Raw genomic sequence first — 454827 nt, 5'->3', positions numbered from 1 at the left:
ATGCACATTGCCACGCAGCAGCGACACGTCGAGGTCCGGCCGCAGCCGGCGCAGCTGCGCCTCGCGCCGCAGCGAGGCGGTGCCGATGCGCGCGCCGGGCTTGAGGTCGCGCAGCGCCACGCCCTCGCGCAGGATCAGCGCGTCGCGCACATCCGCGCGCGGGAGGTAGCCGACAAGGTGCAGCCCGTCCGGCAGGCGCGTTGGCATGTCCTTGGCCGAATGCACGGCGAGGTCGATGCGCCGGTCGAGCAGCGCTTCCTCAAGCTCCTTGGTGAACAGGCCCTTGCCGCCGGCATCGGAAAGCGCCCGGTCGGTGATGGCGTCGCCCGTGGTGCGGATCACCTGCACTTCCACCGCCTCGTCCGGCCAGCGATGCGCCTTCAGCAGCGCGTCGCGTACCGCATGCGCCTGCCACAGGGCGAGCGGGCTGCCACGGGTGCCGAGCCGGAGTTTGGGAAGCGATTGCGTCATGCCGTCCTGCGGTGCTAGCGGTTCGTATGCGTTCAGTTCACCGGCCAACCCCGTAAAGTCAATGCGTGATCTTCTCCTGCTCGGCATCGAGACCACCTGCGACGAGACCGCCGCCGCGGTGGTGCGTCGGCGTGCCGACGGGACCGGCGCGATCCTCTCCAACATCGTGCATTCGCAGACCGAGGATCACGCGGAGTATGGCGGCGTGGTGCCGGAGATCGCCGCCCGCGCCCATGTCGAGGTGCTTGACCATTTGGTGGCGCGCGCGCTGCGCGCCGCCGGGCTGCGGCTGGACGAGCTCGACGGCATCGCCGCCGCCGCCGGCCCCGGGCTGATCGGCGGCGTCATCGTCGGCCTCACCACCGCCAAGGCGCTGGCGCTGGCGGCGAACAAGCCGCTGGTCGCGGTCAATCATCTCGAAGCGCACGCCCTCACCGCGCGGCTCACCGACAAGGTGCCCTTCCCCTTCCTGCTGCTGCTCGTCTCCGGCGGCCACACCCAGCTCGTCGCCGTCACCGGCATCGGCGAATATGAGAAGCTCGGCGGCACGATGGACGACGCCATCGGCGAGGCCTTCGACAAGACCGCCAAGATGCTCGGCCTGCCCTATCCCGGCGGCCCGGCGGTGGAACGCGCGGCGCTGCACGGCGACCCGGAGCGCTTCTCCCTCCCCCGCCCGCTCCACGGCAAGCCGGTGCCGGACTTCTCGCTGTCCGGCCTCAAGACCGCCGTGCGCATCGAGGCGCTGAAGATCGCCCCGCTGAGTGAGCAGGATGTGAACGATCTGTGCGCCTCGTTCCAGGCGGCGGTGGTCGACATTCTCGCCGACCGCGTGCGCTGCGCGCTGCGGCTGATGCGCCATCAGGGGCTGAAGCCCTCCGCGCTGGTGCTGGCCGGCGGCGTCGGCGCCAACCAGTCGGTGCGGCGGGCGCTGCACAAGGTCGCGGCTGATGGCGGCACCCGCCTCGCCGTGCCGCCGCCGGAGCTGTGCACCGACAATGGCGCGATGATCGCCTGGGCCGGCGCCGAGCGGCTGGCGCGCGGCCTGCATGACGGGCTCGACGCCTCCCCCCGCGCCCGCTGGCCGCTGGGCGAGATCGAGGGCGTGGGCGCGGCGCGTGCTGCGGCGCAGGCCGCCGAGGCCGCGGACACTCCCGCCGCCTCGCCTGCCGCCGCGCCTTCCGCCCCACCCGAAGGGATCGGCGGCTGATGCCGGCACGCTTCGCCTCCATCGGCGTGGTCGGGGCCGGGGCCTGGGGAACGGCGCTGGCCAATGCCGCCGCCCGCGCCGGGCGCGAGGTGGTGCTGTGGGGCCGCGACGCGGCGCTGATGGAGACGCTGGCACAGCGGCGCGCCAATCCCGCCCATCTGCCCGGCGTGTCGCTGGCCGATTCGGTGCGCCCAACGGACGATCTCGCCGCCGCCGCCGCCACCGATGCGGTGCTCCTCGTCGTGCCCGCACAGGCCAGCCGCGCGGTGGCCACCGCCCTCGCCCCGCATCTCGCCCCACGCACGCCGGTCGTCACCTGCGCCAAGGGCATCGAGCGCGGCACCTCGCTGTTCATGACGCAGGTGCTGGGCGAGGCGTGTCCACGGGCCGTACCCGCGATCTTATCCGGCCCCAGCTTCGCCGCCGATGTCGCGGCCGGCCTGCCGACCGCCGTGACGCTGGCCGCGCGGGACGGCGCGGTGGCGGAGGCGCTGGCCACCGCGCTCGGCTCCGCCTCGTTCCGGCTCTATCACAGCGAGGATGTGCGCGGGGTCGAGATCGGCGGCGCGGCCAAGAACGTGCTCGCCATCGCCGCCGGCATTGTCGGCGGCCGCAGGCTCGGCGCCAGCGCCGGGGCGGCCCTGATCGCGCGCGGCTTCGCCGAGCTGATGCGCTTCGGCAAGGCCTATGGCGCGCGGGCGGAAACGCTCACCGGCCTGTCGGGCCTCGGCGACCTTATCCTCACCTGCTCCACCGCGCAGTCGCGCAACTACGCGCTCGGTCTCAGCCTCGGCCAGGAGCAGGGCCTGCACCCGCCGGGCAAGCTGGCGGAAGGCGCGCTCACCGCCAGCGTGCTGGTGGCGATGGCGCAGGCGCGCGGCGTCGATATGCCTATCGCCCGCGCGGTGGAAGACGTGCTGGCCGGACGCCACGGCATCGAAGAGGCCATCGGGTCGCTGCTGGCTCGCCCGCAAAAGGCGGAAGCGTGAGACAGGGATTAGACCTCGGCGGCGAAGCCTGACAGAAGCAACGTCATCCTGAGGCGCGAGCGCAGCGAGCCTCGAAGGATGGGCTCGCGCGGAACGCCATCCTTCGAGGCCCGGCTAGCGCCGGGCACCTCAGGATGACGGTCTCCCCAAGTGAATGGTAATCTGGTTAGCCTCCCGGCGAGGTCATCAGGAGTGGAAATGGCGCACTGGCTCTACAAGTCCGAACCCTTCAAATGGTCCTGGGAGCAGCAGGTCGCCGCCGCCGAGAAGGGCACCCACTGGGACGGCGTGCGCAACCACCTCGCCAAGCAGCAGCTTCTCGCCATGCGGCTCGGCGACCGGGGGTTCTTCTACCACTCGAATGAGGGGAAAGAGATTGTCGGCATCGTCGAGGTGATCAAGGAAGCCTATCCCGACCCCTCCGACCCCTCGGGCAAGTTCGTCATGGTCGACCTCAAGGCGGTGGCGGCGCTGAAGAACCCGGTGTCGCTCGCGGCGGTGAAGGCGGAACCGCGCCTCGCCGACATGGCGCTGATGAAGTTCTCCCGCCTCTCCGTCCAACCCGTCACCGACGCCGAATGGGACATCGTGCTGGAGATGGCGGGCGGCACACGGTGACGCCGCGCGGCATCGCCGACCCCGCCGCCTTCATTCGCGCCGAGACGCAGCGCCTCGCTCCGCCGCTGGTGCCGGAAATCACGCTGCACCTCGCCGAGGAATCGCTGCCGATCTGGCAACGCACCGAGGAGGAACTGGGCGAGATCGGCCTGCCGCCGCCGTTCTGGGCCTTCGCCTGGGCCGGTGGGCAGGCGTTGGCGCGCTACGTGCTCGACCACCCGGAAACCGTGCGCGGCAAGCGCGTGCTGGATTTCGCCGCCGGCTCGGGCCTGGTCGGCATCGCCGCCGTGAAGGCCGGCGCGGCCCATGTCGCCTGCGCCGACATCGACCGCTTCGCCCATGCCGCCATCGCGGCGAATGCCGCGCTCAACGGCGCGGCGGTGGACGTGCTCACAACCGACGTGATCGGCGCCGAGGGCGGCTGGGACGTGGTGCTGGCCGGCGACATCGCCTATGAGCGCGACCTGGCGACGCGGGTCTTCGCCTGGCTGGAAGCCCTCGCGGCGGGCGGCGTCGAGGTGTGGATCGGTGATCCCGGCCGCTCCTATCTGCCGCGCGAGCGGCTGGAAAAGATGGCGGATTATGCCGTTCCGGTCTCGCGCGAGCTGGAAGACGCGGAGATCAAGGCCACCAGCGTCTGGCGCCCGAAGCCGCGCTGAGAGCGGACGCGGCGCCCCCTCCGCGCGACTACCTACCGACCAAAGTTGCGCGCCCGCGCGCTTGTCCCGCCCCGGCGGGGTCACCATAATCCCGCCGAAGCAAGAGAGGGCGCACAGCGCCGCCTGATGGGGAGAACGCCATGTCCGACAAGATCTACGACGTGCCCGCGGAGTGGGCGAAGCGGGCCTTCCTCGATGATCGCGCCTATCAGGCGAAGTATGAGGCCTCGCTCAACGACCCGCAGGCCTTCTGGGCCGACGAGGGCAAGCGCATCGAATGGTTCGAGCCCTATACGGTGGTGAAGAACACCTCGTTCGACCCTGGCCATGTCTCGATCAAATGGTTCGAGGACGGCGTCACCAACGTCGCCTGGAACTGCATCGACCGGCATCTGCCCACCCGCGCCGACCAGGTCGCCATCATCTGGGAAGGCGACGACCCGTCCGAGCACCGCCACATCACCTATCAGGAGCTGCATGACGAGGTCTGCCGCTTCGCCAATGTGTTGCGCAACCGCAATGTGGAGAAGGGCGACCGCGTCACCATCTACATGCCGATGATCCCCGAGGCGGCCTATGCGATGCTCGCCTGCGCGCGGCTCGGCGCAGTCCATTCGGTGGTGTTCGGCGGCTTCTCGCCGGACAGCCTCGCCGGCCGCATCCGCGATTGCGGCTCCAAGGTCGTCATCACCGCCGATGAGGGCCTGCGCGGCGGCCGCAAGGTGCCGCTGAAGGCCAATGTCGACGCCGCCATCGCCAAGCTCGGCGATGTCGAGGTGGACCACGTCGTCGTCGTCCGCCGCACCGGCGGGGCGGTGAACATGGAGCCCGGCCGCGACGTCTGGTACCACGAGGCCGCCGAGCTGGTGACCCGCCATTGCCCGGCGACGCCCGTGAACGCGGAGCACCCGCTGTTCATCCTCTACACCTCGGGCTCGACCGGCCTGCCCAAGGGCGTGCTGCACACGACGGGCGGCTATCTCGTCTATGCCTCGATGACCCACCAGTATGTCTTCGACTATCACGACGGCGACATCTACTGGTGCACCGCCGATATCGGCTGGGTCACCGGCCACAGCTACATCGTCTATGGCCCGCTCGCCAACGGCGCCACCACGCTGATGTTCGAGGGCGTGCCGAACTACCCGACCAATTCCCGCTTCTGGGAGGTCATCGACAAGCACAAGGTCAACATCTTCTACACCGCCCCCACCGCCATCCGCGCGCTGATGCAGGGCGGCGATGCGCCGGTGACCAAGACCAGCCGCGCCTCGCTGCGCCTGCTCGGTTCGGTCGGTGAGCCGATCAACCCGGAAGCATGGGAATGGTATCACCGCGTGGTCGGCGAGGAGCGCTGCCCCATCGTCGATACCTGGTGGCAGACCGAGACCGGCGGCATTCTCATCACCCCCCTGCCCGGCGCGACGAAGCTAAAGCCCGGCTCGGCGACGCGCCCGTTCTTCGGCGTGATCCCGGAAGTGGTGGACGCGGAAGGCAACCCGCTCAGCGGCGCCTGCGAAGGCAATCTGGTGATCGCCGATTCCTGGCCGGGGCAGATGCGCACGGTCTATGGCGACCATGAGCGCTTCATGCAGACCTATTTCTCCACCTATCCCGGCAAGTACTTCACCGGCGACGGCTGCCGCCGCGACGCCGACGGCTATTACTGGATAACCGGCCGCGTCGACGACGTGATCAACGTCTCCGGCCACCGCATGGGTACGGCCGAGGTGGAAAGCGCGCTCGTCGCTCATCCCAAGGTGTCGGAGGCCGCCGTGGTTGGCTATCCCCACGACATCAAGGGCCAGGGCATCTACGCCTATGTGACGCTGATGGCCGGTGTCGAGCCGACCGAGGCGCTGCGCAAGGAGCTGGTGGTCTGGGTGCGGCAGGAAATCGGCCCCATCGCCTCGCCGGACCTCATCCAGTTCGCCCCCGGCCTGCCCAAGACCCGCTCCGGCAAGATCATGCGCCGCATCCTGCGGAAGATCGCCGAGGACGAGTTCGGCAGTCTCGGCGACACCTCGACGCTGGCCGACCCGGCCGTGGTGGACGACCTCATCTCCCACCGCCAGAACAAGAAGCACGCGGCGGTGTAGCCGCGCGCGGCTTCCTGTTTGCGCGAAGATTACGTTACCGGCCGCGCCACGCGCGGCCGGACTTCGTTTGGGTGAAGGCAACCGCGCCGAGCGCTCGATCATTTCACCGTTTCACGGAAACAGTGAAATGATCTAATTCTCTGTTTTGTCGCGTTTTCTTCACGCGAACCGGTATCCACTTCGCTCGAAAACGCTCGCGTGCGCCGAGGATTACCCGCGCACCAGATCGCCGATCAGGCTCGCCGCCACCGACAGCTTCGACACGCTGAGCCCCGAGCTGGCGATCTCGTGCACACCATTGCGCGCGCGCTCCACCACCTCGCCGCGCGCCCGCGCCCAGCTCGACACCCCGGCGACGCCGGCGCCGTGCTCCTCGATCACCTCGGCGGTGAGCCGGCGCACCGCGCTCTCAAACGCCGCGAGCGCCCGCTCCAGCGCCAGCCGGTCGTAATAATCCGTCACCGTCAAGGTCCGCGCCGGGCCGAGAATGCGCTCCAGCCGGAACAGCAGGGCGACGGCGAAGAAGGTCACGGCGGCATCCGCCAGAGGCGCGCGGGTGCGGTCGGCGATCAGCACGATATCGGTGGCGCTCTCCACCGCCGGCAAGCGGGCGATGCGGCGCGCCAGCGCCTCCGGCACGCCGGCCTGCGTCCACTGGCTGATGCGGGCATCGTGCAGCACCCGCGATTCTTCCGGCAGCAATTCGCGCACCGGGCCAGCCAGCACCTTCTCCACCGGCGGGATGCCGGCGGCGTAATGGCCGACGAGGTCGTCGAGATTGCGCCGGAGATCGACATTGCGCAGGAACCAGATGGCGCGGTCGAGCAGCATGTCCTGGACGACGCCATAGAGGTCGAGCTGCACCGCGCCCGGCACCAGCCCGTCCAGCGCGTCGATCTCGCGGTTGAGCCCGGCGAGGCCGAAACCGTCGCGCACCACGGCGAAGGCCTTGGCGATGCCGTCGATGCCCGCACCGGTCTCGTCCATCAGCCGGGCGACGAAGGCCGGCCCGCCATGGTTGATCATGGCGTTGGAAAGCCGGGTGGCGATGATGTCGCGCCGCAGCCGGTGATGCTCCACGCCTTCCGGGAAATGCTCGCGCAGTTCGGGCGGGAAATAGGCGGCCAGTTCGCGCGCGAGATAGGGGTCGTCCGGCACGTCAGTGTCGAGGAGGTCAGCATGGACGGAGAGCTTGGCATAGGCCAGCAGCACCGCCATTTCCGGCCGGGTCAGCGCCTCGCCGCGCCCGCGTCGCTCCGCGATCTCGCTGTCCGTGGGCAGATACTCCACCGCCCGGTCGAGCAGGCCGCGCGCTTCCAGCCGCTGCATCAGCCGCTGCAGGAAGCCGAGATCGTCGAGCCCGCGCATTTCCGCGAGCGAGAGCGCCAGCGTCTGCAGATAATTGTTCGTCAGCGCCAGCGCGGCGACCTCGGGGGTCATGCCGGCCAGCACCTGCGCCCGTGCCTGCGGGTCGAGCCGCCCCTCGCGCAGGGCCGGCGCCATGGCGATCTTGATGTTCACCTCGATATCGGAGGTGTTGACGCCGGCGGAATTGTCGATGGCATCGGTGTTCAGCCGCACGCCGCGCCGCGCCGCCTCGATGCGCCCGCGCTGGGTGACCCCGAGATTGGCGCCCTCGCCGATCACCCGCGCCCGGATCTGGCTGCCGGTGATGCGCACACCGTCATTAGCGCGGTCGCCGGCCTGCGCGTCGGTCTCGCTGGTCGCACGCACATAGGTGCCGATGCCGCCGAACCACAGCAGGTCCACCGGCGCGCGCAAGATGGCGCTGATGACTTCGGCGGGCGACGCCGAGGCGGCCTCGAAGCCCAGAACCTCGCGCATGGCGAGGGTCAGCGGAATGCTCTTGGCGCTGCGCGGAAACACGCCGCCACCGGGCGAGATCAGCGACTTGTCATAGTCCTGCCAGCTGGAACGCGGCAGCGCGAACAGCCGCTGGCGCTCGCGGAAGGAGAGTTCGGGGTCGGGGTTCGGATCGAGGAAGATGTCGCGATGGTCGAAAGCGGCGACCAGGCGGATCGTGTTCTCCAGCTGCATGCCATTGCCGAACACGTCGCCCGACATGTCGCCGACCCCGGCCACGGTGAAGGGCGTGCGGCGAATGTCGATGTCGAGTTCGCGGAAATGCCGGCGCACGGCCTCCCAGGCCCCGCGCGCGGTGATGCCCATCGCCTTGTGGTCATAGCCGACCGAACCGCCGGAGGCGAAGGCATCGCCCAGCCAGAAGCCGCGCTCCAGCGACAGCGCGTTGGCGGTGTCGGAGAAGGTGGCGGTTCCCTTGTCGGCGGCGACGACGAGATAGGGGTCGTCCTCATCGTGCCGCACCGTGTGGGCGGGGTGAACCGTGCGGCCATCCTCGATATTGTCGGTCACGTCGAGCAGGCTGGAGATGAACAGCTTGTAGGCTTCCACGCCCTCGGCCTGGATCGCCTCGCGCGGCCCGGCGGGAAGCTGCTGCGGCACGAACCCGCCCTTGGCGCCCACCGGCACGATGACCGCATTCTTCACCTGCTGCGCCTTGACCAGGCTCAGCACCTCGGTGCGGAAATCCTGCGGCCGGTCGGACCAGCGCAGCCCGCCACGCGCCACCCGGCCGAAGCGCAGATGGATGCCTTCGACACGCGGCGACTGCACGAAAATCTCGAACAGCGGGCGCGGCTGCGGCAGTCCCTCGACGGCGGTGCTGAGGAATTTGAAGGCGATGGTCGGGCGGTGGCTGCCCTGCGGCCCGCGCTGGAAGAAATTGGTCCGCACCGCCGCGCCGATGAGATTGGCGAAGCGGCGCAGGATGCGGTCCTCGTCGAGGCTCGGCACATCCGCCAGCGCGGCCTCGATGGCGGCGCGCAGTTCCTCCTGACGCTCGGCCCGGCGCTCGCCCTGTTCGGGGTCGAAGCGGGTGTGGAACAGCGCCACCAGCTTCTGGGCGATGGCGGGGTGGGCGTTCAGCGTCTGCCAGAGATAGTCCTGGCTGAAGGGAATGCCGACCTGCCGGAGATAGCGCCCCAGCGCCCGCAGCAGCGCGATGTCGCGCCAGCCGAGCTGGGCGGTCAGCGCCAGCGCGTTGAACCCGTCGCTTTCGCCGCCGCGCAGCACCGCCATCAGCGTCGCGTGCAGCCGCGGCCCCAGCTTGTCGAGCGCGACATCGCCGCCGCCACGCCGCGACAGCAGCATGTCATGCACATAGACCGGCGCGCCCGCGGCGGGACGGACGGTGAAGGTGCGCTCGTCAATGACCACGAAGCCCATGGATTCGAGCAGCGGCACCCGCTCGGACAGCAGGCGCGGCACCTTGTAGCTGAACACTTTGAGCGCGAGGCGCCCGCGCTCGCGCAGTGCGGAGGGGCGGAAATCCGCCGCCACCGGGTTCGCCTCGCTCAGTTCCTCGATGAGGCGCAGATCGTCGATCGCCTCCGCCGGCGTTGCCGCCGCCTGATAGCCGGCCGGGAAGGCGCCGGCGTAGCGCTCCATCAGCTCGCTCGCCTTGCTGGCCGGCACGGTCGCCGCCAGCGCCTCGGCAAAGCCGTCGCCCCAGGTGCGGATGATGGCGCTGATCGCCTCTTCCAGCGTCGCGCGATTGACGCTCGGCACCTCGCCCGTGCCGCGCTCGATGATGAAATGCACCCGCGTCAGCGGGCCTTCGAGGAACAGCGGGCGGAAGGCGACCACCTGCCCGCCGAAACTCGACGCCAGCAGGGTGCCGATCTTGGCCCGCACCTCGCTGCCATAGCGTTCGCGCGGCACGAAGACGAGGATGGAGACGAAACGGTCGAACCGCTCGTTGAGCGCCAGCACCCGCACGCGCGGGTGTTCGTCCAGCTGCAGGATGGCGAGCGAGAACTGGTAGAGCGCGGCAATGTCGATCTGGAACAGATCGTCGCGCGGATAGGTCTCCAGCACCTTCACCAGCGCCCGGCCGGAATGGCTTTCCGGCGCGAAGCCGGCGCGCGCCAGCACGGTGGCGGCCTTGCGCCGCAGCACCGGGATGGTCCGGACCGAGCTCGTATAGGCGGTGGCGGTGAACAGGCCGGCGATGCACAGCCCGCCGACCACACGCCCCTGCGCGTCGTAGCGCTTGACCAGCACCACATCGATCCAGGCCCGCCGGTGGACGCTGGAGACGGTGCGCGACTTGGTAACGATCAGCGGGCTGGGATCGGCCAGCGCCTCGGCGATGTCGGCGCTGACCGAGCGCGGATCGCCGGTGGGACGGAACAGGCGGAAGGCCTCGTCCGCCATCATCCCGAGCGCATCCTCCATGCGCCGCTCGAACACCGTCGCTTTCGCGCCGGGAGCGCTGGCGGACTGATAGTGGCGGCAGCCGAGAAAGGTGAAGCGGCCGGCGAGCAGCCATTCCAGAAAGGCGATCGCCTCTTCCCGGTCCTCGCGCGGCACCATGGCGGGGGCGAGGGTGAGGTTGGTTACCGCCGCGCGCACCTGCGCCATCATCGGCTGCCAGGCGGCGACCACCACGCGCACCTGGTTGAGCACCGCGCCGAGTTCCTCGATCAGGGCGAGCTGGCGGCCCTCATCCTCGATGCGCGGGACATGGATCTGGATCAGGCTTTCGCGCCGCATGCGGGCGCCGGCCGGGGTCTCGCCGGGCACGAGATTGGTCACCTGCCCGCTGGTGTCGCGGTCGACGCCCATGATCGGATGCACGACGAAGCTCGCCGTCAGCCCCTGGGCGTTGAGCGCGCCCATGAGCGAATCGAGCAGGAACGGCATGTCGTCATTGACGATCTCGATCACCGAGACCCGGGCGAGCCGGTCGCCACCCTCGGCGGCCGGGAGTTGTTCGATGCGGATGTCGAAACTGTCGCGGCGGCGGACCTTGAGATGCCCATAGGCGAGCCGTGCCAGCGCGGCGAGCTCGTGCGGCGTATAGACCCGCACATCCTCCGCCACCGCGCGGCCGAACAGCCCCTGCGCGAACCGGGCCGGCACGTCGCCGTCGGTCGCCTGCAGGATAAGGTCCGCCTGCTCGACGAGCTGGCGCGCGACGCGCTCGTCCTCGCTGGCCAGGAACCCTTCGACGCCCATCACTTCCCCCCGCCGGATGGCGCGACCTCCGCCTGGGAGCCCGCCCGCCGGCTGTAGCCGATTGTTCTATTATACGTCTATTCCGCCCACTGAAATGCGGGCGAGCCCTCTCTCGGCCGCTGTTGCCTGTTGGTCACAGAAAGACAAGACTATCGCCCGATTGATCTCGATCAAGCGCACGACTCGCCCGCGCCCTCACCAATAGGCCCGCGCCCTTGCACAGGGCTTAAGGGAATAAAGGGGTTTGGGGCATGTCGTCCATCCGGTCATTTTTTGCTCGCACCGCCGCGCCGGCGGTCCTCGCGCTCGCGGGCGCGGCTCTGATGGGAGGCCCGGCGCTGGCCGCCGACATCTCCAAGGCCGCGCCGCTCGCCTACAAGGCGCCCGCGCCGGTGCAGGAACAGAGCCCGTGGCAGATTCGCCTGCGCCTGCTCGGCGTGTTCCCCGAGGATAATGGTTCGGTGCGCGGCGTCCCCGGCTCCGGGCTCGACATCTCGGATTCCGTGGTGCCGGAACTCGACATCACCTACTACTTCACCAAGAACTGGGCCGCCGAACTGATCCTCGGCGTCACCCCGCACGACATCAACGGCACTGGCACGATCTCCAGCCTGAACAAGATCGGCGAAGTGTGGCTGCTGCCGCCGACCCTGACGCTGCAATATCACTTCACCGATTTCGGCGCGTTCAAGCCCTATGTCGGCGCGGGCATCAACTACACCTTCTTCTTCGACCAGAAGGCCTATTCGGCCGATTCGATCGATGTGAAGGACACGTTCGGCTGGGCGCTGCAGGTCGGCTTCGACTACATGTTCGACGAGCACTGGGGCCTTAACGTCGACGTGAAGAAGCTCTTCCTCAAGCCCGATTTCGACGTGGTCGTCGCCGGCCAGGCGCTCTCCGGCAAGGCCGATCTCGACCCGTGGATCGTCGGTCTCGGTGTCACCTACCGCTTCTGAGGCGACGCGCCTCACACGCAAAGGGCCGGCTCGCGCCGGCCCTTTTTCGTTGGCTTGTCCGTCCCGCTCAGTGGCGGAAATGGCGGATGCCGGTGAACACCATGGCGATGCCGGCCGCGTCCGCCGCCGCGATCACATCCGCGTCGCGGATCGAGCCGCCCGGCTGGATCACCGCGGTGGCCCCGGCCTCGATGGCCGTGATCAGCCCGTCGGCGAAGGGGAAGAAGGCGTCGGAGGCCACCACGCTGCCGCGCGTCAGCGGCTCGGCGCTCCCTGCCGCCTCGGCGGCGTCGCGCGCCTTGTGGGCGGCGATACGGGCCGAATCGACCCGGCTCATCTGCCCGGCGCCGATACCGACGGTCGCGAGGTCCTTGGCATAGACGATGGCGTTCGACTTCACATGCTTCACCACGCGGAAGGCGAAGGCGAGGTCCGCCAGTTCCTTCGCCGTCGGCGCGCGCTTGGTCACCACTTTCAGCGCCATGTCGTCCACCACGGCATTGTCGCGCGACTGCACGAGATAGCCGCCGGCGAGCGACTTCACCGCCAGCCCGCCGCCGCGCGGGTCCGGCAGGCCGCCGGTCACCAGCAGGCGCAGATTCTTCTTGGCGCCGACAATGGCGGCGGCTTCCTCGGTCGCGTCGGGGGCGACGATCACCTCGGTAAAGATGTCGACGATGGCGCGGGCGGCGTCCGCATCCAGCGTGCGGTTCAGCGCCACAATGCCGCCAAAGGCCGAGGTCGGGTCGCAGGCCAGCGCCTTGCGATAGGCCTCGACCAGCGTCTCACCCTCGGCGACACCGCAGGGATTGGCGTGCTTGACGATCACCACCGCCGGGGCGCGGGCGGGGTCGAACTCCGCCACCGCCTCGAAGGCCGCGTCGGTGTCGTTGAGATTGTTGTAGGACAGCGCCTTGCCCTGCAGCTGGCGGGCGGTGGCTACCCCCGGCCGTGCCGGGCCGCCGACATAGAAGGCCGCGCTCTGGTGCGGGTTCTCGCCATAGCGCAGCGCCTCCGCGAGGCGCCCGCCGAACACCCGGCTTTCCGCCGCCGCTTCCGCGTTCTCCTTCGCCTCGACCTCGGCGAACCAGGCGGCGATGGCGCCGTCATAGGTGGCGGTGCGGGCATAGGCGAGCTGCGCCAGCTTGCGCCGGGTGGCGAGGCTCGTGCCGCCCTTTTCCTCGAGGTCGGCCAGCACGGTGGCGTAGCTCGCGGGATCGACCACCACCGCCACATCCGCATGGTTCTTGGCGGCGGCGCGGATCATCGCCGGGCCGCCAATGTCGATGTTCTCGACGCAGTCGTCATAGCCGGCGCCGCGCGCCACCGTGGCCTCGAACGGGTAGAGATTCACCACCACGAGGTCGATCGGCAGGATGCCGTGTTCGTCCATGGAGGCGCGGTGGCCGGCATCGTCGCGAATGGCGAGAATGCCGCCATGCACGCCGGGATGCAGCGTCTTCACCCGCCCGTCCATCATTTCGGGAAAGCCGGTGAGGTCCGACACATCCGCCACGGTCAGCCCCGCCTCGGCCAGCGCCTTGCGCGTCCCGCCGGTGGACACCAGCGCGATGCCCTTGGCGGCGAGCGCCTGCGCGAAGGGCACGAGGCCGGTCTTGTCGGAGACCGAGAGCAGAGCGCGGGCGATGGGGCGGATATCAGCGGGCGTTGAACCAGACATGGGAGCGGCCAGTGCGTTTGAACGAGGAAGCCGCCGCCCCTACCACGTCTGGCCTTCCGGGTGAACCGCCCGGCCGGCAGGGCTGCCGTGCGCCGCCGCTATCCCCGCAGCGCCTTGAGCTGGACGAAGGTCCATTCCACCCGCGGCGTCTGCCGCGCCGTGCCGGTCATGACCAGCTGCGCCGTGCGGCGCGGGCCGGCGCCGCTGCCGAGGAAGATGCTCTCCTCGATCGCCACGCTGCTGCCCGGCGCGGTGAAGGCCCAGTCATCGCCATCCGGCAGGCGCAGGATCACCGTCTGCCCGTCCGAGGTGCGCGAAGGCTCGACCGAAGGGTGCAGATGAAAGCGCACCGCGTAGCGGGCCGGCTGGTCGGCGGAGAATTCCTCGCCCTGCGCCACGCGGAACAGATCCTCGCCATCGAGCCGCATGCCGTCGGCCGACAGCCGCCAGGAGCGCTGATGCACCACGCCGAAGCGGCCGGCATAGCCGTCATGGCTGGCGCGCAGCACATCCGCCCCGCCACGCTCGCTGCGGTCGACATGCAGGTCGCGGGGTCCGCTCAGCACCGGCGCGCCGCACAGGCGCGTCAGCGGGCCGGCGGCGAGGAAGCGGCAGGAGGAGGCATCCTCCACCACGACGGTGGAATGCGCCGCCGTCTGCCGCGCCACCGCGCGCCATTCGTCGCGCCCGGCGGCCGGCAGGCCGCAATTGACCACGATACGGTGCCGCCCGGCGGAAAGCTCGAAGGAAAGACAGCCCGCATGCGCCTCCAGGCTCACCGGCAGCGGCGGTGGGGCGCCGGTGTCGGCGATGACCACGGTGGCGCCGGCTTCCATGCGCTGATAGCCGGAATAGGGCGCATTCGCCACCGGCCGCCCGCGCGCATCGTCATAGGCCAGCACGGTGGCGAGCACGTCCGCCGGCGTCGGCCCCATGCCGTTGAACAGCGCGAAGGCGCCATCGACATGGCGGAAGAAGCGCAGCATTGGCATCATCCGGTCGAGCGCGTTGAGCAGCGCCGGCGGCGGCGGCACATGCCGCGCCTCATAGCTCTGGCGCAGCGGCAGCAGGTCGAGCAGCACCTCGATCAGCAGGCCGGGATTGCGGCTGACATGGCCGCCATCGCCCAGCACCTGCCGGTCGAGCTCCTCCACCAGCCGCTTCTGCGCCGCGCGCATCAACCGTGTCTGGTCGGCCATGCACAGGCTGGCCAGCGCCAGGGCGAAGGCGCAGGACAGCCGCGCCCGCCCGTCCGGCGCGCTCGGTCCCACGCTCTTGATGTAACGCACCTGCGCGGTAAGGCTGCGGATGAAGCGGCGGTGGAAGCTCGGATCGGCATCCTGCAGGATCAACGGCGCCTGGGTGAGCCAGCTCGTCACCCGCCGCGCCGCCACATCCGGGGCGGAGGCCAGCGGCAGGCGGTGGCCGCGCATGGCGATCCAGTCGCCGACCAGCGCGCGGGCATGGGCGCGGGCGACCGGCGAGGCCGCCGCCTGCAAATGCCGCAACCAGCCGAAGGAATGGAGCTCGCGCGCCCATTCCGGCGAGGGCGGCTCCATCTCGAAAGGCGAGGCGCCGTCGGTCAGCACCAGCTTGCCGACGAAGCTGTAGCGTCCGGCATAGAATTCGGCGGCGCGGGCGGGGTCGCCGGTGCGCAGCTCATGCGGGGCGAACAGCAGGCGCGAGGGCACCGGCACGGCCGTCGCCCGCCAGGGAAACCAAGGATGCACCAGCGTGCGCGCCACCAGCCTGTTCCAGCCGGTCTCGATCGCGAACAGCGCCAGGCGGGCGCGCTTCGCGTGGATGTCGCGGGCCATCAGCGCCTCAGCCCCTCTCGAAGACGCCGGGAATCACCAGCTCTGCCATGGACGCGAGCTTAGCGGAGCGAGTCCCGGCCTCCAACCGGGCAGCAGGGCGGAAGGCGGCGCAGGTGGAAAAGCTCACCCCCGGCGCAGCCGCGCGGCGAAGAAGCCGTCGAGACCGGCAAAGCGCGGGTCCTCGTCCGGCAGATGGGTGGGCAGGGTGCGCACCTCGCCCTCGGCATTGATCCATTCCGCGGGGATGCCGCCCTCGCCCGGCGTCACCGGGTCGCGGACGAAATCCGGCCGGCGCTCAAGGAAGGCCGCGACCTGCCGCTCGCCTTCCTCCGGCTCCAGTGAGCAGGTGGAATAGACCAGCACCCCGCCCGGCTTCACCATGTCGGCAGCGTGGGAGAGCAGGCGCGTCTGTAGGTCGGCGAGGCTGGCAATGTCGCCCGGCGCCTTGGTCCAGGCGACTTCCGGGTGGCGGCGTATGGTGCCGGTGGCCGAACAGGGCGCGTCGATCAGCACGCCGTCGAACGGCCCGGCATTGAGCCGGGTGGCGTCGGCCTCGACGATGTCGGCGGAAAGGTTGAGCCGCGCCAGATTGGCCTTGAGCCGGCGCAGGCGCGGGCCGGAACGGTCCACCGCCACCACCCGCGCGCCGGCGGCGGCGAGCTGAGCGGTCTTGCCGCCGGGTGCAGCGCAGAGATCGGCGATGGTCATTCCCGCCGCCGGGCGCAGCAGCCGCGCCGGCAGCGCCGCCGCCGCGTCCTGCACCCACCACTCGCCCTCCGCGAAGCCGGGCAGCGCGGTGACATTGCCGGCCTCGACAAGGCGGATCGAGCCCGTGGGCAGCAGCCGCCCGCCGAGCTTTTCCGCCAGCGCCGCCGGGTTCTCGCGCGCGGTCAGATCAAGCGGCGCCTCCTGCGCCAGCGCGCGGGAGATCGCTTCTCCCTGCGCCGGGCCATAGGCCGCGGTCCAGCCTTCCACCAGCCATTCCGGCTGGTCGGCGGCGTCGGGCAGCACCGCTCGCCCTTCGCGGGCAATCCGCCGCAGCACGGCATTGGCGAGCCCCTTGAAGCCGGCGGTCGCCGCCTGCTCGCCCACCAGCGTCACCGTGGTGCCGACCGCCGCGTGGTCCGGCACGTCCATGAACAGGATCTGCGCCGCGCCGGTGAGGATCAGCACCTCCACCCGCCGCGCCTTGTCGGGAATGCCGCGTTCCAGCAGCGTCTTCAGCAGCGCGCGCAGGCTGCCCAGCCGCCGCAGCGTCGTCGCCGCGATCATCCGCGCCAGCGCCCGGTCGCGGTCCTCCAGCCCACGGGTGAGCCGCTCCAGCGTCTCTTCGAGCGGGTGGCCGGTGTCCAGCACCGCGAGCACCGCCTCGGCGGCGGCGCGGCGGGCGGCGAGGCCCGGCGCCTCGGAGGCGGGCGGGGAACCGGCGGGGGAGCCCGAAGCCGGGCGGCGGGGAGACGAGCGCGTGTCTTTCATCGCGATGGGACTAGGCCGAGGCGGGCGGGAAGGCAACCTTATCCGCAACTTCCCGCAAGCGGTGCATCCAAATGGCGGCATGGGGGTTGTCGAACCGGGTCCGAATGGGCCCTAATCCTTGCCATGCCGCCCTCCCCCGGCCTCGTCCTGCAGCGAATGGAACATGCCCAGCAAGATCCTCATCGCCGATATCGGCGGAACCTCCTCCCGCCTCGCCCTTGTCGGCCCGGACGGCGTGCCGCGTGACATCCAGATCCATCGCAATGACGATTTCACCGGCTTCGAGCGGATGATCGAGGCCGACCTCGCCCAGCGTGGCGAGGAGGCGCGGGCCACGGTCGGCGGTGCGGTGCTGGCGGTGGCCGGTCCGGCGGATGAGGAGGAGATCCGCCTCACCAACCGCGACTGGGCCTTCTCCAAGGGCGAGATGCGCCGCTATTTCGGCTGGCAGAAATTCAACGTGCTGAACGATTTCGAGGCGCTGGCGCTGGGCGTGCCGGCGCTCACCGCCGACGACCTCGTCGCGGTCGGCAGCGGCCATGCCGAGCGCGATGCGCCGATCCTCGTGTGCGGCCCCGGCACCGGCTTCGGCACCGCCATGCTTGTCAAGACCGGCCGCAACCGCATGGTGCTCACCGGCGAGGGCGGACGGGTGCGGCTCGGCGCCGCCGATTCGGAAGAGGCGCTGCTGCTCGGCCATATGGTGCGCGAGCTCGGCCCCGTCGTGGTGGAGCACGCGCTCTCCGGCTCCGGCCTCGCCCGCATCCACCGCATCCTCTCCGGCAATGCCCTCTCGCCGGAAGAGGTGATCGCGGCGGCGAAGCGTGACGACGACGCGGCCCGGCACAGCTGCCACGTGTTCCTGCGGCTGTTCGGCCGTATCGCCGGCGATCTCGCGCTGATCACCAATGCGCGCGGCGGCGTGTTTCTCGCCGGCGGCGTCTCGGTCGGCCTTTCCTCGCTGTTCGCAACGTCGGACTTCCGCGCCGCCTTCGAGGAGCACCCGCCCTTCGAGGGGCGCCTCGCCGAGATGCCGGTGCATGTCATCACCCACCCGACGCCGGGGCTGATCGGCTGCGGCCAGTTCGGCGGCCGGGTGGCGCGCACGCTCAAGCCCGGCTTGCGGGTGGTTTAGAATTAGCGCGGCCTGGTGCCCGCTCGCGGCGTGAAGATGGCGGCGTCCGCCTGTGCTTCCAGCGCGGCGGGATCGAAGCCCGCGCGCGCCAGCGTCGCCCGCATATGCGGGGGCAAGGGCGCCCGCACATCCACCGCGTCGCGCCCCTTCTTCTGCGGGATCACCGCCCGACGCGAATGCAGGTGCAGGATCGGCCCGCCCGGCAGACGCGAGGCGCCACCATAGATGCTGTCGCCCAGGATCGGGTGGCCGATGGCGTCGAGATGCACACGCAGCTGGTGGGTGCGCCCGGTAAGCGGGGATAGCGCCAGCACCGCCAGCCCCTCGCCCTGCGCGATCGTCTGCCACTCGGTGATGGCTTCCTGGCCCTTGGGGTCCACCGCCATCCACCAGCCGCGCGTCGGCGAGCGCTTGGCGAGGCGCAGCTCGATGCGCCCGCGCGTCTGTGCCGGTACGCCGCGCACCACGGCCATATAGGTCTTGCCCACCGTACCGTCCGCGAACGCCTTGCCGAGGTCGGCCAGCGCCTTGCGGTGGCGGCCGAGCACGAGGCAGCCGGAGGTGTCCTTGTCGAGCCGGTGCGCCAGCTCCGGCGCATTGGGCAGGCCGAAGCGCAGCGCGTCGAGATGGTCGGCCAGCGTCTCGCCGCCCTTCGGGCCTTTATGCACGGCAAGGCCCGCCGGCTTGTCGATGACCAGCATCATGCCGTCGCGGTAGAGTACGCGGGCGGCGATGTCGAAGGCGGGCGGGGCGGGCGTGACAGTGTCGCTCATCGCGCCGTCACACCACAAAGCCGCCCGCGCGTCGAGAGGCGCTACTTCGCCACCCAGCCGCCATCGATCTGCTGCAACGCGCCGGTGATCGAGCGCGCCGCGTCACTGGCGAGGAACACCGCCAGCGCCGCCACCTCCTCGACGGTGACGAACTGCTTGGTCGGCTGCTCCGCCAGCAGCATGTCCTTCACCTGCTGCTCGGTCATGCCGCGCGCCTTCATGGTGTCGGGAATCTGCTTTTCCACCAGCGGCGTCCAGACATAGCCGGGGCAGATGGCGTTGACGGTGATGCCGAACGGCGCCGTCTCCAGCGCCACGGTCTTGGTCAGGCCGGCAATGCCGTGCTTGGCGGCGACATAGGCGGATTTGAACGGCGAGGCCACCAGCGCATGGGCGGAGCCGGTGTTGATGATGCGCCCCCACTGGCGCGCCTTCATGCCCGGCACGGCGGCCTTGATGGCGTGGAAGGCGGCGGAGAGGTTCAGCGCCAGAATGAGGTCCCATTTGTCGTCCGGGAATTCCTCCACCGGAGCGACATGCTGCATGCCGGCATTGTTCACGAGAATGTCGACCGAGCCGAGTTCCTTTTCGGCATAGGCCACCAGCCCGGCGCAGGCCGCCGCCTTGGTGAGGTCGGCGTCGGAATAAAGCGCGCGGACGCCGAATTCGCTTTCGATGCCGGCGCGCAACGCCTCGATCTCGGCCGCATCGCCGAAGCCGTTCAGCGTGACATTCACCCCCTCGGCGGCGAAGGCGCGGGCGATAGCGAGGCCGATGCCACTGGTGGAGCCGGTGACGACGGCGTTCTTACCCTTCAGGGACATAGTCAATTCCTCATGCGACGGGACGGGCGGCTGCGGCCGCCCGCTGGAATCTAGGGCGGAGCGGTGACGTGCCCATCACCGCCCCGCCTCGACAGAGGCTCGGACGCGGATCAGGGCTGCTTGAGGCAGACCGCGACCACTTCCTTCACCGGGTGCTCGCAGGCGACCACCGTCTTGCCGCCATCATCGGCGAAGGAGGCGATGTGCTGGAAGCCGCGCTCGGTGTTGACGCAATAGCCGGAGACGATGACCTCGCCGCTTTCCGCAGCTGCTGGTGCAGCCCGCCGCCGGGCACGGCACGCTGCGCACGGTGAGCGACGAGGAACCGGGCGCGCCCGCCGCGCCAGCCGTGCCGGCCGGCCCCTGCGGACCGGTGGGACCGGCCGGGCCAGCGGGACCGGCGGGGCCAGCGGGACCCGTGGCGCCAGCGGGACCTGCGGGGCCGGCAGGCCCCGCCGCACCGGCCACACCGGCCTCGCCCTTCGGACCCGCCGGGCCGGACGGCCCCTCGAAACACGCCGCCAGAGGCAGCGCGAGCGCCGCCACGAGAATGAACTTGAAAGCCTTCATGGAACCCCCACTTGACGAACCGGCACCTGTATCCTGCTCCGGCACACGGACGCCCACAAGGGCGAAGCGCGCCAAAGCCGCCGCCAGCCGCTCCCTCTTTCGTCGCCTCCGCCCCAATGGGGTGACGGCGGGCGTGAACAGGACGTGAGTGGAGCCGTCATGGCGCCGTGACGCCGGAGGGTCTATATTATTCACATGTCGGTTTTACCTCTCCCCACCGGCCCGCACGGGCATGACCACCATGGCCACGACCACGACCACGACCACGCCGCCTGCGTCGCCGGGGCCATCGCCCGCTTCGAGGCGCGCTGCGCCAAGAGCGGCGCGCGGCTGACCTTGCTGCGCCGCCGCGTGCTGGAGGAACTGGCCGACAGCCACACCCCGCTCGGCGCCTATGACATCGTCGAACGGCTCGGCGCCTCCGGCGAGAAGCCGCCACCGATGTCGGTCTACCGGGCGCTGGACTTTCTGGTGAGCGAGGGCTGGCCCACCGCATCGAAAGCCGCAATGCCTATCTCGTCTGCGGGCGCGAGCACGGCCCCGACGACGTGATCGTGTTCCTCATCTGCGAGGGCTGCGGCGTGACGGCGGAAGTCGCCTCCCACGCCATCGGCCGCGACCTCGCCTGGGCGACCCGTGCCGAGGGCTTCACCCCGCGCACGCCGGTGGTGGAGATCGCCGGCACCTGCGCAAAGTGCCGCGCCGCCACGGCGCAAGCGGACGCCGCCACCGCGCCCGCCGAGGCCGCCCGTTGACGCCCCGCCCGCCCCGTCTTACCCCCTGCCGCCCGCCGCGCGCTTTAGTCCCCGGACGATGAACATGGACGCCCTCTCCCCCGCCCCCGTCGTCGCCCCCGAGCTTGAAGCCGCCGGGCCTGCTCCCCGCCGCCGCACCGTCGCGGTGAAGGTCGGCGGCGTCACCGTCGGCGGCGGCGCGCCCGTCGTCGTGCAGTCGATGACCAATACCGATACGGCAGACGCCGAAGGCACCGCCCGGCAGGTCGCCGCGCTCGCCCGCGCCGGCTCGGAAATCGTGCGCATCACCGTGGACCGCGAGGAAGCGGCGATGGCGGTGCCCGAGATCAAGGAGCGCCTGCTCAAGATGGGACTCGACACCCCCATCGTCGGCGACTTCCACTACAACGGCCATCTGCTGCTGACGAAGTACCCGGCCTGCGCCGAGGCGCTCGACAAATACCGCATCAATCCCGGCAATGTCGGTTTCGGCGAGAAGCGCGACCGCCACTTTACCACCATCGTCGAGCAGGCGATCCGCTACCGCAAGGCGGTGCGCATCGGCGCCAATTGGGGATCGCTCGACGGCGACCTGCTCACCGCGCTGATGGACGAGAACGCCAAGCTGCCCCGCCCGGCGGAGGCGCGCGCCGTCACCCGCGAGGCGCTGGTGCGCTCGGCCCTGCTCTCGGCCGCGCTGGCGGAGGAGATCGGCCTGCCGCGTGATCAGATCATCCTCTCCGCCAAGGTCTCGGCGGTGCAGGACCTCATCACCGTCTATGCCGAACTCGCCCGCCGCGCCGATTACGCGCTGCATCTCGGCCTCACCGAGGCCGGCATGGGCTCCAAGGGCATCGTCGCCTCGTCCACCGCGATGGGCGTGCTGCTCCAGCAAGGCATCGGTGACACGATCCGCGTCTCGCTCACCCCCGAACCCGGCGGCGACCGCACCCGCGAGGTGACGGTGGCGCAGGAAATGCTGCAGACCATGGGCCTGCGCACCTTCGTGCCGCTGGTCGCCGCCTGCCCCGGCTGCGGGCGCACCACTTCCACCACCTTCCAGGAACTGGCCTTCGAGGTGCAGGACTTCATCCGTACCTCCATGCCGGAATGGAAGAAGCGCTATCCAGGCGTGGAGACGCTGAACGTCGCGGTCATGGGCTGCATCGTCAACGGGCCGGGCGAGTCGAAGCATGCCGATATCGGCATCTCGCTGCCCGGCACCGGCGAGTTCCCCACCGCCCCGGTCTATCTCGACGGCAAGAAGGCGATGACGCTGCGTGGGCCGAGCCTGCGCGAGGATTTCAAGAAAATCGTCGAGGACTATGTCGAGCGCCGCTTCGGCATCACCGGCACCGCGCCCGCGCCGGGTGTCGATGCCGGCATTGATGCGGCGGAGTGAGGCGATGAAGAAGGGCTACAAGCAGCTGCTCGCCGAGGCGGACGCCGTGGTGAGCGCCATCGACGTCACCGAGGCCACGGCCCTGCACGGCCGCGACGACGTGGTGTTCGTCGATCTGCGCGACCCGCGCGAGCGCGAGCGCGAGGGCGCCATTCCAGGCGCCTTCTCCTGCCCGCGCGGCCTGCTCGAATTCTGGATCGACCCGGAAAGCCCCTACGCCAAGGAGATCTTCCAGCAGGACAAGCGCTTCGTGTTCTACTGCTCGCTGGGCTGGCGCTCGGCACTGGCGACCAAGACGGCGCAGGAAATGGGGCTGGACAAGCTGTGCCACCTTACGGGCGGCTTCACCGCCTGGAAGGTCGCCGGCGCACCGGTGGAGACGGTCGCGGCGAAGGGGTGAGGGTGTGCCCGACGATACTCCTTCGAGGCTCGCTTCGCTCGCACCTCAGGATGACGCGGCTTGCGGGCTCATCGGAATGAAGACCCTTGCTTCTCCTAAAGCGATCGTCATCCTGAGGTGCCCGGCGCAGCCGGGCCTCGAAGGATGCTCATCCGGGAGCGGGGAATGGCGGCGTTCGTCTACATGCTCCGCTGCGCCGACGGCTCCTATTATATCGGCTCGACCAGCAGCCCGCTGGAAAAACGGCTCGCCGAGCACCAGGACGGGAGCTATCGCGGATATACATCCCACCGCCGTCCCGTCACGCTTGTCTGGTCGGAAGCGTTCGAGCGCATCACCGACGCTATTGCGGCCGAACGGCAGACCAAGGGCTGGAGCCGGATCAAGAAGGACGCCCTCATCCGTGGCGATTGGGATACGATCCGTGGCGCAGCGCGACGACACGCGCCGCGGAAGATATGAAGTGCCCGGATCACCATCCTTCGAGGCTCGCTGCGCTCGCACCTCAGGATGACGTGGCTTCTTCAACAAGCAACGACGGGTGTATGATCCCACTGGATTAGAGTTATCCCGAGGCGCCCGGCTTCGGTGAACGTCGCGTTTCCCCTTAGGCAAGATGCCATCGCGCCGGGCAAGTACCCCGTCATCCTGAGGTGCGAGCGCAGCGAGCCTCGAAGGATCGTCATCTGCGATCACCCCCGCCGTGCAAAGCCCACCCGTTGCCTCGCTTCGCCTTATCGCGTAAAAGCCCGCGCTCGCCCGAGCCTGTGAATGGCAGGGCCTTCAGGAGATCAGCACATGGGCTACAAGGTCGCCATCGTCGGTGCCACGGGTAATGTGGGCCGCGAAATGCTCGACATCCTCTCCGAGCGGGGCTTTCCCGCCGACGAGGTGGTCGCGCTCGCCTCTCGCCGCTCCGTCGGCACCGAGGTTTCTTTCGGCGACAAGACCATTAAGTGCAAAGCCCTGGAGAATTACGATTTTTCCGACACCGACATCTGCCTGATGTCGGCCGGCGGCGAGGTGTCCAAGGAATGGTCGCCGAAGATCGGCCGTCAGGGCTGCGTGGTGATCGATAATTCCTCCGCCTTCCGTTACGACAGCGACGTGCCGCTGATCGTGCCGGAGGTGAATGCTGATGCCATCACCGGCTTCACCAAGAAGAACATCATCGCCAACCCGAACTGCTCGACCGCCCAGCTCGTCGTGGCCCTCAAGCCGCTGCACGACAAGGCGACGATCAAGCGCGTCGTCGTGGCGACCTATCAGTCCGTCTCCGGCGCCGGCAAGGACGCCATGGACGAACTGTTCGCCCAGACCCGCGCCGTGTTCGTCTCCGATCCGGTGGAAGCCAAGAAGTTCCCCAAGCGCATCGCCTTCAACGTCATTCCTCACATCGACGTCTTCATGGAAGACGGCTACACGAAGGAAGAGTGGAAGGTGATGGTCGAGACCAAGAAGATTCTCGACCCGAAGATCAAGCTCACCTGCACCGCCGTGCGCGTGCCGGTGTTCATCTCCCACTCCGAGGCGGTGAACGTCGAGTTCGAGAATCCGATCAGCGCCGAGGAGGCGACCGACATCCTGCGCAACGCGCCGGGTGTGCTGGTCGTCGACAAGCGCGAGCCCGGTGGCTACATCACGCCGTATGAAGCGGCCGGCGAGGACGCCACCTATGTCTCGCGCATCCGCGAGGACGCGACGGTGGAAAATGGCCTCTCCTTCTGGTGCGTGTCGGACAATCTGCGCAAGGGCGCGGCGCTGAACGCGGTGCAGATCGCCGAAGTGCTGGTCAACCGCAAGCTGATCCAGCCGAAGGCGCAGAAGGCGGCCTGACTTCCAGACACGGCCCGCACGGGGTTGTGAAACGATCCGACGGCCGCCTGAGGGCGGCCGTTGCCGTTTGTAGTGCCTTGCGTCACCATTCCGCCGAACTCCCCCGCCACCAGTCGCACACCCCAGCGGCTCCGGAGAGGCCCGACGTGATTCAGCGACTTCTGGCCATCTTCGTCGTCCTCACCGCACTCACTGGCGGCGCCACTGCACACCCGCATGTCTGGGTCGAGGTGCAGTCGGAACTCGACTACGCGCCCGATGGCCGGCTCACCGGGGTGCGCCACCACTGGAAGTTCGACGAGGCGTTCTCGACCTATGCGCTGCAGGGGCTGGAAACCGCGCCCGACGGCAAGCCCAGCGAGAAGACACTGAAGGAACTGGCGCAGGTGAACATCGAATCCCTGCACGAATTCGACTTCTTCACCTATGCCAAGCGCGGCAAGCAAGACATCAAGTTCCTGCCGCCGAAGGACTATTCCCTGACCTATGACGGCACCGCGCTCACCTTGCACTTCACACTGCCCTTCGCCGATCCGCCGGCGAAGAAGGGCGAAATGTCGCTCGATGTCTATGACCCCACCTATTTCGTCGCCTTCCAGCTCGCCGACGATGACCCGGTGAAGCTCGCCGGCGACGCCGGCAGTTGCGCGCTCACCCTGCACCGCCCCGACCCGGCGGCGACAAGCAGTTCGACCACGCTGTCGGAAGGCTTCTTCAATGCCCTCACCTCGGCCAGCCAGTTCGGTTCGCAATTCGCCAACCGCGTGACGGTCAAGTGCTCGTGAAACGCCGGCTTGCCCTGTTGGCGCTGACGCTCGGTGCCTGCGCGCTGATGCTCCACCCCGCCTTCGCCCAGAGCCCGTTCGGCGTCGGCGCTCCGGCGGCGCCCGAGGCCGGCGGCCTTGCCGGCTTCATCCTCGCCAAGCAGGCGGAATTCTACCGGTTGCTCACCTCCGCCGTGCGCGCCTCCAAGCAGGATGGCCATGCGGTGCTGCTGCTCGGCGGCATTTCCTTCGCCTATGGCGTGTTCCACGCCGCCGGGCCCGGCCATGGCAAGGCGGTGATTTCCTCCTACCTGCTCGCCAATGAGGCGACGTTGAAGCGCGGCGTCGGCCTCGCCTTTGCCAGCGCGCTGGCGCAGGCGCTCACCGCCATCGCCGTTGCCGGCCTGCTCGCCGCCCTCCTCGGCGCCACCGCCGCGACGATGAGCCGGGCGGTGAGCTTCATCGAACTCGCCGCCTATGGCCTCATCGTCGTCCTCGGCCTGCGCCTCGCCTGGATCAAGGGCCGCGCGCTCATGGCCGCCTGGCGCGGTACGCCCGCCCATGTCCATGGGCCGGATTGCGGCTGCGGCGACGGCCATGCCCATATGCCGAACCCGGACGACCTTCCCCGCAGCAATCGCTGGCGCGATTGGTGGGGCGCGGTGCTGTCGGTCGGGCTGCGCCCCTGCTCGGGCGCCATTCTCGTGCTGGTCTTCGCCTTGGCGCAGGGCATTTTCTGGGTCGGCGCCGCCTCGGCCCTGCTCATGGGGGTCGGCACGGCGCTGACGGTCAGCGCCATCGCCGCGCTCGCGGTGTTCGCCAAGCACGCGGCGGTGCGGCTCGCCGCCAACCGTTCCGGGTCGGCGGCGACGGTGGCCTTGCGCGGCGTGGAACTTCTCGCCGCGCTGATGCTGGTCGCCTTCGGGCTGGCCCTGTTTTTTGGCTTTATGGCGACGGAGCGGCTAACGCTCGGATAGGGCCTCAGTCCTTCAGATAGTCGAACGCCACCTTGCCGAGGCCGAGAGTGAGGTCGGTGCGGAAATGCGCCGCCGAGATCACTTCCAGCACCGGCAGCTTGGCGACATCCGCCAGCGCATGCGGAAACAGCCCGAGCGCCGCCGGGCCGGTCCACGCCTCATAGACCGTGATGTCCTCGAGATAATACTCGACCAGCTCGCACACCCGCGTCGTGCCGTCGACATGCGGGATGATCTTCAGCACCCAGTTCGGCCCGAGAAGCGAGGCGTGCAGCGCCGCCTTGTCCAGCGCCTGATATTTATAGCCCATGGTGGCGGAGGCGACGAGAACGCTGCCATAATTGAGCGTGCCGACCAGCGTGTCGCTCTCCACTTTCAGGCTCGGCCGGGCCAGCTTCTTGGGAAAGCCCCACAATTCGCGCCCGCCGGCGATCGGCGCCTCGTCGTCGAGATACATGGAGTGGACATAGCCGCCCTTGACGCCGTTCAGCTCGACCGGGATCACCTGCCCGGTCTCGGTGTAGTCGCCGAAGCCGGTCGAATCCGGCATGCGGATGAACTCATATTTGACGATCGGCTCGACCACTTTCAGCGGCTCGGGCACCACCTTTTCCAGCGCCGCCGGATCGGTGCGGTAGGTAATGACGAAGAACTCGCGGTTGAAGAACCGGTACGGCCCCTTGGGAAAGGCCGGGTTGGTGAGCGGCATGGAATAGGCGGTGCGGCGAACGTCGTCGATCTTCATGCGGGGCAACTCCTGCGATGGCCGAGCCTAGCCGATTTACCGCCCGTAGGGCGAGGATGGTTGAGGCGGTCCTCGGCCCCAACGAAGGCTGGCTAACCCACGCAGATCACAGCATCGAGAAGCTCAGAAGACGATGAGGCCGGCCGCGCCGCTTTCCGTACCGATGCCGAGCGCGCCGCCATCCCCGCGCCAGGCCAGCGCGGTCACCGGGGCGCCATCGGGGGCGCGCAGCAGGATTTCCGCGCCGTCGGAAATGCGCACCATCAGCACCAGCCCGTCCTCATAGCCGCAGGCGATCACCTCGTCGCGGGGATGGGCGGCGACGGTCGAGACGCGCACATCGCGCGGGGCGAGCATGGAAGGCTGCTTGCCCATCGGCCCTTCCTTGCTGGCGAAAGGCCAGAGGATCGCCTCGCTGGAACCGGAGGTCGCGAGGAACTTGCCGCCAGCGGTGAACGCCATCGAGGTGACGCGCGAGGGATAGCCCGACATGCGCATATGCCCGCCATCGGCAAGCCGCCAGCCATGCAGCGCCGCTTCCTGCATGGTCGTCACCACGAAACGCATGTCCGGGCTCCACAGCACGCCGCGATGCGAGCCCTTCCATTCCAGGAATTCGGGCTTGGCCTGGGCGTTAGGGAACCAGAGCGAGACGCCGCCATAATGCGCGACGGCCAGCCGCGTGCCCTTGGGCGCGAAGGCGAGGCCGCCGACGGTGGAAGGGAAATCATGCGACTTGCGCTCGCCCTTCACGGGAAGGAAATGCGCGGTCTTGCCGGCCGAGAAAGCAACGGCCCCGTCGGCGCCGGCCGCCACCTGGTCGATCCAGCGCCCCTTCTGCTCGAACAGCGGCTGCATCGTGCCGTCGGCGGTGGTCGCCACCACCCGCCCGTCGTCCCCGCCGGTGAGGAGGCGCCTGTCGTCGCCGGCGACCGAGAGCACCGCGCCCTTATGCGCCTGTACCCGCGTCTCCTCCTCGTCCACCAGCACGATCTCGCCCTCGCCCAGCACGAAACCGGCGGTGGTGCCGAGAAAGCGCAGGCCGACCACCGCGCCGCCGAGAGCGAGCGGGCGCAGCTTGGAGGTGAGCGAGGAGGGCGTGGAGGACTGGGAGGTCATGGGCTCGACGGCTTCTTGGCGGGGAATGTCGGGTTAGCCCAATTCGCGGCCGGCGTCACGACGGAACTCCCCCGCCCGCATCATCCCGGAACGGCCGTCAGGCCGTATCCGGGATCGTTGGCAGGGTGGAGAGGGATCGCGGGCTCTACGCCACGCAGCCGAGAAAACCCTTTTCCAGCGCCGCGGCATCGAGCTGCCGACCGATGAAGACGATGCGGCTCACCTTCGCCTCGTCCGCGCGCCAGGGGCGCTGGTGGTCGCCGTCGAGGATCATGTGCACGCCCTGGAACACGAAGCGATCGGCATCGTCCTTGAAGGAGAGAATGCCCTTGGAGCGCAGGATGTTGATGCCCTCGCGCTGGGTCAGCTCCTGGATCCACGGAAAGAACTTGTCCGGGTCCAGCGGCTTGTCGGTGGCGAAGGAATAGGACCGCATGTCCTCGTCGTGGAAGTGCCGATGACCGCCTTCCAGAAAATCCGGATCGATGGCCTGGATGCGGTCGAGGTCGAACGCCCCCTGCCCCAGCACCTTGTCGATGGCGATCTCGGAACGCTGCGTGTGGTGGACGCGGGCGAAGGGGTTGATGGCGCGGATGCGCATCTCCACGTCCTTCAGCTCGGTCTCCGTCACCAGGTCGGTCTTGTTGAGCAGGATCACGTCGGCGAAGGCGATCTGGCTCTTGGCCTCGGGCGCGTCCTTCAGCCGGTCCTTCAGCCATTTGGCGTCGGCCACCGTCACCACCGCGTCGAGCGTGGTTTTCGCGCCCACCGTCTCGTCGACGAAGAAGGTCTGGGCGACGGGCGCCGGGTCAGCGAGGCCGGTGGTCTCGATGATGATGCCGTCGAAGTCGTTCTTGCGGCGCAGCAGGCCGTCGATGATGCGGATCAGGTCGCCGCGCACGGTGCAGCAGATGCACCCGTTGTTCATCTCGAACACTTCCTCATCGGCGCCGACCACGAGGTCGTTGTCGATGCCGATCTCGCCGAACTCGTTGACGACGACGGCGAATTTCTTGCCGTGCGGCTCGGAGAGGATGCGGTTGAGCAGCGTGGTCTTGCCGGCGCCGAGATAGCCGGTGAGCACGGTGACGGGAATTTTGGACGAAGCCGCTTCGGGCATGGTGAACTCCAGTGGTCGTCTCAAATGCGTCATCCCGGACGCCGCATTGCGGCGAACCGGGATCGCGTGTCCATTCAGATGTCCCGCCGCTCCCGGCCTGGCCAGCGGCCGGCCGGGATGCGGGGTCCCCGCGTCAGCTCGACAGGGCCGAGGAGAGCTGGGTGATGTTGTTTTTCATCATGTCGATGTAGGTGCTCGCCGGGCCCTTGTCATCGGAGAGGGCATCGGAAAACAGCTCGCCGCCGATCTTGGCCTGGGTCTCCTTGGCGATGCGCTTGACGAGGCGCGGATCGGAGATGTTCTCCATGAACACGGCCGGAATGTTCTCGGCCTTGATCTGGCGGATGATGCGGGCAACGTCCTTGGCGGACGCCTCCGACTCGGTGGAGACGCCCTGCGGCGCGATGAACTCGATGCCGTAGGCGGCGCCGAAATAGCCGAACGCATCATGCGAGGTGATGATGCGGCGCCGGCTTTCCGGGATCGCCGCCATCGCCGCCTTCACCTGCGCGTCCAGCGCCTCCAGCTTGGCGGTATAGGCGCTCGCATTCGCCTCATACGCCGCCTTGCCGGCGGGATCGGCGGCGATCAGCGCGTCGCGGATATTGGCAACATAGATCTCCGCATTGGCCACCGACTGCCAGGCGTGCGGGTCGATGCCGCCATGGTCGTGGTCATGCTCGCCCTTCTTGGCGTGGTCATGATCCTTGTGGCCCTGCGCGGCGTGGTCGTCCTCATCCTCATCCGCCATTTCGCGCGGGGTGATGCCCTTGGTGGCGACGACGATCTCCGCCTTGGTGCCGGACGCCTTCACCAGCCGGTCGATCCAGCCTTCGAAGCCGAGGCCGTTGACGAAGACGATCTGCGCCGCCGCGACCTTCTTGGCGTCGGCCGGTGCCGGCTGGAACACATGGGCGTCGCCATTGGGGCCGACGAGGGTGGTGACGGCGACACGGTCGCCGCCCACTTCCTTCACCAGATCGCCAAGGATGGAAAAGGAGGCGACGACGGGAATCTTCGGTGCAGCGTCCTGCGCGGCAGCGGGGAGCGCGAGCGGAAGGGAAAGGCCGAGCGCGAGCGCGCCGGCAACAGCAAGGCGGCGGGTGAGCATGGGGGGGCTCCTTCAGGCTTCGAGATGGCGTTGCGGCAGGAAGCGGGGCAGAAGCCCGCCCACCGGCCCGAACAGCACCGACAGCGCATAGGCACCACCGGCGACGAGGATGATGGCGGGCCCGGAGGGCACGCCGGAATGATAGGAAACCAGCAACCCCAGCACGCCGGAGCCGCACGCGATCAACACCGAGACGCCGACCAGCGCGGTGAGTTCGCGGGTCCAGAACCGGCCGGCGGCGGCCGGCAGCATCATCAGCCCGACCGCGAGCAGCGTGCCCAGCGCATGGAAGCCGCCGACGAGGTTCATCACCACCAGCGCCAGGAAGATGAGATGGGTCGGCGCCCCCGCCCGGCTCACCGAGCGCAGGAAGCCGGGATCGACGCTCTCCAGCACCAGCGGCCGCCAGGCCAGAGCCAGCGCCACCAGTGTGAAGCTGGAAATCGAGACGATGAGCAGCAGCGTCGCGTCGTCCAACGCCAGCACCGTGCCGAACAGCACATGAAGCAGATCGACATTCGAGCCGCGCAGCGACACCAGAAGCACGCCGAGCGCCAGCGAGATGAGGTAGAAGGCGGCCAGCGCCGCGTCCTCCTTCATCTGCGTCGCCCGCGCCACCGCGCCGGCGCCCAGCGCCACCGCGAAGCCCGCCACCAGCCCGCCCACGGTCATCGCAAACAGGTTCAGCCCGGCAGCGAGGAAACCAACTGCCGCGCCGGGCAGGATGGCATGGGCCATGGCGTCACCGGCCAGACTCATGCGGCGCAGCATCATCAGCACGCCGATGGGGCCAGCGCCGATGCCGAGCGCGAGCACGCCGACCAGCGCGCGGCGCATGAAATCGAATTCGGCAAAGGGAGCGATGAGCAGATCGTAGATCACGCCGCCCTCCCCGCCGCAGTCGCCTTGAGGGATGGGGCGCAGGCCGGCGCGTCCTCGTCCCACGCCTCGCACATGCGGCGGGCCTCGGCGAGGTTGGCGGATGTGAGCACCTCGCTGGTGGCGCCCCAGGCGACCGCCTCGCGGGCGAGCAGCAGCGTGCGGGGGAAATGCCCGCGCACCAGTTCGAAATCGTGCAGCACGGCGATGACGGTACGGCCTTCGCCGTTCCAGCGCTTCACCAGCGCGGTGAGGTCGGTGATGGTGCCGGCATCGAGCGCGGTGAAGGGCTCGTCGAGCAGCAGCAGCCGCGCATCCTGCAGCAGCAGGCGGGCGAACAGCGCGCGCTGCATCTGCCCACCCGACAGCGTGCCGATGGGGCGCGCCTCGAAGCCTTCCAGCCCGACGGCGGCCAGCGCCTCCTCGATCCGCACCCGGTCGGCGCGGCTGATGCCGCCGAACAGGCCGGCGCGCCGCCACAGACCCATGGAGACAAGGTCGTAGACATCGATGGGGAAGGAGCGGTCGACCTCCGCCGCCTGCGGCAGATAGGCGATGTCGCGCGCGGGAATATGGCCCTCGATGAGCCCGGTGAGCGGCGACAGCACGCCGGCAATGCCCTTGAGCAGGGTGGATTTGCCCGCGCCGTTCGGCCCGCAAATGGCAAGCAGATCACCCTGCGCCACCTCGCCGTCGAGATGGTGCACCGCCGGGTGGCGGTCATAGCCGAGGGTGAGATTGCGGAAGGCAAGGACGCTTTTCGCGACGTTTCCCATCACGCCCCCACCCCGATCACCGCCAGCGCCATGGCCCACAGCACGGCCGCCAGCGGCAGCGCGATGGCGAGGCGCTGCAGGGCGGACAGCCGCAGCAGCGAGAAGCCCGGCCGGGCCGGCGGATGCCGCTCGCCCGCCGCATGGGAATGATGGCGGTGCAGATGCGCGCCGCCCTCCGGCGCATCGGAAGGGGCATGCGCATGGCCGTGATCGTGAGCATGATCATGCGCGTGGCCCGGAGAATGAGCGTGCCCGTGCCCGCCGACACCGGCCTTTCCACGTCCCTCCGGAGGGGCGGATGTGTGGGCGTGGTCGTGCAGGCGGATGGGGGCGACGGACATGCTCAAACTCCAGACTTGGAATTGATACTGTATATCGGCATCGCCCGTCCAGCAGAAAGATACACTGTATCAACTCGTTGACGTTGCGTCAGCGCCGGCAGCGTCGCTCGGCGGCGGTGACCGTCGAATTGATGGGACGACACGTCTCGACGGCGCGCCCGCAGCGACCTATGAGAAGGCGCCTTTCTGCCTGCCGGCCTTGCCGGCCCGTCGACCTGGAGCCGTTGGAGCCCATTCATGGATATTTCGCGCATTTCGGTCGGGCCCAACCCGCCTGACGAAGTCCACGCCATCATCGAAATCCCCGCCGGCGGCGCGCCGGTGAAGTACGAGATCGACAAGGAATCGGGCGCGCTGTTCGTCGACCGCTTCCTGCACACGCCGATGTTCTATCCCGGCAATTACGGCTTCGTGCCGAACACGCTCGGCGATGACGGCGACCCGATCGACGTGATCGTGCTCTCGCCCATCCCGCTGCTGGCCGGCTGCGTCATCGCCTGCCGCCCGGTCGGCGTGCTGATGATGACCGACGAGAAGGGCGGCGACGAGAAGATCCTCGCCGTGCCGGCGGACTCGGTCTATCCGTACCACTCCAAGATCAAGACCTATGCCGACCTGCCGGAGCTGATCATCGAGCAGATCGGCCACTTCTTCACCCATTACAAGGATCTGGAGAAGGGCAAGAAGGTCACGGTCGCCGGCTGGGAAGGTCCCGAGCGCGCCCGCGAGCTGATCCTCAAGGCGATCGCCGCCTATAAGTGAGCGACGCGCCTCCGGCGTTGGAAAAATACGAAAGGCCCGGCCCGTCCGGGCCTTTCGGCTGTCAGGCCCCCGCCGCTTCCGAACCGTCGACGAACCCCATCTGCGCCAGCGCCCGCTGCACGCCGACGGTGAGCGTCACGCCCTCGCGGGCCGCGCGTTCACGGTTCACCAGCCGGCGTGTGCCCGGCAGCCGCGCGCCCGGCTCGCTCTCGATGGCGAGCGCGAGGCGTTCGAGATGGTCGAGATAGGCATCGCCCGCCAGCAGGCCGGGATTGATGGCGATCACCACATGGCCGACCGAGGCCGGCGGCCCCTCGCCGGTGAAGAAAGTCGGCGCGTCGAAGGAGAAGGTGGAAGCGGTCAGCGCCGCCGCCATCACCTCGACGACAAAGGCGAGCGCCGTGCCCTTGGCCTCGCCCATCGGCACCATGGTGCCGGCAAGCCCCGCCTTGGCGTTCGTTGTCGGATTGCCTTCGCGGTCGAAGGCCCAGCCCGGGGGAATGGCGTCCTCGCCGCGCTGCACGGCGGCAAGCAGATTGCCGCGCGCCACCTTGGCGACGGAGAGGTCCACCACCGCCGGCGCCCTTCCCTTCAGCGGCGTGGCGAAGGCGATGGGGTTGGTGCCGAACACCGGCCGCTTTCCGCCCCAGGGGGCGATGGAGGCGGAGGCGTTGGAGAAGGCGAGGCCGACCAGGCCTTCATTCGCCAGCGTCTCCACCGGCTGGCCGGCGACGCCGAAATGGCTGGAACGCCGCACCGCCATCAGCGCCACCCCGCTCGCCCGCGCCATCGCCGCCAGTTCGGGCAGGGCATGGGCAAGGGCGGGATAGGCAAAGCCGTTGCCGGCATCCACCGCGAGCACCGCCGGGGCGACGGGCCGCATGCGCGGCACCGCATGGCCGTCGATCTTGCCGGCAGCCACCATGGCGCTGTAGCTCGGCAGCCGGGTCAAGCCGTGGGTGGCGAGCCCGTCCGCCTCCGCGCGCACCAGCGCGTCGGCGGTCACCTCGGCATTGCCAGAGGAGGTGCCGAAGCGTTCCAGCACCCGTGCCGCATAGGCGCGGGCAGCGTCAAGCGAGAGAGGGCGGGAATGGAACGCCGCCCGCGCGACCGAGCCTTCCATCAGCGGGCCACCCCGCCGCGCGGCCCCGCCGGCAGCCGCGACAGATCGAAACGATGGACATCGCCGAGCAGTTCGACAAAGGCGCGCGCACCGAAAAGCGCGCAGACCTCGCCCTTCTCAAGGCTCGCCTCGGTGGCATCGCCCATCGCGCCGGTGGGTTGGATATCCTGCGCCATCCAGCCGAAGCCGGCCGGCGAGCCCGCGCGCAGAAAGGCGAATTCCTGCTCCATGGCGAGCGTGACCGGGGGAAAGTCGCGCACCTCGTCCACGCGCACCGTGTCGGGCCGGAAGGCCAGCATCAGCGAGGTCTCCACCCCGCCGGCATGGATGCCGTGCTGGCGTTCCTGCGCGGTGAACAGGCCCTCGGGATAGCCGAAGCGATGCCAGGAGACCATGACCGCGAGCATGCCAAGCCGGGCGCGCAACTCGCGCGCCACGATGTCGAGGATAGGCACATTGCCGCCATGGGAATTGACGATCACCAGCTTGCGCACACCGGCGCGGTGGACGCTCTCGCCGATCTCCGTCCAGGCGCGGATCACCGTCTCGGCCGAAAGCGTCAGGGTGCCGGGAAAATCGAGATGCTCGTTCGACTTGCCGATGGCTTGCATGGGCAGGAACAGGGCGGGAATATCCTCCGGCAGCAGCCGCGCCACTTCCTTGAGATAGCCCTCGCCGATGAAGGCGTCGACGCCCACCGGCAGATGCGGCCCGTGCTGTTCCACCGCCGCCACCGGCAGCACGGCGATCCAGTTCTCCGTGTCGCCCTGGGCGAAATCGGTCCAGCTGAGTTCGGTCCAGAAGCGTTTGGGGGGCATGGCACGGCTCCGGTCGTTGCTGGCGGCGTTCTAGGCTCAATCCCGCCGGGCCGCCAGCGCCTCGATTTCCACCTTGAATTCCGGCCGGGCGAAGCCGGAGACGATCATCAGCGTCGAAGCCGGCGGCGGGGAAGCGATGAAGCGGTCGCGCGCCGCCATGTAGCCGGCGAGATAAGCCCGGTCGGTGACATAGGCGTTGAGCCGCACAATATCGGCGCGCCCCATGCCAGCCTCACTGAGGCAGGCCTCAATGGCGGCGAAGCACAGCGCGGCCTGTTCTTCCACGCCCTCGGGAATGGCATCGTCCGGAGTGATGCCGAGCTGGCCGGAGACCAGCAGCAGCCGGGCGCCGGCGGGGATTTCCACCGCGTGGCTGTAGCGGGCGAAGGGGGCGCGGATGGCGGGCGGCACGAGATGGCGAAGCATGGGGGGTTCTCCGTTCCGCCGGGCCGAAGGCGGACAATGCTGCGCATGCACAGTTCTCTCGCGACAGCATATGTGCATGGCGATTAAGCTCGCCTATCATGAGGGCATGGGTTCCGTCACGCACCGCCCTTCTTAGCCCGGATGGAGATTTCGATGCGCCCGCGTCTGCCGCGCTTGCGTTCCCTCTTCCCTCTCGCCGCGCTGGGTGCGCTGGCCCTCGCCACTCTGCTCACGGCCGCCCCGGCGCGGGCGGCGGACAAGGTGACCTTCGGCACCAACTGGGTGGCCCAGGCCGAGCATGGCGGCTTCTACCAGGCGGTGGCCGACGGCACCTATGCGAAATACGGGCTCGACGTCACCATCATGCCGGGCGGCCCGCAGGCCAATAACCGGCTGCTGCTGCCGGTGGGCAAGATCGATTTCTATATGGGCGCCAACATGCTGCAAGCGATCTCCTCGGTGGTGGAGAACATCCCCACAGAGGTCGTCGCCGCGATGTTCCAGAAGGATCCGCAGGTCCTTATCGCCCATCCCGACGTGACGCAGTTCGAGCAGCTGAAGACCCGGACGCTGTTCATCTCCAAGGAGGGGCTGGCGAGCTACTACCAGTGGCTGATCGCCGATTACGGCTTCAGCGAGAGCCAGGTGAAGCCCTACACCTTCAACGCCGCGCCGTTCCTCGTCGACAAGAACAGCGCCATGCAGGGCTACATCACCTCCGAGCCCTATGCGGTGGAACAGCAGGGCGGATTCAAGCCGAGCCTGTTCCTGCTCGCCGATTACGGCTTCGAGACCTATGCCACCACTATTGAGACCCGCACCGAGCTGGTGAAGCAGAATCCCGACCTCGTGCAGCGCTTCGTCGATGCCTCGATCATCGGCTGGTACAATTATCTCTATGGCGACAATGCTAAGGCCAATGCCCTGATCAAGCAGGACAATCCGGAGATGACCGACGCCATGATCGCCTTCTCCATCGCCAAGATGAAGGAATATGGCATCGTCGATTCCGGCGACACGACCACGCTCGGCATCGGCGCCATGAGCGATGCGCGGATGAAGGCGTTCTACGACAAGATGGTGAAGGCCAAGGTGCTGGCCCCGGGCATCGATTACGGCAAGTCCTACACGCTGCAATTCGTCAACAAGGGCGTCGGCAAGGAGCTGGCGCCGAAATGAGGCGGGGTTTTCCCTTCACGCGCCGCGTGGGCCGGGCATGAACGCCCATCCGTCGGACATCGCGCCAAGCCCGGCCGGCGAAGGCGCGCCGCTGCTGCGCCTGTCCGGCGTCGGCAAGCGCTTCGGCAACGGCGTCACCGCGCTGGAGGGGCTCGATATGGAGGTCCGCGCGGGCGAGTTCGTCTCGTTGCTCGGCCCCTCCGGCTGCGGCAAGTCGACCGCGCTGCGCCTCATCGCCGGCCTCGCCGAGCCGAGCGAGGGCCGGCTCGACTGGGACGCGGATGAGAAGGCCCGGCGCGCGCAGGACCGCCACGCCATCGGCTTTGTGTTTCAGGAACCGACCCTGATGCCCTGGGCCAGCGTGTTCGGCAATGTGCATCTGCCGCTGAAACTCGCCGGGGTTGGCCGGCGCGAGGCCGAGCCCGCCATCATGGAAGCGCTGGAACTGGTCGGCCTCGCCGCCTTCCGCGACGCCTATCCGCGCGAGCTTTCCGGCGGCATGAAAATGCGCGTCTCCATCGCCCGCGCGCTCGTCACCAAGCCGCGCCTGCTGTTGATGGACGAGCCCTTCGCCGCGCTGGACGAAATCACCCGCTTCAAGCTCAATAATGATCTGCTGGACGTGTGGCGGCGCCTGCGCTGCACCATCGTCTTCGTCACCCATTCGGTGTTCGAATCGGTCTATCTCTCCTCGCGCATATTGGTCTTCCGGGCGCGGCCCGGCCGCGTGGCGGCGGAGCTTTCCATCGCCCCCGACCAGCCGCGCGACGAGGCCTTCCGCACCTCGCCGGAATATGCGGCGCTGTGCCGCGAAACCTCCCTCGCCCTCGCCCGGGCGATGGACGCGCGCTAGCGGAGGCGGGCATGGCCACCTCGCCGCTGCGCTGGCTTCTCCCCCTCGGCGTGCTGGCGGCGCTTATCCTCGGCTGGGAAGCGGTGGTGAAGCTCAACAACCTGCCGCCCTATGTGCTGCCGGCCCCGGATGCGGTGCTGGCGACGCTGGTCAAGGACCGCTCGGTGCTGTTCGCCTCCATGCTGGTGACGCTGCAAACCACGCTGGCCGCGCTGGCGCTGGCCGTGGTCGGCGGCGTCGCGCTGGCGCTGCTGTTCGCCAGCGCCCGCATCGTCGAGTTCTCGCTGTTCCCCATCGCTGTCATTCTGCAGGTGACACCCGTCATCGCCGTGGCGCCGCTGATGCTGATCTACCTCTCCACCGACAGCGCGGTGCTGCTCTGCGCCTGGATCGTCGCCTTCTTCCCGGTTCTGTCCAACACCACGCTGGGGCTGAACTCGGTCGACCCGAACCTGCGCGACCTGTTCCGCCTCTCCGGCGCCTCGCGCTGGCAGACCCTGGCGCAGCTCAAACTGCCCACCGCCCTGCCCTATTTCCTCGGCGGGCTGCGCATTGCCGGCGGGCTGGCGCTGATCGGCGCGGTGGTCGGCGAAATCGCCGCCGGCTCGGCCGGGCAAGGCTCGGGCCTCGCCTTCCGCATCGTCGAATCCGCCTATCGGCTGAACATTCCGCGCCTGTTCGCCGCGCTGCTGCTCATCTCGCTCACCGGCATCCTCATCTATGCGGCGCTGAGCCTGCTGTCCTGGCTGGTGCTGCGGCGCTGGCACGAAAGCGAACTGGGTGGCCGGACGTGACGCTCGATCTGAAGGCCCCGCCCGCCGCCTTCGTGCTCGGTCACGCGCGCGTGCCCGCCTGTCTCGTCCCGGCTTTTGCCGGGCCGGTGGATGCGGAAGGGCTGGTGGGGCTCGACATCGCGGTGGAGGGCGCGCGCCTCGCCCGTCTCGCCCCGGCCGGCGCGCTGGTTGAGGCCGGCCCCCGGCTCGACCTCTCGGGCGGGCTGGTGCTGCCCGGCCTTGTCGACATCCACACCCATCTCGACAAGGGCTTCATCTGGAAGCGGGCGCCGAACCCCGACGGCAGTTTCGACGGCGCGGTGAACGCGGTGAATGCGGACCGCACGGCGCGCTGGACCGAGGAGGACATAAGCCGGCGCTTCGATTTCGGCCTGCGCTGCGCCTATGCCCATGGCACGGTGGCGATCCGCACCCATCTCGATTCCGACGGCCCGCGCGCCGCCGGCGCGTGGCGGGTTTTCGCCCAGATGCGCGAGGCCTGGCGCGGGCGGGTCGAGTTGCAGGCCGTCGGCCTCATCGCCATCGACCGCGTGCTTGACGACGACGCCTTCGCGCCGTTGCTGGATATGGTGCGCGCCCATGGCGGCCGTCTCGGCGCCTATACCTATCTCACCCCAAATCTCGAAGCCGGCCTTGCCCGGCTGTTCGACGCGGCCGAGCGCTTCGGCCTCGGGCTCGACCTGCATGTGGACGAGCGCGACCGCGAGGGGCGCGGGCTCGATCTGCTGGCGCGCATGGCGCTGGAGCGCCGCTTCGAGGGGCCGATCCTCGCCGGCCATTGCTGCGCGTTGGCGGTGAAGGGCGAGGACGAGATCGACCGCACGCTCGACCGCGTCGCACAGGCCGGCATCGCCGTCGTCTCGCTGCCCATGTGCAATCTCTATTTGCAGGACCGCAAGCTTGGGCGCACCCCGCGCTGGCGCGGCGTCACCCTGCTGCAGGAAATGAGGGCGCGCGGCATTCCTGTCATGGTGGCGAGCGACAATGCGCGCGACCCCTTCTACGCCTATGGCGACCTCGATCTCGTCGAGGTTTACCGGGAGGCCGCCCGCATCGCCCATCTCGACCATCCCCATGGCGACGGGCCGGCGCTCATCTCCCGCGCGCCGGCGGCGCATATGGGCGTGGCGGCCGGGACGCTGGCCGAGGGAGCGCCCGCCGATCTCTCGCTCTTTCCCGCGCGCAGCCTCAATGAATGGCTCGCCCGCCCGCTGGCGGGGCGCACCGTGCTCCGCGCGGGACGCGCGATTGCGACCACGCCGCCCGACTATGCCGAGCTGGACGATCTGATGGAGCGCCCGCGTGACCTATGACATCGCCGCCCTCAAGGCCCGGCTGGCGGGCATCCGGCTTGAGGACAATCCGGCCGTGCTGCGGCAGAAGAGCCGCGATTTCTACTGGTACTCGCCGACGCTGAAGCGCCAGCTCGACGGCGTTGTCGGCGACATCCTCGCCGCTCCGACCAGCGAGGAGGAGGTGCTGCGCGTCCTCGCCGCCTGCTTCGAACTCGGCATACCCGTCACCCCGCGCGGCACGGGCACCGGCAATTACGGCCAGGCCATGCCGCTGGCGGGCGGGCTGGTGCTCGATCTCTCCGGCCTCGACAAGGTGCTCGACATCGCCCCCGGTCGGGTGCGGGCGCAGGCCGGCGCCCTGCTGGCGGACATCGACGCCGCCTGCGCGGGGAGCGGGCAGGAACTGCGGCTGCACCCCTCCACCTACCGCACCGCCTCGGTGGGCGGCTTCATCGCCGGCGGTTCGGGCGGGGTCGGCTCCATCAGCTGGGGCGGGCTGCGCGACCTCGGCAACATCCTCTCGCTGCGCCTCGCCACCATGGAGGCGAGCCCGCGCCTCCTGACCCTGACCGGCGAGGAGGTGCAGAAGGTCGCCCATGCCTATGGCACCAACGGCATCATTCTCGACATCGAGATGCCGCTCGCTCCCGCCTATGACTGGACCGAAGCGATTGTCGGCTTTTCCGACTTCAACGAGGCCGCCGCCTATGCCAATGCGTTGGGCGAACAGGACGCGCTGCTGAAGAAGCTCGTTTCCGTCATCGCCGCGCCCATCCCGCAGATCAGTTTTTTGCGCCACCGCCCCTTCCTGCCGGACGGCCGGCACATCGTGCTGGTGATGCTGGCGCCGATGGGCCGGGCGGCGTTCGAGAGCTTCACCGCCCGCTGGGGCGGGGAAATGCTGTTCCGCTCCGATCTGCTGTCGCCAGAGGAGCGGAAGGGCCTGCCACCGCTCTATGAACTCGCCTGGAACCACACGACGCTGCGCGCACTGCGGGTCGATCCCGCCATCACCTATCTGCAGACGCTCTATCCCTTCCCGGAGCAGCTGAGGCTGGTGGCGAAGGTGCATGAACTGCTGGGCGAGGAAGTGCCGGCGCATCTCGAATTCGTGCGCTTCGACGGCAAGGTCACCTGCTTCGGCCTGCCGCTGGTGCGCTTTACCTCCGAAGAGCGGCTGGAGGAAATCGTCGCCCTGCATGAGAAGTTGGGCATCCCGGTGTTCAACCCGCACCGCTATACGCTGGAGGAAGGCGGCATGAAGCAGACCGACCCGGCGCAGCTCGCCTTCAAGCGCCAGGCGGACCCGAAAGGCCTGCTGAACCCCGGCAAGATGATCGCCTGGGAGAATCCCGACTTCGACTTTGCCACCGGCCGCACCTATCTGTTCCCCGGGCTGGAAGGCCGAGGCACCGGGGAGGCCAGCTGATGCGCGCGCTTGTCGTCTATTGCCACCCGGTGGCGGAGAGCTTCACCGCCGGCGTCCGCGACGCGGTGATCCGGGGCCTGAAGGCAGCCGGCCATGAGGTGGACCTTCTCGACCTCTATGGGGAGGGCGTCGATCCCGTGATGGGCCGCGACGAGCGGCTCGCCTACCATGAACCCGGCCTCAACACCGTGCGCATTGCCGGTCATCTCGAACGGGTGAAGCAGGCGGACGCCCTCATATTCGTCGCGCCCACCTGGTGGTACGGCCCGCCCGCCATGCTCAAGGGCTGGCTGGAACGGGTACTGGTGCCGCACGAAACCTTCGGCATGCCCAAACCCTTTCGCTCGCTGGAACGCCGGCTCACCAATATCCGCGTGCTGGCGGCGGTGAGTTCGCTCGGCTCGCCCTGGTATTGGTGGCTGTGGATCGGCCAGCCCGGCCGGCGCATCCTGCTCGACGGCATTGGCGGCATCATCCACCCGCGCGCGCGCAAGCTATGGCTGGCGTTGCACAGCATGGATTCCGCCAGTGCCGAGCGCCGCGCCGCCTTCCTCGCCAAGGTCGAGGCCCGTTTCGCCCGGCTCTGACGCCGCGCGCCCTCTTTGCCGGGCAATCTTTCGCTGGCATCGGTGTTTGTGTCACGGCAATGCGTTATTTTCGCATTAGATAATGGTACCGTGGCGTGCATTGGATGGCAGGAACGCCCATGAAAGACGGCTTCGACAAGAAGATTGGCCAGCGGCTTCATCACGTTGCGCGGCTTCAGCGCGCCCTGGCGGCACGGCGTCTTCAGGATATCGGGCTGTTTCCCGGCCAGGAAACGGTGCTCAAGCTGCTCTGCGAAAGCGACGGCCGCACCATGAGCGAACTTGCCGCCGCGCTGAAGGTGCGCCCGCCGACCGCGTCGAAGACGGTCGGCCGCCTCTCCGCGCAGGGGCTGCTGGTGCGCCGCGCCTCCGAGGGCGATGCCCGGCTGGTGCGGGTGCATCTCACCGAGGAAGGCCGCCACCGCGCCGAGGCGATCGACGCCATTTCCGACTCCATCGAAGACACGATGATCGCCGGCCTCGACGGCAAGGACCGCAAGCGTTTCCGCAAGATGCTGCGCAAGATCGACCGCAACCTCTCCACCCAGCTCGGCGCCACGACGAGCGAGGCGGAGGAGGACGCCGAGGACGCGGCCGAGGAAGAGACCGCCTGAACGCCAAAGGCGCCTTCCGCCGAATCGGGCTTGAAACCGGCCCGGCTTTGGTGAGGAATGTCGGCCCCTTTCCGCGCAGGAGTGCCCCATGTCCGGCCGCCCCGACCTTCTCCAGACCGGCCCGATGATGGGCATGATCGAGGCGCAGCTGAACGAGCACTTCACCGTTCACCGGCTCGACGCGCCGGACGCCGAGGCAACGCTGGCGGACGTCGGCCCGCGCATCCGCGCGGTGGCCACCGGGGTCGGCTCCACCGGCGGCGGTGCCCGCCGGGTGACCGACGCGCTGATGGCCCGTTTGCCGGCGCTGGAAATCGTCGCCAATTTCGGCGTCGGCTATGATTCCGTGGATGCCGAGGCCGCCGGCCGGCGCGGCGTGGTGGTCACCAACACCCCCGGCGTGCTCGATGACGAGGTGGCCGACCTCACCATCGGCCTGCTGCTCGCCACCATCCGCCAGATTCCCCAGGCCGAGCGTCATCTGCGCGAGGGCAAGTGGCCCGCCGGCGGCTTCCCGCTCACCGCCACCCTGCGCGACCGCACGCTCGGCATTGTCGGGATGGGCCGCATCGGCCGCGCCATCGCCCGCCGGCTGGAAGGCTTCGGCCGGCCTATCGCCTATCACAGCCGCCGCCCGGTCGCGGATGTGCCCTACACCCATTATCCCGAGCTCGTCGCGCTGGCGCGGGATGTCGACGCGCTCATCGTCATCGTGCCGGGCGGGCCCGAAACCGACCGCATGATCAACGCCGAGGTGCTGGCGGCGCTCGGCCCGAAGGGCGTGCTGATCAATGTCGCGCGCGGCTCGGTGGTCGACGAGCCGGCGCTGGTGACGGCGCTAAAGGACGGCACGATCGCCGCCGCCGGGCTCGACGTGTTCGCCCATGAGCCGCATGTGCCGGAGGCGCTGATCGGCATGGACAATGTCGTGCTGCTGCCGCATGTCGCCTCGGCCACCCATGTCACGCGCAACGCCATGGGCCAGCTTGTGGTCGACAATCTCCTTGCCTGGGCGGCCGGCAAGCCGGTGCTGACCCCGGTGCCGGAAACGCCCGTGAAGCCGGCCGGCTGAGGGAGACGCGCATGCCGGCGCCCCACCGCCCCGCCCGCCGCCATCCGCGTGTCGCCGCCGCGCTCGCCGCCGGCGTGCTCGCGCTTGTTCACGCGTCACCGGCGCGCGCGCAGGAGAGCGACATTCCCGCGCCGGCCACGCTCGCGGCCGAGTATCGGCTGACCAATGCCGATGGCGACCGGGTCTGTCTTCTCACCCTGTCCGACAAACCGCAGGGCCGGGCTCGCAGCCCGGCGCGCTTCGAGGTCGCCCTCGACCGGCAGGCCTGCGCCGGCACCATTCTGTTCAGCGTCGATATCGCTTCCTGGTCGCCCGGCCCCGGCAACGCCATCCGGCTGCAGGGGCCGGACGGCGCGCTGGTGGCGGAGTTCACCGAAGGCGTCGGCGGCACCTGGGAGGCGCTGCGCGAGGGCGATGGGGTGTATTTCCTCGTCAATCCGCGCCTTGCCGACCCCGCCCTCCACGCCGCCGATCTCGTCGGCATGTGGGATATGGCCGAGCAGGCGGGCAAGCCGCTGTGCCGGCTCGAACTCACCAATGCCGAGGCCGGCGGCGGCACCTACCGCGCCCGGCTCGCCGCTGGCTGTCCCGCGCGGCTGGCGGCGCTGGCGCCAGACCGCTGGCGGCTTGACGGCGGCAGCCTGGTGCTGCTCACCGCGCGCGGCGAGGGCCTGCGCTTCGCCGCGCAGGAAGATGGCGGCTGGGAGAAGGTGCCGCCCGACGAGGGAACGCCGCTGCTGCTCAGCCGGCCCTGAGCCGCGCCGGTCGATGCGAGACTTTTGAACTATCTCCTGCTACATGCCGTAAAGGCCAGGCGGAGCTCCAAGCGATGACGACCGACACGTCCCCCCGTGGCTTCTCGCGCCGCGCACTGCTGGCCGGCACCGCCGCGACGCTGGGAGCCCTCGCCGCCCCGCCGCTGGCGGCCCCGGCACGGGCGCAGGCGCGAACCGACCGCCCCATCGAGGTTCTGGTGCTCGGCGCCGGCATGTCCGGCCTCACCGCCGCGCTCGCGCTGCAACGGCGCGGCCACAAGGTGACGGTGATCGAGCGGCAGGGACGCATCGGCGGCCGGCTGCTGTCGCTGCCGCTGGGCGACGGCATGTTCACCGAGGCCGGCGGCGGCCATTTCCGTTCCGACATGCCGCTGGTGCTGAACTATGTGCGCCATTTCAACCTGCCGCTGCTCAGCCTGAATGACGGGCTGCCGGTCTACATGGTCGACGGCAAGACCGCGAAATCCGCCGACATCACCAACTGGCCGTGGGACCTGACGTCGGAAGAACGCAACGTCACCGTCTCCGCCAATCTCAACCGCTATCTGTTCCGCGCCGGGCTCGACACCAACACCGTGCTGAGCCCCGACTGGCCGGACGAGGACCTGCTGGACCGGCTGGACGACATCACGCTGGAAGACCTGTTGCGGCCGGTGGGCGCCTCGCCCGCCTTCCTCAAGCTGCTCGCCGCCAATGCCGGGCTGTTTACGCCCTACGCGCAGACGCTCAGCATCATTCCCGATCTCGCCTATCATTTCGGCGACCAGAACGTGTTCCGCATCCAGGGCGGCAATAACCGCCTGCCGATGGCGATGGCCAACGCGCTCGGCCGTAGCAATATCGTGCTCGACGCGCAGGTAGTCCGCATCGACCAGACCGGCCCGCGCATTCGCGTCGGCACCAAGGACGGCAAGGAATTCACCGGCGACGCCATCGTCTCCACCATTCCCTTCAGCGTGATGGATGAGGTCGAGGTCACGCCCGCCTGGTCCGCCGGCAAGGCACGCATGTTCGCCGAGATGGAGTGGGACAAGACGGTCAAGGTCATCGTCAAGACCCGGGAGCCGACCTGGCTCGCCCATAATGTGCGCGGCTGGCCGATGGCCGGCGGCGACCGGCCGTGGGAGCGCTTCATCGACATCACCGGCAATGAGCCCGGCGGCCATGGCAGCGGCTTCTTCTACCTCAATGGCGAGAATGCCGACCGCGTGCTCGCCGCCCCGCGCGAGGTGCGGGCGCAGCAGGTGGTGGACATCTTCCAGCAGGACCTGCCGGGCCTGCTCGGCGATGTCGTCAGCGTCAGCGATTTCGCCTGGAGCGAACAGCCCTGGATTCGCGGCTCCTTCGGCTCGACGCCGGTCGGCGGCGGCTGGATGGTGAAGGAATGGACCGCCCCGGAAGGGCGCATCCATTTCGCCGGCGATTTCACCACGCTGAAGACCGGCTGGGTCGAAGGCGCCATCGAATCCGGCCTGCGCGCCGCGCGGCAGATCGACCCGGAGGCCCGCCCGCTCTCCGGCGCGCGCTGATTTGAACCTCAGATCAGCCGCAGCCCGCGCAGGGAGGCGTGGCCGTCCTTGCCGACAATGATGTGGTCATGCACCTCGATGCCGAGCGGCTTGGCCACATCGATGATGGTCTTGGTCATCTGGATGTCGGCATTGGACGGCGTGGGATCGCCGCTCGGGTGGTTATGTATCATGACATTAAATCAGCTAATAAATTGAAATACAATACGTTTATCCGAGTATTTGTCCTACTGGGATATTTAATTGGGTATCAATGATTCAAGGCTCCGCATTATTCGGCCTTCATAGCCTGAAGCGGCAACACAGCACGCTGGGTGCGGGTGCTGTCGTATACTCGCGGGGCTCGCAGTGGAAAGCGATGACCGTCGAGTTCACGAGTGAGAGGCCGGACCGGATTTCCGTGACGGTTTGAAGGTCGGGAGAGAGGCTTCCGGCGCCCGTCATGGAGGGTGATCCCCATGAACATGCAGGTTCTGGATGCCGGTCGTGATGTCCGCGCCGGCTATACGGTGGATGTCACGCGCGGCGAGCGGGTCGGGCGCGTGTCGTCGGAATGGTTCTCCCGGCCGGATGACGAGCGCTTCCTGTCGCTCGGCGAACTGGCCGCGATGGTGCGGGGCCGGGCCGATCACAGCCGGTCGCGCCTGGTGGAGACGTCCCGCATCCATGTGGAGGCGAGCCGTTCCAATGCCGAGCGGCTGGCGTTGGTGCTGCCCGGGGCGGATGCGCCCGTCGAGCCCAACCATTGGTCCTTCGGCCAGCTCGCGGCCCAGATCGGGGCGCCGGCCGCGTATCTGCGCCAGCTTCCCGCCGCGCTGGCCGGCATCAATCTGCAATATGGCCTGACCTCGCACCGCGCCGAGCAGATCAAGACGTTTGAAACTGCCAATGGCCGCGTCGAGCTGCGCGCGGTGACCGGCCCCGACTATGGCCGGATCTATGATCACGAGCTGGTCGAGGCGGTGCAGCGCATCGCCGGCAACGGCACCGGCGACACGCGCTGGAAGGTGCCGGGCGTGCTCGACTGGTCGACGGGAATCTACAATCCGCAGGTCGACATCACCAAGGACACGACGACGCTCTACGCCTCCGACCGCGACGTCTTCCTGTTCCTGGTCGACGATCTGAACCCGATCGAGGCCGGGCGGCTGCCCGACGGCTCGCCGGACCTCTATTTCAGGGGCTTCTATTGCTGGAACTCGGAGGTGGGCGCCAAGACGCTCGGCATCGCGAGCTTCTATCTGCGTGCCGTGTGCCAGAACCGTAATCTCTGGGGCGTCGAGGATTTCCAGGAGATCACCATCCGCCACTCCAAATACGCCGCCTCGCGCTTTGCCCATGAGGCGGCGCCGGCACTCACCCGCTTCGCTAATTCCTCGCCGATGCCCTTCGTCAACGGCATCAAGGCGGCACGGGAGAAGATCGTCGCGCGCACCGATGAGGACCGCAGCGACTTCCTGCGCAACCGGGGCTTCACCAGGGCCGAGACCGCCAAAATCATCGACACGGTGCTGGCCGAGGAAGGGCGCAAGCCCGAGAGCATCTTCGACTTCGTGCAGGGCATTACCGCGGTCGCACGCGACAAGCCCCACCAGGATGCGCGGCTCGACTTTGAGGGCCGGGCCAAGAAGCTGCTCGATCGGGCCGCCTGATTTCCGGAAAGCCGGAGATGCGGACATCCGTGTCTCCGGCTTTCCGGCTTTGCGGTTTTCCGTTTGTGCGGATCTGCGGTTCTGCGGCGTCGCCCTCCAGAGTAAGAGGGCGGCGCGGCGCTTCGTGACGGGTTGGAAGGCCGAGAGAGAGGCTCCCGGCCGCCCGTCGCGGAGGTGCCTTCCATGGCGACCAATGTTCAGAAGATCACGCTCTCGCCCTCGCGTGACATCCCCTTCAACAAGCTCCTGCTCAGCCAGTCGAACGTCCGGCGCATCAAGGCCGGGGTCTCGATCGAGGAACTGGCCGAGGATATCGCCCGCCGCGGCCTGCTGCAGGGCCTAAGCGTCCGGCCCGTCGTTGACGACGCCGGCGTCGAGACCGGCATGTTCGAAATCCCGGCCGGCGGGCGCCGCTACCGGGCGCTGGAGTTGCTGGTGAAGCAGAAGCGCCTCGCCAAGACCGCGCCGGTGCCCTGCGTCATCCGGGAGGGCGGCATCGCCGAGGAAGATTCGCTCGCCGAGAATATCCAGCGCGCGCCGCTGCATCCGCTGGACCAGTTCCGCGCCTTCCTCGCCCTGCGCAAGAAGGGACAGTCCGAAGAAGAGATCGCGGCCGCCTTCTTCGTCTCCGTCGGCGTGGTGAAGCAGCGCCTCAAGCTCGCCTCGATCTCGCCGGTGCTGCTGGAGGTCTATGCCGAGGACGGCCTGACGCTCGACCAGCTCATGGCCTTCACCGTGTCCGGCGACCATGCGCGCCAGGAACAGGTCTTCGAGCGGCTGAAGACCTCCTATGACAAGCAGCCCTATGCCATCCGCCGCATGCTGACCGAGGGTGCTGTCCGCGCCTGTGACAAGCGCGCCCAGTTCATCGGCCTCGAGGTCTATGTCGAGGCTGGCGGCATCATCCTGCGCGACCTGTTCCAGGGCGACGACGGCGGCTGGCTGCAGGATGTCGCGCTCGTCGACCGGCTGGTGGCCGAGAAGCTCAAGGCCGAGGCGGATGCCGTCGCTGCCGAGGGATGGAAGTGGGTCGAGATGGCCCCGGACTTCGCTTATGGCCACACCTACGGCCTGCGGCAGCTGCGCGGTGAGACCGTCCTGCTCACCGCCGAAGAGGAGACCTGCCGCGACGCTCTTCAGGCGGAATATGATCGCCTGTCCACGGAATACGCTGAGGCGGACGAGTTGCCAGAGGAGGTCGACGCGCGACTTGGCGAGCTCGAGACGGCGATCGAAGCCTTGGAGACCCGCCCGATCACCTTCGATCCGCTGGAGGTGGCGCGCGCGGGCGCCTTCGTCAGCATTGGCCATGATGGCGCATTGCGCATTGAGCGCGGCTATGTGCGGCCCGAGGACGAACTGCCGGTGGAGCCCGAAGTCGTCGCGGAAGACGCCGGCCCGCATCACATCGCGGCGGCGGTCATGGGTACCGGCGAGGCCGTCACGGCAGACGCGCCCGAGCCCGAGGAGGACGAAGGGCTGTCGGCGCTGTCGGACCGGCTGATGACCGAGCTGACCTCGCATCGCACGCTCGGCCTGCGCCAGGCGCTGGGCGAGCGGCCGGACGTCGCCTTCCTCGCCGCCCTGCATGCCCTGACGCTGAAGAGCTTCTACCGCTACGGCTCGGATAGCTGCCTCGAACTTGACCTGAAGAGCGTGGCGTTCAGCGCGCAGGCGCCAGGGCTGAACGACAGCGCATCGGCCGCGGCGATCCACGCCCGGCATGAGGGCTGGGCCAAGGTTCTGCCCAAGGACTCGGCCGATCTGTGGGAGGCTCTGCGGGACTGGGACAGCGACAGCCGCTCCGGCCTGTTCGCCCATGTGGTGAGCCTGTCGGTGAACGCCGTTCTTGAGGCCTGGAACCGGCGCCCGCGCGCGCTCAACCATGCCGACCAGCTCGCCCGCGCCGTCGACCTCGACATGGCGGCCGCCGGGTGGAAGCCGACCGTGGACAATTTCCTCGGGCGCGTGACCAAGGCCCGCATTCTGCTGGCGGTGAGCGAGGCGAAGGGGGCGCGTGTGGCGGAGCGCATCGCGCACCTGAAGAAGGGCGAAATGGCCCGCGAGGCGGAAGCACTGCTGGCCGATACCGGCTGGCTGCCGGAACCGCTGCGCGGAGCCGAACCCGCCGTTGGCGAAGATACGGCGGCGCAGGACGGCACAACGGCCATGGGCGAAGACGAGAGTCTTGAGGATACTGAAGACACCACGGACATCTCCCCTGCCGTGGCGACGGAGTAACCCTCAACACGATCCTGAACCTCGGCCCGCCGGCTCTGTCGGCGGGCCTTTGTCTTTGAAAAGCTCGCCATGTCCGGGATTGCTCACGATCTGTCGCGCCGGCTCGCCGATCGGGCCGAAGCCGTCTGCCGCCACTATCTCTCCAACGGGCGCCGGGAGGGCCGCTACTGGCTGGTCGGCGATATCAGAAACACGCCCGGCCGCTCGCTCTTTGTCCGGCTCCAGGCATCCGCGAAGGGGCCGGCGGGCAAATGGACCGATGCCGCCACCGGCGAACATGGCGATCTTCTCGACGTCATCCGCGGATCGCTGGGGCTCCTCGACTTCGCAGATGTTGCCAAGGAAGCGCGGACGTTTCTCAGCCTGCCGCATCCCGAACCGGAGCCCTCAGCACCACGTCGCTTTGTCACGCCGGCCCCGTCAGGGTCCGTCGAAGCGGCTCGCCGGTTGTTCGCCATGGCGCAGCCCCTCGCCGGGACCCTTGCAGAGACGTATTTGCGCCGACGCGGCATTACGCTTTTGCACGGAACCGGAAACCTGCGCTTTCATCCACGCTGCTACTACAAGCCTGATGACGGCCCGACCGAGACCTGGCCCGCCATGATCGCCGCCGTCACCGATCTCACCGGCAGGATAACCGGCGTACACCGCACCTGGCTCGCACCCGACGGCTCAGATAAGGCTCCGGTCAATACGCCGCGCAAGGCGATGGGCGATCTGCTCGGGTCTACCGTTCGCATCGGCGGGCCCGACAGCATGATGGCAGCGGGCGAAGGCATCGAGACCATGCTGTCGATCCGGCAGGTTCTGCCCAACATGGCGATGGCGCCCGCGCTCTCGGCCGCGCATCTGGCCGCCATCCTGTTCCCACTGAGGCTGCGGCGGCTCTACATCGTCCGCGACAACGATCCGGCGGGAGACGCCGCGCGGGACATGCTGATGGAACGCGCGAATGCCGAGGGGATCGAAGCCATCCCATTGTCGCCAGTGCTCGGGGACTTCAACGAGGATCTCCAGCGGCTCGGTATTGATGCGCTCCGGACGGGTGTTCGGATGCAACTCGCCCCGGAGGACGTGGCGCGCTTCCTGAGCCTGGTCCCATAGCCGGAACGGGCTGAACCGCGAGACGTGGCTGCCATACCCGCAAGGATGCGTCAGTCACGGCAAGAGGACCGCGCCTTGCGCCTTCGAGAGGGCGATCGGCCGTCAGCCGGGCCGGATCGGCAATGGCTGCCGCCGACGATTTTCCGGCGGCGCAAGTCCACCCCACGCGGCAGGCCGCGCGGGGACCCCGAACCAACGCCTTTCCATCGCGAAGCAAAATCGCCGGCTTATCGCCATCCTCCGCTGGCGCTGCGGCCCTAGGCGCATTTACGGCATGGTCTTGTCCCGAAACCGGTTCCCACTTTCGGGACCATGCCCGCGCTCCGGGTGCAGGTCCGTCCCGCCCGACGGCTTCGTCGCCATGAAGGCCGCCACGGCAGGCGGTCTAAACCGACGGAGCATCCCATGAGCGCGCATGACGACCACGAGCCGCACCACGTGTCATCCCCGACCGACCACCTGATCCAGGAATTGCAGATCCACGGCCATCGTCCTTCCGAGGACGAGCGCGACCAGCGCCCGCCACCGGAGGACCGCCTCATCGAAGGCGCCGTTGCCGACATCTTCGACGCCCTGGTCGCCACGGTCACCGACACCGGCCTCGACCCCGACCTCCCCAATCTCCTCTGGTCGACCGTCAACATGTTCCACCGCGCCGTGGCCCGGATCGAGCAGAAGCTCGACGACAACGAGCAGGCCCAGAAGCAGCTTCAGCGCGAACAGGACGGCTCGGAGGTGAAGTCACTGGAGCTCGAGCGCCGGATCGACATCGGCATGAACCTGATCGGCCGGCGCGATGGCATGGAAGCCTTCCGCGAGGCCGCCGCCAACCGCTACCGTATCGCCACCGGCTCTCCCTGGACACCACGCGCCGGATCAAGGGTCAACCATCGCCACCTCACCGCATCGCTGATCGATAGCCGGGATTTCCTCGCCGCCCGGCGGCGTGCCGATACCGAGGTGCTTGTGCCCGCCGGGCCGAAGATCGCCTTCTCTGGCGGCGACACCGCCGATCACAGGCCGATCTGGGCCAAGCTCGATCAGATCCACGCCAAGCACCCGGACATGGTGCTCCTGCATGGCGGCTCGCCCAAGGGCGCCGAAAAGATCGCGTCCCTCTGGGCCGACAGCCGCAAGGTGCCGCAGGTGGCGTTCAAACCGGACTGGACGAAGCACGCCAAGGCCGCGCCCTTCAAGCGCAACGACCAGATGCTGAACGTCGTGCCGATCGGGGTCGTGATCTTCCCCGGCACCGGCATTCAGGACAATCTGGCCGACAAGGCCCGCAAGATGGGCATTCCGGTCTATCGGTTCGCGTCTGGTGGCGCATAAGCGCTGCCCGACCCGCCATCTTGAATATGATGGCAAATTCCCTATTTTGCTATCAACGCTATCAGCCCTACTGGAGGCGCCATCATGCCAGCCGTGACGATCCGCAACCTCTCCGAGGCGACACACCGCGCCCTCAAGGTGCGCGCGGCACAGCATGGCCGCAGCACCGAAGCCGAGATGCGCGACATTCTTGAGACCGCCGTCCGCCCTGACACGCGCCTCCGGCTCGGCACGGCGCTCGCGGAGCGCAGCCGCCGCCTCGGCCTGACCAATGAGGACATCGACGCCCTCAGCCCGGCGCGCGACAGGACGCCCGCCGAGCCCATGAGCTTCGAATGATCCTTCTCGACACCAATGTCATATCGGAGGCGATGAAGCCGGTCCCCGACGACGCCGTGCGGGCGTGGCTCGACGAGCAGGCGGCCGAGACGCTCTATCTCTCCAGCGTCACCATTGCCGAACTGCTGTTCGGGATCGGTGCGCTGCCTGCGGGCAAGCGCAAAGACCGGCTGACCGAAGCCCTGGATGGGGTGATGGAGCTGTTCGCCGATCGCGTTCTGCCGTTCGATATCGCTGCCGCACGACGCTATGCCGACCTCGCCGTGAAGGCTCGTGCGGCCGGCAAGGGCTTTCCGACGCCCGACGGCTATATCGCCGCAATCGCAGCCTCCCGGGGCTTCACTGTGGCCACGCGCGATACCAGCGCGTTCGACGCCGCCGGTGTGGCGGTCATCAATCCGTGGAACGTGGACCGCTGACGACCTGCCAGCGCGGCAACCTGCCATCACGGTCTCCTGACCGGACGACCACCCCCGCTTCACGACGCTGATCCTTGGGTCCAGCCGATGGCCTGACGCCATCAACCCATTAAGGGTCGGACTACGCTGCGCGTGCCGCCGCTCCGGCTGCGCCTCACGCGGTGATTGCGGCCAACGGCCGGCCCTTTCGGGCGCCTGTCAGCGGGGGATGGACCTCCGCTCGCGCAGGAGCCAGGTCGATGTCCGCCAAGATCGCTCACGCCTTCGCCTTCAGCCTCGCCACCACCCTGATGGCCACCGTCGTCATCTTCCGCGCCGGCGACGGCACGCTCTCTGTCACCCCGGCGGCCGAATATGACGGCGACGAAGCCGCGATCATCCGCGAAATCGACCCCTTCCCATCATGAGCAGGCGAACAGGCGGCTGTGAATGGTGGCCGGTCGCCTCCACACCGAGACTGCTGCCAACTCTGCCCATCGTGCTGGTGTGACTGAGGTGGTGGAGGCGCATCGATCTGATTTTATGGAGCCGCCCCCATGATCTTCATCGGCATTTTCCTCAGCATGGCGACGATCGCATTCCTCTGCTGGCTGCTCTTCACGCTGGCTGTATTCGCGTTGCCGCTGTTTGCGGGCATCACGGCGGGCACATGGGCCTATGGTACCGGTGCCGGATGGCTCGGCGTTGTTGTCGGCCTTGCCGCCGCTCGCCTGACTTACGCCCTCGGCCAGTTCCTGTTCGCGATCGTCCGCCCGATCTGGGCGCGTTTGCTCATCGCCGCCGTGTTCGTCGTGCCGGCCGTGGCGGCAGGCTTCCACGCCACCCATGGCATCGTGAAGCACACCATGCCCTCGCAGACGTGGCAGATGGTGTTTTCGATCATCGGAGCCGGCGTGGTCGGCATCGTCGCCTTTGTGCGCATCACCGGAAGGAAGGCGTTCCGCCCTTCTGACGGACACAGCTCCCCTCCCTGACGCCGCGATAGCCGTTCGGCGCACCAGACAGCGAACGGCATATCGTCCGCGTCACCTGGCTGGGCCGGGAGGGAGCGGAGATCCGGCGCGCCGGCTTCGCCTTCTGATACGGCAAGATTGGTGCGCGTGGAGGACGGCGGCCGCGTCGCAGCCGAAAGACCTCTTGGGGCAGAGCATTCGCTACGTTGGAGGGACGGGGAATGCGCAGCTTGGCCAAGCTCAGGGTATCGTCCGCCGATGCTGACTTGTCGGGTCTCGATATCCGGCGCGAGGCCAAACCGTCTCCCTCATCCATCCGCCCGTGCCCGCTCCAAACGGCCTCTTCAATGGCCTGATCTGGCCGAAGGACGGCTGCGCCTCGAGCACCTATGCCACAACGGCTGGTCCCGACTTTCTTCCCCTACCGACGCCCACCCCGCGCGCTGCGCGGGGACCCCGGATCGCCGTCATTCCTCGCGAAGCAATAAAGTCGCGCCTATGCCGTCCTCCGCTGCGCTGCGGTCGCAATCCTCACCCCATCGCGCGAGCGCGACGGGGTCCCCGAGGCGATGTGGCGTCGCTCGCCTCCGGCCTGCAGATCGCCATCGAGGCCGCAATGGTGCGGGCTCAGAAGACAGGACGGAGACGGAACATGGCCACCATCGGCACCTTCAAGAAGACCGGCACCAACGAGTTCACCGGCGACATAGTCACCCTCGGCGTGCAGGCCCGGGGCGTGCGCATCATCCCCGACACCCGCGCCACCGGCGAGAACGCCCCCAGCCACCGGGTCCTGGTCGGCCGCGCCGAGATCGGGGCCGCCTGGTCCAAGCGCTCCACCGAGGGCCGCGACTATCTGGGCCTCAAGCTCGACGATCCGAGCTTCACCGCCGCCATCTACGCCAACCTCTTCGACGACGAGGACGGCGAGAACTTCTCCCTCATCTGGTCCCGCCCCAACGGGCGCCGCAGCGACTAAGACCTCTCCTGGATCAGGGCCCCGGTCTCATGGCCGGGGTCACACCGGCACCCCTCACTTCTCGTCCCGTGGGAGAACCAACTCGACATGGCTGACATCGAGAGCACGTGCCAGCTCATAAAGCGTGATGATCGTCGGATTGCGTCGGCCGCGTTCGAGACCACTGAGATACTGCTGGCTCAGCCCCGAGCGCTCGGCAACCTGTTCCTGCGTCAGGTCCTTGGCCTGACGCAGGCGGGCGAAATTTCGTCCGACCAGCTTGCGCATATCCATGCGCAGACCGATCGCAATTCCGCCATGCCAAGTTTATCAACTATAATATGTAAACTCATCTGGCCGCATGGGACATCGTCCGTCCGGCCAGAGCTGGCAGCGTCAAACGGCAGTGTGCGCGCTCGCAACACGATGCAGGCCAAAGGCGATGTGGTTGCGCTGGATATAGCCGACTGCCCTGATGTCGCCGGCCCGAAGCGCGCCCGCGATCTCGCTGAGTTCGCTGGCGAGATCAGCGAGTTGCTCTTCGAAGAAGGCTTCGATCACGCTGTACCATATCCTCGACGCCTGGAAGTAATAACGCTCATGGGTTTCACGCAAAGCGTGATTAGCGATGAGTCGGTTCGTGGCGTGATGGAGCTCGTGATTGAGCTGCCAGAACGCCTCCATGTCCCGATGGCCTTTCAGAGCCTCCAGTCGGCCCTGCAGAACCAGGATCGTGGAGAGCGCGCGCGGCACCTCTCCTTCCGCAGGAAACTCTCCCATCATTTCGCTCAGGCGCAACCGAAACGCATAGATATCGTTGAAGGCGTTCGGGTCGACTCCCGTCACCATGGTTCCCACGCCGTTACGGGTCTCGGTGAGCCCATCATATTCCAGCCGCTGCAGCGCCTGGCGCACCGGCGTGCGACTGACTGTGAACTCCTCGGCAAGTTCCTGCTCGCCAAGCAGCATTCCCGGTGGGTAGCGCAGCAGACAGATGCGATCGCGCAAGACCCGATAGATATCCGTCACCTGGCCGCGCGGGGCTCGTATCCTTGAGGTCTCGCTCGTCGCGCCTTCGCTCACTCAATGCTCCCTAAGCAGAATGCCGTAATCATCCCGCCGGTCCGCGACGCCTGCAAGTCGCAGACAGTCCCACATCATCGCCTGATTGCTGGTCACGACCGGTTTGCCGAGCCTGCGCTCGAGCTCCTCGATCACGTCGAGGGAGCGCAGGGCGCCACAGCTGATGAACAGCGCCTCTGCTTCAGGACGATCGACGCTGAGGGCAAAATCCAGAATGGCTTCCGGCGTGACCCTCACCATATCGGCGTCCTTCTCGATGCCCAATCCCTGTATGTGAACGATATCGAAGCCGCGCGCCGTCATGTAGCTGCGCTCAATGGCATCGACCTCAGAGAGGTAGGGGGTGGCGATGGCGATGCGCTGCACCTTCAACGCCTCCAGCGCCCGCATCACCGAGGTGATCAGCGAGGTCGCCCGGGCCGTTGGCTTGCCGCGGTTCAGCTCTGCCAAGACCCGTTCCTCGCCGATGACGACGCTGCCCGAGGTGCAGGCATAGCAGACGACATCAAGCGGCTCGTCGGGCAGTAGGAGGCTAGCGGCATCGGCAATGCCTGACGCCATCGCCGCCAGCGTGTCGACGCTGACGCGGTTCGCCATGGGCGCGCGGGTGAAATGAATGCCCACGCCCTTCGGACGGAGCGTGAACATGTCGTCTTCGATGGTCTGCTCCATCGCCAGCAGTATGAACCCGATCTTTGCCCGGTGATGGCGTCCGGCATCGCTCTTGATCTCACGCACGTTTCCCACTCCATGATGTATGCAGCTTAGATGCGGTCTATTCTGCATATCTGGCATATCGACAGATTGACAAGGCATTTTTCGCCTCATTATCGTTGCACACATCATAGCTGCATACAGGTGGAAAATGACAAGCCCCTTTGAGGTCCGCGTGCATCTCCTTGCCCACTCTCTTGAGAACGCCGGAATTGGGCTCGCCGTCCTCAGCGATCCGGACTCGATCGCCTATTACGGGGGGTACTGGAATTATCTCGGCATGGAGTTCGGACGCCCGACGCTGATGATCGTCGCACCTGGCCAATCACCGGTCATCGTCACGCCGCTGATGGAGTCGGAAATGTGTGCCGCTATGAGCTGGGTCGGCGACATCCGGCCATGGACCGACGGCGGCCGGGAATGGCGGGACCTGCTCATTGGCCTGTTGGGCAGCCCCGCAACGGCCACGCAGATCGGGATCGAAGCGGCCCGGCTACCGAATGTGATCGCCGCAGAGATCAGGGAGCAACTTCCCGCTCGCATCCTGACGGATATTGCTCCGCTGATCGCAGAGCAGCGCATGATCAAGTCTCCGGACGAAATTGCTATCATGCGCCAGGCCGGCGAGATTGCCGTTTCCATGATGGATGCGGCCGCGGACTCGATAGGTCCCGGCGTGCCCGAGTATGAGATCGCACTCGCCGCCATGCAGGCCGGCACGCGCCGTGCCGCATCTCTGCTGCGCGATCCGCAGGACCGCTATGTCTCGCCACTGATCCACAATCTGCAGATCCTGCAATCGGGCACGGACACGTGCATGGTCCATCGCCGCGCCGCCGTGCGACCGCTGGAGCTGGGCGATCCGGTCTATCTGTGCTTCTGCGGCATGGTGAGTTTCCGCAACTACAAGCTCGGCTTCGACCGCCAGTTCTTCGCGGGGGCTGTGAGCGATGAGCAGGCGCGCATCCAGGAAGCCGCTCTGGCCGCCCAGCGCGCGGCACTGGCCACGATCCGCCCCGGCATACGCTGCGAGGCGGTCAATGCCGCGGCGGAAGAGGCCTATGCGGCGGCCGGCTTCTCTCCGGGCTATCGAACCGGCCGCTCGGTCGGCATGTCGCTGCTGGAGGCGCCGGAACTCAAGCGCGGCGAGACGCGGGAGCTGCGTGCCGGCATGACCTTTGCCGTCGATGGCGGCATCACCGTGCCCGGCAAGGGCGGCGGACGGATCGGCGACTCCATCGTCGTGACCGAGGACGGTTTCGACTACCTCACGCCCTATCCCCGCGACCTGATGGTTCTTTGAGGCAGGGAGTCGTGGACGCGAGGATGAAACGTGACGGGGACCGATTTCACCCGGGATCGCGGCCATCAGGATGTCTCGGCGGGGACCGGCGGCATCAGGTCTACCGCGCCCTGAAGACACGGGCGCTCCTCTACAGGTTCCGTCCTGGTCAGCATCTGGCCGTCGTCGAATTGTCGGACCAGTTGAAGGTCAGCAACACGCCCGTTCGCGAAGCGCTCATCCGACTGCATGCCGAAGGCCATATTGCCGCTGTTCCCGCGCGAGGTTTCTTCGCTCGCGAATTGCGTCTGCGCGAAATGCAGGAAATCCACGACCTCCTGCAGATACTCCTCCGACACAGTCTCGAAGTGGTCGCTCGTCAGGCATCATTGCGACCCTTGCCCGAGATGGGACCTCCACCCTTCCCACCCTGCGACCCAAGGACGGCTATTGCGCTGACCCGCCGGACCGAAGCCCTCTTCATCGGCATGAGCGGATGGACGGGCAGCGATGTGATCGAGCGCAACGTGGCCGATCTGTGCGAGCGGACTCATCATGTTCGCCGCTGCGCCTATCGATCATCCGATCTGACCGTGCCGCTGCATGCCTCCCTCGCCGCCCTGACCTCGGCGCTGGCCGACGGAAGAATGGAGGCGGCCGAGGGCGCTCTGAATGATCATTTCCGGGCTTTGGAGGTGGCGCTGCCTGATCTGGTCATGCGCGCACTCGCGACATCCTTGATGCAGAACTAACTCGTGTGATCGGGAATGACATCACCCCGATCGCGTAATGCCCGGAAAGGCGGACATTGTGGATCTCAATGTCTCCACTGATCGGCCCGCCTTCGCAAATCGAGCTTGATGGTACCCGCACCATCCCACTTGGGGACGTCTTACGCCACCAACCTGAAAGGCTGCCCCAGGACATCCGCCAGCATACCCCACTCCTTGCTCAACTTGCCGATCATATCGACGGTCAGGGCTCGCTTGCGGCGCAGGACTTCCGATGCGCGCGGTGCGGAGCCGAACAGCGCAGCAAGATCCTTCTGCGTTCGCCCAGTCGCTTCAAGGAAGACGCGCAGCGCCTCGACGGGATCGGCATCCGGCCGCGGGAAGTGCCGCTCCTCATAGGCCGCGATGAGGTCCGAGAGCACGTCGAAGCGGTCTCCTTCCATTGAATCCGGCTCAGGCTGTTGCTCGAAATAGCGTGTTACTTCAGCCAGCGCCCACTCATAGTCCGCGTCGGTCTTGATCGGTCGAATGTCCATCAAATGGTCTCCGGATCTATGGCGTCATATTCAGCGTGAGTGCCCACGAACTTGATCAACACCCGACGAAATGGATAGGCGACGTGGACGATGAGTCGGAACCTGTTGCAACCGACATCGAAGATCAGGCGGTTGTCCCCTATGAAAATCCACGGCAGTCCCGAAGGTCGCGTTCACGTCCTGAGGGCTGGTCCACGCCGCCTTCGCCACGCGCGCATACCAGAGCACAAGTGACGTCTCAGCTTGCGGCAAGCACTCCCAGAAGAGCTTGAGAGTTCGGCGAGCGATGATCTGCATAGGAGCCTGTAGAAGCTTTCCAAATTGGGAACACGATGTTCTCCCAGATTGGGAAATCCATCGCCGCAGGCGGCATCACTCGGAGTTGGACCGTATCCGTAGTGCACGTATCCCTAATGCGCATAGAGCTCCCGCCGTTCCGACAGCGGAGGCTGCATGCCGGGACCGTCATCCATCTCATCCTTCGGTTCGATCCAGCCGGCCAGACCCACCCGTTCCAGCGCGGCGCCGATCGCCAGGAGCTTCATGTCCCGATGATGCGCACCGATCAGTTGCAACCCGATCGGCAGACCGTCACCGTCCCGACCGATGGGAACGGTCAGTGCCGGATGACCGGTCAGGTTGAACAGGCAGGTGAAGTGCGACAGCGCATTGCCGACAGGCACCGCAACGCCCGCCAGCGTCACCTGCTTCTGATCAAGCTCTGGCGCGACGATCGGCGTCGTCGGCGTCATCAGCACATCGATATCCTTGAGCCGCTCGCTGACCTCGGCCTGCTTCGCAGCGACCAGCCGGAGCGCCTGCACATAATGCTCGGCCAGGATGAACTGGCCCTGAAGCAGCCCCTCACGCACATCTTCGCCATAGAGATCGAATCTGCGCTGGAGATTTGTCCGGTGCCAGGCAAAGGCCTCGACAAGTTGAACGGCCAGGGAGGCCGTGCGCACATGGGTGGCGTCTGGCATCACCACCTCGACAATGTGGGCACCCAGCCGGCGGCATTCCGCAATCAGCTGCTGCACGCGCAATGCAATGTCGGACGCTGCATTCTCGAGATAGGCTCCCCTGGGCACTCCAATGCGCAGCCCATGCAGCGAGTTGCCTGGCTCGGCATGATCGGCGTGCGCTGCCAAGATGGCCTCATCCGCCTCGCGAACGGCCAGGAAAACCTCGGTCGCGTCCCCGCAGTTTCGCGCAAGAATCCCGGCATGATCCAGCGACCAGCAGAAGGGCACCACACCCTTTAGGCTGATCCGCCCGCGCGTTGGCTTGAAGCCGATAAGGCCGCATAGGCTGGCGGGAACGCGCACCGAGCCACCCGTATCGGTGCCGAGGGCAAACATCGCCGTGCGGTTGGCGACCGCAACGGCAGAGCCGCTTGAGGATCCGCCCGCCAGGCGGCCTGGATCATGCGGGTTGGCCGGCGTGCCGAAAATAGGGTTGGCGCCGGTGATTCCGTAGCAGAACTCGTGCAGATTATTCTTTCCCAGAAGGATGGCGCCCGCAGCCTCGAGGCGTTTAAGCGCCCGCGCGTCTCCGAGCGGCCGATAATCATGCATGGCGCGCGAGCCCGCTGTCGTCGGCAGCGTCACAGTGTCAAAGACATCTTTGCAGGAGAAGGGAATGCCGGCCAGACGCCCTAATGCGCCAGCCTGCTCGACCATACCAGCACGCGAGAGCGCATGTTCCGCACCGATCGAAACATAGCTGAGATCGCAACTGTTGCGCGCTTCGGCTCGCGCCAGAAACGCCGCAGTCACCTCTTCCGGCCGCACCTCCCCGGAAATCATCAGCCGTCGCAGCTTGCGCAAGGACAGATGTGTGAGGTCGCTCATTGGCCTGTTTCCTGGAAAGGAGGGATTGCCGGTCCGATGTCGGCGAGATCCTCATCGGCAAGCCTCTGCAAGCCTGCCAGCAGATCGCCCAGGCCACTGACGAGGCCATGCCCCGCCCCATATACCAGCGGCGCCAACGTCTTTGCGGGCCAGTCACGCCCGGCAAGCCGCGCAGCGACGTCGGCCAAAAAGTCGGCATCGAGCCAGTCTTGACTCGTCATCTGCGTGCTCCTGCCGATCGCGCGGAGCGAGCGATAAGCATCGCGCCAAGCATGACGATGGTGACGAGAAGCACCATGAGCGTCGCTGCGGCGAGCACGGCGGGACTCAACTGGTCCCGCACACCCGACCACATCTGCAACGGAATAGTGCGCTGGTCATAGCCAGCCAGGAACAGGGCGATGACCGCTTCATCGAAGGACGTGACAAAGGCGAACAGAGCACCTGAAGCGATACCGGGCGCGATCAGCGGCAAGGTCACCTTGAAAAAGGCGGATAAGGGCGGCGAGCCCAGAATGGACGCCGCGCGCAGCAGGCGCTCGTCAAAGGTGGTGAGCGTGCTGCCCACCGTCACCACCACATAGGGCGCCGCCAGTGCGGTATGGGCCAGGATGATGCCGGTGAAGGACTGAGTGAGCCCCAGCGGCGCCAGGAAGAAATAGATCCCCGTGGCGAACAGGATGACCGGCACCACCAGGGGCGACGCGATGATGACCGCAAACATCTTGCGCGGTCGTGTCGGCAGTCGCCTCAATCCAAGCGCCGCCATCGTGCCGAGAAGGGTTGCCAGCGGTGTGAGGACGGCCGCGATGCCCAGGCTGTTGCGCAGCGCCAGCCGCCACTGCGCGCTTTCCGCAATTTCCCGATACCAGCGCAGCGACCATCCAGCAGGATCAAGCTGGAGCATGGCCGGCGTGAAGGAGAAATACGGCTCCGGATTGAAGGACAGCGGCACGATCACGAGGAGTGGCAGGACAAGGAAGGCCGCGATCAGGCCGCAGAGAAGATAGAACCCGAAACGGGCGAGCCGGTTCATGCGCGCAGCCCTCCGCGTTCGGCGAGGCGCGGCAGCGTCAAAGCGAGGAGCAGAACCGCAAGCAGGAGCAACGTCCCAAGAGCGGCCGCCAAGCCCCAGTTCAGGCTCCTCTGCATGTGGAAAGCGATCTGATTGCTGATGAGCTGACCGGTTCGTCCTCCCACCAGGGCCGGGGTGACGTAATAGCCAAGCGACAGGATGAAGACGAGCAGGCCACCCGCAGCGACACCGGGATAGGTCAGCGGAAGATAGACGCGGGCGAAGGTCCGCGGTGGATACGCTCCCAGGCTTGCAGAGGCGCGCACGTAGGACGTCGGCAGTCCAGCCATCACCGAATAGAGCGGAAGTACGAAGAAGGGCAGCAGCACGTGAACCATGACGATGATGGTCCCCGTCATGTTGTAGATCAGATCGAGACGGCCGGTCTCGCCAATGAGGCCCATAGCGAGGAGCCCTTCATTAATGACACCGCGCCGCTGCAGCAGCACGATCCAGGCTGTGGCGCGCACCAGCAATGAGGTCCAGAACGGCAGCAGCACCAGGAACAGCAGCAGCGCACGTAATGAGGGGCCGGACGCTGCCATGGCATAGGCATAGGGATAGCCGAGCAGCGCACAGATGAGGGTCACCAAGGCGGCGACCCAGGCGGTCCGCAGGAGGAGATCGACATAAAGCCGCCGCGCCTCCTCCTGCCGAACCAGCGCACCATCGGCCGTCACGGTCACATCAAGTGCGTTGAGCAGATACCGCCCCGTCCAGGGCGAGGTCACGCGCGCCAGAATCCGCCAGAGGTCGGGATCGCTCCAGCCTGGATCGATCCGCGCAAGCTGTGTGTCTGGATTCTGTTCCAGCTGTCGCGCGGTGACGTCGATCAGCCTGCGAAGTCCGTTCTGTTCGCGGTTGAGGCGTTGGGCGAGCCGACCGATCTGGTTGGTCGCGCTCGCCTCCCGCAAATCAGCCGAGACCGCTTCAAAGGCCACCTGCCGAACACCTGCTCCGTCCCATTGAGCGAGGGCCTGTCGCGTACGCGGCATGAGATCGGCGATTTCCGGGTCATGGACGCTTCGGAGGAGCATGGTCGCGATGGGCGCCAGGAATGCGATCACGATGAAGGCGACCAGGGGAAGCACGAGCGCCCAGCCGGCGCGGGAGGGCGAGGCCGCGTTCATTGGACCAGCCACGCCGCATAGCGTTCATTGATCGCATCGCCATGAGTGGTCCACCAGGCGGCGTCGAAGGCCAGGGAGTTGCTGAAATTGGCCGGTGCCGTTGGAAGCGTCGCGGCGATCGCCAGCGCGATCAGCGGCTGGGAGGATCGACGCACAGGACCATAGGCGATGTATTTGGTCTGCTCGGCCAGCGGAAAGGTTCCAGTGGCAAAGCGCACGAAATCAAATGCGGTGTTCTTGGCTTGGGTGCCGACGACAACGGCATAGTAATCCGCGTTCCAGATCTGCCGATCCCAGATGATCTTCAGCCGCTTGGCGTCGTCCGAGATCGCCGACTGCACGCGCCCATTATAGGCAGCGGATAGCGCCACCTCGCCATCGGCGAGAAGTTGGATCATCTGCGCCCCGGTCTCCCAGAAGACGGCGTGATCCTTGATCGTGTCCAGCTTGGCAAAGGCACGGTCGAGACCTTGTGGCGTTGCGAGGACACGATAGACCTCGGAGGGCGTCACGCCATCGGCCATCAAAGCCCATTCAAGTATGGCGTGAGGACGCTTCGGCAGTCCGCGGCGGCCCGGAAACCTCTCCAGATCGAAGAAGTCCTCAATCCGATTCGGCTTGGCATCGGGAAAGGCCGGATCGCTGAAGGCCAGCACATTGGACCAGATGACCGTACCGACACCGCACTCATGCAGGGACCCGGCAACGAAGTCCTTGATGGCCGGAACCCCATCGGAGCCTGCCGGCAGTTGCGCCGGATCGACCTTCTCGAACAGTCCGTCGGCGCAGCCACGATCAAGATCCTGCAACTCGACATCAACGATGTCCCAGTTCACCGTGCCCGAACGGACCTGGGCGGTGAGCTCGGCAAGTCCCCCGTTGTAATCGACCGACTTGATCGTCACGCCGGTTCTGGCGGTGAACGGATCGTACTGCGACTTGCTCTGGCTTGCCGTGTATTGGCCGCCGAAGGAAGCGATGGTCAGAGCGTCCGCCGCGCGCGCGGGGCCAGAAGCAATCAGAAGGCAGAGAACGGCTGCGGACGACACTTTCGGGCACGCGATAACCATGGTGAACCTCCTTAAGATGGGAAGGGTGCGCTCAGGCGGCGAAGGCCCGGGCGTCCTCTCGGCAGAAGCCGAGAGCGATGGTCGCGCCGCGCTCAGGGCGCGCGCTCTGGCCGCAATTGGGCAGTTTCCAGATGATCTCGGTGCCGTCGCGCATCCGGCCGCGCACGCGGGAAACCTCCCCGAGATAGGTGATGTCGGCGACCTCCACCTCGACCGATGATCCCTCCCCAGCCTGGGCCGGTCGAAGACGCTCGGGGCGGATCGCAAGGTTAACGCGGTCGCCGATGCGCGCGTCGGCGATGTTTCGCGCTTCAAGGACGGCGCCATCGGCGCAGCGGACATGGCAGAACTCGGTATTGGCGGCGATCACCATGCCGGTGATGCGGTTGTTCTCGCCGATGAAGCCGGCCACGAAGGCGGTGCGCGGTGACTCATAGAGCTCAGAGGGCGTTCCGATCTGGGCAATCCGCCCCGCTTCGAACACCGCGACGCGGTCCGAGAGCGACAGAGCTTCGCTCTGGTCGTGGGTGACATAGACGATGGTCGGCCGCAGCTCGCGATGTAGTCGAAGGATCTCATCCTGCATCTGCTCGCGCAGCTGCTTGTCGAGCGCGCCGAGCGGCTCGTCCATCAGCACAAGCTGCGGCTTGTAGATCAGCGCCCTTGCCACGGCGATGCGCTGCTGCTGCCCGCCGGACAGCTGCGCCGGGCGCCGATCCCGCACGCCATCCAGGCGGATGAGCTGCAGCGCCCAGGCAACACGCTCGGTGATCTCGGATTTGCGCCAGCCGCGCGCCTGGAGTGGATAGGCCAGGTTCTCGCCGACGGTCAGGTGCGGGAACAGCGCATAATGCTGGAACACCATGCCGATATTACGCTTATAGGGCGGCAGCCTGGACACGTCGCGCCCGCCGATCTCGATCGTCCCGGCGCTCGGCGGCTCGAAGCCGGCGAGCATCATCAGTAGGCTGGTCTTGCCGGAGCCTGAGGGACCGAGAATAGTCAGGAACTCGCCCGGGTGAACGTCGAGATCAAGCGCGTCCACCACCTTGGTGACGCCATCATAGCTCTTGTCGACGCAGCGCAGCACCAGAGCTTCCGCCTGGGTCCCGTTGCTTGATGGCGCCAGCGCGCTCGTGACCTTCATCAGCATGGGCACCCTCAATCGTGATCACCCAGCATGAAGCTGGTGATGCGGTTGAGGGTGCGGGCGATGTGGTTGCGCCGGATGAAGCCCACCGCGCGGATATCACCGGCGGCGAGCGAGGCCAGGATCTCCGTGATCTCGTCGGCTTGTGCCGCGACCTCAGCCGCCCAGTTGAGTTCGGGAAGGATCTCGAGATAGGCGCGGATCGTCTTGTAGTAGAGAACCTCGGAAACCTGCCGGTATTCGGCATTGCCGGAAAGATGCAGGATCTCGTCCTGAAGCCGGTGGCTGATCTGGGCCAAGGCGCGCACGTCGACCTGACCGCTCAGCGGTTGGCATTCGGCCAGAAGCTCGCGGAGCGTCGCGGTAATGGCGTCGAGCATGGACGCTGGGTTGAGGTCGCCGAGCAGTTCGGCAAGCTTCATGCGCAGCGCATAGGCATCGCGCAGGGATTTGAGTTCCACCGACGTTACCATCGAGCCGACATTCGGCGTGGTCTCGATCAGCCCTTCATTCTCCAGCGCCTGCATCACCCGGCGCATGGGGGTGCGGCTGACACCGAATTCGCGCGCGAGCTCGGCTTCGCTGAGTGCCGTCCCGGGCGGGTAAATCAGAAGACAGATGCGGTCGCGCAAAGCGCGGTGGATCGCGGAAAACCGCTCCCTCGGCGTGGGTCGGCTCTCAACAGTCACTGTCATGGCGGCCTCCTGTTGTCCAAGTGGTACATCTTAAAATATGTATCGTCAACGACAGCGTTCTGGATTCGATAACCGGTATACTGGCTTGCATCAGTTGGTGTAAGTTTCTGAAATATCTGGTACATTCCTGAAAGTAGTTTGCTTTCGACAGCACCCGCCGCGAAAATTCCTCGCTATCATACGCGGGAATGCGAAGGCGGATAATGTCGATGAGCGGTTCTGAATCGGGGGTGCGGGCGGTCAAGCACGATTTCTCGCCGACCTATGACCAGCCTTGGCCGCGGGCCTATTACCTGGCCCATCTCGCTCTCGACTACATGATCTGCGACCGTGCCAAACCGGTGTTCGAGACCATCATCACGCGCCTCCGCCACCAGCGACCGCATCGACCTCTCAAGATCGTGGATATCGGTGCGTCCTACGGGCTCAACGCGGCCCTGCTGCGCGCTCCGCTCACGTTGGACGATCTTTACGCCGCCTATACCCTGGCGGATGGGCCGCTGGCGTCGCAAAGCCTTGAGGATCACGAGGCCTTCTTCACGCGCCAGAAGCTGCGGGAGGAGCTTGAGATCGTGGGCCTGGATCCAAGTCGGCAGGCGTTGCGCTACGCCCGTGACGTCGGCCTGATTGGAGCAGCCGTGACGGCCAATCTGGAGACTGAGGAACTCTCTCCAACGGACCGTGAAGCTCTTCGCGACGCAGACCTGATTATCAGCACGGGCTGCGTCGGCTATGCAACCATGCGAACATTCAAACGGGTCTATGAGGCGACCGCCGCGTCCCGCCCCTGGGTGGCGAGCTTCGTGATGCATCCCTTTGGCTATGGGGACATTGCCGCGATGCTGGCGGGGTTCGGTCTCGTCACCACCGAGTGCCCCCACCTTCGGCAACGCCAGCGTCGCTTCTCCACCGCGCAGGAGCGCGCCTCCATCCTCGCCTTGATGGCCGAGCAAGGCATGGATGATCGGCTGGAACGTACTACTGGCTATATCTACGCCGCCTTCCACCTGTCGACGCCTCGCGAGGACGGTGCATGAAGGCGCAGCGGGATATTGCTGCCATTGCGCAGCGCCTGGATCCCTTCCTGCTGAAACATTGGCGGTTCATTCTAGCCGCGGCGGAAGAGGGCAGCTTCCGACGGGCAGCAGACCGGCTGGGGGTGCAGCAATCGACGCTGAGCCGGCGTATTCGTGACATTGAGGATGCCATGGGGGCCACCCTTTTTTCCCGGTCCCATGCCGGCGTGCGCCCGACTTTCGCGGGACGTCGTCTGCTCGGACCCGCGCGGGAGATTCTGGCACAGGCATCGCAGGCCGCACTTGCGGTGGAGCGCGCTGGAACCGCGCAGGATGGCGTGCTCCGCATCGGTCTACCCCCGATCACGTCGGGCGCCCGCCTCACGCAGCTGCTTCATCGCTTCTTACAGGTCTGTCCGCACGTCCGTGTCGAACTCGTCGACACGGATCCGGCGTCGCAATGTCAAGCGGCGCGGCGGCATGAACTTGATGTCGTGATTCAAGCCGGGGCATCAGCGTTGAAGGGCGAGGCCGGACTCGATCTGTGGAACGAGCCTGTGCTCATCGTCATGGCAGAGCGGGATGTTCTCGCCGGGTCGCCCGCGATCGACCTCGATGAACTGGCTGGGCGGCGTTTCATTTTCATGGCGGGCGACCCGGCTCTGCCCGTTTTCCTAAACCTATTGGCCCACGTGCCTAATGCTTGCTTCTCGGTTGAGCCGCTCGCCCGGGAGACAAACCTCCTGCAGCTGGTGGCGCTTGGACAGGGCCTGACGCTGACGACCGTTTCCGTGTCATCTCATGCACCGGTCACCTGCCGTCCTCTCACAGGACAGGGATTGCCGCTTGGTGCCGTCTGGTCACGCTCGAATCCCAACCCGGCTCTGACGCGGTTTTTGTCCGTCGCGCGCGAACTAAGGAAATACCTGGGCCACCGGTGCGCCGTCCGAACGTGATCTCCGCACATTCCGTTGTCGTGTCACTTGATCCGGCTCGCGCCTACGGCGCGCCTTCGCTTAGGCTGTGGCGCCCTCTCCTCCGCCATCCCGTCCGGCTCGACGAGCGCCACATGGCTCACGCTCAGGGCCAGCGCGATCTCGTACAGTGTGATGATCGTCGGATTCTTGAGGCCGCGCTCAACGTCGGACAGATATTGCTGGCTGAACCCCGAACGCATGGCAAGCTCCTCCTGAGTCAGCTTCTGAGCCTGACGCAGGCGCGCGAGATTGCGGCCGACCAGCTTGCGCATGTCCATGGCGCAAGCGGTCGCGGATTCCGACGATCAAGTTTATCAACTATAATATGTAAAGACTAATCTGCTTTGCGCGCTGGCGTACTGAAGCGAACGCCAGCCCCGCCACCATTCTCGGGAATGAACTCGATGCCGGCGGCTTCGATTGTTCTGAGAGTAGAACAGAGTGCTACCCGTCTAACCGGCCGCCGATCACGTGCGGGCGTACGCATCTGGGCACGCTCCCGCGATGCCGTGGCCTCATCACATGATGCCGCTCCACGGCCTGCCGTCCCACCACTTGTTCGGCCTAGTCTCTCGCTCATCACGATGAAGAGCGACGCTCGCCATGACCCGAGCCTTCCACGATGCGCCGCCCGATTCGCCGACCGTCACCGACTATGATCGCAGGCATGCCGTGCTCTATCTGCGGCTGCTCGATGCCGAAGCGGCGGGCGCCGACTGGGAGGAAGTTGTCGCGCTGCTGTTCGGCCTGGACCCGCTCACCGCGCCGGAACATGCCAGGCGTGTCCACGCAGCCCATCTGGCGCGGGCGCGCTGGATGTCGGCGCAAGGATATCAGGAACTCCTGCGTCGACCCGACAAGTGATCGGGTGATGCCGGCCCGGCATCAGACCATGTCTCTGGCGTTTCTTCCGGAAGCTCCCTTCAGACGAGATCGTCGGGCGTATCGCGGCACGCTCGAAAGGGATCCCGATGGTCCTGGAAATCGCCTGGCAGTCATCAGAGGCCTACGCCTTCGTAGATGCGCTCTCACCCTCACAGCTCGCCTGGGAATGGCTTAGGCGCAACGAGGCGTATCGACGGGACTACGCCAGGTTCCGTGTGGTCGACGATCCGGAGAAGGAGACCCTCGCGACGCTCATGCAAGCCCGCTGGGGTCTACGATTTCCCGATCGATCCCGCACGTGATGCCCGAACCGTTTCTGTCGTCTGGGACCTGGAAACCGACCCTGGCCTCATCATGCTTGTCGCGCAGCGCGACACCGCCTGTGGCCGCCTGATCACTGGTAATACATCTCAAGACACGGTCCATCACCTGCATGCATCCAGCTGTGTGATGGTCGGCGCGGGCCGCGACGCGATCACCGTTATGCTGCCAGAAGGCCATCGCCTCGATCCATCCCTCTGTGCCCTCGTCCGGATGGACGCGCATCTGCCGGATCGTATCGAGGCTCTGGTACGGCTCTGGGCCCATATGCTGAGAGCGGCCGTGCCGCCAGACCGGAGGATCACACCCCAGCAGCGCCGTCGCTTGCGCCACATGTTTCAAGCGGGGGACGGTCGCCGTGCGGGCGCGACCTATCGTGAGATCGCCATCAGCCTGTTCGGTAAGGCTCGGGTCGCGGCAGCGCCCTGGAAGACATCCTCCCTGCGCGACACCGTCATCGCGCTCGTGGAGGATGCGCGGCGCATGATCGAGGGCGATTACCGCAAGCTCCTTCATCGGCGACGCCGCCACACGTCGCCCCGCTAGGGTGGGGACTTTAGCCCCCTAATCTTCCCCATCCCTCCGGACATTCCTCCTCCGCCACCGTGGTCACCGTCCGCCGCCGCACTCCGGCGGCTCCCGCCACGCCCACTGAGGCCCGCTCCATGCGACCCGATCTCGCCACCCTCCCGCCGCGCTACTTGCGCACCAAGGAAGCCGCCGCGTTTCTCAGCCTGTCGGCCCGCACACTTGAGAAGCACCGCACCTACGGCACCGGTCCCGCCTATCGCAAGCTCGGCGGACGTGTCGTCTATTCCATCGACGACCTCCAGGCCTGGACCGAGCGCGGCGCGGTCACCTCGACCTCCGATCCGCGCGGCTCCGTCCTGCCGGCCAAGCGCCATGCGCTTGCCGCCGGTTCGTTCGCCGGCCGCGCCGCGCGCTGAACGCCCCCATGGCGGCGCGGCATCACAGCCTCTCGGAGCGCGGACAGCTCGATCTGTTCCGCGCCCTGCCAGGCGACTTCGCGCCACGAGATGCGCAGGATCTCATGGCCTATCCCTTCTTCTCCCTCTCCAAGACGCCGCGCGTCGCGCCGATCGATTTCCGAGCCGGCAGCATCGCCATTCGCGTCGAGGCCGTGCCCGACCACGGCATGGCGACGATCTGGGACGCCGACATTCTCATCTGGGCGGCCAGCCAGATCGTAGAGGCCCGCGACGCGGGGCTTCGCACCTCGCGCCTGATGGCGGCGACGCCCTATGAGATCCTCACCTTCGTCGGGCGCGGCACCTCGCTGCGCGACTATCAGCGCCTCAAGGCCGCGCTCGACCGTCTCCAGTCCACGACGGTCTCGACCACCATCCGCCAGCCGGCGGAGGGGCGCCGGCACCGCTTCTCCTGGATCAATGAATGGCGGGAGCGGACCGACCGCAACGGCCGGCCCGACGGCGTCGACCTCATCCTGCCGGACTGGTTCTACCGCGCCGTGCTCGACGACGCCCTCGTGCTCACCATCGACCGCGCCTATTTCGGGCTGACGGGTGGGCTCGAGCGCTGGCTCTACCGCCTTGTGCGCAAGCATGGCGGGCATCAGGACCACGGCTGGAGCTTCGACGTCGCGCACCTCCACGCCAAATCCGGCAGCCTCTCGCCCCTCAAGCACTTCGCCTATGACCTACGCGCGATCGTCGGCCGCCAGGCGCTGCCCGGCTACCGGCTCGGCATGCACCGCCAGACGGACGGTGCCGACATCCTGTCCTTCGCCGAGATCGACGCTGCACGCCTTGCCCTGCCAACCCGCCGCCGTCTCGCGGCCATCCGATCTGGGGACAAGCTGTGAATCATCTCGTGCTATCGGGGACCAGCACCCTCGTGCCATCAGGGACCGGCTCCTCGTGCTATCGGGGACCAAAATCGACGATTCACCGTTCTGAATCAGAGACTTCCGGTGTCCGTAACTTCTCTAACCCGGATTCCTTCGGAATCCTTCTAACGGAACTACGCCATTCTACTACGACGAGCGCGTCCCCGCTGAACGTGCGGAGCGCGCCATGATCGTCGCGCTCCTCAACCAGAAAGGCGGGGTCGGCAAGACGACGCTGGCGCTGCATCTCGCCGGACAATGGGCCCGGCAGGGACAGCGGATCACGGTGATCGACGCTGATCCGCAAGGCTCCAGCCTCGACTGGTCGCAGCAACGCAGCCGCGAGGGCCTGCCGCGGCTGTTCGGTGTCGTCGGCCTCGCCCGCGACACGCTGCACCGGGAGGCGCCCGAGCTTGCGCGTGACGCCGATCACATCGTCATCGATGGACCGCCCCGCGTCGCCGGGCTGATGCGCTCGGCGCTGCTCGCCGCCGATCTGGTACTGATCCCGGTGCAGCCCTCGCCCTTTGACGGCTGGGCGTCGGCCGAGATGCTGGCGCTGATCCGCGAGGCTCGGATCTACCGCCCGGAAATGTTGGTCCGTTTCGTCCTGAACCGCTGCGGCGCGCGCACCGTTCTCGCCCGAGAGACCGCGCGGACGCTGGCTGACCATGATCCGCCGGTGCTTGCCAGCACCATCGGTCAGCGCATCGCCTTTGCGGCGGCGGCGCAGTCCGGGCGTCTCGTCTTCGAGCGAGACGATGCCGGGCCGGCCACGCGCGAGATCGCCGCGCTCTGCGCCGAGATCAATGGTCTTGACCTCGGGAGGCGCGCGCCATGAGCGAACGCCCGATCCGCCGCGACTTCGCCTCCCGACCTGCCGATCCCGAGCACTGGGTCAAGGCGGCGGATGTCGCGCCAGAGCACCGCCCCGGCGCCACGTTCACCGCGCGCCTCACCATCGATGTGACGCCCGACCTGCGCGGGCGGATCAAGGTCGCCGCCTTCCGGCGTGGCGTCACCGTCGCCGAGATGCTGCGCGCCCTCCTCGCGCGCGAATTCCCTCCCCAATCTGGAGATCTGCCATGAGCGCGGCGTTTGTGCCCCGTGCGGCAAGCACGGCTTCCGCGTCCAGTCCCCCGTCCGATGCCCTGACCCATGTCGAGCTGACCCATATCGAGAAGCGCATCGAGAACTGGATCCGCTTCGGCCATCACGCGCATGAGCAGCTTCTGGATCGTCGGCGGCGCATCCTCTCTTTCCCTCCCGGCTGCATCTTCGCCTTTGTCCGGTGGGCGTCGAACGACTTCGGCACCGTCGCCTCCCGCCTTGATATCGTGCGCTGCGTGGCGCCGGGTGAGGGCTACCAGACGCTGCCCTTCGTGCGCCCCGGCGGTGAGATCCTGCTGCGGGCGGATGGCTGGCCGAAGGTCGAGAAAATCCTTCAGCACATCGATGCGATCGAGGCGATCGGCATCGATGCGGCAACCGTCGCGCCCGATCACTGGGGCCATGTCGCGCACCGCATCAGTGTCGGATTCGAGCCGCGCGTCTATAGCGTGGAGCGCCATCAGGCGTGGCTGAAGCGGCGGGAGTGCGGACAATGAACCGCGCCGCCTATGTGCTGATGACGACCGTCGCCAGCGTCGGTGTGGCCTTCGCCGCCACGGTGTCGACGCCGCTCAAGCTGATCTGGAATGTCTCGGCGAGCGTCCCTGTCGGGCTCTATTCTGTCGAGCCGGCGGATCATCTCGAGATCACCGATCTGGTCGCGGTGATGCCGCCACCGCCGCTCGCCGCGTTCCTCATCGGGCGTGGCTATCTCGGCGAAGGAACGCCGATGTTAAAGCGCGTGATGGGGCTCCCGGGACAGGAAGTCTGCCGTCTCGGTGACGCCATCGCCGTCGATGGCGTGCCTCTGGGCGAAGCTCTGCCGCGCGACCGCACGGGCCGCGATCTGCCGGTCTGGCAGGGCTGCCGGCGTATCGCTTCCGGCTATCTGTTCCTGATGAACCCGGACGTCGGCGACAGCCTCGACGGGCGCTACTTCGGCCCGATCCCGGCTACGACCGTCATCGGGCGGGCAATGCCACTGCTCACGGATGAGGCTGGCGACGGCAACTTCACCTGGCGCGCGGCGGTGCGCTGACATGCATCACTCTGCGCTCTTCCTCGCATCCGGACTGTTGATCGGCGGTGTGTCGCCTGGCTCTGCCACGGCGCAAACCACGATGCCGACCGTGGCGTATTCCGTCACGTCCTACGCCGCCCATATTGACGAAGCTGCGCAGCGCTTCGAGCTTCCGGCCAGCTGGATCCGCGCGGTCCTGCGGGCCGAGAGCGGCGGCGATCCGCGCGCCGTCTCACCCGCCGGCGCCATGGGTCTGATGCAGATCATGCCCGCAACCTGGGACGAGCTTCGCGTTCATCATGGTCTCGGCGCTGATCCATTCGACCCGCGCGACAACATACTCGCCGGCGCCGCCTATCTGCGCCAGCTCCATGACCGCTATGGCAGCATCCGCGCCATGCTCGCGGCCTACACTGCCGGGCCCGCACGCTATGAGGCGTCGCTTGCGGGTGAGCGGCTGCCGCTGGAGACGCGCACTTACATCGCGGCTCTGGCGCCGATCATCGACAATCAGTCTGCGGCCGGCGCCGCCGCATCGGTGCGTCCAATGGCGCAAAGCTGGCGCGAGGCGCCGCTGTTCGCCACGCCGCCCGCGCGCAGCAATCCCACCGATGCCGCGCTCCTCGCGCCGCGATCGGGCGCGCTCTTCGTTGCACCTTTGCCGTCGCGGAGAGCGCCATGAGCAGGCTGACCCACTTTCGCACCCTGTCGGGCTCTGGCGCTCCATTGAGGGTGAGGAGGCGCGGTACAGGAATCACGACCGCACGATGGCAGGATAAAAGAGCGCACATTGCGCGGCGGTCGTCGTGTTGTTTCACCACGTGTTTTCCGCGCCTGCGGCACCTTGTGGAGCCGAACCACAAGGTTTGCGCGTGCCGCAAATGGCGCCGCATCAACGATTTTCCGCACATTGCGAGGCTTCGCCATGAGCGATGAACGCGAGTTCCGCGTCCGTCCCGGCCGCATCCGCTCGACGCGCGCCCAACAGGCGCGGCCCTTCATCGCCCAGGCGCTTGCCGCGGCCCGAAAGGCCGGCGGCGGGGTCTCTCGCTCCGGCAAGATCGCCTCTGGCAACCGCTCGCGTTTCGGCAGCGGACAGGTCGCCAGCCTTCAGGCCAGCCGCCGGATCACGCCGCACTCGCGTGGCGCCGTGGTGAAAGCCCGCGTCGTCCGACACACGGCCCGTGCGGGCTCTCTCAGTCAGCACCTCACCTATCTTCGCCGCGAGGGCGTGACCCGCGACGGCGAAAAGGCGCGGATGTTTGGTCCCGAGATCGACAGCGTCGATGTCGACGCCTTCACCGAGCGCTGCCGCGAGGACCGGCACCATTTCCGCTTCATCGTCTCGCCCGACGACGCCCTGGAGATGGAGGACCTGCGGGCCTTCACCCGTGACCTCGCCCGACAGATGGAAAGGGACCTCGGCACCGGTCTCGACTGGGTCGCCGTCGATCACTGGAACACCGAGCATCCCCATGTGCATCTGATCGTCCGGGGCCGCCGCGACGATGGCCAGGACCTTGTGATCTCCCGCGACTACATCAAGGAGGGCATGCGCGATCGCGCCAGCGACCTGATCACCCAGGAACTCGGCCCGCGCACCGAGCTCGATATCCGCCGGGGTTTGGAACGCCAGATCGAGGCCGAGCGCTGGACCGAGCTCGATCGGCAGCTTCTCCGCGAGACCCGCGAGAGCGGCATCATCGACATGGCGCCGGTTCCCGGCCGACAGCCGGACGAACACCATGCACTGAAGATTGGGCGCCTCCGTAAACTCGAGACGCTCGGCCTCGCCAAGGAGATCGCCAACGCGCAATGGGTGATGGAGCCGGACGCGGAATCAACCCTGCGCGCGCTCGGTGAGCGCGGCGACATCATCAAGCGCATGCATCGCGCCCTGACCGACCGAGGGATCGAGCGCGGCACGGCCAGCTATGTCCTCGCCGCCGAGAGCCTCGACGTGCCGGTCATCGGCCGGCTGGTCGCGCGCGGTCTCGATGATGAACTCCACGGCTCCGCCTATGCCATCGTCGATGGCGTGGACGGGCGTTCCCATCACATCCGGTTGCCCGATCTCGATGCCGCCGGTGACGGCGCGCCTGGCTCCATCGTCGAGCTGCGCACCTTCGATGACGCCCACGACAAACGGCGCGTCGCGGTCGCCGTGCGCTCCGATCTGGATCTCGCCCATCAGGTCACTGCCACCGGCGCCACCTGGCTCGACCGACAGGCCATTGCGCGTGACCCCGTCGCTCTCTCCGACGGTGGCTTTGGTGCGGAGGTGAGCCAGGCACTCGACCGACGCTCCGAGCATCTCATCCGCGAGGGTCTGGCCGAACGGCAGGGACGGCGGATCGTCTTCGCCCGCAATCTCATCGACACGCTCCGCCGCCGGGAACTGGAGGCCGTGGGAGAGAAGCTCGCCGCAGAGACCGGCCTGCCGTTCAATAAGTCCGGCACCGGCGAGTATGTCGCCGGCACGTATCGCCAGCGCCTTGTGCTCGCGTCCGGTCGCTTCGCCATGCTCGATGACGGGCTCGGATTCCAGCTCGTGCCCTGGTCGCCCTCGCTGGAACGCCAGCTCGGCAAGCATGTCTCCGGCGTCGCCCGTGACGATGGTGGCGTGGACTGGAGTTTCGGCCGCAAGCGCGGCCTTGGCCTCTGACCCGAGAGAAGGACCATCACCATGTCGGCGACGAAAATCCTCTGGGGGCAGATCCTCGCCGTCCTGCTCATCGTGCTGGCGGCCATCTGGGGCGCTACACAATATGTGGCTTGGACCCTTGGCTTTCAGGCGCAGCTGGGTGCGCCATGGTTCGAGTGGCTCGGGTTGACGGTCTACTATCCGCCGGCCTTCTTCTGGTGGTGGTACTTTTTCGATGCCTATGCGCCGGAGGTGTTCTTCCGGGGCGCACTGATCGCCGCCTCCGGAGGCTTCCTCTCCATCGCCGTCGCCATCGCCCTGTCAGTCTGGCGGGCCCGCGAGGCCTCCAGGGTCGAGACCTATGGTTCGGCACGCTGGGCCGAAAGGGAGGAAGTCCGGTCTGCCGGGCTACTCGGAACGGATGGCGTCGTCCTCGGCCGGTATGACCGGGACTATCTGCGGCATGACGGGCCAGAGCATGTGCTGTGCTTCGCGCCGACCCGGTCCGGCAAGGGCGTCGGCCTGGTGGTGCCCTCGCTGCTGACATGGCCGGGATCGGCCATCGTCCATGACATCAAGGGCGAGAACTGGCAGCTCACCGCCGGCTTCCGCGCCCGGCATGGCCGCGTACTGCTGTTCGACCCGACCAATGCCAAGTCCGCCGCCTATAATCCGCTGCTCGAGGTGCGTCGCGGCGAATGGGAAGTGCGTGACGTCCAGAACATCGCCGACATCTTGGTGGACCCCGAAGGCTCCCTGGAAAAGCGAAACCACTGGGAAAAGACCAGCCACGCGCTGCTCGTCGGCGCCATCCTCCACGTTCTCTATGCCGAGACGGACAAGACGCTCGCCGGCGTCGCCGCCTTTCTCTCCGATCCGAAGCGGCCGATCGAGACCACGCTCGATGCCATGATGAAAACCGCCCACCTCGGCGAGGCGGGCCCGCATCCCGTCATCGCCAGCGCCGCTCGCGAACTGCTGAACAAATCCGACAATGAGCGCTCGGGCGTGCTCTCCACCGCCATGTCCTTCCTCGGCCTCTACCGCGATCCGGTGATCGCCGAGGTGACGCGGCGCTGCGACTGGCGCATCGCCGATGTCGTCAGCGGTAAGGCCCCGACTACGCTCTACCTCGTGGTGCCACCCTCCGACATCAATCGCACCAAGCCACTGATCCGCCTCCTCCTCAACCAGATCGGCCGGCGCCTCACCGAGGACCTGCAGGCAAAGGCCGGACGCCATCGGCTGCTGCTTATGCTCGACGAGTTTCCTGCGCTGGGGCGGCTCGACTTCTTCGAGAGCGCGCTCGCCTTCATGGCCGGCTATGGCCTGAAAGCCTTCCTCATCGCCCAGTCGCTGAACCAGATCGAGAAGGCCTATGGGCCGAACAACTCGATCCTCGACAACTGCCATGTCCGCGTGAGCTTCGCGACGAACGACGAGCGCACCGCCAAGCGCGTCTCCGATGCGCTCGGCACCGCCACCGAGATGAAAGCGATGAAGAATTATGCCGGTCACCGGCTCTCGCCCTGGCTCGGACATCTCATGGTATCGCGCTCGGAGACTGCCCGCCCGCTGCTCACCCCCGGCGAGGTCATGCAGCTGCCACCTGCGGACGAGATCGTCATGGTCGCCGGCACCCCACCGATCCGGGCAAAGAAGGCGCGCTATTACGAGGACGCACGTTTCCAGGATCGGCTCCTTCCGCCGCCAACACCCTCCCGTGGCTCTACCGTCCAACACGATGACTGGACCACGCTGCCGTTGCCAAGGCCCCAGGAGGGCACGGGCGGGAGCCTCGCCGTTGAAGGTGGAGACGATGACCCGACAGGCTCCGAACACCGGCATCAGCCCGAGCTCAGCCGCGTGAAGCCGGTCGAGAAAATGCAGCACATCGAGAATGAGTTCGAGTTCGACACGGATCGCGACGACGAGTTGGAGGATGTCGCCACCCGGAACCGGCGCATGACCGGCCTGATGCAAGGCGTGGCCCGCCAGGTCAGCCTCAATCCCGACGACGGCATGGAGCTATGATCGCCATGGCAAGTCGTACGAAGAAGGCGCAAGTTTCCGTCTATCTCGAGCCCGACGTCAAGGACCTGCTGGCGCACTACTCCGCCCAGCGCGACCAATCCATGTCCCTGATTGCCCAGGCAGCGATCGCTTCCTTCCTGTCGCCCGACACCGCCGAGCGCCAGGAAGCTGCTCTTGCCCGACGCCTGGGCCAGATCGATCGCCGTCTCGCGCGGCTGGAGCGCGACCTCGGCATCTCGACAGAGGCCTTCGCCACCTTCATCCGCTTCTGGCTCGCCACCACCCCCGCGCTGCCGGAACCGGTCGCCCAGGCCGCGCGTGCCAAGCTCTCCGAGCGCTACGCAGCCTATACGAGTGCCCTCGGTCGGCGCCTCGCCAAGGGGCCGCAGTTGCGGCAGGAGATCGTGGAGGATGTTGGGGGAGCGGAGAATGACGGGGCCAGCCGGAGTTGAGCCATAACTGCCCCTCGACAGCCAATTCAGCGACGTCTGCTTTGCGCCCCGATTGCGGTCATTGATCTGGCAGCAGCCGCGGCCCAAAAGCGGACATTAGCGAGGCACGGCACGTAGGCACCCTTTGCGCCAAGACCTGACATCGAATATCCACCACAAAGCGGACACGCCCTTGTAGGGCTTGTGCCTGCCCCATGATGCGCGCTGCGAGATCGCGCTCGAACTGGTAGGCGGTCCACAGCCTTTCCTCGTCCTTGCGATAGAGGCAACCTTTGATCTCGGCACCTATTCCCAAGAACCGTTGATCAGCGTTAAACTTGGGAGAGCGCTTCGAGGCCGCTGTAGTGCAGTGGAGCAACAGCCTTTATCATTTCTAGTAGATACTTGGTATTCTTCTGAGATTCTGCAACTAATGCTGGATCGAATCCCTTTCCAGTGTAGTGCGAGAGGTCATTGGCAAACTTGTTGATTGCCGTCTTCTTGTGATCATCGAAGTCCACTTTATCAAGCTTAGCGTACAGCGAGCCCTTCGAGGGCACGTGGAAGTCCAAGAAGGTCTCGAGCACTTTCCGGGCGATGTTAGGGATGTGATAGCAGCTCAGGATCGTCCCGTCGGACTGGAACGTGTAGAGCACCTTGAATAGGTAATGATACTCCGTGGCGTGGTCGATCAAGAGCTGGTCGAGTGGGGCCAGACGCGCGGAACGCCCGTTCGCGGTCTCCGTGCACACTACCATCGTGTAGGACTTGTCGGCCTTCTTAAGCCCCGAATTCTCCAACCAGTTGATCAGCAACTTCAGGAATTCAAAGTTGTGCGTCATGATAAAGAGTTGCTTCGCGTCCTTGGCCTCGTTCTTTAGGAACGAGAACGCCTGGTAGATCGCAGATGAATCTAGGCTGGAGATAGGGTCGTCGATCACGACGACGCCTTCGGCCAGATTAAACTCTTGGTCCTTGAGCTGAACGAGAAAATACAGAAACGCGATGGCAGTCTTTTCGCCCTCGCTCAGCCGTTTGGCTGGCTTACCCCGGCGAAGAACCTGATAACCGCTGTCGCCGGACTCGAACCGCAGGTCCGTGCGCCCGAGGAACTGCTTGAGGTGATTGGTCAGGCCTTCTCCACCCGCGTGAGCGTTCGAGACCTGCGCCTGCTTGGCGATGATGGATTGTGAAAGCTCTTCCAGACCGCGCTTGTCCGGAAGACCGTCGCCGCCGTCACGCAAGAGGTCGCCTTCGGCCTTTAGCTTTGCCGCTTGGTTAGCCAGCTCGTCCACTTGCTCCTTGATGGTCAGCAAGTAGTGGCTCTCGATCGCCTTCGCGGCGTCCGTCTTGGCTTTGTCGAAGCTGGCGGTCTTGTCCTGATGACGCCTGATGATTTCCTGAATGGCCTCGTACGCAGCCGCCAGCCCGGCGATGTCGCAGTCGATCTCGCGCGCATATGCGGTGGTGCGCAGGGTGAGCTTTTCGGTTAGTGCATCACGGACACTAGCGAGCTGGTCGATGAGCTTGTCTCGCCCTTCGGCGAATTCCCCGATCGCCGTGTCGTAGTCGGCTCGAAGCTCGGAATAGAAGGCTAGGCGATCAGGCAGGGGTAAGCTGCCCAAACTTTCCATGGTCGCGGTGACACCGGAGCGCTCGCCCTCAAGCTCTTCCTTGAGCTTCCGGTCCTCGACGCTGAAGTGTGCGGCGAGCGCCTTCATACGTTCCGCGGGCAACGGTTGATTGCAGAACTCGCAGCGCTCGGCGCCCGAATGAATGTGAAGGCCTTCGTCCACCCATGATGCGATGGCAGGATTTGTTACCAGCCTTTCGATGACTGAGGCCTGCGCCGACCGCAGAAGGAAAGCCTCCGCGTGTTTTCTGGCGCTCCCAGCGAAGTCGATCACGTTGACCTCTTTGCCTTCGATCACCACAGAGGGAAGACAAAGGGGGGGTATCGCAGCCATCTGCTCCTGCCGGACGGTGGCACGGTGAACGTCAAGCTCGTCGTCAGTTAGTGACTGCACGCCTGCCAGCTTGCCGAACGCGGCTTCCGCGTCGGGCTTCCGATAGCTGCGCAACGTCGAGCCGCTGGTTGCTTCGCCGATCGTCTTAGCGATCTGGGAAAACAGTTTGCCCTTGGCGTTATCGATCTTGGCGATGGCGGTGTTCACAGTCGCGATCTTTTGGGCCCGATCGTCGCGGGTAGCGATCTCCGCTTTCAACTCCTCAGCGATCGCTTTGTTTTCTTCGCCGATAATGAGGATATGCCGCAGCGGTCCATCGAACCGCCCGATATTTGCCTCCACGTAGTCGCTGTTGAAGACGCGCACGCCGCGCAGGTACTTATTGCCATGTGTAAGTGCACCGGACTGGCTATCGATGGCGTATTCGAGATCCGGATGGTCCGGGTGCGTGCCGGCTTCGAGGCTGGCGAGCAATCGCGAGAAGGTGGTCTTGCCTGAGCCATTCTCTCCATAGACTACATTGAAACGACCGAAGGCAGGCAGCTCAGCCGCTGCCATGTAATTGTCAAAAACCCCGAAGCTTTTGATTTTCTTGATTTGTGTGAGCACCCGCGCCTCCCTTGCGGCCTCGACGTTATCACCCAATTACGATATCCGAGCTATGCGGTAAGCACGGCTGGGGGCTTGCTGCCGCTGCGCTGCTTTTCAAGATGAAACTTGACGATTTCGCTTTCGACTACTCACTGGCGATAGACGGGTCGTTAGTTCTTGGGAAGCCGGACACTTATGCCAGAGCCGGGTCCGGGCGGGATGCCGAGCGCGGTCTCAATGCCGATGCTGCCGCGTAAGTCAATCAATAACGTGCCGGGGTCCACAAGGAGCCCGATCATTCGTTCCGATTCTTGGCGCGGGCTCATGACCGCTTTTGCGCGGTAGACTTGAAGCCGCGCGATGCCAGCTTTAATCGCCCGACGGCTGAGGCCGCGTGCGTAATACCGGTTGAACTCGCTCTCTGCCGAGACCTCTGCTGCGTTGTGGGGCACCTTGGCGGCGATTGTTCTACCGGTAGCGAGTGTTCGCTGCGTCATCTGGTTCAACATCCCCGGCGCTCGCAGTTGACGCGCCAAAGACTCATCAGAGCCGAATAGAGCGGCTTCCTTGATGTAGTCGGGCCAATTGCCCTGCGCCCGCTGGCCTAGATACGAGCTGCGGTAAATTTTGTCCGACGCCGTATCCATTTCGATTTCCTCGACCATGAAGCGTCGAGTTTCGTCGTCGAGGTCGTCGTATCTGAGTCCCATCTGGCCCCCCATCGCGGCTTGGCGACGGGACATTCTCATACTCAACTCAACCGAGAGTCGAGTCCTGCCGCTCACCGTTCACAAGGATTGGTGCATCAAGTATAAACTCACCAACCAAGTTGGTTGTGGGGGATCAACCATCACACACTTCGACTACCTTTATGATCTTAGCGGCCGCCACTCGGACCGCCCGGAGGTTGCCTTTCGGGATAGTTTGGACCGTCGGGCGCCCGCGCCAGCGAGAGTGCTGAAAAGCAGAAGCTCCAAATGTCAGGAATGGGGTGGGAAGGAGACTGTTCGGTATTGGACGGCATCCGTGCAAAAGGCGACGTTGGAGTATGCTGTCGTGTGATAGCAGCGCGCCCTCATGTCCGCCATTGAAGCAATAGGTGTCATCGCCTGAGAGCCGCCGTTTCCTTTCAGGAAAGCGCCAATTGCGAAGATACGGAAGCCGACAAGCACCACTACATGCGCCGGATTAGGTTCTTTATCCAGCTCATACTGAACTCGATTGCCCATTCTGTTTGTGGTCTCGTCAGCGACGGCATGGTTGAGCTACCAGCCCCATGCCCGAATGGATTTCGAACGTGGGTGAAGAAGTCTTTGATCGAGGCGCTTTCCCAAGGGACTATGAAGGCATTTGTCTCAGAGCAGAGGTTATCAATATAATTGTGGGCGCCCCTCTCTTTTCCGTGCGTCCACCCTTTGGTGTCGGAGATGATTTTGATCGTGCTTTCCAACGCTCGTGCCGCATAAAAAGCAGGGTCCCTGCCGTCGCTGTCGCGGAGGTCGAGCGCCTCTTTCATGTCGATATCAACGTTTTGCCATTGTGGGGCTGCTAGGAGAGACCAAAAGGGGGTCTCAACCTCGATCTGCACCAGATCGTCGGTCACTATCTGAATGAAGCCGTTATGGTAATTCAAAGGATATCTGGCTTGTCGGAAGCGAGTGTTCAATTCGTCTACAGCGGTTTGAAATGTCTTTGTTCGCATAGCGCGTCGAGCGCGGGCACCGTCTTCTGGATTTCCAGGCACTCTCAGTCCTGGGCGGGTGAGCGAGGCAAGTAGCTTCTCGCCATCCGTTACATCCCTAGCATTCATTGCTGCAATATCGGCTTCCTTGGCGCGGAAGCCAAGTTCGATGAGGCTCAACCGCTCCTTTAAGTGGGTATCTGGTGAACCGGCAGGGGGCTGGGTCAGCCACTTCTCGCAGACCGAAAGCAGGGTACTTTTGAACGTCTGAAATCGCCCGTTGGTGGTATAATATGACCAGTGTTGGGAAAGCTCTTTCACGCCAAGTTCGCGTGACAGGCTGCTTTCAAGCGTCGTCCAGAAACTGACGGATGCAGAGTTCTCCTGACCATCCAGATAATAAGGCGCCAGGTCTTCCGCCAGGATACGGAACGATTGGACAAGCAGGCGACTGTCCCGCTCTTCAAACGCTGCACGAAGCTGAACTCCTTCGTATCGGCGAGCAAAAATATCGACAAGCATGGGGTTTATCCGTCACGGCGACCGGGCGTTTCGGTCGTTAGCCTCGATCCTTTTTCAGTTTGATGTCCAGGAGATTGCTCGCTCTCGCTTCAAGTAGGCGTTCAGCTACTAATTTGCGCCGGTCTCCAATAGACGGAATCCCCCAGGCTCGACTGCCCGCATAACAATCCAAGATGCGCCCAGTGAAGCCGGTCATCGTCCGTGGTTGGATTCCGGCGAGAGAGTTTTGCTTCATCTGACCCACCTGGTGCGATGACAGCACTTTGACGCCATCAGGTTCATACACCCAGACGTAAACGCCTTGGCGTTCTGCTATTGCCTCCATACGGCGGCAAGCATCTTTCAGTTCGGTGCGGTTGATGTTGCGGTCATACTTCGCCTGGATAAAAATGCCTTTGTCAAAGCCGTCAGCCCCATCGAGCGAGATCGACAGGAAGAGGTCCGCGCCGAAAAGCTTTTCCATCGAGTTTGGGCCGCGATCCGGCAATGACTGGGCTATTACTCGAAAGATATATTCTCCTGCCTGCGAGTTATCCAACCTGTCTTCCAGGCGCTGGCACAATCGCGACGTGATCTCGGCTTCCTGCACCACACTGACACCGCCTGCGGTGTCTGAGTACAAGTCCGCTACGAGATCATCCACCGCCCCGCCAAGCCGATCCATTATGAGGCGGCGGTTTTCGTCGTCCAACATCTTACCCCCATTGATGCGATGCAATCTTGCCGAGAATTACAGAAAATTGTGCCTAATCACACTGGCTCCTAAGCTGAGCTAACATGAAAATGTTGACTTTAAGCGGCAGATACACAGTCAGGCTAAGGAGCGGAGACGTCCAAGTAGAACGCAGCATGTCATTAGAAGCGAACATGCCGCTCTCGGCTCCAACTGTGCCAGAGGCGAAGTCAAGACGATTGGCAGCTTTCAGGGACTACTCACGAGCCGCTGAACGACCGGGATGGGGTCGGTTCCAGAAGGGCAGCTACACGGCACTGGCTACCGGATAGCTGACAGTCCGGATACGGCCCCAACTCGGCCACTCGTCGGAGTCGTGGCGGCTTCCCCTTCTGCCGCAGGCTAGAGGGTGTTGCGAGTTGAAGGCGGTGACACCTCCATCAGAGCATTCACCTAAGAAGGCCGATGCCAGCAATTCACTATTTACTACACTAATGTGGGATGTGGCTTCATGTGCCACAGAATGTCTGCAGGACTTCTTCATCGGGGCGAGGCGGCAGTTCGTAACCTCCATCGACGGGCTCGTCGGGAAACGGCGTGGCCAGCACGCGAACGAGGTCATGGAATGGCGCATAGTCGTTCTCATACATGGCCGCGCGGATGACGGACTCGATCCGGTGATTGCGCGGGATGAAACGCGGATTGATCTGGAGCATCGCCTGCTTCCTCTCTTGCGAGGAGACGGGATCCAGCAGCAGGCGCCCCGTGTACCGCTCGTACCAAGCCACGATGCGCTTCGGATCAGAGAACAGGGCGGTTAGCCTTCCGGGGCCGTTCTCATCTGCGGGCAGTGATGACAAGCTTCGGAACGTCAGAGTGAAGTCCGCCTGATCGTGGCGCATGGCCTCCAAAAGGTCCCCGACAAGCCGAGCGTCCTCGGGATGTTCGGTACTGAGCCCGAGCTTTATTCTCATAAGGCGCAGGTGCGCCTCTTCGAACATGTCCCTGAAGCCGCCAAGCACCTCCTGAACCCGCGTGACCGCCCGCTCCTGCTTCTCGTCGATCAGGGGTAGCAGGGCTTCAGCCAACCGCGCCAGGTTCCAGGCTGCGACGCGGGGCTGGTTGCCGAAGGCGTAGCGGCCGAACTGATCGATCGAGCTGAATACCTTTGCCGGATCGTAGATATCCATAAAGGCACAAGGGCCGTAATCGATGGTCTCGCCGGAAATCGCCATGTTGTCGGTGTTCATCACGCCATGGATGAAGCCCAGCGACATCCAGTGCGCGATGAGGCTCGCCTGGGCGCGGACCACATGATCGAACATCGCAAGATATCGGTTGTCCACGTCGCCCGCTTGGGGAAAATGCCGCGCAATAACGTAATCCGCCAAACTGCGAAGAGCCTCGGCGTCACCGCGGGCGGCTGCATACTGGAATGTTCCCACCCGAATGTGGCTTGCGGCTACGCGGGTGAGAACAGCCCCCGGAAGCCCGGTCTCGCGCTGCACCCGATCGCCGGTGGCGACCGCGGCCAGCGCGCGCGTGGTGGGGACGCCGAAGGCGTTCATCGCTTCGCTTACGATGTACTCGCGCAGGACCGGTCCCAAGGCTGCGCGGCCATCGCCTCGTCGCGAATGGGGCGTACGCCCTGCGCCTTTCAATTGGATGTCGCGCCGCGCGCCATCCCGGTCCACAACCTCTCCCAGCAGGATGGCCCGACCGTCCCCAAGCTGGGGAACGAAATTTCCGAATTGATGTCCGGCATAGGCGAATGCGATTGGACGAGACCCGCTTACGACCGCATTTCCTGATAGCGCCGCGAGCCCGTCAGCGGTCCGCAGCCACTGCGCATCAAGGCCCAATTCCTCGACCAGGCGGTCATTTAGCCTGATCAGATGAGGCTGTCGGACCGCAGTCGGGTTCACGACCGAATAGAGGCTCGCTGGGAGCGAGCTGAACGTATTCTCGAACGCAATCATCAGTGCCCGACCCGTCTGCTGCGGCTGTCTCAATCCGGATAGATGGGACGTCCGGCAAAGCGGTCAACTTTCGCCAGGCCGACTTGCGCATACCGGAGTGTCGGCCACGCGTTTCTGCCAACAGCAGCCTCCCGCACGGTCCAAGCTCCGCCCCAGGCTAAAAGGGGACCGGGCCGCGATCTGAAAGTTGCAGCGGACGGCGCACCGTGTCGTGCTGGTGGCTGCCGTGCCGCCTACCCTCACAGTTTCGGCGCAGGCACTTAGCTCAGCGTAGCATCATCACCCGTGGCATCGATGATCGTCAGCGCCGTCCTCGGCAGGAAGAGCGGTCCTGGCGCCATCGGATTGGGCAGCACCATTCCGTCGACATGGAACACCGTCCGAATGATCTCGGGGGTTACGACATCGACGGGGCGGCCCAGGCCGGCGATGGAGCCGTTGCTCAGCAGAGCCAGCGTGTCGGCGAATTGCGCGGCCTGGTTGATATCGTGCAGAACGGCGAGAACCGTCTTGCCGCGCTCGTTGACCAGCCGCCGCAACAGCGCGAGCAATTCGAGCTGGTGGGCCATGTCGAGATAAGTAGTAGGCTCGTCGAGCAGCAGGATGTCGGCCGATTGCGCCAGCGTCATCGCCAGCCAGGCACGCTGGCGCTGCCCGCCGGAGAGCGCGGCGAGCGGCTGATAAGCCAGCGCCATCATGTGCGTAAGTTCGAGCGCCTCGGTGCAGGCCGCCCGGTCGGCTGCCGACCACGGGGCAAGCGGCCGGCGATGCGGGTAACGGCCTTGTTCCACGAGATCGCGCACCGTGATGTCATCCGGCGCACGCGGTATCTGGGGCAGAAAACTCAGTCGCCGTGCCAGCTGCTTGCGCGAGAGCTGCGCGATCGGCTGCCCCTCCAGACGGATCGTTCCGGATCTGGGCGCAAGCAGCCCCGCAAGGGCGCGCAGCAAGGTGGATTTTCCGCAGCCATTCGGGCCGAGCAGGGCGGTGAACCGGCCGCGCTCGATGCCGATCGACAGGTGGTTCACGATGTTCCGGCCGTCATAGCCGATGGTGACGTCGTGAGCCTGCAGCAGCACCGGAGATGTCGGTTCAGTCATTCCTTCGCCTCCATAACAGGAGCCCGATAAACGGTACGCCGATTACCGGCGTCAGCAGACCTGCGGGCAACTGCACGAGCCGCCCTACCAGATCGGCACTGCCCAGCAGGAGGGCCCCGCAGAGTGCGGCGGCCGGCAGGCGGATCGCGTGGCGGGAGGACAGGCCGCGGACCAGTTGCGGCGCCAGCAGGCCGACAAAGCTGATTGGCCCTGCCGCTGCGACCGATGCCCCGGCGAGCAGGGTGCACAGGGCGATCAGCACGGCGCGCATCGTCTGCAGCGGCAGGCCAAGTGCGCCGCTGACATCGTCGTCGAAGGCGGACAGATCGAGATCGCGCGCGAGGCACCACGTGATGGCAAGAGCCGGAAGCGACCACACGGCTAGCCATCGGAGCTTCGCCCAATCGGCGTTGTAGATGCTGCCGGCCATCCAGGCGAGCGCCCGCTGGACGTCGCGGATGTCGCCGAACACGGTGAGGAGCGAGGTCACAGCGCCTGTCGCCGCGCCGATGCCGATACCGACCAGTATCAGCCGGATCGAGGATGTGCCGCCTCGCCAGGCCAGTGCGTAGATCGCGGTCGCAGCGAGCGCGGCCCCGGCAAAGCCGGCGAGCGGCATGAGATGGCCGATCGCTCCCTCCGCGCCGATCACCAGCAGCGCGACACCGAGGCTTGCACCGCTGTTGATGCCGAGCAGGCCGGGTTCGGCGAGCGGGTTGCGCATCACTGCCTGGGTGATGGCGCCGGCGACGCCGAGGCAGGCGCCCACCAGCAGCGCGGTCGCGACACGCGGCGCACGAACCGTACCGACGATGATCGCGGCGATCGGCTCGCCCCGCAGCGCCGCGAGAAGGTTCTGCGGCGCGAGCCCGTTATCGCCCCAGCTCAGCGACAGCGCCGCGACGATCACCACCAGAACAATGAGGAGTGCGAGCCCGCGGTTCATCGCATCATCCCGCTGCGCCGGCGCGCCAGCGCGATGAAGACCGGGGAGCCGATCAGCGCCATGGTGATGCCGACCGGCAGGTCGATGCCGACGAGCCAGCGGATGCCGGTATCGGCGACAAGCACCAGCAGCGCGCCGAGCGGGGCACTGTAGGCCATGATCCATCGGTAGTCGGCGCCCACCAGCAGCCGCGCGGCGTGGGGAACCACGAGGCCGACGAAGCCGACCGGCCCGGCAAGGGCCACGGCGGAGCCCGCGAGCACCACCACCAGCAGGCCCGCGAGCAGCCGCCACCGCACCACGTTCTGGCCGACCGTGCTGGCAAGGTCGCCGCCGAGGCTCAGCGTCATGATCGGGCCGGCGGCAGCAAGAGCGCATGCCAGCCCGGCAAGGCCATAGGGTGCGAGCTCCGCCACGGTCGACAGCGATCGCCCCGTGAGGCTGCCGGCCGCCCAAAGTCTCAGATTGTCCAGCGTGCCCTGGTCCAGCAGCAGCAGGCTGGTGGTCACCGAGGTCAGGAATGCGGTCAGCACTGCGCCGGCCAGAGCAAGCTTCAGTGGCGTCGCTCCGCCGCGACCTATCGAACCCAGCGCATAGACGCAGCCGCCCGCGACACCCGCTCCACCGAATGCAAACCAGACCAGACTGCCGCTGGCATCGATACGGGTGAAGGCGAGAGCCAGCACGACAGCGAAGGCGGCGCCGGCATTGATACCGAGCAGACCCGGGGAGGCCAGCGGATTAGCCGTTACCGCCTGCATGATGGCGCCGGCAACCGCGAGCTGTGCGCCGACCAGAAGTGCGGCCAGCATCCGGGGCAGGCGTATGTCCAGCAGCACGATGTTTTCGCGCGAGCCGTTCGAGTGCATCAGGGCGTCAAGCCACACACCGGGGGCGATCTGCGAACTGCCTACCGTCAGGGCCCACAACGCCAGCGGCGGCAGCAGGGCAATGAGCAGCACAAGGCCGAGCGCCCGTCGGTTCCTGCGGCGGCGCGGCAGGATGGCATCAGGGTTTGGCAATGATCAGACGCTCGATGTCATCCAGCACGCGATGCGCGGAGGTTGTTCCGTTGAACTCCATCCAGGTGCCGGCATCCACCCGGTAGACGCGTCCAGCCTTCACCGCCGGCAGCATCTGCCAAAGCGGATTGCCGGTCACTTCCTCGTGCCGGCCATTGGTGTCTGAGTTGTTCGCGCCCCCGACGATGTAGAGCAGCACGTCGCCCTGGAGGTTGGCCAGTTCCTCCCAGTCAGGCCGCTTCAGCGTCGCGTCGCCCTGCGCTGTCTCATAATCGGTCCGCCGCACGCCGACATCGTGGAGCACCAAGAACGGGCCATAGGTGTTCGGCCCGTCGAGATTGACCTGGAAATCCCAAGAGGTAATCCGCACCACCGAGACCCGTTGGTCGGGAATGAGGGGCTTCAACTTCGCTACGCGGGCCTCATAGGCCGCGAGCAGATCCCCTGCCCTGTGCTCGCGGCCGGTGGCCTTGGCCAGCTGCGACAGAAAGGTCTTCCAGTCCCCCGCTGAGATCAGCAACGTTGGCGCCAGCTGCGAGAGCAGCGGATAGGCGCTGTCCGCCATGGAGACGCCGATGATGAGATCGGGCTTGAGCGCGACCAGCCGCTCGATGTTCGGCTCGAAGTAGCTGCCGAGATCGACGACGCCATGGCGCACGGCCTCATCGCGAAGGATCCGGTCGCTCATCAGCTTGAGCGGCGCCCCGACGATCGGCAGGCCAAGCTCCAGCCCCATGCCGAGGCTGAAGGTGGGGTCCAGCACCACGATGCGGGCGGGATCCTTCGGCACGCAGATCGGCGCATGCAGCACGCCGGCGTCGTCGATCAGCCGGCCGTCGCAGCCGCCCTGCGCATAGGCGGGAATGGCCGCGAGAACGAGCGCGGTCCAGCAGGCAAGAAGGGCGGCCCGAATTGTCATGAGGAGAGGTCTTTCGGCTGTCCGGCATCGGCGGAGGCTGTGTCGTCGAGCGCGGGCAGGCCGAGCCGGTGCCGCATCTGCGCCTCAATGCGTCGACGGCGCTCGTACGGAGTAACCAGTACGCAGGTCGAGCAGTAAGATCCGCCCGGCGCCGTGTAGAACCGGCAGCAGCCGCCGCGCGCGCGGAAGCTGCGGCGGGCAACGATGCGGCCCGGGCTCGCCTCGTCGCGTATGACGATCTCGAAGAAATGCAGCTGTCGGTTGGCGAGCGGCGAGCCGGGCGCCTTCAGGATGGCGAGCGCTTCGGCCTGAGCTTCCTCCTCACATCCGAACTGCCGGCCGGCTTCCAGAAAACGGGCGGCGACGGAATCCGAGACAAGGCGCCACATCGCCTGCCAAGGCAGGCCAGTGCGCCCCCGCAGACGATGGATCAAAGGCTCCATATGGGCCTCCAGCCCCTCGTGTAGCTCGCTGCGCAATCCTTCCCGATCGACGTGACGGCAGCTTGAGCCGCGGCGGGAATTGCTCTCCCGATCAGTCACGCAGCGCGGGTCGAGCAGTCGCAGCCGCACCCTCGGCCTGCCCTCGGCAGGCAGTTCGAAGGCCAGCGCACAGTTCTCCGGGACGAACGCCGGGACCAGCCCGTGCGACAGGTAGGGCGAGGCGGCGGCAATGCCGAGCACGCCGGCATATTCGGAGATGAAGTACGCCGCCGCGCCCTTGGCGTCGAGGCCGGGCGTGCCCGCCTGCTGGCGCGCCAGCATTTTGGCGAGAAACCGGTCGTCGGCGAACAGCGACGGGACGGGCATGAAGCCGGGCGCTATGGGCCCGATCTCCACCTCCGGCAAGGGCCAATGCTGCGCCATGACGCCGAAGGCGGCGCGAAGCTCTCGCGCCGCCGCGGTGGTGTTCTCGCGGTCGTCTGTCCATCCGCTCATGGCATTGGCCTTGTCACCGGCGAGGTTCAGAACGTCGCCCGGGCACGCACGCCGATCATGCGTCCGTCGCCGACGGTTGCTGAGGATGAGCTGCCGCTCACCGAGATCCCGGTCAGATACGCCTCGTCGAATATGTTTTTCGCGAACAGAGTCATCGACCAGTTCTTCGCCTCATAGCCAATCGCGGCATTGACGATGGTGAAGGCCGAGACCTGTTCATCCGCCGTATTGGCGACGTCGGCTGTGGAATAGTAGCTATCGGTATAGGCAAGATCAGCGGATACAAAGACGCCGGAGGCATGGCGGTAGATGCCGCCAACGTTGAAGGTCACCGACGGCGCTTCGGGGAATTCACCTCCGACCTCGATGCCCACCGCCGGAACGGCGCTGTCGAATTCAGTCTTGAGTAGACCCACCGAAGCGAAGGCGGTGAATTCCTGCGTCACCAGCGCGCGAAGCTCGATTTCGCCGCCATAAGCGTGGGCCTTGCCCACATTGGCAGTGATGGTCTGCGGATAGCCGAGGATGGGATCGTCGACGTCGGTCTGCAGGTCGCTGTACTCGTAGTAGAAGCCGTTGGCGTTGACCTCCAGCCTGTCGTCCAGCCACTTTGAGCGATAGGCCACCTCGTAGGCCCAGAGCTTCTCGGGATCGACCTCATAGACATTGCCGCTGCCATCGACCGCCGTGAAGCCGGCGCGGAAGCCCTCGCTCACCGTGAAGGCTACCGTCTGCCTAGAATCGATCGCGTAGGCGATGCCGATCTTGGGCAGCGCCACGAGATAACCGACGTCGGCGTCGTAACTGGAGGACTCATAAGCCGGGATTCCGGTCATGATCGTCTCGATCAGATTGAGAGTCCGGCCATCTGCCTCATTCTCCACCGTTTCATAGCCGAGGCGGCCACCGAACAGCAAAGTCCAACGTTCATCCAGCGCGTAGCGCAGATCGGCGTAAGCCGCATAGGACGTGATCAGATTGCGGGCGTCCAGCTCCTGGTAAAGGATCGGATCGACGATGCCGTATTCGGGAGCGGCTACGGAGATTTCGGAGTCCGGCTTGTTGCTGAACCGGCCATAGTTGAACCCGATCACGCCGCTCAGCGGGCGGACGCCCTCTTCGAGTTCGAGGCGAAGATCTTCAGTGAAGTCCTCACCCGCGCGCAGCTCGTCGCGCAGATACAATGTCGAGCCCGGCAGGCTGGAAATGTCGGCATCGGTTTCGATATAGGCCGTGACCGAGCGTAGCTTGACGCCTTCCGAAAGCTGCTGCGACACGTCGGCGATTACGGTCGTGACGTCGGTATATCGCAGTTCCGCTGCCGAGACGTCGCTGTTGAAGCGGCGATCGAAGAAGTTCGGGCCTGATGCCACCGGGAAGCCCGGCTTGTCGGAATTGTAGCTGACGGTGATCAGCGCCTCGAAGCCATCGAGCTGTTCCGGCGTGATCAGTACCTTGGCACGTAGGCTGGAGAACTCGTCATTGTCCAGGGGCCCGTTCAGGGGATCCGCGAAGGCGATCCCGCGATCACCTTCCAGATACTGGCCAGCGACGCGGAAGGCTAGCTGGTTCTCCGCCAGCGGACCGGACAGCATGAACGCGCCACTGCCTTGATAACCGGAATCGGACGAGTCCAGATAGTCGAACTCGGCCGCACCCTCCCAGTGCCAGGTCGGGTCATTGGTGTTGACCACCACCGCGCCGCCCATGGCGTTGCGGCCCTGCAAGGTTGATTGCGGCCCACGGAACACCTCGACATTGGCAACGTCCCAGGTGCCGCGATTGCCGCGCTGAATACCTTCGCCATTCTGCGAGGCACCATCGACGATCAAGGCGATGGTGGGAGAGGAATTGGTCGGCGAGGTGAGGCCTTGGGACGACAGACCACGGATGACGATGCCGCTGGAGCCGCGATTGGAGCCGGAAACGCGGGTGTTGGCGAGCTTGTTCAGCGCGCCGTTCAAGTCCTCGATCGCGTAGTCGAAGAACTGTTCGCCGGTAACGACGCCAACGCTGGAATAGACATTGGCGAGGTCGCGGGTCAGCTTCTCGCCGGAAATGGTGATGGCGTCGAGTTCGATCATGTCCTCGCCGACCACGACCGAGGCTGTGGAGCTGGAGGCCGGCGCTTCGATCGTCACCGAGCGCGGCGAGGTGAAACGCCAGTTGAGGCCGGTGCCGGCGAGCAGCTCCGCCAGCGCCTGCTCGGCCGAGCGCGCACCGCGCGCACCGGGCGAGGTGAGGCCGCGGGCGACGGCGCTGTCATAGACGATCTGTACGCCACTGGCCGCGCCGAAGGCGGCGAGTGCGCCGGAGACCGGGCCGGCGGGGATCGCGTAGACCGCGGTCTGCGCCGCCGCAGCCTGGGTCTGCGCGGCACCGGGGCCGGCAGCCGCGATACTTGCAAGAACGATCAGCGCGCAGCCGGCAAGCAGATGTTGGCGATGGCTCACATGCCGGCATCGGCGCGAGCGCGCGGTCAGGCTGATTGCGCTCATAGTCCAGTAATCCCCATCGTCTTGAGCCCCAGGAGCGCGTCGAGGCACCCCGTTAGGTTAAGACGACGGCGCGCGAGGAATCCGAATCTCTCACCGCGAAAAAAATCAGATCAGGATGACGATGTTTCCGGGAAGCCGCGTCTCGGTAAGCGCGAGTGCGGCGACGAGGTTGTCAACGATCTCGTCCGGGCGCTGGAGATGGAAAACGCCGTCCACCCGCCGTTTCCCGAGGCCCGGTCGCGCCAGCAGGACGCGGCCACGGCGATGGCGGTTGATGTCGTCGACGACTTCGGCGAGCGGACGGTTCTCGAACACCAGAAGCCCGCGCCGCCATGCGCCAGCAAGGGCCGGGTTCATCGGCTCCGCCACTGGCGGGTGGTCGGGGGCGAGGATGATTCGCTCGCCGGCATCGAGCCGGGCCGTGACGTCACCCGAAATGGCGAGACTGCCACGGGTACATTCGATGCGGATCGATCCCGAGCCGACCGTCAGCGTAAAGTCGGCATCGTTGGCGGAAATCACGCAGGGACCGGCGGTGACACGGAAAGGGAGGGCGCTGGCAGCGATGTCGAAGGCGGCGGCGCCGTTCACCAGCTTCGCTGTACGCGAATCCTCGGTCAGCTCGACATCAAGCGCGGTCGCGCCGTCGAGATGAATCATGGAGCCGTCCGGGAGGGCGAACTTAGCCTGCTCGCCAACCCCGGTCGCGTAGTCCGACATGATCTGGTCGAAGCCGGGGAGCAGCCCGAGCGAAACCCCGGCCCAGCCGGCGGCAAGCGCCGTCCCAACTCCAGCGAGCAAGAGCCGACGGGTCGGCGCCGGGCGGCGGAGATTGGCGTTCACTGCAAAGCCGGCGTGACGCCATGTCTGGCTGGCGAGACGAAACGCCTCCTCATGCGCTCGGCTGCGTCCACGCCAGGCCTGGAGCTGCTGAGCATCCTCGACCGTCGCTTCGCCGGAGGTGAGGCGGGTCACCCATCCGATGGCCTCGTGCTGCAGGGCATCGAGTTCCCTTCGGCCACCGGTCGTACCGCCCACCGTATCGTCACCCGATTCCATCGCGCCCAAAAACCGCTCGTCCAAGCGAAGCTCGCCGGCCTGTATAGGCGATATCCGGTAGACCGGGGAGACCATTGGTGCGAAGCCTAATCCAGCAGGCACTGGGCGCAGGACTCGAGCGCCTTGCGTATTTCGATATCGACAGTTCGTGTGGAGATCCCGTACCTCTCGGCAAGCTCGCGGTGCGGCACATTTTCGAGCCGCGAGGCCAGGAAGATGTCGCGCCGCCTTTGCGGCAGTTCGGCGAGTGCTTTGAGCACGCGGTCGACACTGTCCCGAGCGATCAGAAAGGCTTCGGGGTCGGCGCCGGGATCCGGCACATCGAGCAGGTCGTTGATCTCTGCCTCGGCCAGCCGGCGGCGGACATGGCTGCGGTTGACGTCGGCGATGAGATTGGACGAAATCCGGCGCAGATAGGCCGATGGATTGGCCAGCGCGGCGACATCGATTGCGGCGAGACGCAGAAAGGTCTCCTGCGTCAGGTCTTCCGCAATGGCAGAGGAGCCGGTCGCACGGCGGAAAAACCCAAGCACCGACGAGCGCTCAGAGACGAAAAGTGCTCGCAACCGATCCTTACTGCGCATTGGGAACCTACCCGCCTCATCCCAACAGGGTGACGGTTCTTAGGTGCCAATCAAACCAGAAATCAATATCCTGGTCCTATATTGTAATATTTTTTGTTATTGTTTAGATTATTTCTAATAGGACCTTGATATGATCAATTTTTGATGATCTGCAATTATTTTCTCTCGTTTTACATAAGGGCACCAATCAGCCTCCGACCATTCAGGCGATGGCCTCGCATCACGCCCGACCTACAAACCCCGCGGCAACGACCAAAACCGGACCTTATCGATGCCGGCTTAGGGTCAGTTTCGGCCTCGAACATTCATCGGCGATATGTCCGCTTCTCGTTTGATGCCCCCAACAGCGGACAGTCTGCCACCGGCCCCGATTGCGCCGTTCGGCTAGGTCACATACCCATAACCGGGATTCCCTGCGGGCTGGTGTTCTGATTCACTGATCTCAGCCTTGGAGGTAGAGATGGCCCGCTTTGATCTGACGGATTTTGAGTGGTCGGTGATCGAGCCGCTTCTGCCGACGAAGGTGCGTGGGGTCGCGCGGGCGGATGACCGGCGCGTTCTGAATGGCATCTTCTGGCGCCTGCGCACTGGGGCGCCCTGGGCCGATATCCCGGCGCGCTATGGCCCGCATACGACGTGCGTCAACCGCTTCAACCGGTGGCGCAAGGCGGGCCATTGGGCGCGAATTCTACGAGCCGTCTCAGCCGCTTACGATGGCGATATCCAGATGATCGACGCCTCGTCGATCCGCGTTCACCAGCATGCCGCCAACGGCCAAAAAAAGATGAGCGATCCCGTTGCATGGGTCGCTCGCGTGGCGGCCTGACCACCAAGATCCACGCCCTTGTCGATGCTGAAGGCCGACCGATCCGCCTCAAGCTGACCGAAGGCCAGGCTCACGATGGGCGCTCGGCCGCCGACATGCTGGACACCGTCGGGCCGGGAAACATCCTTCTCGCCGATAGGGCTTACGACAGCGACGCCTTGCGCGAAGAGATGAACGGGCGCGGAGCATGGGCCAATGTCCGCGCCATGCACAACAGGGTCAAAACCTTCGCCTTCAGCGCCTGGGTCTACCGCCAGCGCAACGCCGTCGAGCGCTTCTTCAACAAACTCAAACATTTCAGGGCCGTCGCCACCCGCTACGACAAGCGAGACGACAACTTTCTCGCGTCAATCCAACTCGCTTCAATCCGCATCTGGCTGCGAAGTTATGAGTCGGTCACCTAGTGATGGGGATCTCCCGCGGCGATAACCGGCTGGGGTGGTTTTCTGCCTGGCGGCTTTCGGGAAGTTGATTGCGATAGCTGCCGTTGGCGTGGTGGATCGACGCGACAGCTAGCGACCAGAAAACTGCCGAAGCGGACGTTTGAGTGTCTATGTCGGTCCAAAAAGCGCTCCTGCCATCGCCATACGTTGGGCCCGGGATCCCACGACCTCGAGAATACGTGGCCCGTTGTGCAATAGCCCCAGGTCATCTTCGCGCAGCATGGTTTTGAGGCGCCTGTCGACGCAACTCCGCAATCGAGGAAGTTCAATTTCGACCGGGATCTCATCGGGAGAGGAGAGCGGGACAAAAATCACAGCATCGAGCATGGCGAGCGCTTTGCTAACGTTGGCCAGTTCACGGCCACTCGGAAGCCACTCAAAGCCCTCACCAGCGCTGACCACCTCCAGATAGGCTAGAAAGTCGAGTGGACAGCGATCGAAAATCACGTCCCGGCCACCGGCATGATCCAAGATCAGCTTGCAGCTTTCGGCAAGCTGCTTTTCAAGATCACCTGTCGTCGCTCCATTGACAAATGCGAAGCCTTGCTGCTCAAGAAGCCAATAGGGCTCGGGCACGCTCTCAAAATCGCGATGAACGGCTGTGAAGTCGTCGATAAATGTCGTCTTGCCACTACCATGCGTCCCCGTCACTGCAATATGCATGATGCCCTCCCTCCAGGAGCATCTACGACGTCGATCTCACACGAGCAAGAACAGCCGTATCAGGTCATCCGAACTACCGAAGGCCCTTATTGCTCGGGTCGGCGACTGCTAATCTCGTCTTTCATCTCAAAACACTCAGTCAGCTTCCGGCTCCCTTGAACCGCTGTTTCTGGAAAACGGTCCAAATGCCTCGAACGACCACGATGGGGTCGGCTGCGGAAGGGCAGCTATGGACACGGCTGCAGCCGAAAGCTGGCAGACTGCTGTCGGCCCCAAAACCGGCCGTTCGCTGCAGCCGCGGCGAACCTCGGCCTATGGCGCAACTCCGCCGTTCGCCTGTCATTGCACGCCACGCTGCGATGCGTAGGGAATCCTGTTGAACCGGCCCAATATCGGGCTCTTTTAATCATCCCCGACCGGGATGAGATCGTCAGGACCCCGGCATTGTCGGGGTCTGGATGGCAGCACATCATCAGGGTATTGCCCGCGGTGCGCGGATGCTGCGCACGGCGCTCGGGAAGGCCATCGCCCGGCACTTGGAAGACCCCTCCGTCGTCGAGGTGATGCTGAACCCGGACGGGCGGCTGTGGATCGACCGTCTCTCGGAGGGACTATCCGACACAAGTGAGCGGCTCTTGCCCGCTGACGGCGAGCGCATCGTGCGGCTCGTCGCGCATCATGTCGGCGCCGAGGTGCATGCCGGAGCTCCGCGCGTTTCGGCCGAACTGCCCGAGACGGCAGAACGGTTCGAGGGCCTGCTGCCGCCGGTCGTCGCGGCACCGACATTCGCCATCCGCAAGCCCGCCGTCGCGGTCTTTACGCTCGAGGACTATGTCCGCGCCGGGATCATGTCCACCGCACAGGCCGGCGCTTTGCGCCAGGGTGTCGCCTCTCGCGCCAACATCCTGGTTGCAGGCGGCACATCGACCGGGAAGACGACGCTCACCAACGCGCTACTCGCCGAGGTCGCGAAGACCTCCGATCGCGTTGTTCTGATCGAGGATACGCGCGAGCTGCAATGTGCGGCGCCGAACCTCGTCGCCCTGCGCACCAAGGACGGCGTCGCTTCGCTGTCCGACCTTGTGCGCTCGGCGCTGCGCCTGCGGCCCGACCGGATCCCCATCGGCGAGGTGCGCGGCGCAGAGGCGCTGGACCTCCTGAAGGCCTGGGGCACTGGCCATCCCGGCGGCATCGGCACCATCCATGCCGGCAGCGCCATCGGCGCGCTGCGCCGGATGGAGCAGCTCATTCAGGAAGCCGTCGTCACCGTCCCGCGCCCGCTGATCGCCGAGACCATCAATCTCGTGGCCGTGCTCTCGGGGCGCGGCGCGGCGCGCCGGCTCACCGAACTCGTGCGTGTCGAGGGCCTTGGCCCCGATGGCGACTACCGCATCACCCCTGCTTTCACCGGAGATCCCACATGATCCGATCGCTCCATCGCGCTGGCAGCGCCGCCCGGTTGGCCGCGTTTGCCGCCTGCATCAGCCTGATGGCCACGGCCAGCGCTTATGCCTCTGGTTCCTCCATGCCGTGGGAGGCGCCGCTGCAGTCCATCCTTCAGTCGATCGAAGGCCCCGTCGCCAAGATCATCGCCGTCATTGTCATCATCTCGACCGGGCTTGCGCTGGCCTTCGGCGACACGTCGGGCGGCTTCCGCCGGCTGATCCAGATCGTGTTCGGCCTGTCGATCGCCTTTGCCGCATCGAGCTTCTTCCTGTCCTTCTTCTCCTTCGGCGGCGGAGCGCTTGTCTGATGGCGGAGCCGATCGACGTCCCCGGCTTCAACGTTCCGGTCCACCGGGCGCTGACCGAGCCGATCCTGCTCGGCGGCGCGCCGCGCGTCATCGCCATCGTCAATGGCACGCTTGCCGGGGCCGTGGGTCTCGGCCTGCGCCTGTGGCTGGTCGGCCTCGCCATCGGGATGATCGGCCATGTCGCGGCGGTGTGGGCAGCGAAGCGCGACCCGCTTTGCGTCGAGGTGGTGCGCCGCCATTTGCGCATCCCCGCGCACCTCTCAGTCTGAGCGAGGTGCCATGATGATGAACCTCGCCGAGTATCGTAACCGCAACCGCCGCCTTGCCGATTTCCTGCCCTGGGCGGCGCTGGTCTCTCCCGGCATCGTGCTGAACAAGGAAGGCTCGTTCCAGCGCACGGCACGTTTTCGCGGGCCAGACTTGGACAGTGCTGTGCCCGCCGAGCTGGTCGCGGTCGCCGGGCGGCTGAACAACGCCTTCCGTCGCCTCGGCTCGGGATGGGCGATCTTCGTCGAGGCACAGCGCCATACTGCAGGGACCTATCCGGCGAGCACTTTCCCGGATGCCGCTTCCGCTTTGGTGGACGCCGAGCGGCGGGCCGATTTCGAAGAGGCCGGCAGCCATTTCGAGTCGAGCTATTTCCTCACCTTCACCTTCCTGCCGCCGGCCGAGGATGCCGCGCGCTCCGAAGGCTGGCTCTATGAAGGGCGGGACACGGCGGGTCTCGATCCCCATGAGACATTGCGCGGCTTCGCCGACCGCTCCGATCGGCTCCTCAACCTTATCGACGCCTTCATGCCGGAATGCCGCTGGCTTGATGACGGCGAAACGCTGACCTACCTGCACAGCTGCGTCTCGACGCACCGGCACCGTGTTCGAGTGCCGGAGACGCCGATCTATCTTGACGCCCTGCTTGCCGATCAGCCGCTCACCGGTGGGCTGGAGCCACGGCTTGGCGATCAGCATTTGCGGGTGCTGACCATCACCGGCTTTCCCACGGTGACGACGCCCGGACTGCTAGATGAACTGAACCGGCTGGCCTTTCCCTATCGCTGGTCCACACGGGCGATCCTGCTCGACAAGACGGATGCGGTCCGGCTGCTGACCAGGATCCGCCGCCAGTGGTTCGCCAAGCGCAAATCCATCGCGGCGATCCTGAAAGAGGTGATGACCAGCGAGGCCTCCGTCCTCGTGGACACCGATGCCGCGAACAAGGCTGAAGATGCCGACCTCGCGCTGCAGGAGCTTGGCGCAGAACATGCCGGCATCGCCTATGTCACCGCGACAGTGACCGTGTGGGATGCCGATCCGCGCATCGCCGACGAGAAACTGCGTCGGGTCGAGAAGGTCATCCAGGGTCGCGACTTCACGGTGATGACCGAGACCATCAATGCCGTCGATGCCTGGCTCGGCAGCTTGCCCGGCCACGTCTATGCCAATGTCCGCCAGCCGCCGATCTCGACGCTCAATCTCGCTCATATGATCCCGCTGTCAGCGGTGTGGGCCGGCGACAGTGCCGACGCGCATTTTGATGCACCGCCGCTGCTGTTCGGCAAGACCGAGGGCTCGACCCCATTCCGGTTCTGCCTCCATGTCGGCGATATCGGCCACACCCTCGTCGTCGGCCCGACCGGCGCGGGCAAGTCGGTGCTGCTGGCGCTGATGGCGTTGCAATTTCGGCGCTACGCCGGTGCGCAGGTGTTTGCCTTTGATTTCGGCGGGTCGATCCGGGTGGCGGCGCTGGCTTGTGGAGCGGACTGGCACGATCTCGGTGGCGAGTTCAGCGACGGGAGCGCTGAGACTGTCGCGCTCCAGCCGCTGGCGCGCATCGATGAAGCCGCGGAGCGCGCTTGGGCCGCCGATTGGCTGAACGCCGTCCTCACCCGCGAAGGTGTTCCCATCACGCCGCAGGTGAAGGAACATATCTGGACGGCCCTAACCTCGCTGGCCTCCGCGCCGGTTGAAGAGCGGACCCTGACAGGTCTCTGCGTCCTCCTGCAGTCCAACGACCTGAAGCAGGCACTGCGCCCCTATTGCATCGGTGGCGCCTGGGGCCGGCTGCTCGACGACGAGAGCGAGCATCTGGGCGCGGCCACGGTCCAAGCCTTTGAGACCGAGGGATTGATTGGCACGGAGGCCGCGCCGGCGGTTCTGGCCTATCTGTTCCATCGGATCGAGGACCGGCTCGACGGATCACCGACCCTCATCATCATCGATGAAGGCTGGCTGGCGCTGGATGACGAGGCCTTCGCGGGCCAGCTGCGCCAATGGCTGAAGACGCTGCGCAAGAAGAACGCCAGCGTCATTTTCGCCACGCAGTCGCTCTCCGACATAGATGGCTCGGCGATCGCACCCGCCATCATCGAGAGCTGCCCAACCCGGCTCCTGCTGCCAAATGAGCGGGCCATCGAGCCGCAGATCACCGCCATCTATCGCCGCTTCGGCCTGAACGATCGGCAGATCGAGATCCTCGCGCGGGCGACCCCGAAGCGCGACTACTATTGCCAGTCGCGGCGCGGCAACCGGCTGTTCGAGCTCGGCCTGTCCGACGTCGCAATGGCACTGTGCGCCGCGTCATCCAAGACCGATCAGCAGGCCATCGACAAGGTCTTCGCCGCGCATGGCCGCGACGGCTTTCTGGACGCCTGGCTGCGTCATTGCGGCCTCGGCTGGGCCGCGGACCTCATCCCCAACCTCGCCAATCTGGAGACGCAGCTATGACGTTGTTCCGTTCGCGCGCGCTCACCGTCGCCGTCGCGCTGCTGACCGCGCCGCTCGCCCTCGCACCCGTGCTGTCCCCGTCCGCGCAGGCCCTCACGGTCCATGACCCGTGGAACTACGCGGAGAACATGATCTCGGCCGCCCGCGCGCTGGAGCAGATCAACAATCAGATCACCTCGCTGCAGAACGAAGCGCAGATGCTGATCAACCAGTCGCGTAATCTCGCCAGCCTGCCGCATTCCTCGTTGCAGCAGATCCAGCAATCGGTCCAGCGCACCCAGCAGCTTCTGGGACAGGCGCAGAGCATTGCCTTCGATGTCGGCCAGATCGACCAGGCCTTCCAGCAGCGCTACGGCAGCATCCCGCTCTCGGCCTCCGATGCCGAACTCGTCGCCGGTGCGCGCTCGCGCTGGCAGACCACGGTCGGCGGTCTGCAGGACGCGCTGCGGGTGCAGGCGGGCGTCGTCGGCAATGTCGACGCCAACAAGGCCGAGATGGCGACCCTCGTCGGCCAAAGCCAAGGCGCCAAGGGCGCGCTTCAGGCGACGCAGGCCGGCAACCAGTTGCTCGCGCTGCAGTCGCAGCAGCTCTCCGACCTGATCGCGGTGATGTCCGCCAATGGGCGCGCCGAGGCGCTGTTCGAGGCGGAACGCGCGACCGCCGCCGAGCAGGGACGCGAGCAGCGCCGGCGCTTCCTCACCCCGGGCGCCGGCTATCAGGCCGGCAATGCTCGCATGTTCCGCAACTGAGGGAGGCCGACATGGACGCAGCCATGCTGGCCCGGCTCGGCGCGGTGATCTTTGTGGCCATCGCCGGCACGGCGGCGGTCCTGGAGATGAGCCGGGAGGAGAAGGTGCCGGAGCCTTCACCCATTCGGACGGTCGAGGCCGCGCGCGATCCTCTGCGCGATGAGCAGCGCCGCTGTCAGCAGCTCGGAGAAGCTGCCGCGCAGGACGCCCCTTGCCTGAAGATCTGGGCGCAGACGCGCGACCGGTTCCTCAGGCGTCCCGCGTCGAATGAGGGCCACTGAGATGGGTGGCACCGGCGTCATCGACACTTTCCTTGGGGTCTTCACCTCCTATATCGACAGCGGCTTCGGCCTGCTCGGCGGCGAGGTCGCCTTCATCGCCACCACGCTCATCGTCATCGACGTGACGCTGGTGGCGCTGTTTTGGTCGTGGGGCGCTGATGACGACATCATCGCCCGGCTCATCAAGAGGACCCTGTTTGTCGGCGTCTTCGCCTACATCATCGGCAACTGGAACAACCTCGCCCGTATCGTCTTCGAGAGCTTTGCCGGGCTTGGGCTGAAGGGCTCAGGAACAGCATTTTCCGTCAGCGACCTCATGCGCCCGGGCAAGGTGGCGCAGACCGGGCTCGATGCCGGCCGTCCCTTGCTCGACTCCATCTCCGATCTGATGGGCTGGGTCGCCTTCTTCGAGAACTTCATCCAGATCGCCTGCCTGCTGTTTGCATGGGCGCTGGTGCTGCTCTCCTTTTTCATTCTCGCGGTCCAGCTCTTCGTCACCTTGATCGAGTTCAAGCTGACGACGCTCGCCGGCTTCGTGCTGATCCCCTTCGGCCTGTTCGGCAAAACCGCCTTCATGGCCGAGCGGGTGTTGGGGAACGTCGTCTCCTCCGGCATCAAGGTAATGGTGCTCGCGGTCATCATCGGCATCGGCTCCACCCTGTTTGGCCAGTTCACCGCGGGGTTTGGGGGACAGACGCCCACCATCGATGACGCCATGGCCATCGTGCTGGCTGCCCTTTCCCTGCTCGGCCTCGGCATCTTCGGCCCTGGCATTGCCGCGGGCCTTGTCTCCGGCGGCCCGCAGCTGAGCGCGGGGGCCGCGGTCGGCACGGGCCTCGCCGCCGGTGGCGCGCTGATGGCCGCCGGCGGTGCGGCCAGCCTCGCCGTCCGAGGCGGTGGGGCGGCGCTCTCCGCGACGGCGGCTGCTGCGCGAGGTGGAGCGACGGCCTACAGCATCGGCGCGGCAGGCCAGTCCGGCATGGCGGGTGTCGCCTCGGGACTGGGTGGCGTCGCGCGGGCTGCGGGCTCCGCCGCCATCTTACCGCTCGCGAATGCGGTCGGCGGTACCGCCTCGGCTTCCTCGGCCGGCGAGATCCCCGATTGGGCCAAGCGCATGAAGCGCGGCCAGTCGCTTCGCCATGGCATCTCCGCCGCCGCCCATGCTGTGCGCTCCGGTGACAGCCATACCGGCGGCTCTTCCGTCTCCCTGTCTGAGAGCGACCGCTCATGAGCCTCTTCAAGCGACCCGCGACCCATTACGGCACCTCGCCTGAGCCGGTCACGCCCTATCAGAAGGCGGCCCAGGTCTGGGACGAGCGCATCGGTTCGGCCCGTGTGCAGGCCAAGAACTGGCGGCTGATGGCGCTTAGTAGCCTGTTCCTCTCGGCCGGCTTTGCATCAGTGCTGATCTGGCAGTCGACGCGGGGCACCGCCGTGCCCTGGGTGGTCGAGGTCGATCGCCTCGGCCAGACACAGGCCGTAGGGCCAGCCACCGGCGATTATCGTCCGACCGATCCGCAGATCGCCTGGCATCTTGCCCGCTTCATCGAGCAGGTTCGCAGCCTGCCGGCTGATCCCGTCATCGTGCGGCAGAACTGGCTCAGGGCCTATGAATTCACCACCGATCGCGGCGCCGCCGCTCTGAACGACTATGCCCGCGCCAACGATCCCTTCACGCGGGTGGGCAAGCAGCAGATCGCCGTCGAGGTCTCCAGCGTGATCCGAGCCTCGCCGGATTCCTTCCGCGTCGCCTGGGTCGAACGACGCTATGAGAACGGTCAGCTTGCCGCCACCGAGCGCTGGAGCGCGATCCTGACCCTGGTGATTCAGCCGCCGCGCGATGCCGAGCGCCTGCGCACCAATCCGCTCGGCATCTATGTCAACGCCATCAGTTGGTCGCGGGAGATGAGCCAGTGAACACGTCTTTCCGTAAACCCGCATCTCAGGCTCTGCGCCGATCCGCCTTTGCGGTTCTTCTGCTCTCGGCGACGATGTTGGGCGGCTGCGCCTCGGCTCCGAAGCCGCCGAAGATCAGCTATGACAGTGACGTGCCGGCCATGCCTGCGGTGCCAGCCGTCGTCACCGATGAGCGGCCGCGCCCGCTCCATACGCCTCCCGCATGGACGCCGGCCAAGGGCGGCACGGATGCGAAAACCCCGGTTGACCGCGTCGAGAACGCCAATGCCGCCGCGCGGGTCGAGCCGCGCCGCGAGGGCTATTACAACGCCATCCAGATCTACCCGTGGAGCGAAGGCGCGCTCTATCAGGTCTATGCCGCGCCCGGCCAGATCACCAATATCGCGCTGGAGCCGGGCGAGAGCCTGACCAGCGCCGGCCCCATAGCGGCGGGCGACACCGCCCGCTGGATCATCGGCGACACCGAAAGCGGCGAAGGTGCAAGCCGGCGCGTGCATGTGCTGGTGAAGCCGACACGAGCGGACATTACCACCAATCTGGTCATCACCACCGACCGGCGCAGCTACATGATCGAGCTGCGCGCCGGCGAGAAGCCCTACATGCCGGCCGTCGCCTGGGCCTATCCGCAGGTTCCGGGAGCGCAGCGCCCCAGTGCTCCGCCGACGCCAATTATCCCGGCCTCTATGGCCCGCAATTACCGCTATGCGCTCACCGGCGACACGCCGCCCTGGCGGCCGATGGCCGTCTATGACGACGGGCGCAAGGTCTATGTCGAGTTCCCGCGCGGGGTCATTCAGGGCGAGATGCCGCCGCTCTTCGTCATTGGGGCGGACGGGGAAGCGCAGATAGTCAACAGCCGTATCCACCAGAACATCCTGATCGTCGACCGGCTGTTCGGTGCGGCCGAGCTCCGCCTCGGCGGCGGTGAGCGTCCACAGAAGGTGCGGATCGAGCGCACGGACGGGAGGCCTGCATCATGAGCAATCTGGACAATCATGACCTCGAGGCGGATCTCGGCGCTCCGGCCGTCGATCACGCCGCCGCCATGCGGCTGCGTCCCGAGCCGCCGCGCGTCACGCGCCTCTCGCGCAAGGTCCTCGCTGGCGCCGGGCTGGTCGTCAGCCTCGGCATAGGTGGCGCCCTGATCTATGCGCTGCAGGGTCGCGACAAGGGCACCGGCGGCGAGGAGCTCTACTCCACCCAGAACCGCTCCACCGCAGATGGTCTTGCCGGCCTGCCGCGGGACTACACCGGGCCGATCCTCGGTCCACCGCTGCCGGGCGATCTCGGCCGGCCGATCCTTGATGCGCAGAACCGCGGCCAGCCCTTCGTGCCGCCGACAATGACCGCGCCACAGGTCGATCCCGAGCAGCAGCGCCGTCTCGCCGAACAGGAAGCCGCGCGCACCAGCCGTGTGTTCTTCCAGGCTGCGCAGGCTCGCGCGCCGGCGTCGTCAGTGACGGGTGCTTCCGGCTTCAGCGGCCTTGGCGCTGCCGGACCCGGTGGCGCGCCCTCGACCCAGGATCGCCAACTCGCCTTCCTCAATGCCACTGTCGATCGACGTGTGGTCGCGTCCGATCGGGTCATGGCGCCGGCGTCGCCCTATGTTCTGCAGGCCGGCGCCGTCATCCCCGCCGCGCTGATCACCGGCATCCGCTCCGACTTGCCCGGCCAGATCACCGCCCAGGTCACCGAGAACGTCTATGACAGTCCGACCGGCCGCATCCTGATCATCCCGCAGGGCACACGCCTGCTAGGCCAGTACGACAATGGCGTCGGGCTCAGTCAGCGCCGCATCCTGCTGGTCTGGAACCGGCTGATCTTCCCCAATGGCCGCTCCATTGTGCTGGAGCGCCAGCCCGGCACGGATGCGCGGGGCTATGCCGGCCTCGAGGACGGCGTCGACATGCACTGGTGGGATCTCGCCAAGGCGATCGGCCTCTCGACGCTGCTCTCCGTCAGCGCCGAACTCGCCATGGATGATGAGGATGAACTGATCCAGGCGCTCCAAAGCGGCGCGCAGGACACCATCAACGATGCCGGCCAGGAGATCATCCGCCGGCAGTTGCAGGTCACGCCCACCCTGACCATCCGGCCGGGGTTCCCGGTGCGGGTCATGGTCACCCGCGACCTCGTGCTCGAACCCTACAGGTACTGACCATGGCGAAGCTGAAACTCGGCCCCATCCCGAACGACAAGCTGGTGAAGGTGGCGCTCTCCCTACCCGGCGCGCTGCACCGCGATCTTGTCGCCTATGCCGAAGTGCTCGCTCGGGAAACCGGTCAGCCTGCACCAGACCCCGTGAAGCTTATCGTGCCCATGCTGGAGCGTTTCATCGCCACGGATCGTGAGTTCGCCAAGGCGCGCCGCGAGACTGGCAGCGCCGCGAGGATCAGCGCGTCGCAGACCGCGCCTGGGCCATCTTCCGTGTGAGGCTGAGCAAGGTGCGCACCGCCGGGTTGTCGTTCTTTGGCGAATAGATCACCGAGAACGGGATCACCTCGCCGGCGAGCGGCCGGTACACCACTTCCGGCAGGCTGATCACCGCCTCGGATTCCAGCACAGGGACGATCCCACGCCCCGTGGCGACGAGACCCAGAAGGCTATAGCGCGCGACTTGCTGCGTGCTGATGCGCGGCGAGATGTCGAGTTCCCGGAATTTGCGTTCAAGGAAGCCCCGCACCTCATTGCCGGAGCCCTCGGTTCGGACCAGAAAGGTTTCATCCGCGAGATCTCGCCAGGACAGCACATCCCTTTGGACCAGAGGATGAAGCCGCGGCAGCGCGAACAGGAGTGGTTCGCTCCACGCGGAGATCGCATCACAGTCCGGCCAGCTTTGCCGGCCCAGCACGAATGCGGCGTCGAGATCAAACCGCCGTATCGCGGCCGCTTGAGTTTCAGCCGGCGCTTCGACAAAGTCGATGTGAACACCCGCGTAGCGGCTGTCATAGGTCTGGAACAGGTCGCGCAGAAAGCCGGAGGACAGGTTCGAGAACAGGCCAATTTTCAGGTGGCCTTCCTCGGCCCGCCCGAGCGCAGCCGCTTCCACCGTCGCCTCGCGGATTTGATCGAGCGCCTGACGCGTGCGGTTCAGAAAGCGCTGCCCCGCCAGAGTAAGGTTCACCCCGCTTGAGTGCCGGATGAACAGCGAGACGCCGATCTCGTCTTCGAGGTCACGCACGCTCCGGCTGATGGATGATTCCTTTACCTCAAGCGCCACTCCGGCTTTTCGGAAGCTTCCGTGCTCGGCGGCCGCCACGAAATAGCGCAGGTGGCGCAATTCGATGGAGGTGAAAAGCCGCGCAGCCATTCAGGCTCTGGCGTGTTGAGAAGGTGCAAACGACACCGTCATTGCCGTGGCTTTGCAACAGCAGTCATCGCGGTGGTCTGGGCCATCACGCTGTCGGCCGCGGCCCGCAGGAACTGCCTCGACATCTCCTTGTCGTTGACGGCGCGCGCGAGCAGCACGGCGCCGACCATGGTGGCGAGAACAGCCATGGCCTTGCTATTTGCCTGGCCGCCCTCCGAGCCCTTGGCGTCAGCCTCGCCGATCCAGCCGCCGACCAGAGCGAGATACTCCTTAAATCCGCCTTCAAACGAGGTCCGCACATCCGGTCCCTGCCGGGCCGCATCCGAGCCGAGGGCGACGACCGGACAGCCTTCCGCCCTTTCGGCGCAATGCCCCTCGCTGAGATAGAACTGAACCACGGCGGCGAGCGGCTCATCGGGTCGCGAGGCGGCGGCGGTGGACCAGCGGCCGAGCGCCTCCTCCAGGGCCCGCCGGGAGGCCTGCACGACCAGATCCTCCTTGGATTCGAACTGCTTGTAGAAGGCGCCCTGCGTCATGCCGGCGCCAGCCATCAGGTCTTTGAGCCCAATGCCGTCAAAACCGTGCTCGCGAAAGAGCCGGCTCGCCACATTGATCACCGCCTGCCGGTTCTCTTCCGCCTGGGTGCGACTGACACGCATGGCTGATCTCCATTTAGATTGCGTTCGACTTCTATATCTATTATAGCGGTCAAATGCAATCTAATCTGGCAGGCGGCGGACATGAAGAGGCTCGCATTCATTCTGGCAGGTGGCGCGATCGCGGCGGCCGGCGTCATCGGCGCTGTCGGGCTATCACTTTCCTTTCCCCACGCCGGGCCTGTGAGCGATCCTCGGCAGGAAGCTCCGCTCGTTCGCGTGGCGATGGCCGCTCCCGTAAAAGGCATCGAGCGTAGCTTCACAGGGCTGATCGAGGCCCGGGTGCAGAGCAATCTCGGCTTCCGCGTGCCCGGCAAGATCGTCGAGCGGCTGGTCGATGTCGGTCAGACCGTCAAGGCGGGCCAACCCTTGATGCGGATCGACGACACCGATCTGCGTCTTGCGCTGGCTGCCAAACGCAACGCCGTGGCCGCTGCCCGCGCGGTGCTGGTTCAGGCCAGCGCGGATGAGAAACGCTACGCCGCGCTGGTGAAGGGTGGCCTTGCCGCAACCCCTCAGCGTTACGAGCAGGCCAAGGCCACGCTGGACACCGCGCAGGCGCAGCTCGACACGGCGCAGGCGGACGCCGATGTCGCCGAGAACGAGGCCACCTATTCCACGCTGACGGCCGGCGCGGACGGCACCGTCGTCGCCACGCTCGGCGAGCCCGGGCAAGTCGTCGCTGCCGGCCAAACCGTCGTCCAACTGGCCCATGCCGGGCCGCGCGAAGCCGTCGTTGCGCTTCCCGAAACGATCCGCCCGGCGCTGGGGTCGTCGGCCAGGGCCAGCGTCTATGGCCGCACGCGCACGCCCAGCACGGCACGGCTGCGACAGATTTCCAATGCCGCCGATGCCCAGACCCGCACCTATGAAGCCCGTTACGTGCTCGATGGCCCAGCGGCCTCGGCCCCGCTCGGCTCGACCGTGACCATCACCATCGCCAGCGGCGAGGACCAGCCCGCCGTGACCGTCCCCATCGGCGCGGTGCTGGATGATGGCGCGCGCACCGGCGTCTGGGTTGTCGATCGCGCCTCGTCCTCCGTGCGCTTCGTCCCGGTGGAGATTAAACGCCTCGGCGGCGAGGAGGCCACCCTCACCGGCGTCGTTCTCGGTGCAGAAGTCGTGGCTTTGGGTGCGCATCTGCTGAAGGACGGCGCGACCGTGAGAACAGCCCTGGTCACGGGGAGCGCCCCATGAGCTTGAATCTCTCCGCGCTCGCGGTTCGCGAGCGGGCTGTCACGCTGTTCTTCATCGTCCTTCTGGCGACTGCGGGCGTCTACGCCTTCGTCAAGCTCGGCCGGGCGGAAGATCCCTCCTTCACCATCAAGACCCTGACGGTCACGGTGGCCTGGCCGGGCGCCACGGCCCGCGAGATGCAGGATCTCGTCGCCGAGCCGCTGGAAAAGCGCATTCAGGAACTGACCTGGTACGACCGGGTCGAGACCATCGCGCGCCCCGGCTTCGCCTTCTTGACAGTCACGCTCAAGGACAACACGCCCCCCTCGGCCGTCGAGGAGGAGTTCTACCAGGCGCGCAAGAAGATCGGCGACGAGGCGCGCAATCTGCCGCCCGGCGTCCTTGGCCCCTTCATCAATGACGAGTTCTCCGACGTGAGCTTCGCCCTCTACGCTCTGAAGGCGAAGGGCATGCCCATGCGCGAGCTGGCACGGCAGGCGGAGGTGATCCGGCAGGACCTGCTGCACGTTCCCGGTGTGAAGAAGATCAACATTCTAGGCGAACGCCCCGAGCAGATCTTCGTCGAGTTCTCCTACACCAAGCTCGCGACGCTGGGCGTGTCCGCTCAGGACATCGCCACCGCCCTTCAACGCCAAAACACGGTGACGCCGGCGGGCTCCATTGATACGCGCGGACCGCAGGTCTTCATCCGCTTCGATGGCGCCTATGACAGCCTCGAGGCCATCGCCGACACCCCCATCGTCGCCGGCGGCCGCACGCTCAAGCTCTCCGATGTCGCCGAGGTGCGGCGCGGCTATCAGGATCCGGAAAGCTACATCATCCGCCATGACGGCGAACCCGCCATCATGCTGGCGGCGGTGATGCAGCAAGGCTGGAACGGGCTGGAACTCGGCAAGGCGCTCGAAGCCCGCTCCAGCGCGATCGCGGCGACACTGCCGCTCGGCATGACGCTCGAAAAGGTCAGCGATCAGGCCGTCAACATCGACGCGGCCGTCGGCGAGTTCATGCTGAAGTTCGTCATGGCGCTTGGCGTCGTGCTGTTCGTGAGCCTCGTCGCCCTGGGCTGGCGCGTCGGCATCGTCGTGGCGCTCGCCGTGCCACTGACGCTGGCCGTGGTCTTCCTCATCATGCTGGAGACCGGCCGCTTCTTCGACCGCATCACGCTGGGTGCGCTGATCCTGGCGCTCGGCCTGCTCGTCGACGACGCCATCATCGCTATCGAGGTGATGGTGGTGAAGATGGAAGAGGGCATGGACCGCATCAGGGCCGCCGCCTATGCCTGGAGCCATACGGCGGCGCCGATGCTCTCGGGCACGCTGGTGACCATTATCGGCCTGATGCCGGTCGGCTTCGCCGCCTCCGCCGCCGGCGAATATGCCGGCAACATCTTCTGGGTGGTCGGCTTCGCGCTGATCGTCTCCTGGATCGTCGCCGTGGTCTTCACCCCCTATCTCGGGGTCAAGATGCTGCCCGCGATCAAGCCGATCGAGGGCGGCCACCACGCGATCTACAGCACCCCGAACTATCAGCGCCTGCGTGGCGCGATCAAATTCGCCGTGCGGCACAAATTCATGACCTGCGCCGTGGTGGGCGTCGCCATGGCGCTCTCCGTCATGGGCATGGGTGCCGTCAAGCAGCAGTTCTTCCCGACATCCGACCGCCCCGAGGTGCTGGTCGAAGTGCGCATGCCGGAAGGCAGCAGCATTGAGGCCACGACGGCCGCCGTCGAGAAGGTGGAGCGCTGGCTGCAGGAACAGCCAGAGGCGACGATCGTCACCAGCTATATCGGCCAGGGGGCACCGCGCTTCTTCTTCGCCATGGCGCCGGAACTGCCGGACCCGTCCTTCGCCAAGATCGTGGTGCTGACCCCGGACGCGGAAGCGCGCGAGGAACTGAAGCACGATTTACGCGCGGCCATCGCCGAGGGGCTCGCACCCGAGGCCTATGTGCGGGTGACACAGCTCGTTTTCGGTCCCTACACGCCGTTCCCCGTCGAATTCCGCATCATGGGGCCCGATCCGGAGGAGCTGTATCGCATCTCCGAGAAGGCCCTTGCCCTCATGGCCAGCGTGCCGGATGTGCGGCAGGCCAACCGCGACTGGGGCAACCGCGCGCCCGTACTGCGCTTCGTTCCCGACCAGGACCGGCTCAACCTGATCGGCCTATCGCCCGCGGAGGCGGCCCAACAGATGCAGTTGCTGCTGACCGGCCTCACCGTGACGCAGGTGCGTGAGAACATCCGCAACGTGCCCGTGGTAGCGCGTAGCGCCGGCGAGAACCGTCTCGATCCGGGCCGGCTGGCGGACTTTTCCCTGATGAGCCGCAACGGGCGGCAGGTTCCGCTCGATCAGATCGGCCATTCCGAAATTCGCTTCGAGGAGCCGATCCTGAAGCGTCGCGACCGCACGCCCGTCATCACCGTGCGCGCCGACATCAACGAGGCCACGCAGCCGCCGGAAGTCTCCAAGCAGGTGATGCAGGCGCTTCAGCCTCTGATTGCGTCGCTGCCGGTCGGCTACCGCATCGCGATGGGCGGCAATATCGAGGAATCGCTCAAGGCCAATGTCGCGCTGGTGAAGATCTTCCCCCTGATGATCGCCGCGATGCTCATCGTCATCATCCTGCAGGTCCGCAGCCTCTCGACGATGACCATGGTGATGATGACCGCGCCGCTCGGCCTCGCCGGCGTTGTGCCGACGCTGATCCTGTTCAATCAGCCCTTTGGCTTCAACGCCATTCTCGGCCTGATCGGGCTCGCCGGCATCCTCATGCGCAACACGCTGATCCTCACCGAGCAGATCAAGGAGAACAGGGCCGCCGGCCTTGACGATTATCATGCCGTCATCGAGGCGACCGTCCAGCGGACGCGTCCGGTGATCCTGACCGCGCTGGCGGCGGTGCTGGCCTTCATTCCCCTGACCCACTCCGTGTTCTGGGGATCCATGGCCTACACGCTGATCGGCGGCACCGCCGTCGGCACCGCGCTGATCCTCCTGTTCCTCCCTGCGCTCTACGCCGCCTGGTTCCGCATCAAGCCGACCGCAGACGAGGCCTACGCGGAGGCCGCCCGGACGCCTGTACCGCACCCGGCCCTGGCCGCCGAATGAGAGCCTTCAGGCGCTCTCATCTCAAAGCAATGAACAAAGGAACGATCATGTCGTCCGAGAAAGTCGTCCTCGTTACCGGGGTCTCATCCAGCATCGGCCGGGCCACCGCGCTGAAGTTCGCGGAACGTGGCTGCCGTGTCTATGGCACCTTGAACTAATGGGGTGGATGCCCCCTCCAGCGGGCACGCATTGTGTCCGGCGGGGCCGTGGTGGCGCTTTCAGGGGAAGAGCACATGCCAGATGTTCATGTCCTTGCGATCGACCTGGCCAAGCGGAGTTTCCAGGTTTGCGGCACGGATCGGGCGGGGCGGCTCTGTTCACCCGTCGCGCTGGCAAGCAAGTGTCTCGATTGCGGCGAAGATCGAGCCGCTCTGCAAGGTGCTGTCAATCACTCCATCGACCTATCATGCGCATGTCGCCCGGAGGCTTGATCCGTCGAAGTGCTCGGCACCGGCGCCGCGAGACGAGGTTCTGCGCCCCGAGACCGAGAGCGTGTTCGCCGAGAACTTCGAGGTCTATGGAGCGCGTAAGGTCTGGCGACAGATGATGCGCGAGGGAGTCGACGACGCGCGCTGCACCGTCGAACGGCTGATGCAGGGCATGGTCCTCGCAGGTTCTTGGACCGCATATGATCGTCTGTGCGTCGACGATCATGGTTGAGCCATAGCTGACCCTGCACGACCCTTTCAGCAACTTCCGCTTTGCGCCCCGCTCCGGGCCTTCGCCAATGATCGGCTGCTTCGTCCAATCGGTAGACATCACTTCGGGTAGGCGGTGTTGAGCTCCTCGATTTGGGCCCGGGTCAGGAGGCGCGGATTCCGGCCGCGCAGCAGCACGAGCAGCTTGGCGGTCTCCTCCAGCTCCTCGGCAGCATAGACTGCGGTGATCAGGTCCTTGGCGGAGACCACCGGGCCGTGATTGGCCAGCAGCACGGCGGCGTGTGCGCCCTTCAGCTCGTGGATTATCTCACCCATGGCCGGCTCGCCAGGCCGTACATAGGGCAACAGCCGCACCTGCCCGATCCGCATCACCACGTAAAGGGTGAGCGGGGCGATGCAGTCCTGCGCGTCGAGGTCCGGCAGGCAGGATAGCGCGGTTGCGTAGGTCGAGTGCAGATGCACCACCGCGCCGGTGCCGGGCCGGGTCTCATAGAAGGCCTGATGCAGGAACACCTCCTTGGATGGCTTGTCGCCCGAGATTTGCTTGCCCGAACGGTCGAGCTTGGAGATGCGGTCCGCCTCAAGGAAGCCGAGGCTGGCATTGGTCGGGGTCATCAGGATCCCGTCGTCGATGGCGACGCTGATATTGCCGGCCGAACCGACCGAATAGCCGCGCTCGAACAGCGAGCGCGACAGGCGCACTCGCAGTTCACGCGTCGCCTTCTCGTCCATCGTTTCGTTCCTCAGGCTATTTTCGCCGAGATGGTGCCGAGCGCCTTCGCGAAGAAATCGACGGCGCCGAAATTGCCAGACTTCAGCGCCATGCTCAGTCCGGTGTCGTCCTCGGTGACGAGCACCGGCACCCCGGGGTCGATCTCCGGGCCGATGCGGAAGGACGTGACGCCGAGCGCCGAGACCACCGCGCCCGAAGTCTCGCCGCCGCCGACGACGATGCGGCGCACGCCGGCATCGAACAGGGTCTTGGCCGCCCTAGCGAATAGGGTGTCGAGCTTGTGGGCGACCGCCTCGTGGCCGTAGCGCTCCTGCAGCGCCGCCACCTGTTCGGGCTTGGAGGACGAATAGACCAGCGGCGCCTTGCCAGCATTGGCCTTGATGAAAGCGACGAGGTCGTCCGAGGCCAGCGTGCCAGCCATCACCTGCTCGACGTCGATGGCGAACACGGGATGGTTAGCCGAGTGCCGCTCGATCTGGCCGAGCGTGGCGCGCGAGCAACTGCCGACCAGCACCGCCTCCGGACCCTCGATGGCGTCGATCGCCGGCGCGCCACCCTTGGCGAGACCGGCCTTGATGAAGTTGCGCGGCAGGCCAAGGGCGATGCCGGAGCCGCCGGTGAGGAACTTCGCGTCCTTGCACGCTTCTGCAATCGTCAGCAGGTCGTCATTGCTGATGGCGTCGACGATCACGAGGCGCTCGCCGCGTCCGTCCGCCGTCGCCAGTGCCTCGCGCACGGCATCTGGCCCGTGGCACGATGCTCCAGTCGACGAGGCCGACGGGCTCGGTCGTCTGGAGGCGCAGCCAGCGCCGCATGTCCGGGTCGGTCATCGGGTTAAGCGGGTGATGCTCCATGCCCGATTCGTTCAGCAGCCGGTCGCCGACAAAGAGGTGGCCCTTATAGATGGTCCGCCCGGCATCGGGGAACACCGAGCACGCGATCACGCCTCTGACCCCAAGGCGCTTGGCGAGCGCCTCGCTAACCGGACCGATATTGCCCGCGGGGGTGGAATCGAACGTCGAGCAGTACTTGAAGATAATCTGCCGGCAGCCCTGCGCCAGCAGCCAGTCGAGCGCCGCCTGCGACTGCTTGACCGCTTCCTCGGCGGGGATGGAGCGCCTCTTCAGCGCGATGACGCAGGCTTCGACGTCGGTGCCGGCGCTGGTCGTAGGACGCCGAGATATTGCACCGTGCGCAGCCCGCCTTCCGGCGCGACGCCCTTGGCGATCGTGTTGGCGACATCGCTCGCCCCGGTGAAGTCGTCGGCGATGCCTCCGACGTAAGCCATGTGTTTGTTTGCCTTCGGCACGAGGAGAGGACCGACGCCTCAGCGGGCACTTGCCTTCAGAAAATCGATCGTCTCCCGCCGCTCCGGGCTGCCGAAGATCTGTTTCGAGGGGCCGATCTCGTGGATCCGGCCCTTATGGAAGAAGGCGACACGGTCAGAAACTTCCCGTGCGAATGCCATTTCGTGAGTGACGCAGATCATGGTCATGCCCTCGCTGGAGAGCAGGCGCATGGTGTCGAGCACTTCGCCGACCAATTGGGGATCCAGGGCCGAGGTCACCTCGTCGAAGAGCATGTAGTCAGGCGACATGGCTAAGGCGCGGGCGATCGCCATGCGCTGCTGCTGGCCCCCGGAGAGCCTGGAGGGATAGACCTTCAGCTTCTCGGCAAGGCCTACATGGGAGAGCTTCTGGACCGCGATGGCCTCGGCCTCGGCCTTCGACTTGCCCAGCACCTTGCGTGGGGCAAGCATAACGTTCTCCAGCACGGTGAGGTGCGGAAAGGCGTTCCACTGCTGGAAGACGATGCCGATTTTGCGACGGAGTTTGTTGAGGTCGGTTCCTCTGACATGAACATCCGTGCCGTCCACGAGGATACGGCCCGCGTTGATCGGCTCCAAACCGTTTATGCACATGAGCAGAGTGGATTTGCCAGAACCTGAGCCGCCGATGACGGAGACGACTTCTCCCTTCTCGACGGTCATGGTGACACCCTTGACGACTTCCAGCGAGCCAAAGGATTTGTGAACGTTCTGGATCTCGATCGACATGGAACTCTCAGTCGTTCTCGCGCCAGCGCCCTTCAAGTCGGGCACCCAGACGTGAAATGGGAAAACTCATCAGGAAATAGATAAGCCCGGCAACCGCAAGCACGAAGAGCGGCTCTTGAATCCGGGTTATGACGATTTGCGAAGACCGCAGAAGCTCGACAATGCCGATCCACCAGACCATCGCGGTGTCCTTCATCACGCCGAGCGCGAGGCCGATCCAGCTCGGCAGCGCGACCCGCAGCGCGATGGGATAGACGATCTCTGTCAGATCCTGCCACCAGGTCAGCCCGAGAGAACGGGAGGCCCGCCGCGTGACAGATGGCACTGCGAGATAACCCGAGCGGACAATCTCGGTGCAATAGGCGCAGGTGTACAGCGCGAGAACGATGCAGCCGACCGTGAACGGTGACCAATTCAAGCCGATGATCGGCTTGAATGCGTTGGCCAAAACGAGCTGGATTAGAAGGGGGACCGAGCGGAATACATCGAGCACAAGTCCGAGCGGCGCGTTGATCCACCAAGGGACAATGGAACGGATGACGCCAAGCACCATGCCGAGAAGCGTGCCGCCAAGAACCGCCCAGAAGGTGACGCTCAGCGTGACTCCGGCGCCCTTCAGGATAAACATCAAGTCGGTAAACGTCATGTTGGTGTAAAAAATTGAGGAAAACATCGCTCAAATTCCTCAATATCGGAACAGGCGCCACGCCAATAGGCGCGCGGAAAGGGTAACGCTTTTGGCGAGCACGTAATAAATGATGGCAGCGAGCGAGAAATACTCGAATGTCCGAAAGGTCTTTACGTTGAGATCCTGGGTCACTCCTGTTAGGTCGCTGTTGACCCCTACGATGACCCCGAGTGAGGTCATGAGGATCGCCCAGACCATCTGGTTTGTGAGCGGGTAGAACACCACCCGGAACATCTGCGGCAGCACGATCAGCCGGAGCGCCTGGATAGCCCCCATGCCGAGCGAGCGCGCGGCCCGCATCTGTGTGCCGGGAATGGCTCTCAGGCCACCGCGAAAAGTTTCCGCAAGGTAGCCGGCATTGTTGAAGGTGATGCCGGCAATCAGCGCCACAAAGCTGTCAAGATGGATGCCGAAGGAGCCTAGGCCGAAATAGGCCATGTAGATCTGGAACAGAGCCGGCGTGTTGCGCGCAAGTTCGACCCAGCCACTGGCGAAGGCGCGCAACGCCCGGTGTCGGGATGCTCCCGCGACCGCAAGCAACACGGCGAGTGCGGTACCGAGCATCATCGACGAAACGGCAAGCTGAAGCGTTACCAACGCCCCCCAAAGCAAGTCCGGAAGCGCGCGGAACGCTGGTAACCAATGAAAGGTGTAGTTCATGAAACTCATATCCTGGTCCGATGCCGGTGCGGCCGGAGAGCCGCACCGGGTGACCGTCAGCGATAGACGTTCGGTACGACGAGCGAGGCCGGCGCGCCGCCGATCCATTTGGCATAGAGTTCGCCGTAGCGGCCGGTGCGGACCTGCTGATTGATGAACAGGTTCAGATAGTTGATCAGTCCGTATTCGCCGCGGGGAGCCATCAGCGCCACATAGTCCGCGACATAGGGCGCATCGCCGACGACCTCGAGAGCGGCGTTTTTCTTGACCTGGGCCTGCGCGAGTGTCGAGGGAACGATGGTGGCCTGGATCTGTCCCTGGTCCAGCGCCAGGAAAGCATCGGCTTGCGACTGGAAGCCCTTGAAGCTACCGCCGCCCTTCCATTTCTCGATGTCAGCCTTCAGGGCTAGACCCTCGGTGGCGCCGGCCGGCGTGCCAACCGTCTTGCTCTTGAGGTCTGCATAGTTCTTAACATTGGCATCCTTGCGCGCAAGGATCACCGACGTGAAGGCGAAGTAGGGAACCGAGAAGCCGATGGTCTTGGCGCGCTCCAGAGTATCGGACGCGGAGGCGACGGCAATATCGGCGCGGCCGGAAAGCAAGGCAGGGATACGATCAGGGAGCGGCGTGTCGACGATCTCGACACTGACGCCAAGCGCTTTTCCGAGGTCGTTGCAATACTCAACGTCGAAGCCGGAGGGCTTCTGCTGTTCGTCGCGGAAGCCCATAGGCGCGAAGTCGAGCATAACCGCACAGCGCAGCGTGCCCGAGCCGATGATGTCGTCGAGCTTGTCGGCGACGGCCGACGTGCTGATGACGGCCGCGAGCGCGGCGGCCGCGGAAAGCGAGAGAAGCGACTTCATTTTTGTCCCCTGTCGGCGTTGCGTCAGCGCAGGCTGCTCCTGGAAAGTCGAGCGCCGCCAGGAATAGAATTTCTTTTTCGAAAAATGTCAATCTTCGCCGTTGTCGAAAATTATAGCACCACGCTCGACGCGGAGATCGCTGTTGCTCGCGAAGAGTTCGTCGAGCGAAGCGGACAGGCAAATCGACAGCATGAAGGCGTCACCGTCGCCCACATTAACCAAGGCGTGGGCCATCATGCTGTCGAAATAGACGCTGTCTCCGGCTTCGAGGCGCACCGGACCGTAGACTTCCGTATGTAGATCGACCGCCCCGGAAACAACATATATGTATTCCTCGCCGGGATGACTCTGCCATTTGCTGCGCGGCATCAGCTCACGCGTCTTTATCGTCATCTGCAGCGGTATCATAGCTTTTCGGACGAGATCATTGCATGGAATTTCGTATTCGTAATAGTTGAACCCGAATTTTACCCCACGTCCCTTTCGTGTGATCGCTCGCCGCCCGCTGGCGAACTTGGGGCCATTTGGGGACAGAATATCCTCAAAGCTGACTTCGAGCGCCCGCGCCACGCGGACCACGGTGTCGAAAGACGCGCCGCTCTTTCCATTTTCTATTTTGGACAGAGTTCCGATGGCGACGCCGGATTTCCTGCCAAGCTCCTGTAGCGTCCAGCCTTTACGGCGCCGGGCATCTGCCAGCAAAGGACCGATTGAAACGGACTCGGCGACGGACCCGCTCCCCTCTTCGGGCGCTATACGCTTGCGTTTTCTCATCGTCATCATCGGCCCGCCTTTAATTTTCGAAATGGAAAAATTTTCTTGATTTTGAAGCTACTGATAGATAGGTTGCCGTCGTAAGTCGAGCGGCCAGCGCCTATGGCCGTGTAGGGGCTCGTTCGAGAGCCCAACTGTTTCCATTCCGAGGTCCCCCATGTCCGACGCAAATACCGCCCACCGGCCGCTTTCGTGGCCTGCCTCCAGCAGCTTTGGGCGCGAGGCCCTGTCGCCAGAGTTCGCGAAGGGTTCGGCATATGTGAACGGCGAAATCTTGCCGGTGGAGAAGGCGACCATCCCGCTGCTGGATTGGGGCTTCCTGCGGTCGGACGCCTGTCAAGAGACCATCTCTGTCTGGAACGGCCAGTTCTTCCGACTGGAAGACCACCTCGACCGCTTCGAGCGCTCAACGAGCCGGCTGCATATGAAGAGCTCTCCCGTCACCCGACAGGAAATCTCGAACATCGTTCATCGGCTGGTTGCCGTCTCCGCCCTCGACAAGGCGTATGTCCAGATCATCATGACGCGCGGCTTTCCGCCCATCGGCAGCCGGGACGTCCGCCTGTGCGCCAACCGCTTCCAGGCCTTCTGCTTCCCCTATGTGTGGATCGCCACCCAGGAGCAGCAGCAGAAAGGATTGAACCTGCACGTCAGTTCCCGTGTGCGCGTGCCTTCGATGTCTGTCGATCCGATGGTCAAGCACTACCACTGGCTGGATTTCCAGATGGGCCTGCTCGAAGCCTATGAGCACAACACCGACACTGTGCTGCTGGTGGATGCGGACGGCAACATAGCCGAAGGGCCGGGGTTCAACGTCTTTGCGGTTGTCGAGGGGAGCCTTCGAACTCCGAAGAATGGGGTGCTGGACGGCATGACCCGTCGCACGGTTCTTGAGCTGGCCAGTGAGCGCGGCATCGACATCACTGAGCGGCCGGTCAGCGTCGAGGAGCTGCGCGGAGCGTCAGAAGTATTTCTTACCACGACCGCCGGTGGCATCATTCCGGTTACGTCCGTCGATGGACGCAAGCTCGGCTATGGACTGCCAGGAGAAGTGACGCGCGAGCTGCATGCCGCTTACTGGACCCGGCGGGGCCAAGGCTGGCTAGGGACAGCCGTCGATTATTCGAAGGCAAATCTGGGTTGATCTCACTATCGATGGCCCGGGGCCTCTCGGCTCCCGAAGCGCTTTCTCCATTCCGTGGCCGGTCCGCAGCCACGGAATGAAAGAGTCTCGATCGGAGACACATCGCCGGGCCGGTCCATTTGTCCGCTCTACCCACGATGTATGCCATTGTAGGCGAGCTGCCGCTGATGCGATTGCCTGGTCGATTACGGCCCCTACACCAAAGTTGACAACCGCTTCAGCCAGTTCACCAGCCAACGCTTCACCGAAGCGCTGACCGAGGCCGACGTCCTCAACCCCGTGGACGGACGAGGGCGCTGGCTCGACAACGTGTTTGATCTGCCCCCCGAAAACTGGACCGTTTGAAGCTGGAGTTTTCCGCGCCAGAATCCCTTGGCTGGGAGGAGCGGAAGACGATGAAGGCATCCAAGTTTTCGGACGCGCAGAAGGCGTTCATCCTGAAGCAGGGAGCGGACGGCGTGCCGGTGGCGGATATCTGCCGGCGGGCTGCGATCAGCCAGGCGACCTACTTCAACTGGAAGAAGAAGTATGAGGGGCTCGCCCCGCTCGAGATGAGGCGGCTGAAGCAGCTCGAGGATGAGAACACGAAGCTGAGGAAGCTCGTGGCCGACCTCTCGCTCGACCGGGAGATGTTGCAGGATATCGTCCGCCGAAAAATCTGAGGCCTGGTCGCAAGCGCGAGCTCGTCGGCCTGATGTGTAGCGAGTGGGGAGTATCGATCCGGCGGTCTTGTGCGGCTCTGGAGTTCGATAGGTCCACCATCCACTCCATCACTTCTCGACGGAAATCAACAAACGCCGTTTGACAGTCGCCGTTCACATGCTATCGAGCCGGCCCCCTTACGGCTCAGCGTGCCGTGGCGCCATCCTCCCCCAAAAATGTATCCATATAAGTTGATAAACGCGGAATATCCTGCGCATTATGCCGCCGTAAAATCGTTGTTGGATACATTTCTTAAATGTGGCCCGGAAGCAGGCGCACGGAGACAGCACGGGAAGGTGCCATGCCGAGAAACATCCTGATGCCCTCGCTCACCGCCGGCATGGAAGAAGCGCGTCTACTCCGTTGGTTGAAGCGGCCGGGCGACCCGATCGCCAAAGGCGATGCGTTGGTCGAGATCGAAATGGACAAGGCCATCATGGAAATGGAGGCCGAGGAGGATGGCGTGCTCGGCCCACTCCTCATTGCAGATGATACCCCGTCCGTGCCGGTGAACGCGGTCATCGGCCTGCTGCTTGGCGAAGATGAAACGGAGGCGGATATAGTGCTGTCTCCGGTCCCCGCACGGCCTTGCCTCAGCACGCTGATGGCCCCCGACGGCCCTGCGCCGCTCGCCCCCCCTCACTCCGCGCCTGAGATAATCGTCGCGAAGCCAAGCTCGCGCGCAGCCACGTCCTCGCCACTGGCACGCCGCCTTGCGCAGTCCTACGGTCTCGACATCGGCGCTCTGAAGGGGAGCGGCCCACGTGGGCGCGTCGTCCGGCTGGACGTCGAGCATGCCCGTCGGGCCAGCGCCGAAGCGGCGCAGGCAGAGCCCCCCCGCCCGCCCGCCCGACCTTCGGAGACGGGACGGGCGGCGCTCCACCATGCCTGGCTTCGACAGGGGGAAGGTGCACCGCTTGTCCTGCTTCACGGGTTCGGTTCCGACCTGAATGGTTGGCGCCCCTTCCTTGCCGGCGCGCCGCTGAATCGGCCTGTACTGGGGATCGACCTGCCGGGCCACGGCGGCTCGCGGGGCTATCCCGTCCAGAGCTTTGACAATATCGCGGCGGCGGTGTCCGCCACGCTGGCGCATCTCGATCTCGGGCGGGTCGATCTGGTGGCTCATTCGCTCGGCGGCGCCGTCGCCACGGCGGTGACGGCCGAGGGATCGCACGACCTCGGTTCGCTGTTCCTGATCGCTCCGGCCGGTCTCGGACCGGAGATCAATGGCGGCTTCATCGACGGCCTCGCGCGGGCGCGCTGCCCCGAAAGCCTTGCCCCCTGGCTGAGGCAACTGGTAACCGACGAGGCTCTGATCAGTGCGGCACTGGTTCGCGCAAGTCTTGGTCGTCCCGAGGACGAAGCCGCGCGGCAGACCGTGGCGCGCGCGCTCTTTCCCGATGGTACGCAGGCCTTCAGCATTCGCGCGGCCCTCGCCCGGATCTCCGTGCCGGTCTCCGTCGTGTTCGGGCGAGAGGACCGCATTATTCCCCCGCGCCATAGTCGCGTCCTGCCGGGGCACGTCGCGCTGCATCTCTTCGACGGCGTCGGCCATATGCCGCATCTGGAGATTCGCGATCAGCTTTGGCGCCTGCTCGTCCGGCATCTGCGCGCCGCGTCCTGAGTCAGGTCGCCTCAACCCACGCACGCCGATTTTAATGATTGTATCCATTTTATGATGATATGAATGACTTCTCCTAGTATTGACCGCACATGCCCCCTCGTATGGATACAATGAGCGACAGGCGCCGTTGTCGGACCGTATGTCTCACTTCAGGCGCCCAGATGAGCGCAGCGCTTCCGCAGGAGTATTCCGATGCCCTCCCTTATTTCGCTTAAGCCCGCCGCGCCGTGGAAGGAACTGCAGAGCACAGACGAGGATTGGGCCGCCGCCGATCTGCACCTGCTGGAGACCATGCTTGTGTCTCTGCATCTCATCCGCGCCTTCGAGGAAAAGGTGCTGGAACTGGCCGGCGAGGGGCTGGTCCACGGGCCGGTCCATTCGGCGATCGGCCAGGAGGGCGGGGCCGTGGGCTCGACTCTGCTGATGCGCCCGAGTGACCAGATCAATGGCTCCCATCGCGGCCACCACCAGTTCCTGGCGAAGGCGCTGGGCCATGTGGAGCGGCAGGGGCTGTCGGTCGCCCAACCCTATTCCGCGGGCGTGCGCGATCTCGGCCGCAAGGCGCTGGCGGAAATCCTAGGCCTTGCCCAGGGCTTCTGTCGCGGACGCGGCGGCTCCATGCACCTGCGCTGGCAGGAGGCCGGCAATCTCGGCACCAACGCCATCGTCGGCGGCGGTGCGCCACTGGCCGCGGGCGCGGCCTTCGCCCACAAGCGCGCGGGCACCGGCGACGTGGCCTTCACCTATTTCGGTGACGGCGCCGTCAATATCGGCTCGGTGCTAGAGACCATGAACCTTGCGTCCGCCTGGAAGCTACCGCTGTGCTTCTTCATCGAGAACAATCGCTACGCGGTCTCCACCCATGTGGAGGAAGCGACCGCCGAGACGCGGCTTTCCGCGCGGGGGTTGGGGTTCGCCATTCCTTCATGGAAGGTCGACGGCATGGATCCGCTCGCGGTGATGCTGGCAACCCAGCAGGCACTCGAGGTGATGCGCGGCGGCGGCGGCCCGACCATCATCGAGGCTGATGTCTACCGCTTCTTCCACCAGAACGGTCCCCTGCCGGGCAGCGCCTTCGGCTATCGCAGCAAGGTCGAGGAAAGCGAGTGGCGTCAGCGCGATCCGCTCGAACGAGTCGCCGCCGAGATGCAGCGACGCCAGCTCATCAGCTCGGACGCGGTCGAGGCGCTGCGCCAGCGCTCCGTCGCGCTGATGCACGAGGTCGCCGCCGAACTCATCGAAGCCCCGGAGGGACGCAAGCGCATCCGGCCGGCCCTGTGGCCGCAGGAGGATTTCCGCGACTTCGGCATTCGCGGCGATCTGACCGAACTGCAAGACACACGCACGGCCGAGCTTGAGAGCTTCACCGGGGCGGTGCGGCAGGTCCGGTTCGTCGATGTCGTGGCCGATGTCATGCACCGGCGCATGGAGCAGGACCCGCGCATCGTAATAATGGGCGAGGACGTCCACCGGCTGCGCGGGGGCACCAACGGCGCCACGCGCGGCCTCGCGGCGGCATTCGGCAACCGCGTGCTCGGCACCCCGATCAGCGAGGCCGCCTTTACCGGACTCGCCGGCGGCCTCGCCATGGACGGGCGCTTCATCCCAGTTGTGGAGTTCATGTATCCGGACTTTATGTGGGTGGCTGCCGACCAGGTGTTCAACCAGATCGGCAAGGCGCGGCACATGTTCGGCGGCGACGCCAAGGTGCCGCTCGTGCTGCGCACCAAGGTCGCGATGGGCACTGGCTACGGTTCTCAGCACTCGATGGACCCGGCCGGCATCTTCGCCACTTCGCCCGGCTGGCGCATCGTCGCGCCCTCGACGCCCTTCGACTATGTCGGGCTGCTCAACAGCGCGCTCGCCTGCGAAGACCCGGTGCTGGTGATCGAGCATGTCGATCTCTACAACATGCAGGGTCCCGTCCCCGTCGACGACCTCGACTATTTCATTCCGCTCGGCAAGGCCAAGGTGGTGCGCGAAGGCTCGGCGCTGACGGTTCTGACCTATCTCAACATGGTGCGCCAGGTGAGCGAGGTGGTGGAGATGCTGGGGCTCGACGCCGAGATCATCGACCTGCGCTCGCTCGACCGCGCGGGCCTCGACTGGCAGACCATCGAGGCCTCGATCGAGAAGACCGGGAATGTGCTCGTGGTGGAGCAGGGAGCGCTCGGGACCTCTTATGGAAGCCTACTGGCGGCCGAGGTGCAGACCCGCTGCTTCGACAACCTCGACCAGCCCGTGCAGCGGGTGCATGGCGGCGAGGCTTCGCCCAGCATCTCCAAGGTACTCGAGGCCGCTGCCTGCGCCCGCCCCGCCGATATCGAGGCGGGGCTACGCCGCGTCATGGCCGAACAGGGATTGCCGCTCGCTTGAGCAACCGTGCATTTTCGGTGGACGCAGGTTCCCCGAGAATGCCGCGGACACTATTCGGCATGTTTGCGCGAGCGGGGACAGCGTCGCCCAAAAATGCCCGCGTGAATCGAGCGGCCGAACGGAATTCGTCCGCTTCGTAAGGCCGACCTGTCCGTGCCGTCAGGGCTCGGGGAACAGGCGCGTGTCCGCGGGATCACATCCCACCATGATCTGGTCGCCGACCTGCGGTCGGCTCGATGCCGCCACCGGCAGCTTCACCATCGCGATCTGCCCGGCACCGAAATCGAGCAAGGCGCGGATCTGATCGCCGAGATACACAACCTCGGTCACACGCGCGCCAACACGTAAGCCGAGCCCCTCGGCCTCAGCCCCGATCCTCAGCTTCTCGGGACGGACCGCTAGGATCGCGCGGGCGCCCTCCGCGAGTGGCGAGGGCACTGTCACGCTCTGTCCTGAGGGCAGCAGGACTCGCGCACCATCGCCCTCATGGCCGTCCACGGTCACCTCGATCAGGTTGTTCTCGCCGACGAAGCCGGCGACATAGGCATCGGCCGGCTTCTCGTAGATATCGCCCGGCGGAGCGATCTGGACGACATCGCCGTTGTGGAAGATGGCGACACGGTCCGACATGGTCAGTGCCTCCGACTGGTCATGCGTCACATAGACCACGGTGACGCCGAGCTGACGGTGCAGTTCCTTGATCTCGAACTGCATGTGCTCGCGCAGATTCTTGTCGAGCGCGCCCAGCGGCTCGTCCATCAGCACCAGCTCGGGCCGGAAGATCAGCGCCCGCGCCAGCGCCACGCGCTGCTGCTGCCCGCCCGAGAGCATGGCGGGCTTGCGCTCCTCCATCCCCTGCAGCCGAACCATGGCGACCGCGCGCTTCACTCCTGCCTCGATCTCGGAACGGCTCATGCCGCGCATGCGCAGCGGATAGGCAAGGTTCTGCGCCACGCTCATATGCGGAAACAGCGCGTAGTTCTGGAACACCACTCCGATCCCGCGACGGTGCGGCGGCACGTGCTCGATCGGCACGCCGTTCATGCGGATCTCGCCGCGCGTGGGCTCCTCGAAGCCTGCGAGCATCATCAGCGAGGTGGTCTTGCCCGAGCCGGAGGCGCCGAGAAGGGTAAGAAATTCGCCCCGTCGCACCCGCAAATTCAGGTCCTTGATGACCAGATGCCGGCCATAGGCCTTCTGCACTCGATCAAACTCGATCAGCGTCTCGCTCGTCATCAAACATCGCTTCGGTAGGAGGGCGTAATCATGGCGACATCACGTCGTTGGGGAAGTGGACGGCGGCGGGTTCGCGAGCCCAGCCGTCTCCCCGCCATCCACGGTGAGAGCGACACCGTTGATGAAGGAGGACGCCGGCGAGAGCAGCCACGTCACCGCCTCGGCGACATCTTCCTGCGTGCCGAGCCGGCGCACCGGGATGCGGGAGGCAAGTAACTCGCGTCGTCCGGGGATAGCGAGGGTATTGGCCATCATGCGCGTGGCGATCTGACCGGGGCAGACCGCGTTGAAGCGGACCTGCTCCCCGCACTCCAGCGCCAGCGCATAGGTGAGGCCGAGCAGCGCCGCCTTGGAGGCGGTATAGGCGGCAAGCCCCTCCTCGCCGACGAGGCCGGCGACTGACGAGACCGTCACCACCGCCCCGCCCGCCGCCCTCAGCCCCGCCAGCGCGTGGCGCGAGAACAGGAAGGCGGAGCCGGCGTTCACTGCCATCAGCCGGTTCCAGTCTTCGAAGCTCGTGGCATCAAAAGCCTTGCGCGCGCTCGTGCCGGCATTGTTGACGAGGCCGGCGATGCGCCCGCCGCCCAGATCCAGCGCGGTGGCGACCGCCGCCTGGCAGTCCGCCTCGATGGAGGCGTCGCCGACGACGAACACGGTTCCCGGAAGTGCGGCCGCCAGCGCCTCACCGGCTGCATGATCGCGACCGGTGAAGACGATGCGGCCTCCCGCCTGCGCAAGACGCCGCACGCAGGCCGCGCCAATGCCGTGGGTCCCGCCGGTGACGATGAAAACGCCGTCATCGTTCGCCATCATCAGGCCGCCTGCGCGCCGTAATCGATGACCTTGCTCTTCCAGCCCTCATTGTGGCGCGCCCAGTAGAGCTCACTGAGGCGCTGCGTCACCGGCCCGGGCTTGCCGTTGCCATAGATGCGCCCGTCGATCACCGTGACCGGCAAGACACCGCCAGCGGTGCTGGTCAGAAAGACCTCATCGGCCTCGCGCAGTTCCTCGATGGTAACCGGGCGCGGCGCGCAGGCAATGCCAAGCTCGCCGGCAAACTCCAGCACGGTGCGCCGGGTCATACCTTCGAACACGCCGCGGTCGGGCGTGGCGAGTTCGCCCCGCTGCACGACGAAGATGTTGAAGCCGGGTCCTTCGGTGATGTGGCCCTTGCCGTCGACGAGCACCGGCACGGTCGCGTCATTGTCGTAGGCTTCGAAGATGCCCATGGTTAGGTCGAGCCAGTGGAAATTCTTTACGCGCGTGTCCACGGCCTCCGGCGCGATGCGCTGAACGGAACTGATCACCATTTTTAGGCCGTCGCGGCGCTGCTCCTCATTGGCGATCCACACGAAGGGCTGGGCGAAGGCGTAGAAGCGGTTCTCGCACTGGCGCGGATCGCGTGAGCCGCGCGCTGGAATGCCGCGCGTGCAGGTCATCTGCACATAGGCGTCGCGCAGGCCGCTGCGGCGCACGCACTCGGTGAGGATTTCGGCGATTTGCTCGCGCGAAAAGGGCAGGCTCATGCGCAGGGCGCGCATCGAGTCGTGGAAGCGCTCAATATAGTCGTCGAGGCGGAAGAAACGACCGTTCCAGACATGGACGACGTCATAGGTGGCGTCGGAGCGCACGAAACCGCGGTCCACCAGCGGGATGCTCGCTTCGGCGAGCGGGACATAGGCGCCGTTGACGAAGGCGATGCCGTCTGCCGGGTTGTGTTTTTCACTCATCGGAGTTCATCCTCTTAGATCGGTTTTTCATCAGAAGGCTCGCGCTCGCCAGCGTGACGATGGCAACGCACATCAGGAACGACGCCATCGCCAGGATCGAGGGATCGATGTTGTCGCGAATGCCCTCGAACATCTTGAGTGGCATGGTCCGCTGTGCCGGGCCGGCGATGAACAGCGTCACCACCACCTCGTCGAACGAGGTAGCGAAGGCGAACAGCGCGCCCGAAATGATGCCCGGTGCCATCAGCGGGACCAGCACGTTGAAGAAGGCCCGCACCGGTGAGGCGCCAAGGCTGGCGGCCGCGCGCAGTAGTCGGAAGTCGAAGCCCTGCAGCGTGGCGCTCACAGTGATCAGTACGAAGGGTGCGGCCAGCACGGCATGGGCGATGACCACACCCGCCAGTGTCGAGGTGAGGCCGATCTCGGCGAGGGCGAAATAGAGCCCGAGACCGGTGATCACCGGCGGCACGATCATCGGCGCGATCAGGATGCCGAGCAGCGTGGTCGGCATCGGCAGCCCGCCACGCGCGAAGGCGAAGGCCGCGAGAGTGCCCAGCGGGGTCGCGATCAGCGTCGACAGCACGCCGACGATCAGGCTGTTCCACAACGCGTCGAGCCAGGGTCCCGCCAAGAATACCTTCTCGTACCACTGGAGCGAAAACCCCGGCAGCGGATAGCTAAGAAAGCTGCCGGCGCTGAAGGAGATCGGCACCGCTGTGATCAGCGGCGCGATCAGCGCGAACACCATGAACAGGCCGAAAGCGACATGGGCACCGCGGGCGAGCCGTGCGAGGAAACGATAGCTCATGCGCGACCCCTCACTTAAGCCCGGCGATCTGCCGTACGCCGATGAACCGGCCGGCTAGCAGGTACAGTGCGAGCACGCAGGCCAGCAGCACGAGGCTCAGCGCCGCGGCCAGCCCCCAATTGATCGAGGTGTAGGCGTAATAGGCGACGAAATAGCCGAGCATCTGCTCGCGCGGGCTGCCGACCAGCGAGGGCGTGACGTAGTAGCCCGCCGAGACGATGAAGGTGAGCAGCGCCCCCGCGCCGATGCCCGGCATCGTCATCGGCAGATAGACGTTGAGAAAGCCGCGGATCGGATGGGCGCCCAACGAGGACGAGGCGCGCATGTACTGGCCCGGCACGCCCTTCATTGTCGAATAGATCGGCAGCACGGTGAAGGGCAGCATCATGTGCGCCATCACGATGTACAGGCCCGTGGAATTGAAGATTAGCGGCACTGGCGCGGAAGTGAGACCGGTCAACATCAGCAACTTGTTCACCGGCCCGTCTTGCTGGAGGATCACGATCCAAGACGATGTCTTCGCCAGCAGAGAGGTCCAGAACGGCAGCAGTACGGCTCCTAGCAGCACAGCGGCGAAGCCGTGGGACGCCGAAGCCATCACGGCGGCGAGCGGATAGCCGAGGATCAGGCAGATCAGTGTAGTGACGCCGGCAATGCGCAGGGTCCGCAGGAGCACATCCACATAGGCCCTTTGGTCGGGGGACACACGCTCGAGGCCGCCCTCGGAGTCCTGGCGCAGGTCGAGCGCGGCCAGGGTATAATAGGCGGTGTGAACGGGAGCCGCGCGCTTGATCGCAGTCCAAGTGCCAACCTCGCCCCAGCGCGGGTCGATGCCGAGCAGCGTCTGGCGGGCATCGGTCGCCGCGCCCGCGGACTTGGCGCCTCGTGCGCTAGCTATGAGCAGCGAACGGAAGCCCCCCATCTCGTAGTTCAGGCGCCGCGCGGCGGCGGCGATATTACGGGCGGCCGCGGGGCTCCGGTCGCCGAGATCGGCAATGAGCGCCCGGAACACTTCGTCGGAGGGCAGGTCACCGGCGCCGGACCACCCGCCGATGGCGGTGCTGGTGCGCGGCAGCCCGGTGACCACCTCGGGATTGTCCACGGCCTTGGTCAGGATGAGCACGATGGGCACGACGAACACGGCCAGCGTGAACAGGAACAGCGGGGCTGCGAGGAGCATGGAGGAAATCCCTGCTCCCCGCAGCCGACGCGCGATGCGCAGACGCCATGTCGTAGAGGAAGAATTACGGGCCGACATGGTGGAGGTCCTGTGCATCATTGCAGGTCGGAAACGTCAGCGGGCGACCCAGGCGGAAAAGCGCTCATTTAGCTCCTGGCCGTGGTCGGTCCAGAACTCGCTGTTGATCTTTACCGCCCCCTTGAGGTTGTCGGGCGCGGAGGGAAGCTGGGACAGCAGATCCGCGGGCAGCGCCGCCATCGCCTCCTTGTTGGCGATGCCATAGGGAATGGCCTCGGCAAACGCCTTCTGCGGGCTGGTCGACAAAGCGAAATCGACGAATTCGAGCGCCTGCTTCTCGTTCGAGGAGCCGGCGATGATCGCCCAGTAGTCGATGCTGTACAGGCTGTCACCCCAGATGATCGGGAAGTCGCGGCCTTCCTTTCGGGCATTGGCGATACGGCCATTATAGGCGGCGGTCATCGCGACGGCCCCAGAGGCGAGCCATTCGAGCGGTTGCGCGCCGCTTTCCCACCACTGCACATTTGGCTTCAGCTCGTCGAGCTTCTTGAAAGCGCGGTCCTGGCCTTCCTTGGTCGCGAGAACCCTGTAGACGTCCGAGCCGGGAACGCCGTCGGCCATCAGCGCGAGTTCGAGGGTGAGCTTGGCGGTCTTCCGCAGGCCGCGCTTGCCCGGCCACTTCGCCACGTTCCAGAAGTCGGCCCAGTTCTTCGGGCCATCCTTAATCTTGGCGGCGTCATAGGTCAGCACTTCCGACCAGACGATGGCGCCAGCGCCGCACTCGCTGAACATGGTGGGATCGGCCTTCGAATAGCTGGGGAGCTTGGCCCAGTCGACATTGAGCAGCAGCCCCTCGGCGCAGGCGAGCGTGACCTCGTCCTCCTCCATCTGCACCACGTCCCAGGTGACGTTTTTCGTCTCAACCATCGCCTTCTGCTTGGCGATGCCGCCATTGGTTGTGTCCTCAACCAGCTTGGAGCCGGTGGCGGCGGCATAAGGTTCGAAATAGGCCTTGCGGAACGCGTCCTGCAGTGTCCCGCCGAAGCCGACGACCGTGAGATCGCGCGCGCTCGCCGACTGCACGCCTGCGACGATTGCCATACCCGCCAAGGTAACGGCGGCCAGATTGAAACGCTTCATGATTCCCCTGCTCGCTTTTTGCGGCCGCGCTGGGCGGGCGGCCGGAAGGATTACGCCGAGACTGCGAGGTCACGACCGGCAGGCCGCGCCCTCCTTCGAATAGCTGAGCCGCCCGGGCGCCCACGCTGAGAAAGCAACGCTGCACAATCACTCGGCACGGCTCGAAACTATGCATGACCATTCCGCCATGTCAATTGATGGATACATTTTGATCCATATCGATGGACGACATGCGCCATACCTGGATAAAATCACCTATATTGGATACGATGTATATAGCTCAGCCGTGTGTGGAGTTGCCGCCTCGGCGAATATGGGCGTAACGGGATAGGCTCGAATGATGCACAGGTCTGAATCGTCGAATGCCATCGCGAGCGGGCTTCCCGGACTGCGCGGGACCGATCACATCGGTTTCACCGTGCCGAACCTTGAGGAGGCCGTGCGCTTCTTCGTCGACGTCATCGGCTGCGAGGCCTTCTATCGGCTCGGACCGTTCCAGTCGCACGGAGACTGGATGAGCGAGCATCTCAATGTCCACCCCCGGGCGGTGATGAAAGAGATCCGCTTCCTGCGCTGCCGGAATGGGTCCAACTTCGAGCTATTCGAGTATGAGGCGCCCGATCAGCGGCGTGAGATGCCACGCAACAGCGACGTCGGCGGGCACCATCTCGCGTTCTACGTCGATAACATCGAGGCAGCTGTCGCCTATCTGCGCGCGCGCGGTGTGCGCATCCTTGGCGACATTACCGTACGAACCTCCGGGCCGAGCGCCGGCCAGAGCTGGGTCTACTTCCTGTCGCCATGGGGCATGCAGCTCGAACTCGTTTCCTTCCCGAATGGCAAGGCTTATGAGGAGGAGACCAGCCGACGTCTTTGGCATCCGTTCGGAACACAGTCTTGACGAGATATGGCGCTGCAGCGCCGGCTTTGGTGGAGTCAGCGGTGGAGCAGAAGATATGGTCGAGCCGCACGAGAGAAAATCAGCCCGCGTCGAAAATGGCCTGACTGCCGCCGTTGCCAGTGAACGAATCATCGACGCCCTGCGCAAGGCGATCCTTTCCGGCCAGCTCGAACCCGGCAGCCGGGTACGTCAGGAAGAGATCGCCAGTCAGTTCGGGATCAGCCGCATTCCCGTTCGGGAAGCACTCAGGCAGTTGGAGAGCGAGGGCCTGATCGTCCTCGTTCCCAATAGCGGAGCTTGGATCTTCAAGCTCGACCGCGCCGAGTGCGTGGAGATCTACAAGATACGCGAACGCCTCGAGCCGCTGGCCCTGCTGGAAAGCTGCCCCGCGCTGAGCGATTCGACGCTCGACAACATTGAGGATCTCGCCCGCCGCATCGAGCAGAGCGGGAGCCCTGAGGAATTCTTGCGGCTTGACCGCGAGTTCCATCTGCTGAGTTATGAGGCGGCCGGCATGCCGCAACTCATGCAGATGATCCAGAAATTCTGGAACGTCACGCAGCAATACCGGCGCGCCTTTACCCAATCCGTCGGTTCGACCGGCATGGAAACGATCTTCTGCGAGCACAGGCTGATCTGCGAGGCGCTGAGGCGGCGTGACAGCTATCACGCCTCGATGCTATTGCACGGACATATCAGACGCACTCGCCTGCAGCTCGAACGCAGCGACGGCATCTTCGTCGGTGACGGCAAGACGTAGGCGCGGATGCCTGCGGGTAGAAGCTCGAAGATCTGCTGGTGCCGCTGAGGAACAGCTGGCGGTGAAACCCGCGGCGGGCACGACGGATGCCAAGCCGCTCTCCCAAGCCGAGGCGCTGGTGCTGCTCTGCATCGGCTACTTCCAGCCGATCACCCGGGGCGAGCTCAGCCGGTTCTTCGGCCGCGAGATCAGCCGCGACACGATCGGCCATCTGCGCCGCCTCGGCTTCATCGCCGCCGGGCCGCGCTCTCCGCAGCCCGGCGCGCCCTACACCTATGTGACCACCCGAGAGTTCCTCAGCCACTTCGGCTTCGATACCCTGCGCGATCTCCCTGATATGGAGGCGCTGGAGGACGCCGGCCTGCTCAGCAAGGACAGGCTGCTCGCAGGGGAGTTTCCGTGGGCGCTGATGCAAGGGGAGGGGTACGAAGAGGGGAAGGAGGCGGACCCGGAAGGCGAGGCGTGACGGTTCGCCATCGCGATGTGGACGCCGCGGGCCAGATCTGCCCAGCTGATCCTGACCTAATGCAGCCTCTCGATCGCCCTTTCGGCGACGTCCGCTTTGCGCCCACATCTCGGCCGTAGAGATCGGATTAGCAGTCTCCTGAAAGCAGACGTGTCATTTATGGCTTTGGAGGTCATGGTTCGCGCCAGGAGACATTGGAACATTGCCCGGAAGCGGACATTCGAGCTCCTCTTTCGGGGTGGGTGGCGGACGCGGGCGCCTTAGCGACCTAGGTGTTTAGGTCACATACCCATAACCGGGATTCCCTGCGGGCTGGTGTTCTGATTCACTGATCTCAGCCTTGGAGGTAGAGATGGCCCGCTTTGATCTGACGGATTTTGAGTGGTCGGTGATCGAGCCGCTTCTGCCGACGAAGGTGCGTGGGGTCGCGCGGGCGGATGACCGGCGCGTTCTGAATGGCATCTTCTGGCGCCTGCGCACTGGGGCGCCCTGGGCCGATATCCCGGCGCGCTATGGCCCGCATACGACGTGCGTCAACCGCTTCAACCGGTGGCGCAAGGCGGGCCATTGGGCGCGAATTCTACGAGCCGTCTCAGCCGCTTACGATGGCGATATCCAGATGATCGACGCCTCGTCGATCCGCGTTCACCAGCATGCCGCCAACGGCCAAAAAAAGATGAGCGATCCCGTTGCATGGGTCGCTCGCGTGGCGGCCTGACCACCAAGATCCACGCCCTTGTCGATGCTGAAGGCCGACCGATCCGCCTCAAGCTGACCGAAGGCCAGGCTCACGATGGGCGCTCGGCCGCCGACATGCTGGACACCGTCGGGCCGGGAAACATCCTTCTCGCCGATAGGGCTTACGACAGCGACGCCTTGCGCGAAGAGATGAACGGGCGCGGAGCATGGGCCAATGTCCGCGCCATGCACAACAGGGTCAAAACCTTCGCCTTCAGCGCCTGGGTCTACCGCCAGCGCAACGCCGTCGAGCGCTTCTTCAACAAACTCAAACATTTCAGGGCCGTCGCCACCCGCTACGACAAGCGAGACGACAACTTTCTCGCGTCAATCCAACTCGCTTCAATCCGCATCTGGCTGCGAAGTTATGAGTCGGTCACCTAGGTCACATACCCATAACCGGGATTCCCTGCGGGCTGGTGTTCTGATTCACTGATCTCAGCCTTGGAGGTAGAGATGGCCCGCTTTGATCTGACGGATTTTGAGTGGTCGGTGATCGAGCCGCTTCTGCCGACGAAGGTGCGTGGGGTCGCGCGGGCGGATGACCGGCGCGTTCTGAATGGCATCTTCTGGCGCCTGCGCACTGGGGCGCCCTGGGCCGATATCCCGGCGCGCTATGGCCCGCATACGACGTGCGTCAACCGCTTCAACCGGTGGCGCAAGGCGGGCCATTGGGCGCGAATTCTACGAGCCGTCTCAGCCGCTTACGATGGCGATATCCAGATGATCGACGCCTCGTCGATCCGCGTTCACCAGCATGCCGCCAACGGCCAAAAAAAGATGAGCGATCCCGTTGCATGGGTCGCTCGCGTGGCGGCCTGACCACCAAGATCCACGCCCTTGTCGATGCTGAAGGCCGACCGATCCGCCTCAAGCTGACCGAAGGCCAGGCTCACGATGGGCGCTCGGCCGCCGACATGCTGGACACCGTCGGGCCGGGAAACATCCTTCTCGCCGATAGGGCTTACGACAGCGACGCCTTGCGCGAAGAGATGAACGGGCGCGGAGCATGGGCCAATGTCCGCGCCATGCACAACAGGGTCAAAACCTTCGCCTTCAGCGCCTGGGTCTACCGCCAGCGCAACGCCGTCGAGCGCTTCTTCAACAAACTCAAACATTTCAGGGCCGTCGCCACCCGCTACGACAAGCGAGACGACAACTTTCTCGCGTCAATCCAACTCGCTTCAATCCGCATCTGGCTGCGAAGTTATGAGTCGGTCACCTAGTCCCACAGTGTGATGGCGTATCATTATCTCCGTTGGAGAGGGACACGCTATGGGCCAGGTTCTTCACGGGAGCGCCAAGACCACGCACGCCGTTCGAGCGGAGCTACAGCGATCGCAAGCTTCATCCGCGGAACTGGCGCGACGCTTCGGGATCAACGAGAAGACGGTGAGGAAGTGGCGATCCCGCCGGAGAGTGGAAGACGAGCCGATGGGCCCGAAGGAGCGGCACAGTTCGACCCTCTCAGCCATTGAGGAGGCGGCGATCGTCGTTCTGCGCGTGCAGGCTCGCCTGCCGCTGGACGATGTCTTCGTCGCCTTGAAGGACGTCATCCCGCGCCTGACGCGCTCGTCGCTGCACCGCTGCCTTCAACGGCACGGTATCTCGCGCCTGCCGAAGGCCGATCGCGAGAAGCCCAAGCGGTTCAAAGCCTATGAGATCGGCCACTTCCACCTCGACATCGCCGAGCTGCGCTACGAGGGCGGCAAGGCCTATCTGTTCGTGGCCGTCGATCGCACATCCAAGCTGGTCTTCGCCAGGATCTACCGGAAGGCGACGAAGCTGGTCGCGGCGGGCTTCCTCAAGGCTCTGCTCATGGCGGTCCCCTACAAGATCCACACGGTGCTGACCGACAACGGCGTTCAGTTCGTCCAGCACGACAAGAGGGCCAAGGGCGGCTCCGTCGCCCACGTCTTCGGAAGGGTCTGTGCCGAACACGATACTGAACACAGGCTCACCAAGCCGTATCACCCTTGGACCAACGGGCAGGCCGAACGGATGGTTCGCACCATCAAGGACGCGACCGTGCGCGCGTTCCACTATGCCTCGATCGACGACCTGCGACGTCATGTCCGGGACTGGTTGCTCGCCTACAACTACGCCAAGCAGCTCAAGGCGCTCCGCTTCAAAACACCGCTCGAAGCGCTCAAGCTCATCAGCGCCGAAAAGCCGGAGCTGTTCGTTCGTCAACCAAGCCATGACATCCTGGGACTAAACACCTAGACGCCTCGCTAAACCACGAAGCCGTACTGGTCCCATTCGGCTGCGGTGACTTCGAGGGCGAGCTTCTCGTATTCTGCCCGCTTGATGGCGACGAACGCGCGATGCAGCCCCTCGCCCAGAATGTCCTTTGCGAAGGGCGAGGCGTCGAACCGCTGAATGGCATCCAGCCAGCTTCCCGGAAGAGAATTGACGCTGCCGTGATGGTAGCTGTTGCCCTCGACCGGAGGGCCGGGATCCGTGCGGTCACGGATGCCCTGAAGCGCGCCGCCCAGCGTCACGGCGGCAACGAAGTAAGGATTGGCGTCGATGCCGGCCACCCGTTGCTCGAAGTGACGCGTCTTGCCCGGCGTGCCAGGGATGCGCAGCGCTGCCGTGCGGTTGTCCACGCCCCAGGTGTCGGATGCCGGCGAGTAGACGGCGGAAGCGAACCGGCGCCAAGAGTTCAGGAAGGGCGCGAGAATGAGCATGGTGTCCGCCAGCGTCGTGCGGATACCGCCGATCGCGTGCAGCATCGTCGGGCTGAGGCTACCATCGGGCTGATCGCCAAACAGGTTGACGCCGGAAAGATCCGCGAGCGACAGATGCAGATGCATACCCGAGCCGGACTGGTCGCCGAAGGGCTTGGGCATGAACGTGACCTCCATACCGAAGCGACGGGCGCAGGAACGGATCAGACGCTTTGCAATAATGAGATCATCGGCGGCCTGCAGCAGGTTACGGTAGCGGATCGTCATTTCGAACTGGCCGGCGCCGTACTCCGAAATAAGCGATTCCAGCGTCAACCCGAGTGTTGCGGCTCCCTCATAGATGGCATCAAACAGCGGGGAGAGCTCGTCGAGTTCATCGACGGACAGCGTGTTCGGCCCGGTCGGGCGGCGCCCCGTCAGCGGGTAGCGGGCTGCATGGTGACGGCCCCGCGCGTCGGGCTGTGGGTCGACCAGATAGAATTCCAACTCGAACGCTCCCATCGGGGTGAAGCCGGCTTGTCTGGCCCGTTCGATTTGACGGACCAGCACGGGCCTCGGCTCCGCGTGGAAGGGCGTGCCGTCAGCTTCGAACATGCTGACGAGAACCTGCCCACGCTTCACATGCGGCTGCAGTCCCAATGTGCCTGGAAGGGGCCAGCAGCGCTGGTCGGCTCCGCCATCTGCCAGGATGAGACCCGATGCTTCGACGTCTTGGCCCGTGACGTCCTGCCCGAAAAGGGCTGTGGGCATGGGTCTACCGTGCCCATAGAGCGACTCGAGTTCGTGGCGGCGGATAATCTTGCCGCGACCGATGCCGTGGCAATCCGTCAGGATCACGTCGATGCCCTGAACGTCAGGGTATCGCGCCAGAAATTCCCGGGCTTCGTCCACGGGCGCGCCGGAGGGCGAACATGTCGGGCCTGAAACGGATGCACTCATAGGCTAGCTCGCATTGAGATTTGAAAGACCCATACGCTTCTTGGCGGGGAAGGGGGACGGCGCTCCCCGCTTGCGGCTGGGGACCAACCTATCGGACACGCGCGCGCCGCGGACCGCGCGTACTACTGGGCGGAGGTTCCGCCATCGACCGGTATCAGGGCGCCGGTCATGAAGCTCGCCTCGTCGGATGCCAGGAAGACCGTCGCATTGGCGATCTCGTCGGCCCGGGCCACGCGTCCGAGCGGAATGCCTGCGGCCAGCACCGCCATCTTGGAGGCGTGATCGCCATCCTTGAAGGCCTGGTCCAGCATCGGCGTATCGGTGTCGCCGGGGCAGATGGCGTTGACGCGGACGCCGTCCGCCGCGAAATCGAGCGCCATGCAGCGCGTGAGCTGCGCCAGGGCTGCTTTCGAGACGCAGTAGGCGGTGGCGTTCTTGGCGCCCATCAGGGCCCAATCCGATGCGATGTTAACTATCGACCCCGCGCGCTGCGCGATCATGGTGGGCAGTATCGCGCGCGACATGCGGAACGCCGAGGACAGATTGATGTCCAGCGTGCGGTCCCAATCGACCTCGCTGCATTCCAGCACCGAGCCGTTGATGAGGATACCGGCATTGTTGATGAGCACGTCGATGCGCCCGAACGTCTCCAGCGTACGCTCGCGGATCAGCGCCGGAGCCGCGGCGTCGGCAAGATCGGCGGTCACCAGTACGGACTTCACGCCCTCGCGGCTCAGCCGTGCGACCGCCTCCTGGCCTCGGGCCTCGTTACGGCCAACGACGACGAGGTTGGCTCTCCGCGAGGCCAGCTTGGTCGCGATGGCCAGTCCGATTCCGGAGGTGGCCCCAGTCACGATACAGGTCTTGCCTTCAAAATTGATCATTTGGCTTTCGACTCTCGTGGTTCTGCGGGCATGGCCGGTGGTCGGCAGGCTGCCGGGCGGGGCGTTCAGCCGGCCGGCTCCAGCTCCGGCCAACCGCTGATCGCCTTCACCTCAAGGAACTCCTCGATTCCCCAGACACCACCCTCGCGACCAATGCCCGACTGGCCGAAGCCGCCGAACGGGCTGCCGTACGGCAGGTCGGTGCCGTTCAGCCGCACCATGCCGCTGCGCAGCCGCCGCGACAGGCGGCGCCCTCGCTCCCGATCGCTGGTCCAGAGATAGGCGGCGAGGCCATAGACGCTGTCATTGGCGATAGCGACGGCTTCTTCCTCGGTGTCGAAGGGGATGATCGTCAGTACCGGGCCGAAGATTTCTTCGCGGGCGATTGTCATTCTGTTCGTCGCATCGGCGAATACTGTCGGCTTGACATAATAGCCCTCGGCCAATCCCTCCGGGCGACCCGGCCCGCCGGTCACGAGCCTGGCGCCTTCTGCAATGCCCTGCTGGATCAACGACTGGATGCGATCGAACTGGGCCGCGCTGATCACCGGCCCAAGGTGGGTGGCTTCCCGTGTCGGATCGCCGACCACAAGCGACCGCGCGACCTCGGTGGCCGCCGCGACCGCGCGGTCATAGACAGGGCGCTCGACCAACATGCGTGACGGCGCGTTGCATGACTGTCCGCTGTTCCGGAACATGGCCTGCGCCGTTTCGGCTGCGGCTTTCTCGGGATCGGCGTCGGCGAAGATGATGTTCGCCCCCTTGCCTCCCAGTTCGAGCCCGACCCGCTTGACCGTGTCGGCCCCCAGCTTGGTCACGGCGATGCCGGCCCGCGTCGATCCGGTCAGCGAGATGACCGAGATACGGGGGTCGCGGGCCAGCGCTTCGCCGACAACCGGGCCAGTGCCATGCACGAGATTGAATACGCCCGCCGGGACGCAGGCTTCGTCGATGACCTCGGCGAACAGCGCAGCGGAAAGAGGGGCCAGTTCCGACGGCTTGAGCACCATGGTGCAGCCCGCAGCAAGCGCGGCACCCACCTTGAGCGCGATTTGGTTCATCGGCCAGTTCCAGGGCGTGATCAGCGCCGCGACGCCCTTCGGCTCCAGCACAATGCGGTTTTCGTCCTCGCCCGCGAACAGCGGCCGCTCCCAATGGATCTCGTCCATGGCGCGCACGAAATCGCGGAGATGGCCATAGCCGGCGCCGCTCTGGGCCCCGCGCGCCAGCGTGACAGGCGCGCCCATCTCCGCCGTCATCGCATCGGCAATTTCCGCACCGCGCCGCGCGTAGATCCCGACGATCCGCTCGAGAACGGCACGACGCTCCTCAGGCTGCGTCTGGCTCCAGCTCGCGAAGGCGCGATCCGCCGCAACCACCGCGCGCTCGACATCGGCGGCGCTGCCAAGGCTGACACGGCCGATGGATCTGGCTGATGCCGGCGAGATGATCTCGGCGACATCAGCGGAGATGGGCTCCACCCAACCGCCGTCGATATAGAATTTGCTGGTGACCATCGTCAGTGCCTCCCGATTTGTCGGTGTGCGCCACGTGGCAAAGGTTACGCCTGTTTCGCTACGTTTATGAAGATAACGATACGCTATATTGCGATCTGCGATCGCGCAAGATGCCGCCATGGCGGTCGGTCCGGGGGTCTGAGCCTTTTCCGATCGTATCCGCCGCGGCCAGTTGCATTTGCCGAGATGCGACCTGTAAAATGCGATCACAGATCGCGACAGACTCGTCGAAAATTTCCTCGGCAAGACGCGGCATCGTTCAGGTAGTTGGAGAGGAATCAGGTGAAGCGCGACCCCCTTACCCTGTCGGTTATAGGCTGCGGCCTCATTGGCCGAAGCTGGACCGCGCTGTTTCTGGCGAATGGTCACGATGTGCGTGCCTGGGATCCCGACGCCGATGTTCGCGCCAGCCTGCCCTCCCAGCTGACGCTTCCGCGAGAGCAATTGCTGAGCCTTGGCAAAGGTCAGCGGCCGGGTCGGCTGATGGTGGCCGACACCCTTGGGGAAGCCGTCGCGGGCGCCGATTTCATCCAGGAGAACGCGCCGGAAAACGTCCCGGTGAAACATGCGCTCTATGCGCAAATCGAGGTCTTCTGTCCGGCGGAGGCGATCCTTTCCTCCAGCACATCGGCCTTCACTTGGTCCGACCTTTCCGTGGGCATGCGCCACCCGGCGCGCTTTATCACGGCGCATCCGTTCAATCCGCCGCATCTGATCCCTCTGATCGAACTCTTCGGCATCGACGCTGACGTACTGGACCGTGCCGAAAACTTTTACCGGGGTCTTGGAAGCAGCCCGGTACGGCTGAAGAAGGATGCGGTCGGACACATCGCCAACCGGCTGGCCTCCGCCCTCTGGCGCGAGGCGGTGAACATCGTGGCCGAGGGGATTGCCGACGTCAGCGACGTCGACCGAGCGCTCGTTGATGGACCCGGCCTGCGCTGGTCGGTCGTCGGTGCGCATATGTGCTACCATCTGGGCGGCGGCGAGGGCGGCATCGCGCATTACCTCCAGCAGCTGGGCCCGAGCCAGGAGCGCCGATGGAAGACGCTCGGCGACCCCAGACTCACCCCCGAGGTCTGCGAGAGGCTCGTCGCCGGCATCGCGGCCGAAGCGGACGGGCGCACGATCCCCGAGCTCGAAGCCGATCGCGATGCGCGGCTGATCGACGCCCTCAAGGCCCGGAGCGCCCATGTCTGATCCGATCCCATCCGCTCCTGTCCGCGTCGGCCTCATCCACGCGCTCGACGAATCCGTCGTGCCGGTTCACGAGGCCTTTGCCGCAGAATGGCCGGAAGCGTTCTATTTCGATCTTCTGGATACGTCGCTGGCGATCGACCGCGCCCATGCCGGCCAGCTCGACGCCCGCATGATGACGCGCTTCCGCTCTCTCGCCGACTATGCGGCGGGCACGGAAGGCAAGAACGGGCGGACGCAAGGAATCCTGTTCACCTGCTCGGCGTTCGGGCCGGCCATCGATGCGGTCAAGCCGCATCTGGCGATACCCGTCCTCCGGCCCACTGAATCCGCCTTCGAGGAAGCGATGAAACTGGGTACCGCCATCGGCCTCGTCGTAACGTTCGAACCGTCGCTGAACGCCCTTCACACCGAGTTCGAGGCGATGGCGGCGGCGAGCGGTCGCCAGTTGACCGTGCGCCCGCTCTTCGTCGAAGGGGCAATGGCCGCGCTGAAGGCTGGGGACGGCCCTGAGCACGACCGGCTGGTCGAGCAGGCCTGCCGGCAGTTCGGCGCGGTGGACGGGATCGTTCTCGGCCAGTTCTCTCTCGCAAGGGCCGCTCCCCTGGTGCGCACGTCAACCGATGCGCCGGTCTTGACCACGGTGGGTTGCGCCGTCCGGGCGCTCAAGGCGCGCTGCGAAGCCAAACATGTCGAACACAGCCTTCTGGGCTCCGAAAGGAATGTTTCATGAACTACGCCACGAATCTCGACCTCTCGCAGATGGACAAGCTGAGCCTGTTCCATCCGCTGACCTCGGTTGCCGATAATCTGCGGGACGGCCCGGCAATCTATACCGAGGCTGCCGGCACGCGCGTCCGCAATGTGGGCGGCCAGGAACTGATCGACATGGGCGCTGGCCTGTGGTGCGTGAACGTCGGCTACGGACGTCCCCAGCTTGCGGACGCCGCCGCCTCGGCGATGCGCGAGCTCAGCTTCCAGCATCTGTTCGGCGGCGCGGCGAGCGAAGCGACGATCCGTCTGGCCGATCGGCTGATGACGCTGTTTCGCGAGAAGGCCAACGCGCCCCACATGGCACGGGTATTCTTCGGCACCTCGGGTTCGGACGCCAATGATACCGCCCTCAAGCTCGTGCGCTACTACAATAACCAACTCGGTCGCCCGGCGAAGAAGAAGATCATCTCGCGCCTCGGCAGCTATCACGGCGTGACCTACGCAAGTGGCAGCCTGACCGGCATCGCCTCCTATCACAAGGCCTTCGACCTGCCGGTCGATGGCATTCTCCACACGTCCTGCCCGCATTATTACGGCTTTGCGCAGCCGGGCGAGAGCGAGGCGGCCTTCTCCGACCGCATGGTGGCCGATCTTGAGGCGCTGATTGCCCGCGAGGGTGCCGACACCATCGCCGCCTTCATTGCCGAGCCGGTGATGGGCACCGGTGGGGTCTTCCTGCCGCCGGCGGATTATTTCACGAAGGTGCAGGCGGTGCTCGCCCGCCATGACATCCTGTTCGTGGTCGATGAGGTCATCACCGGCTTCGGCCGGACCGGCGAGTGGTTCGCCACCGGCCTTTACGGCCTCAAGCCCGACATCGTTTCGCTGGCCAAGGGGCTGACCAGTGCCTATTTCCCGATGTCGGCTTCCATCATTTCCGATCGCATCTGGTCGGTTCTTGAGGAAACCTCACCTGCCGTGGGCGCCTTCATGCACGGCTTCACCTATTCCGGCCATCCCGTCGGCAGCGCGGTGGCGATGGCCACCCTGGATCTCATGGAGGAGGAGGATCTGGTCGGCAATGCCGCGCGGCTCGCTCCCTATCTGCTGGAAGCGCTTCGCTCCCGGCTCGCGGATCATCCCTATGTCGGCGACATCCGCGGTGTCGGCCTGATGGCTGGTGTCGAGTTCTTGGCACAGCGCGATCCGCGCCGTCCCTTCTCCGATGGCCGCGCGCCCCATCGCGTGGTTGCAAAGAAGGCTGTCGAGGCCGGGGTTCTGGTCCGTGCATTGCCCTTCTCGCCCGTGAATTCGTTCTCCCCGCCTCTGTGCATCACGCGCGACGAGATCGATATCGCGGCAGATCGCTATGCAGCGGCGGCGAAGGCTGCGATCCCCGATCTTGAGCAGCTCAGTCAGGCATGAAATGATGAGCGCTAAGGTGCTTGAGCGATCCGGTTAGCCTGTGACGGTCGCCACCAAATCTTGTGAAGGTAGCAAAATGACCGTATCCGCACTTGGTGACCGGCCTCTTCCTTTCGCGCCCATCAATCATAAATCTGTTCAGGACAAAGTATACGAGCAGATCACCGAAGTCATGATGCGGGGAGGTTTCGAGCCTGGGCAGAAGGTCAGTTCTCGAAAGCTCGCAGCGCAGATGAGCACCAGCGACATGCCGGTCCGGCTCGCCCTGGGCCGCCTGCTGGCCGAGGGTGGACTCGTCCAGCACGCTAACGGGACGTTCTCCGTCCCCCTGATCAGCCGGACGAAGTTTGAGGAGGTCATGACCCTGCGCGCGCTCCTGGAAGGGCGCGCGACGCATGATGCGGCACCGGTGATCACGGCCAAGGCGATCAAGGAACTGCGGATACACGGCCGGGGGCTCGAAGCGGCGATCGAGCAGAACGACATTCAAGCCTATTTGGACTACAATCAGCGGCTGAAGTTCACTATTTACAGCTACTGCCCCTCGGAAACGCTGCAGCAGCACATTAAACTGCTGTGGCTGGTCGCGGCGCCATTTCTCCGGCACCTGAACAAGGGTCTGGATCAGATGACACAGGCCAATTTTCACAACGAAGCCATCGGCGCTCTCAGCCAGAAGCGGGGGCGCGAGGCTGGCGAATCTATCAGCCGCGATATACTGGCGGGCATGAACTATCTTCTCGCCAACGCCAAGTTCGCCGACGACTAGACGTGGCGCGCCTGCCGAAGAACGCCCGCGCGACCATCGCCTCTTATACTCCCGAAGCCCGGCTTGCCTGACGGACTGATGATCGGCGGGCCGGCGGCGCCTGCTCGGTTGCGACCTTCCGGTCCGCAAGCGCGATCGGGCCAGACGCACAGACGCATTTTTGGGGCGCCGCTGGCCGACGATCCAGTTGCCAGCACCTATCGTCGCGCCTATATTGCGATCGCAGATCGCGAGTTTTGTTCTTCAATCCTGCCTCGACCGCAGTGAACTTGCCGGTGCAAGGCGTGTCGCCCCGGGTGTGTCCGGCTGGCGCGTATCCTCCTCCTCCGAGTCCGCTGAACCCTCCTATGCAAGGTAGCGCGCTGTCATGAACGCCCATGTATCCCAGCTTCTGCGTCAGAAATCATATGTGAACGGCGAGTGGGTCGATGCGTCCGCTGGCGGAACCTTCGGTGTTCGGAGCCCGGCAACGGGACAGATCATTGCGCAGGTTCCAGACATGACGCCGGCCGATGTGGAGCCCGCCATTGAGGCGGCCCAGCTCGCGCTCGCCGGATGGCGCGCCCTCACCGCGAAGCAGCGCTCCCTCGTGCTCAAGGCATGGCATGATGAGATCCTGAAGCACGCCGAGGAGCTGGCCCAGCTCATCACGCTGGAGCAGGGCAAGCCGCTGATGGAGGCGCGCGGCGAGATCGCCTTCGGCGCGTCCTTTGTCGAATGGTTCGCCGAAGAGGCCAAGCGCGTCTATGGCGATGTGATTCCCTCATCCGGCCGAGACCGACGCTTCGTTGTCCTCAAGCAGCCGATCGGCGTTTGCGCCGCGATCACGCCGTGGAATTTCCCGATGGCGATGATCACCCGGAAAGCCGGCGCCGCCCTAGCGGCCGGCTGCACGATGGTCATCAAGCCTTCGGAAGAGACCCCCCTGACGGCGCTCGCCATGGCCGAGCTGGCGCACCGCGCCGGAATCCCCCGCGGCGTGCTTAGCATCGTGACCAGCACTGATTCAGCCGGCGTCGGCCGCCTGCTGTGCGAGCACCCCGTCATCCGCAAACTCTCGTTCACCGGATCGACTGCGGTTGGCAAGCTGTTGATGCGCCAATGCGCGGACACGCTGAAGAAACTGTCGCTCGAACTTGGCGGCAACGCCCCCTTCATCGTCTTCGACGACGCCGACCTTGATCGCGCCGTCGATGGCGCGCTCGCCTCCAAATTCCGCAACTCGGGCCAGACCTGCGTCTGCACGAACCGCATCTACGTCCAGGATGGCGTGTACGACTCCTTCACCAGCAAGCTCGCCGCGCGAGTGGCGGAGATGAAGGTCGGCGACGGCACGCATGACGGTGTCACCCAGGGCCCGCTCATCAACGAACGGGCTGTGGCGAAGGTCGAGATGCTTATTGCGGATGCGCTGGAGAAAGGCGCCCGCCTCGTCCAGGGCGGCAAGCGGCACAGTCTGGGCGGAACCTGGTTCGAGCCGACCGTCCTGACCGGTATGGACGCCACCATGCGTCTGTCCAAGGAGGAGGCCTTCGGGCCCCTCGCGCCGGTGTTCCGCTTCAAGGACGAGGCCGAGGTCATCCAGCTCGCCAATGATACGCGCTATGGGCTGATGGCATATTTCTACACGCGTGATGTCGCGCGGGTGTGGAACGTTCTCGAAGCCTTGGAATTCGGCATGGTCGGCATCAATGAAGGGCTGATCTCGACCGAGCTGGCGCCGTTCGGCGGCATCAAAGAGAGTGGGATCGGTCGCGAAGGCTCGCGCTACGGCATCGATGAATATCTGGAAATGAAATACGCCTGCTTCGGCGGCCTCCGCTGAGCGGGCGCGCGCGGCGCTCTGTCACTGCATGAGGTGGTTGTCGGCCGGAGACGGCCCGGTTCCGCCGACAAGCCCGCGGCCCTGCCTAGGTGTTTAGTCCCACAGTGTGATGGCGTATCATTATCTCCGTTGGAGAGGGACACGCTATGGGCCAGGTTCTTCACGGGAGCGCCAAGACCACGCACGCCGTTCGAGCGGAGCTACAGCGATCGCAAGCTTCATCCGCGGAACTGGCGCGACGCTTCGGGATCAACGAGAAGACGGTGAGGAAGTGGCGATCCCGCCGGAGAGTGGAAGACGAGCCGATGGGCCCGAAGGAGCGGCACAGTTCGACCCTCTCAGCCATTGAGGAGGCGGCGATCGTCGTTCTGCGCGTGCAGGCTCGCCTGCCGCTGGACGATGTCTTCGTCGCCTTGAAGGACGTCATCCCGCGCCTGACGCGCTCGTCGCTGCACCGCTGCCTTCAACGGCACGGTATCTCGCGCCTGCCGAAGGCCGATCGCGAGAAGCCCAAGCGGTTCAAAGCCTATGAGATCGGCCACTTCCACCTCGACATCGCCGAGCTGCGCTACGAGGGCGGCAAGGCCTATCTGTTCGTGGCCGTCGATCGCACATCCAAGCTGGTCTTCGCCAGGATCTACCGGAAGGCGACGAAGCTGGTCGCGGCGGGCTTCCTCAAGGCTCTGCTCATGGCGGTCCCCTACAAGATCCACACGGTACTGACCGACAACGGCGTTCAGTTCGTCCAGCACGACAAGAGGGCCAAGGGCGGCTCCGTCGCCCACGTCTTCGGAAGGGTCTGTGCCGAACACGATACTGAACACAGGCTCACCAAGCCGTATCACCCTTGGACCAACGGGCAGGCCGAACGGATGGTTCGCACCATCAAGGACGCGACCGTGCGCGCGTTCCACTATGCCTCGATCGACGACCTGCGACGTCATGTCCGGGACTGGTTGCTCGCCTACAACTACGCCAAGCAGCTCAAGGCGCTCCGCTTCAAAACACCGCTCGAAGCGCTCAAGCTCATCAGCGCCGAAAAGCCGGAGCTGTTCGTTCGTCAACCAAGCCATGACATCCTGGGACTAAACACCGGGCAATGTTCCAATGTCTCCTGGCGCGAACCATGACCTCCAAAGCCATAAATGACACGTCTGCTTTCAGGAGACTGCTAATCCGATCTCTACGGCCGAGATGTGGGCGCAAAGCGGACGTCGCCGAAAGGGCGATCGAGAGGCTGCATTAGGTCAGGATCAGCTGGGCAGATCTGGCCCGCGGCGTCCACATCGCGATGGCGAACCGTCACGCCTCGCCTTCCGGGTCCGCCTCCTTCCCCTCTTCGTACCCCTCCCCTTGCATCAGCGCCCACGGAAACTCCCCTGCGAGCAGCCTGTCCTTGCTGAGCAGGCCGGCGTCCTCCAGCGCCTCCATATCAGGGAGATCGCGCAGGGTATCGAAGCCGAAGTGGCTGAGGAACTCTCGGGTGGTCACATAGGTGTAGGGCGCGCCGGGCTGCGGAGAGCGCGGCCCGGCGGCGATGAAGCCGAGGCGGCGCAGATGGCCGATCGTGTCGCGGCTGATCTCGCGGCCGAAGAACCGGCTGAGCTCGCCCCGGGTGATCGGCTGGAAGTAGCCGATGCAGAGCAGCACCAGCGCCTCGGCTTGGGAGAGCGGCTTGGCATCCGTCGTGCCGAGCCCGGTCGCCACCCCTATGGCCTCCGCATAGTGCCTGCGGGTGCGGTGCTGCCAGCCACCGGCGACCGACGCCAGCTCATAGGGTCGCCCGGCGAGTTCGGCGCGGATATCGGCGATGATGAGGTCGAGATTGCAGTCGCGGCCGACCACCTTGGCCAGCGCCTCGCGGGTCACCGGCTCAGGCGAGGCAAAGATCACAGCTTCGACCCGACCCATCCACTCACGCCAGCGCAGCTCGGGCGGAAGCTGTGCGAAGGTGCCACGCATCGCGCAGCGCTGCCTCAGTCTCGGCCCGGCCAACGACGGACATGGCGGCGACGGCTCAGCTAAGAGCGAGACGCTGACGCCAGGCGCCGGCCCAGGACGGAGCCGCCCGCACAAGAGTATCGAGGCCATTCAACGCCGCCCCGGCGAAGAAGGCGGCTTCGGCGGGGTCTGTCGCCGGACCCCGCGGCAGGGCCCAGCCGGGGACAGTTGGCAGGGCGACGGGCGCCGGAGACGGCGGAATCGGGACGGCATCCATAGCGGAAGCCTAATTTAGATGTGCGCTTATGTCCATTACTTGGCCCATAAACCGCACGCTCTATCTTAAAAGCATAAACGCCCGATAATCCAGCCCGACCGAGCGGCGAATGACGGTGCCAACTGCCGTGTACCACAGCCGTCGCGGCCGGGCTGACGGGCCGCGGCGCTTGGTGATTTGCCCGTTCCGACAGGGATGGCAGTGAAAACCAAAGCGAACGGAAGGGGCGAGCTAGCCACTATCAACCTCGCTGGCCATGGTAGAACGCGAGCGAGAAGCGCGGGCTGCGGAAGATGGCTGAATCCAATCTTGCCAAATTTTGCCAAGCCCCTATTCTCTCTGCATGAGCACGATGAATATCTCACTGCCCGAAGGCCTCAAGAGCTTCGTCGACCAGCAGGTTTCGGAGCGTGGCTACGCGACGAGCAGCGAATATGTGCGTGAGCTGATCCGCCGCGACCAAGACCGTGCGCGGCTGCGTGGGCTGCTGCTGGAGGGAGCCTCCTCGCCGGCCTCGGCGCCGGCCGACGACCAGTACTTCGACGGCCTGCGGGCCCGGATCGCCGGTCCGGCGCACAGGTGAACCCGAAGCCCGTCATCGCGCGGCAGCGGGCGCAGCAGGATGTGGACGAGGCTATTGGCCACTATCTACGCGATGCGAATGCAGCTGTTGCCCTCGGCTTTGTTGGCGATCTCCAGGCTGCCTATCGACTGATCGCCGAACACCCGGCCTCGGGCTCGCCGCGCTATGCCTATGAACTCCAGATCGCCGACCTGCGCAGCCTGCGGCTGAAGCACTATCCCTATCTGGTATTCTACGTCGAGCATCCCGAGCATATCGACGTGTGGCGCGTGCTGCACGGGATGCGCGACATCCCGTCCTGGCTCATCGGGCCGGACGGCGAGAGGGCGGAACATCAGAGCTTGGCGCCCGCTCGCGCCGCCCAGACTTCACCGGAATGAATCGGTTGGCCCCGACCGATTCAAACCTCTGGCTGGACGCGACCTGACGTGCACGCGATCCTTTTCCCATGATCGCGCAGCCCTATAAGCTCTATGTCGAAAAGCGGGACCCCGCCCGGAACATGGTCCGCTATTCCGTTCTGTCGATCGAGCCGACGTTGTTCGGCGACGTCTACCTCACCCGCCGCTGGGCCGCACCGGCTCGCGCGGACAGGCGAAGCATCACTCATTCGAACGTGAGGAGGATGCTGTCCAGCTGTTTCTCGGCCTGCCGCGAGGCAAGCGAAAGCGCGGCTATCGCCCCATGGCACGGGCGGCAGCGAAAATTGCGGCAGCGCCGGCGTCTCGTGTGTCGGACGGCCCGACCAAGACCATGGCGCCCACCGGCGTCATCCATCCCTTTGGCGGCCCCGAGCCGTGCGGGTCTTCCCGGGACGCGATGGCCTGAACGGCCCTTGCCTTCCACCTCGACCGGCACGGCGCAGGTCGAGGTGGGCTCCGGGTGGTCCAGATCAGTTTGTCGGCTCAAGACCGCGATTGCCGAGATCCTTCTTTTCGGCAATGAAGCGGGCGGCGAGGACGAACGCGCCCATGGTGAAATCCCGGCCATGCTCCGCGATCATCCGCTCGGCGAGCGCGGCGATTTCCTCGAAGAACGTGTCCTTGCTCTCGGCGATCTTGTCGGTCGCTGTCATGGAACCCTCCTGTTAATCTGCTTGAACATGTGGGCCGGCAGGTCGATCACCCCGGCCCAGCCTTGCGCGGCGTGAAAGGCCAGGTGCTCGCCATTGCTCGACCAGCTCAGGTCGCGAAGGCCACCTGGCGCCGGGTCGCGAATGACGAGTTCGTCGCGTTGACCGACCGCCGTGACGACGATCATGCCATTTTCATAACCGGCCGCGACGAGCGGCAGATGGGGATGCAGCCGCGCCGCCTCCACCGCCACCAGGCCCGAACGGCCGGTCTCCAAGGTTTTGGGGCGCTCGCGGCCCCCGTCCACCGCCCAGACGATGGCGCGGAAGGCGCCGCTGGTGACGAGCCAGCGGGAATCGGCGCTCCAGTCCAGCGTGCGCACCGGGGCAGGATAATCCGGCAGGCGAAGCACGCGCCGCGTCGCGGTGTCGATCAGCGCGATACCACCATCGAGAAGGCCGGCGGCCAGAAGGCACCCGTCCGGCGACCAGGCCAGGGCTTCCACCGGCCCGAGCGCGATCTCGAAGGGCTCGCCGGCGGCGCCTTGCGGGTCGATGACACTGAGGTCGATGACCGAGAGGCAGGTATCGAAGCCCAGTGCGACGCACCCGCCGCCGGGGGCGGGCGCGACCACCCGGGCGGCGCCTTCATAACGCGCCATTGCCAGTGCGGTGCCGCCCTCGGGGTCGTAGCGTGTGACGCTTCCGCTGGCGGCGACCCAACTGGCGCGCGGGCATGCGGCAGGCTCGCACGGGGTCGTCAGCGCGTCGACGCCCCCGGTGTCGTGTTCGACCACCACCCGCGTCGACCCGTCGGCGCCGATTTGCACCATCCGCCCGGTGGCGCCGCCGACCAGAAAGCCCGATGAACCGAACGCCGCCAGGCGGAGCGGGTGCTCGCCCACCGGCACCCTTGCCGGGGCTGGCACGGGACGTGCGCGCGGGGAAATGGTGGAGCGCCCGTCCTCGATCGACATGCGCCAGCGTATTCCCGCCGCTTCCGGGTCCTCCATCGAGACGAGGGCGAGCGTGCCATCCGCGAGCGCGTAGGCAAGGCTGGCGCCATCCCGGGCGAAGGCACAGGCCTGAACCTCCGCCTCCAGCCGCCATTGCCGCGCCAGCAGGGTGAAAAGCGGCGATGCTTGGGCTTCTGTCGTGCTCATCTCGTTAGGCTCCCTGCCGATGCCCGGCGATTGGGCTCACTGTTTACTGATCTCGCGGTCGAGCGCGTCGAGTCGCCCGTACCATTCCATGAGGTCACGCTCATCCTCGGCGAGTGCGGCCAGCGCCGCGCCGTACTGCAGCCGCACGTCCGCGAGTCCGTCGGTCACGGCTGCATCGACACGCTGCAGAAGATCGCGCTCGCAGCGCATCACTTCCAGATCGAGGCCGCTGAAGATCTGCCGGTTCTTCAGCTGGCGCGCGTTCAGGCGGCCGATCTGCTGCACGATTTCAAGACGCTTTTCGAGCAGGGCGCGCAGGCGTTGCGTGTCGCTCATCGGGGCTCCTCGGCGCAGTCCGGCATGGCACGGCCCGCCCTGCTGTCGCTAACCATCCCCACCTCCCGCAGCGTCCGGGCGCAGGGCGGCGACTTCGGCCAGGATGTCATGAAGGCCGCCGAGGCCGGACATGAAATGCTGCTCGGCGCTCTCGACATAGCTGCGCAGACTGTCCCATATGTCGGCCCGCAGCAGATGGGTCGAATCGCCACCGAAGCGTTCGAATGCCTTGAGGTCGATCTGGTGCGACAGGGCCAGGCCGTTCACCACGAATTCGGTGAGTTCGCGTCCGTGCGATTCGACGAAGAGCCGCAGCAGCGGATGATCGCCATAGTCGACGCCGTTCGAGCCGAGCGAGCGCTCGATGAAGCCCTGAAAGTACCGCGACAATAGATCGAGGCTGTCCCCGCGAATGCGCAGGGTGAACACCACGTCGCGCTCGGCCTTGTCGAGAAGGATCGAGGCAAGCTCGCTGGCCTGGGGGACGCGGCCGGGGGGATACATCGGTTCTGTCATCTGAGCCTTGCCCCCTGGTTCCCTCTGCCGGCGCGGCGGCTAAAGCCGTGCCCGATAGTGCTGGAGCTTGCGATAGAGCGTGCTGCGCGAGATCCCCAGCCGATCGGCGGCAACCGATGTATTACCGCCCGAGGCGACCAGCGTGCGCTCGATCAGCCGGCGCTCGGCCTCGTCGATACGGGCAATCGGCTCCCCGGAATCGAACCTTTCGGCCGCCTCGCCGCCTGCCTCGCGCAGATGCTGCACGTCCTCGATCAAGTCTTCCGGCAGGTCATCGATGCCCACCGTGCGGTCGACCGCCATCAGCGACAGCGACTCGACAAGGTTGCGCACCTCCCGGACATTGCCGGGCCACTCATAGCGTTCCAGCAGATCGATCACCGCCGGCTGGAAGCGCAGCGGCTCGGTGCCTTGGCTTGTCGCCACGCGGCTGTTGAAATGGTGCAGCAGCAGGCGGATGTCGCCATGGCGGTTGCGCAGCGGCGGAATGGTGATCTTGACCGCGCCGATGCGGAAATAGAGATCCTTGCGGAAGCGCCCCTCCGCCGCCTCCACCTTGAGATTGCGGTTGGTTGAAGCGATGAGCCGCACATTGATCGGCCGGGGTCGCGCCTCGCCGATGCGATAGACGGCGTTTTCCTCGAGGATGCGCAGGAGATAGGGCTGAAGGTCGAGCGGCATCTCGCCGATCTCGTCAAGGCTGAGCACGCCGCTGTCGGCGATCTCGAAGCGTCCGGCGCGGCCCTCGCGTGTGGCACCGGTGAACGCGCCCGGGGCGTGGCCGAACAATTCGCCACCCAGCAAATCCTTCGAGACCGCGCCGCAATTGAAGGTGACGAAGGGTTCCTTCCCCGTGGTGAGACCGGCCGCGTGGATGAGCTTGGCGAACAGCTCCTTGCCGACGCCGGTCTCGCCTTCCAGCAGGATGGCGCCACGGCCCTGCGCGGCGCGTTCGGCCCGCTCAATGGCTTCAATGAGCACCGCACTTTCACCGACAATGGCCTCCCGCGCCGCCCGCAATGCCGTGGCCGCCTGGCTGGTGCCGGCCCGCACCGCCGGGGCGGGGTGGCCCGTCGGGCCGAGCAGCAGCACCGCGCCGGAGAAGGCCCCATCGTGAACCAGCGGCTCGATGCGCTGGCTTTCGACACCGGGAAGGCCGGCGATGTTGTCCGGCCAGTTGCCGCCCTTGAAGTCCATCAACTGCTCGCCGAGCCGCAGCTCGCTGCCGGGATGGGCATGGCGCCAGCGCGCAACCGCGGTGTCGCTGTGGTGGATCACCCGGCCCTGCCGGTCGACGATGACGAAACCGTCGCCGCGCGCGCCGCCCTGCAGCCGGGCCAGGCACAGTTCCAGCAGTTGCATGCGCTCGACCCGCAGCTGGTCGGCGAGGGCGAGCTCGATATGGCTCGCCGCCATCATGCCAAGGGCGATGTTGTGGCTGCGAAAAATGTCCTGCGGGCCGGAGAAGTCGACGACGCCGACAACGCTGCCGTCGAGCGGATTGCGGATTGGCGCGCCGATGCAGGTCCAGGACTTCACGCCTTCGCAGAAATGCTCGGCCGCGCGCACATAGACCGGCCTGCCCGTCACCAGCGCCGTGCCGATGCCGTTGGTGCCGGTGACGGCTTCACCCCAATTGGCGCCGATCTCGAGGCGGATATCATGGGCGGCATCGAGAATGTGGCGGTCGCCGGCGGTGTCGATGATGACGCCGCGCTGGTCGGTAACGACGACCATGGTCGCCGTCTCGCCGAGAATGTCGGCCAGACGCTCGAACGTCTTGCCGGCGGCCTGAATCAGGCCTCCATTCTGTCGGCGCAAGCCGTCCACCTCGTCGGCGGAGACGATGAGCTCGCTGCCGCGACCGCGCGGGTTGACGCCGGAGACGGCGCTGCGTTGCCAGGAGCGCTCGATGACGCTGCGAACCAGCCCGCCCGGACCGGTCGGCCGGTTCTGGTCCAGGAAATTCTCCCAAGCCTTCATCGTCGCTGACGCGTCGTAGGAGGCACCATCCGCGGCGTGATCGACGCCGTCCTCGCCCTCGTCCATTCGAGAGGGAAGTGCGGTCAAACGGCGCTCAACGGGCGGCTTTGTCATATGCGCTTCCGTCTGCATCCAAATGTCCCGTGGCCGTCCGAGAACCGGCCTCTGCGCAAAACGGACCGGAGGTTCTGGCGGACACGCCCGCTCAGATGACCTGCGGCGGGGCAAAGCCGAGGCGGGCGGCGAGTTCATGCTTGAACGGCTCGTCGACCTCGTCCTCGGACAGCATGCAGCCATCGAGCCCGGCCAAAGCCTCCAGCACCTCGTCCGTCGCCGCATCGAAGAAACCGTTGGCACGGGTGGCGAGACAGAACACCCGGCCATGCGCGCGGTGCCTGATTTCGCCGAGAAACAGCAGCTGTCGGTTGGTGTCCTCGTCGACCACAACGACACGGTTGTTCAGGCTGATCCGGATATAGGGCCGGGGGGCCGCAGTCCGGCCCACCGAGGCGTAGCCGATGAAGCTCTTGCGATCGTATTCGGCAACGGATGTCTTGGCAGCGCGGGCCTGCTTGATGTCCTGCCAACGACCGCCGGAAATCTGATTGGCGAGACGATCAATCGTCCCCCAATTTTCCCGAATCATTTTCTTGGCGGCGACGTCCTCTTTTCGAGGACCATCCTTCTTGGTGATAATATACACCAAAGCAACCTCCCCTTCATTTTTCGCGAATATCAGACACCCGAATTCCTGGCGCGTGGCATCTGCTTCGCTTCATTTGCAACGTTTTTACCACGCTTCCAATCAAGCGTCACTTGATCAAGCCGCCCGGCGGACGCGCCCGTGCGATGGAGCGTTCCGGCACGGACGGCGCCGAAAAACACGCGCCAGACGCGGCCGACGACGCCGGCGATGGAGGCTCGCAGGGTCGCCCCGGTCACCGGCGGCGCCGCCCGCTCCTGGACGAACGGGACCGGGACGACGTCGACATCCGGCTGCGACGCGCTCCGACCTCTTCGGAAGGCATCCCGCCGGCCGGGCGGGAGCCGTCGGCGGGATGCCATGATCATGCGCGGCCGAGCTTTTCAGCGCCGCCGCCGAGCGCAGGGCCGGCGGTGGGGTCGACATAATCGGTGATGTCGGCAATCAGCGTGTTGGTGGTGAGCACCAGCGTGGCGACCGAGGCGGCGTTGCGCAGCGCCGTGCAGGTGACGCGCACCGGATCGACGATGCCAGCCGAGATCATGTCCGTCATCTCGCCGGTGGCGGCGTCGAAGCCGATGCCGTCCTCCGCCGCCATCAACTGGTCGACGATGGTGTCGGGGTCGTAGCCGGCATTGCGGGCGATGAAGGCCGCCGGACGGGACAGCGTCTCGCGCACCAGGCGGATGCCTTCGCCTACATCGCCATTGAGATTGCCGAGCCGGGAAGCGACGATGGGCGCGCATTGCAGCAGCGCCGTGCCGCCGCCGGCGACGATGCCCTCCTCCGCCGCCGCGCGGGTAGCGCTCAGCGCGTCGTCGATCAGCTGGAGCGTGCGCTTCTGCTCCACCGGCGTCACGCCACCGGCGTAGATCACCGCCGTGCCGCCGGAGAGCTTCGCGAGGCGCTCCTTCAGCTTGTCCTGCTCGATATTGGGCGGGGCGAGCTCGTGCTGGCGCGTGACTTGGGCCCGCCGCGCCGCGATCGCTTCCGCGTCGCCGCCGCCACGAACGATGATGGTCTCGCGGCCGCTGGCGCGCACCTGGCGGGCGGTGCCGAGATCGTCGAGGGTGACGTCCTCCAGCCGGCCGCCGAGGTCGCGGGCGATGACCTTGCCGCCGGTGATGATGGCGAGATCGTCCATCATCGCCTTGCGCCAATGGCCGTAATCGGGCGGGTTGACCACCAGCACCTTGCCGCGATTGCCGTCTCCGAGCAGGGTGACCACCACTTCCGGGGCGATTTCCTCGGCGATGATAACCAGGGTGCGCCCGGTCTGCGCCACCGCCTGGCGGATGCCGGCGATCTCCTGCGGCGCACGGATCTTGAGGTCGGTGAGCAGGATGTAGGGCTCGTGCAGCACCACCTCCATCTTCTCGACATCCGTCACCATGTGGTGGGAAATATAGCCCCGGTCGAACGACATGCCCTCCACCACGTCGAGCGTGGTCTCGATGGTGAGGCCGTAATCGGAGGAGACGATGCCGTCGAGGCCGACGCGGTGCAGCGCCTCGGCCACGAGGTGCCCGAGATGCGGGTTGGTGGCGGCGATGGTCGCCACCGCTTCCAGCATCGAGCGTTCGGAGGCCGGGCGGGCGCGGCCCTTCAGCGTTTCCACCACGAGATCGACCGCCGTATCGATGCCGCGGCACAGGTCGACGGGTTTGGCGCCCCGCTCCAGTGCCGCGACGCCGTTCTGGATGAGGCCATTGGCCAGCACCATGGCGGTAGTGGTGCCGTCGCCAGCAACCTCGTTGGTCTGCATCGACACCTCACGCACCACCTGCGCGCCCATGTTCTCGAAACGGTCGGGCAGCTCGATCTCGGAGGCGATGGTGACGCCGTCGCGCGAGACGATGGGGGTGCCGATCGGCCGGTCGACCATGGCGTTCATGCCTTTGGGACCGAGCGTCGATTCGACGGCCGCCGCCAGCTTGCCAACGCCGCGGGCGAGGGCGCGGCGTGCCTCGCCGTCATGCAGGATCATCTTTGCCATGGCTTTTTCCTCGTCGTTTTGTGTGCTTGTTGGGGTCGACGTCGGAACGGGGCGCAGACGCCTCGTTCACAGAGCGAACGGCAGGCCGGCGCCTTTCGCGGCAGGCGCCGCAGCGCCGGGGTTCAGGGCGCAGCCGCCGCAGCAGCCGCTGGACGCTCCGGCACCGCCGCAGGCGTGCCCGGAAGTCATCGCCGCCGCCGCGCGCGGCCCCTCGTCGTAGCGGGCATCGAGAAGCCCCCGGCACAGCGCGCCATTGGCCTCCATATTGATGCGCACCGCGCGCAGCCCACGCAGATGCACCGGCAGGCTCTCGGCCGCGATGGCTTCGCCGTCGAGGGTGACGAATGCGAGGTCGGACGGCCGCGTGGCGAGGCCGCGCGCCAGCAGAATTTCGCGGTAGCGGGGCTTCTGGCGCAGGCCCTCCGGGTCGGTGATGACGGCGCGGTCCAGGGTCGCGAGATCGGTCGCCACGAGGGCCGCATCCGACCAGCCGGCCCGTCGCAGGCCCAGGATGACCGCCTCCTGCCGGCGCTGAAACGCCTTGCGCAGGAAGGTTTCGCGCAGGCTCTCCAGCGTGTCGCCGACCTCCAGATCGCGGAACGTCTCCGCGAAGGAGAGCCCGAGATGGGTGCCGCGATTGACCTCCTGCGAGAACATATGATCTTCGAGCCGGGGATGAACCTCCCGCGCCCAGGGCAGCGCCCGCACCGCCCGACCGATATCGTCCGCCATCAGGAAGGCGAAGTTGGGCGAGCACCAATAGGTCGGCAGGCGGAAGGCGACATCGACGCGGCCATCAGGGCCGATCGCGACGTCTTCCACGAAGCCGAGATCGACGATCGACTCGTCGAGTTCCGGGTCCATGACGCCGGCGAGCTGGTTCCACACGGCGGCGATGCGCGCATCGCCGCCGATCTGCGTGCTGGCGGGGCGGCGCATGGGCCTACTCCGCCGCGACCGCCAGCGAAGCGTCCTTCAGCCTCGCCTTCTGTGCCTCGACATCGACATTGTAGAGCCGGGCGGCATTGAGGCCGAGGATCTTGCGCTTGGCCTCGCGGGTTAGGTCGACGCCATGCTCCTGCTTGATGTCTTCCGGGATCTCGAAGTTCCAGAACTTCTCGACCAGCCAGCGCGGCGTCCAGATGGCGTAATCGCTGCCAAAGAGGATCTTGTCCTCGCCCACCCAGAACAGCAATTCGCTGATCACTTCGGCGAAGTAGCGCGGGCGGGAGTGGATGAAGGGCAGCGCCACAGCGAGACCGCCATAGACATTGGTCTCCTGCACCGCGATCCAGCAGAAATCATCCAGCCGGGGCAGGCCGCAATGCTCGACGATGAAGTTCAGGCCTTGGAAATCGGTCGCGGCATGGTCGACGTCGTGGACATCGAACGCATCCTTGTCGAGCGGGATGATGGTCGGTCCCTTGTGGACATGGACATTGGTGATGCCGAGCTTCTGGCACAGCTCCAGGCAGCGATAGGCGCTGGGGTCGGTGAGCTTCCAGCCGCGGGAATCGCCCTTCCATTCCGCCGTGTAGAGCTTCACACCCTTGATGTTGTAGTTTTCCTTCATGAAGTGGATGTATTCGATCGCCTTCTCGCCATCGCGCGGATCGAAGGCGCCGTTGACGATGTAGCGGTCAGGATAGGCCTTCGCCATGCCGCGATTGCGCTCGATGGTGTTGAAGCCGTTCTTGTAGAATTCGCTGAGATAGGTCGACTGGACGATCGCCATGTCGTCGGGACCGTCGACGAACAAATCATGGTGCATCTTCTCGGCACTGTACTTCTCGAACTGTTCCTTGCTCCACAGCTGATCCTTGGGGCTCAGGGCGGTGTGGTAGGCGTAGAAGCAGTCGATGAATTGCTTGCCATGTATGTTGGCCTGGTTCTCCGGGCTGCCGTCCCAGAAATGGGTGTGACCATCGATGATGAAGATCTCCTCACCGTCCGGTGTCCTGAACATGAACCCTCTCCCCTTTTTGACGAATTCTGTGAGCGCGTGGCGTCGCGGCTGATGGCGGCAGGCATGCCGCCCCGGGCAAGGCAGACTTCCCCGGGGCAATGTGCGTGACTCACTCGATGTATTGGCGGATTTCATCCATGTCGCCGAACAGTGTCACGGTGTTATCGTCGACGCGGATCATGCGACCATAGTGCGTGGAGGTGTTGACCTCGAATATCTCGGCATTCATTTCCTTGCCGAGGATTTCGCTGATCTCATCCATTTTGAAGATGAGCTTGCCTTCGCCATCGATACGGATCAGCGCCGGCTGGTAGGTGATGGTGACATTGGGCTTCTGACCCATGAACTCGGCGATGGCGCGCGCCTCGACACTGTCGTTCATGGTGACGCCGCACTGGTGCGAAATCGTCTGATCGAAGACGAGATCGCCCATTTTCTGGAAGATGTTCTGATTGGTGGCCGAGCGAGACATGGTGGACATGGGCGTCACTCCTGGGGATGGTCGAGGCCGAGTTCGCCCAGGATCTTCCCGATGCGCTCGACCGACTGCGCGCGCGCGTCGGAATACTGGACTGGCTTGGAGTGCGGCTGCGACCAGATCGGCTGCAAGCCCGCCGCCGCATTGTTGGCCAGGGCGACATGCTTGCGCAGCCAGGCCTGGAACAGGCCCTTATTGTGCGCGCCGTGCTCGGGATCATGCGCCAGCAGGTGGAACAGATCGATCGCATTGGCGAGGTTGCGCTCGTAGTCCGCCTCCGCCGCCGAGATCACCGGCGGGGTGATGAAGTCGCCATTGGGCGACGCCACCTGCATCAGGAAGCCAGAGCGGAACAATTCGCCCACCAACGGCTCGAAGACGATGTTGATGGCGAAGTACTGCTCGAGATAATCTTCCGAGCCCATGATGGACTCGACCGCCTCGCGCGTGCCCTGCCAGCTGCCATCTTCAAGCCAGGTGCGCTTGCCCGCCTCGTCGTCGAAATTGCCGATGTCCATGCCGATTTCGGCAAGATACAGCGTGATGTCCTGGGCGAGGCGCAGCTTGTACGACGAGTTGGTCAGCGTCGCATTGTTGATCATCTGGGTGTAGCCGTAGCGCTGGGCCTGCATCAGCGAGGTGCCGAGCCCGAATTCGGCGTGTTTCCACGCGCCGAGATGGTTCTGAAGTACCCGTACCCATGCCTTGTCGAAGTGCAGCGGCGCACCGGACTTGCGGCCATTGGCGATGACGGCCTGCACCATCGCCTCGATCTTGGACTGCCGCTGGTAGTGGGTGCGCTCCCACTCCTGGTCCGGGGCGCGGAACAGGTGCCAGTTGGAGCTCAGCGCGGCGGTGTTGTCCTTGGAGTAGGCGCCGCGCCCGTTCGGGAACGAGATGATCCAGTCCTGCAGCAGATAGCGCTCGGGATCGGGCTGGACGTCGACGGTGACGTCCTCGTAATGGGTCGCGCGCTTGCCGCGCGGCTCGAAGTAACGGTACTTGCGGCTGTCGGAATCGGCGAAGACGGCCGATCCGGCTGCCCCCGACTTGACCGGCGCCGTTTGCGTGGCTGTCATGGTGATCCTCCCAAATTATCGTTGTCTGGCGAAGGCGTGTGGTGGTGGCGCTCAGGCGTGCGCCAGTTGCTCGGTGGCGTTTGAGGCCGGCGTGAACTTGTCGAAGAAGATCCGCTCGGTCGGCACGTCGTTCATCTGCAGCACCGGCACGAGAGCCTCGATCATCGGCTCCGGGCCGCAGGCATAGACGTCGACGTCCTCGCCGCAATCCAGCCGCCGCAGATGGGCGTTCAGGACTTCATGAATGAAGCCGCGCTCGCCGCTCCAGCCATCCTCGTCGCTCGCAGCGGAAAGCGCGGGGATGAAGTGGAAGCGTGGATTCGCCGCCTCCAGCCGGGCGAATTCGTCGAGGTAGAACAGGTCCTTGGCGGTGCGGGCGCCGTAGAAGAAATGCACCTCCCGGTCTTCTCCGCTTTCCAGATGGTCGTGCAGGATCGACCACAGCGGCGACATGCCGGAGCCGCCGCCCACCAGGATCAGGACCCCTCCCTTGTCTTCCCGTCGGAAGCAGGTTCCGAAGGGGCCGCGAACGGTGAGCCGGGTTCCTGGATGGAGTTCTCCATCGAGGCGGGAGGAGAATTTGCCGTTGGGGTATTTCTTGATAATGAAGGCGAGTTCTTTGCCCTCGACCGGCGTATTTGCCATGGAAAACGAGCGCGTAATCGCCTCTGCCCCCGGGAGCGTGATGTCGACATATTGGCCCGCCCAGAATTTGAGAGGCTGATCGAGCACGATCTCCAGGCGCCTTATGTCGTGGGTCAGTTCAACGACCCGCGTTACCTCCGCGCCGAAGGTCCGGACGGGTATCGATTTCGAGAGGATCTCCTCGTCGAAGTTGAGAAGATCGACCTCGATGTCCGAATAGGCCAGGGTCCGGCACAGCAGGATGTGGTTCTGGTCCCGCTCCATCTCGTTCAGTGCGAAGGTCGAGTAGGGCTTGAGCTCGACCTCGCCCTCGTTCAGCACGCATTTGCAGGCCGCGCACCGCCCCTCCTTGCAGCCATGCGGCAGGGCGATGCCCTGCCGGAAGGCCGCATCAAGGACGGTTTCACCCTCTTCGACCTCGAATTCGACGCCGACCGGATTCAAGCGGACGGTATAGACGTCGCCCATCGTGCGACCTCCCCGTTAGATTCTGGAGCACCTTGGTCGATGCGGGACCGGCAAAGCCGGTCCCGCGCGACGTTCAGTTGCAGGGATTGATGGTGAAGCCGGCGCGGTAGTCGGCGAGGTGCTTCTCGCGCTGCTCGGGGCTCATCTCGCGCAGGGTGATCAGCGGGCTCTTGATGGTGTGCCCGCGCACATCGTCAAGCGTCCACATCTCCTTCTCCTCGAAGCGCAGATGCGGCTGCGGCACGAGGGTCTTGCCGTCCGTGCGCACGAAGCCGAGATCCTGGATGGCGTCCGCCAGGTCCCAGTCGTGGTAGCAGCTCTCCCATTCGCGCCGGCCGCTGAAGCGACCCATCGCCGGGGTGGGACGGCCCTGATACTCGCTGGCAAAGGCTTCCACCGCGGTCCAGCGGTCGAGCTCATGGGCGAAGGTGTGCAGCTTGCCGTCGATCATGTCGGTGACAATGTCCTCGCGCACCACGCAGGGCACCATCGAGCTCCAGCACCGGTGCGGATAGACATAGCCGGTGTCGGCGTTGAACAGCATGTTGGTCTGGCCGCGATGCGAGAGCTTGGCGTACCACTTCCAATATTCGCCGAACTGGGCGTACCAGCCCGGGTACTTGTGCTCGAACCACTCGAAGTCCTTGTCGGTCTGGGCCTCGATGCGCCAGAAGTTAACCGGCCAGCCCACGGAGAAGAACTGCGCGATCTTGTGCACATAGTTCTTTTCGGTGATGCGCTTCCACGCCGTCTGCACATCGTCGTGGTGGATCTTGATGCCGTACTTTTCCAGCGGCAGCATGTAGGTGCGGTAGTAGTCCTCGAAGATCCAGCGATGCCACATCTCCGCGTAGGATTCCTTGTTCTTGTCGCGGTTGGTGGTGCCGTATTCGATGAAGGTGCCGATGGCGGCGTCGACGATGGCGTGATTCTGCCAGAAGGCGTAGCGCATGTCGCGCTCCAGCAGGAGATGGTTCTCCGGCTCCTTCAGCATCGACATCAGCATGGAGTGGCCATTGCCGACATGCCGGCTCTCGTCCGACTGCACGGACAGGAACACGGTCGGCAGGGCATAGTCGCCGTTACGGGCGGCTTCGGAGGGCATGGCGACGAACAGCGTGTTGGTGAACGCGGTTTCGGCCACCACGGTCAGGTAGACATTGGCGGAGGTGATGGCGTCGCCGGTGATGAAGCCTTCACCGAACTGGCGGCCGATCGTGGTGGCGTAGCACTTGCCGAAGGCTTCCTCAGTGATATCGAATCCGGCCGGGTCGATATAGTTCTCCATGTACCACTTCTTCAGATTCATCTGGATCGTCGAGTGCCGGAACTCGTCGACCATCTGCATGGTGAAGCCGGTGCGCAGGTCCTCGCCGGGCGCCAGACGACCGACCATCGCCATGGAGCGGGCCGCCGAGATTTCCGGGAACGGGATAATGGCCAGGAACAGCTTCATCCATTCCACCCAACGCGGCTCGACATTGCGGAACATGTCGCCACGCAGAGCCGCGTCGAGCGCGCCATAGACCCGGTTGTCCTTTTCTTCCTGCATCGGGAAGTAGGAGCGAAGCACCTGCTTCATCGGGTCTTTAGGCGCCTTGGTGATCTTGTAGTCGGTCGGGAAGGTCATCGCCTCCTGCACGTAGGAGGGATTCCATCCGAGATCGGCGATCTTCTTCGCGGCGTCCGCGACGGAGATGCCCTTCTGCGCGGTGATCTTGTTAAGGGTCAGTGTACTTGTCATTTTTGCCATCCTGCTCTTGGAGCGGAATCCACGGTCAATTTCCTCCCGGCGGGTGCGGTACAGCGTTTGCGCGGTCCGACCGGCCGGGTTCTAGACATGAGGAACCCTTCGCCCGTCGCACATGCGGCGAGCGTCGAAGGCCTGGGCAAAGGTACAAGGCACCGGGTGCGGCTGTTGGCGTAACGGGTGCGGGACGGCGGTCCTGACCTGACCGTCTCATGACCCGCCGGCCCGGCTCCTCGCCGTGCCGGCAGCTTCCCCGGACTTCTTCCCTTCGTTCTTTTCGTGGCCTGCCCCGTGGGGCACGTCAGCATTGTTCTAATAGTAATTTAGCAAGCGCCGTGCCAAGTCGTCGCAATAGGTGTTTCAACGACTTGACTGGGGTAGAACACGCATCAGATCGCGCCAGTGAATTGTTTTGCGAATCGCGCGTCCGAAAGTGTTTCATTATGCGAAAATGGTGCAGCGCAGAATGATCGGTAACACCTGCTTACTTAACTGCTATTTATGCTGCGATGCACGCATCATCGTCTCTGGAATACAAGATACCGCACCCCTCCGGCCCGTCAGGGAACGAGAACGGCCCGGCCATGGATCTTGCCGGCGTTGAGATCGTGCAGCGCCAAATTCGCGTCCGCGAGTTTGTATTCGCTGGTCGCCAGCTCGACGAGACCGCGATCGGCCAGCGCCATCAGCTCCGTCAGTTCGGCCCAGGTGCCGACCAGATTGCCGATGATGTTGCGCTCGGAGATGATCAGGTCGACCGCCGGAATCTTGATGTCCTCGCCGTAGCCGACAATGTAGTAGCTTCCCATGGCGCGGGTCATGGCGAGCCCCTTGGCGGTGGTGCCCCTCTCGCCGACGAAATCGATCACCGCCTCCGCGCCGGCGCCGCCGGTCAGCGCCAGAACGGCTTCGACCTCATTGCCATCGGCCTTCACCACCTGGTCGGCGCCGCTTTTGGTCGCCAGCGCCAGCGAGGCGTCGGACTTGTCGACGACGATCACATCGGCGGCGCACATCGCCTTAAGGCACTGGATGCCGATATGCCCCAGCCCGCCGGCGCCGATGACGACGCAGCTCTGGCCGGGCAGCAGGTGCCGGGTGGCCTTCTTCACCGCGCGATAGGCGGTGAGGCCGGCATCGGCATAGGGCGCCACTTCCTTAGGTGTCAGCGAGCGCGGTAGCGGCACGATGTTGCGCTCCGACGTGCAGATGAATTCGGCATAGCCGCCATTGCAGTCGAGACCTGGAAAGCTGCCGGCTCCGTGCATGTCGAAGCCGCGACGGCAGGCAAGGCAGGTGCCGCCGGTGATCTTGGGGTGCACGATCACCGGATCGCCCTTCTTCAGGCCCTCGACCTCCTTGCCCACCTCCTCGATCCAGCCGGCATTCTCATGGCCCATGATGAGGGGCAGGAGCTTGTCGCCCGTGGGATCCATATGCGGCTTCCACACACCCTCGATGATGTGGAGATCGGTGCGGCAGACGCCGGCGCCACCAATGCGGACGATCACATCGGTGGATTTCACGATCTTGGGATCGGGCACGTTCTCCTCCGCGACCCAGAGGTCGGCGGTGAGACTCGTGTCGTATGTTTTCAGCACCTGCGCCTTCATGGCGTCCTCCCTTTTTCGGCACCGCTTGGCGTCGCCGTCGGAGGGTCCATCGCAGCAAATGTGCCACACGCTATTTGCCCATTTCGTCAAGGCTTTACTGCAGGTGCGAAGGCTTTCGCGCGTTCATCGCCTGAACAGGGGCGATCGAACAGTGTCCAGTTTCTGTCTATTGCCTTCCCTTTGTTTTGCGCCGACCCTGCCGCAAAACGACAAGAACAGATGAGGATAGCGCCGATGCCGCCCCCATCCCCCACCTCACCTTCCCCCACCCCAAGCGCCCCCGGCGCCCGGGCACGCGTCGCGCTGGAGGCAGGCGTGCGCGTGCCCGGCGGCGCGCTCTCGCCGGAGATCGCCCGCAGCTGGGAGCGCTGTCTCGCCGGCGGGCTCGACCCGACGCGGCGGCCGGACGAAGCGGTCATCGCCTTTGCTGAGGTGCGAACCCGGCGCGAGGAGCAGGCGCTGCTGCGCCGTCTCGCCCTGGCGCAGATGCAGCTTCTCTATGAACAGATTGCCGGCTCGAATTTCATGATCGCCTTCGCCGATGCCGGAGGCGTTGTATTGGATGCGCTGAGCGACCCGTCTTTCGCCGACAGCGAGGCGGGGCGCTCCATCGTGCCGGGCAGCGTGTGGCTGGAGGGCGGGCGTGGCACCAATGCGCTCGGGCTCGCGCTGGTGGAACAGGCACCGGTCTCCATCTATGGGCGTGAGCATTTTTTCGCCTGCCACGGCCATCTCAGCTGTGCCGCCGTGCCTATCTTCGACCCGGCGGACCGGCTGGTCGGGTTGCTCGACGCGTCGAGCTCCAATGAAGCCCGCCAGCAGCATACCCACGCGCTGGTTCGCATGGCATCGGCGGCGGTGGAGAATGGGCTGATCGTCAATGCCCGGCCGGATGTGCTTCTGCTCGCCCTGCATCCGAGGGCCGAATATCTCGACACGCTGTCGACCGGCCTCATGGCGCTGTCGCCGGAGGGCGAGGTGGTGTCGATCAACCGGGCCGCGCGCGGACTGCTCGCCGGGCTGGACGCCACGGCCGGGCAGGCTTTCGACGCCCTGTTCGAGCCCGGCTTCGGCGGCGTGGTCGACGAGTTGCGCCGCGCGGGCATCGCCCGGGTCCGCGACCGGGCCGGTAGCCTGCTTTACGTCGCGTGCCGACGCTTCGCCGCGCCGCCCCTGCGCGAGAGCCCGGCGCCGGCGGGGACGGCTCGCCTGCCGATGCCTGCAGCCGCTGGTGCTGCTGCTCGTGCTGCCCCCGCGGCCTTCGTCTGCGAGGATGCGCTGCTGCAACGGCGTATGCGCGGTTTGGCGGCTGCCACACGCGAGCGGCTGGCCGTTCATATCCATGGCGAGACCGGCACGGGCAAGGAGCTGATGGCCCGCCATGTTCACGCACTCAGCGGCCGGAGCGGCGCGTTCATACCCATCAATTGCGGCGCGGTGCCGGAAACGCTGTTCATCGCCGAACTGTTCGGCCATGACCGGGGCGCCTTCACCAATGCGCGCAACGAGGGCGCGCCGGGGCTGATCCGTCTGGCGGATCGGGGAACGCTGTTCCTCGACGAGGTGGGCGACATTCCGCTGGCCGCGCAAACCGCGCTGCTGCGCTTCCTCGACACGATGGAAGTTCGCGCGCTCGGCGGGGGGAAAACCGCGACGCTGGATGTGCAGATCGTGTCCGCCACCAATCGGGATCTTGCCGCCGCCGTCGCCGCGCGCCAGTTCCGCGCCGACCTCTATTACCGGCTCAATGGGCTCTCCGTTGAGATCCCGCCGCTGCGCGAGCGCGGCGATTTCCATGCCATCGTCCGTCATCTTCTGGCCGGGCACGCGACGAATATCTCGATCGATGACACGGTGATCGAGCGCCTGCGCCAGCGGCCCTGGCCGGGCAACATACGCGAGCTGCAGTTCTGGCTTCGTCGCGCGGCGATCGAGACCGAGGGCGAGGGGCTCACTGCGCTGTCCTGCGAGGACGGCACCGATGATGGCGCGCCCAGCTGCGCCCAGTGCGCATCTCACGCGCTGAGCCGCGATCGATGCCGGCGGATTCGCGAGACCTTTGCGGCGACCGGCGGCAATATCCAGCAGACCGCGCGCCGGCTCGGCATCTCCCGCACGACGGTTTACAAACATCTGGAAATCGGCTGAAGCGCGCCTCCCGGACCGCGCCAGACGGCCGAGCCGACAGCCTTAGCCGCGAGGCAGATACCAACGGCATGGAGACCCTGCCGGGCATCGGTCGCCGCCAGCGTTTCAGGCAAGTCCACCGCAGATGCGGCGAGATGACGGCTCACCTTCAGCACATCCGGGCGACCGCGCAGGCCGTCGGCCTGCGTCCACGCCTTTCCGAGAACATTCACGATCGATGCCGGATTGTCGACCGGCGTGAGGATGACCCATCGAAGCGAGGTCCCTGGAACGGAAAGCCCGCAGAGCAGCAAAGGGGTCAGGTCATAAGCGGCCAGATCCTCCCGAGAAGCGGCTTCCCGGACGAAGACAACGCCATATTCCCGATGCAGGAAGACATGCTTGGCCGTCGCAACGACCAGGTGATGTTCGCGGACGCGCATAGGGCCGTCCAGGAACTGCTTGTCGATCAGCAGCATGAGGGCGAGGTTCATCTCGGTCTCCCTGCGGCTCATAATCAAACGAGGACCGGGGAAGCGACAGCAGCCGGCACTGCATCCCGACCGACAACGAGGGGTGGTGGCGCTCGATCATCGTGCGCCTCACTTCCCGGTCCAGGGCTTGAGCTTTCGTGACAAGAAATCATTGGCGACCGCCAGCTCCCCGATCTTGGCGTGAAGATCGCGAACCGTGTCCTCGTTGACCTCGGCCGTCTTCCTGCCGCCCCGCTCGAAAATGTCAGCGGCTCCATCCAGGAGCGCCTTCTTCCACTGGTGGATCCTCGTCGGATGCACGCCGTATGCAGCGGCCAACTCCGACACGGTGCGCTCTCCCTTCACGGCTTCAAGCGCCACGCGAGCCTTGAAGCCCGCGTCATGGTTCCTGCGTTTGCGCATGTCCTGATCTCCTCGTCTCGGGAAATCAGCAGACGTCACATCGTAGCTTCCGTCACTGTCCGGATTTCGGGGAGTAGCTCACACCTTTTGAATATCCCTGCGGCGCCGACAATTCCCCGGTCTGGATAGTCACACAACGGTCGGATGCGCGGGGGCGCATCCGACCGTTGGGACATGTCACAATGTCCCTATCTCGCACCCGCAAGCGAAATGCGCGGGCCGAATAAAGCCCCCGCGCCCATGATCATGCAGGCACGGATGCCGTCTGGGCGTAAGCATGACGCAGGGTCTCGGGGTTGGCCTGATCGCGGGTCCGCCAGGCGACGATCCCATCCGGCCGCACCAAGAGCGCGCCCGCAACACCAATGCCGAAATGCGTCTCGAAGGCGTCCGCCTCTTGGAAGCGGATATCGCGCCCGACCCCATAGCCTTTGATCGGCAGGTTTCCGATCGCGGACAGCCAGGCCGGATCCTGGCTTAGAAGCACGAACCCTTTGCCAAAGAGGTCAAGCGCGGACAGGCGCGCGCCGTTCTGCTCCATCCAGACATGGGGCGCACGGGTGCCTGGTTCGCCGGCCCACAGGGTCGGGGATGCGGCCGCTGGCAAATTACATCCCTCACCTATCACCGCTGTCGACCGGACCAACTGGCCGAACTCCATTGCGTCGTCGCCGAACAGCGGATCGGGCTTGAACCCGAGGCCAACCCACTTGGCATAGTCGGGCCGCGAAAAGGTCTGCTGGTGGCGCAGCCAGCCGATGGGCCGGCGCTCGGCATCGTAGGTCTCGAGCAAGCCCGGAGCAGATGCGCCGTGAAGCACAAATTGGAGCTTCCAGGCGAGATTCCATACATCGTCGATGCCCGTATTGGCCCCAAATCCGCCCCGTGTGGGCGGCAGTTGGTGCGCGGCATCCCCGGCCAGGAAGATGCGGCCCTGCGTGTAACGATCGGCGATACGCCCCGCCATCTCCCAGCGTCCGGTGGTGATGATCTCCACATGCATCTCGCGACCTAATGCCCGCAGAACAGCGACGCGCAACTCCGCCTCGCTCCGCTCTCGGTCATCGTCGAACATCAAGACCCAGCGGCTGTCGCCATAGGTGGTGAGAAAGGCGCGAAAGCCGGGCTGCTCGATCTCGTACTGCTGGATGCCCGAGGCAAGAACGGCATCCGCCTCCTGGCACCGAAACAGGACGCTGCGAACCGTGCGCAAATGGCCGACACCGCTGCGGGTGATGCGCAGACTCTCGCGGATAGGACTGTCGGCGCCATCGGCGGCGATCAGATAATCAGCTGCGATGTCGTATTCGGGGGCGCCGTCCAGCGGACGCAGACGAACCCGGACGTGGTCGTGGGCTTGCCCGAACGAGACCATCTGGGCCCCCAGCCGCAGATCCGCGCCAAGCTCGAGCGTCGCCTGCCGAAGGATTGGCTCCAGCTTGTCCTGCGCGATCGAAGCGCCCGTGCAGGGAGACAGACCGGCTGCCTTCTGGCCCGGCTCTCCCGGCGTCCACGGGGGCTCCGCCAGGGTCTCGCCGATCAGGCTTGCAACCTTGGCCCGGCGCAAGCGCATGTGCGGCGGGACCTGGGGAATGCGCTCTGCAATTCCCACGGCGCGGAAATGTTCGAGGCTGGTCTCGGTGAAGCCGATGGCGCGCGGATGGGGAGAACTGCCCCGATGCTTTTCGACGAGGATATGGGGCACGCCCCGCCAGGCGAGGAAGAGCGAGGCGGACAGCCCGACAAGGCTGCCACCGACGATGATGACGGATGTGCGTTGCATGGAGGGTGACGTCCTTCGATCAAGAAGCCGCAGGCACGGCGAAGGACGCATGCGTAATCATCAGTCGGATCGGGTTGCCCCCCGGGAACACTCCGACGAATGACGGCACACGTCCGCCTTCGTCGTGGTCCGCGGCCCGTCAGGGGCTGGATTATGCCCGCAGCTTGAAGTGCGGGCTGACCGGGGCTCACCAAACCGGTCCACCATTTTCGACACACTGAACATACCCGCGCAGGAGCGCCTTTTCAAGAACGCGGTCGAGCGTGGCTGCTTCGCTTCCCTGCATGTGAGGGGCGCAACCCTTCTTTCGGCGCACCCAGACCCGCAAGATCTGCCGCGTTCACGCGAAGGTCGTACTCATCCCCGGACAGGAGCCCGAGCGCCACGGCGGCGTCACGGGGGCACATCATCGCTCAGGGCCTTCGCCGTGATGCGGGCGACATTGTCGTAACCGATCACTGGGTTGAGCGCCGTCGCCAGAAGCAGGACGTTGGACACGTTTTGCGCAAGCTTCTTGTGGTTTACATCAATGTCTCGAACCAGCCGCGCGGCCTGCGGCTGGCGGTGCTAGCTGCTGAGGCGCCACCTCACGCGGCCGATCGGCCGCGCGGGAACACACGCCCGCAGGCTAGACAAAGTTCACACCCCGCAAGTATGTTCTACGTCTGTTCTCATGGTCGGGGAAAGCAGCCATCTCGTCGGGTTTCTTTGCAGCTGCGGGCACCGAGCGCTTTATGTGCGTTCCGCGGTCATGGATCTATTCGCACGCACTGGGGAAACCATCCATAATGTGCGCCTGAGAATGCGCTGCCGTGTTTGTGGCGAGAGCCCTCCAAGCGGGCCCTACCCCTTCACCTCTACCGACAGCAGCACGTTTTGGCAGCGCTCTGACACGACCGTCAGGGCGCGGTTCTTTCCGTGCGAGGAGCCGCCTAGTGATAGGGAGCGATGAGAACATCCTCTTCGGGCAGAAGGCGATAAAGCGCCCAATTCCAGGCATCCATGAACAGCCATGATGCGACGCCGGCGACCAGCATCAGCGAGGCGTGAAGCATCGGAACGCCGGAGGCAAAGCCTGCCACGGCTAGCACGATCCACACCAGCGCCAGCTTTCGCATGAGAACGACGAACGGAAGGCCCGTCACGAGGACGAACAGCGCGATGCTGCACGCCGTCGAGGCGAAGACCGGCGGCATCGTGGTCGCGACCGATGCCACCACGCTGGAATTCGCGCAGGCCGGCAATTACAGCCTGTCCAATGTGATTTCCGGCGACGGCTCCATCTCCAAGAAGGGCGCTGGAACCCTGTTTCTGACCGGCGCAAACACCTATAGCGGCGCGACCTATGTCACGGCCGGCAACCTGCAGGTTGAGGGCGGAGGGTCGCTTCAGAGCACGTCCGGCTACATCGCAAATGGCGCGGGCTCGACCGCCGCCGCCGTTGTCACCGGTGCCACATCGTCCTGGACGGGAACGGGCGAAGTCGGCGTGGGGCAGGACGGCAACGGTACGCTGACCGTTTCGGCCGGTGCAGATGTGAGCTTCGCATACAGCTATCTCGGCTCCGGTGCGGCCGCTGTCGGCACCGGCACCGTGACCGGCATCAGCTCCTCCTGGACCAGCACCAGCACCCTGAATGTTGGCTATGCCGGCACCGGCAATCTCACGGTAGCCGCGGGCGGAACCCTGACAGGACCGATTGGCATTGTCGGCGTCACGGCCGGCTCGACCGGCACCGTCACGGTCACCGGCGCCGGCTCCACCTGGACGGCCAGCCAGGAAATCGGCATCGGGCAAAGCGGCACCGGCACCCTGAATGTGGAGGCCGGCGGCAAGGTGAACACCGACACCGGCTATATGGGTGTCAATGCTGACTCGAAGGGCACCGCAACCGTCACCGGTGCCGGTTCGCTCTGGACCAACACAAGCACGCTGAATGTGGGCTATGGCGGCACCGGCAAGCTGACCGTGGAGGCCGGGGGCGGGGTGACCTGCGCGGCGGGTATCGTCGGCGTCACGGCCGGCTCGACCGGCACCGTCACGGTCACCGGCGCCGGCTCCACCTGGACGGCCAGCCAGGAAATCGGCATCGGGCAAAGCGGCACCGGCACCCTGAATGTGGAGGCCGGCGGCAAGGTGAACACCGACACCGGCTTCCTTGGCGTCAACGCCGGTTCGACCGGCACCGCAACCGTCACCGGTGCCGGGTCGTCCTGGACCAACACCAGTCAGGTCCATGTGGGCTATGGCGGCAAAGGCACGCTGACCGTGGAGAACGCCGGCCAGGTTTCCACCGGAAATGGCTATATCGGCTCGAGCACAGGCTCCGACGGGACGCTCGACGTCCGCACGGGGGGATCGTTCAGCAGCGACTACAGCTATGTGGGCACCAGCGTGGCATCGGTTGGCGCGGTCACCGTCGCAGGTGCCGGTTCGCAGTGGACCAATACCCATGACCTGGTGGTGGGCGGCTCCGGCACCGGCACCCTGACGGTGTCGGACGGCGGCGCGGTGAGCAGCGGCAACGGCTATATCGGCCTTAACGCGGCATCCTCCGGCACGGTGACGATCACCGGCGCGAACTCGAGCTGGAGCACGGGTGCCCTCGACCTGTTCGTCGGTCTCGGCGGTGGCGGCAACCTCACCGTTGACAAGGGGGGCTCGGTCTCTGCGACGGTCGTGACGCTTGGCTACAGCAGCGGGGGCAGCGGGACGCTCGAACTCGACGGCGAGGAGGGTGGGCGCGGCGTTCTGACAGCGGGACGGGTGCTCGTCGGCGCCGGCAGCGGCTCCTTGACCTTCGATGGTGGCGTGCTGAAGGCGTCGGCATCGCAGGCGGACTTCATCAGCAGCACGGCCTCCGTCTCCATCAAGGCCGCCGGCGCAACGTTTGACAGCAACGGCCGTGACATCGGCGTTTCGGCCGCCCTGTCCGGTCCGGGCGGCTTTGACGAAGACGGGCTCCGGAACGCTTACGCTGACCACGGCCAGATCCTTGTCCAGGGGGCGACGCTGCGCCTGACAGGCAGCGAGTTCGCCAGCGCGTCCTCCGTTGAGGTGTCCCCGGGTGGCATTCTCGCCGGCAACGGCACGGTCAATGCCCTCATCATCCATGGGGGCGGCATCCTGGCGCCGGGCAACTCGCCCGGCACGATCTACGCCACCGACGTGACCTTCAACGACCTCAGCGACTACCGCGTGGATGTGACGCCGACCGGCGAGCACGATCTCGTCATCGGCTCCGGCACCGCCACCATCGACAGCGGCGCGACGGTCGAAGTCGTCGCCGTGCCCGGCAAATATGCGGTGGACACCAAATACGCCATCCTCACCGCGACGGGTGGTGTCACCGGCAATTTCGGCAGCGTGAGCGAGAACTACGCCTTCCTCGACGCCGCGCTCGAGAAGGATGACACCAACATCTACCTGTTGCTGCACTATAACGGCGTGTCCTTCGCCTCCTATGCCCGCACGCCGAACCAGTTCACCACCGCCACGGCGGCGCAGACGCTGGGGAGCGGCAATGCGATCTATGACGCGCTGCTGATGCTGCCTGAGAACGCCGCGCCCGCCGCCTTCGACGCGCTCTCGGGCGAAGCCTATGCCTCGGTGAGCAGCGTGCTGCAGCAGCAGTCGATCTATGTCCGCGACGCGGTGAGCGGGCGGCTGCGCCAGGCGCTGACCGCGCCGGGCGTCTCCCCGCTCGCCTATGGCCCCGGCCCGGTAAAGGCGCAACTGGCCGAGGGCTACACGCCGACCCTGTGGGCGCAGGGCTATGGCGGCTGGGGCAACAGCTGGTCCAATGGCAATGCCGCCAGCATCTCCAACACCATTGGCGGCTTCCTCATGGGCGCGGATGTGTCGGTGGCGGAGAATGCCCGCGCCGGCCTGTTCGGCGGCTATAGCCGCTCGACCTTCGATGTCGACGGGCGGTCCTCCTCCGGCTCGGCGAATAATTACGATCTCGGCCTCTATGCCGGGGCGCAGTATGGCGCCGTGGCGCTGCGCGGCGGCGCCGCCTACACTTGGCACGACCTGTCGATGTCGCGCTCGGTGGTGTTCCCGGGCTTTGCCGAGTCGCTGAAGGGCAACGACACCACAGGTACGGCGCAGGTCTTCGGCGAGATCGGTTATGATGTCGAGGTCGGCGCCATCGCCTTCGAGCCTTTCGTCGGCCTCGCCTATGTCAATGTGTCCGGCGCTTCGCTCGGCGAAGAGGGCGGGGCGGCGGCGCTGTCCGTCTCCACCGACGACATGAGCACGTTCTACTCCACGCTCGGCGTCCGGCTGGCCACGACGGTGGAGGTCGGCGGGCGCACGCTCACCCCCTATGCGACGCTGGGCTGGCAGCATGCCTTTGGCGATGTGACGCCGAGCTCGACCATGCAGTTCGCCGGCGGGCTGACGCCGTTCAGCGTGTCCGGCGTGCCGGTGGCGGAGGATGCGCTGCTGCTGGAGGCGGGGCTGAGCTACGCGCTGTCGGCCAATGCGCAGATCGGCGCCACCTATGCCGGCCAGCTCGCGGGCGACGCCTCGCAGAACGCCTTCACCGCCCAGTTCTCGCTGAAGTTCTGAGGGGGTGGCGAGAGGGGAGAGGGGTGGCGAAGGCCCCTCTCTCGCGCGCTCCTCGCGATACCGGCGACGACATCACGACGCCGAAGCGCGCACCAGACACGGGACGTCCGTCGTCAGCACGCGGGCCAAGCAAGCCCGATGCCGAGACGGCATCAGGATTCCTCAAGAGCGCCGGTCAATTCCCACGCTGACCCAGCGAAGAGAACGGGCGGATGCTCCCATCCGCTCTGTGTGCCGTAAGGCGCTATCTGGCTTTTTCCTGCTCAGCCTGTTTCGCGTCTCTCGCGTCGTTGAGCTCAGCGTCATGGCCCTTTCGCCAGTTTGGCGCGGCATCAAGCGCGGCGCGATATCGCCATGTGTTCTTGTGCCGTTTACGCAAGCCAACTGGTCGGGCCTCTCGTGCCCGCCCACTACCGGCGCGGCGCCAGGCCCTTTCGGCTCATGGCGCGCCCTCTCCCTGACACTCCCGCCCTCAGGTGGCGGTGAACCCGTTGTCGACGAACAGATGCGCGCCGTTGACGAAGCTCGCCTCTTCGCTGGCGAGGAACAGCGCGGCACGCGCCACCTCTTCGGGCTCGCCGATGCGCCCCTGCTGCACCGCCAGCGCGGCGTCGGAGACATCGACGCCGAGGCGGGAGAGTTCCTCGACTTCGCGCAGGCCATGCGGCGTGCGGATGAAGCCCGGACACACCGCGTTGCAGCGGATGCCCCGGTCGCGGAACTCGACCGCGATGGCGCGGGCGAACTGGTGGCAGGCGCCCTTGGTGGTGTCGTACAGCACCTCCATGGGCGTCGCCGCCACCGCCGAGATGGAGGACGTGCAGACGATGGAGCCGCCGCCGGCCGCGATCATCTGCGGCAGCACCGCGCGGGTCATCAGGAACATGGAGCGCACATTCACCGCGTGCAACCACTCCCATTCCTCCAGCGTAGTCTCGAGGAACGGCTTGATGACGATGGACCCGGCGTGGTTGAACAGCACGGTCACGGCGCCGTGACGCTCCGTGGCGGTGGCGACCGCCTGCTGAACCTGGAGTTCGTCCGAGACATCGGCGGCGATGAAGCTCGCCGTGCCGCCCGCGGCGAGGATCTCAGCCACTGTGGCCTCGCCCGCCGCCACATTGCGGTCGATGACGCAGACCGTCGCGCCCTCCGCGGCGAACAGACGGGAGGCGGCGCCCCCCATGCCGGTCGCTCCGCCGGAAATGATTGCGACCTTTCCTGCCAGTTTCCCGGCCATGAAACGCTCCTGTTGAATGTCGGCTGAAAAAGCGGCGCGGCGGCCAGCGTCGCGCCGGAGGATGTGTCGCGGGGTCCCGCGGTGGTGGCGCGCACTACTCGCCGAGCGGACGGCCGCGCGTGCCGCCGGACACCGCGAACTCCTCCTCGGGCGACAGCACGAGCCGGTGGCGGCGATAGAAGGCGAAATAGGCGAGACCGATGACATACCAGGCCGCCGCGGCGACCGCCGCCCAGCGATAGAGCGGGTCGAGGAACTGGTAGGCGAGAGTGACCGCGCAGATCAGGATGGTCGCATAGGCGCCGAACCGGCCGAACGGGCTGACGAAGGGCCGGGCTATGCTGGGATAGAGCGTGCGCAGGCGCAGGAAGGAGAAGCTCTGCAGGATGTAGGAGACCATGCCGGCGAACACGATCATGCTCACCAGGAAGCCGCCCATGAAGGCGACATTGTCCTTACCGCCGAGGAACCACACCAGCAGCAGCATGCCCAGCGCCATCGCCGACCCCGCCGCCAGTGCGATGTTCGGCGTCTGGGTGCGGGCGCTCGTTACCGACAGCCCGGTCGGCAGGTAGCCCGCGCGCGAGAGCGAATAGACGTTGCGGCCCGATGCGAAGGAACCGGCGAAGAAGCTTGCCGCCAGACCCAGAACCGCGATGGCGGCAAACAGCTTGGCCCAGCCATCGCCGAAGATGTGGCGGAAACCGTCGAGCAGCGGCTCGCCGGAACTGCCAAGGGCATGGGCGCCCGGTAGGGTCGCGGCGCCGAAGAACAGCACGCCGAGCGCCAGCAGGATGAGCGTCACGATGGAGAGGATCAGCGCGCGCGGCATGTCGCGCGTGGGATTCTTCGCTTCTTCCGCCGTGAGCGGCAATTGCTCGACCGCGAGGAACATGTAGACGGCAAAGGGCAGCGACAGCATCACGCCGGTGAAGCCGAAGGGAAGCCACGGGCCGTTGCCGCCCTCGATCATCGTTCCGTCCGGCGCGATGTTGAGCGCGTTGCGCGCGAAATCAATGTGCGGGATGGCGACGAGGAAGAAGAAGGCCAGCACCAGCATCGCGGCAACCGTCACCCACACCACGACGCGCATGGAGAGTTCCAACCCGCGCATGGACAGGCCCAGCATCACGGCATAGCCCACGACCCACCACAGCGGCAGCCAGCTGTCCGGCGTGCCGAAGATGGCGCTGAGATAGGCGCTCATGAAGAACATGTTGGCGGCGGGGGCGAGCACAAACTCGATGTTCTCGGCGAGGCCGGTGGTGAAGCCGCCCCAGGGGCCTAGCGCGGTGCGCGCGAAGGAGTAGGCGCCTCCGGTGTGAGGCAGCGCCGCGCTCATCTCGCCGATGGACGAGCACAGGCAGATGTACAGGAAGCCGATGATGGCGGTGGCGATCAGCATGCCGCCAAAGCCGCCCTGGGCAAGGCCGATGTTCCAGCCGGAATACTCTCCGGCAATGACCGCGCCCACGCCCATCATCCACAGGGTGAAAAGCCCTGCATGGCGTTTGAGCTGGCGCTTCTCGAAATAGCCGTCGCCGACCGGCTGGTAGGTCACCCCGCCGCTTGATGGGGCAGCGCTCACCGCGTCCGATGTCATGTGTGTTCCCCGGATGGAAGGGCTTGCCTTGCAGCCCGATTTATTGGCACGCTTATCTTCCCGGCAGTACCGGGCGTCGCCCATATCCCCAAAGAGGTAGGTCGTGCATCCTCGGCGCGTCCGGCCGTTCCATCAGTGCAAGGCAAATGACGGCCCTGGCTTCCTCCCCCGACACCTGGAACGCCATGGCGCCGGAACTGGTGGCGCGCATCGGCACGCCCGATTTCGCACCGAGTCTGGCGGCGGCGCTGGGCTCGCTCGCGCCGTTCGATCTCGATTGTGTCTTCGCCTATCCCGGCCAGGCCCGGCCGCGCCTACTGCATGACGGGCTGAAGGGTATTTCCTCGGCGCCGGTGATGCAGAACTATCTGGACGGCACCTACCTGCTAGACGCGGTCTACACGTCCTGCCTGCGCCGGGTGCCGACGGGTGTCTATCGCCTGGCAGACCTGGCACCCGACGATTTCTTCGAGGGGGAATATTACAACTCGCCCGACGTGCATCCCTGCATATCGATGGAGAGCGGGGCTCTGGCGGAGGAAGTGGTCTTCCTCGTGCCCGTCGGCAGCCGAGTCTATCTTGCTTATTCGCTGATGCGGCAGAACGCCAGCGGGCCGTTCTCCGACGAGGCCTTCGGCCGACTCGTGACCGCCGCCCCGCTGGTCACGGCGATGATGGCGAGCCATTGGCGGCAGATCGGCGAGGCAGACGAACCCTCGGCCGCGAGCCCGCCTCCCGCCCCGGAGGAGGCGATGGAACTCGCCTTCCGCACCTTTCTGCCGACCCACCTCACACCGCGCGAGCAGACCATCGTCAGTCTGGTGCTGCGCGGCCATTCAAGCCTGTCGATCGGCAACCTCCTCGACATCGCCGAGGGCACGGTGAAGATCCACCGTAAGAACCTCTACGCGAAGCTGGGTATTTCCAGCCAGACCGAGCTGTTCAACCTGTTCTTGAAGCACATTTTGAAAGAAGGTGCCGGACCGGCGAAGCGGTAGGCGGCTTTTATCGCCGCGCCGTTTCGTCAGGATGCCGCGAGCGGTTTGCGTCGTCTACGCCTCATCCTCCGCAAAGACCTTGTCGCGCTTGCCGCGAATGCTCGGCAGAGCCGCCACTGCCAGAATCACCACGCCGATGCCGAGGAGCACAGCGGAGATCGGGTTCTGGACGAAGACCAAGGGGTCGCCATGGGCGATGATGAGCGCGCGTCGCAGATGCTCCTCCAGCAGACCGCCAAGCACGAAGCCGAGCAACAGCGGAGCGGGCTCGCAGCCACATCGGATAAGCGCGTAGCCGAGCACGCCGAAGACGATCACCGCATAGACATCAAACGGATTGTTGTTGATCGAGTAGCAGCCGATGGCGGCGAAGGTGACGATGGCAGGAAACAGCGCGCGGTAAGGCACTGAGAGCAGCTTCACCCACACCCCGATCAGCGGCAGGTTGAGCACCACCAGCATGACGTTGCCGATCCACATCGAGGCGACAATACCCCAGAAGAGTTCCGGCTGGGAGGAGATCACCTTGGGCCCGGGCACGATGCCCTGCAGGATGAAGGCGCCCAGGATCAGCGCCATCACCGGATGGGCGGGAATGCCCAGCGTCAGGAGGGGAATGAACGAGGTCTGGGCCGCGGCGTTATTGGCGCTCTCCGGGCCCGCCACGCCCTCGATGGCTCCATGACCGAACTGTTCGGGGTGCTTCGAGGTGTTCTTCTCCACCGCGTAGCTGGCGAAGGAGGCGAGCACATGCCCGCCGCCCGGCAGGATACCCAGAATGGAGCCGAGGACAGTGCCGCGCAGGACGGGTGCCGCGATCTGGCAGAACTCCTTCCGGCTGAGCCACAGATGGGTGACGTACTTGATCCCCACTTCGCGACCGCGCTCGTCCTCCAGGTTGCGGAAGATTTCCGCCACGCCGAACACGCCGACGGCAATCGAGACGAAGTTGATGCCGCCATAGAGTTCGAGCTGGCCCAGCGTGAAGCGCGGCGTGCCAGTATAGACGTCCTGACCCACGGTCGCGAGCACCAGACCGAGGACGATCATGCCCAGCGCCTTCAGCACCGACCCGTGCGCCAGCGAGATCGAGACCAGCAGTCCGAGAACGATCAGCGCGAAATATTCCGGCGACCCGAAGCGGATCGCCACGCTGGCCAGCGGCGGCGCCGCCATGGCGAGCAAAAGAGTGGCGACACTGCCGGCGAAGAACGAGCCCAGCGCCGCCGTGGCCAGCGCCTGTCCTGCCCGTCCCCGCCGCGCCATCTGGTAGCCATCAACCGCGGTCACAGCGGACGAACTCTCGCCCGGCAGGTTGATCAAAATGGCGGTGGTGGAGCCACCATACTGCGCGCCGTAATAGATGCCCGAGAGCATGATGAGCGCCGTCACCGGCGAGAAGGTGAAGGTGATGGGCAGCAACATGGCGATGGTGGCCGTCGGGCCGATGCCCGGCAGCACGCCCACCAGCGTCCCCAGCAGCACGCCGACGAAACACCAGATGATGTTGACCGGCGAGAACGCGGTCTCAAAGCCCAGCGCCAGATTCGACAGAAGTTCCATAACTCACCTCACCGTCCGAAGACCGGGCCGAAACTTGGCAGGTTGATGCCAAGGCCCAGCTTGAACACAGCGAAACACAGGAGGCTCATGACGGCGGCGATGGCGAGAGCAGCGGCGAGCGAGTTCTGTGTGGACGAGAGGGCGGTCAGCGCGGTGCAGAGGAAGACGACAGGCACGAGGCCGAGATCATCGCTGGCATAGCCGAACAGGAACAGCGACAGGCAGACAAGGACGATCGCCCGCCACGGTACCGCCCTGGCGTGGTGCTCGGAATGTGAGCTCCAGTGCTGGAGCCCAATGGCGACCCCGAGGGCAAACAGCAGCACCGATAGCACCACCGGGAAAAGCCCCGGACCCACCTGACCGCCGGCGCCGAGGTCATAATGCCGCGCCTCGCTGCCAAAGAAGAGGGCCAGTATAATGAATATCGCCCCGACATAGAGGTCGTTGCGCGATCGTTCCTTATCAGTCGTCGTCATGGAGTGCCTCTCGGCTGGGCGCGTTTCGGGCAGCTTGCGGACTTTGCCGGCATGGAGGCATGGGGAGTGGCAGGCCGCCTAGGAGCCGAATGCCGGGCAGGCGGAGGAGCGCCCGCCCGGTATCCATAAGCTGCGGTCAGTTGGAGGATTTGAGCAGGGCCTCGAGCCGTGCAGTCTCCGCCTTGAAATGCGCGTCGAGTGCGGCAGGGGTCGCCTCGCCCGGCTCGACGGGAACCGTGCCCAGCGCGGCGAAGCGCTCGATGACCAGCGGATCCTTCAGGGCCGCCTGCAGCGCCTGCGACAGTCGAACGCGGGCCGCCTCGGGCGTGCCCTTCGGCGCCCAGACCGCATGCCAGGCGGTGATCTCGAAATCCTTCAGGCCGCTCTCGCTCAGCGTCGGAAGGTCCGGCAGAACGGCGATGCGCTTGGGCGTGGTCACGCCGAACGCCTTGATCTCGCCGCCCTTGATCTGGTTGGTGGTGTTGGTGGTCTGGTCGCACATCAGGTCGATGCGCTTGCCGATCAGGTCGGTCATCGCCGGTCCGGATCCGGGATAGGGAACCTTGGTGAGCTTGGCGCCCGTGGCCTGCTCCAGCATCTGCGCGCACAGGTGCGAGACCGCGCCGACACCCGCCGTGCCGATGGTCAGCGAAGTGCCCGGCTGCTTCATGAGCGCGAGCAGCTCGGCGATGTTGTTAGCCTTGAGGTCGGTGCGGCCGACAAGTGTCATTGGCACTTCCGTCACGAGGCCCACGGAGGTGAGCTCGGCGGGCTTGTAAGGCAGTGCCGGATAGAGCGCGGCAAAGGTCGAGACGCCGATATGATAGAGCAGCAGCGTGTAACCATCGGGTGCCGCCTTAGCGACCTGGCCCGTGCCGAGCGAGCCGCCGGCGCCGCCCTTGTTCTCGATCAGCACCTGCTGGCCGAGATTGGCACTCATCGCCTGTCCGACGAGACGCGCGACCGTGTCACTGGGGCCGCCCGCCGCAGCTGGGACGAGAATGGTCACCGGCTTGGTGGGGAACCCATCCTGGGCGAGGGCGTAGTGCGCGGGCGCGGCCAGCGCGGCCAGCGCGGCAAGCAGGGCGCCGGTGGCGAGCATATGGCGTATCATGGTGAGCCTCCCTTATTTTCGTTGGTTCGCGTGCAGTCCTGTTAGCAAGCACGTCGTCGGATGGCACCCGGGCGGAGATCCCCTCTCCGTCCGAGCACAAGAACTGTCGCGCGGTCAGGCATTGGCGGCCTGAATGGCCTCGATCACGCCGGCGGTGACATCCGCCGTGCGGGCGGTGCCGCCAAGGTCGGGCGTGTGGAAGCGCGTATCGCCGGTGACGCGTTCAATGGCGTTCATCAGTCGGTCAGCCGCGGGCTTCTCGCCCAGATGCTCCAGCATCATCACCGACGACCAGAAGGTGCCAACTGGATTGGCGATGCCCTTGCCGGTGATGTCGAAGGCCGAGCCGTGGATCGGCTCGAACATGGAGGGGAAAGTCCTCTCGGGATTGAGATTGGCCGTCGGCGCGATGCCGAGCGAGCCGGCCACCGCGGCGGCGAGATCCGAAAGGATATCGGCGTGCAGATTGGTGGCGACGATGGTGTCGAGGCTCTCCGGCTTCATCACCATGCGCACGGTCATGGCATCGACCAGCATCTTGTCCCAGGTCACATCCGGGAACTCGGCGGCCACTTCGGTCGCCACGTCATCCCACATCACCATGGCATGGCGCTGGGCGTTCGACTTGGTGACGACGGTGAGATGCTTGCGCGGACGCGAGCGGGCGAGCTTGAAGGCGAAGCGGATGATGCGTTCGACGCCGCCACGGGTGAACATCGCGACATCCGTGGCCACTTCCAGCGCCTGCCCGCGATGGACGCGCCCGCCGACGCCGGCATACTCGCCCTCCGAGTTCTCGCGGATGATGACCCAGTCCAGTTCGGGGCCCTGCACCTTGCGCAGCGGTGAGGTGATGCCGGGAAGGATGCGGGTCGGGCGCACATTGGCATATTGGTCGAAGGGCTGGCAGATGTTGAGCCGCAGCCCCCAGAGCGTAATGTGGTCGGGAATTTCGGGATGGCCGGCCGAGCCAAACAGGATCGCGTCATGATGACGGATCAGGTCACGGCCGTTCTCCGGCATCATCACACCATGCTGCTTGTAGTATTCGCCGCCCCAATCGAAATGATCGACCTGGAAGGCGAAGCTACCCTCGCGGGCGGCGGTGGCGTGCAGTACCTCCACACCGGCCGAAATCACCTCGCTGCCGATGCCGTCGCCGGGAATGGCCGCGATCTTGTAGGTCTTCATCGAAGGTTCTCCAGAACAGTAAACAAATCAGCGGTCCAGACGGCACGTCGCGGAGCTTGGACCCATCGCCGATGAAGGCCGCCGCACGGGTTCACGGGGCTCGCAACTGCGTTGCCCAGGGGCTTCAGGGGGAAGTGGCCAGAAAGTGGGGAGAGAGTGGCGAGGACCGGCTGCCGAAGGGGCGTGACTCGCCACGCCGACGCAGCTGCGCGGCATCTCATCTTCCTCCCTGAGTTTTGGCCGGCGCTTATGAGCGTGCCTGTTGCACCTATCCTAGGGTGGTAGGGGGTCTGCTTTAATCGGGGCTGGATTATATAATTTATTGAAATAATCTGAGCCGCACGAGATGGAGGCAAGCCATGGATCTTCATCAGCTCAGATGCTTCATCGCCGTCGCCGACGAGCTGCATTTCGGCCGTGCCGCGCGGCGGATGGACCTGATGCCGGCGGCTTTCGGCCGCCATGTGCAACTGCTGGAAGAATCCCTGGGCACGCGCCTTTTCGTCCGCACCACGCGCAGCGTCGCACTCACCGATGATGGAATGTCTCTGCTGACGGACGCGCGCACCCTGCTGCAGGTGGCCGACGCGATGGCACTCCGGTTCCGGGAGCGGGTGCGGCTCAATGCGACGACGCTGCGCCTCGGAGCGGTGGACACCGCCGCCGCTGGCCTGGTGCCGATGCTCCTGCATGATTTCCGCGCCCAAAGACCTGACGTCGTCGTCGAGCTTGTGGAGGACAAGACGATTGGCCTGCTGCCGCGACTGCTGTCCGGTCGGCTTGATCTTGCTCTTATCCGGCCGCCGACCCAGCTCGCCCGCCAAATTGAGCTGCGACATCTGCTGCGCGAAAGCGTGGTCGTGGCCGTTCAGAGCGACCATGCCCTCGCCGGGCGTGCATGCGTCACTGTTTGCGAGCTGGCGGACGAGCCGCTGATCGTGCCCAACCGACGCCTGCGCCCGCACAGTCACGATCTCACCATCAAGCTGTTCGCGCAGGAGGGGCTGAAGCCCAGCATCACCCAGGTGGCCGGCGAGAAGCAGACGATTGTCGGGCTCGTCGCCGCCGGCCTCGGCGTGGCGCTGGTGCCGCGATGGACCTCGCGCATGAGCGTCGCCGGCGTGGCTTATATCCCGCTCGCTTTTTCCGGCTCGGAAGAGCTGAACGTCCTACCTTTGGCCGCCGCCTGGATGGGTGGCTCACGCGACCCTGTCCGCGATGAGATGCTGCAGCTTCTCGCAGACAATATCGCCCGTTACCGCGCCGAGGCTTAGGATGACAGCGGCTCATGTGCCTCCGCCATTCTCCACTATTCTCCATGCCGGGCAACCACGAGCGGGCGCAGCGCGGTGACGGCGGCATCGGGCGTCGTGATCAGCTCGGCTCCGCGAACCGCCTGCAGAACCGCCGCGCGGGAACGCACGAGTGAGAACTGGCCGATCAGGATCACATCGCAATCGCGTAGACCCACCGTCGCCGCCGCGACGCGCGCGTCATGCCCCTCCACATCACTCGCCCTGAGCGCGCTCAGGGCGCCGTCGGCGACCGCAACCTTGATGGAGAGGCCGCGGCCCTCTGCCGGGGCCATCGCCTAGAGTTCGCGCGACAGCGCCGCGGCCGATGGCCCGAAGCTTACCAACAGTCCGATACGGTCGCCCTGCGCCAGCGCGGCGCGGAAGGCCGCTTCGTTGGGTCGGAAGCCAGGAATCGCAAGCCGATTCTTCACTGCCTCAATCGCCGGGCCGAAGGCCGAACAGGTGAAAAGGATACCCGCCGGCATCCCGCCGGCTCCCGAGCCAGTCGCGGCGTAATCGGCCAGAGTGACGAAGCGTCGGGTCATGGCGGCATCAAGGTGCCCGGCCGCGGCGAGATCGACGGCCAGCGACTTGTCGAGCAGGTCGAAGACGAGTGCCTCCGGCCAATACTCGCGAAATGCAGTCCGCGAGGGCGTCACGGATTCCTCGAGCGCATGGATGAGCACGATGCGCGGGCTGTCGGTCAAAGTCCTCGCCGGCGCCGGGCTGGTTGTCAGTCTCGGCCTTGGTGGTGCGCTGATCTATGATCTGCAGGGTCGCGGCAAGGGGGCCGGCGGTGAGGAGCTCTACTCCACCCAGAACCGCTCCACGGCCGATGGCCTCGCCGGCCTGCCGCGGGACTACACCGGGCCGATCCTGGGTCCGCCACTACCCGGAGATTTCGGCCGGCCGATCCTTGATGCGCAGAACCGCGGCCAGCCCGTCGTGCCGCCGACAATGACAGCGCCACAGGTCGATCCCGAACAGCAGCGGCGTCTCGCCGAACAGTAAGGTGGCCTGGTCGGGTCGGCAGAATCTGTAGTGGTAGGTGGACCGGTCGAACTCCAGAGCCGCACAGGCCCGGCGGATCGACACCTGCCACTCGCCACACATCATGCCGACGAGCTCGCGCTTGCGACCAGGCCTCAGATTTTTCGGCGGACGATATCCTGCAGCATCTCCCGGTCGAGCGAGAGGTCAGCGGCGAGGTTGCTGCGCTTTCTCGAGAGCATGGCTCTGACGAACTTGTCCCACTTGGCCATGCCAGCACGCTTCTCGGCCATGTAGTTCCAGCGGTCATAGTGGCGGGAGCTGACATCCTGCAGCGCGTGGTTCTGCAGCCGGTCGCGGATCTCCTTGGTGACCCCCGCCTTGCCGGCAAGCGTCTTGAAGGTCCGGCGTAGATCCCGGTTGGTCGCGTGCGGGATCACGCCGCGGTCGCGCTGACGCCAGACAAAGGCGTAGAGCGTGGCGTGGCTGACAGGACGGGTCGGATCCTTGGCTGACGGGAAGAACCAGCCGAACTCATTCGGCGTGATCGACTCGATAAGTTCGGCTGCGAGCGAGGGAACAGGAACCGCGTGAGGCTGAAGGTTCTTTGTGGTCGACCAGTCGATGATCCGCTCCCTGGCGTCCCACTGATCAACATGAAGACGGGCGATTTCCTCTACCCTCTGCCCGGTGAGCATGATCAGCTGAACCGCCCGGGCATAGGACGGATGGATCGGTACATCCGGGCACTCCAGCCAGCGGTAGAGCTGGACGAACTCATCCTCACTCAACCAACGGGTCCCCTGCACCTTCGGTTCGGTCGGGATGCCCGAGGCTGGATTGAACGGGATGCGGAAGCGCCGAGGTGAGGCATGACGGTAGTCATTGTCCGACTTCATGCCCCAGCCATAGGCGGCATGGATGTAGCACCGGACGTGGTCGGCCATGGACCGCGCGCCGCGCTCATAAATCGGCCGAATCAGCTCGACGATCTCCTCCGGCTCGATCTCCCGTGCCAGGCGGTTCCGCCCTAATGTCCCGGCGATCTTGTTGAGCCCCTTCTCGGTCTCCTTCCACGACGGCTTGTTCGCCACTTTGAGCGAGGCGACATAGCCCTCGAATAGATCCGCAACCGTACCCGGCCGGGTATCGGTCGCGATCTTGATGCTCCGGCCCTTCTGGATCACGTCGGCGTAGTCGCGCTTGAACACCTCCCTCGCCTGCGCCAGCGAGATGGATGGGTAGGCACCCAGCTTCTTCTTGGTCCGCTTACCGTCCCGCCATTGCTGCGCCATCCAGTCGGCGGTCACCCGCTTGGGCATAGGCTTCAGGACCAGCACCAGACGACCTGTTCCCCGCCCTTCCCCGTCTGGCAGGTTCTCCTGCTTACGGCTCGTCTCCACCCTCTTAATGGCATGGCGGATGGCTGTGTCAGTCAGGCTCGGCATGGCGCATCTCCCACTCCAGAACTGGGATCGGTCAGGGCGAAGCGGGATCGACAACTGGGATCGGAAAGCGGCCCACTGTCCCTTTTACCGCCCCCACTATCCCACGGCTGTCGGGCGTACGCCAAGCGTCAAAATCAAGCCATCACAAAGCTTACGCTATGATACACCATAGTTCGACACAGCACCCTACAACGCGACAGTCGGGTGGTTATGTACGAGGATGATCGCGCTCGCCGCCACTTCCAGCGCCCGCTTCACCACCTCGCGCGGATAGACCGGCGTGTGGTCCACCGTGCCGCGCTGCTGCACCTCGTCGAGAATGAGCTGGTTGCGCTTGTCGAGGAACAGGATGCGGAACTGCTCCTGCTCGACAAAGGCCATGCTGGCCCGACAATGGGCGATCACCGCGCTCCAGGAGGACAGCACCGGGCGGGCGCGAACCTGTCCGCGCGTCACCCGCTCCACCGCCGCGCCGATCAGCTTCAGCTCGGTGATGATGGCTTCGCCCACCCCCTTCACCTCGCGCAGCCGCCCGGGCGGCGCGCTGATCGCCTCGGCGAAGGAGCCGAAGCGGTCGATCAGCGCCTTGGCGAGCGGCTTCACATCAGCGCGCGGCACGGCGCGGAACAGCACGAGTTCGAGCAGTTCGTAATCCGGCAGCGCCTCCCCGCCCCCGCTGCGGAAGCGCTCGCGCAGCCGCTCGCGATGGCCGAGAAAATGCGGCTCGGCCTCGTCGAAGCCGGAAAGCGCGGCCGGCTCGCTCCCGGCGGACCCCGGCGCGGCCTCGCGGCCGCCGCTGCGCCCTGTTCCGTTCCGCGCCATGCCGGCCCCGGCCCCGCTCAGTCGTTGCTGAAGATCGGCTTGTGATAGCCCTTGGGCGAGAGGGTGAAAATCTCGCAGCCCGTCTCCGTCACGCCCACCGTGTGCTCGAACTGGGCGGAGAGCGAACGGTCGCGCGTCACCGCCGTCCAGCCGTCGGACAGCACCTTCACATGCGGGCGGCCGAGATTGATCATCGGCTCGATGGTGAAGATCATGCCGGGCATCAGCTCCGGCCCGTCGCCGCGCCGGCCGACATGCACGATGTTCGGCTCGTCATGGAACACCTGGCCGACGCCATGGCCGCAGAAATCGCGCACCACGCTCATATGCAGAGGCTCGACGAAATCCTGGATCGCCGCGCCGATATCGCCGACATGCTTGCCGGGCTTCACCTCGGCGATGCCGCGCATCAGCGATTCATAGGTCACGTCCAGCAGCCGCTCGGCGCGGCGGGGAATTTCACCCACCGGGTACATGCGGCTCGAATCGCCATACCAGCCATCGACGATCAGCGTCACGTCAACATTGACGATGTCGCCCTCGCGCAGCGGCTTGTCGTTGGGAATGCCGTGGCAGACGACATGGTTGATCGAGGTGCAGGTGGATTTGCGGTAGCCGCGATACATCAGCGTCGCCGGCAGCGCGCCATGGTCCATCGCGAACTCGAACACCAGCCGGTCGATGGCGTCGGTGGTCACGCCCGGCGCCACCAGCTCATGCACGAGGTCGAGCGCCTGCGCCGTCAGCTGCCCGGCCTTGCGCATGCCGGCAAAGCCCTCGGGGCCATGCAGCTTGATATGGCCAGTCTTGCGCAGCGGCGCGCCGGCCGCCTCCACATAGCTCATCGTCGAACGTCCAACTGCACGGGGTCAGGGCGAAGGTGCGCCCCGAATGTAAGCCATCCGCGCGCTGGCGCAAGGAAAGCGCGCGCAGAACGGCCCGCACATCGCCCTCACCCCAGCGTTTTGGCCATATGCACCAGCCGCCGGTCGGGCAGTTGTTCCACCCGCTCGATGGCATAGCCCTTGCGGCGGTACCAGTTGATGTTGGCTTCCAGCGGCTCGCCGGTATAGAGCCGCACCGTGTCCCGCCCAAGCGCGCGGGCCCGCGCTTCGGCCGCCGCCAGCAGCAGATTGCCATGACCGAAGCCCTGCGCGCGCGGGCAGGCGGCGAGGCTGTCGGCGAGCAAATCGTCGCCGCGCGGCTGAAGAATGGCGACGGCGGCGAGGCCGTCGGCGCCCTCCAGCACCCACACCTCCCGCTCGCGGAACACGCGGGCATAATCCCACAGCAGCGGCACCGGCTCGACGCCGAGCAGGATGCGGTTGCGGGCATAGGCGGCGCGCTGCAGCGTCTCGACGGCGGGAAGATCGGCAAGGTCGGCACGGCGCAGCGTGCGGCCTTCCACCTCAAGCGTGCGGGCGTTGAGCACGGACAGCGATACCAATTGCCGACCGGCCGCGTCGAAATTCCCCGGCGCGAGCCACGCCTCCATCGCCACCGCGATCTGCGGCCATTCCTCTACGAGGATGGAGAACCACGCCGTGTCGCGGTTGCGGCCCTTGATGATCATGTGGTGGCGGAAAATTCCCTCGAAGCGGAAGCCATAGCGTTCCGCCGCCCGGCGCGAGGGGGCGTTGAGCGCGTTGCACTTCCACTCATAGCGGCGGTAGCCCAGCGCCTCGAACACATGGCGGGCCATGAGATACATGGCCTCGGTGCCGCCGGGGGTGCGCATCAGCGCCGGCGTATAAAGGATATGGCCAACCTCGATGGTCCGGTTCGGCGGGTCGATCCGCAGATACGTCGCATGGCCCACCGCGACGCCGGTTGCCTTGTCGATGATCGCGAACAGCAGCGGGTCGTCGCGCTCCGCGGCCGGGCCGTAATAGGCAGCGAAAGCGGCGTAATCCGCATAGGGGCCGTTGGGGAGATAGGCGAAGATGGCCTCGCTCTCCGGCCCGTGGCTGGCGGCGTACAGCGCCGGCCCATGGGCGTCGAGATCGAAGGGCACGAGGTCGACGAAGCGGCCGGCGAGCACCGTGCGCGTGGGGCGCTGCGCCGGCGCGGTGTCGACCAAGGGGCCGATCGGCAGCGCCGGCGGCGCGGAAAGCTCACTCTGCGGCCCAGTCATCGGCGTCTTACCCCACTCCCGCATGGCCGGCGTCGCACTTGAACCCGGCCCCGTTCCCGTGTGACACGACTGCGAAAGACTGCAAGAGCTTTGATGCGCCGCGTCAACCGAAACGCCAACGGAACCCGAACGAGGACATGATGACGCCAGCCGCCCGCCTGCCGCTCCACCCCGTCGCCGCCTTCGACCGGATCGGCGAGGAGAACGCCTTCGCCGTGCTGGCGCGCGCCGCCGCTCTGTCGGCGCAGGGCCGCGACATCATCAATCTCGGCATCGGCCAGCCGGATTTCGCCACGCCGGGCCACATTGTGGAAGCCGCGATCAAGGCGCTGCGCGACGGCCAGCACGGCTACACCCCTTCCGTCGGCATCCAGCCGCTGCGCGAGGCGGTGGCGGGCGATATCGAGCGCCGCTTCGGCCTCGGCATCGATCCCGGCCGGGTGATGATCGTCCCCGGCGGCAAGGTGACGATGTTCTCCGCCATCCTCATGCTCGGCGAACCCGGCGCGGAAATCCTCTATCCCGACCCCGGCTTTCCCATCTACCGCTCGATGATCGAGTTCACCGGCGCCACCCCCGTGCCGGTGCCGGTACGCGAGGAGAATGGTTTCGGCTTCTCCGCCACGGAGGCGCTCTCGCTCATCACCGAGCGCACCCGCCTCGTCATCCTCAACTCGCCGGCCAATCCGACCGGCGGCGTCACCCCCAAGGCCGAGATCGATGCCTTCATTGCCGGGCTGGCCGCGCATCCGCAGGTCGCGATCCTCTCCGACGAGATCTACGACCAGTTCCTGTTCGACGGCGAGGCCCACACCACCCTGCTCGCCTACCCTGAGATCCGTGACCGGCTGATCCTGCTCAATGGCTGGTCGAAGACCTATGCGATGACCGGCTGGCGGCTTGGCTGGGCGCTATGGCCGGAAGGGCTGTTCGACGCCGCCCGCAAGCTCGCGGTCAATGCCTGGTCCTGCGTCAACGCCCCGGCGCAGTTCGGCGCTCTGGCGGCGCTTACCGGCCCGCAGGACTGCGTGGCGGAAATGGTGGCCGAGTTCGACCGCCGCCGGCATCTGGTGGTGGACGGGCTCAACGCCCTGCCGGGCGTGCGCTGCGCCGTGCCGAAGGGCGCCTTCTACGCTTTCCCCAACATCACGGGGACCGGCTGGACCTCGGCCAAGAAGCTCGCCACCGCCTTGCTGGACGAGGCCGGAGTCGCCACCATAGGCGGGCCGGATTTCGGCGTGTTCGGCGAGGGCTATATCCGCCTGTCCTACGCCAATTCGGCCGAGAACATCTCCCGCGCGCTGGAGCGCATGGACGCCTTCCTGCGCAAGGCGCCCGCCGCCTGAGTGCGGCGGGCCGAACGGAGGCCGAGACCGATGACTGACCGCCGCCGCCTCGGCCTACGCCTTCTTGCCGCGCCGCTTCTGCTCGGGCTCGGCGGCGCCGCGGCCACGGCCGCGACAGACCCGGCGACCTGCCGGCGCGAACACGCCGAGCCGCGCGCCTATCTCGATTGCCTCGCCGCGCTACAGGCAACGGGCGAAAGCACGCTGGAACGCAGCGTCGCCGGCGTGCTCGCCGCCATCGAGGCGCGGGCCGATCTGCAGCCGGCGCAGCGCCGCCGCTGGAGTTCGCTGTTCGAAGAGGCGCAGGGCCGGTTCGTCCACTGGCGCAATTTCGAATGCCAGAGCATCGCGCCGTTCGAGGGTGAGGGCCCGAAGCAGACGATTGGCGGGCGGCTCGGCGGGTCGGGCGTCATGGAACAGCGGCTGATCTGCCTGATCGACCTCAACGGGCAGCGCGCCCGCGACCTCGAAGCCCGCTACGCACCGCCCGGCGGCTGGCCACCGGCCCCGCCGACCCCGCCCGCTCCCTCAGCGCCCCCCGCCGAGGCCGCCACCACGCCCGCGCCACCACCCACCGGCGCGCCGCGCGTCATCCTGATCGCGCCGTGAGCACCCAGCTGACCACAGCATCGGGATAAGCCGACGAAGCGTCTTGTGCGGGGGCGGCGGTGTTGGGATCATGCCGCCCTCTTCCCCCCGCTCATGAAGGACCCCCGACCATGGATCTCGGACTCAAGGGACTGCGCGCCGTCGTCACCGGCGGCACCAAGGGCATCGGCCTCGCCATCGCCGAGACCCTGGCCGCCGAGGGCTGCGATGTTGCCCTGTGCAGCCGCAACGGCGCGGAGGCGGAAGCCACCGCCGCGCGGCTGGCGGAAAGCGGCGTGAAGACGCTGGGCGCGGCGGCGGATGTGTCCGACGGCGCCGCCCTCGCCAGCCTGGTGGACAAGGCGGCGGAAGCGTTCGGCGGGCTCGACATCGTCGTCGCCAATGTCAGCGCGCTGGCGGTCGGCCATGAGGAGGAGCACTGGAAGAAGGGCTTCGAGACCGACCTGATGGGCACGGTGCGCCTCGTCAACGCCGCCCTGCCCTATCTGGAAAAGAGCGCCGCCGCCTCCATCGTCACCATCTCTTCGGTGTCGGGCCGCGAGATCGATTTCGCCTGCGGTCCCTATGGCGTGTTCAAGGCGGCGCTCATTCACTACACGCAGGGCCTCGCCTTCCAGCTGGCGCCGAAAAAGATCCGCGCCAACACCGTCTCGCCGGGCAACACCTATTTCGATGGCGGCATCTGGAACCAGATCAAGGACGGCAACCCCGCTTTGTTCGCCGAGGCGCTGGCGCTGAACCCCACCGGCCGCATGGCGACGCCGCAGGAAATCGCCAATGCCGCCGTCTTCCTGGCCAGCCCGGCGGCGAGCTTCATCTACGGCACCAATCTCGTCGTCGACGGCGCGCTGACCCGCGGCGTCCAGCTCTGAGAACGCTCTCCCCGTCACGCCCGCGCGGGGCGGGGAGGCGCACCGGCCTTGCCTCCCCCGGCGAATAGGGCGAGGCTCCCGCGCGAATCGACGCGACAGGGAGGGACGCATGGCCCAGGTAATCTCCATCGGCGAAGTGATGGTCGAACTGGCCCGCGGCGCCGATGGCCGCTTCAGCCAGGGCGTGGGCGGCGACACCTTCAACACCGCCGTCTATCTCGCCCGCGCCGGCGTCGACACCGCTTATGCCACCGCGCTGGGCGACGACCCCTATTCCGACGCCATCCGCGCCTCCGCCCAAGCCGAGGGCCTCGACACCAGCCTGATGGCCCGCGTGCCCGGCCGCATCGCGGGGCTCTATCTCATCGACATCGACGCGGCGGGCGAGCGCAGCTTCACCTATTGGCGCGACAGCGCCCCCGCGCGCGAGCTGTTCGAACTGCCCGGCTGGGAGGTGATGTGCGAGGCGCTGATCGAGGCGAAGCTCATCTATCTCTCCGGCATCACCCTCTCGCTCTATTCCAATGCCGGGCTCGGGCGCCTGCTGGCGACGATCGAGTTTGCCCGCGAGCGCGGCACGCGCGTCGTGTTCGACGGCAATTTCCGCCCGCGCAACTGGCGCGGCGACGGGGCCCGCGCCCGCGCCGTCTATGCCGAGGCGCTCAAGCGCTGCTCCATCGCCCTGCCGACCTTCGAGGATGAGGCGACGCTGTGGGGCGACGGGTCCCCCACCGCCACCGCCGAGCGGCTCGCCACCTTCGGCGTGCAGGAAATTGTGGTGAAGAACGGCGCCGAGGGCGCGCTTGTCGTGAGCGGCGGCCAGGCGCAGCTGGTCGCCATTCCCCAGCCCGTGGTGCCGGTGGACACCACCGCCGCCGGCGACAGCTTCAACGCCGCCTATCTCGCCGCGCGCCTTGCCGGCGAAGCCCCGGCGGCGGCGGCAGAGGCCGGGCACCAGCTCGCCGGCCGCGTCATCCGCCATCGCGGGGCGCTGCTGCCGCGACACGCAAATGCCTGAGCACCGCGCGTCGTGGGGCTCCACCTGCTTCTGCGAACGACTTGCAAACCCTTGCGCTTGCTTGATTTCCGCCAGCTGACGGACTAAGCGCTGCGGCAGCGGGCGCGCGGCGCCGGAACGGGTTTGCGCCGATGACTTTCTCCTCGCGGATCGCCTTGATCAATGTCGGCATCAGCCTGCTGGTGCTGGGGCTGAAATATCTCGCCTTCCTGCTCACCGGGAGCGTGGCGCTGTATTCGGATGCGCTGGAGAGCATCGTCAATGTGGCGACCGCCATCACGGCGGTTCTGGCGCTGCGGGTCAGCGCCAAGCCGGCCGACGCCGCCCATCCCTATGGCTATGCCAAGGCGGAGTATTTTTCCGCCGTCGTCGTCGGCGTGCTGATCGTGGTGGCGGCGATCTCGATCCTGCGCGAAGTCTATATCGGCTGGCTGGAGCCGCACAGCTTCGATGCTTCGCCGCAGGGTCTGGCGATCAACGCCGCCGCGACCGTCATCAACGGCATCTGGTGCGCGGTGCTGATCCGCGAAGGAAGGCGCGCGCGCTCCCCCGCGCTGGCAGCGGACGGGCGGCATCTGTTCACCGATGTGCTGTCCTCGGCTGGCGTGCTCATCGGCGTGGTGCTGGCGGTGCTGTCCGGATGGGAGAAGCTCGATCTCGTGCTCGCCGGCCTCGTCGCGGTGAACATCCTGTGGTCGGGCTGGTCGGTGCTGAAGGAAAGCGTCGGCGGTCTGATGGATCAGGCGGTGCCGGCGGAAACGCTGGAGCGCATCCGCAAGCGCATCGCCGCCGAGGCCACCGGCGCCATTGAGGCGCATGATCTGCGCACCCGCCAGGCCGGGCGGATGACCTTCGTCGACTTCCACCTCGTCGTGCCCGGCGACATGCCGGTGAGCCAGGCCCACGCCATTTGCGACCGCATCGAGGACGCGCTGGAAGCCGAGGTTACCGACATCCTGGTCAACATCCATGTCGAGCCGGAAGTGAAGGCCAAGCAGCAGGGCGTGCCGGTGCTCTGAGGCTTATTTTCCCGCGCGCAGCGCCGCCACCAGTTCCGGCGTCGGGTAGGAATCCGCCGGCAGGCCGAGCCGCATCTGCTCCACCTTGATCGCCTGCCGCGTCGCCGCGCCGGCAATGCCGTCGACCCGCCCGACATGATGCCCGCGCGCGTTGAGCAGCGTCTGCAGGTCCTTCACCTCGGCCATGGAGAGCACCGGGATCTTGTCCCCCTGCCCCCGGTTGAACGGCCCGGCGCCAGCGACCCGCGAGGCGAGATAGGCGGCTGATGTGGCGTAGGTCAGCGAGTTGTTCCACTCGGTGAACACATCGAAATTGGGATAGACGAGGAAAGCCGGGCCGTTGCGCCCCATCGGCAGCAGCAGCGAGGCGGGAAGCTGGTCGGCGGGAAGCTGGCCGCCCCCGGCCCGCACCACGCCCATGCGCGCCCATTGCGCGCGGGGAATCTTGATCGACAGGTCCGCCTGGTCCCAGGGCAGGTTCGGCGGCACGCGCACCTCTTCCAGCCAGGGCTGGCCGGCCTTCCAGCCGAGCGACTTGATGTAATTGGCCGCCGAGGCCAGCGCGTCGGGCGCCGAGCGGATGAGATCGACCCGCCCGTCGCCGTCGAAATCGACGCCATAGTTGAGATAATGGTCGGGCAGGAACTGGAACTGGCCGAGTTCCCCCGCCCAGGGCCCGCGCATGGTCTGCACGGTGAGATCGCCGCGATCGATGATCTTCAGCGCCGCCATCAGCTGGGTGCGGAACATTTCCGAGCGCCGGCAGTCCCAGGCCAGCGTGGCGACGGAGCGGATGGTCGGCTTGTCGCCCATGACCGCGCCGAAATCGGTTTCCAGCCCCCAGAACGCCACCAGCACCGCGCCCGGCACGCCGAATCGCTGTTCGATGCGGCTGAACAGATCGGGATTGGCCTGGATCTTCTGCCGGCCCTGCTGGATGCGATAATTCGCCACCATGCGGTCGGAGAACTGGAAGAAGCTCTGGCCGAACACCTTCTGCCCGCGATCCGTGCCGACGATGTCGGCGGCATAGGTCATGCCGTTGAGCGCCGCCGCCACCGTGCGCGGCGACACGCCTTCCGCCACCGCCTGCTGCTTGAAGCCGGCAAGCCAGGCGTCGAAGCCGGCGCCGCTGCGCCCGCAATTTTCCTGCGCGGAGGCCGGAACAGCGAAGGCAAACGGCGCGGCCAGCGCCGCTATAGCGGCCATCCGGCCGATCGAACTCTTCCAGCGGCGCATGGCACTCCCCGACATGTCGTTCTGCAATCGTCTCGCCGTCAGCCATTCTACAGGAATACGGCAGCGGCAGGGTGACGGTTCAGGCCGATTGACCCCGGCCACCGTTTCACCCAAGATCGGCCCGTTCCAAGGGGAGCCCCGCTAGGGGGCTGAGAGAGCGCCGGCTGTGCCGCAAGGCACCGCAACGCGATGACCCTTCGAACCTGATCCGGGTCATGCCGGCGAAGGGATCGGAACCGAATGGCGTCGCTACGCGCAGGCTCGCAATGAGTCCCGCACCGCCATCCTTCCCCAACGTCATACGCCCGGATCTCCCCAACCCATGGTTCAGGAGATCCAGCATGTCGACCACATCCCCCAACACTCCTCGCGTCGCCACCGGGACGATTCCCGGCTCGCGTCGCATCTATGCCGAATGCCCCGTGCGCGGCTTCCGCGTGCCGTTCCGCGAAATCCTGCTGCACCCCTCGGCCGGCGAACCCCATCTCGCGGTCTATGACGCCTCCGGCCCCTATACGGATGCGGACGCCATCATCGACATCACGGCGGGCCTCCCCCGCCCGCGTGACGCGTGGGTGCGCGCGCGTGGGGATGTAGAAGCCTATGACGGGCGCGCGGTGAAGCCGGAGGATAACGGCCATGTCCCGGCCGACCGGCTCGTCACCCCCTTCCCGCTCTCCCACCGCCCGCTGCGGGCCCGGTCCGGCGCGGTGACGCAGATGGCCTATGCCCGCGCCGGTATCGTCACGGCGGAGATGGAATATGTCGCCCTGCGCGAGAACGGCCTGCGCGAGCGGATGCGCGAGATTCTGCGCGACGGCGAGGATTTCGGCGCCGCGATCCCCGATGTGGTGACGCCGGAATTCGTGCGCGACGAGGTGGCGCGCGGGCGCGCCGTCATTCCCGCCAATATCAACCATGGCGAATTGGAGCCGATGGCCATCGGCCGCAATTTCCTGGTCAAGATCAACGCCAATATCGGCAATTCCGCCGTCACCTCCTCGGTCGCCGACGAGGTGGACAAGATGGTGTGGGCGATACGCTGGGGCGCCGACACGGTGATGGACCTCTCCACCGGGCGGAATATCCACAACATTCGCGACTGGATCGTGCGCAACGCCCCCGTGCCCATCGGCACCGTGCCGATCTACCAGGCGCTGGAGAAGGTCGGCGGCATCGCCGAGGACCTGACCTGGGAGGTTTTTCGCGACACGCTGGTCGAGCAGGCCGAGCAGGGCGTGGACTATTTCACCATCCATGCCGGCGTGCGGCTCGCTCACGTGCCGCTCACCGCCAACCGCGTCACCGGCATCGTCTCGCGCGGCGGCTCCATCATGGCGAAATGGTGCCTCGCCCATCACCGCGAGAGCTTCCTCTATGAGCGATTCGCCGAGATCTGCGAGATCATGCGCGCCTATGATGTCACCTTCTCGCTCGGTGACGGGCTGCGGCCCGGCTCCATTGCCGACGCCAATGACGCGGCGCAGTTCGCCGAGCTGGAGACGCTGGGCGAGCTGACGCAGATCGCCTGGGAGCGGGACTGCCAGGTGATGATCGAGGGCCCCGGCCATGTGCCCATGCACAAGATCAAGGCCAATATGGACAAGCAGCTCGCCACCTGCGGCGAGGCGCCCTTCTACACGCTTGGGCCGCTGACCACCGACATCGCGCCGGGCTATGACCACATCACCTCGGCCATCGGCGCGGCGATGATCGGCTGGTTCGGCACCGCCATGCTCTGCTACGTCACGCCGAAGGAGCATCTGGGTCTGCCCAACCGCGACGACGTGAAGACCGGCGTCATCACCTACAAGATCGCCGCCCACGCCGCCGACCTCGCCAAGGGGCACCCGCTGGCGCGCGCCTGGGACGATGCGCTCTCAAGAGCGCGCTTCGAGTTCCGCTGGCAGGACCAGTTCAACCTCGCCCTCGACCCCGACACCGCCCTCGCCTTCCATGACGAGACGCTGCCGAAGGAGGCGCACAAGCTGGCGCATTTCTGCTCCATGTGCGGGCCGAAATTCTGCTCGATGAAGATCAGTCACGAAATCCGCGACACCGCCCGGCAGGCCGAAGAGGCCGCGCAGGGCATGGAGGACATGGCCGCCCGCTTCCGCGATGGGGGCGGCCAGCTCTATCGCGATGTCACAGCGGCAGAGTAGTTTTTGGCGCGGCCGGGGCTTTCCCGGCCGCGTTCTCAACCGGGAGCCCTCTCTGCATGACGCCGCCCCCTGTCCGCCCCACCGTCGCCGTTCTCGCCCTCGTCGAGCGCGGGGGTGAGGTTTTGCTGGTGCGCCGCGCCAACCCACCCGACCAGGGGCTGTGGGGCTTTCCCGGCGGACGGGTGGAGCCGGGCGAGACCTATCTCGACGCGGCGCTGCGCGAGCTTCAGGAGGAAACCGGCCTCATCGCCGAAGCCCCGCGCCTCGTCACCGTGCTCGACTTCATCGAGCATGACGCGTCCGGCGCCCTCGCCCATCATTTCGCGATGATCGCCGTGCTCTGCCGCTGGCAGGCGGGCGAGGCCGTCGCCGCCGACGACGCGCTGGAGGCGCGCTGGTTCGGCCGGGCCGAACTCGCCCGCCTCGGCCCCACCACCAGCCTGAAGGTGGAATATCTCGCCGATCTTGCGCTGGCCGCCGCCACGGGCGGCTGATCACCCGCGCATGAAAAAGGGGCCCGCGAGGGCCCCTTATCCAAGGTCGTGCCGTTGCGTCCCGGGCGGCGTGGCCGACCGGGACGCAAGCGGATCAGGCGTGCGCCGAGACGGTGCGGGTCTTGTCGACCGAGGGGCCCATCGCGGCGGACTGCGCCACATGCGCCTTCAGCGTGCGCGGCAGCAGGGTGATCGCCAGGAAGGCGGCGAACAGGTCCATGGCGGCGACGGTGTAGAGCACGGTCGACCAGGTGCCGGTCGCTTCCATCAGCAGGTTGCCGATCGGCACGAACAGCGCGCCGATGCCCTTGGCGCAGTAGAGCACGCCATAGATCTTCGCGATGTGCTTGGTGCCGAAGGCGTCGCCGGCCAGCGCCGAGAACAGCGAGTAGACTTCACCCCAGGCGAGGAACACGACGCCGGAGAGGATGAGGAACGCCCACGGATTGTGGCCGAAATAGCCGAGCGCAATGATGCCCATGCCTTCCAGCGAGAAGGCGATGACCATGGTCTTCTCACGGCCGATATGGTCGGAGATCCAGCCGAACAGCGGACGCGAAATGCCGTTCATGACGCGGTCGAGCATCAGGGCCAGCGGCAGGGCGGCCATGGTGAAGAAGTACAGGTTGACCTTGAACTCCTTCACGCCGAGGTCCTGCGCGATCACGCCCAGCTGCGCCACGGCCATCATGCCGCCGGTAACGACGCAGGTGAACATGAGCAGCATCAGCCAGAACAGCTTGGTGCTCAGGGCTTCCTTGAGGGTGTAGTCGCGGCTGCTCTGGTTCAGCTTGGTGGAAGCCTTGACCTCGCCCGCCTTGGGCGAACGCAGGAACCACGCCGCGATGAAGGCGAGACCGCCCTGCAGCAGGCCGAAGAAGAAGAAGGTCTCCTGGAAGCCCGAGGACTCGATCATCGCCGCGATCGGCAGGATGGTGGCGGCCGAACCGGCGCCATAGCCGCCCGCGGTGAGGCCGACGGCGAGGCCGCGACGATCCGGGAACCACTTCAGCGCGTTGTTGATGCAGGTGGCGTAGATGGAGCCGACGCCGATGCCGCCAATGGCCGCGCCGACATAAAAGCCCATCAGGCTGGTGGCCTGCGAATTGATGACCCAGGCGGTGCCGATGAACAGGGCGCCGAAGGCGACCATCAGGCGGGGGCCGAACTTGTCGATGAAGTAACCTTCGATCGGCGCCAGCCAGGTCTGCACCAGCACGAAGATGGTGAACGCCACCTGGATCGAGGCGCGCTCCCAGCCGAAGGTCTGCTGAATCTCGGGGACGAACAGGGTCCAGGCGTACTGGATGTTGGCGGTCGCAATCATGCAGACCACGCCGACGACCAGCTGCATCCAGCGGCGGCTCTCAGAGAAATCCTGGCCCGGCCCGACAGCCGCCAGAGTCTTGGACGTATTCAAGGGCGATCTCCTCTCCCAAATCGATAAATGCCGCGGATCGGCTTTTTTGTTGCGGTCGCTCCGTTGCCTTTGGGGCCCGGGCGCCGGCTTGTCGTTGGTCCCAGGGGCGCTTTCTGCGTCGCCCCCGCGACGGCCGCTCGTGCGGCATCTCGTTCTCAAAGGTTGCGCGGTATCCGCCCCTGACGCCGCGTTCCGACACCTCGGAGACGCCCTGCCGCAGGGTTGCGGAACCGACCCGCTGAGTAAGGATCATAATCGACAATATTATGTATGCCAATTGGCTTTTATGACTCGCCAACCGCTCCGTAAGCCTAAAGACAACGTACAATTTCCACTTGGTGGAGCGAACGTTATTAATAGATGTCACATTGTTGTCGCGCGGCACCGCTGCGTTAGTTCAAATTCAGATAAAAGTTGAATATCAGGAACGTTCGGGAAGGATGACTTGGCGTTGTCACGGGGCGCAACGCGCCCGCCCCGGCGAGGACACGAAACGCCACCTGTGGCGCGCCGGCTTGCCGGGCTCTTTACAATTGGAATGCTGACAATCTGTGCTCGCCTCCGCCGCAGAAGCGGGCGCTGGGGAGCGGGCCGGAAAAGAAAAGGGCCCGTCCGAGGACGGGCCCTGAAAGAAGGCGACGGAAAGAGGGGGCGACTTACTCGGCCGCCACCACCTTCGACGCGGCCGCCTGCGCCGCCGCTCGGCGACCATGGGCGGAGGCGAGCGGCTTCAGCACCACCAGCGCCATCACGGCGGCGATGATGTTGAGCGCGGCGGCGGTGATGAACACCGCATGCCAGCTGCCGGTCATCGTGGTGATGACGGAGGTGAACGGCACGATCAGCGCCGCCGTGCCCTTGGCGGTGTAGAGCAGGCCGGCATTGGTGGTGGCGAACTTCGAGCCGAAGGCATCGCCGCACATGGCCGGGAACAGCGAGTAGATCTCGCCCCAGGCGAAGAAGACCAGGCCGGTGAGGATGACGAACAGCACCGGGTTATGGCCGAGCACGCTCAGCGCATAGATGCCGACGCCCTCGATGGCGAAGGCCACGAACATGGTGTTCTCGCGGCCGATCTGGTCCGACACCCAGCCGAAGAACGGACGGGTCAGGCCGTTGAGCACGCGGTCGATGGCGGCGGCGAAGGTCAGCGCCGGCAGGGTGATGCCGATCAGGCTCACCGGAATGTCGGCGATGCCGAAATCCTTGGCGATCGGGCCGAGCTGGGCGGTCGCCATCAGGCCGCCAGCGGCCATCATGACGAACATCGCATACATCACCCAGAACAGCGGGGTGGAGAGCATCTCCTTCGGCGCGAAATCGCGGGCCGACTGGGAGAGCTTGGCCACGGCATTAGCGGCGAAGGCGGCAATCTGGTCCTTCTTCGGCGCAGCGAGGAAGAGGGCGAGCAGCGTGATCACCACGCCCTGGCCGACGCCGAAATAGAAGAAGGCGGCCTCATAGCCCTGATTCTTGATCATGTTCTGGATCGGAATCACGGTCAGCGCCGAGCCCGCGCCGAAGCCGGCGGCGGTGATGCCGGCGGCAAGGCCGCGACGATCCGGGAACCACTTCAGCGAGTTGCCCACGCAGGTGCCGTACACCGCGCCGGCGCCGATACCGCCCAGGGCCGCACCGACATAGAGCAGGGTCAGCGTGTCGGCATAGGAGTTGATCACCCAGGCAAGGCCGCACAGCAGGCCGCCGAACAGAACGACGACGCGCGGGCCGTACTTGTCGACGAACCAGCCCTCAACCGGCACGAGCCAGGTTTCGGTGACGATGAAGATGGAGAACGCCACCTGGATCGCGGCGCGATCCCAGCCATGGGCTTCCTGCATCGGATTGACGAAGAAGGTCCAGCCATACTGCATGTTGGCGATCATGCACATGCAGATCACGCCGAACACCAGCTGCAGCCAGCGCTTTTTATTGATGGATGCCGTTGCGTCAGATGTCATGTTGTCCTCGAACGTTTCCCAACGTAAACCGACCGACTATTTTCTGTTTTCTTATTGAATGCCCGCTACGCACGCCCATCCGGGCGGGTCATCAATCAGCCATTGAAACGACCATACTATGAAATTTGGGTAATGCAAAATTTTGCATACCACGAACACGATCCATGTGCAGAACGCAGAGTGACGTAGCGGCATCTTCCCATAGGGAATACTTGCCCATTATTACGCAGCGTCATCTCCCGCCGTGGATGCGCCGAACGCCCGCGCGCCGGCAGGGCACGTGTGCGGAAGGCTCCGGTCGGAAACGCAGGGGAACAGTCGACGCGGGCAGCGACCGCCCCGGTAAGGGGCCTCCCGCATGGACATTCTGTATGTGTTATACGATGCTCACGATGCCTTGATCCGCCACAGAATCGCCAATGACAGGACAGGGTCGCGTGAAGGCCGCCAAAGCCGGCCGCGCCGCAGCCACGCTGCGACGGACAACAACAAGAACAAGATACCGATCAACTGACGAGGAAACCGCCCGTGGAAAGCGCCGACACCCAGATGAGGCTGAACATCGCGCCTCTCGCCGCCAATACGAGCCTTCGCACGCTGGCCTATGACGCCATCAAGAAGGCCATCACCGAGATGGACATGTATGGCCAGGAGAGCGAGATCCGGCTCGATGAGCGGCAGCTCTCGCACGATCTCGGTGTCAGTCGCACGCCGATCCGCGAGGCGCTGACCGTCCTTGAACAGGAAGGCTTCGTGCGCTCGGTGCCACGCCGGGGCATCTTCGTGGTGCGCAAGTCCAAGCGCGAGATCATCGACATGATCATCGTCTGGGCGGCACTGGAGAGCATGGCCGCCCGGCTGGCGGCGAGTCGCGCCACCGATCGCGACCTCGCGGAACTGCGCGACATGTTCCACGATTTCGACGCCGAGGCGCCGGCCGAGCACATGAACGAGTACTCGAACGCCAATATCCGCTTTCACCAGACCATCATCCGCCTCGGCGGCTGCGCCATGATCGGCGAGGTGACGGAGAACCTGTTCATCCATATTCGCGGCATCCGCGCCGTCTCGGTGCGGCAGGAAAACCGCTCGGAGCGCTCGCTGCAGGAGCACCGCGCCATCATCGCCGCGCTGGTCGCCCGCGATGCCGACCTCGCCGAACGACTCGTGCGCGAGCACACGCTGGGCCTCGCCGCCCATGTGGAGAAGCACGGCCGCTTCCCCTCCTGACAGCCGGCATGGTGCGGCGCACAGGCGCCTGCCGCTGCACGAGCGGCGGGCCTCTCCCTCGGCACGCGGATGCGTCCCGCGTTCAAAAGCACTGACCGCCAAAGGCTTTCCGCGCCGCCCGCCGCGCGTGCGCGTCGCGACCCTGGCCGTCAGTTGTCCTACCTAAACACCGCCGGCGAACTTTTGACTGCGCAGCGCAGCAAAGTGTTCAGACACTCTCGCCAGCCGCATCCACCCGTGGTATATTGCATACGCAAGCGCGTTCCGGCACTCTTCCCTTAGGGCAGACAGGACCTGAGAAAGCGCGCGGCACGGGTGAGGAAAAGGAGCCGGAGGGGTTCCCGCAGCGGGGACAAGCGAATTGACATGTTGGTATTTGGTATGCCACTTTTTCGGAAATCCACTGTGGGTTTTCCGCAGAGGACGCTTCCGTGAGCAGCAAAGCAGTTGAGAGCAAGCCCTGGCAAAGCGGTGAGAATGGTCTGACCATCGAACGCCTGCCGGCCAAGGAGAGCTTCAAGAGCAAGGCCTACGCCGCTCTCAAGGAAGCTATCACGCACATGAATATTTACGGCTCGAGCGAGCCGATGCTGCTCGACGAGCGGGATATTTCCGAGCGTCTCGGCGCAAGCCGGACGCCGATCCGCGAGGCGGTCGCGATGCTGGAGCAGGAAGGCCTGCTCCGCGCCGTGCCCCGGCGGGGAATTATGGTGGTTCGCCGCTCCAAGACCGAGATCATCCAGATGATCGAGGCCTGGGCGGCACTGGAAAGCATGGCGGCCCGCCTTGCCACGCAGCGCGCAAGCGACGAGGCGATCGCCGAGCTGAGGACGTTGTTCAAGAAGTTCGATCTGGCGCGGATCGAGCGCGACCGGTGCGACGAATATTCGAGTGCGAATATCGCGTTTCACCAGGCGCTGATCCGGCTGAGCGGCTCTTCGCTGCTCGTGGCGATGACGGAAAACCTGTTCTTCCATGTACGGGCCATCCGCCACCGCACGATCTTCGAGATGGACCGGGCGCAGCGTTCGGCCTCCGACCATCTGGAGATCATTCTTGCTCTCGAGGCGCGGGACGCGGACCGCGCCGAGCGTTTGGTGCGCGACCACACGCTCCGGCTCGCTGAGCATGTCGAGAACCACGTAGACCTAGATTAGGGCGGCATGAACCCGCCGAAGGACGTTTGGGAGGGAATACGGGATGTCCGCAGTCGCACAGGTTATTGACGTGAATGCCGCCACCGAGACCGAACAGGAGCTCACCGACGGCTTCCACCTGGTCATCGATGCGCTCAAACTGAACGATATCGACACCATCTACGGCGTGCCCGGGATTCCGATCACGGACCTCGGCCGCATGGCGCAGGCCGAAGGCATCCGCGTGATCTCGTTCCGCCATGAGCAGAACGCCGGCAACGCCGCCGCCATCGCCGGCTTTCTGACCAAGAAGCCGGGCGTGTGCCTCACCGTCTCGGCGCCGGGCTTCCTCAACGGCCTCACCGCCCTGGCGAACGCCACCACCAACTGCTTCCCCATGATCCTCATCTCCGGCTCCTCCGAGCGCGAGATCGTCGACCTCCAGCAGGGCGACTATGAGGAAATGGACCAGCTCGCCATCGCCAAGCCGCTCTGTAAGGCCGCGTTCCGCGTGCTGCATGCGGCCGATATCGGCATCGGCGTCGCCCGCGCCATCCGCGCGGCGGTTTCCGGCCGTCCCGGCGGCGTGTATCTCGACCTGCCGGCCAAGCTGTTCTCGCAGGTGATGGACGCCGACGCCGGCGCCAAGTCGCTGGTCAAGGTGATCGACGCCGCCCCGGCGCAGCTCCCCTCCCCGGCCGCGGTCACCCGCGCGCTCGACGTGCTGAAGTCGGCGAAGAAGCCGCTCGTCATCCTCGGCAAGGGCGCGGCTTACGCGCAGGCCGACGAGGCGATCCGCTCCTTCATCGAAACCTCCGGCATCCCCTTCCTGCCGATGTCGATGGCCAAGGGCCTGCTGCCCGACACCCATCCGCTCTCGGCCGGCGCCGCCCGCTCGACGGTGCTGAAGGATTCCGACGTGGTCGTCCTCGTCGGCGCCCGCCTCAACTGGCTGCTCTCGCACGGCAAGGGCAAGACCTGGGGCGATGCCCCGAAGAAGTTCATCCAGATCGACATCGAGCCCAAGGAAATGGATTCGAACGTCGAGATCGCGGCGCCGCTCGTCGGCGACATCGGCTCGGTGATCGAGGCCCTGAACGAGGGCATCAAGTCCGGCTGGACCGCCCCCTCGCAGGAGTGGATCGGCGCGATCAACGCCCGCAAGGAAGTCAACATCTCCAAGATGTCCCAGCGGCTGTTGAAGAACTCGACGCCGATGGACTTCCACTCGGCTCTGGGTGCGCTCAAGCAGGTGATCAAGGAGCGTCCCGACGCGATCTTGGTCAATGAAGGCGCCAACACGCTCGACCTCGCCCGCGGCGTCATCGACATGTACGAGCCGCGCAAGCGCCTGGACGTGGGCACCTGGGGCGTGATGGGCATCGGCATGGGCTTCGCCATCGGCGCCGCCGTGGAAACCGGCAAGCCGGTTCTGGCGGTCGAGGGCGACTCGGCCTTCGGCTTCTCCGGCATGGAGGTGGAGACGATCTGCCGCTACAACCTGCCGGTCTGCGTCGTTATCTTCAACAATAACGGCATCTATCGCGGCACCGACACCGACCCGACCGGCCGTGATCCCGGCACCACCGTCTTCGTCGCCGACTCGCGCTACGACAAGATGATGGAAGCCTTCGGCGGCGTCGGCGTCCACGTCACCACCCCGGACGAGCTCAAGCGCGCCGTGGACGAGGCGATGGACAGCGGCAAGCCGACCCTCATCAACGCCGTGATCGATCCGGCCGCCGGCAGCGAAAGCGGCAACATCGGCAGCCTGAACCCGCAGAGCGTCGTGAAGAAGAAGTAAGTCAAACCGGGACGGGTGGGGAGCGGCAATATCCCCACCCGTCCCATTCCCTAAGTAACAAAGACACAACGGCGAAAAGCCGGGTCATCTTGAGAGGAACCCCATGGGCAAGGCATTGGACGGCGTTCGCGTCCTCGATTTCACCCATGTTCAGTCCGGCCCCACCTGCACGCAGCTTCTCGCGTGGTTCGGGGCCGATGTGATCAAGGTAGAGCGCCCGGGCGAAGGTGATGTCACCCGCGCCCAGCTGCGCGATGTCCCCAATGCGGACAGCCTCTACTTCACGATGCTGAACTCCAACAAGCGCTCCATCACGCTCGACACCAAGAATCCCGAGGGCAAGAAGGTCCTCGAGGAGCTGGTGAAGATCTGCGACGTGATGGTCGAGAATTTCGCCCCGGGCGCGCTCGACCGCATGGGCTTCAGCTGGGAACGCATCCAGGAGCTGAACCCCCGCATCATCCTCGCCTCGGTGAAGGGCTTCGGCCCCGGCCCGTTCGAGGACTGCAAGGTCTATGAGAACGTCGCCCAGTGCACCGGCGGTTCCGCCTCGACCACGGGTTTCCGCGACGGGCTGCCGCTCGTCACCGCCGCGCAGATCGGCGATTCCGGCACCGGCCTGCACCTCGCCCTCGGTATCGTCACCGCGCTCTACCAGCGCACGCTGACCGGCCGTGGCCAGAAGGTGCTCTGCGCCATGCAGGACGCGGTGCTGAATTTCTGCCGCGTGAAGATGCGCGACCAGCAGCGCCTCGATCGCGGCCCGCTGCGCGAATACAGCCAGTTCGGCGAGGGCTTCCCCTTCGGTGACACCGTGCCCCGCGCCGGCAATGATTCCGGCGGCGGCCAGCCCGGCCGTATCCTGAAGTGCAAGGGCTGGGAGACCGATCCCAACGCCTACATCTATTTCATCACCCAGGCGCCGGTCTGGGGGAAGATCTGCGACGTCATCGGCGAGCCGGAGTGGAAGACCGACCCGAACTACGCCACGCCGGCGGCCCGCCTTCCGCATCTCAACGAGATCTTCCACCGCATCGAATCGTGGACCATGGCCCACACCAAGTTCGAAGCGATGGAAATCCTCAACAAGGTCGACATCCCCTGCGGCCCGGTGCTCTCGATGAAGGAGATCGCCGAGGACGAGTCGCTCTACGCGACCGGCACGCTGGTGGAGATCGACCATCCCACGCGCGGCAAGTATCTGACCGTCGGCAACCCGATCAAGCTGTCGGACAATGATGTCGCGGTCGAGCGTTCGCCGCTGCTGGGCGAGCACACCGAGGAAATCCTCGCCGAGGTTCTCGGCCTCGGCGGCGACGAGATCGAGCACATCAAGGCTTCCGGCGCGGTCGGCGCCCCCGTGGCGCTGGCGGCGGAGTGATCCTGCGCGCCTGACGCGCCTCCCGGCGGCGGGAGGCGTCGCGTGACGATACGGGCATGGCGCGGGCCACCGCGGCATGCCCGCAACGAGACATTCCGCCGGAAGGCCGCACAAGGCGCGGCGCCGGCGGGATGTGAGGCCAGGGTGGACGAAAAGAAGTCGTGAATCGTTCCGAAGTCGATCACCCCCTGGGAGATGCCCGCCGGAGCTGAACAGCGCCGGGGAGCATGGGGAGACGAAAGCCTTCATCCGCGGGATGGAGGCCTCAATCCGGCGGCAGGGTGAGCCTCCGTCCGGACTGTTAACGCGAAAAGGGAAGTCGACTACAATGTCTAAGCCCCTCGAAGGTATTAAGATCATCGATTTCACGCACGTTCAGGCCGGTCCGGCCTGCACGCAGCTTCTTGCCTGGTTCGGCGCCGACGTGATCAAGGTCGAGCGCCCCGGCGCGGGCGATGTCACGCGCTCGCAGCTGCGTCATGTCAAGGACGCCGACGCGCTGTACTTCACCATGCTGAACTCCAACAAGCGTTCGCTGACGCTCGACACCAAGACGGCGCAGGGCAAGGAAGTCCTGACCAAGCTGATCAAGGAGTCGGACGTGATGGTCGAGAATTTCGGCCCCGGCGCGCTCGACCGCATGGGCTTCACCTGGGAGCACATCCAGTCGCTCAACCCGGGCATGATCCTCGCCTCGGTGAAGGGCTTCTCGGAAGGCCACGCCTATGAGGACCTGAAGGTCTACGAGAACGTCGCGCAGTGCGCGGGCGGTGCCGCCTCCACCACCGGCTTCTGGGATGGCCCCCCGACCGTGTCGGCCGCCGCTCTCGGCGACTCCAACACCGGCATGCACCTCGCCATCGGCATCCTGACCGCGCTGCACCAGAAGGTGAAGACCGGCAAGGGCCAGAAGGTCGCCGTGTCGATGCAGGATTCGGTGCTCAACCTCTGCCGCGTCAAGCTGCGCGACCAGCAGCGCCTCGATGCGCTGGGCTATCTCGAAGAATATCCGCAGTACCCGCATGGCGAGTTCTCGGATGTCGTTCCGCGCGGCGGCAATGCCGGCGGCGGCGGTCAGCCGGGCTGGGTGCTGAAGTGCAAGGGCTGGGAGACCGACCCGAACGCCTACATCTACTTCACCATTCAGGGCCATGCCTGGGCGCCGATCTGCAAGGCGCTGGGCAAGCCGGAGTGGATCGACGATCCGGCCTACAACACCGCCGAAGCCCGTCAGGACAAGATCTTCGACATCTTCGCCTTCATCGAGTCCTGGCTCGCCGACAAGACGAAGTTCGAGGCCATCGACATCCTGCGCAAGTTCGACATCCCCTGCGCCCCGGTGCTGTCGATGAAGGAAATCGCCAACGACCCGTCGCTGCGCAAGAGCGGCACCGTGGTCGAGGTCGATCACCCCAAGCTCGGCAAGTACCTGACCGTCGGCTCGCCGATCAAGTTCTCGGACGTGGAAGTCGAGGTCACCGCCTCGCCGCTGCTCGGCCAGCACACCAACGAAGTGCTCGCCCAGCTCGGCTATTCGCAGGAAGAAATCGCCGCGATGCACGACGCCAAGGCGGTCTGATCGTTACGGTCTGACCGGCATTCGGAGCGGCGCCCGCGCCGCTCCGTCCCGCGCTCACCGGCGCGGAACCTATCGGCCTTCCCTTTCACGCCGCGCGGCAGATGTGGCGGAGAGGGAAAAGCCCACGAGCCTCCCGGAGCAGGACGAAGGGTTCACCCAACGTTCGGTTCCTCCTAGGCGACTAACGCCGGCGCGACGAGCGCCGGCTTTTTTTACCCTGGTTCGGCTTCCTGCTGGGTGGCGCGCCGCCGTTCCATCCGCTTCACGCGCCACGGCTCCGGAGGCTGCTGCCCCGCCATGATGCTCCCATAGGGCAGCACCTCATCGAGAATCTCGGCCAGATCGAAGTGCCGCATCTGCGCGCGCACCTCGGCCGCACTCTTGTAGGCTTGCGGCAATTCGCTCCGATCGTGCACGCCGGAATACGCCCGAAGATCGATACCGGACGGCGGCGCTACATCGGGATTCGCGCTCAGGAACCGCGTCCGGCTGAAATTGCGTCCCGCCCCATGCGGCAGGAAGCCGTGCCCGTTCACACTCCCCGTCCCACGGGTGATGAGAATAGGCTCGGCCATGTTCATGGGAACAAGCGTTCGGTCATATTCCGCCCAGCCCGGGGTCGCGCCCTTGGCGTGCCAATAGAGGCCGTCGGCGCGCCGGAAGACGAAATTGTGCTCGTTCCAGAACCAGTCGCGAATCTCGTGACCCACCTTCTGAGCCACCAGTTCGTGGATGCGGCGATGGCTCGCGCGCGTCCAGTCGCGCAGGATCTGAAGAGCCTCCCAGTAATTCTGGCCCTCCGTCGTATCGGCCGGCAGCCAGCCCGCACCTGCCGGCGTTGCAGGTGACAGTGCCAGACGAAACCGCTCCGCATCCTTCATGCCGGCGGTATAGAGCGTCGCTCCCGGCCCGCGGCTGCCATGATGCGTCACGATGCAGACCTCGTCGGTGGACCGCAGCCGTCCGACGAAGAGGAAATGGTTCCCGTCCCCCTGGGTGGCGAAGTGCGCATCCAGCGGAAAAGGCTTGCGGCTCAGATAAGGATTGGCGGCCACGCGTGCGCGGATGTCCTCCGGCATCGGCTGGACCTGATCGCCCACACGGCCGCCCCACCCGAAATGGGTGACTTCCATGGCCCGGTCCAGCACCTGCTTCGGATCGGCTCGCCCCAGATTTGCGAAAGCAACCAAACAGCAGATATCCGCCGAGTGCAGGCCGGGGTGCAGCGCGTTTTCTGCCGCGACGACGCCCCCGACCGGGATGATGCCCGCTGGGCACGCATCCGGCATCACCGCGGCCGCGCGGATGGTCGGCACGCGCGCCAGAACCGCCATCGCCCGCATGACTTCCGCGATGTTGGCCTCATCCGCCGCGCTGTTGGGCAGAATGTTCGCCCGCACCTCAACCGCACCTTCCGGCTGCAAGGGCAGCTGCGCGACCTCCGGAGGAGCGAGCGCGGCAATCATGAGCCGCACATCGTCGAGGCTCGCGCCCTTAGCGAGTAGCGCATTGGCCTGTTGGAGGGCGCTGCCAAACCAGGCCCCGGGCGTGTGCCCCCATTCGATCAAGTCGTGGGCGCTGATCATGTGCGTCCCTTCCGCTTCGGCACGCGCTTGTAGCACCGGTTGCGGGGACGCACTTATTCAACTATGTGGTCTTCAGATCATCGCCCCGAATACTGCGTGGTCAGCCGCCGCGCCGCTTCGCGCACGCGGGCGCCGAGATCGGCGATGCGCTCGGGCGGCATGCGCACGGTCGGCGCGGAGATCGAGATCGCCCCCACCGGCTCGCGCCATTCGTCCAGCACCGCCGCCGCCACGCAGCGCATGCCCGGCGTGTGCTCCTCATCGTCGATGGAGAAGCCGCGCTCGGCAATCTCGGCAAGGTCCGCCTGCAGGGCGCGCCGGCTGATATGGGTGTGCTCGGTGAAGCGCTGCAATTGGTCGCCGCCGAGCCAGGCGCGCCGTGCCTCCGGGTTCATGGCGGAGAGAATGGCCTTGCCGCCGCCCGAGGCGTGGATCGGCAGATCGCCGCCGATGCGGAAGAAGGCGCGCACCGCGGCATGGCTTTCCACCTGCGCGACGCAGACGAGATGCGGCCCCTCGATCAGCGACAGGTTCACCGTCTCGTTCACCCCGTGCGAGAGCTCGCGCAGCAGCGCGCGGGCGATCTCGGGCAGCTTGCGGATGCGCAAATAGGCCGAGCCGACACGGAACAGGCCGATGCCGACCATCCACAGCCCGGTCGCCGCGTCATGGCCGACCAGGCCGCGCCGTTCCAGCGTGGTGAGCAGGCGGTGGACGGTGGAGGTCGGCAGTTCGGCAGCGCGCGCCACCTCGCTCAGCGTCAGGCCGTCGGACAGCGCCAGCACTTCCAGGAGCGCGATGGCGCGGTCGAGCGACTGCACCTCGCCGCCGCCCTCGGTACCGGTCGCGGAGGAAGGGCGGCCGCGGCGGCGCACGGTCGGAACATCCTGATTCATCCGCAGATCACCTCCGAAAGGGAGCACACCATCGCACCGCCCGGCCCTGCTGCCTACGCGCCACAGCCTATGCCATCGGCCGGCGGGGCCGCCTCCCCGCATAAAGGCGCATCCGCACATTTTTCGCAAACCAGAAATATATCCCGTATTGCGGAAATAGCTCCGGCGTGGCATGTTTTCCGCGATTTCGGAAATTCATTCCGCAGTGCGGAAAGAATGATACCGCCCCGCAGCATGCGCCCGGGTTCCGCGACCCCCGCGCAAGGCGGCGCCGTGCGGTGCCGGACAAGTGTTTTGAACAGGTCGAACAGGCCGGTGCCGGGCGCCGCCAGCCCCGTCGAAGGGGCGAGCCCCCGCCGGACCTGCGACGCGAGGAGGAAGTGCCATGGCCAAGATGCGTGCCGTCGATGCGGCGATCCGGATTCTCGCAATGGAAGGCGTCACCACCGCCTTCGGCGTTCCCGGTGCCGCGATCAATCCGCTCTATTCCGCGATGCGCGCCTATGGCCAGACGCGCCACGTGCTCGCCCGCCATGTCGAGGCCGCCTCGCACATGGCCGAAGGCTATACCCGCGCCAAGGCCGGCAATATCGGCGTGTGTATCGGCACGTCCGGCCCGGCCGGCACCGACATGATCACCGGCCTGTATTCGGCCTCCGCCGATTCGATCCCGATCCTGTGCATCACCGGCCAGGCCCCGCGCGCCCGGCTCTACAAGGAAGACTTCCAGGCGGTGGACATCGAGTCCATCGCCAAGCCGGTCGCCAAATGGGCGGTCATGGTCCGCGAGCCGGCGCTGGTGCCGATGGTGTTCCAGCAGGCCTTCCACGTCATGCGCTCCGGCCGTCCCGGCCCGGTGCTGATCGACCTGCCGATCGACGTGCAGCTGGCCGAGATCGAGTTCGACGAGGAGACCTATTCCCCGCTCGAAGTCTACAAGCCCAAGGCGACGCGCAAGCAGGCCGAGAAGGCCATCGCCATGCTGAACGAGGCGGAGCGCCCGCTCATCGTCTCGGGCGGCGGCATCATCAATGCCGACGCCTCCGACAAGCTGGTCGAGTTCGCCGAGCTGACCGGCGTGCCCGTCATCCCGACCCTGATGGGCTGGGGCACCATTCCTGATGACCACGACCTGATGGCCGGCATGTGCGGCCTGCAGACCTCGCACCGCTACGGCAATGCCAACATGCTGGCCTCGGACTTCGTGTTCGGCATCGGCAATCGCTGGGCGAACCGCCACACCGGCTCGGTCGATGTCTACACCAAGGGCCGCAAGTTCATTCACGTCGACATCGAGCCGACCCAGATCGGCCGCGTGTTCGGCCCGGATCTCGGCATCGTCTCCGATGCCGGCGCGGCGCTCGACCTCTTCATCGAGGTGGCGAAGGAATACAAGGCCGCCGGCAAGCTGAAGGACCGCTCCGCCTGGGCCAAGGAATGCCTCGACCGCAAGAAGACCATGCTGCGCAAGACGCATTTCGACAACGTGCCGCTGAAGCCGCAGCGCGTCTATGAGGAGATGAACGAGGCGTTCGGCCGCGACACGCGCTACGTCTCCACCATCGGCCTCAGCCAGATCGCCGGCGCGCAGATGCTGCACGTCTACAAGCCGCGCAACTGGATCAATTGCGGCCAGGCCGGCCCGCTCGGCTGGACCCTGCCGGCGGCGCTCGGCGTGCGCGCGGCGGACCCGGACGCGGAGATCGTCGCGCTCTCCGGCGATTATGACTTCCAGTTCCTCATCGAGGAACTGGCGGTCGGCGCCCAGCACAAGCTGCCCTACATCCATGTGGTGGTGAACAACTCCTATCTCGGGCTGATCCGTCAGGCGCAGCGCGGCTTCAACATGGACTTCGAGGTCTCGCTCGCCTTCGACAACATCAATGCCGAGGAAAATGCCGGCTATGGCGTCGATCACGTGGCGGTGGCCGAAGGCCTCGGCTGCAAGGCGGTGCGCGTCTCCTCGCCGAACGAGTTCAAGGACGCCTTCGTCAAGGCCAAGGCGCTGATGAAGGAGCACCAGGTGCCGGTCGTGATGGAGTTCATCCTCGAGCGCGTCACCAACATCGCCATGGGCACCGAGATCGACGCGGTGAACGAGTTCGAGGAAGTCCTCGACCTGCCGCTGGAAGACGCGGCCAAGGCGTGAGGGTGTTTTCGCGCTGATACGCGAACCGATTAGCCTTTACTTTCCTCTCCCCGTTGGGGAGAGGTCGCCGCGCAGCGGCGGGTGAGGGGATAAGCCTCCTCCAGCGCTAGCCCCCCTCACCCCACCCCTCTCCCCGCCGGGGAGAGGGAGCCCGTCCATCTTCCGAATACCCTAGGAGCGGTCCATGCCCCGTTTTGCCGCCAATCTCACCATGCTGTTCAACGAGGTGCCCTTCCTCGATCGTTTCGAGAAGGCCGCCGCCGCCGGCTTCACCGGCGTTGAGTACCTGTTCCCCTATGACTTCCCGGTCGAGGAACTGGTCGCCAAGCTCAAGGCCAACAATCTCAGCCAAGTGCTGCACAATCTCCCCGCCGGCAATTGGGGCGCGGGTGAGCGCGGCATCGCCATCCTGCCCGAGCGCGTGGACGAGTTCCGCGCCGGCGTCGACAAGGCGATCTCCTACGCCACGGCGCTCGGCTGCCCGCAGGTCAATATCCTCGCCGGCATCGCCCCCGCGGGCGCCGATCGCGAGCTGCTGCACAATACCTTCGTCAACAATCTGAAGTTCGCCGCGCCGAAGATCAAGGAAGCCGGTCTCAAGCTGCTGATCGAGCCGATCAACACCCGAGACATTCCCGGCTTCTTCCTGAACTACACCAAGCAGGCGAAGGCGATCATCGAAGAGGTCGGTTCCGACAACCTCTTCATCCAGTACGACATCTACCACATGCAGATCATGGAAGGGGATCTCGCCCGCACCATCGAGGCGAACCTGTCCCAGATCGCGCATATCCAGCTTGCCGACAATCCCGGCCGCAACGAGCCCGGCACCGGCGAGATCAACTACCCCTTCCTGTTCGGCCATCTCGACGCCATCGGCTACGAGGGCTGGGTCGGCTGCGAATACAAGCCGAAGGGCGAAACGGCCGCCGGCCTCGGCTGGCTGAAGGAACTCACCGGCGCGGCGTGAGGCTGCGTCGGTCAAGAAACGAAACGTCTGGGAAAACGAGGATAAGACGATGGCGAATGTTGGATTTGTCGGTCTCGGCATCATGGGCGCGCCCATGGCCGGTCATCTCATCGACGCCGGCCACACGCTCTATCTCTACGACGTCAAGCCGGTTCCGGCCGAGCTGACCGGCAAGGGCGGCGTGGCCTGCGCCAGCGGCACCGAAGTCGCCAAGAACGCCGACATCATCATCACCATGGTGCCGGACACCCCGCATGTGAACGCCGCCCTGTTCGGCGAGAACGGCATCGCCGCCGGCCTCACCCCGGGCAAGATCGTGGTCGACATGTCCTCGATCGCGCCGGTGGAGACCAAGGAGTTCGCCAAGAAGATCAACGAACTCGGCTGCGACTATCTCGACGCCCCGGTCTCGGGCGGCGAGGTCGGCGCCAAGGCGGCCTCGCTCACCATCATGGTCGGCGGCCCCGAGGGCGCATTCGAGACGGTGAAGCCGCTCTTCGAGAAGATGGGCAAGAACATCACCCTCGTCGGCGGCAATGGCGACGGCCAGACCACCAAGGTGGCGAACCAGATCATCGTCGCGCTGAACATCCTCGCCGTCGGCGAGGCGCTGCTCTTCGCCTCCAAGGCGGGTGCAGACCCGGCCAAGGTGCGCCAGGCGCTGATGGGCGGCTTCGCCAATTCGCGCATTCTGGAAGTCCATGGCGAGCGCATGATCAAGCGCACCTTCAATCCGGGCTTCCGCATCGAGCTGCACCAGAAGGACCTGAACCTCGCCCTCAACGGCGCGCGTCAGATGCAGATGGCCCTGCCCTCCACCGCGCTGGCGCAGCAGCTGTTCAGCACCTGCGCCGCCAATGGCGGCTCGGCTTGGGACCACTCGGCCCTCGTCAAGGCGCTGGAACTGATGGCCAATCACACCGTCGCGCCGGACGCCTGAGCGCATCTGCATTCATAATTCAGAACGACCTTCGGGGGCGCTTGGCGCCCCCGAACTGTTTCTGACGAGAAAAGTAAGCACTGCTGTCCCGCCAGTGAAATCCGACGCCCCGCGACGTCTTTTGCGTATTCATTCAGACAATTGTTCTGGCCTATACACCGTGGACAAGCCGGTCCTTCGCGAAGTAACTTAAGCGACACGTCGCAAACACGCCCCGCTGGGATAAGCGAAGCGGCTAAACATGCGCGACGTTTTATCACGCCCGTGCCTTCGCTCTTGACTAGGGGCTCATTGCACCTAATCATGGCATACAAAATACCAAACAAGTCCGGGCGCCGCGGGGGCAGCCTGGACATAGGAGGGAGTCCCATGAAGGTCTGCATCTATGGTGCCGGCGCGATCGGCGGTTATGTTGGCGTCCAGCTCAAGCGGGCGGGCGTCGATGTCAGCCTCGTTGCCCGTGGCGCCCATCTCGAGGCCATGAAGAAGAACGGCCTCAAGCTGCTCATCGACGGCGAAGAGCGTGTCGAGCACATTCCCTGCTCCGACAACCCGGCCGAACTCGGCCCGCAGGACTATGTGATCGTCGCGCTCAAGGCCCATTCGGTGCCGGGCGTCGTCGACGCCATGCAGCCGCTGCTCGGCAACGACACCGCCGTGGTCACCGCCGTCAACGGCGTGCCCTACTGGTACTACTACAAGCATGGCGATCAGCTGGAGAACAAGACGCTGGAAAGCGTCGATCCCGGCGGCAAGCAGTGGAACGGCCTGCGCCCGGAGCGCGCCATTGGCTGCATCGTCTATCCCGCGACCGAAGTGGTCGAGCCGGGCGTCATCAAGCACGTCTATGGCGACAAGTTCCCGCTGGGCGAGCCCTCCGGCGAGATCACCGACCGCGCCACCAAGCTCTCGGAAGCCTTCGCCGCCGGCGGCATGCGCGCGCCGGTTCTGCCCAACATCCGCGACGAGCTGTGGCTGAAGCTGTGGGGAAATCTCTGCTTCAACCCGATCAGCGCCCTCACCCACGCGACGCTGGACGTGATCGCCTCCGATCCCGGCACCCGCGCGGTCGCCAAGGCGATGATGCTGGAAGCGCAGGAAATCGCCGTCCAGTCGGGCGTCAATTTCCGCGTCGGCGTCGAGCGCCGCATTGACGGCGCGGGCGCCGTCGGCGCGCACAAGACCTCCATGCTGCAGGATCTCGAACGCTCCCGCGCCATGGAAATCGACGCGCTCGTCACCGTCGTCCAGGAAATGGGCCGCCTCGCCGGCATCCCGACCCCGACCATCGACGTTGTGCTCTCGCTGGTTCGCCAGCGCGCGCAGATCGCCGGCTGCTACAACTGAGTTCGGCGAGACAATGACACATTGGGTTCGTTACCAGCGCTCGGGCGCTGCCGGCTTCGGCACGCTCGAGGGCGACACCATCGCGGTTCACAGCGGCGACATGTTCGCTGGCGCCACGCCGACCGGAGAGCGCATCGCGCTCTCCGAGGTCGAGCTCCTCGCCCCGACGGAGCCGACCAAGGTCATCGCGCTGTGGAACAATTTCCACGCCCTCGCGGCCAAGATCAATTCGCCGGTTCCGGCCGATCCGCTTTATCTGCTCAAAGCCGGTTCCTGCCTCACCAGCCCCGGGGCCACCGTGCACCGGCCGGCCTCCTATGACGGCAAGGTCGTCTATGAGGGCGAGCTCGGCATCGTCATCGGCAAGAAGGCCACCGCCGTCTCCGAAGAAGAGGCCGACGGCTACATCTTCGGCTATACCTGCGTGAACGACATCACCGCGGCCGACATCATCAACAAGGACGCCACCTTCGCCCAATGGGTGCGGGCCAAGAGCTTCGACGGCTTCGGCCCGTTCGGGCCGGTGGTGGCGACCGATGTCGATCCCGCCAGCCTCGTCGTGCGCACGGTGCTCAATGGCGACGAGCGCCAGAACTACCCGATCAGCGACATGGTCTTTTCGGCCCGCCAGCTGGTGAGCCGCATTTCGCACGACATGACACTGAACCCCGGCGACATCATCTGCTGCGGCACGTCGGTCGGCGTCGGTGTGATGAAGGCCCCGAGCAACACGGTGGAAATCGTGATCGAGGGCATCGGGACGCTGAGCAACACCTTCGTGCAGTAGCGGCATAGGGTGTCTGCGTTTCGGCGCAGTAGCGTCTTGGCGCGTGTGCGCCTATAGGGAAATAGGATACGCCAATCGACGGGAGGGCCGGGGCGGCTCTCCCGACCCGCCGGTTGTGGAGGAGCGGAATTAATGAACATCCATGAGTATCAGGCCAAGGGAGTGCTCCGCGAATACGGGGTACCGGTGCCGAATGGCGTTGCCATTCTCGACGCCGCCGAGGCGGAAGCCGCCGCGGCCAAGGTCGCCGGCCCCGTCTGGGTGGTGAAGAGCCAGATCCACGCCGGCGGGCGCGGCAAGGGCAAGTTCAAGGAAGCCGATGCGGGCGAGAAGGGCGGCGTGCGCGTCGTCAAATCCGCCGCCGAAGCGGCCGCCAATGCCAAGCAGATCCTCGGCAAGACGCTGGTGACGATCCAGACCGGCCCGGCCGGCAAGCAGGTCAACCGCGTCTATATCGAGGAAGGCTCCGACATCGACAAGGAGTTCTACCTCTCCGCCCTCGTCGACCGCGCCACCTCGCGCATCGCCTTCGTCGTGTCCACCGAAGGCGGCATGGACATCGAGGAAGTCGCCCACTCCACCCCTGAGAAGATCCACACCTTCTCCGTCGACCCCGCCACCGGCGTGATGCCCCATCACGGGCGCACCGTCGCGCAGGCGCTCGGCCTCACCGGCGATCTCGCCAAGCAGGCCGGCGACCTCGTCGCCAAGCTCTATGCCGCCTTCGTCGGCAAGGACATGGCGATGCTCGAGATCAACCCGCTGGTCGTCACCAAGGACGGCAAGCTGAAGTGCCTCGACGCCAAGATCTCGTTCGACTCCAACTCGCTCTACCGCCACGCCGATGTGGTGGCGCTGCGCGACGAGACCGAGGAAGACGCCAAGGAAATCGAGGCCTCGAAGTACGATCTAGCCTATATCGCGCTCGACGGCACGATCGGCTGCATGGTCAACGGCGCGGGCCTTGCCATGGCGACGCTCGACATCATCAAGCTCTATGGCGAAAGCCCGGCCAACTTCCTCGATGTCGGCGGCGGCGCTACGGAAGAGAAGGTGACGGCGGCGTTCAAGATCATCACCTCCGATCCGAGCGTGAAGGGCATCCTCGTCAACATCTTCGGCGGCATCATGAAGTGCGATGTCATCGCGCGCGGCGTCATCGCCGCGGTGAAGGCGGTCGGGCTCAAGGTTCCGCTGGTGGTGCGCCTTGAGGGCACCAATGTCGAGGAAGGCAAGCAGATCATCCGTGACAGCGGCCTGAACGTCATCCCCGCCGACGATCTCGACGATGCCGCGCAGAAGATCGTCAAGGCCGTGAAGGAGACTGTGTGATGTCGGTCCTCATCAACAAGAACACCAAGATCATCACCCAGGGCTTCACCGGCAAGAACGGCACCTTCCACTCCGAGCAGGCGCTGGCCTATGGCTCGCAGGTGGTCGGCGGCACCTCGCCGGGCAAGGGCGGCTCCACCCATCTCGGCCTGCCGGTGTTCGACACCGTCGCCGAGGCGCGCGAGAAGACCGGCGCCGACGCCTCGGTCATCTATGTGCCGCCTCCGGGCGCGGCCGATGCCATCTGCGAGGCGATCGCGGCGGAAATCCCGCTCATCGTCTGCATCACCGAGGGCATTCCGGTGCTCGACATGGTGAAGGTGCGCCGCGCGCTGGACGGTTCCAAGTCCCGCCTCGTCGGCCCCAACTGCCCCGGCATCGTCACCGCCGGCGGGTGCAAGATCGGCATCATGCCGGCCAACATCTTCAAGAAGGGTTCGGTCGGCGTCGTCTCGCGCTCGGGCACGCTGACCTATGAGGCGGTGTTCCAGACCTCGCAGGAAGGCCTCGGCCAGACCACCGCCGTCGGCATTGGCGGCGACCCGGTGAAGGGCACCGAGTTCATCGACGTGCTGGAGCTGTTCCTGGCCGACGACGCTACCGAATCCATCGTCATGATCGGCGAGATCGGCGGCTCGGCGGAGGAAGAAGCGGCGCAGTTCCTCAAGGACGAAGCCAAGCGCGGCCGCAAGAAGCCGATGGTCGGCTTCATCGCCGGCCGCACCGCCCCTCCCGGCCGCCGCATGGGCCATGCCGGCGCCATCATCTCCGGCGGCAAGGGCGGCGCCGAGGACAAGATCGCGGCGATGGAAGAGGCCGGCATCGTGGTCTCCCCCTCCCCCGCGCGGCTCGGCAAGACGCTGGTCGAGGTGCTCAAGGGCCGCGTCGCCGCCTGACCGGCACTCCACTAGGACCTGAAGACGACAAACCCCGCGGCGGCGCCGCGGGGTTTTTTCATGTCACGCCGGGTAGCATTCCGGCGCCATTCCCGCCGTCTCCTCATTGCCGAGCAGCTCGACGATCATGATCGTCATCCACGCATGGCCGAGAATGAGCAGCGGCAGGAGAGGGTAGATCGACTGAAACATGCGCCGACTCCGATCGCGTCTGTGTTGCGACGCACAATACCGAAGACTACCGGTCCGTGGCATACCACATACCAGATACCGCCCTTGCGCCAGACGCATGACATTGACCCACCGGAAACGGCCTCCGGCATCGCCGATGGAAGCGCAACAAAAAAGGGAAGCGCGAGGCTTGCCCCGGCTTCCCCTGGTGTTTCGGCCGCCGAAGGCGGGCGTCGGTTCTAGTTCTAGTTCTGGTTCTGCTGCGCCGGCGGCGTCGCCGGGGCGAGACCCCACGCCGTATAGGCCTGGCGGAACGCCGCCTGCCCGGCCCCGCCCTTGTCGAGCACGAGAATGGCCCGGCGGCCATTCTCGAACACCAGCGGCAGGTCGAGCCAGTTGCGGGTGATGATGAAACCGAGATTGCGCTGCACATCCGTCGGCAGCGAGGACAGGCCGATCAGGAAATAATTCGGCGCCACCCGCACGGCGAGGCCGACCAGCGGCGCCCCCTGCGCCCCTTCCGAGGCCTTGGCGCGCACGCCCGGCACGCTGGAAATGTTGCCGAGATCGAAGCCCGGCGGCAGCTTGAACTGCACCTCGACGATATGCGAGGCCGGGATCGACGGGTCCTGGTTGCGGCGGAAGGTCAGCGTGGCGCTGAAATTGCGCGCCGGAATGGAAATCTCCGCCCGCACGCCGAGATCGGCGGGCTGGCCGGCGCTGGCGCTGGCCTGCTCGGTGCTCCACTCCACTGTGCCGACATATTGCTGCAGCCCCTGCTCGCCGCCGCCGGGGCTTTCCTCGAACAGCACGGCGCGCTGGTCGGTGCTCTGCCCCGCATCGGCGCCGCCCGGCGCCTGCGGCGCGCTGGCCGGCGCGGAGACGGGCTCGCCGCTCGCCTGGGTGATGCGATCCGTGGACTTCGGCGCATCGGCGCGGGCCGGTGTAGCCGGCGCCTGCGTGGAGGGAGCGGACGTGCCGGCGCTGCCACCATGCAGAAGCGCCACGATGGTCGCGCGCTGGGTATAGCCGACGACGCCGCCGGCAATCAGCAGCAGCGCGAAGAGACCGATGGCGATCAGCCGGCTGCGCCCGCCCTTGGCGGCGGGCGCCTCGGCGGCAGGCGGCTCCTCGCCAGCATCCGCCGCGTGAGGCAGCGCTTCGCCACTGGCACGCGCGCCCTCGCGGGCGTTTTCCTGGGCGGCCTCACCGGCCTCGCGTTCGCGCACCAGCCGGGCGGCCTCGCTGCGCCAGTCGGACGGGCGGGCGGCGCCGCGCGGCGGCTCCAGCCCGGCGGCCACGGCTTCCGCTTCGCTGGGGTGAAAGCCGGTGCCGACCTCGGGCGTCCGCTCCGCCGGCCGCTCCGGGCTGCGCCCGCTCCAGCGCGGCGGCGGGGCCGCCTCGGGGAAGGCGGAAGGCGACACCGACGGGGGCGGCGCAGATGGGGTCGCAGATGGCGCCGGCGGATTCGCGGCGGAGAGCGGCGCCCGGGCCACGGGCGGAGGCGCGGGCACGGCGGCCGGCGGGTTCACCGGCGCGGGTGGCGGCGCCGGGGCACGGGGCGGAGCGGCCGGAACCGCTCCGCCGAAATCGGCCTCCACCCGGTCGATCGCCGTCTCCAGCGCCTGCTGCTCGCGGGTGACATCGGCCGGCGAAAGCGGCGGATCGACGGCCGTGAGCTGGGCGAGAAGCGCCCGCCGCGCCCGCTCATAGACAGCCTTGCGCGCCTCCACCGTCTTGTCGGGGAGGCCGCCAACGGCGCGGGCGATGAGCGGGTAGTAGTCGGCCATGGGGGAGGATCAGGTCCGGAGAAAAGGTCTAGGATTCAAACGGGTTCTGCACCAGGATCGTATCATCGCGCTCGGGGCTGGTGGACAGCAAAGCCACCGGGCAGCCGATCAGTTCCTCGATAAGGCGCACATACTTCACCGCCTCGGCCGGCAGGTCGGCCCAGGAACGGGCACCCGCGGTCGATTCGCTCCAGCCCTCGATGGTGACATAGACCGGCTCGACCCGCGCCTGGGCGTCCTGCCCGGCGGGGAAATAGTCGATCTCCTGCCCGTCGAGGCGGTAGCGCGTGCAGATTTTCAGCTCGTCGAAACCGTCCAGCACGTCGAGCTTGGTCAGCGCGATGCCGTTAATGCCGGAGGTGCGCACGGTCTGGCGCACCAGCGTGGCGTCGAACCAGCCGCAGCGGCGCGGACGGCCGGTGACGGTGCCGAACTCATGACCGCGCTCGCCGATGCGGCGGCCGGTGTCGTCGTGCAGTTCGGTCGGGAACGGGCCTTCGCCGACGCGGGTGGTGTAGGCCTTGGTGATGCCGAGCACATAGCCGATGGCGCCCGGTCCGAGGCCGGAGCCCGTCGCCGCCTGCGCCGCCACCGTGTTGGAGGAGGTCACAAAAGGATAGGTGCCGTGGTCGACATCGAGCAGCGCGCCCTGCGCGCCCTCGAACAGGATCTTGGCGCCGCGCCGGCGCTCATCGTCCAGCAACGCCCAGGCGCGGTCCATATAGGGCAGCACCTTGGGGGCGATCTCGGCGAGTTCGGCGGCAAGACGGGCGGCGTCCACTTCCTCGATGCCGAGGCCGCGCCGCAGCGCGTTGTGGTGCGCCAGCAGCCGGTCGATCTTGCCGGCCAGCGTCTCCGGCGAGGCGAGGTCGATCAGGCGGATGGCGCGCCGGCCCACCTTGTCCTCATAGGCCGGGCCAATGCCGCGCTTGGTGGTGCCGATCTTGGTGCCGGCGGAGGCGTTTTCGCGAATCGCGTCCAGCTCGCGGTGCAGCGGCAGGATGAGCGCGACATTCTCCGCCACGCGCAGGCGCTCGGGGGTCACTTCGACGCCCTGGCCGGTGATGCGGGTGATTTCGTCCACCAGCGCCCACGGGTCGAGCACAACGCCATTGCCGATGATCGACAGCCGGGCGCCGCGCACCAGACCGGACGGCAGCAGCGACAATTTGTAGGTCTTGTCGCCAACGACGAGCGTATGCCCGGCATTGTGGCCGCCCTGGAAGCGGACGACCACGTCCGCCTGCTCGCTCAGCCAATCGACAATTTTACCCTTACCCTCGTCGCCCCATTGGGAACCGACGACGACCACATTCGCCACGAGCCACGCTCCTGCATTGCGAGGCGGGGTGCGGCGGCGTGCCGTGCCCGCGCACAGACAAAGCCCCGGCGAACGTCCGACCGGGGCTGCTTCGTCTTAAGGGATGACACCGGGAGAGGCAAGAACGCGGGCCATGCCGTTGACGCGATGCACAAGCCGCCGGCCCTGGCGGCAATGGCAGGTCGGTATTGCAACGCCGCAATCAACCCGCCATTGCGGCACGATCGGTATTGCACGACCTTAGTGGCAAGAGATGAATGCTCCCCCGAGGAACCGCCATGAACACGCTTTCCGCCGCCCCGTCGCCCGCCGCCGCTTCCGCCCTGCCCGCCGCCCTGCGCCTTGGCGCGGTGCGCCTGCGCGTGCGTGACGCGGCGCGCTCGGCCGCCTTCTACACCGGCACGGTGGGGCTCGCGCTGCTCGGCAAGGGCGAGGATGGCAGCCTGCGCCTGGGCGTTGGCCATGAGACGCTGATCGAGCTGGTCGGCGCGCCCGATGCCCATGCGCGCCCGGCCGGCACCACCGGCCTGTTCCATGTCGCCCTGCTGGTCCCGGATCGGCCCGCCCTCGCCGTGGTGCTGCGCCGGCTGGTGGCGCAGGGCGTGCGGCTCGGCGCCTCCGACCATCTGGTCAGCGAGGCGCTCTATCTCGACGACCCCGACGGCAACGGCATCGAAATCTATCGCGACCGGCCGGAAAGCGACTGGCGCTGGGACAGGGCGACGATCGAGATGGCGACGCATCCGCTCGACCTGCGCAACCTGCTCGCCGATGTGCCCGAAGGCGTGCCGCTCGATGCCCCGATGCCCGAGGGCACGCGCGTCGGCCATGTGCATCTTCAGGTCGGCGAGCTGGCGCGCGCCCGGCATTTCTATGTCGATGGGCTCGGCTTCGCGATCACGACGGAGCGCTATCCCGGCGCGCTGTTCGTCAGCGCCGGCGGCTATCACCACCATCTCGGCCTGAACATCTGGCACAGCCGCAATAGCGGCGCGGCCCCCGCCAACAGCGTTGGCCTCGTCGAGTATGAGGTCGTGCTGCCCGACGCCGCCGCCGTGGACGCGGTGCGCGCACGCCTGACGGCGGCGGGCGAGGCGGTGACGGCGCGCCCGCACGGCTTTGCCGTCACCGACCCCTGGGGCACGCGGGCCGTGATCCGCCCCGCCGGGTGAGCCCTGCCCGCCGCGCGACGCATCGCCGGCGCGCGGCGATAGATCAGAAGATTTCATGCTGGCGCCTCCCGCCCGGCGGCGCCAGCACGGGGGAAATGCGCTAAAGCCTCGGCGGGCCACCCGTTCGCACCCGGGCCCGCTGATGTTCCGCCGCCTGTTCGACGCGCCCTATCTGCTGCTCACGCTCGTCCCGCTGTTCTGGGCGGGCAATATCGTGATGGGACGGCATGTCGCCGGCCATGTGCCGCCGGCGAGCCTCGCCTGGCTGCGCTGGGCGCTGGCGGTGCTGATTCTGCTGCCCTTCGCCTGGCGCTCGATGCGGGCGGACTGGCCGCTGCTGCGCCGGCACTGGAAGCTGGTCGGCCTGCTCGCGCTCACCGGCATCACCCTGTTCAACACCATGCAGTACCACGCGCTGGAATTCACCCCGGCGCTGAACGCCTTGCTGCTGCAATCGACCGGGCCGCTGCTCATCGCCTTCTGGTCTTTGCTGCTCAATGGCGAGCGGCTGTCGCGCGGGCAGGCGGCGGGCATCTTCCTGTCGCTGATGGGCGTGCTCACCATCATCTGCCGGGGCGATCCGCATGTGCTGATGAACATCGCCTTCAACCGGGGCGATCTGTGGCTGATCGCGGCGATGGTGCTTTATGGGCTCTATTCGTCGTTGCTGGCGCGTCGGCCGGCCTTTTCCGCGCTCGGCTTTCTCGGGATCAGCCTCAGCCTCGGCCTCCTTATGCTCACGCCGCTTTTTCTGGCGGAGCGGATCATGGGCCCGCCGCTGACCTTCGACGCCAAGACGCTGACTGCCATCCTCTATGTCGCGCTGTTTCCCTCGCTGCTGGCCTATCTGTTCTTCAACCGCGCGGTTCAGTTGGTGGGGCCGAACCGCGCCGCGCCGTTCTTCCACCTCATGCCGGTGTTCGGCTCGGCGCTGGCCATCGTCTTTCTCGGCGAGCGACCGCATCTCTACCATGCCGCCGGCTATGCGCTGGTGCTGTCCGGCGTCGTCATCGCCACCCGATGGGCGCCGAAGACCGGCCGGCCGCCCGCCTCAGCCGAGCTCGAAACTGGTGACGCCATAGACCGGCTCCAGCGTCGCCGGCCGGAGTGAGCCGCGGTACATCCGCGCCGTCTCGAACACGGGGTTGAGCCCGTGCCGCCGGGCGAGCGCCAGCGCCGGCGCGTTCGGTTCCGGCACGTCGAGCACGATGGAATCGCTCCCCGCCGCCGCCCGCAGCGCGCGAAACAGGCTGTCCGCCACCTCCGCGTCCTCGGCAACCAGCGGCCCGATCTTCCACCCCGTCCGCGCCGGACGCACCACGCCCCAGCCGGCAAGGCGGCCCTCGCGCAGCACCGCCCGCCCTTCATGGCCCGGTGCGGCAATCCACGCCTTGAGAAAGGCGGCACGGGAGGCGGGGAACACCCGGGCATCGCTGGCCGCGACCGCCTCGAACGACACCTGCGCGAGAGGCACCGTCTCTCCCGTCTCTCCCGTCTCTCCCGTCTCGCCCGCCTCCGGCGCACCCGTGAAGCGGATGTTGCGATGGGCGAAGGCGAAGCCCTGGCTGGCGTAATTCGCCTGCTGCGCCACCACCCCGTCGAGGCCGATGGTGCGCGCCCCGGCATGGGCGAGGCCCGCCTGCCAGAGGCGCAAGCCGATACCCCGCCCGCGCAGGTCCGGCCGCACGATGTAGAAGCCGAGAAAGGCGAAGCGCGGATCGTAATTCACCACCGAGATCACCGCCGCCGGGGCGCCATCCAGTTCGGCGACGAGAAAGCCGGCGGGATCGACCGTGGCGAAGCAGGCGGCGTCGCTGAGGCCGGGGTTCCAGCCTTCCGCCGCCGCCCATTCCACCGCCAGCCCGATTTCCGCCGTGTTAAGCGCGCGAATGCTAGGTTCCGCCGGCATTCACTCTTCCTCCTCCGCCGCCTCCGGGAGACGACAATGATCATCAAGGAAATCGGCATCGGCATCGCCTTGATGATGCTTGTGATGCTGGTTCATCTGATGGCGACTTATGTCCTGCTCGACTGGGCGGACGCCTATGACAACATGTTCAAGCGTCATCCCCGGCTACGGCTGCTCGCGGCGCTTACCGTCGCCAATATCGTGCTGCTGGTCGCCCATCTCGTCGAGGTCGGCCTCTGGGCCGTCGTCTATGCCATGCAGGGCATCGTCGAGGATCACAACGACGCCTATTACTCCGCCTTCGTCAATTACACCGCGCTGGGCTTCGGCCAGTCGACGCAGGACGCCGGCACCCGGCTGATCGACCCGATGACGGCGGGCAGCGGCATCATGATGTTCGGCTGGAGCACGGCGCTGCTCTTCCTTGTCATCCAGCAGCATCTGCAGGAGGTGCGCCGTCCCCCGCGCCGACGGGCGCCGCGCCATGACGAGGAGGCTCATGAGGACGCTCACCCGGTCGATGAGCACGACGCGACCGGCGCCGCCCCCTCGCCCAGGGTCACATCATAGAGGTCGGCGCTGTTGCCCTTGGTCCACCAGATATATTTGCCGCCGGCATAGCGCGCGCCGGAGGCGGCGATCACATTGGCCGCCACCACGAATTCGCCCTTGAAGGTGAGGCTGGCCAGCGCCACCGGCGGCGCGTTGACATACTGCGCCGCCACGCGGCCGAAGGCGCCGCAATCATAAGCGACGCGGAGCGTTTCGGCCTTCGCGCCCTTCGGCAGCGGAAGGACGATCTGGTCCGCCAGCGCGGCGCAGGGCAGCGCGGTGAGAACGAAAGCGACGACGGAAGCACTCCGCAGTGTCATGGCCTTACTCCGGCTTCGGGGACGGCTTGTGATGGGCGTGCCAGTGCCGGGCGATGTCGATCCGGCGCGGCACCCACACCCGGTCATGGCGGGCGATGTGGTCAAGGAAGCGCTGCAGGGCGAGGAACCGCCCCGGCCGGCCGGCAAGCCGGCAATGCAGGCCGACGCTCATCATCTTCGGCGCTTCCGCCCCTTCGGTATAGAGCACGTCGAAACTGTCGCGCAGAAAGGCGAAGAACGGCTCGCCATGGTCGAAGCCGGCGGGAATGGCGAAGCGCATGTCATTGGCGTCGAGCGTATAGGGAATGGAGAGGTGCGGGCCGCGCGGCCCCTCGACCCAGAACGGCAGTTCGTCGGAATAGATGTCGGAATCATAGAGAAAGCCGCCCTCCTCCATGACGATGCGGCGCGTATGCTCGGAGGTGCGGCCGGTGTACCAGCCGAGCGGGCGCTCGCCGGTGATTTCCGTGTGCAGCCGCAGCGCGGTGTCGAAATCCGCCTTCTCCGCCGCATAGGAATGGTTGCGGTAGTCGATCCATTTCAGCCCGTGGCTGGCGATCTCCCATTCCGCCTCCTTCATCGCCGCGACCGCGTCCGGGTTGCGCGCCAGCGCGGTCGTCACCCCATAGACGGTGACCGGCAGGCCGCGCGCGGTGAACAGCCGCCAGAGCCGCCAGAAGCCGGCGCGCGCGCCATATTCGTAGATCGACTCCATGTTCATGTGCCGCTGCCCGGGCCAGGGCTGGGCGCCGACGATCTCGGAGAGAAAGGCCTCGGAAGCGGCGTCGCCATGCAGGATGCAGTTCTCGCCGCCCTCCTCGTAATTGATGACGAACTGCACCGCGATCCGCGCCCCACCCGGCCATTTCGGGTCCGGCGGGGTGCGGCCATAGCCGATGAGATCGCGGGGATAGGCGGAATCGATGTTGAACATGCGGGCGCGTCCGAGGGCGGCGAAGGGCGGTGCTCAGGCTAGCCGGTTCAAAGCCAGGGCGGAACCGGCCCTGTCCACGCCGCAGCGCACAAATCTTGGCCGCGCCTCTCGACAAGCCGGCGCCCGGCGGTCTTCATGTCGCAACGCATTCCCCGCAACTCTTGCGCAAGGTATCCGATGTCGCTTCCCGACCCCAGCCTCCTGCTTGCCCGCGCTCCCGTCGTTCCCGTCGTCACCGTGCCGAGCGTCGCCGCGGGCGTGAAGCTCGCGCGGGCGCTGGCCGAGGGCGGGCTGCCGCTGATCGAGGTGACGCTGCGCACCCCGGCGGCGCTGGAAGCCATCGCCGCCATCGCGGCCGAGGTGCCGGACGCCATTGTCGGCGCCGGCACGGTGACGCGGCCGGATCTCATCCAGAAATCCATCGACGCCGGCGCGCGCTTCCTCGTCAGCCCCGGCTGCCCCACCGCTCTCGCCGAGGCGCTGGCCGAAGCGCCGGTGCCGGTCATGCCCGGCTGCGCCACCGCCACCGAGGCGATGACCCTGCACGCGCTGGGCTTTCCCGTGCTCAAGCTGTTCCCGGCAGAAGCGGTGGGCGGGGTCAACCTCATCAAGTCGCTGGCCGGCCCGCTGCCGGACCTGCGCTTCTGCCCGACGGGCGGCATCAGCCCGGCCAATGTCGGCGCCTATCTCGCCCAGCCCAACATTCTCGCCGTCGGCGGCTCCTGGGTGGCGCCGAACGAGGCGGTGACGATGGGCGACTGGGAGCAGATCGTCGCGCTCGCCAAAGCCGCCGCCAAACTGCACCGCGCCGCCTTCCCGATGTGAGCGGCATGCGTTCATGAAAAAGGCCCCCGGATCGCTCCGGGGGCCTTTTTGTTGAGGGGCGCCGCTCAGAACGCCAGCGGCTTGGCCTGCTTCACCGAGGGGAGCTGCTGCACCTTGGCCAGCAGCTCGGCCGGCACCGTGCCATCCACTTCCACCAGCGCGATGGCGTCGCCGCCCTGCCGGTCGCGGCCGAGCGCGAAGGTGGCGATGTTGATGCCGGCATCGCCCAACAGGCCGGCGAAGCGGCCGACAAAGCCCGGCTTGTCCTCATTGGTAACGTAGAGCATGGAGGGCGCGAACTCGGCGTCCACCTTGATGCCCTTGATGTCGACGATGCGCGGGCGCCCGTCGGCGAACACCGTGCCGGAGATGGAACGCTCCATCTTGTCGGTGATGACGGTGAGCGTGATCAGGCTCTCATAATCGCCGGCGATCTCGCGGGTGGTCTCTTCCACCACGATGCCGCGCTCCTTGGCGATGCTCGGCGCGGAAACGACGTTGATGTCGGCCAGCGCCGGGCGCAGCAGGCCGGCCACCGCCGCCGAGGTCAGCGCCTTGATCTTCAGGCTCGCCACCGCGCCGTCATAGGTGATGCGCACGGTCTGGATGTCGGTGTCGGTCAGCTGGCCGGCGAAGGAGCCGAGCTTTTCGGCGAGTTCGATGAAGGGCTTCAGCTTCGGGGCTTCTTCCGCCGTGATCGAGGGGAAGTTCACCGCGTTGGAGATGGCACCGCGCAGCAGATAGTCGCTCATCTGCTCGGCCACCTGCAGGGCGACATTCTCCTGCGCCTCGGTGGTGGAGGCGCCGAGATGCGGGGTGCAGATCACATTGGGCAGGCCGAAAAGCGGGTTCTCGGTCGCCGGCTCGGTGATGAACACGTCGAAGGCCGCGCCGGCGACATGGCCGCTCTTCAGCGCTTCTGCCAGCGCCGCCTCGTCGACCAGCCCGCCGCGCGCGCAATTGACGATGCGCACGCCCTTCTTGGTCTTGGCGATCGCCTCGGCCGAGAGCACGTTGCGGGTCTTGTCGGTCAGCGGCGTGTGCAGGGTGATGACATCGGCACGGGCGAGCAGGTCGTCCAGCTCCACCTTCTCGACGCCGATATCCTTGGCGCGCTCCGGGGAAAGGAAGGGGTCGAAGGCGACGACCTTCATCTTCAGCCCGATGGCGCGGTCGGCGACGATGGAGCCGATATTGCCGCAGCCGATGATGCCGAGCGTCTTGGCGGTCAGCTCCACGCCCATGAAGCGGTTCTTCTCCCACTTGCCGGCCTGGGTGGAGGCGTCGGCGGCGGGGATTTCGCGGGCCAGCGCGAACATCATGGCGATGGCGTGCTCGGCGGTGGTGATGGAATTGCCGAACGGCGTGTTCATGACGATCACGCCCTTGGCGGTGGCGGCCGGGATGTCGACATTGTCGACGCCGATGCCGGCCCGCCCGACCACCTTCAGCCGCGTGGCGTTGGCGAGGATCTTCGGCGTCACCTTGGTCGCCGAGCGGATGGCGAGGCCGTCATAATTGCCGATGATCTCGGCCAGCTTGTCCTTGTCCTTGCCCAGCGCCGGCTGGAAATCGACCTCGATGCCGCGGTCTTTGAAGATCTGCACGGCGGCGGGGGAGAGCGCATCGGAAATGAGAACGCGGGGAGCCATGGGCTTCATCCTGTTCGGAAAAGGGGAACATCGACCCGCGCGGAGCGGGAGAGACAAGGCTCCCGCCGCTGGCGGGAGGGGACGACGAAGCGTTCGTCGGGCGCACATGCAAGGCGTCGAAGGCGAGACGCGGCCGGGAGAGAAAGCCCTGCGCCTTCGCCGCCTGCGCGGCCCCTTCGCCGTCCCCTTGCGTCAGCGGCGGGGACCGTCGCGAGAGGGGCTCAGGCCGCCTGCTTGAGGCCGGCCTTGGCGCTGGCGAAGGCCCAGTCGAGCCAGGGCAGCAGCGCTTCGAGATCGGACGCCTCGACCGTGGCGCCGGCCCAGATGCGCAGGCCCGCCGGCGCGTCGCGATAGGCGCCGATGTCAAAGGCGACGCCGGCCTTTTCCAGCGCGGCCGCCAGCGCCTTGGCGAAAGCCGCCTGCGCGTCCGGCGCCAGCGCCTTCACCTCGGGGTCGGCGACCACGAGGCACACGCTGGTGTTGGAGCGGGTTTCCGGCACCTTGGCGAGGAAGTCGATCCACGGCGTCTTGGCGACATAGTCGGCAAGCACCTTGAAATTGGCGTCCGAGCGCGACTGCAGGCCCTTGAGCCCGCCCACCGCCTTCGCCCAGTTCAGCGCGTCGATATAGTCCTCGACGCAGAGCATGGACGGGGTGTTGATGGTCTCGCCCTCGAACGTGCCCTCGATGAGCTTGCCGCCCTTGGTGAGGCGGAAGATCTTCGGCAGCGGCCAGGCCGGGACATAGCTTTCCAGCCGCTCGACCGCGCGGGGCGAGAGAATCAGCATGCCGTGCGCGGCTTCGCCGCCCAGCACCTTCTGCCAGCTGTAGGTCACGACATCGAGCTTGGCCCAGTCGAGATTCTGCGCGAAGGCGGCCGAGGTGGCGTCGCAAATGGTCAGGCCCTGCCGGTCGGCGGGGATGAAATCGCCATTCGGCACTCGCACGCCCGAGGTGGTGCCGTTCCAGGTGAACACCACGTCATGGTCGAAATTCACCTGAGCGAGATCGGGCAGTTCGCCATACGGCGCTTTCAGGACGCGGGCGTCCTTGAGCTTGAGCTGCTTGACGACATCCGTCACCCAGCCTTCGCCGAAGCTTTCCCAAGCCAGAAGATCGACCGGGCGGGCGCCGAGCAGCGACCACAGCGCCATCTCGACCGCGCCGGTGTCGGACGCGGGAACGATGCCGATGCGGTAATCGGCGGGAATTTCGAGGACTTCGCGGGTGAGGTCGATGGCGAGCTTCAGCTTCGCCTTGCCGACCTTGGCACGGTGCGAGCGGCCGAGCGGAGCGTCGCTCAAAGCCTCAAGCGTCCAACCGGGACGCTTGGCACAGGGGCCGGAAGAAAAATTGGGATTGGCCGGCTTCACAGCCGGCTGCGCGGTAATCGTCATGATAGCCATCCTTCCAGATGGGTGCCCCTCGGTGGGGAGGGGTAGCCCGAGAAGGGGTCTACTCCCGGCGAGCGCGAAACGCAAGAGCCAAAGAGTCCTGACCATGTCCGCGTCAGCGGAGGCGCGGATCGGCGGCTCGGTGCGGCCTGGGTCGCGCCGGAGACGATTTTCGCCAGCCGCCCGCGCCGGCTCATTTTACCGCAAAACGGTATGGAACTCCGGCGACGGGTTCGTCGTTACCTCGCCATCACACTCTGGACGGGATGGCGATGCTGACGGATCTGGAACAACGAAGCGTGAGTTACTCAACCCGCTGACGATGTCATCGCATCAACGGCAAATAGAAATATTCGCCGACCTGCATTCACGTGCCTTTATACAGAAGCGTGCCTAGACGATGTTCGATATCATTCTGGACTACACATTCTCTATCGCTCTTTTTATCATGGGGGCGATGTATCTGCTCCACTATGCGCTCTGATGTTGCGCGCCCCATCAGGGGACCCAAGCGCCTCTCCCCCGGCGAAGCCGTGCGGCCTGAATTGATCCGGCCGGAAATGCGGCACGCCGCCGCCGCGCCGGCGCATACCGGGCAGCCTGTCCACATTGTGATCGCGATCGCGCCCCGTGCCTTAACGCTGTCTTAACGCGGGGCGACAAGTCTTCTGCGCTGAACCACAGACGAGAGGAGGCTTCCCCCCATGATTGGACGGACCGCCATCGCACTGAGTGTGATGTTCCTTGCCAGCACGGCTGCCATGGCTGCCAAGCCGACAGCAATGGGTGAGTACAAGGACTGGAGCACCTGGCGCTTCAACGTCGATGGCAAGCCGCAATGCTATACCATCAGCACGCCGATCTCGGCCAAGCCGGACCGGCTGACCCATGGCGATGTGACGTTCTTTGTCACCGGCCTGCCCAACACCACGCAGCGCACCGAGGTGAGTTTCCAGACCGGCTACAGCTTCGCCGCCGGCTCACAGGTGGTCGCCAGCATTGGCGACGACAAATTCGTGATGATGACCGAGGGCAGCAGCGCCTGGCTGCGCCGGGCCGAGCGCGAGCCGGCGTTTCTGGAAGCGCTGCGCGGCGGCAGCCAGATGAGCATCAGCGCCACTTCCGCGCGCGGCAATGACACGAGCTATGTGTTCTCGCTCAACGGCGTGACCGCCGCCACCAACCGCATCCTGTCCGGCTGCCGCTGAAAGGCCGCGCCGCCGGCGGGTTGGGCACGGTGCCCGTCCCGCCGGTGCGCGCCCCAGTCGAACGCGCCTCAGTCGAAGAGGTAGCGCAGGCCGAGCCGCACTTCATGCGCCGCCTGGCTGAAATCCGAGAGCCCGCCGCCGAGACCGGCGTTCTCGATGCGGACATAGCGATAGCCGAGATCAAGCTGCCAGTTCGGCGCCAGCGTCACCGTCCCGCCCGCCATCGCCGCCCAGGCGAAGCCCCAGCCCTCGCCGGCCCCGAGGCCGGACAGCGACACATGCGCCGCGCCGAGGCCGGCGCCGACATAGGGCGTCACCCCGTACCAGGTGCCGAGGTCGAGATAGGCATTGGCAAGCAGCGTGGTGGCACTCGCCTCGCCACTGAAGCCGCGAAAGGACACATCCGCCGCGCTGCGATAATCGGCGGTGAGGTCGAGGCGCAGCAGGTCGTTCAGCCGCAGGCCGGCGCCGAGGCCGAACACGCCGGCATTGCCGAGCGGCGCATGGCCGGCAGCGCCGAGATCGGCCGATTCGTTGAAGACGAAGCCGATATCGCCGCGCAGATAGAAGGCGCGCGCCTCCTCGACTTCCGGCGCCCGGGCCAGCAGATCGTCGGCGTCGAGATCGTCGAGCGCATCCGCCGCCCGCGCCGCGCCGCCCGCGAGCAGAACGACACACACCGTCGCGAGCACGCTCCCGCGCACCCCTGCCCCAACCTTCTCACCCGCTTTACGCATGCAACCATCCCAGACGAGCCGGGAGAGTCCCGGCGTTCTTCGACGGCTGCACTGTGCCCGCGAGTGATTAAGAGCGGCTTAACCTTAACGCTTAACCTTGATTACCTCCAGGCGAACCGCAGGTTCTGCCTCCGGCAAGCCCAAAGGGCTTTGCCGCCGCCACCTTGCGTCATCCCGGACGGGCCACCGGCCCGATCCGGGATCGTGCGCCCATTCCCGCACGATCCCGGCTCTTCGCCTCCGGCTGCGGCAGAGCTGACGGCGTTTCGGGCAACCGCCTCACCCCACCCGCGCGGCGCGCGCGCTGGCTTCCAGATGCGGCACCAGCGCCGGATCGAGCTTCAGCGCCGTCGCCAGCCGGGCGAGGAACACGCGCTCGGAGGTGGTGTCGGCGTCGATGGCGAGCAGCGCGGTCATATAGACCTCCGCCGCCTGCTCGGGCGAAGTCGCCTCGGCGGCCAGCGCCTCGGGCGAGGCCGGCGTGCCAAGTTCCTGGGTGAGGAAGCGCTCGGCTTCATCCAGCTGGGCGCCGCCGAGCTTGGCGGAAATCGCCGCGCGCTCGGCCTCGTCGACATGGCCGTCGGCCAGCGAAGCGGCGATCATGGTGCGCAGCAGCGTCACGTCGAAATGGCTGCGCTCGGCCTGCGCGGGATGGAAGGGCGACTGTGCCGGCGGCAGCTGGCTCGGCACCGGTTCGGCCGCCGTCTGCTGCGGCTTCTGGCCCTGCTGGTAGTTCTGGTAGGCCTTGTAGGCGAGCGTGCCGACAAGGGCGAGGCCGCCGAGCTTCACCGCATTGCCGGCCATCTTGCGCCCGCCCTTGCTGCCGAGCACCAGCGACACCAGCGCGCCGGCCGCCGCGCCGGAGGCGAGCGAGCCGCCATTATTCCCGAGATACTCCTTCGCCCGCCCCATCAGGTCGCCAGCGCCGGACGAAGCCGTGCCCGCGCCGGGCGGCTGGGCGTTGGCGCTGCCGGTGACGCCCCCACCGAGGCTGCCGGCGAGGCCGCCGAGCAGCCCGCCCAGCGGGTTCGTCTGGGCGGGCACCTGCCCCTGCGTCCCCGCCTGCGGCGTGAGGAACTGGTCGAGGAGCCGCTTGGCGTCGAAATTGCCGCTGTTGAACATGGTTCATCCCGTGTGTCTGTCTGCGCAGGGAGGTAAGAACCAATCATGGCTTCCGCAAGGAAAGCCGCGCTTTCCCGGTCACCGCCGCGTGATCCGCGCCGCCCGGTACGACAGGGCGCGTGTCGCATCTCATGTCGCATCCGTTCAACGCCAGCGCCGAAACAGTGCTCGCCGTTTTGCGGCCGGCGCGCGAGCATGCGGACAGACGACGAAAGCGGCCCCGCCCCCACGGTTTGGCCGCCTGCGTCTCACTCTTTGCCGCGGAGGCGACCGTGCAGAAATTCTCCGGCTTCGAGCTGTTCCGCCGCGCGCTGGGCGGCCACAAGAGCTGGCAGCCGCAATGGCGCAATCCCGAGCCGAAGGCCGAATACGATGTCGTCATCGTCGGCGCCGGCGGGCATGGCCTGGCGGCGGCTTATTACCTCGCCAAGGAACACGGCATCACCAATGTCGCGGTCATCGAGCGCGGCTGGCTCGGCGGCGGCAATACTGGCCGCAACACCACCATCGTGCGCTCGAACTATCTGTTCGACGAGAGCGCCGCGCTCTACGAGCACGCGGTGAAGCTGTGGGAAGGCCTGTCGCAGGACATCAACTATAACGTCATGTATTCGGCGCGCGGCGTGTTGATGCTGGCGCACAACCACCATGACGAGATCAGCTTCAAGCGCCATGTCCATGCCAACCGGCTGAACGGCGTCGACAATGAATGGCTGACCGCCGAGCAGGTGAAGGAATTCTGCCCGCCGCTCAATATCAAGAGCATGCGCTACCCCATCATCGGCGGCGCGCTGCAGCGGCGTGGCGGCACGGCGCGGCACGACGCCGTGGCCTGGGGCTTCGCCCGCGCGGCGGATTCGCGCGGCGTCGACATCATCCAGAACTGCGAGGTCACCGGCATCCGCCGTGGCCCGTCCGGCGCGGTGGAAGGGGTGGAAACCTCGCGCGGCTTCATCCGGGCGAAAAAGGTCGGCGTCTCCGCCGCCGGCCACACCAGCGTCGTCATGGCGATGGCCGGGCTGCGCATGCCGCTGGAGAGCTTCCCGCTTCAGGCGCTGGTGTCGGAGCCGGTGAAGCCCGCCTTCCCGACCGTTGTGATGAGCAACACCATCCACGCCTATATCTCGCAATCCGACAAGGGCGAGATGGTCATCGGCGCCGGCACGGATGCCTACACCTCCTATTCCCAGCGCGGTGCGCTGCACATCACCGCCCACACGCTCGACGCCATCTGCGAGTTGGTGCCGCAGTTCCGGCGCCTGCGCATGCTGCGCAACTGGGGCGGCATTGTCGATGTGACGCCCGACCGCTCGCCGATCATCGCCAAGACCCCGGTGCCGGGCCTCTATGTGAATTGCGGCTGGGGCACCGGCGGCTTCAAGGCGACGCCGGGCTCCGGCCATGTCTTCGCCCACACCATCGCCAGGGACGCCCCGCACGCCATCAACGCGCCCTTCACGCTGGAGCGCTTCCGCGACGGTTTCCTGATCGACGAAGCGGCCGCCGCCGCCGTCGCGCACTGAGGAGGGCAGGACATGCTCATCATCACCTGCCCCTGGTGCGGCGCCCGGCCGGAAGTCGAGTTCCGCTATGGCGGCGAGGCGCACATTGCCCGCCCCGCCGACCCTTCCGCCCTCACCGACGCGGAATGGGCCGATTTCCTCTACAACCGCACCAATCCCAAGGGCCTGCACGCCGAGCGCTGGCGCCACATCCATGGCTGCGGGCGCTATTTCAACGCGCTGCGCGACACGGTGAGCGACTTCTTCGTCACCACCTACAAGGCCGGCGAGCCGCGCCCGGATGTCGAGGGGAGCGCGCCATGAGCCGACCTCTTCTCCCTCTCCCCGCCGGGGAGAGGGTTGGGGTGAGGGGCCTTCCCTTCGCTGCCGCCGCCTTCCCCCTCACCCGCCGCTGCGCGGCGACCTCTCCCCGCCGGGGAGAGGTGGACACCGCGCGAGGGTCCGCGACATGACCAACCGCTTCCGCACCGCCTCGGGCGGGCGCATCGACCGCGCCGCGCCGCTGTCCTTCCGCTTCGACGGGCAGACCTATTCCGGCTTTGCCGGCGACACGCTGGCCTCGGCGCTGATCGCCAATGGCGTGCACCTCGTCGGCCGCTCGTTCAAGTATCACCGCCCGCGCGGCTTCCTCTCCGCCGGCTCGGACGAGCCCAACGCGCTGGTCAATGTCGCCCGCGACGCCGCCCGCGCCGCGCCGAACCTGCGCGCCACGCAGGTGGAACTCTACGAGGGCTTGAAGGCGCAGAGCCAGAACCGCTGGCCCTCGCTCTCCTTCGATGCCGGCGCAATCAACGACCTGGCCGCCCCCTTCCTGCCGGCGGGCTTCTACTACAAGACCTTCATGTGGCCGGCGGGGGCGTGGAAGCGCTTCTATGAGCCGAAGATCCGCGCCATGGCCGGCCTCGGCGTCGCCCCGGATCTGCCGGACCCGGACCGCTACACCCAGAACCACGCCCATTGCGACGTGCTCGTCGTCGGCGCCGGCCCGGCCGGCCTTGCCGCCGCCCTCGCCGCCGCCGAGAGCGGGGCGAAGGTGATCCTGTGCGACGAACAGGCGGAACTCGGCGGCTCGCTGCTGTCCGAGACCACCGCCACCATCGAAGGCAAGCCCGCCGCCGACTGGCTGGCGGCGACGCTGGCGAGCCTCAAGGCGCGCGACAATGTCACGCTGATGCTGCGTACCACCGCCTTCGGCTATTTCCCGCACAACCACATCGCTCTCGCCGAACGCGTCACCGAGCATCTCGCCGTCCCCGGCCCCGATCTGCCGCGCGAGCGGCTGTGGGAGGTGCGGGCGAAAGAGGTGGTCATCGCCGCCGGCGCGCTGGAGCGCCCGCTGGTGTTCCCCGACAATGACCGCCCCGGCGTGCTGCTGGCCGATTCCGCCCGCACCTACGCCAATCGCTACGGCACCAAGGTCGGTGAGCGCGCGGTGATCTTCACCGCCTGCGATGCCGGCTACCGCACCGCGCTGGACCTCAAGGCCGCCGGCGTCAGCATCGCCGCCATCGCCGATCTGCGCGCGGAAGTCTCCGGCGAGCTGCCTTCCCGCGCGCTCGCCGCCGGCATCGATGTGCGCCCCTCCACCGTGCTGGTCGGCACCAAGGGCCGGCTGCGCGTCGCCTCTGCCCAGCTCGCCAAGGTGACGAAGGGCACGGTCGGCCCGGCGGAAACCATTGCCTGCGACAGCGTGCTGATGTCCGGCGGCTTCACGCCGAGCGTACATCTGTTCTCGCAGTCGCGCGGCAAGCTGGTGTGGGACGGCGCCGCCGGCGCCTATCTGCCCGGCACCTCGGTGGAGCGCGAGCGTTCCGCCGGCGCCTGCCGCGGCGTGAATGGCCTGCAGCGCGTGCTGGAAGACGGCTACGCCCAGGGCGAAGCCGCCGCCAAGGCCGCCCGCACCTACACCTCGCCCGCGCGCGGCGCCACGCCGGTGCCGGCCGCGCCGTCGCGGAGCCTCCCCGCCAGCGCCGAGGATCTCGGCACGAGCGGCTTCATCGGCGCCACCCCGCATGGGCGCAACCCGGCCTTCACCAAGGCTTTCGTCGACTGGCAGAACGATGTCACCTCCAAGGACCTGAAGCTCGCCACCCGCGAGGGCATGCGCTCCATCGAGCATGTGAAGCGCTACACCACCACGGGCATGGCGACCGACCAGGGCAAGACCTCGAACATGAACGCCCTCGGCATCGTCTCCGAGGCGCTCGACACGCCGGTGCCGAAGATCGGGCTCACCACCTTCCGCCCGCCCTTCACACCCACCACTTTCGGCCTGTTCGCCGGGGCGGCGCGCGGCGATGTGTTCGATCCCGTCCGCAAGACCGCCATCCATGACTGGGCCGCCGAACACGGCGCCGCTTTCGAGGATGTCGGCAACTGGAAGCGCGCGCATTACTTCCCCCGCGCGGGAGAAGGTGGACGCATGGAAGACATGCACGCCGCCGTCGCCCGCGAATGCAAGGCGGTGCGCGCGGGCGTCGGCATGTTCGACGCCTCCACCCTCGGCAAGATCGAGATCGTCGGCCCCGACGCCGCCGAGTTCATGAACCGCATGTACACCAACGCCTGGGCCAAGCTGGAGCCCGGCCGGCTGCGCTACGGCGTCATGCTGCGCGAGGACGGCTTCGTCATGGATGACGGCGTGGTCGGGCGCATGGCGGTGGACCGCTTCCATGTAACCACCACCACGGGCGGCGCCCCGCGCGTGCTGGCGCATATGGAGGACTATCTCCAGACCGAATGGCCGGACCTCGACGTGTGGCTCACCTCCACCACCGAGCAATGGTCGGTCATCGCCGTGCAGGGGCCGAAGGCGCGCGAGGTCATCGCCCCGCTGATCGAGGGCATCGACCTCTCCAAGGAGGCCTTCCCGCATATGAGCGTGCGCGAGGGCACCATTCTCGGCGTGCCGACCCGGCTGTTCAGCGTGTCCTTCACCGGCGAACTCGGCTTCGAGATCAACGTGCCTTCCGCCTATGGACGGGCGGTGTGGGAGGCGGTCTATGCCGCCGGCGAGCGCTTTGGCATTACGCCCTATGGCACCGAGACCATGCATGTGCTGCGCGCCGAGAAGGGCTACATCATCGTCGGCCAGGAGACGGACGGGACGGCGACGCCCGACGATGTCAATCTCGGCTGGGCCGTTGGCAAGGCGAAGAAGGATTTCGTCGGCAAGCGCTCGCTCCTGCGCGAGTCCATGTCCGCGCCGGACCGCCGCCAGCTGGTCGGCCTGAAGACCACCGACCCCACGGTGGTGCTGGAAGAAGGCGCGCAGATCGTCGCCGACCCTGCCGCCCCCGTTCCGGTGCCGATGCTCGGCTTCGTCACCTCCTCCTATCACAGCGCCGTTCTCGGCCGCTCCATCGCGCTGGCCATGGTGAAGGGCGGGCGCGCGCGCATCGGCACGAAGCTGATGGTGCCGATGCCGACCCACGCCATCGAGGTCGAGGTGGTCGAGCCGGTGTTCTACGATCCCAAGGGAGAACGCCTCAATGGTTGAGAGCGCTGCCGTGACCGCGTCCCTCGCACCCGCCCGCCCGCTCGGCGCGCTGGCCGCCGCCTCCCGCGTTCTCCCCGCCGCGCGGCTCACCGCGCTGGGGGACGCCGCCCGCCTGGTCTTCCGTGGCCGCGAGGCGGCGATCGGCCCGGCCGGCGAGGCCTTCGGCGTCGCCCTGCCGCACGAGGCCTGCCGCTTCAATGCAGCGGGTGGCCGCTTCGCCTTCTGGCTCGGCCCGGATGAGTGGCTGCTGCTCGCCCCCGGCGCAGAGGCCGCCCCGCTCTTCGCCGCCATCGAGGCCGCGACAGCGGGCGTGGCGCATGCGCTGGTGGATGTGTCCGCGCGTAGCGTCGGCATCGAGATCGCCGGCGACAAGGCCGCCTTCGTGCTCAACCAGGGCAACCCGCTGGACCTGTCGCTCGACGCCTTCCCGGTCGGCATGTGCACCCGCACCGTGTTCCACAAGGCGGAAATCGTGCTGGTGCGCCATGCTCCCGACGTGTTCCACATCGATGTCTGGCGCTCCTTCGCGCCCTATGTCTGGGAACTGCTGGAAGACGCCCGCCGCGAACTGGCGTGAACCGGGCAGGGCTGCCGCCACAACGTCATCCCGGACGGCCGCAGGCCGATCCGGGATCGTTCGCGAGAGGAGAGCGATCCCGGCTCTCCGCGCCGCTTCGGCCGGGATGACGCAAGCGGAACACACCGCCATGATCAGTGCCTTCGAGCTCTTCAAGATCGGCATCGGCCCCTCCTCCTCCCACACGGTGGGACCGATGCTGGCCGCTTTGCGCTTTGCCGAGAGCCTCGCGGCCGAGGGAGTGCTGGCGCGCACCGCCCGCGTGGAGGTGGTGCTCTACGGTTCGCTCGCCTGGACCGGCAAGGGCCATGGCACCGACAAGGCGGTGATCCTCGGCCTTGCCGGCCTGCACCCGCGCAATGTCGATCCTGACCGCGCCGACGTGCTCGTCGCCGGCGTGGCGGAAGACGGGCGCCTGCCGCTCGGCGGCAGCCACGGCATCCGCTTCGAACCTGCGCGCGACATCGTGTTCGATGGCGTCTCGCCCACCCCGCAGCACCCGAACACGCTCGCCTTCCGCGCCTTCGCGGCGGATGGCGCGCCGCTGTCCGAGGCGCGCTGGTGCTCCATCGGCGGCGGCTTCGTGGTGCCGGAGGCGGAGGTCGGCCAGCCGCCGGCCGCGGATGAGGCCGCCCTGCCCTACCCGTTCCGCAATGCCCGCGAGCTGCTGGCCTATGCGGCGCGCGAGAACCTCTCCATCGCCGAGCTGGTCCTCGCCAATGAGCGCGTCCGCCGCGCGCCCGCCGAGGTGGAGGCGCGGCTCGACGGCGTGGTCGAGGCGATGATGGCCTGCATCGACCGTGGCCTTTCCACCTCGGGCGAGCTGCCCGGCGGACTGCAGGTCAAGCGCCGGGCCAAGGCGATCCGCGACAGCCTTCTCGCCCGCAATGCCCCGACCCCGCATGAGATCATGGACTGGGTCAGCCTCTACGCCATCGCGGTGAACGAGGAGAACGCCGCCGGCGGGCGCGTGGTCACCGCCCCGACCAATGGCGCGGCCGGCGTGGTGCCGGCGACGCTGCGCTATTACCGCGACCACTGCCCCGGCGCGAACCGCGAGGGGCTGCACATCTTCCTGCTCACCGCCACCGCCATCGGCGCGCTGTTCAAGATCAACGCCTCGATCTCCGGCGCCGAGGTCGGCTGCCAGGGCGAGGTCGGCGTCGCCTGTTCCATGGCGGCGGGCGGGCTCGCCGCCGCGCTGGGCGGCACCCCGGCGCAGGTGGAGAACGCGGCGGAAATCGGCATGGAGCACCATCTCGGCATGACCTGCGACCCCATTGGCGGGCTGGTGCAGGTGCCCTGCATCGAGCGCAACGCCTTCGGCGCCATCAGCGCGGTCAACGCTGCCTCGCTGGCGCTGCATGGCGACGGCACCCACATCGTCTCGCTCGACAAGGTGATCGTCACCATGCGCGAGACCGGCCGCGACATGGCGTCGAAATACAAGGAAACCTCGCTGGGCGGCCTCGCCGTGAACCTGCCGGAATGCTGAGCCGCCCATGCCGCCGCCGAGGAAGCCCTCACCCGCCGCACAGCTGGTGCGACCTGACGCCGCAAATTTGCTATGCTGGGTCGAGGAGCAGGCCATGAACCAGCAGCGTCCCCCCTCCCTGGCCATGACGAGCGCGTCCAGCACGGCGGCGCCGGTGCTGAATGTCGGCTTCATTCTGGCCGACAATTTCACCCTCTCCGCCTTCTCGCTCATGGTCGACCAGCTGCGCCTCGCCGCCGATGATGGCGACCGCTCACGGCCCATCCTCGCCCGCTGGCAGGTGATGTCCTCGCGTCAGGAGCCGATCCGCGCCAGCTGCGGCATCACGGTGGCGCCCTCCGGCCCGCTCGCCGACCCCGCGAACTTCCACTACATCATCGTCGTCGGCGGCCTGCTGCATGGCGGCCAGCAGCTGGACGAGGAGAGCATCGCCTATCTGAAGCGCGCCGCCCGTGCCGGCGTGCCGCTGGTCGGCGTCTGTACCGGCTCCTTCGTGCTCGCCCGCGCCGGGTTGATGACCGGCCGGCGCTGCTGCGTGTCCTGGTATCACTATCAGGATTTCATGGAGGAATTCCCCCACCACACGCCGGTGGCGGACCGGCTCTATGTCATCGATGGCGACCGCATCACCTGCGCCGGCGGTGGCGGCGCGGCGGACCTCGCCACGGCGCTGGTGGAGAAGTTCCTCGGCCGCTCCATCGCCCAGAAGAGCCGGCACGTGCTGCTGCTGGACCGCCAGCGCCCCGGCACCGAATCCCAGCCGCACCCGCCCATCGCCGATCTGGTGGCGGATGACCGCGTGCGCCGGGCGCTGCTGATGATGGAGCAGCACCTCGCCGACCCCTTGCCCATCGCCGACATCGCCCGCCGGCTGCAGCTCTCCACCCGCCAGCTGGAACGCCTGTTCCAGACGGTGATGGGCCAGCGTCCGGCGGAATTCTACCGCCGGCTGCGGCTGCGCTATGCCCGCTTCCTGCTCGACACCACGGGCCGCTCGGTCACCGATATCGCGCTGGAAGCGGGCTTCTCGGACTGCGCGCATTTCTCCCGCCAGTTCAAGGCGCAGCACGGCTTCACCCCGTCCGATGCCCGCGCCCGCGCGCCGGTGGCGGTGCAGAGCGTCGCCGGCCAGCGGCTGTTCGACTGAGCGCAGGGGTACGTCGCTCGAAAGCGCTCTAACTCTTTGATTGGACGCAATTCCTATCGCAAAACCGCCATGCACTTTTGCGGGAATTGCTTTAGCGGATCGCCAGCCGCAGAAAATCGGCGGAGACACGCAGCTGGGTGGCGCCGTCGCGGTCGTTGGCGCGTGCCGTGTCGACCAGCGCCGCCTTGGCATCCACCTGCCAGCCGACCGAGGCCTGCGCCGGCAGGGTGATGTCGGCGTCGAGTGCGCCGACGGCGAGGTTCACCCTGCGCGGCGCATCGCTGAGGTCGAGACGCGCCCGCAGCGCCGCCCCGCGCAGGTCGATGCGCTCCACCGCCCCGGTGAGCGTCAGATCGCCGGCGCGCGTCTGGGTGTCGAGCGCGGCGAAGCGGCCTTCGAGCCGCGCGTCCATGGCGGCGAGCGTGATCGCCACCGACACCTCGGGCGGCAGGCTGGCGGTGAGTTCGACGGCGCAGTCGGAGGATTCGAGCAGGGAGGGGTTGTGCGCCTCGACATGCAGCACCGTGCCCTCCACCCATAGGCGGCTGTCTGTGCGGCAATCATTGAAGAACCAGCTCGAATACCAGCGGGCGAACCAGCCGGTGCGGCGCTCCGTGAGCCGCGCCTGCGTCCCCTCACCGGGCCGGGCGGTCAGCCGCACCAGGGCGGCATCGCCCGCGATCTCCACCCTCTCAATGCCGGAAAGGTCGAGCCGCCGGTCGTCGGCGCGGGCGAACACCCCGCCGGCCAGCAGCACGGCGAGGACGAGGAACAGCGTTTTCATGGCGGGGAACTCCCTGTGGTTGGTGAGCCCCTGTCCTCGCCGGTCCCCGTGTTCCTCGCGACCCGGATCGCGTTTCAGGTCGACCTGATGCGCGATCCGGGCCAGAACCGTGTGGTTGTCGCCGCCGCTGCACCCCCGTCGCGTCCATGCTCTTCGTCCCGCTGCCCTTCGTCGTCGCGCTGATTCTCCTGCTGCTGGCGCTCCGCCTCGTGCGCGGCGCGGAGGGTGGGCGCCCGCACGCGCTGTTTCTCGCCCTCATCCTCGCCTATGGCGTCCAGTCGGTGCTGGTCGGCCTGCGCTGGGGCTATGACATCCGCGCCGTGCAGCCATTCCAGGCGCTGCTGGCCAGCTTTATCGCGCCGCTGGCCTATGCCGCCTTCCGCAGCCTTGCCGAGGACGACGCGCAGAGGCCGGCACGCCTGTGGCCGCATCTCCTGCTGCCGCCGCTCGCCGTGGCGGCGCTGTTCCTCTTTCAGCCCGCGCCCATCGGCCCGGTGATCGTCACGCTGTTTCTCGCCTATGGCGGCGCGCTGGGCTGGCTCGCCCGAAGAGGCCCGGACGGGCTGATCGGCGCGCGTCTCGACGGCACCCTGCGCTCCTATCGCGCGCTGGTGCTCACGGCCGCCGCGCTGGTCGGCTCGGCGCTGACGGATATGCTGATCTCGCTGGACCTCGACTGGAGCGGCGGGCGTTACACGCCAGCGATGATTGCCAGCTTCAACATGCTGGCGCTGCTGGTGCTGGGCGCCGCCGCCGCGGCGGCCGATTCCGCCGCCCCCGACCGCGAGGCGCCGCCCGACCCCCTCGCCGCACCGGAAGACGCGGCGGACAGGCCGGACGGGAAGCGAACCGCGCCGGAGGGCACCCCATCCGACGAATCGGCGCAGGACGCCGCCATCCTCGCCGCCCTCGGCACGCTGATGGCCGAGCGCCGGCTCTACACCGAGATCGACCTCGATCTCGGCCGGCTCGCGCGCCGGCTCGCCCTTCCCGCGCGGCGGCTGTCGCAGGCGATCAACCGCACCCACGGCATCAGCGTCTCGCACTATGTGAACGATCTGCGCGTGGCGGAGGCGCAGCGGCTTCTCGCCGGCACCGATCTGCCGGTGACGCGGGTGATGATGGAAGCCGGCTTCCTCACCAAGTCCAATTTCAACCGGGAATTTCGCCGCGTCACCGGCACCAGCCCCACCGCGTGGCGGCGGGAGCGCGCGACGGCGGAGCCTGCCTTCCGCAAAGGCTGATCGCCCTGGCGACGCGAAGAGGCTGCCGGTGCGTCCGTCCGGCGTCCCTTTTCATCGATCAGGCGGCTCCGGCGGATCGAAGAGAGCTCTAAAGTCCGGTCGCGATCAGCACCGCCCCGGTGCCGATCAACGCCACCCCCGCCCAACCGGTGGCGGTGAGACGCTCGCCGAGGAACAGCGCGGCAAAGAGGGCGACCATCACCACGCTGAGCTTGTCGATCGGCGCCACGCGCGAGGCCTCGCCCATTTGCAGGGCGCGGAAATAGCAGAGCCAGGACGCGCCCGTCGCCAGCCCCGAGAGGACCAGGAACAGGCCCGAGCGCGGCGACACCGTGCCGAGCCCCTGCCAGCCATTGGTCACCGTCAGCAGGCCGGCGAGAACGGCGAGGATGACCAGCGTGCGGACGAAGGTCGCGAAATCCGAACCAATATTGGCGACGCCGATCTTGGCGAAGATGGCCGTCAGCGCCGCGAAGGCCGCCGAAAGAAGCGCCCAGATCTGCCAGCTCATGAGAAGGGGTTTCATGCTCGTCCGCCGCGCGGTTCGGGTCGGCAGGAATGTCGCACGGCACGCCTGCGCGTGTCATGCCTCTCCCGTGCCGGCCGCTGGCACCGGCAGGTGGTGGCCGGGGCGAGCGCGACCGACGCCCCCCCCGATGCGTGGCCGGCATCAGGGCCGCGGCAAATGTCGCGTGCAGCAAATTGTCTGTCGCGTCGGTGAAAGTCGGCGGCGCACTTGTGTCGAACAATTCCAGACGACAAGCGGGCCGCACCCGCGCGAGGGAGAACAGACGATGCTCGATTCCACCGCCACCCCGCTGAAAGCGCTGCTGCGCCGCCGCAAGCCGGGCTACAGCCTGGAAGCGCCGTTCTACACCAGCCCGGAAATCTTCGCGGCCGACCTCGACATCATCTTCGGCCATCACTGGCTCTTCGTCGGCGTCGACCCCGACATTCCCGAGCCGGGCGACGCCATGACGCTGAATATCGGCCAGACCAGCATCGTGCTGGTGCGCGACGATGACGGCGAGGTGCGCGCCTTCCACAATGTCTGCCGCCACCGCGGCGCGCCCATCGTCCATGACTACAAGACCACGGTGGGCAATCTCGTCTGCCGCTACCATTCCTGGACCTATGGCCTCGACGGCAAGCTGCTCGCCGCCTCGCATATGGGCGAGGGCTTCGACGCCTCCTGCCATGGCCTGAAGCCGGTGCATGTGCGCTCGCTGGAAGGGCTGCTCTTCGTCTGCCTCGCCGACGAGCCCCCGGCGGATTTCGAGGTGATGGCGGCGAAGATGGCGCCCTACCTCGCCCCGCACGATCTGAAGAACGCCAAGGTCGCCTTCGAGAAGGACATCATCGAGCCCGGCAACTGGAAGCTCACCATGGAGAACAACCGCGAGTGCTATCACTGCGCGGGCAACCATCCCGAGCTGACCGTGCCGCTGTTCGCCTATGGCTTCGGCTTCGCGCCGGAAGAGCTCGACGAGCATGAGCGCAAGGAAGCCGAGGATTACGACAAGCTGCTCAAGGACAGCCATAAGGAATGGGAAAGCTGCGGCTTCCCCTCCACGCTGATGGAGCATCTCGACGACATGGCGACCGGCTTCCGCACCGAGCGCCTGCCGCTGGCCGGCGCGGGCGAAAGCCACACCCACAGCACGGAAGCCGCCTGCAAGAAGCTGCTCGGCAAGATCAACGACCCCAAGCACGGGGCGCTGCATTTCTGGACCCAGCCGAACAGCTGGCACCACTTCATGTCCGACCACGCCGTGGTGTTCTCGGTGCTGCCGCTCGACGCCGAGCGCTCGCTGCTGCGCACCAAATGGCTGGTGCACAAGGACGCGGTCGAGGGCGTCGACTACACGATCGAGAACCTCACCGGCGTGTGGGACGCCACCAACGACCAGGATTCGGAACTGGTCGGCTATTGCCAGACCGGCGCGCGCAGTCCGGCCTATGAGCCCGGCCCCTACTCGCCGCACACCGAGATGCTCGTGGACAAGTTCTGCAACTGGTACGTCAACCGGATGAGCGAACATCTGGGACGGTGAGGCGGCGGGCCGCCTCTTCCCTCTCCCCGTCGGGGAGAGGTGGCCGGCGAAGCCGGTCGGTGAGGGGCGACGGCACGGACGATCGGAAATCCCCTCACCCCGACCCTCTCCCCCACGGGGAGAGGGAGCCTCGCCTGCGCACCGGCGCGAATTGACCTGACGAGATATCCCCCATGCACGCGCCCACCCCCACCGTCTCGCCCGAACCCGCCGCCCCGCGCCTCGCCGGCGCCCTCAAGGCGTGGAACCCGGAGGCGGATGACGCGCTCACCGTCCTCGCCATCCGCGACGAGACGGCGGATGTGAAGACCTTCGTGCTGGCGCCGAAGGAGCCGTGCCTGTTCCACTACCAGCCCGGCCAGTTCCTCACGCTGGAACTGGAGATCGGCGGCGAGACCATCAATCGCTGCTACACCATCGCCTCCGCCCCCACCCGCCCGCACACGCTGGCCATCACGGTGAAGCGCGTGCCCGGCGGGCCGGTGTCGAACTGGCTGCACGACCAGGTCCGCGTCGGCTCCACGCTGCGCGCGGTCGGGCCGATGGGCGAGTTCTCCTGCTTCATCGAAGGCAAGGCCGCGCCGGCGCCGAAATATCTGTTCCTCTCCGGCGGCAGCGGCATCACCCCGCTCATGTCGATGGCCCGCACCTTCCACGACCTCGCCGAGCCGCGCGACATCGTCTTCGTCCACGCCGCCCGCTCGCCGGCCGACATCATCTTCCGCGACGAGCTGGAACTGATGGCGCGCAACCAGCCGGGCGTGTTCCGCTTCGCCCCGGTCTGCGAGGCCGACAGCCCGCGCAGACCCTGGCACGGCCTGCGCGGCCGGGTGAGCCTTGGCGTGCTCGAACATGTCGCGCCCGATTTTCGCGAGCGCGAAGTCTTCGTCTGCGGCCCGGCGCCGTTCATGAAGGCGGTGCGGGAACTCCTGAAGGGCGCGGGCTTCGACATGGCCCGCCACCATGAGGAGAGCTTCGATTTCGCCGAACTCGCCAGGGCCGAGCCCGAGGTGGCGGCGGAGGTGGTCTCGGCCGAGCTGCTGCAGGCGGTGCCGGAGGCGCTGGAAGCGCCCGTGGTCACCTATACGGTGGAGTTCGCCAAGCAGAAGCGCAGCATCGAGTGCCGATCGGACATGTTCGTGCTGGACGCCGCCCGCCGCGCCGGGGTGCGCCTGCCCTCCTCCTGCTCGAAGGGGCTGTGCGGCACCTGCAAGTCGAAGCTCATCGAGGGCACGGTCGAGATGAAGCATGGCGGCGGCATCCGCCAGCGCGAGATCGATGCCGGCATGGCGCTGCTGTGCTGTTCCAAGCCGACCAGCAATCTGGTGGTGGACCGCTGAGGCAGCGCGCTGGGCTCCGCTTGAAAAACGTCATCCCGGAAGGGCCGCAGGCCCTGTCCGGGATCGCCATGCAGTTAGGGAGAACGATCCCGGCTCACCGCCTTCGGCGGCGGCCGGGATGACGCTTATTGCGGAAGCGGCTCAACCGGCGCTTCAGCGCCAGAGATCGAGCGCGCCGTTCACCGCCTGCTTCATCCCGTCATAGGCGCGGCTGGTGCCCTCCACCGTGCGGTCGACGATCTCGGTGGCGGTGGGAATGGGCGGCAGGCCGAGGAAGCCTTCCTTCTTCTCGCTCTCGCGGGCGACCACCGGGGCCGGCGGCAGCACGCCCGGTTCGGCGGCGGCGAGATCGAGCGGCCGACCGACCGAGGCGGGTGCGGCGCTGCCGGCGACCGGCGCGGGCGAGGGCGCGTTTCGCACCATCGGGTCGCGGCTGTCGCAGCGCGCGCCACACTGGTCGAAACGCTCCACGCCCGCCGGCAGGTCGGCGACGGTGATGTCGCTGGAAAGCGGCGCGGCGCCGGCATGGGTCGTGCGCGTCGCAGCAGGCTTGGCCGCCTTCTGCGGCGGCTTGTAGACCGCGCCGGGCTCGATGGCGCGGATCATGGTGGGAATGTCGAGCTGGTCGCCTTTGTCGCTGGGCTCCTCGCTCATGTCGAGCGGCACCGCCACCAGCCGCGCGAGCGTCTTCACGCTCTCCTGCGCCTGCTGCGCGCCGGCCTGCTCCGCCTTGCCGCGCGCATAGCCGCTGCCTTCGGCGACCACATAGGTGCCGGCGGCGACCGCGAGCGCGAAGCCCACCGGCAGCATGAGGCGGCCGGTCAGCGAGGACTGGAAGCTGGAGCGCGAGCGCAGGAAAGAGCGCATGGACGGAATCCCCTTTTATCTCGAGCGCATTTCCGCCTGTCTTGGCGACCATTTTGCGGCATGATTGGTGCCAGTCGGTGACGAAGCGGGGGTAATCCTGCGCGCCCATTTCCCAACATGATCGCCGCGCAAGCTTCGGCAAACTTTCCGGGTGCCCTGACGTGCTCGACCCCGCCTCGCTGACCCGCATCGGCTTCCTCACTTTGCCGAACCATTCGATGATCGCCTGCGCCAACGCGCTGGAAGCGCTGCGCATGGCCAATTACGTCGCCGAGGGGGAGCTTTATTCCTGGCGCATCGTCACACCGGACGGCACGCCCGCCACCGCCAGCAACGGCCTCACCCTCTCCCCCACGGTGGCGCTGGCGGAAGCCGGCCCGCTCGACCTCTTGCTGGTGTGCGGCGGCATCGATGTGCGCCACGCCGCCACCCCGGCGGTGGCCGACATGCTGCGCCGGCTCGGCCGGCGCGGCGTCGCGCTCGGCGCGCTGTGCACCGGCAGCTTCGTGCTCGCCGAGGCGGGGCTGCTCGATTTCTACCGCTGCGCCGTGCATTGGGAGAACCTGCCGGCCATTCGCGAGGAATTCCCGCAGATCGATTTCGTCGAGGAAGCCTTCGTCATCGACCGCGACCGGCTGACCTGCACCGGCGGCATCGCCCCCCTGGAAATGATGCTCACCCTGATCGAGGCCAAGGCCGGCCGGACGCTGGCCGACAAGGTGTCGGAACAGTTCATCGTCGACCGCGCCCCGCGCCGGACGGAGAAGGTGGTGGCCCGCCCGCGCCCGTTGCTCCCCGACCCGACGCTCGCCCGCGCGGTGCGGCTGATGGAGGCCGCGATCGAGCAGCCGCTGGGCGTTTCCGGCATCGCCAACCGGCTCGGCGTCTCCGCCCGCCAGCTGGAACGGCTGTTCCAGCGCCATCTCGGCGTCACCCCGGCGGCCTATCAGCTGCGGCTGCGGCTGGAGCGGGCGCGCGAATTGCTGCGCCTCTCGCCGCTGCCGGTCACCGATGTCGGGCTCGCCTGCGGCTTCCAGTCGGCGGCGCATTTCTCCACCGCCTATGCCCGCCATTTCGGCCGCCCGCCCAGCCGCGAGCGGCGCGGTCCCGCCCCCGCGCCGGCCCGGGCGTGAGGGTCCGGCGTCGTCCGCACTGGCGCGGCAGGTCGCGTGGTATTAATTGTGCAGGGTGACTGCCCTTTCCGCGGCGCCTCAAACACGCCGCGCCCCGAGACTGCGCCCATGAACGCGCCCGTGAATCCGACCCGTTATCGCAGGCTGGCCGCCCGCTACAGCGACCTGACGTCGGGCATGCTGGCGCCCGAGCGCACGCCGCTCGCCGATGCGTGGCTCGGCCTGCCCATGACCTTCGTCGCCGGCGCCACCAATGCCGGCGGGCTGCTGGCGGTGGGGCAATACACCTCGCACATGTCGGGCATCATCTCCTCCGCCGCCGACCATGCGGTGCTCGGCGCGCTCGACCTCGTTCTCGGCGGCCTGGGCGCGCTCATCGCCTTCGTGCTTGGCGCCGCCACTTCGGCGGTGCTGGTCAATTGGGGCCGGCTGCATGTCGCCGGCCGCGAATACGCGCTGCCGCTGACGCTGGAGGCGCTGCTGCTGCTGGCCTTCGCGCTCATCGGCCCGTTCACCCGCCAGCACGCCCTCATGCTCGGCCTCGCCGTGGCGGTGCTGTGCTTCATCATGGGGCTGCAGAACGCCACCGTCACCAAGATGTCGGGCGCCAAGATCCGCACCACCCACATGACCGGCATCGTCACCGATATCGGCATCGAACTCGGCAAGCTGTTCTATTCCAACCGGCGCCGGCGCGGCACCGGGCTGCCGCTGGTGCTGGCGGACCGGGAAAAGCTCAAGCTGCTCAGCTATTTCCTCACCGCCTTCTTCGTCGGCGGCGTGGTCGGCGCGGTGGGCTTCAACCAGGTCGGCTTCGTCTTCGCCGTGCCGCTGGCGCTGCTGGTTCTGGCGCTCGCCGGCCCCTCGGCGCTGCGCATCCTGCTGCGCTGAACAGCTCGGTCGCAACGCTACCGGCGCGATGGCGCAAATCTTCTGTCCGGCATAGGTGCATGCGACCTATCGTGCCCGTGTCGGGTTTAGAATGCGTAGGCGAAGGAGCGCGCCCACCATCATGATCGCCAATGCCGAGGCACTTCTCAAACCCTTGACCATCAAGGGCCTCACCATCCGCAACCGGGTGATGTCGACCTCGCACGCGCCGGGCTACGGCAAGGACGGCAAGCCGCAGGAGCGCTATCAGCTCTACCACATGGAAAAGGCCAAGGGCGGCATCGGGCTGACCATGTTCGGCGGCTCCTCCTCGGTGGCGATCGACAGCCCCGCCGCGCCGTGGAACCAGATTTCCGTCACCGACGACAGCGTCATCCCCTATTTCCAGCAATTCGCCGAGCGCGTGCACGCCCACGGCGCCAAGCTGATGATCCAGCTCACCCATATGGGCCGGCGCACGAAGTGGGACACGGAGAACTGGCTGCCGACCATCTCCGCCTCGGTGCGGCGCGAGCCGGCCTCCCGCACCGTGCCGCGCGCCATGGGACAAGCACGACATACGCCGCGTGGTGAAGGCCTTCGCCGAAGCCGCCCGTCGCTGCAAGGAGGGCGGGCTGGACGGCTGCGAGATTTCCGCCGCCCATGGCCATCTCGTTGACCAGTTCTGGAGCCCCTCGGTCAACCAGCGCACGGATGAGTATGGCGGCAGCCTGGAAAACCGCATGCGCTTCGGCAAGGAAGTGCTCACCGCCATGCGCGAGGCCACCGGCGACGATTATGTCATCGGCATCCGCATGTCCGGCGACGAGATGATCGCCGACGGCCTCAGCCATGAGGACTGCGTCGCCATCGCCTCCGAATATGCCCGCCTCGGCCTTGTCGACTTCCTCAACATCGTCGGCGGCCAGGCGCGGGACGAGATGTCCCACGCCGTCTCGCTGCCCAACATGTCCTTCCCCGTCGCGCCCTTCCTCTATCTGCCGAGCGCCATCAAGCGCGAGGTGGAGGTGCCGATCTTCCACGCCCAGCGCGTGACGGATCTGGCCACCGGCGCCCGCGCCGTCGCCGAGGGCCATGTCGACATGATCGCCATGACCCGCGCCCACATCGCCGACCCGCATCTGGTCAAGAAGCTGATGGAAGGCCGCGACGACGACATCCGCCAATGCGTCGGCGCCGGCTACTGCATCGACCGCATCTATGTCGGCGGCGACGCGCTGTGCCTGCAGAACGCGGCGACCGGCCGCGAGGCGACCATGCCGCACGTCATCCCCAAGGCGGAGGTGGCGCGCAAGGTGGTGGTCGTCGGCGCCGGCCCGGCCGGGCTGGAGGCTGCCCGCGTCTGCGCCGAGCGCGGCCACAAGGTGGTGCTGTTCGAGAAGGAGCCGGTGGTCGGCGGCCAGATCAACATCGCCGCCAAGGCGACCTGGCGCGAGGCGCTGTCGGGCATTCCGCGCTGGCTGTATGCGCAGGTGCAGAAGAAGGGCGTCGACATCCGCGTCGGCCGCGCCGCCACGCCGGAAGACATCGCCGCCGAGGCGCCGGACGTGGTGATCATGGCCACCGGCGGCGTGCCCAATCTCGGCCATGCCAAGGGGCACGAGCACGCCGTCTCCACCTGGGACATCCTCACCGGCCGCGTCGAACCCACCGGCTCGGTGCTGCTGTTCGACGAGATCGGCGGCCACAACGCCGCCTCCACCGCCGAGGTGCTGGCGAAAAAAGGCTGCCTCGTCGAGATGGTGACGCATGACGTGCAGATCGCGCAGGAGATCGGCACCACCAACAAGCCGGTGCATCTGCGCGAACTCTACAAGCTCGGCGTGGTCATGACCCCCAACACCGAGCTGATCGAGATCTACCCGGAAGGCAACCGCCTCATCGCCGCCCTGCGCAACACCATGACCGACGCGGAGGAGGAGCGCGTGGTCGACCGCGTCGTGGTCGATTACGGCACGCTGCCCGTGGACGGCCTGTTCGAGGCGCTGCGCGGCGGGTCCGTCAATGATGGCGAGACCGATCTCGACGCGCTCATTTCCGGCCGCGCCCCGCGCTGGACCGGCCAGCCCGGCTTTGCGCTCTACCGCGTCGGCGATGCCTGGACCGGGCGCAACATCCACGCCGCGCTCTATGATTCGCTCCGGCTCTGCAAGGATCTGTGAGGGTTCATGCGCGCGCCTTTTCCCGTGGGAGGGACGTCATCCCGGCCGGAGCCCACAGGGCGTAGAGCCGGGATCGCACGCAGAAGAGGCATCTGTCGCCACGCGATCCCGGCTCGGCCTGCGGCCGTCCGGGATGACGACGCCAGACAGCCAGACCGTCATGACGGCGCTCGGCCGCCGGCGCCCCCCTGCCCCCCTCACCCCACCCTCTCCCCCACGGGGAGAGGGCTTACCTCTCTGCCCTCCTAATCCATTGGCGCGACCTCTTCACCTCTCCCCCTCGGGGAGAGGTCGGCCCGCAGGGCCGGGTGAGGGGCTGCGCCACCCCCGCGAGGCCGGCCGATGACGGACCTCGCGCTTCTCCTCTCCCTCACCGTCCTCGCCATGGTGGTGATCGCCGGCGTCCTCGCCGCCCGCCGCGCGCGGGCGTGGCGCATCGGCCGGGCGGCGCGGGTGGACTGGGTGGCGGGCCTGCTCGCCCTGCCGAAACGCTACCTCGTCGATGTCCACCATGTGGTGGGGCGCGACCCCTATGCCGCGCGCATGCACGCGCTGGCCGCCGGCGGGCTGCTGGCCGGCTCAGGCCTCGCGCTCATCGGCCTCCTCCCGGCGCTGGGCGATGCAAGGCTCTATTGGTGGCTCACCGCCCTCGCCTTCGCCGCCGCCTTCACGGGCGGGGCGATGGTCGGGCGGCGGCGCTACCCGACAAAGCCGGCGCGGCTCTCCGGAGGGCGGTTCCAGCTGCTGCCCTTCCTGCTGGCCGCCTATAGCGGCGGCGGCTTCCTGGTCGCGCTGGATGCTTCGCTGGGCGGGGCGCTTCGCCCGCTCGGCCTGCTCGGGCTCGCCTTCGCGGCCATCGGCGGAATCGGCCTCGCGCTTCAGATCGACCGCGGCCCGATGCGCCACGCCTTTGCCGGCGCCGCCCATCTCGTCGCCCATCCCCGCCCCGGCCGTTTCACGGGCGAGCGCGCCACCGCGCTGACCCCGCTTGACCTCGACGCCCCGCGCCTCGGCGTGGCGATGCCGGAGGATTTCGCCTTGAACCGGCTGATCGGTTTTGACGCCTGCATCCAGTGCGGGCGTTGCGAAGTGGCCTGCCCGGCCTTCGCCGCCGGCCAGCCGCTGAACCCGAAGCGCCTCATCCAGGACCTCGCCGCCAGCCTGCAGCCCGGCGGCACCAACGCCGCTTATGCCGGCAGCCCCTATCCGAACGCCCGCCCCGTCGCCGGAGTCGGCGGCCCGGGCCTGCCCATTGTCGGCGAAGCGGCGATGATCCACCCGGACACGCTGTGGTCCTGCACCACCTGCCGCGCCTGCGTCGAGGAATGCCCGATGATGATCGAGCATGTCGACGCCATCCTTGATCTGCGCCGCTTCCAGACGCTGGAGCTCGGCGCCCTGCCGGCCAAGGCCGCCGCGCCGCTCATGGAACTGCGCTATGCCGACGAGCCCGGTGGGCGCCCGCTCAACGGCCGCACCGATTTCGCCGCCGGCCTCACCCTGCCGCTGATGGCGCAAAAGGGCGAAGCCGATGTGCTGCTCTGGCTCGGCGAAGGCGCCTATGATCTGCGCTATGGCCGCACGCTGCGCGCGCTGGTGACCCTGCTGCAAAAGGCCGGCGTCGACTTCGCCGTGCTCGGCGAGGAGGAGCGCGATTGCGGCGACCTCGCCCGCCGGCTCGGCGACGAGGCCGGCTTCCAGCGCCTCGCCGGCGCGAATATCGAGACGCTGGCGCGCTACCGCTTCGGCCGTATTCTCACCGCCGATCCGCACGCGCTGCACGCGCTGCGCAACGAGTACCGCGCCTTTGGCGGCGCCTATGAGGTGGTGCACCACACCGCCTTTCTCGACGAGCTGGTCGCCACCGGCCGGCTCACGCTCGGCGCGCTGGAGGCGGCACGCATCACCTATCACGACCCCTGCTATCTCGGCCGCTATAATGGCGAGGTGGACGCCCCGCGCCGCCTGCTCGACCGGCTCGGCCTCGAGCGGCGAGAGATGGAGCGTTCCGGCAAGCGCTCCATGTGCTGCGGCGGCGGTGGCGGCGCCCCGGTGGCCGATATTGAGGGCGAACGCCGCATCCCGGATATCCGCATGGGCCAGGCGGCCGCCACCGGCGCCGGCATCGTCGCGGTGGCCTGCCCGCAATGCTCCGCCATGCTGGAAGGCGTCACCGGCGAGCGCCCGGCGGTGCATGACATCGCCGAGCTGGTGCTGATGGCGGTGGAGAAGGCCGCCACCGCCCCGGCCCGCACCGCGCGGGTGCCGGCATGAGCCGCCCGCGCAAGGACCCGCGCGGGGCGCGCGCCGCCCACCGCGTGCCCGGCGGCGCCCGCCCGCGCTTCGATCTCACGGCGACGCCTGTTGCCACGGGCCGCCCGCGCCGCGACCCGCGCGCGGAAGAACGCCTTGCTCTCGTGCCCGGCACGCTGCGCCGCCGGCTGGACCGCAGCCAGCGCGCGCCGGCCGTGGGCCTCGTAGTCGCCGCCGCCCCGGTGGAGATGGAGGCGGCGCCGCGCCGCGTGGTCATCGCCGAGCCCGCCTTTCTCGTCGCATTGGTGCCGGACGCGCCGGGCGGGCGGCTTTCCGCCCATGACCGGCAGCTTTTCGGCGCCGCCCGCCTCTTGGCCGATGCCGGCGGCGGGGCGGTGCTGGCGCTGGTCGACGCGTTTAGCGAGGAACTTGGCGCCGCTGGTGCCGACCGCGTGCTGGCGCTGCCCGTTTCCGGCTATGACCCGGAGGCGAAGGCGGCGGCGCTGAACGCCGCGCTCGCCGCGCTCGATCTGCGCCATGTGCTGTTCGCGGAAAGCGCGGAGGGCGGCGACCTCGCCCGCCGGCTGGCCGCGCTGTCGGGCGAGCCCTTCTTCGCCGGTGCGGAAAGCCTCAGCCCCAAGACCGTCACCCGCGCCGCGCGCGGGCGGCGGGTGGAACAGCGCGGCGCGCCGGTGCGGCTGATGACGCTGGCCGCCGATGCGCTCGCGCCGCATGCGGGCAGTCTGCACGAAGCGCGGCCGGTGGAATTCGCCTTCCCGGCGACGACGGGCGGCGCCCTCCTTTCCGCGCAGTTCATCCCCGCCGACCCGGCGAAAGTGGCGCTGGCGGAAGCCGATTTCGTCGTCTCCGCCGGCAATGGCGTCAGCGATCTCGCCACCTTCCGCGCGCTGGTGGCGGCGCTGCGCGCCACGCCCGGCGCCAGCCGCATGCTGTGCGATGCCGGGCTGATGCCGCGCGCCGCGCAGGTCGGCGCCTCTGGCACGGTGCTGGAGGCGCGCGGCTATTTCGCCCTCGGCATTGCCGGCGCGCCGCAGCATCTGCAGGGCGTCGCCCGCTGCGAGCATGTGATCGCCGTCAACACCGATCTGCACGCCGCCATGATCGAGCGCGCCGGCCTCGCCATCGTCGCGGACGCGCAGAAGGTGATGCCGGCGCTTTTGCGGCTGCTCGGTGAGGAGGGCGCGCCATGAAGATCGCGGTTCTGCTCTCCGCCGGCCGGCACAAGGTTTCCGGCCGCCCGGCCCCGGTGCCGGTGGAACTTCAGGCGCTGCGGCTGGCGGTGGAACTCGCTGGCACCAGCGGCGGTACGGTCACCGGCCTGCATGCCGGGCCGGAAATCGGCCCGCTCACCGATGCGCTCGGCCATGGGCTCGGCCGTCTCGTGCATCTGCGCACACATGCCGAGGCCGACCCCACTCCCACACTCACCGCGGCGCTGGAGGCCGGCGGCTACGACCTCATCCTCGCCGGCCGCAGCGGCCAGGGGGGCGAGGATTCGGGCCTCTTGCCCTACACGCTGGCGCGCGCGCTTCATCGCCCGATCCTCGCCGATGCCGCCGCGCTGGCACTGGGGGCCGAGGCTGGCACGCTCAGCGTCGAGCAGGCGCTGGGGCGCGGGGCGCGGCGGCGTCTCGTGGTGCGGCTGCCGGCGCTGGTCACCGTCCACCCGGCCGCGCCCGGCCCGCTGCCCTTCGCCTTCGCCGGCGTGCGACGCGGCCACGTCGAGACGCAGGAGATCGCCGCCCCCGCTTCCGCCCCCGCCCCGCGCGCGGTGGACGAGCGGCCCTACCGCCCGCGCCCGAAACTCATCGCCAAGGCGGCGGCCGGCGCTTCCGCCGCCGAGCGGCTGAAGGCGGCGACGGTGGCGGCGAGCGGCGGTGGCAGGCTGCTGGTCGACCCGGCGCCGGAGGAGGCGGCGCGGGAGATTCTCGCGCATCTGCGCGCGCTCGGCCTCATCGCCGGGCGCTAAAGCCGGGGGCTGTCAGCGGCCTGTCAGCGGCACGCTGGCCTATTTTGCCGGGCAGTGCCGCGCCTTTTCCCATGCATTTGCCACGAAGAGACGCTAACAACCTACCGCTTCCCGGGGGCCCGGCGACGCACGCGCGAGAGGGAACCGATCATGCCAGAAACACGCGAGACCGCCGGCACACGCCCCGCACCTGCCGTAACGGCAGAAGGCCACACGGCGCGCCGCGCCGGCTGAGCCGCCAAGGCCGGGCCGCAAAGGCCGGGCCGCACGCGTCTCCCCGTGATTTCTCGCTGACACAGACAGACCGACCATGTCCGATCCGAACGAATCTTCGCGCGCCAGGGCCTCCCTCTTCACGCGCGCGCCGCTGACCACGGCCATCCTCGCCACCGCCGCGCTTTCGTTCCTGTTCTATCTGGTCCCGCAGATCGACCTGACCGTCGCCGGGCTGTTCCACGAGCCGGGCAGGAGCTTCCCCGCCGCCCAGATTCCGCTGCTGCAGGATTTCCGCACCTTCGGCTCCAACATCTCGCTGTCGCTGCCGCTGCTGCTGCTCATCGGCGTGGTGCTGAAACTGTCCTTCCCGGCGAAGACGAGCCTGGTGCCGCCGCGCATGGCGCTGTTCTTCATCTCTCTGTATCTGCTCGGCCCCGCCCTTCTGGTGAACGGCATCCTGAAGCCCTATTGGGGCCGCCCCCGGCCGATGAACACGGATCATTTCGGCGGTGCCTGGGCGTTTCAGGGCCCGTGGGTGATGGGTCCCTCGGGCCTCGGCAACCACTCCTTCTCCTCCGGCGAGGGGGCGTTCATCGCCTGCCTGCTGCCGCTGGTCCTGTTCGTCCCGCGCGAATGGCGCTGGCCGGTCGGCACGCTGCTCGGGATTTTCGTCGCGGCGGTCGGGCTGAGCCGCGTCGCCTTTGGCGGGCACTATCTCTCCGACGTGGTGATCTCCATCGGGCTGATGCTGATCCTGGCGGCGGCGCTTCATCACCTCATCTTCGTGCGCTACCGCGACAGCCTGTCCGACGCGGCGCTGGAGAAGCGGCTGACCGCGCTTGGCTACCGCATGGCCGCGCAGCGCGCCGCGCTGCGCCACTGGGTGCGCCGCACGCTCGCGACCTCCTATCGCAGCGCCCGCAATCTGCGCCGGGCCGAGCGGGCGATCCATCCCGGCGCCGCCGCGCGCGCCGCCGCCATGGACGGGCCGACGGGCAGCGTCGGCGCCCCCACCGGCACCAACCCGCCCTAAGCGCCTTTAGCGCTGCGCGCTCTGCCAGTTCGGCGCGGCATAGACCGGCGCGTTGGACGGCGCGAGCAGCGACTTGCCGAGAATATGGTCCGCCGCCTTCTCCGCCATCATGATGGTCGGCGCGTTCAGGTTCGCATTGGTGATCGAGGGCATGGCGGAGGAATCCACCACCCGCAGCCCCTCGACCCCGATCACCCGCATCTGCGGGTCCAGCACCGCCAGCGGGTCGGCAGGCGATCCCATGCGGCAGGTGCAGGAGGGGTGATAGGCGCTCTCCACCTTCTCGCGCACGAAGGCGTCAATCGCCTCGTCGCTCGTCACATCAGCCCCCGGCTGGATTTCCCGCCCGCGATAGGGCGCGAACGCGTCCTGCGCGAAAATCTCCCGCGTCAGCCGCACGGCGGCGCGGAACTCGCCCCTGTCATCGGGATGGGTGAGGTAATTGAACTGGATGCGCGGCGCCGCGAAGGGGTCGGGCGAGGCGAGCCGCACCCAGCCCCGGCTCTTGGAGCGCATCGGCCCGACATGGGCCTGGTAGCCGTGTTCGCTCGCCAGCCCCTGCCCGTCATAGGTCACGGCGAGGGGCAGGAAATGATACTGGATGTCCGGCGAGGCGATGCCGGGGCGTGAGCGGATGAAGCCGCACGCCTCGAAATGGTTGGTGGCGCCGAGCCCGTCCTTCTTCAGGAGCCAGCGCGCGCCGATCAGCCCGCGCGGGATCAGCCCCATCTTGGAATAGAGCGTGATCGGCTGTGTGCAGGCCTGCTGGAAATAGACTTCCAGATGGTCCTGCAGATTTTCCCCCACGCCCGGCCGGTGCGCCACCATCTCGATGCCGAGGGGGAGCAGTTCATCCGCACTGCCGATGCCGGAGAGCTTGAGCAGCTGCGGCGAGTTGATCGAGCCGCCGGAGAGGATCACCTCCCGCGCCGCCCGCACCTCGCGCGTGCTGCCACCGCGCGACCAGCGCACGCCGATGGCCCGCCGCCCCTCGAACAGGATGCGCTCCACCCGCGCATGGGTCTCGACCTTCAGGTTCACCCGCTTCATCGCGGGCTTGAGATAGGCATTGGCCGCCGACCAGCGCACGCCGTCCTTGACGGTCATGTCCATGCGGCCGAAGCCTTCCTGCTGGTAGCCGTTCACGTCGTCGCTGGCGGGGTAGCCGGCCTGCTGCGCCGCCTCGATGAAGGCGCGGTAGAGCGGGTTTTCCAGCGTGCCATAGCGCGTGGCGAGCGGGCCGTCGCTGCCGCGATATTCATCCCCGCCCTCGCGTCGGCTTTCCGCCCGGCGGAAATAGGGCAGCACATCGGCATAGGACCAGCCCTGCGCCCCCTCCTGCTGCCAGCGGTCGAAATCCGCCGGCGCGCCGCGCATATAGACGAGGCCGTTGATCGAGGAGGAGCCGCCCAGCACCTTGCCGCGCGGGCAGTGCATGCGCCGCCCGCCAAGGCCCGGCTCGGGCTCGGTCTCATACATCCAGTTGTATTTCTTCATGTTCATCGGGATGGAGAGCGCGCTCGGCATCTGGATGAACACGGAACGGTCGGAGCCGCCATATTCCAGCACGAGGACGCGGTTGCTCCCATCCGCGCTCAGCCGGTCGGCCAGCACGCAGCCGGCCGAGCCGGCGCCGATGATCACATAATCGAACAGTTCATGCGCGGCGGCGGACATCAGTAGGGCGCCTCGACGCGGCCGAGATTGACGTACACGCTCTTGAGCTGGGTGTAGTGCTCGATCGCCGCCTTACCGTTCTCGCGCCCGAGGCCGGATTGCTTGGCACCGCCAAAGGGCAGCTCGATCGGCGTGATGTTGTAGGCGTTGATCCAGCAGGTGCCGGCCTGCAATTGCGCGATCACCCGGTGGCCGCGCGCGAGGTCCTTGGTGAACACGCCAGCCGCGAGGCCGAAATCGGTGTCGTTGGCGCGGGCGATCACCTCGTCCTCGTCACGGAAGGACAGAACCGCCATGACCGGGCCGAAAATCTCCTCGCGCACGATGCTCATCCCATCGGCGCAGCCATCGAACACGGTCGGCGCCACGAAGCAGCCCTTGCCCAGCGCGCCCGTGGTGACGCGGTGGCCGCCCGCCAGCAGCGCCGCGCCCTCGGCCTTGCCCTTCTCGATATAGCCGAGCACCTTTTCCATGTGCTCGGGCGAGATCAGGGCGCCGACCTGGGTGGCGGGGTCGAGCGGATCGCCGACCACCATCTTCGCCACCCGCTCCTTCAGCTTTTCGAGGAAGGCGGGGCGCACCTTTTCCTGCACGAAGACGCGGGTGCCGTTGGAGCAGACCTCGCCGGCGGAATAGAAATTCGCCAGCAGCGCGCCGGACACCGCATCGTCGAGATCGGCGTCGTCGAAGACGATGAGCGGCGATTTCCCGCCGAGTTCCAGTGTCACATATTTCAGCGTGCCGGCGGCATCCACCATCACCTTCTTGCCGGTGCCGACCTCGCCGGTGAGCGAGACCTTGGCGATGGCGGGGTGGCGGGTGAGCAGCCGGCCGGTGTCGGCAAAGCCCTGCACCACGCTGAACACGCCCTCCGGCACGCCGGCCTCGGCATAGATTTCGGCGAGCTTCAGCGCGGTGAGCGGGGTGAGTTCCGCCGGCTTGAAGATCATCGCATTGCCGCAGGCGAGCGCGGGAGCGGATTTCCAGCAGGCGATCTGGAGGGGGTAGTTCCAGGCACCGATGCCGGCGACGATGCCGAGCGGCTCGCGGCGGGTGTAGCCGAAGGCGCTGGGGCCGAGATCGACATGCTCGCCCGACAGCGATGCGGCAAGGCCGGCATAATATTCCAGGCAGTCCGCGCCCGAGAGCACGTCGACCACGCTGGTTTCCTGGATCGGCTTGCCGGTGTCGAGCGTCTCCAGCCGGGCGAGTTCGTCGTTGCGGGCGCGCAGCAGGGCGACCGCACGCATGAGGACGCGCCCGCGCTCGGCCCCGGTCATCGCCGCCCAGCGCTTCTGCCCGGTGCGCGCGGCCGCCACCGCCGCCTCGACCTCGGCCTCGCCGGCAATCTCGATCTCCGCCAGCACCTCGCCAGTGGCGGGGTTGGAGGTGGTGAAGGTGGCGCCGCCATGCGGGCGGTACTGGCCGCCAATATGGTTGGCGTGCAGCGGGGGACGGCTGGTCATGGTCGCGGGTCCGTTGGTAGGGAGCGCCGGCGCGGCGGCGGCGATCTGGGCATCGACGAAAAGCGAGGCGACCTGCCGGGCGCTGACCGAGTCGGTCTCGCCGGCGGCGGAAAGCGAGGAGCGCAGCCACAGCCCGTCGATAATGGCGGCGATGGTGATGGCGATGCGGGCGACGTCGGCGGACGCGACCAGCCCGCGCAGATCGTGGCGCAGATTGGCCAGCATGCGCGCCTGATAGATGCGCTGCACCCGGCGCAGCCGCTCGGAATGCAGCACCTGCCCCCAGAAGGCGAGCCAGACGCTGGACGTGCGCTGGTCGAACTCCTCCGGCGCCAGATTGGCGTCGATCAGCGCCTGAACCCGGCCGCGCGGCGTGTCGGCGGCGGCAAGGCGCTGGGCGGTGGCGCGGTAGAGCCGCAGCGAGAGGTGACGCAGCGTCGCCTCCAGGAGCCCGTCCTTGTCGCCGAAATAATGCGCGACGAGACCGGGGGAGACGCCGGCCCGCCGCGCGATCTGCGCCAGGGTCGAGGCGTTGAAGCCGATCTCGGCGAGCGAATCGATGGTGGCGTCGATCAGCTGCCGGCGGCGCACATCCTCCGGCGCGCGGCGGCGGGTCTCCTCGTCCCCACGCGTCGGAGTGGCCGGACCGGTCCGGCCGGCCGGATCGGACTCATCGTCCACCTCATCGAACCGCGCGGGAGGCTTCTGCGCCTGCGCATTCGCCCGGGCCACCGGCACCTCCTGATCGACGGAAGGGAACTATTGAATGGCTGTACAATACATGGATCACCCGCGCCGGCAATCCCCGGCGCGGCCGGCACGGAGTACCGCCGTCGGGCGCGTCGCAACGCTTCTGTTGCCGTGGCGCAAATCGGCAAACGCCGCGAAAAGCGCCGTAAATTCGTCGTTTCTGGGCAAAAATTACGCGTGACAAATGGTCCGATCGCGTTTTGAATAGCTGTTCAAAAGAAGCCTCCAGAGGCCGCATCCGGGCGGAGCGGGCCGGGCCCGAAGGGCACCGCAAGATCCCGCCGTCCCTGACTTGTCGATTCCGGCCGTACCGGGCTTGGCGTCAGGCCACGCCGGTTCCATGATCCTGCCAGGATGCCAACGGGAACAACAAAGATGCGCATGCTCAATTTCATGGCCGCCGCCGCCCTCGGATTGGCGCTCGGCCTCGCTCCCCAGCCCCGCGACGCCGCCCAGGCTGCGGAGCCCGCAGCCTGCAAGACGGTCCGCTTCGCCGATGTCGGCTGGACCGACATCACCGCCACCACGGCGCTCGCCTCCTCCATCCTGGAAGGGCTGGGCTACACCCCGAAGACGCAGGTTCTCTCGGTGCCGGTGACGTATAAGTCGATGCAGACCAAGGATATCGACGTGTTCCTCGGCAACTGGATGCCGACGATGGAAGCCGATCTGAAGCCCTATCGCGAGGACAAGACGGTCGAGGTGATCGGTGTCAATCTGGAGGGCGCCAAGTACACGTTGGCGGTGCCGACCTATCTCTATGACGAAGGGCTGAAGTCGTTCACCGACATCGCCAAGTTCAAGGACAAGCTCGGCGGCAAGATCTACGGCATCGAGCCGGGCAATGACGGCAACCGCCTGATCCTCGACATGATCAAGGACAACAAATACGGCCTGAAGGGCTTCGATCTCGTCGAATCCAGCGAGCAGGGCATGCTGGCCCAGGTGGAGCGCGCCTCCCGCCGCAAGGAAGCCATCGTCTTCCTCGGCTGGGAACCGCACCCGATGAACGCCAAGTACAAGATGAGCTATCTCTCGGGCGGTGACGACGTGTTCGGCCCGAATTATGGCGGCGCCACCATCTATACCAACACCCGCGCCGGCTATACCAGCGAATGCCCGAATGTCGGCACGCTGATCAAGAACCTGAAATTCTCGCTCGACACCGAAAACGTCGTCATGGGCTACATCCTGCTCGACGGCATGGAGCCCGCCAAGGCGGCGGACAAGTGGTTGAAGGCCAATCCCACCGTGTGGGAGCCCTGGCTGGCCGGCGTCACCACCATCGACGGCAAGCCCGCCATCCCGGCGGTGAAGGCGGCGCTGAAGCTCTGAGCGCGGCGCATCCGGCCTGGCGGCCCCTTGCCATGAGGGGCCGCCCCTTACGATCATAAGCGATGACCGTCATGCCGAGCCGCCCTTGCGGCCGGGCCTTGATGGATGCTGACCGCAAGCGCCCCTGCCGGCAGGCGGCGCCCGCCCTCACTCACCCCGCCGAGGAGCGCCCATGTATGACTGGCTGACCGAGCACAAGATCCCGCTGGGAATCTGGCTCCGCGACTTCGTCGACCTGCTCACCACGCATGGTCAGGGCTTCTTCGACTTCGTGTCGCTGGTGCTGGGCGCGCTGATCGGCGGCTTCACCGCGGCGCTGCTCTGGGTGCCGCCGCTGCTCCTCATCGCACTGTTCGGCCTCGCCGCCTGGCTCGTCCACCGTTCCATCGGACTGGTGGTGTTCATCGTCGGGTCGCTGCTGCTGGTGACCAATCTCGGCTACTGGTCGGCGACGATGGAGACGCTCTCGCTGGTCATTTGCGCCACACTGGTCTGCGTCGTCGTCGGCGTTCCCATCGGCATCGCCGCCGCGCACCGGCCCTGGCTCTACACCGCGATCCGCCCCGTTCTGGACCTGATGCAGACCATCCCCACCTTCGTCTATCTCATTCCCACGCTTGTGCTTTTCGGGCTTGGTGCGGTGCCGGGGCTGATCTCCACGGTCATTTTCTCCATCCCCGCCCCCATCCGCCTCACCCATCTCGGCATCTCCTCGGTGCCGCCCGCGCTCTATGAGGCCGGCAAGGCGTTCGGCGCCACCAAGACCCAGCTCCTGTTCAAGGTGGAACTGCCTTATGCGCTTCCCACCATCATGGCCGGCATCACCCAGTGCATCATGCTGAGCCTATCCATGGTGGTCATCGCCGCCCTCGTCGGTGCCGACGGGCTGGGCAAGCCGGTGGTGCGGGCGCTGAATTCCGTCAACATCGCCATGGGCTTCGAGGCCGGTCTCGCCATCGTCGTCCTCGCCATCGTGCTGGACCGTGTGTGCAAGCGGCCCGAGCGCCGCGCGCGAAAGGGCTGAACCATGGCCGCCGTCGAATTCCGCAATATCGACATCGTCTTCGGCGCCGACCAAAAGAGCGCCCTGAGGCTGATCGACGAGGGACGCTCGCGCGACGAAATCCTCGCCGCCACCGGCGCCGTGCTCGGCGCGGCCGGCGTTAGCCTTGCCATCGAGCGTGGCGAGATCTGCGTGCTCATGGGCCTGTCCGGCTCCGGCAAATCCACGATCCTGCGCGCCATCAATCGCCTGAACGAGGTGGCGCGCGGCGAAGTTCTCGTCGAGCACAAGGGCGCCGCCATCGATGTCGCGCGCTGCGACGAGAACACGTTGCGCGACATCCGCATGCACACCGTCTCCATGGTATTCCAGCAATTCGGCCTGCTGCCCTGGCGCACGGTCCGCGACAATGTCGGTTTCGGGCTGGAACTGCGCGGCGACATGAGCGCGGCCGAGCGCAACCGCATCGTCGACGAGAAGCTGGCGATGGTCGGCCTCACCAACTGGGCCGGAAAGTACACCAACGAACTCTCCGGCGGCATGCAGCAGCGCGTCGGCCTCGCCCGCGCCTTCGCCACCGATGCCGATATCCTGCTGATGGACGAGCCGTTCTCCGCGCTTGACCCGCTGATCCGCGACAAGCTGCAGGACGAGTTGCTGGACCTTCAGCGGCGCATCCAGAAGACCATCGTCTTTGTCAGCCACGACCTCGACGAGGCGCTGAAGCTAGGCAACAAGATCGCCATCATGGAGGGGGGCCGCATCGTCCAGGCTGGCACTGCCGAGGACATTCTGCTGCGCCCGGCCAATGCCTATGTCGCCGAGTTCGTGAAGCACATGAACCCGCTCAACGTGTTGCGGGGAACGGCGGTGATGCGCCCGGCCGCGAGCCTTGCCCGTGACGGCGATGCCGTGGTGCTCGATCGCGACGGCCATGTGAAGGTCAAGGTCGATGCCGAAGGGCGGCCGGTCGCGCTCGATCTCGACGGCCGCACCGGCGTGCTGGCGACGGCCGATGGCGAGGCCGGGCTGATCGACGACAAGCTGGCGCACGATGCCGACTGCATCGTCGCCCCGGTCGATCTCAAGCTGAAGGCCGCCATCGAGCTCAAGCGCCACACCGATCTGCCGATCCTGCTGGTCGACAGCCTCGGCCGCCTTGCCGGCCTGTGCGACGACGACGAAATCTATCGCGGGCTGCTGCGGCGGCTGGACGGCTGACGCGTCACCGTCCAGCGTAGAAAAACGCCGTCAGGCTAATGCCTGGCGGCTCACTGATCGGGTCGGCGTTGATCGGAACAGGCTGCGTTCACGCCGCCGCCAGACCCACCGCTTCCACGATGTCGCTCACCACTGCCTCGACGAGGTCGCGATCATCGCCCTCGCCCATCACCCGGATCACCGGCTCGGTGCCGGAGGGACGGATCAGAAGCCGCCCATGGCTGTTGAGCTTCAGCTCGGCGGCAGCGATCGCCTTCAGCACGCCGTCATTCTCCAGCGGCCGGCCGCTCTTGTAGCGCACATTCCGAAGGATCTGCGGCAGCGGGTCGAAACGGTGGCACACTTCCGACACCGGACGCTCACGGCGCTGCACCACGGCGAGCACCTGCAGCGCCGCCACCAGCCCGTCGCCGGTGGTCGAATAGTCGGAAAGGATGATGTGGCCGGACTGCTCGCCGCCGACGTTAAAGCCATGGCTGCGCATATGCTCCAGCACATGACGGTCGCCCACGGGGGTGCGGGCGAGAGTGAGACCGCGATCGGCGAGATGGCGCTCCAGCCCGAGATTGGACATGACCGTGGCGACGATACCGTTGCGCGACAGCCGGCCGTCCTCCTGGAAGCTCTCCGCCACCACGGCCATGAGCTGATCTCCATCGACCAGCCGGCCCTTTTCATCGACGATCAGCACGCGGTCGGCGTCGCCATCAAGGGCGATGCCGATATCGGCGCGTACTTCCCGCACCTTGGCTGCCAGCGCCTCGGGCGCGGTCGAGCCCACATCGCGGTTGATGTTAAAGCCGTCGGGCTCGTCGCCAATGGTGATGACCTCGCAGCCGAGTTCCCACAGCGCCTCCGGGGCCACGCGATAGGCGGCTCCATTGGCGCAGTCGACCACGACCCGCAGCCCGTCAAAGGACTGGTTGCGCGGCAGGGTGCGCTTGGCGAATTCGATATAGCGCGCATGCACGCTCTCGATGCGCTTGGCACGACCCATATGTGCGGGTTGTGCCAGCATGCCGCCCATATCGCCGTTGATCAGCTCTTCGATCCGTAGCTCCAGCTCATCAGAGAGCTTGTAGCCGTCCGGCCCGAACAGCTTGATGCCGTTATCGTCAAAGGGGTTGTGGGAAGCCGAAATCATGACGCCGAGATCGGCGCGCATGGAGTGGGTGAGCATGGCCACAGCCGGGGTCGGCATCGGGCCGAGCAGCAGTACATCCATGCCGACGGCGGTGAAGCCGGCGACCAGCGCGTTCTCGATCATGTAGCCGGACAGACGGGTGTCCTTGCCGATGACGACACGGTGACGATGATCGCCCCGCTGAAACACCAGACCGGCGGCCATGCCGACCTTCAGCGCCAGTTCCGGGGTGATCGTCGCGTTGGCGCGGCCGCGAATGCCGTCCGTGCCGAAGAACTTGCGTGCCATCTATTCACCTTGCCGAAGACGGCCGGACGACGGGTGCATCCGGCGGCGGCAGATTCATTTGCCGCGCCACGTGTGTAACATGAGCGTGCACGCCAAAACTTCACAAAATGTAAGCGCATCTTTCGGCGATGGCGTGTGAGGCCTCAGGCCTTCAGAGCGGCCCCGAGTGCGGCGAAATGCTCGCGAACCTCTTTCTCCACCCAGAAGGCGAAAGGAAAGTGGCCGACCCAAGCGCTTTTAGGTCGCAGGCGTAGCGGCGCCATATGCACAGTCTCGGTATCGATCGTGAGCCGGGCGCCGCTCAAGCTGTAGCCGGTCAGCCAGTCCTGCACGCGCGCTGGGAGACGGAGGGGAGCCATTGCCACCACGATCCTCCCGCAATCAGGGGCGAGGCCGACCAAAGGGTAATTGGGCTCGTCATAACGAAAAAAGGGCCCGCCGTGCCGGCAGGCCCCATTTCCGTCGTCGCGGTCGCCGGCTCACGCCTGCGGCTGCGGCTCCATGCCGGCATCCGGGCGGGGCGGACGGTTCTTGCCGGCGGTAGGCACGACCGAACCGCGCGCATTCGGCGGCTCGATGGTGTTGTCGCGCGCGGGCGGCTTGCCGTCCATCAGGTCGCGCAGTTCCTCGCCGGTCAGGGTCTCGAATTCAAGCAGCGCTTGAGCTATTGCCTCAAACTTCTCACGGTTCTCGGTGATCAGGCGGCGCGCCTCTTTCTCGCCGGTCTCGATCAGGCTGCGCACTTCCTCGTCAATCAGTTTGGCAGTCTCGTCCGACATGTTGGTCGACTGGCTTACCGAATGGCCGAGGAACACTTCTTGCTCATTGGAGCGGTAGCGTACCCGGCCGAGCCGTTCGCTCATGCCCCATTCCATCACCATGGAACGGGCCAGATTGGTCGCCATCTGGATATCACCGGAGGCACCGGTGGTGACCTTCTGCGATCCAAAGGTGATGATTTCCGCCTCGCGTCCGCCGAACAGCATGATCAAGCGCGAAATGGCCTTCTCATAGGTCCAGTTGTAGCGGTCGCTCTCCGGCAGAGTCATCACCATGCCGAGCGAACGACCACGCGGAATGATCGTCGCCTTGTGGATGGGATCGATGGTCGAGCTGAGCATCAGCGCGATGATGGCATGTCCCGCCTCGTGATAGGCCGTATTGCGCTTCTCCTCCTCGGTCATGGCGAGTGACCGGCGCTCCGCGCCCATCATCACCTTGTCCTTGGCGTCTTCGAACTCGTTCATCGTCACCATGCGCTTGTTGCGGCGCGCGGCGAGCAGAGCGGCCTCGTTGACGAGGTTCATCAGATCGGCGCCCGAGAAACCCGGGGTCCCACGAGCGAGGACACGCAGGTTCACGTCCGGCGCCATTGGCACCTTGCGGGAATGGACCTTCAGTATCTGCTCGCGCCCGTTCACGTCGGGGTTGGGGACGTTGATCTGGCGGTCAAAGCGCCCGGGACGCAGCAGCGCGGGGTCGAGCACGTCGGGGCGGTTGGTCGCCGCGATGATGATCACACCCTCATTCTGCTCGAACCCGTCCATCTCGACCAGAAGCTGGTTCAGCGTCTGCTCGCGCTCATCATTGCCGCCGCCGAGGCCGGCACCGCGATGGCGGCCAACCGCGTCGATTTCGTCGATGAAGATGATGCAGGGCGCGTTCTTCTTCGCCTGCTCAAACATGTCGCGCACGCGGCTGGCACCGACGCCGACGAACATCTCAACGAAGTCGGAGCCGGAAATGGTGAAGAACGGCACATTGGCTTCGCCGGCGACGGCACGCGCGGTCAGCGTCTTGCCGGTGCCCGGAGGGCCGACCAGCAGCACGCCGCGCGGAATACGGCCGCCGAGGCGCTGGAACTTCTGTGGGTCGCGCAGGAAGTCGACAATCTCGGTGAGGTCGGCTTTGGCCTCGTCGATGCCCGCGACATCCTCGAAGGTAACGCGGCCATGCGCTTCGGTCAGGAGCTTGGCGCGGCTCTTGCCGAAGCCCATCGCCTTGCCACCGGCGCCGCCCTGCATCTGCCGCGACAGGAAGATCCACACACCGATCAGGGCGATGAAGGGGAGCCAGGAGATCAGCAGGCTGACGAACCACGGCACATTATCGGTCAGGGGCTTGGCCGTGATCGACACGCCCTTGCCGTAGAGACGCTGCACCAGCGAGGGATCATTGGGGGCGTAGGTCTGGAAGGTGCGCCCGTCGGTGAAGGTGCCGGTGATCTCCGGACCCTGGATCACCACGTCGCGCACGCGGCCCTGATCCACATCGTTGAGCAGCTGCGAGAAGCTGACATCGTTCGTCGCCTGACGCTGCGCCGGATTCTGGAACAGCGAAAACAACGCCAGAAGAAGAAGAACGATGATCACCCAGAGGGCGAAATTCCTGATATTGGCGTTCATCATGTCCCTTTCGGCGTCGGATGTGACCGACGCACGGGCACCGCCGGCGCTGGCGGCCCTCCCTTGTCGCTCCGTAATTTAGGTGGCGGAGGGGGGATTGCCAAGATGCAGGGCAGCGGCCAGCTGCGACCATCCGCGCAAATCGGCGTCACCTCCGGGAACCGAGCGGCCGACGCTCCGGCGCCCGCGCCACGGTAACCCTCTGCCGGTACACCCTCACCACCGCGCCAGCCAGCGTGCGCGCGCCCGTCTGCTGGTCGCCGAGACCGGCGATCCAGCCCATCAGCGCCTCCAGCTTGCCAAGTTCCACCGGCACTGTACCGACGGTCCCGATCGTCCGGCCGACGAGGCGAAGGGCGATCTCCTCGGGAAGGGCAGCAAGGCCGACGCGCGGAAACGCGAGCACGCCCTCCCCCGATGCGGCCCCGAACGCGGCGGCGGCAGCATCCGTCGCGGCCTCCAGCGCCGCATCGGCGCGGGCCATGCGGCAAGCGAGACGCCCGAGCGTCGCCGCATCGCCCCCTTCCGCCGCGAGAGACGGCAGCAGCGCCCGCAGCCGCACGCGGGCAAAGCGCGTGTTCACATTCGAGGGGTCCTCGGCGAAGGCGATGCGGGCCGCCCGGCAAAGCGCGACCAGCTCCGCCTTCGGCCAGCCGAGCAGCGGGCGCAGCAGAGTGAGCCCGCCCAGCGGCCGCAGCGCCGGGATGCCGGCGAGCCCGCTTACACCGGACCCGCGCAGCAGCCGGAACAGGACGGTTTCGGCTTGATCGTCCAGCGTATGGGCGGTCGCGAGGGCGGTGGCGCCGATGGCGTGGGCGTGGGCGGTCAGGGCCTCGTAACGTGCATGGCGCGCCGCCTCCTGCAACCGCGTCACGGGGAGCGGCGCGGCGAGGTCCAGCACGCTGTGCGGGAGACCCCACTCTGCCGCCAGCGCGGCCACGGCGCCGGCCTCGGAGCGGGACTCGGCTCTCAGTCCGTGATCGACGGTGGCGACGTGAAGCTGCGTCGACGGCCGGCACTCTGCCTGCCAGCGTTGGGCCAGCAGCATCAATGCGGTCGAATCCGGCCCGCCGGAAACGGCAAGCAGCACATGGTCGTGGGCGGCGAAGGCGGCAAAGAGCGTGGCGAGCTCGGCCGCACGCGGGCCGAGCGCGAGATCGGCGGGCGCGGCGTCAGCAGCCGGCGCGCTTCTGCTCACGCTCCACCCCCTGCTTCACCGTCGCCGAGGCGCGGGGATATTTGTTGCCGACAGCATTCAGCGTCGCGCAGGCGGCATCCTTCTCGCCGATGGCGGCGAGCGACTGACCGAGCCGCAGCAACGCGTCCGGTGCCTTCACGGCATTCGGGAAGTCGGTCGAGACTTTGAGGAAATTCTGCGCCGCCTCCTTGTAGGATTTGCGCAGATACTGGCTCTCACCCAGCCAATAATAGGCGTCCGGCGCGGCGCGGTCCGTGGGGTAGAGGCGGACGAACTGCTCGAAGGTCTGGCCCGCCCCCGCATAATCCTGGCGTTGGAGCGCACCGAAGCCGGCATCGAATAGCTCGCGCGGCGTTCCGCCCGCGGCCGGCGCTCCCGCGCCAGCAGCCGCGCCAGACAGCGTGCCGAGGTCCATGGGCGCGCCCGAGGGACCGGAAGGCGCGGTCGTGCCGAGGGGACGCGGCGCACCCGGCGCGCTCGCCTGCGACGACGGGTCGAACACATCGGCGCGTCGTCCCGGCTCGGCGGACGGCGCCGCCCCGACGGCAGGGCCCGTTCCGCCCTGCAACGCCCGCAGCTGCTGTTCAAGCTGCTGGTTACGGAACTGCAGCTGCTCGATCTGCCCGGTCATCTGCCGCAGCTGATTCTCCAGCCGGTCGATCCGGGTGACGAGGCTGTCGGCCTCCTCCACCGCCTCGGCGGGCTGGTTGCCGCCACGCACCTGCCCCGGCGGCTTGAAGAGATTGCCGAAGAAATTGTTGTCCGCCTGTGCCTGCGCCGCCTCATGGGGAAACGACGTAGCGGCGAGGGCAGCGACGAGAAGGAGGGCGGCGGGGCGGAGCGAGCGGACGGTCATCATGGCCATGCACTGGGACGGGAGGAGCGGCAGCGGACGGCGCGCGCTTTCCATTGGAGCATACGGGGCGGATCGCGTCCAAATTTTGACCCAGGGGCACCGATCAGCCGCCGCCCGTCGCTTTCAAATGCCAAACCCGGCCCGCTGGGCGAGCCGGGTTTGGACGGGTTGGGAGGCGGCGATCAGCTGCCGGCGGCGTTCAGCACCGTGACCGCGCGGCGGTTCTGCGACCAGCAGGAGATGTCGTTGCACACCGCGACCGGGCGCTCCTTGCCGTAGGAGATGGTCCGCATGCGGTTCGCCGCGACGCCGCGCTGGACGAGGTAGTCGCGCACGCTCTGGGCGCGGCGGGCGCCGAGGGCGATGTTGTATTCGCGCGTGCCGCGCTCGTCGGCATGGCCTTCAATGGTGAAGGTGTACTTGGCATAGTGGTTCAGCCACTGCGCCTGCTTGTCGAGCGTGGCCTGCGCCTGCGGGGTGAGGCTGGTCTGGTCACTCTCGAAGAACACGCGGTCGCCGACGGAGACGATGAACTCCTGCGGGCTGCCGGGAGGGGCAGAGCCGAGCGCCTGACCGGCGCCGTCCATCGGGTTCTTGGCACAGGCGGCCGCGAGCATCGCGAAACCGACGATGAAGGCGACGCGCGCGCCGCCCAGATGGCGCAACATACGGATCATTCCGCTGACTCCTGAATTCCCGACTGATCTGCCGACTGGCTGCTGGCGTCAATCAATGTTCTGTCGTGCTTTACAGAACCTTGCTGAATTGCGTCCATTTCGCGGCCATGCCTTAAACCGCCGCTTATGGTTAATCGTTCCCTGACAGAACCCGCTCAGGAGCGCAAGGGCGACCAGGCGGGATCGGACGCATAGCTGGGTGTCGGCACGCGCTGCTCATTATAGCCGGTGATGTCGACCGTATAGAGCTGCGGCCCGCCTCCGCCCCCCGCGTCGCGGAAGAACATGATCACCCGGCCATTCGGCGCGAAGGTCGGGCCCTCATTGTGGTAGCCCTCGGTCAGAATGCGCTCGCCCGAACCATCCGGCCGCATCAGGCCGATGGCGAAGCGGCCCTGCGCCTGCTTGGTGAAGGCGATCACATCGCCGCGCGGCGACCACACCGGCGTCGAATAACGCCCGTCGCCGAAGGAGATGCGGCGCTGGTTCGAGCCATCGGGATTCATAAGGTAGATCTGCGAGCCGCCGCCACGGTCGCTCTCGAAGCAAATCTGCGTGCCGTCCGGCGAATAGCACGGCGCGGTGTCGATGGCGGCCGTGTCGGTCAGCCGCGTGGTGGCCTTGGAGCGCAGGTCCATCACGAAGATGTTGGAATCCGCGCCCTGCTGCAGGCTCAGGATCACCCGCTGCCCATCCGGGGCGAAGCGCGGCGAGAAGCTCATATTGGGAAAATTGCCGACGACTTCGCGCTGGCCGTTTTCGATGTTGAGGAGATAGACGCGCGGCTCGCCGCGGCCATAGCTCATATAGGTGATTTCCTGGCTTGTCGGCGAGAAGCGCGGCGTCAGCACGAGGTCGTCGCCGCGCGTGAGATAGGTCACGTTGGCGCCGTCCTGGTCCATGATGGCAAGGCGCTTGATGCGCTTCTCTTTCGGCCCGCTTTCATCGACGAAGACGATGCGGGTGTCGAAATAGCCCTTCTCGCCGGTCAGACGCTCATAGATCGCGTCGGCGATGATATGGGCGACGCGGCGCCAATTCTCCGGCTGCGTGAAGTATTGCTGGCCGATCAGTTGCTGGCCGGCGAACACGTCCCACAGACGGAATTCCGCCTTCACCCGCCCGTCCGGCTGACGGGTGATGCGGCCGGTGACGAGCGCTTGAGCGTTGATGACGCGCCAATCCTGGAAGCGGGGCGAGGCGTCCGGGTTGCTGATCTTCTCGACGAAGGCGGCGGGGTCGATGGGCGCGAACAGGCCGGAACGGCGCAGATCGGCGGAGATGATCTGCGACACCCCCTTGCCGGCCTCGATGTCCTGCGGGCTGCCGCCGCCGACGAAATCGGTAATGGCGATGGGCAACGGCTGTACCGTGCCCGAGGTGATGTCGAGGCGCACCGCCGCATTGGCCGGTGTCGAGCCCAGCATCGCCCCGCCAAGCCCGGCACCGCCGAGTGCCGCCATGCCGACAAGGACCGACCGGCGGCCGACAAGACCGTTGGCTTCAAGGGAAAAACGCCGCGACATTCTGGGTACCTCGAAAAAAACGGGCATCAATGAAGCATGGCCGGGTTGAACCCCAGCTCCAGTTCCTTCCACGTGTCGTAACGGTCGGCACGCAGCATCGGGAACGGGTTCTGTTGATTGGCGATCTCGTACAGCGCCCGCTGCGCGGTTTCGCGTACGATCGGCGCATAGGCATTGCCGGCGCCCTGCACCTCAACCAGTTGCGGCGCCCCCACCAGCCGGCGGTCCGGGCTCAGCACGATCTTGAACACCACCGTTACCTGCGCGGCATCGACCGCGCCGGCCGGCAGCTTCCAGAAGCGGGCAATATAGGCGCGCAGCGCGTCGATCTCGGTCTGCGACAGCGATGTCGCCGTCCCCTGCGACGCGCCAAGCGAGGCTGAATTGTTGATTGTGTCGCCAAGCGCCGCCATGCGCCGCGGGTCCTGCTTGTTCAGCAGGGCGGCGATCTGGTTGGGGTTGAAGTCGCGCTCGGGCGCCGGGTCCTGCGTCACCTTGGGCGGAATGTTCTTCGGCTTCTTCGGCGGCGCGGGCGGCGGCGGGATGGCCTGCGCCTGCTCCTGGGGCTTGGGCTGGTCCTTGGGCGGCTCCGGCGGCTTGGCGGCGAGCGCCTCCGCATCCTGCGGCGGAGGTGGCGCCGGCTTGGATTCGGCCTGAGCGGCCGGGGGCTTGGGTTCGGCGGGCTTCGCCTGGGGCGGCGGAGGTGGCGGAGGCGGAGGCGCCGACGGCTCGTTGGCGGCCTTCACCTCGGGCTTCTCCGACACCTTGGAGTCAAGGTTCTCCGCCTGCTTGGGTGTATCGGCCTTCTTCTCGACGACCGGCTTCGGGTTCTCCTTCGGCGCGTCCTTCTTGCCGGCCATCATCTTCGACATCTCGGAATCGGAGATGATGTCGATCGGCATGGATTCGGCCGGCGTCACCTCGTAGGGCGAGGGTGACGCGAAGGAGACCGCCATGAAGCCGATGATGCCGACGTGAAGAACCGTCGAGGAGAGGAAGCCCGCCTTCATGCGTCAGCCCCCCTGATCGACTTCGGAGACCAGCGCCACGCGCTTGAAACCGGCACCGGAGAGGCGACCCATCACGCGCATGACCGAGCCATAGTCGAGGCTCTTGTCGGCGCGCACGAAGATGCGCTCCTCATAGCCAGCCTTGCCGATGGCCTGCAGCTTGGGCACGAGTTCATCGACCGGGATTTCGGTGTCCTGCAGGAAGATCTTGCCGTCCTTGGTGATGTTGACGATCAGCGGCGCGCTTTCCTGCGGCACCGCCTTGGCCTCGGTCTGCGGAAGGTCGAGCGGCACGCCCGTGGTGAGCATGGGCGCGGCGACCATGAAGATGATGAGCAGAACCAGCATCACGTCGACCATCGGCGTGACGTTGATTTCGGACATGACGGCGCCACCCCCGCGCCGGCGCGAACGCCGTGAGTGCCAGCCGCCCCCCGCTCCTCCTGCGGACATGCCCATTCGATCAGCCCCGTTCGTCGATCTGGCGCGACAGGATGGCGGAGAACTCGTCGGCGAAGCCCTCCAGCCGCGCCGCCTGCCGGTTCACCTGCGAAACGAACTTGTTATAGAAAATCGTCGCGGGAATGGCAGCGATGAGGCCGATTGCCGTCGCGAACAGGGCTTCGGCGATGCCCGGCGCCACCACGGCGAGGCTGGTGTTCTTCGACGCGGCGATCGACTGGAAGCTGGTCATGATGCCCCACACCGTGCCGAACAGGCCGATGAACGGGCCGGCCGAGCCGACGGTGGCCAGCACCAGCAGCCGGCTCTCCAGCCGCTCCACTTCGCGGGCGATGGTGACGTTCATCACCTTGTCGAGCCGCTGGGTGAGGCCGGAAAGCGAGCGCGCACCGCCTTCATAGGAGCGCTTCCACTCCCGCATCGCCGCGACGAAGATCGCCGCCATGGCGTGGTTGGGGCGGGAGGAGAGCGAGCGATACAGCTCTTCCAGGCTCTGGCCGGACCAGAAGGTGGTCTCGAAGCGGTCCATCTGCCGCTTCATCCGGCCGAACAGTATGGTCTTGTCGATGATGATCGCCCAGACCCAGATCGAGGCGAGCACGAGGCCCGCCATGACCAGCTTCACAATGAAGTGTGCCTGAAGGAAAAGGCCGATCAGCGACAGGTCGGCGCTGCCCATGCCGGCGCCGGCGGGCGCGCTCATCGCACCGGGAGGGGCGGCAACGGCCTGACCATCGACCTGCGCCGTCGGCGCGGCGGTGACCGGAGCAGGCGCGTTCTGGGCAATGGCTATGGACGCGGGTGCCGTAAGAACCAGCATCACCGCGATTAAGAGCTTCTTCAGCGTCATCAAGCCAATCCTGCCCGCTCGTTAAAGGTCGCACCGCCGCCTTGCATCCGCTGCCGACAGCAGCGAATGCCCTGCATGGCTGCTTTAAGGGAACGCGCCCGCCATCAACCGACCGAGTCTGTCCAAACTTGGGCGATAAGGGCCAAGGCGCGTCTACAGCCGCGCGGTACAACACCGCATTAGGGTTAATACCGCGTTAGCGTTGCCGCATCGCAACAGCGAAATGGGTGTTTTGCTACCGGGCGCGAGTCAGTCCTGCGAGCCCTGTTCCAGCGCCAGCTTCATCGCGGCGCGCAGTGCATCGGGGATGCGCCGGGCACGGCCCTGCGCGACGAAGGCCACTTTCACCTTGCCCTCGACCAGCAGTTCCACTCCCCGCTTCACCTTCTGGGCGAGAGTGATGGAGGCGCCGGCGACCTCCACCGGGCTGGTGTGGACCTCCAGCACGTCGTCGATACGCGCAGGGCGGACGAACTGCAGTTCCATGGAGCGCACTACGAAGGCGAAACCCGGCGCCTCGGCCAACGCCTCACCGAACAATTCGCCCTGCACCACGCCGATGAGGCGCAGATGGTCGGAACGGGCGCGTTCCATGAATTTGAGGTAGTTGGCGTGGTAGACGATGCCGGAGAAATCCGTGTCCTCATAATAGACCCGTACCGGCAGCACGTGCCCGCCCGGCACCAGCCGGCCGGCCAGATGCAGGAAAGGATCAGCCTTGAGGGTTTCCGGAGAGAAGGGTGCGGCGCGCTCGTTCATGCCGCCCTCATAAACGAGCGCGCGGCGCTTGTGAACAAAGGGGATGGCGTCAGGCCAGGGGGTGGACCGTCAACAACCGGTTCGGCGCCTCATCGGCTGCCCGCGGGGGCTTCCAACACCCGCGCCAAGGCAGCAGCGAAATCGGCCACATCCGTGTTGGGCATCGCGATCTCGGACAGAGGCGCCCCGGAAAGTGCCGACCAACGACGCGCTTCGGTAAAAAAGTCGTTCTTCATGTCATCAAAAAAGAGGTTTCTCTTTTCGATCGGAATGTTCACATCCCGCTGAGCCATGACCGAGGCAACGGCTCCCTCGAACGACTTGAATGTCGTTGGCAAATCGAAGAACACGGGGCGTGCGGCGTCATCTGGCGGCGCGCCGGGCCGCGTGATTCGAAAGACCTGGCGAAACCAGGCGGGATCGCCGCTGCCATAGAGCGATGTCATTTGATAGCCGGCACGCTCCAACGCAGCCGGCAACTGTTTACCGACAAAATCGCCGAAATTCAGCTTGCCGAGAACCTCGTAGGAAGGCGACGCCAGAATGAACCGCGGCGCCTGCAAGCCTTTGTCCGAGAAGGATTTTACGACCTTGTCGAGGAAATTCACCTCGTAGCCGTACCAGATTCCCGCCCCATAGGCGCGGCGGAGCTCCGTCTCCCGGTGCAGACCCAAAAAGTGCCGCCACAACGCCACGGAATTGCTGAGCGAGGCAATAAAGAATCCGACAAAAACCGCGCCAGGCCCTTGCACCACCGCCCAGAAATTAACCCATAGATAAATGAAGAAAGACTGGTTCTTCTGAGCGGCAGCGCTCTGAAGATCACCCACAAAGGCGATGCCGCTGAGAACCGTAAAACAAATCAGAAAGGCGAGCGACAGCGCGCTGAAGAACAGCCCCACCTTGTCAAACCGCCCCGGCAGCATTGTGCCCCCATCGTGATACCCCGATCTTAGCAAGATCGGCGCCGCGGGAAACACTTTCCATGGCACAAAAAAGCGCCGCGCCTCCTGCGTGCAGGGGCGCGGCGCGCGGTCTTTTGGCAAGGCGTCGCGTCGGGGGGAACGGTCCGCCTCGCCTCAGGCCATTAAGGAGTGGGTCAGGCCAAAGGGTCGAACCTTCGGGACCCAGCCTCGCGGCTCAGCCCTGGCCTTCGCCCACCGGGGCCGTCGGCGCGGCCGGGCGGTTGCGGCGGTCAGCCATGAACTGGTCGAACTCGGCCTTGTCCTTGGCCTGACGCAGGCGGTCGAGGAAGGACCGGAAGTCCTTCTGTTCCTCTTCCAGCCGACGCAGCGTCTCCTGGCGGTATTCATCGAAGGCGCGGTTGCCGCTGGAGGCGAAACCACCGCCGAACCGGCTGCCGAAGTTACGCACCGCTTCCGCGCCCTCTTCCTGCCAGCGGCCGAAGCCGCGCTTGCCACCACAAAACATCCGTCCACTCCCTATCGTGAATGCCAGGACCGCAAGACCCAGAGGCCACCAGGCCATGAAGCCCAGTACCGTGAGCGCGATCCAGGCCGGCTTGCCGTAACTATCGAGCTTCTGTGCGAGCTCCATGGGCGTACCGCTCCTGGGTAGAACCGCCGCGGGCCCCATGCCCGCTCGGGTTAATGTTAATCACATTCACATAGATAGAAATCCGCTCCCCGCTTGTCAATGGGCGCGGTCTGCGGGATTGAAAAGCAAAGGATTGCTTCGATGACCGCATTGATTCCCGACTGGACCGAGGTCGCCGCGCTTTTCGAGCCCGATGGCCGACTGCGCGATCTCTATGTGCTCGACGCCGGCCCCGAGGGCTGGCAGGCCGTGATCGACGGGTTGCGCGCGCTCGACCCGCCGGCCGTCTTCGAGATCGACGGCGAGCCAGGCCTTATGCCCGCCCTGATCGAAGATGTGTTCGCCGTCTGGAAGCGCGCAAGCCCCAGCCTGCGCTGGAATGCGGGCAATGTGGCGATCAACCTTCACTTCTTCCGCAGCGACGACATCGAGTTCGACATCGACCCGGCTGATGTCTGCGAGCCGGAGGACTGGCAGGCGCTCGGCGGGTTCATGCTGTGGCTGGCGGAACGCGCGCAGCGCCCGGTGATCCTGACGCCGGAAAACAAGCCGGACGATATCCTGCTGTTCTGCCGCGGCGCCGGCGCCGCCATCGAAGTCAACCTCGCGGCCGGAGACTGAGTGCAACCTAGCCGCTTGCGCCGAGACCCTTGAGATAGACGAGGAACGCGGCTTCCAGCAGGTCGTCGGGCGCCATGGGCAGCTTGCGGCGGGCGCCGTCGGCGCGGCCGAACAGCGAGGCAACGCCATGCGCCAGCGCCCAGGTGTGCAGCGCCACCATCAAAGCGGGTGGGCGATCCCCGGCCGGCATGGAGGCGACCAGCGTGTCCGCCGCCTCGCGCAGCACGCCGAAGGCCCGCTGGCCAGCCTGATCGAGCGCCGGGTAGGCCTCGTTGCGCAGGCCGGATTCGAACATGGCGACATAGTCCGCCGGATGCTCGCGGGCAAAGGCGAGATAGGCGCGGCCGAGCCGTTCAAAGGCCTCCGCCGGCGCGGGGCGCCCCTCGTTCCAGCCTGCTTCCAAAGCTTTGGTGAAGCGCTCGAAACCGTCGGCCGCGACCGCCGCAAGCAGGTCGTCGCGGTCGCGGAAATGGCGGTAGGGCGCGGCCGGAGAGACGCCGGCGCGGCGCGCCGCCTCGGCGAAAGTGGCGCCGGCGGTGCCCTTTTCGCCAATCAGCTCAAGCGCCGCCTTCATCAGGGCTTCCCGAAGGTTGCCGTGATGGTAGCCGCGCGATTCTCCGCCGTTCCGGGACCAGCTCATGTGAAGGGGACTTACATCACGCCAGGGGCTGCGTCGATGGCCGCGTCAATGACGCCCGCGCCTTAATCACCGCCCTCATCGAACAGCGGCATCTGGTTGACGCTGGCCGGTGCGGCAAGGCCGAGATGCTTGAAGGCATGCGCCGTCAGCACCCGCCCGCGCGGGGTGCGCTGGAGAAAGCCCTGCTGCACCAGATAGGGCTCGATGATCTCCTCAATGGCGTCGCGCGGCTCGGAAAGGGCGGCGGCGATGGTTTCCACCCCCACCGGCCCGCCTCCATAATTCATCGCCACCACGGTGAGATAGCGCCGGTCCATCTGGTCGAGGCCGAGCCCGTCCACTTCCAGCGCCCGCAGCGCGTGGTCGGCGGCGGCGCGGTCGATGATTTCCTTGCCCGCCACCAGGGTGAAGTCGCGCACCCGGCGCAGCAGCCGGCCGGCGATGCGCGGCGTGCCGCGCGCCCGGCGGGCGATCTCGCGGGCGCCGTCCCTGGCGATGGGGATGCCCATCACCCGCGCGCCGCGCGTGACCACCAGTTCCAGTTCTTCCACCGTGTAGAAGTTCAGCCGGATCGGGATGCCGAAGCGGTCGCGCAGCGGCGTGGTGAGAAGGCCTGAACGCGTGGTCGCGCCGACCAGGGTGAATTTCGACAGCGAGATCTTCACCGAGCGCGCCGCCGGGCCCTCGCCGATGATCAGGTCGAGCTCGTAATCCTCCATGGCGGGATAGAGGATTTCCTCCACCGCCGGATTGAGCCGGTGAATCTCGTCGATGAACAGCACGTCGCGTTCTTCGAGATTGGTCAGCAGCGCCGCGAGATCGCCCGCCTTGGCGATGACAGGGCCGGAGGTGGAGCGGAAACCGACGCCGAGTTCGCGCGCCACGATCTGCGCCAGTGTGGTCTTGCCCAGCCCCGGTGGGCCGACGAACAGCACATGGTCCAGCGCCTCGCCGCGCGCCTTGGCTGCCTTGATGAAGATGTCGAGATTGGCCCGCGCCTGCTCCTGCCCGACGAACTCCGCGAGGTTCTGCGGCCGCAGCGAGGCTTCCGCGAGGTCTTCCTCGCGCTTGTCGGGGGCGACGAGACGTTTCGCGTTCATTCCGCCCTCTCCCGGTCACGCGCGGGAAAAACGCCGCCGGCCATCAGCACGCCGGTGACGAGTGCCACCGTCGCCGCGAGAATGGGCGCCAGCCGCACCGCCCGCTGCTCGAACAGCTCGCGAAACGCGCCGAAATCATAGGACACCGCGATGACGCCGAGGGGGAGCAGCGCCACCACCACCACGGCGGCCAGCACGAAGAGCGGGTGGCGCGAGCGGAAGGAAAGGGCAAAGGCGCAGATCCCGGCCACAATGCCACCGGGCACCACGGCGATCGCGGCATAGTTCGCGGAGGCCGCGCTGTGCATAAGCCGCTCGATGGTGAGCACGGCGAGGATCGCTCCGCCATAGGCGAAGATCATCGCCGGAATGCGGGCCGACCACGGCCAGGGCTGGCGCTTCCCCGGCTCGCGCGCGGTGATGAAGCGCAGCATCATCGCGCCAGTTCCTTCAGGCCGAGCCGGATCAGCTTGGCGGCATCGGCGCCCTCGCCGGCCTCGCGCAGGGCGGCGGCGATGGCCGCGCTCGCCTGAAGCTGAGCATAGCCGAGATTGACCAGCGCCGACACCGCATCCGCCACCGGGCCGGGCGCCTGCCGCTCCTCGATCTGTGCCGCGAGCCCCGCCACCGCCGGATCGACGCTGGCGAAGCCCGGCGCCTTGTCCTTCAATTCGGCGACGATCCGGGCGGCGACCTTGGGGCCGACGCCATTGGCGCGCGCCACCATAACCTTATCACCGAGCGCCACCGCATTCGCGAGTTCGGCGGGCGAGAGGGTGGAGAGCACGTTGAGCGCCACCTTGGAGCCGACGCCCTGCACATTCTGCAGCAGCAGGAACCAGCTTTTCTCTGCCGGCGTGGCGAAGCCGTAGAGCCGGATCATGTCCTCGCGCACGAAGGTTTCGATGAACAGCACCGCCGCCTCGCCGGCCTTGGGCAGCGCCTGCAGCGTGCGCCCGGAGCAATGGACGAGATAGCCCACGCCCTGCACGTCGAGGATCACATGGTCGTCGCCATAGCTGTCGACGAGGCCCTTGAGCTTCCCGATCATCGTGCCGCCGCCTTTGCCGTGAGCTTCGGCGGCACCTTCGCCGCCATCTGCGCCTTCATCGCCGCCATGCCCCGATGCTGCGCATGCGTCACCGCCACCGCAAGCGCATCCGCCGCGTCATCGGTGGTGAAATCCGCCTGAGGCAGCAGAATCTTCATCATCAGGCGGATTTGCGCCTTCTCCGCCCGGCCGGCGCCGACCACGGTCTTCTTCACCAGCAAGGCCGCATATTCCGACACCGGCACGCCCGCCAGCGCCGGGGTGAGCATCACCACGCCCCGCGCCTGGCCGAGCTTGAGCGTCGAGGCCGGGTTCACATTGACGAAGGTCTCTTCCACCGCCGCCTCATCGGGGGTGTAGGCGCGCAGAACCTGCATCAGTTCGGTGTGGAGACAGGCCAACCGTTCAGCGAGCCCCCCCTCCTCCGGCGGCATCACCGTGCCGCAGGCGATGAAGCTCAGCCGTGTGCCGGCAGCCTCGATCACCCCCCAGCCGGTGCGGCGGAGGCCCGGATCGAGCCCGAGAATGCGAATCGGCGACGGCACCATATCCTAGGGCGTAGCCGAACAAAGGACGAACGCCTAGGGGAGACGGTGCGCGCGGCGTCCGTGACCCCGCGCATCGTCGCCCATGGTGAACGCGCCGTTAACGCGCGACCTCAGCGTCCTGCACTGAACGCCCCGCTCGCCAGGGTCACCCCCACCCCTGTGGCCACCACTCCGATGATTGCCGCCGTGTCCGGGTATTCGCCCAGCACCGGCACCGCGATCACCGCCGCCAGCGCCGGCACCAATCCGGTGAAGGCGGCGGCCCGGGAGGAGCCCAGGCGTTCGATGGCGATGCCGAACGCCACCAGCGCGACGACACCGGACAGCAGACCCTGGATAAAGAGTTGGATCAGGATTTCGCGGCCATAGCCGCTGGAAACCGCGTCGATCACACCGGGGAGGCCGTAAGGCGTGAGAACGACTGTCGACCACAGCCCGACCAGCCCCACCGTTTCCGTCGCCTTCAGCCCGGTACGGCGAAAGGCGAGTGTGTAGCCGGCCCACATCGTCGCGCCGGCCAGCAACAGGGCATGGCCGCGCCAGGCGCCGTCCTGGGGATAAAGCAGGCCACGCCCGCCAAGTGTGAGCACGCCGAGGGCGATGGCGGCAAAGCCGATAGCCCGCGCCGTGCCCAGCTTCTCGCGGAACACCAGCACCGAGACGGCGGCGACGATCAGCGGCATGGTGCCGGGCAAGAGCGGCCCGACATCGGCCGCCGGGACGAAACGCATCGCCGTCGCCACGTCGAGAAAGAAAAAGGCGCCGGCGCCAAGGAAGCAGAGCAGGAACGGACGCAGTCCCCGCTTCGGCCATAGGCCGATGCGCCACCAGGCGGGTGCGAGCATCACCGCCGGCACGATGAAGCGCAGCCAGCCAATGGTCGCCGGGGGCAGATGCCCGTGTACGGCGTGACGCGTGGAGACGATCCAGCCGCCCCAGATGGCGATGGCAAGAAGCGCGCAGCCGGCGCCGATCAAGCGGTCGGAAGGCGACGGAACTACCGCGCCGCCCGGCGCGGCCAGTGAGACAGACGTATTCATGAGCAAAATCCCGCCGCCTAGCGGCGCAAAGAAGGGGTTCCCGGCGCGGCCGGGACGGGCGTTAGTCGAAATGTGGCGGGCGCGACCGGTCTTCGCAAACGCGTTTTGCGAATAGGCACGTTCGCGAAAACTGATGGATGGGGCCGTTCGATCGCCGATCGTGTTGACGCGACTCGGGCAGAAGACTAGCTCTACGCGCGCAGGCCCCGGCGGCGTGCGCGCTCCCCGGTTCGTTCATGGTCTTCGATCCCGCCCTGGCCTGGGCCTTCCTCACCGCGCTCATTGCCGGCGCGACGCGCGGCTTCTCGGGCTTCGGCGGAGCCCTCATCTTCGTGCCGCTGGTCAGCGCCGCCTACGGCCCGCGCGTCGCCGTGCCCTTGCTTCTGGTCATCGACACGCTGATGACGCTGCCCTTCGTCGTTCCGGCGCTGCGCGCCTGCGTCTGGCGGCAGGTCGCCCCGCTGGCGGTGGGCGCCGTGGTGGCGGTTCCGGCCGGCGTGTGGGTGCTGCAGCACACGGACCCGCTGGTGGTGCGCTGGTCGCTCGCCTTTCTCGGGCTGGGGCTGCTGGCTTTGCTGGCCTCGGGCTGGCGCCACACCGGCCGGCACACGCTGCCCGTCACGCTGGGCATCGGCGCCGTCGCCGGCTTCTGCGGCGGCGCGGCGCAAATGTCCGGGCCCGCCGTCGTGGTCTACTGGCTCGGCAGCGGCCAGCCTTCCGTGCTGGTGCGGGCGAACCTGTTCGGCTTCTTCGCGCTGGTGACGCTGGCCACCGGCTCGTCCTACGCGCTCAACGGCATGTTCACCGCCGAGGTCGGGAGGCTGACCCTGTTTCTCGGACCGGCCTATGCGCTCGGGCTCTATGCCGGCGCGCGCGCTTTTCGCGGGGCCTCCGACCGGCACTACCGCGTCGCCGCCTATTGGGTCATCGCCGCCGCCGCCCTCATCAGCTTGCCGCTGTTCGACACGCTGATCGGGCGGTGAGCGGCGCGCCCCGGATCAGCCGCCCATCTTCGCCATGAAGGCGTCGGACAGCTCGAAATTGGCATAGACGTTCTGCACGTCGTCGTTGTCGTTGAGGTTGTCGACGAGGCGGATCAGCTTTTCCGCCACTTCATCGTCCACCGCCACCGTGTTCTGCGGCCGCCAGACGAGGCCGGACTTGCGCGGCTCGCCGAACTTGGCTTCCAGCGCCCGGGCGACCTCGTGCAGGTTCTCCACCGAGCAGACGACCTCATGGCCGTTCTCGTCCGAAGTCACGTCATCCGCACCGGCCTCGATGGCGGCTTCCAGCATGTCGTCGGCCGAAGCCTTGGCGGCGTCGAACTCCACCGTGCCGATGCGGTCGAACATGAAGGAGACGGCACCGGTTTCCGCCAGCGCCCCGCCGGACTTGGTGAAGTAGGAGCGCACTTCCGAGGCGGTGCGGTTGCGGTTGTCGGTCAGCGCCTCGACGATGACAGCGACGCCGCCGGGGCCATAGCCCTCATAGCGGATCTCGTCATAGTTCTCGGAGTCGCCGCCGAGCGCCTTCTTGATCGCGCGGTCGATATTGTCCTTCGGCATGTTTTCCGCGCGGGCCGCCAGCACGGCGGCGCGCAGGCGCGGGTTCATCGCCGGGTCGGGCATGCCGAGCTTGGCCGCGACGGTGATTTCACGCGCCAGCTTGGAGAACAGCTTGGAACGCACCGCGTCCTGCTTGCCCTTGCGGTGCATGATGTTCTTGAATTGCGAATGCCCGGCCATGGCCGCCTCCACGTCACACCGGGCGGGCCCGTGGCCCGGCCGTGTCGAATGCCTGAAAGAAAAGGTGCGCGGCTTATAGGCGAGAGGGCAGGCGCGCGTAAAGCGCAGAGCGCGTCACCTTACGCTGCTCGGCACTCAGCGGGCCCCGCCGCCTGCCGTGTCGCCATCACATCGTAATGCGTGCCACCGCGGGTCGGGTGGAAGTGGTCGAACCCCATGGCGCGCAGACCGGCCATGAGATTTTCCGGGTCCGCCCATGCGACATCGACTTCGTAGAACACGGACTTCACCCGGTCGGCAAAACGGCTTCGCGCCAGCTCCGCCATCACCACGGGCTCATGACCCTCGGTGTCGATCTTCACGACCAATGGCAGGCCCGGGGCAAGATAAGGCTCGAGGATGGCGGCGGTGGAGATCTGGATTTCCTCGACGGCCTCCGTGCCAGCGAACGTGTTGTGAAGAGAGGCCGCGCCGCTATGGTTCGGCTTCAAGCGGATGTTCACGCGCGCATTCTCGGACGACAGGCCACAATTCAAGGCGACAATCATGCCCGCCAATCCATTGGCACGGATGTTGGAAGTGAGAAAACCGAACGTCTTGTTCACCGGCTCAAGACTGACGGCGCGTTCACAGTAAGGATTCTGAGCGGCGATGAGGGAATAAAGCCCCTGATTTGCCCCGATATCGATAAAAATGAACGGGTAATCGATCTCCCGCAGATAGTTCGAGTAAAATGCTCCATACGTCCCGTTAACACAGAAACGAAAAGTCGCATCGTCCCAATTTTCAGTCAAAAACACACCGTAGAACGATCGAACGATTTTACGGTTGAATAGTTTATTTATCTTTCGAACAATGACCCGCCTGATCCTTCGCGGCGTCTTGGAAACGAAAGACAACCACCCCTGCGTTCTGAGCACGTCCAACATACCCATGCATGCCTCCGATAAAGGAGAGGGGTTGAAAGCGGCTCGACCGCTTCGCCGGCACCCTACCAGAAGTCCGGCATGGCCCCGCACAGGCTACCACCAATGCGCACCGGCGCCACGGCGATTGCGTGCCCGCTGCCATCCGTCTCCACCGCGAGCCCCGACAGCGTGCCCGGCCCAGCCGCCGGCTCGAAACGCGACGACCCGATCTTGCGGGTGAAGCGGCGCAGCGGCTCCTCCTTGTCCATACCGATCACCCCGTCATAGCAGCCGCACATGCCAACATCGGTCATGTAGGCGGTGCCGCCGGGCAGGATGCGGTGGTCGGCGGTCGGCACATGGGTGTGGGTGCCGATGACGAGGCTCGCCCGCCCGTCGCACCAATGGCCGAAGGCCTGCTTCTCGCTGGTGGTTTCGGCGTGGAAATCGACAATGGTGGCATCCGCCACCAAACCCAGCGGGGCAGTGTCGAGCTCGCGGTCGATGGCCGCGAAGGGGTCGTCGAGCGGATCCATAAAGGCGCGGCCCATCATGTTGACCACCAGCACCTGCGCGCCATTATTCGCCTCGATCAGCGCCGCCCCGCGTCCAGGCGTGCCGGGCGGATAATTGGCGGGGCGAACGAGGCGCGGCGCCCGCGCGATGAACACGAGCGCTTCGCGCTGGTCGAAGGCGTGGTTGCCGAGCGTGACCGCGTCGGCGCCGGCCTCTAGGAATTCCTCATAGATCGCCTCGGTAATGCCGAAGCCACCGGCGGCGTTCTCCCCGTTCACGACCACGAAATCGAGCGCCCATTGGCGGCGCAGGCGCGGCAGGTGCTCCAGCACGACCTGGCGGCCGGGACGCCCGACCACGTCACCGAGGAAAAGAAGCCGCATGCGTCACTCCTCGGCCGGGCGGACCACGCCAGCATCGGTGGCGATGGCGTCGAGACGTTCATCATGCGCCTCCGCCGGTACGGCGGGCAATTCCTGCACCGCGAAGGCGTAGCCCAGCGCCTCGACGCGTTTGGCGTGGCGCAGCAGGCTGAGGGTGCGATCATAGAAGCCCGCACCATAGCCGAGCCGGTTGCCCCGCGCATCGAAGCCGGCGAGCGGCACGACGAGCACATCGGGCGAGACGGCTGGCGCGCCCTCGGGCGGGGCGGGAATGGCCATGCGGCCGGGACCCGCGGAGGGGACGAGAGTGACCCCCGGCTCCCACAGCCGGAACAGCAGCGGCTTGCCGATTTCCAGCACGATCGGCAGGGCGATGCACGCGCCGGCCTCTCGCAGCCGACGCACCAGCGGATCGGTATCGATCTCGCCGCCAATCGACGCGAAAACGGAGACGACTTCGCCCTGCACCGCGCCGAGCCATTCCATGGCATGGGTGGCCGCCGCCTCGGCCGCTGCCGCGCGCGCGGCCGGTTCGAGCGCCGCCCGCCGGGCGAGTGCCACGGTGCGGAGGCTGGCCTTGTCGAGTTGGGCGTCTGTCACAAGAGGCATGATGCAATGAGTGCGGAGCCACGATGGCCGTTGGAGGCTCGATCCCGGGAACCTACAACGTAGGTGGGCGCCGTGTGTCCAAGCCCAGGGGCAAGGTCAGGGACAGCTCCCTTTGAGATCGATAAGGCCCCGGAAATATATGCTCCTGACGAACCCCGCAGCCCCGCGTGACAAATCTAGGACGCCGCAGGGCAAATTGCCAGAGGGGGATGACGGGGGCTGAACAGCTTTCGGTGATCGGACAACATCACCCCGGCCGACGCACCGCGTCGAGCCGGGATCGCTCGAAAGACCGGAACCGATCCCCGCTCGCCTTGCGACGGTTCGGGATGACGGCTGAAGCCTCACTCCACGGCGAGCATGATCTTGCCGATATGGGCGCTGCTCTCCATCCGGGCATGGGCCTCGCTGGCCTTTTCCAGCGGAAAGCTCTGATCCATGACAGGCTTGACCTTGCCGGCCTCGATCAGCGGCCACACCTTCTCGACCAGCGACGCGGCGATCGCCGCCTTCTCCGCCTTGGGCCGGGAGCGCAGGGTTGAGCCCATATGCGACAGGCGCTTGAGCATCAGCCGCATGAAGTCGATCTGCACCTTGGAGCCTTCCATGAAGGCGATCTGCACCAGCCGGGCCTGCGGCGCGGCGGCCTCGTAATTGCGGGCGATATAGGAGCCGCCCACCATGTCGAGAATGACGTTGACGCCCTTGCCGCCACTCTTCTCCTTCACCACGGCGACGAAGTCCTCCGTCTTGTAGTCGATGGCGACATCGGCGCCGAGCTGGCGGCAGACCTCGCACTTCTCGGCGCTGCCGGCAGTGGTGAACACGGTGGCCCCAAAGGCCTTGGCCAGCTGGATCGCCGTCGTGCCGATGCCGGAGGTGCCGCCATGGACGAGAAAGCGCTCGCCCTCCTTCAGCCCGGCGAGGTCGAACACATTCGTCCAGACCGTGAAAAAGGTCTCCGGCAGCGCCGCCGCCTCGACCATGGAAAGGCCCGCAGGCACCGGCAGGGCAGATCCCTCATCCGCCAGACAATACTGGGCATAGCCGCCGCCGGAGACCAGCGCACACACCTTGTCGCCGAGCTTCCAGCGCGTCACGCCCGCGCCGAGCGCCACCACCTCACCGGCGATTTCGAGGCCGGGAATGTCCGGCGCGCCGGGCGGCGGCGGGTAAAGCCCCTTGCGCTGCATCACATCCGGGCGATTGACGCCGGCGGCAGCCACCTTGACCAGGATTTCGCCCGCGCCCGGCACCGGCACCGGGCGCTCCACGGGAACCAGGGCTTCCGGTCCACCCGGCGTGGGCAGGCCGATGGCGGTCATGGTGGCGGGCAGCTCGGTCACGGCGTCGTCCTCATCCCGTTCGAATGTCCCGTCCGTCCTAGGTCAAGCCGCCAGTGCTGGCAACCGCGCACGGGGACGGCTAAGTTCGTTGCATGTGCCGTGCGACGAACAGGAGCAGAGCGATGGCGATCGACGATGACCTTTTCCCCCCGGCAGCACTGGCAGCGAAGCCCGCGACCCACATGGTGGGCACCGATATTTCCGTCCTCTCGGAGACCGAGATCGAGGAGCGCATCGTTCAGCTCGCCGGCGAGATCGAGCGGCTGAAACGGGCGCTGGAGGCCAAGCGCGCCTCCCGCCTCGCCGCCGAGAACGTGTTCAAGCGCTGAGGCCTTAACCCCCGATTAAGGTTTCCGACCTATTACTGGCGCCGGTCCTTTTTGACCGCGAGTGGCCTCTGTCCACTCTGTTTGACGCATCCCTGTCTACCACTTTACGAGCCGCCCCCTGGGCGGCTCTTTTTTCATCCCCGCTATCCCACGCCGGTATCAGACCGAACGCGATTCCACACAGGCCGGCTGGACAGCGCGGCACGGCTGCGCGACAGACAGCGGTGTCAGGCGCCGCCGGGCGTCGTTGAGGGTTTCGCCGCGATGGGCAGCTTCCGCGAAGATTCGGACAAGGACAGCACCCCGGAGGCGGACCGCGCCGCGCCGGGCACGCTGGCGTCGGCGGAGATGATCCGTTTTGCCGAGCGGCGCCTCGCCTCCCCCGCCTTCTTCAGCCTGTTTCAGGAAGGCATGGCGCTGGTCGAGGAAACCGCCGCCTATCTCGATGGAGAGGGCCGCACGGCCAGCGCCGCGCTCTCGCGCGGTCGCCTTGCCGCCTATGTGCAGCAGAGCATGCGGCTGTCCACGCGGCTGATGCAGCTCGCCTCCTGGCTGCTGCTGCGACGCGCCGTGGCGGAAGGCGAGATGGCGGAGGCGACCGCCCGCCGCGAAGCCGCCAAGATCGACATAACGGGTCCGCTGCGGGACATCGACGCGGAAGCGCTGCTGCCCGAGCCGCTGACCGATCTCATCGCCCGCAGCTTCGAGCTTCAGCGGCGGATCGCGCAGCTCGACGCCGCCCTCGCCGCGCCATCGGCGGCGGATATGGCCGCCCTGCGACCGAATGTCGTCGCCGGGCAGATCGGCCGGCTGCGTCGCGCCTTTGAGCGCCGCTGACATCGCGTGCGACGCGCGGACGCCTCCGTCAAAACCAGGGCAAACGAAAACCCTCGCGCCAGGCCGAACCCGGCGCGAGGGTTGATGTCGTTGCGTCGCGCGGCGTCGGCGAGGACGCCAATCCCCGGCCGATCAGGCCTTGAGGAAGCCCGCGAACTTCTTCTGGAACTTGGACACGCGGCCGGCGCGGTCGAGCAGCTGGCCGGAGCCGCCGGTCCAGGCCGGGTGCGAGGTCGGGTCGATATCGAGCTGGAGGACATCGCCCTCCTTGCCCCAAGTCGTCCGGGTCGTGTACTCGGTGCCGTCCGTCATCACCACCTTGACGAAGTGGTAGTCGGGATGGATGTCGCTCTTCATGGGTAGCATCCTCAGCCGCCGCAGGCCGGCCCCTCACGGGAGCCATGCGGCGATCTACAAAACGATCCTGCCGGAAATCCGAGCGGCTCTATAACCGAGACATGCCTGTGACACAAGCCGCCTCCAAGCCTTCAAATGCCGCGTCCACCGAAGCCTCCGCGCCGGCCCTGCCGGAAAAGCCAGCCACGCGCCGCCCGCGCCTGAAGCCGCTGATGGCGCTGTGGCCGCATCTCATGCGCTATCGCGGCCGGGCTGTGGCGGCGCTCACCGCCCTGCTGGTCGCCGCCGTCGCGACTCTGGTGGTGCCGATCGCGGTGCGGCGGATGATCGATTTCGGCTTCGACGAAAGCCATGCCGGCTTCATCGACCGCTATTTCGCGGTCATGATCGGCGTGGTGGCGGTGCTCTCGCTGGCCTCGGCGGCACGCTATTATCTCGTCATGACGCTTGGCGAGCGGATCGTCGCGGACCTGCGCTCACAGGTCTTTGCCCATCTCCTCACCCTCGACGGCGCGTTCTATGACAGCGCCAAGTCGGGCGAATTGATTTCGCGACTCACCGCCGACACCACGCAGATCAAGTCGACCGTCGGCGCCTCGGCCTCCATCGCGCTGCGCAACATCCTGCTGTTCATCGGCGCCACCATCATGATGGTCATCACCAGCCCCTGGCTGGCGGCGACGCTGCTGGTGGCGATTCCGGTCATCGTCGCGCTGCTGATCGGCGCCGGGCGCGGCGTGCGCAAGCGCTCGCGCGGGGCGCAGGACACGCTGGCGGAAGCCTCCGCCTATGCCGCCGAAGCCATCGGCTCGGTGCGCAGCCTTCAGGCAAACACCGCCGAGGGCGCCGCCGCGCGCCTGTTCAGCGGCGAGGTCGAGCACGCCTTCGACGCCGCCCGCAACGCCGTGCGGGCGCGCGCCTTTCTCACCGGCGTCGGCATCTTCCTCGTCTTCGCCAGCGTGGTCGGCATCTTGTGGGCCGGTGCCAATGCCGTCCTCGCCGGCCAAATGAGCGCCGGCACGCTTGGCCAGTTCGTGCTCTACGCCGTGCTGGCGGCGAGCGGTCTCGGCCAGCTCGGCGAGGTGTGGGGCGAGATTTCGCAGGCCGCCGGCGCCACCGAGCGCATCGCCGAATTGCTGGCGGAAAAGCCGAAAGTGGCGCCCCCCGCCGCGCCCATTGGCCTGCCTCAGCCGGCGCGCGGCGCCGTCGCCTTCGAGAATGTCGCCTTCGCCTACCCCGCGCGGCCGGACCTGCCGGCGCTCTCGGGCGTGAGCTTCGCGGTGAAGCCCGGCGAGCGGGTGGCGGTGGTCGGCCCCTCCGGGGCGGGCAAGAGCACGCTGTTCCAGCTTCTGCTGCGCTTCTACGATCCCGTCGCCGGGCGGGTGCTGGTCGACGGCGTCGACATCGCCGAGGCCGACCCGGAAGCGGTGCGCGCGCGCATCGCACTGGTGCCGCAGGATGTCGCCATCTTCGCCACCTCGATCCGCGAGAACATCCGCCTCGGGCGGCCCGATGCCACCGATGGGGAAGTGGAGGAAGCCGGCCGGCTGGCCCGTGCCGACGAATTCGTCGCCCGCCTGCCCGAGGGCTGGGAGACCCCAGTGGGCGAGCGCGGCGTCACGCTCTCCGGCGGCCAGCGCCAGCGCCTCGCCATCGCCCGCGCCATATTGCGGCAGGCGCCGATCCTGCTGCTGGACGAGGCCACCTCGGCGCTGGACGCCGAAAGCGAGACGCTGGTGCAGCAGGCGCTGGACCTTTCGATGCAGGGTCGCACCACCCTCGTCATCGCCCACCGGCTGGCGACCGTGCTCTCCGCCGACCGCATCCTCGTCATGGAAGGAGGTCGCATCGTCGAGGAGGGCACCCATGCCAGCCTCGTCGGGCGCGGCGGGCTCTATGCACGGCTGGCGGCGCTGCAATTCGGCGAGGCGATGGCCGGCGGCTGAAGCCGCGGCGTCCGCGTCGCTGCCACCTCGGCCCGTGTCCGCCGGGTTTCCCGTTGCCGGCCTGAACCATCGCGCGGCTCCCGCATTGACGTCGGACACGCAGCCCGTGGCACGGCGGCATCAGGCGTGCCGCATTGGCACCGGCCCAACGCCACGGCGCACCGTCCTCGGCACGGGAGACCGCACATGGCCATTACAGAGGCGCCGGCGACGCGCATCGTCGCGCCGCCGCTCCACCCCTTCCTCATGCTCATTCCAGCAACCTGCCTCACCACGGGGTTGCTGACCGATCTGGCCTATTGGGCGACGGTCAACACCATGTGGGCCGATTTCTCCGCCTGGTTGGTCAGCGCCGGGGCGATCCTGGCGTGGCTGGTGGCCATAGCCGGCCTCATCGAACTGCTGATGCGGCCTCTGCTGCGCCAGCGGGCGGGCATGGCGCTCTATGTGCTCGCCTATCTCGCCGCCATGGTGCTGGCGACCTTCAACATGCTGGTACACACGCGCGACGCCTGGTCCTCCGTGGTGCCCTGGGGGCTCACCCTCTCGGCGCTGACCGTGCTCGCCTTCCTCGCCGCCGCTGCCGCGGCCTATGGCCTTGTCGCCCGTCCCCGCACCGGAGGTCCCGCCCGATGACCCGCTGGACAACCCCGCTCGCTCCCTGCCTCGCCGCCGCCGTCGGCCTGCTCACGCTCAGCCTGCCGGCGACGGCGCAGGACCGCATCACTGTCGAGCAGCAGACAGGGCCCAATCCGGTGCTGCCCGAACCGCAGCTCGGGCTCTTCCCGACCATGAAGATTTCCGAGATCGTCGGCTGGAAGGACGGCGAGACGCCGACCGTGCCGCAGGGCTACGAGATCAAGGCACTTGCCACCGGCCTCGCCCATCCGCGCGAACTCTATGTCCTGCCCAATGGCGACATTCTCGTCGTCGAAGCCCAAGCTCCGTCCGGCAAGCCGATCCGTCACCCCAAGGACCTGGTGCGCGGCGTCGTGGAGAAAATGGTCGGCGGCGGTGGCGGCAGCGAAGCCAGCAACCGCATCACCCTGCTGCGCGACAGCAATGGCGACGGCACGCCCGAGCAGCGCACCGTGTTTCTCGACAAGCTGCACTCCCCCTTCGGCGTCGCCCTCGTCGGCAGCGATCTCTATGTCGCCCATGCCGATGCCATCATGCGCTACCCCTATAATGAGGGCGACACGCAGATCACCGCGCCGGGCGAGTTGCTGGCGCCCCTGCCCGGCGGCCCGATCAACCACCACTGGACGAAAAGCCTGGTCGCCAGCCCGGATGGGAGCCTGCTCTATGTCGGCGTTGGCTCGAACAGCAATGCCAGCGAACGCGGCATGGAGGCGGAGAAGAACCGCGCCGCCATTCATGAAGTGGATCGCGCCACCGGCCGCCAGCGCCTCTATGCCAGCGGCCTGCGCAATCCCAACGGCCTGACCTTCAACCCGACGACGGGGGCGCTCTGGACCGTGGTCAATGAGCGCGACGAACTCGGCCCCAATCTCGTTCCGGATTACCTCACCTCGGTGCAGGAGGGCGGCTTCTATGGCTGGCCCTACAGCTATTACGGCACGCATGTCGATCCGCGGGTGAAGCCGGAACGGCCGGATTTGGTCGAGCGCGCCATCGTGCCCGATTATGCGCTCGGCTCCCATGTCGCGGCACTGGGGCTCGATTTCTACACCGCCACCGCTTTCGCCCCGCGCTACCAGGGCGGCGCCTTCATCGGCCTGCACGGCAGCTGGAACCGGGATGAGTTCAGCGGCTACAAGGTGATCTTCGTTCCCTTCGCCGGGGGCCGTCCGAGCGGGCCGGCGGAGGATTTCGTCACCGGCTTCCTCAATGAGCAAGGCCAGGCCCGCGGCCGGCCGGTCGGCGTCGCCGTGGATTCGACCGGCGCTTTGCTGATCGCCGACGACGCTGGAAATACTGTCTGGCGCGTCACCGCCACGGCACCTGTGAACGCGGCGCGCTGATGCCGGCGCACCTCCGGGGCGTCGCTCCGGCTGTCAGCCGCCCTTGCGCTCCATGCGCAGCGTCGGGCGGCCGGAGGTAGGGTTGACCCCGTGACCCGTGACGGTGAACCCCGCCTTCTCATAGAACCGCACCGCCCGCTCGTTCTGCTCGTTCACGTCGAGCGCGAGATGGCGGGGCGAACGGGCGGCGGCGGCAGCGATCAGCCGGCTCGCCACCCCCGTTCCCCAATGGTTGGGATGCACCACCAGCTGGTCGACATAGCCCGTGCGGGGATTGACGGACACGAAGCCAAGCAGCGCCCCCGGCGTGCCGCCCTGCCCTTCCGCTTGGGCGAGGTCGATTTCCGCCCCCTCCTCGATCAGCGTGCCGATGCGGTGGCAGAGCCAGCCGCGCCGGGCCTCGAAGTCGATCTCCGGAAGCGCCTCCTGCCACGCCTCGACCCACAGATGCGTCATCTCGGGCATATGGCTCCAGTCGAAGCCGATCAGCAGGGGCGCGGGGGACTCGCTCATCGCAAAGGACTCATCGCTCGGTGAGCTTGAGTTCGATACGGCGGTTGCGCGCGCGCGCCTCGTCATCACTGCCGGCATCGAGCGGCTGATACTCGCCGAAGCCGGCGGCGACGAGATGCTGGGGCGAGACGCCCTTCTGCGCGAGATACTGCACCACCGCGATGGCGCGCGCGGCCGAAAGCTCCCAGTTGGACGGGTAGAGCGGCGTCGCGATGGGGCGATTGTCGGTATGCCCGTCGACACGCAGCACCCAGGGAAGATCGTCCGGTATCTGCTTTTCCAGCTCGATCAACGCGCTCGCCAGCTTGTCCAGCGCCGGCATGGCGTCCGGGCGCAGCTGCGCGGCGGCGGGGTCGAAGAAGATTTCCGACTGGAAGACGAAACGGTCGCCCACCACGCGCACATCCGGCCGGTCGCCGAGAATGGCGCGCAGCCGGCCAAAGAACTCGGAGCGGTAGCGGGTCAGTTCCTGCACCCGCTGCGCCAGCGCGACATTCAGCCGCCGGCCGAGATCGGCAAGGCGCGACTGGCTTTCCTTGTCCTTCTGGTCGGAAATGTTCAACGCCTCTTCCAGCGCCGCAATCTGCCGACGCAGCGCGGCGATCTGCTGGTTGAGAATGGCGATCTGCGCCGCAGCGGAAGCGGCCGCATCCTTTTCCTCGCCAAGCTGGCGGGCGAGTTCGGCGCTGCGGCTCTGGGCGGAGGCGACCTCCTCCGGGCTGGCGACCGCCGCAGCGGCGTCGCGCAGCACGTCGCGTTCCTGTTCCAGCCGCAGCAGGCTGGCGCGAAGCGCGCCCACCTGACTCTCGGCCTCAGCGTCATTCGCCCGCTCAAGCGCCAGCAATTCCGTCAGTTCGCGGATCTGCGCCTGCAGCCGTGCCATCGCGTCGTCCTTGGAGCCGATCTCCTGGGTGAGCACAAATTGCGCGAGAACGAAAACGGAGAGCAGGAACACGAAGACCAGCAGCAGCGTCGACAGCGCGTCGACGAAGCCGGGCCAGTAATCGATGTGGCGCTCGCCACGGCGGGAACGACCGAGGGCCATCAGACGCTCTCGCGGTCCGACTTGGACTCGGCGATCCGCTCCAGCAGGCGCTTGATGTCGCGCTGCTGCTCGGCCTGCGCCTCCACCCAGTCGCGCACCATCTGCTGCTCGCTGCGCATGTGCTGCACAAGGCCCTGCAGGCTCTCGGCGAGATGCGCCATCGCGGAGGTAACGCGCTGCGAGCCGGCCTCGGTCATGGTGCGCTCAAGCCGGGCGATGGCGGCGGCGAGGTCGCTGAAATCCGGCGCCTGGGCGAAGGTGGGCGCAGGCGGGGGCGGCAGCGGCAGCGGACCGATCGGCGTGGCGGAGATCGGCGCGGGCACCGGGCCACGGGCGCGCGCCGCCTCGGTGCCGAGATCCTCCACCGTGGTGGACAGCCAGTCTTCGAGGTCGATGTAGAAACGGTTCTGCGCCTGCCCGGCCTGCAGGTCGAGGAAGCCGAGCACCAGCGAACCGGCAAGGCCGAACAGCGAGGAGGAGAAGGCGATGCCCATGCCGCCGAGCGGCGCGGCAAGGCCGGTCTTCAGCGTGTCGAGCACGGAACCGGATTCCGGCCCCACATCCAGCGCGCCGATCACCCGGGCGATCGAGCTCACCGTTTCCAAGAGGCCCCAGAAGGTGCCGAGCAGGCCGAGAAAGACCAGCAGGCCCGTGAGATAGCGCAGCAGGTCGCGCGCCTCGTCGAGGCGGGTGCCGATGGATTCGAGAATGCCGCGCATCGTCGCTTGCGAGATCGACATGCGCCCGACGCGATCGCCGAGCAGCGCCGCCATCGGCGCCAGCAGCACCGGCGCCTGCCGCACTTCGAGGCCGGGATCGGCGATGCGGAAGCTGTTCACCCATTCGACTTCCGGCAGCAGGCGAAGCACCTGGCGAAAGGCGAAGATGATGCCGATGAACAGAACACCGAAGATGACGCCGTTCAGGCCGGGATTGTTGAGGAAGGCGCGCCAGATCGGCTCGTGCAGAATGGAGGCCAGCGCCACGCACAGCAGGATGAACACGAACATCCGCACCAGAAAGATGCGGGGCGATGACAATTTATGAAATGAATCGGTAGCGCTCATGCCGTCGGCCGTCCCTGTGAAGGACGGCGATGGCCCGAAAAGACCGCCCCTCGCGCCGGACTATGCCACAGACGCAGGGAAAAGGAACGCGGCAGAGACCTTTGGAAAAGCCCTTATCTCTCTACCGTTACGGCTTTCTCTACGCCTTGTTGACGAGCGCCAGAAGGTCGCGCCGCACCGTGTCATTGCCCACGATGATGTCGCCCTTGGCCAGCATCTTGTCGCCGCCGTCGAGGTCGGAGACATAGCCGCCCGCCTCGCGCACCAGCACGATGCCGGCCGCCATGTCCCACGGGCTGAGCCCACGCTCCCAGAACGCGTCGAAGCGTCCGGCGGCAACCCAGGCGAGGTCGAGCGCCGCCGAGCCGGTGCGGCGCAGGCCGGCAACCTTGGGGGCGATGGCGCCGTATTCGCGCCCGAACTGGGCGAAGTCGCCCCGGCCCATATGCGGCAGGCCGCAACAGACCACGGCATCGGCGAGGCTGCGCCGGGCGGCGACGCGGATGCGGCGGTCGTTCATGAACGCGCCGGCGCCCTTCTCGGCGACGAAAAGCTCGTCCGTGACAGGGTTGTAGATCACGCCCGCCACCGGCACGCCGTCGCGCGCCAGCCCCAACGAAACGCAGAACAGCGGAATGCCGTGCAGGAAGTTGGTGGTGCCGTCGAGCGGGTCGATGATCCAGCGGTGGCTCTCGTCGGCCCCGTCGATCTCGCCGCTTTCCTCCATGATGAAGCCGAAATTCGGCCGCGCCTTGGAGAGCTCGTCGTGCAGGATACGTTCGGCCTTGCGGTCGGCGTTGGAGACGAAATTCGCCGGCCCCTTGAGCGACACCTGCAGGTTTTCCACCTCCCCGAAATCGCGGATCAGGGAGCGGCCGGCCTTACGGACGGCCTGGACCATGACGGTCATCAGGGGAGTACGGATCATGTCAAATTCCAGATAAAGCGCGATCAGCCGCCGCAGAACGTGTGCTCCTGTGCGCCGCGCGGCGGAGCGCGTCAAGTGCGCACGGACCGTCGCCGGGCCGGCTAATGGGCGGGGACGGCCGGAGCGGCCCCGGGGTGCCGGGGTTTTCGCCGCGCGGTCAGCCCATGCCGACGCCGCCGGAGGGACTGGTGCCGAGTTCGCGGGTCAGCCGCTCCAGCCGCTCGGCGGCGCCGGTGATACCGCGCGCCACACGGGCCTCCGTCTCGTCGAGGCGCCGCGTCGCGGCGCTGCGGGCGGCGCGCTCGGCGCTCGCCTCCTTCTCCAGTGCCTGGATGCGCCGGCGCGCCTCGCTCAACTCGTCGGCGAGGGTGATGGCGGCCATGATGCTGAGGCGCTGGTCGCCGATCTCGCCAAAGGCGACGCGCAGCTGCTCGATGCGGGCGTCCACTTCCTCGCCAAGGCCGCTGAGATGATCCTCCTGGCCGTCGTCGCAGGCCATGCGGTAGGCGCGCCCGCCAATGCTGATGGTCACATAGGCCATTGCCGTTCCCTCAGCGCTCCTGCGCGGCGAGCACCGCGCGAATGGTTTCCATCGCGCTGCCCAGCCGGCGCGCGACCTCTTCATTGGCGCTGTCGAGCCGTTCGGCACGCGCCTGCGCCCCGTCGAGCGCATCGGCCAGGCGGGAACGGTCGGCGCCAAGCACATGCAGCTGCTGGGCGAGCGCGGCCTCCTGCCGCTCCACCTCCAGCCGGCGCTCGATGGCGCTCTCGAGGGCCTCGACCGCGCTGTCGAAGCGCCGCAGGGCGGCATCCACGACGCCCGTCGTCTCGCCCGCCTCAGGCGCGTTCATGACCTCTCCCTTGTTTCGCCCGTCACGGGCGGGAAGCGCGGGCGAAACGGCCCATGGCGCCGCTTCGTTCCACCCGTACGTAACGCATTCATCGCGGAACGAATCCGGCAATATTGAGCCTGCGGCGCGCGGCAGCGTCAACTTCGCCGCCGGAAGCCCCGCAACCGACCACTTTCAACAGGCGGCCGCCGGCCCCCGCCCCCTTGCGGTGCCAGCGAATGACGTTGCCGCAAGAGGGTGTCACAGCGCTGTCTTTGACACCGCGCCCGGTGGTGCTATCACTCGCCAGCCCCGCCCGCATGCTGAGCTGGCCCGCCCGGGAGCACGCCGCCCGGCCTGCGGCACCGAAACGTCGCGCCCTGACACAGCAACCCATCTGCCTCGGAGAGATCCGTCCTCATGTCGAACCGCGAGAAGCACGACCGCATGGCCAATGCCATTCGGGCCCTGGCCATGGATGCCGTCGAAGCCGCCAATTCCGGCCATCCCGGCATGCCCATGGGGATGGCGGATGTCGCCACCGTCCTGTTCGGCAAGGTGCTGAAATTCGATCCGACCGACCCGCGCTGGCCGGACCGCGACCGCTTCATCCTCTCCGCCGGCCACGGCTCGATGCTGCTCTATGCCCTGCTCTACCTCACGGGCTATGAGGGCATGACGCTCGACGACATCAAGAATTTCCGCCAGCTCGGCTCCCGCACGCCCGGCCATCCGGAATATGGCCACACGGTCGGCGTCGAGACCACGACCGGCCCGCTCGGCCAGGGCCTCGCCAATTCGGTCGGCTTCGCGCTCGCCGAGCGCATGATGGCCGCACAGTTCGGCGGCGATCTCGTCGACCACCACACCTATGTCATCGCCGGCGATGGCTGCCTGATGGAAGGCATCTCGGAGGAGGCGATCGAGATCGCCGGCCGCCAGAAGCTGAACAAGCTGACCGTGCTGTGGGACGACAACCACATCACCATCGACGGCTCGACCGCGCTGTCGGTGGCGACCGACCAGTTGGAGCGCTTCGCCGCCTCGGGCTGGGCGACCACCCGCATCGACGGCCATGACCCTGACGCGATCCTCGCGGCGCTGGAGGCCGCCAAGGCCAGCGACAAGCCGACCCTGATCGCCTGCCGCACCACCATCGGCTATGGCGCGCCCAGCAAGGGCGGCACCAATGCCGTGCACGGCGCCCCGCTCGGCGCCGCCGAGATCGCGGCGGCCCGCGCCTTCCTGAACTGGGAATACGAGCCCTTCGTCATCCCCAGCGACGTGCTCGATGCGTGGCGCCTTGCCGGCCTTCGCTCGCGCCAGGCGCACAAGAGCTGGAGCCAGCGTTTCAACGACGCCGACCCGGCACTGCGCGGCGAGTTCGAGCGCCGCGTGCGCGGCGACCTGCCCTCCAAGCTCGGCGAGACCATTGCCGCCGTGATCGCCAAGGCCCGTGCCGATGGCGGCGCGGTCGCTACCCGCAAATCGTCGGAGATCGTGCTGGAAGCGCTCACCGTCGCGCTGCCGGAAATGGTGGGCGGCTCGGCCGACCTCACCCACTCCAACAACACCAAGACCAAGGCCACCTCGGTCTATGTCGAGCCGCCGAAATATGACGGCCGCTATGTGAACTGGGGCATCCGCGAGCACGGCATGGCGGCGGCGATGAACGGCATCGCCCTGCATGGCGGCTTCATCCCCTATGGCGGCACGTTCCTGGTGTTCTCCGACTATTGCCGTCCCTCCATCCGCCTCGCGGCGCTGATGGGCGTGCGCGTCGTTTATGTGTTCACGCATGATTCGATCGGCGTGGGCGAGGACGGCCCGACCCACCAGCCGGTGGAGCAGATCGCCGCGCTGCGCGCCATTCCCAACCTCCTCGTCTTCCGCCCCTGCGACACGGTCGAAACCGCGGAAGCCTGGAAGCTGGCGCTGGAGCACAAGACCGGCCCGAGCGTGCTGGCACTCACCCGCCAGAACCTGCCGCTGCTGCGCACCGACGACACCGAGCGCTGCCTCACCGCGCGCGGCGCCTATGAGCTGGCGAGCGCTTCCGACGAGGCTGAGGTCACCCTGTTCGCCTCCGGTTCGGAAGTGTCGCTGGTGATGAAGGCGCGCGAGCAGCTGGAAGCGCAGGGCATCCCGACCCGCGTCGTTTCCGTGCCCTGCTTCGAGCTGTTCCTGAACCAGCCCGAGGAAAGCCGCCGCCAGGTGGTGGGCAAGGCGCCGGTGAAGATCGCCGTCGAGGCCCTGATCCGTCAGGGCTGGGACGAGATCGTCGGCTCCGACGCGGCCTTTGTCGGCATGCACGGCTTCGGCGCCTCCGGCCCGGCCCCGCAGGTCTTCGCCCATTTCGGCATCACCGTCGAAGCCGTGGTCGCGACCGCCCTCAGCCGCCTCAAGCGCTGAGCCGGGCCGACAAGCTATGCAGCTGGCGCATGGTAAATGCGCCAGCCCTGCGTCCCACTGGCAGCGTCAAAAGACCGGCTGGTGTCGTGGCCATCGTCGCGCTATGAGGCCCACGCGCGGATCGTGATGAGACAGCTTACCTGGGGATTAAACGCATGACGCTCAAGGTTGCCATCAACGGCTTTGGACGCATCGGCCGCAACGTGTTGCGCGCCATCATCGAGTCCGGCCGCACCGATATCGAGGTCGTCGCCATCAATGATCTCGGCCCGGTCGAGACCAATGCGCATCTGTTCCGCTTCGACAGCGTGCATGGCCGCTTCAACGGCACGGTGACGGTCGACGGCGACACGATCAATGTCGGTCGCGGCCCGATCAAGGTGACCGCCGTCCGCAACCCGGCCGAGCTGCCGCACACCGCGCTTGGCGTGGACATCGCGCTCGAATGCACCGGCATCTTTACCGCCCGTGACAAGGCCGCCGCCCATCTCGCGGCCGGCGCCAAGCGCGTGCTGGTCTCCGCCCCGGCGGAAGGCGCCGACCTCACGGTCGTGTACGGCGTCAACCACGACAAGCTGACCAAGGACCATCTGGTCGTCTCCAACGCCTCCTGCACCACCAACTGCCTCGCGCCGGTGGCCAAGGTGCTGAACGACGCCGTCGGCATCGACCACGGCTTCATGACGACGATCCACTCCTACACCGGCGACCAGCCGACGCTGGACACCATGCACAAGGATCTCTACCGCGCCCGCGCCGCGGCGCTGTCGATGATCCCGACCACGACCGGCGCCGCCAAGGCCGTCGGCCTGGTGCTGCCGGAACTCGCCGGCCGCCTCGACGGCACCTCGATCCGCGTCCCGACCCCGAACGTCTCGGTGGTCGACTTCAAGTTCGTCGCCAAGAAGAAGGTGACGAAGGAGGAGATCAACGAGGCGATCAAGGCTGCCGCCGCCGGCCCGCTCAAGGGCATTCTCGGCACCACCGACCAGCCGAACGTCTCCACCGACTTCAACCACGACCCCCATTCCTCGATCTTCCATCTCGACCAGACCAAGGTTCTGGAAGGCAATTTCGTCCGGGTTCTGTCCTGGTACGACAATGAATGGGGCTTCTCGAACCGCATGTCCGACACGGCGGTCGCCCTCGGAAAGCTGATCTGAACAGCCGGCCCGGCCGGGCCTCCCGCCAAGGAGGTCCGGCCGTTTCGCAGATAAGATCAACAATCCCAGGGAGAAGACCATGAGCGAGGCTTCCGCCTTTCGCACCCTCGACGACGCCGACGTCGCCGGTAAGCGCGTTCTCGTGCGCGTCGATCTGAACGTGCCGGTCGACAATGGCCGGGTGACCGACGACACCCGCATCCAGGCCGTGCTGCCCACCATTCGCGAAATCTCCGACAAGGGCGGCAAGGTCATCCTGCTCGCCCATTTCGGCCGCCCCAAGGGCGAAGACTCGGCGCTGTCGCTGGCCCCCATCGCCGCGGAAGTGGCGAGCCGGCTCGGCAAGCCCGTCGCCTTCGCCCCCGCCACTATCGGCCCGGTGGCGGAGGAAGCGGTCGCCAAGCAGCAGAACGGTGACGTGCTGCTGCTGGAGAACACCCGCTTCGACAAGCGGGAAGAAAAAAACGACCCCGACTTCGTGGCGGCGCTGGCCGGCCTCGGCGATGTCTATGTCAACGACGCCTTCGCCACCGCCCACCGCGCCCATGCCTCGACCGAGGGTCTCGCCCACAAGCTGCCGGCCTTCGCCGGGCGCTGCATGCAGGAAGAGATCGAGGCGCTGGCCAAGGCGCTGGAAAAGCCCGAGCGCCCGGTGCTCGCCGTGGTCGGCGGCGCCAAGGTCTCGTCGAAACTCGACCTGCTGGGCAACCTCGTCGCCAAGGTGGACATTCTGGTGATCGGCGGCGGCATGGCCAATACCTTCCTCGCCGCCCAGGGCAAGGATGTCGGCAAGTCGCTGTGCGAGCACGAGCTGGCCGGCACGGCGCTGGAGATCCTCGACAAGGCCAAGGCCGCCGGCTGCGACATCGTGCTGCCGGTCGACGCCCTCGCCGCCACCGAGTTCAAGGCGCATGCGCCGCACCGCGTCGCCTCGGTCGACGACATTCGGGCGGATGAGATGATGCTCGACGCCGGCCCGGCCTCGGTCGCCAATGTCGTGGCCCGGCTGAAGGACGCCAGGACCATCGTCTGGAACGGCCCGTTCGGCGCTTTCGAGCTGCCGCCCTTCGACACCGCGACGGTGGCGGTGGCGCGCGCGGCGGCGGAACTCACGGACGCTGGCGGACTTCTGTCGGTGGCGGGCGGCGGCGACACGGTGGCCGCCCTCAACCATGCCGGGGTGGCCGACCGCTTCACCTATGTGTCGACGGCTGGCGGCGCCTTCCTGGAGTGGCTTGAGGGCAAGCCCCTGCCGGGCGTCGAAGCCCTGAGACGTTGAAGGACGCCCGGGCGGCGCGGTCCCGTCATTCGGAATCGTTCCGCCCGGTGCTAATATCCGACCGGTCCGGCCCGCGTTCGCTCCGGCGGCGGTGCCGGCCGGTCAGTTTCGCGCGGGAGAGAGACAATGACTGCAAGCCTCGAAGAGGTCGCGTATAAGCTGGCAGCGGGCGGCAAGGGCCTGCTGGCGGCGGATGAAAGCGCCAGCACCATCAAGAAGCGGTTCGACGCCATCGGCGTGGAATCGACGGAGGAGAACCGGCGCGATTACCGCGAGATGCTGTTCCGCTCCGAGGCGATGACCCAGTACATTTCGGGCGTCATCCTGTTCGACGAGACCATCCGCCAGAAGGCGAAGGACGGCACGCCGCTGGTGTCGCTCATCGAAGCCGCCGGCTCCATTCCCGGCATCAAGGTCGATCTCGGCGCCCATCCGCAGCCGGGCTGCCCCGGCGAGACCATCACCGAGGGCCTTGACGGCCTCGCCGGCCGCTTCAAGGAATATTACGATCTCGGCGCCCGCTTCGCGAAATGGCGCGCGGTGATCGATATCGGCCAGCACATTCCGAGCTACACCTCGATCCTCGCCAATGCCCAGGCGCTGGCGCGCTATGCGGCGCTGGCCCAGGCCGCCGGCATCGTCCCGATCGTCGAGCCGGAAGTGCTGATGGACGGCGACCACGACATCGACCGCTGCTACGACGTGACCGAGTGGGTGCTGAAGGAAGTGTTCCAGCAGCTCTTCTATGGCCGCGTGAAGCTGGAAGGCACGGTGCTCAAGCCGAACATGGTCATCGCCGGCAAGAAGTCGCCCAAGCAGGCCTCGGTCGAGGAAGTGGCGGAAAAGACCATCCGCTGCCTCAAGAACTGCGTGCCCTCGGCGATCCCGAGCGTCGCCTTCCTCTCCGGCGGCCAGTCCGACGAGGAGGCCACCGCCCATCTCGACGCGATGATCCGTCAGGGCGGGCTGCCGTGGAACCTCACCTTCTCCTATGGCCGCGCTCTTCAGGCCGCGCCGCAGAAGGCGTGGTCCGGCAAGCCGGAGAACGTCGCCGCCGGCCAGGCCGCGTTCACTCACCGCGCCCGGATGAACTATCTCGCCGCTCTCGGCCAGTGGACGCCGGAAAGCGAAGAGAAGAAGGCGGCCTGAGCCCTTCTCCTTGCAGGCCTGAATGTGAAACGCCGCCCTTCGGGGCGGCGTTTTTGTTTCCGCGGATGGGTTGCGGCGCCGCTTCCTCAGCCGGAAAGCGGGGCTGCAAAAGAAAACGCCGCCCCATAGGGCGGCGCCTTCATAAGCCGGAGGGAGGTCCGCGCTCAGCGGCGGCCGCCGAAGCCCCCACCGAACCCGCCGCCGAAGCCGCCATGGAATCCACCACCATAGCCGCCGCCGAAGCCGCCGCCATAGCCACCGAAATGGTCGCCTCCGCCATAGCCACCGCCGAAACCGTCATAGCCGCCGGCGCGGGCGAAGCTGTCGGCGCGCTGGTCGCCATAGGACTGGTACTGCCGCTGCTGGTTCAGACGGTCCATCTGCGCAGCATCGGTGTCGTTCGCCCAGCCGCTGCCGGTCTGTCGCTGCCAGCCATTATTTGAGTCGTACTGGTGAATCGAGCCGTCATGGTCGGTGTAGACATTGCCATTGTTCCACGCCACTGCATTGCCGGTCTTGGCGTTGCCGGCGACGCCGCGGCTGTCGACGCTGACATGGCCGTTATTGTCGACCACGCCGGTCTCCGAGGCATGGCCGATGCCGGTTGTCGGGTTGTAACCCGCCGATTCGCGCCCGGCGACGGCATTGCCGGTATAGGCGTTGCCCGCCACGCCGGCACGCGCCTCGCCATGGGCGCCCGTATAGGGGTTGAAGAAGGCGGCCGAGCGCCCGGCGGCGTAATTGCCGGTCCAGGGGTTGAAGGCAGCGGCAGAACGGCCGGCGAACTCGGTGCCCCAGCCGGTCACGCCATGCACGGCGTTGGCGCCCCAGGCGGTGCCATAGGGGCCGACGCCCCAGGCATGGTCCCAGGTCGCCGCACCGCCCCACGCGCCATAGATGTTGGTGCGGGCGATGTCGACGCCGGCCCAGGGGCCGTACCACGGGCCGGGCCGCCAATAGGGGCCCCACCAGGGATACATCGCGCCCCAGCCAAAGGCGGCGTCGTAGCCGAAGCCGAAGCCCGTGGTCCAGGCGAAGGCGGCGTCATAGCCATAGGTGGCCGGGCAGCCATACCAGTAGGTGCCGATATAGCCGACGCAGTTATAGCCTGTGCCATAGACCACCGTGCCGCCGGGCTCGATCACCACGCCCATATAGCCGGGCGTGTAGCCCACCGTGACCACATCGGCGGTGGAGGCGTAGACGCGGACATAGGTGACGTAGTGCAGCGGCGAGGACACCGGAATGGTGTAGATCGCGTCCGGCACCACATCCGCCACCACCCAGGGGCCGCTCGGCGTCGCCGAGACGAACCAGGCGCCCTGGAACAGCGCGTAATAGCGGCCGGGATCAAGCTGGATCACCGGCGTGCGGGTGTTCTCGGCATAGGAAAGGATGGTGCCCTTGATCGGCTGGAACTTGGGCTGCCCGCCGTCATACTGGACGGTGAGCTGGGTATCGCGCTTGATCGAGGCGGTCTGCGGCACGGTGGCGGCGATGGCCGCTTCCTTGGCCTGCGGCGTGCCGGGAACCGAGACCAGCGCATTCGCCGCCGGATCGGTGGTGGAAATCTTGGCGAAGCTGGCCGGCAGGCTGGGGCCGGGCACGAAGCTCCACGGCCCGTTGAAGCCGGCGGCACGGAACCAGCGGCCGGAGATCAGCACGTAATACTGGTTGCTGTCGGGATCGAGGATGATCGCGTGGTCGGCATTACCCACGCGCAGCAGCGAGGTGCCACCCACCGGCGTCATCTGCGGCGCGCCGGCGGTGATGACGAGTTCGGTGGGCGTGGTGGAAACGATGATGGCGGGCGGGGTCGCCGGCTTCTGGCCATTGGCCGGCAGCATGGTCTGCGCCGGCTCCTCATAGGTAGCGGTGCTGCCGGCGGCCTCCAGCGCGGGGTCGGGCTGCGCGGTCACCGTCCACGGGCCTTCGACCGACGGCGCCTGATACCAGTTGCCCGAGGCCTGCAGGTGATAGAGACCGGCGCTGTCGACCAGCATCAACGGCTGGGTGTTGACGATGCGCTGGAAGCCCGGCACGCCGTTGACCGGCCGCGGCACCGGCTGCCCCGCGACGAGCACGAGCAGGGTCGGCTTGTCGGCGAAGATGATGCGCGGCGGGGTGTTCTGCACCGGCTGCGTCAGTTCCTTGTCCAGCTGCTTGGTCGCGGCATAGCTGGTCATCAGCTGATCGAGGGCGAAGGTCAGGCCCTGCGGCGAGATGCGCGACTGCAGCGCGTTCAGCAGCACCGCGTTCTGCGAGGCGTCGGTCGGCACATCGACCGAGGTGATGCGGATATTGCTCAGCTGCGCGAGCTTGGACGGCTTGTCGATCGCCACCCGCGCGGTGAAGCGGGCGAGGCCATAGGTCGGGCCGGCGGCGGGCGTGGTGGACGAGCCCGCAGCGCTGGCGGCGTTCGCGTCGGGCTTCGGCCCGATGGCGACGGCGGCGCGGCCGGAGATCTGGTCGCCGTTCCATTGCTCGATGAGCGGCTGGTAGACCTGCATCAGCTTGTCGCCGAGGTCGAAGCTGCGCGGCCAGGCCAGCGCGGCCGGGAGCGCCGCCGGCGCGGCGGCGGTGCCGGCCTGGGCGGCCGGGGGCGCCGGCTGCTGCGCCAGGGCGGGCGAAAGGCTCGCCGCGAACGCCGCGGCGATCAAGGCGAGAGACTGGGAATGAAGGCGCATGTTTCCCCCAAACGGGCGGCGGCGATCCGGCGACGGGCCGGTCGGCTTGCTGCGGTAGAGCATTAGCACCGCTGATTCGTAACGATAAGACGCCGCCCGAACACGAAAGCGACGACGAAGAGATCGCCGTTAAAATGTTACCGCATTAAGGCGAAGGCACCGCCTTGCCGCGACCAGGGCGGCGCACTGGACCGCAAAGGGCCCGCCGCGCTACAGAAAGCGCCGCGTGCCGTGCTTTCGCCGCCATCCTCGCCGATGGCTTCCCCCAATGGCTCGTCACAAGACTGTTTCAATGGCTCGCTCCTCCACCCGCCCCGCCTCCGAACCGCCGCGCCCGGCGCCACGCCTCTATGTGCTTGCCCCCGCCGCCGACGCGGCCGGCATCGCCGCGCAGGCCGACGCGCTGCGCCAGGCGGCCGCTGAGGTCGACATCGCCGCCGTGCTGCTGCGCCCGGCTGCCGGTGCGGCCGCGCCGGCGCTCAAGCCGCTGCTCGCGGCCTGCGAAGCTATCGGCGCCGCCGGCCTTGTCGATGGCGCGGCCGCCCTCGTCGCCACGCTCGGGGCCGATGGCGCGCATGTCGACGCGGTCCCCGCACTGAAGGCCGCTGTCGCCGCGCTTCGGCCCGACGGCATCGTCGGTGCCGGCGGCCTGCGCAGCAAGCACGACGCCATGACGGCGGCCGAGAGTGGCGCGGATTATGTGATGTTCGGCGAGCCCGACGTGGAAGGCCGCCGCCCGCCCTTCGAGGCGACGCTGGAGCGCACCGAATGGTGGGCGCAGCTGTTCGAGCCGCCCTGCGTCGCCTATGCGCGCACGCTGGAAGAGGTCGAGGTACTCGTCGCCGCCGGAGCCGATTTCGTCGCCGTCGACACGCTGCTCTTCGAGGCGCCCGTCGAGGGCGCCCGGGCGCTGGCGGCGCGCCTCATCCTCCCCGCAGAGGCGTCCTGATGCGGAGGGCGCGCGGCAGCGCGGGGATGCGCCATGCAGCGGTCACGGCCGGCCTGCTGCTTGTCCATCTGGGCGGCGCCGGCGCGGCATTGGCGCAATCGCCAGCGGCGCCCAATCCGACAGCGCCCCTGCCGACAGCGCCCCAGCCGACAGCGCCGAAACCCGGCGCGCCCAACCCGCTCGCCAAGCCGCTCTCAAACCCGCTTGGCGCGCCCCTCGGCACCCCCAGCACGGCGGCGCCGCTCGGCACGGACCGCGATCCCGCCTTTACCGCCTATCAGCGCGGGCGCTACCGCACGGCGCTGGATTTCGCCGTCAGCCGCGCCAATGCGCAGGGCGATGCGGCGGCGATGGTGCTGGCCGGCGAATTGCTGTCCCAGGGCTATGGCGTGCGCCAGGACCCCACGGCCGCGCGCAAATGGTATGAGGCCGCCGCCGCCAAGGGCAATGCCGACGCCCTCTTCACCCTCGGCGCCGTGCTCATGGCCTCCCCCACCGTCACCACCAAGGACCAGGCGGTGGAGTTCTTCCGCAAGGCCGCCGAGAATGGCAGCGCCCGCGCCGCCTATAATCTCGGGCTCGTCTATCTCCAGGGCGAGGTGGCGCCGAAGGAGCCGGCCATCGCCGCCGAATGGTTCAAGCGCGGTGCCGAGCGCGACCAGCCGGACGCGCTCTATGCACTGGCGACGCTTTACCGCGACGGCAATGGCGTGCCGCGCGACCCCATCGAATCCGCCCGCCTGCTGCAGCGCGCCAGCGAGATCGGCAATGATGTCGCCACCACGGAGCTTGCCATCGCCGTGTTCAACGGCGTCGGGGTGCCGAAGGACGAGGAGCGCGCCGCCGCCCTGTTCCGCAAGGCGGCGCTCCAGGGCAACGCCATCGCCCAGAACCGCTATGCGCGCATCCTCTCCGCCGGGCGCGGCGTTCCCAAGGATGTGATCGCCGCCGCCGGCTGGCACCTCGTCGCCAAGGCGCAGAAACTTGACGATCCCATGCTCGACAAGCTGGTGGCGAGCCTCACGCCCGAGCAGCGCGCGCAGGCGCAGGCGCGGATCAAGCCTTGGACGCCACCGCCGGCCTATTAGCGTAAGTGCCCGCCCTACCGGCAAAGCCCGGCGGCACGTTCCCGCCTTGCTCATGCCGCCGGGCACCGTTACTCATCGGGACGCTTCGCCGTTGGGAGCCGGCGGCGCGGCGTCGAAGACAGCTTCTGGGGATTTCGTTTGCTCATCGCTCGTCCAGTGCCCTCGCGGGCCATGCCGCTTGCTCATTCCCGCCGGCCGGATCTCGTCCGGGCGTTCGCGGTGGTGGCGGCAGTGCTGGTGGCGATACTCACGCTGGGCACGGCGCCCGCCCGCGCGCTGGAGGCGGTGGCGATCCGGCTCGATGCCCCGGTGATCGACCTCGCCCCCGCCATCGAGCGACGCACCAGCGACAATGACCGGCTGCAGGTCTCCACCGTGCCCGGCGCCGATGGCATCGTCCGCCGCATCGAGGTCCGCTCGGTGGTGCCGGGGCCGCATGGCAGCAAATGGGCGGTCTTCGCCCTCGCCAACAACACCGACGAGCAGGTCGACCGGCTGATCGTCGCCCCGCATTACCGCATGGTCGGCTCGGGCGTGCTGTGGCCGGATCTCGGCAATCGCCGCATCCTCAACGTCACCACCAGCCAGGGCTTCCGGCCGGAACTGCAAAACGCGCCGGACGCCGACGTGTTCTTCCTCACCCTCGACCCCGGCACCACGGTGACGCTGGTGGCCGAACTCGGCGATGGCGGGCTGCCGCAGCTCTATCTCTGGGAGCCGGAGGCCTACAAGGACAAGGTCAACAGCTTCACCCTCTATAACGGCATCGTCATCGGCATTGCCGGCCTGCTGGCCCTGTTTCTCACCATCCTGTTCGTGGTGAAGGGCAGCGCCATGTTCCCGGCGGCGGCGGCGCTGGCCTGGGCGGTGCTGGGCTATATCGGCCTCGATTTCGGCTTCTGGTCGAAAGTGTTCGGCATCTCGCCGCTGGCGCAGCAATTCTGGCGCGCGGCCGGCGAGGCGATCCTCGCCGCGACGCTGGTGGTGTTCCTGTTCGCCTATCTCAACCTCAATCGCTGGCATGTGCGCTACGCCCATGTCACCGCCGGCTGGCTGGTGTTCCTCGCCGCCATTGTCGGCCTCGCCTTGCTCGACCCCTCCGCCGCGGCGGGCATTGCCCGCCCCTCGCTGCTCGTCGTCTCCTTCATGGGATTCGGTGTGGTGGTGTGGCTGGCGCTGCACCGCTACGACCGCGCCGTGCTCATCATCCCGACCCTGCTGCTGCTCGTCGTGTGGGTGATCACCGCCGGCATGGCGGTGTCCGGGCGCATCGGCAATGATCTCGTCGCCCCGGCGCTGCTCGGCGGTCTGGTGCTGATCGTGATGCTGATCGGCTTCACCGTGATGCAGCACGCTTTTGCCGGCATCGGCTCCGTGGCCGGCAGCGCGCAGGAGCTGGAGCGTCGGGCGCTCGCCGTGGCGGGCTCGGGCGACATCGTCTGGGACTGGGATGTCGACACCGACCGCATCCATGTCAGCCCGGAGGCCGAGCATATGCTGGGGCTCAAGCAGGGCACGCTGGAAACCGAGGCCGCCGGCTGGCTCGACATCATCCATCCCGGCGACCGCGACCGTTTCCGCGCCACGCTGGACGGGCTGCTCGACCAGCGGCGCGGGCGCATCGACCAGGATTTCCGCCTGCGCGCCCATGACGGCCACTATCTCTGGTTCAACCTGCGCGCCCGCCCGGTGGTCGGCACGGATGGCGAGGTGGTGCGCTGCATCGGCACGCTTTCCGATGTCACCGACAGCCGCACCGCCGAGGAGCGGATGCTGCATGATGCGGTGCATGACAACCTGACCGGCCTGCCCAATCGCGAGCTGTTCCTCGACCGCATCGCCGCCGCCAACGGCCTCGCGCGCAGCGACGACCAGATCCGGCCGACGGTACTGCTGATCGACCTCGACCGCTTCAAGCAGGTGAACGCCACGCTCGGCATGCCGGCCGGCGATTCCATCCTGCTCACCGTCGCCCGCCGCCTGATGCGCCTCGTCAAGCAGCAGGACACGCTGGCCCGCCTCGGCAGCGATCATTTCGCCCTCATCCTGCTATCCGAACGCGACCCCGAGCGCATTACCGCCTTCGCCGACACGCTGCGCCGCACGCTGCGCGCGCCCATCACCTTCGGCGACCGCGAAATCTTCATCACCGCCTCCATCGGCCTGTTGCTGGCCGACGGCCAGAAGCGCACCCCGGTGGAGACGCTCAAGGACGCCGAACTGGCGATGTATTTCGCCAAGCGCGTCGGCGGCGACCGCATCGAGGTGTTCCGCCCGAATATGCGGACGCAGAAGCTCGACCGGCTGACCATGGAGCAGGACCTGCGCCAGGCCCTGCAGCGCGGCGAGATCAGCGTGCTCTACCAGCCCATCGTCGATCTCACGACGCGGCGTATCGCCGGCTTCGAATCGATGATGCGCTGGCAGCACCCGACGCTGGGCACACTGACGCCCGACGATTTCCTCGGCCTCGCCGAGGATTCGGGGCTGATCGTCGATCTCGGCCTGTTCGTGCTCGACACCGCCGCCCGCCAGCTGGGTGTGTGGCAGCGCACGCTGCGCGGTGAGCCCATCTTCATCTGCGTGAACATCTCCTCCCGGCAGATGCTGCGGCACGACCTCTTGCAGGATCTGAAGGCGGTGCTTGCCCGCAATGTCGTCGCGCCCGGCACGCTGAAGCTGGAGCTGTCGGAATCGCTGGCGATGGAGAACCCAGAATACACCTCGCAGATCCTCACGCGGATGCGCGACCTCGACGCCGGCCTCACGCTGGAGGATTTCGGCTCCGGCTATTCGGCGCTGGCCTATCTCCAGCGTTTCCCCTTCGACAGCATCAAGGTCGACCGCACCTTCACCAAGGCGCTGGGCCGTAGCGGCAACAAGGCGCAGCGTCCCATCATCCTGCGCACCATCGTCAACATGGCGCATGATCTCGGCATGGACATCATCGCCCAGGGCGTCGAAACCGAACAGGTCGCCGCGGCGCTCGGCAAGCTGGGCTGCCGCTATGGCCAGGGCCGGTTCTTCGGCGAGGCGATGACCGCCGATGAGGCGCGCAAGCGCCTGCAGCCGGAACAGCCCCCGACCTCGCTGCTGGAGCGCGGCCGCCAGCTCTCCCGCGGTGCGCGCGCGGCCGCCACCCCGCCGCCGGTTCCCTCGGCCGCCACCCGCCCCGCCAGCGCTGCCGAAGCCGCGCAGCGTGCCGCCCGGCCGACCGCTCCGGAGGCGACGCCCGCATCGGCGCCCGCGGGTGCCGCCCCCGCGCCCGTGGCCGCGCGTCCCGCCGCCGCAACGACAGCTGCGGCGCCCACACAGACGCCGAATTCCTGACGCCGATCCTTCTGAAAACGCGTGGCGGGGCGAGTGGCGCGCCGCCTCAGGCGTGGCCGGCCTCAGCGGACAGCATGCCGGGATCGATGCCGATCTTGCGCAGCGCGAGATCATATTTCGCGCCGGCCTCGGCCTCGAACACCAGCGCCGGATCGGCCGGGCAATGCAGCCAGCCATTCTGCTGGATCTCGTTCTCCAGCTGTCCCGGCGCCCATCCGGCATAGCCGAGCGCCAGCATGGCGAAGGCCGGCCCGCTGCCGGCCGCCATCGCCCGCAAGATGTCGAGCGTGGCCGTCAGGCAGAAGCCATCGTCAATCGGCAGGGTGGAATCCTGAATGAAGAAATCGGCGCTGTGCAGCACGAAGCCGCGCCCGGTTTCCACCGGCCCGCCGCGCAGCACCTTCACCCCGCCGGCGCTCTGCGGCAGGTGAATGCGCTCGTCTTTCGGAATGACATCGAGCTGCACCAGCAGATCGGGGAAGTTCACATGGGCCGCCGGCTGGTTGACGACGATGCCCATCGCGCCTTCCGGGGAATGGGCGCACATATAGATCACCGACCGCGCGAAACGCTCGTCGCGCATGCCCGGCATGGCGACCAGCATCTGTCCGTCGAGGAAGGTCCCGCCATCAAGGGGGTCTGGCTTCCGGGGGCGCTCGCGTCCGATCCACATGAAGGGAAGCCTAATCCCCGCCGGGGCATTTTCAAGCCCGCCCGTTAACTGCCTGGCGGTGGCGAACGCGGCCTCACACGAAAGTGCGCCTCGCACGACTTCCCCACGGGGAGCGGAGAGGCTATCGCCAACACCATGCTGTCTCGTCTGTATTCCTTCGCTGTGTGCTCGCTCGCGCTCGTGCCCGTCGCGGTGCCGGCGCGTGCCGGCGACATGTCCTCCTGGTCGGCGCCCGAGGGCACGGCGGCGCGGCTCATCGCCGGCGGAACGCAGGGCGATGCGCTGCTGGGCGGCGTCGAAATCCGCCTACCGCCCGGCCTCAAAACCTATTGGCGCTATCCCGGCGATAGCGGCGTGCCGCCGCATTTCGACTGGAGCGGCTCGCAGAATGTCGAGGCGGTCGAGGTGCTATGGCCAGCCCCGGCGCGGTTCGACGATGGCGGCTCCTACTCCATCGGCTACAAACATGACGTGGTGCTGCCGCTGCGGATCACGCCGAAGGACCGCGCTCAGCCGGTCGAGCTGAAGCTCAATCTCGATTTCGCCGTGTGCGGCAAGATTTGCCAGCCGGCCAATGCCGCGCTCGATCTCGCCTTGCCGCCCGGCGGCGGCGCCCCTTCCGCCGCGCTGGCCCAAGCCCTCGCGCGCGTGCCGCGCCCCGCTCCCCTCGGCGAAAAGGGCGAGCCCGGCATCGCCACTGCTGAGCTTGAGCGTCAGGCGGAGACGCCCGCCATCCGTATCGTCGCCGATGTCGGCAATGCCGCCACCGCCGATCTCTTCGTCGAAGGGCCGAACGAGGACTGGGCGCTGCCGCTGCCCGTGCGCGAGACCGGCCCGGACGGGCGCACCGTCTTCACGCTCCCGGTCGATGGCGTGCCCAAGGGCGCGGATGTCGCCACCGCCAAGCTTCGCTTCACGCTTGTTGATGGCGACCGGGCGATCCAGGTGGACGCGCCGCTTTCCGCGCACTGAACCCGCTTCCCGCCTCGCGGGAAATCGCTATGTTACCGACCGACCGAGCCGGACCCTGCGGCAGCCGGCTCGGCGCGGCGCTTCGGCGGGTCCGTTCCCACCCCTTCCCGCCCTATGAAAGGACGTTTCCATGACGATCAAGGTTGGCGATCAGCTCCCCAGCGTTACCTTCCGGGTGGCCACCGAGGACGGCCCGGTGCCGAAGAGCACCGATGAAATCTTCAAGAACAAGAAGGTCGTGCTGTTCGCCGTTCCCGGCGCCTTCACGCCCACCTGCCACAAGAACCACCTGCCGAGCTTCATCGCCCGCGCGGAAGAGATTCTCGCCAAGGGCGTCAGCACCATCGCCGTCACCGCGGTGAACGATCCCTTCGTCATGGCGGCGTGGGAGAAGGCCTCCAATGCCGGCGGCAAGATCGTGTTCCTGTCGGATGGCAATGCCGAGTTCGCCAAGGCGGTCGGCCTCGACTTCGACGCGGCGGCGGCGGGCCTCGGCGTGCGCTCCAAGCGCTATTCCATGCTGGTCGATGACGGCGAGGTGCTGATCCTCAATGTCGAGGACGTGCCGAGCAAGGCCGACAAGACCAACGCCGACGTGCTGCTCACCCAGTTCTGAGACCTGCACCATGGGATTCCGGCCGGGCGCGCCCGTGCCGGAATTTCCCGCGAGGGTGAGACCACCGCCGGTCAGGCGATGATGTCGGGGCAGATCTGGTCCTCGATATAGCCGATGCGGTCGCGCAGCTGCAGCTTGCGCTTCTTGAACCGCGCCAGCTGGAGCTGGTCGCTGCCCGGCATGTCCTGCAGCGCCTGGATCGCGACATCCAGATCACGGTGTTCCTGCCGCAAGCGCTCCAGAACAGCCAGGAGCTCGCGTTCCTCTTCCGCCGTCATTTGTGTCAAACGCCCGACCCGAACCCGACTCATCCCCGGCACGGCCGAGGTCGGGCACGAGTATCGCCGCCCCTGCGGCCGGCCGCAACCGCCGGGCTCCCGACACTGTGAGCGACCGCGCTGCGGTGCAGCACATCCTTTCGTCGACAGCCCCGCACTCTCGTGACAGACTGATGACGTTCGCATCGGAAGACAGGAGATACTGTCCATGACCATGCAGTCGCATGTTGCCGAGTTGGAACGTCGCCATCAGGCACTTGAAAAGCAATTGCGGGAAGAGATCACCCGCCCCGCGACCGACGCTACCCGCATCGCCGATCTCAAGCGGCGCAAACTTTTCCTCAAGGACGAAATCGCCCGCTGCAAGGGCGGGACGGTACATTAAGGCCCTCACCTCACCCGCGTGACACAAAAGAGCACGGACGACCGCCGTTCCAGGCCGCGTGTCTGAGAACGGCGCTCGCTGTATTTGCGGTCCATGCCTGCCATGTCGCCTCGGCGCCGGGGCGTCGTCCCGGCGCAGCCTTTTCATGGACATGACGACGCGGTCGCCGGCTTTACCGTCGGCGAACTGCTTATGTGCCCGCGCGGACGCGACCAGCGCGGGCACACGCGCGTCATGCCCTCGACGAAGGGCGTAAGCATTTCAGCGTCTTGCCAGACGCGCGCGAAAGGCGAAATCTCGCAGCAACAAAAACCTGCTCGACAGGAAATCTGCTCTGGGAGACGCCCGCCATGTCCGCTGCCGCCAGCCGCTATCCGTCCCTGCATGCCCGTTCCATCGCCGATCCCGAGGGCTTCTGGCGCGAGGCCGGCCGTGCCATCGACTGGGTGAGCGAGGGTGCGCGCGTCTTCGATCCCGCGCTCGGCATTTATGGCCGCTGGTTTCCTGGCTGGACCACCAATGTCTGCCACAATGCGGTCGACCGCCATGCGGAAGGCGGGCGCGGCGCCCAGCCGGCTATCTTCTATGACAGCCCGGTGGCCGGCGCGCAGCGCAGCGTGACCTATGCCGAGCTGAAGGACGAGGTGAGCCTGCTCGCCGGCGTGCTGCGCGAACTCGGTGTCGGCAAGGGCGACCGCGTCGTCATCTACATGCCGATGATCCCGGAGGCGGTGTTCGCCATGCTGGCCTGCGCCCGCATCGGCGCGGTGCATTCCGTGGTGTTCGGCGGTTTCGCCGCCGCCGAACTGGCCAGCCGGATCGAGGACGCGCAGCCCAAGGTCGTGCTGTCCGCCTCCTGCGGCATCGAACCCTCGCGGCTGGTGCAGTACAAGCCGCTGCTCGACCTCGCCCTCACCATGGCCAAACATCGGCCGGAGGCCTGCCTCATCTTCCAGAGGCCGCAGGTCGAAGCCAAGCTGGTCGCCGGCCGCGATCATGACTGGGCCGCGCGCTGCGCGCAGGCGCGCGCCGCCGGCACGCGGGCGGACTGCGTGCCTGTCGAGGCGACTGACCCGCTCTACATCCTCTATACCTCGGGCACGACCGGCAAGCCGAAGGGCGTGGTGCGCGACAGCGGCGGGTACATGGTGGCGCTGCGCTGGTCGATGGAAGGGCTCTATGATGTGCGCCAGGGCGAGGTCTACTGGTCGGCCTCGGATATTGGCTGGGTCGTCGGCCATTCCTACATCATCTATGCGCCGCTGCTCACCGGCTGCACCACCGTGCTTTATGAGGGCAAGCCGGTCGGCACCCCGGATGCCGGCGCCTTCTGGCGGGTGATCGAGCAGTACAAGGTGGCGGCGCTGTTCACCGCGCCCACCGCCCTGCGCGCGATCAAGAAGGAAGACCCGGAAGGCCGGCTGATGGGCGCCTATGACCGCTCCAGCCTGCGCACCCTGTTCCTCGCCGGCGAGCGCGCGGATCCCGATACGGTGGAATGGGCCAAGGCCCGGCTCGGCGTGCCCGTGGTCGATCACTGGTGGCAGACGGAGACCGGCTGGGCGATCGCCGGCAATCCCGTCGGCCTCGGCGCCCTGCCGATCCGCGTCGGCTCCACCGGCGTGCCGATGCCCGGCTATCAGGTGGATATTCTCGACGAAGGCGGCCACCCGGTCGGGCCCGACCGCATGGGCTCCATCGCCATCAAGCTGCCGCTGCCGCCCGGCTGCCTGCCGACGCTGTGGCGGCAGGACGAGCGCTTTCGCGAGAGCTACCTCGTCGATTACCCCGGCTATTACAAGACGGCGGATGCCGGCTTCACCGATGCCAATGGCCAGCTGTTCATCATGGGCCGCACCGACGACATCATTAACGTCGCCGGCCACCGCCTCTCCACCGGCGGCATGGAGGAAGTGCTCGCCGCCCATGCCGATGTCGCGGAATGCGCCGTCATCGGCATTCATGACGAACTGAAGGGCGAGGTGCCCTGCGGCTTCGTGGTGCTGAAGGCGGGCGTCGCCCGTTCGCCGGCCGATATCGAACAGGAAATCGTCGCGCTGGTGCGCGAGCGCATCGGCCCGGTGGCGGCGTTCCGGCTCGCCATCACCGTCAACCGGCTGCCGAAGACGCGCTCGGGCAAGATTCTGCGCGGCACGATGAAGAAGATCGCCGACGCCGAGCCGTGGAACATGCCCGCCACCATCGACGATCCCGCCGCGCTGGACGAGATCGCCGCCGCGCTCGGCGCGCGCGGCCTCGCCGGTGCGCCTGCCGCCTGAGTTTCAACGACGCATGAAAAAAGCCCGGGGCGGTAGCGCTCCGGGCTTCTCTCATTCAGGCGGCGGCCCGCAAAAGGCGGCTCATTCCTCGTCGTCGGCCTCGCTCTTGCGCGAGCCGCCGAGCTTGGCGAACACGGTTTCGAGGTCGATCGCTTCCTCGCGCGGCTTGCGGCTGGGCACGAAGGGCTCCGGCCCGTCGCCGACCGATAGGTCGACCGGCAGCAGCGTCGTCTCGTCGCCGACCGGGGCCACCGAGGCGGGGCGGTCCTTGGAGGAGCGCTGCACCTCGATATCGAGGTCGATCTGCGAGCACAGGCCCAGCGTCACCGGGTCCATCGGCGTCAGATGCGCCGCGTTCCAGTGGGTGCGCTCCTTGATCGACTCGATGGTCGTCTTGGTCGTGCCCACCAGACGCATGATCTGGCTGTCCTTCAGCTCCGGGTGGTTGCGCAGCAGCCAGAGAATGGCGTTCGGGCGATCCTGGCGCTTCGACACCGGGGTGTAGCGCGGGCCGCGGCGGCGCTTGGGCTCGGGCAGGCGCACCTTGGACTCGAGCAGCTTCAGCCGGTGATGCGGGTTCTTCTCCGCGCGCTCGATTTCCTCGCGGGCGAGCTGGCCCGTGGTGATCGGGTCGCTGCCCTTGATGCCCTGCGCCACCTCGCCATCGGCGATGCCCTTCACTTCCAGCACGTGCAGCTTACAAAAGTCCGCGATCTGGTCGAAGGTCAGGGCGGTATTCTCGACCAGCCACACGGCGGTGGCCTTCGGCATCAGGGGGGCGTTCGCCATGGGACGCAGCTCCATCGAGTGGGGCGCCGGGCAGGCGGTGAAACCGAGCCGGCGTGCAGATTTCGGGTCTTCGGCCGCGCAAAAGTCTCCCCGCGCCCACCACCCGGAGGGGCGGAGCCTCGGACCGTCTCGCGATGACCGGGATGGCGTGAATATAAGCGCGCGCGCGCCGTCCTGCAAATCCAAAGACGCAGCCCATGGGGTGGCGGTTGCATTCCCCCGCTGCTAGCGTCCGCCCCCCCCCCCACAAATAAGGATGACGCGATGAAGCCTGTTCGAGTTCTCACCGCCGCCACCCTCTTCTTCACCGCCGTCACCGGCGCCTTCGCGCAGGAGGCCGCGCGCGAAATGCCGGGCACGGGCGAGGTGTCCCGCATCAGCGGCGGCACCTACACCGTCGACCCCGACCACACCCAGATCGTCTGGACGGTCGACCACATGGGCATCACCCCGCTCGCCGGCATGTTCGGCGCCTCCGCCGGCACGCTGGTGCTCGATCCCAGCAAGCCGGACGAGGCGAAGCTGGAAGTCACCATCCCGATCGCAGGGCTGCGCGTCACCTCGGAAGAGTTCGCCACCCATCTCGCCAGCCCGGACATCCTCGACACGGCGAAATTCCCCACCGCGACCTTCAAATCAACGAAGATCACGGTGGAGGGCAGCGACGCCACCATCGAGGGCGAGCTGACGCTGCATGGCGTGACCAAGCCGGTCACCATGGATGTCAGCTTCTTCGGCGCCGGCATCAACCCGATGACCAAGGTGGAGAATATCGGCTTCACCGGCACCACCGAGATCAAGCGCAGCGATTTCGGCCTCGGCTATGGCGTGCCCGCCATCTCCGACGAGGTGGCGCTCGATATCGTCGCCGCCTTCATCAAGCAGCCCTGACCGGGCCGCGCTTGACAGCGCGGGCCTCGGCACCCATGACGGTGGCGAGGCCCCGCTGGACCCTGCGATGACCGCCGAAAAACCTGTTCTCCGCGTCCTACTCTGTGCCCCGCGCGGCTTCTGCGCCGGGGTCGTGCGCGCCATCGACGCGGTGGAGCGGGCGCTCGAGATGTACGGCCCGCCGGTCTATGTGCGCCACGAGATCGTGCACAACAAATATGTGGTGGAAGGGCTGAAGGCGAAGGGCGCGGTCTTTGTCGAGGAGCTCGACGAAGTGCCCGCGGGCACCGCCGCCCCGGTCATTTTCTCCGCCCATGGCGTCGCCCGCTCGGTTCCCGAGGATGCCGCCCGGCGGAACTTCTTCGCCATCGACGCCACCTGCCCGCTGGTGACCAAGGTTCACCGCGAGGCGACCGTCCATTACAAGCGCGGCCGCGAGGTCGTGCTCATCGGCCATGCCGGCCACCCCGAGGTGATCGGCACCATGGGCCAGCTGCCCGAGGGCGCGGTGTCGCTGGTGGAGACCGCCGAGCAGGCGCGGCTGTTTCAGCCCCGCGACCCCGGCAATCTCGCCTTCACCACCCAGACCACGCTCTCCATCGACGACACCGCCGAGATCGTCGCCATCCTACGCGAGCGCTTCCCCGCCATGGTGGCGCCGCACAAGGAAGACATCTGCTACGCCACCACCAACCGGCAGGAAGCGGTCAAGCGCGTCGCGCCCGAGGTGGACGCGATGATCGTCGTCGGAGCCCCCAACTCCTCGAACTCCCAGCGCCTGAGGGAGGCCGCCGAGCGTGCCGGCTGCCGCCATGCGGCACTGGTGCAGCGGGCGAGCGAGATCGACTGGGAGCGCTTCGGCGCCATCACCTCGCTTGGCGTCAGCGCCGGCGCCTCCGCCCCGGAAGTGCTGGTGGAGGAAATCCTCGACGCCTTCGCCGCCCGCTACACGCTGGCGGTGGAGACGGTGCACAACGCCCATGAGGACGTGTTCTTCCCGCTGCCCCGGCAGCTCCGCTCCGATGCTGCCGAATAGGCTCGACCCGTCCCATGGCCGTTTACACCGACGTTTCCCCGGAAGAGCTCGAAGCCTTCCTCGCCACCTATGACATCGGCCGCCTGCGGGCCTTCAAGGGCATCGCCGAGGGGGTGGAGAATTCCAACTACCTGCTGCAGACCGAGGCGGGCAGCTTCATCCTGACGCTGTACGAGAAGCGCGTTAACCCGGCCGACCTGCCCTTCTTCGTCGGGCTGATGGAGCATCTGGCGACACGCGGCATCGACTGCCCGCAGCCGGTCCGCAACCGCGAGGGCGTGGCGCTGGGCACGCTGGCGGGACGGCCGGCGCTGATCGCCACCTTCCTCGTCGGCACCTCGGTGCGCCGCCCCACCGCCGCCAACTGTGCCGCGCTCGGCGCCGCTTTGGCCGGGCTGCACAAGGCTGGCGCCGACTTCACCGCCTTCCACCGCGCCAATGCGCTCTCGGTCGCCGGCTGGCGACCGCTCTTCGAGCAGGCAGGCGCGCGGGCCGACACGGTGGCGCCGGGGCTCTCCGCCCTCATCGCCGATGAACTCGCCGTGCTGGAAGCGCGCTGGCCGACCGGCCTGCCGGCCGGCGTCATCCATGCCGATCTGTTCCCGGACAATGTGTTCTTCACCGATGGGCGGCTGTCGGGGCTGATCGACTTCTATTTCGGCTGCAACGACCTTCTCGCCTATGATGTCGCCATCTGCCTCAACGCCTGGTGCTTCGAGCCGGACGGCGCCTTCAACCAGACCAAGGGCCGCGCCCTGCTCGCCGCCTATCAGGCCGAGCGACCTCTAGGGTTGGACGAGATCGCCGCATTGCCGCTGCTGGCGCGCGGCGCCGCGCTGCGCTTCCTGCTCACCCGCCTGGTCGACTGGCTGAACGTGCCGCCCGGGGCGCTGGTGCGCCCGCACGACCCGCTGGAATATCTGCGCAAGCTGCGCTTCCACCGCTCGGTGACCAGCCCGCGCGACTATGGCGTGCTGGAAGGCGACGCCGCGTGAAGACCGCTCCCGGCACCGCCCGCATCTTCGCCGACGACACGGCCAAGGAAGCTTCCAAGGAAGCCCCGAAGGGCATCGTCGCCATCTGGACCGACGGCGCCTGCTCCGGCAATCCCGGCCCTGGCGGCTGGGGCGCGATCCTGCGCTATGCCGGTTCGGAAAAGGAACTTTCGGGGGGCGAATCCCCCACCACCAATAACCGCATGGAGCTGATGGCGGCGATTTCCGCGCTGGAGGCGCTGAAACGCCCCTGCACGGTCGATCTGCACACCGACAGCGAATATATGCGTAACGGCATCACCAAGTGGATCGCCGGCTGGAAGCGCAATGGCTGGCGCACCGCCGACAAGAAGCCGGTGAAGAATGTCGACCTGTGGGAACGCCTTGAAGCCGCCATCGCCCGCCACGAGATTCGCTGGCACTGGGTCAAGGGCCATGCCGGCGACGAAATGAACGAGCGCGCGGACGAACTCGCCCGCGCCGGCATGGCACCCTACAAGGCCGCACGGGGCGGCTACTGAACCGGACGGCCTAATGCCATGACCGCTGAACGTAAGGCATCTTCAGGCGCGGTGATGGGCGCCCCTGCCGCGCTGCTGCGCACGGAGGGCCTCGCCGTCTTCGCCGCGGCTCTGGCGGCCTATGCCGCGCTCGGCGCCAGCTGGTGGCTGTTCGCGGCGCTGATTCTGGCGCCGGACCTGTCGATGCTCGGCTATCTCGCCGGGCCGCGCGCGGGGGCTTTCGTCTACAATGCCGGCCACACCTATGTGGGCCCGGCACTGCTCGGCGCCCTCGCCTATGGGTTCAGTGCCCCGCTCGCCGGCGCCCTCGCCCTGATCTGGACCGCCCATATTGGGCTCGACCGGCTGCTCGGCTATGGGCTCAAATACAGCGACGGATTCAGCCACACCCATCTCGGCCGCCTCGGCCGAAACTGAGGAAGGTTCAGGCGGAGACGGCCAGTTGGATTGACAAGGCCCCCTCCGCTCCGCTATCAGCCGGGCCTCAATTTCTGCTGGCGGATCGAGGCGCGGCCATAGGGCGCCGTCTCATGCGCAGGCGCTGTCGATCCGAAGGTTAGTGTCATGAAGATCCGTAACTCGCTCAAGTCGCTGCTCGGCCGTCACCGCGACAACCGTCTGGTGCGCCGCAAGGGTCGCGTCTACATCATCAACAAGACCCAGAAGCGCTTCAAGGCCCGCCAGGGCTGAGCGAAGGCCGCTAGGCCTTCTGCCGGCCGCGTTCACGATTTCGCGGCCTTTAGCGGACAATATTGCTCAAGGGCGCCGTGACTCCTAACATGGAGACATGCGCGCCCTTTTTGCTGCCCTGATCCTTGCCGCCGCCCCGCTGGGTGCTTTTGCGCCTGACGCTCTGGCCGAGACCGCCCCCCCGCCCCAGGTGGAGCGGCCCGAGGCTGCCGCGCCGGCGGCCAAGCCGGCGGAGCCCGACCGCGCCAAGCGGCTCGACGCGCTGTTCGCCGCGCTGAAGGTGGCGCCGGACGACGAATCGGCCAAGGAAATCGCCGCCCGCATCGACGTGGCGCTCACCCCTTCCGGCAGCGACACGGCCGATCTGCTGATGGCCCGCGCCTCGCAGGCGACACAGGCCAAGCAGTTCGACCTCGCGGTGGAACTGCTCGACGGCCTGCTGCGCATCGAGCCGGATTATCTCGAAGCGTGGAACAAGCGCGCCACCATCTTCTTCCTGCGCGAGGACTATTCCGACGCGCTGGTCGATCTGCGCCAGGTCGTCGCTCGCGAGCCGCGCCATTACGGCGCCTGGGCGGGCATTGCCATTATCTGCAAGGAAATCGGCGACGAAAAGCGGGCGCTGGAGGCCGCCCGCCGGGCAATCGCCATCTACCCCCATCTCGACGCGATGGTGGATATGGAGAAGGAACTGGCGATCAAGGTCGAGGGACGGCCGATCTGAGGCCGGACGGTCGGCTCAGGCCCGCTCGTAATCCACGAAGCTGAAGGCGAATTCGTCCTTCTCGCCCTGGATCGGCCCTTCGCGGCCGGTCTCGCGCCATTCCTCGCGCGCGAAGGCGGGGAAATGCACGTCGCCCTCGGGCTTGCCATGCACCTCGGTGAGGCGCAGCCGCGCGGCATGGGGAAAGGCCTGTGCGTAGATCTGCGCGCCGCCGACCACCGCCATCTCATCGACGCCGAGCCGCAAAGCCTCCTGCGCCCCACGCTCCAGCGCGGCACCGAGCGAAGAGACGACCAGCACCCCCTCCGGCGGGCGGAAGCCCGTGTCGCGGGTGATGACGAGGCTGGTGCGCCCCGGCAGCGGCTTGCCGATGGACTCGAAAGTCCGCCGCCCCATCAGGATCGGCTTGCCCCAGGTGATCGCCCGGAAGCGCTTGAGATCGCCCGATATGTGCCAGGGCAGCGCCTCGCCGCGCCCGATCACGCCATTCTCCGCCACGGCGGCAACCAGTGTGAGAACGGTCATGCAGCCCTCCCGCGCAGCAGCGCCAGGGCGGTGTCCGCCGCTGCGAGGCCGGTCTGATGTGCGCCATGGGCGGTGGAGTAAGCGTGGGGCGAGGAGGCTTCGCCGGCGAACAGAAGCCGATCGCCGACCGGGCGCTCCAGCGTCTGCGTCAGCCGCGCCCGCATAGGGGCGCAGCCCGGCAGGGCGCAGCTATAGCCGCCGCCGATCAGGGGGTCGGCCACCCAGCCCGTGGTGGCGACGCGGGCGACATGTTTTTCGATGTCGGCGCCGAACGCGTCCTTCAGTGCGGCCAGGGCGAAGTCGCGCATCGCCCCCGGCCCGGCCATCACCAGCGCCGCCGCATTCGCCCCGCCGAGCTGGGCGATGGCCATGGGGTGACCGAACGGATTCAGGGTGAAATTGACCGGCTTGCGCTCCGGGTCGCGCCGATCCAGCGTGTCGATATAGCTGGTCGGCTCGGCACCGAACACGTCGCGGTCGAACAGGAAGGCCACCTTTTCCGCCGCGCCCAGCGGCAGCGCCTCGAACGCCTCCGCGAGATCGGGCGGCAGCAACGGCGCGAAGGCGAGCCCGCCGCGCGCGATCACCGAGGTCGGCACCGCGACGATGGCGAGGCGGGCCGTGAGCGTTCCGCGCGAGGTGGCAAGGCTCACGCCCTGCCCCGACCAATCGATGGTGGAAACCGCGCAGCCGGTGACGATGGGCAGGTCCGGCGCCTCCCGCGCCGCGAGCGCCTGCACCAGCGCGCCATAGCCCTTTTCGACGGGGTAGTTTTCGCCCGTGTCGGAATAGGCGGCATAGTCGAGCGTGGAGAGCCGCTCCGGCTCGGCGGCCGAGAGCAGGGTCAGCCAGTGCCGGGCGAGCCGCGCACCCTCCGGTGGCAGCGCCAGCCCGGCCAAGACCGCGCTGGCGGCGACATCCCGTCCCTCCTCGCCCGCCTTATGGATGGCGGCGTAGCTGGCCTGAATGGCGTCCCAAATGGTCTCACACTCCACCTCATCGGCCCAATGATCGCCGAGATGGGTGGCGCGCGCCTTACGGTTGCCGCGCACGAAATAGGAGCGGCCGAGTTCGTCCGCCGCCGCCCGTAGCGGATTGACGGAAGCCGAATGCAGCCAGTGGCAGCCGCGATCCCAGGCGACGCCGAAAGTCGTGGTATCGGTGAAGGCTCGCCCGCCCGTGCGCGCGGCCGCTTCCAGCACCAGCACGTCCGCCCCCGCCTGCGCCAGCCGCGCGCCAGCAGCTAAGCCGGCCGCGCCCGCGCCGATGACGATCACCTCATGCTGAGCGGTCACGGTCAGGTCCGATATCGGGGAAGGAGAGAAGGTGAGACTGCCGACGTGACGGCGACCTCATCACTTCTTGCGGAACGCATCGAGCCGCACGACCTGCGCGCCGCCCGAGCCGCCATCCTTGGGATCATCGCCCTCGCCGGGAGAAGCGCCCTTGTCGTCGGACGGCCTGGCATCAGCAGGCTTGCTGTCGGAAGGCTCGCCTCCGGCCGGCTTCGCCTCGGTCGGCCGGGAAGCGGCCGGAGCAACAGTGGCCGGCTTCGGCGCTGCCTTGCTCTCGGAAGCCCCGACGGGCGCCGGCGCCGCTTGCGGCGCTCCTGCCGCCGGTTCCAGCTTCACCACCGGCTCGGCGGCGCGTGCGGGGGCGCGGGTGGAGGGAACAGAGGTGGGACGGCCCTCGCCGATCGGCGTGGGCGCCACGGCCGTCGGTTCGGCCGGCGTCTCGCCCGCACCGTCTTCCTCTGCCGTTTCGAACTGCAGGCCGAACTTGACCGAAGGGTCGAAAAAGCCCTTCAGCGCCGCATAAGGCACATGCAGGCGCTCGGGGATGCCGTTGAAGGACAGTCCAACCTCGAAGAACTGGTCGGTGACGATCAGGTCCCAGAACTGATGCTGGAGAACGATGGTCATCTCTTCGGGATAGCGCTCCTTCAGCCGCGGCGAAATCCGCACACCGGCCGCACGCGTGTCGAAGGAGAGATAAAGATGGTGCTCGCCGGGCAAGCCGTCGCGCGCGACATCGGTAAGGACGCGGCCAACGACGCCGCGCAACGCATCCTGCACCAGCAGGTCATATCGGATCAGATCGACGCTCATGCTCGCAATGAACCCGATTCCAGTCCTGACTGCCAGTAGGACGTGAGAAGGAAGTGCAGGCTTCTGTTGCCAGGTGCCTGCGAACCCCGCCTCACGGTGCTACCCGTTTGGACTTATTTTCCGTAGATCAAACCGCTCACGCGGCCTGAGCAACCGGAGCATAGTTGTCGTTGGCAACTATATGTTTGGTCCGATGACGGCGGTACCATGCCGGGCGAAAGAAGACCCTTTACGCTCTCGTCGATCCTGTTTCGCCCCCGCCGCAGCCCACTTGCCGATGGGCTCCGGTGGAGGCGCCGGGTACTGCCCCCGGGTCCGAAGAGTTTATTACGGTGTCCGTTTATCGCCATAGCCGGCTTGCGCCTGCAAACCGAATATAGGCGTTCGTCCCGCCGGTTGGAAGAGGGCAGGCGAAACTCCCCGCCCTCGTCCCCGGCCATCGCCTCACGCCTCGGTCTGGTCGCCGAACTGCAAATGCTCGATCGGGCGATTGCCGCCATTGCTGCCGAGCAGTTTCTCCTCGCGTGCGGCAATCTCGGTGCGCAGCGCCTCCATCAGGATCTGGCGCAGCATCTCATAGTCCAGCCGCAGTTCGGAATGGGCGCTCCGCAGCGCCTGCCCTTCGCGCAGCACCAGAGCCGGGGCCGTGTGCGAGTGCTCCACCGTGAAGTCGAGCGGATGCGTGGCATCCTTCTCCAGCAGGTTCAGATGCATGCGCAGGCGGTGCAGTTCGGTGTTGAGCGTGTCGGTGCTCTTGGTCATGGTTTCCTCCCTCAGCATGGCCGCAGGGGACAAGTCGAGCCCCGCCGGAATGTTCCCCGTTACCGCCTCCAGCCGCCGGGTGCCCCCCGCTGGGGATGACGAGGCCGAATGAGGTCTCGCGGATGGGCCTCGGCAGGCTCATATTATATGGGGTGGGCAGGAAGGCGCCGGGACGAACAGCGATGCGGAATTATCACGAGCTTCTGGAACGGGTGCTGCGCGAGGGCGTGCGCAAAGACGACCGCACCGGCACGGGCACGCTTTCCGTCTTCGGCCACCAGATGCGCTTCGATCTCGCCGAGGGCTTTCCGCTCGTCACCACCAAGAAGCTGCACCTGCGTTCCATCATCCACGAATTGCTGTGGTTTCTGGCCGGCGACACCAACATCGCCTATCTCAAGGCGAACGGCGTTTCGATCTGGGATGAGTGGGCCGATGACAGGGGCGATCTCGGCCCGGTCTATGGCCATCAATGGCGCTCCTGGCCGGATGGGCGCGGCGGGGTGATCGACCAGATCGCGCAGGTGGTGGCCGATATCCGCCGCAACCCCGATTCGCGCCGGCTCATCGTCTCGGCCTGGAACCCGGCGGACGTGCCGGCCATGGCGCTGCCGCCCTGTCACTGTCTGTTTCAGTTCTATGTGCTGGACGGAAAGCTCTCCTGCCAGCTCTACCAGCGCTCGGCGGATATCTTCCTCGGCGTGCCGTTCAACATCGCCTCCTACGCGCTGCTCACCCATATGGTGGCGCAGGTAACGGGGCTGCAGCCGGGCGATTTCGTCCACACCTTCGGCGACGCCCACATCTATCTCAACCATCTCGACCAGGTGCACGAACAGCTCTCGCGCGCGCCGCGTCCGCTGCCACGGCTGAAGCTGAATCCTGACGTGACCGACCTTTTCGCCTTCCGCTTCGAGGACATCGCCATCGAAGGCTATGATCCCCATCCCGCCATCAAGGCGCCGGTGGCGGTGTAGACACATGCCCCTCACCCTGCGGCCCGCGCAGCCCGACGATGCCGCGCTGATCCACGCCTTCGTCTGCGAACTCGCCGACTATGAGAAGCTGCGGCACGAAGTGGAGGCGACGGAAGCGGATTTCGCCCGCGAGCTCTTCGGCCCGCAGCCGCGTGTGTTCTGCGACATTGCGGAATGGGAGGGGGCGCCGGCGGGGTTCGCGCTGTTCTATTATACCTTCTCAACTTTTCGCGGGCGGCAGGGGATCTTCCTTGAGGACATCTATGTCCGCCCGGCCTTTCGCGGGCGCGGCATCGCGCGGGAGCTGATGCGCCGGCTTGCACGGCGTTGCCTCGACGAAGGGCTCGGGCGCTTCGAGTGGAACGTTCTCGACTGGAATGAGCCCGCCCTCCGCTTCTACCGCTCCGTTGGCGCCGTGCCGCTCGATGCCTGGACCATGCAGCGCGTCACCGGCGAGGCGCTGGAACGGTTGGCGCAGGGCTGAGCGGGCCCTGCCCGAGAAAATGCCGCCGGCGCGAGGCCGGCGGCAGGTATTCTTCACGACAGTGCGATCGCCTCAGAGCGGCTCGCCATCGGGGCCGTCGGGCCCATCCGGGCCGTGCTCCATCGGGCCGGGCGGCAGACGGTGCGGTATCGGGCCATCCGGCCCCTCGCCGCCGGGACCGAAGCGATGCGGCCCGGGGCCGCGTTCATGACCCGGCCCGTGGCGGCCATCGGCCATGCGCGGATGTTCGATCTGCTTGAACAGAATGGCGAAGCGGCGCTGCTGGGAACCGTCGAGCGCGTCATAGAGCGGCGCGGCGGCATCGGCGACCTTCTTCATGGTCTCGCCCCGGCCGATCATCCCGTCGGCCTGCGCGCGCAGCCGCTCGATGACATCGGGACGCTCGCCCTTCGGCATCGCCTCCCGCGCCGCGCGGCGTTCGGCCCAGTGCGCGGCGCGCTCCTTGGCGGCGTCCTGCAGCGCGGTCTCCAGTGCCGGCCAGAGCTTCTCCTGCTCGGCGTTCAGCCGCAGCCCGGCCTTGAGCGCGGCGATACGTGCATCGCTCATGGCGCCGGCGAATTCGGCCATCTGCTCCGGGCTCGGACGAGGAGGCTCGCCCATACCCGGCTTCGGCGCCGCCACGCCAAAGCTGACACCCGCAAGAAGGGCGGCGGCGGTAGCGGCAATGATCGTGCGTTTCATCGGCCTCATCTCCTGTGAAGGTGAGGCCGATGCTGTCTGATGAGACCGAGCGTTTCAAATGAAACTTCGGTAATGAACCCAATATTACGTTCGGAAACGTAGCTGAACGAACGTTCAGGTTCATGAATAGTCGTTAACCCGGGGAGATCATCTTCTCAGGCCGCACGACAGCATCGAATTCTTCATTGGTAACATAGCCACCACCCACCGCTTCCTCGCGCAGCGTGGTGCCGTTCTTATGCGCGGTCTTGGCGATCTTGGCGGCGTTGTCGTAGCCGATCTTCGGCGCCAGCGCGGTGACCAGCATCAGCGAGCGCTCCAGCGCCGCCTTGATATTGTCCTCGCGCGGCACGATGCCGACGACGCAATGCTCGGTGAAGCTCAGCGCCGCGTCGGACATGAGACGCACCGACTGCAGGAAATTATAGGCCATGACCGGATTGTAGACGTTCAGCTCGAAATGGCCCTGGCTGCCGGCGAAGCTCAGCGCGGCATTGTTGCCGAAAATCTGCACGCAGACCTGGGTAAGGGCCTCGCACTGGGTGGGGTTCACCTTGCCGGGCATGATCGACGAGCCCGGCTCGTTCTCCGGCAGCGCCAGTTCGCCGAGGCCGGAGCGCGGCCCGGAGCCGAGGAAGCGGATGTCGTTGGCGATCTTGAACAGCGACACCGCCACCGTGTTGATCGCCCCGTGCGAGAACACCATCGCGTCATGCGCGGCCAGCGCCTCGAACTTGTTCGGCGCCGTGGTGAAGGGCAGGCCGGTGATGGCGGCGATGTGCTCGGCCACCTTCTCGGCGAAGCCCACCGGCGCGTTCAGCCCGGTGCCGACCGCCGTGCCGCCCTGGGCGAGCTGCATCAGCGCCGGCAGCGTCGATTCGATGCGGGCGATGCCGTTCTCCACCTGCTGGGCGTAGCCGGAGAATTCCTGGCCAAGCGTGAGCGGCGTCGCGTCCTGGGTGTGGGTGCGACCGATCTTGATGATGTGCTGCCACTGCGCCGCCTTCTCCGCCAGTGCCGCGTGCAGCGTGCGCAGGGCCGGCAGCAGCCGGCGCGAAATCTCCTCCGCGCAGGCGACATGCATGGCGGTCGGGTAGGTGTCGTTGGACGACTGGCTCATATTGACGTGGTCGTTGGGGTGGACGGGCTTCTTCGAACCCTTCTCCCCGCCCATCATCTCGATGGCCCGGTTCGAAATCACCTCATTGGCGTTCATGTTGGACTGGGTGCCCGACCCGGTCTGCCAGACCACCAGCGGGAAATGAGCGTCCAGCTTGCCGTCGATCACCTCCTGCGCGGCGGCGATGATCGCGGCGCCCAGCGTCGGGTCGAGCCGGCCGAGCGCCATATTGGTTTCCGCCGCCGCCCGCTTGACGATGCCGAGGGCGCGAACCACCGGCAGCGGCTGCTTTTCCCAGCCGATCTTGAAATTGCCGAGCGAGCGCTGCGCCTGCGCGCCCCAGTATTTGTCGGCCTCCACCTCGATGGGCCCAAACGTGTCGGTTTCGATGCGGGTATTGCTCATCGGTCAAAGCCTTTCGGGGTGCGTCTCAGGGCCCGTCCACACGGGCGTCGCGGCTCGGCGCCGGTTTAGCATGCGTCGTGCGGCGGCGAAATCAGCCGCGGGTTCGATGACAGGCCCGCGCAAGGTTCCTCCGGGCATGATCACAAATACGTGATAAATACCCCTTCGGCGCCCCCTATGGAGCACCCGCCGCCATCACCATTTTACCGCAGGGAAGTCGGATGACGAGTCGTCAGCCGGCTACCTGCAACGGTTTTAGGCTGCCGTCGTGGCGCCTGCCGCCGGGTACCGGAGCGCCGCAAATTCTTGGAAAACGCCATTTTCGCCGATATTATGAGAAGACTAATGCAGCTTGTTGCGTAGATTCTGCGCGCCTTTTGAACGGAGGCCGGCGCCCGTGGGCGACCTTGTGAATCTCAACCGCCACCGCAAACGGATGGCGCGACTGACTGCGGAACAAACCGCCGCTGCCCGGCGTTTGGAGTTCGGCCGCCCAAAGTACCAGCGCGAGCTGGCCGCGGCCGAAGAACGAAAGCAGGAAAAAATGCTTGAAGGGCATAGGCGCATTCGAGAGGACGAGACATGAAGAGTCCCGTGGTTAAGCGGTCCATCGTGATTGCCGGGCACAAGACCAGCGTCAGTCTGGAAGATCAGTTCTGGGACGCCCTCAAGGAGATCGCCGCCAACCGGCGCAGCACCTTGTCGGAGATCGTGGCCTCGATCGATTCGGGCCGCAATCAGGGCAACCTGTCGTCGGCGATCCGCCTGTATGTACTGGCGCATTACCGCAGCCCCTCCTCCAGCCGCGAACCGACCGAAGCGTCGGAGCGAAACGGTTCCTTGCGCTCTACCGTTGCGTAAACCCGACGCCGTTCCCATATCGGCAGGTGGCGGGCGCGTTGTAACCTGATGCCTCGTCACCTATAACCGCCTCGTCACGCCGTCATGGCGGCGAGGCGCGGGTTTTCTTGCACGGTGGCGTCTGCCGGTTCTGCGCTTGCGAGCCCGGACAAGCCGGGCGCGCAAACGGAGTGGGCGCGGAATGTCATGGAAGAACCAGAGCGGCGGGCCATGGGGCAATGGTCCGCGCGGCCCTTGGGGCACTGGTCCGCAATCGCCGGGGCCGAGTTCTCCCGATCTTGAAGATCTGATCCGTCGCGGACAGGAAAAGCTGCGGACCGCCATTCCCGGCGGCTTCGGCACCGGCAAGGGCATCGTGGTTCTGGTGGCGCTCGCCATCGTCGCCTGGCTGCTGTCGGGTTTCTACCGCGTCGAGCCGGACGAGCAGGGCGTGGTGTTGCGCTTCGGCAAATTCGTCGGCACGACCAACCCCGGCCTCAACTACCACCTCCCCTACCCCATCGAGACGGTGCTGACCCCCCAGGTCACGCGCGTCAACCGCATCGATATCGGCATCCGCACCGGGGACGACCCGCGCCGCGGTTCCGTGCAGCGCGACGTTGCGGAAGAGAGCCTGATGCTCACCGGCGACGAGAACATCGTCGATGTCGATTTCGCCGTGTTCTGGATGGTGAAGCCCGCCGCGCCCGGTTCCACCGAGGATGTCGGCGCCGCCAACTTCCTGTTCAACGTCCAGAACCCGGAAGGCACGATCAAGGCCGTGGCGGAAAGCGCCATGCGCGAGGTGGTCGGCCGCACCAACATCCAGCCCATCCTCACCGGCGCCCGCCAGAACATCGAAACGGCGGTGCAGGAGCTGATGCAGCGCACGCTGGACGGCTACCGCGCCGGCGTGCTCGTCACCCAGGTGCAGTTGCAGAAGGTCGATCCGCCCTCGCAGGTCATCGACGCCTTCCGTGATGTGCAGGCCGCCCGCGCCGATGCCGAGCGTCTGCAGAACGAGGCTCAGGCCTACGCCAACCGCGTCGTGCCGGAAGCCCGTGGTGACGCCGCGCGCATCACCCAGGGCGCTGAAGGCTACAAGGAGCGGGCGATCATCGAGGCGCGAGGCCAGGCGGCGCGCTTCCTGAGCGTGCTCGGCGAATACCAGAAGGCGCCCGAAGTCACGCGCCAGCGCCTCTATCTCGAAACCATGGAACGCGTATTCGGCGGAATGGACAAGGTGATCATTGATCCTGCGGCCGGCGGCTCGTCCGGCGTCGTGCCCTATTTGCCTCTCGCGCCGCTCACCGGCAGCACCCCCGCTCAGGGAGCCGCGAAATGAGGAACAGCCTCGGTCTCATTCTGGCGATCGCCGTCGTCGCCGTGCTCATCGGCCTGTTCTCGGCCCTGTTTAGCGTCTACCAGACCCAGCAGGCGTTGGTTCTGCGCCTCGGTGAACCCATCCGGGTGATCGAGGAGCCGGGCCTGCACGCCAAGATCCCGATGATCGACAGCGTCATCTTCATCGACAAGCGCATCCTCGACCTCGAAAATCCCTCGCAGGAAGTGATCGCGGCCGACCAGAAGCGTCTGGTGGTGGATGCCTTCGCCCGCTACCGCATCGTCAATCCGCTGCGCTTCTACCAGTCGGTCGGCAGTGTCGAGGCGGCCAATTCCCGCCTTGCCACCATCCTCAACTCCTCGCTGCGCCGGGTGCTCGGCGAATCCACCTTCACCCAGGTGGTGCGCGACCAGCGCGAGGATCTGATGGCGCGCATCCGCAGCCAGGTGAACCGCGAAGCCGCCGGCTTCGGCATCGACATCATCGATGTCCGCATCCGTCGCGCCGACCTGCCGGAGGCCAACAGCCAGGCTGTGTTCCAGCGCATGCAGACCGAGCGTCAGCGCGAAGCCGCCGAAATCCGCGCGCAGGGCGCCGAGGCGGCCCAGACCATCCGCGCCCGCTCCGACCGCGACTCGACGATCATCGTCGCCGAGGCCAATGCCACCGCCGACCAACTGCGCGGTGAGGGCGAGGCCGAGCGCAACGAGATCTTCGCGCAGGCCTACAACCAGGACCGGGGCTTCTTCGACTTTTACCGGTCGATGCAGGCCTATGAGGCCTCGCTGAAAGGCTCGGACACGCGGATGCTGCTGGCGCCGGATTCGGAATTTTTCCGCTTCTTCAGCAATCCCACCGCCCGCGCTGACTCGGTTCTCGGCACGCCGGCCGCGCCTGCCGCGGCTCAACCCGCCCCGGCGGCTCCGGCGGCGCCGTTGGCGCCAGCGAACTGACGCGACGCGACGATGTATGATTTCATCGTCGCGCTCGGCCTTGTGCTGGTAATCGAAGGTTTGGCGCTCGCCGTCGCTCCGGCGGCGGTGCGCCGCTCCGCCGAAGCCATCGCGCAATTGTCCGATTCGCCCTTGCGCGTGGCCGGCCTCATCGGGGCCGTTCTGGGTCTTGCCCTTGTGTGGATTATCCGAGGTTGACGAGGCGGGGTTCCGTACCCCGCCTCGCGCTCTTTTGGCTTGCATCGCGCCTTGCGGCTTGTAGCGTCGGGCGCACGGCCAATGGATGAGGGGCCGTGCCGCCCGGCTCCGCGTGGCGGCGTCAAGGAGGCTTCATGACCAACTGCCTTGAGGGCCTCGGCCTTGCGCGTTCCGCCCCCGCTCTCTTCGCCTCAGGCCGCAGGGCCGAACAGGCCACTCTGGCACGGCGGCTCGGCGCCGCGCTTCTGGCCTTTGCCATCGTCCTCTCGGTGACGCTCTTGCCGCAGCCGGGCCGTGCGGCGGCGACCAAGGGCCCCGACACGGTGGCCGACACCGCCGCCCAGATCATGGACGCGGTGGTCAACATCTCCACCTCGCAGACCGTCGCCCCCTCGCGTAGCGTGCCGACACCGGAGCTGCCGCCGGGTTCGCCCTTCGAAGAGTTCTTCGAGGAGTTCTTCAAGCGCCGGCAGCAGCAGGGCGAAGGCCAGGGCCCCCGCCGCGTCTCCTCGCTCGGCTCCGGCTTCGTCATCGACTCCAGCGGCTATATCGTCACCAACAACCACGTCATCGCCGATGCCGACGAGGTCTACGCCAATTTCGCCGACGGTTCGAAGCTGAAGGCCGACATCGTCGGCCGCGACACCAAGATCGACCTCGCCCTGCTGAAGGTGACGCCCGAGGCCGGCACGACGCTGAAGGCGGTGAAGTTCGGCAATTCCGACATTCTGCGTGTCGGCGACTGGGTGATGGCGGTCGGCAACCCATTCGGCCTGGGCGGCACGCTCACGGTGGGCGTCATCTCCGCCCGCAACCGTGACATCAATTCCGGCCCCTACGACAATTTCCTGCAGACCGACGCCGCCATCAACCGCGGCAATTCCGGCGGTCCGCTGTTCAACATGGAAGGCGATGTGATCGGCATCAATACCGCCATCATCTCGCCGTCCGGCGGCTCCATCGGCATCGGCTTCGCCGTGCCCTCCAACACCGCCATCCCGATCATCGCCCAGCTCAAGGAGTTCGGCGAAACCCGGCGCGGCTGGATCGGGGTGCGCATCCAGCAGGTGACGCCGGAAATCGCCGAGAGCCTCTCGCTCGACCGCGTGCGCGGCGCGCTGATCGGCTCGGTGACCGAAGACGGCCCGGCCGCCAAGGGCGGGCTCAAGGCGGGCGACGTGGTCATCACCTTCGACGGCAAGGAGGTGAGGGACATGCGCTCCCTGCCGATCATCGTCGCCGACACGCCGGTGGACAAGCAGGTGGATGTCGTCGTCATCCGCAAGGGCCAGCAGGAGACGGTCAAGCTCACCGTCGGCCGGCTCGACGAAGGCACGCCCTCCCCCAGCGCCGCCGTCGCGCCCGAAAAGAAGCCCGAAGCGCCGCCGCCGGTCACCACGCTCAAGCTAATGGGCGTCGAGATGGCCGAGATGACGCCGGAACTGCGCACCCGCTTCAAGATCAAGGACGAGCTCAAGGGCGTCGTGGTCATGGCGGTGGAGCCCGGCTCGGTGGCGGCCGAGCGCGGCATCGCGCCAGGCAATCTCATCGTCGAGGTCAATCAGGAAGCGATGCTCGCCCCCGGAGATGTCGAGAAGCGCCTCGCCGCGCTGAAGAAGGAAGGCCGGCGTTCGGCCCTCCTGATGGTGGCCGACCCCGAAGGCCAGATCCGCTTCACCGCCTTGCCGATCGAGTGACGCACGCGGCCGAGGCCACGTCATCCCTATCCATCCACGAGACAACACCCCGGAGCCCGCTCCGGGGTGTTGTCGTCAGGACGGGTCGGTGAGAGGGGGAAGCGACGCGCTCAGGGCCGTGCCTGCGGCATGGGCGGCGGGGGCAGGCCGGAGCCGACCTCCGCGGCGCCGGGCTTGCGCTCGGTCAGTTGCACCGTCCAGCTCTTCTGCTCGTGCGTGTCCACTTCGAAGAAGCCGGTCCGGTCGAAGCCGCGCGCCAGGCAGTCCTGGATGCCGCGAATGGTGAATTCCTTCTCGCGGGTACACATGAAGGCCTTGCCGGACCATTCCCCGCCGAGATCGTAGTCGATGGCGTAGACATAATAGAAGCGCGCCACCAGATCGCCGCGCAGCAGCGTCTCGCAGCTATTGGCGCCGATGTTCCACCAGCCCTCGGTCGCCCAGCTATTGCCGTCCTTATAGCCGAGCGCGATGCCGACGCGGCTGCTGGAGCGGTTGCACAGGCGGAAATCCGCCGCCGCGGGCACCGGCATCAGCCCGGCGAGAAGCGGGATAGCGAGCAGCGCCGCCCCCACTGCCCGCGTCAGCGCGCCGCGCGGCACCCGCAGCCGGCCGCCCCGAGGGAGGGCGGCGGCAGCGGCAACAGGGTCACTTGTCGACGAGAACGGCTCGGAAATCATTGACGTTCGTGCAGGTCGGCCCCGGCGTGAGCAGATCTCCGAGGGCCTCGAAGAAGCTGGTGGAGTCGTTATTGGCGAGAAAGGCGGCAGGATCGAGACCCTGCGCCGTCGCTCGCGCCAGCGTGTCCGGCATCACATAGGCGCCGGCCGGATCGGAGGCGTCGCCGCCGCCGCCATCGGTGCCGTCCGTGTCGCCGGCCACGGCGTAGATACCCGCCGCGCCGTCGAGCGCCACGGCGAGCGCAAGCGCATATTCCTGATTCGGGCCGCCCCGGCCCTGGCCGCGCATGGTGACGGTGAGCTCGCCACCGGAGAGCAGCACCGCCTTGCGACCGGCCGCCTTCAATTCCTTCGCCTTGGCGGCCTGCGCGGCGGCCACGTCGCGCGCCTCGCCTTCAAGATTGTCGCCGAGGAGCACCGGCTCGATGCCCGCCTCGCGGGCGATTTTCTCCGCCGCGACGAAGGAATCGGCAGGGCGGGAGATGAGGACATACTCGGAACCGGCGAAGGCCGCATCGCCGGGCTTCGGCGATTCATTGGCAGGGTCGCGCAGTGCCACCGCCACGGAGGGCGGCGGATCGATGCGGTAGCGGGCGAGCACATCGCGCGCCTCCGCCAGCGTGGTCGGGTCCGGCACCGTCGGGCCGGAGCCGATCACCGCCGGATCGTCGCCCGGCACGTCGGAGACGGACAGCGTCACCACTCGCGCCGGCTGGGCCAGCGCCGCCAGGCGCCCGCCCTTGATGCGCGAGAGATGCTTCCGCACCGTGTTGATCTCTGTGATGTTGGCGCCGGAGCGCAGCAGCGCGCGGGTCAGCGCGCGCTTGTCGTCCAGCTCGACGCCGAAAGCGGGCGCGATCCAGTTGGCCGAAGCGCCGCCGGAGAGAAGCACCAGCACGAGATCGTCGGCGGTGGCGGAGGCCGCGAGGTCGATTGCCTTCTGCGCACCGGCGAGGCCCGCCGCATCCGGCACGGGATGACCGGCCTCGACCATTTCCAGCTGGCGCGTGGGCCGGCCATAGCCGTGGCGGGCGACGCCGATGCCGAGAAGCCGCGAGGGGTCGACGCCCATTTCGTCGAGATAATGCCGCTCGGCGACTTCCAGCATCGAGCCGGCGGCCTTGCCAGCGGCGAGCAGGATCAGGCGGCCATGGGCGGGGGGCGGCGGCAGCGCCGGCGGCAGGCAGGTGGAAGGATGCGCGGCCGCCACCGCAGCGGTGAACAGGCGATCGAGAAAATCACGCGCCGAAACGTCCGTCATCACACCCACCCCGCCCCAAAGGAGGCCTTTCTGCCGGTCTCTTGCCCGGCCATTGCTTATTGCGCGCGGGCGCGAATCCCCGGCCGCGCGACGCGAAACGGGCGTATTCCTATGGCACGCCACGCCTCACGTCGATATCCTCCTGCACACTTCCCCGCAGCACACGGGCAATTATGCGTCGCCTCTCCACGGACGATTCCGCCGCACCCGCCAGCGCTTCCCCCGCTTTGGACCCGTTCCCCGCCTTTGAGCGCCTTCCGGGAACGCTGGAAGCCGGGCTTATCCTGCTGTGCGACCACGCCTCCAACGCCATGCCGCCGGCCTATGGCTCGCTCGGCCTGCCCAAGGCGGAACTGCAGCGGCATATCGGCTACGACATCGGCGCGGCTGGCGTCACCCGCATGCTGGCGCATCGCCTCGGCTGCCCCGCCATTCTCTCGCGGTTCTCGCGGCTTCTCATCGACCCCAATCGCGGCGAGGACGATCCCACGCTGGTGATGCGGCTCTCCGACGGCGCGGTGGTTCCGGGCAACCGCCATGCCGACGCGGCGGAGATCGAGCGCCGACTGGCGCTGTTCCACCGCCCCTATCACGACGCCATCACCGCCGAGATCGAGGCGGCGCTGGCGGAGGGCATCGTGCCGGTGCTGCTGTCGATCCACAGCTTCACCCCGGTCTGGCGCGGCGTGGCCCGGCCCTGGCACGCCGCCGTGCTGTGGGACAGCGATCCCCGCTTCACCCGCGAGCTCATCGACGCGCTGGAAGCCCCCGGTGATCTCATCGTCGGCGACAATGAGCCCTATGATGGCGCGCTGCGCGGCGACTGCCTTTTTCGCCACGCCACGCTGCGCGGCCTCGCCAACACGCTGTTGGAAATCCGTCAGGACCTGATTACCGAGGTCGACGGCCAGCGCGCCTGGGCCGACCGGCTGGCCGGGCTGCTGCCGGCACTCCTCGCCCGGCCTGAACTGCACGAAGTGCGCAGCTATGGCTCGCGCACCGGCCCCGTGCCCCCCATCTGACTGGGCGACATCTCCCGGGAGACTTCCATGACCGACCTCGACGACCCCACCCGCACCGAACTGGAAGCCGCGGCCTTCCGCCGCCTCGTCGCCCATCTGCAGGCGCGCACCGATGTGCAGAACATCGCGCTGATGAACCTGGCCGGCTTCTGCCGCAACTGCCTGTCCAACTGGCTGCTCGATGCGGCCAGGGAACGGGACGTGGCTATGACCAAGGACGAGAGCCGTGAGGCTGTCTATGGCATGCCTTATGAGGAGTGGAAGGCCCGCCACCAGAGCGAGGCGACGCCGGAGCAGAAGGCGGCTTTCTCCGGGCCTGGCCCGCACTGAGCCGGCAAGGAGCCGCTTTTCCCCGGATTCGCGGTGGATAGCGGGGCTAGCCGGCCGCCCAAAGGCGCACAGATGCGTCATTGCCTTGACGGCCCGCCCGGCTTGCGCTCCCTATCGCCGCCCGAATTGCCGTCTAGACGCCGGGCCCTGCCCGCTGCCCCGGAGACCCCATGTCCGATATTCCGAACGACCAGCCCTTGTCCGATGCCGCCGCCGGCTTCGCCAAGGAACAGCTGAAATCCTTCATCGAGCGCATCGAGCGGCTTGAGGAAGAGAAGAAGACCATTGCCGACGACATCAAGGATGTCTTCGCCGAAGCCAAGGGCACCGGCTTCGACACCAAGGCGCTGCGGGAAATCCTGAAGATCCGCAAGCAGGACGCCGACCAGCGCGCCGAACATGAGGCGATCGTCGACCTCTATATGCAGGCGCTGGGGATGCTCGGCGAAAGCTGAGCCTGCCCTCTGGCAGATTTGTCAAACCGACCGGGCGGCCAGTGGCCGCCCGTTCCGTTTAAAGCGGCTTCTTGAGCGGAGCGGGGCCGGTCATCATGGCAACCACCGGCACGGCGACCACCGCCTCGCCGGAGAATCGCGTGGTGGAGAGCCCCTTCACCCCGTCGCGGCTGAACTGCGCGGCGACGATGCGGCGCGGCGGCAGCACGAAGGCGCTGAAGCGGCGTAGCTCCGGCAGATGCATGGACACCTCGCCGGCGACGCTGGGGCCGCTGAACAGGCGGCGGATCTCGGCGATCATCGCCTGCGAATGCGCCTGCGGCTTGCGCCCGGGGGCAGCGGCGGCCGTTGCCGGTGCGGGAGGCGCGGTGCGGGCGGCGGTCGCCGGGGCCGGCTCCGGCGCGCGGCCGGGCTGGAGGCGCGGGGTCGTGAACACGCTGCCAGCGGCGTCGGCATAGGCCAGCGCCGGGCCTTCGCCCTGCGTGCCGCGCACGATCACTTCCGGCAGGCCACCGACCTCGCTCGGGCGGGTGGCGGCAAGCGGCGTGCCGCTAATGGCGCTGGCGATCTGCCGGCTATTGCTCGCCTCCGGCGTGCCCGGCATCGGGATCGCGGCGGCGAGGGCGGCGAGGTCCGCCTTGCCGCCGGCCGGCGCGGGAGCGGGACGGGGTGCGGCGGCCACCGCGCCGCGCGGCAGCGGATTGGGCTGCGGCAGCGGCACCGTATCCAGCGAAGCCACTTCAAACGGTGCCATGGGCGCCGCAACCGCCGGCAGCGACGGGCGCGGCGTCGGGGTGGGCACGGGGGCGGCGAGCGCGGGGGCGGCGAGCGCGACCTGGGCCGGCGCGGGAGCGACAGCTGCGGGAGCGGCCGCAACCTGAGCCGGCGCCTCCTCGGCGGGGGCAGAGGCGGCGGCCGGGGCGCCCTCCTCCTCGTCGTCGCCATCCTTGCCGAACAGGCCGGCGAAAATGTTCTTGGCCGGCGCGCCCTTGCGCTTGGGATCATTGCCGCCAGACAGGCCGGCGAAGGCCGCGCCGGCGCCGCCGGGCTCGCTGCCGCGCGCTTCCACCGCCGCCAGCGCCTGCGCATAGCCCGGCATCGGCTTGCCGTCGGCCGGCACATGCACGGTGCGCCCGTCGGGGAACACGCGGGCGAGTTCCGGCCGGCTCATGCGCGGCCAGTGGCGAATGCCGCCGGTGTCGAGATGCACGAAGGGCGAGCCGGAAGTCGGATAGAAGCCGACGCCACCGCGCTGCAGCCGCAGCCCGGCCTCACGGATCTTCCCCAGCGGCACACCGGGAATGTAGAAATCCATCGCCCGCCCCTGCATGTGCAGGCTGGTCTGGGCAACACCGCGCGAGCGCGAGCGCAGCATGGCGTTGGTCGCCGGGGAACGGTAGCCGCCGATCACCTGGATCGGCTGGGTCGCGCCGGTCTCGCGATAGACCTCCCAGACGATATCGAACAGGCGCGGGTCCATGTTGGTCGGCTCTTTGCGCCGCCAATCCTGCAGCAGCACGTTCAGCTGCTTCAGTGCCGCCGGGTCGTAGCGGCCATTGCGCTTGAAGGTGATGGTGGCGCTTTCGCCGGAATGGACATGGTGGAGGCTGAGCGTGCGCGTGTCGCCATTGGCCACCGCATCCTGCAGCAGATCGGCGCCGCACAGCGTGGCAAGCGCCGCGAGGAGAGCGGCCTTGGCCAGCTTGGACGAGCGGAGGGCGGAAAATCGCAACGGCTTGAACCCGAACTCAACGTTTCCTGGGACGGTGCGGGCGGAAGCGCCCGTACCGCGCATGGTGAACACAGTCTTCTCGGGTTTGGTTAAGAGGTCCTTACGACCCCAGCCCCCACGCCTGTTGTCTCTCGCACTAAAAAGTGACTGTGGCAAAAGAGTGCCAGCGCGTCAAATTCGCGTGGGATTACCTCCCGCCGCGCGTTTTTGCGCTCGACCGTCTCTTCCTAGCCACAGCGGCTGGTGCGGGGCTGCCGTCAACGCCGGAGAGCCGGCTTCCCTTGCTCGGCGAAGCGGCGCGCCCCGTCGAGACCCAACTGCGCCTTGGTGGCGGCATTGATGCCGTAGAGGTCCTCGCGCGTCACCAGCTGCCCGGCGGAATCGACGAAGCTGGTGAAATAGACGAGGTGGATGGGGAATTTGTTCTTCAGCGTGAGCGAGCGCTCATTGCCGCCAAGCAGGCGCGACAGGCGCTGCTCGGTCCATCCCTCCTTGGGCAGGCCAAGGGCGAACAGCGCCTCGGCGAAGGCCATCGGCTCATGCACCCGCACGCAGCCATGGCTGAAGGCGCGACGGTCGCGAGCGAACAGAGCGCGGCTCGGCGTGTCGTGCAGATAGACCGAGTGCTTGTTGGGGAACATGAACTTCATCCGCCCGAGCGCATTGCGTTCGCCCGGCTCCTGACGGAACGAATAGCCCTGCGTGCCCCGGCGCCAGTCCACCATGCCGGGGTCGACCACCCGGCCATTGCGCACCACGTCGATTCCCTGGCGCTGCAGCGCATAGGGGTCGGCCTGCAGCTTGGGCAGCATCTCGTTGCGCATGATGCTGGGCGGCACATGCCAGGAGGGGTTGAACACCACATACTGCATCGTCTCGTCGAGGATCGGCGTCGGGCTCTCCGGCTTGCCGACGACGACCCGCGTTTCATGCACCGTGCCGCCATCGACGATGATGCGCACCATGAATTCGGGAATGTTGACGATCACATAGGTCGGCGCCACCTCGTGCGGCACCCAGCGCCAGCGCTCCATATTGGCGATGATGTCCGGCACCGGGTCGCCGCCCGTGTCGTTCAGTGCCGCCACCGTGCCGCGTCCGACAATGCCATCTGCGGCAAGGCCGGCCTGGCGCTGGAAATCCTCCACCGCCCGCACCAGCGCGGAATCATAGATCTCCCCGTCCCCGCGGGGCTCGACACCCAGCCGCAACCGCAGCAGCGGCACGCGCGGGTCGCTCTCACCGGGACGCACCGACGGGCCGGGCGGGATCGGCGCGTGGGAAACGGCCTGTTCCCGGGCCATCAGCCGCGCCAGCTGTTCTTTCAGCAGCAGATATTGCGGGTATTGCGGCGCGAAGCTCGCCAGCACGGCGCGCGCCGCCGCCGCGTCCGGCGCGCCGGCGAGCCGGGCCAGCACATCGGCCGAATCGGGCACGGTCGGGTTCGGGTCGACATCCTTGGAAAGCTTCTTCGGGTCGAACCGGCCGCTCTGCGCGTGCCGGGCGTAAAGCAGCGCGGTGGCGGCGAGCCGCATTTCGGCTTCGGCGCGTTGGGCCGCATCGGCCGTCGCCGGAAGCGGCGGCAGGGCGTAGTCGGTGGGGTCGAGCCCTTCGCTGGCGGCTGCGGCAAAGCTGTCGAGCGCCGCTTGTCCGAGCGGGGAGACCCCACCTTCCTGTGTGAACACCGGCTGGAAGCCACGCGCGGTGTAGAAGGCGGCCAGCGCCTCGCGGTCCGCCGGACGGGTTGAAAAGCGCGGCAGCGAATTGCCGATCAGCGCGGCGAGCTGGCGGGAGAACGCCGATTCGGCGGTCTCCGTCGGCGCGGCGGGCACGGGGCCGCCGGACGTGCCTTCGCCAACGCTTGGGGCCCCATTGCCAACGCTGGGAGTGGCCGGCAAAGCGTCCGCAGGGCCGGCATCGACCGGCGCGGCGGGAAGCGGCTCGGCCGGGCTCGGTGCCGCCAGCGCCGCGCTGCGCGCCGCACTCGGGCGGGCGGGATCGGTCGCGTCGAAATGCGGCGCCTCCGTCGTGATCAACGGCAGCGGCGCCGCCGGCTCGCCGGGGCGCACGAGACTCGCGGTCGCGGCGGCAGGGGACACGTTCTCGGAGGAGGTGGTTGCACCAGCGGGGCCCTCGCCTGTTCCCTGGCCGGCGCGGTCGACGGCGACGATACTGCCGGGCGCCTGCTGCGCCTGGACGCTTAGCCCCACGCTGCTCACCGTGGCCAGCAGCAGGCCGGCCGAAGCCGCCAGAACGCGCCGCGCGGCCGTACCGCTTGCCGTGGCGCCTTTGTTTTCGACCGTCTCAATAGCGCCGCGACCGGACATGGACTTCTCTCCGCCTGTTACCCACCGGGGCGCCTGGCCACGCCGCTCCCGTTGGGAATCGGCGACGATCAGAACATAGCCCACACGGGGTTCAACTCACGAACACGGCAGGCGGATCCCCGGGGAATCTCTCGCCCGGCACTCTGCCCCGGCATGGTAAAGGCGGTGTTAAGCATGGCACCTCGCGACGCTCCGCGCAGCGGCACGGCCAGCCCCTCGGTAAGGCTGGTTGGGCCGATGCAGCGTACCGTCTTCTTCCCTTGCTCCCGCGCCCGCGATTCCTATAATCCGCGCCTTTCCTGAAAGGGGCGGAAAGCAGAATGAGCGACCTGACGGCCGGAACGGCCGCCGACCATCGACCCGTCGCCATCATCATGGGCAGCCAGTCGGACTGGGACACGATGCGCCACGCCGCCGAGACGCTGGACGCGCTCGGTGTCGGCCATGACTGCCGCATCGTCTCGGCCCACCGCACGCCCGAACGCATGTTCACCTTCGCCAAGGCCGCGAAGGCGGCGGGGACAAAGGTGATCATCGCCGGTGCCGGCGGCGCGGCGCATCTGCCGGGCATGGTCGCCTCGCTCACCACGCTGCCGGTGTTCGGCGTGCCGGTCGAATCCAAGGCGCTTTCGGGTGTCGACAGCCTCTATTCCATCGTGCAGATGCCGGCGGGCATTCCGGTCGGCACGCTCGCCATCGGCAAGGCCGGCGCCACCAATGCCGCGCTGCTCGCCGCCGCTGTGCTCGCCCTCACCGACGACGCGCTGGCGACCCGGCTGGCGGAATGGCGCGCCGCCCGCACCGCCGCCGTGACGGAGCGCCCGGAATGAGCACGGAACCGAAGATTCTCTCGCCCGGCGACACGATCGGCATTCTTGGCGGCGGCCAGCTCGCCCGCATGATCGCCCTCGCCGCCGCCCCGCTCGGCCTGAAGGCGCATATCTACGCGCCGGAAGAGGGCAGCCCGGCTTTCGATGTCGCCAGCGCCCACACCCGCGCCGCCTATGACGACTTCGCCGCGCTGGAACAGTTCGCCAAGTCGGTCGATGTCGTCACCTATGAATTCGAGAACGTGCCGGTCTACACGGCCGAATTCCTCGCCCGCCATGTGCCGGTGCATCCCGGCGCGCGGGCGCTCGGCATTACCCAGGATCGCCTGGAAGAAAAGACCTTCGTCTCCCGCCTCGGCATCGAGACCGCGCCCTTCGCCGCCGTGCATGACGAGGCGGAGCTGGAAGCGGCGCTGGCCGAGATCGGCCGCCCGGCAGTGCTGAAGACCCGCCGCTTCGGCTATGACGGCAAGGGGCAGGTCATCATCCGCGAGGGTGATGATGCCGCGGCCGCGTTCAAGGCGGTGGGTCGCCATCCCTCGATCCTCGAAGGTTTCGTGCCGTTCGAGCGCGAAGTCTCCGTGGTCGCCGCCCGCACCGAGGATGGCCGCTTCAAGGCCTATGAGGTGACGGAGAACGAGCACCGCCATCACATCCTGTTCCGCTCCAAGGTCCCGGCCAATGTGACCCCGGCGGTGGACGCGGTCGCCCGCGAGATCGCCCGGCGCATCGGCGAATCGCTCGGCTATGTCGGCGTGTTCGCGGTGGAAATGTTCCTCGTAGTGGTACACGGCGCGCAGGGCGTGATCGTCAATGAGATCGCCCCGCGCGTGCATAATTCCGGCCACTGGACCCTGAACGGGGCGCTTACCAGCCAGTTCGAACAGCATGTGCGCGCCATTGCCGGCTGGCCGCTCGGCGCGGTGGAGCGGCTCGGCCATGTCGAGATGACCAATCTTATCGGCGACGAGGCCGACAGCTGGAGCGACCTGCTGGATGAGCCCGGCGCGCATCTGCACCTCTACGGCAAGGCGGAAGCCCGCCCCGGCCGCAAGATGGGCCATGTGACGCGCATCTTCGAGGAAGAATAGGCCACGCGGGCGGAGCCACCCTCCGCCCCGCGCGTTTTGCCGCTTCGCATGGCGGGGGACAATCGCTCACGCCTTCGTGCGCGGCGCCGTTGAAATGTCGCCGCCGCCGGGGGCGTATAGGCAGGAACGTCACCGACCCGAGCGGACCCGCCCATGCCCTTCCTGCGCGAGAATTCCGGCAAGCTCAGCCCCGAGAAAATCGGCGCGCTGGTGATCGTGCTGCTGCCCTTCGGCCTGCTGCTGGCACAGATCCTCAGCGGCGGCTTCGCCGCCTCCGAACCACCCGGACTGGGGGGCGCCGGTTTGGGCGGCGGCGGGCTCGGCGGGCCGGCGGCCGGGGGCGGGCTGGGCGGCGAGGCGGCGCTAGGCGCCCGCCCGCTGATCCAGGTAATTCACTTCGTCGGCGACTGGGCAATCCGGCTGCTGCTGCTCTCGCTCGCGGTCACGCCGGCGCGGCGTCTGTTCAACGCGCCGAAACTGCTGCTGACGCGCCGCACCCTCGGCCTTGGCGCCGCCGCGCTCATCGGCGCGCATCTCGCCGTCTATCTCGTCGATGTCGGCAGCCTCGCTACGGCGGCGAGCGAGATCGTGCTGCGCATTTATCTCACCATCGGCTTTATCGCCGTGCTGGCCTTTGCCGCGCTGTCGGCAACCTCCTGGGACGGGGCGATCCGCCGGCTCGGCGCGGCGCGCTGGAACCGGCTGCACCAGCTGGTCTACCCCGCCACCGCGCTCGCTCTCCTGCACTTCTTCATGCAACAGAAGCTCGACGTGACTCAGCCGGTGCTGATGACCGGCCTGTTCGTCTGGCTGATGGGCTGGCGGGTGCTGCAGGCTTACGGGCGCGGCACCGGCTTTCTCAATCTCCTAGCGCTGGCCGCCGCCTCCGGCATCCTCACCGCGCTGATCGAGGCCGGCTGGTACGCCGCCGCTACCGGCATCGCCCCTCTGCGGGTGCTGCAGGCGAACCTCTCATTTGCCTATGCCATCAGCCCGAGTTGGTGGGTGGCCGGCGCCGGCCTCGGCGTCGCGGTGCTGAGCGACATCGCCCTGCGGCTGCGGCCCCTGCCCGTCCGCCGCGCCGCGCGGGCGTGAAGGGTCAGCCGACCGCGCGCTCCAGCCACGCGCCCGCCTCTTCCTTCGGCAAAGCCGTCCAGCCCGCCAGCTGGTGGCGGAACCAGGTGTCCTGCCGCTTGGCGTAATGGCGCGTGTCGAGGATAGCCCCCTCGATCGCCGCCTCCACCGTGATCTCACCGGCGAGATGGCGCGCGAACCACGGCATGCCGTGCGCCTTGAGCAGCGGCCGGTCCGCCGGCAGGCCGCGCGCCAGCAGCGCCCGCGCCTCCTCGAGCGCGCCTTCGGCCATCATGGCGTGGAAGCGCTCGGCGATGCGGGCGCGCAGCGCTGTCCGGTCGGTGGCGAGGAACAGCCGCACCGTGCTTTCCGCCGCCAGCACCGGCGCCTCGGCCGGGTCCTGCTGCCACTGCGCCAGCGGCCGTCCCGTCGCCTCGAACACTTCCAGCGCCCGCATCAGCCGCTGCGTGTCGGAAGGCCGCAGCCGCGCCGCCGTCTCCGGGTCAACCACCGCGAGCCGCGCGTGCAGCGCCAGTGCATCGAGGTCGAGGCCGCGCACGCGGGCGCGGATCACATCGGGAATCGGCGGAATCGGTGAGAGCCCCTGGGTGAGCGCCTTGAAATAAAGCCCGGTACCGCCAGTGAAGATCGGCAGCCACCCCTCATGCTCCGCCTCGGCCAGCGCCCGCGCCGCGTCTTCCAGCCACCGCGCCACCGAATATTCGTCACCGCCATCGACATGGCCATAGAGGCGGTGCGGCGCGCGCGCCTCCTCCTGCGGGGTCGGCCGCGCCGAGAGCACCCCGAGGTCGCGATAGACCTGCATGGAATCGGCATTGATGACGACGCCGCCCACCCGCTCCGCCAAAGCGAGCGCCAGCGCCGACTTGCCGCTCGCCGTCGGTCCTGCAATAAGCACGGCGCGCGGGCGCGCAGCATTCTCGGTCACGCCCGCCTCGCTCTTCCGGGTTTCCATCCTGCCTTTTTGCCCGACGCCGGCCCGGCGGCAAGGTCCCAGTCGCTGCCATGTCGCACTCCCTGCCGCTTGTCGCCATTTTCATCTCCTCGCCCGCCGCCCCGGCGGTGGATGAGGCGCTGCTCGCCCGCGCCCGCGCCGCCCTCCCCGCGCCCGGCCCGGCACGCTGGCTCAACCCCGGCATCGCGGCGGAAATCGCCTGCGCCGACGGCGCGGACCTCGCGACCCTGCGCGCGACGCTGGGCGACGCCCCTGTCGATGTGGCGCTGCTGCCGGCGGAAGGGCGGCGCAAGCGGTTGTTCCTCGCCGACATGGATTCGACCATGATCGGCCAGGAATGCATCGACGAACTCGCCGACTATGCCGGGATGAAAGCGCATGTCTCCGCCATCACCGAGCGCGCCATGCGCGGCGAGATCGCCTTCGAGCCGGCGCTGCGCGAGCGCGTCGCCCTGCTCAAGGGCCTGCCGCTCGCCGTCGTGGACGAGGTCATCGCCGCGCGCATCCGCCTCACCCCGGGCGGCACCGCGCTGGTGCGCACCATGAAGGCGCAGGGCTCCCACACGATGCTGGTTTCCGGCGGCTTCACCCTCTTTACCGAGCGCGTGGCGGAGATGATCGGTTTCGACGCCCACCGCGCCAATGTGCTGGTGGCCGATGGCGAGGCCTTCGCCGGGCTGGTCGAGGAACCGATCCTCGGCCGCGAGGCCAAGCTCGCCGCGCTGGTGGAACTGCGCGCGGCGCTCGGCCTTGGCCATGGCGACACGCTCGCCGTGGGCGACGGGGCGAACGATCTCGCCATGATCGGCGAAGCGGGCCTGGGCGTGGCCTACCATGCCAAGCCCGCCGTCGCCGCGGCGGCGCAGGTGCGGATCGACCATGGCGACCTCACCGCCCTGCTCTATCTCCAGGGTTATACGGCCGAGGAATTCATCGCCGCCTGAATGGCGGTCATGGCGCCAGCGGCGGCAGGATGATCGGGCTGCGCAGCGGGTCGTTGGGAATATCCACCGGCGGGGCCAGCGGCGGGGCGGCGCTTCCCGGCGCGCTCTGCCCGGGCACAGTGTACTGGCCATAATAGGATTGCGGCGCCGCCGGCCGGGCGGCACTGGCAGGTGCGCGCGGCGTGGCCGGCTGCGGCGTCGCCCGCGGGGCCACGGCGGCGCCACCGGCACGCGGCGCGGCCTGCGGCGTGGGGCGGCGTACCGGCGCCGCGTCGGTGGCCTGCCCGCCATCGGTCAGCGGCGTGCGGCCATATTCCGCTTCCAGCCGCCTTGTCTCCCGCTCCAGCGCCCGCATGTTGATGGCGGTGCTGAGCGCGGTGAGATCGAAACGGCGCTCCGGCGCCGTCAGCGGGCCACGCCATTGCACCGCGCCGCCGCCGCCGGCGCGGCGGGCAGGCCGGCGTTGGCGACATCCTGCATTTCCAGGGTCGCCTCGAAGGTCAGGGCCGGGATATCCAGCGCCCCGCTCAGGCCGAAGCGCTGTTCGCCCACCGCGAGCCGGGCGGCGCTGGTGCGGGCGACGCCATCCACCACGCTGACCGCGCTTTCCACCCGCGCCAGCTTCAGCGGCGCCCGCGCCAACCCGTCGCTGAGCAGCTGTGCGAGGCGCTGCTGGTCCGGCGGCGGGCCGCGTTCGGTCGCCAGCATCACATATTGCAGCGCCTTCGGGTCGCTCTGGTCGATCTCCAGCCCCTCGACCGCAACGCTGCCCTGCCCCTGCAACTGGCTGGCCAGCGCGAAGGGCGAGGTGCCGCGCCCGGTGAGGTCGAGCGTGGTGCTGACGCGGCCGCGCAGCTTCGGCTGCGTCACGCCGAGGGCGGCGAACAGCGCGGCGCTGTCGGCATTGGTCAGGGCCAGTCGTCCGTCGAACTGCACCGTCTGGCCGGTGCGGGCGAGGTTGAACTTGCCGGCGAAATTTCCGCCGGCGAGCGTGCCATTCGCGCTCTCCACCGCAAGGCGCCCCTCGCTCAGCCGCGCCGCCACCTTCGCCTCGCCCAGCATCAGCCCGCCGGGAAGATCGAAGCGCCCGACATTCAGCGTCACATCGGCAGCGAAGGCCGCGGCGGCCGGACCGAAGCCCGCCCGTGACCATCCTTCCGCCCCGCCGCCATCGGAAGCGCCGACGACAAGCGCGAGCGCCGGCGCGAGGCTCCATTGCGGCAGGTTGAGTGCCGCCCGCAGCGGCTGACCCGACGCATAGGCAAGGGTACCGTCGAGACGCTGCGCACCCAGCGTCCCGGCCAGCGCGCCGATCCGCCACTCCTCGCCGGCGCGGGTGAGCGTGCCGGTGAAGCGGGCCGGCACCGCGCCGGCGGCCCGCACGGCGTTCTGCGGCAGCAGGGCGGCGAGATCGGCAGCGTCCAAGGTCAGGGCGAGGTCGGGTTCAAGCCGCCCGGCGGCGTCGAGCGCCGCCTTGCCTTCCGCCCGCAGCCGCGCCCCGGCAAATTCGAGCGTCGCCGCGACCCGCTGGTCGAGATCGAGGGTAAGCCGCGCCGGGCCGAGAGCGGGCCGCAGCCCCGGCACGCCGGCACTGGTGAGCACCGCGCTGCCGTCGCGCGCATCGAGCGCCATGTGTCCGCTCAGGCTGCCATCGGCGGCAAAGCCGAGCTTCCCGGTGCCGGAAAGACCGCCGAGCCGGCCGCCGGCATCTACCGTTGTGCGCCCGTCCTGCGACACCAGCGTCAGGGTGAGGTCGACAGGCGCGAGGCTCGCCTGCGCGGCGGAAAGGAAGGGTTCGATGCGGGTGAGGCCGAACGCCCCGGCAAGGCCCGGCAGGCCCTCGGCCCGCCGGCCGGTGAGCTTGGCGGAGAAGCGCGCCGTGCCGGCTCGATCGTCGCCCAGAGCGGCGAGCCGTCCGCTACCGGTAAGATCGAGCCCGGCGAAATCCTCCAGCGCGAGGCGCTCGATGCCGAGCCCCTCCGCCGTGCCCTTGAGGATGAGGTCAAGACTGCGGGCGCTGCCACCGGCAAGCCGCACCTGCCGGCCGCCGACGCTGAGATTGAGATCGGTCGTCCCGAGGCCGAGGGCCACCAGCTTCTGCATTGGCGGCAGCAGCGCGTCGACATCGACATCCGAGGTGGTCAGCACCGCGTCGATGCGCCCACGCCCCGGCGCCACCGGCAGCGTATAGGCGGCCGTGCCCGCAAAGCGGCTGTCGCCGGCGGCAAGCTCCAGCTTGTCGAGCGCGAAGCCGCCAGCGCTCACACTGAGGTCTCCGGCAAGCCGCGCCGCCCCGGCCGGCAGGCTCGCCACCAGCCCGCTGGCCTGCGGCACCGCCCAGGCGACGAAGCCCGGCAGATCCTGCGCCTCCAGCACGCCCGTGCCGCCGAACAGCGCCGCATTGGGATCGCCGGTGCCGGCCACGCGTGGCAGGGTGCCGGAAAGCGCGATCCGCGCCCCGCCGGGCAGCCGCGCCTCCAGCGTGCGGGCACGCCAGCCGCCGGGCGACCAGTCGAGCCCGGCTTTCACCTCGCGCGCCGCCGCTCCGGCAAGCAGCACCGTGTCGCTGGAAAGATCGAGCGAGCCGACCATGGCGAGATCGGCGAGGGGCGCCAGCAGCCGCGCCAGCGCATCGGTCGCCGCCAGCGGCGTCGCGCCGCCGGTCAGCGCGGCAAGATCAAGCTGGCGGGCGGCAAGGGTGAGATCGAGCCGCGATTCCGGGACACCGGGACCGGCCGCGACCAGGCGGGCGGAACCCGACAGCGCCACCGGGCGCTCGGCAGCATCAAGCGTGAGACTGAGATCGGTGGCGGCGACGGTCTGCGGCGTCGCATCCACCTTGGCGGCGAGGCTCCAGGCCTTGAGCGGGTCGCCCCCCGTGGGAGTGGGAGCGGGAGTGGCGGTGCGCACCAGCGCCGCCCGGCCGCGAAAGCTCGGCGCGCCACCGGCAAGGTTCAGCACCCCGTCCGCATCGACGCTGAGCGGCGAGCCGACATTCTGCGCGCTGAGCCGCAGCTTGGCGGTGCCGTCGGCGGCGAAGGCCGACACATTCAGCCGCACCCGCCGGCGCAGGCCGGCCGCATCGGCCTCACCATCCAGTTTTATCGGTCCCATCGAACCGCCGACCTCACCGGTAAGGTCCACGTCGTCGAGCTTGAACGCGCGCTGATTGGCGCGGTCCAGCAGTTCGAAGCTGCCGTCGAGGACGGAGAGTTGGGCGACGCTGAACCCCGCCGGGCGGGCGGCACCGGTCGGAAGCGAAATTTTTCCTGAATTATCAATTACTAAGCGGGCCCGTGGACGCAGTAGCGTGACCTGATCGGCCACCACGTCGCCGCGCATCAACGCCCCAAGATTAAGCCGGCCCGACAGTTCCGCCGCCGAGAGCGAGGTTCCGCCGCCATCAAGACCTATGGAAACGTCGCGCAGAATGACACGCGGCGTGGGGAGAATCTGCGCGTCGATCGGGCCGCGGATGATGACAGGCGCCCCCATCGTCCGGGCCGCCTGCGCCTCGAACACCGAGCGCCACTGCGACCAGTCGACGACGAACGGCGCCGCGAAGGCCGCCGCGACGGCCAGTATGATCGCGCCCGCAATCGTCAACAGCAGGTTCTGCACGCGTTCCTCCGGCCTTTCGGCCCCGGCGTCCCGCCCGCTGGCGGATGCCCGACCACTCTACGCTAGATGGTTGATAATTTTCGCGTTCTTAGCGGTATGTGCAAGGCGCGAATTGAGGCAGACCGCCGCGAGCGCGCCGCGGCACCGCCCTCGCGTCCCGGCTCAGGGCAGGATCTTGCCCGGATTCATGATGTCGTGCGGGTCGAGCGCCTGCTTGATCGCCCGCATCGCCCCCAATGTGGCGGCGCCATGCTCGGCCTCCATATAGGCGCGCTTGCCCTGCCCGACTCCGTGCTCGCCCGTAGCTGTGCCGCCCATGGCCAGCGAGCGCTTGATCATCCGGGAAATGAAGTCCTTCGCCTTGGCGACATCCTGCGGGTCGCTCATGTCCACCAGGGTGACGGTGTGGAAGTTGCCGTCCCCGACATGACCGACGATCGGCGCCAGCATCCCCATTTCCTCGATGTCGCGTTTTGTCTCGTCAACGCAATCGGCAAGGCGGGAGAGGGGGACGCAGACATCAGTGGCGAGAGCCTTGGCGCCCGGCTTCAGGGGCAGACAGGCCCAATAGGCATCATGCCGTGCCTGCCACAGGCGCGTGCGCTCCTCCGGCCGCGTCGCCCAGCGGAAACCGCCCCCACCATACTCAGCGGCGATCTCGCTAAATCTCTGACTCTGCTCGTGGACGCTCGCCTCCGTGCCATGGAACTCGACGAACAGCGTCGGCTGCTCGGCCAGGTCGAGCTTGGAATAGGCGTTGCAGGCCCGGACCTGCACTTCGTCGAGCAGTTCGATGCGAGCGATGGGGAGGCCCGTCTGGATGGTGAGGATGACCGCATCGCAGGCGGCGCGGACGCTGGGAAAGGCACAAACCCCGCCGGAGATCGCCTCGGGGAGGCCGGCGAGCCGCAATGTCAGGCTGGTGATGATGCCGAGCGTGCCTTCAGCCCCGACGAACAGCCGCGTGAGATCGTAGCCGGCCGATGACTTCTTCGCCCGCCGCGCGGTGGTGATCACCTCGCCATTGGCCAGCACGGCGGTGAGCGCGATGACGTTGTCCTTCATCGTGCCGTAGCGCACGGCATTGGTGCCGGAAGCGCGGGTGGACGCCATGCCGCCCAGCGAGGCATCGGCGCCGGGATCGATGGGGAAGAACAGGCCGGCGTCGCGCAGATGCTCGTTCAGCTGCTTGCGCGTCACTCCCGGCTCGACCACGCAGTCGAGATCTTCCGTGTGCACCGACAGAACCCGGTTCATCCGCGACAGGTCGATGGAGATACCGCCCCTCGGCGCGTTGATCTGGCCTTCCAGCGAGGAGCCGGCGCCAAAGGCGATCACCGGCACGCGGTGCTGCGCGCAGGCGCGCACGACCCGCTGCACTTCCTCGGTGCTTTCGACGAACACCACCGCATCCGGCGCCTCATTGGCAAGCCAGGTGACGGTGTTGGCGTGCTGCTCGCGGATGGCCCGACCGGTGGCGAGCCGCTCGCCGAAATGGGCGGACAGAGTGGCGATCACCTGCTCTACCGCCGCACCACTCGCAGGCGCCGCAGGACGCTCCTCGACACTGGTTTCCATGCCACCCTCCCGACGCTCGTCTCGGCCCCTGCACCCGGCCGCAGCCGGCCGCCTCAAGGGCATATACCTTATGCCGCCCCCCCGCGACTCCCGGCCGGGGGACGCTGCCGCGCAAAAAGCACGACGAAACCCCGCCATCGCAAGAATTCGGTCATTCAAACGCCATCACAGCAGGTGACGACTGCATGGAAAGTCGGCACAATGCTTGTCAATAAGGCAGCGCGCTACCTCGCGCTCATAACGGTCGGGATGGTGTCATGCTGGACGGGATCGATTTCGAACCCGTGTTCTTCGCGCCCTTCGTGTCGTCCGTGATGACGGTTGACGCCGGTTGGGCCGATCACAACGGGCATTTACACGCAGCGTTCTACAGCCTGCTTTTCGACCGCGCGGTCGATGAAGCGGTGTTTCTTGTGGGGCTTGGGCCGCACATGGTGGAAAGCCGGCGGGCGTCCTTCGTCACAATGGAGGCGCATCAGCGCTTCCAGCGCGAGCTTCGCGCCGGGCAGGAAGTGCGGGCGACGCTCCGCCTCATCAATTACGACGACAAGCGCATGCATCTGTTCCAGGAGTTGCACCACGCCCGCGAGGGCTGGATTGCCGCGACCTATGAGCAGATCGCCCAGCATGTCGAGGCCGGCACCCGCCGTGTGGTGCCCTTCCCCGACGAGGTGCTGGAGCGCTTGGCGCTGATGAAGGCGGCCCATGGGGCGCTGCCCATGCCGGAAGGGCTCGGCCGGCCGGTCAACATGCCGATCCGGCTGAGCTGACCGGCGCTCAGGGCCCACAAGCCCTCGGGGGTATCACCCCCGGAAGGCGGGCGTGGTGTTGCGCCCGCGATCGGCGGTCAATTCCAGCGTCGTCCAGCCCTCAATGGTGCGGCGGCGCTTGAGCCGCAATCCCTGGGCGCGATAGGCCGCCAGCGCCGCATTGGCGTGCGAGGGTAGCAGGCCTGACAGCACCACCGTGCCGCCCGGCGCCAGCAAACGGCTCAGCGGCCGGGCGATCCCCTTGAGCGGCGCCAGCAGAATGTTGGCGAGGATCAGGTCGTAAGGGCCATGGCGGCGGAAAGCCCCAGCCCCGAGACCGGGGGCGTGGATGAACTGGATATGCGGCGCGGCGCGGTTCGCCACCGCATTGGCCCGCGCCGTGGTCACCGCCACCTTGTCGATATCGCTGGCCAGCACGGGGGCGTGGAACAGCCGCGCCGCTGCCATGGCCAGCACCCCGGTGCCGGTGCCGACATCGAGCGTGCGTGCCGGCCGGCGCTGCTTGCCGAAGGAATCGATGGCGGAAAGGCAGCCCTTGGTGGTGCCGTGATGGCCGGTACCGAAGGCGAGCGCCGCCTCGATCTCGATGCCGATGCGGTTGGCCGTCAGCCGCCCGCGATCATGCGAGCCGTGAACGACAAAGCGCCCAATGCCCACGGGGGCAAGCCCCTCGAGCGAGGCGGCCACCCAGTCCTTCTTGTCGAGCAGCGAGAAGGTCGCAGCGGCGGCGGCTTCAGGCGAGACGAGCGCGATGAGATCGCGCACCATCTCCTCGTCCGGAGGATCGCCGAAATACACTTCGACCGCCCAGCCCGAGCCCTCGGCGCGGTCCTCCACCTCGAAGGCGGCGGCGGCGACCTCCGCCGGGTCGAAGCTCTCGCCGAGATATTCAGCAATGGCCCGCGCCTCATGCTCGGGCGCGTCCACCCGCATCACGTGCGAGGCGCCATTGGGCGGCAATCCTTCGAGCATGTCGGTCCTCACCTGGCGAGCGCATCCATGGTGCGCGTCTGTAAGCGAGGACGCGCCCGAACGCCAGCGCGCGAGCGCCTCCGCCGCTCATGCGGCGTCGACGAAGCTGTCCACCACCTTCTTTTCGCCGGCCTTGTCGAACTGCACGGTGAGCTTGTTGCCTTCCACCGAGGCGACCTCGCCATAGCCGAACTTCTGGTGGAAGACGCGGTCGCCAATAGCGAAGCGGGAGGCCGGGCCGGTCGATTTGGCGATGAGTTCGCCCTCGATCACCCGGCCGCCGCGCGCCTTCTCGCTGGCCGCGAAGCGGGAGGGCCGGTTGTCGCTGACGCTGCCACCGGAGAAGCCACCGCCGTCGCTATTGCTGCGCGCGGCGTTCTGCGCCCGCTGCCAGCCGGGCGTCGAATAGGAGGAGCCGAAGGTTTGCGCCTCGTCGAAGCGGCTGGGGCCATAGCCATAGCGCCCCGACTGGCCGCCGCCCCAGCCCTGCCCGCCGCGCGACTCCGTCACCTCCACGTCCTTCTCCGACAATTCGTCAAGGAAGCGGCTCGGCACCGCCGACTGCCACATGCCGTGAATGCGCCGGTTGGAGGCGAAGAAGACCTTGGCGCGGCGCCGCGCACGGGTGAGCCCGACATAGGCGAGGCGGCGCTCTTCCTCCAGCCCCGCGCGGCCCTGCTCGTCCAGCGCGCGCTGGTTGGGGAACACGCCCTCCTCCCATCCGGGAAGAAACACCGTGTCGAATTCCAGCCCCTTGGCCGAATGCAGCGTCATGATGTTGACGGCATCGCCGCCGGCGGCGCCTTCGACATCCATCACGAGAGAAATATGCTCAAGGAAGCCGATGAGGTTCTCGAACTGCTCCATCGAGCGCACGAGTTCTTTCAGGTTGTCGAGCCGCCCCTGCGCGTCGGCGGAGCGGTCCTTCTGCCACATCTCGGTGTAGCCGGATTCGTCCAGCACGATCTCGGCCAGCTGGTTCTGCGGCAGGCTCGTCATCTGGTCCCGCCAGCGATCGAAGGAAGCGACGAGGTCGCGCAAGGTGAGCCGCACCTTCGGCTTCAGCTCCTCGCTCGCCACCAGTTCGCGCGCCGCCTCGATCAGCGGCAGCTGCGCCGCGCGGGCGTGATCATGAATTTGCCGCAGCGCCGCGTCGCCCAGACCGCGCTTGGGCACATTGACGATGCGCTCGAAGGCGAGGTCGTCGGACGGCGAGGCGATGACGCGCAGATAAGCCAGCGCGTCGCGGATTTCCGCCCGCTCATAGAAGCGTGGGCCGCCGATGACACGGTAGTTCAAACCCAGCGTGACGAAACGCTCTTCGAACTCGCGCATCTGGAACGAGGCGCGCACCAGAATGGCGATCTGGGTCAGCGCATGGCCCTGGCGCTGAAGCTGTTCGATCTCCTCACCGATGGCGCGGGCTTCTTCCTGACTGTCCCATGCACCGGTGACCGTGACCTTCTCGCCGCTCTCGCCTTCCGAGAACAGTGTCTTGCCGAGCCGGCCCGCATTATGCGCGATGAGGTGGGCCGCCGCGCCGAGGATATGGCCGGTGGAGCGGTAGTTGCGCTCCAGGCGCACCACGGTGGCGCCGGGGAAATCGGCCTCGAAGCGCAGGATGTTGTCCACCTCCGCCCCGCGCCAGCCATAGATCGACTGGTCGTCGTCGCCGACGCAGCAGACATTGCGCGAACCCGCCGCCAGCAGGCGCAGCCAGAGATACTGCGCGACGTTGGTGTCCTGATATTCGTCGACGAGAATGTAGCGGAAGCGGCGGTGATACTCCGCCAGCACGTCCGGGTTCTCGCGCAGCAGGCGGATGCTCTCCAGCAGCAGGTCGCCGAAATCGACGGCGTTGAGCGCCTTCAGCCGTGCCTGATAGGCGGCGTAGAAGGCGCCGCCGCGCCCATTGGCAAAAGCAGAGCCCTCGCCCGCCGGCACCTGCGCCGGGCCGAGGCCGCGATTCTTCCACCCATCGATGATGTTGGCCAGCAGCCGGGCCGGCCAGCGCTTCTCGTCAACGCCTTCGGCCTGCAGCAACTGCTTGAGCAGCCGTATCTGGTCGTCCGTATCGAGAATGGTGAAGCCGGATTTCAGCCCCACCAGTTCCGAATGCCGGCGCAGCATCCGCACACCGATGGAGTGGAAGGTGCCGAGCCAAGGCATGCCCTCCACCTCCTCCCCGACCATGGCGCCGATGCGCTCCTTCATCTCCCGCGCCGCCTTGTTGGTGAAGGTCACGGCAAGAATCTGCGAGGGCCAGGCAAGGCCGAGCGAGAGGATATGGGCGATGCGGGTGGTGAGCACCCGTGTCTTGCCGGTGCCGGCGCCAGCCAGCACCAGCACGGGGCCGTCGGTCGCCTCCACCGCTGCCCGCTGCTCGGGGTTGAGGCCGTCGAGATAGACGCCGCGCGCGTGCCCGGCCCCGTCGGGACGCGCCAGCGCCGCCGCGCGCGCGGCGATGCCACCGGGGCGCGGGGAGGCCGCCGGCAGGTCGAAGGGGAAATCGGCGGGGTCACCGTCCGGGGTGTTTCGGGGGTCGGCCAACGGCCTGCTCACAGTCATGATGAATGATTCTTGGCGGAACAAAATGGCACCGGCATGCCCGTTTGGCGAGGGCGGTTCGGATTGGCGAGGTTTTCAGCTGGCGCGATAGCCCAGCGCGGGCAGCTCGGCACCGATATGGGCGCCCAGAGCCCGCGCCGCCAGCGAGGGACGCGGATCGGCATATTCCAGCGCGATGCCTATGCTGGGTAGCGCCGGCATGCCCTGCGTGACGATGTGCAGGTCCGGCGGCACCGCCATGCGGGTAAGCACCGCAATCGCATGGCCGGAGCGGGCGATCGCGATCAGGCCGGCAAGGCTGTTGCTGGCGAACGCCACCCGGTAGCGCCGTCCCACCTGTTCCATCGCCGTGCACGCGGCGCGGTAGTCGAGCGTAAGCGGCGCGGAGAGCGCCAGCGGCAGGGTGGCCTGCGCGAGCACGGCGGGCGCGGGATCATGGGCCACCCAGACGAATTCCTCCGGCCGGATCACGTCGCCGCCAGCGGGATCGGGCACCGAGACCAGCGCCATCTCGATCTGCCGCCGGTGCAGCAGCGGACGAAGTTCCAGTGTCGGCGCACAGACCATGCGCAGTTCGACATCGGGATAGAGCGCGCAGAAGCCGCGCAGAAGCTCCGGCAGGAAGGCGGCGGAATAGTCCTCCGGGCAGCCGAAGCTGACCGAGCCGCGCAGACCGGTGCCCACCATGTCGGCGAGGATTTCGTCGTGGCGCGCGAGTAGGGCGTCGGCATGCACCAGCAGCTTCTCGCCTGCCGTGGTGAGACGCACGCCGGAGCCGCTGCGGTGCAGCAGCGGCTGCCCGAGCGCGCTCTCCAGCCGGTGCATCTGCATGCTGAGCGCCGACTGGGTGCGGCCGATCTGCAGGCAGGCGCCGCTGATCGAGCCGGCGCGCGCCACGACGGTGAAGCTGCGCAGCAAAGCGAGGTCGAGGTCGGGAATGGCGGCCATGCCGCCATCAGTTTCATCAATATCGGAATGAAACAATATCAGTTTGCTTGAGAGCGGCACCACCGCTAGCTCTTATCCACCGCCATACGGGGATGAGCCATGTCGCTGAATGCCGATCCCGCCTTCTGGACCGCCGCCAACACGCATCTCACGCGCTATGGGCCCAGCTTCGAATCCATCATCGTCGAGCGGGCGGAGGGCAGCTTCGTCTACGACGCCGACGGGCGCGGCATTCTCGACTTCACTTCCGGCCAGATGAGCGCGGTGCTGGGCCATACCCACCCCGACATCGTCGCCACCGTCGAGCGGCAGATGGGCCGGGTCGCGCATCTGTTTTCCGGCATGCTGTCCCGGCCCGTGGTGGAGCTTGCCTCCCGCCTCGCCGCGCTCGCCCCGGGGCTTGACCGGGTGCAGTTGCTCTCCACCGGCGCGGAATCGAACGAGGCCGCGCTACGCATGGCCAAGCTCGTCACCGGCGGGCACGAGGTCGTCGCTTTCGCGCAGAGCTGGCACGGCATGACCGGCGCGGCGGCGGCCGCCACCTACAGTGCCGGGCGGCGGGGTTATGGACCGGTGACGCCGGGCTCCTTCGTCATTCCCGCGCCCAATTCCTACCGCCCGCGCTTCGCCCATGCCGACGGCGCGAATGACTGGCAGACAGAACTCGACGACGCTTTCGCGCTGATCGACCGCCAGTCCACCGGAGCGCTCGCCGCCTTCATCGCCGAGCCTATCCTGTCCAGCGGCGGTATTCTCGAACTGCCACCCGGCTATCTCCGCGCGCTGAAGCAGAAATGCGAGGAGCGCGGCATGCTGCTGATCCTCGATGAGGCGCAGACTGGCATCGCCCGCACCGGCCACATGTTTGCCTTCCAGCGCGACGGCGTGACGCCCGACATCATGACGCTGTCGAAAACGCTCGGCGCCGGCCTGCCGCTCGCCGCTGTCATGACCACGGCCGAGATCGAGCAGAAGGCGCATGAAAAGGGCTATCTGTTCTACACCACCCATGTCTCTGATCCGCTTCCGGCCGCTGTCGGCGTCACCGTGCTCGACGTGGTCGAGCGCGACGGGCTGGTGCAACAGGCGATCGCGCGCGGTCAGCGGCTGAAGGACGGATTGCTCGCGTTGCAGCAGCGCCATGACTGCGTCGGCGATGTGCGCGGGCGCGGCCTGCTGCTGGGGCTGGAAATCGTGCTCGACCGCGGCACCAAGGAGCCGGGCTTCGAGCTCGGCGCGCGCGTCATGGAAGAGGCGATGACGCGCGGGCTGAGCATGAACATCGTCAAACTGCCCGGCATGGGCGGCGTGTTCCGCATCGCCCCGGCGCTCACGGTGAGCGAGGCGGAGATCGACCTGGGGCTGGAGATCATCTCCGACTCGATCACAGCCGCCAGCGGCTGAGACGCCCGCCGCGCCCGCCCGGACCGCTGCGCAGCGATCCGGGCGGCACAGGGCGCTGGCATCGGCTGGCCGGGCATGGTCTGATCGATCAGATTCCGCCCGTGCAGCACCAAGGCCCATCATGTTCGACGCCAAGTTCCAGACCTTCGCCGATTCCGCCGCTCCCGCGCTCGGCACCGCCCGCCTGAAGCTGCTGCGCGAGGAACTGGAGCGACGCGGGCTCGACGGCTTCCTTATTCCCCGCGCCGACGCGCACCAGAACGAATATGTCCCGCCCTGCGACGAGCGCCTCGCCTGGCTGACCGGCTTCACCGGCTCGGCCGGCGTCGCGCTGGTGCTGCGGAACGAGGCGGCGATCGTGGTCGATGGCCGCTACACGCTGCAGGCCGCCGCGCAGGTCGACACGACCTCCTTCACGGTGGTGCCGCTGGCGGAAACCACGCCCGAGCGCTGGCTGGAGACGCACCTGCCGGCGGGCGCTCATTTCGGCTACGACCCCTGGCTGACCACCGTGGACAGCGAGCAGAAGCTGCGCCGCGCCACCGCCGCTGCCGGCGGGGTGCTGGTGGCGGTGGACGGCAACCCGGTAGACGCGGTGTGGCGCGATCGTCCGGCGCCCCCGCTCGCCCCCGTGACGCTACGCGATCCGGCGCTGGCCGGCGAAAGCGCCGCCGACAAGATCGCCAGGGTGCAGAAGGCGATCGGCGAGCAGAAGCTCGACGCACTGGTCATCTCCGACCCGCATTCCGTCGCTTGGACCTTCAACATTCGCGGCGGCGACGTGAATTTTACGCCGCTGCCGCTGTCTTGGGCGCTGATTCCGCGCAGCGGACGACCGACGCTGTTCATCGACGCCCGCAAACTCTCCAATGCGGTACGCGATGCCCTCGCGCCCATCGCCGAGATTGCCGAGCCGGTGCTGCTGGAACGTGCCGTGGAAATGGCGGCGTCGGGCGGCGCCACCGTCCGGCTCGACCAGGCGACAGCTCCGGCGCTGCTGGCGGCGCGGATTGAGGCCGCAGGCGGCAAGGTCTCCAACGCGGTGAGCCCGGTCGCGCTGATGCAAGCGGCAAAGAATGCCGCCGAGCTTGACGGCATGCGGGCCGCGCACCGGCGCGACGGCGCCGCGCTCGCCCGCTTCCTCGCTTGGTTCGACGCGGAAGCCCCGAAAGGCGGGCTGACCGAGATCGACGCGGTCTGTGCGCTGGAGAGCTTCCGGCGCGAGACGGGCGCGCTCAAGGACATTTCCTTCCCAAGCATTTCCGGCGCCGGGCCGAACGGCGCCATCGTGCATTACCGCGTCAGCGAGGCGACCAACCGGCCCATCCGCCCGGATGAATTGTTCCTCATCGATTCCGGCGCGCAATATGAGGACGGCACCACCGATGTGACCCGCACCATCGTCGTCGGCACGGCGAGCGCGGAGATGCGCGACCGCTTCACCCGGGTGCTGAAGGGGCACATCGCCATTGCTCGGTCCGTGTTCCCACTCGGCACCTCGGGCGCGCAGCTCGACAGTTTCGCCCGCCAGCACCTCTGGGCAGCGGGGCTGGATTTCGACCACGGCACCGGCCATGGCGTCGGCGCCTATCTCTCGGTGCATGAAGGGCCGGCCCGCCTTTCCAAGGTCGGCACAGTGCCGCTGGCGCGCGGGATGGTGCTGTCCAACGAGCCCGGCTACTACAAGACCGGCGCCTATGGCATCCGACTGGAAAATCTCGAGATCGTGGTCGACGGCCCGGTGATCGAGGGGGCGGAGCGCACGCTGCTCGGTTTTGAGACGCTGACGCTGGCCCCGTTCGACCGGCGCGGGATCGAGCCCACTTTGCTTACAGCCGACGAGATCGCCTGGCTCGACGCCTATCATGCCCGGGTGCGGGCACAGATCGGCCCGCTGGTCGACGCGCCGACCCGGCTCTGGCTGGAGGCCGCTACGGCCCCGCTCTGATGGCGTCGCTTCCGCGCCTCCACCGGCCACAAGCGGCCGAGAAATAGGTAATGGTTCAATGGAACCATCGTCGATGACCGGCATTATCCCCGCGACCGATGTAACGGGACGGCTGGAGATTCGACGATGACCACCATTCTTATCGTTATTCTTATCCTTATCCTTATTGGCGCCCTGCCGAGCTGGGGCTACAGCCGCAATTGGGGCTATGGCCCCAGCGGTCTGGTCACCATCCTGCTGGTGATCCTGATCGTGATGATGCTGACCGGGCGCCTCTGACCGTCGCGCACCGGAGTGGAAAAGCCGCCGCGTCTCCCCCCGCGGCGGCTTTTTCGTGTCTGCGAAACGAACGCGGGGGCGGGGTGAACGTTTAGCCGCGCAGCACCGCTGCGGCTTCCTCCGCCGGCACCACCTTCGCGCCGGCGAACTCCAGTGCCGCCATCATCGCCGCCTGCACGGCGGGCGCGGGAACTTCCGTGCCGTTGAAGGCCAGCGGCAGTGTCGCCGTCGCGTCATGCGCGAGCGTCACCTCATAGCCGAGATCGAGCGCCGCCCGGCTCGCCGCGTCCACGCACATATGGCTCATCGCGCCGACGATCACCAGTCGGGAGACCCCCTGCCCGCGCAGCAGGCTGTCGAGATCGGTGCGCAGGAAGGCGTTCACCTCCTCCTTCACCACGACCGGCTCGCCCTCTTGCGGTGCGAGGCTGGCATGGATCTCCGCGCCCGGCGTGCCTCGCGTGAAGAACGGCGAGTCTTCGCCGGTCATTTCATGACGCACATGCACCACGCCGGCGCCCGCTTTGCGCGCCAGGGCGAGAAGTTCGCCCGCCTTCGCGGCGGCGGCGTCCGTGCCTTCCAGTGGGAAGCGGCCGCCGGGGAAATAATCGTTCTGCAGATCGATGATGAGAAGCGCGGTGTCAGACACGGCGGGCTCCAATGGTCATGAAGGGGGCGCCAAGGTCGGCCCCGCGCCACTTCCCTGTCAACTGGCGCCGACCAGCGCCAGCCATTCATCCTCCGAGAGCACCGCGACGCCCAGTTCCCGTGCCTTGGCGAGCTTGGAGCCGGCATCGGCACCGGCAACGACATAGTCGGTCTTCTTCGACACCGAGCCCGCCACCTTGGCGCCCAGCCGCTCGGCCATGGCCTTGGCTTCGTCGCGGGTCATCTTTTCCAGCGTGCCGGTGAACACCACCGTCTTGCCGCTGACCGCACCGGAGCGGGCGACCGCTTCCATGGGCTCGGGCGTCACCTCGCGCAGCAGCGCCTCGACCGCTGCCTGGTTGTTCGGCTCGCCGAAGAAATCGACCACCGCCTCGGCCACCACCGCGCCGATGCCCTCGATGCCTATGATCTCCTGCCAGGCCTCGTTGCCCTTGGGGTGTGCCTCGCCAGGGGGTATCGCCGCTAGCGCCGTCTCGCGCAGCGCCTCGATGGTCGGGAAATGGCGCAGCAGGCGCTTGGCATTGGTCTCACCGACATGGCGGATACCGAGCGCATAGAGGAACCGATTGACGGGCACCTGCCGGCGCGAGGCGATAGCGGCGAACAGATTCTTCGCCGAGGTCTCGCCCCAGCCTTCGCGGTTTTTCAGGCGGGTGAGCGCGCCGGGCGCGGAATCGCGGGCCTCGAGCGTGAAGATGTCCGCTGGCTGCTTTACCAGGCCGGCCTCATAGAAGGCCTGCACCTGCTTCTCGCCCAGCCCTTCAATGTCGAAGGCGTCGCGCGAGACGAAATGGCGGATGCGCTCCACCGCCTGAGCCGGGCAGATGAGCCCGCCCGTGCAGCGGCGCACCGCCTCGCCCTCCTCGCGCACGGCATGGGAGCCGCAGGCGGGGCACAGCGTGGGGAAGATATAGGCCTTTGCATCGGCTGGACGGCGCTCGATTTCCACCGCCACCACTTGGGGGATCACGTCGCCGGCGCGCTGGATTACCACCCAGTCGCCTTCGCGAATGTCGACCCCGCCGCGGATCGGCTCGCCATTGCCGCCAATGCCGCTGACATAGTCCTCATTATGCAGCGAAGCGTTGGAGACAACGACGCCGCCCACCGTCACCGGCGCGAGTTTGGCCACCGGTGTCAGCGCCCCGGTTCGCCCGACCTGGATTTCGATCCGCTCCAGCCTTGTGACCGCCCGCTGCGCCGGGAATTTATGCGCCAACGCCCAGCGCGGCGAGCGCGAGACGAAGCCGAGCCGGCCCTGCAGCGCAAGGCTGTCCACCTTGTAGACGACGCCGTCAATGTCGTAACCGAGCATGGCCCGCTGCTCCCCGATGAGGCGGTAATGCGCCAGCAGCTCCGCCGCCGTATGGCAGCGCACGGTGAGCGGGTTGGTCGGCAGACCCCAGCGCTTGAACGACTCGATGACGCCGAACTGCGTATCGGCGGGCAGCCCGACCTCACTCACTTCGCCCCAGGCATAGGCGAAGAAGCGCAGCGGTCGGCTCGCCGTTATCTTCGGGTCCAGCTGGCGCAGGCTGCCGGCCGCCGCGTTGCGCGGATTAGCGAAAAGCGGCTTGCCAGCCTCCTGCTGGCGCTCATTTATGGCGGCAAAGGCGTCGTGGCCCATATAGACCTCGCCGCGCACCTCGAACACGGCCGGCACATCCGCGGCCTTCAGCCGCTGGGGAATCTCGCCAATGGTGCGGACATTGGCGGTGACATCTTCGCCCTCGAAGCCGTCGCCGCGCGTCGCCGCCTGCACGAACACGCCGTTCTCGTAGCGCAGCGAACAGGACAGCCCGTCGATCTTCGGCTCAGCGGTGAAGGTCACCTCCGCGTCGGTGGCAAGGCCAAGGAAGCGGCGCACACGGGCAACGAACTCCTCCACCTCCTCATCGGCAAACGCATTGCCGAGCGAGAGCATCGGCACCGCATGGCGCACCTTGGCGAATTTAGCGGAGGGTGTGGCGCCGACCTTCTCCGAAAGGCTGCCCATGCCGCGCAATTCGGGAAACTGCGCCTCGATCGCCTCATAGCGCCGGCGCAGCGCGTCATACTCCGCATCGGAGACGGTCGGCGCGTCGTCCTGGTAATAGCGCCGGTCATGGCCGGCGATCTCCTCGCCGAGCTTTGCGTGCGCAACGGCCGCCTCGTCGGCGGTCATTGCCGCGACATCCTCGGCGGCGGCCACGTTCGGCAGTTCGTCGGCCGGCGTGGTGGAAGAAGACGTTGGGGATCGCGACATCACACTCACCGCAGGCTTGGGCGGGGCACCGCCGGGGGCCCTCTCCCTTTCCAGAAATCGCCCGCCGGCTCAAGCCTCGCGATCAGGGCGCGGAAGGCACAAGTCTCGGCGGGTTTGACGCCACCGGATCAAGCCGGAACAGCCGCACCGGCGGCATGGTCACGTCGCGAAAACGCCGCGACACCTCCCCGAGATCCGTTCGTCCATAGACAGCGGCGATCTCGTTGAACGACCGGTAGGTGGAGAGCACCAGCAGCAGCGGCCCCGCCAGGGTCAGCGGCTCGGGCTCATGCATGAAGGCATAACGCTGGCGCTCGTCGAATTGCCGTACGGTCACGCCAGGCAGTTGGCGCTTCAGCATGGCGGTCATTTGGTAATCATTGGTCAGGATCGCGGTCGCGCCGATCTCCCGCCGACGCGCGTCGATTTCGGCAGCGAACTGAGGCCAGCCGCGCGTCATGCGCACAATGGCGTCTTTGTTGCCGGCGAGCGTGGTGGGCACGAACAGCGCGTGAAGGCCCAGCGCCAGAATGAGACCAAAGGCCAGAGGCAGCGTCGCCCGCGCTAGGCCCGGCAGGCTTCGCCCGAGCCATCCGCTGCCGGCCGGCGCCAGCATGCCGGCCGCTGCGGCGATGGCGACCAGCGGGTAAAGAAAGCCGACCCAATTGCCTTCGACGCGCGCGCGCAACGCATGCACCAGAAAATAGGCCAGCGGCACGAACAGCAGGAAGAGCACCAGCGCCCGGCCTGAGCCGGGGCGGAACATCGCCGCCGCGCGCCCCGGCAGCAGCCCGAGAACGGCGAAAAGGAAGATGAGCGGGGTCGCCAGCGCGATCTGCGAGCCGACAAATTCCGGCAGGAAACCGGGGCGAAACGGTGCCTGCGCCGTCACCCGGCCGCCCTGCTTGGTCAACGTCGCCCAATCATGCGTCGCGTTCCAGGCGATGTTGGGCAGGAACACGAGCAGCGCGAGCGCACCCGCCAGCCATGGCCACGGCGTAAGCAACTGCCGACGGAGCGGCGGCAGCACGAGAACCGCCAGCGAGAAGCCACCCGCCAGCATGATGCCGGAATATTTCGACTGTGCCGCCAGCCCCGTCGCCAGACCCATGGCAAGCCACAGCCACGGGCGAGGTGTGCGCAGCAACCGCGCCGCGCCCCACACCATGGCGGCGCAGAACAGGACGAGCGGCGCATCCGGCGTGGCCAGCGTCAGCCCGAGAAAGCCGAAGATGGTGGCGTTGAACAGAACCGCCGCCAGCGCGCCGGCGCGCTTGTCCTCCAGCAGTTCTTCCGCCGCACGCCAGACGAACCAGCTCGCTGGCAAAGCGGCCAGCACGCTGAACAGCCGGATGCCGAGCGGCGTGTCGCCCACCAGTTCCTGCCCGGCGCGGATGAACAGCGCGATCATCGGGGGATGATCGACATAGCCGGCGGAAAGCCCTGCGCCCACAGCGCGTAATAAGCCTCGTCCGGCACGAGCGGCACAAAGGCGGCGAGCAGCAGCCGCCACGCCAGCATGAGGCCGATCAGCACCAGCGCCCCCCGTGCCGCGGCCTCCTGCGACAGGGAGGCAACCGGCGACGAGGCGGCGGGTGGCGCGTTCACGCCGCGTCCTTCCACACCAGCGCCCGGCTCATGGCATAGTTCCACACTGCGCCGATGAAGGCCCCGGCGATGCCCGCGAGCCACCATTGGTTGGTCTGGTAAAAGGCCCAATCTGCCGCACCGACATTCGCCGCCGCGCCGAGGCCGCAAATGGCATAGAAGGCCAGCAACCCGCGCAGGAAGGCGAAGCCGGTCAGGCGGCGATCGCGATAGGTGAGCAGATTGTTGAGCAGATAGTTGAAGGTCATCGCCGTCATCGTGGCGATAGCCTGCGCCACCAGGAAGCTCAGCGCCAGACCGAGGCCGATGCGCAACGCCGCGAGATGGACGACGAGACCGGCCGCGCCCACCGTGGCGAAGGACAGGAAGCGCAGCGAGACAAGGCCGCCCGTCGCCTTGGCGACGATCAGGCCGAGAAAATCCATCAACACCTTGTTGTCGAGCTTGCTGTCGCCGCTCTGCCGCACGCCGAAGCTGTAGGTCAGCTCCGTCACCTTCAGCCGCCCCTTGGCGGTGGCGAGAATGTCGAGCAGGATCTTGAAGCCTTGGGTCGACAGTTTCGGCGCCAGCTCCTCCACGGTATCCCGCCGCAGCATGAAGAAACCGCTCATAGGGTCGGAAGAGGTCACATGCAGCACGCGCTGGGCGAGGAGCGTGGCCAGCCGGCTGCCGCGGCCGCGCCAGGCGCTGAAGCCTTCCGCGTCGCCGCCAGGGGCGTAGCGCGTCGCCACCACCACATCGGCACCGGCGCCCATCGCTTCGAACATGCGCGGCAGCAGGCTCTCATCATGCTGGAGGTCGGCGTCCATGACGGCGACGACCGGCGCCTGTGCCGCGAGCATGCCTTCAATGCAGGCGCCGGCGAGGCCACGCCGGCCGACGCGGCGGATACAGCGGATGCGCGGGTCGCGCCGGCCGATGCCGCGCAGCGCGTCGGCGGTGCCGTCGGGCGAGTTGTCGTCGACGAAGATGGCTTCCCAGGCGAGACCGTCGAGCACGCGCGCGAGCCGCGCGACCAGCGGCTCCAGATTGCCGCGCTCGTTGAAGGTGGGAATGACCACCGTCAAATCAGGCGGCACGGCCGGTGCCGCGAGGAAGACAGGCGCGGCACTGTCGGTGCCGGCTTGGGTGGGCGCGAGGGACGGCGAGGACGTCATGGGAAGCCGGCGGAGCGAGGGACAGGGGCGTTCGCAAGTCGAATAGGACAGGCCGGCGCGGAAGTCGACGCCCTCCGAGGGGGCAGGCGCCACACCGGCGGGGTATCAATCGGCGAGCGCCCCTTTCAGCAGCCTGTCGGCCGCTGCTCGTGCCTCCGACGTCACCTCGGCGCCGGACAGCATGCGGGCGATTTCCTCTCGCCGGTGATCGGGCGCCAGCGGCGCCACCCGCGTCGCCACGCGGTCGAGATCGGCCATGGCTTCCTTGGCGATGCGGAAATGATTGCCGGCGCGTGCGGCCACCTGCGGGGCATGCGTCACCGCCACCACCTGCACGCGGCCCGAAAGCCGGGCGAGGCGGGCGCCGATCGCGTCTGCCACCGCGCCACCGACCCCGGTGTCGATCTCGTCGAATACCAGCGTCGGCGCCGAACCCTTGTCGGCCAGCACCACCTTCAGCGCCAGCAGGAAGCGCGCCAGCTCGCCGCCGGAGGCGACCTTCATCATCGGGCCCGGTCGCGTGCCGGGATTGGTCTGCACCCAGAACTCGATGCGGTCATAGCCGTCGACATGCGCGGCCTCGTCCACCTGGCAGTCGGTGAGGAAGCGGGCGCGCTCCAGCTTCAGCGGCGGCAGTTCGGCGTTCACCGCCGCATCCAGCGCCTCGACCGCCGCGCGGCGCTTGTGCGAGAGATCGCGCGCCGACTGGCGATAGGCCGCTTCCATCGCATCGGCGCGGGCCTCCAGCCCCTTGAGCGCCTCCGCTCCATGGTCGAGCGCGTCGAGCTGGTCGGCAAAGCGGGCGGCGACGGTCGGCAGGTCGTCCACCGTGCAGGCGTATTTTCGGCCGGCCGCGCGCAGGGTGAACAGCCGTTCCTCGATGCGTTCCAGTTCATGCGGGTCGAAATCGGCCTCGCGCAGCGCCGCGTCGAGATGGGAGCGGGCGAGATCCAGCGCGTTCAGCGCCGCGTCGATCGCCTCTACCGCGGGGCGCACCAGCGATTCGACCTCGCCGGCCCGCCGTTCGAGCCGGCGCACGGCGGCGGCGAGGCCGGGTATGGGGGAATTGTTGCCGCCCACCGCGTCCTGCGCATCGGCGAGATCGGTCGCGATCTTCTCGAAACGCATCATTTCGGTGCGACGCGCCGCAAGACGTTCTTCTTCGCCCGGCTCGGCGGCGAGGGCGGTCAGTTCCTCCACCGCATGACGGATGAAATCGGCTTCCTTCGCAGCCTCATCGAGCCGCGCCTTTTCCTGGGCGGCCTCCGTGCGGGCGGCCCGCCAGCCTCGAGCGCGGGCGCTGACCTCCTCGGCCAAACCGACCAGACCGCCATAGGCGTCGAGCAGCGCGCGGTGCGACGCCGGATCGACCAGTGCGCGATCGTCGTGCTGGCCGTGAATTTCCACCAGTCGACGGCCGAGCGTACGCAGCATCTGCGCGCTGACCGACTGATCGTTGACGAAGGCGCGGGTCCGACCATCCGCATGCTGCACCCGCCGCAGCACCAGCGCGCCATCATCGTCGATCCCGGCTTCCGCCAGCAAGGCGCGCACGGGGTGATCGGCGGCGAGATCGAACTCGGCCGTCACCTGCCCTTGGGTCGTGCCCTGACGCACCAGCGAGCCATCGCCCCGGCCGCCAAGCGCAAGGGTGAAGGCGTCCAGCAGGATGGATTTGCCCGCGCCGGTTTCGCCGGTGAGGACAGTGAGGCCGGATTGGAAAGAGAGGTCGAGCCGCTCGATGAGCACGATATCCCTGATCGACAGGGCGATCAGCATGGGTAACGCTCCAGAACGTGGTCTTGCGGGACGAGCATGCGCGGCGTTGGCGCCAGCGGCCGGAAGACGCGCATCGTGTTCTTGCTACGTTCTCACATGTCGCGGCGAAGCGGAAGAGGGTTTCGCCCCTTCCCTAGCCGAGGGTGAAACCCTTGAACGCCTTGGCGATCCACGACTGCTCGTTCATCTTCGGATCGACGCCGCGCGACTGCACCAGCTTGAACGCGTCCTTGTACCAGGTGCTGTCGGGGAAATTATACCCCAGCACGGCCGCCGATGTCTGCGCCTCGCTGACGACGCCCAGCGACATATAGGCTTCGGTAAGGCGGTACAGCGCCTCCTCGACATGGCGGGTCGTCTGATAGCGGGTCACCACCACCTTGAAACGGTTGATCGCGCCCGCATAGTTGCGCTGCTCGAGATAATAGCGCCCGATCATCATCTCCTTGCCGGCGAGCTGATCGCGGGCAACTTCGAGCTTCTTCTTGGCACTGACGGCGTATTCTGTATTCGGATACTTGCGAACCACCTCTTCCAGAGCATCCATGGCACGCTGCGTGCGCTGCTGGTCGCGAGAGATGTCGGGGATCTGGTCGAAATAGGAGGCGGCGACGAGATACTGCGCATAGGCAGCATCCTCCGAGCCGGGATGCAGCGCGAGGTAACGGCGCGCCGCTGCGATGCAATCGTCGTATTCGCCCAGCGTGTAGTTGTTATAGGCGATCATCAGCAGCGCCTTGCGCGCCCATTCGGAATAGGGATGCTGGCGATCGACATCCTCGAAGCGGGTGATCGCCTCCTTGTACTCGCCCTTCTGCATGAGGGTGAGCCCCTCATTGTAGCGCTGCTCGGCGGGAACGTCGGGATAGATCGTCTCTTCCTTGTTGGTATCGAACCAGCTGGCGCAGCCACCCAGCGAGGCGCCAACGAGCACCAGCCCGAAAAGGCGCGCGGCCACGAGGCCCGAACGCACCACCCGGGGGCGGGAGGCGGGAGCCAAGGGGCAGGGAACAGTCTCGCCGAGACGGAGAAGACGCATCACAAGTTCGATCCCGATCTGGTCGCTGTTTCGTCGCCGAGTGCGTGGACAGGCGCTAAGGTGGCTTTCCGACCGGATTATGGCGCCTTGGGACGCCGAGCGCAAAGAGCCGCAGCAAGCCACCTTTTCACGCTGTCTGTGGCGCGAAGGACGCGCCTGCCTGGAAACACCAGGAAACGCAGCCCGGCCGAAATCGAGTGAGGTGGAGAAAAAACCGGAAGACGGAAGCGATTGGTACGTCGGGCGCCCGAAGCGTCAGTCGCCCAGGAGGCCGACAGCCTCACAGTTCCGGCGCGTAGGCGGGAACCGCCACCGCGATGAGGCCGGCATTGCTGCTGACGGTGCGGCGGGCCGGGATGCGGGCTTCGACGATCTCATAAGCGGAGCGATCGGAAAGCAGCGCGTCGACGACGGCGAAATTGAGCTTGTGACCGCCGCGATAGGAACGGTAGCGGGCCAGCAGCGGCAGGCCGCCAATGGCGAGATCCCCAATGGCGTCGAGCGCCTTATGGCGGACGAACTCGTCGGCGAAGCGCAGACCGGTGGTGTTCATCACACCGTCGTCGCCGAGGCAGATGGTGTTGTCGAGCGAGGCGCCGAGGGCATAGCCGGCCTGCCACAGACGCTCTACATCGCTGACGAAGCCGAAGGTGCGCGCGGCGGCAAGTTCCTTGCGGAACACATCCGGCGACATGGTGGCCGCGAAGCGCTGGCGCCCGATGGCGGAATGATTGAAATCGATCTCGACTTCGAGCCGGAAGCCCATGTCGTAGGGCGAGATCTCGCCGAAGCCGGTCTCGGTCTCGATGCGGACGGGCTTGAGCACACGCAGATAACGGCGCGCGCGGCCGGTCTCGACAATGCCGGCCGCATCCACCGCCGCCACAAATTCGCCGGCGCTGCCATCGAGGATTGGCACTTCCGGACCGTCGATCTCGACCCGGGCATTGTCGACACCGAGACCGGCGAAACAGGCCATCAGGTGTTCGACGGTGGAAACGGCAGGACCTTCCGAATCACGCAGCACGGTCGCGAGATCGCTGCCCCGCACCGCACCACGGCAGGCGCGCACCGACTGATTCGTATCGTTGCGGAAAAAGACTATGCCGGTGTCGGCTTCGGCGGGGGAAAGATGCATCCGGGCCATCTTGCCGGAATGTACGCCAACGCCGGACAGCGTCACGTCATCGCCGAGGGTGGTCTGCCGTACAGCGTTCATTCGACCCAAAAAGCGGTTGCGGCAAGCGCCCCGCTCTCCCCAATCCCCAAAACCAACACAGTGCGCCGCTACCTGAAGGCTCGGAACCGAATCCGCTGCGGACGCTTATCGTTGGCTGGCAAGATAACGGCGCCGTGAGTCCGCGCCAAATCACGCTTGCTTACCGTCTGTTACCGTTTTTACGCTACCGCACAAATCTAAAAAATCCTTTAATTTCAAATAGCTACGCCCGGACCTCGCGATCCGGGCGCTGCAGTGCGTGGGCGTTTTGTAACAGGCGGCACACGGCCGCCTGTGTCGTGTGTCAGCCCTGACGGCGCAGGAAGGCGGGGATGTCGAGATGATCATCCTCGGCCGGGCGCGCCGCGCGCGGATCGGCGGGGCGAGCCGCCGGACGCTTGGCGTATTCGGAAGCCTCGGGACGCATATCGGCGACCTGACGCGGCTCGGGCTGGGCCGGCGCCCGACGAACCACGGGGCGCATGTCCGCCGCCGGCTCCTCGTCTTCCTCCTGGCTGCGGCCGAGGCCGACATGGGCGAGACGCTGCAGCAGCGTCATCCGCTTCTTCTCAGCCTGATGATGGTCCGGTGCCTCGCCGCGCGCGGCGCGAATCTGATTCTGCGCCGGCATGGGAAGCTCGTCGACGCGCGGCATGCGCGGGGACGGACGCTCCGCCTGCGGCGGAATGAACGGCTCGATCGCGTGCTCTTCGTAAGCCGCCTCATTGTACGGCGCCGGCTCGGGCTCGGCATAGAGCGCGGGCTTGGGCGCCATCGGGCGGATGGTTACGTCGTCAATGGCGGCCGGCGCCGGCGCGTAGGACGGCTGGGCGTAGGACGGCTCGCCATAGGGATGCTCGCTGACCGGGGCCGCGGCAAAGCTCGGCTCGTGGTGCGGGGCGCCGAAATCCTCCGCGTCGAGCGCCGAGGCGACCGAGCGCAGGGCGGCATCGCGGCGGGCTTCCACGGCGGCGCGGCCGGCATTGGACACACGGCGGCCACCGAGGTCCGGCAGATTGTTCAGCGCGTGGGGAATCTGCTCGGGAATCACCGCCGGATCGATACCGGTGGCGACGACCGACACGCGGATCAGCCCTTCCAGCGTCTCGTCGAAGGTAGCGCCCAGAATGATGTTGGCATCGGGGTCGACTTCCTCGCGGATGCGGGTCGCCGCCTCGTCCACCTCGAACAGGGTCAGGTCCTTGCCGCCGGTGATCGAGATCAGCAGGCCGCGCGCGCCGCGCATCGACACTTCGTCGAGCAGCGGGTTGGCGATCGCCGCCTCGGCCGCGTGGCGGGCGCGCTGCTCGCCGGAGGCCTCGCCCGTGCCCATCATCGCCTTGCCCATCTCGCGCATCACCGCGCGGACGTCGGCGAAGTCGAGATTGATGAGGCCTTCCTTCACCATCAGGTCGGTGATGCAGGCGACACCGGAATAGAGCACCTGGTCCGCCATCGCGAAGGCGTCGGCGAAGGTGGTGCGCTCATTGGCGACGCGGAACAGGTTCTGGTTCGGGATGACGATGAGCGTATCGACACCCTTCTGCAGCTCGTTGATGCCCATCTCGCCGATGCGCATGCGCCGCTGGCCTTCGAAGTGGAAGGGCTTGGTCACCACGCCGACAGTGAGGATACCCAGCTCGCGGGCCGCACGGGCAATGACCGGGGCGGCGCCGGTGCCGGTGCCACCACCCATACCAGCGGTGATGAACACCATGTGTGCGCCCGCGAGATGATCGCGGATCTCGTCGAGCGCCTCCTCGGCGGCGGCGCGGCCGACTTCCGGCTGGGAACCGGCACCGAGACCTTCGGTAACCGCGACGCCCATCTGCACGATGCGCTCGGCCTTGGAGAGGGTCAGCGCCTGCGCGTCGGTGTTGGCGACCACGAAGTCGACCCCCGTCAGGCCGGCCGTGATCATGTTGTTGACCGCGTTGCCGCCAGCGCCACCAACACCGAAGACGGTGATGCGGGGACGCAGTTCGCGGATATCCGGTACCTGGAGGTTGATGGTCATTCTAGTGTCCCCTAACGCCGGCGGGCACGCGGCCCGTCATGATCCCTGTGGTGCCGGTTCCGCCGGCGCGGATTAAATGGTGCACGTCAGAAGGCCTCCCTCAGCCAGTGACCGACGCGCGAGAAGTAGCCGGAGCCGTCGCCCTGCGAGAGGCGGCGGCGGCGAGCCTCGAAATGCTCGAGTCCCGCGACCTGCGGATAGACCAGAAGCCCGGTAGCCACGGCGAAGGGCGCGCCGCGCGTCGCCTCCGGCAGCTTGGAGATACCGAGCGGACGACCGATTCGCACCTGTGGTCCCAGTATGTTCCCGACTAGCTCCGCAAGGCCAGTGAGTTGAGCGGCACCGCCGGTGAGAACGATGCGCCGGCCTGCTCCCGCCGCATGGCCGGAGGCGTGCAGGCGGTCGCGCACCAGTTCCACGATCTCCTCGACGCGGGGACGCACGATTCGCATCAGCCGCGCCTTGGGAATCGCCCGCGGCAGGTCGTGATCGTCGGTGATGCTGGGTACGGTGAGCATTTCGCGCTCGTCGGCACCCATCGCCAGCACACCGCCATGTAGGCTCTTCAGCCGTTCGGCATCGGCGAGGCGGGTGGACAGGCCGCGCGCCACGTCGTTGGTCACATGCTGGCCACCGATGGCGATGCCGTCGACATGCACGCAATGGCCATTCTCAACCACCGCCACCGTCGTGGTGCCGGCGCCGAAGTCGATGAGCGTGACGCCGAGTTCCGCCTCGTCATCGGCGAGGGTCGACAGCGCCGCCGCATAGGGGGCGGCGACCATCGCCTCGACGCCGAGATGGCAGCGCTCGATGCACAGCAGCAGATTACGCACGGCGGCCGCCTCGGCGGTGATGACGTGCAGGTCAACACCCAGCCGGCGCCCCAGCATGCCGCGCGGCTCGCCAATCCCGGCGACACCGTCCAGCGCGTAGCCGACGGGCAAGGCGTGCAGGATGGTGCGCCCCTCGCCGACGGCGAAGGTGGAGGCGGCGTCGAGCACGCGGCGAATGTCGCCCTCGGCGACCGCCGGCTCGGGCAGGTCGACCTCGGCGGTGAAATGCTCGGAGGCCAGCCGACCGCCGGCCATGGAAACGATGACGGAGGCGATCTGCGCCCCGGCGGTGCGCTCGGCCGCATCCACCGCACGGCGGATCGCGTGCTCGGCGCGTTCCATGTCGATGACGGTGCCGCCCTTGATGCCATGGGCGCTGGTGTGACCGATGCCGAGCACATCCACCGAATGGGTGCGCCGGCGCAGGCTGGACGTGGCCTCCCGCGGCTTCAGCCGGGCGATCATGCACACGATCTTGGACGTGCCGACTTCCAGCACGCCGACCACGCCGGTGCGGCGCGGCGCCAGCGGCCGCATCTTCGGGGCGATCTCAAACGGTGCGCGGGTTCTCATGTGCTGCCCGCCTTCTTCGCCTTGGCCTTGGCCTTCAACTCCGCCTCGCGCGCCGCATAAGCGGCGTCGGACAGGCGCACCGACACCCGGTCGGGCAGGCGCAGGTCGACAATGGTAATGTCGCGCGAGAGCAGCGACTTCTGTTGGTCGAGCAGCGCGAGCTGTTCGAGCGCGTCGTTCAGCCCTTCTTCGGGCAGGCGCACATCGATGCCGTTGCGCAGCTTCAGCGTCCAGCGCCGGTCGGCGACGCGGATGGCCGCGCGCACCTGATCGCGCACCCCGGGAACGAGGCTCAGTGCCTCGACGATCTCGACCACATGGGTCTCGGCCCCGTCGCCGACCACGATCGGCAGGCGGATGTAGCGCGGGTCATCGGAATAGGGGGCAATGACCGTGCCGTCACGGGCGATGACGTTGATCTTGCCGTCCTTCTGCCAGAGCGCGAAGCCCTCGCGCTCGACGATCTGAATGTCGAGGCGGTCGGGATAGAGCTTCTGCACCGTGGCGCGCTTGATCCAGGCCAGTTCCTCCAGCCGCATGCGCGCGCCCTCGGCGTCGAGGAACAGCAGCGAGGAGGTTGGCTTCACCCCCGCCGTGGCGAGAATGTCGCCGGGCGTGACGTGGTTCTGGCCGGAGAGATTGATGTTGGCGATGCGGAACCCGGCAAAATTGGCGGCGACATCGCCGAAGTCGCGGGCGGTCTCGATTGCCGCGGGCATATGGCCGCCCCGCTCCATGCCGTAAAGGCCGGTGGCGGCGAACAGCGCCGCCGTGAGCCAGGCCCCGGCGCCGGTGAATGCGGCGCGCGAAGTGCACAGGCCGACCAGGAGGCGCCGGCCGCCGATGATGGTGCGGTCGAGAAGACGGGTGCGCTCGGACACAGGGGCCCGGCGCACCGGCATGCGCGGACGCACGCCTCGGGTCGATTCGCCGGTGGCCGCGCTGGTCCGCTTGCCCGCCGGCGTCTGCCGCGGGGTCAGCGATCGAGCGAAGCGTCCTCCACCATCCATCGTACAAGCTCACCGAACGAATGGCCCGCATGGGCTGCCAATTCGGGCACAAGCGACGTCTCGGTCATTCCGGGCTGCGTATTGACCTCCAGACAGACAAGGCCGGATTCGTCTCCGGTCTGGTCGTCGTAGCGGAAGTCCGTCCTGCTGATGCCCCGACAGCCGAGAGCGCGATGCGCCCTGACCGCTAACATCTGCGCCTTTTGGTAAATATTCGGTAAAATTCGGGCCGGCAGAATGTGGCGTGAACCGCCCGGAGCGTATTTTGCCTCGTAATCATAGAACTTTAGGTCGGACTGGATTTCGATAACGCCGAGCGCCTCGTCGCCCATGACGGCGCAGGTCAGCTCCAGGCCGGGGATATAGCGCTCGGCCACGAGGTCCTCGCCGAATCCCCAATCCGGGCGGTGAAGCTCCTGTGGCGGATGCTCCTGATCCTCCCGCACGATGAACACGCCGACGGAGGAGCCGCCGGTGTTCGGCTTGAGCACATAGGGGCGCGGCAGCACATGCGCCCGCGCCGCTTCCGCCCGCGTCACCATACGGCCCTCGGGCACGGGAATGTCGTGCGCGGCAAGGACAATCTTGGCCTGCCGCTTGTCCATGGCCAGCGCCGAGGCGAGCACCCCTGAATGGGTGTAGGGAATGCGCAGGATTTCAAGAATGCCCTGGATGGTGCCGTCCTCGCCGGGGCGCCCATGCAGCACATTAAGCGCCACATCGGGTTTGAGCGCCGTCAGCACCTGCGCGATGTCGCGCCCGACATCTACGCGGGTCACGCGGTAGCCAACGCTTTCCGCGGCCTTCGCGCAGGCTTCGCCGGACCACAGCGACACCTGCCGCTCCGGCGACCAGCCGCCCATCAGGACGGCGACATGCTTGCCCATGATTCTCTCCTCGACGGCCCGACGGGCCGCATCGCTCAGACGGGAAGACCGATGCGCTTGATCTCCCACTCCAGCTCGACGCCGGAGTGGTCCTTCACGCGCCGGCGCACTTCTTCGCCGAGCCCCTCGATATCGGCGGCCGTCGCACCGCCGGTGTTGATCAGGAAATTGCAGTGCATGGTCGACATCTGCGCCCCGCCCCGGGTCAGCCCCCGGCAACCGGCGGCGTCGATCAACTGCCACGCCTTCTGGCCGGGCGGATTCTTGAAGGTCGAGCCACCGGTCTTCTCGCGAATCGGCTGCGAGGCTTCGCGTGCGCTGGTGATTCGGTCCATCTCGGCGAGGATGGCCGCCGTCTCTCCCGGCCGCCCCTGAAACAGCGCCGCGGTGAAGATCACATCCGCCGGGGCCTGGGAATGCCGGTAACTGAAGCCGAAATCGGCATTGGTAAACACGCGCACTCGACCCGCACGATCGACGCCGCGCGCCTCGATGAGCGTGTCCCTTGTCTCGCCGCCATGCGCTCCGGCATTCATTCGCAACGCCCCGCCGAGCCCGCCGGGTATGCCACGATAGAAGGCCAGTCCGTCGATCCCCGCTTCCGCCGCTGCGCGGGCGAGCTTCACGTCCGGCACCGCCGTACCGGCACGGAGCCGGTGGCCCTCTTCAACCGTGATCTCGCTGAAGCCGCGCCCCAGCCGCACCACCACGCCCGGCACCCCGCCGTCGCGCACGATGAGGTTGGAGCCGAGGCCAATGACGGTGACCGGGATTTCGGCCGGCAGATGGCCGAGAAAATAGGCGAGATCGCCCTCATCGGCCGGGGTGAACAGCATCTGTGCCGGCCCGCCGACGCGGAACCAGGTGAGTTCAGCCAAGCTCTGATTGGCGATCAGCCGGCCGCGCAGTTCCGGCATCGCGGCGGAAAGCTCTGGCGTGAGGTCGGGGAAGCTCATCGCGCGGCCCCGGCCGCCAGTTGCTCCGGCAGCGCATAGGCCCATTGGGTGATGTTGCCGGCGCCGAGGCAGACGACGTAGTCACCCGGCTTCATCAGCCCGTTCACCAGCCCCGCGAGAGCCTCCGGCCCGCTCAGCGCCGTCACCGAGCGATGGCCGCGCGCGCGCAGCGCTTCGACCAGATGATCGCGGTCGATGCCGGGGATCGGCGCCTCGCCGGCCGCATAGACATCGGCGACGATCACATGATCGGCGTCGTTGAAGCAGGTGGCGAACTGGTCGAAGAGCGATTGCAGCCTTGTGTAGCGGTGCGGCTGGACGATGGCGATCACCTGCCCCTCGGTCGAGGCGCGGGCCGCCCGCAGCACGGCGGCGATTTCCACGGGGTGGTGGCCATAATCGTCGAAAATGGTGACACCGCCCACCTCGCCGGTGCGGGTGAAGCGCCGCTTCACGCCACCGAAGCCGGCCAGCGCGCTGCGAATCTGCTCGTCACTGGCGCCGAGTTCATACGCAACGGCGATCGCGGCGGTAGCGTTCAGCGCATTGTGCTTGCCCGGCATCGGGAGCACGAGATCGCGCAATTCGTGCACCACCGCGCCGGTGCGGTCACGGAACAGAACACCAAACCGGCACATGCCGCCGCGCAGGTCGAGTTCGACCAGGCGAACATCCGCCTGAGGGTTCTCGCCATAGGTGATGACGCGGCGATCCTCGACATGGCCGACGAGGTCCTGCACCACGGGATGATCCGTGCACATGACGGCGAAGCCGTAGAAGGGCAGATTGTCGATGAAGCTGCGGAACGCCGCCTGCACCGCTTCGAAGGTCTTGAAGTGGTCGAGATGCTCCGGGTCGATATTGGTGACGATGGCGACCTCGACCGGCAGCTTGAGGAAGGTGCCGTCGCTTTCATCCGCCTCCACCACCATCCATTCGCCATCGCCCAGGCGCGCATTGGTGCCATAGGCATTGATGATGCCGCCATTGATGACGGTGGGATCGAAACCGCCAGCATCGAGAAGGGTGGCGACGAGGGACGTGGTCGTGGTCTTGCCATGTGTGCCGGCGATCGCGACGCAGCTCTTCAGCCGCATCAGCTCGGCCAGCATTTCGGCGCGACGCACCACCGGTAGGCGCTTGGCACGGGCGGCGACCAGCTCGGGATTGTCGCGGCGGATGGCGGTGGAGACCACCAGCACCTCGGCGCCGTCGATGTTGCCGCTCGCATGGCCGATCAGCACCTTGATGCCCTTCTCGGCGAGGCGCTTCACATTGGCGCTCTCGGCGACATCCGAACCCTGCACGGTGTAGCCGAGATTGTGCAGCACCTCGGCAATGCCGCTCATGCCGATGCCGCCAATGCCGACGAAATGGATGGGGCCGAGGGAGAGCGGGAGCTTCATGGGATGTTCCTTCCGCCCGCGCGCGCGGCAGGCGTCCTTTGCCGGCGCGCAGAAATAGACGAGCGCATTGCGCCCGTCACCGGGCCTTTGGTCTGGTGAGAGAGAAGACGGGCGGGCGCGATCCTAGACATGGATCTTGCCGACCGCGATCACGAGCGTGGCGAGGCGCTCAGCGGCATCGGCCCGGCCCATAGCACGGGCGGCGCTGGCCATCGCCTCCAGCCGCCCCGCTTCACCGGCCAGACGGGCGATGGCGGCGGCGAAGCTCTCCGGTGTAAAATGGCTCTGCGGCATCACCACCGCGCCGCCGCCATTGGCAAGCGCGGTGGCGTTAGCCAGCTGGTCCTGGTCGAGCGCACCAGGCAATGGCACAAGAATGGAAGGGCGGCCGATCACACCCAGTTCCGCCACGGTCATCGCACCGGAACGGGAGATGACGAGGTGCGCCTGAGCAATCCGCGCCGGCAGATCGGAGAAGAAGGGCGCCACCTCCGCGCTCACGCCGAGCCGGGAATAGGTGGCGCGCACCGCCTCAAGGTCCTCCGGTCGGGCCTGCTGCACGAGACGAAGCCGGGCGCGCAGCGCCGGGTCGAGCGCTTCCACGCCCGCCGGCACCACCTCGCTCATCACCCGCGCGCCCTGGCTGCCGCCGGTCACCAGAAGATGGATCGGTCCGTCCGGCGCCAGGGGGGCGAAGGGCACTTCAGCGGCGGCGATCACCGCCGGACGGACGGGGTTGCCGGTGTGGTGAGCCTTGGCCGCGAGGGCAGGCTTGCCGGCGCAGATGGCGGGATAGCCGGAGGCGATGGCGGTAACACGGGACGCGAGAAGCGTGTTGGCCCGTCCCATCACCGCATTGGCTTCATGGATCAGGGTTGGGAAGCCGGCATAATGGGCGGCGAGTATGGGCGGCAGGGTGGGATAGCCGCCAAACCCGACAACGATTGCCGGCCGCATCGCCCGCATCAGCCGGAAGCCCTTCGCGAAGCCGAGCCCAAGCGTGAGCGCGGTGCGCGCCAGCGCGACGGGCGAGCGCCCGCGCACCGTCTCGGCCGGCAGCACGTGCAGGCGCCGCGCGGGAAAATGGCCGGCATAGCGGGCGGCGCGCGAATCGGTGACGAGATCGACGTCGATGTCGCGCGCGGCCAGCACACCGGCCAGCGCCTCGGCGGGGAAAAGATGACCGCCGGTGCCGCCGGCGGCAAGCATGACAAGCGGACGCGAGGCGGGTGCCATGGTGCGCCTCACGCCGGACGCGGCATCGGCGCGCCGAGACGGGTGCCGAGCCGCTCCAGCTCGGCCAGCGTCGCGGTGCGCGGGCGCCGGCGCGTCAGGGCGAGCAGCATGCCCATGCCATAAGCGAGCGACAGCAGCGACGAGCCGCCATAGGAGACGAAGGGCAGCGTCATGCCCTTGGCCGGCATCATGTGCAGGTTGACCATCATGTTGATGCAGGACTGCAGCCCGAACAGCATGGCGAGGCCCGCCGTGGCGAAGCGCACGAAGGGGTCCTCGTCATTCAGCGCCCGCGATAGCGCACGCAGCACGATGAAGGCGAACAGGCTGGCGATCATCAGGCACAAAACCGCACCGAACTCCTCACCGGCGACGGCGAAGATGAAGTCAGTGTGCCCGTCGGGCAGCACCTTCTTGAAGCTGCCCTCGCCCGGCCCCTGCCCCAGCCATCCGCCATTGAGGAAGGAGTTGATCGACAAATCGATCTGATAGGTGTCGCCGGAATCCGGATTCATGAAGCGGTCGATGCGCTGGGTGACGTGCGGCACCGTCTTATAGGCGATGAACAGGCCGGTGGCGCCAATGCCGCCGAGGCCAACCACCCAGATGATGCGCAGCCCCGCGAGGAAGAACAGGCTTCCCCACACCAGCGAGACCAGCATGGTCTGGCCGAAATCCGGCTGCATCACCAAGGGCGTCACCACCATGCCGAGCAGGCCGATGGCGAGGAACTGGCCCGGCATTTCCGGCCGGCGCACGCTTTCCGAAAACAGCCAGGCGGCGATGATGACGAAGCTCGGCTTGAGGAATTCGGACGGCTGTACCGTGACGCTGGCGATGTTGAGCCAGCGCCGCGCACCCTTCACTTCCGGCCCGATCACCAGCGTGGCGCAGACGAGGCCGAGGAACAGGAAGAACAACACCAGCGCGATGCGCCTGATGTTGCGCGGCGACAGGAACGAGGTGGCGAGCAGAATGATCAACGCCGGCACCAGGAACATCACCTGCCGGTTCACGAAATGGAACGGGTCGGGGATGCCGATGCGCGCCGCCACCGGCGGGCTCGCCGCCAGCGCCAGCACGATGCCGATGATCATCAAGGCGGCGAGAGCGCCGAGCAGCAGCCGGTCTATGGTCCACCACCATTCGCCGACCACCGTCCTTTCGGCACGCGATATCATATACGCCACTCCGGGAAACGCTTTGCCGGAGTATGGGACGGTTAAGGTTGACGCCGACTTAATGCCGGCGCTGCCTCAGGCCGCCGGAAGGGCGTTGACGAGATCGCGGAACGCGTCGCCCCGCACCTCGAAGTTGCGGTACTGGTCGAAGCTGGCGCAGGCGGGCGACAGCAGAACCACCGGATGCGCCAGACCCGACGCCGACGCGTCCGCAGCCGCGCGGGCGACCGCCACATCCAGCGTCCCGCACATCTCGAACGGCACCGTCTCGCCCAGCGTCGCGGCGAAGGCCTCGGCGGCGACGCCGATCAGATAGGCCTTGCGCACCCGCGGAAAGAACGGCCGGAGCGGCTCGATGCCGCCTTCCTTGGGCTTGCCGCCGGCAATCCAGAAGATGTCCTCGAACGAGGTCAGCGCCCGCTCGGCCGCATCGGCATTGGTGGCCTTGGAATCGTTGACGAACAACGTCGGACCTAGGGTGCGCACCTGCTCCATGCGATGGGCTAGGCCGGGGAAGCTTTTCATGCCGGTGGCGATCACCTCCGGAGCGAGGCCGAGGGCACGGGCGGCGGCAAAGGCGGCGGCGGCGTTCTGCGCGTTATGCGCGCCGCGCAGCGAGCCGATGCCGGCAAGCGGAAGGGAAAATACGCGCGTGCCGTTCTCCCTGACGACGAGATCGGCGCCCTCGAGAGAAACCCCGTCCTGCAGCAGCTCCCGCACCGAGACCCGCACCACATGCTTGCCCGCCGCTTCCGCGCGATCAGCGATGGCGCGCGACCAGTCGTCATCGACGCCGATCACCGCCGTGCCGCCGGCTTCGATGCCAGAGATGAGGCGCTCCTTCACCTCGGCGTAATGCTCCATCGTCCCATGCCGGTCGAGATGATCGGGAGAGAGATTGAGCAGGATTCCCACCGCCGGATCGAGGCTCGGCGCGAGGTCGATCTGGTAGGAGGAGCATTCGATCACATAGGCACGGCGCCCCTTCGGCGGCTCCAGCCCCAGAATGGCAGGCCCGAAATTGCCACCGATCTGCACATCGCGGCCGCCGACTTTGAGCAGATGGGCGAGCAGTGCCGTGGTGGTCGATTTGCCATTGGTGCCGGTGATCGCCGCGAAAGCGGGGCGCCCCGCCGCGCGCCGCTCGCGGCAGAACAGCTCGATATCGCCGATGACCTCCACGCCGGCGGCCCGCGCCTTCTTCACCGTCCAATGCGGTTCGGGATGGGTGAGCGGCACCCCCGGCGCCAGAACCAGCGCGGCGAAACCCGACCAGTCGGCCCTGGCAAGGTCGCCGGTCGGGATGCCCTCCGCCAAAGCTTTCTCCACCGAGGCAGGCGAATCATCCCACGCGGTGACCTTTGCCCCCCCGGCGAGCAGCGCACGGGCGGTGACGAGGCCCGACCCACCGAGCCCGAACAGGGCGACAGCGCGGTCCTTGAAGGAAGATACGGGTATCATCGGGAACAACCTCAGGAGCGGCACCCGCAAAAAGGACAGGGCGGGCTCCTCTCGCTAGCGCATTTCACCGGGCGATGAAATGATCGGCCTGCCGACGACACCGGCGACCTCCCCCCAGCCTGAGAGCCTGCCATGCCCGCCCCCGCTCTACTTCCCCTCGGCTCGACGATGCGCGTGCTGCGGCCGCATCCCAACATCTACGCCTTCTATGACGGCCGGATCGACGGCGCGCGGGCGCATTCGGCGGCGCCGAACTGGCTCGACGATGGCGCCTATGCCCTCGGCGTCTGCGTCTATGCGGTGGTAGATGGCAATGAGGCGCTGCTCTACGACACCCACATCTCGATTCCCCACGCGCAGATGATGCGCCGGACGCTGGAAGAAGCGGGCGTCACCTCCTTCCGGGTCGTGCTGAGCCACTGGCACGACGACCATGTGGCCGGCAACGCCGTCTTCGCCACAGACGAGATCATCGCCCTCGACCGCACCGAACGTGCGCTCGCCGCCAACCGCGTGGCGCTGGAGAACGGCGACCCGCCGATCTTTCCGCTGGTCATGCCGAACAAGATCATCACCGGCCCGACCGAGCTTTCTGTCGGCCGCCTCACCGTGAAGCTGGAACCGGCGGAGATCCACAGCCATGACGGGCTGATCCTGCTGCTGCCGCAGCTCGGCCTCATGCTCGCTGGCGATACGCTGGAAGAGCCGATCACCTATGTCGCCGAGGCCGAGCGGCTGCCGGTGCATATCGAGGAGTTGAAGCGCATCCGGCAGTGGGGCTATGCCCGCATCCTGCCCAATCACGGCGCACTGGACGTGATCGCCGCCGGCGGCTACGGCCCGGAACTGATCGATGCCACGCTGCGCTATGTCAGCAAGCTGCTGCACACGCGCATCGACATGGCATTGGCGGACCAGGACCTTTCCACTTTCATCGCCGGCGATCTCGCCACCGGGACGCTGGCCTATTTCGCCCCCTATGAGGCGGTACACGCCGCCAATGTGAAGAAGGTGCTGGCGCTGCCGGGATGAACGGAGACGCTGGCGCTCACCGGAGCTTCAGCGTCGACAGGCCGATCAGTGCCAGCACCACCGCGATGATCCAGAAGCGGATGACAATCTGCGGCTCGGTCCAGCCCTTCTGCTCGAAATGGTGGTGGATCGGCGCCATCTTGAACACGCGCTTGCCAGTGAGCTTGAAGGAGGCGACCTGGACGATCACCGAGACCGCCTCCAGCACGAACAGGCCACCGATCACCGCCAGCACGATCTCGTGCTTGGTGGCGACCGCGATGGTGCCGAGGAGCCCGCCGAGCGCCAGCGAACCGGTATCGCCCATGAAGATCTGCGCCGGCGGCGCGTTGAACCAGAGAAAGCCGATGCCCGCGCCAATGATGGCACCGCAGATCACCGCCAGTTCGCCCACCCCGGCGACATAGTGGATCTGAAGGTAATCCGCGAACAGCACGTTGCCGGAGAGATAGGAGATCATCCCGAAGCTGCCTGCGGCCACCATGACGGGCACGATGGCGAGGCCGTCGAGGCCGTCGGTCAGGTTCACCGCATTGCCGGCGCCGACGATGACGAAGGCACCGAGGACGACGAAGAACCAGCCAAGATCGAGCAGCAGGTCCTTGAAGAAGGGAAAGGCCAGCGAAGAGGACAGCGGCTCGCGGCCGACATGCATGATGACGACCGCCGCCGTGCCGGCGATCAGCGCCTCAATGGCGAGGCGCGACTTGCCCGACAGCCCGTTATGGGTCTGCTTCGTGACCTTGAGATAGTCGTCATAGAAGCCGATCAGGCCGAAGCCTATGGTGACGAACAGCACCACCCAGACATAGGGGTTGGACAGGTTGCCCCAGAGCAGCGTCGCCACCATGAGCCCCGAGAAGATCATCAGCCCGCCCATGGTGGGCGTGCCCTTTTTGGTCAGCAGATGCGACTGCGGCCCGTCGGTGCGGATGGGCTGGCCCTTGCCCTGCTTCAGCCGCAGCAGGGCGATGATCGCCGGGCCGAACATGAAAACGAACAGCAGCGCGGTGATGATCGCCCCGCCGGTGCGGAAAGTGATGTAGCGGAAGACGTTAACCGCCGGGACGCTTCCCTGGAGTTCGGCGAGCCATTGCAGCATGGAAGATCAACCTTGGGGTGGGCGGGGCGGCAAGCCGGCGCGCCGCGCCAGGCAAGTGTTCAGGCCCGGAATCGGGAAGAAAGGAACGGCGCGGCTCATTCCGACGATTCCGCCGTTTCCGCAAGGCGGTCGGCGGGAAAACGTTCGATGAGTGCACGCACCAGCGGCCCCATGCGACTGCCATTGGAGCCCTTGACCATAATCACGTCGCCGCCGCGCAGCCGCTCGGCCACCAGAGGCAGAAGCGCCGCCGCATCCGGCGCCCAGCCGCCGCGGCGGCTTTCGGTAAGCGCCTCCCACAGTGCCCGCATCAGCGGGCCGGCGCAGAAGACCAAATCGGCGGCGGCAGCGGACAGGGCGAGTTCACGGTGCATCGCCTCGCCCTGCGGGCCGAGTTCCAGCATGTCGCCGAGCACGGCGATGCGCCGACCGCGCCCCGTCGGGGGTGTGGTACCAAGCACGGCCAGCGCCGCGCGCATCGAGGCGGGGTTGGCGTTGTAGCTTTCGTCGATGACCGTCGCGCGCCCGCCCTTGACCGCGAGGGCGGTGCGCACGCCGCGCCCCGGGGGAGCGCCGAGCGCCGACAGAGCCAGCGCGGCGAGGCACAGATCGGCGCCCGCGAGCTTCGCCGCGGCGAGAACGGCGAGCGCGTTCTGCACGATATGGCGACCGGGCAGCCCGACCTTGAAGCTGACGCTCTCACCCATGATGTCGGCCATGGCGGTCGACATATGCGGCTGGAGATTGACGCTGGTGAGCCGGGCCTGCGCGCCTTCCGCCTCGCCGAAACCGATGATCGTGCCGATGCCCGCCGCCCGCGCGGCGGCGACCAGCCGCTCGTAATGCCGGTTGTCGCGGTTGAGCACGGCCGCGCCACCGGGCGTTACGCCGGTGAAGATTTCCGCCTTGGCATCGGCGATGCCTTCCACGCTGTCGAACTGGGCGATATGGACCGGCTCGATGGTGGTGATGATCGCCACATGCGGACGCACCATGTCCACAAGCATCGCGATCTCACCGGCATGGTTCATGCCGAGTTCGAACACGCCGTAAACGCTGTCCTGCGGCATGCGGGCGAGGGAAAGCGGCACGCCCCAGTGATTGTTGTAGGACGCCGCCGAGGCATGGGTCGAGCCGTCCGCTCCCAGCGCCAGAGCCAGTGCTTCCTTGGTCGTGGTCTTGCCGACCGAACCGGTGACACCGACGATGCGGGCGCGGGTGCGCCCCCGGGCGACGCGTCCCGCCGCTTCCAGCGCACGGAGCACATCGTCCACCAAAAGCAGCGACGCGGCGTCCGGCATGTCGCCGGCGCGCCCGCGCTCGACCACGCTCAGTGCCGCGCCGCGCTCATGCGCCATGGCGACATAGGCATGGCCGTCACTGTTGTCGCCGCGAAGCGCGAAGAACACATCGCCCGGCCGCAGAGTGCGGGTATCGATGGAGACGCCGCCAATGGCCGCGGCCGGCGCACCGGCGAGCACTCCTCCGGTAGCCTGCGCGAGCGCCTCCGGCGTCCACAGCGGCGATACAGCAGCCGAACCGGCGCTCATGCGCTTATCTCCCGAGAAGCCCGACCGCGACGTCGCGGTCGGAAAATGGCAGCGTCCGGTCGCCGATAATCTGGCCGGTTTCGTGACCCTTCCCGGCAATCAGCACCACATCTCCCGCTGCCGCCTCGTCCAGCGCGGCTTTGATGGCTTCCGCACGGTCGCCAATCTCGCGCGCACCCGGCGCACTGGCCAGAATCGCCGCCCGGATCGCGGCGGGATCTTCGCTGCGCGGATTGTCGTCGGTGACGATCACGACATCGGCCTTGGCGGTGGCGATTGCGCCCATGATCGGGCGCTTGCCCCGGTCACGATCACCGCCGCAGCCGAAGACGACGATCAGCCGCCCGCTCGCATAGGGCCGCAGCGCGTCGAGCGCGTTGGCCAGCGCGTCGGGCTTGTGCGCGTAGTCGACAAACACGCCGGCGCCGTCTTGCGTACCGACGAGTTCGAGCCGTCCCGGCACGCCTTCCAGCGTCTCCAGCAGCGGCAGCACTTCGCGGGCAGCCGCACCGGTGAGCAAGGCAAGACCGGCAGCGACGAGCGCATTGCACGCCTGGAACGCGCCGACGAGCGGCAGTTTCACCGTGTGGCGCGCACCGTCGATCTCGATCTCAAGCCGTTGGCCCAGCCCCTCATCCACACGTTCGAGCAGCGCGATGCCGGCTCCCGTCGTGCCGATGCCGAGCAGGTTGAGCTCATGCTCGGCAGCGACCTGCGCAACGTGACTGCCTTCGGTGCTGTCCACCCACACCGCCGCCCCGCCGCCGAGAGGCACGAGATCGCGGAACAGCCGCATCTTGGCGTCGAGATAGGCCTGCATGTCAGGGTGATAGTCGAGATGATCGCGCGAGAGGTTGGTGAAGCCGCCGGCCTTGAGCCGCACCCCGTCGAGCCGGCGTTGGTCGAGCCCGTGGGAGGACGCTTCCAGGCACAGATGTGTGACGCCCTCTTCGGCGAGGTGGTGCAAGGTGCGATGCAGAGTGATGGGGTCGGGCGTGGTGAGCGCGCCCTTGACGGCTCCTGAAGGCGCCACCACACCGAGCGTGCCGAGGCTGGCAGCGGAGAAGCCGAGCCCCTGCCAGATCTGCCGGGTGAAGGAGGCCACCGAGGTCTTTCCGGAGGTGCCGGTGACGGCGGCGATGGTCTCGGGCTGGCGGGGAAAGGCGCGGGCAGCCGCCAGACCCATGGAGTGCCGGGCATTGCCGACACGCACATAGGAAATGGCAGGATCAAGCCATGTCGGCCTTGCCCCCTCCGCGACAAGGGCGACCGCCCCGCGGTCGATGGCCTCGCGCACGAAGGAAAGTCCGTCGCTCTTCACACCGGCAAGCGCGAAGAAAACATCTCCCGCCCGAACCGAACGGCTGTCGAGCGCCGGCTCGGCCACAGCGAGTTCCGGAGAGGCGGCCTCGTAATCGGCGTCCTCGCCGATCAGCCCCCGAAGGCTGAGGCGGCGGGCGCAGTCGACGGTGGGTTGTATCTGGTCACGCATTGGCGTCGTCCTGCGCGCCACGGCGGGCGCCTTCTACATCACTGCGCCCGGGCCAGCGTCGTGTTGGCGAGCAGACTCTCGGCCGGCGGCACGTCGGTACGCGGCATGATTCCGAGCATCGGAGCGATGCGCGAGATGATCTTGCCCGTGGTCGGCGCCGCATTCCAGCCGGAGGTGGCGAAGCCATAGGTGCCCTCGACCGGCTGCGGCTCATCCAGCATCACCAGCACGAGGTACTGGGGATTGTCCATTGGAAACACACCCGTGAAGGTCGTGAGCAGCCGCGTCTTTGAATAGCGGCCATTGATCACCTTTTCCGCTGTGCCGGTCTTGCCGCCGGCATAGAAGCCGGGAACATTGACCTTCTTGGCCGAGCCCTTCTCCGCGTTGAGCCGCAGCAGGTAACGCATCTTGGCGCTCGTTTCCGGCTTGATGATCGGCGTGCCGAGCGCCATCGCCTCCTCCCGCGTGCGCTTGAGGAAGGTCGGGGGAATGAGATAGCCGCCATTCACCAGCGCGTTCACGGCCATCACCGCCTGCAGCGGCGCAACCGCGAGGCCATGGCCGAAGGCGATGGTCGCCGTGTTCACCTCGCCCCAGCGCTTGGGGACGATCGGCATGGCGCTTTCCGGCAGTTCCGTGCGCAGCCGGTCAAGCTGCCCGGCCTTGGCGAGGAACGCCTTGTGCGCGTCCACGCCGAGCGATAGCGCCATCTTCGCGGTGCCGATGTTGGACGAGAACAGGAACACTTCGGGAAGCGTCAGAACGCGGTTTTCCGCGTGATAGTCGCTGATCTTGAAACGCCCAAAGCTCAGCGCCCCGCGCGCATCCAGCGTCGAATTGATGTTGAAGCGGCCGCTGTCCAGCGCCATGGCGAAGGTCAGCGCCTTGAAGGTCGACCCCATCTCGAACACGCCGGTGGTCAGGCGGTTGAGGTTCTTCGGATCGAGCGAGCGCGCCGGGTCATTGGCGTCGAAATCCGGCAGCGAGGCCATGGCGACGATCTCGCCGGTGCGCACATCCACGACCGTTCCCGCGGCGGCGATGGCCTTGAACTTCTCCTTGGCGGCGAAAAGCTCGTCGCGCAGCACGTGCTGCACGCGCAGATCGAGCGCCAGTTCCACCGGCTCCTGCTGACGGTCGGTCGCAAAGCCTGCAAGGTGAAGATCGGAGAGCCCGCGCGTGTCGACCCATTTCTCGATGCCGGCAATGCCCTGATTGTCGATGTTTGTCGAACCGAGCACATGGGCGCCAAGCGTGCCGCCCGGATAGATGCGCCGGTTCTCGGTCATGAAGCCGATGCCGGGCAGCCCGAGATTGTGGATTTCCCGCTGCTGCTGCGGGGTGATGTCGCGCTTGAGCCAGATGAAGCCGCGATCGGTGGAGAGCCGCTGGCGCAGTTCGTTGGCGTCGAGGTCGGGCAGAACGGCGGTCAGCGCCTCGACCGCCTCGTCGACATCGATCAGCCGGCGGGGTTCGCCATAGAGCGAGGCCGACTTCACATCCGTGGCCAGCACCAGCCCGTTGCGGTCTACAATGTCCGGCCGCGCCGAAGCGACCGCATCGGTAGCAACGATGCGCCGCGCCACCGCGCCCTCGGGCGCCGAGGCCAGCATGGCCAGCCGGCCGCCAATGGCGAGGTAGACGCCGCCGAACACGATCATGCACAACACGATGCGCGCGCGCGCGACGGCATGAGCTTCCGGCCGGCCGCGTCCGAAAGCGGCCCGCATAATGGCGAGCAGCCCCCGCATCAAGGCGTGCGGCAGGCGAAGCAGGCGGCGGCCGATCGCGGGGGCGGAGAGGTTGGATACGATGCTCATGGTGCCACCTCGCGCTTACTGGCCGATATCGCCGGGGGGAAGCAGCGGCGCCGCCGTAACCGGGTTGAGCGGCGCGCCGACGACGCCCTGCGCGCCCGCGGGGCTGCGACGCGCGGTCCCCATCGTTCCCGCCGGCGGCATCGCCGAGAGGGGCAGCGGTTCGGCGGAGAAGGGCTGTTCGGGCAGCGGCGCATCGTCGGGCAGCTTGGCCACCGGGGCGCTGCGCGCCGGCCTGGACGGCTTCGGCGCGGCCGCTTCCGGTGCCGGTGGATTAAGAGAGGGGCCGTCCACCAGCGCCTCTATCATACCGCTCAGCCCGTCGCCGCCTGCGTCCGGCTTCGCAGGAAGGCTGGCGAGACGGTCCATATGGTCGACATCGAGCGGCTGCATGTCGAGGTGCTTTTCCGCCAGGGCCTGAACGCGGTCGGGCGCGGTGCGGCGCGCCCATTCGGCATGAAGAATGGCGATGCGGTCGCGCTCGGACCGGATTTCGGTCCGCAGCTTGGCGATTTCCTGCGCCTCGAAGGCCGAGGAGTATTTGACATGGTAGACGATGCCCGCCGCGGCGAGGAGCGCGATGACCGAGACGGCGTTGAGTATGCGGAACATGTCTCGACCTCAGCGACGGCGGGGAGCATCAAGGGCGGGCAGAGGCGGCAGCAGCGAGCCGAGGTCACCCCCGGCATGAGCCGGCGCTGCGGTGCGGGCGGCGGCCCGCAGCTTGGACGAGCGAGCCCGCGGATTGGCCGCCCGCTCCTCTTCACCCGGCTCGACCGCGCCGCGCGCCACAAGCGTGAAGCTCGGCGCCGCACCCGCCACCGCCGGCAGATGGCGTGAACCGGCGGCAATTTTGGCGCGGTTGGCGAAGAAATTCTTGACGATGCGGTCTTCCAGCGAGTGGAAGGTCACCACCACCAGCCGCCCGTCGGGCTTGAGGACACGCTCGGCGGCCTCCAGCGCGCGGGCGAGTTCGCCCAGCTCGTCATTCACCGCGATGCGTAGCGCCTGAAAGGTGCGGGTGGCCGGATGCGGCTCGTGCGGCTTCGCCCACACCACCTTGGAGATGATGTCGGCAAGCTGCAGCGTGCGTTCGATCGGCGTCTGCACCCGCGCTTCGACGATGGCGCGCGCCACCGCCCGCGAGCGACGCTCCTCGCCGAAACGGTAGATCAGATTGGCGAGTTCGGTCTCGGAGAGCTTCGCCACCAGATCGGCGGCGGACGGCCCATCCTGCGACATGCGCATGTCGAGCGGCCCGTCGCGGCGGAAGGAAAAGCCGCGCTCGCCCTCGTCAAGCTGCATGGAGGAGACGCCGATATCCAGCACGACGCCATCGACCAGCGGCTCGCCCTCCGCTTCCACCACAGCGTCGAGCGCGCTGAAGCGCGCCGGCACCAGCGTGAGGCGTCCGCCAAATTCCGCGACCAGCGCCTGCCCGTCGCGGATCGCGTTGGGATCGCGGTCGATGGCGACCACGCGGCACTCCGCCGCGCCCAGAATGGCGCGTGTGTAGCCGCCGGCGCCAAAGGTGCCGTCGACATACACGCCGCCCGGCTGCGGGGCGAGATAATGCAGAACTTCGTTCAGCAGGACAGGCAGATGACGGGCCGGTCCGCCGGCAGCGTCCGTCTCCGAACCGCCGCGACCCGTCATCATGCCCCATCGGCGCGGGAATCCCGCGTCGCCCCCTGAGAGCCGATCTCCTGCTTCAGCGCGCGCACTCTGGCAGTGGCCTCCGCCAGATGCGCCCGGAAGCGATCGGGCTCCCAGATCCGAAAATGATCGCCGAGACCGACCAGAACGGCCTCGTCCTTGATGTGCGCATGGGCCTTCAGCCCCTCGCCGAGCATCACGCGGCCCTCCGGATCGAGCTTGACCATCTCGATCGCCCCGTAGAGCGCGCCCGCCAGTTCCTCCCGCGCTTCCGAATAGGGCGGATAGCACGCGATCAGGGCGTCGATCCCCGCCATCAGCCGCGCGCCGCCCGCCTGCAGGGCGGGAAGGTCGAGCGCCGGATGGCAGTAAAGGTGCTCCAGCCCGTCCCGCGCAAGAAGCGCGCGGTACGGCGCCGGGATCGACATCCGGCCCTTGGAATCGAGCCGCATCGGGTAGGTCGATACGAAACGTTCCATCGGCCCGGCACGCCCCTACGCAAACACGCCCCGCCGCAATGTGCTCGCCGCGCAACAAATGCCGAACGACCGGCGCCGAAACGGCGCCGTCGGCCTTGGTTACGCGGTACTGCAACGGGATGATCTGGGATACCATGGGATATGATGGTCGTCAATGGAATGACCGTGACAGACCACCGTCTGTGGGGCTTCCACACAGGTGATTCCGCCGCAGTCGGCATCCCGGCATTAACGCCCCATGAACCTTAAGAATCTGTTGAATCACGCCGGGTCCGGCATTAGCTGCTGCTGGATGAGCGACACCCACAGCCCCTTCCCGCCCGACTCGCCGCTGGTCGCCGAGGTCCTGCCCTCGCCCAACCACGGCCCGCGCCTCGGGGTCGCCCGCCCGGACATGTTGCTCCTGCACTATACGGGCATGGAATCGAGCGCCGAGGCGGTCGCCTGGCTGCGCGCGCCGGAGCGGCAAGTCTCGGCGCATTATGTGGTTCTGGAGAATGGCCGCATTCTCCAGCTGGTGCCGGAAGCGCGCCGCGCCTGGCACGCCGGCGCCGCCTTCTGGGCGGGGGCCACTGACATCAACTCGCATGCGATCGGCATCGAAATCGCCAATCCTGGTCATGAATTCGGCTACCCGCCCTTTCCCGCCGTCCAGATCGAGGCCGTGACGGCGCTGGCCAAGGACATCCTGTCGCGCCAGCCGATCCCGCCCGACCGGGTGCTCGCCCATTCCGATGTCGCCCCAACGCGCAAAGACGACCCCGGCGAGAAGTTTCCTTGGGAAATTCTGCACCGCTTCGGGGTCGGGCATCTCGTCGAGGAAGTCCCGCCCAGCGACGGACGGTTCTTCATGCGGGGCGAGCACGGCCAACCCATAGAAGCGCTCCAGGCCATGCTCGCTCTCTATGGCTATGGCGTGCCGGTAAGTGGCACCTATTGCGCCCAGACCGAGGCGGTCGTCCGGGCCTTCCAGCGCCATTTCCGCCGCGCCCGTGTCGATGGTGTCGCCGATGTCTCGACACTGGCGACGCTCTACGCGCTCTGCGCGGCGCGCCCGACGGGTGTGGCGGGCGCAGCGCCAAGCGCCTAGGCCGCCTGAAATAGCGCCGCGCCTCAAATGCGAGCAGCGCGCGACAGGATGCTGCGCCTGGCGCGGTTGTCCCGCAATCATTGTTCGAGCCCGCTGCGATGACACCACATTGCGCGGTACTGCCGGCGGGTTGCGGCCTTCGCTTGTCGGCAATGCGACGGTTCTTGTGCGGCATAGGTCACATTCGTACCTGATTGTCTTGGCTTTTCCCCGGCTTCCAAAACCGGACCGAAAGGCTTTAACCGTCTGATGAACGTTTCCCGCCTCTTCTCTGCTCTGATCGTCTCCTCCCTCTTCATCCCACTCCTACCGAACATCGTGGATGCGAAATCGATTTTCGAGCGGCCGGCGCCGCCGCCCCGCGCATCTTCTGAGATAAACCTCTCATCCTCCAGAGCTAATCTGACCGAACTCGTCGACCGCGAGGCGCGCGCCAACGGCATCCCCGTCGCCCTCGCCCGCGCCGTGGTGCGCATCGAAAGCAACTGGAAGGTCCAGACCACCGGGCGCGCCGGTGAGGTCGGCCTCATGCAGATCAAGCACCAGACCGCGCGCGGCATGGGCTACAAGGGCTCCCGCGCGAAACTCTACGAGCCCGCGACCAACATCCGCTGGGGCATGCGCTACCTCGCCGGCGCCTATCGCCTCGCCACCGGCGACACCTGCGGCACCGTGATGCGCTATCAGGGCGGGCACGGCGCCAAGCGTATGTCGGCGACCGCGCGCAGCTACTGCTCCAAGGCACGCACCATCATGGCCTCCAACTGACGCCGATGCCCCGCGTGCCGGATTTGCCCTGTGGGCGGGGCGGCGCCCATGGCCTCTTCCTCACCCGCGCACTTGACGGCGGCGCCGCACTCCCGCATGTGCAGACCGCCAGCCGGCCGGACGGCCGCGTCATCGCAAGATGCCGAGGAAAGTCCGGGCTCCACGGAGACACGGTGCCGGATAACGTCCGGCGGGGGCGACCCTAGGGAAAGTGCCACAGAAATCAGACCGCCACGGGTTCGCCCGGGGTAAGGGTGAAACGGTGCGGTAAGAGCGCACCGCGCGTCCGGCAACGGAGGCGGCACGGCAAACCCCACCGGGAGCAAAGTCGTATAGGGGTGGCACGAAGCTACGCTTCAGGTCCCGTCTTCGGACAGCCGCCCGGGTTGACTGCTCGAGGCGCCAAGCAATTGGCGTCCCAGAGGAATGGCCGTCACGTGGGAGAAATCCCGCCATACAAAACCCGGCTTATAGGCCGGCTGGCACCCACTCTTCCCCCGTGCCATTGGCGCCGGGCTCACGGCTTGCTACGGCTTGGCTGCCGTCAACCGTGAAGGAGTTCACCCTATGGCGATCCGCATCATTCTCGCCGGCGCCACCGGCTGGGTCGGGCGCGCGCTCACACCCGCCACAGCCGCCGCGCCCGATCTCGAACTCGTCGCCGGTGTCGCCCGCTCCCATGCTGGCGCCGACCTCGGCACCGCGCTCGGTGGGGCCGCGACCGGTGTTCCGGTCTTCGCCAGCGTCGCGGAAGCCCTCGCCGTTCCCGCCGATGTGATGATCGACTACACCAAGCCCGGCGCGGTGAAAGCCAATGTCCGCGCCGCTTTGGAGGCCGGCCTCTGCGTCGTGATCGGAACCTCGGGGCTCGGTGCCGCCGACTACGCCGAACTCGACGAAGTGGCGCAGGCGCAGCGGAAAGGGCTGCTGGCGGCCGGCAATTTTTCCATCACCGCGACGCTGCTGAAGCGGTTCACGCTGGAGGCGGCAAAGTACGTCGCCGATGTCGAACTCATCGACTACGCCTCGGCCGGTAAGCCGGACGCGCCTTCCGGCACCGGCCGGGAACTCGCCGAAGCGCTGGCGGGCGTGCGTCAGCCGGCGACCTCGCGCCCCGTTGCCGAGGTGGTCGGTGTGCCAGAGACGCGCGGCGGCGCCTTCGGCGAAGGCACGCGCGAGGTGCGGGTGCACGCGCTGCGCCTGCCCTCCTTCGTGCTGGGAGTGGAAGCGATCTTCGGCGCGCCGGATGAGCGGCTCACCATACGCCACGATGCTGGCTCTTCCGCCGCGCCTTATGTCGCTGGCACGCTGCTCGCCGCCCGCAAGGTTCAGGGCTGGGTGGGGGTGAAGCGCGGCCTCGACACGCTGCTCGACTGAACAGCTACCCGCTCAATCCGACCCGGTCGCCGCCGCCGGGGGTGGGATCGGGCTGGCGAATTCACGCGTCGTGGTGAACGAGCGGGCATCGCCGGCCGTGCCGGTCGGCGTGGTGTCGAGGCCAAGCCATTTCGCCAGTGGAATGCTGCCGGGGGGCAACAGTCCGGGGGGACGCGTCGAGGCCGGGGCGGCCGGGGCGGGCGCGCGGGGCGCGGGATAGCTTTGCGCGGGGTAGGCCGGTGCGGCCGGGGCGGGCGCCGGATAGGGATCGGCTGCATATCCCCCGTTCTCATAAGGATTCGCCGCCGGAGGGGTCAGCACCATCGGCGCCCCCACATTCCCGGTGGGGGCACGGCTTGGCGCCGGGTAGGCCTGCGCGGGCGGATAAGCGGGAGCGGGAGCGGGTGCGGCGCGGGCGGCGGCCGGGCGGGCGGGTGCCAGAGGCGCGGGCGCGAGAGGCGCATTGGCGGTCGCCTCGTCATAACCCTCCTGCTCGTCGCCCGCCGGGCCATAGTCTTCTGCCGGCTGAGCCGCGCCCGGCACGGACGACATCGGGCCCGTCTGCCAGGACGCGCCATAGGGCGGCGCCTTGTAGGCCGGCGCTTTATACACCGGCAGGCGCGGCGGAATCGGACGCTGCGCCAAGGGCTTACAGGTAGTGGAGCCGGAGGCGCGGCGCATCAGGTCGATGTGGATGTGATCGTAATGGTAGATGTTCGATCCAGGCGCCAGAACGACGGTGAACCGCTCGCAGGCATCGGCCTGCACGGTGCGCAGGAATCCGCGCGCATCGGCACTGCCCTTCCAGTCCTTGCGCACCGAAATCTCACGCCCGTCGGCCAGAACGAAGCCGCCAATGTCGAGCCCGTTGCCGAAGGCGTGTTCGGAAATCTTGCCCGTCGTCGCCCCGTTCATGCGCCGGCAGGAATAGGACGACATCTGCTTGATCTTGACCACGGGCTGGCCGAACCAGGCCATGGCGGCGGGCTGAACGTCCTGTGTCACCCATTGGTCGACGGCCGAGGTCATCGGGCAGGCCAGCGTCGCGCGCGGGCTAACCTCAACAGATCCTTGCGAAAAAGCCGTGATGCGGAAGGCATGGTCCATGCCGCAGGTGCCGGCGCCGTTGAGGGCGCGGTCCTGGACGATGAAGGCGGAGGGCTTCACACGGCCCTCCGCCAAACACCTTTCTTCAGCTTCCGTGCGCCAGGGTTCGCGCTGATCGAACAGCCCGAACTTGCAACCCGAAAGCCCCAGAAGGACGAGCGGGGCTACGAAAAACCAGGATACGCCGCGCGTCATGGGAAGACGGTAACGCGTCTTGGTTGACAGCGGGTTAAGCCCCGTCCCCCCATGCCAAAAAGGCCCGCCGGGGGGCGGGCCTTTTCGTGTGTTCGGGGCGTGGACGATGAGTGCGGTGAGGTGGACGATGAGACCGATCGAGACCGATCCGCCTCGCCCTCCCTCGCGGCGCCATCCTCAATGATTGAGGTTCTTGACCACGTCCTCGACCATCTTCTTGGCGTCGGCGAACAGCATCATCGTGTTGTCGCGGAAGAACAGCTCGTTCTCGACGCCGGCATAGCCCGCCGCCATGCCGCGCTTGATGAACAGCACGGTCTTGGCCTTCTCCACGTCGAGGATCGGCATGCCGTAGATCGCCGAGGTCGGGTCGGTCTTCGCCGCCGGGTTGGTCACGTCATTGGCGCCGATGACGAAGGCCACATCCGCCTGCGCGAACTCGGAGTTGATGTCCTCGAGCTCGAACACCTCGTCATAGGGCACGTTCGCTTCCGCCAGCAGCACGTTCATGTGCCCGGGCATGCGGCCCGCCACGGGGTGGATGGCGTATTTCACCTCGACGCCTTCCTCCTTCAGCTTGTCGGCCATTTCGCGCAGCGCGTGCTGGGCCTGCGCCACCGCCATGCCGTAGCCCGGCACGATGATGACCTTGGAGGCGTTCTTCATGATGAAGGCCGCGTCCTCGGCCGAGCCCTGCTTCACCGGGCGCGTTTCCACCGCACCGGCCGGGCCGGAGGCGCTGTCGCCGCCGAAGCCGCCCAGGATCACCGAGATGAAGGAGCGGTTCATGCCCTTGCACATGATGTAGGACAGGATCGCGCCCGAGGACCCCACCAGCGCGCCGGTGATGATCAGCGCGGTGTTCTGCAGCGTGAAGCCGATGCCTGCCGCCGCCCAGCCGGAATAGGAGTTCAGCATCGACACCACGACCGGCATGTCGGCGCCGCCGATCGGGATGATGATCAGCCCGCCCAGAATGAGCGCGGCAAGGACGATCAGCCAGAACACGGTGTGGCTCTCGGTCGCCACCAGCACGCCGATCAGCACCACGATCAGGCCCGCGAGCGAGGCGTTGATGAGGTGGCGCGCCGGCAGCAGGATCGGCTTGCCCGACATGTTGCCGTTGAGCTTGGCGAAGGCGATGACCGAGCCGGTGAAGGTGATGGCACCGATGGCGACGCCGAGGCTCATCTCGATCAGCGCCTGGGCATGGATATGGCCATCGCTGACAATATGGAACGCCGCCGGCGCGTAGAGCGCCGCCGCCGCCACCATCACGGCGGCCAGGCCGACCAGCGAGTGGAACGCGGCCACCAGCTGCGGCATCTGCGTCATCGCGATCTTGCGGGCGATGACCGCGCCGGCGCCGCCGCCGAGCGCGAGGCCGCCGAGCACCAGCGCCCAGCCGCCCGGGCCGGCCGGCGGCGCGGAGCCGAGCGTGGTGAGAAAGGCGATGGTCATGCCGACCATGCCGAAAATATTGCCCTGGCGGGAGGTGACCGGGCTGGAGAGCCCGCGCAGCGCCAGGATGAACAGGACACCGGAGACGAGATAGAGCAGCGCGACCAGATTGGCGTTCATGTTCGCGCTCACTTCTTCTTCGAGTACAGGCGAGCATGCGGCTGGTCACCAGGAACCCGCCGAAGATGTTCACCGCCGCCAGGACGAGGCCGACAAAGCCGAAGCCGCGCGCCCAGCCCGTGCCTTCCGCCACCGTGTCGACGCCGACCGCGAGCAGCGCGCCGACCACGATCACCGAGGAGATGGCGTTGGTGACGCTCATCAAGGGCGTGTGCAGCGCCGGGGTCACCGACCACACGACGTAATAGCCGACGAACACCGCCAGCACGAAGATGGCGAGCTGGAACACGAAGGGGTCGATCGCCCCGCCGGTCAGCGCATGCGCGGCGTTGCCGGCGAGTTCCGCATAGCTCTGCTGCGCCGCCGCGGCATAGGCCTGCGCCGCTTCCGCCGCCTGCCGCGCCACTTCCGCCGCCATCCGCGCCCCTTCGGCCGCGTTCTGCGCCATCGCCCCCTGCGCCGCGTCGGAGACGCCAGGCGCGTTCTGGGCGAGTATCACGCCCCCTGCCGGATTGGCCATTTCCTCGATTCCCCGTTCTGTGAGGCGGCTGCCGATCTCCCCGGCCGGGCCGCCCTTAAGGCTTGATCTCGTTACCAGCGTTCGCGAGAGGCGCCCCCATAGGGCGCCCCGAAGAGGCGCTCTGCCGCGTCCCGGACACCGCCCCGACGCGTCATCCCGGACGGCGCGGAGCGCCGGGCCGGGATCGGCTGCGGAGCCCGCGCGACCCTCACCCCCTTCGCGCCCTCATGCCCGGGCTTGACCCGGGCACCCAGGCGTCTCCCGACGCGCCGCGTCAGGCGGGATCCCCGGGTCAAGCCCGGGGATGAGGGAGGAGGATGCGATCCCGGATCGGCCTGCGGCCGTCCGGGAGGACGGCGGGTCTCACGCCGCCGACGCGCCCTCGGCCGCCGGCGCCGGCGCCGGCGCGAAGCCGGGATGCACCACCGCCCCGTCCTTGGTCAGCAGCGTCGCCTTCACCAGCTCGTCGTCCCACTTCACCGCCAGCGCCTTCGACCCCTTGTCCACCAGCGTCTCGACAAAGGCGTAGAGGTTCTTGGCGTAGAGCTGCGAGGCGGTCGCCGCCAGCCGGCCCGGCACGTTCAGATGCCCGACGATCTTCACCCCATTGGCGGTCGTCACCACCTCGCCCGGCGCCGCGCCCGCGACATTGCCGCCGCGCTCCACCGCGAGATCGATGATGACAGAGCCCGGCTTCATCGACGCCACCATGTCGGCCGACACCAGCTTGGGCGCCGGGCGGCCGGGGATCAGCGCCGTGGTGATGACGATGTCCTGCTTGGCGATGTGGCTGGCGGTCAGCGCCGCCTGCTTGGCCTGGTACTCCGCCGACATCGCCTTGGCGTAGCCGCCGGAGGTTTCCGCCTGCTTGAACTCCTCGTCCTCGACGGCGATGAACTTCGCCCCGAGGCTCTCGACCTGTTCCTTCGCCGCCGGGCGCACATCGGTGGCCGAGACCACCGCGCCGAGGCGCCGCGCCGTGGCGATGGCCTGCAGCCCGGCCACGCCCGCGCCCATGATGAACACGCGCGCCGCCGGCACCGTGCCGGCCGCCGTCATCATCATCGGGAAGGCCCGGCCGAACTCGGACGAGGCGTCGATCACCGCGCGGTAGCCGGCGAGATTCGCCTGGGAGGACAGCACGTCCATCACCTGCGCGCGGGTGATGCGCGGCATCAGCTCCATGGCGAACAGCGACACGCCGGTGCCGGCGATCTCGGTAAGCGCGGCCTCGTGGCCATGCGGATCGGCGATGGCGATGACCAGCGCACCCTTGTTCGCACCTTTGAGCGCCGCCGCTTCCGGCCGGCGCACGGCGAGCACGATGTCCGCGCCGGCAACGGCGGCAGCGTTATCCGCCACCACGGTCGCGCCCGCGCCCTCATACTCCCCGTCGCCAATCCCCGACGCCGATCCCGCACCCGACGCGACAAAAACCGTCGCACCCAAGCCGATATAGCGCTTTACCGTGTCGGCACTGGCCGCCACGCGCGGCTCGATCCGCGCTTCTTCCTTCAAAATTGCGATGCGCACTGCCTCACTCCCAAGATCGCCTTCCTCCCGAGAAGGTCATTGGCCGTCTTCTTCATGCGTCGCCAGGGACGGGCCGGTGGGGCTCCGCTCGCCGGCCCGGCGTCCCCGGCCGGTTCCGCCACCCCTGTCACCCGCGGCAGCGCGCGGGGAATTTCCGGGGACGGAGGCCGTCGAGACGCCTGGGACCGCATGCGCGACACGCATAGTGGTATACAGAATTCCGCATGCCAGCAAGACGATTCCAGCAGGTCACCGGCGTGGAAATACGCCCCCTGCGCCACCCCCGCGCCTGCCGCTGCGGCACGCTCTTGTGATGGGATCCGCCCTCGGCGTCGCGAAAGGGACACGCTGCGGTGCAAGATAACATCCGAGAGACAGAAGTAGACTTTTGGTTCATATGAGGGTTCGCCGGTGCTGCGCATCGGCAAGCCCACCGACGGAGGATATCATGGTTAGCAGGCGTGGACGCGCGACCAAAATCGTGGCGACGCTGGGTCCGGCATCTTCGAGCCCGGAGATGATCAAGGCCTTGTACGAGGCCGGGGTCGATGTGTTCCGGCTGAATTTCAGCCACGGCACGCAGGAAAACCATGGAAGGGTGCTCGCCTCTGTGCGCGCACTTGAGAAGGAAGTCCGCCGGCCGATCGGCGTGCTCGCCGACCTTCAGGGCCCGAAGCTGCGCCTCGGCCGCTTCGAGAACGGCTTCATCAACCTGACCGCCGGCTCGACCATCCGCTTCGACACCGACCCGACCCCGGGCAACGAGACCCGCGTCTCGATCCCCCACCCGGAAATTCTCGAAGCCCTCAATGAGGGCTCCACCGTGCTGCTCGACGACGGCAAGGTGCGCGTGCGCGTGGTGAAGAAGGGCGCCGGCTTTATCGAGGCCGAGGTGGTGGCCGGCAACAAGCTGTCCAACAACAAGGGCTTCAACGTCCCCGACGTGCTGCTCCCCGTCTCGGCCCTCACCGACAAGGACCGCGCCGACCTGTTCTTCGCCCTCGACCTCGGCGTCGAGTGGATCGCGCTCTCCTTCGTGCAGCGCCCCGAGGACGTGATCGAGGCCAAGGAGCTGATCCAGGGCCGCGCCCAGATCAACCTGAAGCTGGAGAAGCCGCTGGCGGTCGAGCACCTCACCCGCCTCACCGAGCTGTCCGACAGCATCATGGTGGCGCGCGGCGATCTCGGCGTCGAGCTGTCGCTGCCGGAAATCCCGGCGCTGCAGAAGCGCGTCATCCGCGAATCCCGCCGCCTCGGCAAGCCGGTGATCGTGGCGACGCAGATGCTGGAATCGATGATCAGCGCCCCGGTGCCGACCCGCGCCGAGGTCTCCGACGTCGCCACCGCCGTCTATGACGGCGCCGATGCGGTGATGCTCTCGGCGGAGAGCGCCGCCGGCCAGTACCCGGTGGAAGCCGTGGCGATGATGGACCAGATCATCAAGCAGGTGGAGCGCGACCCCGGCTACCGCGCCATCATCGAATCGCAGCGCCCGGAGCAGGGCCATTCGGTGGCCGATGCGGTGACGCAGGCCGCCTATCACGCGGCGCTGTCGACCAATGCGGCGGCGATCTGCACCTATACGCTCTCCGGCACCACCACGCTGCACGCGGCGCGCGAGCGCCCGCGCATCCCGATCATCGGCATTGCCAGCCAGCTCTCCACCGCCCGCCGGCTGGTGATGTCCTATGGCGTGCATGTGGTGCATGCGCCGGAGGAGATTCACACCTTCGGCGAGATGGCGGCCAAGGCGACGCAGGTGACCGTGGACCACGGTTTCGCAACGGAAGGCGACCTCATCGCCATCACCGCCGGCGTGCCCTTCGCCACTCCCGGCACCACCAATGTGCTGCGGCTCGTCACCATCGACAAGACGATGGCGCACCGCACCCCGCGCCCGGAAGAGAGCGGCGATTCCATGCGCCCGCGCGCCGCGGCGATGAAGGCGGACGACGCCGTGCTGCGCTCTGCCCCGGTGGAGCCGGCGGCGGAGTGATTTCGGCGGATTGACCGCACAGACACCGAAAGGCCCGGCGCGCGCCGGGCCTTTTTCGTTGCAGGCGGGGAACTCAACCCGGCTGCGCTACCAGCTGAAATGCTGCCGGGCGACGGCGAGCACCGCCTCGTCCTCGGTGATGATCTCGTAGAACGAACTGTCGAAGGCGCGCACCATCAGCCATGGCGCCGCCGCCGCTCCCTCAAAGGCCCGGAATTCTCCGGTGATGACCTGAAGAATATCGTCCGCGCGGGCGCGCAAGGTCTCGCCCGAGAGGCGCTGGCCGGTTCCGGCGATCGCCTGCGCCCAGTCGATGTCGTGGCCCCGTGTGGCCGTCGCCCAGAATTCCCCCTCCTCGCCATGATCCAGCTCCCACGCGGCTAGGTCGCCACGCGGCTTCAAGAGGTGGAGAATGTCGCGCAGATGAACGTCGCGACCGTCCTCCCGCACGGATCGGAATTCAAAGGAAGCCATAAGGCAGCGTGGCACAGAGGGCGCGCGGCGGGCAACGTGATAGATTCGTGCCGCGCCAGGCCCGCAGGCGTGCCGGAACCCAAGGCCCCGCGCGCCGTTGCCCGGTCTATGATGGCACACCAGGCTCGCGCCCCCAACCCCACGGAGACCGACCATGATCCTGACCGGCGGCTGCAATTGCGGGGAGGTGCGCTACCGCATCGAGGGCGCGCCGCTGCGCACCGGGCTGTGCCATTGCGCCACCTGCCGCAAACAGTCCGGCTCGGCCTTCTCCTTCTTCGCCATCTGGCCGCGCTCAAGCGTGACGCTGTCGGGCGAACTCGCCTGCTGGCAGGCGCGGGCCGGCGGGGAGCGCTTCTGCCCGCGCTGCGGATCGCAGCTGTTCTGCTGGGAGGAGGGCTCGGACGAGATCGAGGTGAAGCTCGGCACGCTGGACGAGCCGCCCTCCGCGCTGGTGCCGTCCTATGAGCTCTGGACCATCCGCCGCGAGCACTGGCTGGCGCCGCAGCAGGGAGCAGAGCAGCACGCCAGGGACCGGCCGACGCCGGAGGACTGAACCGGGCGCGGGTGGGCTCGCCACGCGGCCGGCTCTGCCGGTATCTTACGGCGGCCTTATTGCCCCCCGCCACGGACCGCCCGCCCCCATGCCGCCGCGCCCTGCCCTCGTCGCGCCCGCCGCCGCCACGCCCGCCGCCCCCGCCGCCGCTCCCTCGCAAAGGGTGCTCTGCCTCGACGGGCTGCGCGGCGTCGCCGCCTGTTCGGTGGTGGCGTTCCATTTCTTCTATGCCTTCACCCCGGCGCCCTTCACCGATTGGGGCCGCACCGGCTTCGGCCTGTGGGACACGCCGCTGGCGGTGCTGTGGAACGGTCATTTCGCCGTCGCCCTGTTCTTCGTGCTGTCCGGCTTCGTGCTCGCCGCCTCGGCCCCGCGCAGCGCGCGCGAGGCGCCGGCGCTCATCGGCCTGCGCTATCTCAGGCTCGCCCTGCCCGCCCTCGTCTCCTCCGCGCTGGCCTGGGCGTGGCTGAACGGCTTTCCCGAGGCGGCGCGCGAGGTGCAGGCGATGACCGGCAGCCGCTGGTTCCGCTGGACCTATCAGCCGCCGATCCCGCCCTTCGACCAGGCGCTGTGGGAAGGCGGCATCGGCGTGTTTCTCACCGGCACGACGCGGTTCAACAACCCGCTCTGGACCATGCAGGCGGAGTTCTTCGGCTCGGTGCTGATCTATGGATCCTATGCGCTGCTGCCCGGCCGGGCGCGCCCGCCCGCCATGGCGCTGGGCGCTCTTGTTCTTGCCGTTGTCGGACAGTTCTCGCTCGCCGCCTTTTGCGGCGGGGCGCTGGTCTATGAGGGCCGAGCGTTGCTGCGCGACCATGCGTGGGGCGGCGCGCTCCTCGGCCTGCTCGGCCTCGTGCTCGGCGCCACCTATCCCGGCCATTCCAGCGAGGGCGGCCTCATTCCCCTGCTGCAATCCTGGCTCGGCGTCGATGGGCCCCGGCAGATCGGCGCGGTGATGGTGCTGGTGGCGCTGCTCATCACCCCGCCGGTGCGGCGCCTGTTCGAGAGCACGCCCCTGCAGCGTCTGGGCGAACTCTCCTTCCCGCTCTATCTCGTGCATGTGCCGCTCATCGTCGCGCCGGCCTGCGCTTTCTATGCCCGCTTCGGCCCGCTGGAGCCGGCGGCGCTGGCCGCGCTGTTCGCCGCCACCTTCCTCGCCGCGCTCGCTCTGGCGACGCTGTTCCTCGTGGCGGTGGAACGGCCGGTGCTGGCCGGGCTACGGGCGCTGCGCGGCCGGCTGCGACGCCGCCCCTCGCCGGGCTGACGCCGCGACAGGTCGCCGCTTTCCCTCCATAACGGCGCAAGCTCTTGTTTCCTCGCCTGTCTTTTCGTGGTCTTAAACAGTCCCGGCCGCGCTGTTTCGGCCACCCAGCCCGTCCCCCGGGCGTCAAGGAGAGCCGCGTTGCGGGTCACGAAAGCCAAGGTCGCCGAGCACAGAAGGGCGATTCTGGAAACCGCCTCGCGCCTGTTCCGCGAACGCGGTTTCAAGGATGTCGGCGTCGCCGAGATCATGCAGGCGAGCGGCCTGACCCATGGCGCCTTCTATGGCCATTTCCGTTCCAAGGCCGACCTTGCCGACCAGGCCTGCCGCGAAGCCTGCGCGGAAGGCATTGAGGGCTGGCGGCACTCTGCGGATCTGACTGCGCTGCTCGACCGCTACCTCACCCCGGCGCATCGCGACGCCCCGGCGCGCGGCTGCGCCCTCTCCGCGCTCGGCGCCGAGGTCGCGCGCCAGTCGCCCGAGTTGCAGAAGAGCTATGCCGAAGGGCTGGAAGGCTTTCTCGCCGCGCTGGAACGGCACATGAAGGAGGCCACGCCCGCAGAGCGGCGGCGGCAGGCGCTGGCGGTGCTTTCCGGCATGATCGGCGCGCTGACCCTGGCGCGCGGCGTGGCCGAGGGCGACCCGGCACTGTCCGCCGAGATTCTCAGCGCCATGCGCGAGACGCTGCGGGCAAAGTTCGGCGCGTAGCCCCCGCGCGGACGGGGTCGTCCGATCATTTCACTGTTTCAGGGAAACGGTGAAATGATCCAATTCTTTGTTTCGTCGCGTTTTCTTCACGCGAACCGGTGTCCACTTCGCTCGAAAACGCTCTACCCCGCCGCCTGCAACGCCTTGCGGAAGCGCAGCACGGCGAGGCCGAAAAAGGCGGCGCCGATGGCGGCGAGCGCGAGCAGGTTCGGCCAGATCACCGCCAGCCCGGCGCCGCGATAGAGCACCGCCTGCGACAGGGCGACGAAATGGGTGGAGGGCGAGAGCTGCATCACATTCTGCAGCCAGACCGGCATGCTCTCCATCGGCGTGGTCGAGCCCGACAAAAGGTTCATGACGATGAGGATCGGCATGACGATGAGGCCGAACTGCGCCATGGAGGTGGAAACGGTCGCCACCAAGATGCCGAGCGCCGTCACCGAGAACTGGTAGACCAGCATGGAGGCGACGAACAGCGTCACCGAGCCCTGCACCGGCACGTTCAGCAGCCGCTCGACCACGATGAGCAGCGACAGCGTCGCCGCCACCACGATGACGAGGCCATTGGCCCAGATCTTCGCCAGCATGATCTCGATCGGCGTCACCGGCATGACCAGCAGATGCTCGATCGTGCCATGCTCGCGCTCGCGGATCAGCGCCGCGCCGGAGAGGATGACGGCGAGCATGGTGACGTTGTTGATGACCTGCATCACCGCCGTGAACCAGGCGGAGGTGAGATTGGCGTTGAATTTCGGCCGGATCACCACGCTGACCGGCGCCTCGCCCGTGGTGGAGGCGACCGCCGAGCGGGCGGCCAGCGCGGCCGTCACTTCCTGCGTCATGATGTTCTGGATATAGGCGGCGCCATTGCCCGCCTGCGACATGGCTGTCGCGTCGATGTCGAGCTGCAGGGCCGGGTCGCGGCCGGCGATCAGGTCGTGCTCGAATTTCGGCGGGATGGTGAGCACGAAGACATAGCGCCCGGAATCCATCGCCGCGTCGACCTCGCTGGCGGTGATGACCACCGGCTGCTTGAAGAAGGGCTGCAGCAGCGCGTCGCGCAGCTGACGCGACAGCGCGCTCTGGTCCTCGTCCACCACCGCCACCGCGGCGTTCTCCACCTCGAACTTGGCCCCGGCCGAGACGGTGTAGACCGCGACGGTGAAGGTGTAGAGGATCAGCCCCGCCAGCACCGGGTCGGCCTTGAGGCTGAAGAGTTCCTTGACGCCGAGGCGCCAGATGCGGGCAAGGCGGGCGAACATGCTCACGCCCCCTGCTTGCGCAGCGCCAGCATGGCGCCGGCGATGAAGAGAAGGGCCAGCACGAACACCATGGCGATGTCGTGCCACAGCGCGCCGAAGCCGAGCGCCTTGGTGAAAGTGCCGACGCTCACCTGCTGATACCAGGCCGAGGGGAAGGCGAGCCCCATCAGCCGCGCCCCGCCCGACAGCGAGGAGACCGGCACCAGCAGGCCGGAGAAATTCACCGCCGGGATGATGGCGACGATGGCGGTGGCGAAGATCGCCGCCACCTGGCTGCTGACGAAGCTCGACACCAGGAGGCCGAAGGCGGTGGTGGAAAACACATAGACCAGCGAGCCGAAGGCCAGCGTGGCGAAGGAGCCCTTCACCGGCACCGCGAACACCAGCCACGCCGCCGCCACCATGGTGAGGAAGCTGACAAAGGCGATGGCGACATAGGGCAGCTGCTTGCCGAGCAGGAATTCGAACCGCGTCACCGGCGTCGACTGGAAATTGGTGATGGAGCCGGTCTCCTTCTCCTTCACCACGCCGAGCGCGCTCATGATGGCGGGGATCAGCACCAGCATCAGCATGATGACGTTCGGCACCATGGCGTTCACGCTCTTGAACGCCTGATTGTAGCGGTAGCGCGGCTCCAGGGTGAACGGCGCGGCGGCGCTCGCCCGGCCGGTGGCGCGCTGCTCCGCATCCGCGAGATAGCTCTGGGCGATGCCCTGGACATAGCCGCGCGTGGTCTCGGCGCGGAAGGGCATGGAGCCGTCGAGCCAGACGCCGATTTCCGGCGTGCGCTCGCGCAGGAGGTCGCGGCCGAAATTCGGCGGGATTTCGATGGCGAGCTTCAGCTCCCCGCTTTTCAGCCGGGTTTCCAGTTCCTCGATCGAGGCTATGGGCGCATGGGTCTCGAAATAGCGCGAACCCTCGAAGCTCTCCAGCACCTGCCGGCTCTGGGCGCTGCGGTCCTGGTCGAAGGCGGCATAGGGCAGCTTCTCGACATCGAAGGAAATGCCGTAGCCAAAGGTGAACAAGAGCAGGATCGGCCCGATGAGCGCGAAGGCGAGGCGGGCGGGGTCGCGGACGATCTCCAGCGCCTCGCGCCGCGTATAGGCCCACAGCCGGCCGGCGTCGAAGCGCTTCACCGGCGCCAGCGTCGCCGGGCGTTCTTTCAGCTCCACCTCGCCGGATTCACGCCCCATGCCGGCCTCTTCCAGCACGGTGATGAACACCTCTTCCAGCGTGTCCATGCCGCGCTCGCGCTTCAGCGCCTCGGGCGTACCGACCGCCAGCACCCGGCCCGCGTGCATCAGCGAGATGCGGTCGCAGCGCTCGGCCTCGTTCATGAAATGGGTGGAGAGGAAGATCGTCACCCCATCCTGGCGCGACAATTCGATCAGCGTGCGCCAGAAGCCGTCGCGCGCCACCGGGTCGACGCCGGAGGTCGGCTCGTCGAGGATGAGGATTTCCGGCTTATGGATCACCGCCACGGCGAGCTGCAGCCGCTGGCGGATGCCGAGCGGCAGGCTTTCCGGGCGCACATCGGCGACATCCGCGAGGTCGAAGCGCCGCTCCATCTCGGCGACGCGCGCCTCGCGATCGGCGATCTCGAACAGCTCCGCGTGCAGCACGAGATTCTGCCGCACGGTGAGTTCGCCATAGAGCGAGAAGGCCTGCGACATGTAGCCGACGCGCTTGCGCGTTTCCATGTCGCCGCCGGCCAGCGGCGCGCCGAACAGCTTCGCCTCGCCCTCGCTGGCGGGCAGAAGGCCCGTGAGCATCTTCATCGTCGTCGACTTGCCCGAGCCGTTGGAGCCGAGAAAGCCGAATATCTCGCCGCGCTCGATGCGGAAATTCACATGGTCGACGGCGACGAAATCGCCGAAGCGGCGGGTGAGCCCGTTGGCCTCGATCGCCGGCTCGCCATCATGGACGACGCGCGGCAGGTCTGGCAGTGGGCCGTCCTGCGCCCGCTCGGCTTGCGGCAGCAGGGCAATGAAGGCGCGCTCCAGCGTCGCCTCCCCCGCCTGCGCGCGGATCTCGGCCGGCGTCCCGGTGGCGAGCACCCGCCCGGCATTCATCGCCGCCAGCCAGTCGAAGCGCTCGGCCTCCTCCATATAGGCGGTGGCGACGATCACGCTCATCGACGGGCGGCGCTCGCGCAGCCGCGCCATCAGCTCCCAGAACTGCCGGCGCGACAGCGGGTCGATGCCGGTGGTCGGCTCGTCGAGAATGACGAGATCGGGGTCGTGGATCAGCGCGGCGCAGATGCCGAGCTTCTGCTTCATGCCGCCTGACAGCTTGCCGGCCGGGCGCGCGGCGAAGGGCGCGAGGCCGGTGGCGGCGAGCAATTCGGCGATACGCTCGGCCCGTTCCGCCGCGCCCTGGCCGAACAGCCGGCCGAAGAAATCCAGATTCTCCGCGATGGACAGCGTCGGGTAGAGATTGCGCCCGAGCCCCTGCGGCATGAAGGCGATGCGCCCGCCCGCCTGCCGGCGCCAGTCGCGCGCCGCCATGTCGCCGCCGAGCACGGCGACGTTCCCCTGCTGAATCCGGGTGACGCCGGCGGCGAGGCCGAGCAGGGTCGACTTGCCCACCCCGTCCGGCCCGATCAGCCCGGCCATGCAGCCCGCCGGCACGGCGAGGTCCACCCCGTCCAGCGCCAGCGTCTTGCCATAGCGATGGGTGACGCCGGCAAGCGCAAGAACGGGCGTGCCCGCATCCCCGCTCATTGCGGCAGCTTGACCGCGAGCATGTCCGGCCACGGCGTCGCCGGATCGGTGCGGACATAGGCGAGGCCGCGCACGCCGGCCTTCACCCGGTCCTCATATTGCCGCAGCAGCTCCGGCGCGATGCGCAGCTTGACGCGGAACATCAGCTTTTCCCGCTCATCCGCCGTCTCCACCGCCTTCGGGGTGAACTGCGCGCCGGTGGCGACGAAGCTCACCTTGGCCGGCACGACATAATCCGGCGCGGGATCGAGAATGATCCGCGCCTCGTCGCCCATGGCGAGGCGGCCGGCGACGCGCGCCGGCACGAACACGGTCATGTAAACGTCGGACAGGTCGAGCAGGGTCACGATGGGGGCGCCGGCGGCCACCACTTCGCCCGACTGCACCAGCCGATATTCGACCCGCCCGCGCCGGGGCGCCCGCAACGTGGAATCGTCGATCAGCGACTGCACCCGCGCCACTTCCGCCCGCGCCGCATCGGCGGCGGCGTCCGCCTCGTCGAGCGACGCCTGCGCGGCCTTGAGCGCGGCCAGCGCGACATTGAGCTGGCTCTGGCGCAGATCGAGCGACTGGGCGGTGCCGAAGCCGCTCTCCTTCAGCTTGGAGGCGCGCTCATGTTCCTGCTGCGCCAGCGTGCGCTCGCTCTCGCGCTGGGCGATGGCGGCTTCCGCCTCGGCAATGGCCTTTTCCGCGCGGCGCACCTGCGCCTGCGCGCCGGCGAGCTGGGCTTCCAGCTCGGACGTGTCCATGCGCGCAACCACCTGCCCCGTCTCCACCGTCTGGCCCTCTTCCACCAGCACGGCGAGCACGCGGCCGGCGAGCTTGGCGGCGACCAGCACCTGTTCGGCCTCGATCCGCCCATTGGTGGAGAAGATGCCGGCCGGCAACCGATGGCCGGTAAGCTTGCCGATCAGCGCCTGCAGCCGCGCGCCGAGGGAGGCGGGCGGCGTGGTGGCCGCCCCCTCCTGCGCCGCGACGGGCGAGGCCAGAGCGGCCACGAGCACGAGCGCGAGAGAGAAAGCCTGGAACCGTCGCTGACCTGCCATCGTGGCTCCTTAGGATTGCAGCCGCTCATCAAGAGGATGGGGCGCTGCGCCGCATCCGCCAGTCGCTCGCGAAACAATGTCCACGAACAGATGCGCATGAGTAGCCGTCATTTGCACCTGCGTCTTGACCACGATCAACGAAGGGACGCCCATGAGCCTGTTGGATGCCGCCGCCATCACCCCTGAGGTCCCCTTGATGAAGGCCATGGTCCTCCATGCCACTGGCGAGGCGCTGCGTTTCGAACAGCGCGCGCTGCCGGCGCCCGGCCCCGGGGAAATCCGGGTGCGGGTGGAAGCCTGCGCCGTGTGCCGTACCGATCTTCACGTCGTCGATGGCGATCTGCCGCCCGGCCCGCTGCCCATCATTCCCGGCCATGAGGTGGTCGGCATTGTCGAGGCGCAGGGCGAAGGGGTCGAGGCCCCGCCGCTCGGCACCCGCGTCGGAATCCCGTGGCTCGGCCATAGCTGCGGCCACTGCCCCTATTGCGCCAGCCAGCGCGAGAATCTGTGCGACGCCCCCGCCTTCACCGGCTACACCCGCGACGGCGGCTTCGCCTCCCATATCGTCGCCGATGCCGCCTTCTGCTTTCCGCTCATCGGCTTCGACGACCCCGTCGCCGCCGCGCCGCTGATGTGCGCCGGGCTGATCGGCTGGCGCACGCTGAAACTGGCGGGGGAGGCGCAACGCGTCGGGCTCTATGGCTTCGGCGCCGCCGCCCATCTCATCGCCCAGCTCTGCCGCTGGCAGGGGCGCGAGGTCTATGCCTTCACCCGCGCCGGTGACGAGGGCGCGCAACAGCTCGCCCTCTCGCTCGGTGCGCGCTGGGCGGGAAGCTCGGGCGAAGCGCCGCCGGTGCCGCTCGACGCCGCGCTGATCTTCGCCCCCGTCGGCGCGCTGGTGCCGCTCGCCTTGCGCGCGGTGCGAAAAGGCGGCCGGGTGGTGTGCGGCGGCATCCATATGAGCGACATTCCGCAATTCCCCTATTCGCTCTTGTGGGAAGAGCGGCAGGTCCTGTCGGTCGCCAACCTCACCCGTGACGACGCGCACGAATTCCTCGCCCTCGCCCCGCAGGCCGGGGTGCGCGCGACCACCCATGTCTACCGGCTGGAACAGGCCAATGACGCCCTCGCCGATCTGCGCGCGGGTCAATTTCAGGGGGCGGCGGTGCTGGTTCCGTGACCCGGCCCGCCGGCGCCCTATCTCACCAAACGGCAACCCACGCAGAGGACAGAGCAATGGCATCGCAGCAGGCGACGGACACTCTCGCGCCGGACCTTCTCAACCGCATGAACGCCTGGTGGCGGGCGGCGAATTATCTCTCCGTCGGGCAGATCTATCTGCTCGCCAACCCGCTGCTGCGCGAGAAGCTGACGCTGGAGCATGTGAAGCCGCGCCTGCTCGGCCATTGGGGCACGACACCGGGGCTGAACTTCCTCTATGTCCATCTCAACCGGCTGATCCGCGACACCGGCGCGGAAGTGCTGTTCATCGCCGGCCCCGGCCATGGCGCGCCTGGCGTGGTGGCGGCGACCTATCTGGAGGGCACCTATAGCGAGCTCTACCCCGATGTCTCGCAGGACGAGGCCGGGCTGTGCCGGCTGTTCCGGCAGTTCTCCTTCCCCGGCGGCATTCCCAGCCACGCGGCGCCGGAAACCCCCGGCTCGATCCATGAGGGCGGCGAGCTCGGCTATTCGCTCTCCCACGCCTATGGCGCGGTGCTGGACAATCCGGACCTGATCGTCGCCTGCGTGGTCGGCGATGGCGAGGCCGAGACCGGGCCGCTCGCCACCTCCTGGCACGGCAACAAGTTCCTCAACCCCGCCAGCGACGGCGCGGTGCTGCCGATCCTGCACCTCAACGGCTACAAGATCGCCAACCCGACCATTCTCGCCCGCATCCCGCATGAGGAGCTGAAAAGCCTGTTCGAGGGCTATGGCTACGACCCGATCTTCGTCGAGGGCGAAGACCCCGAGCCGATGCACCAGGCGATGGCGGCGGCGCTCGACGAGGCGCACGCCAAGATCCGCGCGATCCAGGAGGCCGCCCGCACCCGCGGCGACACCGACCGCCCGCGCTGGCCGATGATCGTGCTGCGCTCGCCGAAGGGCTGGACCGGCCCGAAGACGGTGGACGGCAAGAAGGCGGAGGGCTTCTGGCGCTCGCACCAGGTGCCGTTCTCCGACATGTCGAAGCCCGAGCACCTGACCCTGCTCGAAGACTGGATGAAGAGCTACAAGCCGGAAGAGCTGTTCGACGCGGCGGGCACGCTGAAGCCCGAGATCGCCTCGCTGGCACCCGAGGGCGTCAAGCGCATGAGCGCCAACCCGCACGCCAATGGCGGCGCGCTGCGCCGGCCGCTGCGGCTGCCGGACTTCACCGCCTATGCGGTGGAGGTCGCCCATCCCGGCGAGAAGGAGCTGGAATCCACCGCCATCATGGGCGCCTTCCTGCGCGACGTGATGAAGGACAATGCGGCGTCGAAGAATTTCCGCGTCTTCGGCCCGGACGAGACCGCCTCCAACCGGCTGCAGGCGCTGTTCGAGGTGACGAACCGCGCCTGGGACGCGGAGACGCTGTCCTATGACGACCATCTCGCCCGTGACGGGCGGGTGATGGAAATGCTGTCTGAGCATATGTGTCAGGGCTGGCTGGAGGGCTATCTGCTCACCGGCCGGCACGGGCTGTTCTCCTGCTACGAGGCGTTCATCCACATCGTCGATTCGATGTTCAACCAGCACGCCAAATGGCTGAAATCCGCCTCCGAGGTGGAATGGCGCCGGCCCATCGCCTCGCTCAACTATCTGCTCACCTCCCATGTCTGGCGGCAGGACCATAATGGCTTCAGCCACCAGGACCCCGGCTTCATCGACCATGTGGTGAACAAGAAGGCGGAGATCGTGCGCGTCTACCTGCCGCCGGACGCCAACACGCTGCTCTATGTGACCGACCACTGCCTGCGCTCGTGGAACCGGGTCAATGTCATCGTCGCCGGCAAGCAGCCCGCGCCGCAATGGCTCGACATGGACAGCGCGATCAAGCACTGCGCCAAGGGCATCGGCATGTGGGAATGGGCCTCCACCGATGGCGGCGTCGACCCGGATGTGGTGCTGGCCTGCGCCGGCGACGTGCCCACGCTGGAGACGCTGGCCGCCGCCGACCTGCTGCGCGGCTTCTTCCCGGACCTTAAGGTGCGCGTGGTCAACGTGGTCGACCTGATGACGCTGCAGCCGCAATCCGAGCACCCGCACGGGCTGTCGGACACCGATTTCGACGCGCTGTTCACCACCGACAAGCCGGTGATCTTCGCCTATCACGGCTATCCCTGGCTCATCCACCGCCTCGCCTATCGCCGCACCAACCACGACAACATGCATGTGCGCGGCTATGTCGAGGAAGGCTCAACCACCACGCCCTTCGACATGGTGGTGCGCAACCGGCTGGACCGCTTCCACCTCGTCGCCGACGTGCTCGACCGGGTGCCGCAGCTGAAGACCAACACCCATGTGCGGCAGGCGATCCGCGACAAGCTGACCGAGCACGCCCGCTATATCCGCGCCCACGGCCTCGACATGCCGGAAGTGCGGGAGTGGAAATGGTCGGGCGGGAAGTGACCGGCGCCAGCCGTTAAGAAACGAAGCCGGCAACGCAGCGCGTGCCGGCTTCCCCACGCCTGCCTCCGTCATCCCCGCTCTGCGCCTTCGGCGGCCGGGATGACGGCGTCGCATCGTTCCTGAGGTTCTGACAGCTGGCCGACAGCATGCCGCCGCTAGCCTCCCTGTGTTCGCCGCTGACGGCGATCACTGGATCAGGAACACATCATGAAGAAGATCGTTGCCGGCCTCATCGCCTTCTCCGTCCTCGCCCCGGTCGCCGCTTTCGCCGGCCCGGTCTGCACGACGGAAGCCAAGGACAAGTGGATGAGCGAGGATGCCATGAAGGCCAAGGTGGCCGAGATGGGCTATCAGAAGATCAAGACCTTCAAGGTCTCCGGCTCCTGCTACGAAATCTATGGCTACACCAAGGACAACAAGAAGGCCGAAGTCTATTTCAACCCGGTGACTGGCGCCGTCGTCAAGGCCGAGATCGACTGATGACCGACAGGGTCGCTCAGGCCGGCGGCGTCACGCCGTCGGCCGCGGGCGCGAACGTCCGGGTGTGGGATCCGGTCGTGCGCCTGTTCCACTGGACCGTCGTCGCCGGCTGCATCCTCAACCTGTTCGTTCTGGAAGATGGCGAGCTGCCGCACAAAATCGTCGGCTATGCCGTCGCCGCCGCGCTCGTCATCCGCCTCGTCTGGGGCTTCATCGGCACGCGGCACGCACGTTTCGCCGACTTCGTACCGACACCCTCCCGGCTCAGCGCCTATGTCCGCGCCCTCCTGCGCGGCGAGGAGCCGCGCATGCTCGGCCACAACCCGGCCGGCGCGGTGATGATGCTGGCGCTGATGGCGCTGCTCGCCGCCGTCTGCCTCACCGGCTGGATGACGACGCTCGACGCCTTCTGGGGCGAGGACTGGCTGGAGGAGCTTCACGAGGGCCTCGCCAATGCCATACTGGTGCTTGCCCTGCTGCACGCGGCGGCGGCGCTGTTCGAGAGCTGGCGCCACCGCGAGAACCTCGTATGGTCGATGGTGACGGGCTGGAAAAGGCGGTGAGCGCGGATGCGGCTTCTCCTCGTTGAAGACAGCGCGCGGCTGCGCGACCTCGTCGGCGAGACCATCCGCATGGCGGGCTGGCGGCTCGACGCGGTCGGCGGGGTGGAGGAGGCGCAGGAGGCGCTGGCCACCACCCATTACGACCTCGTTCTGCTCGATCTCGGCCTGCCCGATGGCGACGGGCTCGATGTGGTGCGGGGCCTGCGGCGCAGCCGCAGCAGCACGCCGGTGCTGGTGCTGACCGCGCGCGGCGCGGTGGACGAGCGCATTGCCGGGCTCGACGCCGGCGCCGACGACTACCTCACCAAGCCGTTCAACAATGGCGAACTGCTCGCCCGCGCCCGCGCCTTGCTGCGGCGCGCGCCGGTTTCCGCCGAGCCGGTGCTGGAAGCGGGGGCGCTGCGCTTCGACCCGGCGACGCAGGAAGCGCGCTGCGGGGAAGAGGTGATCGCGCTGGCCCCGCGCGAGCGGGCGACGCTGGAAATATTGCTGCGCAATGCTGGCCGGGTGACGCCGAAGCGCGGGCTGGAGGAAACGCTTTCCGAATATGACGAAGAGATCAGCCCCAACGCCATCGAGGTGCTGATGTCGCGGCTGCGCCGGCGGCTCGCCCCCTACCCCACCCGCACCGCGATCGAAACGGTGCGCGGCGTCGGCTATCTCCTGCGCGAGACCGAAGGGTGAAACGGGCCGGCCGCGCGCCGCTGGGGCGCCTCGTCGCGCTGCGCATCGTGCTGTTCGCCGCGCTGGCCATGCTGGCGCAACTCGTCGCCGTGCTGATCGACTATGGCAGCGACCCCGACAATATGGCGCGCCTCGTGCTGGAGCAGGAAAGCACGGAACTCGCCGCCGGCCTGTCGCTGCACGACACCCGCCTCGCCTATGAACTGCCGGAGGAACTGCGCCGGCGCTACGGCGCGGCCGAAACCTTCTATGTCGCCCGCGTGCGCACCGCGCAGGGCGTGGTGCTGTTCTCGCATTGCGACGACGCCTGCACCGCGCATTTCCTGCCCCTCGACCTCAACCCGCCCTCCTTCTGGCTGCGCATCACCGCCCCGGGCTATCCGCTGAGCTTCGCCGGTGGGCGGACGGTGGAGATCGGCCTGCGCACCGCCTTTATCGAAGTGGCGGTGACGGGCGACCCGCAAGGCGCGGTGTGGGGCGTGCTGGCGCATGAGGTGGTGGACCATATGGTGCTGCCGATGAGCCTCACCCTGCTTTTCGTGCTCGGCGCCACACTGCTGTCCATCCGCGCCGCGCTGCGCCCGGTGACGGCGGCGGCCGAACAGGCGGAGCGGCTCGACCCGCTGAGCCCCGATGCCAGGCTGGAAGAGGCCGGCATGCCGCGCGAGATCGCCCAGCTGGCCGGGGCGGTGAACCGCTCCTATGCCCGCACCCGCGAATTGATGAACGCGCAGAAGCTGTTCACGTCAGCCATCGCCCATGAAATCCGCACGCCGCTGGCGGTGATCCGGCTGGAGCTGGAGAGCATCGACCACCCCGCCGCGCGCCGCACGCTGGGGGAACTGGATGAGCTGACGCATTTTGTCGATCAGATGGTGATGCTGGCGCGGCTGGAGGCGGCCGACCGCAGCGGCTTCACGCCCGTCGCGCTCGACGAGATCGGCCGCGAGATTGTCGGCACGCTGGCGCCGATCGTCTATGCGCGCGGCGCCCGTATCGGCTTCGAGGAAGCCGGCGACATTCACGTGCCGGGCAATGCCGCCCTGCTGAAGGACGCGGTGCGCAATCTGATCGAGAACGCGCTGCGCCATGGCGGGCCGGGCGTTTCCATCACGGTGCGCACCGATGACGGCCCGGGCATCAGCGTCATCGATGACGGGCGCGGCTTCGACCCCGACGCGCCGGGCGAGGCGACCGACCCGCCCGGCCATTACCGCCGCGCCGGCGGCCTCGGCATCGGGCTGGAAATCGTCCGCCGCATCGCCGCGCTGCATGGCGGGCGGCTGGAAATCGCCCGCCTCGCCCCGCACGGCACCCATGCGCGGCTGGTGTTTGCCCCCGCCCCGGTCACAGCCGCGCCGCTCACACGCGCGAGATGAGCGCCTGCGCCGCGGCGGGGTTGCGCGGCTTGAAGCCGGAGATGACGAACAGGAACACCTCGCGCGGCGCGGCTTCCGCCGGGGGGGCGAGCAGGGCCGGCGTGTGGGCTTCCGGCGTCGCGCCCTTGGCCCAGGCCCGCGCGGTGGTGGCCCAGCCATCGAGCGCCTTCTCGCCATAGCCGAGCGCCTCGTCCTCGCTTGTGCCCATGATCCGCGCATAGACGAAGGGGGCGGTGACATCGGCGATGGCGGGGAAGTCGCTGTCGCCGGCATGGACGATGGCGACGCCATGCTCGCGGGCCAAAGCGACGAAATCCGGCGATTTGAAGCTCTCATGCCGCACTTCCACCGCGTGGCGGATGTCGCGGCCGTCGACCCGCTTCGGCAGCAGGGCGAGGAAGGCGGCGAAATCGTCCGGGTCGAACTTCTTGGTGGCCATGAACTGCCAGTTCACCGGGCCGAGCTTTTCCTTCAGCTCGGTGACGCCGCTGTTGAAGAAGCGCTCGATCGATTCACCCGCTTCGGCCAACACCCGGCGATTGGTGGTGAAGCGCGGGCCTTTCAGGGTGAAGACGAAGCCTTCCGGTGTCTCCGCATGCCATTTGGCGAAGCTCTCGGGCTTTTGCGAGCCGTAATAGGTGCCGTTGATCTCGATGGCGGTGAGCTTCGACGCGGCATATTCCAGCTCGCGCTTCTGGGTCAGGCCGTCGGGATAGAACACCCCGCGCCAGGGCTCGAAGGTCCAGCCGCCGACGCCGATGCGGATGGGTGCGGAAGGGGACATGGGGGGCCTCTGCGTTCGTTGGACTCAGCGCGCAGTGTCGATTGGCGAGGAGCAGGCCGCAAGCAGCGGCGACAGCCCGCGTCGAGCCTATCATCCCCTTCGACGCGGATTGATCTGATCCCCGAAAACTGGACCGTTTGAAGGTGGAGTTTTCCGCGTCAAAATCCCCTGGCTGGGAGGAGCGGAAGACGATGAAGGCATCGAAGTTTTCGGACGCGCAGAAGGCGTTCATCCTGAAGCAGGGAGCAGACGGCGTGCCGGTGGCGGATATCTGCCGGCGGGCCGGGATCAGCCAGGCGACCTACTTCAACTGGAAGAAAAAATACGAGGGGCTCGCCCCGCTCGAGATGAGGCGGCTGAAGCAGCTCGAGGATGAGAACACGAAGCTGCGCAAGCTCGTCGCCGACCTCTCGCTCGACCGGGAGATGTTGCAGGATATCGTCCGCCGAAAAATCTGAGGCCTGGTCGCAAGCGCGAGCTCGTCGGCATGATGTGTGGCGAGTGGCAGGTGTCGATCCGCCGGGCCTGTGCGGCCCTGGAGTTCGACACGTCCACCTACCACTATAGATCCTGCCGGCCCGACCAGGCCCCGTTGGCGGCCCGCATCAAGACGATCTGCGAAACCCGTGTCCGCTATGGCTATCGGCGCGTGCAGGTGCTGCTGCGCCGGGAGGGCTGGATGATCAACCAGAAGCGAACCCGTAGGATCTATAATGAGTTAGGCCTAAAGCTGCGCAACAAGACGCCCAAGCATCGGGTCAAGGCGAAGCTGAGAGAGGACCGGGCACCGGCCACCCGGCCGAACGATGTCTGGGCCATGGACTTTGTCCATGACCAGCTCGCCACCGGCCGCAAGATCCGCGTGCTGACGGTCGTCGACACCTTCTCGCGCTTCTCGCCGGTGGTCGATCCGCGCTTCAGCTATCGGGCCGAGCACGTGGTCGCGACCCTCGAAAGGGTCTGCGCCAAGGTGGGCTATCCACGCACGATCCGTGTCGACCAGGGCTCGGAGTTCATCTCCCGCGACCTCGATCTGTGGGCCTATGCGAAGGGGGTGACGCTGGACTTCTCCCGGCCGGGAAAGCCCACCGACAACGCCTTCATCGAGGCATTCAACGGCCGCTTCCGAAGCGAGTGCCTGAACACGCACTGGTTCCTGACGCTTGCGGACGCGGCCGAAAAGATGGAGACTTGGCTCAGATACTACAACGAGGATCGGCCGCACGGGGCCATCGGCCACAAGCCCCCGATCGCGTTGCAGAACCCCGGCGGCGTAGCCAGCCCACCGCCGTGAAGCAGGCCGGAAACTCCAGCTTCCGGCGGTCCAGAAAATGGTCTCGGATCAGGATGGCAACCCTCTCGCTGGCGACGCGGCACAGCTTTCGGTAGCCTTCGCCCACGGCGCTTCGGAATTACAATCAACGGATGGCTTGCCGGGCAAGACCGTCGGTCGGCACCCCCATGCGGCGCTGGCTGGGCGCGCTATCGGACAGCGATGGGGACGCTTCCGTTTACTGACGTTGGTTGTGCCATGCCCGCCATTTACGCCCATTCTTTACCTGGCCAACCGTTAGCGACCTGGGAGACACTCGCCGAACACAGTGCGGCTGTAGGCGCTTTGGCCGGCGAGTTCGCAAAGCCTCTGGGATGGGCGGAGGTGCTGCGCCTCGCCGGAAGCCTGCATGACATCGGCAAGGTATCGCCTGACTTTCAGGCCTACATCGCCGGACAGCGCCCCTCGGGCGGCGACCACTCCTCCGCCGGGGCGCGCATCGCGCTCGACCGCTATGGCACGGGGCCCGGCCGAGCGCTGGGCACGATCCTCGCCGCCATCATCGCCGCCCATCATGCCGGCCTTGCCGATGGCAGTGACCTTAACCGCCGCATGCAGGCGGCCGGTCCTCTGGTCCCGGCGGACTGGCAGAGCCATGCCGGGCCGTTGCCGGAGCCGGCAGGGCTGCGGCCGAGCGTGCCGCCGCCGCAGGGAGGGCCGAAGGGATTCGCCTGGAGCTTCCTGGTGCGGATGCTGTTTTCCTGCCTCGTCGATGCCGATTTCATCGCCACGGAGCGCTTCTATGCGCGGGCGACGGGCGAGACGATTACGCGGGGCAACCACACGGCTCTCGCCGTGCTCCGCGACCGGCTCGCCGCCTTCATGGCGGAAAAGCGCGCCAGCGCCCCGTCGACGCCGCTCAACGCGCTGCGCGCCGGCATACGCGACCACGCCCTGGCCAAGGCCGCGCTGGCGCCGGGCCTGTTCAGCCTGACCGTGCCGACCGGGGGCGGCAAGACGCTCGCCTCGCTCTCCTTCGCGCTGGAGCACGCGGTGCGGCACGGCCTGCGCCGGGTCATCTATGTCATTCCGTACACCTCGATCATCGACCAGACGGCCGAGGTTTTCCGGCAGGCGCTCGGCGACAGCGACGACATTCTCGAACATCACGCCAGCTTCGACTGGGAGAAGGCACGCAAGGAACGGCTGGCGGACGACGAAGCCCCCAGCGCCCTCGCCAAGCTGCAGCGGGCGGCGGAGAACTGGGATGTGCCGATCGTCATCACCACGGCGGTGCAGTTCTTCGAGAGTCTGTTCGCGAACCGCACCTCGCGCTGCAGAAAGCTGCACAACATCGCCGGCAGCGTGGTTGTGCTGGACGAAGTCCAGACGCTGCCGCTGCCCTTGCTGATGCCGAGCCTGGCCGCGATCGAGCAACTGGCGCTGAACTACCGCACCAGCGTTGTCCTCTGCACCGCCACCCAGCCCGCACTGCGGAAGGTCGATGGTGCGCTAACCGACAAGGACAAGCGGCCCATCGGCCTCGATCTGCCACCGGAGCGGGAACTGGCACCCGACCCGGCCGGGCTCTACGACAAGTTGAGGCGCGTGGCTGTCGAAAGTCTGACAGGTCCGGTCACGGACGAGGCGATCGCCGCACGCTTTTCCGAGCAGCCGCAGATGCTGTGCATCGTCAATACGCGCCGCCACGCGCGGGTGCTGTTCGATGCGATCCGCGACCTGCCGGGCGCCGTGCATCTTTCCACGCTGATGTGCGCCCGCCATCGACGGCTGGTGCTGGCGGATCTGCGGGCGAAGCTCAAGGCCGGCGCGCCGGTGCGGCTGGTCGCGACCTCGCTGATCGAGGCAGGCGTCGACATCAGCTTTCCCGAAGTGTGGCGTGCCGCGACCGGCATCGATTCCATCGCGCAGGCCGCTGGGCGCTGCAACCGCGAGGGTGAGCTGAAGGACGCGGCCGCCGCGCCCCGCCTCGGCCGCGTGGTGGTGTTCGAGCCGGCGGACGGGCACCTCCCGCACGACATCAAGCTGCGCTGGCAGGCGGCGCAGCCGTCATTGGCGCGACACGCCGATCCACTCGGCCTCGCCGCGGTGCGCGACTACTTCGCCGAGCTCTACTGGCGCAAGGGCGATGCAAACGAGGTCTTCGACACCGCCCGGATAGGCGCCTATCCCGGCATTCTCAGGGCCATCGGGGAGACAGCGGCCGAACTGGCCTTTCCCTTCCGTTCCATCGCCGAAGCGTTTCATCTGATCGATGACGCCATGGAGCCGGTAGTGGTGCCGTGGCGGTCCAGCCCAGACGATGACGACGCCACCACGCTGCCGGGTCGCATCGCCGGCATGGAGCGCCCGCTTGCCGCAGACCTGCGGCGGCTCCAGCACTATGTGGTGTCAATCCCAAAAAAGGCGCGCGACGAGTGGCTGGCGCGCGGCGTGCTGCGGCCGGTTCATCCCGCACTTGGCGAGGCGATGCTGCGCTTTGGGAACGACGCGCATTACCGGGGCGACACCGGCGTCGATCTGGCGGATATGACCTTTCGCGATGCCGTGCTGAATGTCGTTTAAAGGCAAAGCAAGATTGCGATTTAGTACGTGATTCTAAGGCTTTATACGAAGTGAGCTCTCTCGGCCATTTTTGGCCGAGAGAGCTTTGCCCTTCATTTCGACGGCTACAATCATCGGTGGAAAATCCGGTAGCCTTTCCATACGGCAATTGCGCCACTCGGGGATGAAGGTTGAGGTTGTAGGGTACGGAAGATTCTGAGTTGTAGCCGAGGTTGCGCGATGTCCTACGGTGTCAGGCTCCATGTCTGGGGCGAGCGGGCGTGTTTCACGCGCCCGGAAATGAAGGTCGAGCGCGTCTCCTATGACGTGATGACCCCTTCGGCGGCACGCGGAATTCTTGAAGCCATCCACTGGAAGCCGGCAATCCGCTGGGTCATCGACAGCATTCATGTGCTGAAGCCTATCCGTGTCCAGTCGTTCCGGCGCAACGAAGTCGGCGCCAAGGCCAGCGCGTCCTCCGCCGGCACGGCGATGCGCGCCGGCAGCACGGCCGGCCTCGGCCTGGTGGTCGAGGATAATCGCCAACAGCGCGCCACCCTGTTCCTGAACGATGTCGCCTATGTCATCGAGGCGCATTTCGAGCTGACGGCGAAAGCGGGTCCGGAAGACAGCGGGGCCAAGCACTTGAGCATGTTCAACCGCCGGGCGGCGGCCGGACAGTGCTTTCACCGCCCCTGCCTCGGCACCCGCGAATGCGTGGCGGATTTCGAGCTGATCGCCGCCGGACAACCGCTGCCGGAAAGCCGGCTGCCCGACGACCAGCGCAACCGCGATCTCGGCTGGATGCTGCACGATATCGATTTCTCTGAGGGCAACACGTCCCGCTTCTTCCACGCCCGGCTGACCGATGGCGTGCTGGACGTGAACGCCTGCCTCGCCGGGGGGACGGTGGCGTGACCGTCCTTCAGGCGCTGGATGCCTATTATCAACGGATGGCCGCGCGGGGTGAGGCGGAACCGCCGGGCTTCTCGCGCGAGAAAATCGGTTTCGCGATCGAGATTTCCGAGGACGGCACGCCGGTCGCGGTCCTCGACCTGCGGGCGGCGAACGGCAAGAAGCTGGTGCCGCAGCTGCTCTCGGTGCCGGCCGCAGTGAAGCGCACGGCCGGCATCTTGCCCAACCTGTTCTGGGACAAGAGTGCCTATGTGCTCGGCCGCACAGTGAGCGGGAGCAACCGCACGGCGCTGGAACATGACGCCTTCAAGGCCGCGCATCTCAAACTGCTCGCCGCCCCCGCCGATCCCGGCCTCGTCGCGCTGCGCCGCTTTCTCGAAGGCTGGATGCCGCAGGAGTTCGATGCAGTTCCCTTCACCCCCGACATGCTGGATGCCAACATCGTCTTCCGCCTTCAGGGCGACATGCGCTTCATCCACCAGCGCGAAGCGGCGCGGGCGCTGCTTGCCGCACGGGCCAGCGGCGAGGGCAGGCGCGTGGCTTGCCTCGTCACGGGGAACACGGCCATCGCGCAACGGCTGCACCCCACCATCAAGGGGGTGAACGGGTCGCAATCCTCTGGCGCGGCGCTGGTGTCGTTCAATCTTGATGCCTTCACCTCCTACGGCAAGGAACAGGGCGACAATGCCCCCACCTCCGAGGAGGCCGCTTTCCGCTACGGCGCCGCGCTGAACGGCATGCTGGAACGCTCCAGCCGCAACCGCCTGTCGCGCGGCATCGGCGACGCCACCGTGGTGTTCTGGGCCGATACGTCGGAAGTTGCCGACGAGGCGGCGGCGCAGGCGGCGGAGAACTGGTTCGCCGCGGCGATCGAGCCGCCGGACGACGCCGACGCCGCGCGAAAGGTCCGTGAGCAGCTCGACCTGGTGATGGAAGGGCGCCCGGTCGAAACGCTCGCCGCCGGCCTGCACCCGAAAACCCGCTTCCATGTGCTCGGCCTCGCGCCCAATGCCGCCCGGCTCTCGGTGCGCTACTGGTTGAGCGACGATTTCGGCGCCTTCGTGGAGCGGCTGGCCGCGCATCACCGCGACCTCGCCATCGAGCCGACGCCGTGGGGCGAGCGGCCGCCTTCCATCTCCTGGTTGCTGCTGAAAACCACGGCCATGCTGGAGAAATACGACAACATCCCGCCGCTGCTGGCCGGCGAGGTCGCCCGCGCCGTTCTGGAAGGCACCCGCTATCCGCGCTCGCTGCTGGCGGCGGCGATCATGCGGCTGCGCGCCGGCGACGATCCCGCCATCGGCTGGCACGCGGCGGTCATCAAGGCTGTTCTCGCCCGCGAGCAGCGCTTGCGGACGATCGACAAGCACGCGCCTGGAAGCCTCAAACGCGCCAAGGAGGAACCGCTCGTGAGTCTCCACAGGGAGAATGCCGATCCCGCCTATCAGCTCGGCCGCCTGTTCGCGGCCTATGAGACGGCGCAGCGCATGGCGCTCGGCAAGGTCAACGCCACCATTCGCGACCGCTATTTCGGCGCCGCCTCGGCAACGCCGGCCAGCGTTTTCCCCATCCTCATGCGCGGGGTGCAGAACCATCTCGGCAAGCTGAGGAAGAGCGGCAAGGGCGTGTGGCTGGAGCGCGAGATCGAGGAAATCACCAACCGCCTCGACGACCACCTGCCGCGCTCGCTCTCGCTCGAAAAGCAGGGCCGCTTCGTGCTCGGCTATTACCACCAGCGCAAGGGCCAGTTCGCCAGCCGCGAGGCCGAGGCCGAGCTCGCCGGGACCGACGCAGAGGACAGCGACAATGACGAATGAAACGAACGCCCTCACGCGCCGCCACGAATTCGTTCTCTACTTCGATGTCGTCAATGGCAACCCGAATGGCGACCCCGATGCCGGCAACATGCCCCGCCTCGATCCCGAGACCAATCAGGGGCTCGTCTCCGACGTCGCGCTGAAGCGCAAGATCCGCAATTACGTGGCGCTGGCCCGGCCCGATGTGCCGGGTCATGAGATCTACATGCGCGACGGCGCCACCCTCAACAATGAGCACAAGCGGGCCTGGGCCGCGGTGCTGCCGGATGTCACCAAGGCGGACGAACTCAAGAAGGGGCCGAAGGACGAGGCCAAATCGCGCGAACTCACGGCCTGGATGTGCGCCAATTTCTGGGACATCCGCAGCTTCGGGGCGGTGATGACCACCGGCGTCAATGCCGGGCAGGTGCGTGGTCCGGTGCAGATCAACTTCGCCCGCTCGGTCGAGCCGATCCTGCCGCTGGAAATCTCCATCACCCGCCTCGCCGCCACCACGGAGGCCGACGCCGACGCCAAGGGCGGTCGCACCATGGGGCGCAAGCACATCGTGCCTTATGGGCTCTACCGCGCCCATGGCTTTGTGTCCGCCCCGCTCGCCTCGCACCCGGTGAAGGGCACCGGCTTCTCCGACGCCGATCTCGACCTGCTGTTCGAGGCGCTCGCCAACATGTTCGAGCATGACCGGTCCGCCGCCCGCGGCGAGATGGCGACGCGCAAGCTCATCGTCTTCCGCCATGCCTCGGCGCTGGGAAACGCCAAGGCCAACGAGCTGTTCGACCGTGTGAAGACCTGGCGATTGTTCCGGGGCGAAAGGCACAAGCCCGGCGACGAGCGGCTCGACAACGCCCCGCCGGCCCGCAGCATCGAGGATTACGCCATCACCATCGACCGCGACGGCCTGCCCGAAGGCATCGAGATCATCGAGAGGTAGGAGGGGTTCAATGACCGCCTCCCCCATCGACCGCGAGACGGAGGAGGCGCTGATCCCGCTCTCGGCGCTGCAGCACTATCTGTTCGGCCCGCGCCAATGCGCGCTCATTCATGTCGAGCAGCTCTGGGCCGAGGATGTCGCCGTGGATAGAAACTCGAGCGACGCCGTCACCGTCGCCCCACGCGGGGGCGTGGATCGAAACAAGCTGCTTCTTGGCCAATGGTGCCTTCTGGCAGGGTCGCCCCCAGGCGGGGGCGTGCATCGAAACAACTTCGTGGTCGGGCAGGGCATCGGCAACGGCGAGTCGCCCCCACGCTGGGCGTGGTTCGAAACGCGGCCTTCGGCAACGATGCGGACAATCCGCCCTGTCGCCCCCACGCGGGGGCGTGGATCGAAACGACGGGCTCGATATCACGCCGACGCCTAAGCCGGTGTCGCCCCTCACGTGGGGGCGTGGATCGAAACTTCGAGTTCCGGGGCGCGCGGCTCTATGATTGGGTCGCCCCCCCACGCGAGGGCGTGGATCGAAACGTCGGCGGGTTGGCCCGCTCGCTAACGCACCCGGTCGCCCCCACGCGGGGGCGTGGATCGAAACAGGCCGTTGGGGCACTGGAAGGCGACGACGGCAGTCGCCCCCCTCACGGGGGCGTGGATCGAAACCAGCGTGTCCCACCGCGCTTGCCGACCGCTCGGGTCGCCCCCCGCGGGGGCGTGGATCGAAACGCGTGGAGCGCGGCGCCGATGGTTTACGGCTGTCGCCCCCCAACGCGGGGGCGTGGATAGAAACGCGGCCGGCACCGGCGTCGAGATGATCGCCTATTGTCGCCCCCCACGCGGGGGCGTGGATCGATTATCCGACGCGGTGTTACCACCGCCACGTAGATTGCCGCTCCCCTCAGAACTTCAGCGAGAACTGGGCGGTGAAGGTGTTCTGCGAGGCGTCGCCGGCGAGCTGGCCGGCATAGGTGGCACCGATCTGCGCGGTGGGCGAGAGCGCGTAGCTCAGTCCCGCCTCCAGCAGCAGCGCATCCGCCGCCACCGGCACACCGGACACGGTGAACGGCGTCAACCCACCGGCGAACTGCATGGTCGAGCTCGGCGTCACATCGCCAAAGGCATGCTGCCAGCCCAGCGTCGCATAGGGGGTCAGCGTGCGCCCGCCCACCTCCACCGTGGTGGCCAGCCGCACGCCGAGCGTGGAGTAGACCGTGCTCATGTCGTCGGTGGAGACGGACAGCGCCGCCGCCCCGCCCTCTTCGCCCAGCGAGGCGCCCGACACATTGACATAGGCAAGGCCGAGGAAGGGCTCGAAGGCGATGGCGCCCACGTCCAGGTCATAGCCGATCTCGCCGAAGACCTGCGCCGTGCCCGTGGTGTCGCTACCCTTCAGCGACTCGGCAAAGCCCGGGAACACCACGCTGCGCGACATCGACAGGTCATGCCAAGTGTAGGCGGCGCCGCCGCGCAGCGCCACGGCGCCATACTGCGCCCCGGCATAGAGGCCGAGATCGTAATTATTCGCCGAGCCGGAGGAGGACCGGCCGTCGACATCGAAGGTCGAGCGGCTATAGCCGCCGAACAGGCCGGCGCGGGCATTCTCCGCCACCGACACATCCGCGCCCATGAGGAAGCCGCCAATGGTGTTGGAGATGCTGGCGGCGTTGCCATTGGACCAGCTGGTGCCCCAGCCGCCATAGCCCTGCGCCCACAGGGTCGGCGTGTAGCCCTCGGCCAGTTGCGCCTTCACCGGGCCGGGGCCATAGGCGAGCGGCGAGACGCCCGGCGCGGTCAGCGCCTGGCGCAGCCGCCCGCTCACCGCGTCGCGGACATAGATCGACTGCTGCTGCAGCACGCTGCTCACCGAGGCATAGGCCTCGCCCGAGAGCGCGTCGAAGGCCACATAGGCCTCGCCCTTGCGCTGCGAGGCAACGGCGTCATAGATCGCATTGCCGGCGCCCAGGCTCTCAATGCCGGTGGCAACCGCCCGCTCATTCCTGGTGAAGGCCTCCCGCACGAAGGGGATGTCGTTGCGTACCAGCGTCACGTAGACGGACGTGCTGCTGTAGCTGAGGAGCGGGTCCAGGAAGGCGAGGTTGGAGGTGGCGCCGGAGAAGGTCCCCGTGAGGCCGCCGGCCGCTGACAGCAGGGTGAAGGTCCGGGAATTGGCATAGGAGCCGCGGGCACCGACGATGGCGACCTGGCTGTCGGCAGCGATGGTGGCGCTGCCCCCCGCCGTGATGAGATCGCTCATATGCCCCGGGGCCACGTCTGCCTGATAGGTGGAGCCGCTGTTGAACGCCACATTCCCGGAGACGACGAGGCTGCCCGGCGAATAGCCCGGCGAGACGGTGCCGCCGGCATTGACGACGAGCGAGCCGATGGTCCCGGAGCCGCTCAGAACACTGTTGGCGCCCACCACGAAGGCGGAGGTGGTGGAAACGCCTTTCGAGAGGACGAGATTGGCGCCATCGAGCGGGATCGTGCCGGTGAAGGTGCTGCCCTCATAGTACGCCGTGCCGCCCCCCTGCAGAGAGACGGTACCCGAGCCGCTGAGCGCGGAGGGAAAGGCGTAGCTTCCCGACAGATTGTAGATGAGGCTGCCATTATTCACGATGGGGCCGTTGATCCACCCGGTCGTGCCGCCATTGCCGATCTGCAGCGTGCCGGCGGCGATGTTGACGCCACCGGTGAAGGTATTGCTGGCCGTGACCGTGAGGGTTCCGGTGCCGGTCTTGGTGAGACCACCATCGCCACCGATGACGCCGCCCAAAGTGAGCGTCTGCCCGTCGGCAACCGCGATCGTGCCGCCGCCGCTGAGACCGACCGTGCGCGTGCTGGTGAATCCGGCGCTGACGGACAGTGTGCCGCCCTGCAACGCCAACGTCCCGCTGGCGGCGCCGAGATTGGCATCGGCGCTGACTTGCAGGGTGCTGCCCGCATTGACCTGCATGCCACCGCTGAAGCTGTTGGCACCCGTGAGCGTCAAGGTGCCGGCGCCGGCCTGCATCACGGCGCCCGTTCCCGAGATGGTTCCGGCGAAGGTGACCGCATCGGCGCGGTAGAAGGCAAGGACGCCATTGTCGACCACGTCGCCGGCGAGGCTGCCGGCCGTGCCGCTGTCGCCGACCACCAGCGCGCCCTCGGCGATGGTGGTGCCGCCGGTGAAGCTGTTCGCGCCGGTCAGGGCGAACGTGCCCGTGCCGGTCTTAACGAGGCCGCCGGCGCCGCCGATGCTGCCGGAGAAGGTGGTCGAACTCCCATCCCCGCCGGTGGTCAACGTGAAGGCGCCGAGGGCGACGCTGCCCGCGCCTTGCAGTGAGCCGATGCTGTTCGACGCCCCGAGCGACAGCGTGCCCGCCGCCGCGATCTTGACCGCCGACGCGGCGGGAATGGCGTTTGCGCCCGTGATATGCAGCGTTCCGGCGATGATCTCCGTGTCGCCGGCATAGGAGTTGGTGCCGCTGAGGGTCACGGTGCCGTCACCCTCCTTGCGCAGCGTGCCGGTGCCCGAGATGGAGCCGGAGACACCGAGCGTCTGCCCTGCGGCGACGCTGAGTATGCCGAAGCCCTCGAGCGTGACACGGCGCGTGGTGTCGAAGGAGCTGCTCGCCGCAAGGCCGCCCCGCGCGAGCGTGAGGGTTCCGCCGGCCGCGCCCAGCGCGCCGTCGCTGCCGGTCTGGATCGTGCCGCCGCTGATGCGCAGGCCACCGGTGAATGTATTGGCCCCGTTGAGCACCAGTGTGCCGGCGCCGATCTTCTCAAGGCCGCCAGTGCCGCTGATCGGCGCCGTGATGGTGGCGGTGACGTCGTGCCCTTCCACCCAAAGACGGCTGCCATCGTGAATGGCGAGGCCCGAGTCGGCGACGTTCGCATCCGCCTCGAGCACATAGCCGCTGGTAACGAACTCCAGCTTCTCGATCGACTGGCTGCCGGACAGCGTCACGGTTCCGGCGGCGCCGGTGAAAATGCCGGTCTGCCCGCCCCAGGGGATGGCGACGCCGGGGGGAGTCGCGTACCAGGTGGCGCTGGAGGAGGTCCAGCTACCCGATCCGCCCGGCGTGCTGCCATTGGCCATCCAGAGCTGCACGGAACTGTCATCCTGCACCAGAAGGTTCACCTGGCCGTTCTGGGACGTATCGAGGCTCGACGTGTAATCCACGGGCGTGGTGCCGAGGGTGAGGCTGCCGGAGAGGGTGCCCCCATAGGTGAAGACGCGATAGAGGCCGGCGCCATGAAGCGGATCGCCGCTCACATTCAGCGTGCCCGCGAGCGCAAGGTCGCCGCTGACTTCGGCAATGCCGGTATTGGCGGCCCCGCCCAGCATCAGCACCGAATCCGCGCCCGTGGCGAGGGTGAGGCTGCTGGCCATGAGCGCGGTGGCCGCCGGATTGTTCTGGCTGGTGACGCCGCCGGCCAGTGTGCCGCCGCCGGCCACCGAAATCGCTCCCGCGATGGAACCAAAGCCGGTGAGGGTCGCGCCACTGGCGACGGTCACGGAGGGGGAAGCCAGGCTGCCGCCATAAAGCCCCAGCGTGCCGGCGTTGATGGTGGTGGCCCCTGTATAGGTGCTGGTTCCCGTGAGGGCGACGGTGCCGGCGCCGGTCATGGAAAGGCCGCCCACCCCGGAAAGGACGCCGCCCAGCGTGAATGTCTGGCCACCTGCCACATTCAAGGTGCCGCCGGCGCTACCCAGAGAAACGCTCCGGTTCGAAAGGAAGCCGGCGGTGATCGCGAGCGTGCCCCCATCGAGCGCCACGCTGCCGCTCGTCGCGCCCAGATTGGCATCGGCCGCCACCTGTACGGCCCCGCCGTTAACGGAAAGTCCGCCGGAGAAGGTGTTGGTCCCGGTGAGGGTCAGCGTGCCGCTGCCCTGCTTGACCACCGAGCCGCCGGTGCCGCCATAGCGGCCACCGTCCGCCACGGAGACGGCCAGGAGACTATCCGCTGTGGTGGAAAGTGTCAGCGTGCGACTGCCAAGCATCACCGCGCCGGACCCGGCGAGGCCCTCGACCGACAGCCCTTGCGTGCTCAGTCCGCTGATGTCCAGGATGGCGCCGCTGGCAATGCTGATCGCGCTTTTAGCGTCAAGGCTGCCGTTCCCGAAGAGAGCGAGCGTTCCCGCGCTGATCGTCGTGCTTCCCTTATAGGTCGAGGCGCCGCTCAGAATGAAAAGGCCCACTCCCTGCTTGACCAGCCCACCACCTTCTCCGGGACTGGAGCCGTGGTCAGCGATGATGCCGCTAAACAAGTCGCCGGGAAACGAATAGGCGCTGCCCACATCCACTGTCAGCGTGTTCGCGCCGAGCAAGACATTGCCGCCTCCCGTGAGTCCCCCCACGGTGACTCCGCCGGTCGTCACCCCCGAAATATCGAGGACACCGCCGGCGATCGTCAGATAGGGAGCCGCCAAGTCTACGGTGCCGGTGGCAGAGAGGCTGCCGGTGCCCGTGAGCGCGAGTGTCGTCTCCGAGCCGACATTGGTATTGCCCGTGTAGGTGTTCGCGCCCGACAGGGTGAGAACACTCCCTCCAAAGACCCAGAGCTCCCCGGTGCCGGTTATGTCCGAGGAGATCGTCACGGGAGTGTAGTCGAGGGAGAAAAATGCCCCGAGGGGGCCAATGTTGATCGCATTGTCGATTGTCAACGCTGAGCCGAACTGAAGGGTGCCACCGTTCACCGTCAAGCTGGCCGAACTCCCGCCGAGGACGGACATCGAGGAGAGAACGAGCACGCCTTCAAAGACGCTCCAGGAGGTGGGAGCTATGGCGGTTCCTGTCAGTGTCCATGTGGACGACCCGACTTTTTCGAACGCGTTGAAACCCTGATATTGAGCCGTTCCCCCGATCTGCGACACGTCGAAGGTGGCGCTTCCCAAACCGCCCAACTGAAGGGTGGACGTGCCGCTTGCGACGACGTTGCCGTTGATGACCGAGCCAGTCTGGATCTGAAGCGTGTTGGTGCCCCCGGTAAAGGTGATGGCATTGGCCGCCGCCCCACCCTCGCCCCAGCGGCCCGCAGTGATGGTGCCGCCGTTTATCACCGTGAGTCCACTGCCGACGACGCCGTCACCGCCGGCGCCCGGGGCTCCGGGGGTGCCATTGTTCCACCAACAGCAGCCCCCGACGGACCCAGGGTCGCCGCCCGTGCCGCCCGTGATCGTGCCGTAGTTGGTCAGTACATTGTTGCCGCTTCCGGCGAAGATGACGCCCGCCGCGCCGTCCCCGCCGCCACCACTTCCCGTATTGGCCCCACCGCCGTCGCCGCCGCCACCGCCATTGCCCGCGGTGATGCTGCCGAAATTGGTGAAAGTGACGCCTGGACTCACGAAATAGACACCGACGCCGCCATCTCCGCCGTCGCCACCTCTGGTGTAATTATTGTAGGAGAAGGAGCCGCCGTCGCTGTCGCCGCCGCTGCCGCCAGCTCCGGCTGTGATGATGCCGAAGTTCAACTGCGTGCCGCCACTGGTGACGACGGCTCCATAGCCGCCCCCGCCGCCGCCGCCGCCGCTTGCGGCATTGTCAAAGTTGCGGCCGTCATAACCGTCACCACCATTTTGACCGGTCATGACAAGCAGGTTCACGAGGCTGTCGCTGCCTTGGCCGTTGCCGTGCAGACCGCCCGTCCCGCCCGCGCCGCCGTGGCTGATACACTCGTCGCCGCACGTCCCGCCGGCGCCCCCTGCCCCGCCACCCGCGGCACCGCCACCGCCACCGCTAAAGGGCAACCCGAAGCCCCACGTACCATCGCCGCCCGCTGCGCCCTGATAGCCAACGCCGCCGGCCCCGCCTGCGATGTCCCCGGTGCCGGATCCGCCGTTGCCGCCGTCGGCGAAGGCGATGCTGAGCGTTCCGAGCAGGGCCGTCGTCGTGAGCAGAGTGACCAGCCCGACCTCTCTCAATCCGGAACGGATCTTGACCGGACGCATGACGGACCACGGCGGAACGACCATCGGAATGTGCTGGGGGAGGCGGCGCTCATTCCGCACGTGCCCTCGACCATTGTGTGCCATGTTCCGCCCCCTGCCCTTGTCGTTCCAGAGACCCGCTTTTCTGTCCCCGCGCGGTCTGGCCCTAAAAAGGCCTCATCTACACGCGTATGGTATTCCAGTAACTGGCCTACCATGAAACCATCGGCATTTCAAAGCTTGGCCGACGGTAAGCAGGCCTGTGAGCGGCTTCAATTTGTTGGGAAAACCGTTGGCGCGGTATCCTGCGCGGCGATCTCCCGGCATCGGCTCGGGCTTTCTCTTTCATGACCCGCGCGGGGAACAGTGGCGCAGGGTGTGCTTGCGCCGGAGGGGAACGCCGCGCTCCCCTCTCACCTTTCCCCCGTCTCAGAACTTCAGCGAGAACTGGGCGGTGAAGGTGTTTTGCGAGGCGTCGCCCGAGAGCTGTCCGGCATAGGTGGCGCCGATCTGCGCATTGGGCGAGAGCGCGTAGCTCAGACCCGCCTCCAGGAGCAGCGCATCCTCCGCCACTGGCACGCCGGATACGGTGAACGGCGTCAACCCACCGGCGAACTGCATGGTCGAGCTCGGCGTCACATCGCCAAAGGCATGCTGCCAACCCAGCGTCGCATAGGGGGTGAGCGTGCGCCCGCCCACCTCCACCGTGGTCGCGAGCCGCACGCCGAGCGTGGAGTAGACCGTGCTCATGTCGTCGGTGGAGACGGACAGCGCCGCCGCCCCGCCCTCTTCGCCGAGCGAAGCCCCCGACACATTGACATAGGCGAGGCCGAGGAAGGGCTCGAAGGCGATGGCGCCGACCTCGACATCATAACCGATCTCGCCGAAGACCTGCGCCGTACCTGTGGTGTCGTTGCCCTTCAGCGACTCGGCAAAGCCCGGGAACACCACGCTGCGCGACATAGAGAGGTCGTGCCAGGTGTAGGCGGCGCCGCCGCGCAGCGCCACGGCGCCGAACTGCGCCCCGGCATAGAGGCCGAGATTGTAATTATTCGCCGAGCCCGACGAGGACCGCCCGTCGACATCGAAGGTCGAGCGGCTATAGCCGCCGAACAGGCCGGCGCGGGCATTCTCCGCCACCGACACATCCGCGCCCATGAGGAAGCCGCCAATGGTGTTGGAGATGCTGGCGGCATTGCCATTGGACCAGCTGTTGCCCCAGCCGCCATAGCCCTGCGCCCACAGGGTCGGCGTGTAGCCCTCCGCCAGCTGCGCCTTCACCGGGCCGGGGCCATAGGCGAGCGGGGAGACGCCCGGCGCGGTCAGCGCCTGGCGCAGCCGCCCGCTCACCGCGTCGCGGACATAGATCGACTGCTGCTGCAGCACGCTGCTCACCGACGCATAGGCCTCGCCCGAGAGCGCGTCGAAGGCGGCGGGCGCCTCGACCGCCGACAGGCCGAGCACCGCGTCATACACCGCATTGCCGGGGCCGAGATGCTCCACCCCATAGGCGGTCTCGGCCTGGTTCACGGTCTGCGCGACATCGGGGAAGTGCGTGCCATTGCGCGCCAGGGTCAGATAGACGCTGTTCGCGTCATAGCTCGTCCTGACATCGAGGAAGGTGCTGGGATGGAGCGAGCGCACATCCGCGAACTGCCCCGTCAGCCCGCCATCTGCGGTCAGGATGGTATAGGTCGTCCCCGCCCGGTAGGTGCCCTGGCCGCTGCTCACCACCAGCGTCGCTCCGGCGATGGTGGCGGTGCCCTGCGCCGCCAGGAGGTCGCTCACGCCCTGGGGCGCAATCTCGGCCGCGTAGGTGGCGCCGGCGTCGAGCGTAAGATTGCCGGTGATATGGAGCGTTCCGGGCGAATAGCCCGGCGAGACCAAGCCGCCCTGCCGCACGGTGAGGCTCGCCACCTGTCCCGCTCCGCTCAGCACGCCGTCCGAGCCGATGGTGAAGCCCGCCGAGGAGACGATGCCGCTGGCAAGGACGAGGTGAGCGTTCGACACGGCGACCTGACCGGTGAAGCCGGAGGCGGCGAAGGTCGCGCGGCCCCCGCCCCGCACGGTCAGGGAGCCCGTGCCGGTGAGGGCGGAGAGCGTGTAGTCGGTCTTCAGGTCGTAGACCAGCGCAGCATTGTTCGTGATCGACCCGGCGATCCAGCCCGCGGCGCCGCCCTCGCCGACCTGCAGGGTGCCGGCCTCGATCACCACGCCGCCGGAATGCCGGAGGTCGGAGGTAAGGACCAGCGTGCCGCCGCCCTCCTTGGTGAAGCCGCCATCGCCGCTCATGCCGCCGGTGAGCTTCAGGCTCGCGCCGTCCGCCACCGAAATCCCACCACCGAGAATAAGCGTGACCGGTGCGGCGAGGGTGAAGCTGGCGGTGGCCGCCAGGCGCCCCCCGCCGGCAAGCTGGATGGCCGCGGAACCATCCCCGAGATTGGCCGCCGAAGAGACCGCGAGCGTGCCGAACAGCACCCCCACGCCGCCGCTGAAACTGTTCTCCCCGGTCAGCGTCAGCGTGCCGGTCCCGAGTTGGGCGACGAAGCCGGACCCGCTGATGGAGCCGGAGAAGACCACGTCATCGGACCTGTCGAAGACCAGGGCGCCCGCATTCGACACGTTGCCGGTGAGGCTGCCGCTGGTGCCGCCGCCGCCGATCCGCAGCGACCCGCCAATGATCGTGGTTCCGCCGGTATAGCTGTTGTCGCCCGTCAGGGTGAGCGTTCCCTTGCCGGTCAGAGCGAGGCTGCCGCTGCCGGAGAGGTTCCCCGCGAACAGGGAATCGGTGCCGGTATGCGTGGTCAGGGCGAAGCTGGACAGGTCGACATGGCCGCGGCCCGCGAGCGCGCCGATGCTCTGGTCGGCGCCGAGCCGCAAGGTCGCCCCCGACTGCACGGTGACATCGCTGCCCGCCGGCACCGCGCCGGCGACGCCGGCCAGAAGCGTGCCGCCTTCGATCACGCTCGTGCCCTGATAGGCGTTGGCGGCGGCAAGCACCAATGTGCCCGTGCCCTCCTTGCGCAGGCCGCCCGCACCAGAGACCGTCCCCGCGAGGGTGAGCGTATCGCTCCCGGAGACCTCGAAGGTGCCGCGCGCCTCCAGCGTCACGGCGCGCGTCAGCGTCAGCGAGCCGACCACCGAGAGCGCGCCGCCGGCCAGGGTCACCCCGCCGCTCGCCGCGCCGAGCGCGGCGTCCGAGGCGATCTGCAGCACGCCGCCCTTGATGCGGGTGCCGCCCTCATAGAGGTTGGTGCCGGAGAGGACGAGGGTGCCCGCGCCCACTTTCTCAAGCCCGCCCGTGCCGGAGATCGGCGCCTGGACGAGGGTGGTCACGTCGTGGCCCTCGACCCAGATCGTGCCGCCGCCGCTGAAGGTGAGGCCGGATCCGGGCGTGCTGTCGGCCGCGATCTCATAGCCGTCGGTGACGAATTCGAGCTTCTGGAAGGCTTGGCTCCCCGCGACCGTCACGGTGCCCGCCGTGCCGGCGAAGATGCCGATCTGGCCGTTCCAGGGCACCAGCGTGTCATAGGCAAGCTCGTTCCAGGTGGTGCCGGACGACGACCAGGTGCCCGAGCCGCCGAAGTCGGTTCCGTTCGCCGTCCACCCCAGCAGAGGCGAGGCATCCGCCAGCAGGACATTGACCTGGCCGGGGATGCTGCGCTCGAGCGTGGCGCTGAAGCCGCTGGGCGTGGTGCCGATGGCGAGGCTGCCGGACACGCCGGACGTATAGGTGAAGACGCGATAGATCCCCGCGCCCGTCTCGGGCGTCCCGGTGATGTCCAGGGTGCCGCCGAGCGCGAGCGTCGCGCTGGTGGCGATGCCGGCATTGGCGCCCCCGCCGACCGCCAGCACCGAGAGCGCGGAGGCCGCCAAGGTGAGATCTCCGCCGATCTGCAGCGCGGCGCCCTGCGGATTGTCGCGGCTCGACACGCCGCCGGAGAGCACGCCGTCCGAGAGAACCGAGACGCCGTCCGTGATGCTGCCGAAGCCGGTGAGCGTCGCGCCCGCCGCGACCGTCACATCGGTGGCGGTAAGGCTGGCACCGTTCAACAGAAGAGTGCCGCCGGCGAGGAGCGTGTTGCCCTCATAGGAACTGACGGCGGAGGACAGTTCGAGCGTGCCCGGTCCCGCGAGGGTCAGGCCGGCAAGGCCGACGATGCCGCTGGTGAGGGTCAGGGTCTGGCCCGCCGCGACGGCGATGGTGCCGCTGCCGAGGTCGAGGGAGAAGCTGCGCGCCGAGGTGAAGCTTGCCGTGGCCGAGAAGGTGCCGCCTCCAAGCGCGACCGTGCCGGCAGCGGCGCCGAGCGCCGCGTCGGACGCGACGGCGAGCGTGCCGGCCGCCACTTCGACGCCACCGGAAAAGATATTCTGCCCCGACAAGGTGAGGGTGCCGCTGCCGCTCTGGCGTACCGCGCCGGTGCCGAAAATGGAGCCGGCGAAGGTGACGGCGTCCGAGCGGTTGAAGACCAGCAGGCTGTCATTGAGCACCGTGCCCGCGAGCGCGCCGCGGGTTCCGCCCTCCCCGATCTGCAGCGTGCCCTCGGCGATGGTGGTGGACCCGGTGAAGCTGTTCGCGCCGCTCAGCACCAGCGTGCCCGAACCGGTCTTGGTGAGGCCGCCGCTGCCCGAGAGGACGCCGGAGAAGGTCGTGTCACGGTCGTTGCCGCCGGTCGTCAGCACATAGCTGGCAAGGTCCACCGCGCCCGCGCCCGCGAGCGAGCCGATGGTCTCGCTGGCGCCGAGGCGCAGCGTGCCGGCGCTGTCCACGGTGACGCCCGAGAGGTCGGCCATCGCCGCGCCGCTCCACAGCGCCAGCGTGCCGGCGGCGACCCGCGTCTCGCCGGCATAGGTGCCGACGCCGGCGAGGATCACCGTTCCGGCGCCCAGCTTCAGCAGGTCGCCCTGCTCGGTGACATTGCCGTTCACGGTCAGCGTCCGGCCCGCCTCGGCGCCGAGCATCGCCGTGCCGGTGAGCACGAAGGTGCGCGAGGTGGAAATGTCGGCGACCGCCCACAGGCCGCCATCCGCCAGCGTGATCTTGCCCGTCGCGCGGCCGAGGCTTGCATCCGAAGCGGCGGCAACGAAACCGCCGGCGACGGTGAGCCCGCCCTCGAAGGCATTGACGCCGCCGAGCAGCAGCAGCCCGGCCCCCACCTTGGTGAGACCGCCCTTGCCGGAAATAGGCGCATCGATCTGCGCCTGCGTCAGCGCGCCTTCCACCCACAGCGTGCCGCCGGAGGTGAAGGTGAGGCCGGAGCCGGCCGTCGCCGCATCCGCCTTGAGGAGATAGCCGGTGCTGGCGAATTGCAGCTTCTGGAACGCCTGCTGCCCGACGATGGTCACGGTGCCCGCCGTGCCGGTGAAGATGCCGACCTCGCCGCCCCAGGGCAGGACCACCCCGGCCGCCGCCTCGTCCCAGGTGCGGCTGGTGGAGGTCCAGGTGCCGCTGCCGCCGAAGCTGGCGCCCTTGTTGACGGTCCAGAACTGGAACGGGCTGGCGTCGCTGAGAAGCACCGAGACGGTCTGCGCCGTGGACGTGTCGAGCGTCGCCGTGTAGCCGGCGGGCGTGGTGCCCAGCGTCACGTCCCCGCTCAATGTCCCGGTATAGCTGAACACATGGTAGAGCCCGGCGCCGTGCGCGGGCGTGCCGGTCACGTCGAGCGTGCCCGCGAGCGAGAGGTTGCCCGTCACATGGGCAATGCCGGCATTGGTCCGGGCCCCGAGCTCAAGCACGGAGGTCGCGCTCGACGCGAGCGTCAGCGCGCCGGTCGAGAGCCCCCCCGCCGCAGCGTCGCCGGCGGCCGCCGACCCGCCGAGCAGCGTGCCGCCCGCGTCCACCGTGATCGTGGCGGCGATCTGGCCGAAGCCGGAGAGCCGCGCACCGCTCTCCACCGAGAGGGTGGGCGCGGTGAGGGCGCTGCCCTGCAGCGCCAGCGTGCCGGCGCTGATCGTCACGCCGGCCCCGAGCGTGCCGGCGCCGGACAGCGCCAGCGTGCCGGTGCCGGTCTTCTCGAACCCGCCGCTGCCGGACAAGGCACCGCCGAGGTCGAGCACGGTACCGGAAGCGACCTCGACGGTGTTGAGGCCGGTGAAGCCGATGGCGCGCGCCGAGGTGAAGGAAGAGGTGGTGCGCAGGGTCGCCGCGTTGAGGCTCAAGGCCCCGCTCGCCGCGCCCAGGGCGCCGTCCGAGGCCACCTCCAGCGTGCCCGCGCCGACGACGAGGCCGCCGGTGAAGCTGTTCGCGCCGGTGAGCGTCAGCGTGCCGGCGCCGAGCTGATACACGGTGCCGCTGCCCGAGATGGCGCCGGCAAAGGTGACGTCGTCCGAACGGACGAAGGAGAGGGTGCCGTTATTGGCGACCGGCCCCGTGATGGAGCCGCTCGCGCCACCCGCGCCGACCACCAGCGTCGCGGTGCTCACAAGGGTGGTGCCGCCGGTATAGCTGTTGGCGCCGGTGAGCACGAGGGTCTGCGCGCCGGTCATGGCGAGAGCGCCATCGCCTGAGATGACGCCCGCGAACGAGGTCGAGCCGGGGCCCGCGAGGGTGAGGGTCGCGGTGCCGAGCTGAACGGCGCCCGCCCCGGAGAGCGTGCCGATGGTCTCGCTGACCTCGAGCGCGAGAAGCCCGCCCGCCGCGATCGTCACATCGGACGTATCCGGCAGGGCCGAGCCGCCCTGCGCCACCACGGTGCCCGCGCGAATGACGGTCGCGCCGGTGAAACGGTTGGCCGCCGACAGGACGAGCGTGCCCCCGCCTTCCTTGTTGAGCGTGCCGGTGCCCGTGATCGACGTGCCGAGCGTCAGCGTCACGCCGTTCTGCGGCGCGAAGGTGCCGGTGCCGGCCAGCGTCACCGCCTGCGACAGGGTGACGTCCGCGGTGCCGATGAGCCCGCCATTGGCGAGCGTCAGGCCGCCGGCGCCGAGCGCGGCATCGCTGGCGACGCTGATGAAGCCGCCCGAGATGCGCGTGCCGCCGGTATAGCTGTTGGCGCCCGCCAGCACGAGCGTGCCCGCCCCCACCTTCACCAGCTCGCCCGTGCCGGAGATCGACGCGCTGATCGTCGCCGTGATGTCGTGCCCCTCCACCCACAGCGTGCCCTTGCCGGTCAAGGCGAGGCCGGAGCCGTCGGCACCGTCGCTGACGAGTTCGTAGCCATCGCTGACGAACTCCAGCTTCTCGAAGCTCTGCGCGCCGGCGATGGTGACGGTCCCCGAAGGGCCGGCGAAGATGCCGAACGTGCCGCCCCAGGCGGTGCTCGCATCGGCCACATCGAGCCAGGTCAGGCCGGCGCTGCTCCAGGTGCCGCTGCCGCCCGCCGCGCTGCCATTGGCCGCCCATCGCTGGATCGCGGTCGCGTCCGCCAGCAGCAGGTTGACCTGTCCGGGAACGTCGGTCTGAAGTGTCGCCAGATAGGTATCGGGCGTGCCCGAAACGCTGAGCGTGCCGGTGAGCGGCCCGCCGCTATAGGTGAAGACCCGATAGACGCCCGTGCCGTTCGCGGGCGCCCCCTCCAGGGTGAGGGTTCCCGCGAGGGCGAGGGCGCCGTTGACGTCCGCGACGCCGGCATTGGCGTTCGCCCCGAAGGCGAGCAGGGTGGTGGCGCCCGCCGCCAGCGTCAGCGCCCCGGTCTGGAGCGCGGTGCCGGCGGTGTTGTCGGCGGCCGCATAGCCGCCGGCCAGCGTGGCGCCGCCGGCGATCGAGACCGCGTCGGTGATGGCGCCGTAGCCGGCCAAGGTGGCGCCGCTCGCCACCGAGACGGGGGAGGCCTGCACGGCGGCACCGGCGAGCGACAGCGTGCCCGCGCCCGAGACGACGAGGCCGCCCGTTCCCTCGACGCTGCCGGAGAGGGTCAGCGTCTGCCCCGCCGCCACGCTGATCGTGCCGCCGCCCGTGCCGAGCGTGACCGTGCGCGCCGTGGTGAAGCCGGAGGTGACGGAAAACGTGCTGCCGGTCAGCGTCAGGCCGCCCGAGGCGGCGCCGAGCGCCGCGTCCCCGCCCACCTGAAGCGTGCCGCTCGCCACCGTCACGCCGCCGGTGAAGCTGTTCGTCCCCGTCAGCGCGATCAGCCCGCCGCCATAGACCGTGACGCCCTGCGTGCCCGAAATGCTGCCGGACAGCGTCAGGCTCGTGCCCGGCGCGGCGAAGAAGATGCCGGTAACCCCAAGGCTGGTCGGAAGGCTGATCGGCCCGGCCCAGCTATTGTCGCCGGAGAGGCTGAGCAGCCCGCCGAGGGCGATGTCGTCGCCGATGCTGTTCAGCGTCAGCGCTTCGTTGCCGATGGCGATCGAGCCGGTGAGCGCGAGGCTGCCACCCGCCTCGACGCGCGTCCCCCCCGCGGTCGAGCCGAGGGCGGAGGCATTGGCGAGGATCAGCGGGTTGCCCGAGACCAGCGTCGTCCCGCTATAGGTGTTGCTGCCCGCCAGCGTGACCGGGACCGGGAGCGGGATGCCGTTGCTGCCGACCTCGACCCCGCCCGTGCCGGAGATCGTGTTGGCGACGGTCGGGAGGCCGCCGATAAGGCCGAGCGTGCCATAGGTGACGATGTCGCCGAGAACCGCCCCACCCGCGCCGCCCTCGCCAAGTACCAGGGTGGCCCCGGCGGAGATGGTGGTACCGCCCGTATAGGTGTTGGTTCCGGTGAGCGTCAGCGTCCCCGGCCCGCTCACGGTGAGGGAATTGCCGATGAGATTAGAGGCGATGATGGCGGTAGTGCCCCCCTCGCCCACCGTGACAACCGTCGTGCCGTTCGGCCCGGCGAGCGTCAGCGCGTCGCCGGCAATGACGTAATCGTTTCTCTCGAACCTCATCGCCTGGACGGAGACCGCGCCGGCGCTGTTGTCGATCGTGACGATGCCGCCATTGCTGCTGCCGAACACAGCCGTATTGCTGTTCCAGGCCAGGTTCTCCGTGCCGTTCGGCGAGGTCCAATTGGTGGTGGGCCCGGCGCTCCATGTGCCCGAGCCGCCCTGGGGCGGGCCGCTGGTGTTGTTGCCGTTCCAGCGCAGCGTCGGCGTCGAGACCTGGAGCTGGAGCCTGGAAGCGGTCGTCAGCAGCGTCAGGGTATAATCGTCGACCGTCCACGACACCGGGCTTGTCGCGCCGGAGATCCCGCCTGGGCCGGCGATGATCAGGTCATAAAGGCCGGTGCGCAGGACGCTGTCCGCCGCGACCTCGACCGTGAAACCGTCCTGAAGCACCGCGCCCTGCGCGAGGATCGGCGCGACGCCCTGGTCGGTCAGCGTCGCGCGCAGCGTGCCGCCGATGGACAGAGTGTCGGCGACGGAGAAGGAGGTGCTTGGCGCGCTCGCCACGTCGCCGATGGCGAGCGTGCCGCCGCTGTTCACCGTCAGCGAAAGGAAAGAGGCCGGGCCCGTCGAGACGAGATTACCCACGTCGAGGGTGCCGCCCGACGCCACCGTCATACTCCCGCCCCCCAGGCTGGTGCCTGACGCGAGCGTCAGCTGTCCGCCTTCGACCGTCATCGTGGTGAAGTCGAGCGCCCCGCCCAACGTCCAGGAGGACCGACCGCTCTTCACGAGGTTCGAGAAGCCCAGGAGGGTCTGCGTGGAGGGCGTGAGGCTCGTCGAGAGCGTGATCGACTCGGTGCCGCTGCCGCTCAGTTCGAACGTGTCCCCATCCCGGCCGATCGCCGCGCCATCGAGCCCGCCGCTGCCCGAAAGTTCCAGCGTGTTGGTGCCGCCGGTGAAGGCCACGGCCGCCGGCTGGACGCCGAACTCTGTCGCGCCCTTGACGACGTGGCCTTCGAGAATGACCAGCGAGATGTTACTCCCCGCCACGCCCGCGCTGGCCGTCGCGCCACTCGCTCCGGAAAGGAGCCTGCTTGCGCCGCCCTGCACGGTTCCGCGCACAATGATCAAGGAATCCAATCCGCCCGAGCTGTAAATGCCCGCGCCGCCCCCGCCGCCCGTGCCGCCCAGCGAAGCGCCGCCCGTGACTTTGCCGCCAACGGTAACCACCAACGTGCCGCCCGGCACCGTCGCGCCGGGCGGGGCGATCCAGATGCCGGCGCCACCGCCTCCCTGCACCGTGTCCGAGGTCCCGCCTTGGCCGCCCGTGACTGCGCCGCCCGCCTCGACCGACACGGTGTAGGGCTCGGACAGCGTGGTCGCCTGAGTGACGATGATGCCGGCGCCACCATTGCCTGCCGTTCCGCCATTGCCCGCCTGTCCGCCAGAGCCGATTATGCCGCCGGCGCCGCCCACCGCTGACGAAGTATTCTGGATAGTGAGGTTCGACCCTCCGGTCAGCACAACGCCGGCGCCGCCATTGCCGCCGTTTCCGGCGGGGCCCCCCTGCGTGTAGCCGCCAGTGCCGCCGGCGCCGCCGGTCATGGCCGCATCGATCAGAAACTGGGTCGCGGATGTGGGCGCAAGATAGAGGCCGATGCCGCCGTCGCCGCCATCGCCGCCATAAACGTTTTCGGTTATATCCACGTTGCCGCCGCTGCCGCCCGCCCCGCCGGTGGCATTTAAAAGGAACATCAGCGGGGATTGCGTCGTGCCGGAGATGACGGCGCCGAAACCGCCCGCGCCGCCGCCCCCGCCCGCGATAAATACGAAAGAGTATGCATAATAATCGCCGCCACTACCTCCCGCGCCGCCGGTGACGGACTGAACAGGAGCACTGGCCCCGACATACCCATGTGCGCCGCCGCCGCCGCCGGCTGATTGCTCGCCGTTCGCTCCGTCGGCTCCAGGGGAACTCCCGCCCTTGCCGCCGTTGAATTGCCCAGCGTTGTTGGCACCGGTCCCGCCGGTTGTGCCGGCGCCACCGCCGCCACCGCCGCCGATCTTAAACCTGTTTACGCCACGGCTCGGCCCGTTGCCGCTTTGGCCCTTCTGGCCCTTGCCCGTAGGCACGCTCGCGCCGCCTGCGCCGGACGTGCAGTCACGGCAGCCGCTTGGTCCTGCTCCACCTGCGCCGCCCGCCGGCATGAAGGAAGCCGTCTGCGCCCAGGCGGGAGCGGCGAGCAGCGTTACAGTGCCGGTCAGCAACGCCATCCGCACTGCGGCGGCGGACGGGCGCGGCAGGCGCATGGCGACCGAGGCGAGAAGGGCGGACCTGTATCTGGCAAGTTCCGTCCGAACGACCGGCGCGCGCATCATGACACCCTGTTCAACCCGGCGCGAACGCGCCACGCCTCACCCAGCGGATCGGGCTCCCAACCCACCTTAGGCTACCACCGTGGAAGCTAGGCCAGGGCCAAGTGACCGGTCAACGGGTTTTGGAATACCAAGGCGCGAAAGGGTCACGGTTCCGCAGAGTTATTCGGCGTCCGGCGCGTTGAACACCTAGATGTGGGAGCTGTGAAGGTTGTTTATCCGGGCCCGGAGCCAGTAAGGCGGCATATTCCAGCCCGCGCTTCTGGATCAGCCCCTTGGAATAGAAGACCCCGCGCCCGGACCCAACTTCAACCGTCGATGCCGATGGGGATGGCACGCGTCATTGATCCCGCGCCGCCGGCAAACGCGCTATAAGACGGGTTCTGCCGTCACAAACGGAAGGCGCCATGCTGTTTGAGCTGCACATCCCCAAGACGGGCGGGACCTCGTTGTTCTCGGTCCTTTCCGCGGCCGTGTATCCCGGTCGCGCCCATGTGGCGCTGTCGGAGCAGGAGCTGCGCGAACGGACGACGGGCTACGCGCTGCTCTCGGGCCATTTCGGGTGGGATGCGCTCTCCCTCTTTCCGCAGAGACCGCAGGTGCTCACCGTCTTGCGCGATCCCGTCGAGCACATCCTGTCCCTGTACGGCTATTGGCGGGCCCACGCCGATGCGGGGATCTTCGGCCCGGCTGCCCAGCGGGGCGCCGACGAAGCCGCCTCCCGCCCCATCGACGCGCTCCTGCTCGACCCGGAGTCGCAGCTGCGGACGCGCCTGGGGATGATGACGAACCATCTGGCGGGAGACGAGGCGCTTGCCGCGGGCCGTGGGCTCGAGGCCGCCTTGCAGCATCTGGAGTCCTGCGCCTGGGTGGCGACCACGCCGACGCTCGACCGCGATATCCGGGTGGCCTTCACCATGTTCGGGCTCACGCCGATGACGGAAATCCCGCGTCACCTCGCCACGCCGCAGCGCGTCCAGCGCCGCGACCTCGGCAAGGAAGCCCTCCGCGTCATCGAGACGGTCGCAGAGGCGGACTTCATCCTCTATGACCGCGCGCGGGCGATCGCCGAGGAACAGCAGCGCCGGTACGGCTAAGGCGGTCAGCGCGCTTGCGCGATCATCCGGCCCTCGCCCGTGCGACGGTCGACGCCGGGGGCGTCGCGCGCGTGTACCAGTCGCCGTCACTCCAGTCCGCCGGCGGAAGGCCGGCGAGATGGCGCTCCCAGGCCCGGGCGATGAACTGCGCGAATTCGCCGACGCTCGCCGCGCTCTCGACGAACAGACCGGCCTTCTGCCGCAGCTCGGCCCCCCGGGCCTGACGCCAGGCAGGGTCGTTGGCGAGACGGAGGGCGATCTGCAGATACTCGTCCTCGCTTGTCGCCGTCAGCCCCGACACGCCGATATGCTGATAGATGGTCGCCGTCCATTTCCCGAAAGGCATCTCCGCGGGAAGCGTCACCAGGGGCACGCCGAGCATCGCCGCGTCAAAGCTCGACGACATGCCGCAGAGCGGAAACGAATCCAGGCAGCAATCCGCGGACAGCAACAGGCCATGCGCATCCGCCTGCTTCAGGGTCGACAGGAAAACCACCCGGTCGATGAGAGCGCCGAGCCGCTGGTGCAGCCGGAAGCGCAGCGTCTTCGACGGGGGATAATCACCCCGCAGGAAGACGAGCGTTGCTTCAGGATCGCTCTCCAGCAGCCGGCGGAACAGGCCGTCCATATCGGGGTGGATCTTGGGCGGGGTGTTGGCGCACAGATAGATGCGCCCGGAGGCGCGCGGGCCGAACAGACGCTGCCTCAGCTCGGCTTTCTCGGCGTCGGAGATCGCCTCCACCGCGTGCCGTTCGATATAATAGGGCGGCTCATCCAGGAGGGCCACGCGCGATCGGTAGAACCGTCCGACCTCCGCCGGCTCGGCGGGTTTCCAGGAAATGTAATAATCCGCATGGGTCAGCCCGTCGGTCCAGTTCGGCTCCAGCAGCACCATCTGCAGATGCGCGAGCCGCGCCATCATCGGAAAAAACACCGCAGCGCCTGACGGTCCCGACACGATGATGTCGAACTGCTCGGCCGCGATCGCGTCTATGGCCGCATACGCGTCCATGTCGGAGACCTCGACCACGCGTTCCGCCCGCTGCACCCAGTTGCGCGCGGCCCGGCTCGGCCCCATGACGCCCGGACGGATGAAGACGGTCTCGAAGAGGTTCTTGTCCAGCCCCGCCAGCAGACCCGACATCATGGGCATGGAATCATGCACCATGAAACCGATGCGGATGCGCCGGCCCGCAGCGGGTCGCAGCACCGGATCGATGACATGGCTGGCAGTGTGGTTGAGCCTCGGCCAGGCGGCGAAGGCGACGCTTTCCAGCGCGGCGATCGTAGCGTTGTAGCTCTCCATGGCGCCGAGGCAGAACAGGTACTGCCAGGGCGTCCAGCTGAAGGACATGTCGCGGATCGGCTCCGCCAGTTCGAGCGGCGCCCGCGCGAGAGACTTGCAGGCGTCGATGAACTGGCGCGTCTGCGCCTCGGCCCGGCCGCCGGCGGATGGAACCATGGGCGGGGTCAGCCGGAAAAGCATGTCGACGACCCGCTCCTCCTTGGCCAGCGCGTCACCGGGCTCCGCCCCCTCCGCCAGCCGCAGGCGAAACGTCTCCCGCAGGGCCGTCGTGAATGTCTCATCCAGGTCCAGATAGCGAGAGAAAAACGTGAACAGCCGCATCTTGTCGCGGGGAATATGCGCCCGGCCCACACTGTCCAGCACCGCCCGGAGAAGTTCCGCAAACTGATCCGCGGTGCAGAGATGCTGAATATCCCGGTAGTTCATGATAACGGCTTCGGCGACCAAGGGGTCCGACCGCATCGCCGTGATGTAGACATCGGAGACCTTCAGGCCGCCATAATCAGGTTTACCCGGCAAGGTCGCCATGAACGCGGCACAGCGCTGATGTTTCAGGTGATAGGTCGAAATCTGAAGATAAAAATGTTCAAGCTCAACCGATGTCGGAGATCGTCTCAGCCCTTGCTCAAGCGCCGTCAGGCAGCCGTCGATATCGCCCAGTCGCAGGGCGGACGCGGCCGCGAAGTATGAATCCCACATGCTCTCGCGGGGCCGATCCATCAGACTGCGGTATATTTCACCGGCCTCGGCGGCAAAGCCCTTCTCGGTCAGCCGGAGCGCGATGTGGAACAGTGCATCGCTCGGGTCGGGCGGCTCCCCCGGCCCCCGGCTCAGCTTCTGCCTGACACGGGTCAGGTCTCCCTTGTCGACATAGTAGTTCACGATCTTCAATTGCTGCTGGCGCTCTGAGAACTGGTCCAGAGCAGCCTCGATGGCTTCGGCACTGTCGGCCCCGGGATCCACCCACCTGGCCAACCTGTCGAAAAGCCCGTGCTCAAACGAAATACGCAGGTAATGCTCGCGAAGATGCGCCGCGTCCGGATATCGCGCGAGTTGCGCCTCCAGCCGCGCGGCGGCTTCGCGCGGTTCGAGGAGCCGTTCGAAGGACAAGGAGGCGTACAGCGCGGCATCGGGCCCGTCGATCGCGCGGGCGGAAAGCCGCCTGTAGAGGGTGGCGGCGTCGTCCCTGCGGCCGCATGCGAGAAGGATATCCCCCAGGCGCCACAGCGCGACGACGTTGTCGCTGGCCTCGATGATCTGCCGGATCGACGTCTCGGCACGCTCCGGCGCGCCGGCTTCCCTATGGAAGGCCACCAGATCGACCTGCGTGTTCCAGTCCTCGGATTGACCGACCAGCTGCTCGAAGGCGCTCCGCCCGCCACGGGCATCGAGCATATCGATCAGCCATCGCAGCCGTTGCTGCTCGACACACAGGCGAAGGCAGTGCTCTGCCAGTAAAGCGTCGCCGGGATGGCGATGGTGGCCCCGCGCGAGGATTTTCGTCGCGCGCGCGGCCCGTCCCAGCCGGTAGCTCGCCAGTCCCGCATAGAGAAAGCCCTGCGGCGTTGTCGTCCTGCGCCGGGCAAGAGCACGATAGATCTCACGGGCGGTCGTCGCGTCGCTCCGCGCCTGCGCCATCTCGGCCCGCAGCCAGGACTGTTCCGCTGTCTCCCGGCGCAGCCGGAGCCACTTACCCAGAGTGGTACGTCGCAGCGCGTTTTCCAGACCGGAAACGAAGGCTCTTGTCGTCGGCAATGGGGCGCTCCCAAATCGAAACGGCGGGAGGTGACGACCAGATGCGGACGAACACCACGCTCCGGTGCAGCGACGACAGGCACGAGCAGCCCGCGGCGACCGCCCGTGCCCCGCGCGTGGCCCCACCGCAGGCCCCAACTTCCACGCCATCGTACGTAACGTCAAGGCTCCCACCTATACGCATCCGCCCGGATCTACCGGACGTGCTTTCGCCCTCTCAACGCTGATAGCTGCCCGGCGCACGGGCGGGCGGCTCACGCCGGCAGCGGTCTACGGGGGGGCATGTCGCAGCTTCCGGTTGTCTTGTCCCACCCTTTGGGCCTCGGATTTCTCAACGTGGCTCGCGTAATGTTCGGAAATGTTCTAACTAAGCCGACCTTAAGTAGCCTCGTTGCGCGCTAAAAGGCGCGAGAAGTCAGAGTCACATGCGCGTGCCCCTGTTGAAGCCGCGGCCCATTCGCCTGAGCGATCACCGCGATGATCTGGCGGCGCTGGAGGCCTCGGGCCAGTTCTCGAATTTCGGTCCGATCAACACCGCCTTCGAGACGCGCCTGAGGGACGAGATGTTCGGCGGCGAGGGCGCCTGCCTGACCGCCTGCAACGCCACGGTTGCGCTGCTGCTGGCGATCAAGGAGGCGGTCTATTTCGGCCGTCGCCGCGGCCGCTACGCCCTGGTGCCCTCCTTCACCTTCGCGGCGACGGCCCATGCGGCGGCGTGGTGCGGTCTCACGCCTCTCCTCTACGACATCGAGCCGGAGACCTGGCTACCCTCGGGCGAAGCCGAGCGCCGTCTGCTCGATCGTCATGGCGACGAGGTCGCCGTGATCGTCACCTATGCCACCTTCGGCAACTGCCTCGATCTCGACGGCTACGCCGACCTTGCCGCGCGCACCGGCGTCGGGGTGGTGGTCGATGCCGCCGCGTCGCTGGGCGCGCGCGATGCCGGCGGGCATGGCTTCGGACGCGGCGCGCCCATGTCCGTCGTCTATTCCATGCACGCCACCAAGACCTTCGCCACGTCGGAGGGCGCGGTCATCTACAGCGCCGACACCGAGCGTATCGTCCGCCTGCGGCAGATGGAGAATTTCGGCTTCGACAGCGCCCGTGCCGCCGAGATGCCGGGCCTCAACGCCAAGCTCGCCGAGGTGCCAGCGCTGCAGGCCCTGCGAAAGCTCGACGAGATCGATGGGGTGGTGCGCCGCCGGGGCGAACTTTACGCGCTCTACCGCTCTCTTCTGCCGGACTTCACCTTCCAGCGTCAGACAGGAAGCCGCGCCGTCCACCAGTTCGTGCCGGCGCTCCTGCCGGAGGGGGCCGGTGTCGATCGGGCGCGCTTCGTGCAGCGAATGAAGGAGATGGAGGTGGGGCTGGGCACCTATTTCAGCCCTCATCTGGCCGAGCAGCCCTATTTCAAGGATATCTCGGTGGTGGACGAATTGCCCGTCACCGCGCGCATCGCCCCGCGCATCGTCGCGCTTCCGCTCTATGACACAATGGAGGAAGCGGAACTGCGTTATGTCTGCGAATCGGCGCAGGCGTGCCTGCGCTGAGGCGCCCGGGGAAGACGGATGGCAATGCAGGGCCGGGACGAGCTGCGATTGGGGGGCGAGGCGGTGCTGTACGGCGCGGGCGGCCAGGCCCGCGAGCTGCGCTACGAGCTGGAGCGTGAGGGCGCTCGCGTGTGCGCCTTCGTCGACGATCTGGCGCCGGGACGCGTCGTCGACGGCGTGCCGGTGCTTGCCTTCGCGGACGCAGCCGCCCGGTTCGGCGGCTGCGACTGGTTCGTCGCCATTGGTGAGATTTCCGTCCGCCAACGGCTCGCGGACCGTCTGCGCGCGGCCGGCCTGCCCCTCGGGCGCTTTGTCAGCGCCACGGCGCACATGCTCGCCTCCGCGCGGGTGGGCGTGGGGGTGCAGGTGTTCCATGGCGCCGTGCTCTCCGCCGCGGTCCGCCTCGGCGATTTCGGGCTGGTGAATTTCGGCTGCGTTCTATCGCATGATGTCGAGATCGGCGCCTTCGCCACCATCTGCCCTGGAGCACATGTCGCCGGCCATGTCCGGGTGGGTGAAGGGGTGTGGATCGGGGTCGGCGCCTCGGTTCGCAACGGGTCGCCGGGCCGGCCGCTGACGATCGGTGACGGCGCCTTCATCGCCGCGGGGGCCTGCGTGGTCGGCGAAGTTCCCGCTGGGGCGATCATGGCCGGCGTGCCGGCGCGGCCCTTTCCGTCGGCCCAGAGGGAAGAACAGTGAACACTCCGATGGAAAAGCCGCCTGTTACACCGCGTGTCTCCGTCGTCATGCCGTCCTACCGGCATGAGGCCTACATCGCGGAGGCGATCAGCTCAGTCCTCGGGCAGTCGATGACGGACCTCGAGCTGATCGTGGTCGACGATGCCTCTCCGGACGGCTCGAACGCGGTGATCCGCAGTTTCGACGATGTCCGACTGATTCACATGCCGCTGGAGACGAACATCGGCGCCAGCGCGGCGATGAATGTCGCCGTGCGGCAGGCCCAGGCGCCGCTTATCGCCGTGTGCAATTCCGACGATGTGTGGGAACAGGACAAGCTCGCCCGGCAGATCGCCCTTCTGGAGCGCCTGCCGGACTGCGCGGCGGTGTTCTCCGATGTGAGCTGGATCGATGCCGCCGGCCAACCGATCAGCGAACCGGGCTTCGTCGATACAACCATCTTCACCCAGCCGAACCGGACTCGGCACCTCTGGCTCAAGCGACTGGTGGAAGGCGGGAACTGCCTTTGCCACCCCTCCGTCCTCCTGCGGCGCGAGGTCTATGCCGAATGCGGTCTGTACGACGAGTATCTGCGCCAGGTGCCCGATTATGATCTGTGGCTACGTCTGCTGCAGAAGCACCCGATCCACGTGATGCCCGACCAGCTGGTCCGCTTTCGCCTGCACGGGAGCAACACGTCGGCACAGACGCCCGCAGCCGTGGAACGGGACGCGCGCGAGCGCCGGTTCATCATGCGCCGGTTCTTCGAGGAACTGAGCGTTGAGAACTTCAACGGCGCCTTTCGCGACGGATCGGGGAGGGAGGCCGCGCCGGCTTCGGCGAGCGATCATCGTGTCAATCCGCCCGATGTCTGGCGCTATCTGCTCGCCTATCGGGGGCCCCAGGAAGACCCCTTCGGGGATATCGCCCTGGAGGCGGTGTATCGAGCGCCGGCCGAGCTGCGGCGGTCGGTGATCAACGCGCTGGATTTCCATCGCGCCACGGGAGCCCCGGGACGCGCCTTGCCGGCGCCGCCCCCGCCACCGCCACCGCCGCCCGCGCGGCCGCCCGGTTTCATCAAGCGCCTGCGCCGCCGGTTAGGTCTCCGCAAGGCAGCGCGCCAAAGCTGAAACGCACCTGTCACCCCTTTTGCATCTGCAAGGCGACTGCCATGGTTGATATCCGTAAACTGGCCCAACTGGCCGAGGCCATTCCTGCGGATCTCGGCGGCGGCAGCTCGCTCGACAAGCTCTATGTGATGGCCGGCCTCGCCGCCCGCCTCGATCTGAGGACCTATGTCGAAATCGGCGTCTATCGCGGGCGCAGCCTGTTGCCACTGTCCTGGTCCTTCGCCGCGCGCGGCGGTCACAGCTACGGCGTAGATCCGTATTGCAGGGAGGCCTCGCGCCAAGCGGACATGCCGCCAGCGGTTGCCGAGGAGGTGAGCGCCTTCATCGAGGCCACGGACTATGACGCGCTGCACGGCGACTTGCTGCGCCAGCGGGACGCAATGCAACTGGGCGGATCCTGCGAACTTCTTCGCGAAACCTCCACCCGGGCGGTCGAAAGCCTGCGCGCGCGCGGCGTCAGGGCGGGCATGGTCCATATCGACGGCAACCATGACCGGCACCATGTGCTCGCCGATGTCGAGGCCTATCTCACCCTCATGGACGACGGGGCGGTCATGGTGGTCGACGACATCGACTGGCCTTCGGTCGGCGACGCCCTCGCCCGTGCGCGCGAAAAGCTGACGCCTCTCTTCGAAACCGCGACCTATGCGGTGCTCATCCGCTCAAACGACGCGGCGCACGTCCGCAACCTCGCCGCCTTCTGCGACTCGCTGGAGCGACACGCCCTGCGTTTCCTCGCGCCAGGGCCGGCTCCCAAGGTGTCGGTGCCCATCATCACCTACAATCACGAGCGTTTCCTCGGCCAGGCGATTGAGAGCGTTCTCGCCCAGCAGACGGATTTCGAGGTCGAGATCGTCATCGCCGAGGATTGCTCCACCGACGGAACGCTGGCGGTGTGTCGCGCCTATCGCGACCGGTATCCCGACCGCATCCATCTGATCGAGCGGCCGGTGAATGTGCGTACCTCGACCAATTATCTCGAGACCTATAGGGCCTGCCGGGGAGAATATGTCGCCCTTCTCGAAGGCGACGACTTCTGGATCGATCCCCACAAGCTGCGCAAGCAGGTCGCGTTTCTCGACACCCATCCCGACTATGCCATCTGCTTCCACAACGTGCTGCTGTCCGGCGACGACGGAACGCCCGGGCAACCGCTGTTCACCACCCTGCCCGAAACGACCACCGCCGCCGATCTGTGCCGGGGCGACTACATAGCCACCGCCTCCTGCATGATGCGCAACCACCTCGTGGAGATACCGGCGTGGATGTACACGCTGCTCGCCTGCGACTGGCCTTTCGACATATTGAATGCCGAGCACGGCAAGATTGGCTATATCGACGAGGCGATGGCCGTTTATCGTCGGCATGCGGGCGCCGTCTGGTCGTCCCTCTCCATGCGAGAGCAATTGATAACGTCGATGAGGCTCGGCCTCCTGCTCGATCGGCGCTTCGGCTTTCGCTACCGTGACTCCTTTACCTATTTCCTCGACGCCGTCCGGAAGGCGTTTACTGTCGAGCTCGACCGCGAGATTCGAAATGCGCCGGGGCCGATGACCGCTCTGCCGCCCCCGCCACCGGCGAAGCAGAGACGCCGTGGGCGTGTATCGACGGCACGAAAGGCGCTTCAGCAACGCTGGCGGCAATGGCTCTCACCGGTCGACAAAGCTGTCTGCGCCGGGGAAGCCAGCGCGCCGCCCTCCGAGGTGCTTGACCTTCTCATCCTGGACGATGCCTATCCGCACCCGCAATCGTCCTTCCGGCGTGAAGAGTTCGACACCTATCTTGCCCTGTTCGAGCGGGCGCGCGCGTTCTCGACGGGTTCTGCGTTCTCCTTCTTCAAGGACACGCGTTCCATCGAGGAACTGATCGCCGAGCACGGCGAAGCCGCGCCGCTTTTGCGTGGAATGGTGCGGCCCATGGCGGAGTTGCCCCCTCATCTGCGCGCCCGTTGCGGTTTCACCGTCTTCGCCAACAACAGCTGGGGGAACCTCGACTATTTCGAGGCGAACGCCATTCCGTTCGTCTTCACGCTGTATCCGGGCGGCGGCTTCCTGCTCCGGGATCCGGCGTCGGACGAGCGCCTGCGCCGCATCTTTTCCAGCCTGATGTTCCGCAAGGTGATCGTGACGCAGAAGATCACGCTCGACTATCTCGTCGACAATGGCTTCTGCCCACGCGACCGCATCGAATTCATCTTTGGCGTCGTCACGCCGGCAACAAATCTCGATGCCCCCTCGCCGCTGCCCCGCTATGGCGAGGGCAAGCCGCGCCTCGACATCTGCTTCACGGCGCACAAATACACGCCGGACGGGCGCGACAAGGGGTTCGACATCTTCCTCGATGTCGCCCGCGCCCTGGCCGCGAGGTTTGACGACTGCCATTTCCATGTCGTGGGGGGATTCAGCCCGGAGGACCTGCCGCTTGACGGGCTGGAGGGTCGGATCAGCTTCCACGGCAGCCGCGAGCCGGACTGGCTGCGCGACTTCTACCGCGACAAGGACCTGATCCTGCTGTGCAACGCCCCCTTCGTGCTGCAGCCCGGCGCGTTTGACGGCTTTCCGACCGCCTGCGGCTCGGACGCCATGCTGAACGAGGTGGCGCTGTTCTGCACCGATCCGCTCCATCTCAACGCCGCGTTCGAGGATGGCCGCGACCTCGTGCTGGTGCCGCACGACACGGCGGCGATCGTGGAAAAGCTGAGCTGGTACCGCGCCAACCCTTCGGCCTTGCGCGCGCTGGCCCGCAGTGGTCGGACCAAGGCGGCGCAAGTCTACAGCTTCGAGGCGCAGCTCGCCCCGCGCCTCGCCCTTCTGCAGCGGCAGATCATCGGGGAAGAGCTGCCAGCCGACCGCGCCGTCGAACAGCATAGTGCGGCGGAATGAAAGGGCGATCTTCGCGTTCGGCCTGCGGTCACGAAACGTAGTACGCCCCCCGTGCGCGCGCCAGAGAGCCGCCCGGTGAAAGCCCCTTAGGGAGGGCGCGCGGGCTCTCCCGCCTTGCCCAGACGCATGCGCCCACGGGCGTGTGGAAAGTCCGCAACAACTTGGCTACAAGCTTCAGTGCCCCCCTAACACACGCAGAAGATCCGCTCATGCACCTGCTCCCCGGCCATTGTGTCAGGCGCGTCGCGGCACCGGACATGGCCGACGCAAGCACGCCGGTGGCGGGCCCGAACAGGCCGGTTTCAACCCCGGGCACGCCCGAATGACCATTCTTCTGACCGGCGGCGCCGGCTATATCGGCTC

General features: G+C 67.1%; 400 protein-coding genes, 3 other RNA genes, 11 pseudogenes and 1 riboswitch (2 of these 415 running past the window's edge). Of the genes and pseudogenes, 206 read left to right on the top strand and 208 right to left on the bottom strand.

Going from position 1 to position 454827, the window contains the following annotated elements; all coding sequences use genetic code 11:
- On the bottom strand, positions 1–471 hold the 5' portion of the coding sequence (gene hemC, locus ACP2AH_RS07470; RefSeq protein WP_425105220.1) for a hydroxymethylbilane synthase. It extends 459 nt beyond the left edge of the window; only the first 471 of its 930 coding nucleotides appear in the window; the start codon lies at positions 469–471; its stop codon lies beyond the left edge, outside the window.
- Between the two features lie 61 nt (positions 472–532).
- On the opposite strand from hemC, the gene tsaD reads away from it, so the two are divergent.
- The 5 genes from tsaD (at position 533) to acs (ending at position 6046) form a co-directional block, all read left to right on the top strand.
- Positions 533–1681 carry a tRNA (adenosine(37)-N6)-threonylcarbamoyltransferase complex transferase subunit TsaD gene (gene tsaD, locus ACP2AH_RS07465; RefSeq protein ID WP_425105219.1) on the top strand — a complete coding sequence of 383 codons (1149 nt, stop codon included), beginning with the start codon at positions 533–535 and terminating at the stop codon, positions 1679–1681.
- The gene (locus ACP2AH_RS07460) at positions 1681–2670 is read left to right on the top strand and encodes an NAD(P)H-dependent glycerol-3-phosphate dehydrogenase (RefSeq protein WP_425105218.1); all 990 of its coding nucleotides are present in this window, start codon (positions 1681–1683) and stop codon (positions 2668–2670) included. Before tsaD ends, ACP2AH_RS07460 begins: the two co-directional genes overlap by 1 nt.
- A 198-nt stretch (positions 2671–2868) precedes the next feature.
- Positions 2869–3288, top strand: coding sequence for an EVE domain-containing protein (locus ACP2AH_RS07455; RefSeq protein ID WP_425105217.1), 420 nt, complete (start codon positions 2869–2871; stop codon positions 3286–3288).
- Positions 3249–3947: a class I SAM-dependent methyltransferase gene (locus tag ACP2AH_RS07450; RefSeq protein ID WP_425105216.1), complete on the top strand. Its 699-nt coding sequence runs from the start codon at positions 3249–3251 to the stop codon at positions 3945–3947. The genes ACP2AH_RS07455 and ACP2AH_RS07450 overlap by 40 nt, the downstream gene beginning before the upstream one ends.
- 140 nt (positions 3948–4087) lie before the next feature.
- Positions 4088–6046, top strand: coding sequence for an acetate--CoA ligase (gene acs, locus ACP2AH_RS07445; protein WP_421699872.1), 1959 nt, complete (start codon positions 4088–4090; stop codon positions 6044–6046).
- Positions 6047–6256: 210 nt separating this feature from the next.
- Here acs and ACP2AH_RS07440 read toward each other — a convergent pair whose 3' ends face one another.
- A complete protein-coding gene (locus ACP2AH_RS07440) occupies positions 6257–11107 on the bottom strand; it encodes an NAD-glutamate dehydrogenase (RefSeq protein ID WP_425105215.1) in 4851 nt (1616 codons plus the stop codon).
- 251 nt (positions 11108–11358) lie between these two features.
- On the opposite strand from ACP2AH_RS07440, the gene ACP2AH_RS07435 reads away from it, so the two are divergent.
- Positions 11359–12066 carry an OmpW/AlkL family protein gene (locus tag ACP2AH_RS07435; protein WP_425105214.1) on the top strand — a complete coding sequence of 236 codons (708 nt, stop codon included), beginning with the start codon at positions 11359–11361 and terminating at the stop codon, positions 12064–12066.
- A 67-nt stretch (positions 12067–12133) separates the two neighbouring features.
- Here ACP2AH_RS07435 and purH read toward each other — a convergent pair whose 3' ends face one another.
- From purH to rsmB, 3 genes are all read right to left on the bottom strand, one after another.
- Complete coding sequence (purH, locus tag ACP2AH_RS07430) at positions 12134–13747, bottom strand: bifunctional phosphoribosylaminoimidazolecarboxamide formyltransferase/IMP cyclohydrolase (RefSeq protein ID WP_425105213.1); 1614 nt, start codon at positions 13745–13747, stop codon at positions 12134–12136.
- A 98-nt stretch (positions 13748–13845) separates the two neighbouring features.
- Positions 13846–15564, bottom strand: a complete 1719-nt coding sequence (locus tag ACP2AH_RS07425; RefSeq protein WP_425105212.1) for a heparinase II/III family protein — start codon at positions 15562–15564, stop codon at positions 13846–13848.
- Between the two features lie 123 nt (positions 15565–15687).
- Positions 15688–17040: a 16S rRNA (cytosine(967)-C(5))-methyltransferase RsmB gene (rsmB, locus tag ACP2AH_RS07420; RefSeq protein WP_425105211.1), complete on the bottom strand. Its 1353-nt coding sequence runs from the start codon at positions 17038–17040 to the stop codon at positions 15688–15690.
- A gap of 163 nt (positions 17041–17203) precedes the next feature.
- Between rsmB and ACP2AH_RS07415 the strand changes: the two genes are divergently transcribed.
- Positions 17204–18175 carry a glucokinase gene (locus ACP2AH_RS07415; RefSeq protein WP_425105210.1) on the top strand — a complete coding sequence of 324 codons (972 nt, stop codon included), beginning with the start codon at positions 17204–17206 and terminating at the stop codon, positions 18173–18175.
- 2 nt (positions 18176–18177) lie between these two features.
- On the opposite strand, the gene ACP2AH_RS07410 is transcribed toward ACP2AH_RS07415, so the two are convergent.
- Together ACP2AH_RS07410 and ACP2AH_RS07405 are read right to left on the bottom strand one after the other, a co-directional pair.
- A complete protein-coding gene (locus ACP2AH_RS07410) occupies positions 18178–18948 on the bottom strand; it encodes an RluA family pseudouridine synthase (RefSeq protein WP_425105209.1) in 771 nt (256 codons plus the stop codon).
- A 41-nt stretch (positions 18949–18989) separates the two neighbouring features.
- The gene (locus ACP2AH_RS07405; protein ID WP_425105208.1) at positions 18990–19772 is read right to left on the bottom strand and encodes a 3-hydroxybutyrate dehydrogenase; all 783 of its coding nucleotides are present in this window, start codon (positions 19770–19772) and stop codon (positions 18990–18992) included.
- 765 nt (positions 19773–20537) lie between these two features.
- On the opposite strand from ACP2AH_RS07405, the gene ACP2AH_RS07400 reads away from it, so the two are divergent.
- From ACP2AH_RS07400 to ACP2AH_RS07365, 8 genes are all read left to right on the top strand, one after another.
- Positions 20538–20894: a hypothetical protein gene (locus ACP2AH_RS07400; protein WP_425105207.1), complete on the top strand. Its 357-nt coding sequence runs from the start codon at positions 20538–20540 to the stop codon at positions 20892–20894.
- Positions 20895–20896: 2 nt separating this feature from the next.
- The gene (locus tag ACP2AH_RS07395; protein ID WP_425105206.1) at positions 20897–21097 is read left to right on the top strand and encodes a hypothetical protein; all 201 of its coding nucleotides are present in this window, start codon (positions 20897–20899) and stop codon (positions 21095–21097) included.
- A 64-nt stretch (positions 21098–21161) separates the two neighbouring features.
- The gene (gene ispG, locus ACP2AH_RS07390) at positions 21162–22478 is read left to right on the top strand and encodes a flavodoxin-dependent (E)-4-hydroxy-3-methylbut-2-enyl-diphosphate synthase (protein ID WP_425105205.1); all 1317 of its coding nucleotides are present in this window, start codon (positions 21162–21164) and stop codon (positions 22476–22478) included.
- 4 nt (positions 22479–22482) lie between these two features.
- On the top strand, positions 22483–22878 hold the full coding sequence (locus ACP2AH_RS07385; RefSeq protein ID WP_425105204.1) for a rhodanese-like domain-containing protein: 396 nt from the start codon (positions 22483–22485) through the stop codon (positions 22876–22878).
- Positions 22879–23043: 165 nt separating this feature from the next.
- Entirely contained in the window at positions 23044–23340 is a 297-nt protein-coding gene (locus tag ACP2AH_RS07380; RefSeq protein WP_425105203.1) for a GIY-YIG nuclease family protein, read from the top strand.
- Positions 23341–23676: 336 nt separating this feature from the next.
- Complete coding sequence (locus tag ACP2AH_RS07375; protein ID WP_425105202.1) at positions 23677–24714, top strand: aspartate-semialdehyde dehydrogenase; 1038 nt, start codon at positions 23677–23679, stop codon at positions 24712–24714.
- Positions 24715–24860: 146 nt separating this feature from the next.
- Complete coding sequence (locus ACP2AH_RS07370) at positions 24861–25499, top strand: DUF1007 family protein (protein ID WP_425105201.1); 639 nt, start codon at positions 24861–24863, stop codon at positions 25497–25499.
- Positions 25496–26455, top strand: coding sequence for a nickel/cobalt transporter (locus ACP2AH_RS07365; RefSeq protein WP_425105200.1), 960 nt, complete (start codon positions 25496–25498; stop codon positions 26453–26455). Before ACP2AH_RS07370 ends, ACP2AH_RS07365 begins: the two co-directional genes overlap by 4 nt.
- 4 nt (positions 26456–26459) lie before the next feature.
- Here the strand turns inward: ACP2AH_RS07365 and ACP2AH_RS07360 are convergent, their stop codons facing one another.
- The 7 genes from ACP2AH_RS07360 to ACP2AH_RS07330 form a co-directional block, all read right to left on the bottom strand.
- Entirely contained in the window at positions 26460–27200 is a 741-nt protein-coding gene (locus ACP2AH_RS07360; RefSeq protein ID WP_425105199.1) for an acetoacetate decarboxylase, read from the bottom strand.
- A 123-nt stretch (positions 27201–27323) separates the two neighbouring features.
- A complete protein-coding gene (locus ACP2AH_RS07355) occupies positions 27324–28319 on the bottom strand; it encodes a WD40 repeat domain-containing protein (protein WP_425105198.1) in 996 nt (331 codons plus the stop codon).
- A gap of 145 nt (positions 28320–28464) precedes the next feature.
- Entirely contained in the window at positions 28465–29439 is a 975-nt protein-coding gene (locus tag ACP2AH_RS07350; protein ID WP_425105197.1) for a CobW family GTP-binding protein, read from the bottom strand.
- 133 nt (positions 29440–29572) lie between these two features.
- Entirely contained in the window at positions 29573–30550 is a 978-nt protein-coding gene (locus ACP2AH_RS07345; RefSeq protein ID WP_425105196.1) for a metal ABC transporter substrate-binding protein, read from the bottom strand.
- A gap of 12 nt (positions 30551–30562) precedes the next feature.
- Positions 30563–31432 carry a metal ABC transporter permease gene (locus tag ACP2AH_RS07340; protein WP_421699851.1) on the bottom strand — a complete coding sequence of 290 codons (870 nt, stop codon included), beginning with the start codon at positions 31430–31432 and terminating at the stop codon, positions 30563–30565.
- On the bottom strand, positions 31429–32205 hold the full coding sequence (gene aztA / locus ACP2AH_RS07335; protein ID WP_425105195.1) for a zinc ABC transporter ATP-binding protein AztA: 777 nt from the start codon (positions 32203–32205) through the stop codon (positions 31429–31431). The genes ACP2AH_RS07340 and aztA overlap by 4 nt, the downstream gene beginning before the upstream one ends.
- The gene (locus ACP2AH_RS07330) at positions 32205–32546 is read right to left on the bottom strand and encodes a hypothetical protein (RefSeq protein ID WP_425105194.1); all 342 of its coding nucleotides are present in this window, start codon (positions 32544–32546) and stop codon (positions 32205–32207) included. The genes aztA and ACP2AH_RS07330 overlap by 1 nt, the downstream gene beginning before the upstream one ends.
- 237 nt (positions 32547–32783) lie before the next feature.
- Between ACP2AH_RS07330 and ppa the strand changes: the two genes are divergently transcribed.
- On the top strand, positions 32784–33308 hold the full coding sequence (ppa, locus tag ACP2AH_RS07325; protein ID WP_425105193.1) for an inorganic diphosphatase: 525 nt from the start codon (positions 32784–32786) through the stop codon (positions 33306–33308).
- 61 nt (positions 33309–33369) lie between these two features.
- On the opposite strand, the gene ACP2AH_RS07320 is transcribed toward ppa, so the two are convergent.
- Genes ACP2AH_RS07320 through ACP2AH_RS07310 form a run of 3 tightly spaced genes read right to left on the bottom strand, consistent with a single transcriptional unit; the run spans position 33370 to position 35675 of the window.
- Complete coding sequence (locus ACP2AH_RS07320) at positions 33370–34431, bottom strand: Ldh family oxidoreductase (RefSeq protein ID WP_425105192.1); 1062 nt, start codon at positions 34429–34431, stop codon at positions 33370–33372.
- Positions 34431–35249, bottom strand: coding sequence for a creatininase family protein (locus ACP2AH_RS07315; protein WP_425105191.1), 819 nt, complete (start codon positions 35247–35249; stop codon positions 34431–34433). Before ACP2AH_RS07315 ends, ACP2AH_RS07320 begins: the two co-directional genes overlap by 1 nt.
- Positions 35250–35285: 36 nt before the next feature.
- Positions 35286–35675, bottom strand: a complete 390-nt coding sequence (locus ACP2AH_RS07310; RefSeq protein WP_425105190.1) for a RidA family protein — start codon at positions 35673–35675, stop codon at positions 35286–35288.
- A 153-nt stretch (positions 35676–35828) separates the two neighbouring features.
- Between ACP2AH_RS07310 and ACP2AH_RS07305 the strand changes: the two genes are divergently transcribed.
- The 10 genes from ACP2AH_RS07305 to ACP2AH_RS07260 all read left to right on the top strand — a co-directional run bounded on the left by ACP2AH_RS07305 (position 35829) and on the right by ACP2AH_RS07260 (position 45803).
- Positions 35829–36854 carry an ABC transporter substrate-binding protein gene (locus tag ACP2AH_RS07305; RefSeq protein ID WP_425105189.1) on the top strand — a complete coding sequence of 342 codons (1026 nt, stop codon included), beginning with the start codon at positions 35829–35831 and terminating at the stop codon, positions 36852–36854.
- A 37-nt stretch (positions 36855–36891) separates the two neighbouring features.
- Positions 36892–37707: an ABC transporter ATP-binding protein gene (locus ACP2AH_RS07300; RefSeq protein ID WP_425105188.1), complete on the top strand. Its 816-nt coding sequence runs from the start codon at positions 36892–36894 to the stop codon at positions 37705–37707.
- Between the two features lie 11 nt (positions 37708–37718).
- Entirely contained in the window at positions 37719–38501 is a 783-nt protein-coding gene (locus ACP2AH_RS07295) for an ABC transporter permease (protein WP_425105187.1), read from the top strand.
- Positions 38498–39814 (top strand): cytosine deaminase, encoded by a 1317-nt coding sequence (locus tag ACP2AH_RS07290; protein ID WP_425105186.1) that lies wholly within the window; start codon positions 38498–38500, stop codon positions 39812–39814. Before ACP2AH_RS07295 ends, ACP2AH_RS07290 begins: the two co-directional genes overlap by 4 nt.
- A complete protein-coding gene (locus ACP2AH_RS07285; protein ID WP_425105185.1) occupies positions 39804–41225 on the top strand; it encodes an FAD-binding oxidoreductase in 1422 nt (473 codons plus the stop codon). The genes ACP2AH_RS07290 and ACP2AH_RS07285 overlap by 11 nt, the downstream gene beginning before the upstream one ends.
- Complete coding sequence (locus ACP2AH_RS07280; protein WP_425105184.1) at positions 41225–41812, top strand: NAD(P)H-dependent oxidoreductase; 588 nt, start codon at positions 41225–41227, stop codon at positions 41810–41812. The genes ACP2AH_RS07285 and ACP2AH_RS07280 overlap by 1 nt, the downstream gene beginning before the upstream one ends.
- A 119-nt stretch (positions 41813–41931) precedes the next feature.
- Positions 41932–42426 carry a MarR family winged helix-turn-helix transcriptional regulator gene (locus ACP2AH_RS07275; protein ID WP_425105183.1) on the top strand — a complete coding sequence of 165 codons (495 nt, stop codon included), beginning with the start codon at positions 41932–41934 and terminating at the stop codon, positions 42424–42426.
- 88 nt (positions 42427–42514) lie between these two features.
- Positions 42515–43498, top strand: a complete 984-nt coding sequence (locus ACP2AH_RS07270) for a 2-hydroxyacid dehydrogenase (RefSeq protein ID WP_425105182.1) — start codon at positions 42515–42517, stop codon at positions 43496–43498.
- Between the two features lie 11 nt (positions 43499–43509).
- Complete coding sequence (locus ACP2AH_RS07265; RefSeq protein ID WP_425105181.1) at positions 43510–44253, top strand: AprI/Inh family metalloprotease inhibitor; 744 nt, start codon at positions 43510–43512, stop codon at positions 44251–44253.
- Positions 44254–44327: 74 nt separating this feature from the next.
- On the top strand, positions 44328–45803 hold the full coding sequence (locus ACP2AH_RS07260; protein WP_425105180.1) for a flavin monoamine oxidase family protein: 1476 nt from the start codon (positions 44328–44330) through the stop codon (positions 45801–45803).
- Between the two features lie 8 nt (positions 45804–45811).
- On the opposite strand, the pseudogene ACP2AH_RS07255 reads toward ACP2AH_RS07260, so the two are convergent.
- Positions 45812–45979 (bottom strand): annotated as a pseudogene (locus ACP2AH_RS07255) (JAB domain-containing protein); the annotation flags it as partial.
- A gap of 282 nt (positions 45980–46261) precedes the next feature.
- Between ACP2AH_RS07255 and ACP2AH_RS07250 the strand changes: the two are divergent.
- The 9 genes from ACP2AH_RS07250 to ACP2AH_RS07210 all read left to right on the top strand — a co-directional run bounded on the left by ACP2AH_RS07250 (position 46262) and on the right by ACP2AH_RS07210 (position 54822).
- On the top strand, positions 46262–47455 hold the full coding sequence (locus ACP2AH_RS07250; protein ID WP_425105179.1) for a DUF932 domain-containing protein: 1194 nt from the start codon (positions 46262–46264) through the stop codon (positions 47453–47455).
- Positions 47456–47638: 183 nt separating this feature from the next.
- On the top strand, positions 47639–49696 hold the full coding sequence (locus ACP2AH_RS07245; protein ID WP_425105178.1) for a ParB/RepB/Spo0J family partition protein: 2058 nt from the start codon (positions 47639–47641) through the stop codon (positions 49694–49696).
- A 69-nt stretch (positions 49697–49765) separates the two neighbouring features.
- Positions 49766–50800 (top strand): DUF7146 domain-containing protein, encoded by a 1035-nt coding sequence (locus ACP2AH_RS07240; protein WP_425105177.1) that lies wholly within the window; start codon positions 49766–49768, stop codon positions 50798–50800.
- 405 nt (positions 50801–51205) lie between these two features.
- Entirely contained in the window at positions 51206–52132 is a 927-nt protein-coding gene (locus ACP2AH_RS07235) for a DUF2493 domain-containing protein (protein ID WP_425105176.1), read from the top strand.
- Between the two features lie 84 nt (positions 52133–52216).
- Entirely contained in the window at positions 52217–52471 is a 255-nt protein-coding gene (locus ACP2AH_RS07230) for a FitA-like ribbon-helix-helix domain-containing protein (protein WP_132036189.1), read from the top strand.
- On the top strand, positions 52468–52890 hold the full coding sequence (locus tag ACP2AH_RS07225) for a type II toxin-antitoxin system VapC family toxin (protein WP_425105175.1): 423 nt from the start codon (positions 52468–52470) through the stop codon (positions 52888–52890). Before ACP2AH_RS07230 ends, ACP2AH_RS07225 begins: the two co-directional genes overlap by 4 nt.
- A gap of 239 nt (positions 52891–53129) precedes the next feature.
- Positions 53130–53297: a hypothetical protein gene (locus ACP2AH_RS07220; protein WP_425105174.1), complete on the top strand. Its 168-nt coding sequence runs from the start codon at positions 53130–53132 to the stop codon at positions 53295–53297.
- Positions 53298–53426: 129 nt separating this feature from the next.
- Positions 53427–53864, top strand: coding sequence for a hypothetical protein (locus ACP2AH_RS07215; protein WP_425105173.1), 438 nt, complete (start codon positions 53427–53429; stop codon positions 53862–53864).
- A gap of 631 nt (positions 53865–54495) precedes the next feature.
- The gene (locus tag ACP2AH_RS07210) at positions 54496–54822 is read left to right on the top strand and encodes a DUF736 domain-containing protein (RefSeq protein WP_012172357.1); all 327 of its coding nucleotides are present in this window, start codon (positions 54496–54498) and stop codon (positions 54820–54822) included.
- A gap of 54 nt (positions 54823–54876) precedes the next feature.
- Here the strand turns inward: ACP2AH_RS07210 and ACP2AH_RS07205 are convergent, their stop codons facing one another.
- From ACP2AH_RS07205 to ACP2AH_RS07195, 3 genes are all read right to left on the bottom strand, one after another.
- Entirely contained in the window at positions 54877–55095 is a 219-nt protein-coding gene (locus tag ACP2AH_RS07205) for a helix-turn-helix domain-containing protein (protein WP_425105172.1), read from the bottom strand.
- 102 nt (positions 55096–55197) lie between these two features.
- Positions 55198–55884, bottom strand: coding sequence for a GntR family transcriptional regulator (locus ACP2AH_RS07200; RefSeq protein ID WP_425105171.1), 687 nt, complete (start codon positions 55882–55884; stop codon positions 55198–55200).
- The gene (locus ACP2AH_RS07195; RefSeq protein ID WP_425105170.1) at positions 55885–56622 is read right to left on the bottom strand and encodes a maleate cis-trans isomerase family protein; all 738 of its coding nucleotides are present in this window, start codon (positions 56620–56622) and stop codon (positions 55885–55887) included.
- A 127-nt stretch (positions 56623–56749) separates the two neighbouring features.
- On the opposite strand from ACP2AH_RS07195, the gene ACP2AH_RS07190 reads away from it, so the two are divergent.
- A complete protein-coding gene (locus ACP2AH_RS07190) occupies positions 56750–57901 on the top strand; it encodes a M24 family metallopeptidase (protein ID WP_425105169.1) in 1152 nt (383 codons plus the stop codon).
- A gap of 23 nt (positions 57902–57924) precedes the next feature.
- The gene (locus ACP2AH_RS07185) at positions 57925–58632 is read left to right on the top strand and encodes a GntR family transcriptional regulator (RefSeq protein WP_425105168.1); all 708 of its coding nucleotides are present in this window, start codon (positions 57925–57927) and stop codon (positions 58630–58632) included.
- 140 nt (positions 58633–58772) lie between these two features.
- On the opposite strand, the gene ACP2AH_RS07180 is transcribed toward ACP2AH_RS07185, so the two are convergent.
- The 9 genes and pseudogenes from ACP2AH_RS07180 to ACP2AH_RS07140 all read right to left on the bottom strand — a co-directional run bounded on the left by ACP2AH_RS07180 (position 58773) and on the right by ACP2AH_RS07140 (position 66120).
- On the bottom strand, positions 58773–59150 hold the full coding sequence (locus tag ACP2AH_RS07180; RefSeq protein WP_425105167.1) for a helix-turn-helix domain-containing protein: 378 nt from the start codon (positions 59148–59150) through the stop codon (positions 58773–58775).
- A pseudogene (locus tag ACP2AH_RS07175) lies at positions 59147–59444 on the bottom strand (type II toxin-antitoxin system HigB family toxin). The gene ACP2AH_RS07180 and the pseudogene ACP2AH_RS07175 overlap by 4 nt, the downstream one beginning before the upstream one ends.
- A gap of 113 nt (positions 59445–59557) precedes the next feature.
- Positions 59558–61000 (bottom strand): amidase, encoded by a 1443-nt coding sequence (locus tag ACP2AH_RS07170; protein WP_425105166.1) that lies wholly within the window; start codon positions 60998–61000, stop codon positions 59558–59560.
- Positions 60997–61221, bottom strand: coding sequence for a hypothetical protein (locus tag ACP2AH_RS07165; protein WP_425105165.1), 225 nt, complete (start codon positions 61219–61221; stop codon positions 60997–60999). The genes ACP2AH_RS07170 and ACP2AH_RS07165 overlap by 4 nt, the downstream gene beginning before the upstream one ends.
- Positions 61218–62036, bottom strand: a complete 819-nt coding sequence (locus ACP2AH_RS07160) for an ABC transporter permease (protein WP_425105164.1) — start codon at positions 62034–62036, stop codon at positions 61218–61220. Before ACP2AH_RS07160 ends, ACP2AH_RS07165 begins: the two co-directional genes overlap by 4 nt.
- Entirely contained in the window at positions 62033–63205 is a 1173-nt protein-coding gene (locus ACP2AH_RS07155) for an ABC transporter permease (protein WP_425105163.1), read from the bottom strand. The genes ACP2AH_RS07160 and ACP2AH_RS07155 overlap by 4 nt, the downstream gene beginning before the upstream one ends.
- Positions 63202–64275, bottom strand: a complete 1074-nt coding sequence (locus tag ACP2AH_RS07150; protein WP_425105162.1) for an ABC transporter substrate-binding protein — start codon at positions 64273–64275, stop codon at positions 63202–63204. The genes ACP2AH_RS07155 and ACP2AH_RS07150 overlap by 4 nt, the downstream gene beginning before the upstream one ends.
- Before the next feature lie 31 nt (positions 64276–64306).
- Positions 64307–65428: an ABC transporter ATP-binding protein gene (locus ACP2AH_RS07145; protein WP_425105161.1), complete on the bottom strand. Its 1122-nt coding sequence runs from the start codon at positions 65426–65428 to the stop codon at positions 64307–64309.
- 8 nt (positions 65429–65436) lie between these two features.
- Positions 65437–66120 (bottom strand): GntR family transcriptional regulator, encoded by a 684-nt coding sequence (locus ACP2AH_RS07140; protein WP_026221112.1) that lies wholly within the window; start codon positions 66118–66120, stop codon positions 65437–65439.
- A 209-nt stretch (positions 66121–66329) separates the two neighbouring features.
- On the opposite strand from ACP2AH_RS07140, the gene ACP2AH_RS07135 reads away from it, so the two are divergent.
- Positions 66330–67157, top strand: coding sequence for a hypothetical protein (locus tag ACP2AH_RS07135; RefSeq protein WP_425105160.1), 828 nt, complete (start codon positions 66330–66332; stop codon positions 67155–67157).
- On the top strand, positions 67154–68092 hold the full coding sequence (locus ACP2AH_RS07130) for a LysR family transcriptional regulator (protein ID WP_425105159.1): 939 nt from the start codon (positions 67154–67156) through the stop codon (positions 68090–68092). Before ACP2AH_RS07135 ends, ACP2AH_RS07130 begins: the two co-directional genes overlap by 4 nt.
- Before the next feature lie 23 nt (positions 68093–68115).
- On the opposite strand, the gene ACP2AH_RS07125 is transcribed toward ACP2AH_RS07130, so the two are convergent.
- Positions 68116–68391 (bottom strand): helix-turn-helix domain-containing protein, encoded by a 276-nt coding sequence (locus ACP2AH_RS07125; RefSeq protein WP_425105158.1) that lies wholly within the window; start codon positions 68389–68391, stop codon positions 68116–68118.
- Positions 68392–68716: 325 nt separating this feature from the next.
- Here ACP2AH_RS07125 and ACP2AH_RS07120 point away from each other — a divergent pair, with 325 nt between their 5' ends.
- From ACP2AH_RS07120 to ACP2AH_RS07060, 13 genes are all read left to right on the top strand, one after another.
- Positions 68717–68977 (top strand): DNA -binding domain-containing protein, encoded by a 261-nt coding sequence (locus tag ACP2AH_RS07120; protein ID WP_425105157.1) that lies wholly within the window; start codon positions 68717–68719, stop codon positions 68975–68977.
- 107 nt (positions 68978–69084) lie between these two features.
- Entirely contained in the window at positions 69085–69300 is a 216-nt protein-coding gene (locus tag ACP2AH_RS07115; protein WP_425105156.1) for a transcriptional regulator domain-containing protein, read from the top strand.
- A 52-nt stretch (positions 69301–69352) separates the two neighbouring features.
- On the top strand, positions 69353–69865 hold the full coding sequence (locus tag ACP2AH_RS07110; protein WP_425105155.1) for a DUF2285 domain-containing protein: 513 nt from the start codon (positions 69353–69355) through the stop codon (positions 69863–69865).
- Between the two features lie 119 nt (positions 69866–69984).
- Complete coding sequence (locus ACP2AH_RS07105) at positions 69985–70266, top strand: helix-turn-helix transcriptional regulator (RefSeq protein WP_209101848.1); 282 nt, start codon at positions 69985–69987, stop codon at positions 70264–70266.
- A gap of 8 nt (positions 70267–70274) precedes the next feature.
- Positions 70275–71162: a replication initiator protein A gene (locus tag ACP2AH_RS07100; protein ID WP_425105154.1), complete on the top strand. Its 888-nt coding sequence runs from the start codon at positions 70275–70277 to the stop codon at positions 71160–71162.
- A gap of 211 nt (positions 71163–71373) precedes the next feature.
- Positions 71374–72027 (top strand): ParA family partition ATPase, encoded by a 654-nt coding sequence (gene parA, locus ACP2AH_RS07095; protein ID WP_425105153.1) that lies wholly within the window; start codon positions 71374–71376, stop codon positions 72025–72027.
- A complete protein-coding gene (locus ACP2AH_RS07090) occupies positions 72024–72275 on the top strand; it encodes a ribbon-helix-helix protein (RefSeq protein WP_425105152.1) in 252 nt (83 codons plus the stop codon). Before parA ends, ACP2AH_RS07090 begins: the two co-directional genes overlap by 4 nt.
- Positions 72272–72793: a DUF2840 domain-containing protein gene (locus ACP2AH_RS07085; RefSeq protein WP_425105151.1), complete on the top strand. Its 522-nt coding sequence runs from the start codon at positions 72272–72274 to the stop codon at positions 72791–72793. The genes ACP2AH_RS07090 and ACP2AH_RS07085 overlap by 4 nt, the downstream gene beginning before the upstream one ends.
- Positions 72790–73335, top strand: coding sequence for a conjugative transfer signal peptidase TraF (traF, locus tag ACP2AH_RS07080; protein ID WP_425105150.1), 546 nt, complete (start codon positions 72790–72792; stop codon positions 73333–73335). The genes ACP2AH_RS07085 and traF overlap by 4 nt, the downstream gene beginning before the upstream one ends.
- A 1-nt stretch (position 73336) precedes the next feature.
- On the top strand, positions 73337–73999 hold the full coding sequence (locus ACP2AH_RS07075) for a lytic transglycosylase domain-containing protein (protein WP_425105149.1): 663 nt from the start codon (positions 73337–73339) through the stop codon (positions 73997–73999).
- A 243-nt stretch (positions 74000–74242) separates the two neighbouring features.
- The gene (locus tag ACP2AH_RS07070) at positions 74243–75982 is read left to right on the top strand and encodes a relaxase/mobilization nuclease domain-containing protein (protein ID WP_425105148.1); all 1740 of its coding nucleotides are present in this window, start codon (positions 74243–74245) and stop codon (positions 75980–75982) included.
- A 21-nt stretch (positions 75983–76003) separates the two neighbouring features.
- Entirely contained in the window at positions 76004–77995 is a 1992-nt protein-coding gene (locus tag ACP2AH_RS07065) for a conjugal transfer protein TraG (RefSeq protein WP_425105147.1), read from the top strand.
- Between the two features lie 5 nt (positions 77996–78000).
- Complete coding sequence (locus ACP2AH_RS07060; RefSeq protein WP_425105146.1) at positions 78001–78447, top strand: CopG family transcriptional regulator; 447 nt, start codon at positions 78001–78003, stop codon at positions 78445–78447.
- Between the two features lie 311 nt (positions 78448–78758).
- Here ACP2AH_RS07060 and ACP2AH_RS07055 read toward each other — a convergent pair whose 3' ends face one another.
- The 13 genes from ACP2AH_RS07055 to ACP2AH_RS06995 all read right to left on the bottom strand — a co-directional run bounded on the left by ACP2AH_RS07055 (position 78759) and on the right by ACP2AH_RS06995 (position 94905).
- Complete coding sequence (locus tag ACP2AH_RS07055) at positions 78759–81038, bottom strand: AAA family ATPase (RefSeq protein WP_425105145.1); 2280 nt, start codon at positions 81036–81038, stop codon at positions 78759–78761.
- 116 nt (positions 81039–81154) lie between these two features.
- Positions 81155–81727, bottom strand: coding sequence for a hypothetical protein (locus ACP2AH_RS07050; protein WP_425105144.1), 573 nt, complete (start codon positions 81725–81727; stop codon positions 81155–81157).
- A 431-nt stretch (positions 81728–82158) separates the two neighbouring features.
- Complete coding sequence (locus tag ACP2AH_RS07045; protein ID WP_425105143.1) at positions 82159–83187, bottom strand: AbiJ-NTD4 domain-containing protein; 1029 nt, start codon at positions 83185–83187, stop codon at positions 82159–82161.
- Between the two features lie 37 nt (positions 83188–83224).
- Complete coding sequence (locus ACP2AH_RS07040; protein ID WP_279315377.1) at positions 83225–83881, bottom strand: hypothetical protein; 657 nt, start codon at positions 83879–83881, stop codon at positions 83225–83227.
- A 488-nt stretch (positions 83882–84369) separates the two neighbouring features.
- A complete protein-coding gene (locus ACP2AH_RS07035; RefSeq protein WP_425105142.1) occupies positions 84370–85839 on the bottom strand; it encodes a protein adenylyltransferase SelO in 1470 nt (489 codons plus the stop codon).
- Between the two features lie 260 nt (positions 85840–86099).
- Complete coding sequence (locus ACP2AH_RS07030; protein WP_425105141.1) at positions 86100–86918, bottom strand: ABC transporter ATP-binding protein; 819 nt, start codon at positions 86916–86918, stop codon at positions 86100–86102.
- Positions 86919–86931: 13 nt separating this feature from the next.
- A complete protein-coding gene (locus tag ACP2AH_RS07025; protein ID WP_425105140.1) occupies positions 86932–87885 on the bottom strand; it encodes a FecCD family ABC transporter permease in 954 nt (317 codons plus the stop codon).
- Entirely contained in the window at positions 87882–88907 is a 1026-nt protein-coding gene (locus ACP2AH_RS07020) for a FecCD family ABC transporter permease (RefSeq protein WP_425105139.1), read from the bottom strand. The genes ACP2AH_RS07025 and ACP2AH_RS07020 overlap by 4 nt, the downstream gene beginning before the upstream one ends.
- Positions 88894–89826, bottom strand: a complete 933-nt coding sequence (locus ACP2AH_RS07015; RefSeq protein WP_425105138.1) for an iron-siderophore ABC transporter substrate-binding protein — start codon at positions 89824–89826, stop codon at positions 88894–88896. Before ACP2AH_RS07015 ends, ACP2AH_RS07020 begins: the two co-directional genes overlap by 14 nt.
- Complete coding sequence (locus ACP2AH_RS07010) at positions 89823–90665, bottom strand: (2Fe-2S)-binding protein (protein ID WP_425105373.1); 843 nt, start codon at positions 90663–90665, stop codon at positions 89823–89825. The genes ACP2AH_RS07015 and ACP2AH_RS07010 overlap by 4 nt, the downstream gene beginning before the upstream one ends.
- Before the next feature lie 125 nt (positions 90666–90790).
- A complete protein-coding gene (locus tag ACP2AH_RS07005; protein WP_425105137.1) occupies positions 90791–93262 on the bottom strand; it encodes a TonB-dependent receptor domain-containing protein in 2472 nt (823 codons plus the stop codon).
- Between the two features lie 105 nt (positions 93263–93367).
- Complete coding sequence (locus tag ACP2AH_RS07000; RefSeq protein ID WP_425105136.1) at positions 93368–94345, bottom strand: FecR family protein; 978 nt, start codon at positions 94343–94345, stop codon at positions 93368–93370.
- Between the two features lie 62 nt (positions 94346–94407).
- Positions 94408–94905 (bottom strand): RNA polymerase sigma factor, encoded by a 498-nt coding sequence (locus ACP2AH_RS06995; RefSeq protein WP_425105135.1) that lies wholly within the window; start codon positions 94903–94905, stop codon positions 94408–94410.
- A 460-nt stretch (positions 94906–95365) separates the two neighbouring features.
- Between ACP2AH_RS06995 and ACP2AH_RS06990 the strand changes: the two genes are divergently transcribed.
- Positions 95366–96135, top strand: a protein-coding gene (locus ACP2AH_RS06990) for an IS5 family transposase (protein ID WP_425105101.1) whose coding sequence is annotated in 2 segments (ribosomal slippage) — positions 95366–95680 and positions 95683–96135 — 768 coding nt in all. Because the reading frame shifts where the segments join, the coding sequence is not laid out codon by codon here.
- Positions 96136–96282: 147 nt separating this feature from the next.
- Here ACP2AH_RS06990 and ACP2AH_RS06985 read toward each other — a convergent pair.
- On the bottom strand, positions 96283–96837 hold the full coding sequence (locus ACP2AH_RS06985; protein ID WP_425105134.1) for an AAA family ATPase: 555 nt from the start codon (positions 96835–96837) through the stop codon (positions 96283–96285).
- 458 nt (positions 96838–97295) lie between these two features.
- Here ACP2AH_RS06985 and trbB point away from each other — a divergent pair, with 458 nt between their 5' ends.
- The 11 genes from trbB to ACP2AH_RS06930 are packed head-to-tail and all read left to right on the top strand — an operon-like array spanning position 97296 to position 106691.
- Complete coding sequence (trbB, locus tag ACP2AH_RS06980) at positions 97296–98261, top strand: P-type conjugative transfer ATPase TrbB (RefSeq protein WP_425105133.1); 966 nt, start codon at positions 97296–97298, stop codon at positions 98259–98261.
- Entirely contained in the window at positions 98258–98590 is a 333-nt protein-coding gene (locus ACP2AH_RS06975; protein ID WP_425105132.1) for a TrbC/VirB2 family protein, read from the top strand. Before trbB ends, ACP2AH_RS06975 begins: the two co-directional genes overlap by 4 nt.
- The gene (locus tag ACP2AH_RS06970) at positions 98590–98859 is read left to right on the top strand and encodes a VirB3 family type IV secretion system protein (RefSeq protein WP_425105131.1); all 270 of its coding nucleotides are present in this window, start codon (positions 98590–98592) and stop codon (positions 98857–98859) included. The genes ACP2AH_RS06975 and ACP2AH_RS06970 overlap by 1 nt, the downstream gene beginning before the upstream one ends.
- 13 nt (positions 98860–98872) lie before the next feature.
- Positions 98873–101311: a conjugal transfer protein TrbE gene (trbE, locus tag ACP2AH_RS06965; protein ID WP_425105372.1), complete on the top strand. Its 2439-nt coding sequence runs from the start codon at positions 98873–98875 to the stop codon at positions 101309–101311.
- Positions 101308–102060 (top strand): P-type conjugative transfer protein TrbJ, encoded by a 753-nt coding sequence (gene trbJ, locus ACP2AH_RS06960; RefSeq protein WP_425105130.1) that lies wholly within the window; start codon positions 101308–101310, stop codon positions 102058–102060. Before trbE ends, trbJ begins: the two co-directional genes overlap by 4 nt.
- Positions 102061–102071: 11 nt before the next feature.
- Positions 102072–102341, top strand: a complete 270-nt coding sequence (gene trbK-alt, locus ACP2AH_RS06955; protein WP_425105129.1) for a putative entry exclusion protein TrbK-alt — start codon at positions 102072–102074, stop codon at positions 102339–102341.
- A 1-nt stretch (position 102342) separates the two neighbouring features.
- A complete protein-coding gene (gene trbL, locus ACP2AH_RS06950) occupies positions 102343–103572 on the top strand; it encodes a P-type conjugative transfer protein TrbL (RefSeq protein ID WP_425105128.1) in 1230 nt (409 codons plus the stop codon).
- Entirely contained in the window at positions 103569–104258 is a 690-nt protein-coding gene (gene trbF / locus ACP2AH_RS06945; protein ID WP_425105127.1) for a conjugal transfer protein TrbF, read from the top strand. The genes trbL and trbF overlap by 4 nt, the downstream gene beginning before the upstream one ends.
- Positions 104255–105238: a P-type conjugative transfer protein TrbG gene (trbG, locus tag ACP2AH_RS06940; RefSeq protein WP_425105126.1), complete on the top strand. Its 984-nt coding sequence runs from the start codon at positions 104255–104257 to the stop codon at positions 105236–105238. Before trbF ends, trbG begins: the two co-directional genes overlap by 4 nt.
- Positions 105235–106416 carry a TrbI/VirB10 family protein gene (locus ACP2AH_RS06935; protein WP_425105125.1) on the top strand — a complete coding sequence of 394 codons (1182 nt, stop codon included), beginning with the start codon at positions 105235–105237 and terminating at the stop codon, positions 106414–106416. Before trbG ends, ACP2AH_RS06935 begins: the two co-directional genes overlap by 4 nt.
- A gap of 2 nt (positions 106417–106418) precedes the next feature.
- A complete protein-coding gene (locus ACP2AH_RS06930) occupies positions 106419–106691 on the top strand; it encodes a DUF2274 domain-containing protein (RefSeq protein ID WP_425105124.1) in 273 nt (90 codons plus the stop codon).
- Here the strand turns inward: ACP2AH_RS06930 and ACP2AH_RS06925 are convergent.
- On the bottom strand, positions 106651–107568 hold the full coding sequence (locus tag ACP2AH_RS06925; RefSeq protein WP_425105123.1) for a LysR family transcriptional regulator: 918 nt from the start codon (positions 107566–107568) through the stop codon (positions 106651–106653). The two genes, ACP2AH_RS06930 and ACP2AH_RS06925, sit on opposite strands and share 41 nt — an antisense overlap.
- Before the next feature lie 38 nt (positions 107569–107606).
- Positions 107607–108227 carry a TetR/AcrR family transcriptional regulator gene (locus ACP2AH_RS06920; protein WP_425105122.1) on the bottom strand — a complete coding sequence of 207 codons (621 nt, stop codon included), beginning with the start codon at positions 108225–108227 and terminating at the stop codon, positions 107607–107609.
- Between the two features lie 81 nt (positions 108228–108308).
- Between ACP2AH_RS06920 and ACP2AH_RS06915 the strand changes: the two genes are divergently transcribed.
- The 3 genes from ACP2AH_RS06915 (at position 108309) to ACP2AH_RS06905 (ending at position 113188) form a co-directional block, all read left to right on the top strand.
- On the top strand, positions 108309–109421 hold the full coding sequence (locus tag ACP2AH_RS06915) for an efflux RND transporter periplasmic adaptor subunit (protein WP_425105121.1): 1113 nt from the start codon (positions 108309–108311) through the stop codon (positions 109419–109421).
- Complete coding sequence (locus ACP2AH_RS06910; protein WP_425105120.1) at positions 109418–112528, top strand: efflux RND transporter permease subunit; 3111 nt, start codon at positions 109418–109420, stop codon at positions 112526–112528. Before ACP2AH_RS06915 ends, ACP2AH_RS06910 begins: the two co-directional genes overlap by 4 nt.
- 240 nt (positions 112529–112768) lie before the next feature.
- Positions 112769–113188 carry an IS3 family transposase gene (locus ACP2AH_RS06905; RefSeq protein ID WP_425105119.1) on the top strand — a complete coding sequence of 140 codons (420 nt, stop codon included), beginning with the start codon at positions 112769–112771 and terminating at the stop codon, positions 113186–113188.
- Between the two features lie 98 nt (positions 113189–113286).
- Here ACP2AH_RS06905 and otnC read toward each other — a convergent pair whose 3' ends face one another.
- The 9 genes and pseudogenes from otnC to ACP2AH_RS06860 form a co-directional block, all read right to left on the bottom strand.
- The gene (gene otnC, locus ACP2AH_RS06900) at positions 113287–113919 is read right to left on the bottom strand and encodes a 3-oxo-tetronate 4-phosphate decarboxylase (protein WP_425105118.1); all 633 of its coding nucleotides are present in this window, start codon (positions 113917–113919) and stop codon (positions 113287–113289) included.
- Positions 113920–113930: 11 nt separating this feature from the next.
- Positions 113931–114434 (bottom strand): nucleotide-binding domain containing protein, encoded by a 504-nt coding sequence (locus tag ACP2AH_RS06895; protein ID WP_425105371.1) that lies wholly within the window; start codon positions 114432–114434, stop codon positions 113931–113933.
- A 138-nt stretch (positions 114435–114572) separates the two neighbouring features.
- Positions 114573–115032: pseudogene (locus ACP2AH_RS06890) on the bottom strand (four-carbon acid sugar kinase family protein); the annotation flags it as partial.
- A gap of 11 nt (positions 115033–115043) precedes the next feature.
- Complete coding sequence (locus ACP2AH_RS06885; protein ID WP_425105117.1) at positions 115044–115208, bottom strand: hypothetical protein; 165 nt, start codon at positions 115206–115208, stop codon at positions 115044–115046.
- A 39-nt stretch (positions 115209–115247) separates the two neighbouring features.
- A complete protein-coding gene (locus ACP2AH_RS06880) occupies positions 115248–115976 on the bottom strand; it encodes an amino acid ABC transporter ATP-binding protein (RefSeq protein ID WP_425105116.1) in 729 nt (242 codons plus the stop codon).
- A gap of 7 nt (positions 115977–115983) precedes the next feature.
- Positions 115984–116637 carry an amino acid ABC transporter permease gene (locus ACP2AH_RS06875; protein ID WP_425105370.1) on the bottom strand — a complete coding sequence of 218 codons (654 nt, stop codon included), beginning with the start codon at positions 116635–116637 and terminating at the stop codon, positions 115984–115986.
- Positions 116638–116661: 24 nt separating this feature from the next.
- On the bottom strand, positions 116662–117324 hold the full coding sequence (locus ACP2AH_RS06870; RefSeq protein WP_425105115.1) for an amino acid ABC transporter permease: 663 nt from the start codon (positions 117322–117324) through the stop codon (positions 116662–116664).
- Positions 117325–117380: 56 nt separating this feature from the next.
- Positions 117381–118187 carry a transporter substrate-binding domain-containing protein gene (locus tag ACP2AH_RS06865; RefSeq protein ID WP_425105114.1) on the bottom strand — a complete coding sequence of 269 codons (807 nt, stop codon included), beginning with the start codon at positions 118185–118187 and terminating at the stop codon, positions 117381–117383.
- Positions 118188–118274: 87 nt separating this feature from the next.
- The gene (locus ACP2AH_RS06860; RefSeq protein ID WP_425105113.1) at positions 118275–118970 is read right to left on the bottom strand and encodes a helix-turn-helix domain-containing protein; all 696 of its coding nucleotides are present in this window, start codon (positions 118968–118970) and stop codon (positions 118275–118277) included.
- Positions 118971–119118: 148 nt separating this feature from the next.
- On the opposite strand from ACP2AH_RS06860, the gene ACP2AH_RS06855 reads away from it, so the two are divergent.
- The 4 genes and pseudogenes from ACP2AH_RS06855 to ACP2AH_RS06840 all read left to right on the top strand — a co-directional run bounded on the left by ACP2AH_RS06855 (position 119119) and on the right by ACP2AH_RS06840 (position 124807).
- A complete protein-coding gene (locus ACP2AH_RS06855; protein WP_425105112.1) occupies positions 119119–120105 on the top strand; it encodes an aminotransferase class IV in 987 nt (328 codons plus the stop codon).
- A 395-nt stretch (positions 120106–120500) separates the two neighbouring features.
- Positions 120501–120889: pseudogene (locus ACP2AH_RS06850) on the top strand (transposase); the annotation flags it as partial.
- Between the two features lie 219 nt (positions 120890–121108).
- Positions 121109–122431, top strand: coding sequence for an acetoin dehydrogenase dihydrolipoyllysine-residue acetyltransferase subunit (locus ACP2AH_RS06845; protein ID WP_425105111.1), 1323 nt, complete (start codon positions 121109–121111; stop codon positions 122429–122431).
- A 192-nt stretch (positions 122432–122623) separates the two neighbouring features.
- A complete protein-coding gene (locus ACP2AH_RS06840; RefSeq protein ID WP_425105110.1) occupies positions 122624–124807 on the top strand; it encodes an alpha-ketoacid dehydrogenase subunit alpha/beta in 2184 nt (727 codons plus the stop codon).
- A 159-nt stretch (positions 124808–124966) separates the two neighbouring features.
- On the opposite strand, the gene ACP2AH_RS06835 is transcribed toward ACP2AH_RS06840, so the two are convergent.
- The 6 genes from ACP2AH_RS06835 to ACP2AH_RS06810 form a co-directional block, all read right to left on the bottom strand.
- Entirely contained in the window at positions 124967–126043 is a 1077-nt protein-coding gene (locus ACP2AH_RS06835; RefSeq protein WP_425105109.1) for an ABC transporter ATP-binding protein, read from the bottom strand.
- 39 nt (positions 126044–126082) lie between these two features.
- On the bottom strand, positions 126083–126856 hold the full coding sequence (locus tag ACP2AH_RS06830) for an SDR family NAD(P)-dependent oxidoreductase (RefSeq protein ID WP_425105108.1): 774 nt from the start codon (positions 126854–126856) through the stop codon (positions 126083–126085).
- Complete coding sequence (locus ACP2AH_RS06825) at positions 126856–127773, bottom strand: aminotransferase class IV (protein ID WP_425105107.1); 918 nt, start codon at positions 127771–127773, stop codon at positions 126856–126858. Before ACP2AH_RS06825 ends, ACP2AH_RS06830 begins: the two co-directional genes overlap by 1 nt.
- Complete coding sequence (locus ACP2AH_RS06820; RefSeq protein ID WP_425105106.1) at positions 127766–128581, bottom strand: ABC transporter permease; 816 nt, start codon at positions 128579–128581, stop codon at positions 127766–127768. The genes ACP2AH_RS06825 and ACP2AH_RS06820 overlap by 8 nt, the downstream gene beginning before the upstream one ends.
- Before the next feature lie 10 nt (positions 128582–128591).
- The gene (locus ACP2AH_RS06815) at positions 128592–129761 is read right to left on the bottom strand and encodes an ABC transporter permease (RefSeq protein WP_425105105.1); all 1170 of its coding nucleotides are present in this window, start codon (positions 129759–129761) and stop codon (positions 128592–128594) included.
- 114 nt (positions 129762–129875) lie between these two features.
- Positions 129876–130919, bottom strand: coding sequence for an ABC transporter substrate-binding protein (locus tag ACP2AH_RS06810; RefSeq protein WP_425105104.1), 1044 nt, complete (start codon positions 130917–130919; stop codon positions 129876–129878).
- Positions 130920–131256: 337 nt separating this feature from the next.
- On the opposite strand from ACP2AH_RS06810, the gene ACP2AH_RS06805 reads away from it, so the two are divergent.
- The 6 genes and pseudogenes from ACP2AH_RS06805 to ACP2AH_RS06780 all read left to right on the top strand — a co-directional run bounded on the left by ACP2AH_RS06805 (position 131257) and on the right by ACP2AH_RS06780 (position 136010).
- Positions 131257–131820, top strand: coding sequence for a VOC family protein (locus tag ACP2AH_RS06805; RefSeq protein WP_425105103.1), 564 nt, complete (start codon positions 131257–131259; stop codon positions 131818–131820).
- 55 nt (positions 131821–131875) lie between these two features.
- Entirely contained in the window at positions 131876–132580 is a 705-nt protein-coding gene (locus ACP2AH_RS06800) for a GntR family transcriptional regulator (protein WP_425105102.1), read from the top strand.
- A gap of 76 nt (positions 132581–132656) precedes the next feature.
- Positions 132657–133046 (top strand): annotated as a pseudogene (scpB, locus tag ACP2AH_RS06795) (SMC-Scp complex subunit ScpB); the annotation flags it as partial.
- Between the two features lie 352 nt (positions 133047–133398).
- Positions 133399–134168, top strand: a protein-coding gene (locus ACP2AH_RS06790; RefSeq protein WP_425105101.1) for an IS5 family transposase whose coding sequence is annotated in 2 segments (ribosomal slippage) — positions 133399–133713 and positions 133716–134168 — 768 coding nt in all. Because the reading frame shifts where the segments join, the coding sequence is not laid out codon by codon here.
- 72 nt (positions 134169–134240) lie between these two features.
- Positions 134241–135010 (top strand): IS5 family transposase gene (locus tag ACP2AH_RS06785; RefSeq protein WP_425105101.1). Its coding sequence is split into 2 segments (ribosomal slippage): positions 134241–134555 and positions 134558–135010, totalling 768 coding nucleotides; the frame shifts between segments, so codons are not numbered across the junction.
- A gap of 49 nt (positions 135011–135059) precedes the next feature.
- Positions 135060–136010 carry an IS481 family transposase gene (locus ACP2AH_RS06780; RefSeq protein WP_425105100.1) on the top strand — a complete coding sequence of 317 codons (951 nt, stop codon included), beginning with the start codon at positions 135060–135062 and terminating at the stop codon, positions 136008–136010.
- Between the two features lie 8 nt (positions 136011–136018).
- Here ACP2AH_RS06780 and ACP2AH_RS06775 read toward each other — a convergent pair whose 3' ends face one another.
- The 3 genes from ACP2AH_RS06775 to ACP2AH_RS06765 all read right to left on the bottom strand — a co-directional run bounded on the left by ACP2AH_RS06775 (position 136019) and on the right by ACP2AH_RS06765 (position 139817).
- The gene (locus tag ACP2AH_RS06775) at positions 136019–137368 is read right to left on the bottom strand and encodes a glutamine synthetase family protein (protein WP_425105099.1); all 1350 of its coding nucleotides are present in this window, start codon (positions 137366–137368) and stop codon (positions 136019–136021) included.
- Positions 137369–137538: 170 nt separating this feature from the next.
- On the bottom strand, positions 137539–138300 hold the full coding sequence (locus ACP2AH_RS06770; protein WP_425105098.1) for an SDR family NAD(P)-dependent oxidoreductase: 762 nt from the start codon (positions 138298–138300) through the stop codon (positions 137539–137541).
- A gap of 65 nt (positions 138301–138365) precedes the next feature.
- Positions 138366–139817 carry an aldehyde dehydrogenase family protein gene (locus ACP2AH_RS06765; protein WP_425105097.1) on the bottom strand — a complete coding sequence of 484 codons (1452 nt, stop codon included), beginning with the start codon at positions 139815–139817 and terminating at the stop codon, positions 138366–138368.
- Between the two features lie 282 nt (positions 139818–140099).
- On the opposite strand from ACP2AH_RS06765, the gene ACP2AH_RS06760 reads away from it, so the two are divergent.
- The 6 genes from ACP2AH_RS06760 (at position 140100) to ACP2AH_RS06735 (ending at position 146877) form a co-directional block, all read left to right on the top strand.
- Entirely contained in the window at positions 140100–141017 is a 918-nt protein-coding gene (locus ACP2AH_RS06760; RefSeq protein WP_425105096.1) for a 3-hydroxyacyl-CoA dehydrogenase NAD-binding domain-containing protein, read from the top strand.
- The gene (locus ACP2AH_RS06755) at positions 141010–141747 is read left to right on the top strand and encodes an aspartate/glutamate racemase family protein (RefSeq protein ID WP_425105095.1); all 738 of its coding nucleotides are present in this window, start codon (positions 141010–141012) and stop codon (positions 141745–141747) included. The genes ACP2AH_RS06760 and ACP2AH_RS06755 overlap by 8 nt, the downstream gene beginning before the upstream one ends.
- Complete coding sequence (locus ACP2AH_RS06750) at positions 141744–143153, top strand: aminotransferase (protein WP_425105094.1); 1410 nt, start codon at positions 141744–141746, stop codon at positions 143151–143153. Before ACP2AH_RS06755 ends, ACP2AH_RS06750 begins: the two co-directional genes overlap by 4 nt.
- Positions 143154–143229: 76 nt before the next feature.
- Entirely contained in the window at positions 143230–143922 is a 693-nt protein-coding gene (locus ACP2AH_RS06745; RefSeq protein ID WP_425105093.1) for a GntR family transcriptional regulator, read from the top strand.
- 367 nt (positions 143923–144289) lie between these two features.
- Positions 144290–145747, top strand: a complete 1458-nt coding sequence (locus ACP2AH_RS06740; protein ID WP_425105092.1) for an NAD-dependent succinate-semialdehyde dehydrogenase — start codon at positions 144290–144292, stop codon at positions 145745–145747.
- Positions 145748–145893: 146 nt separating this feature from the next.
- Positions 145894–146877, top strand: a complete 984-nt coding sequence (locus tag ACP2AH_RS06735) for an IS481 family transposase (RefSeq protein ID WP_425105091.1) — start codon at positions 145894–145896, stop codon at positions 146875–146877.
- Between the two features lie 172 nt (positions 146878–147049).
- Here ACP2AH_RS06735 and scpB (ACP2AH_RS06730) read toward each other — a convergent pair whose 3' ends face one another.
- A complete protein-coding gene (gene scpB / locus ACP2AH_RS06730) occupies positions 147050–147709 on the bottom strand; it encodes an SMC-Scp complex subunit ScpB (protein WP_425105090.1) in 660 nt (219 codons plus the stop codon).
- Between the two features lie 55 nt (positions 147710–147764).
- A complete protein-coding gene (locus ACP2AH_RS06725; RefSeq protein WP_425105089.1) occupies positions 147765–147965 on the bottom strand; it encodes a DUF1403 family protein in 201 nt (66 codons plus the stop codon).
- Between the two features lie 352 nt (positions 147966–148317).
- Here ACP2AH_RS06725 and ACP2AH_RS06720 point away from each other — a divergent pair, with 352 nt between their 5' ends.
- The 3 genes and pseudogenes from ACP2AH_RS06720 to ACP2AH_RS06710 all read left to right on the top strand — a co-directional run.
- Positions 148318–148548 (top strand): ribbon-helix-helix domain-containing protein, encoded by a 231-nt coding sequence (locus ACP2AH_RS06720; protein WP_425105088.1) that lies wholly within the window; start codon positions 148318–148320, stop codon positions 148546–148548.
- A complete protein-coding gene (locus tag ACP2AH_RS06715; RefSeq protein ID WP_425105087.1) occupies positions 148545–148928 on the top strand; it encodes a type II toxin-antitoxin system RelE/ParE family toxin in 384 nt (127 codons plus the stop codon). Before ACP2AH_RS06720 ends, ACP2AH_RS06715 begins: the two co-directional genes overlap by 4 nt.
- A gap of 68 nt (positions 148929–148996) precedes the next feature.
- Positions 148997–149232 (top strand): annotated as a pseudogene (locus ACP2AH_RS06710) (WGR domain-containing protein); the annotation flags it as partial.
- Positions 149233–149440: 208 nt separating this feature from the next.
- On the opposite strand, the gene ACP2AH_RS06705 reads toward ACP2AH_RS06710, so the two are convergent.
- The 14 genes from ACP2AH_RS06705 to ACP2AH_RS06640 form a co-directional block, all read right to left on the bottom strand.
- A complete protein-coding gene (locus ACP2AH_RS06705; protein ID WP_425105086.1) occupies positions 149441–149623 on the bottom strand; it encodes a hypothetical protein in 183 nt (60 codons plus the stop codon).
- Positions 149620–150783, bottom strand: a complete 1164-nt coding sequence (locus ACP2AH_RS06700) for a WD40 repeat domain-containing protein (RefSeq protein ID WP_425105085.1) — start codon at positions 150781–150783, stop codon at positions 149620–149622. The genes ACP2AH_RS06705 and ACP2AH_RS06700 overlap by 4 nt, the downstream gene beginning before the upstream one ends.
- A gap of 36 nt (positions 150784–150819) precedes the next feature.
- Positions 150820–151119, bottom strand: coding sequence for a hypothetical protein (locus tag ACP2AH_RS06695; RefSeq protein ID WP_425105084.1), 300 nt, complete (start codon positions 151117–151119; stop codon positions 150820–150822).
- A 48-nt stretch (positions 151120–151167) separates the two neighbouring features.
- Entirely contained in the window at positions 151168–151635 is a 468-nt protein-coding gene (locus ACP2AH_RS06690) for a hypothetical protein (RefSeq protein WP_425105083.1), read from the bottom strand.
- A 39-nt stretch (positions 151636–151674) separates the two neighbouring features.
- Positions 151675–153732, bottom strand: coding sequence for a sigma-54-dependent Fis family transcriptional regulator (locus ACP2AH_RS06685; RefSeq protein ID WP_425105082.1), 2058 nt, complete (start codon positions 153730–153732; stop codon positions 151675–151677).
- Between the two features lie 91 nt (positions 153733–153823).
- Positions 153824–154321 carry a hypothetical protein gene (locus tag ACP2AH_RS06680; protein WP_425105081.1) on the bottom strand — a complete coding sequence of 166 codons (498 nt, stop codon included), beginning with the start codon at positions 154319–154321 and terminating at the stop codon, positions 153824–153826.
- Positions 154322–154685: 364 nt separating this feature from the next.
- Positions 154686–156317 (bottom strand): molecular chaperone GroEL, encoded by a 1632-nt coding sequence (locus ACP2AH_RS06675; protein ID WP_425105080.1) that lies wholly within the window; start codon positions 156315–156317, stop codon positions 154686–154688.
- 66 nt (positions 156318–156383) lie between these two features.
- On the bottom strand, positions 156384–157256 hold the full coding sequence (locus ACP2AH_RS06670; RefSeq protein WP_425105079.1) for a metal-sulfur cluster assembly factor: 873 nt from the start codon (positions 157254–157256) through the stop codon (positions 156384–156386).
- A gap of 4 nt (positions 157257–157260) precedes the next feature.
- Positions 157261–158283 carry an amidohydrolase family protein gene (locus tag ACP2AH_RS06665; RefSeq protein ID WP_425105078.1) on the bottom strand — a complete coding sequence of 341 codons (1023 nt, stop codon included), beginning with the start codon at positions 158281–158283 and terminating at the stop codon, positions 157261–157263.
- Between the two features lie 109 nt (positions 158284–158392).
- Positions 158393–158764, bottom strand: a complete 372-nt coding sequence (locus tag ACP2AH_RS06660) for an MmoB/DmpM family protein (RefSeq protein ID WP_018391468.1) — start codon at positions 158762–158764, stop codon at positions 158393–158395.
- 5 nt (positions 158765–158769) lie between these two features.
- Positions 158770–159840 (bottom strand): aromatic/alkene monooxygenase hydroxylase subunit beta, encoded by a 1071-nt coding sequence (locus ACP2AH_RS06655; RefSeq protein WP_425105077.1) that lies wholly within the window; start codon positions 159838–159840, stop codon positions 158770–158772.
- A 51-nt stretch (positions 159841–159891) separates the two neighbouring features.
- Positions 159892–160953 (bottom strand): 2Fe-2S iron-sulfur cluster-binding protein, encoded by a 1062-nt coding sequence (locus ACP2AH_RS06650; protein ID WP_425105076.1) that lies wholly within the window; start codon positions 160951–160953, stop codon positions 159892–159894.
- A gap of 73 nt (positions 160954–161026) precedes the next feature.
- On the bottom strand, positions 161027–162697 hold the full coding sequence (locus ACP2AH_RS06645) for an aromatic/alkene/methane monooxygenase hydroxylase/oxygenase subunit alpha (RefSeq protein ID WP_425105075.1): 1671 nt from the start codon (positions 162695–162697) through the stop codon (positions 161027–161029).
- A 566-nt stretch (positions 162698–163263) separates the two neighbouring features.
- A complete protein-coding gene (locus tag ACP2AH_RS06640) occupies positions 163264–164316 on the bottom strand; it encodes an NAD(P)-dependent alcohol dehydrogenase (RefSeq protein ID WP_425105074.1) in 1053 nt (350 codons plus the stop codon).
- Between the two features lie 234 nt (positions 164317–164550).
- Between ACP2AH_RS06640 and ACP2AH_RS06635 the strand changes: the two genes are divergently transcribed.
- Positions 164551–166464 (top strand): sigma-54-dependent Fis family transcriptional regulator, encoded by a 1914-nt coding sequence (locus ACP2AH_RS06635; protein WP_425105073.1) that lies wholly within the window; start codon positions 164551–164553, stop codon positions 166462–166464.
- Here ACP2AH_RS06635 and ACP2AH_RS06630 read toward each other — a convergent pair.
- The 4 genes from ACP2AH_RS06630 to ACP2AH_RS06615 form a co-directional block, all read right to left on the bottom strand.
- Entirely contained in the window at positions 166440–166937 is a 498-nt protein-coding gene (locus tag ACP2AH_RS06630; RefSeq protein ID WP_425105072.1) for a hypothetical protein, read from the bottom strand. The two genes, ACP2AH_RS06635 and ACP2AH_RS06630, sit on opposite strands and share 25 nt — an antisense overlap.
- A 108-nt stretch (positions 166938–167045) precedes the next feature.
- On the bottom strand, positions 167046–167339 hold the full coding sequence (locus ACP2AH_RS06625; protein ID WP_425105071.1) for a transposase: 294 nt from the start codon (positions 167337–167339) through the stop codon (positions 167046–167048).
- 244 nt (positions 167340–167583) lie between these two features.
- Positions 167584–169122 (bottom strand): FAD-dependent monooxygenase, encoded by a 1539-nt coding sequence (locus ACP2AH_RS06620; protein WP_425105070.1) that lies wholly within the window; start codon positions 169120–169122, stop codon positions 167584–167586.
- 932 nt (positions 169123–170054) lie between these two features.
- Entirely contained in the window at positions 170055–170267 is a 213-nt protein-coding gene (locus tag ACP2AH_RS06615) for a hypothetical protein (protein WP_425105069.1), read from the bottom strand.
- Positions 170268–170283: 16 nt separating this feature from the next.
- Between ACP2AH_RS06615 and ACP2AH_RS06610 the strand changes: the two genes are divergently transcribed.
- Positions 170284–173697 (top strand): autotransporter domain-containing protein, encoded by a 3414-nt coding sequence (locus ACP2AH_RS06610; RefSeq protein ID WP_425105068.1) that lies wholly within the window; start codon positions 170284–170286, stop codon positions 173695–173697.
- A gap of 472 nt (positions 173698–174169) precedes the next feature.
- Here the strand turns inward: ACP2AH_RS06610 and ACP2AH_RS06605 are convergent, their stop codons facing one another.
- Entirely contained in the window at positions 174170–174937 is a 768-nt protein-coding gene (locus tag ACP2AH_RS06605) for an SDR family NAD(P)-dependent oxidoreductase (RefSeq protein WP_425105067.1), read from the bottom strand.
- Between the two features lie 94 nt (positions 174938–175031).
- Positions 175032–176540: an amino acid permease gene (locus tag ACP2AH_RS06600; RefSeq protein WP_425105066.1), complete on the bottom strand. Its 1509-nt coding sequence runs from the start codon at positions 176538–176540 to the stop codon at positions 175032–175034.
- A 146-nt stretch (positions 176541–176686) separates the two neighbouring features.
- Between ACP2AH_RS06600 and ACP2AH_RS06595 the strand changes: the two genes are divergently transcribed.
- Positions 176687–177538: a helix-turn-helix transcriptional regulator gene (locus tag ACP2AH_RS06595; protein ID WP_425105065.1), complete on the top strand. Its 852-nt coding sequence runs from the start codon at positions 176687–176689 to the stop codon at positions 177536–177538.
- A gap of 54 nt (positions 177539–177592) precedes the next feature.
- On the opposite strand, the gene ACP2AH_RS06590 is transcribed toward ACP2AH_RS06595, so the two are convergent.
- From ACP2AH_RS06590 to ACP2AH_RS06575, 4 genes are all read right to left on the bottom strand, one after another.
- Complete coding sequence (locus tag ACP2AH_RS06590; protein ID WP_425105064.1) at positions 177593–179101, bottom strand: tripartite tricarboxylate transporter permease; 1509 nt, start codon at positions 179099–179101, stop codon at positions 177593–177595.
- A gap of 8 nt (positions 179102–179109) precedes the next feature.
- Positions 179110–179580, bottom strand: coding sequence for a tripartite tricarboxylate transporter TctB family protein (locus ACP2AH_RS06585; protein WP_425105063.1), 471 nt, complete (start codon positions 179578–179580; stop codon positions 179110–179112).
- A 136-nt stretch (positions 179581–179716) separates the two neighbouring features.
- Positions 179717–180682 carry a tripartite tricarboxylate transporter substrate-binding protein gene (locus ACP2AH_RS06580; protein WP_425105369.1) on the bottom strand — a complete coding sequence of 322 codons (966 nt, stop codon included), beginning with the start codon at positions 180680–180682 and terminating at the stop codon, positions 179717–179719.
- 126 nt (positions 180683–180808) lie between these two features.
- On the bottom strand, positions 180809–181885 hold the full coding sequence (locus tag ACP2AH_RS06575) for a tartrate dehydrogenase (protein WP_425105062.1): 1077 nt from the start codon (positions 181883–181885) through the stop codon (positions 180809–180811).
- Between the two features lie 359 nt (positions 181886–182244).
- On the opposite strand from ACP2AH_RS06575, the gene ACP2AH_RS06570 reads away from it, so the two are divergent.
- A complete protein-coding gene (locus ACP2AH_RS06570) occupies positions 182245–183159 on the top strand; it encodes a LysR family transcriptional regulator (protein WP_425105061.1) in 915 nt (304 codons plus the stop codon).
- A gap of 35 nt (positions 183160–183194) precedes the next feature.
- Here the strand turns inward: ACP2AH_RS06570 and ACP2AH_RS06565 are convergent, their stop codons facing one another.
- Together ACP2AH_RS06565 and ACP2AH_RS06560 are read right to left on the bottom strand one after the other, a co-directional pair.
- Complete coding sequence (locus ACP2AH_RS06565) at positions 183195–183473, bottom strand: hypothetical protein (protein ID WP_425105060.1); 279 nt, start codon at positions 183471–183473, stop codon at positions 183195–183197.
- Between the two features lie 3 nt (positions 183474–183476).
- Positions 183477–183887 (bottom strand): hypothetical protein, encoded by a 411-nt coding sequence (locus ACP2AH_RS06560; protein WP_425105059.1) that lies wholly within the window; start codon positions 183885–183887, stop codon positions 183477–183479.
- Here ACP2AH_RS06560 and ACP2AH_RS06555 point away from each other — a divergent pair.
- Positions 183859–184188 (top strand): annotated as a pseudogene (locus tag ACP2AH_RS06555) (TrbI/VirB10 family protein); the annotation flags it as partial. The gene ACP2AH_RS06560 and the pseudogene ACP2AH_RS06555 sit on opposite strands and share 29 nt — an antisense overlap.
- On the opposite strand, the pseudogene ACP2AH_RS06550 reads toward ACP2AH_RS06555, so the two are convergent.
- From ACP2AH_RS06550 to ACP2AH_RS06530, 5 genes and pseudogenes are all read right to left on the bottom strand, one after another.
- Positions 184189–184400 (bottom strand): annotated as a pseudogene (locus tag ACP2AH_RS06550) (IS3 family transposase); the annotation flags it as partial.
- A pseudogene (locus tag ACP2AH_RS06545) lies at positions 184380–185618 on the bottom strand (tyrosine-type recombinase/integrase); the annotation flags it as partial. The pseudogenes ACP2AH_RS06550 and ACP2AH_RS06545, both read right to left, overlap by 21 nt.
- A gap of 186 nt (positions 185619–185804) precedes the next feature.
- Positions 185805–186440, bottom strand: coding sequence for a JAB domain-containing protein (locus ACP2AH_RS06540; protein ID WP_425105058.1), 636 nt, complete (start codon positions 186438–186440; stop codon positions 185805–185807).
- A 17-nt stretch (positions 186441–186457) separates the two neighbouring features.
- Entirely contained in the window at positions 186458–187285 is an 828-nt protein-coding gene (gene map / locus ACP2AH_RS06535; protein WP_244375058.1) for a type I methionyl aminopeptidase, read from the bottom strand.
- Positions 187286–187392: 107 nt separating this feature from the next.
- Positions 187393–188574 carry a GNAT family N-acetyltransferase gene (locus ACP2AH_RS06530; protein ID WP_425105057.1) on the bottom strand — a complete coding sequence of 394 codons (1182 nt, stop codon included), beginning with the start codon at positions 188572–188574 and terminating at the stop codon, positions 187393–187395.
- 137 nt (positions 188575–188711) lie between these two features.
- Here ACP2AH_RS06530 and ACP2AH_RS06525 point away from each other — a divergent pair, with 137 nt between their 5' ends.
- The 5 genes from ACP2AH_RS06525 to ACP2AH_RS06505 all read left to right on the top strand — a co-directional run bounded on the left by ACP2AH_RS06525 (position 188712) and on the right by ACP2AH_RS06505 (position 193438).
- Entirely contained in the window at positions 188712–189920 is a 1209-nt protein-coding gene (locus ACP2AH_RS06525; RefSeq protein ID WP_425105056.1) for a pyridoxal phosphate-dependent aminotransferase, read from the top strand.
- Positions 189921–189950: 30 nt separating this feature from the next.
- Positions 189951–190529 (top strand): lysozyme inhibitor LprI family protein, encoded by a 579-nt coding sequence (locus ACP2AH_RS06520; RefSeq protein WP_425105055.1) that lies wholly within the window; start codon positions 189951–189953, stop codon positions 190527–190529.
- 110 nt (positions 190530–190639) lie between these two features.
- On the top strand, positions 190640–191401 hold the full coding sequence (locus tag ACP2AH_RS06515) for an SDR family NAD(P)-dependent oxidoreductase (protein ID WP_425105054.1): 762 nt from the start codon (positions 190640–190642) through the stop codon (positions 191399–191401).
- Between the two features lie 109 nt (positions 191402–191510).
- The gene (locus ACP2AH_RS06510) at positions 191511–192419 is read left to right on the top strand and encodes a sugar kinase (RefSeq protein WP_425105053.1); all 909 of its coding nucleotides are present in this window, start codon (positions 191511–191513) and stop codon (positions 192417–192419) included.
- 131 nt (positions 192420–192550) lie between these two features.
- Positions 192551–193438 carry a cation diffusion facilitator family transporter gene (locus ACP2AH_RS06505; protein WP_425105052.1) on the top strand — a complete coding sequence of 296 codons (888 nt, stop codon included), beginning with the start codon at positions 192551–192553 and terminating at the stop codon, positions 193436–193438.
- Between the two features lie 3 nt (positions 193439–193441).
- On the opposite strand, the gene ACP2AH_RS06500 is transcribed toward ACP2AH_RS06505, so the two are convergent.
- Positions 193442–194647: a lytic murein transglycosylase gene (locus ACP2AH_RS06500; RefSeq protein ID WP_425105368.1), complete on the bottom strand. Its 1206-nt coding sequence runs from the start codon at positions 194645–194647 to the stop codon at positions 193442–193444.
- A gap of 149 nt (positions 194648–194796) precedes the next feature.
- Positions 194797–194924: riboswitch (TPP riboswitch) on the top strand.
- Positions 194925–195018: 94 nt separating this feature from the next.
- On the opposite strand from ACP2AH_RS06500, the gene thiC reads away from it, so the two are divergent.
- The gene (gene thiC / locus ACP2AH_RS06495) at positions 195019–196839 is read left to right on the top strand and encodes a phosphomethylpyrimidine synthase ThiC (RefSeq protein WP_425105051.1); all 1821 of its coding nucleotides are present in this window, start codon (positions 195019–195021) and stop codon (positions 196837–196839) included.
- A 56-nt stretch (positions 196840–196895) separates the two neighbouring features.
- Complete coding sequence (locus tag ACP2AH_RS06490) at positions 196896–197333, top strand: NUDIX hydrolase (RefSeq protein WP_425105050.1); 438 nt, start codon at positions 196896–196898, stop codon at positions 197331–197333.
- Positions 197334–197427: 94 nt separating this feature from the next.
- Here ACP2AH_RS06490 and oxlT (ACP2AH_RS06485) read toward each other — a convergent pair whose 3' ends face one another.
- Positions 197428–198660 (bottom strand): oxalate/formate MFS antiporter, encoded by a 1233-nt coding sequence (gene oxlT / locus ACP2AH_RS06485; RefSeq protein WP_425105367.1) that lies wholly within the window; start codon positions 198658–198660, stop codon positions 197428–197430.
- Positions 198661–199409: 749 nt separating this feature from the next.
- Positions 199410–200714: an oxalate/formate MFS antiporter gene (gene oxlT / locus ACP2AH_RS06480; protein ID WP_425105049.1), complete on the bottom strand. Its 1305-nt coding sequence runs from the start codon at positions 200712–200714 to the stop codon at positions 199410–199412.
- Positions 200715–201072: 358 nt separating this feature from the next.
- On the opposite strand from oxlT (ACP2AH_RS06480), the gene ACP2AH_RS06475 reads away from it, so the two are divergent.
- The 6 genes from ACP2AH_RS06475 (at position 201073) to frc (ACP2AH_RS06450) (ending at position 207844) form a co-directional block, all read left to right on the top strand.
- Complete coding sequence (locus ACP2AH_RS06475; protein ID WP_307020870.1) at positions 201073–201228, top strand: hypothetical protein; 156 nt, start codon at positions 201073–201075, stop codon at positions 201226–201228.
- 35 nt (positions 201229–201263) lie between these two features.
- Entirely contained in the window at positions 201264–201944 is a 681-nt protein-coding gene (locus ACP2AH_RS06470) for a GntR family transcriptional regulator (protein ID WP_425105366.1), read from the top strand.
- A 431-nt stretch (positions 201945–202375) separates the two neighbouring features.
- Positions 202376–203101: a GntR family transcriptional regulator gene (locus tag ACP2AH_RS06465; RefSeq protein WP_425105048.1), complete on the top strand. Its 726-nt coding sequence runs from the start codon at positions 202376–202378 to the stop codon at positions 203099–203101.
- A gap of 43 nt (positions 203102–203144) precedes the next feature.
- A complete protein-coding gene (gene oxc / locus ACP2AH_RS06460) occupies positions 203145–204884 on the top strand; it encodes an oxalyl-CoA decarboxylase (RefSeq protein WP_425105047.1) in 1740 nt (579 codons plus the stop codon).
- Between the two features lie 103 nt (positions 204885–204987).
- Positions 204988–206265 carry a formyl-CoA transferase gene (gene frc, locus ACP2AH_RS06455; protein ID WP_425105046.1) on the top strand — a complete coding sequence of 426 codons (1278 nt, stop codon included), beginning with the start codon at positions 204988–204990 and terminating at the stop codon, positions 206263–206265.
- Between the two features lie 328 nt (positions 206266–206593).
- Positions 206594–207844, top strand: a complete 1251-nt coding sequence (gene frc / locus ACP2AH_RS06450; RefSeq protein WP_244450748.1) for a formyl-CoA transferase — start codon at positions 206594–206596, stop codon at positions 207842–207844.
- A gap of 212 nt (positions 207845–208056) precedes the next feature.
- On the opposite strand, the gene ACP2AH_RS06445 is transcribed toward frc (ACP2AH_RS06450), so the two are convergent.
- On the bottom strand, positions 208057–209430 hold the full coding sequence (locus ACP2AH_RS06445) for an RtcB family protein (protein ID WP_425105045.1): 1374 nt from the start codon (positions 209428–209430) through the stop codon (positions 208057–208059).
- A 77-nt stretch (positions 209431–209507) separates the two neighbouring features.
- Positions 209508–210326, bottom strand: a complete 819-nt coding sequence (locus ACP2AH_RS06440) for an IclR family transcriptional regulator (RefSeq protein WP_371347518.1) — start codon at positions 210324–210326, stop codon at positions 209508–209510.
- Positions 210327–210711: 385 nt separating this feature from the next.
- On the opposite strand from ACP2AH_RS06440, the gene gcl reads away from it, so the two are divergent.
- From gcl to sucD, 7 genes are all read left to right on the top strand, one after another.
- Positions 210712–212475, top strand: coding sequence for a glyoxylate carboligase (gene gcl / locus ACP2AH_RS06435; RefSeq protein ID WP_425105044.1), 1764 nt, complete (start codon positions 210712–210714; stop codon positions 212473–212475).
- A 184-nt stretch (positions 212476–212659) separates the two neighbouring features.
- Positions 212660–213445, top strand: coding sequence for a 2-oxo-tetronate isomerase (otnI, locus tag ACP2AH_RS06430; protein WP_425105043.1), 786 nt, complete (start codon positions 212660–212662; stop codon positions 213443–213445).
- Positions 213446–213494: 49 nt separating this feature from the next.
- Positions 213495–214385 carry a 2-hydroxy-3-oxopropionate reductase gene (glxR, locus tag ACP2AH_RS06425; protein WP_425105042.1) on the top strand — a complete coding sequence of 297 codons (891 nt, stop codon included), beginning with the start codon at positions 213495–213497 and terminating at the stop codon, positions 214383–214385.
- 369 nt (positions 214386–214754) lie between these two features.
- On the top strand, positions 214755–215732 hold the full coding sequence (locus ACP2AH_RS06420; RefSeq protein WP_425105041.1) for a 2-dehydropantoate 2-reductase: 978 nt from the start codon (positions 214755–214757) through the stop codon (positions 215730–215732).
- 13 nt (positions 215733–215745) lie between these two features.
- Positions 215746–216519, top strand: a complete 774-nt coding sequence (locus ACP2AH_RS06415) for a fumarylacetoacetate hydrolase family protein (protein WP_425105040.1) — start codon at positions 215746–215748, stop codon at positions 216517–216519.
- Positions 216520–216651: 132 nt separating this feature from the next.
- Positions 216652–217851 carry an ADP-forming succinate--CoA ligase subunit beta gene (gene sucC, locus ACP2AH_RS06410; RefSeq protein ID WP_425105039.1) on the top strand — a complete coding sequence of 400 codons (1200 nt, stop codon included), beginning with the start codon at positions 216652–216654 and terminating at the stop codon, positions 217849–217851.
- Complete coding sequence (sucD, locus tag ACP2AH_RS06405) at positions 217851–218747, top strand: succinate--CoA ligase subunit alpha (RefSeq protein WP_425105038.1); 897 nt, start codon at positions 217851–217853, stop codon at positions 218745–218747. The genes sucC and sucD overlap by 1 nt, the downstream gene beginning before the upstream one ends.
- Before the next feature lie 63 nt (positions 218748–218810).
- Here sucD and ACP2AH_RS06400 read toward each other — a convergent pair whose 3' ends face one another.
- The 3 genes from ACP2AH_RS06400 to ACP2AH_RS06390 all read right to left on the bottom strand — a co-directional run bounded on the left by ACP2AH_RS06400 (position 218811) and on the right by ACP2AH_RS06390 (position 222029).
- A complete protein-coding gene (locus ACP2AH_RS06400; RefSeq protein ID WP_279613807.1) occupies positions 218811–218939 on the bottom strand; it encodes a hypothetical protein in 129 nt (42 codons plus the stop codon).
- Between the two features lie 224 nt (positions 218940–219163).
- Entirely contained in the window at positions 219164–220708 is a 1545-nt protein-coding gene (locus tag ACP2AH_RS06395; protein ID WP_425105037.1) for a hypothetical protein, read from the bottom strand.
- Between the two features lie 28 nt (positions 220709–220736).
- On the bottom strand, positions 220737–222029 hold the full coding sequence (locus tag ACP2AH_RS06390) for an adenylosuccinate synthase (RefSeq protein WP_425105036.1): 1293 nt from the start codon (positions 222027–222029) through the stop codon (positions 220737–220739).
- A gap of 278 nt (positions 222030–222307) precedes the next feature.
- Between ACP2AH_RS06390 and ACP2AH_RS06385 the strand changes: the two genes are divergently transcribed.
- Entirely contained in the window at positions 222308–223201 is an 894-nt protein-coding gene (locus ACP2AH_RS06385; RefSeq protein WP_425105035.1) for a VOC family protein, read from the top strand.
- Between the two features lie 142 nt (positions 223202–223343).
- Positions 223344–224312, top strand: a complete 969-nt coding sequence (locus ACP2AH_RS06380) for a DMT family transporter (RefSeq protein WP_425105034.1) — start codon at positions 223344–223346, stop codon at positions 224310–224312.
- Here the strand turns inward: ACP2AH_RS06380 and ACP2AH_RS06375 are convergent.
- Positions 224253–225110, bottom strand: a complete 858-nt coding sequence (locus ACP2AH_RS06375) for a GNAT family N-acetyltransferase (protein WP_425105033.1) — start codon at positions 225108–225110, stop codon at positions 224253–224255. The genes ACP2AH_RS06380 and ACP2AH_RS06375 overlap by 60 nt on opposite strands.
- Before the next feature lie 36 nt (positions 225111–225146).
- On the opposite strand from ACP2AH_RS06375, the gene ACP2AH_RS06370 reads away from it, so the two are divergent.
- Entirely contained in the window at positions 225147–225680 is a 534-nt protein-coding gene (locus ACP2AH_RS06370; RefSeq protein ID WP_425105032.1) for a two pore domain potassium channel family protein, read from the top strand.
- Here ACP2AH_RS06370 and ACP2AH_RS06365 read toward each other — a convergent pair.
- On the bottom strand, positions 225620–225982 hold the full coding sequence (locus ACP2AH_RS06365) for an MliC family protein (RefSeq protein WP_425105031.1): 363 nt from the start codon (positions 225980–225982) through the stop codon (positions 225620–225622). The genes ACP2AH_RS06370 and ACP2AH_RS06365 overlap by 61 nt on opposite strands.
- A 4-nt stretch (positions 225983–225986) precedes the next feature.
- The gene (gene puuE, locus ACP2AH_RS06360) at positions 225987–226916 is read right to left on the bottom strand and encodes an allantoinase PuuE (protein WP_425105030.1); all 930 of its coding nucleotides are present in this window, start codon (positions 226914–226916) and stop codon (positions 225987–225989) included.
- Positions 226917–227093: 177 nt separating this feature from the next.
- On the opposite strand from puuE, the gene eda reads away from it, so the two are divergent.
- Positions 227094–227741: a bifunctional 4-hydroxy-2-oxoglutarate aldolase/2-dehydro-3-deoxy-phosphogluconate aldolase gene (gene eda, locus ACP2AH_RS06355; protein WP_244450731.1), complete on the top strand. Its 648-nt coding sequence runs from the start codon at positions 227094–227096 to the stop codon at positions 227739–227741.
- 65 nt (positions 227742–227806) lie between these two features.
- Here eda and serA read toward each other — a convergent pair whose 3' ends face one another.
- Positions 227807–229393: a phosphoglycerate dehydrogenase gene (gene serA, locus ACP2AH_RS06350; protein WP_421699683.1), complete on the bottom strand. Its 1587-nt coding sequence runs from the start codon at positions 229391–229393 to the stop codon at positions 227807–227809.
- Positions 229394–229614: 221 nt separating this feature from the next.
- Complete coding sequence (locus ACP2AH_RS06345; RefSeq protein WP_425105029.1) at positions 229615–230790, bottom strand: phosphoserine transaminase; 1176 nt, start codon at positions 230788–230790, stop codon at positions 229615–229617.
- 701 nt (positions 230791–231491) lie between these two features.
- Here ACP2AH_RS06345 and ACP2AH_RS06340 point away from each other — a divergent pair.
- The gene (locus ACP2AH_RS06340; protein WP_425105028.1) at positions 231492–231995 is read left to right on the top strand and encodes an invasion associated locus B family protein; all 504 of its coding nucleotides are present in this window, start codon (positions 231492–231494) and stop codon (positions 231993–231995) included.
- Positions 231996–232063: 68 nt separating this feature from the next.
- Here the strand turns inward: ACP2AH_RS06340 and ACP2AH_RS06335 are convergent, their stop codons facing one another.
- Complete coding sequence (locus tag ACP2AH_RS06335; RefSeq protein ID WP_425105027.1) at positions 232064–232732, bottom strand: outer membrane protein; 669 nt, start codon at positions 232730–232732, stop codon at positions 232064–232066.
- A gap of 279 nt (positions 232733–233011) precedes the next feature.
- Positions 233012–233854, bottom strand: coding sequence for a tellurite resistance TerB family protein (locus tag ACP2AH_RS06330; protein WP_425105026.1), 843 nt, complete (start codon positions 233852–233854; stop codon positions 233012–233014).
- A 272-nt stretch (positions 233855–234126) separates the two neighbouring features.
- Between ACP2AH_RS06330 and ACP2AH_RS06325 the strand changes: the two genes are divergently transcribed.
- The 6 genes from ACP2AH_RS06325 (at position 234127) to ACP2AH_RS06300 (ending at position 242095) form a co-directional block, all read left to right on the top strand.
- Positions 234127–235377, top strand: coding sequence for a sarcosine oxidase subunit beta family protein (locus ACP2AH_RS06325; RefSeq protein ID WP_425105025.1), 1251 nt, complete (start codon positions 234127–234129; stop codon positions 235375–235377).
- A 12-nt stretch (positions 235378–235389) separates the two neighbouring features.
- Positions 235390–235680 carry a sarcosine oxidase subunit delta gene (locus tag ACP2AH_RS06320; RefSeq protein WP_421699677.1) on the top strand — a complete coding sequence of 97 codons (291 nt, stop codon included), beginning with the start codon at positions 235390–235392 and terminating at the stop codon, positions 235678–235680.
- A gap of 145 nt (positions 235681–235825) precedes the next feature.
- The gene (locus ACP2AH_RS06315; protein ID WP_425105024.1) at positions 235826–238876 is read left to right on the top strand and encodes a sarcosine oxidase subunit alpha; all 3051 of its coding nucleotides are present in this window, start codon (positions 235826–235828) and stop codon (positions 238874–238876) included.
- 10 nt (positions 238877–238886) lie between these two features.
- Positions 238887–239453: a sarcosine oxidase subunit gamma gene (locus ACP2AH_RS06310; RefSeq protein WP_425105023.1), complete on the top strand. Its 567-nt coding sequence runs from the start codon at positions 238887–238889 to the stop codon at positions 239451–239453.
- A 130-nt stretch (positions 239454–239583) separates the two neighbouring features.
- On the top strand, positions 239584–240948 hold the full coding sequence (locus tag ACP2AH_RS06305) for an L-serine ammonia-lyase (protein ID WP_425105022.1): 1365 nt from the start codon (positions 239584–239586) through the stop codon (positions 240946–240948).
- Between the two features lie 94 nt (positions 240949–241042).
- Positions 241043–242095 carry a GlxA family transcriptional regulator gene (locus tag ACP2AH_RS06300; RefSeq protein WP_425105021.1) on the top strand — a complete coding sequence of 351 codons (1053 nt, stop codon included), beginning with the start codon at positions 241043–241045 and terminating at the stop codon, positions 242093–242095.
- 91 nt (positions 242096–242186) lie between these two features.
- On the opposite strand, the gene ACP2AH_RS06295 is transcribed toward ACP2AH_RS06300, so the two are convergent.
- Complete coding sequence (locus tag ACP2AH_RS06295; protein ID WP_425105020.1) at positions 242187–242879, bottom strand: hypothetical protein; 693 nt, start codon at positions 242877–242879, stop codon at positions 242187–242189.
- 146 nt (positions 242880–243025) lie between these two features.
- Between ACP2AH_RS06295 and ACP2AH_RS06290 the strand changes: the two genes are divergently transcribed.
- Positions 243026–244123: a helix-turn-helix domain-containing protein gene (locus ACP2AH_RS06290; protein ID WP_425105019.1), complete on the top strand. Its 1098-nt coding sequence runs from the start codon at positions 243026–243028 to the stop codon at positions 244121–244123.
- 88 nt (positions 244124–244211) lie between these two features.
- On the opposite strand, the gene ACP2AH_RS06285 is transcribed toward ACP2AH_RS06290, so the two are convergent.
- Positions 244212–244649 carry an EamA family transporter gene (locus ACP2AH_RS06285; protein WP_425105018.1) on the bottom strand — a complete coding sequence of 146 codons (438 nt, stop codon included), beginning with the start codon at positions 244647–244649 and terminating at the stop codon, positions 244212–244214.
- 268 nt (positions 244650–244917) lie between these two features.
- On the opposite strand from ACP2AH_RS06285, the gene ACP2AH_RS06280 reads away from it, so the two are divergent.
- Positions 244918–246177 (top strand): aromatic ring-hydroxylating oxygenase subunit alpha, encoded by a 1260-nt coding sequence (locus tag ACP2AH_RS06280; RefSeq protein WP_421699667.1) that lies wholly within the window; start codon positions 244918–244920, stop codon positions 246175–246177.
- A gap of 173 nt (positions 246178–246350) precedes the next feature.
- Positions 246351–247517, top strand: a complete 1167-nt coding sequence (locus tag ACP2AH_RS06275) for a 2Fe-2S iron-sulfur cluster-binding protein (RefSeq protein WP_425105017.1) — start codon at positions 246351–246353, stop codon at positions 247515–247517.
- A gap of 153 nt (positions 247518–247670) precedes the next feature.
- Here ACP2AH_RS06275 and ACP2AH_RS06270 read toward each other — a convergent pair whose 3' ends face one another.
- The gene (locus ACP2AH_RS06270; protein ID WP_425105016.1) at positions 247671–248384 is read right to left on the bottom strand and encodes a hypothetical protein; all 714 of its coding nucleotides are present in this window, start codon (positions 248382–248384) and stop codon (positions 247671–247673) included.
- A gap of 161 nt (positions 248385–248545) precedes the next feature.
- Here ACP2AH_RS06270 and ACP2AH_RS06265 point away from each other — a divergent pair, with 161 nt between their 5' ends.
- The 7 genes and pseudogenes from ACP2AH_RS06265 to ACP2AH_RS06235 all read left to right on the top strand — a co-directional run bounded on the left by ACP2AH_RS06265 (position 248546) and on the right by ACP2AH_RS06235 (position 258062).
- On the top strand, positions 248546–249517 hold the full coding sequence (locus ACP2AH_RS06265; RefSeq protein ID WP_425105015.1) for a GlxA family transcriptional regulator: 972 nt from the start codon (positions 248546–248548) through the stop codon (positions 249515–249517).
- A gap of 108 nt (positions 249518–249625) precedes the next feature.
- Complete coding sequence (locus ACP2AH_RS06260; protein ID WP_425105014.1) at positions 249626–250408, top strand: YoaK family protein; 783 nt, start codon at positions 249626–249628, stop codon at positions 250406–250408.
- A gap of 121 nt (positions 250409–250529) precedes the next feature.
- Positions 250530–252570: pseudogene (locus ACP2AH_RS06255) on the top strand (FAD-dependent oxidoreductase).
- A gap of 342 nt (positions 252571–252912) precedes the next feature.
- On the top strand, positions 252913–254844 hold the full coding sequence (locus tag ACP2AH_RS06250) for a DUF3483 domain-containing protein (protein ID WP_425105013.1): 1932 nt from the start codon (positions 252913–252915) through the stop codon (positions 254842–254844).
- On the top strand, positions 254841–256034 hold the full coding sequence (locus ACP2AH_RS06245; protein WP_425105012.1) for an electron transfer flavoprotein subunit alpha/FixB family protein: 1194 nt from the start codon (positions 254841–254843) through the stop codon (positions 256032–256034). Before ACP2AH_RS06250 ends, ACP2AH_RS06245 begins: the two co-directional genes overlap by 4 nt.
- Entirely contained in the window at positions 256031–256813 is a 783-nt protein-coding gene (locus ACP2AH_RS06240; protein WP_425105010.1) for an electron transfer flavoprotein subunit beta, read from the top strand. Before ACP2AH_RS06245 ends, ACP2AH_RS06240 begins: the two co-directional genes overlap by 4 nt.
- 310 nt (positions 256814–257123) lie before the next feature.
- Positions 257124–258062 (top strand): phosphatase PAP2 family protein, encoded by a 939-nt coding sequence (locus ACP2AH_RS06235; RefSeq protein WP_425105009.1) that lies wholly within the window; start codon positions 257124–257126, stop codon positions 258060–258062.
- 6 nt (positions 258063–258068) lie between these two features.
- On the opposite strand, the gene betA is transcribed toward ACP2AH_RS06235, so the two are convergent.
- Positions 258069–259739 carry a choline dehydrogenase gene (gene betA / locus ACP2AH_RS06230; protein WP_425105008.1) on the bottom strand — a complete coding sequence of 557 codons (1671 nt, stop codon included), beginning with the start codon at positions 259737–259739 and terminating at the stop codon, positions 258069–258071.
- Positions 259739–261937, bottom strand: a complete 2199-nt coding sequence (gene betB / locus ACP2AH_RS06225; protein ID WP_425105007.1) for a betaine-aldehyde dehydrogenase — start codon at positions 261935–261937, stop codon at positions 259739–259741. Before betB ends, betA begins: the two co-directional genes overlap by 1 nt.
- A 399-nt stretch (positions 261938–262336) precedes the next feature.
- Here betB and ACP2AH_RS06220 point away from each other — a divergent pair, with 399 nt between their 5' ends.
- The 3 genes from ACP2AH_RS06220 to choV all read left to right on the top strand — a co-directional run bounded on the left by ACP2AH_RS06220 (position 262337) and on the right by choV (position 265514).
- Positions 262337–263290, top strand: coding sequence for a choline ABC transporter substrate-binding protein (locus tag ACP2AH_RS06220; RefSeq protein WP_425105365.1), 954 nt, complete (start codon positions 262337–262339; stop codon positions 263288–263290).
- A 172-nt stretch (positions 263291–263462) separates the two neighbouring features.
- The gene (gene choW / locus ACP2AH_RS06215) at positions 263463–264314 is read left to right on the top strand and encodes a choline ABC transporter permease subunit (protein ID WP_244450648.1); all 852 of its coding nucleotides are present in this window, start codon (positions 263463–263465) and stop codon (positions 264312–264314) included.
- Positions 264315–264317: 3 nt separating this feature from the next.
- On the top strand, positions 264318–265514 hold the full coding sequence (choV, locus tag ACP2AH_RS06210; protein WP_425105006.1) for a choline ABC transporter ATP-binding protein: 1197 nt from the start codon (positions 264318–264320) through the stop codon (positions 265512–265514).
- 88 nt (positions 265515–265602) lie between these two features.
- On the opposite strand, the gene glmM is transcribed toward choV, so the two are convergent.
- The 13 genes from glmM to ACP2AH_RS06145 all read right to left on the bottom strand — a co-directional run bounded on the left by glmM (position 265603) and on the right by ACP2AH_RS06145 (position 278246).
- On the bottom strand, positions 265603–266946 hold the full coding sequence (gene glmM, locus ACP2AH_RS06205; protein WP_425105005.1) for a phosphoglucosamine mutase: 1344 nt from the start codon (positions 266944–266946) through the stop codon (positions 265603–265605).
- 143 nt (positions 266947–267089) lie between these two features.
- Positions 267090–267311: a hypothetical protein gene (locus ACP2AH_RS06200; RefSeq protein WP_425105004.1), complete on the bottom strand. Its 222-nt coding sequence runs from the start codon at positions 267309–267311 to the stop codon at positions 267090–267092.
- 114 nt (positions 267312–267425) lie between these two features.
- Positions 267426–269351, bottom strand: coding sequence for an ATP-dependent zinc metalloprotease FtsH (gene ftsH / locus ACP2AH_RS06195; protein ID WP_425105364.1), 1926 nt, complete (start codon positions 269349–269351; stop codon positions 267426–267428).
- A 148-nt stretch (positions 269352–269499) separates the two neighbouring features.
- Complete coding sequence (tilS, locus tag ACP2AH_RS06190; RefSeq protein ID WP_425105003.1) at positions 269500–270549, bottom strand: tRNA lysidine(34) synthetase TilS; 1050 nt, start codon at positions 270547–270549, stop codon at positions 269500–269502.
- The gene (gene ybgF / locus ACP2AH_RS06185; protein ID WP_425105002.1) at positions 270524–271408 is read right to left on the bottom strand and encodes a tol-pal system protein YbgF; all 885 of its coding nucleotides are present in this window, start codon (positions 271406–271408) and stop codon (positions 270524–270526) included. The genes tilS and ybgF overlap by 26 nt, the downstream gene beginning before the upstream one ends.
- 179 nt (positions 271409–271587) lie before the next feature.
- Entirely contained in the window at positions 271588–272082 is a 495-nt protein-coding gene (gene pal / locus ACP2AH_RS06180; RefSeq protein ID WP_244450643.1) for a peptidoglycan-associated lipoprotein Pal, read from the bottom strand.
- A 155-nt stretch (positions 272083–272237) separates the two neighbouring features.
- Positions 272238–273545, bottom strand: a complete 1308-nt coding sequence (tolB, locus tag ACP2AH_RS06175) for a Tol-Pal system beta propeller repeat protein TolB (protein ID WP_425105363.1) — start codon at positions 273543–273545, stop codon at positions 272238–272240.
- A gap of 89 nt (positions 273546–273634) precedes the next feature.
- Positions 273635–274618 carry a cell envelope biogenesis protein TolA gene (locus ACP2AH_RS06170; RefSeq protein ID WP_425105001.1) on the bottom strand — a complete coding sequence of 328 codons (984 nt, stop codon included), beginning with the start codon at positions 274616–274618 and terminating at the stop codon, positions 273635–273637.
- Between the two features lie 3 nt (positions 274619–274621).
- The gene (gene tolR / locus ACP2AH_RS06165) at positions 274622–275077 is read right to left on the bottom strand and encodes a protein TolR (RefSeq protein WP_244450641.1); all 456 of its coding nucleotides are present in this window, start codon (positions 275075–275077) and stop codon (positions 274622–274624) included.
- Positions 275078–275081: 4 nt separating this feature from the next.
- Positions 275082–275783, bottom strand: a complete 702-nt coding sequence (tolQ, locus tag ACP2AH_RS06160; RefSeq protein WP_425105362.1) for a protein TolQ — start codon at positions 275781–275783, stop codon at positions 275082–275084.
- Positions 275784–276179: 396 nt separating this feature from the next.
- The gene (ybgC, locus tag ACP2AH_RS06155; RefSeq protein WP_425105000.1) at positions 276180–276689 is read right to left on the bottom strand and encodes a tol-pal system-associated acyl-CoA thioesterase; all 510 of its coding nucleotides are present in this window, start codon (positions 276687–276689) and stop codon (positions 276180–276182) included.
- Between the two features lie 89 nt (positions 276690–276778).
- Positions 276779–277615: a hypothetical protein gene (locus tag ACP2AH_RS06150; protein ID WP_425104999.1), complete on the bottom strand. Its 837-nt coding sequence runs from the start codon at positions 277613–277615 to the stop codon at positions 276779–276781.
- Positions 277616–277829: 214 nt separating this feature from the next.
- Entirely contained in the window at positions 277830–278246 is a 417-nt protein-coding gene (locus ACP2AH_RS06145) for a DUF2852 domain-containing protein (RefSeq protein WP_425104998.1), read from the bottom strand.
- A gap of 99 nt (positions 278247–278345) precedes the next feature.
- Here ACP2AH_RS06145 and ACP2AH_RS06140 point away from each other — a divergent pair, with 99 nt between their 5' ends.
- Entirely contained in the window at positions 278346–278867 is a 522-nt protein-coding gene (locus tag ACP2AH_RS06140; RefSeq protein ID WP_425104997.1) for a hypothetical protein, read from the top strand.
- Between the two features lie 7 nt (positions 278868–278874).
- On the opposite strand, the gene ACP2AH_RS06135 is transcribed toward ACP2AH_RS06140, so the two are convergent.
- The 6 genes from ACP2AH_RS06135 to ACP2AH_RS06110 all read right to left on the bottom strand — a co-directional run bounded on the left by ACP2AH_RS06135 (position 278875) and on the right by ACP2AH_RS06110 (position 283246).
- Positions 278875–279507, bottom strand: coding sequence for a TetR/AcrR family transcriptional regulator (locus ACP2AH_RS06135; protein WP_425104996.1), 633 nt, complete (start codon positions 279505–279507; stop codon positions 278875–278877).
- Between the two features lie 62 nt (positions 279508–279569).
- The gene (ruvB, locus tag ACP2AH_RS06130; protein ID WP_425104995.1) at positions 279570–280607 is read right to left on the bottom strand and encodes a Holliday junction branch migration DNA helicase RuvB; all 1038 of its coding nucleotides are present in this window, start codon (positions 280605–280607) and stop codon (positions 279570–279572) included.
- The gene (locus ACP2AH_RS06125) at positions 280604–281044 is read right to left on the bottom strand and encodes a hypothetical protein (protein ID WP_425104994.1); all 441 of its coding nucleotides are present in this window, start codon (positions 281042–281044) and stop codon (positions 280604–280606) included. Before ACP2AH_RS06125 ends, ruvB begins: the two co-directional genes overlap by 4 nt.
- On the bottom strand, positions 281041–281658 hold the full coding sequence (gene ruvA / locus ACP2AH_RS06120; RefSeq protein WP_244450634.1) for a Holliday junction branch migration protein RuvA: 618 nt from the start codon (positions 281656–281658) through the stop codon (positions 281041–281043). The genes ACP2AH_RS06125 and ruvA overlap by 4 nt, the downstream gene beginning before the upstream one ends.
- A complete protein-coding gene (gene ruvC, locus ACP2AH_RS06115; RefSeq protein ID WP_425104993.1) occupies positions 281655–282206 on the bottom strand; it encodes a crossover junction endodeoxyribonuclease RuvC in 552 nt (183 codons plus the stop codon). Before ruvC ends, ruvA begins: the two co-directional genes overlap by 4 nt.
- A 110-nt stretch (positions 282207–282316) precedes the next feature.
- A complete protein-coding gene (locus ACP2AH_RS06110) occupies positions 282317–283246 on the bottom strand; it encodes a DMT family transporter (RefSeq protein ID WP_425104992.1) in 930 nt (309 codons plus the stop codon).
- A 236-nt stretch (positions 283247–283482) separates the two neighbouring features.
- Between ACP2AH_RS06110 and ACP2AH_RS06105 the strand changes: the two genes are divergently transcribed.
- The gene (locus ACP2AH_RS06105) at positions 283483–284229 is read left to right on the top strand and encodes a TSUP family transporter (protein ID WP_425104991.1); all 747 of its coding nucleotides are present in this window, start codon (positions 283483–283485) and stop codon (positions 284227–284229) included.
- A gap of 15 nt (positions 284230–284244) precedes the next feature.
- On the opposite strand, the gene ACP2AH_RS06100 is transcribed toward ACP2AH_RS06105, so the two are convergent.
- From ACP2AH_RS06100 to ACP2AH_RS06075, 6 genes are all read right to left on the bottom strand, one after another.
- Entirely contained in the window at positions 284245–284991 is a 747-nt protein-coding gene (locus tag ACP2AH_RS06100; RefSeq protein ID WP_425104990.1) for a YebC/PmpR family DNA-binding transcriptional regulator, read from the bottom strand.
- 119 nt (positions 284992–285110) lie between these two features.
- Complete coding sequence (locus ACP2AH_RS06095; protein WP_425104989.1) at positions 285111–285926, bottom strand: FkbM family methyltransferase; 816 nt, start codon at positions 285924–285926, stop codon at positions 285111–285113.
- Positions 285927–285982: 56 nt separating this feature from the next.
- Positions 285983–286798, bottom strand: a complete 816-nt coding sequence (locus ACP2AH_RS06090; protein ID WP_425104988.1) for a TIGR00282 family metallophosphoesterase — start codon at positions 286796–286798, stop codon at positions 285983–285985.
- Between the two features lie 3 nt (positions 286799–286801).
- The gene (locus tag ACP2AH_RS06085; protein WP_425104987.1) at positions 286802–287407 is read right to left on the bottom strand and encodes a 5-formyltetrahydrofolate cyclo-ligase; all 606 of its coding nucleotides are present in this window, start codon (positions 287405–287407) and stop codon (positions 286802–286804) included.
- An 11-nt stretch (positions 287408–287418) separates the two neighbouring features.
- A non-coding RNA gene (gene ssrS / locus ACP2AH_RS06080) (6S RNA) lies at positions 287419–287574 on the bottom strand.
- A gap of 177 nt (positions 287575–287751) precedes the next feature.
- Positions 287752–288753, bottom strand: coding sequence for an NAD(P)H-quinone oxidoreductase (locus ACP2AH_RS06075; RefSeq protein WP_425104986.1), 1002 nt, complete (start codon positions 288751–288753; stop codon positions 287752–287754).
- A 122-nt stretch (positions 288754–288875) separates the two neighbouring features.
- Between ACP2AH_RS06075 and ACP2AH_RS06070 the strand changes: the two genes are divergently transcribed.
- Complete coding sequence (locus ACP2AH_RS06070; protein WP_425104985.1) at positions 288876–289082, top strand: DUF1192 domain-containing protein; 207 nt, start codon at positions 288876–288878, stop codon at positions 289080–289082.
- A 264-nt stretch (positions 289083–289346) separates the two neighbouring features.
- On the top strand, positions 289347–289919 hold the full coding sequence (locus ACP2AH_RS06065) for a DUF1465 family protein (protein WP_425104984.1): 573 nt from the start codon (positions 289347–289349) through the stop codon (positions 289917–289919).
- Between the two features lie 132 nt (positions 289920–290051).
- Here the strand turns inward: ACP2AH_RS06065 and rpmE are convergent, their stop codons facing one another.
- Entirely contained in the window at positions 290052–290276 is a 225-nt protein-coding gene (rpmE, locus tag ACP2AH_RS06060; RefSeq protein WP_244450624.1) for a 50S ribosomal protein L31, read from the bottom strand.
- Positions 290277–290377: 101 nt separating this feature from the next.
- On the opposite strand from rpmE, the gene ACP2AH_RS06055 reads away from it, so the two are divergent.
- From ACP2AH_RS06055 to ACP2AH_RS06045, 3 genes are all read left to right on the top strand, one after another.
- The gene (locus tag ACP2AH_RS06055; RefSeq protein WP_425104983.1) at positions 290378–292222 is read left to right on the top strand and encodes an ABC transporter transmembrane domain-containing protein; all 1845 of its coding nucleotides are present in this window, start codon (positions 290378–290380) and stop codon (positions 292220–292222) included.
- Positions 292223–292408: 186 nt separating this feature from the next.
- Complete coding sequence (locus tag ACP2AH_RS06050) at positions 292409–292858, top strand: DUF2231 domain-containing protein (protein ID WP_425104982.1); 450 nt, start codon at positions 292409–292411, stop codon at positions 292856–292858.
- Positions 292855–294207 (top strand): PQQ-dependent sugar dehydrogenase, encoded by a 1353-nt coding sequence (locus tag ACP2AH_RS06045; RefSeq protein ID WP_425104981.1) that lies wholly within the window; start codon positions 292855–292857, stop codon positions 294205–294207. Before ACP2AH_RS06050 ends, ACP2AH_RS06045 begins: the two co-directional genes overlap by 4 nt.
- Positions 294208–294240: 33 nt before the next feature.
- On the opposite strand, the gene ACP2AH_RS06040 is transcribed toward ACP2AH_RS06045, so the two are convergent.
- The 6 genes from ACP2AH_RS06040 to ACP2AH_RS06015 form a co-directional block, all read right to left on the bottom strand.
- Positions 294241–294720 carry a GNAT family N-acetyltransferase gene (locus ACP2AH_RS06040; RefSeq protein ID WP_425104980.1) on the bottom strand — a complete coding sequence of 160 codons (480 nt, stop codon included), beginning with the start codon at positions 294718–294720 and terminating at the stop codon, positions 294241–294243.
- Positions 294721–294730: 10 nt separating this feature from the next.
- The gene (locus tag ACP2AH_RS06035) at positions 294731–295765 is read right to left on the bottom strand and encodes a peptidoglycan -binding protein (RefSeq protein ID WP_425104979.1); all 1035 of its coding nucleotides are present in this window, start codon (positions 295763–295765) and stop codon (positions 294731–294733) included.
- Complete coding sequence (locus tag ACP2AH_RS06030; RefSeq protein ID WP_425104978.1) at positions 295765–296832, bottom strand: flagellar motor protein MotA; 1068 nt, start codon at positions 296830–296832, stop codon at positions 295765–295767. The genes ACP2AH_RS06035 and ACP2AH_RS06030 overlap by 1 nt, the downstream gene beginning before the upstream one ends.
- 139 nt (positions 296833–296971) lie before the next feature.
- Positions 296972–297760, bottom strand: coding sequence for an inositol monophosphatase family protein (locus ACP2AH_RS06025; RefSeq protein WP_425104977.1), 789 nt, complete (start codon positions 297758–297760; stop codon positions 296972–296974).
- A 157-nt stretch (positions 297761–297917) separates the two neighbouring features.
- The gene (locus tag ACP2AH_RS06020; protein ID WP_244450616.1) at positions 297918–298301 is read right to left on the bottom strand and encodes a cell division protein ZapA; all 384 of its coding nucleotides are present in this window, start codon (positions 298299–298301) and stop codon (positions 297918–297920) included.
- A gap of 10 nt (positions 298302–298311) precedes the next feature.
- The gene (locus tag ACP2AH_RS06015) at positions 298312–298611 is read right to left on the bottom strand and encodes a DUF4164 domain-containing protein (protein ID WP_244450615.1); all 300 of its coding nucleotides are present in this window, start codon (positions 298609–298611) and stop codon (positions 298312–298314) included.
- Positions 298612–299010: 399 nt separating this feature from the next.
- Here ACP2AH_RS06015 and tkt point away from each other — a divergent pair, with 399 nt between their 5' ends.
- From tkt to ACP2AH_RS05995, 4 genes are all read left to right on the top strand, one after another.
- Entirely contained in the window at positions 299011–301002 is a 1992-nt protein-coding gene (tkt, locus tag ACP2AH_RS06010) for a transketolase (RefSeq protein WP_425104976.1), read from the top strand.
- Between the two features lie 155 nt (positions 301003–301157).
- Complete coding sequence (gene gap, locus ACP2AH_RS06005; RefSeq protein WP_425104975.1) at positions 301158–302165, top strand: type I glyceraldehyde-3-phosphate dehydrogenase; 1008 nt, start codon at positions 301158–301160, stop codon at positions 302163–302165.
- A gap of 79 nt (positions 302166–302244) precedes the next feature.
- A complete protein-coding gene (locus ACP2AH_RS06000; RefSeq protein WP_425104974.1) occupies positions 302245–303444 on the top strand; it encodes a phosphoglycerate kinase in 1200 nt (399 codons plus the stop codon).
- A gap of 126 nt (positions 303445–303570) precedes the next feature.
- Positions 303571–304593 carry a class I fructose-bisphosphate aldolase gene (locus ACP2AH_RS05995; protein WP_425104973.1) on the top strand — a complete coding sequence of 341 codons (1023 nt, stop codon included), beginning with the start codon at positions 303571–303573 and terminating at the stop codon, positions 304591–304593.
- Positions 304594–304757: 164 nt separating this feature from the next.
- Here ACP2AH_RS05995 and ACP2AH_RS05990 read toward each other — a convergent pair whose 3' ends face one another.
- Positions 304758–307280 (bottom strand): carbohydrate-binding family V/XII, encoded by a 2523-nt coding sequence (locus tag ACP2AH_RS05990; RefSeq protein ID WP_425104972.1) that lies wholly within the window; start codon positions 307278–307280, stop codon positions 304758–304760.
- 292 nt (positions 307281–307572) lie between these two features.
- On the opposite strand from ACP2AH_RS05990, the gene ACP2AH_RS05985 reads away from it, so the two are divergent.
- The 3 genes from ACP2AH_RS05985 (at position 307573) to ACP2AH_RS05975 (ending at position 312647) form a co-directional block, all read left to right on the top strand.
- Complete coding sequence (locus ACP2AH_RS05985) at positions 307573–308229, top strand: thiamine phosphate synthase (protein WP_425104971.1); 657 nt, start codon at positions 307573–307575, stop codon at positions 308227–308229.
- Positions 308230–308255: 26 nt separating this feature from the next.
- The gene (locus tag ACP2AH_RS05980) at positions 308256–309317 is read left to right on the top strand and encodes a sel1 repeat family protein (protein WP_425104970.1); all 1062 of its coding nucleotides are present in this window, start codon (positions 308256–308258) and stop codon (positions 309315–309317) included.
- 171 nt (positions 309318–309488) lie between these two features.
- Positions 309489–312647 (top strand): EAL domain-containing protein, encoded by a 3159-nt coding sequence (locus ACP2AH_RS05975; protein WP_425104969.1) that lies wholly within the window; start codon positions 309489–309491, stop codon positions 312645–312647.
- A 46-nt stretch (positions 312648–312693) separates the two neighbouring features.
- Here the strand turns inward: ACP2AH_RS05975 and ACP2AH_RS05970 are convergent, their stop codons facing one another.
- The gene (locus ACP2AH_RS05970) at positions 312694–313320 is read right to left on the bottom strand and encodes a YqgE/AlgH family protein (protein WP_425104968.1); all 627 of its coding nucleotides are present in this window, start codon (positions 313318–313320) and stop codon (positions 312694–312696) included.
- A 135-nt stretch (positions 313321–313455) separates the two neighbouring features.
- Between ACP2AH_RS05970 and ACP2AH_RS05965 the strand changes: the two genes are divergently transcribed.
- Both ACP2AH_RS05965 and ACP2AH_RS05960 read left to right on the top strand, forming a co-directional pair.
- Positions 313456–314292: a protein-disulfide reductase DsbD domain-containing protein gene (locus tag ACP2AH_RS05965; RefSeq protein ID WP_425104967.1), complete on the top strand. Its 837-nt coding sequence runs from the start codon at positions 313456–313458 to the stop codon at positions 314290–314292.
- Between the two features lie 130 nt (positions 314293–314422).
- Complete coding sequence (locus ACP2AH_RS05960; protein ID WP_425104966.1) at positions 314423–314908, top strand: peroxiredoxin; 486 nt, start codon at positions 314423–314425, stop codon at positions 314906–314908.
- 71 nt (positions 314909–314979) lie between these two features.
- On the opposite strand, the gene ACP2AH_RS05955 is transcribed toward ACP2AH_RS05960, so the two are convergent.
- Positions 314980–315186 carry a YdcH family protein gene (locus ACP2AH_RS05955; RefSeq protein WP_244450605.1) on the bottom strand — a complete coding sequence of 69 codons (207 nt, stop codon included), beginning with the start codon at positions 315184–315186 and terminating at the stop codon, positions 314980–314982.
- 208 nt (positions 315187–315394) lie between these two features.
- Here ACP2AH_RS05955 and ACP2AH_RS05950 point away from each other — a divergent pair, with 208 nt between their 5' ends.
- Together ACP2AH_RS05950 and ACP2AH_RS05945 are read left to right on the top strand one after the other, a co-directional pair.
- Positions 315395–315571 carry a YdcH family protein gene (locus tag ACP2AH_RS05950; protein ID WP_425104965.1) on the top strand — a complete coding sequence of 59 codons (177 nt, stop codon included), beginning with the start codon at positions 315395–315397 and terminating at the stop codon, positions 315569–315571.
- A 350-nt stretch (positions 315572–315921) separates the two neighbouring features.
- The gene (locus tag ACP2AH_RS05945) at positions 315922–317850 is read left to right on the top strand and encodes a propionyl-CoA synthetase (RefSeq protein WP_425104964.1); all 1929 of its coding nucleotides are present in this window, start codon (positions 315922–315924) and stop codon (positions 317848–317850) included.
- A gap of 81 nt (positions 317851–317931) precedes the next feature.
- On the opposite strand, the gene ACP2AH_RS05940 is transcribed toward ACP2AH_RS05945, so the two are convergent.
- Positions 317932–318639 (bottom strand): DUF1013 domain-containing protein, encoded by a 708-nt coding sequence (locus tag ACP2AH_RS05940; protein ID WP_421699615.1) that lies wholly within the window; start codon positions 318637–318639, stop codon positions 317932–317934.
- A 264-nt stretch (positions 318640–318903) separates the two neighbouring features.
- Between ACP2AH_RS05940 and ACP2AH_RS05935 the strand changes: the two genes are divergently transcribed.
- From ACP2AH_RS05935 to ACP2AH_RS05905, 7 genes are all read left to right on the top strand, one after another.
- The gene (locus tag ACP2AH_RS05935) at positions 318904–319530 is read left to right on the top strand and encodes a YceI family protein (protein WP_425104963.1); all 627 of its coding nucleotides are present in this window, start codon (positions 318904–318906) and stop codon (positions 319528–319530) included.
- 67 nt (positions 319531–319597) lie between these two features.
- Positions 319598–320566 (top strand): 4-hydroxy-3-methylbut-2-enyl diphosphate reductase, encoded by a 969-nt coding sequence (gene ispH, locus ACP2AH_RS05930; RefSeq protein WP_425104962.1) that lies wholly within the window; start codon positions 319598–319600, stop codon positions 320564–320566.
- A 14-nt stretch (positions 320567–320580) separates the two neighbouring features.
- Positions 320581–321561 (top strand): homoserine kinase, encoded by a 981-nt coding sequence (locus ACP2AH_RS05925; protein WP_425104961.1) that lies wholly within the window; start codon positions 320581–320583, stop codon positions 321559–321561.
- 23 nt (positions 321562–321584) lie between these two features.
- On the top strand, positions 321585–322082 hold the full coding sequence (rnhA, locus tag ACP2AH_RS05920) for a ribonuclease HI (RefSeq protein WP_425105361.1): 498 nt from the start codon (positions 321585–321587) through the stop codon (positions 322080–322082).
- Positions 322083–322100: 18 nt separating this feature from the next.
- Positions 322101–322499, top strand: a complete 399-nt coding sequence (locus tag ACP2AH_RS05915) for a DUF4260 domain-containing protein (RefSeq protein ID WP_425104960.1) — start codon at positions 322101–322103, stop codon at positions 322497–322499.
- A gap of 147 nt (positions 322500–322646) precedes the next feature.
- A complete protein-coding gene (gene ykgO, locus ACP2AH_RS05910; RefSeq protein WP_013167868.1) occupies positions 322647–322772 on the top strand; it encodes a type B 50S ribosomal protein L36 in 126 nt (41 codons plus the stop codon).
- Positions 322773–322869: 97 nt separating this feature from the next.
- Complete coding sequence (locus tag ACP2AH_RS05905; protein ID WP_425104959.1) at positions 322870–323496, top strand: hypothetical protein; 627 nt, start codon at positions 322870–322872, stop codon at positions 323494–323496.
- A gap of 15 nt (positions 323497–323511) precedes the next feature.
- On the opposite strand, the gene ACP2AH_RS05900 is transcribed toward ACP2AH_RS05905, so the two are convergent.
- From ACP2AH_RS05900 to ACP2AH_RS05880, 5 genes are all read right to left on the bottom strand, one after another.
- A complete protein-coding gene (locus ACP2AH_RS05900; RefSeq protein ID WP_425104958.1) occupies positions 323512–324021 on the bottom strand; it encodes a dihydrofolate reductase in 510 nt (169 codons plus the stop codon).
- On the bottom strand, positions 324018–325316 hold the full coding sequence (locus ACP2AH_RS05895) for a flavin monoamine oxidase family protein (RefSeq protein WP_425104957.1): 1299 nt from the start codon (positions 325314–325316) through the stop codon (positions 324018–324020). The genes ACP2AH_RS05900 and ACP2AH_RS05895 overlap by 4 nt, the downstream gene beginning before the upstream one ends.
- A 60-nt stretch (positions 325317–325376) precedes the next feature.
- On the bottom strand, positions 325377–326129 hold the full coding sequence (locus ACP2AH_RS05890; RefSeq protein WP_425104956.1) for a ClpXP protease specificity-enhancing factor SspB: 753 nt from the start codon (positions 326127–326129) through the stop codon (positions 325377–325379).
- A 52-nt stretch (positions 326130–326181) separates the two neighbouring features.
- Positions 326182–326535: a transfer-messenger RNA gene (gene ssrA / locus ACP2AH_RS05885) on the bottom strand.
- Positions 326536–326573: 38 nt separating this feature from the next.
- Entirely contained in the window at positions 326574–326891 is a 318-nt protein-coding gene (locus ACP2AH_RS05880) for a hypothetical protein (RefSeq protein WP_425104955.1), read from the bottom strand.
- A gap of 182 nt (positions 326892–327073) precedes the next feature.
- Between ACP2AH_RS05880 and ACP2AH_RS05875 the strand changes: the two genes are divergently transcribed.
- Both ACP2AH_RS05875 and ACP2AH_RS05870 read left to right on the top strand, forming a co-directional pair.
- Positions 327074–327868: a thymidylate synthase gene (locus tag ACP2AH_RS05875; protein ID WP_244450592.1), complete on the top strand. Its 795-nt coding sequence runs from the start codon at positions 327074–327076 to the stop codon at positions 327866–327868.
- Between the two features lie 4 nt (positions 327869–327872).
- Positions 327873–328352, top strand: coding sequence for an N-acetyltransferase family protein (locus ACP2AH_RS05870; RefSeq protein ID WP_425104954.1), 480 nt, complete (start codon positions 327873–327875; stop codon positions 328350–328352).
- A gap of 72 nt (positions 328353–328424) precedes the next feature.
- Here ACP2AH_RS05870 and ACP2AH_RS05865 read toward each other — a convergent pair whose 3' ends face one another.
- Complete coding sequence (locus tag ACP2AH_RS05865) at positions 328425–329054, bottom strand: Spy/CpxP family protein refolding chaperone (protein WP_425104953.1); 630 nt, start codon at positions 329052–329054, stop codon at positions 328425–328427.
- Positions 329055–329187: 133 nt separating this feature from the next.
- Positions 329188–330579 carry a class II fumarate hydratase gene (gene fumC, locus ACP2AH_RS05860; protein WP_425104952.1) on the bottom strand — a complete coding sequence of 464 codons (1392 nt, stop codon included), beginning with the start codon at positions 330577–330579 and terminating at the stop codon, positions 329188–329190.
- Positions 330580–330976: 397 nt separating this feature from the next.
- Between fumC and ACP2AH_RS05855 the strand changes: the two genes are divergently transcribed.
- The 6 genes from ACP2AH_RS05855 (at position 330977) to ACP2AH_RS05830 (ending at position 335612) form a co-directional block, all read left to right on the top strand.
- A complete protein-coding gene (locus ACP2AH_RS05855) occupies positions 330977–331165 on the top strand; it encodes a DUF4169 family protein (protein ID WP_307020676.1) in 189 nt (62 codons plus the stop codon).
- A complete protein-coding gene (locus tag ACP2AH_RS05850; protein ID WP_244450587.1) occupies positions 331162–331440 on the top strand; it encodes a ribbon-helix-helix domain-containing protein in 279 nt (92 codons plus the stop codon). The genes ACP2AH_RS05855 and ACP2AH_RS05850 overlap by 4 nt, the downstream gene beginning before the upstream one ends.
- Positions 331441–331621: 181 nt before the next feature.
- Positions 331622–332764 carry an FtsH protease activity modulator HflK gene (gene hflK, locus ACP2AH_RS05845; RefSeq protein ID WP_425104951.1) on the top strand — a complete coding sequence of 381 codons (1143 nt, stop codon included), beginning with the start codon at positions 331622–331624 and terminating at the stop codon, positions 332762–332764.
- On the top strand, positions 332761–333717 hold the full coding sequence (gene hflC, locus ACP2AH_RS05840) for a protease modulator HflC (RefSeq protein WP_425104950.1): 957 nt from the start codon (positions 332761–332763) through the stop codon (positions 333715–333717). The genes hflK and hflC overlap by 4 nt, the downstream gene beginning before the upstream one ends.
- A gap of 12 nt (positions 333718–333729) precedes the next feature.
- Complete coding sequence (locus tag ACP2AH_RS05835; protein ID WP_244450584.1) at positions 333730–333915, top strand: DUF2065 domain-containing protein; 186 nt, start codon at positions 333730–333732, stop codon at positions 333913–333915.
- Positions 333916–334049: 134 nt separating this feature from the next.
- Positions 334050–335612, top strand: a complete 1563-nt coding sequence (locus tag ACP2AH_RS05830) for a Do family serine endopeptidase (RefSeq protein ID WP_425104949.1) — start codon at positions 334050–334052, stop codon at positions 335610–335612.
- Between the two features lie 110 nt (positions 335613–335722).
- Here ACP2AH_RS05830 and ACP2AH_RS05825 read toward each other — a convergent pair whose 3' ends face one another.
- Together ACP2AH_RS05825 and ACP2AH_RS05820 are read right to left on the bottom strand one after the other, a co-directional pair.
- On the bottom strand, positions 335723–336292 hold the full coding sequence (locus ACP2AH_RS05825; protein ID WP_425104948.1) for a DUF1036 domain-containing protein: 570 nt from the start codon (positions 336290–336292) through the stop codon (positions 335723–335725).
- Positions 336261–337553: a glycerate kinase type-2 family protein gene (locus ACP2AH_RS05820; RefSeq protein ID WP_425104947.1), complete on the bottom strand. Its 1293-nt coding sequence runs from the start codon at positions 337551–337553 to the stop codon at positions 336261–336263. The genes ACP2AH_RS05825 and ACP2AH_RS05820 overlap by 32 nt, the downstream gene beginning before the upstream one ends.
- 173 nt (positions 337554–337726) lie before the next feature.
- Here ACP2AH_RS05820 and ACP2AH_RS05815 point away from each other — a divergent pair, with 173 nt between their 5' ends.
- The 3 genes from ACP2AH_RS05815 (at position 337727) to ACP2AH_RS05805 (ending at position 339360) form a co-directional block, all read left to right on the top strand.
- The gene (locus ACP2AH_RS05815; protein WP_425104946.1) at positions 337727–338575 is read left to right on the top strand and encodes an N-formylglutamate amidohydrolase; all 849 of its coding nucleotides are present in this window, start codon (positions 337727–337729) and stop codon (positions 338573–338575) included.
- Positions 338576–338602: 27 nt separating this feature from the next.
- Positions 338603–338905 (top strand): DUF1244 domain-containing protein, encoded by a 303-nt coding sequence (locus ACP2AH_RS05810; RefSeq protein WP_425104945.1) that lies wholly within the window; start codon positions 338603–338605, stop codon positions 338903–338905.
- A gap of 170 nt (positions 338906–339075) precedes the next feature.
- Entirely contained in the window at positions 339076–339360 is a 285-nt protein-coding gene (locus ACP2AH_RS05805; RefSeq protein WP_018387757.1) for a DUF2312 domain-containing protein, read from the top strand.
- Positions 339361–339418: 58 nt separating this feature from the next.
- Here the strand turns inward: ACP2AH_RS05805 and ACP2AH_RS05800 are convergent, their stop codons facing one another.
- Entirely contained in the window at positions 339419–341092 is a 1674-nt protein-coding gene (locus ACP2AH_RS05800; protein WP_425104944.1) for a DUF882 domain-containing protein, read from the bottom strand.
- Between the two features lie 257 nt (positions 341093–341349).
- Entirely contained in the window at positions 341350–343419 is a 2070-nt protein-coding gene (locus ACP2AH_RS05795) for a L,D-transpeptidase family protein (RefSeq protein WP_425104943.1), read from the bottom strand.
- 320 nt (positions 343420–343739) lie between these two features.
- Here ACP2AH_RS05795 and purE point away from each other — a divergent pair, with 320 nt between their 5' ends.
- The 3 genes from purE (at position 343740) to ACP2AH_RS05780 (ending at position 346435) form a co-directional block, all read left to right on the top strand.
- Positions 343740–344249 carry a 5-(carboxyamino)imidazole ribonucleotide mutase gene (gene purE, locus ACP2AH_RS05790; protein ID WP_421699590.1) on the top strand — a complete coding sequence of 170 codons (510 nt, stop codon included), beginning with the start codon at positions 343740–343742 and terminating at the stop codon, positions 344247–344249.
- Complete coding sequence (locus tag ACP2AH_RS05785; protein ID WP_425104942.1) at positions 344246–345340, top strand: 5-(carboxyamino)imidazole ribonucleotide synthase; 1095 nt, start codon at positions 344246–344248, stop codon at positions 345338–345340. Before purE ends, ACP2AH_RS05785 begins: the two co-directional genes overlap by 4 nt.
- Before the next feature lie 153 nt (positions 345341–345493).
- Entirely contained in the window at positions 345494–346435 is a 942-nt protein-coding gene (locus tag ACP2AH_RS05780) for a sulfite oxidase heme-binding subunit YedZ (RefSeq protein WP_425104941.1), read from the top strand.
- Between the two features lie 4 nt (positions 346436–346439).
- On the opposite strand, the gene miaA is transcribed toward ACP2AH_RS05780, so the two are convergent.
- Positions 346440–347390, bottom strand: a complete 951-nt coding sequence (gene miaA / locus ACP2AH_RS05775) for a tRNA (adenosine(37)-N6)-dimethylallyltransferase MiaA (protein WP_425104940.1) — start codon at positions 347388–347390, stop codon at positions 346440–346442.
- A gap of 62 nt (positions 347391–347452) precedes the next feature.
- On the opposite strand from miaA, the gene serB reads away from it, so the two are divergent.
- Positions 347453–348334 (top strand): phosphoserine phosphatase SerB, encoded by an 882-nt coding sequence (gene serB, locus ACP2AH_RS05770; RefSeq protein WP_425105360.1) that lies wholly within the window; start codon positions 347453–347455, stop codon positions 348332–348334.
- Between the two features lie 7 nt (positions 348335–348341).
- Here serB and ACP2AH_RS05765 read toward each other — a convergent pair whose 3' ends face one another.
- The 3 genes from ACP2AH_RS05765 to ACP2AH_RS05755 all read right to left on the bottom strand — a co-directional run bounded on the left by ACP2AH_RS05765 (position 348342) and on the right by ACP2AH_RS05755 (position 353533).
- Positions 348342–348761: a hypothetical protein gene (locus tag ACP2AH_RS05765; RefSeq protein WP_425104939.1), complete on the bottom strand. Its 420-nt coding sequence runs from the start codon at positions 348759–348761 to the stop codon at positions 348342–348344.
- Positions 348740–351955, bottom strand: a complete 3216-nt coding sequence (locus ACP2AH_RS05760; RefSeq protein ID WP_425104938.1) for an AsmA family protein — start codon at positions 351953–351955, stop codon at positions 348740–348742. The genes ACP2AH_RS05765 and ACP2AH_RS05760 overlap by 22 nt, the downstream gene beginning before the upstream one ends.
- Positions 351956–352117: 162 nt before the next feature.
- A complete protein-coding gene (locus tag ACP2AH_RS05755; RefSeq protein ID WP_425104937.1) occupies positions 352118–353533 on the bottom strand; it encodes an FAD-binding oxidoreductase in 1416 nt (471 codons plus the stop codon).
- A gap of 257 nt (positions 353534–353790) precedes the next feature.
- Here ACP2AH_RS05755 and ACP2AH_RS05750 point away from each other — a divergent pair, with 257 nt between their 5' ends.
- Positions 353791–354303 carry a thioesterase family protein gene (locus ACP2AH_RS05750; protein ID WP_244450570.1) on the top strand — a complete coding sequence of 171 codons (513 nt, stop codon included), beginning with the start codon at positions 353791–353793 and terminating at the stop codon, positions 354301–354303.
- A gap of 33 nt (positions 354304–354336) precedes the next feature.
- Here ACP2AH_RS05750 and ACP2AH_RS05745 read toward each other — a convergent pair whose 3' ends face one another.
- The 3 genes from ACP2AH_RS05745 to ACP2AH_RS05735 form a co-directional block, all read right to left on the bottom strand.
- Positions 354337–355275: a 50S ribosomal protein L11 methyltransferase gene (locus ACP2AH_RS05745; RefSeq protein WP_425104936.1), complete on the bottom strand. Its 939-nt coding sequence runs from the start codon at positions 355273–355275 to the stop codon at positions 354337–354339.
- An 87-nt stretch (positions 355276–355362) separates the two neighbouring features.
- Positions 355363–357843, bottom strand: coding sequence for an ATP-dependent helicase (locus ACP2AH_RS05740; RefSeq protein ID WP_425104935.1), 2481 nt, complete (start codon positions 357841–357843; stop codon positions 355363–355365).
- Positions 357844–357918: 75 nt separating this feature from the next.
- Entirely contained in the window at positions 357919–358791 is an 873-nt protein-coding gene (locus ACP2AH_RS05735; RefSeq protein WP_425104934.1) for a LysR substrate-binding domain-containing protein, read from the bottom strand.
- Between the two features lie 99 nt (positions 358792–358890).
- Between ACP2AH_RS05735 and ACP2AH_RS05730 the strand changes: the two genes are divergently transcribed.
- From ACP2AH_RS05730 to ACP2AH_RS05720, 3 genes are all read left to right on the top strand, one after another.
- Positions 358891–360195 (top strand): aspartate aminotransferase family protein, encoded by a 1305-nt coding sequence (locus ACP2AH_RS05730; RefSeq protein ID WP_425104933.1) that lies wholly within the window; start codon positions 358891–358893, stop codon positions 360193–360195.
- A 121-nt stretch (positions 360196–360316) separates the two neighbouring features.
- Entirely contained in the window at positions 360317–362143 is a 1827-nt protein-coding gene (locus ACP2AH_RS05725) for an aminopeptidase P family protein (protein ID WP_425104932.1), read from the top strand.
- A gap of 126 nt (positions 362144–362269) precedes the next feature.
- Positions 362270–362422, top strand: coding sequence for a DUF3309 domain-containing protein (locus ACP2AH_RS05720; RefSeq protein ID WP_244450564.1), 153 nt, complete (start codon positions 362270–362272; stop codon positions 362420–362422).
- 91 nt (positions 362423–362513) lie between these two features.
- Here ACP2AH_RS05720 and ACP2AH_RS05715 read toward each other — a convergent pair whose 3' ends face one another.
- The 17 genes from ACP2AH_RS05715 to murD form a co-directional block, all read right to left on the bottom strand.
- Positions 362514–363071, bottom strand: a complete 558-nt coding sequence (locus ACP2AH_RS05715) for a cysteine hydrolase family protein (protein WP_425104931.1) — start codon at positions 363069–363071, stop codon at positions 362514–362516.
- Positions 363072–363128: 57 nt separating this feature from the next.
- Positions 363129–365336 carry an NAD-dependent DNA ligase LigA gene (ligA, locus tag ACP2AH_RS05710; RefSeq protein WP_425104930.1) on the bottom strand — a complete coding sequence of 736 codons (2208 nt, stop codon included), beginning with the start codon at positions 365334–365336 and terminating at the stop codon, positions 363129–363131.
- An 82-nt stretch (positions 365337–365418) separates the two neighbouring features.
- Entirely contained in the window at positions 365419–366747 is a 1329-nt protein-coding gene (locus tag ACP2AH_RS05705) for a glycosyltransferase family 39 protein (protein ID WP_425104929.1), read from the bottom strand.
- Positions 366744–366944 carry a hypothetical protein gene (locus ACP2AH_RS05700; RefSeq protein WP_425104928.1) on the bottom strand — a complete coding sequence of 67 codons (201 nt, stop codon included), beginning with the start codon at positions 366942–366944 and terminating at the stop codon, positions 366744–366746. Before ACP2AH_RS05700 ends, ACP2AH_RS05705 begins: the two co-directional genes overlap by 4 nt.
- A complete protein-coding gene (locus ACP2AH_RS05695) occupies positions 366941–368101 on the bottom strand; it encodes a glycosyltransferase (protein ID WP_425104927.1) in 1161 nt (386 codons plus the stop codon). Before ACP2AH_RS05695 ends, ACP2AH_RS05700 begins: the two co-directional genes overlap by 4 nt.
- 105 nt (positions 368102–368206) lie before the next feature.
- Positions 368207–369880 (bottom strand): DNA repair protein RecN, encoded by a 1674-nt coding sequence (gene recN, locus ACP2AH_RS05690; protein WP_425104926.1) that lies wholly within the window; start codon positions 369878–369880, stop codon positions 368207–368209.
- A 133-nt stretch (positions 369881–370013) separates the two neighbouring features.
- The gene (locus ACP2AH_RS05685; protein WP_425104925.1) at positions 370014–370919 is read right to left on the bottom strand and encodes an outer membrane protein assembly factor BamD; all 906 of its coding nucleotides are present in this window, start codon (positions 370917–370919) and stop codon (positions 370014–370016) included.
- Positions 370920–371199: 280 nt separating this feature from the next.
- The gene (lpxC, locus tag ACP2AH_RS05680) at positions 371200–372138 is read right to left on the bottom strand and encodes a UDP-3-O-acyl-N-acetylglucosamine deacetylase (RefSeq protein WP_425104924.1); all 939 of its coding nucleotides are present in this window, start codon (positions 372136–372138) and stop codon (positions 371200–371202) included.
- Between the two features lie 304 nt (positions 372139–372442).
- Positions 372443–374155: a cell division protein FtsZ gene (gene ftsZ / locus ACP2AH_RS05675; RefSeq protein ID WP_425104923.1), complete on the bottom strand. Its 1713-nt coding sequence runs from the start codon at positions 374153–374155 to the stop codon at positions 372443–372445.
- A gap of 86 nt (positions 374156–374241) precedes the next feature.
- A complete protein-coding gene (gene ftsA / locus ACP2AH_RS05670) occupies positions 374242–375564 on the bottom strand; it encodes a cell division protein FtsA (protein ID WP_244450556.1) in 1323 nt (440 codons plus the stop codon).
- Complete coding sequence (locus ACP2AH_RS05665) at positions 375561–376445, bottom strand: cell division protein FtsQ/DivIB (RefSeq protein ID WP_425104922.1); 885 nt, start codon at positions 376443–376445, stop codon at positions 375561–375563. The genes ftsA and ACP2AH_RS05665 overlap by 4 nt, the downstream gene beginning before the upstream one ends.
- 95 nt (positions 376446–376540) lie before the next feature.
- Positions 376541–377461 carry a D-alanine--D-alanine ligase gene (locus tag ACP2AH_RS05660; protein WP_244450554.1) on the bottom strand — a complete coding sequence of 307 codons (921 nt, stop codon included), beginning with the start codon at positions 377459–377461 and terminating at the stop codon, positions 376541–376543.
- A 35-nt stretch (positions 377462–377496) separates the two neighbouring features.
- Entirely contained in the window at positions 377497–378417 is a 921-nt protein-coding gene (gene murB / locus ACP2AH_RS05655) for a UDP-N-acetylmuramate dehydrogenase (RefSeq protein WP_425104921.1), read from the bottom strand.
- Positions 378414–379823 (bottom strand): UDP-N-acetylmuramate--L-alanine ligase, encoded by a 1410-nt coding sequence (gene murC, locus ACP2AH_RS05650; protein ID WP_425104920.1) that lies wholly within the window; start codon positions 379821–379823, stop codon positions 378414–378416. Before murC ends, murB begins: the two co-directional genes overlap by 4 nt.
- A gap of 123 nt (positions 379824–379946) precedes the next feature.
- A complete protein-coding gene (murG, locus tag ACP2AH_RS05645; protein WP_425104919.1) occupies positions 379947–381059 on the bottom strand; it encodes an undecaprenyldiphospho-muramoylpentapeptide beta-N-acetylglucosaminyltransferase in 1113 nt (370 codons plus the stop codon).
- A gap of 8 nt (positions 381060–381067) precedes the next feature.
- On the bottom strand, positions 381068–382240 hold the full coding sequence (ftsW, locus tag ACP2AH_RS05640; protein WP_425104918.1) for a putative lipid II flippase FtsW: 1173 nt from the start codon (positions 382238–382240) through the stop codon (positions 381068–381070).
- A 75-nt stretch (positions 382241–382315) separates the two neighbouring features.
- Positions 382316–383701 (bottom strand): UDP-N-acetylmuramoyl-L-alanine--D-glutamate ligase, encoded by a 1386-nt coding sequence (gene murD, locus ACP2AH_RS05635; protein WP_425104917.1) that lies wholly within the window; start codon positions 383699–383701, stop codon positions 382316–382318.
- Between the two features lie 132 nt (positions 383702–383833).
- Between murD and ACP2AH_RS05630 the strand changes: the two genes are divergently transcribed.
- Positions 383834–384733: an MBL fold metallo-hydrolase gene (locus ACP2AH_RS05630; RefSeq protein ID WP_421699561.1), complete on the top strand. Its 900-nt coding sequence runs from the start codon at positions 383834–383836 to the stop codon at positions 384731–384733.
- Positions 384734–384749: 16 nt separating this feature from the next.
- Here the strand turns inward: ACP2AH_RS05630 and mraY are convergent, their stop codons facing one another.
- The 7 genes from mraY to ACP2AH_RS05595 form a co-directional block, all read right to left on the bottom strand.
- On the bottom strand, positions 384750–385835 hold the full coding sequence (mraY, locus tag ACP2AH_RS05625; RefSeq protein WP_244450547.1) for a phospho-N-acetylmuramoyl-pentapeptide-transferase: 1086 nt from the start codon (positions 385833–385835) through the stop codon (positions 384750–384752).
- Between the two features lie 95 nt (positions 385836–385930).
- Positions 385931–387385 carry a UDP-N-acetylmuramoylalanyl-D-glutamyl-2,6-diaminopimelate--D-alanyl-D-alanine ligase gene (locus ACP2AH_RS05620; RefSeq protein WP_425104916.1) on the bottom strand — a complete coding sequence of 485 codons (1455 nt, stop codon included), beginning with the start codon at positions 387383–387385 and terminating at the stop codon, positions 385931–385933.
- A gap of 4 nt (positions 387386–387389) precedes the next feature.
- Positions 387390–388877 (bottom strand): UDP-N-acetylmuramoyl-L-alanyl-D-glutamate--2,6-diaminopimelate ligase, encoded by a 1488-nt coding sequence (locus ACP2AH_RS05615; RefSeq protein WP_425104915.1) that lies wholly within the window; start codon positions 388875–388877, stop codon positions 387390–387392.
- A 38-nt stretch (positions 388878–388915) separates the two neighbouring features.
- Complete coding sequence (locus ACP2AH_RS05610) at positions 388916–390631, bottom strand: peptidoglycan D,D-transpeptidase FtsI family protein (RefSeq protein ID WP_425105359.1); 1716 nt, start codon at positions 390629–390631, stop codon at positions 388916–388918.
- 84 nt (positions 390632–390715) lie between these two features.
- Positions 390716–391309: a cell division protein FtsL gene (gene ftsL, locus ACP2AH_RS05605; protein ID WP_425104914.1), complete on the bottom strand. Its 594-nt coding sequence runs from the start codon at positions 391307–391309 to the stop codon at positions 390716–390718.
- 9 nt (positions 391310–391318) lie between these two features.
- Positions 391319–392356: a 16S rRNA (cytosine(1402)-N(4))-methyltransferase RsmH gene (rsmH, locus tag ACP2AH_RS05600; RefSeq protein WP_425104913.1), complete on the bottom strand. Its 1038-nt coding sequence runs from the start codon at positions 392354–392356 to the stop codon at positions 391319–391321.
- Positions 392353–392805: a division/cell wall cluster transcriptional repressor MraZ gene (locus ACP2AH_RS05595; protein WP_425104912.1), complete on the bottom strand. Its 453-nt coding sequence runs from the start codon at positions 392803–392805 to the stop codon at positions 392353–392355. Before ACP2AH_RS05595 ends, rsmH begins: the two co-directional genes overlap by 4 nt.
- A 319-nt stretch (positions 392806–393124) precedes the next feature.
- Here ACP2AH_RS05595 and ACP2AH_RS05590 point away from each other — a divergent pair, with 319 nt between their 5' ends.
- The 4 genes from ACP2AH_RS05590 to dapB all read left to right on the top strand — a co-directional run bounded on the left by ACP2AH_RS05590 (position 393125) and on the right by dapB (position 396067).
- On the top strand, positions 393125–393922 hold the full coding sequence (locus tag ACP2AH_RS05590) for an N-acetylmuramoyl-L-alanine amidase (RefSeq protein ID WP_425104911.1): 798 nt from the start codon (positions 393125–393127) through the stop codon (positions 393920–393922).
- A gap of 249 nt (positions 393923–394171) precedes the next feature.
- On the top strand, positions 394172–394690 hold the full coding sequence (locus ACP2AH_RS05585; RefSeq protein ID WP_425104910.1) for a lytic transglycosylase domain-containing protein: 519 nt from the start codon (positions 394172–394174) through the stop codon (positions 394688–394690).
- A gap of 108 nt (positions 394691–394798) precedes the next feature.
- Positions 394799–395177: RNase P RNA component class A (gene rnpB, locus ACP2AH_RS05580), an RNA gene on the top strand.
- Positions 395178–395257: 80 nt separating this feature from the next.
- Positions 395258–396067, top strand: a complete 810-nt coding sequence (dapB, locus tag ACP2AH_RS05575; protein WP_425104909.1) for a 4-hydroxy-tetrahydrodipicolinate reductase — start codon at positions 395258–395260, stop codon at positions 396065–396067.
- 12 nt (positions 396068–396079) lie between these two features.
- Here dapB and ACP2AH_RS05570 read toward each other — a convergent pair whose 3' ends face one another.
- The 4 genes and pseudogenes from ACP2AH_RS05570 to ACP2AH_RS05555 form a co-directional block, all read right to left on the bottom strand.
- Positions 396080–397369, bottom strand: coding sequence for an extensin family protein (locus ACP2AH_RS05570; RefSeq protein WP_425104908.1), 1290 nt, complete (start codon positions 397367–397369; stop codon positions 396080–396082).
- Between the two features lie 177 nt (positions 397370–397546).
- A complete protein-coding gene (locus ACP2AH_RS05565; RefSeq protein WP_425104907.1) occupies positions 397547–398950 on the bottom strand; it encodes an NAD(P)(+) transhydrogenase (Re/Si-specific) subunit beta in 1404 nt (467 codons plus the stop codon).
- A 10-nt stretch (positions 398951–398960) separates the two neighbouring features.
- A pseudogene (locus ACP2AH_RS05560) lies at positions 398961–399398 on the bottom strand (proton-translocating transhydrogenase family protein); the annotation flags it as partial.
- A gap of 435 nt (positions 399399–399833) precedes the next feature.
- Complete coding sequence (locus ACP2AH_RS05555) at positions 399834–401003, bottom strand: Re/Si-specific NAD(P)(+) transhydrogenase subunit alpha (RefSeq protein WP_425104906.1); 1170 nt, start codon at positions 401001–401003, stop codon at positions 399834–399836.
- A gap of 448 nt (positions 401004–401451) precedes the next feature.
- Between ACP2AH_RS05555 and pyk the strand changes: the two genes are divergently transcribed.
- On the top strand, positions 401452–402999 hold the full coding sequence (pyk, locus tag ACP2AH_RS05550) for a pyruvate kinase (protein WP_425104905.1): 1548 nt from the start codon (positions 401452–401454) through the stop codon (positions 402997–402999).
- A gap of 87 nt (positions 403000–403086) precedes the next feature.
- On the opposite strand, the gene ACP2AH_RS05545 is transcribed toward pyk, so the two are convergent.
- On the bottom strand, positions 403087–403449 hold the full coding sequence (locus tag ACP2AH_RS05545) for a hypothetical protein (protein ID WP_425104904.1): 363 nt from the start codon (positions 403447–403449) through the stop codon (positions 403087–403089).
- 178 nt (positions 403450–403627) lie between these two features.
- On the opposite strand from ACP2AH_RS05545, the gene ACP2AH_RS05540 reads away from it, so the two are divergent.
- From ACP2AH_RS05540 to ACP2AH_RS05530, 3 genes are all read left to right on the top strand, one after another.
- Positions 403628–404029, top strand: coding sequence for a GFA family protein (locus tag ACP2AH_RS05540; RefSeq protein WP_425104903.1), 402 nt, complete (start codon positions 403628–403630; stop codon positions 404027–404029).
- 88 nt (positions 404030–404117) lie between these two features.
- A complete protein-coding gene (locus ACP2AH_RS05535) occupies positions 404118–405293 on the top strand; it encodes an acyltransferase family protein (protein ID WP_425104902.1) in 1176 nt (391 codons plus the stop codon).
- A gap of 138 nt (positions 405294–405431) precedes the next feature.
- The gene (locus tag ACP2AH_RS05530; protein ID WP_425104901.1) at positions 405432–405998 is read left to right on the top strand and encodes a TetR/AcrR family transcriptional regulator; all 567 of its coding nucleotides are present in this window, start codon (positions 405432–405434) and stop codon (positions 405996–405998) included.
- 122 nt (positions 405999–406120) lie between these two features.
- Here the strand turns inward: ACP2AH_RS05530 and ACP2AH_RS05525 are convergent, their stop codons facing one another.
- Genes ACP2AH_RS05525 through ACP2AH_RS05515 form a run of 3 tightly spaced genes read right to left on the bottom strand, consistent with a single transcriptional unit; the run spans position 406121 to position 411029 of the window.
- Positions 406121–407260: an ABC transporter permease gene (locus ACP2AH_RS05525; RefSeq protein WP_425104900.1), complete on the bottom strand. Its 1140-nt coding sequence runs from the start codon at positions 407258–407260 to the stop codon at positions 406121–406123.
- 2 nt (positions 407261–407262) lie between these two features.
- A complete protein-coding gene (gene rbbA / locus ACP2AH_RS05520) occupies positions 407263–409983 on the bottom strand; it encodes a ribosome-associated ATPase/putative transporter RbbA (RefSeq protein WP_425104899.1) in 2721 nt (906 codons plus the stop codon).
- Complete coding sequence (locus ACP2AH_RS05515; RefSeq protein ID WP_425104898.1) at positions 409980–411029, bottom strand: HlyD family secretion protein; 1050 nt, start codon at positions 411027–411029, stop codon at positions 409980–409982. The genes rbbA and ACP2AH_RS05515 overlap by 4 nt, the downstream gene beginning before the upstream one ends.
- Positions 411030–411225: 196 nt before the next feature.
- Here ACP2AH_RS05515 and ACP2AH_RS05510 point away from each other — a divergent pair, with 196 nt between their 5' ends.
- The 6 genes from ACP2AH_RS05510 to ACP2AH_RS05485 all read left to right on the top strand — a co-directional run bounded on the left by ACP2AH_RS05510 (position 411226) and on the right by ACP2AH_RS05485 (position 417747).
- The gene (locus tag ACP2AH_RS05510; RefSeq protein WP_425105358.1) at positions 411226–412209 is read left to right on the top strand and encodes a zinc-dependent alcohol dehydrogenase family protein; all 984 of its coding nucleotides are present in this window, start codon (positions 411226–411228) and stop codon (positions 412207–412209) included.
- Between the two features lie 56 nt (positions 412210–412265).
- Positions 412266–414641, top strand: a complete 2376-nt coding sequence (locus tag ACP2AH_RS05505) for a phosphoketolase family protein (protein ID WP_425104897.1) — start codon at positions 412266–412268, stop codon at positions 414639–414641.
- Between the two features lie 207 nt (positions 414642–414848).
- Positions 414849–415121, top strand: a complete 273-nt coding sequence (locus tag ACP2AH_RS05500) for a PepSY domain-containing protein (protein WP_425104896.1) — start codon at positions 414849–414851, stop codon at positions 415119–415121.
- Positions 415121–415684, top strand: a complete 564-nt coding sequence (locus tag ACP2AH_RS05495; protein ID WP_425104895.1) for a cytochrome b/b6 domain-containing protein — start codon at positions 415121–415123, stop codon at positions 415682–415684. Before ACP2AH_RS05500 ends, ACP2AH_RS05495 begins: the two co-directional genes overlap by 1 nt.
- Positions 415685–415690: 6 nt before the next feature.
- Entirely contained in the window at positions 415691–416368 is a 678-nt protein-coding gene (locus tag ACP2AH_RS05490) for a response regulator transcription factor (protein WP_425104894.1), read from the top strand.
- Positions 416365–417747: an ATP-binding protein gene (locus tag ACP2AH_RS05485; RefSeq protein ID WP_425104893.1), complete on the top strand. Its 1383-nt coding sequence runs from the start codon at positions 416365–416367 to the stop codon at positions 417745–417747. Before ACP2AH_RS05490 ends, ACP2AH_RS05485 begins: the two co-directional genes overlap by 4 nt.
- Here the strand turns inward: ACP2AH_RS05485 and ACP2AH_RS05480 are convergent.
- Positions 417731–418531, bottom strand: coding sequence for a DUF72 domain-containing protein (locus tag ACP2AH_RS05480; RefSeq protein ID WP_425104892.1), 801 nt, complete (start codon positions 418529–418531; stop codon positions 417731–417733). The genes ACP2AH_RS05485 and ACP2AH_RS05480 overlap by 17 nt on opposite strands.
- Positions 418532–418722: 191 nt before the next feature.
- Here ACP2AH_RS05480 and ACP2AH_RS05475 point away from each other — a divergent pair.
- The 6 genes from ACP2AH_RS05475 (at position 418723) to ACP2AH_RS05450 (ending at position 426459) form a co-directional block, all read left to right on the top strand.
- Positions 418723–419825 (top strand): IS3 family transposase gene (locus ACP2AH_RS05475; protein ID WP_425104891.1). Its coding sequence is split into 2 segments (ribosomal slippage): positions 418723–418984 and positions 418984–419825, totalling 1104 coding nucleotides; the frame shifts between segments, so codons are not numbered across the junction.
- Between the two features lie 201 nt (positions 419826–420026).
- Entirely contained in the window at positions 420027–422390 is a 2364-nt protein-coding gene (cas3, locus tag ACP2AH_RS05470; RefSeq protein WP_425104890.1) for a CRISPR-associated helicase Cas3', read from the top strand.
- A 219-nt stretch (positions 422391–422609) separates the two neighbouring features.
- A complete protein-coding gene (gene cas5c, locus ACP2AH_RS05465) occupies positions 422610–423287 on the top strand; it encodes a type I-C CRISPR-associated protein Cas5c (protein WP_425104889.1) in 678 nt (225 codons plus the stop codon).
- Positions 423284–425101: a type I-C CRISPR-associated protein Cas8c/Csd1 gene (gene cas8c / locus ACP2AH_RS05460; RefSeq protein ID WP_425104888.1), complete on the top strand. Its 1818-nt coding sequence runs from the start codon at positions 423284–423286 to the stop codon at positions 425099–425101. Before cas5c ends, cas8c begins: the two co-directional genes overlap by 4 nt.
- Positions 425091–426032, top strand: a complete 942-nt coding sequence (gene cas7c / locus ACP2AH_RS05455) for a type I-C CRISPR-associated protein Cas7/Csd2 (protein ID WP_425104887.1) — start codon at positions 425091–425093, stop codon at positions 426030–426032. Before cas8c ends, cas7c begins: the two co-directional genes overlap by 11 nt.
- 10 nt (positions 426033–426042) lie before the next feature.
- Positions 426043–426459, top strand: coding sequence for a hypothetical protein (locus ACP2AH_RS05450; protein WP_425104886.1), 417 nt, complete (start codon positions 426043–426045; stop codon positions 426457–426459).
- Positions 426460–426927: 468 nt separating this feature from the next.
- Here the strand turns inward: ACP2AH_RS05450 and ACP2AH_RS05445 are convergent, their stop codons facing one another.
- Both ACP2AH_RS05445 and ACP2AH_RS05440 read right to left on the bottom strand, forming a co-directional pair.
- Complete coding sequence (locus ACP2AH_RS05445; protein WP_425104885.1) at positions 426928–432960, bottom strand: autotransporter domain-containing protein; 6033 nt, start codon at positions 432958–432960, stop codon at positions 426928–426930.
- A gap of 408 nt (positions 432961–433368) precedes the next feature.
- A complete protein-coding gene (locus ACP2AH_RS05440) occupies positions 433369–443445 on the bottom strand; it encodes an autotransporter-associated beta strand repeat-containing protein (RefSeq protein ID WP_425104884.1) in 10077 nt (3358 codons plus the stop codon).
- A 1028-nt stretch (positions 443446–444473) separates the two neighbouring features.
- Between ACP2AH_RS05440 and ACP2AH_RS05435 the strand changes: the two genes are divergently transcribed.
- Entirely contained in the window at positions 444474–445163 is a 690-nt protein-coding gene (locus ACP2AH_RS05435) for a hypothetical protein (protein ID WP_425104883.1), read from the top strand.
- 22 nt (positions 445164–445185) lie between these two features.
- On the opposite strand, the gene ACP2AH_RS05430 is transcribed toward ACP2AH_RS05435, so the two are convergent.
- Entirely contained in the window at positions 445186–448224 is a 3039-nt protein-coding gene (locus ACP2AH_RS05430; RefSeq protein WP_425104882.1) for a hypothetical protein, read from the bottom strand.
- Between the two features lie 425 nt (positions 448225–448649).
- Here ACP2AH_RS05430 and ACP2AH_RS05425 point away from each other — a divergent pair, with 425 nt between their 5' ends.
- The 5 genes from ACP2AH_RS05425 to galE all read left to right on the top strand — a co-directional run.
- Positions 448650–449774: a DegT/DnrJ/EryC1/StrS family aminotransferase gene (locus ACP2AH_RS05425; protein ID WP_425104881.1), complete on the top strand. Its 1125-nt coding sequence runs from the start codon at positions 448650–448652 to the stop codon at positions 449772–449774.
- 18 nt (positions 449775–449792) lie between these two features.
- A complete protein-coding gene (locus tag ACP2AH_RS05420; protein WP_425104880.1) occupies positions 449793–450473 on the top strand; it encodes a NeuD/PglB/VioB family sugar acetyltransferase in 681 nt (226 codons plus the stop codon).
- An 8-nt stretch (positions 450474–450481) separates the two neighbouring features.
- Positions 450482–451582 (top strand): glycosyltransferase, encoded by a 1101-nt coding sequence (locus ACP2AH_RS05415; RefSeq protein ID WP_425104879.1) that lies wholly within the window; start codon positions 450482–450484, stop codon positions 451580–451582.
- Positions 451583–451623: 41 nt separating this feature from the next.
- Positions 451624–454464, top strand: a complete 2841-nt coding sequence (locus ACP2AH_RS05410) for a glycosyltransferase (RefSeq protein ID WP_425104878.1) — start codon at positions 451624–451626, stop codon at positions 454462–454464.
- 322 nt (positions 454465–454786) lie between these two features.
- Positions 454787–454827 carry the start of a UDP-glucose 4-epimerase GalE gene (galE, locus tag ACP2AH_RS05405; RefSeq protein WP_425104877.1) on the top strand. Its footprint extends 976 nt past the window's final position, so only the first 41 of its 1017 coding nucleotides appear in the window; it begins with the start codon at positions 454787–454789; its stop codon lies beyond the right edge, outside the window.

This window comes from Ancylobacter sp., assembly GCF_965249975.1.
In the GTDB taxonomy this organism is placed as follows: domain Bacteria; phylum Pseudomonadota; class Alphaproteobacteria; order Rhizobiales; family Xanthobacteraceae; genus Ancylobacter.
The sequence above is the reverse complement of the archived record's forward strand: the minus strand, read 5'-3'. Positions and strand labels throughout refer to the sequence as shown.

Coding starts and splice junctions, on each gene's coding strand:
- tsaD (WP_425105219.1), top strand. CDS start 533: ATGCGTGATCTTCTCCTGCTCGGCATCGAGACCACCTGCGACGAGACC.
- ACP2AH_RS07460 (WP_425105218.1), top strand. CDS start 1,681: ATGCCGGCACGCTTCGCCTCCATCGGCGTGGTCGGGGCCGGGGCCTGG.
- ACP2AH_RS07455 (WP_425105217.1), top strand. CDS start 2,869: ATGGCGCACTGGCTCTACAAGTCCGAACCCTTCAAATGGTCCTGGGAG.
- ACP2AH_RS07450 (WP_425105216.1), top strand. CDS start 3,249: ATGGGACATCGTGCTGGAGATGGCGGGCGGCACACGGTGACGCCGCGC.
- acs (WP_421699872.1), top strand. CDS start 4,088: ATGTCCGACAAGATCTACGACGTGCCCGCGGAGTGGGCGAAGCGGGCC.
- ACP2AH_RS07440 (WP_425105215.1), bottom strand. CDS start 11,107: ATGGGCGTCGAAGGGTTCCTGGCCAGCGAGGACGAGCGCGTCGCGCGC.
- ACP2AH_RS07435 (WP_425105214.1), top strand. CDS start 11,359: ATGTCGTCCATCCGGTCATTTTTTGCTCGCACCGCCGCGCCGGCGGTC.
- purH (WP_425105213.1), bottom strand. CDS start 13,747: ATGTCTGGTTCAACGCCCGCTGATATCCGCCCCATCGCCCGCGCTCTG.
- ACP2AH_RS07425 (WP_425105212.1), bottom strand. CDS start 15,564: ATGGCCCGCGACATCCACGCGAAGCGCGCCCGCCTGGCGCTGTTCGCG.
- rsmB (WP_425105211.1), bottom strand. CDS start 17,040: ATGAAAGACACGCGCTCGTCTCCCCGCCGCCCGGCTTCGGGCTCCCCC.
- ACP2AH_RS07415 (WP_425105210.1), top strand. CDS start 17,204: ATGCCCAGCAAGATCCTCATCGCCGATATCGGCGGAACCTCCTCCCGC.
- ACP2AH_RS07410 (WP_425105209.1), bottom strand. CDS start 18,948: ATGAGCGACACTGTCACGCCCGCCCCGCCCGCCTTCGACATCGCCGCC.
- ACP2AH_RS07405 (WP_425105208.1), bottom strand. CDS start 19,772: ATGTCCCTGAAGGGTAAGAACGCCGTCGTCACCGGCTCCACCAGTGGC.
- ACP2AH_RS07400 (WP_425105207.1), top strand. CDS start 20,538: ATGTCGGTTTTACCTCTCCCCACCGGCCCGCACGGGCATGACCACCAT.
- ispG (WP_425105205.1), top strand. CDS start 21,162: ATGGACGCCCTCTCCCCCGCCCCCGTCGTCGCCCCCGAGCTTGAAGCC.
- ACP2AH_RS07385 (WP_425105204.1), top strand. CDS start 22,483: ATGAAGAAGGGCTACAAGCAGCTGCTCGCCGAGGCGGACGCCGTGGTG.
- ACP2AH_RS07380 (WP_425105203.1), top strand. CDS start 23,044: ATGGCGGCGTTCGTCTACATGCTCCGCTGCGCCGACGGCTCCTATTAT.
- ACP2AH_RS07375 (WP_425105202.1), top strand. CDS start 23,677: ATGGGCTACAAGGTCGCCATCGTCGGTGCCACGGGTAATGTGGGCCGC.
- ACP2AH_RS07360 (WP_425105199.1), bottom strand. CDS start 27,200: ATGAAGATCGACGACGTTCGCCGCACCGCCTATTCCATGCCGCTCACC.
- ACP2AH_RS07355 (WP_425105198.1), bottom strand. CDS start 28,319: ATGACCTCCCAGTCCTCCACGCCCTCCTCGCTCACCTCCAAGCTGCGC.
- ACP2AH_RS07350 (WP_425105197.1), bottom strand. CDS start 29,439: ATGCCCGAAGCGGCTTCGTCCAAAATTCCCGTCACCGTGCTCACCGGC.
- ACP2AH_RS07345 (WP_425105196.1), bottom strand. CDS start 30,550: ATGCTCACCCGCCGCCTTGCTGTTGCCGGCGCGCTCGCGCTCGGCCTT.
- aztA (WP_425105195.1), bottom strand. CDS start 32,205: ATGGGAAACGTCGCGAAAAGCGTCCTTGCCTTCCGCAATCTCACCCTC.
- ACP2AH_RS07330 (WP_425105194.1), bottom strand. CDS start 32,546: ATGTCCGTCGCCCCCATCCGCCTGCACGACCACGCCCACACATCCGCC.
- ppa (WP_425105193.1), top strand. CDS start 32,784: ATGGATATTTCGCGCATTTCGGTCGGGCCCAACCCGCCTGACGAAGTC.
- ACP2AH_RS07320 (WP_425105192.1), bottom strand. CDS start 34,431: ATGGAAGGCTCGGTCGCGCGGGCGGCGTTCCATTCCCGCCCTCTCTCG.
- ACP2AH_RS07315 (WP_425105191.1), bottom strand. CDS start 35,249: ATGCCCCCCAAACGCTTCTGGACCGAACTCAGCTGGACCGATTTCGCC.
- ACP2AH_RS07310 (WP_425105190.1), bottom strand. CDS start 35,675: ATGCTTCGCCATCTCGTGCCGCCCGCCATCCGCGCCCCCTTCGCCCGC.
- ACP2AH_RS07305 (WP_425105189.1), top strand. CDS start 35,829: ATGCGCCCGCGTCTGCCGCGCTTGCGTTCCCTCTTCCCTCTCGCCGCG.
- ACP2AH_RS07300 (WP_425105188.1), top strand. CDS start 36,892: ATGAACGCCCATCCGTCGGACATCGCGCCAAGCCCGGCCGGCGAAGGC.
- ACP2AH_RS07295 (WP_425105187.1), top strand. CDS start 37,719: ATGGCCACCTCGCCGCTGCGCTGGCTTCTCCCCCTCGGCGTGCTGGCG.
- ACP2AH_RS07280 (WP_425105184.1), top strand. CDS start 41,225: ATGCGCGCGCTTGTCGTCTATTGCCACCCGGTGGCGGAGAGCTTCACC.
- ACP2AH_RS07275 (WP_425105183.1), top strand. CDS start 41,932: ATGAAAGACGGCTTCGACAAGAAGATTGGCCAGCGGCTTCATCACGTT.
- ACP2AH_RS07270 (WP_425105182.1), top strand. CDS start 42,515: ATGTCCGGCCGCCCCGACCTTCTCCAGACCGGCCCGATGATGGGCATG.
- ACP2AH_RS07265 (WP_425105181.1), top strand. CDS start 43,510: ATGCCGGCGCCCCACCGCCCCGCCCGCCGCCATCCGCGTGTCGCCGCC.
- ACP2AH_RS07260 (WP_425105180.1), top strand. CDS start 44,328: ATGACGACCGACACGTCCCCCCGTGGCTTCTCGCGCCGCGCACTGCTG.
- ACP2AH_RS07250 (WP_425105179.1), top strand. CDS start 46,262: ATGAACATGCAGGTTCTGGATGCCGGTCGTGATGTCCGCGCCGGCTAT.
- ACP2AH_RS07245 (WP_425105178.1), top strand. CDS start 47,639: ATGGCGACCAATGTTCAGAAGATCACGCTCTCGCCCTCGCGTGACATC.
- ACP2AH_RS07240 (WP_425105177.1), top strand. CDS start 49,766: ATGTCCGGGATTGCTCACGATCTGTCGCGCCGGCTCGCCGATCGGGCC.
- ACP2AH_RS07235 (WP_425105176.1), top strand. CDS start 51,206: ATGAGCGCGCATGACGACCACGAGCCGCACCACGTGTCATCCCCGACC.
- ACP2AH_RS07230 (WP_132036189.1), top strand. CDS start 52,217: ATGCCAGCCGTGACGATCCGCAACCTCTCCGAGGCGACACACCGCGCC.
- ACP2AH_RS07225 (WP_425105175.1), top strand. CDS start 52,468: ATGATCCTTCTCGACACCAATGTCATATCGGAGGCGATGAAGCCGGTC.
- ACP2AH_RS07220 (WP_425105174.1), top strand. CDS start 53,130: ATGTCCGCCAAGATCGCTCACGCCTTCGCCTTCAGCCTCGCCACCACC.
- ACP2AH_RS07215 (WP_425105173.1), top strand. CDS start 53,427: ATGATCTTCATCGGCATTTTCCTCAGCATGGCGACGATCGCATTCCTC.
- ACP2AH_RS07210 (WP_012172357.1), top strand. CDS start 54,496: ATGGCCACCATCGGCACCTTCAAGAAGACCGGCACCAACGAGTTCACC.
- ACP2AH_RS07205 (WP_425105172.1), bottom strand. CDS start 55,095: ATGGATATGCGCAAGCTGGTCGGACGAAATTTCGCCCGCCTGCGTCAG.
- ACP2AH_RS07190 (WP_425105169.1), top strand. CDS start 56,750: ATGACAAGCCCCTTTGAGGTCCGCGTGCATCTCCTTGCCCACTCTCTT.
- ACP2AH_RS07185 (WP_425105168.1), top strand. CDS start 57,925: ATGAAACGTGACGGGGACCGATTTCACCCGGGATCGCGGCCATCAGGA.
- ACP2AH_RS07170 (WP_425105166.1), bottom strand. CDS start 61,000: ATGAGCGACCTCACACATCTGTCCTTGCGCAAGCTGCGACGGCTGATG.
- ACP2AH_RS07165 (WP_425105165.1), bottom strand. CDS start 61,221: ATGACGAGTCAAGACTGGCTCGATGCCGACTTTTTGGCCGACGTCGCT.
- ACP2AH_RS07160 (WP_425105164.1), bottom strand. CDS start 62,036: ATGAACCGGCTCGCCCGTTTCGGGTTCTATCTTCTCTGCGGCCTGATC.
- ACP2AH_RS07155 (WP_425105163.1), bottom strand. CDS start 63,205: ATGAACGCGGCCTCGCCCTCCCGCGCCGGCTGGGCGCTCGTGCTTCCC.
- ACP2AH_RS07150 (WP_425105162.1), bottom strand. CDS start 64,275: ATGGTTATCGCGTGCCCGAAAGTGTCGTCCGCAGCCGTTCTCTGCCTT.
- ACP2AH_RS07145 (WP_425105161.1), bottom strand. CDS start 65,428: ATGCTGATGAAGGTCACGAGCGCGCTGGCGCCATCAAGCAACGGGACC.
- ACP2AH_RS07140 (WP_026221112.1), bottom strand. CDS start 66,120: ATGACAGTGACTGTTGAGAGCCGACCCACGCCGAGGGAGCGGTTTTCC.
- ACP2AH_RS07135 (WP_425105160.1), top strand. CDS start 66,330: ATGAGCGGTTCTGAATCGGGGGTGCGGGCGGTCAAGCACGATTTCTCG.
- ACP2AH_RS07130 (WP_425105159.1), top strand. CDS start 67,154: ATGAAGGCGCAGCGGGATATTGCTGCCATTGCGCAGCGCCTGGATCCC.
- ACP2AH_RS07125 (WP_425105158.1), bottom strand. CDS start 68,391: ATGGACATGCGCAAGCTGGTCGGCCGCAATCTCGCGCGCCTGCGTCAG.
- ACP2AH_RS07120 (WP_425105157.1), top strand. CDS start 68,717: ATGACCCGAGCCTTCCACGATGCGCCGCCCGATTCGCCGACCGTCACC.
- ACP2AH_RS07115 (WP_425105156.1), top strand. CDS start 69,085: ATGGTCCTGGAAATCGCCTGGCAGTCATCAGAGGCCTACGCCTTCGTA.
- ACP2AH_RS07110 (WP_425105155.1), top strand. CDS start 69,353: ATGCTTGTCGCGCAGCGCGACACCGCCTGTGGCCGCCTGATCACTGGT.
- ACP2AH_RS07105 (WP_209101848.1), top strand. CDS start 69,985: ATGCGACCCGATCTCGCCACCCTCCCGCCGCGCTACTTGCGCACCAAG.
- ACP2AH_RS07100 (WP_425105154.1), top strand. CDS start 70,275: ATGGCGGCGCGGCATCACAGCCTCTCGGAGCGCGGACAGCTCGATCTG.
- parA (WP_425105153.1), top strand. CDS start 71,374: ATGATCGTCGCGCTCCTCAACCAGAAAGGCGGGGTCGGCAAGACGACG.
- ACP2AH_RS07090 (WP_425105152.1), top strand. CDS start 72,024: ATGAGCGAACGCCCGATCCGCCGCGACTTCGCCTCCCGACCTGCCGAT.
- ACP2AH_RS07085 (WP_425105151.1), top strand. CDS start 72,272: ATGAGCGCGGCGTTTGTGCCCCGTGCGGCAAGCACGGCTTCCGCGTCC.
- traF (WP_425105150.1), top strand. CDS start 72,790: ATGAACCGCGCCGCCTATGTGCTGATGACGACCGTCGCCAGCGTCGGT.
- ACP2AH_RS07075 (WP_425105149.1), top strand. CDS start 73,337: ATGCATCACTCTGCGCTCTTCCTCGCATCCGGACTGTTGATCGGCGGT.
- ACP2AH_RS07070 (WP_425105148.1), top strand. CDS start 74,243: ATGAGCGATGAACGCGAGTTCCGCGTCCGTCCCGGCCGCATCCGCTCG.
- ACP2AH_RS07065 (WP_425105147.1), top strand. CDS start 76,004: ATGTCGGCGACGAAAATCCTCTGGGGGCAGATCCTCGCCGTCCTGCTC.
- ACP2AH_RS07060 (WP_425105146.1), top strand. CDS start 78,001: ATGGCAAGTCGTACGAAGAAGGCGCAAGTTTCCGTCTATCTCGAGCCC.
- ACP2AH_RS07050 (WP_425105144.1), bottom strand. CDS start 81,727: ATGTCCCGTCGCCAAGCCGCGATGGGGGGCCAGATGGGACTCAGATAC.
- ACP2AH_RS07045 (WP_425105143.1), bottom strand. CDS start 83,187: ATGCTTGTCGATATTTTTGCTCGCCGATACGAAGGAGTTCAGCTTCGT.
- ACP2AH_RS07040 (WP_279315377.1), bottom strand. CDS start 83,881: ATGTTGGACGACGAAAACCGCCGCCTCATAATGGATCGGCTTGGCGGG.
- ACP2AH_RS07035 (WP_425105142.1), bottom strand. CDS start 85,839: ATGATTGCGTTCGAGAATACGTTCAGCTCGCTCCCAGCGAGCCTCTAT.
- ACP2AH_RS07025 (WP_425105140.1), bottom strand. CDS start 87,885: ATGAACCGCGGGCTCGCACTCCTCATTGTTCTGGTGGTGATCGTCGCG.
- ACP2AH_RS07015 (WP_425105138.1), bottom strand. CDS start 89,826: ATGACAATTCGGGCCGCCCTTCTTGCCTGCTGGACCGCGCTCGTTCTC.
- ACP2AH_RS07005 (WP_425105137.1), bottom strand. CDS start 93,262: ATGAGCGCAATCAGCCTGACCGCGCGCTCGCGCCGATGCCGGCATGTG.
- ACP2AH_RS06995 (WP_425105135.1), bottom strand. CDS start 94,905: ATGCGCAGTAAGGATCGGTTGCGAGCACTTTTCGTCTCTGAGCGCTCG.
- ACP2AH_RS06985 (WP_425105134.1), bottom strand. CDS start 96,837: ATGCATATTGCAGTGACGGGGACGCATGGTAGTGGCAAGACGACATTT.
- trbB (WP_425105133.1), top strand. CDS start 97,296: ATGGCAGCACATCATCAGGGTATTGCCCGCGGTGCGCGGATGCTGCGC.
- ACP2AH_RS06975 (WP_425105132.1), top strand. CDS start 98,258: ATGATCCGATCGCTCCATCGCGCTGGCAGCGCCGCCCGGTTGGCCGCG.
- ACP2AH_RS06970 (WP_425105131.1), top strand. CDS start 98,590: ATGGCGGAGCCGATCGACGTCCCCGGCTTCAACGTTCCGGTCCACCGG.
- trbE (WP_425105372.1), top strand. CDS start 98,873: ATGATGAACCTCGCCGAGTATCGTAACCGCAACCGCCGCCTTGCCGAT.
- trbJ (WP_425105130.1), top strand. CDS start 101,308: ATGACGTTGTTCCGTTCGCGCGCGCTCACCGTCGCCGTCGCGCTGCTG.
- trbK-alt (WP_425105129.1), top strand. CDS start 102,072: ATGGACGCAGCCATGCTGGCCCGGCTCGGCGCGGTGATCTTTGTGGCC.
- trbL (WP_425105128.1), top strand. CDS start 102,343: ATGGGTGGCACCGGCGTCATCGACACTTTCCTTGGGGTCTTCACCTCC.
- trbF (WP_425105127.1), top strand. CDS start 103,569: ATGAGCCTCTTCAAGCGACCCGCGACCCATTACGGCACCTCGCCTGAG.
- ACP2AH_RS06935 (WP_425105125.1), top strand. CDS start 105,235: ATGAGCAATCTGGACAATCATGACCTCGAGGCGGATCTCGGCGCTCCG.
- ACP2AH_RS06930 (WP_425105124.1), top strand. CDS start 106,419: ATGGCGAAGCTGAAACTCGGCCCCATCCCGAACGACAAGCTGGTGAAG.
- ACP2AH_RS06925 (WP_425105123.1), bottom strand. CDS start 107,568: ATGGCTGCGCGGCTTTTCACCTCCATCGAATTGCGCCACCTGCGCTAT.
- ACP2AH_RS06920 (WP_425105122.1), bottom strand. CDS start 108,227: ATGCGTGTCAGTCGCACCCAGGCGGAAGAGAACCGGCAGGCGGTGATC.
- ACP2AH_RS06915 (WP_425105121.1), top strand. CDS start 108,309: ATGAAGAGGCTCGCATTCATTCTGGCAGGTGGCGCGATCGCGGCGGCC.
- ACP2AH_RS06910 (WP_425105120.1), top strand. CDS start 109,418: ATGAGCTTGAATCTCTCCGCGCTCGCGGTTCGCGAGCGGGCTGTCACG.
- ACP2AH_RS06905 (WP_425105119.1), top strand. CDS start 112,769: ATGTTCATGTCCTTGCGATCGACCTGGCCAAGCGGAGTTTCCAGGTTT.
- otnC (WP_425105118.1), bottom strand. CDS start 113,919: ATGGACGAGAAGGCGACGCGTGAACTGCGAGTGCGCCTGTCGCGCTCG.
- ACP2AH_RS06885 (WP_425105117.1), bottom strand. CDS start 115,208: ATGGCTTACGTCGGAGGCATCGCCGACGACTTCACCGGGGCGAGCGAT.
- ACP2AH_RS06880 (WP_425105116.1), bottom strand. CDS start 115,976: ATGTCGATCGAGATCCAGAACGTTCACAAATCCTTTGGCTCGCTGGAA.
- ACP2AH_RS06870 (WP_425105115.1), bottom strand. CDS start 117,324: ATGAACTACACCTTTCATTGGTTACCAGCGTTCCGCGCGCTTCCGGAC.
- ACP2AH_RS06865 (WP_425105114.1), bottom strand. CDS start 118,187: ATGAAGTCGCTTCTCTCGCTTTCCGCGGCCGCCGCGCTCGCGGCCGTC.
- ACP2AH_RS06860 (WP_425105113.1), bottom strand. CDS start 118,970: ATGATGACGATGAGAAAACGCAAGCGTATAGCGCCCGAAGAGGGGAGC.
- ACP2AH_RS06855 (WP_425105112.1), top strand. CDS start 119,119: ATGTCCGACGCAAATACCGCCCACCGGCCGCTTTCGTGGCCTGCCTCC.
- ACP2AH_RS06845 (WP_425105111.1), top strand. CDS start 121,109: ATGCCGAGAAACATCCTGATGCCCTCGCTCACCGCCGGCATGGAAGAA.
- ACP2AH_RS06840 (WP_425105110.1), top strand. CDS start 122,624: ATGCCCTCCCTTATTTCGCTTAAGCCCGCCGCGCCGTGGAAGGAACTG.
- ACP2AH_RS06835 (WP_425105109.1), bottom strand. CDS start 126,043: ATGACGAGCGAGACGCTGATCGAGTTTGATCGAGTGCAGAAGGCCTAT.
- ACP2AH_RS06830 (WP_425105108.1), bottom strand. CDS start 126,856: ATGATGGCGAACGATGACGGCGTTTTCATCGTCACCGGCGGGACCCAC.
- ACP2AH_RS06825 (WP_425105107.1), bottom strand. CDS start 127,773: ATGAGTGAAAAACACAACCCGGCAGACGGCATCGCCTTCGTCAACGGC.
- ACP2AH_RS06820 (WP_425105106.1), bottom strand. CDS start 128,581: ATGAGCTATCGTTTCCTCGCACGGCTCGCCCGCGGTGCCCATGTCGCT.
- ACP2AH_RS06815 (WP_425105105.1), bottom strand. CDS start 129,761: ATGCTCCTCGCAGCCCCGCTGTTCCTGTTCACGCTGGCCGTGTTCGTC.
- ACP2AH_RS06810 (WP_425105104.1), bottom strand. CDS start 130,919: ATGAAGCGTTTCAATCTGGCCGCCGTTACCTTGGCGGGTATGGCAATC.
- ACP2AH_RS06805 (WP_425105103.1), top strand. CDS start 131,257: ATGATGCACAGGTCTGAATCGTCGAATGCCATCGCGAGCGGGCTTCCC.
- ACP2AH_RS06800 (WP_425105102.1), top strand. CDS start 131,876: ATGGTCGAGCCGCACGAGAGAAAATCAGCCCGCGTCGAAAATGGCCTG.
- ACP2AH_RS06780 (WP_425105100.1), top strand. CDS start 135,060: ATGGGCCAGGTTCTTCACGGGAGCGCCAAGACCACGCACGCCGTTCGA.
- ACP2AH_RS06770 (WP_425105098.1), bottom strand. CDS start 138,300: ATGATCAATTTTGAAGGCAAGACCTGTATCGTGACTGGGGCCACCTCC.
- ACP2AH_RS06765 (WP_425105097.1), bottom strand. CDS start 139,817: ATGGTCACCAGCAAATTCTATATCGACGGCGGTTGGGTGGAGCCCATC.
- ACP2AH_RS06755 (WP_425105095.1), top strand. CDS start 141,010: ATGTCTGATCCGATCCCATCCGCTCCTGTCCGCGTCGGCCTCATCCAC.
- ACP2AH_RS06750 (WP_425105094.1), top strand. CDS start 141,744: ATGAACTACGCCACGAATCTCGACCTCTCGCAGATGGACAAGCTGAGC.
- ACP2AH_RS06745 (WP_425105093.1), top strand. CDS start 143,230: ATGACCGTATCCGCACTTGGTGACCGGCCTCTTCCTTTCGCGCCCATC.
- ACP2AH_RS06740 (WP_425105092.1), top strand. CDS start 144,290: ATGAACGCCCATGTATCCCAGCTTCTGCGTCAGAAATCATATGTGAAC.
- ACP2AH_RS06735 (WP_425105091.1), top strand. CDS start 145,894: ATGGGCCAGGTTCTTCACGGGAGCGCCAAGACCACGCACGCCGTTCGA.
- scpB (WP_425105090.1), bottom strand. CDS start 147,709: ATGCGTGGCACCTTCGCACAGCTTCCGCCCGAGCTGCGCTGGCGTGAG.
- ACP2AH_RS06725 (WP_425105089.1), bottom strand. CDS start 147,965: ATGGATGCCGTCCCGATTCCGCCGTCTCCGGCGCCCGTCGCCCTGCCA.
- ACP2AH_RS06720 (WP_425105088.1), top strand. CDS start 148,318: ATGAATATCTCACTGCCCGAAGGCCTCAAGAGCTTCGTCGACCAGCAG.
- ACP2AH_RS06705 (WP_425105086.1), bottom strand. CDS start 149,623: ATGACAGCGACCGACAAGATCGCCGAGAGCAAGGACACGTTCTTCGAG.
- ACP2AH_RS06700 (WP_425105085.1), bottom strand. CDS start 150,783: ATGAGCACGACAGAAGCCCAAGCATCGCCGCTTTTCACCCTGCTGGCG.
- ACP2AH_RS06695 (WP_425105084.1), bottom strand. CDS start 151,119: ATGAGCGACACGCAACGCCTGCGCGCCCTGCTCGAAAAGCGTCTTGAA.
- ACP2AH_RS06690 (WP_425105083.1), bottom strand. CDS start 151,635: ATGACAGAACCGATGTATCCCCCCGGCCGCGTCCCCCAGGCCAGCGAG.
- ACP2AH_RS06685 (WP_425105082.1), bottom strand. CDS start 153,732: ATGACAAAGCCGCCCGTTGAGCGCCGTTTGACCGCACTTCCCTCTCGA.
- ACP2AH_RS06675 (WP_425105080.1), bottom strand. CDS start 156,317: ATGGCAAAGATGATCCTGCATGACGGCGAGGCACGCCGCGCCCTCGCC.
- ACP2AH_RS06670 (WP_425105079.1), bottom strand. CDS start 157,256: ATGCGCCGCCCCGCCAGCACGCAGATCGGCGGCGATGCGCGCATCGCC.
- ACP2AH_RS06665 (WP_425105078.1), bottom strand. CDS start 158,283: ATGTTCAGGACACCGGACGGTGAGGAGATCTTCATCATCGATGGTCAC.
- ACP2AH_RS06660 (WP_018391468.1), bottom strand. CDS start 158,764: ATGTCCACCATGTCTCGCTCGGCCACCAATCAGAACATCTTCCAGAAA.
- ACP2AH_RS06655 (WP_425105077.1), bottom strand. CDS start 159,840: ATGACAGCCACGCAAACGGCGCCGGTCAAGTCGGGGGCAGCCGGATCG.
- ACP2AH_RS06650 (WP_425105076.1), bottom strand. CDS start 160,953: ATGGGCGACGTCTATACCGTCCGCTTGAATCCGGTCGGCGTCGAATTC.
- ACP2AH_RS06645 (WP_425105075.1), bottom strand. CDS start 162,697: ATGACAAGTACACTGACCCTTAACAAGATCACCGCGCAGAAGGGCATC.
- ACP2AH_RS06640 (WP_425105074.1), bottom strand. CDS start 164,316: ATGAAGGCGCAGGTGCTGAAAACATACGACACGAGTCTCACCGCCGAC.
- ACP2AH_RS06635 (WP_425105073.1), top strand. CDS start 164,551: ATGCCGCCCCCATCCCCCACCTCACCTTCCCCCACCCCAAGCGCCCCC.
- ACP2AH_RS06630 (WP_425105072.1), bottom strand. CDS start 166,937: ATGAACCTCGCCCTCATGCTGCTGATCGACAAGCAGTTCCTGGACGGC.
- ACP2AH_RS06625 (WP_425105071.1), bottom strand. CDS start 167,339: ATGCGCAAACGCAGGAACCATGACGCGGGCTTCAAGGCTCGCGTGGCG.
- ACP2AH_RS06620 (WP_425105070.1), bottom strand. CDS start 169,122: ATGCAACGCACATCCGTCATCATCGTCGGTGGCAGCCTTGTCGGGCTG.
- ACP2AH_RS06610 (WP_425105068.1), top strand. CDS start 170,284: ATGCTGCACGCCGTCGAGGCGAAGACCGGCGGCATCGTGGTCGCGACC.
- ACP2AH_RS06605 (WP_425105067.1), bottom strand. CDS start 174,937: ATGGCCGGGAAACTGGCAGGAAAGGTCGCAATCATTTCCGGCGGAGCG.
- ACP2AH_RS06600 (WP_425105066.1), bottom strand. CDS start 176,540: ATGACATCGGACGCGGTGAGCGCTGCCCCATCAAGCGGCGGGGTGACC.
- ACP2AH_RS06595 (WP_425105065.1), top strand. CDS start 176,687: ATGACGGCCCTGGCTTCCTCCCCCGACACCTGGAACGCCATGGCGCCG.
- ACP2AH_RS06590 (WP_425105064.1), bottom strand. CDS start 179,101: ATGGAACTTCTGTCGAATCTGGCGCTGGGCTTTGAGACCGCGTTCTCG.
- ACP2AH_RS06585 (WP_425105063.1), bottom strand. CDS start 179,580: ATGACGACGACTGATAAGGAACGATCGCGCAACGACCTCTATGTCGGG.
- ACP2AH_RS06580 (WP_425105369.1), bottom strand. CDS start 180,682: ATGCTCGCCACCGGCGCCCTGCTTGCCGCGCTGGCCGCGCTGGCCGCG.
- ACP2AH_RS06575 (WP_425105062.1), bottom strand. CDS start 181,885: ATGAAGACCTACAAGATCGCGGCCATTCCCGGCGACGGCATCGGCAGC.
- ACP2AH_RS06570 (WP_425105061.1), top strand. CDS start 182,245: ATGGATCTTCATCAGCTCAGATGCTTCATCGCCGTCGCCGACGAGCTG.
- ACP2AH_RS06565 (WP_425105060.1), bottom strand. CDS start 183,473: ATGGCCCCGGCAGAGGGCCGCGGCCTCTCCATCAAGGTTGCGGTCGCC.
- ACP2AH_RS06540 (WP_425105058.1), bottom strand. CDS start 186,440: ATGGCGCGGAACGGAACAGGGCGCAGCGGCGGCCGCGAGGCCGCGCCG.
- map (WP_244375058.1), bottom strand. CDS start 187,285: ATGAGCTATGTGGAGGCGGCCGGCGCGCCGCTGCGCAAGACTGGCCAT.
- ACP2AH_RS06530 (WP_425105057.1), bottom strand. CDS start 188,574: ATGACTGGGCCGCAGAGTGAGCTTTCCGCGCCGCCGGCGCTGCCGATC.
- ACP2AH_RS06525 (WP_425105056.1), top strand. CDS start 188,712: ATGATGACGCCAGCCGCCCGCCTGCCGCTCCACCCCGTCGCCGCCTTC.
- ACP2AH_RS06520 (WP_425105055.1), top strand. CDS start 189,951: ATGACTGACCGCCGCCGCCTCGGCCTACGCCTTCTTGCCGCGCCGCTT.
- ACP2AH_RS06515 (WP_425105054.1), top strand. CDS start 190,640: ATGGATCTCGGACTCAAGGGACTGCGCGCCGTCGTCACCGGCGGCACC.
- ACP2AH_RS06510 (WP_425105053.1), top strand. CDS start 191,511: ATGGCCCAGGTAATCTCCATCGGCGAAGTGATGGTCGAACTGGCCCGC.
- ACP2AH_RS06505 (WP_425105052.1), top strand. CDS start 192,551: ATGACTTTCTCCTCGCGGATCGCCTTGATCAATGTCGGCATCAGCCTG.
- ACP2AH_RS06500 (WP_425105368.1), bottom strand. CDS start 194,647: ATGGCCGCTATAGCGGCGCTGGCCGCGCCGTTTGCCTTCGCTGTTCCG.
- thiC (WP_425105051.1), top strand. CDS start 195,019: ATGTCGACCACATCCCCCAACACTCCTCGCGTCGCCACCGGGACGATT.
- ACP2AH_RS06490 (WP_425105050.1), top strand. CDS start 196,896: ATGACGCCGCCCCCTGTCCGCCCCACCGTCGCCGTTCTCGCCCTCGTC.
- oxlT (WP_425105367.1), bottom strand. CDS start 198,660: ATGATTGCGACCGCCAACATCCAGTACGCCTGGACCCTGTTCGTCCCC.
- oxlT (WP_425105049.1), bottom strand. CDS start 200,714: ATGACATCTGACGCAACGGCATCCATCAATAAAAAGCGCTGGCTGCAG.
- ACP2AH_RS06475 (WP_307020870.1), top strand. CDS start 201,073: ATGGACATTCTGTATGTGTTATACGATGCTCACGATGCCTTGATCCGC.
- ACP2AH_RS06470 (WP_425105366.1), top strand. CDS start 201,264: ATGAGGCTGAACATCGCGCCTCTCGCCGCCAATACGAGCCTTCGCACG.
- oxc (WP_425105047.1), top strand. CDS start 203,145: ATGTCCGCAGTCGCACAGGTTATTGACGTGAATGCCGCCACCGAGACC.
- frc (WP_425105046.1), top strand. CDS start 204,988: ATGGGCAAGGCATTGGACGGCGTTCGCGTCCTCGATTTCACCCATGTT.
- frc (WP_244450748.1), top strand. CDS start 206,594: ATGTCTAAGCCCCTCGAAGGTATTAAGATCATCGATTTCACGCACGTT.
- ACP2AH_RS06445 (WP_425105045.1), bottom strand. CDS start 209,430: ATGATCAGCGCCCACGACTTGATCGAATGGGGGCACACGCCCGGGGCC.
- ACP2AH_RS06440 (WP_371347518.1), bottom strand. CDS start 210,326: ATGAATCAGGATGTTCCGACCGTGCGCCGCCGCGGCCGCCCTTCCTCC.
- gcl (WP_425105044.1), top strand. CDS start 210,712: ATGGCCAAGATGCGTGCCGTCGATGCGGCGATCCGGATTCTCGCAATG.
- otnI (WP_425105043.1), top strand. CDS start 212,660: ATGCCCCGTTTTGCCGCCAATCTCACCATGCTGTTCAACGAGGTGCCC.
- glxR (WP_425105042.1), top strand. CDS start 213,495: ATGGCGAATGTTGGATTTGTCGGTCTCGGCATCATGGGCGCGCCCATG.
- ACP2AH_RS06420 (WP_425105041.1), top strand. CDS start 214,755: ATGAAGGTCTGCATCTATGGTGCCGGCGCGATCGGCGGTTATGTTGGC.
- ACP2AH_RS06415 (WP_425105040.1), top strand. CDS start 215,746: ATGACACATTGGGTTCGTTACCAGCGCTCGGGCGCTGCCGGCTTCGGC.
- sucC (WP_425105039.1), top strand. CDS start 216,652: ATGAACATCCATGAGTATCAGGCCAAGGGAGTGCTCCGCGAATACGGG.
- sucD (WP_425105038.1), top strand. CDS start 217,851: ATGTCGGTCCTCATCAACAAGAACACCAAGATCATCACCCAGGGCTTC.
- ACP2AH_RS06400 (WP_279613807.1), bottom strand. CDS start 218,939: ATGTTTCAGTCGATCTACCCTCTCCTGCCGCTGCTCATTCTCGGCCAT.
- ACP2AH_RS06395 (WP_425105037.1), bottom strand. CDS start 220,708: ATGGCCGACTACTACCCGCTCATCGCCCGCGCCGTTGGCGGCCTCCCC.
- ACP2AH_RS06385 (WP_425105035.1), top strand. CDS start 222,308: ATGAACACGCTTTCCGCCGCCCCGTCGCCCGCCGCCGCTTCCGCCCTG.
- ACP2AH_RS06380 (WP_425105034.1), top strand. CDS start 223,344: ATGTTCCGCCGCCTGTTCGACGCGCCCTATCTGCTGCTCACGCTCGTC.
- ACP2AH_RS06375 (WP_425105033.1), bottom strand. CDS start 225,110: ATGCCGGCGGAACCTAGCATTCGCGCGCTTAACACGGCGGAAATCGGG.
- ACP2AH_RS06370 (WP_425105032.1), top strand. CDS start 225,147: ATGATCATCAAGGAAATCGGCATCGGCATCGCCTTGATGATGCTTGTG.
- ACP2AH_RS06365 (WP_425105031.1), bottom strand. CDS start 225,982: ATGACACTGCGGAGTGCTTCCGTCGTCGCTTTCGTTCTCACCGCGCTG.
- puuE (WP_425105030.1), bottom strand. CDS start 226,916: ATGTTCAACATCGATTCCGCCTATCCCCGCGATCTCATCGGCTATGGC.
- eda (WP_244450731.1), top strand. CDS start 227,094: ATGTCGCTTCCCGACCCCAGCCTCCTGCTTGCCCGCGCTCCCGTCGTT.
- serA (WP_421699683.1), bottom strand. CDS start 229,393: ATGGCTCCCCGCGTTCTCATTTCCGATGCGCTCTCCCCCGCCGCCGTG.
- ACP2AH_RS06345 (WP_425105029.1), bottom strand. CDS start 230,790: ATGACGATTACCGCGCAGCCGGCTGTGAAGCCGGCCAATCCCAATTTT.
- ACP2AH_RS06340 (WP_425105028.1), top strand. CDS start 231,492: ATGATTGGACGGACCGCCATCGCACTGAGTGTGATGTTCCTTGCCAGC.
- ACP2AH_RS06335 (WP_425105027.1), bottom strand. CDS start 232,732: ATGCGTAAAGCGGGTGAGAAGGTTGGGGCAGGGGTGCGCGGGAGCGTG.
- ACP2AH_RS06330 (WP_425105026.1), bottom strand. CDS start 233,854: ATGTTCAACAGCGGCAATTTCGACGCCAAGCGGCTCCTCGACCAGTTC.
- ACP2AH_RS06320 (WP_421699677.1), top strand. CDS start 235,390: ATGCTCATCATCACCTGCCCCTGGTGCGGCGCCCGGCCGGAAGTCGAG.
- ACP2AH_RS06315 (WP_425105024.1), top strand. CDS start 235,826: ATGACCAACCGCTTCCGCACCGCCTCGGGCGGGCGCATCGACCGCGCC.
- ACP2AH_RS06305 (WP_425105022.1), top strand. CDS start 239,584: ATGATCAGTGCCTTCGAGCTCTTCAAGATCGGCATCGGCCCCTCCTCC.
- ACP2AH_RS06300 (WP_425105021.1), top strand. CDS start 241,043: ATGAACCAGCAGCGTCCCCCCTCCCTGGCCATGACGAGCGCGTCCAGC.
- ACP2AH_RS06295 (WP_425105020.1), bottom strand. CDS start 242,879: ATGAAAACGCTGTTCCTCGTCCTCGCCGTGCTGCTGGCCGGCGGGGTG.
- ACP2AH_RS06290 (WP_425105019.1), top strand. CDS start 243,026: ATGCTCTTCGTCCCGCTGCCCTTCGTCGTCGCGCTGATTCTCCTGCTG.
- ACP2AH_RS06285 (WP_425105018.1), bottom strand. CDS start 244,649: ATGAAACCCCTTCTCATGAGCTGGCAGATCTGGGCGCTTCTTTCGGCG.
- ACP2AH_RS06280 (WP_421699667.1), top strand. CDS start 244,918: ATGCTCGATTCCACCGCCACCCCGCTGAAAGCGCTGCTGCGCCGCCGC.
- ACP2AH_RS06275 (WP_425105017.1), top strand. CDS start 246,351: ATGCACGCGCCCACCCCCACCGTCTCGCCCGAACCCGCCGCCCCGCGC.
- ACP2AH_RS06270 (WP_425105016.1), bottom strand. CDS start 248,384: ATGCGCTCTTTCCTGCGCTCGCGCTCCAGCTTCCAGTCCTCGCTGACC.
- ACP2AH_RS06260 (WP_425105014.1), top strand. CDS start 249,626: ATGAACGCGCCCGTGAATCCGACCCGTTATCGCAGGCTGGCCGCCCGC.
- ACP2AH_RS06250 (WP_425105013.1), top strand. CDS start 252,913: ATGACGGACCTCGCGCTTCTCCTCTCCCTCACCGTCCTCGCCATGGTG.
- ACP2AH_RS06245 (WP_425105012.1), top strand. CDS start 254,841: ATGAGCCGCCCGCGCAAGGACCCGCGCGGGGCGCGCGCCGCCCACCGC.
- ACP2AH_RS06240 (WP_425105010.1), top strand. CDS start 256,031: ATGAAGATCGCGGTTCTGCTCTCCGCCGGCCGGCACAAGGTTTCCGGC.
- ACP2AH_RS06235 (WP_425105009.1), top strand. CDS start 257,124: ATGTCCGATCCGAACGAATCTTCGCGCGCCAGGGCCTCCCTCTTCACG.
- betA (WP_425105008.1), bottom strand. CDS start 259,739: ATGTCCGCCGCCGCGCATGAACTGTTCGATTATGTGATCATCGGCGCC.
- ACP2AH_RS06220 (WP_425105365.1), top strand. CDS start 262,337: ATGCTCAATTTCATGGCCGCCGCCGCCCTCGGATTGGCGCTCGGCCTC.
- choW (WP_244450648.1), top strand. CDS start 263,463: ATGTATGACTGGCTGACCGAGCACAAGATCCCGCTGGGAATCTGGCTC.
- choV (WP_425105006.1), top strand. CDS start 264,318: ATGGCCGCCGTCGAATTCCGCAATATCGACATCGTCTTCGGCGCCGAC.
- glmM (WP_425105005.1), bottom strand. CDS start 266,946: ATGGCACGCAAGTTCTTCGGCACGGACGGCATTCGCGGCCGCGCCAAC.
- ftsH (WP_425105364.1), bottom strand. CDS start 269,351: ATGAACGCCAATATCAGGAATTTCGCCCTCTGGGTGATCATCGTTCTT.
- ybgF (WP_425105002.1), bottom strand. CDS start 271,408: ATGATGACCGTCCGCTCGCTCCGCCCCGCCGCCCTCCTTCTCGTCGCT.
- pal (WP_244450643.1), bottom strand. CDS start 272,082: ATGATCCGTATGTTGCGCCATCTGGGCGGCGCGCGCGTCGCCTTCATC.
- tolB (WP_425105363.1), bottom strand. CDS start 273,545: ATGGCGGCACTCGGCGGTGCCGGGCTTGGCGGGGCGATGCTGGGCTCG.
- ACP2AH_RS06170 (WP_425105001.1), bottom strand. CDS start 274,618: ATGAAGGCGGGCTTCCTCTCCTCGACGGTTCTTCACGTCGGCATCATC.
- tolR (WP_244450641.1), bottom strand. CDS start 275,077: ATGGGCATGTCCGCAGGAGGAGCGGGGGGCGGCTGGCACTCACGGCGT.
- tolQ (WP_425105362.1), bottom strand. CDS start 275,783: ATGAGCGCGCCCGCCGGCGCCGGCATGGGCAGCGCCGACCTGTCGCTG.
- ybgC (WP_425105000.1), bottom strand. CDS start 276,689: ATGAACGAGCGCGCCGCACCCTTCTCTCCGGAAACCCTCAAGGCTGAT.
- ACP2AH_RS06150 (WP_425104999.1), bottom strand. CDS start 277,615: ATGCTGCCGGGGCGGTTTGACAAGGTGGGGCTGTTCTTCAGCGCGCTG.
- ACP2AH_RS06145 (WP_425104998.1), bottom strand. CDS start 278,246: ATGGAGCTCGCACAGAAGCTCGATAGTTACGGCAAGCCGGCCTGGATC.
- ACP2AH_RS06140 (WP_425104997.1), top strand. CDS start 278,346: ATGGGCGCGGTCTGCGGGATTGAAAAGCAAAGGATTGCTTCGATGACC.
- ACP2AH_RS06135 (WP_425104996.1), bottom strand. CDS start 279,507: ATGAGCTGGTCCCGGAACGGCGGAGAATCGCGCGGCTACCATCACGGC.
- ruvB (WP_425104995.1), bottom strand. CDS start 280,607: ATGAACGCGAAACGTCTCGTCGCCCCCGACAAGCGCGAGGAAGACCTC.
- ACP2AH_RS06125 (WP_425104994.1), bottom strand. CDS start 281,044: ATGATGCTGCGCTTCATCACCGCGCGCGAGCCGGGGAAGCGCCAGCCC.
- ruvA (WP_244450634.1), bottom strand. CDS start 281,658: ATGATCGGGAAGCTCAAGGGCCTCGTCGACAGCTATGGCGACGACCAT.
- ruvC (WP_425104993.1), bottom strand. CDS start 282,206: ATGGTGCCGTCGCCGATTCGCATTCTCGGGCTCGATCCGGGCCTCCGC.
- ACP2AH_RS06110 (WP_425104992.1), bottom strand. CDS start 283,246: ATGAATACGTCTGTCTCACTGGCCGCGCCGGGCGGCGCGGTAGTTCCG.
- ACP2AH_RS06105 (WP_425104991.1), top strand. CDS start 283,483: ATGGTCTTCGATCCCGCCCTGGCCTGGGCCTTCCTCACCGCGCTCATT.
- ACP2AH_RS06100 (WP_425104990.1), bottom strand. CDS start 284,991: ATGGCCGGGCATTCGCAATTCAAGAACATCATGCACCGCAAGGGCAAG.
- ACP2AH_RS06095 (WP_425104989.1), bottom strand. CDS start 285,926: ATGGGTATGTTGGACGTGCTCAGAACGCAGGGGTGGTTGTCTTTCGTT.
- ACP2AH_RS06090 (WP_425104988.1), bottom strand. CDS start 286,798: ATGCGGCTTCTTTTCCTCGGTGACGTGGTCGGGCGTCCCGGCCGCCAG.
- ACP2AH_RS06085 (WP_425104987.1), bottom strand. CDS start 287,407: ATGCCTCTTGTGACAGACGCCCAACTCGACAAGGCCAGCCTCCGCACC.
- ACP2AH_RS06070 (WP_425104985.1), top strand. CDS start 288,876: ATGGCGATCGACGATGACCTTTTCCCCCCGGCAGCACTGGCAGCGAAG.
- ACP2AH_RS06065 (WP_425104984.1), top strand. CDS start 289,347: ATGGGCAGCTTCCGCGAAGATTCGGACAAGGACAGCACCCCGGAGGCG.
- rpmE (WP_244450624.1), bottom strand. CDS start 290,276: ATGAAGAGCGACATCCATCCCGACTACCACTTCGTCAAGGTGGTGATG.
- ACP2AH_RS06055 (WP_425104983.1), top strand. CDS start 290,378: ATGCCTGTGACACAAGCCGCCTCCAAGCCTTCAAATGCCGCGTCCACC.
- ACP2AH_RS06050 (WP_425104982.1), top strand. CDS start 292,409: ATGGCCATTACAGAGGCGCCGGCGACGCGCATCGTCGCGCCGCCGCTC.
- ACP2AH_RS06045 (WP_425104981.1), top strand. CDS start 292,855: ATGACCCGCTGGACAACCCCGCTCGCTCCCTGCCTCGCCGCCGCCGTC.
- ACP2AH_RS06040 (WP_425104980.1), bottom strand. CDS start 294,720: ATGAGCGAGTCCCCCGCGCCCCTGCTGATCGGCTTCGACTGGAGCCAT.
- ACP2AH_RS06035 (WP_425104979.1), bottom strand. CDS start 295,765: ATGGCCCTCGGTCGTTCCCGCCGTGGCGAGCGCCACATCGATTACTGG.
- ACP2AH_RS06030 (WP_425104978.1), bottom strand. CDS start 296,832: ATGAGCGCTACCGATTCATTTCATAAATTGTCATCGCCCCGCATCTTT.
- ACP2AH_RS06025 (WP_425104977.1), bottom strand. CDS start 297,760: ATGATCCGTACTCCCCTGATGACCGTCATGGTCCAGGCCGTCCGTAAG.
- ACP2AH_RS06020 (WP_244450616.1), bottom strand. CDS start 298,301: ATGGCCTATGTGACCATCAGCATTGGCGGGCGCGCCTACCGCATGGCC.
- ACP2AH_RS06015 (WP_244450615.1), bottom strand. CDS start 298,611: ATGAACGCGCCTGAGGCGGGCGAGACGACGGGCGTCGTGGATGCCGCC.
- tkt (WP_425104976.1), top strand. CDS start 299,011: ATGTCGAACCGCGAGAAGCACGACCGCATGGCCAATGCCATTCGGGCC.
- gap (WP_425104975.1), top strand. CDS start 301,158: ATGACGCTCAAGGTTGCCATCAACGGCTTTGGACGCATCGGCCGCAAC.
- ACP2AH_RS06000 (WP_425104974.1), top strand. CDS start 302,245: ATGAGCGAGGCTTCCGCCTTTCGCACCCTCGACGACGCCGACGTCGCC.
- ACP2AH_RS05995 (WP_425104973.1), top strand. CDS start 303,571: ATGACTGCAAGCCTCGAAGAGGTCGCGTATAAGCTGGCAGCGGGCGGC.
- ACP2AH_RS05990 (WP_425104972.1), bottom strand. CDS start 307,280: ATGCGCCTTCATTCCCAGTCTCTCGCCTTGATCGCCGCGGCGTTCGCG.
- ACP2AH_RS05985 (WP_425104971.1), top strand. CDS start 307,573: ATGGCTCGCTCCTCCACCCGCCCCGCCTCCGAACCGCCGCGCCCGGCG.
- ACP2AH_RS05980 (WP_425104970.1), top strand. CDS start 308,256: ATGCGCCATGCAGCGGTCACGGCCGGCCTGCTGCTTGTCCATCTGGGC.
- ACP2AH_RS05975 (WP_425104969.1), top strand. CDS start 309,489: ATGCCGCTTGCTCATTCCCGCCGGCCGGATCTCGTCCGGGCGTTCGCG.
- ACP2AH_RS05970 (WP_425104968.1), bottom strand. CDS start 313,320: ATGTGGATCGGACGCGAGCGCCCCCGGAAGCCAGACCCCCTTGATGGC.
- ACP2AH_RS05965 (WP_425104967.1), top strand. CDS start 313,456: ATGCTGTCTCGTCTGTATTCCTTCGCTGTGTGCTCGCTCGCGCTCGTG.
- ACP2AH_RS05960 (WP_425104966.1), top strand. CDS start 314,423: ATGACGATCAAGGTTGGCGATCAGCTCCCCAGCGTTACCTTCCGGGTG.
- ACP2AH_RS05955 (WP_244450605.1), bottom strand. CDS start 315,186: ATGACGGCGGAAGAGGAACGCGAGCTCCTGGCTGTTCTGGAGCGCTTG.
- ACP2AH_RS05950 (WP_425104965.1), top strand. CDS start 315,395: ATGACCATGCAGTCGCATGTTGCCGAGTTGGAACGTCGCCATCAGGCA.
- ACP2AH_RS05945 (WP_425104964.1), top strand. CDS start 315,922: ATGTCCGCTGCCGCCAGCCGCTATCCGTCCCTGCATGCCCGTTCCATC.
- ACP2AH_RS05940 (WP_421699615.1), bottom strand. CDS start 318,639: ATGGCGAACGCCCCCCTGATGCCGAAGGCCACCGCCGTGTGGCTGGTC.
- ACP2AH_RS05935 (WP_425104963.1), top strand. CDS start 318,904: ATGAAGCCTGTTCGAGTTCTCACCGCCGCCACCCTCTTCTTCACCGCC.
- ispH (WP_425104962.1), top strand. CDS start 319,598: ATGACCGCCGAAAAACCTGTTCTCCGCGTCCTACTCTGTGCCCCGCGC.
- ACP2AH_RS05925 (WP_425104961.1), top strand. CDS start 320,581: ATGGCCGTTTACACCGACGTTTCCCCGGAAGAGCTCGAAGCCTTCCTC.
- ACP2AH_RS05915 (WP_425104960.1), top strand. CDS start 322,101: ATGACCGCTGAACGTAAGGCATCTTCAGGCGCGGTGATGGGCGCCCCT.
- ykgO (WP_013167868.1), top strand. CDS start 322,647: ATGAAGATCCGTAACTCGCTCAAGTCGCTGCTCGGCCGTCACCGCGAC.
- ACP2AH_RS05905 (WP_425104959.1), top strand. CDS start 322,870: ATGCGCGCCCTTTTTGCTGCCCTGATCCTTGCCGCCGCCCCGCTGGGT.
- ACP2AH_RS05900 (WP_425104958.1), bottom strand. CDS start 324,021: ATGACCGTTCTCACACTGGTTGCCGCCGTGGCGGAGAATGGCGTGATC.
- ACP2AH_RS05890 (WP_425104956.1), bottom strand. CDS start 326,129: ATGAGCGTCGATCTGATCCGATATGACCTGCTGGTGCAGGATGCGTTG.
- ACP2AH_RS05880 (WP_425104955.1), bottom strand. CDS start 326,891: ATGACCAAGAGCACCGACACGCTCAACACCGAACTGCACCGCCTGCGC.
- ACP2AH_RS05875 (WP_244450592.1), top strand. CDS start 327,074: ATGCGGAATTATCACGAGCTTCTGGAACGGGTGCTGCGCGAGGGCGTG.
- ACP2AH_RS05870 (WP_425104954.1), top strand. CDS start 327,873: ATGCCCCTCACCCTGCGGCCCGCGCAGCCCGACGATGCCGCGCTGATC.
- ACP2AH_RS05865 (WP_425104953.1), bottom strand. CDS start 329,054: ATGAAACGCACGATCATTGCCGCTACCGCCGCCGCCCTTCTTGCGGGT.
- fumC (WP_425104952.1), bottom strand. CDS start 330,579: ATGAGCAATACCCGCATCGAAACCGACACGTTTGGGCCCATCGAGGTG.
- ACP2AH_RS05850 (WP_244450587.1), top strand. CDS start 331,162: ATGAAGAGTCCCGTGGTTAAGCGGTCCATCGTGATTGCCGGGCACAAG.
- hflK (WP_425104951.1), top strand. CDS start 331,622: ATGTCATGGAAGAACCAGAGCGGCGGGCCATGGGGCAATGGTCCGCGC.
- hflC (WP_425104950.1), top strand. CDS start 332,761: ATGAGGAACAGCCTCGGTCTCATTCTGGCGATCGCCGTCGTCGCCGTG.
- ACP2AH_RS05835 (WP_244450584.1), top strand. CDS start 333,730: ATGTATGATTTCATCGTCGCGCTCGGCCTTGTGCTGGTAATCGAAGGT.
- ACP2AH_RS05830 (WP_425104949.1), top strand. CDS start 334,050: ATGACCAACTGCCTTGAGGGCCTCGGCCTTGCGCGTTCCGCCCCCGCT.
- ACP2AH_RS05825 (WP_425104948.1), bottom strand. CDS start 336,292: ATGATTTCCGAGCCGTTCTCGTCGACAAGTGACCCTGTTGCCGCTGCC.
- ACP2AH_RS05820 (WP_425104947.1), bottom strand. CDS start 337,553: ATGACGGACGTTTCGGCGCGTGATTTTCTCGATCGCCTGTTCACCGCT.
- ACP2AH_RS05815 (WP_425104946.1), top strand. CDS start 337,727: ATGCGTCGCCTCTCCACGGACGATTCCGCCGCACCCGCCAGCGCTTCC.
- ACP2AH_RS05810 (WP_425104945.1), top strand. CDS start 338,603: ATGACCGACCTCGACGACCCCACCCGCACCGAACTGGAAGCCGCGGCC.
- ACP2AH_RS05805 (WP_018387757.1), top strand. CDS start 339,076: ATGTCCGATATTCCGAACGACCAGCCCTTGTCCGATGCCGCCGCCGGC.
- ACP2AH_RS05795 (WP_425104943.1), bottom strand. CDS start 343,419: ATGTCCGGTCGCGGCGCTATTGAGACGGTCGAAAACAAAGGCGCCACG.
- purE (WP_421699590.1), top strand. CDS start 343,740: ATGAGCGACCTGACGGCCGGAACGGCCGCCGACCATCGACCCGTCGCC.
- ACP2AH_RS05785 (WP_425104942.1), top strand. CDS start 344,246: ATGAGCACGGAACCGAAGATTCTCTCGCCCGGCGACACGATCGGCATT.
- ACP2AH_RS05780 (WP_425104941.1), top strand. CDS start 345,494: ATGCCCTTCCTGCGCGAGAATTCCGGCAAGCTCAGCCCCGAGAAAATC.
- miaA (WP_425104940.1), bottom strand. CDS start 347,390: ATGGAAACCCGGAAGAGCGAGGCGGGCGTGACCGAGAATGCTGCGCGC.
- ACP2AH_RS05755 (WP_425104937.1), bottom strand. CDS start 353,533: ATGGAAACCAGTGTCGAGGAGCGTCCTGCGGCGCCTGCGAGTGGTGCG.
- ACP2AH_RS05750 (WP_244450570.1), top strand. CDS start 353,791: ATGCTGGACGGGATCGATTTCGAACCCGTGTTCTTCGCGCCCTTCGTG.
- ACP2AH_RS05745 (WP_425104936.1), bottom strand. CDS start 355,275: ATGCTCGAAGGATTGCCGCCCAATGGCGCCTCGCACGTGATGCGGGTG.
- ACP2AH_RS05740 (WP_425104935.1), bottom strand. CDS start 357,843: ATGACTGTGAGCAGGCCGTTGGCCGACCCCCGAAACACCCCGGACGGT.
- ACP2AH_RS05735 (WP_425104934.1), bottom strand. CDS start 358,791: ATGGCCGCCATTCCCGACCTCGACCTCGCTTTGCTGCGCAGCTTCACC.
- ACP2AH_RS05730 (WP_425104933.1), top strand. CDS start 358,891: ATGTCGCTGAATGCCGATCCCGCCTTCTGGACCGCCGCCAACACGCAT.
- ACP2AH_RS05725 (WP_425104932.1), top strand. CDS start 360,317: ATGTTCGACGCCAAGTTCCAGACCTTCGCCGATTCCGCCGCTCCCGCG.
- ACP2AH_RS05720 (WP_244450564.1), top strand. CDS start 362,270: ATGACCACCATTCTTATCGTTATTCTTATCCTTATCCTTATTGGCGCC.
- ligA (WP_425104930.1), bottom strand. CDS start 365,336: ATGTCGCGATCCCCAACGTCTTCTTCCACCACGCCGGCCGACGAACTG.
- ACP2AH_RS05705 (WP_425104929.1), bottom strand. CDS start 366,747: ATGATCGCGCTGTTCATCCGCGCCGGGCAGGAACTGGTGGGCGACACG.
- ACP2AH_RS05695 (WP_425104927.1), bottom strand. CDS start 368,101: ATGACGTCCTCGCCGTCCCTCGCGCCCACCCAAGCCGGCACCGACAGT.
- recN (WP_425104926.1), bottom strand. CDS start 369,880: ATGCTGATCGCCCTGTCGATCAGGGATATCGTGCTCATCGAGCGGCTC.
- ACP2AH_RS05685 (WP_425104925.1), bottom strand. CDS start 370,919: ATGCGTCTTCTCCGTCTCGGCGAGACTGTTCCCTGCCCCTTGGCTCCC.
- lpxC (WP_425104924.1), bottom strand. CDS start 372,138: ATGAACGCTGTACGGCAGACCACCCTCGGCGATGACGTGACGCTGTCC.
- ftsZ (WP_425104923.1), bottom strand. CDS start 374,155: ATGACCATCAACCTCCAGGTACCGGATATCCGCGAACTGCGTCCCCGC.
- ftsA (WP_244450556.1), bottom strand. CDS start 375,564: ATGAGAACCCGCGCACCGTTTGAGATCGCCCCGAAGATGCGGCCGCTG.
- ACP2AH_RS05660 (WP_244450554.1), bottom strand. CDS start 377,461: ATGGGCAAGCATGTCGCCGTCCTGATGGGCGGCTGGTCGCCGGAGCGG.
- murB (WP_425104921.1), bottom strand. CDS start 378,417: ATGAGCTTCCCCGACCTCACGCCAGAGCTTTCCGCCGCGATGCCGGAA.
- murC (WP_425104920.1), bottom strand. CDS start 379,823: ATGAAGCTCCCGCTCTCCCTCGGCCCCATCCATTTCGTCGGCATTGGC.
- murG (WP_425104919.1), bottom strand. CDS start 381,059: ATGGCACCCGCCTCGCGTCCGCTTGTCATGCTTGCCGCCGGCGGCACC.
- ftsW (WP_425104918.1), bottom strand. CDS start 382,240: ATGATATCGCGTGCCGAAAGGACGGTGGTCGGCGAATGGTGGTGGACC.
- murD (WP_425104917.1), bottom strand. CDS start 383,701: ATGATACCCGTATCTTCCTTCAAGGACCGCGCTGTCGCCCTGTTCGGG.
- ACP2AH_RS05630 (WP_421699561.1), top strand. CDS start 383,834: ATGCCCGCCCCCGCTCTACTTCCCCTCGGCTCGACGATGCGCGTGCTG.
- mraY (WP_244450547.1), bottom strand. CDS start 385,835: ATGCTGCAATGGCTCGCCGAACTCCAGGGAAGCGTCCCGGCGGTTAAC.
- ACP2AH_RS05620 (WP_425104916.1), bottom strand. CDS start 387,385: ATGAGCGCCGGTTCGGCTGCTGTATCGCCGCTGTGGACGCCGGAGGCG.
- ACP2AH_RS05615 (WP_425104915.1), bottom strand. CDS start 388,877: ATGCGTGACCAGATACAACCCACCGTCGACTGCGCCCGCCGCCTCAGC.
- ACP2AH_RS05610 (WP_425105359.1), bottom strand. CDS start 390,631: ATGCGGGGGCTGCTCGCCATTATGCGGGCCGCTTTCGGACGCGGCCGG.
- ftsL (WP_425104914.1), bottom strand. CDS start 391,309: ATGTTCCGCATACTCAACGCCGTCTCGGTCATCGCGCTCCTCGCCGCG.
- rsmH (WP_425104913.1), bottom strand. CDS start 392,356: ATGATGACGGGTCGCGGCGGTTCGGAGACGGACGCTGCCGGCGGACCG.
- ACP2AH_RS05595 (WP_425104912.1), bottom strand. CDS start 392,805: ATGCGGCTCGATTCCAAGGGCCGGATGTCGATCCCGGCGCCGTACCGC.
- ACP2AH_RS05590 (WP_425104911.1), top strand. CDS start 393,125: ATGAGCGACACCCACAGCCCCTTCCCGCCCGACTCGCCGCTGGTCGCC.
- ACP2AH_RS05585 (WP_425104910.1), top strand. CDS start 394,172: ATGAACGTTTCCCGCCTCTTCTCTGCTCTGATCGTCTCCTCCCTCTTC.
- dapB (WP_425104909.1), top strand. CDS start 395,258: ATGGCGATCCGCATCATTCTCGCCGGCGCCACCGGCTGGGTCGGGCGC.
- ACP2AH_RS05570 (WP_425104908.1), bottom strand. CDS start 397,369: ATGACGCGCGGCGTATCCTGGTTTTTCGTAGCCCCGCTCGTCCTTCTG.
- ACP2AH_RS05565 (WP_425104907.1), bottom strand. CDS start 398,950: ATGAACGCCAATCTGGTCGCGCTGCTCTATCTCGTCTCCGGTGTCCTG.
- pyk (WP_425104905.1), top strand. CDS start 401,452: ATGGTTAGCAGGCGTGGACGCGCGACCAAAATCGTGGCGACGCTGGGT.
- ACP2AH_RS05540 (WP_425104903.1), top strand. CDS start 403,628: ATGATCCTGACCGGCGGCTGCAATTGCGGGGAGGTGCGCTACCGCATC.
- ACP2AH_RS05535 (WP_425104902.1), top strand. CDS start 404,118: ATGCCGCCGCGCCCTGCCCTCGTCGCGCCCGCCGCCGCCACGCCCGCC.
- ACP2AH_RS05525 (WP_425104900.1), bottom strand. CDS start 407,260: ATGTTCGCCCGCCTTGCCCGCATCTGGCGCCTCGGCGTCAAGGAACTC.
- rbbA (WP_425104899.1), bottom strand. CDS start 409,983: ATGAGCGGGGATGCGGGCACGCCCGTTCTTGCGCTTGCCGGCGTCACC.
- ACP2AH_RS05515 (WP_425104898.1), bottom strand. CDS start 411,029: ATGGCAGGTCAGCGACGGTTCCAGGCTTTCTCTCTCGCGCTCGTGCTC.
- ACP2AH_RS05510 (WP_425105358.1), top strand. CDS start 411,226: ATGAAGGCCATGGTCCTCCATGCCACTGGCGAGGCGCTGCGTTTCGAA.
- ACP2AH_RS05505 (WP_425104897.1), top strand. CDS start 412,266: ATGGCATCGCAGCAGGCGACGGACACTCTCGCGCCGGACCTTCTCAAC.
- ACP2AH_RS05500 (WP_425104896.1), top strand. CDS start 414,849: ATGAAGAAGATCGTTGCCGGCCTCATCGCCTTCTCCGTCCTCGCCCCG.
- ACP2AH_RS05495 (WP_425104895.1), top strand. CDS start 415,121: ATGACCGACAGGGTCGCTCAGGCCGGCGGCGTCACGCCGTCGGCCGCG.
- ACP2AH_RS05490 (WP_425104894.1), top strand. CDS start 415,691: ATGCGGCTTCTCCTCGTTGAAGACAGCGCGCGGCTGCGCGACCTCGTC.
- ACP2AH_RS05480 (WP_425104892.1), bottom strand. CDS start 418,531: ATGTCCCCTTCCGCACCCATCCGCATCGGCGTCGGCGGCTGGACCTTC.
- cas3 (WP_425104890.1), top strand. CDS start 420,027: ATGGGGACGCTTCCGTTTACTGACGTTGGTTGTGCCATGCCCGCCATT.
- cas5c (WP_425104889.1), top strand. CDS start 422,610: ATGTCCTACGGTGTCAGGCTCCATGTCTGGGGCGAGCGGGCGTGTTTC.
- cas7c (WP_425104887.1), top strand. CDS start 425,091: ATGACGAATGAAACGAACGCCCTCACGCGCCGCCACGAATTCGTTCTC.
- ACP2AH_RS05450 (WP_425104886.1), top strand. CDS start 426,043: ATGACCGCCTCCCCCATCGACCGCGAGACGGAGGAGGCGCTGATCCCG.
- ACP2AH_RS05445 (WP_425104885.1), bottom strand. CDS start 432,960: ATGCGTCCGGTCAAGATCCGTTCCGGATTGAGAGAGGTCGGGCTGGTC.
- ACP2AH_RS05440 (WP_425104884.1), bottom strand. CDS start 443,445: ATGTTCCTTTTAAATGCCACCGGCGGGGCGGGCGGCAGCGGCGGCAAC.
- ACP2AH_RS05435 (WP_425104883.1), top strand. CDS start 444,474: ATGCTGTTTGAGCTGCACATCCCCAAGACGGGCGGGACCTCGTTGTTC.
- ACP2AH_RS05425 (WP_425104881.1), top strand. CDS start 448,650: ATGCGCGTGCCCCTGTTGAAGCCGCGGCCCATTCGCCTGAGCGATCAC.
- ACP2AH_RS05420 (WP_425104880.1), top strand. CDS start 449,793: ATGGCAATGCAGGGCCGGGACGAGCTGCGATTGGGGGGCGAGGCGGTG.
- ACP2AH_RS05415 (WP_425104879.1), top strand. CDS start 450,482: ATGGAAAAGCCGCCTGTTACACCGCGTGTCTCCGTCGTCATGCCGTCC.
- ACP2AH_RS05410 (WP_425104878.1), top strand. CDS start 451,624: ATGGTTGATATCCGTAAACTGGCCCAACTGGCCGAGGCCATTCCTGCG.